Source organism: Enterococcus innesii (genome assembly GCF_022846515.1).
GTDB lineage: Bacteria > Bacillota > Bacilli > Lactobacillales > Enterococcaceae > Enterococcus_D > Enterococcus_D innesii.
Window position 1 is genome coordinate 5,001 of record NZ_AP025635.1, and the last position, 461,373, is coordinate 466,373.

The window sequence follows — 461,373 nt, forward strand, 5'->3', positions numbered from 1 at the left end:
CTTTTTATGGAAAAAAATGATACACTAGTAGTGAAGTATTTTTAGGAGGGATCATATGACTGACGATGCCAAAAAAGAACAAAATGTTGTTCAAGATCAAGACGTTGTTTCAGTTTCAGCGAATGAAGAAATATCCTTTGGCGATATCAAACAAGTAGCCTCAAAAAATATCGGTCAAATGCTGCAAGACCTGCAAGATTTTGAAGTAGCGATCGAAAAAGAGGATATTCCTGAAATTTATCGTATATATAATGGTCGATTGCACAAACAGTTAAAAGAAACATCAAATCAAAATCATGAGATTGATGAATTGTTATCAAGGAAGTTCCACGATAACTTCACCCAAGCTTTCCCATTTATGATGCATTGTGCCAAAATATCTCCTACGGTGCATTACTATCAGTTAGGAACCTATTATCATGAGCGAGCGACGATTGGTATCGATGCGAGTATTCCCGAAATTTTTGTTATCCCTGAGATAGATGAAGAGTGGGAAAAGTTCCAACGAGGTAATCGTGAGATGCTGACAGCAATCGAACAGCAGATGGACAAACTAGAAGCCAAACGGATCACAGCGTTATCTGAGGTAAAGGAAATCCAAAATCAGATCGATCAACTTACAGAAGCCGAAAATGAATTAACTGAATCAAAGGGTTTTTTCAATCGGACAAAAATCGATGAAGAACTAGAACATTTAACTTCTGAGCGAAAAGCATTAGAAGCCAAACGTAGAGAATGGGAAAGATATTCAAATAATAATGAAGAGGTTTTTGCTGAAAAAGAACGCCTACAGCAGCAATATCAAACATTGCGCTTAAAGAAAGCGATCGTAGAAAAAGAATTTCGTCAAATTGATACTTTTTTTGGTTCTTTTGATGAATTTACGACAAAAATAATGGCTTTCTTAGCTCATTATACGGGAAAGGAGCTGACTGATATTGACGAAAGAAACGCAGACAAATCCTGATGAATCACAGCTGCTGGAGCAGGAACCGGCGCAAACAGAAGGTGCTAATGAAGTTGAGGAAAACGTACCAACAAATGCGACGGACTTAGTGAATGACGGTCCTTTAGTAGAAGATAGTAGAAATGTAGCGGATGATTCTTTTGATTCAGCGGAAGAAGAATCTGACTACGAAGATGATTATTACGCTGTAAAAGCGCAAGATCACCAACGAATCGAATCGCTTATTGAGCAAGCCGAAAACGAACTAGCTGATTTAAAATTGCGAAAATCAATCATGGAAGCTGATTTTTCTGGATTGCTTGCTCATTACCGTCAGTTGATTTTAACAGATCAAGATATTTCGGTGATCGCCAAAAAGACATTGCTTGAATACTATGCCTATGAATTCTTGAAACCATTAAAAACGATTCATTTAACTGCTACCGATAACTATGACACATGGAAGACAAAGCATTTCAATGTCCGTTTTCGTTTAACAGAAACAAAGGAGCTCGAGTTTAGTTTTAAACTGAATCCAGTCAATTCTACGTATCAATCTAGTTATTTGCCATTGTTGACTATCAATTCAAACTCCCAGTCGGTGGTTGTCAATGATGAACAGATTTTGCATTTAATCAGTCAATGGCATGCGGAGAATATTTTCTCGGTCAATCAGCTTTCGCTCTTTAATTATGATGTCAACTTGGTATTGGCGCATTTAAAAGAATTAGGCTTTACGGTTTCACCAAGCTTGATCGACAATACCCAAACCTTAGCTGTCGATATGGAAACAGATTTTCCTGTTGCAGCAGAAGTTCTCGATCAAATTTTTATTATCACGATGGAGAATCAGCAATATGATTTTATTACAGAAAACAAAGGCGAAATTCTTATTTTACTTGATAAAAATCAACGATTGACGATCCATTTGTATACAGAGTCCACTTTACTAACGATTGACTCGGATCAATGGAAGCGATCCTTATTAGATTTCTTCACAAGCTATCCTTTTTTAGTTCCACTTGTGGTAAAAGGTGAAGAATAAATGTTCTAAATTGGTTAAGAGTGCTAGAATGGTTTTTATAACTATTCAGCACTTTTTTTGGAAGGAGCAGTATGATGAAAAATAAAGCACTAGGTTTTTATGAAGGACGATCTTTAGATGATCTAGAAGTATTTACTGAAAAGGAAATTCCTATACCGATTTGCCAAACACATGATTTACTGGTGGAAGTACAAGCAGTTTCGGTCAATCCAATCGATACGAAACGTCGGCAAATGACTGTTTTAAGTGAAGATTTCCAGATCCAAGGGTATGATGCCGTTGGGATCGTTAAAGAAATCGGCTCAGCAGTTAGTGGCTTTGCTGTTGGTGATCGGGTATTCTATGCCGGAACCACACAACGACCTGGTGCGAATCAAAGGTTTCAAGCTGTTGATTCTCGAATCGCAGCAAAGGCACCAGCCGGCTTTTCTGACGGTGATCTTGCGGCTTTACCATTAACGAGTTTAACCGCATGGGAATTGCTATTTGAAAAATTTGGATATATTCCTGAAGAAAACGCCAATCAAGGATCGATTTTGTTGATCAATGCCAGCGGCGGTGTGGGTTCGATCGCTGCACAATTAGCAAAATGGGCAGGTTTAACCGTTTATGGCACTGCTAGTCCTAGAAACAACGAGTGGCTAAAAAACAATCAAGTGGATCATGTTCTTAATCACCGTTTACCTTTAGCCGAACAAATAAACAAACCTTTTTCAGCCATTGCCATTTTTTATGATGCCTCCACCTATTTGCCACAATTAACGAAAGCAATCGTCCCATTTGGTAAAGTCGGAATGATCGTCAATACGAAAGAAGCGCTCGATTTAAACCCATTTAAAAACCTTAGCATCGATTTTTATTGGGAGTACATGTTTGCCAAAACAGATGCTCAACTGATGTTTGAAACCCAAGGAGCGATCTTAAAACGAATCGCTTCGCTGTTAGTTGAGGGCAAAATTCACACCACTGCGGTCCAAACGATTGATGGAGGAATCACGATCGAAAACTTAAAACTCGGTACCGAAGCGGTTGAGCGGGGAAATAGAGGCAAGACTGTGATTACAGGGGGCGTCTTATAGATGGAAGAAGAGGAAGCAATCCTGTTTTGGGATGAGTTTGCTCAAGATTATGCACAAATCCAGCAGGAGTCTTCATTGCAGATTGCGAAAGAGGTAGTTGCTTACTTATTGGATCAGCAAGTGTTCCCCATATCTATTTTTGTTGACTTTGCTGCTGGTGCCGGTCGCTATATCCCCGCATTTTATCCTTATGTAAATGAGTATTATGCGATTGATTTTTCAAAGGAAATGCTTAGAATAATTGAAGAAACGATTGATGATCCACAGAATAAACTACACCTGATCCAACAGAGCCAAAGCGACTTTTTAACGACGGACCAGCACTGGCCCTGTATTTTCATGGCCATGAATCCAGCACTAAGAGACAAAAAGACATTGCTGCAGTTGCGAAAGAAAACCGATCAATTGATTATTCTTAGAACAATCGCTGAAGTAGAAAATGTGTTTCAGCCCTTTGAAGAAGACCCCGTAGCTGAAAAAGAGTTACAGCTTAATACCTACTACAAGAAGTGGTTATCAGAAGAGGCAATTGAATGGCGGAGCTGCCAGTTTGAGTATATGGTGAAAGAAGAGATCGATCGGGATTTCTTTCATCTTTATTTTGAGGATGAGTATTCATTGGAACAGCGGAAACAAATGGTTCAACGTATCTTTGGTGAATCGCTGACTGTTGAAAGCCATACGAAAATAACCTTTGAACTTCTTTTATCTCGATAGTAATCCCTCAAAGAGATCAAAAAAAACGAGATTCTGACATAAGAGCGAAAAACAGAAACAGTAGTTATGCCTCTTTTGACTACTGGCTGCAAATGTCCTTATGCTGGAATCTCGTTTTGCATCGCTTTTGTTATAAGAAAAGATAGACAGTCGTTCCTAAGATCAGTAAGAAAAGTAGATTGACGATAAAGAACCATTTTTGAAATGCTTTGGCTTCTTTGGCTCGAGCTTGTTTCAGTAACTTATAGCCAATCAAATTGGCTAGTGAAGCAATCAATGTACCCAATCCGCCGACATTGACCCCTAAAAGAACGGCTTTTTCCAAATCGGTGAAGGGAGCGATCAAAATCGCTGCTGGAACGTTAGAGATTCCTTGAGAGAGTAAAATACTGCCTAAAAAAGCGCGATGTGTCTCTTGAAAATACGGTCGAATGCGATTGATGATCCACGTTTGGTCTTGAATATTGCCAACGATCAAGAAGAAGCAAATGAAGGTAAGCAATAAACGATAATCAACTTTGGAAAATAACCGTTTATTGCTGAACCAAACCACGGCGACGACGATAAGAACGGCTATCGAGAGGGGTAGAACACTAAAAATACCCAAAATCATGATAACAAACAAGCCTGCATGGCGCATCGCTGCTTTTTTTTCATAGGCGTCTTCTTGAATAGGGATTTCTAGAGGCGATTTTGAAATAAGCTGAACCGAAACAAGCAGTAATAGTAAGGAAAGCCCCACGAAAGTACCGGTTGTCCACATGAACTGTCCTAGTGAGATGTGATAATAAGAAAATAAAAATAAGTTTTGCGGGTTTCCAAAGGGAAAAAGGCTACTTCCTAAATTGGCTGCGACGATTAAATAGACGGCGCCTAATATGACACTAGTTCGCTGTTGTTCTTGTCTCGTTAAAAGCAGATAGATGGGCAATAAGGTTAAAATAGCTACATCGTTCGTTAAGAACATCGAACTAAAAAAGCTTAGAAGAACGACTGCACGAATCAAATCCCGCAAACTACGGCTCTTTTCCACCAATTTTTGACCAAATGCCCGTAATAAGCCAGCTTCTTCTAACCCATTGATCACTAGCATTAATCCAAACAGCGACAAGATCACTTTGAAGTCTATAAACGACCAACGGAAGGTGCCAAAAAAACATGCAATGAGTGCTAGTAGCAGGGAAATCGAAAATAATCGATCGGTTCGAAAAAATGCTAACATTCGTTTTCCCATAGTTCACCACCTTTCTTCTCAAGAATTTTACCATTCCTATGCTTTAGGAACAATAAATAACGCTTTATCCGTCTAATTCAAAGTCATTCAGGCAATTTTTATAGTTGACAAATGAGTCATTAATTGGGAAATTAGTATGTGAAAGGTGAAGGAGGTTCAAAAATGAATGTTATGCAGCTGCTTGAAAAAAATCAGCAGGTTCATTTTCAAATTTTAGCTGTTTTTTTTCAGAATGGCTCAGAGATCTCTTATAAGAAACTTGCAAAAACATTATCCATTTCCGCCCCCACTTTGCAAAAAGAGCTTCAAAATCTTCATCAGAATTTAGTCGCTTTCCATGAGGATGCGACATTGACTTATTTAGAAAATGATCAAGTACAGTTAACACTTCCGCTTGATTTCTCACTAAAAAAATTCTTTTATTCGTATCTGTCAGAGGCGATCGATTTTCAGATTTTGTCTTATTTGTTTTTTCATCGAGATGAGTCAACGACGAAAATGATGTTAGAACTCATGTTGAGTGAAGCATCTTTGTTTCGTCGATTCAAAGCCATCAATCAATTATTAAAAGAGTTCGATATCCAATTAAAAAATAAAAAATTAATTGGGGATGAAAAGCAAATTCGTTTTTTCTATTATCAATTTTTTTCACAAAGTTATCCCAATGAAGAATTGATTACCCGCTTGAATGCTCCAGCCATCAATAATTTGATTCGAGTTATTGAAAAACAGTTACAGACAACGTTTAGTCAAGCTGAGCGTTGGAAAGTTGGGTTATGGCTAGGCATTATGGAAGCTCGTTTTGATTATCGTGGCTCACAGCAGCATGAAGCATCGTATCACCTATTAAAGTCTCTAGAAAATGAAGCCATGTTCCAGATTCTGCGGAATATCTTAGGACGCTACCTCAGTCGTTTTGCGGTTTCCTGGAGCGATTATGAAACGGTTTATTTCTATTTGTTTTTACTAGCAGAAGGCTTGATTGGTCCTTCTGAGGAGGGATTAAGCCAGAAGTCACTTTTCTTCCGAGAAATCGAAGCATTAAATGAAGAGTTGTTGCAGGCGATCGGTGATAGTGAAAGAAAGTCTGCAGAAACTTCAGTGGAGTTGGGTGTCTTCTTAACCAGCGTAACGATCCAAGCGTTATACATTCATGGCGGTATTATTGCTTTTGCTGAATTTCAGCCGCAAAGTGTTGCGAATGAAAGCTTGATTGTAGTGGCACAACAAGCAATCGAACAGTTGGAGAAAAACGTAAACCAGTCTTTTTCTCTTGAGAAAAAGCAGCATTTAACCAATGAATTGCTTTTGATCCGTCAATGGATTCAAGTAAAACAGGAAAAAGCATTTACCGTAGGCATTTTGTTGACTCAATCACGATTACGCAGTGGCTTTTTGCGGCGTTTTTTGATCAAAGAATTGGCTGGCTATCCGAATATTCACTTCGATGGGACGAAGGAGAAGGACTATGATTTATTGATTGTTGATCATTCTGAGATCTCGGAAGGCTATCGTTATAAGAAGCGATTGATTTTAACAGGTGGTGCAACCCCATTTGAAGAAGAGCGACTTCATCAAATCGTGGATGAAATACGCAATGAGAACCTTGAAAGTGAGTTGGAAAAGATATGAGAATAGTGATTATTGGAGGCTCTCATGCAGGAATTGCTGCTGCCCGTCATTTAAAAAAAGTTGACCCCAAAGTCGATGTGATTATTATAGAAAAATCAGGTGTCCTTGGTTACGTTGCCAGCAGCTTGAATTTAGTTTTAGAAGGATATATCTCGCGTCTGGAAGACTCACGGACCACAACTGCTAGCGAGCTTCTTTCAGAAGGAATCAATGTGATGCTGAACAGTGAAGTCATAAACATTTTTCCGCAAGAAAAACTGGTTCAATTTGTGACGTCAACGGAATCATATCGACAAGAAGATGAAGTGAGTTATGATGGCTTAATTTTAGCGATGGGATCGAGTACTTTCCGCTCGGAGTTCGCCTCAGATGTTGAAGCACATATAACGACCTACAAAACGATTGGTCAATCAAAGCAAGCACTAGAAAAAATCGAAATGGCGCAAACCGTGGCGATCGTCGGCGCTGGCCTGATTGGGTTTGAATTGGCGGAATCGTTAAGTGGACAGCAAAAAGCGATTCACTTAATCGATCGAATGGATACGCTGTTGTTCCGTTATTTTGATCATGAAGTTGCAGAAATTTTGATGGAACGTTTTCCAGAGAACTTACAAATTTATCTTAACAGCAACGTTGCCCATACGATCAAAGACGAGAAGGGCGAATATCAAGGAATTGAGCTTTCAAATGGAACCCAGATTCAAGCTGATGTAGTCGTTTATGCTGTAAATCCGCGACCGAATGTCGCCTTAGTAGAAGACTTTTTAAAACTAAATCTCGATGGCACGGTATTTACAAATGAATACTTGCAAACGTCTGATCCATCCATCTATGCGATCGGCGATCTCGTCTCGATTCCTTTCAATCATTCGGATAGCTCTTTGTATATCCCTTTAGTGACTAATGCTTATCGGACGGGGATCGTAGCTGCTACCAATGTATTGGCTAATGAGCAGGGAACGACGAAAATTCCTTTTCCCAAGATGCAGCGCACGGTTGTTAGTAAATTGTTTGGCTATTTTGTCAGCAGTTCAGGTATCAATGAGACTGAGGCACCGTATTACGGCTTTGAAGTAGATTCAGTGACGCAGACATTTCATTCTCGGACATTTTTCGCGACAGATGAGGATTTTGAAGTAACCTTAAAACTGATTTTTGATCAGCAAACGAAAATAATCATGGGAGGGCAAATCATCACGAGTGATCGTGGAAGTTTAGAGATCATCAACACGATTTCAACGTTAATCAATAGCAAAACGTCCTTGCACCAATTAGCAACAATGGATTACTTTTTTAATCCTACCATTTCTTTTCCGTTGCATTTTTTGAATCAATTGGCCCTGGATGGCTTGTTAAAGTAAATTATGTAACCTTGGTAAACCTACGATCATCGTAGGTTTATTTTTTTTGCACGTAACGATAATCAAGGAAGACTATCGCTTTCCATCAGTGACTGGTTTCGGTAATTAAAAATCAGGTGGGCTGCTGTTGGAGGTCGATGTCAACTACTATCATGATTTTTTTTGATGAAGAATCTCGAAACGAAAACGATAAAGCTTGTTCGATGACTGAACTGCTTTTGCTTATAGATTTTTATTGATAGACGATGATTGTTTAGGTGGAGGGGACACACGTCATTTGCTTTTAACTGATAAAATACATCATCTTGGGTAAGTGGTGATTTTACATGGTTTTCAATAGATGAAAACAAGTGCAAATCTAAGTGATCTGTTATTGAATGATACTCAGAAAGTGAATGTATCATTCGTAAGTATTTTTATAATCCAAAGGATAAAATAGACATCCTTGAGATAAGAATACGCTTATCGGCAGGTTTATAAGAGAAAAACATCACATAATTTCCTTTCCTCGCATACTCAATTTCCAAAAATTGCGATGGGAAAGGGATTTTTTAAAAAAACTTCTTGTGATTTTAAGTGAAATACGTTACCCTATTAAAGAGAGTGAGAATCATTCTCAATAACAAGGGGGCGGGGCATGTTGAAAAAAATCGGATTACTGCTGATCTTTATTCTTCTAGTGGGTTGCTCTTTGTTGGCAGGTACCCATGAATTGTCTTTAACAGGTTTACAGCAGGGTGATCCGAATCATTGGCTTGTTTTGGTAAAAGTTAGGCTCCCACGGACGATCAGTTTGATTATTGCAGGTGGGATCATTAGTATCTGTGGAAAAATCATGCAGCACATGATGCAAAATAAATTTGTGGCCTCTGAGTCGATTGGGCTGACGGATAGCGCTCGCTTAGGAATTTTGCTGGTTATGCTCTTTCTGCCAAATGCCTCAAATTTGATTCGTACGACTGCAGCATTTGTGTTTGCTTATGCAGGGGTGTTGTTCTTTTTATTTTTAAGCCAATTTCTACCAAAGAAAGATCCAATGATGCTGCCTTTAACAGGGGTGATGTTCGGTAATATCATCGGTGCTATTAGTAGCTTCTTAGCCTATCGCTTCCAATTGGTTCAAAACGTTTCTTCTTGGCTACAAGGAAATTTTGCCACCATTATGGTTGGACAGTATGAACTTTTGTATTTGACGATTCCTGTTTTCGGTTTGCTGTATTTCTTAGCTTATGAGATCACGATCGCCGGTTTAGGTGAAAGTGCGGCTAAGAGTCTGGGGATCAATTACTTGTTCTTGCGTTTTGCTGTATTTGCTCTGGTGGCGTTTGCCAGCAGTGTCGTTTTACTGACCGTTGGACAAATCCCTTTTCTAGGGATCGTTATCCCAAATATGATCGGCATGGTCTTCGGGGATCATTTGAAAAATAATCTGGTCTTGATCAGCTTTGCCGGAAGCGCGTTCTTGTTATTGTGTGATGTATTGGCGAGAGTCGTCATCGCGCCGTATGAAATGCCGGTCAGTGTTGTCGCCGGCGTACTGGGTGGGTGCTGTTTCTTGATTTTGCTTCTAGGGAGGAAATTTCGATGAAGAAAAAACTCTTTCTCTTGTTATTTCTAATCCTTTGTGCATGTATGGCCTATCTGACCTATAACACCTATGGTAACTGGTCCTTTGCCTTTGCATTACGAGGACGTCGCATCACGGCTTTTGCTTTAGTTGCCATTGCAATCTCCTTTAGTACAATCACGCTACAGACACTGACAAGCAATCGTTATCTAACCCCTGGGATTTTAGGCTTAGATCAACTGTATGTCCTTGTTCAAACCCTTTGTTTCTTTTTTATCGGTGGGATTCAGATGTTAAGCCAAGAAACAGCAGCGATGTTTTTGTTCTCTGTCGGTTTAACTGCCGTTCTAGGAAGTTTCTTGATTGGCTTTTTCTATCAAAAAGCAGTCGCCGGACTATTTTTGTTATTGATGGCAGGGATGGTCTGTGGCACGATGTTCGGTAGTCTCAGCACCTTTTTACAAGTATTGATGGATCCAAATGAATATGATTTGCTGCAAGGCCGCTTATTCGCCAGTTTTGGCAATATCAACACCCAACATCTTTTGATTGCTGCCGCGATCATTTTGGTAGGGAGTATCTGTCTGATTCTGCTGATTCCAGAATTAAATTTGCTCCATTTAGGAAGCGGACAGGCCAAAAGTTTAGGCGTTTCTGTTCAATGGCTTCATAGAGGTGTTTTATTTTTGATTGCTTTACTGACAGGCACTGCCACTGCTTTAGTTGGTCCAGCAGTTTTTCTAGGATTTGTGGTGGCAACGATCACCTATCAGCTTTTCCCAACTTATCGTCACGGTTGGCTGTTTGCCGGTGGTAGTTTGATTGGCTTTCTCCTGTTGGTAGGAGGTCAATTCCTAGTGGAACAGGTCTTTCAATGGCAAACGACCATCGGCACCGTGATCCAATTATTAGGTGGTATCTTCTTTATAAGCAAATTGCTGCTGGAAAGGAAAAAATCATGATCGAAACCAAAAATGTATCCAAGAATTATGCAAAAACACAAGTTTTGACGAAATGTTCCTTAGCGTTGCCGGAGCAGAAAATGATTGCTTTCATTGGGCCCAATGGTGCCGGAAAAAGTACCTTGCTTTCTTTAGTCAGTCGGATGTTGGATCAGCGCACCGGTGATATTTATCTGGATGGAACGGAGATTCGTCAATGGAAATCCAAAGAGCTAGCAAAAAAAATGGCTTTTTTGCAGCAAAGCAATCGCTATGCTGTCAATCTGACCGTAAGAGAACTAGTGGCATTTGGTCGTTATCCATATAACCGGGGACGACAATCGGCAGCAGATGATGTGATTATTGATGATTCTTTGTCTAAGTTATCTCTCACCGAATATGCTGGTCAATCGATCCATGAACTTTCAGGTGGGCAACTGCAAAGAGTTTACTTGGCGATGATCTTAGCCCAAGATACCGATTATTTATTATTGGACGAACCGTTAAACAATCTAGATTTGAAACATGCCAATCAGCTGATGAAATTATTGACTACATTGGTGGAAGAGTATCAGAAAACCGTTGTGATCGTTTTGCACGACATTAATTTTGCAGCACGATATGCCGATCACATCGTCGCTATGAAAGATGGTCAGATTTTTAAAGCAGCTGGCACAGAGGCAGTGATTCGAGAAGAGGTATTAGAAGCACTATATGAAATTCCAATCAAACTGGTACAAGTGGATGGGCGGCAATTTTGCTACACCTTCCAATAAAATTTTGTTTCTAAGGAGGAAAAAATGAAAAAAATAGTAGTAAGTTTTATGAGTATTTTCGTACTAGCGGGGTTGACCGCTTGCGGATCAAATAATACAGGGACAACAGATTCAACGGGGACAGCTCAAACCCAAGTGGAAGAAAGTGCACAAACGCCGACAGAAGTCGAGATCACGGACAGCAATGGGACTGTCACTGTTCCTTATGCGCCGGAAAAAGTTGTTGTCTTTGACAACAGTGCATTAGACACAATGGATGCCCTTGGTCTTGGAGACCGAGTCGTTGCTGCAGCAACCAGCAATCTGCCAGATTATTTATCAGCGTATGCAGATGTTGAATCAGCAGGGGGAATCAAAGAACCGGATCTAGAGAAAATCAATCAATTACAGCCGGATCTAATCATTATTTCAGGTCGGCAACGTGATTTTCAAGAAGAATTATCTGCCATTGCGCCAACCGTTTTCTTAAGCGTCGACAATAGTAATACGTGGGGATCGATCGAAGCTAATATTACGGCTATCGGACAAATCTTCGGTGTGGAAGAAGAAGCGAAAGAACAGCTGAATTCGTTGCAAACACAGATCAACACCTTGAAAGAGCAAGCACAAAGCGCTGACGAAAAAGCTTTGGTAGTTATGGTGAATGAAGGTAATCTTTCCGCTTTCGGTCCAGGATCTCGTTACAGTATCCTATATGATACGTTTGGTTTTCCGGCAGTTGATGAAGAGCTAGAGGCGTCAACTCATGGACAAAGTATTTCTTATGAGTACTTGCTTGAAAAAAATCCTGACGTCATCTTCGTGATTGATCGGACAAAAGCGATCGGTGGTAATGAAAGCGAAAGTGAATTTGTTGCAAACGAAATCGTACAAGAAACAAATGCTGGGCAAAACGATCAAGTGATTGAATTGGATGCTGCGGTTTGGTATTTAGCTGGTTCCGGATTGGAGTCGATCCAATTAATGATGGATGATGTCAAACCAGCCGTTGAATAAGTATGTGAGAACAAAAATCAAGTAACAAGGGGCACGCGTATCAGTTTACTGAGAATGCGTGTCTTTTTTTCATTTTCTAGGACCTACGACTGATTTTTGAGAACTTTACCAGCTTTACTTTACCTGTCGTAGTAATTGTTTTATAATTAGTACGACAGATGAAGTAATTTAGGAGGCGATTGCGTGATCTCGAGTGACGGAATTCGCGGCTATAACGACGCAATCATTTTATCCATTCTTTCAAAAGAAGATTCTTATGGATATGAAATATCCAAGCGTATTCGCGAAGGAACGGATGCCGTATATGTGATCAAAGAAACGACGTTGTATTCCGCTTTTACTCGGTTAGAAAAACAAGGATTGATTCGTTCCTATCCTGGAGAAGTGACGCATGGCAAAAAGCGGACGTATTACCAGATAACTGCAGACGGAAAAGCGAGCCTTACACAGAAACGATTGGAGTGGCAACAGACAAAGATCGTCGTTGACCAGTTCTTACAAGGAGGAGAAAAATGAAAACCATTCATGACTATTTAGACAGCTTATTTTTATCAGTACCCATCACACCGGAAACGAAGAGGGCAAAAGAAGACCTCTTAGCCATTATGGAAGACCACTACTTGGAATTAATCCATCAAGGGAAAAGTGAACACGAAGCCATCGGTGCGGTGATCAGTGAGTTTGGTTCGGTGGATGAATTGCTGCAAGAATTAAATGTTTCTAAAGAAGAGCCAATTGATGATTGGTCCGATGCTATCACAGAAGATGATGCATTTGATTATTGGGGAACTGTGCGCCACTTTGCTTTCTCGTTGTCTTTGGGAATCGGCTTTTGTATCGCAGCTTTTGCAGCTTTGATGCTTTTTGTTAGTTTCTATGCGGAATTATTTGGTGTAATGGTGATGATCCTTTTTATCGCCATCGGGGTTGGTTTTATCATCTCTAGCAGTTTGCACTTTTCCGGTGCTCGTAAACAGTTGGATGATCGTCCGATCAAAAGGGATGCTAAACGAGAAGCCGCTCAGCAACTCGCAAATTATGAAAAAAGTTTTCGAATTGGTCTCGTTTTAGGAATTGGCGCCTGCATTTTTTCGATTGCGCCTGTACTGTTAAGTGAGCTGATTTATTACTCTGTCGAATTCGGTATAGCGCTATTTTTCTTGACGGTTGCAGTAGGTGTGTTCTTTATTATTTATGTAAGTATTATTCGGGCAGGGTTTGCGAAATTGGCTTCGGAAACGTATTTTATTCGCGACGAAGATCATCCTGGTGATCGAGCAACACGTCATAAATATGGCGAATCCGCTGGTAGAGTTACCTTTTTTCGAACAGTCTATTGGCCAGTGATTTTGGTCGTTTACATGCTTTGGTCCTTCATGTTTCATGCATGGGCTTACTCTTGGGTCATTTTTGTTATCGGTGGTGTCTTAGAGGACTACTTTATTGGTCAGACAAAAGCCAAAAAATAAGAGAAGTTTCAACCGAGAGTGCTTTCTTTACTTTTAAAAAAAGGAAGACTATAATACGCCTTGTAACTGAATTAAGTAGAAAAAGAACGGCGAGAAGTGAGATGTTCTCATTGCTTTTTTAAAAGTTCAGAATACAAGAAAAGAGGCAATGGATATGTTAGAAATTCATTATCTGAAAAATGGCAGCAAAGAAGTAACAACAGTTGAATCCCCGGAGCGCTTTCTTGCGAGCCAATACTTGGAAGTCCCACCTTTTCAAGACCATTACCCAGTCGAAGAAGTTTTTCTAGACGGCAAGCGGATCACGTTGAGGGAGCGAACAATCGGTGGATTGTTCAACTATTTCAATACTAAATGAAAAAATTGTCTTTTTCTATGACTCACTTTACATTGTGAGGAATCATAGGGAGAGGCAATCTTTTTTTGTTTAATTGAGAATAGGAGATGTAATTGAGAATCTAACAGGTAGGAACTTTGCTTAGATATGATTACCCAACCTTATTACTATACTCCATTTGCTTTGAATAGAAAATAAATATGCTCATTTCTGAGGAGGATAACATTTTTTTTGACTATTTCTGAATAAACTATTGCATTTTGTAGTTAGATATACTAATAATTAATAGAGATTATTCTCAAATAATTATTCTAATTGGAGGAAATGATATGTCATTAATTGGAAAAGAGATTGGTTCATTCGAAGCGAAAGCTTACCACAATGGAAAATTTATCGATGTTTCATCAGAAGATTTTAAAGGAAAATGGAACGTTGTTTGTTTTTATCCTGCAGATTTCTCATTTGTTTGTCCGACAGAACTTGAAGATTTGCAAGACCAATATGCATCATTAAAAGAATTAGGCGCAGAAGTTTATTCTGTATCAACGGATACCCACTACACACATAAAGCGTGGCATGATCATTCTGATGCCATCAATAAAATCGAATATATCATGATTGCAGATCCTTCTCATGTGATCTCAGAAATCTTTGATGTATTAGACGAAGCATCAGGTTTGTCTCAACGTGGTACATTTATCATCGATCCAGATGGTGTGGTACAAACGGTTGAAATCAATGCGGATGGTATCGGTCGTGATGCTAGTGGCTTGATTGACAAAATCCGTGCAGCACAATATGTTCGTACTCATCCAGGTGAAGTATGTCCTGCAAAATGGAAAGAAGGCGAAGAAACATTAACGCCAAGCTTAGACCTTGTAGGCAAGATTTAGGAGGCTCTCATGGCATTAGATAAGGCAATCAAAGACCAACTGACCCAGTATTTAGCGATGCTGGAATCAGAGGTTGTATTTGCAGCAAGTTTAGGTGAGGATGATTCTTCCACAAAAGTACGTGAATTTTTAGAAGAAATCGCAGAAATGTCGCCAAAAATCACGATTCAAGCTGTAGCAAGCGAACGAACACCAAGCTTTTCGATCAATCGTCCCGGTGAAGAAAGCGGCATTGCTTTTGCTGGTTTACCGTTAGGACATGAGTTCACTTCATTTATTTTAGCGTTGCTTCAAGTAAGCGGTCGTCCGCCGAAAATTGATGAAGCACTACAAAAGCGCATCAAAGCGATCGATAAGCCATTACATTTTGAAACCTATGTCAGTTTGACCTGCCATAACTGTCCGGATGTTGTTCAAGCGTTAAACATTATGGCAGTGCTAAATCCTTCCATCAGTCACACCATGATCGAAGGTGGGATGTTCAAAGAAGAAATTGACAAGAAAAAAATTATGGCTGTGCCAACAGTCTTTCTAGATGGCGAAGAATTTGCAAGCGGCCGTCAAACGATCGAACAATTATTGGAAAAAGCAGCTGGTCCAACGAGTAAAGATGACTTTGCTGAAAAAGAGCTTTTCGATGTTTTGGTCGTCGGTGGCGGACCTGCAGGTGGAAGTGCAGCGATTTATGCGGCGCGTAAAGGTATCAATACCGGGATGGTCGTAGAAACGATGGGTGGCCAAGTGATGGAAACCCTTGGTATCGAAAACATGATCGGTACTCCTTATACCGAAGGACCAAAATTAATGCGTCAGGTAGAAGAGCACATCAACGAATACAAAGTCGATGTCATGAAAGGGCAGCGTGCCAAGGATATTCGTCGCAATGATGTCATCGAAGTTGAATTAGAAAATGGCGCAGTATTAAAAACCAAAACGGCTATTTTAGCAACCGGTGCTCGCTGGCGCAACATCAATGTTCCGGGAGAAAAAGAATTCAAAAATAAAGGTGTTGCCTATTGTCCACATTGTGACGGCCCGTTATTTGCTGGGAAAGAGGTTGCTGTCATTGGCGGCGGAAACTCTGGGATCGAAGCAGCGATCGATTTAGCTGGCATGGCAAAACATGTCTACGTTCTTGAATTTTTACCAGAACTAAAAGCGGACCTTGTGCTACAAAACCGTTTGAACACGTTAGAAAATGTGACTGTTATTACGAATGCCGCAACGAAGGAAATTGCTGGATCCGATCATGTCGAACAATTGACCTACGTTGATCGCGAAACGAATGGCGAATTCACATTAGCTGTGGAGGGTGTCTTCATTTTGATTGGCTTAATGCCGAATACTGAATGGTTAAAAGACCGCATCGTTTTAAACGAGCGTAATGAGATCGTGGTAGACAAACATGGCGCAACCAACATTGAAGGCGTCTTTGCAGCGGGAGATTGTACCGATAGTGTATACAAACAGATCATCACTTCAATGGGTTCAGGTGCTACTGCTGCGTTAGGTGCGTTTGATCATCTGATTCGCTCGTAAGCAGTCAACAGCTACTCATATATGATTTAAATCAGAAACGTCTCAGGAACTTCTAGGAGCTCCTGAACGTTTTTTTGTGGATGAGGGAATTTTAGGGCTGTTGACAGCAGGACAGTTTCTATATTACAATGAAAAAAACTCGTTCAAAAAAGAAAGAGGTATATTGATGAGTGTCGTAGGTATCTAACCAGCCAATTAAAACAAATAAGCAAAAACAGACTGTTTATTTGTTGTGCCTGTAGATACCGATAAAAATCGTTATTGATGAATCAGGTGATGGGAGACTGTCGCTTTTTTTGTACACTTTTTTGGACGGGGATATTACCGGGATCCTCAGGCACAAGAAAGGATCACACATGAATATACCAAAAGCAACTGAATTTGAACAAATCAAAGAACAAGTAAGTAAAAAAATAATCAGCGATTACGGCAAAGCGCGCTTTGTGAATGAAAAACCAGCAGCTACGATCCACTCTGCACAAAAACGAGTGACAGAGACCACTGAAGCGATGGCGCTATTAGCCGCCGGTCGTCAAGTGCCTTTTATGGGGCTGCAGCATGTCTTACACCATACGGAGAAAATTGAAAAAGGGTTTGTTTTAGAACCACAGGAGCTTATCGAATATGGAGACTTTTTACGGTCTTTTCGAATCATCCGTCAATTGTTCGAAAAGAATCAATCGATCGCCCCAAAATTGCATCAATATGCGCAAGGTTTAGAAGACTTTTCTGAAATCGCCGAAATGATTTTCCAAAAGATTCGCAATGGTCAGGTTGATAGTAATGCCAGCCGAGAATTGCGGAAAATTCGCGGTACGATCGAAAAATATGAAGCTGATCTGAAAAAAGTTTTTGCAAAGTTTTTTAAAGAAAGTCGTTATTTACAAGAAAATCGTGTCATCAAAAAGAATGACCGATATACGTTACCCGTGCGTGCTGAATTCCAACAGCAATTTAAAGGAACGATCATCGAACGTTCCAATAAGCGTGCGACTGTCTTTATTGAACCGGAAGCAGCTGCCCGTCTGAATGATCGATTGATCTTGGCACAGGCGGAAGAAACGGCCGCTCAATACCAAGTTTTATCAGAATTGACCGGGGCGATCGCCGAACAAATGAATGCAGTATTTGCCTGTCTTGATATTTTAGTGGTACTAGATATTATTTTTGCTCGCGGAAAGTATTGTCGGGAAATCAATGGGCAACCGATAGCGATCACTGAAGAAGAAGTTTTGCTTCTTGATCAAGTCCGGCATCCTTTGCTGGGCACTGATGCTGTTCCTCTATCTTTAAAACTAGGAGAAGAGAACCGATGTATGGTCATCACAGGGCCGAATGCTGGTGGTAAAACGGTTGTCTTAAAAACCGTCGGACTCGTTTGTGCGATGGCACATTACGGCTTGTTTCCAGCGCATAATGGCAACAGCAGCGTGCCGTTTTTAAAAAGTCTTTGGATGGATATTGGGGATCAGCAAAGTCTAGAAAATTCTTTAAGTACCTTTTCTGGACACATGTCGAATATTGCACAGATCATGACGAATGCCGGCCGGAACAGTATCGTTTTGTTGGATGAAATTGGCAGCGGGACTGAACCAAATGAAGGGGCGGCTTTAGCAATCGCCATTATGGAATCGATCTATCGTTCAGGGGCATTAATGATCGCCACGACTCATTATGGTGAAATCAAGCAATTTGCCCTTGACCATCAAGACTTTGAAACGGCGGCGATGGCGTTTGATGCCAAAACACTGACGCCCAAATACCGCTTGTTGACCAATGCGGTTGGCGATAGCAATGCGTTTTGGATCGCCGAAAAAATGGCGATTCCAGCTGAGGTCGTGCAAACGGCTAAGGAGTATTTAAAGGATAAATCCTATTCTTTTGAAAAGCAGCCTTTTGTGTCGACCAGAAAACGAACCGATCCGCAGGAAGTAAAGCCTGAGCACATTTTCCAAAAGGGAGACCAAGTCTTTTCAGCAGAACATGAAAAACGGGGACTCTTTTATGAATATTTAGAACAGGGGCAAGCGAAAATTTCGATTGAGAAACAATTTTTCGTTGTTGCTGCTCGACGATTGCAACTTCTCACAAAACGAGAAGCACTCTATCCAGCCGGCTATGATCTAGATCAATTATTTTTCGATTTTGCCCAACGTAAATTTACCCGAGATATTGAACGTGGGTCTAAAAAAGCGCAAAAGCAGTTAAGAAAAGCAGCACAAGAGCGTCAAGCCAAACGATCATTTGATTGATCGGCACGGATATATTTATTCAGACAGTGCAAATCAAGAAAGCAGTTCTTTTTCAATCTCTAGAAAAAGAACTGTCTTTTTTTTGGAATGACCGTTTTTTAATAACGTATATTATCGAAGGGGATCCGGTGTTGATCGAATGATTTTCATTGGTTTTTCTTTAAAGGTCGGAAAATATTCGAAATATCTAATTTCTTTAAGAAAAGTTAAAGAAAAATAAAAATAACAAAGAATAGGTTGTATCTTTATTCGAGGAAGGGTACCATTCATATTGGATTGAAAAATAACATATAACCTTGTTAGGTGAGGCTCCTATACAAACATAAGCTATTGCGCAGAAACGTCGAAAGACGCCAATGTGTAGAACAGGAATTGTCGGATTAAGGCTTTTCATAAAATAGCTAAGAAAGGAAAGAACTTTCTTTACGTTGTATAGTGCTAAAACTCGGACGATGAGATTGCTGCGAAAGTCTGACGTCCTAAGAGAAGTGAGACTTTTTTGCTTTTCTTTTGATGGATGAATGAGCTCAAAAGGCAAAATAACTGGTACCGTCTGAACACCTACTCCAAGGCAAGAGGAGTGGAAGCAATGATAGAAAAAAAGAAGATCGATTGGCTGCTGATCATAGCTTATTTGCTATTGAGCCTTATCGGTCTTTTAATGATTTATAGTGCAAGTTCTTACCGTTTGTTAACGAGGGATCAGCCACCAGCGAGTTTATTCTTGCGTCAGCTTGTTTTTCTACTACTTAGCTGGGTGCTCCTTTTCATTATTCAAAGAACACGTCGAGAGATACTGCTTAGTAAGTACTTAGCGATCGGTTTGCTGGCATTTGGGATCTTTACATTGCTCTTAGCACGTGTGCCTTTTTTCGGCGTCTCTGTTAATGGTGCCCAACGCTGGGTCTCAATCGTAGGGATTCAATTTCAACCTTCAGAAATCGTGAATGTCGGTATGGTTTTGTATCTGGCTCATTACTTTCAAACAGCAAAAACCACCCTGCAGGAAATGAAGCGTCCCCTTTTGGTTTTGTTTTTGTGCTGCGTGTTGATCTTGATTCAACCAAAAGTAGCTGGGGTAATGATTTTACTTTTTTTAGCATTTGTCATGATTACTACGGTACAAGTGCCCGTGAAACTAACAGCTCTTTTATTTGGTGGCTTATTGATCAGTCTGTTCTTGATTGCCATGTTGATCATTTTTTTAGGAAACAATGATTTACTGCCCCACATGTTTATGCACGTTTATAACCGCATACGGTTAGTGGGGGATCCATTTTCCGATCCGTATAATCAGGGGTTTCAAATGATCCATTCCTACTACGCTTTGTTCAATGGTGGTCTTACTGGTCTTGGCTTAGGAAACAGCATCACTAAAAAAGGCTTTTTACCAGTAGCAGAAACAGATTTTATTTTCTCAGTTTTAGTAGAAGAACTAGGCTTGATTTTTGGTATTTTTGTAATCGGCTTATTATTCGTGATCATCTTGCGTTTATTTATGCGATCTGCTGCAATTGAAAACCCTCAAATAGGCTTGATTTTATTAGGGACGAGTACGTTGCTTTTGTTGCAAACAAGTATTAATATTGCCAGTATTTTAGGTTTGATGCCGATGACGGGGGTTCCGCTACCATTCATTAGTTATGGTGGTTCTAGTTACTTTATTCTTTCATTTGCCTTTAGTTTATGCCTGAAACTAGAACGAGAGGAGGGCATCCTTAATGAAGTTCCTCAAACGTCATGAAGCAAACTATGCTTTACTGCTGCCGGTTTTCCTGCTGTTTTTGTTAAGTATCTGGGTACAACATCAAGCATCTGTGATGGATGGCAATGATCCTTCAAGGATTGTTTTGCGGCAGATCCTCTTTTGTATTCTTTCGGCGATTGCTCTTTTTGTGACGAGTTTGATTCCTACGAATTTACTCCTCCGCTTTTCTGGTCTTTTGTACTTACTATCCCTTGGTTTGATGGCCTCTCTTCATTGGTTTTATGATCAAACGATGTTCGAACAAACGAACACCAAACGATGGATCAGATTTGGTGCGTTCACGATTCAGCCTTCCGAGTTTATGAAAGTGGCCTTTATGCTGTTTATGGTCTATCTCACCTTAGTTTATGAAAAACGAAAAGCCGAACGAACGATCAAATCCGATTTGATCTATGTCACTAAGATCCTGCTATACAGCTTACCCACGTTTTTATTGATGTTTATGCAGCGGGACTTTGGAACGAGCTTGGTGTTTATCGTGATGTTAGGTGCCTTATTCATCATTTCTGGTGTTCATTGGAAAATACTGACTGTCGTGATCGGGTTGATTGCCACTCTTGGTGCTATTTTGTTGCTGCTCGTATTCACGGAATGGGGCAATCGTGTGTTGTTTCGACTGCACTTCTCACAATACCAATTGGATCGTGTAAGAGCTTGGGCAGATCCTTTCGCTTATCAAGATTCCATCGCTTTTCAACAAGTCCGCAGTATGTGGGCGATCGGTTCCGGAGGCTTATTGGGGGCGCCAGCTACCCATACAACGGTGTATGTGCCGGTTCGTGAGTCAGATATGATCTTTACAGTCATTGGAGAAACGTATGGTTTTTTAGGAAGTACTTTAGTCATCTTCCTTTATTTTTATCTGATCTATCAAATCATTTTTGCTGCTTTAAAAACAAATAACAAAGCATCGGTCTATATTGCGATCACTTATGTGTTTGGTTTAGTTTTTCAAATTTTTGAAAATATCGGAGCGGCGATCGGTTTGCTGCCTTTAACCGGTATTCCTTTACCATTCTTAAGTCAAGGAGGCACCTCACTGATTGCGATCAGCATTGCTATGGGAATTATCTTTGGGTTAGATAAATTTCCGACAAAAGCCAAAAATAGGTCGTATACATTAAAAGAAAGTAGGAGCTTAACATGAGTAAAACAGCAAAAAAAGGAGTGATAGGTGGAGTACTCTTCAGCTGTTTTGCATGGCTGTTTTTCCTTGTTGCATTAGAACCACACTGGTTCCAAAGCATCGACAACCTGTTTTCCCAATTGCCTCAATGGCGGACACCTGCTGTGGAATCGATTTTTCTCCCGCTTGCCAGTACGGCCACGATCATTCCCGTAGCGGCCATTCATTTTCTCTTAGCAAGTATTTTATTTATGCGCAAGCAGCATTTAGAAAGTTTATGGTTGATGGGGAACATGATTGTGATCAGTGGGGTCGGTCAAGTGATCAAGAAAGTAGTTGATCGCCCGAGACCGGATTTTGCTGACAGCATGGAGCGGGCATCAGCAAGTTTTCCAAGTGGACATACATTATTAGCGACCACTTTGATTATTTCTCTCCTCTTTTTCTTAGGGCAAACAGTTCCCGCTAAAAGAGGCAAGCGTCACTTTATCCAAAACCTGGCACTATTTCTTGGAATGATCTATTTGTTGCTGATCATGATGAGTCGGTTGCTATTCGGGGTTCATTATCCCAGTGACTTGCTAGCAAGTATTTTATTGGCAAGTGGGATCAGTTACATCACCTATGCTTTCGTCTTTTCAATCAAAAAACGTGTACTTAGGGGGAAATAAAATGAGTACAGCAAAAAAACTAATAATCATTTTCCTAGTATTGCTGACGGGAATTATTTCAGCAGGAACCGTCTATGCCATTAGGGTGTATTTTCAAGTAGAGGATGTTGCTCACTCGATCCATCGTCCGATCGAAGGACGAGAAGAGGCGGAGGTCATCGAAAATGCTGAACCTTTGAGCCTTCTTTTGTTGGGGATCGCCAATGATTCCCGGCGCAAAACCGATTTTCGTGCAAACACCATCATGGTGGCAACGTTGAATCCTGCCACGCGAAAAACCACCCTCACGAGTATTCCTAGAGATGCCTATGTGGAGATCGTGGGACAAGGATACCATGATAAAATCAATCATGCTCATTCTTTCGGTGGAGCAAAAATGATGATTGAAACCGTTGAACAATACCTTGATATACCGATCCATCATTATTTCTCCTTAAACATGGATGGGATGGCAGATCTTGTCGATGCAATTGGTGGCATCACGGTTGAAAATGAATTTGCTTTTACTGCCGAGAAGATCGATTACCCAGAGGGTACTCTTGAGTTAGATGGCTGGGAGGCACTCCAGTATACCCGTATGCGAAAAGATGATCCAGAAGGCGACTATGGACGTCAGCGCCGTCAAAGAGAAGTGACTGAAATTTTGGCCAATGAGTTAGTTTCACTTTCAAGCGTGATGCGGATTCAGGATCTGCTAACGATTATTGGAGATAATGGCGAAACGGATTTAACTTTTTCACAAATGAGTCGCCTATTCACTCAATATCAATCCGCATTAGGGACCGTCGAGTCTTACCAAATGGCTGGCAGTGGGTTCACGGGTGATGGCTTTAGAGGAGAATATGGGATTTCTTATCAAGAAGTAACGCCTGAAGAACAACAGACGACGAGCCAACGTTTAAAAAATGAGTTGTTGATTGATTAAGCTTTTGGTTTAGAAACAGAGCTAGTGTATTTTTGTTCATCCAGTAAGTTAGTAATTAGAGTTGACAGCCGCTTTTCCTCAGGATACTCTTTAGTCAAGCAAAGCATTACGGCTTGGCGGATAGCAAGAGTTTGTTTGGAAAAGAGCTGTCAGCTCTATTTCTATTGTGCCACCTTTTCGCTATGCTGTCACAAGGAGGAGAAGTATGAAAATCGTTTTTCAAGACCACTTACCATCTGATTCAAATCAAGTACTCGCCTTGTACGAAGGGGTTGGTTGGAGCGCCTACACCAAAGAACCTGAGCGTCTTCTAAAAGGGCTAGCTCAATCACAGGTGATAACGGCCTATGTTGAAGAGCAGCTAGTGGGGCTGATCCGTTGTATAACCGATGGACAAACCATTCTTTATATTCAAGATCTATTAGTTGCACCCGAGTTCCAACGTCAAAAAATCGGTCAGCGATTACTCAAAAAAATGTTGGCGAATCATCCATCGATACGGCAAAAGGTTCTGATTACGGACAACACAGAAAAAACGCGTCGTTTTTATGAAGCGTGTGGTTTTTCTTCTGTGGAAGAGCAACAAATTGCCGCATTTATCTATTTACCAACAAGCGAATAAGGAACAAGAAAATCAATGTGTCACTGAGAATGGCTTTATTTTTAGTTGGTTTGGGTTTGAAGAAGGAGTGGAGAAAAATGAAGATGCGCTTTGCGTTGCTTTTTTTGTGCCTCTTTATCGGTGTTGGCGCCTGTGGGGGAAGTCTGTTGGCGTTTAAAAGCATTGAGCCGTTAAGTCAAGGACAGACATATGCTGGTTTGGAGGCGGCCATGCTGCAAGGAACCCCCTTCACGACCTTCTTAATTCCCGGCTTGTTTTTGTTGGTTATCTTAGGCTTGGGGAATCTGATTGTCGCTATCCTGTTGTGGCTTAACAAAGGATACTACGGGGCAATGCTTTTAGGCATGAGTTTAGTAGTCTGGATCATCGTGCAAGTCATCTTATTACGAGGATGGAATGTCTTGCATCTGATTTTCTTTTTATTAGGTTTATTCCAGTTTGCTTCAGCAGTCTACTTTGTCAGAAGCATGCATCTCCCGTTGCCGTTTTCAGCTCATCAAAATTGATTAGACTTGTGAAATAAAGATGAAAAAAAATTAAATTAATTGAAAGTTTGCTATGGAAAACGTGGATTTTTGAAAAAAATCTTCTTGAAATCACCCTTCGTTTTTAAAATTATGCTAAACTGAAAGAAGTTGAATTATTTTCTAGAATCAGGAGGATTTATTATTGGAGTTTCTTAAAAGATCAAAAATTTTTGCAGGTCTAGTGATTGTCTGTCTCTTAGGGATCGCGGTCTGGATCTATTCAAATATACTGTTTGTCTTTCGACCACTGGAAGCCATCTTTTCTAGTGTCTTTTTACCAGTATTGATTTCGATTTTTATTTTTTACATCTTTTTACCTTTCTTTAATTGGGTGAAAAAAAGAACGAAAAAGAAAAGTATTGCGCTATATTCGACATTGCTGCTGATCGTTTTTGCAGCGTATTTGATCGTTCAGGTGATTGGACCAGCATTAGCCTATGAGATGGGGCGTTTTATCAATCAAATTCCCATCATCATCAATTTGGTGATCGATACTATTGATCATTCTTATTTAGAAGAATTATTTGGTCCTTTTATTGATTCGATTGATATTTCCCAAGCTAGCAACTTTGCCTTACAGTTTATTACCGGGGCAACCAATAGTCTGACGAGTTTGATCTCCATCGTTTCTCATTCAGCGATCGTCTTGTTTACGATCCCACTGTTATTAGTGTATATGTTTAAAGACGGTGAGAAAGTTCCTGATTTTTTGGCAAGTAAGACACCGAAAAACTATCAAGGCTTAATGCGACAACTTTGCAGTGATTTCCATCAAGCAGCGTCAGCGTACATTGGTGGGAAATTGTTGGTTTGTTCTTACGTTGCAGTTTCTAGCTATTTGATTTTTTCTTTGCTAGGTTTGCAGAATGCGTTGCTTTTAGGCTTAATTTGTGGTGTTCTGGACATTATTCCTTATTTTGGTCCCTTTATCGGAGCGGCACCAGCCTTTTTATTTGCGTTAAGTCAAGACATTCGAACAGCTATTTTTCTGATTGTCGGAATCACGATCATTCAGTTAGGTGAATCGTATCTTGTTTCACCATTAGTAATGAAAAAAGTACTGCATATCCATCCAATCATTGCGGTGTTTTTATTATTGATCGCTGGCAACTTGCTTGGATTTGTGGGCATGATCGTGGCACTGCCAGTGTATTCGATCGTGATGGCAATGTCTGGTACATTGTTGCGCTTTTTTCAGGAGCGGAAATTAGAACGATCTGTAATTGATAAGGATTCATTATAACGAAAATGTTCTACCTTGCTGTTGGAGCGATCTCCATCAGCAGGTTTTTTTGTTTTTAAGCACTACGTAGCATGGCTTTAAGACAAATGCTATACTTATTGAAACGAGAAGGACGATAGGAGTGAGGAAATGAAGGTTTTATGGAATGATCAAATCGTTGATCGAGAAGCGGTGAAAATTGACATTGAAGATCGCGGTTATCAGTATGGTGACGGAATCTATGAAGTGATTCGAATCTATAATGGTCGCTGCTTTATGTTAGGGGAACATATGACTCGCTTAGAAAGTAGTGCGCAAAAAATTAAGCTGACGTTGCCTTATACGATTTCCCAATTAACTGAAAACCTTAAGTTACTGGTTAAAACCGAAGGAATCACAGAAGGAGAGATCTATCTTCAAATCACCAGAGGAATCGCCTCTCCCCGCAATCACGAGTTTCCGTCTGCTGGAGCATTCAAAGGAGTCGTAACCGCAAATGTGATCCCCTTTGAACGACCTCTGGAAATGCAGCATGCAGGGCTATCTGCGACTGTTCTTCCAGATGAGCGGTGGTTGCATTGTGATATCAAATCATTGAGCTTGTTAGGGAATCTGTTAGCGTTAGATCAAGCGATCGAAGCGGGGTTCGATGATGCACTCCTTCAACGAGATGGCTTTTTCACGGAAGCTTCGGCATCAAATCTCTGGTTTGTCATTGATGGTATCGTCTATACGCATCCCGATGGACGCTTAGTACTACAAGGTATCACAAAAATGAAGGTGCTACAGTTGTGTCAGCAATTAGAAATTGCTTATCGAGAAGAACCTGTCCCTGTTGAGTCACTAAGCAACGTGCAAGAATGTTTTTTGACCAATTCTGTCTGGGAAATTGTGCCTATCGTCAATGTAGATGGGAAATCAGTTGGCAATGGCACTTTGGGTTCGATCACGAAACGTTTGCAAGCCGCCTATATCGCTGCTACAAAGAGTACGTGCGAATCCTAGTTAACAAGCAAAAGAAACGATGCAAAAAACTTTGGCCCACCCAGCATGTTTTATGGCTAGGTGGACCAAAGTTTTTTTCTTGGATACAAGTGCAGATTTTACCATTCACTAGGATTCCACAATTTTCCGTCAAGTTCTCCTTGTGTCAATTCGATTCGAATTTCTTGCTGATGAAGCAACTTCTCTAGTTCTTGCAAAAATGCTTTTTCGTGATAGTCAGCTGTTTCTTTTATTGACTGCTCTATCAGTGGCTTTAGCCATTCGTGATCCATCACAGCACCTCCAATTCAGTTAAAGCGTCTTCTAATTCGGTCAACGTTTCATGGTTTTCCTGCAGCAGTGATAGCAAAGGAGCAAGCTGCGGTTTTTCAGAAACCAAATGCGCCAGTTTCTCGCTAAACCATTGTTGCTTTTGATCAAATGTAAAGGGAGCCGGCATTGATAACAATTGTTGATAGGCAATGACAAAGGCTCGTTTCTCTTGCTCTGTTTTATACATCAGTTGATCGAGGACAATGATGGGGAGTACCGTCATTTGGTGTTTTTTTGCCATAAGTACCAGTGGGTGTAAAATTTCATTGAAGGTCGTATTTTCGCGGCCACCTAGCTGAAATTCTTTGGCGGCAACGCCAGTAGAAACGGCGAAACTGATTTCCTTGCCCGCCAATGCAGGGGCACATTTTTCCCAAACCGTATCAATCCAATCTTTCATTTTTGCTGGAACGCTGTACCAATATAAGGGGAATTGTAAAACCAAACGATCGCATGTTTGTAACAGCATCCGTTCATCGGCAAGAGAAAAATCAGAAAGACCATCAAGAAAATGCATGGTGACGTTAGGAAGCTTGGCACTTTCACTAAAGAATCGTTGGGAAAGCGAATTGTGGAAATCCGGATGGCTGGCTACCACTAAAGTTTTTATCATGAGACTGATCATCCTTTCCTATTACATGTACCATATTTTACCAAAAAGAGAAACTAGTCTGCTTTTCTTTTTGTCGAAGTTCTTCTTTTTTAGTTTCGTTTAAGGTACTTCTTTTATACTTGTTTATAAGAAAAGTCAGTACCGGCTTAAGCGTGATAGAAATGGGGGAATAGAGGATGGAATCAAATGATCCCTTGATGAAAGGTCTAGCAACTATAATAAGGATCGTTGCAAATACAGTGAACTATGTCGAAAATGGACTTGCCAGTTGCAAACAACGAATTGATGGAAAGCGTCATACGCAAGAAAATGATTACGGAAACGGACAAGAGTTTACTGAAGTGACTGTCTACAGATGACCAATGCAGAGAAAATAACAAAGATGGCTCACTCCTCAAAGGGTGAGTCCTTTTTTGCAGGACGGCAAATTGTCTTCAACTGGGGTGTTTGCTTGGGTAACGATCGATAAAGAAGTAAAAAGAATCGTAGAGAGAAAATCGCTGAAGCAACAATGTGATGTGGAAATTATTCAATTTCTCGTAGAAATAGAGCCAATCAATATAGTCAGCCTTTTTAGTTTCTTAGTCCAACTGAAAGAAGCCGATTGTAGGATTGCAGCAACGAATGATTCGTAAGGGAAAAGTTGCGATTATGTCAGGAGAAATCTATGGGAAAGAGGGGAGAAATTTTTTGCGCCTAAACATTGGCTGTTCGCGAGAAAAACTCATTGATGGCTTGAAACGATTCACATTGAGTTTGACCTAAAAAAAGAACCCACTGAGCAATCAGGAAGATCCTGTATTCTTTCTGATCGCCAGTGGTTTTTTTATTTCGTCGTGCGGGGAGTCATTGCAGTAGTAACGGGGATTGGTTCAACGACATGGAAATAACCTTCTTTGTCTTGAATGATCAGCATATCTTGCTGACTCTTGCTCTTGATGATCTCACCTTTAACAATTTCGTTGGTGACAGTCCGATAAATGCTTGTAGTCATGTTCATTCCTCCCAACGGTTTTTACCAATTGGTCTTCCATAGGGGGACCAGTACAAATCAATTGCTTGATTTGTACCAGCAAGGAAAAAGAAAACGAATTGGTATCTTTAGTATAGGAGAACAATGTTTAGATTGCTGCAATTCCATGTAAAGTTTTTGTTAATCCTTTTATTTTCAGCGATTGACTAATCGGCTAAAGAAAAACGCAAGGCCATTTTATTACTGCCAGACTCCACCATTTTTCCTAGTAACGTTGTTGCATTTTTTAAATACAGTTCAGCCATCTTAGCGTTGGCTTCTTCAAGCAGACGAGTAGGCTCCTTTTCAGTGGAAGCTTTACAATCAGTTTCTTGTTGGATGCGGCGACAAGCCGCCATCGTTTCCATTTCAAAACGGTTGGCAAGATCACTATAGCGATCGTAGTCGCTGTCCCCAATCAACGCCAAGGTGCGTCCTAACCAATAGCTATTTGTTGGATCGTAGGTCTTTGTCGTATCGCAATAGCCAAGTGGGGTCTTAGTGATAGCTGCATAAAATGGCACAACGCCGTTGAAGGTATTGGGACCAAAGGCGAGCCAATGAATGCCAGCGATTGCTGCAGGCACGTGGTTGCGGATCTGCAAAATATGGACTTGCTGGTTGCGATTGAGAGCAATCGATCGGAATTGTGTTTTTTGTGTCTCGGTCCCTGTACCGTAAGGGTCAAAAGGCGTATTTTGGAAGTGGGAGCTCAATGCCCATTTTACATCTTCCACGGATAGCTTTTGTTTTGGGTAGCATACAAACGGGAGCTCTTGATCGATCGGTTCAGCAGCTGTTCCGCTAAAGTGTTTTTGAATGTACCATGCCCGCGGGTTATTGTAACGGGTATCTTTTTCTGATGAGCTGCCAAAAATATGGCGTAGATTGAAGCCTTCAAAATCAGGATTTAATTGATAGTCTTCAATCAACTGTTCGAGATCCTGCGAACACAACGTCATTTCTGAGGCGAAATCGAAGTGATCAATGTTTAAGCGATTGGGTGCCACGACATAGGCATCATCTGGTATACGAACAGCTGCCCAGTGATGTCCACCGATGGTTTCCATATACCAAATTTCCTCGGCATCAGAAAACGCGATCCCGTTGGCTTCATAGGTACCATAGGTTTCTAAGAGTTCCCCTAAACGTAAAACACCTTCTTTAGCGGAATGGATGTAAGGCAGTACGATGCTGACGAAATCAGCTTCCCCGATACCATCTTCCACATATGGATCAATAGCCAAAACGCGTGAATTCGTTGTGATCGTTTCTGTCGCAGTCATGGCGATATTTTCTTCATTGATTCCTGAAGCTGCCCAGACTCCTTGGGATTCATCTGCTTCAGGTGTCGAAGTATAACGTAAGGGATCCTTAGGTAAACGGATTCGACAGCCGCTTAAAACGGCGTAAAATTCATTTCCTTGCTGTTCTGGAGTGATAACGACGAATTTTTGCGGTTCCGAACCGCTTCCAGAATCTTCATTACGGGCAATCATGGTCGAGCCGTCGATCGATGCTTTTTTTCCTACTAGTAAAGTGGTACAGGACGCTTTTTTTCTATCCATCTTTCCAACACTCCTTCATTTCTTCTTACGAATGATTGAAGCTAGTATACCCATAGTCTCATGGTTTTACAATGCTTTCTATAGAGAGGAACAAAAATATTTCGCCTTTTTTATTTATTTTTAGTACAATAAGGTGTTGTAAAAATAATCAAAGGAGCCATTATTATGAAGAAAACAGTTATCTTTAGTTATATTTTTTTACTTAGTCTGGTTTTTGCCGGCTGTGCCAAACCATCGATGGATGCGGGAAACTCCTCCAGTGACTCTTCGTCAGTCCAACAAAATGCCGAAGAGCGCACTGCCCAAATCAGCTTCAATAATAAAAGTGAAGAGCAAGACCAGGAGATTGAAACCAAAACGGTCACTTTTAAAGAAGGGGTTTCTTTGATGACTATCATGAAAGAGAACTTTGACTTGGAAGAAAATCAAGGGATGATCACTAGCATCGACGGTTTAGCGCAAGATGAAAAAGCTGGCTATTATTGGACGTATACAATCAATGATGAAATGATTACAACTGGGGCGGATGATACCTTTTTAGGAAACAACGATAAAGTGGTTTTCACCTATGAAAAATTCGAATAAACCACTTTCATTTGCTGGAAAAGAAATTGCTTATTTAGGGCTGCTTGTGGCAGCGGCCGTCGTCGGCAGGACTCTTTTTCAACCCTTACCCAATGTTCAACCAATGACGGTGATCTTTTTATTAGTAACCATCCATTTAGGTCTTCGTCGTGGATTGATCGTTTGCCTGCTCTCGATGCTGATTACCAATTTTTACATGGGAATGGGAATATGGACGATCGCTCAATTAGTTAGTTATGCAATCATTATTTTGGGGATGTATCTGTTGTCAAAAAGCAAGCTGTTTATGAAACGGTTGCTTTTACAAGTCAGCTACAGTGTGTTTGCAGGGTTTGCTTATGGCTTTGTGATATCTTGGATCAGTGTCAAACTTTACGGGTTTCCTAGTTTTTGGGCTTACTATTTTCAAGGATTGAGCTTTGATGCCCTGCACGCAGTAGGCAATGGCATTTTTTATTTGTTACTAGCACCGATCTTTCTACGGCTTTTCCAACACTACTATCCAAAGAAAAAAAGCGAAGGGCACTAAGCGCTTCGCTTTTTTGTTGTGTTTGCTAGTGTCAGGCAAAAACGTCCATGACTAGAGGAAAAGCCTTTGACGATCAAATGAGATAAAAGGGGCTATGTGAGGAAACAAGCAGGCATATTGTTGTGCAAAAGCGGTTTCTGCAGGTATCCTTAAGGTATCTAAGGAAGGATGTGGCTTTTGATGAAATGGATCGTGAAAAAAGATGATTTAGAAAGCTACCGCGCGAAGTTCCATGGAAAACTGGCTGGTTATGCCGAGGAAGCCAAAATGATTGCACTGCCAACCCCAAAGTATTTTATCGTGGTGGTTGACGAAGAAAAAATCCACTTGATTCAGTTAGATCTGCAATTTCATGAAAAAGGGATGCAGACAATTATGATCCATGAGATCACAAAATTACAATTAGGCGGTGTGGTAAATAAAAAAGTCCAGATTCAGACACCTTCGACCACTGTCAAATTAATGATCAAACCGTTGGCGATCGGTATCAAAGAGGAGCAAAAAGCCTTGATCGATCGGTTTACCAGAATGTCGCGATAGACTTCGGAGGAATAGAGAGGAAAATCAGCTGGATTTTTTCAGAAAAAAAGCAAGGGCAGTTGCCTGCACTTGCTTTTCGTTAGTACTATTATTCTGGCGTACCGACGATTTTAATAAACTCATCGATATTCTTGATTTTCATATGCTTGATCACTAACTGTTCCCGCTTGTTCCATTTCCCTTCGACTTCTAATTGGTATTTATTTAATGGAAGGCGTAAGACATAGCTGGCTAAGTAGCGATCCTTAATAATGCAATTTACGATTTTGTGGTCTTCTAAAAGTTGGATACCTGTCAGCATCATTGGCGTTTCTTGAAAAACGCGGCTATTGACTAACAATCCAGTGTGGGTTTCGTTCATGGGATCTTCCTTTCTGATAAACCTGGGATAAATCATCTTTCTGTCTGTTATGTTACCTGATTTGCATCAGAAAGGCAATTCCTATAATAAATCCTCGTTATTATGTGTCACGTAAAAAGAAAGGAGGTAAAAGGAGTGGTTGGGTATAACCGTTTCTCAAAAGAGTTTCAAAAGGCTTCGAAAGAACTCCGTGAAGGGAAGAAGTCCAAAAATGCCAATAAAGGGCTGCGAACACGACAAAAAATCGCTGCTGAAAAAGAACAAAAAGCACAAAATGCTTTTTCGACTGGGTTTTTGATCGGTTCCTTCAGAGAAATATTCCGCAAGAAATAAGCAAGTTCCGCTGCCAAAGCGGGACTTGCTTTTTGTTTAGAATAAATAATTGAAGAAGACACCGTTGAGAAAGGAAAAGCTCAGATAAAATAGAAAAAGTGTCACGATGTCCAGGGGTAAGCCTTTTAGAATTGGCGGAATTGCGGCAATTTGATTCCGTGTATGAACCCCTGACAAAGCACAGGAAAAGAGAAAATACATGCTTACAGCAACAAATAAATTGGTTAAATAATCGGTATAGGGAAATTGGGTCACAGTGGCGACCGTCAGCAAGAGCACACTGACTAGGATCGTCTTTTTTAGATCAGTCGTCAAGAAATGCTTTTTTGCAGGAACGATCAGTAAACACAAGCCCGCCGCGATCAAGGCGATGATGGCAGCACTTACCAAGTTGGTGACCACTTGATTGCCATAGACGAAACGATTTTGAAGTAAAAGATAAAAGCTTAACCCACTGAACAAGTAAGCGACCGCAATGATCCCTGAGAGGAAAACCACCCGTGTCGTCACGTTCGGTTTTTTCTCTTTGACGGTCGGCGCCAAATTTTGACAGGCGTAATTTGTGAGTAGAATGACTAGAAAGACCACTAGCCGATTGGCGATCATCATAAGGAACCCTCCTTTTTTGCGATTTAGCTCATAATTTTAAGGTTGAACGGGGTCTTTTTTCCTTCCCCTAATATGCGAAGGCGTAAGAAGCGATCAATAAGTGGGGTGAAACAATTCATGATCAAGATGGCATAGCTCATGCCTTCATTCGTAAAACCAAAGAAACGGAAGAGCACAACGAGGAGGCCAACGCCTAAGGCAAAAAGATTTTCTCCTGCTTTTGTTCCTGGGGTCGAAGAATAATCAGTCGCCATATAGATGGCACCCAACATGGCACCACCACTGATGATATGACCGATGACCGTTTGCCAACTGCCAGTAAAAAGTCCTTCTGGACCAAGGATAAAAGCAAAGAGCCCGATCGTCGCAAAGATAATCAATGGGATACGAGGGGAGATGATTTTCTTGTAAACCAGAAAAATTCCACCCAACAGTAAAAGTAAGGCACTGGTTTCACCGATTCGCCCCCCGGTAAATCCTAAAAAGGCATCCACTAGTTCAGAGCCACTCAACGTTTCTCCCGCTTTCATGACAGCTAACGGTGTAGCACCGGAAACAACATCGTTCGCTGTAGCCTGCGAAACGACATCTGGTGCGATGCTACCGAATGGTGGATCAGGCCAACTGATTAGAAACATTTGGTTATAAAACAAGCCAATCAACAGGGCTCGACCGCCGAGGGCTGGATTTAGGAAATTATAACCGATTCCGCCAAAAAATTCTTTGACGATGATTACGGCAAACGCTACACCAATCACTGGGAAATACCAAGGTGCGGTTGGTGGGAGGTTCATGGTTAAAAGCAAGGCCGTCACGACGATGCTTAAATCGAAGCGAAACGGCCGTTTGACAAGATAGGACCAAAGACCGTCGGCAGCAAACGCCGTAGCTAGCGCAATGAAAAACAAACCGTATACCTTGAGCCCAAAAAGATAGCCAGAGAATAAAACTGCTGGTAATAGGGCTAGTACCACACACCCCATGATCTTAATGGTCTCGTCATTGCTACGAATATGGGGGCTGGGGGGCGTTTCTTGACTTTTCCGCTGTTGAAAGAGGCGCTCACTATCAGAATCCTTGTAGTAATCAGGCACTTTCCTTCGCCTCCTTTTGCAGCTGGGCAACTTTGCCTTTTGCGGCAGTGATATTGGCAGCTAAGGAACGTTTGGCTGGGCAGACGAAGGTACAGGCACCACAATTGATACATGCTTCTGCCAACAGTTCTTCACATTTTTGATAATCCCCCGCTCGATAAAACTGATCGATCTCCATCGGCATCAGGCGCATCGGACAAGCTTCGACACATTTATTGCAACGAATGCAGGGGTTTTCGGCATAGAGCCAATCGGTTTCTTCATTAAAAACAACGATGCCGTTGCTGCCTTTGGTGACCGGAACTTTCAAGGTTTTTACGGATTTTCCCATCATTGGTCCACCAAGAATCAATTTGCTGGGGGCGCCTTGAAAGCCGCCGGCAAAGTCGATCAATTCTCCTGCGAGTGTTCCTAACGGATTTTTGACGATGCAGGGATTTTGAACATCGCCGGTAACGGTTGTATAGCGTTCAATCAACGGTTTGTCATAACAGACCGCTTCGGCGATGGCAAAGCTGGTGGCAACATTGATCAAGACGATGCCAATATCGGCAGTCAAACCACCTAATGGCACCTCTTGATCGGTCAATAACTCTACTAACTGCTTTTCACCACCGGTTGGATAAACAGTTGGGACAGTAACGACTTCTATCGTGTCATCCTCTGCACTTGCGGCTTGCATGGCTGAAATGGCTCTTGGTTTGTCATCTTCGATGCCTATTATAATTTTTGGACCAGCTAATAATTTTTGGGCGATCTTTGCGCCGTGAATGATTTTTTTGGCTTCTTTTTGCATTAAGAAAGCATCACTGCGTAGGAACGGTTCACATTCAGATCCATTTAAGATCAAAGTATGGATTTTTTTTGTTTCATCAATACTGAATTTGACATGGGTGGGAAACGTTGCACCGCCTTTGCCGGCGATGCCGCCTTGACGGATTTTGTTGAGGATGGTTTCGTTAGCAGCAGATTGCCAGTCGAAGGGGACAGACAAAAAATCATTTTGGTAAGCATAATCGTTTTCAATGATGATGGTTTTTCCTTCTTCATTGTTTTGATTCGGCCAATCGACCATGTCGACGATTTTACCCGAAACAGATGCATGAATTTTGGCAGATACAAACGCATCAGTCTCAGCGATCACTTCCCCTTGTTTGACATAATCGCCAACGGAAACGATCGGTTCCACCGGGGCACCGATATGTTGTGCAAAAGGGATAAAAACCATCGTGGGTGAAAAGGTAAGAATTTCATCTTGTTCGATCATTAATTTTTCTTTTAACATTTTTAATGGGGGACTTAGTGAAATACCGCCAGTAAATGTTCTCATAACCAACACTCCTTTCTCTCCTAAGTTTATTCTAGCATGCCGTAAAGAATCACAAAACCCAAAACGCTTACATTTCACAAGAAAAACTTCTTTCGGTTGACATATGATTGTTTATTCATATATAATAAGTGTGTAAATATGATTGATTGTTCATATGTTAGATGGACTAGAGGAGGTTTTGATGATGGCTGAACATACTTGTCAACATAATCACACAAAAACGGAGGGACATTCTCATACTCACGATCATGGGACTCTTCCGCGTAACGTTTATTTTGCAGGCTTACTGCTCTTTATACTGGCACTTTTTGTTCCGAACCAATGGGTAAAAGATGGTTTTTATTTTGCAGCGGTTTTATTAGCGGGCTATCACATTTCTTGGGAAGGGATCGAAGATACCATAAAAAGTACCAGAGCCAATCGGCGCTTCACACCGAATGTACATCTTTTGATGTTGTTGGCAGCGATTGGTTCCATGGTCATAGGAAATTTTAATGAAGCCGCTTTGTTGATTTTGATTTTTGCAGGTGCTCACTTCTTAGAAGAATACGCCGAGGGACAAAGTCGAAGAGAAATCACCAATCTTCTCAAACTGAATCCCACGGAAGCCCGTTTGATGGGTCCAGATGGAAAAACCAAAAAAATTGCCGCTTCAGAGATAAAAAAAGGGGATATTTTGCAAGTGCTGCCTGGTGATCAGTTAGCAACAGATGGCGTAATTCTTTCTGGAACGAGTGCCATCAATGAAGCCTCGATCAATGGGGAGAGTATTCCTCGAGAAAAGACTACAGGAGACGAAGTCTATGGGAGTACGATTAATGGAAACGGCACATTTTTGATGGAAGTCACGAAAGACAGCTCTGAAACAGTCTTCGCAAAAATTCTTTCAGTGGTGGAAGCGGCGCAATCAAATCAATCACCGACCGAAACACGAATCAAAAAAATCGAACCAATCTATGTAACAGTTGTTTTCATTGCAGTCCCTTTGTTCATTTTGACTGCACCGTTTCTATTTGGTTGGGATTGGTATACAAGTTTTTATCGTGGGATCGTAATGATGATTGCCGCTTCTCCTTGTGCTTTAGCGGCAAGCGCTGTCCCTGCTAGTTTGTCGGCGATCTCAAATTTAGCAAAAAAAGGGATTCTTTTTAAAGGGAGCAATTACTTGACTAATTTTGCTCAGATCAAAGCGGTGGCTTTTGACAAAACGGGAACATTGACTGTCGGAAAACCTACAGTCACGGAAGCCGTTTTCGCTGATACGATCGATCGAGCAGAGGCAGCAGCGGTCATCGTTTCGATGGAAAAGCAAGCCAACCACCCATTAGCAGATGCGATCGTTACTTATTTCGAGAAAACAGAGAAAATACGAGAAATCGAACAGTTGACTGTCACAAACGAGATTGGTTCCGGGTTAGGTGCCGTCGCAGGAACAAAAACCTATCGATTAGGAAAAAGAACCGAAAACACCCAGTTCACAGGTTTGATGGAGCAACAGTACCGTCAATTGGAAGCGCAAGGAAAAACAATGGTCGTGTTTTCCATCAACGAAGAGGTTACGGCGATCATCGCATTGATGGATGAGCCGAACGAACAGGCAGCTTCTGTGATTCATTATTTGAAAAATGAAGGTATCCATACTGTTATGATCACCGGAGACAGTGCCTCTGCTGGTGAAGCAATCGGTCAGCGCTTAAAGGTTGACCAAGTGGCTGCCAATGTTTTGCCTGAGAACAAAGCGGAAGCGGTACGAGCACTCCAAGAAGCATACGGACAAACCGCCATGGTGGGTGATGGTATCAATGATGCTCCTGCACTCGTTCAAGCAGACATCGGCTTTGCGATGGGGGAAGGGTCAGATGTTGCGATTGAAGTAGGAGACGCAGTGATCATGAAGAATGACCTTTCACGTTTTGCATATGCCTATCGCTTAGCGAAGAAGATGGATCGGATCATTTGGCAAAATATTTTCTTCTCCATGTTTATCGTCGCGTTATTAGTCGGCTTGAATCTATTCGGCATGATGAACATTGGGTTGGGGGTATTTGCCCATGAAGGCAGTACATTGATTGTATTGTTCAACGGGTTGCGCCTTTTGCGTAAACTGCCAGAAGCATAAAAAAAGCGGCTATCGAAAGATAGCTGCTTTTTTTAATGACTGAATTGTGTCGAAGTTGGAAAATCAAAGGCATCGATTTTTTGTAATCGATTTTCGATCCTTCTTAGAATTCCTTCAGAGGATTCTAACGGTTTGATTGCATGATAAGCAGTCAGCAATAGGACTTTTTCTTTAGCAGGACGATTTTCGATGCGATAGATATTTGCTAACCGCTCAACATATTCGTAATGACTATAGTCCGTTTTATTGATCAAGAAATGCAAGAGATCTTTTGCTTTCGCATAGTCTTCTTGAAGATAGAAACTGATCGCTTCACGATACAATTTGATATCAAGTTCTTCGATTTGGTCTGGATTCGCTTTTAACGCACGCCACTCATTGATCGAGATTTTTCGTACGACTTTGCCAGTTGCATCGGTCAAAAAAATTACCGGCACATCATTTGGATGTTTTGCTTCTTGCTTGATTTTCTTCATGTCGCACCTCCCGCCTCTCAATGGACTGACTGTTTGATATCTCCTATTTTAAAAGGAATAGCGGGAAAAGTCTACATGTAGATGTTAGATTCAAAGGAAATTTTAAAACATTCTCATTTATTAAGCTCTTTTTCGTTGAAAATGGTTAACAGCGTCGGATGCCCCCATGAAAATCAAGATACCACCAAAAATTTGGAAGAACAGGAGCCAAGTCGCAAATGGATTTAATACAAGAACGAGTCCAGCAGCAATAATCAAGAGACTGATGATTAAGCTCGTGATGTAAGGTAAGCCAATGCGTTTTTGGTTAAAGCTTGCCATTAAGCGGGTGCACCCGCTGATGGTGATCATGATTCCCAAGAAAAATGGTACGATAGCAAGTAACCCTTTAGCAAAAACTAAAATCGCAGCTGCAGCGATCAATAGTAAGATACCAGAGACCGATTGCACATTGTAATAGCCCTTTTGTTTTTCTTTGTAGCTCGTATACAAGCTGATGATCCCTAGACATGCGATGTATCCGGCAACAAGATAAACGATCGTGTTAAAGACAGATCGTGGTGCGATCAAGATAATGAAGCCGAAGACGATATATACGACGGCACGAAGCAAGTCATAGCGTTGTAATTTATCAAAAAATGCATTCATGATAATTCCTCCTTTTTTTCTTATTGTACCGAATTCTGGTGAAAATAGATATCAAAAAACCTAGGAAATAGGCTAAGCCTTTTGTAACAGATCATTTTTTGGTAAAATAGGGAAAAGAAAACAGAACGGAGAGTTTTATGAGTGGGTTAACGCTATTGATGTGTGCCTTTACGATCGTTTTGTACCTCTATTTATTGGTGGTACGCAAAGAGATTCACTTTATTGCTGTTGAGCGCAAACTAAGCAAAATCGCTATTACGATCTTTTCAGTAATGATTATCGGGTCCATGTTGATGATGGATGACCAATTGGATAATCAGGTGCGAGGAATCGTTTCAGGTTTTGTCTTTTTAAGCTTTGTGCTAGACAGCCGCGGGTTAGCCCTTGATCGAATTATTGTCCATCCAATGAGTATTAAAGGGGTACTGTACCAAGAGATCGATCGGGTCGTTTTATTTCAAGAAAAGGAAGGGCAGCCTATTAAGATGAACTATTTTCGAAAAGGGATGCGGGGACCATTAATGAAATTCAAACAGCCGTTAGCTGAATTAGTGGTTTTTTTGTCGGAGCACTTGAATGAAGGAACGCCGATCGATATTCTGGTCGACCATGATCAAGGAACCAACGACTAAAAGACCCTTGATTGCTGCCGTATGTGGCCGTAATCAAGGGTCTTTTTTAGGTCGCGCATTGGATTAATGGAACACGCGGAAGCGCTCATCATCACTTAGAAATTCTTTTTCGTTCGGTTCGCTTTCTTTTGAACCAAAGACTAGTTGCGCCCGCAATTGCCAATTTTCAGGAATTGACCATTCAGCTGCAACAGCGTCATCGATGACAGGGTTGTAATGCTGTAAGTTGGCACCTAATCCAGCTTCTTCTAAAGCGGTCCAAGCGTTCGCTTGAGCGATCCCATTCGATTGTTCCGCCCAAACCGGGAAGTTTTCTGCATAAAGGGCAAATTGGTCCTGCAAGTTCTTAACGGTATCTGTGTGAATAAAGAATAAAACGGTTCCGTAACCTGCTTTAAAGCCAGCAAGTTTTTGTTTTGTCGCTTCAAAAGCCTCGGGTGGTGTCAATGGTTCTAACGCAGCCTCTGTTAATGTCCACAGTTTTTCGTGGGCTTCGCCAAATAAAATTACAGCTCTTGGCGATTGTGCGTTAAACGCAGTTGGACTATTTTTCACTGCTTCTATCACAATGTCTTCGATTTCTGTGTCGGAAAGAGCAACATTTTTACCTAACCCATAGATTGAACGGCGTTGTTTGATCGTATCAAGAAATTTTGTCATCGTATTCCCACCTTTTCTATTGTCATAGAGTGAAGTATACATTCTTACTTAATGTTAGTAAAACAAAATGCTTTGTAAGAAAAAAAGTCAGGAAAACGCGCCTGACTTTTTTTCTTACTGGGCATCAATGGCGATAAATTTGACAGTCACATATTCTTCGGGACCATATTTGCCATTTTCACGACCAAAGCCAGAATGCTTGACGCCGCCGAAGGGAGCCGCCGGGTTTGAGATCGCGATGTCATTGACTCCAACCATCCCATATTGGAGGTTTTGGGCTACATCCGAGATTGTTTGCAGATTCGTTGAAAAGAAGTAGGAGGCTAGTCCAAATTCCGTATCATTTGCCGCAGCGATGACTGCTTGTCGATCCGTAAATGAGATCAATGGGATGACGGGTCCAAAGGTTTCTTCATAGTAAATAGTCATGTCAGGAGTGATGTCATCAATGACTGTCGGTGCAAAGAAATTGCCTTTCTCATATTCGCCTTCAGTAAGTTTTGTACCGCCACATAAGACTTCAGCCCCTTTGTTTACCGCATCTTCCAGCTGTTCGATAACTTTTTCAACGCCAGCTTGATTGATCAAAGGACCAACGGTGGGGTTATCAAGACCATTACCGACCGTTACGGTTTCCATTTTCGCTAATAGTTTTTTAGTAAAAGCGTCTTTGACGGATTCTTCGACAAAAATACGATTTGGTGACGTACAAACTTGACCGTTGTTACGGAATTTAGCTGCAACTAATTTTTCAGCAGCTAAATCTAAATCAGCATCGGCAAAAACAAGAAACGGGGCATGGCCGCCTAACTCCAATGAAACTTTTTTCAGAGTTGGTGCAGCTTGTTCATATAATTTCATCCCTACTTTCGTGGAGCCGGTAAAGGTGATTTTTTTGACTTGTTCATTCTCAGTCAATTCTTTCCCGATTTCAGAAGAATCCCCTAAGACGATATTGACGACTCCGTCAGGAAGGCCCGCTTGTTGAAAAAGTTCACCTAAAGCCAATGCTGATAATGGTGTTTCTTTAGATGGTTTCATAACCAGGGTAGAGCCAACTGCCATAGCAGGCGCAATTTTTCTAGCAATCATATTGGACGGAAAATTCCAAGGTGTGATCGCACCAACAACGCCGATGGCTTCTTTGCGTACCAGCCAATGATTGTGTGCAGGAGCTGGAATCACTTCACCATAGACTCGTTGTGCTTCAGCAGCATTCCAACGGAAATTATCAACGTTGGATTGGATTTCTGCCTCCGCTTCCTTGAATGGTTTTCCTTGTTCCATACTCATAATCTTTGCCAGTCGGTCGCTTTCTTGCTCCATTAAATCTGCAATCTTGTTCATCAAATCGGCTCGTTCTCGAGGCGAACGTTTTGACCAGTCTGTGAAGGCTTTCGTGGCGGCATTGATCGCTTGCTTCGTTTCTTCGATCCCTCCTTGGCTGACTTTTACCAGTTCTTCATTCGTGGCAGGATTGGTAACTGAAACCGACTCTTTTGTTCCTTCAAGCCATTTTCCGTCAATCAATAACTTCGTGGGCACTTGTGGTAACTGTGGGTTCATTTTGGCACTTCCTTTCATCAATGGGTGCTATTTCAACCGTAGCACGGATCAGAATAGATGACAATTCATATGCAAGTCTAATGATTCCCCAAATTTTCATAAAGAACCAGAGAGGAGATGTTCTGCTTCTATCATTTTATGGTAGAATAGAAAATAAGAATGTTTGTTCGATTCTTTTAAAAAAATAGTAAAAACATTCAAGGAGTGAAGGACACGTGCAACAGATAAAAGAGCTTTTAAAAACAGTGGGATTTGTCGTGATCTTCGCCTTATTCCTTTTGTTATTAAGACAATATGTCTTTACCCCCGTTATTGTAAAAGGAGATTCGATGGATCCAACCTTACATGATGGTGAGCGAGTGATTGCTTTAAAGAACACGGAAATCGAGCGTTTTGATATCATTACATTCGAAGCGCCGGATGAAGAGGGGAAAAATTATATCAAACGAGTGATCGGTTTGCCGGGGGATAGGGTTGCTTATCAAAACGATACCCTGTACATTAATGGACAAGCGTATGATGAACCCTATTTGGATGAATTCAAAGCGGCTGTCACCGATGGCTTTCCTTTGACCAGTGACTTTGACATGAGTCTATTTGGTGTGGAAGTCATTCCTGAAGGCCAAGTATTGGTTTTAGGTGATAATCGCCGAATCTCTAAAGATAGCCGTCAATTAGGCTTGATCGATGAATCAACGATTTTGGGGGATGTAAAATTTGTTTTTTGGCCCATTGCCGATTTTGGCATGTTAGGAAAAGATTGAACGAGTATTACCGATTTTGTAACGTGTTTCTGAAAATGACCACTAGACAAAAACGTCGCTTTCGAAGAAAAGCTGCTCATTGTTTTTTGGGGATTTTTTAAAACTATGTAGAGAAGGAGTCCTTTCATGAGTTTACGATTTATCCTTGGTGATGGCCGTTGTCGTCATGATCAAGCTGTGATAGAGCAGGCAAAAAGCTGGTTAGAAAAAGACCATCAAGAAGTGTTTTTCCTCGTTCCTAACTACAATAAATTTGAACGAGAGCGTGAGATCCTTCAATTACTTAAAAATGATCAATTAGGGGATTTCGCTTCCATTCGGGCCCAAGTGTATAGTTTTCACCGTTTGGCTTGGTTTTATCTGCAGCAAACAGGATTGCTTTCCCAAAACGCTATTACTGAAAATGGTGCCTCCATGATCATGCGCAAGCTGCTTTTGGATTTAGAAAAAGAACTTGTCTTGTATCGCGGCGAAATTAATAAAGCGGGTTTTATCCAACAATTGTTGGCTTTTTATCAAGAAATGCATACAAGTCGATTGGGGATCGAAGATTTATTAGCTGGTGGTGCTGCCCCCAGTGCAACCCAAGATGAAGAGAAGAAATACAGTGAATTGGCGATAATTTTTCAACGATTTGAACAAGAACTTCTAGAGCGTGCTTTGCAAGTCGAACAACCGCTCACCTTATTGACACGCTTTCTGGAAGGTTCCTTGCTGGGTGACTCCCGGGTGGATCAAACGATACCAACTGCTGTGTCTTTGAACAAAGCGCCAGATCTTTCTCACGCCTTATTCATTATCAGCGGTTTCTCCGCATTTTCAACCCAAGAGCAACAGCTGATACAAGTACTGATGAAGAGAAGTCATGTAGTGATTGATCTTATTTTGGATCGCGGGTACCCACAAGAGATGCCCACGCCATTAAATTTATTTTATGAAGCAGGACGGACCTATTATCAGTTGATCAGTTTTGCTCGTGACAATCAAGTGAACATTTTCTTAGATCAGAAACTTTCCGTCAACCAAGAGGTGGACAAAGAAGACGAGGGATCGATCCCGCAGGCGTACAAGGAAGTAGAAACTTTTTGGCGGCAGACCCAATCACAAGCCAATTATCATCAGCAGACCTCCGTCAAAGACTTTCTGGCAGTCTGGAAAGTTGGGAATCCCGAAGAAGAGATCCGTCAAATCGCAGCGTCGATCCGCGGGATGATGAGTGATAAGAAACGGTACCCAACATTACGGTATCGTGATATCCAATTATTGATCGCCGAACCAGAAGTCTATCATCAGTATATTCCTAAAATTTTTACTGAGTTTGAGATTCCTTATTATATCGATGAAGAGCAGATGATGGCACAACATCCATTGGTTGAGTTTTTGAATGCTTTTTTTGCTTGTCAATCCTATGGTTTCCGCTTAAATGATATTTTGCGATTATTAAGAACGGAACTTTATTTACCGGCAGCCTATCGCTCCGAAGCAGATTGGCTCGTTGGGCGTGACCAGTTTCGTAAGTTAGTGGATATTACTGAAAATAAAGCATTAGCCCATGACTTTCAAGGAGCGAGTTGGACAAGAAACGAAGATTGGGAACTGATCGAGTATTTACAATCAGAAGAAGAGCAGACGGATAAAGTGGATTTGACGGCGTATACCAACCAGTTGCGTAGGGCCTTTAAGCAAGATGTTGCTGATACTCTTGACTGGCTGACGGCTGCTAGAACAAATCGAGATGCCGTAGAACTGCTGTATCGCTTTTTACTGAATGCCGGTGTCGAGCAGCAACTACGACATTGGCGAGACCAGGCAATCCAACAAGGAAAATTGGATCAAGCTCGCAACCATGAACAAGCATGGCAAGCTTTAATGGATTTGCTAGATGAATATGCCACGATCTATGGAGAAGAGCCCTTTGATTTTGCGCTCTTTGAAGATGTCTTATTGACTGGCTTAGAAAATGTCACATTCGGGAAGATCCCAACAGCGATCGACCAGGTCAACGTCAACCGCCTTGATTTGGCTCGTCCAAAACAAGCGAAGATCACATTTGCACCGGGATTGAATGAAACGGCGTTGCCAAGAAAAATAGAGAACAAAACATTGTTGACGAATGAAGAACGTCAGCATTTCAATCAGTTGTTCAACGGTGAAAAATACCTTAGGGATACAGTGGTGGAAGGCAGTGTCAAAGAGCCATTTGCCTTTTATTCGGTCTTGCTTTCAGCAACGGAACACTTATCACTGTCCTATGCCGTTAATTTTGATACCCAGCAAAACATCAAAATGTCGCCTTATTTAGACCGCGTGATCAAACATTTGGATGTACCACTGCAAGAGCGGGGGATCTTGACGCTAGTCAGTGACCCGAGAGACTATGTTGGCAGTTATCGTGGCCTGATCTATCAAATCAATAACCTCAGTCAGCAAGCGCAAAAAAACAAAGAGAATTTGCCTCGAGTTTGGGAGCAGCTGAAACAAGCACTGCTGCGTTCGGAATGGACAGATTTAGCTGCCCAAGTATTTGAAAGCCAAACTCATCAAAATATTCCGATTCCTTTGTCTCAAGCACAAGCTGCGGCACTATATGGCCCGTCGATCTACAGTTCCATTTCTCAGATGGAGACGTTCTATCAGTGTGAATACAAGTATTTCGTCAGCTACGGATTACGGTTAAAAGAACGGGAAGTTTATGGCTTAAATCCAGCAATGACGGGTGAGTTTTTCCATGATGCGTTGGACCGCTTTGTCAAAGTCCTGATTGCTGAAAATATTTCCTTGACCCAGTTAACTGCTGACCAACGCGTGCAATTTGTGGAAGTCGTTTTGCAGGAAATTTTTGGCGAAAGCCGTTACCGTTTGCTGACAAGTTCTGCACGGATGAATTTTATTCGGTATCAATTAGGCAAGACGATTCAGCGAGTAGCGTGGGCTTTAGCGAAACAAGGTCAAAAAATGCATTTTAGTCCTGAAAAGACGGAGGTACTGTTCGGCCAGATCGCTGGCTCAAATGGGATCAACGGGATCGAATTGCCTCTAAGCTCTGGTGGGAAACTACATGTACGGGGGAAAATCGATCGAGTCGACACGGCGAAAACGGAAGAAGAACAATGGCTTTCTGTTGTTGACTATAAATCTAGCAGCCGAGATTTTGACCTTTCTGAAGCCTACTACGGACTTGCGATGCAGTTGATCACCTATCTCGATGTCGCATTGAAGGATGCTGTCCAACTGGTCGGCTCCCCAAATGTCCGACCAGCTGGTGCATACTATCTGCATGTGCATAATCCACTTCTGGACGGACAAGAAAACAGTGAAGAAGAACGTTTAAAACGTTTCAAGTATGATGGGTTGTTTATTGACGAACCGGCTGTTTTCCCATTACTCGATGAGGAAGTTGAAGCTAGCAAAAATTCACCGATATTTCCTGTTCGAAAAGACAAAAACGGCGATTATCAAAAAACGACGCAGGCGAAAAACAAGTTTTATACAGAAGAAGAACTTGAGCTGTTAAGAAAACACAATCGTAAAAACATGCAACAAAGCGGTGAGAAGCTATTAAGCGGTGAGATCGCCTTAAACCCGTCTTATAAATTAAAAGACAAGAAACGGGCGTGTGAGTTTTGTCCGTTTCGCAGCATCTGTGATTTTGATGTATTGTTGAAAGAAAATGAGTACCACCGTTTAGAAAACTTATCTAAAGATGAGATTATCCATCGCTTAAGGGAGGAAGAAGATGAGTAAGATCCCTTTAAAACCGCAAAATGAAACCTTTACGGATACCCAATGGCAAGCCATTTTTGATAAAGGGGATAATATCCTCGTTTCCGCTTCAGCGGGTTCAGGAAAAACCACCGTTTTGGTTCGGCGAGTGATCGAAAAGTTAAAAGCAGGAACGACGATCGATTCTTTACTGATCGTGACCTTTACCGAAGCAGCTGCTCGAGAAATGAAAGAACGGATTCAAGCGGCATTGCAACAAGCCATCAACCAAGAAAGTGATGAGCAAAAACGCCAGCACTTCGTCCGTCAGCTGCAGCTATTGCCGACAGCTAACATTTCTACTTTGCATGCGTTTTGTTTAACGGTGATTCGGCGTTTTTATTATTTGATCGATTTAGATCCAAATTTTCGCATGATGACCGATGAAACCGAAATTTTATTGATGAAAGAAGAAATCTGGACACAGCTGAGAGATCAACAATATGAAGCCAATGATGAAGCCTTCTTTCGTTTGACAGAAAATTTTTCTAGTGATCGTTCTGATGAAGGCGTCGGGGATCTGATCTTGTCTCTTTATGACTTTGCCCGAGCAAATCCGGATCCCGTCAACTGGCTAGCTCATCTAAGTGATCACTATGTCGGTAAAGAAACCTTTGCTGAAAATATCCTGTACCAATCGCAAATCAAACCGACTTTGCAAGAAAATTTGAAGACAGCGGCGCATTTGCTGCAGGCGGCGCAAGACTATGCCCGTTCTGATGAAGCGATGGAAAAAGCAGCACTATTGATTGATACCGAATTGGGAATGGTGGAAACCTTAAAGGCTCTGCTTGATGCAGACGATGTTGATGGCTTCTATGAGCAGATCCAAGTGTTGCGTTTTGGTCGCTATCCAGCTTTTCGCAAACCAGAACAAAAGGAACTCTCCCAAGAAATCAAGCCTTTGCGAGATGATGCGAAAAAATTGGTCGAGCAATTGAAAGTGGCCTTTCCATACCCGCCGGCTGAAATGATGGAACTGCTTCATCGATCAGCACCTGTCGTTGAGAAAATGGCGGCCATGACCGAAGCGTTTATGAAAGCATTTCAAGAAAGAAAGCTTTCAAAAGGCCGTTTAGACTTTAATGATTTGGAACATTTCACCTTGCAGATTTTACAAGGTGACGGCAGTGGAAGTGAGGCGTCGGTCTATTATCGGGATCGCTTTGAAGAGGTTTTAGTCGATGAATACCAAGACGTCAATCGGCTGCAAGAGGCAATTTTATATTGGGTGAGACAAGTTGATCATAACCCTGGCAACATGTTTATGGTGGGGGATGTGAAGCAGTCGATCTATTCGTTTCGACTAGCAGATCCGACGCTGTTTATCGAAAAATACTTGGCATTTGAAACGGAGAATGGTGGGCGGAGAATCGTCTTAGCAGAAAATTTCCGTTCTCGCTCCGACGTATTGGATTTTACGAATCTAGTATTTCAACAGCTGATGGATGAACGGGTTGGCCAAATCCCTTACGATGAGGCGGCAGCCTTGATTACCGGTTTTCCTCATTTTCCAGAAAGCGATGCCTTTGACACAGAGCTCTTGTTATATGAAAAAGAGCATGAATCTGAAGAACAATTGATCGATGACAAAACAGAAGGTGAGATGCAGATTACTGCATTGAAGATTCGAGAGTTGATTGAATCAAAATTCATGATCTATGACAAAAAAGCCAAAACAAATCGACCAATCACTTACAATGATATCGTCTTATTGACCCCTACACGTAAAAACAATCTTGTCATTTTAGATGTCTTTAAGCAGTTTGGGATTCCGATGGCGGTCAATGATGCTCAAAACTATTTTCAGGCAACGGAGATCCAAACCGTCGTTTCTTTGCTGCAAATCATTGACAATCCGTACCAAGACATCCCGCTTGTGGCGGTCTTGCGCTCGCCAATCGTCGGCTTAACAGAAGATCAATTAGCTGAAATCCGTTTAGCCAATCGTTCCGGCGACTACTACGATGCAGTATTGGATTATCATGGTCAACATGAAGCGTCAAACTTGTGGCAAACGGTGGATGGGTTTTTAGCTAAACTAAATCAATGGCGAGAAGAAGCACGCAGACTGCCGATCCCGACCTTGCTTTGGCAAATCTATGAAGATACTGCTTACTTGGATTATGTTGTGGGACTTCCTGCAGGACAGCAGCGTTATGCAAATTTAGTGGCATTGATCCACAGAGCCGAAAAATACGAAAAGAGCAGTTTCCGTGGTTTGTACCAATTCATACGCTTCATCGAAAAAATGCAAGAAAAAAACAAGGATTTGGCGGAGCCTGTGGCTACTCCTGTAGAAGATGCCGTTCGAGTGATGACCGTTCATGCAAGTAAAGGCTTGGAATTCCCTGTAGTCTTCTTATTGGATACAACAAAATTCTTTAACTACCAAGATTTTCAAAAACGCTATATCTTTGAAGAACAACTGGGAGCTGGAATCCAATATGTGGAACCCGCAGAAAATCTTAAATTTGAGACACTGCCGTTTCAAGCCATCAAGCAAGTTCGTTTGAAAAAAGCCTTATCAGAAGAAATGCGAAAATTGTACGTAGCATTGACACGAGCAGAGCAGAAGCTTTTCTTAGTGGGCTCCTATAAAAATCAAGCGGATGCCTTTAAGACGTGGCAATCAGGCTTGACGCAAGCCGAAATGGTTCTTGACCCTGCATTGCGCCTTGTTGCCCGGGGGAGTTTGATGGATTGGGTCGGACGGACCCTGATGCGCCATCCAGATATGGAAGCAGTATTCTCTGAAGCGTCAGAGCGCAAGCGGACGATCGATCATCCTGCTCATTTTCGTCTGTCATGGTGGAATCAAGAAACGATCACGCAACAAGTCCAAGAGACCCTTGCGCCAGTCGAGGAGCCTAAACGATTGCTTGTGCCAGATAGCAATATCGATGATCTTTTGAAACGCCTAGCCTATCGCTATCCTTATCAAAAAGCGACCCAAACGACTAGTTATCAATCTGTATCAGAATTGAAAAGACTCTATAACGATCCTGATGATCAACAGACCACTTTGTTGGAATGGCGGTCGGTTTCCGAGAAGACGAATCCTCAGCAATATCGCTACGTACAGGATGAATTGGCGAAACCAAAATTTCTGCAAGAGACGAAGCCTCTCGCCAGCAGTATCGGGACAGCAACCCATACGGTTTTGCAAATGATCCCATTAGGAATGACGCCAAATCAAGATACTTTGGAGCTCCTGATTGCTGAACTCGTGAAAAAGCAATTTTTTTCTGAAGAAATCGCCAAAAAAATTGACCGATCGAGCATTTTGTGGTTTTATCAAACTGAACTAGGTGAATTGCTGAACCGATCCTCTGATTTGGTGAAGCGGGAACAACCGTTTTCGATGCTAAAAGAGGCTGATACGATCTTTGAAGAGTTTGACGAACCAGATGCGCCGCTTTTGATCCACGGAATTATCGATGGCTATATAGAATTGGCGGATGAAATCGTTTTGTATGACTTTAAAACAGATGATGTTTTCGGTAGTCAGGCTCAGATTGAAAAGAAAATGCGCGAACGATATTATGGTCAATTGAAACTCTATTGCCAAGCATTGGAGAAAGCGTTGAACAAACCAGTGAAACAGACCTATTTAGTGCTGTTAAAACCTAAGATGATCGTGTCATTCTAACTGATCGATCCTAGTTTCTTACAATTCGTAAGTCATATGCTATAATAGGTAAAAGAGGTGATGGAGAATGATAAAAGTAGAATCGGATTATGCCCTTTGTCCTAAATTTGAAAAAGCTTTTTCTATTTTAGGCAAAAAGTGGAACGGCTTGATCATTGATGTCCTTCTTGAAGACGGCAAACAAAGATTTGTTGAGTTAGCAAACAAGATTCCTCAAGTGAGTGATCGGGTGTTAGTCGAACGCTTGAAAGAATTAGAGCGGGAAGAAATTGTCTGCAAAGAAAACAATCTTTACTGCTTGACGCCAAGAGGTATTGCTCTTGAAAAGAGTATGATGAGTGTGAAGCGTTGGGCAGAAACATGGGTACGTGAGGAAGAATGCAGTTGATTTCTCACCAGAAATTAGGTAAACTAACCTTAAATGAATAGTTAAAAAGCGTTGATAGAAACTAGTAATTTGGCTGAATCAGAAAAAGGGAGACTTGTCACAGACTGAAAGCAAGTCCTGCATTCGAAAAATGAATTTCACTTCTGGAGCTTGCTGATTACAGTCAGTCGGCAGTTTTGCTGTCGTTAGCCGAAGTGAGTGCGCGGTTTTTTCGCGAATGAGGATGGTAACACGAGACGTCGTTCCTTTTTTAAGGGATGATGTCTTTTTTTGTCTTTAAATGAATGATATTCCCTTTATTCAGTCAATCCAGTCTTGTTATTCTTACACTATTCACAGTATAGAAGGAGGAAACACATGTCTTTACAAGAAAAATTAGAAGCATTGAAGGAAACGACATTGCTTAAAATCAAAGAAAGTCCAACCATGAACGACTTGAATCAAATTCGAGTGGAAGTGCTTGGAAAAAAAGGACCCATCACTGAAGTTCTACGGGGGATGAAAGATCTTTCTGCGGAAGAACGGCCGAAGGTGGGGAGCTATGCCAACGAGATTCGTGATATTTTGACAGAAGCGATCGAAGAAGCCAAGACGTCTATCGAAGCAGCAAACTTGGAAAAAGCCCTCGCTGAAGAATCCATCGACGTGACGTTGCCTGGTAAAAAGATGGACCGAGGAACTCGCCATGTGCTGACACAAATCATGGAAGAAATCGAAGATATCTTTGTTGGTATGGGCTACCAAGTCGTTGAAGGCTATGAAGTGGAAAAAGATCATTACAACTTCGAGCGGATGAATCTGCCAAAAGATCATCCTGCCAGAGACATGCAGGACACCTTTTATATTTCAGAGGAAGTGTTGATTCGAACCCATACATCACCCGTTCAAGCGAGAACAATGGAGACCCATGATTTTTCAAAAGGGCCGTTACGGATGATCTCTCCCGGGAAAGTTTTCCGTCGTGATACAGATGATGCGACCCATAGCCACCAATTCCATCAAATTGAAGGATTGGTAATCGATAAAAATATTACGATGGGTGACTTAAAAGGAACCTTAGAAGTCATGATGCAAAAAATGTTTGGGGAAGATCGCCAAATTCGCTTGCGACCAAGCTATTTCCCTTTCACAGAACCATCGGTCGAAGTCGATGTCAGTTGCTTCAAGTGCGGTGGTGCCGGATGTAATGTTTGTAAACAAACTGGCTGGATCGAGATCCTTGGTGCCGGAATGGTCCATCCTAACGTCTTAGAAATGTCAGGGATTGATCCAACCCAATATTCGGGATTTGCTTTTGGTTTAGGTCCTGACCGAGTGGCAATGTTGCGCTACGGCGTGAACGACATTCGCCAATTCTATCAAAATGATGTGCGTTTTATTCGCCAGTTCAAGGGGGAACAATAAATGTTAGTATCATATAAATGGTTAAATGAATACCTTGATCTGTCTGAGATCACACCCAAAGAGCTGGCGGATAAAATGTCAGTGACGGGGATCGAAGTCGAAGGTATTGACGTGCCTGAAGAAGGCTTAAAAAAAATCGTTGTCGGAGAAGTGACCGACTGCCGACCGCATCCGAACTCTGACCATCTATCGATTTGCCAAGTAAATATTGGCGAGGATGAAGACTCACAGATCGTTTGCGGTGCGCCGAATGTCAAAAGCGGCATCAAAGTCATCGTGGCATTACCCGGCTCTCGAATCGCGGGCAACGTTAAAATAAAAAAGGGCAAGATGCGGGGAGAAGTTTCCAACGGCATGATTTGTTCGTTGCAAGAGTTGGGATATGCCGATAGCGTGATTCCCAAAGAATACGCGGAAGGAATCTATTATTTACCAGCAGAAGCAGAACCAGGATCACCGGTTTTTCCTTATCTGGATATGGATGATCACATTATCGAATTGTCGATCACTCCGAATCGTGCGGATGCGTTGAGCATGCGGGGGGTTGCTTATGAAGTCGGTGCGATCTATCGCCAAACACCGAAGTTTCCTGAAATTTCGCTTACTGAAAGTGAAGTAGCTGCTGCCGATAAAATTCAGGTGAAGGTCACTGAAGCAACAGATGCACCCGCCTACCAAATTCGAATCATTGATGGTGTAACGATCGCCCCAAGTCCACAATGGTTGCAAAATCGCTTGATGAATGAAGGTATTCGTCCAATCAACAATGTCGTGGACGTGACGAATTATATCTTACTATTATTTGGCCAACCATTGCATGCCTTTGATTATCAAAAGCTCGACAGCAAAGAAATACTTGTCCGTCGTGGTAAAGAAAATGAAAGTTTGGTGACTTTAGATGGAGAAACACGTCAGCTTTCCCCAGAAGACATCGTTATCACCAACGGAACCACGCCCGTTGCGCTCGCAGGCGTCATGGGAGGGCTTGATTCAGAAATCACGGAAAAAACGACTACAGTCGCTTTAGAAGCGGCCTTGTTCGATCCGTTAGCGATTCGTTTGACCTCAAAGAAATTCAATTTAAGAAGCGAATCCTCCGCTCGTTTTGAAAAAGGGATCAACCAAGCCACGGTTGCAAAAGCTTGTGATGCAGCAGCAGCACTGATTGCGGAACTTGCTGGTGGAACGGTCTTAAAAGGGGCAGTAATAGGTTCCCAAGTAGCAGTAGAACCTGTTGAGGTTACAATCACTTTAGCTCGAATCAATAGCTATTTAGGCACAGAAATCACTGATGAAGAAGTGCAAGAAATCTTTGATGCATTAGGCTTTGGTCATCGTCAAGAAGCAGACAGCTATATTGTTTCTGTCCCACCTCGTCGTTGGGATATTACGATCGAAGCAGATATCATTGAAGAAGTGGCGCGTATTTACGGTTATGATCGTTTGCCATCGACTTTACCGCAAGGAGAAACGGTTGCCGGTCATCTAACCAAAGCGCAACGTCTGACTAGAGAAGTTCGGACGCTATTGGAAGGCAACGGGGTCAGTGAAGCCATCAGCTATGCTTTGACAACGGAAGAGAAGGCACAACAATTTACGGATAAATCGAGCCAAGTGACTCGATTGGATTGGCCAATGACCGAAGAGCGTGCCGTCTTGCGCTTGAATCTGATTTCAGGTTTGTTAGACGACGTTGCGTACAACTTGGCACGTAAAAACAATCGTGTTGCTTTGTATGAAATTGGTCGCGTCTTTTATCAGACAGGCGACAGTAAACACGAGCTGCCAACAGAAGTCAATCACTTGGGGCTAGCTTTGACAGGAAATATCTATGAGAAAGACTGGCAAACCCAAGCTCAAAAAGTTGATTTCTTCCATTTGAAAGGCATTTTAGAAAATCTATTTGATCCGTTGGCATTAACCGACCGTATTCGTTATCAAAAAACGGCAGCTATCAAAGAGATGCATCCTGGCCGTACGGCAATGATCCTGCTAGATGACCAAGAAATCGGCTTCTTGGGACAAGTCCACCCATCGATCGCCAAAGATTATGAAGTGAGTGAAACCTATGTTGCTGAATTGAACTTAGATCAACTGTTAGCAGCGAAAACTGAGCAATTGGTCTATCAACCGGTCTCAAAATTCCCATCAGTAACGCGGGATATGGCACTCTTACTTGATGAAACGATCGATAACCAGTCCGTGATGGAGATCATTCGCGAAAGTGCCGGTCGCTTCTTAAGTGCGATTCGTTTATTCGATGTTTATCAAGGGAAAAACATCGAAGCAGGCAAAAAATCATTAGGGTACAGCCTGACCTTTAGCAATCCAGAAGCTACCCTGACGGATGAAGAGATCAATCAAGCAATAGCGAAAATTACTCGTAACTTAGAAGAAAAAGTTCAAGCAGAAATCCGCTAATCAAATAAGTAGAAAAACGTTCTCCACCATACAAAGAAGTTGGGTGGGGAACGTTTTCTACTATTATAATAGATGCTCAGATGACACAAAAATGTTAGGAGTTGGGTTGGAGCTGTAAAGTATCTCACTATCAAAGGCAATCCAGCTTTTTTGATCTGTTCTTTTTTAGCGCTGTCAAGGTTGAGAAAATGATTCTCTAATCAGCATTTTCGAAGTTATTTTTAGGGCAATTTTCTAGGTTTTTTCGCAAGAAATCGCATCAAATCAAGTTGCCTAATGGATCGGTCTGTGGATGAAGTTTGCTCGTGAAACCTAACACAGAGTGTGCTCGTAGGTTTAGCATTAAATTGTATTCTCGATTTGTGAACAAAAAAATAAGCCGCTAAGGCTTATTTTTTTAAGCAAAGTAATTGATGCCCATTACATTTTTGACTTCAGCTAACGTTTGGGCGGCAACTTGTTCTGCTTTTTCGCTACCAAGTTTTAATAAGTTCATCACTTCACCGGGATCTTTCGCAAAAGCTTCACGTCGTTCCCGAATCGGTGCAAATTCGGCTTCCAGAACATCGATCAAATAGCGTTTGATTTTGACATCTCCTAATCCGCCACGGGTGTAATGTTCTTTTAATTCAGTAATTTTTTCTTTTTCGGTACCAAATACATCAAGATACGTAAAGACCATATTGCCTTCGACTTGTCCGGGGTCTTCGACATGGATGTGATTTGGATCAGTGTACATGCTCATCACTTTCTTTTGTAACACATCAGCTGGATCTGCTAAATAGATACCGTTATTTAGTGACTTACTCATTTTTCCATTGCCGTCGATCCCAGCCAAACGTCCCATACCTTTTGGCGGTAAAACAGCTTTTGGTTCGACTAATACTTCACTATACGTAGAATTAAAACTATGCACGATTTCTTGTGTTTGTTCCAGCATTGGTTTTTGATCTTCACCAACGGGGACTAAGTTTGCTTTAAAAGCAGTGATATCCGCTGCTTGAGAGACTGGATAGATGAAGAAACCAGAAGGAACGCCTTCGCCAAATTTCTTTTGTTCAATTTCTGCTTTGACCGTCGGGTTGCGTCGCACGCGTGCTACACTGACTAAATTTAGGTAGTACATCGTCAATTCAGAGAGTTGAGGGATTTGCGATTGAATAAACATCGTTGTTTTTGATGGATCCAATCCAACGGCTAAATAATCCAAAGCGACTTCTAAAATATTCGCTGAGACCTTCTCAGGTGTTTTCGCATTATCTGTTAGTGCCTGCATATCAGCGACCATGATATAAAGCTGATTTTCAGGGTCAGCTTGCATTTCGACCCGTTTTTTTAAAGACCCCACATAATGGCCAAGATGCAGTTTGCCAGTTGGGCGGTCGCCAGTTAAAATCGTATTCACTTTTTTTCCACCTTTACCTTTGTTATATGGTTTATCTTACCTTTTTTTAGCAAAAGAAACAACAGGTTCTCCTTGTGATCTGTCGAGGTTAGAAAAGTTTTCATGGACAAAAACCTCACATCAAAGTAAAATAGCACTTGTCTTTTCAGAAATAAGGGGGGAACATTGGAAAAGCACCTTTACAAATGAAAAAAGATTGGGCTATAATATGAATCAAATCTTTCCATTTACTCATTTAATTTTAAAAATAGCTAGGAGTGTGAATCAATGGCAATGATCGAATTTAAGAACGTAGAGAAATATTACGGAAAGTTCCATGCATTAAAAAACATCAACCTTGAATTTGAAAAAGGTGAGGTCGTTGTTGTTATCGGACCTTCAGGTTCTGGTAAAAGTACAATGCTCCGTACAATTAATGGACTAGAAACCATTTCAGGTGGTCAATTGTTAGTCAACGGCAAGAACTTATTTGATAAAGATGTCAAAATGACAGAAGTTAGAAAAAACATTGGTATGGTGTTTCAACATTTTAACTTGTATCCAAACAAAACCGTGTTAGAAAACATTACGTTAGCGCCGATTAAAGTATTAAAACAAAATGAGCAAGAAGCCATCAATTTGGCGGAAAAACTACTTGATCGAGTTGGGATGTTGGATAAAAAAGATTCTTATCCGTCTATGTTATCCGGTGGACAACAGCAGCGGGTCGCAATTGCCCGAGGCCTTGCGATGAAACCAGAGATGCTGCTTTTTGATGAGCCAACTTCAGCATTGGACCCAGAAATGATTGGCGATGTACTAGATGTCATGAAAAAAATCGCCAGTGAAGGAATGTCCATGATCGTCGTTACCCATGAAATGAGCTTTGCTCGTGAAGTAGCAGATCGAATCGTCTTTATGGCAGAAGGCCAAGTGCTAGAAGATCGACGGGATGTCGATGGATTCTTTGACGCACCAAGGGACGAGCGTGCAAAACAATTCTTGAGCAAAGTCACAAATCATTAAGCGACAGGAGGAACCTATATGAAAAAGAAAATTTTTTCTTTTCTAGTTTTAGCCTTTGCCCTTGTGACTTTCTCAGGTTGTAAAGGACAAAGTGCCGCAGATATTGATATTTTAGAAAACAGCAAAGAGACGAATCAGATCGTTTGGGGCGTAAAAAACGATACCCGTCTATTTGGGTTGATGGATATCGCGACTAGAGAAGTGCGTGGCTTTGATATTGATATCGCTCGTGCGATCACTGAAAAAATCTTAGGGCGTGATGGCAATGCAATTTTTGTTGAAGTTACCTCAAAAACTCGGATTCCGCTTTTGAAAAACGGCAATATCGATGCGATCATCGCAACGATGACCATCACGGAAGAGCGTAAAAAGCAAGTTGACTTTTCGGATGTTTATTTTGATGCAGGACAATCTTTATTGGTCGCAAAAGATAGTCCAATCCAAGGGATTGAAGATTTGACCGCAGACACCACTGTATTGGTCGTGAAAGGCTCTACGTCAGCTGTAAACATTCGTGAGGCTGCACCAGAAGCGCAAATCCTAGAACTTGAAAATTATGCAGAAGCCTTTACTGCTTTGCAATCAGGACAAGGGGATGCTATGACTACGGATAACGCAATCCTATTAGGGATGGCGAGTGAAAATCCAAATTATCATTTAGTTGGCGAAACATTTACCGAAGAGCCTTATGGGATTGCCATCAACAAAGGTCAAAAACCATTTCTAGATGCTGTCAATCAAGCCTTGCGGGAAATGCGCGAAGATGGAACCTATGATGAGATTTACAACAAGTGGTTCCCTGAAGACGAATCAGGAAAAGTAGAGTAGGAGGAAACTGAATGGTTGAATTATTTCAAACCTATACCGGTCAGTTTATTGAAGGCTTTAAATATACAGTCATGGCGAGTTTGATCGCACTGTTTTTTAGCCTTTTGATCGGAACTTTAATGGCAATTTTTCAGTTGTCAGACAATCGCTTCATCAAAGGGATCGCCAAAGCATATGTCGAGTTTTTTAGAAATATTCCCTTATTGATCATCGTGATGTTCTTTTATGTTGTTGTGCCAATGTATTGGGTCTCTTTCGACGGATTTCAAGCTGGAACGATTGGTTTAACGATCTATACATCGGCATTCATCGCCGAGACGATCCGTTCAGGAATCCAAACGGTTCCTAAAGGACAGATGGAAGCTTCTTTGTCTTCTGGCTTTACTTATAGTCAAGCGATGCGCTACATTATTTTGCCTCAAGCATTTAAAATCGTTGTGCCGCCACTAGGCAATCAATTTATTAACCTCGTCAAAAACTCCTCAATTTTAGCGATGGTCGCAGGATTAGATATCATGTATCAAGGGGATTTGATCGCAAGCGAGACCTTCAATACATTTGATACCTATATCATTGTTGGTCTTTTCTATTTGATTATTACCCTGCCATTGTCTTATTTGATGGTTTACTTGGAACGGCGTTGGGCTGTCCGCTCATAGAAAGGAGCTAAAGAACTATGGATTTTTTTGAAGCTTTTTCAGCGATTAACATTCGCTTTTTGATCGATGGCTTACGTGTTACGGTTGAAGTGTCGATCCTCTCGATCTTATTTAGCTTTATTATTGGAGGAATCGCCGGTATTTTACGCTTCAGCTCGATTCCGGTCTTTTCTAAAGTATTAGGTGTCGTGATTGATGTTATTCGTAACTTGCCTTTGCTCTTGATCATTTTCTTCACTTATTTTGCCTTGCCACAGATTGGCATTCGCTTTAACATTTTTTGGTCAGCGGTGGTGGCGTTGACGATTTTTGAATCAGCGATGCTTTCTGAGATCTTTCGAGCGGGCTTGAATTCTGTGCCAAAAGGTCAGATGGAAGCTGGTTTATCAACGGGATTAAGTTATGTTGAAGTATTGCGCAGTATCGTCGTGCCACAAGCATTTAAAGCGATGTTGCCAGCGATCGTCAGTCAGTTGATCTCTTTGATCAAGGATACATCACTAGCCGTGATCATTTCTTTACCAGAGTTGACCCATCATGCCCGGATCATTTATGGTCAAAATACAAACTATGTTTTGCCAATGTTTTTGGCAATGACTGTTTTATACTTTTTGGTTTGTTATGCACTGTCATTGCTTTCAGGTTTTTTGGAAAAACGTCAGTACGATTACTAAAAATGAACAATCGACAAAAATCCCCGCGATCGGTCTTTCAACCATGCAAGTGCAACTTGCTGGTTGTGAGCCAATGGTTGGGGCTTTTTTTGTACCGATTGGTATTTTTTGGGAAAGCTTTCTTTAGCAAACGAAAGGAATACTTGAAAAATAGACAAAAAAAGTCCAAAATGAATAAGAGAGAAAAATGCATCAAACTCTTTCTTTAATGTAAAGGATGGAAACTATGACAAACAACAGACCAATTGGCTTTATCGATTCTGGTGTTGGTGGGTTGACGGTCGTCAAAGAGGCAATCAAACAACTGCCCAACGAATCGATTCTTTATCTAGGCGATACTGCCAGATGCCCTTATGGCCCAAGACCTGCTGAGCAAGTCATCGAGTATACGTGGCAAATGACCCGTTTTTTATTGGAAAAAAACATTAAAATGTTGGTGATCGCCTGTAACACAGCAACAGCGGTCGCTCTTGAAGAAATCAAAGAACAACTGGATATTCCAGTGATCGGCGTGATACTGCCTGGCAGTCGAGCAGCGGTCAAAGCAAGCAAAAATCAACGAATCGGTGTTATCGGGACAAACGGAACGATTAAAAGCGACTCGTACAAGCGCGCCCTTCATGGGAAAGCCCCCCATGCGTCAGTCGTCAGTTTGGCTTGCCCAAAGTTTGTACCGATCGTAGAAAGCAAACAGTACCACAGCTCGGTTGCCAAGAAAATTGTGGCAGAAACGTTACGCCCCTTGAAAAACAAGCGGTTAGATACGGTGATTCTGGGCTGTACCCATTATCCTTTATTGCGTCCTTTGATCCAAAATGAATTGGGGGCCCATATCCAGCTCATTGATTCAGGCGCAGAAACGGTGGGGGAAGTCAGTACCTTGTTGGACTATTTCGCCATTGCAGCAACGAGCCAGGACGATCCGCACCCGCAGCATGCATTTTTTACTACTGGTTCACCGAAAATATTTGATGAGATCGCCAATGATTGGCTTGATTTAGACACGATCTCATCGGTTCACACTGATTTAGGAGGCTTTTAAATGCGACATGATGGCAGAAAAGAAACAATGTTAAGACCAGTTAAAATTCAAACCAACGTCTACAAACACCCCGAAGGATCGGTTGTGATCTCTTTTGGTGACACAACCGTGATCTGTTCGGCAACGATTGAAGATCGGGTCCCTCCGTTTTTACGAGATACGGGAAAAGGCTGGGTCACAGCCGAATACAGTATGCTCCCGCGAGCGACGAATACCCGTAACCGTCGAGAAAGTGCCAAAGGCAAGCTTTCTGGTCGGACGATGGAGATCCAACGGCTGATCGCTCGTTCCTTGCGAGCCGTAGTCGATTTAGAAAAACTAGGGGAACGCAGTATTGTGGTCGATTGTGATGTCGTTCAAGCAGATGGTGGTACCCGAACAGCTAGTATTACCGGCGCATTTGTTGCGTTGCGTTTAGCTATCGATACATTGTTGCGTGACAAAGCATTGACGGAAGACCCGATCAAGGAGCATTTGGCAGCCATCAGCGTTGGAATCTTACCAGATGGCACCTGTGTGACTGATCTCGATTATCAAGAAGATTCTTCAGCTGCTGTCGACATGAATTTGGTGATGACAGAATCCGGTCGATTTGTCGAATTGCAAGGAACTGGGGAAGAAGCGACCTTTGATGGTCAGCAGTTGAATGAGATGCTGATCTACGGAAAAACAGCTATCGAAGAATTGATTGCCTATCAAAAAGAGGCACTGTTTTTACCAGATGAACCCCCTTATGAGATTCCCGAAAAAGCGATCGTCATTGCCACAGGCAATCCAGGAAAAGCCAAGGAATTTAAAGCCGTCTTTGGGGCAGCAGGGTACGATGTCCGCACCTTGAAAGATTATCCTTCCTTGCCGGATGTTGAAGAAACCGGCACCACATTCGAAGAAAATGCCCGCCTTAAAGCGGAAACTATCGCCAGAATTTTGGGAAGACCGGTGTTGGCTGATGACTCAGGACTGAAAGTCGATGCATTAGGGGGACGCCCAGGCGTGTACTCTGCTCGATTTGCCGGTGAGCAAAAAAGTGATGCTGCCAATAATGCAAAATTGCTTTATGAATTGACGGATGTCGAAGATGACAAACGCAGTGCTCAATTTCACTGTACGTTAGTTTTCGCAGCACCAGGAAAAGATAGCTTGGTGGTTGAAGCCCAATGGCCGGGGAGAATCGGCCGTATCCCTCGTGGAGAAAATGGGTTCGGTTACGATCCATTGTTTATTCCTGATGGTTCAGAGCAAAGCGCAGCCCAAATGAGTCAAGAAAAAAAGAACCGAGTGAGCCACCGTGGTCAAGCAATCAAAAAACTCCAAGAACAGTGGCAGGTGTGGCTAGAAGGAGAAAATGTATGAAATATTTAGTTGTCAGTGACAATCATTCAGATCGTGAGATTCTTGTTGATCTTAAAAATGAATTCGAAAATCAAGTCGATTTATTCCTGCATTGTGGAGACTCTGAACTGCCTGATACAGATCCTTTATGGGAAACATTCCAAGTCGTTTGCGGCAATTGCGATTACGGTGGTGGTTTTCCCAATGAGCGTATCGTTAAAACGTCGCTGGATACCATCTATATGACCCATGGCCATTTGGCGGATGTTCGTTTTGGCGTAACCAAATTAGGATTAAAAGCGCAACAAGCAGATGCCTCGATCGCTTTGTTTGGTCACACGCATCAAATTGCTTGTGAGAAAGTCGGGAATCGACTTTTCTTGAATCCTGGCAGTATTTCCCAACCGCGAGGGCAAATTCAAATCAAAAGCTTTGCGATTATTGAAAGTACGCCAGAACAATGGGCAATCCAATACTATGATCGTTCCTTTCATAAAGTCCCAGAGCTAGCTTTCGTTTTCACACGTTAAGTAAGCGGAATCAAAAAGTAAAAATTTCATTATAATTTTGCAGGTTTCTACTTTCTATTCTCATTTTCAAGTAAAATAGAAGAGTAGCTGTGAAATGGAGGCAATTAGATTGATAGGACAGACCGTAGAAAAAATATTACTCGAGAATCAAGAAAATTTCTTGGTGCCTGCAGAGAATGTGGCATCGGTATTTTATAACCACCCTTTGAGTCACGCATTGCTTGTTTTATCAAAAGTGGGCTATTCAAAGATCCCTGTACTAGATAGTGAGGACCATTTAGTCGGCTTAATCAGCCTCTCAAACATCGTGGAACGAATGATGGATCTCACTGGCTTCAGTATGGAAAATATTGAAGGGCTGACTGTGGCAGACGTCATGGAAGTCAACGTGAATTGCATCAAGGAAAACGATGAGTTGGAAAGTATGCTGCATCTTTTAGTAGATCAAGCATTCTTGCCGATCGTTGATGATGACAATGTCTTTGTAGGGATCATCACCCGCAAAGAGATTTTAAAATCCGTCAATCATTTGGCACATGAAATTGAAAGACGCTATTTGCTGATTTCGAAAGAAGATGCCCCAAAGATGACAGATGAACTTCATGTGGTATAGAAAAAAGGTTATCCCAGTTTTGGGATAACCTTTTTTAAATACCGACGATGGGCGCATTAGGGATCGTATAGCCTTTGGCTGTCAAAGCGTCGATCGATGCTGCTAAAAATTCCTCTTTGATTTTCCATTGCGTACCGTTGGTCACATACATGGTGGTTCGAATCGCAAAGTTGTTGTTCCCTAGATCCACCAGACCGAAGACCGTAGGGGCCGTTTGAATCTCTTCTTCATGCTGCTGAGCAATCTGTTCATTGACTTCTTCAATGATGGCACGTATTTCATCTAGGCCTTCAGATGGTAAGATACGTACGTCGACAACGACTTGCATATTGGCTCTTGATGTATTACTGATAGTCGTGATGTTACGATTTGGGATATAATGAACGGTTCCATCAACGGATTTTAATTGGACCGTTCGAATCCCGACTGCTGTCACCGTACCTTCAAGCGTCAGATTGGTCAAGCGGACGTAATCACCAACATTGATTTGTTGCTCGGTAATAATAAAGAAGCCAGTAATCAAGTCATTCATAAAACCTTGGGCACCTAAACCAAGTGCGACCCCGACGACTCCGGCACCGGCTAGTAACGAGCCTACAGGTACGCCGATGGTGGAAAGGAGTGCATAGACAAAAAAGAAGCCTAATGTGTAATGAACCGTATTGCGGATCAGGGTATGGATCGTGTTGATTCGACTCACATTGAAACTGGCTTTTTTTTCATAGGAACGATAGATTCGATCGATGATCATATTGCTTATTTTCAATAAAATACCAAATAGGATACATAAAAAAAGCAACATCAATGCTTTTTGGATCAGTAAGCCAATGATCGATTCCCAGTCGATGGACGCCCACCATTTTTGTAATGCATTGAGTTGAGCAGCCGCTGGTTCGGTAATGCTGGAACCACTTGAATCGGTCGTGCTAGCTGCAAGTAGCAGTTGTTTCATAAAATCCCTCCAAGTCTTACTGCATCTATTTTAACCAAGATAAAATAGAAATGCAAAGGAGGTTTTCTGAAATACCTGTTTTTTTCAGAAAAAGCCTGCTCAGCCAACGGAGAGGCAAATAGCAGACTTTTCTATGACAATTATTGATTAAGATAAATGAACGCCTTTATCAACAAAAATCACTTCGCCGATAATCCCGCTTGATAATGGACTGATCAAGAAGGCACAAGTATTACCTACTTCTTCAATCGTCACACCAATATGATCAGGTGTTCGATCCTCTGACAATTGGATCAGTTTTTGATAGTCTTTTACACCAGTTACTGCCAGCGTCTTGATGGCACCAGCTGAAATCGCATTAACACGGATTTTTTGCGGTGAAAGTTCGGCAGCTAAATAGCGGACGCTTGATTCTAAAGCGGCTTTTGCAATCCCCATCATATTGTAGTTCGGTACTGCCCGTTCGGCACCTAAGTAGGAAAGGGTAACGATTCCAGCATTTTCAGCTAAGATTGGTTTGGCATATTTAGTGACGGCAATCAATGAATAACTGCTGATGTCTTGCGCCAAAGCATAACCGTCACGAGAAATATTCAAAATATCGCCAGATAGATCTTCTTTATTGGCATAAGCAACGGCATGGACAACACCATGGATCTCACCTGCATATTCTTTGATCGTTTCAAAGGCGGAAGCAATGCTTTCGTCATTGGCGACGTCACATTCCACTACAAATTCATCAGATTCCAATAAGCGTTCTAAAGGCTTTTTCATGCGGTCGTTTTGATATGTGTAAATCACTTCGGCTCCTTGGGATTTTAGTGCTTGTGCACAGCCCCAAGCAATACTGCGTTTGTTAGCAACGCCCATGACGACAACTTTTTTACCGGTTAAAAAACTCATAATTCCACTCCTTAATAAATTCAACAATAAAATACGTATAATGACAAATAGTAAATCAAACTATCTTGATTTCTAATTATTAAGCATAATTGTTTGATTGTCAAACTATTTTTTTCTTAATAAATATTTAGTTGCGAATTTCCTTGAACTATGATACTTTGATAATCAAACTATAATAAATTCTTAAGCAAGGAAGGGACACCATGAAAAAACTATTGACTGAAACGGAAGTCATGGATTTGATACCAAATCGCTACCCAATTATTTATATTGATTATGTTGATGAAATCGAATCTGGTAAAAAAATTATCGCAACGAAGAATGTCACCATCAACGAAGATTTTTTTCAAGGGCATTTTCCGGGAAATCCAGTGATGCCAGGTGCCTTGATTTTAGAAACATTGGCACAAGCAGGATCGATCTTAATATTGAAATCTGAGGAATTCCAAGGGAGAACGGCGTATATCGGCGGCATTAATAAAGCAAAATTCCGTCAAAAAGTTGTTCCGGGAGATACCATGAAACTTGTTTTTGAAATCACCAAAATCAAAGGCTCTGTTGGAACTGCTGATGCAGTAGCGACAGTGGATGGCAAAAAAGCTGCGGAGTGCGAATTTACCTTTATCGTAGGCGACCAAAAATAAAAGAAAACCGCTGGAGCATCCGATAATCGGGGCTTTCAGCGGTTTTTTATTTATTCTTTGGCTTCTTGTAAGACCTTGATCGTTTCGATCTTCACTGGCTCAACCGGTTGAGAATTCTCACCATTGCCAGAGTCTTGGGTTTCTGCTTGCGCAATTTTATCGACGACATCCATGCCTTCGATCACTTGACCAAAGACGGTATATTTACCGTCCAAAGCCGGCGTGCCACCATTTTTATAGGCTTCGATGATTTTTTCGGGATAGTGTTGGATCGCTAGACCGTCAGAAACATCTTGATCATTTTGAACGATGTAGAATTGACTGCCTTGGCTATTTGGTGCACTTGATTTTGCCATTGCTAATGCGCCTCGCAAGTGGTAGAGCTGGTTTGAGTATTCTTCGCCGAATCCTTCACCCCAGATACTTTCTCCACCAGTGCCATCACCATTAGGGTCGCCCCCTTGGATCATAAACTCTTCTACGACACGATGAAAAGTCAAGCCGTCATAATAACCATCTTTGGCATGGGTCAAAAAGTTTTCGACGGCTTTGGGCGCGATCTCTGGGAAAAGTTTGATTTTGATCGAGCCTTCTTCCGTCACCATTTCAACTAAAGCTTCATTCTCTTGCACATCCGTTGATAATTGCGGCAATTCAAGGGCATTCAAGTCAACGGATTCTGAGGTCGACGTGCTTTCTGCCGAGTTGTTTGATGAGGAACCAGTGGTACTTGAACCTGTACAAGCAGCTAATAATAAAAGGCTAGCAGCTGCTGTCAGTGTGAATAGGATTTTTTTCATTCTTTCATTCCTTCCAGTTTTCTTAATGCTAATCATAACAAAAAAAAGATGTAGAAGAAAGCGCAGATTTTTTGGAATGAGAAAGAAACAGATGGAAAGGTGTAGACCACTTTTTAGATGTTTGCTATAATGAAAGAGGATTCATTATAATAAACGGATAGAATATACAGGAGGTTTTTTTGATGGGAAAATTAGGGATATCGATTTATCCAGAGCGCTCAACGTTTGAAAAGGACAAAGCGTATCTAGACTTGGCACACAAATACGGCTTTAAACGGGTATTTACCAGTTTGCTGCAAATCAACGATGACAAAGAAAAAGTCTTGGCAGACTTTAAACAAGTCGTGGATTATGCCAATCAGTTAGGAATGGAAGTCATGGTAGATATCAATCCTGGTTTATTCGAACAGCTAGGTATTTCTTATGATGATTTATCCTTCTTTGATGAGATGGGGGCTTACGGTGTTCGGTTAGATATTGGTTTTACTGGTTCAGAAGAAGCCAAAATGACCCGCAATCCTTACGGGATTAAAATAGAAATCAATATGAGCAGTGGTACGAGCTACGTGGATAACATCATGAGTTATTCGCCTAATACTGAAAATTTACTAGGTTCGCATAATTTCTACCCTCATCGCTATTCAGGGTTAGGCTATGACCATTTCGTTTTTTGTTCGGAAAAATTCCGCAAGTACAATTTAAATACGATGGCTTTTGTGAATTCACACGAGGCTGATTTCGGTCCTTGGCCAACACAAGATGGCTTATGTTCTTTAGAAGACCATCGTGATCTGCCGTTAGCTACACAAGTCAAACATTTAGTGTTGACTGGTTTAATCGATGATATCTCTATTGGTAATGCCTATGCTTCAGAAGCAGAATTGGCGGCAATGGCTGAAGCATTTCACGCGGATTATCCAACATTAAGAGTTGATGTGGTTGATGGAATCACTGAAGATGAACGCATCTGTTTGTTTGATAATCTGCATAGTTACCGAGGAGATCGTTCAGAATACATCTTGCGTTCAACGATGACCCGGATCTATTATAAAGACAAAGAATTTCCACCCCATGATACCCATGATATGGTAAGAGGAGATGTCTTGATCGATAATGCTGGCTATGGACAATACAAAGGGGAGACGCAAATCGCCTTGAAAGAAATGAAAAATGACGGCCGGGTCAATGTCGTTGGGAAAATCGCTGAAGAAGAGCTTTTCTTATTAGAATTTTTGAAACCTTGGTCAAGTTTTAAAATGGTCGAAAACAACTAGCCATTACGAGGAATCAACCATTGTCAACACCTATTGTTGGCAATGGTTTTTCTTTTTGGGCGCTTGCGATTGACAAACACGAGTAAAAAACGGTAATTTATGTAGTGGGTTCTTACCATGAGGAATGTTGAGACCATAATAATATTATGTAAACTATATACTTAAGAGGACGTGACAAGTGTGAAATTGCGCTGGAAAATTGCCATCGGAGTAGCTGTATTAGCGATTGCGGGATTAGGATATGCTGGAAACTATTTTTACGACTATGCGGTAGTTCCTTCAGAAAAAGATTTCTTGGAAGGAGATACCCCGGGTACTGATGAAAATCAGACGGGAAGCGAAGCGCAAAATTGGTTTACAGATGCAGCAAATCGTGAGATGTGGCAGCTGACTTCTGAAGATGATTTAAAATTATCCGCCATTTATCTACCGGCGGAGGAGAAGAATCAAGGAAAAACGGCGATCATCGCGCATGGCTACATGGGGAATGCAGAAACGATGGCGGACTACGCCAAGATGTATCATGATTTAGGTTATAATGTGTTGGTTCCAGACGCTCGAGGGCATGGTCAAAGCGAAGGGGATTATATTGGTTTTGGTTGGCACGAACGTAAAGACTACTTGCAATGGATCGATGAAATACTTGCAAAAAATGGTTCTGAAGAGACGATCACTTTGTATGGCATCAGTATGGGTGCGGCCACAGTGATGATGACCAGCGGAGAAGACTTACCAAAAAATGTCACTTCTATCATTGAAGATTGTGGGTATACCAACGTCAATGAAGAACTAGGCTATCAACTCGATCAATTGTTTGGGTTGCCCGCATTTCCATTGATGAATGTCACTAGCCTTGTCACAAAAATCCGAGCGGGGTATTTCTTTGGTGAAGCAGATGCAGTCAAACAACTGCAAAAAAATACGCGTCCAATCTTTTTTATTCATGGCGATGCGGATACATTTGTTCCTTATGCGATGCTGGATATTTTGTATAACGCGACCGATGCGCCTAAAGAAAAATGGGTCGTTTCAGGAGCCGAGCATGCGAAAAGCTACAAAACTGATCCAGCGCTTTACAAAGAAAAAATCGCGGCTTTCTTGGAAAAATACGATCATCCAGCAAGTGAATAAAAAAAGTGCCGGTTCTTTTTTCAGAACCGGCACTTTTTGCCTACTCATTGACTTACAAACGAGCAAATTCTTCGAGTAAACGAATCATCTGGCAAGTAAAGCCATATTCATTATCATACCAAGCGACGGTTTTCACCAATTGGAAATCGCCGGCAGTAGTCACTTCTGTTTGCGTCGGGTCAAAGATAGAACCTTGAGTGGTACCAATGACATCACCCGAGACGATCTCACGGTCATCGTAACCGAATGACGGATTATCGACGGTGTGTTTTCTGATGGCTTCATTGACTTCATCGGCGGTTACTTTGGTTTTCAAAATTGAGACTAATTCTGTTAAAGAACCATCGACGACCGGAACCCGTTGGGCGTGGCCTTGTAATTTGCCATTTAATTCTGGGATAACCAAACCGATTGCTTTGGCGGCACCCGTTGAGTGAGGGATCGTGTTGTCTGCAGCGGACCGAGCGGCTCTTAAGTTTCCGCCTTTTACAGGACCATCCAATAGCATTTGAGTAGAAGTATACGCATGAACTGTCGTCATCGTACCAACTTCGATCCCAAATTCTTCATTCAAAAAGTAGGCCATCGGAGCTAGACAGTTGGTCGTACAAGAGCCTGCGGATATGATAGTATCATCTGGTGTTAACGTGTCGGAGTTAACATTGTATACGATCGTTTTCATATTGCCGGCGGGAGCGGAAATGACCACTCGTTTGACACCTGCATCAAGATGAGCCTGTGCTTTTTCTGCGGAAGTGTAAAAACCCGTACATTCTAAAACGATATCGACGCCATTTTCTTTTGCCCAAGGAATTTTACTTGCATCTGGTTCGGCATACACTCTGGTTTCTTTGCCATCGACAACGATAGCATTATCCGTTGCAGTTACAGTGCCAGGGTAAGTGCCATGGGTCGAGTCAAATTGCAACAAGTGTGCTAACATGACGGGGCTTGTTAAATCATTGATTGCCACAACTTCAATATCGGCAGAAACTTCTTTGATCCTACGAAAAGCCAAACGTCCAATTCGTCCAAAACCATTGATTCCAACTTTTACTGTCATTTCTTGTTTCCTCCTTTAATTGTGTCTAGTACACTTAAAAGTTTGCTACGATTTGATGTGACTGTCAAAGAATAACCCTTAAGAATTCACGATTTCTTATGGAAACCCATGAGAAAAGATAGACAAAAGGCGTTTCGGTCGTTACAATAAAATAGACTTTCTTATTAGAGAAATAGTAACCACTTAAGGTGAGATAACTGATAATCAAAAAGTATAGAAGGTAGTAAAAAAAGAATGGAGGACAAATAATGTCCATGTTTTTAGATCAAGTGACAATCGATGTCAAAGCAGGAAAAGGCGGCGACGGAATGGTTGCTTTTCGCCGAGAGAAGTATGTCCCAGACGGCGGACCCGCAGGTGGTGACGGCGGACGTGGTGGTGACGTCATTTTAGTCGTAGACGAAGGTTTGCGTACATTAATGGATTTCCGCTTTAATCGTCATTTTAAAGCACAACCCGGGGAAAACGGCATGAGTAAAGGAATGCACGGCCGTGGCTCAGATGATACTTACATCAAAGTGCCCCAAGGCACCACCGTTCGTGATGCTGAAACAGGAGCCTTATTAGGGGATTTGATTGAGCAAGGTCAAACATTAGTGATCGCAAAAGGCGGGCGGGGCGGCCGCGGGAACATTCGGTTTGCCTCTCCGAAAAACCCAGCACCAGAATTAGCTGAGAACGGAGAACCCGGTCAAGAAAGAAAAATCGAGCTCGAATTAAAAGTCTTAGCAGATGTTGGTTTAGTTGGTTTCCCTTCGGTTGGGAAGTCCACATTACTCTCTGTGATTTCCTCTGCTCGGCCAAAAATCGGCGCGTATCATTTTACAACACTGGTGCCAAATTTAGGCATGGTAACGACCACTGATGGTCGTAGTTTTGCAGTAGCCGATCTGCCGGGATTGATCGAAGGTGCTTCGCAAGGTGTTGGTTTAGGGACTCAGTTTTTACGTCATATCGAACGGACGCGGGTCATCTTACATGTGATCGATATGAGTGGCATGGAAGGGCGCGATCCATACGAGGACTATTTGTCCATTAACAATGAATTGTCGACCCATAACTTGCGCTTACTAGAGCGCCCACAGATCATCGTTGCCAATAAGATGGATATGCCGGATGCTGAAGAAAACTTAGCCCTTTTCAAAGAGCAGCTGGCAAAAGAAAAAACGGATGAGTTCGCGGATGAACCAATGATTTTCCCAATCTCTGGTGTCACTCGTAAGGGAATCGATGCCTTGCTGAATGCGACAGCGGATTTATTGGAAGTCACTCCTGAGTTCCTCTTGTACGATGAAGAAATCGAAGAAGATGTGGTTCATTACGGCTTCCAATCGGATGAGCCGGAGTTTTCAATCGATCGCGATCCTGATGCAACTTGGATCTTGAGCGGTGAGAAAATCGAAAAACTATTCCAAATGACGAACTTTGATCACGATGAGACCGTGATGCGCTTTGCACGTCAATTGCGTGGATTGGGTGTTGATGAAGCATTGCGTGCGCGAGGTGCCAAAGACGGCGACATCGTGCGTATCGGTAATTTTGAATTCGAGTTTGTCGAATAAGCGTTTAAAAGAACATCATTTGTAAAAAAAAATCCTTCATAGTTGAAGTGGTTATGACTGTTGATCATTGATTTTCTCTAAGAAATCAATGATCAACAGTCTTTTTGGTTTCTTTTTTCATTTAAATGATTTACTGTTAAAATAAAGAAAAGAACAAATAAACCAAAGGGAGCGATTTTTATGTCAAAACGAGTCATTGTAATGAACTTTGATGCTAGTGCCAAAGCGTATCAAGCCTTTTCTGAAGTGAAACGGATGCATATGGAACGTAAGATTAAAGGAGAACAAATGGCGGTCCTTACCCACACCAATGAAGGTGTGCATCAATTTAAAGTCGAGGACTTTCTTGATTTTACTGGGAACAATAAGACATCAACGGGTGGTTTGATCGGGATGCTCGTTGGTGTGTTAGGCGGACCTTTAGGAATCATGCTGGGCTGGTTTGGCGGCAGTATGATCGGTGCTACTCGTGATGCAAAAGAGATCCAAAATGCGCAAATGCTTTTTGAACACGTCGGAAATCAAATTGGTGTAGGTGATACAGGGTTATTATTGATCGCCGATGAAGAAGACAATCGTCCTTTGAATCAATTGATCATGAATGAATTGGGCGGCGATATCACGCGCTTTGACTACGATGAAGTGGAAGCAGAGATTGAAACAGCTAAGAAAGTCGAAGAATCCACAAAAGCACGGGTTCAAGAGGACTGGAAAAACTCTCATAATGACGCAGAAGATCGCCAATCTGAGAAATAAAAAACGCAAGCTTCAATTGCAACTTGATTTCTTTTCCGCTAAAATTGGGAAGAGATGAAAGGAAAGAAGCTTATGGAATTAGAATTTTTAGGAACAGGTGCGGGAGTGCCTGCAAAACATCGAAACGTGACCAGCATTGCGTTACGACTCTTAGATGAACGGAATGCCGTTTGGCTTTTTGATTGTGGCGAAGGAACCCAAATGCAGATTTTGCATTCTACAATTCGACCACGAAAGATTGAAAAAATCTTTATCACTCATCTTCATGGTGACCATATCTATGGGTTGCCGGGATTGATCAGCAGCCGCTCCTTTCAAGGGGGCGACACGCCTCTAGAGATTTATGGCCCAAAGGGAATCAAAGCATACATTCAAACCGTTTTGCGGATTTCCCAGACGAAAGTCAGCTATCCATTGCATTTTTTCGAGATTGAAGAAGAAGGGATTCTTTTTAAAGATCAGCAATTTGAGGTATCTTGTCTGCCCCTTGATCACGGCATTGATAGTTTTGGCTATCGTATTGTTGAAGCAAGCCATCAAGGGGAATTGCAAGTGCAAGCATTGCTTGAACTTGGTCTGAAACCTGGTCCCGTCTTCGGACGTTTGAAAAAAGGTGAAGTAGTTACCCTCGACGATGGACGTCAAATCAATGGGGCTGATTTCTTAGGTCAAGCGAAAAAGGGTCGGATCTTGGCAATATTAGGTGATACGCGTAAATGTCAAAACGCCGTGCTTTTAGCGAAAGATGCGGATGTGTTAGTGCATGAAAGTACCTTCAACAAAGAAGAAGCCAAGCTGGCTCGCGCTTATTTTCATTCGACGACACGCCAAGCTGCTGAAGTGGCCCAAGAAGCTCACGCCAAGCGTTTGCTATTGACCCATATCAGCGCGCGCTATGTTGGCAAAGATATTACAAATTTAGTAAATGAAGCAAAAGAAGTATTTCCGAATACGTTGATCGTCAAAGATTTTGATGTTGTCGAGATCCCTTTTGCCGGAGAGGAAGAATCAGATGAACTTGGAGAATAAAGTTGTCGTTGTAACAGGTGGTTCTGCCGGACTTGGCGAACAAATCTGTTATGAAGCCGCAAAACGCGGTGCGATCGTTGTGACTTGTGCTCGCAGAACAAATTTGATTGGGAAAGTCAAAGAACAATGCATGGAATTAAGCGGCAAAGAAGCTTATGCGTTTCAATTGGACGTAGCAAATCCTGAAAGCGTGGCGCGCTTATTAGAAAAAATTAGTGAGAAAGTCGGAAAGATCGATGTCTTTGTCAATAATGCCGGCTACGGGATCTTTCAAGAATTTACCGAGATGGATCCTGCGGTCATCCGTAATATGTTTGAAGTCAATGTGCTTGGGATGATGGTTTTGACTCAGCAAGTTGCGATTCAAATGGCTGAACAAAAGCATGGTCATATCATAAATGTTGCTTCAATCGCGGGTAAAATCGCTACGCCGAAGACAGCAGTCTACTCTGCAACGAAATTTGCTGTACTTGGTTTTTCTAACGCATTACGTTTAGAACTAAAACCACTGGGAATCAACGTAACAACAGTCAATCCAGGGCCGATCGAAACGGCATTCTTTGACCAAGCAGATCCTAGCGGTAGTTACTTATCATCGGTGGGTAGCCTTGTCCTTGAACCAAACAAATTGGCACAAACGATCGTCAAAGCCATGATTCATCCAAAACGAGAAATCAATCGCCCACATATTTTAGGGGCGGCTGCAAAACTTTATACACTGTTCCCTGCAATTGGGGATTATATGGCAGGAACGATGTTCAACAAAAAATAGGAGTTGAAACCCATGAAAAATCAATGGCGTGTTATTGTTGGTATTTTACTGATTTTAGTGATCGTTTTATTTGCGGTTGCAAACAATATGACTGTTCCGATCAATTTTGGCTTCACAACGATTCAATCGCCATTGATCTTAGTCATTATTGGTTCTGCTTTGTTAGGCGCATTGATTTTGTTGCTGGTTTCCACAAGCGCAATGTTCCGTCAAAAAAAAGAACTAAAACAATTGAGAAAAGAGCTCTCGGATTATCGCTCGAATAACGAGAAAGTTCTGCAAGAACAACGAGAAGCCTTGGAACGAGAATATACCAACAAGCAGGCGGAGTTAGCAGCTAGGCAGCAGCAACTCGACGATCAAGAAGCGCAACTTTCATCCCGTGCAGCAGGTGCCTCAACGCCGCCAACGATCGATGAAGAAATGAAGTCTTTTGAATCGCAAGCCTAGAATACATGAGCGTAATGAAGAAAAGAGTTTGCAGGTGCATCATTCGCTGCAAGCTCTTTTTTGTGATATGAAAAAATAAATTGTTTCTTTCGTTGTTTTTCCTTTTTGCATAAACTTTGCTATAATATCCTAGTTAGGAGTGATTTGGTGAAACGTGCAAATTTTCATTGGGTGCGTCCGCAAGATAGCGAAGCTACCCCTGAATTTAAAGAATTGATCCAAGCAAGAAAGATTCCTGAGCGGATCGGCGCATTGCTATGGCAAAGAAATATTCGAACAGCAGAAGCGCTAGACGCTTTTTTATCCACTGATTTGCAATACCTTCATGATCCGTTTCTCTTTCATGATATGGATAAAGCCGTGGAACGAATCCATGAAGCCATTTTAAATGGTGAGCAGATCTTGATTTATGGCGACTATGATGCAGATGGGATTACGAGCACCACCGTATTAAAAGAAACGCTGGAGCTGCTGGGGGCTGAGGCTGAGTATTATCTGCCCAACCGTTTTACAGATGGCTATGGTCCCAATATAACTGTCTATCAAGAAAAAATTGCCGCAGGGACACAATTGATCATCACTGTTGACAACGGAGTGTCTGGACATGAGGCGATTGCTTATGCTCAAGGACAAGGCGTCGATGTGATCGTGACGGATCACCACGAACTTCCTGTAGAACTCCCAGAAGCCTTTGCTATCGTTCATCCTCGTCATCCTGAAGGAAATTATCCGTTTGGTGATTTGGCAGGAGTCGGTGTCGCATTTAAAGTGGCGTGCGCCTTATTAGAAGAAGTGCCCGTCGAACTGCTTGATCTTGTTGCAATTGGGACGATTGCTGATATGGTTTCTTTGACAGATGAGAATCGACTACTAGTCAGCAATGGCCTGAAAATGATCCAACAAACTGATCGGCTTGGTTTGAATGAGTTGCTGAAGATCAGTGGATTGAAAAAACGAACAGTCAATGAAACCGACATTGGTTTCGCTATTGGCCCGCGCCTTAATGCGATCGGCCGCTTGGAAGACCCAAATCCTGCTGTTCGTTTGTTAACCACATTTGATGAAGAAGAAGCAGTAACCTTAGCCAAGACATTAGATACGATCAATCAGCAGCGAAAAACTTTCGTTGAAGAAATCATGAAAGAAGCGCAAGAAAAAATCGACCCTGCCAATCATGTTCATCTAGTCGTAGGTGATGACTGGCACGAAGGGGTTTTAGGAATCGTAGCCGGACGAATCATGCAAAGTACCGGACAACCTGTGATCGTTTTGACCAAAAAAGAAAATGGCTTAGCAAAAGGATCAGGAAGAAGTATTGCTGCGTTGAATCTGTTTGAAATGTTGACCACGATGAAAGACATGTTTACTAGTTTTGGCGGCCATCATGCAGCAGTTGGCTTAAGTATCCCCATCGATCATTTAGATATGCTACAAGCCCAAATGAATCGCTATGTGGAAGAAAATGGAATTGATCTTAGCCAAGGGATCCCCTTGACAATTGATGAAGAACTGCCATTGACAGAAGTATCGATCAATTTTATTGAATCTTTAAACGTTTTAGCGCCTTTTGGCACGGATAATCCGTTACCGAAATTTCTGTTTTCCAATCTGTCGACTCAAAATGCTCGCCAGATTGGTACTGAAAACCAACACTTGAAGTTAGTGATGACAGATGAGTCCAATACACAGCTAGATGTGATTGGGTTTGGTTTTGGAAAAGACTTAGTAGAGTTTGAAAATGATCGACTTTCGATCGTCGGTCAGCTTTCAATCAATGAATGGAATGGCAACAAAAAACCGCAGTTGATGTTGGATGATTTTGCTGTGGAAGGTCTGCAGTTGTTTGATTATCGTTCGAAAAGGAGTCGGCAAGGTGTCTCTCTGGGAAATCAAACAGTAGGGGTCGTTTTCAATAAGAAAATTCCTCGAGAGCTACAAGGGTTTTGTGGACAAACGATCTTATTCGACTCAGTGGCTAACTTGAGAGACACGTTTCATGAAGCTCAATTTCAAGAAATCGCCTTTTTAGATTGTCCTACTGATCCTGCAGTGATCAAAGAAATCATCCAAACGCTTCATGCTTCAAGAATTGCGTTTGTGTTTTACTCGACCGAAGATGCTTATTTAGATGGGGTAGGCACCAGAGAGCAATATGGTCGGCTTTTTCAATTGATCAAGCAACAACCTCGTTTGGATATTCGCTACAAATTAAGGATGGTTGCTGACTATCTAAAAATTCCAGAAAAATTACTTATTTTCATGATTCAGGTGTTTTCTGAGCTGGAATTTGTTACAATACAAGATGGTGTTTTGAATAAAACGGCTGATCCTGTTTCTCGTCCGCTGACAGAGAGTCATTTGTATCAGCAACGACAAAAAATGATCAAAACAGAAGAATTTTTATTAATGAGTGATTTATCAACCCTGCGTCAGTGGTTGACAGTCTAGGAGGAAAAAAAATGGATTTAAAAGAGTATATTGCTAGTATTCCGGATTATCCCCAAGAGGGAATTATTTTTCGGGACATCTCGCCGTTAATGGCTGATGGAGAAGCGTATCGTTATGCGACACAGCAGATCGTTGAGTATGCACAAGAAAAAGGCATCGATATGGTGGTAGGACCAGAAGCCCGCGGATTTATCGTTGGTTGTCCAGTTGCGTACCAGTTAGGTGTCGGCTTTGCTCCAGTACGTAAAAAAGGCAAATTGCCACGAGAAACCATTGAAGCAGAGTATGAAAAAGAGTATGGTGTGGATGTTTTGACGTTGCATGCCGATGCTATCAAACCAGGACAACGTGTCTTGATCTGTGACGATCTACTAGCAACTGGCGGAACGATCAAAGCAACAATTGAACTCGTAGAAAAATTAGGCGGTATCGTTGTTGGCTGCGCCTTTTTGATCGAACTAATGGATTTACATGGAAGAGATAAAATCCAAGGTGTCGAAATTAAGACGTTAATGGAATACTAAAAAAGCAGAAACAAAAAAGGACTCGCTGGAGTCTTTTTTTGTTTCTGCTGCCTTATGGGCGTATGCGTATGTAGGGGAAGGATCATGGTTCATACCGATAAAAATCATGATCGTGATAATAATGGCGGTTACGTTTGCGCTCTGCTTGGCGGAATTTCTTTTCATCCCATAGCATGAACCAAAGCATCATTAGAGGACAAAAAATCAGAACAGCACTTAGAACGCCAAAATAGCCAATAACGATACCCATCAATAATACCCACAACATAAAACCAAATCGACGAACTGCTTTCATCTCATTCACTCCTTAAATAATACGAACTTATGTTTGTATACCTATTATACGAATGTTTGTTCGGTTTGTAAAGAGGAAAGAAAAAAATCTTCGCAAGTACGAAGATTTCCTAGGTAGGCCGATTAGAATCAAAGCAGATGGCGATACAAACCAACAACTAATCCTAAAATCGTTACGTCAGGCAAAATGATGGGCTCTAAATAATCATTTTCTGGCTGTAATCGAATGTAATTCTTTTCTTTATAGAATCGTTTGCAAGTAGCTTCATCTTCATCTGTCATAGCGATCACGATATCACCATTTTGCGCACTTTGTTGTTTGCGAACGATCACTTGATCGCCGTCAAGGATGCCAGCATTAATCATACTTTCTCCTCGGATCGTCAACATAAACAAACTGCCGGTACTATTTGCTAAATCTGGCGGAATCGGAAAGAAATCGGATGCATCTTCCACTGCTAAAATCGGTTCTCCCGCAGTTACGACACCAAGCATCGGAATGGATGCTGGTTGAACATCGATTTTTTCAAGACCGGAAGCAGTTAATTCAATGGCTCTGGGTTTTGTAGGATCTCGTAAGATCAACCCTTTTTTTTCAAGTCGGGACAAATGGCCATGAACAGTTGAGGTAGAAGATAACTGAACGGCTTCGCCAATTTCGCGAACAGTCGGCGGATAGCCTTTTTCAGTGACACGGGTATGAATGAACTTAAGAATTTCGATTTGTCGATTTTCTGTTCGTTTTGCCAAAACTGACACCTTCTTTCATTTGATAACATTAGTGTACCATAGGTATATCGAATATTCAAACAAATGTTCGCTTTTTGCGCTATTGTTTTTATTCGCTAGTTTGTAGTAAAATCAAGAGGGAAAAGGAGGAACGAATATGCTATCTCAAGAAAAATTAGCTCGAATCAATGAACTTGCCAACAAGAAAAAAACAGAAGGATTGACCGAGGCAGAAACGAACGAACAAAAAGTTCTACGTGAAGAGTATTTAACCGCCTTTCGTGGAGGAATGCGTCACCATATCGAAGGAATGAAAATCGTTGATCCTGAAGGTTCTGATGTGACACCAGAAAAATTGAAAGAGATTCAGAAGAAAAAAGGTCTCCACGGCAGATAATTGTGAATTCCTTTTCATTGCTATTGAAATAAGTATCTGAATCACGTATAATAAGAGATGTAATAAAGGTAAAAAAAACCTAAATTAGGAGGAACTACCATTGTTTGATAAAATCGATCAATTAGGAGTGAACACCCTTCGTACATTAAGTATCGAAGCCGTACAAAAAGCCAATTCAGGACATCCAGGATTACCGATGGGGGCAGCACCCATGGCCTATGCCTTGTGGACGAAACACTTGAAAGTCAATCCAACGACTTCTCGCAACTGGGTGGATCGTGACCGCTTTGTTTTGTCTGCTGGACATGGTTCGGCGCTATTGTACAGCTTGTTGCACGTGTCTGGTTACGATGTGACCATTGAGGATCTAAAAAACTTCCGTCAATGGGATAGCCGCACGCCAGGACATCCAGAAGTCGATCACACAGACGGCGTGGAAGCAACCACTGGACCTTTAGGACAAGGGATCGCTATGGCAGTCGGTATGGCGATGGCCGAAGCCCACTTGGCTGCAACCTACAATCGCGACAAGTATCAAGTCATTGATCACTATACTTACGCTTTATGTGGCGATGGGGACTTGATGGAAGGTGTTTCGCAAGAAGCTGCATCCATGGCGGGTCACATGAAATTAGACAAACTGATCGTCTTGTACGATTCAAATGACATCTCCCTAGATGGTCCGACCTCAAAAGCCTTTACAGAAAATGTCGGTGCGCGTTTTGAAGCGTATGGCTGGCAACACATTCTCGTTGAAGACGGCAATGATTTAGAAGCGATCTCGAAAGCGATCGACGAAGCAAAAGCTGAAAGCGACAAACCAACCTTGATCGAAATCAAGACTGTGATCGGATACGGTGCGCCAAATCAAGGCACCTCTGCCGTCCATGGTGCGCCGATCGGTGCCGAAGGCATTTCAGCAGCCAAAGCGATTTATGGCTGGGAATACCCAGAATTTACTGTACCTGACGAAGTTGCTGCGCGCTTCAAAGAAACCATGATCGATGAAGGGCAAAAAGCTGAAGCAGCTTGGAACGAAACCTTCCGTGCCTATGAAGCAGCCTATCCAGAACTTGCGGCGCAATTCAAAAAAGCCTTTGCAGGTGAATTGCCAGCAGATTGGGATGCAGCATTACCAAGCTACGAAGTTGGCAGCTCACAAGCTAGCCGGGTATCCAGCAAAGAGATGATCCAAGCGTTGTCCAAAGCCGTACCTAGCTTATGGGGCGGATCGGCTGACCTTTCTGGTTCCAACAACACGATGGTAGCAGCAGAAAAAGACTTTGAACCTGGCCAATACGAGGGCCGCAACATTTGGTTTGGTGTCCGAGAATTTGCGATGGCGGCAGCGATGAACGGGATCCAATTGCATGGCGGTACGCGAATCTATGGTGGAACCTTCTTCGTCTTCGTTGATTACTTGCGTCCAGCGGTGCGCTTGTCTGCGATCCAGCATGCGCCTGTGATCTATGTCTTGACGCATGACTCCGTGGCGGTTGGAGAAGATGGACCGACCCACGAGCCGATCGAACAATTAGCTAGCGTCCGTTGCATGCCAAATGTCCAAGTGATTCGTCCAGCAGACGGCAATGAAACCCGTGCTGCTTGGAAACTGGCCATGACAACAACCGATAAGCCAACGGTCTTAGTCTTAAGTCGACAAAACCTACCAGTGATCGAAGGCACGCAAACTGGTGCGGATGAAAATGTCGCAAAAGGTGGCTATGTGATTTCAAAACAAGCCGGTGAAACACCAGCGGGTATTTTGATCGCCACAGGTTCAGAAGTGAATCTTGCGGTCCAAGCACAAGCTAAATTGGCAGAAGAAGGCATCGATGTATCGGTGGTCTCCTTACCAAGCTTTGATCTGTTTGAAGCCCAAAGCTCAGAATACAAAGAAAGTGTCTTGCCAAAAGCAGTGAAGAAACGGGTAGCGATCGAAGCGGCTTCCCCATTTGGTTGGGAACGTTACACTGGCTGCCATGGAAAAGTGATCGCGATCGATCATTTCGGTGCATCAGCACCTGGTGACAAGGTATTAGCAGAATTCGGCTTCAGTGTTGAGAATGTCGTGAATACCTTCAAATCGATCAACTAATTGGTCGATACAAAGAAAAAGCTGCACGTTCGAGAATCTTTTCGATTTTCGAACGTGTTTTTTTTCGAGTTATTATCACTCTGAAAGTGCCAGAGTGATGGATGTAGATTAGCAGTGGCTAAGATTTTGAAAAAAAGGTTTCATAGCAAGATACAAAGTTTTTGAATACGAAGAGGAAAGCAACAGGATAAAAGCAAATAGTTTTTTAAAAAACTCGGCGATGGATCGGAAAATGAGGAGGGGGACTGAAAAGTTTTTTTAAAGTTTTTTTAGCGATCGAAAAGGAGACATTGTTTGCATAGCTGAAAGTTTTTCCGTATAATAGTTTTATTGATTTATTTGAAAAAACGTACACTTAGTGGAGGGTAAAATGAAAAGCTATCAAACTAGAAGCGAAAGACATCATCAACCAAAGAAGTCGAGTAAAAAACCTAGCAAGAAGGCGGTCGTTTCACTAATGAGCGCCGGAATGATGTTAGCTCCAACGGCGATCTCTTTCGTTCCTCAACAAGTACAAGCTGCTGAGAACCAATATGCGACGCAAGACATCTCAGGTTTCATCGAGCAAATTGGCTGGTCAGCACAAGATGTTGCTGCCAACAATGATCTGTATGCTTCTGTGATGATCGCTCAAGCAATTTTAGAAAGCGGCTATGGTTCTTCCGCATTATCCAATGCACCTTATTACAATTTGTTTGGGGTCAAAGGCAGCTACAACGGTCAAAGTGTGTATATGCCTACCCAAGAGTATTTGAATGGTCAGTGGGTAGAAATGAATGAACCGTTTCGTCAATATAACTCTTATTGGGAATCGTTTCAGGATCATGCGAACGTCTTGCGAAGTACAAGTTTTGCGACAGGGACTGCCCATTACAGTGGTGTCTGGAAAAGCCAAACCACCTCATTTTATGATGCGACAAATTATTTGACGGGGCGCTATGCTACCGATCCAGGTTACGCACAAAAACTGAACTGGTTGATCGAAACCTATCAGCTTACACGGTTCGATACAGGAACGACACAAAGTACAGCATGGTCAAACACAACGAGCACAACGACCAGCGAAACAACGACGACCACGTATTCAGGTAGTACATCTTCAGCTCAGAGCTATCAAGTTGCTTCTGGGGATACGCTTTGGGATATCGCCAATCGATTTGGCACAACCGTTGATGCGTTGATGGCATCGAATGGATTATCCAGTGAGACAATCGTCATCGGACAAGAGTTGATCGTATAAGTATATTAAAAACCTTAGGATGGGTTGCTACAACTGCAGCTAATCTTAAGGTTTTTTTGTCGTGACAATCAAACTCTAGTCAGTGGAAAAAGACCAAAGTAGAAAACTATAAGAAAAAAAATTTGAAATTGCTTACTTTTTATTCGCAACTCCGAGGTATTTTAGGTAGAATGGAAGAATAAGAACGGGAGGGATTTTCAATGACAAAAATCTATCAATCGGTCAATGAATTAGTTGGTCATACGCCAATCGTCAAATTAAATCATATCGTAGAAGAAGGTTCTGCTGATGTGTATGTGAAATTAGAGTTTTTCAATCCTGGGGGTAGCGTAAAGGACAGAATTGCTTTAGCCATGATTGAAAAAGCTGAAAAAAGTGGCTTATTGAAAGCTGGCGATACGATTATCGAGCCAACCTCAGGAAATACAGGGATTGGTTTAGCCATGATCGGTACGGCAAAAGGCTATCGCGTTGTGTTGGTTATGCCAGAAACGATGAGTATCGAAAGACGCAAAATCGTACAAGCTTATGGCGCAGAGTTGATTTTGACCCCTGGATCTGAAGGGATCACAGGATCCATCAATAAAGCAAAAGAATTAGCAGAGCAAGACGGCTACTATATGCCATTACAATTTGAAAATCCGGCTAACCCAGAAATTCATGAAAAAACGACAGGTAAAGAAATTGAGGATGCGTTTGAATCAAAAGGTTTAGATGCTTTTGTCGCTGGGATCGGCACTGGTGGAACGATCACTGGAGCGGGTAAAGAACTGAAGCGCGTCTATCCCAATTTGAAAATAGTTGGTGTTGAGCCTGCCGAATCTGCGATTTTAGAAGGTGGCAAGCCAGGACCGCATAAGATTCAAGGGATCGGTACTGGATTTGTCCCTAAAGTATTAGACACCGAAATCTATGACCAAGTCATTGCAATTGCTAGTGAAGATGCGATGAAAACTGCACGCGAAGTTGGAATGAAAGAAGGAATCTTAGTAGGTATCTCTTCAGGAGCTGCGATCCAAGCTGCTTTACAAGTGGCAAAAGAACTAGGTTCCGGGAAAAAAGTCTTAGCAATCGTGCCCGACAATGGCGAACGCTATCTGTCCACAGCGCTCTATCAGTTTGAAGACTAACAAGAAGGAGAAAGCAGACATTGGATTGTCTGCTTTTCTTTCTCAAAAGGGGCATAAAGACGGGCTGAAAAAAGCGCTATACCTTAGAAAAAAACAAGGAAAGCTGTTTGAATTTTTGGGTTTTACATAGTATGATAGGAAAGATAAGAGAAATGGAGGAACTCCTGTGAGTACGATCTACGATGAAGCGATCAAACGATTAAAACATGAGAATATTCGTATTACACCGCAGCGAGTAGCGATATTAGAATTTTTGGCCAGTCACGATGCTCATCCAACTGCTGAAGAGATTTATCGGGCGATTGAAGTTCATTTTCCTGGTATTAGTGTCGCAACGGTCTACAATAATTTACGTTTATTCACAGAAATTGGCTTTGTAAAAGAAATGAATTATGGAGATGCCTCCAGTCGATTTGATTTTACAACTGAGCCTCATTATCATGCTATCTGCCAACAGTGTGGAAAGATCGCTGATTTTTACTATCCAGGGCTTGAAGATGTCGAAATGGCTGCTTCAAAACTAACTGGGTATCAAATAAATAACCATCGATTAGAAGTTTATGGTCTATGTCCAGAGTGCCAAGCGAAAGAGGAGGAAACAAAATGAAAATAATCGCTACTGATCAAGCGCCACAAGCAATCGGTCCTTACGTTCAAGCAAAAATCGCAAACGGCTTCTTGTTTGCTTCTGGTCAAGTGCCGTTAGATCCTGTTTCAGGGGAAGTTGTCGGCACGACGATTGAGGTTCAAACACAGCAAGTACTAAAAAATATTGAAGCGATTCTTGAAGCGGCAGAACTGACACCAAATGATATTGTAAAGACTACCTGTTTCTTAAAAAATATGAATGACTTCGTTCCTTTTAACAATACGTATAGTACGTTATTCAATGAAGAGTTACCGGCACGTTCTGCTGTAGAAGTTGCTCGCTTGCCAAAAGATGTTTTGGTTGAAGTTGAAATCATCGCGGCAGTGAAAGAAAAAGCGTAACCAACAAGGAATCGTGGGACGTCCGCATTTGCGTCGTCCCCTTTTTATTGGATTGATCCTGAACGAAAGGATCATAGGGTTTCAGGTGAATCAAGGAGAAGAGGATGCAGTATGGTTTCGTTAAAGGAATATTTAGCAAAAGGGCAAACAACAATTTCAAATTTGCTTTTAGAGAATTACCATCATCTGGGATTGACGAATGATGAATTTTTGTTATGGCTGCAGTTGTATCGGAGTCATGAGCAAGGAAATGATTTTCCCGATTTACGTGAGATTGCCTCTGTGATGGGCAGTGATCAAAAAGAAATTTATCATTGGTTAAATCAATTGCTAAAAAAAGATGTAGTGCGGATGGAGTCAAAAAAAGATACTGCTGGGAAAATGGTTGATTATTATGATTTTACAGGGATTTATGAGCGTCTAGAATTTCTCTTAAAACAGCAATCAAAAAATGAAAAAGCAGAATCAAATGAGGAAAAAATTCGTGGGTTATATCGTTTGTTTGAAGGAGAGTTCGGTCGGCCGTTGTCAGCGATCGAATACCAGCGGATCGGGCAGTGGTTGGATGAGGACCACTACGATCCGGAACTGATTCAGTTTGCTTTGCGAGAAGCGGTTTTGAATCAGGCTTATAGCTTGAATTACATCGATCGTATCTTACTTTCGTGGGAACGTAAGAATATTACGTCGAAAGCGCAAGTTGAGGAAGAACAAAAAAGAAGAAAAAAACAATTTCTTCAAAATGAGAATGCTTCACAGGAAGAAGGACCAATGCCCAAAATCCCTATGCATAATTGGTTAGAAGGAGAGTAACAGACAAGGAGTTCAAATAGTCCTATGATCAGTAAAGAAAAAACAATGTCCGCTATCGAAACAATGTATGAGATGTTTCCCGAAGCGCATGGCGAATTGGTATCTAAAAATGCGTTTGAATTATTGATAGCAGTCATCTTAAGTGCGCAAGCAACAGATGTCTCGGTAAATAAAGTCACCCCTGCGCTTTTTGAGGCCTATCCCACACCGCAAGCATTGAGCGAAGCACCTTTAGAAGACGTGATTGCAAAAATCAAGTCGATCGGTTTATATCGAAACAAGGCAAAAAATATCAAGGCTTGTGCTTCAGAATTGCTATTGCGTTTTGGTGGGGAAGTGCCAAAAACGAGAGAGGATTTGGTTTCGTTACCAGGTGTCGGTAGAAAAACTGCAAACGTGGTTTTAGGTGATGCTTATGGCATACCGGCAATTGCTGTTGATACTCACGTCGAACGGGTATCAAAAAGATTACGTATCTGTAAATTAGACGCCAATGTATTAGAAGTTGAACAAACGCTGATGAAAAAGATTCCCGAACCATTGTGGGTCAAAACCCACCATACAATGATTTTTTTCGGCCGCTATCATTGCACTGCAAGGGCACCAAAGTGTGAGATTTGCCCGTTGCTGGCGATGTGTCAAGAAGGGAAGCTCCGGATGAAGGGAAAAAAAACTATCTAAAAAGTACGCAAAATAAACTAGTTATGATTAAAAACGTTAGGCAATTTTGCTTAGCGTTTTTACTTGCTAAAAAAGAACAAATGAACAGAGTGCAGCGGAGTCTTAGTCTTTGCTAGAAGAAAAGCAAACCGAGTGATTCAAGAGGCAAAGATCAGACCAGAACAGATGATTCTTAAGACCAAAATGCGAATCGAGGGGATTCATGATCATTCCAAAGAGAGTTTATTAAGTCAACAAGGCGAAAGAAAATGTGATTGGTTTGTTTGATGAAATGCACAAGCAGGTCTATCAGTTATCTGATAAGAGATTATTTTTTAAGAGCTTGAAAAGTAAGCTTCTTTTTTCATGGTAGTGATTCAAAAAAAACAGTAGATCAAACGTTGATCTACTGTTTTTCGCTATTCACAGTTATTCGGAATTGCCATCGTTTGGCTCTGGCGGATCCGGCGGTGAGGAAGGATTTTCTTCACTGCTGGAAGGTGTTGTTGAGCCAGGGTCCTGACTAGAAGCAGGAGGTGTAACGACCGATGATGAATCATCCTCATCCGGTGTCGATACTGGTGGTGTCACTTCACTTGAGGACTCGGTTGAACTAGATTCGGTTGACTCACTGCTTTCTGTAGAAGATGTCGAAGGTTCAACATAGGAACTACTGCTAGAAGAACTTGGTGCCGAATAGGTCGGCTGGGTATAAGTTCCTTCAAGATAAAGTTCATTTCCGATCCGTGTCAGACCATCTGGCATTGTCCAGTCTTTGTTTTCTACAGAAGCAGAAACATATTGCATCAATTCTCGATAAACATCAGAAGCCACATGGGTACTACTATCAGTGATAGGTGTCATTTTGTCGTTGTATCCGGTCCAAACCGCCAATGAGTAGGAGGGAGTATAGCCGGCAAAAGTAATATCAGGGTAGGCACCATTCGATGTATCAAGTTGTGCTAGCTGGTCATCGGTGTAATTGGAAGTTCCCGTTTTCCCTGCTTGGTACAAACCATCGATTTGCGCGTTGGTTCCAGTACCGACGGAGATAACATCTTTCAAGATATCTGTCACCATATAAGCAGTGGTATCATCCATTGCTTCTTGACCATCAACTTTAAAGGATTCTTCATCTTCTGTGCCATCTTGCATGACGATTTTATTGACATACTGAGGTTCATAATAGGTGCCACCATTTGAAAACGCAGCATAAGCAGCGGCCATTTTCAGGCTGGAGATTCCATATTTTGTGCCATCTAATTTATCCGTATTGCTGGAAATCGCATTAGATTGAGTGATCGTGTGGTATTCGATACCTAGACCGCTAAGAAAGTCTGCGATATTATCCGCACCAACTTCATCAAACAATTTCACTGCTGGTACATTTCTAGATTCTGCTAAAGCAGTTCGCAGCGTGATGTTGCCCATATATTGGCGATCCCAGTTGTACACAGGGATATCGGTTCCTTTGTAAGTATAAGGTTCATCTAAAATCATTCTACCGGTAGAGTCTTGTAAAAATTGGAAGGCAGGGCCGTAGTCTGTGATCGGTTTAACGGTCGATCCAAAGTCCCGAGCGACGTTGACAGCCAGATTGTTTGCGAGAACATCATCAACGTTGCGGGCACCGATTTGAGCCGTGACTTTGCCCGTATTGACATCAACTAAGGTAGCGGCAACTTGCATCTTGTCGTCTGGATAATTAACATAGTCATCGCTGTTGACGATATCATATAACCGTTTTTGTGCATCGATATCGACATTGGTGTAAATATCTAAACCATCTGTATAAACATCTTTGCCGGTTTTTTCTTTAACTTCTGCGATCACTTCGTTGAAGTAATTATCAAAGTATTTCCACTCTTGATTTTCTCGTGGGTTTTTCTGCAAGCCTTCTTGAATATCCTCGGCAACGGCGGCATCATATTCTGCTTGCGTGATTTTCTCGTTTTCAAGCATTGCGCCCAAAACCACATCTCGACGACTTTTCGCATTATCAGGATGAGCGAAAGGGTCAAAAGCAGAAGGGGCATTTGGTAAACCAGCTATTAAGGCAGTTTGGGCAAGGTCTAGTTCAGCCAAAGGTTTGCCGTAAAACTTCATGGCGGCTGTTTGCATTCCATAAACCCCGTTGGACATATACACCTTATTAATATAGTAAGTCAAAATTTCCTGCTTTGATTTCATTTGTTCAAGACGAACCGCCATCCATGCTTCTTGTGCTTTTCTACGTAATGTTTGGTCTTCAGCGCTGGTAGAAAAGAAGGACAGCTTGATCAATTGCTGGGTCAAGGTACTTCCGCCTTGCATACCGCCGGTTGTGGCATTGGATAATGCAGAACCAACGATCCGGATCGGATCGACCCCGATATGCTGATAGAACCGACGATCTTCGACAGAGACGATCGCGTCTTCTAGCAGTTGGGGGATCTCACTCGCCGTGATTTTTTCTCTCGTTTCACTTCCGAATTCAGTGATCAATTCACCGTTGGAGGCATAAAAACGTGAAGAAACAGTCGAATCCAAACGTGTTTCATCAAGTGCTGGCGCATCTTTGGCATACCACCAAAACAGCCCCATTCCTGATAAAATTCCGATACAGCCTAAGAAAAATAGGCCTATAAACACTTTTAAAATAATACTCCCAATCCTTCGTTTGCCTTTGGCTTTAGGGGGCTTTGATGCTTTTTTAGCAGTACCTTTCTTAGAATCATGCCGAGAGGTTCTCGATTGTGATTCATTTGCCATACTCATCATTCTCCTTCATCGTTAAAAATTGATCAACTGCTTTTAAATAAGGAATACGCGGCGCAATGGTAGGGATGATTTCGATCCCATTGGTTTCGATATAGGTCAACGTCATTGATTTTTTTCCGGTTTCCTTTTGCAGGTGCCACTGAGAAACTAAGCACTTGCTATCTAAGAAAAAGCAGCGTTGTAGACTAGAAAACCATAAAAGAACAAAACATAATCCTGCTTGTTCCAAACAGTCTTCCATATGCTTGATTTGGTGTGGATGAAAATTTTTAAAGGGAAATGACGTTTTGTTTTGAGTCTCTTTCGCTTCAAAGTCGATATATTGCCCTTGATAAACACCGTTGTAATCGGTGGTAGAGGCCTCTCGAAAGTAGGCTTCCTTAATTACTGCGGCGCTTCTTCTCGGATAATCTACCTTGACGATTTGAACTGGTGTCGGTTTCTTATGAATGACCGCAAGTTTACGATTTAAATAATAAAGGTTGCTTTCATTGATCGCTTCTTCAAAACGCATCCCACGATTGGCATACGTTTTTGGCTTTATTAGTTTTTCTTGCATTTTTTGTTTTTTGCCGTCATCATAGGTAGTAGATTGTCCATTCGGGTAACGAATAACCATGTTGTTCACACTCCTAGGCAACATTATACCAAAAAGTCGTTTGGAAAGAAAAGAGATGACCAGAGAAACAATGAAAACCTTATACTTTACTGGCTATCGTAATTATGAATTAGGTGTTTTTCAAGCAAAAGATCCCAAGATTGCAGTTATTAGGAAAGTAATAATGTCGGCCTTGACAAATTATTTGGAAGAAGGCTTGGAGTGGGTCTTGATCAGCGGAAATCTTGGGGCAGAGCTATGGTGCGCAGAAGTCACAGAACAATTGAAACAAACATACCCCGAACTGAAACTAGGAATCATTTTTCCCTTTGAAGGATTTGGTGAAAATTGGAACGAAACAAATCAGCAGGCACTGCAAACAGCGAAGTCATTTGCCGATTATGTCAATGCCACCAGCCATAAGCCTTACCAAGATCCTAGTCAATTAAGAAATCACACCGCGTTTTTGCTTGAACATACCGAAGGTGCGCTCGTGTTATATGATGATGAATTTCCAGGAAAACCTAATTATTTCTTAAGAGATGCCAAAGCCTATAGTGAGCAAAATCCCTACTTTATTCATCAAATAACAATGGATGATTTACAAAACGCAACATTTGATAGTAATTTACTTTGATTTTCGTGTATTTTTTGTTAGAATGGTCTAGAAAGTGAAAACCATTTGGAATAAACAATGAGGTGTAAATAATGGCAAATTTAATTTATAGTCCAAAAGATATTCTGCAACAAGAATTCAAAACAAAAATGCGTGGATACGATCCAGTGGAAGTGGACGAGTTTTTAGATAATATCATTAAAGACTACGAAAGCTACAATAAAGAGATCTTAGCCCTGCAAGAAGAAAATGATCGTCTGACAGCGAAAATCGATCAATTGTCGAAAAACCAAGCAATCGCTTCTCGTGTTCAACAAGAAGCACCGAAAAGCCAAACAGTCACAAACTTTGATATTTTAAAACGTTTGTCGAATCTTGAAAAAGAAGTTTTTGGCAAAAAGCTTGATCGTGAATCAGAACCTGTCACTCGTTCTTCTTCATACAACAGCAATTATACAAATGCTGATTTTGAAGATGATAACGAAAAAACCCGTCAATTCTAATTTAGCAAAGATAGTTGTGGTTTTCGGGTAATTGCGGCATAACTCGATTATGCTGAGGAAAGTCCATGCTCGCACAAGCTGAGACGCTTGTAGTGTTCGTGCCTAGCGAAACCATAAGCTAGGGTACTTGAGAAAGTAACGGCAGGAAAAATGGCTAAGGTGCAAGCTATGCCAAAGTATCCTTGAAAGTGCCACAGTGACGAAGCAAGCCGGGAAACCGTCTTGGTGGAACGCGGTAAACCCCTCGAGCGAGCAACCCAAACAATGGTAGGGGCACTTTTTGCACGGAAATGAACGGAGCAAGAAGGCAAGTAATTGCAGATAGATAATTACCCAGTGTTTTCTTCTCCCTGAGGAAAATACGGACAAAACATGGCTTATAGAAAATCACAACCTATCAGGGAATCCTTCCAGCAACGGAAGGTTTTTTTATATCAAGAAGGAGAGCGTTATGACTGAAAAAACATTTAATTGTATTGCCACCGCTGCGAGCGGTTTAGAAGCACTTGTGGGCAAAGAATTACGGGATTTAGGGATCGAGTGTGAGGTTGAAAACGGCCGAGCGCGCTTTAAAGGGACAATGGAGACCATTGCTACCGCGAATTTGTGGCTCCGTACAGCAGATCGGATCAAAATCGTCGTCGGAGAATTTGACGTATTGACTTTCGATCAGCTGTTTGAAGAAGTTAAAGCGTTACCGTGGGAAGACTTTTTACCTTTAGATGCTGAATTCCCAGTAGCCGGAAAGTCAATCAAATCAAAACTGTTTAGTGTGCCTGATTGTCAAGCGATTACCAAAAAAGCAATCGTCAATCGCTTAAGAGAAGTATATCATCGTCCGGCAAGTGTGCCGCTGACTGAAACGGGCGCTTTTTTCCAATTAGAAGTCGCTTTATTGAAAGACCATGCAATGATCACATTGGATACGACCGGTCCTAGTTTGTTTAAACGTGGCTATCGTTTAGAAAAAGGGGGCGCGCCTCTGAAAGAAAACATGGCCGCGGCTTTAGTGATGTTGACAAATTGGTATAAAGATAAGCCTTTTGTCGATCCTGTTTGCGGATCAGGGACCTTATGTATTGAAGCAGCTTTGATCGGCCATAATATCGCCCCTGGATTTAATCGGGAATTCGTATGTGAAACGTGGGATTGGTTCCCAGCAGAAGTCTTTGAAAAAGTACGAAAAGAAGCAGATGAAGCGGCAGACTATGATGTCGAATTGGATATTACTGGCTCAGATATCAATGGTCGAATGATTGAGATCGCCCGCCGAAATGCAGAAGAAATCGGTCTAGGAGACTCGATCACCTTCAAACAACAAGCCGTTAAGGACTTTAAAACAGAAAAAGAATATGGTGTCGTTGTGGCTAACCCTCCTTATGGTGAACGCTTAGGGGAAGAAGAATCTGTTCAACGATTGTATCAAGAAATGGGCCAAGTGTTTCGGCCCCTTAAAACATGGAGCAAGTACTTTTTAACTAGTGATTTGACCTTCGAGACGCATTATGGTGAGAAAGCAACGAAAAAACGCAAATTATACAACGGTGCGATTCGTACCGATCTCTTCCAATACTGGGGACAACGTCCGCCACGCAAAAAGGAGTCTGCTGAATGAAAGAACAAGAATTTCTGAAAGAATTAAAAGAAATCGATCTATTACAACAAGCAATGGGGATCCTAGGCTGGGATAACCAAACGGGGATGCCAGAAAAAGCCAGTGATTACCGGGCGGAAGTTGACAGCTATTTATATGGTCTCTATTTTGACAAAAAAGTTGGGGAACCAATCCAAGAAGCGATCAGCTATTTTGGAAAGCACCCAGAAGAATTATCTGAAGTAGGGAAAGCGGCGTATCAATTAGTCAAAGAAGAGTATGAATTGCAAAAAGATGTGCCCAATGAGTTAGCGATGGCCGCTTCAGCAGCTACGTCAAAAGCACATACTGCTTGGTTGAAAGCCCGCAAAGAAAAAGATTTTTCTTTATTTAAAGACGCACTTTCTGAAAACATTCGCTTGACGAAAGAATTGATTCCTTATTGGAAAAAAAATGAGCGAACGAATTACGATGTGCTGTTAAACCAATACGAGCCGAATATGACGGTTGAGATCTTGGATAATGTTTTCTCGCAAGTGAGAGACGGCATCATGGATATTCGTCGTCAATTGGCTGAAAAAGGAACAGCGCCAGATACTTCGATCCTCTCACGTAAGATGACCGAAGCGCAACAACGCAAATTTATCTCAAAAGTGATTGCCGACTTAGGCTATGACTTTTCTCGTGGTCGTTTGGATAATACGGTCCATCCATTTGCCACTGGGATCAACCACAACGATGTGCGCTTGACCACTCGTTGGAGTGAAAACGACTTTTCAATGGGACTGTTCGGTGTGATTCATGAAGCCGGTCATGGAATGTATGAGCAAAACATTGACGAAAAATACGAAGGAACACCGGTCCATGAAGGGGCGTCAATGGGGATCCACGAATCCCAATCGCTGTTTAATGAGATCATTATCGGCAGCAACCGCAATTTTTGGGCAAAGCAATACCCGTTTTTCCAAGAATGTGCGGAAGGCACGTTTAATGATGTGTCTTTTGACACTTTCTATGACTCTTTAAAACACTCAAAAGCTAGCTTGATCCGTATTGAAGCTGACAGTTTGACCTACGTGATCCATATCATTATTCGTTACGAGATCGAAAAAATGATCTTTAACGAAACCGTATCGATCGATGAACTACCGAAAATCTGGAATGACAAATACGAGGAATATTTAGGAATTCGTCCAGAAAATGACCTTGAAGGGATCCTACAAGATGTTCATTGGTCAGGTTCAAGCTTCGGGTATTTCCCATCCTATGCTCTAGGGTATATGTATGCCGCGCAATTACTCCATGCCATGGAAAAAGAAGTCAATGTCGATGAAGTCTTGGCTTCAGATGATTATTCACCGATTCGTAAATGGTTGACTGAAAATATTCATCAATATGGCGCATCAAAGAAACCAAATGAATTGATTTTAGATGCAACGGATGAATTATTGAATCCTCAATACCTATTAGACTATTTACGTAAGATCTATTTTAGTGTCTATAAAATCAGCGAGACGCAAGATTTCGCTTAAAAGTAACAAGTGGAAAGAAGCTTCGCAAGGCGTTGCCTCCTCAACTGTTTAGTGGGAGCTCGTTTTGTTGAACTTCTTTTCGTTTTCGCGCTATCATCAATTGAAAAAAAGGCAGGTTAGCTGCTTTCGCATCGAAAGAAGGAGAAAGATGAACAAGGAAAACAATGCGGCAGATCTTAGCAAAGTAATTGCTTATGCCAAGAGTATACTGGGGAACGATTACACAGGACATGGGTATGATCATGTCAAACGAGTGGCGGGATTAAGTCAAGCCATCATCGATGCCGACAAATTAACGGTTGATACCTTTGTCGTTCAGGCAGCAGCCTACTTACACGATACAGTGGATGATAAAGTTGTGGCGGATGTCACAGCGGCGTATACCGAGGTGCGAGCTTGTTTGACCGCAGCGAGAGCCAGTGAAGCACAAACGAAAGAAATTTTTTCTATTATTGAGAATCTATCTTTTTCAAAAGAACTTTTACAAGGGGCACAGGTAGCCTCAGTAGAAGGACGTGTGGTCCGTGATGCAGATCGTCTCGATGCTTTAGGTGCGATCGGTATTTTACGAACGAGCTATTTTGGTGGCAGTCATCAACACCCGATCCATGACAGTAACTTAGCACCAAAGACGTTTCAAGATCATCAGGATTACCGTAAAGGAACCACGGTGATCAATCATTTTTATGAAAAACTATTTTTGCTTCCCGAAAAGATGACCACGGAGTATGGCAAAAAAGAAGCCCAGCGACGTGTGGCTTTTATGAAAGATTTCTTGCAAGAATTTTATACAGAATGGGATGTATAGCTTTGTTTAGAGTTTTTTAAACGAAAATTCGATTATTTCCTTTTTCTTCCGTTGTTCTTTATAATAGTAAGTACAAAGGAGGGATGGAAATGTACTACCAACAGGCATTACAACCGAATGAACTATTGCCAGCAATTTCCAATTCAGGGGAATGTTTTTTTGTCATTCAGGCTGAGCTACCCATCCGGCAATATCAAATCGCAGTCTATCTTTACGACGATCAATTCTTTTTGTTGCAAGATGATCGCTTGTTTGATCAAATCGACCATATCTCTAGTGAAACATTAGGGGATGAGGAAGAGATTTTACCATTTATCGAAGAAGCGTTGGAAGAAAACCATTATTTATTAGTGGAAAAAGCGTTTATTCGTTTAGATTTATCTACTTTGCAAAAGATGACCGATCTTACTAGTTTCGATATCTTGTTTTATGAATTTTTTGATTCATGGGGGGAAGAAGAATGAAACGGACTGAATACGTAACGCTACAAGACCAAACATTGATTGACCTATTCCAGCAGTTAGGAGAGGATGTTTCGAATCTGGAGCTGATCGATGAAGAAAAAAATATCGATGTTGTGGTTGTTTCAAATAGTGACTGGCAGTATTTGTTGGAACAAGTCAATGATGATGTAAAAGAATCTTTTGCTGATACGTCAGAGACAGACCCGGATGAAGGACTAGCCGACGAATAAACGCTTTTTGTGGTTGATAAACTGTTTTACTACGGGAGTGGCGGTTGGATCTTTAGAAGGGGTTTAACAATCTAGGCAGCTTACCAAAAAAAATACGAAGCAATTTCATTCCTCAAGCAAGAGGAGCAGATTGCTTCGTATCACAAGGTAGGCTGCTTTTATTTTGACTGCAGGCGCACTTTTTTGACTTTTAGATAGCCGCGAACCAAGTTAACTATAAGTAAAAGAATCCCCACAATCAATGGAATCGCTAATAAGTAAGGTGAGTAAAGATGGGTATCTTGTACGTGCTGAAAAGATGTTTTAGCCACTTCATTGATGGCTTGTTGAATGACTTGTAAACTAAACCCAGTCAGAAAACCAGCAATGATGAATAGAACAAATCCTAAGTAGGGTATATCGGAAGACCGGCGAAAAAGAGCAAAAGCTACATATAAAACCAAAAGGAATGCCGGTACGCCAAAGGCAAAATAGGGATTTAACATGGTTTTTTAACCTCCTTTTCTTTTATGATACTCCAAAATTTACGTTTTGGGAAATAGCGTGTAAGATAAAAAGAAAACGTGAAGGAGTTCTTTATGTCCGCTTATATTACCCCAATAAAAGTTGCCCTGCTGGTTTTTCCTTTCCTAGCATTGGCGATATCAATGATTTTTTTTGTTATCCAATACCGAAAATACGGTCGTTTTATCTTGTCACGCGCACTGGTTCTGTATTCGTTTGTCTTCTATTTATTGTGCGCCTATTTCTTAGTTATCCTGCCATTGCCCTCGATCGAAGAGGTAGCGCAGATGACTGGCCCTAAGATGGAATTGCAGTTAGGGGCATCGTGGCAACATTTTGTCCAACAGACCGTCTTAAACATTCACGATCCGCAAACCTATATTCCCGCTATGAAACAAGGGGTCTTTCTAGAACCTCTCTTTAATTTATTGTTGACCTTGCCATTCGGGGTTTACTTACGTTATTACTTCAAGTGTTCTTTTTTTAAAACACTGGCGATGACCTTTTGTCTGACGTTGTTTTTTGAATTAACGCAGTTGACGGGACTGTATTTTATTTATCCTCGTCCGTATCGTTTATTCGATGTCAATGATCTCTTTGTCAATACAGTCGGAGGGCTTGTGGGCTGGACGATCGCCCCACTTTTTACGTTCTTATTGCCATCAAGAGAAGAAATGGACGCCGACTCTTACGCCAAGGGTACTCGGGTAACCGTGACACGAAGGGTGGTTGCTTGGTTGATCGACTGGGGAATACTGAATGTGATCAGTTTCCTTGTGGTGATCGCTGTTCGTTTGCTCACTCAACAGACGGTACGAGACTTTAGTGGGGACTATTGGTACTTTGCTCTTGAAGTGTTGCTGTACTTTGTGTTGTTGGCTTATCTTGCCAAAGGACAAACGATTGGAAAAAAACTCGTACGGATCAAAATCATGCAAGAAGATCGTGAGCGTGTTAGCTTGGGGGCTTTATTGAAACGCTATGGCTTGTTTTATCTGATTTATGCCAGCATCAGTCGGGTCAATATCTTTTTCGCACCGTTTCTTGAGTCGAATAATATGCTGCTTTTAGTCGTTAGTTTGTTGATGGTGGTTATTTTTGGGTTGATCCAGTTTGGCTTTTACTTGAATCTCGTGTGGGCAGCAATAAAAAAAGAAAGCCGCTTTTTCTATGAACGCCGCAGTGCAACGTATACCATCAGTACGATCGATCCTCAATCGATTACAAAAGAAAGTTAGGAAAACAAGGCAACATATGCTATAATCCAAAGGATGCTAAAAGAAAGAAGGTGTTTGAATGTCTTTTGAGTCATTTAAATTTCAACCATTTATTTATGAAGCACTTGCTGATAAAAAGTTCTCTAAACCAACAGAAGTGCAAGAAAAACTGATACCTGTTATCCAAAAAGGCCGTAGTGTTGTAGGGCAATCACAGACCGGAAGTGGTAAGACCCACACATTTTTACTGCCATTGATGGATAAAATCGATGCCGAAAAAGATGAAGTGCAAGTAGTGATCACTGCACCGAGTCGTGAATTAGCCACGCAAATCTATCACGCCGCAAAACAAATCGGCGGATTTCATGATCCTGAAATTCGAGTGTCAAATTTCGTTGGAGGAACGGATAAGCAACGTCAATTGAGCCGTCTGCAAAACCAACAGCCCCATGTCGTGATTGGGACACCTGGTCGTATCTTGGATATGATCAACGAACAAGCGTTAGGGGTTCACACTGCCAATGTATTTGTCGTGGATGAAGCAGACATGACCTTGGATATGGGCTTTTTAGAAGAAGTCGATCAAATTGCGGGGCGTTTGCCTGAGAAACTGCAAATGCTGGTTTTCTCCGCAACGATTCCAGAGAAATTGCGACCTTTCTTGAAAAAATACATGGCCAATCCATTGATCGAAGAAATCAAATCGAAAGCAGTCATCTCTGATACGATCGAGAATTGGTTGATTTCTACCAAAGGGAAAAATACCAATAAATTGATCTACCAATTATTGACTACAGGCCATCCCTATCTTGCCATCGTTTTTGCCAACACGAAGAGCCGTGTGGATGAAATTACGGATTACTTAAAGGAGCAAGGTTTAAAAGTGGCGAAGATCCACGGCGACATCAGCCCTCGTGAAAGAAAACGGATCATGCGCCAAGTGCAAAATTTGGACTACCAATATGTGGTCGCAACAGATTTAGCGGCGCGAGGGATTGATATTGAAGGGGTGTCTCATGTCATCAATGCTGAGATTCCAGCTGATTTGGATTTCTTTATCCATCGTGTTGGTCGGACAGGTCGAAACCAAATGGATGGGACCGCGATTACGTTATATGATCCAAGTGATGAAGGGGCAATCCAAGCCATCGAAGATCTAGGGGTTGTTTTCCAACCGAAGGAAATCAAAAATGGCGAGATCGTTGCGACTTACGATCGGAATCGTCGACAAAAGCGGGAAAAATCTCGTGATGAATTAGACCCAACCTTGATTGGCCTAGTCAAGAAGAAGAAGAAAAAAATCAAGCCTGGCTACAAGAAAAAAATTCAATGGGCTGTTGATAAGAAGAACAAAGAAAAACGGAAGATCGAACGCCGTCAAACGACTCGAACTGCCCGCAAAAACAAGAAAAATTCGAATAGTTAATGGTTACCAAAACAGCAGTCATGTAAGGGGTGTTCTCTTACTTGACTGCTGTTTTTAATTGTTTGGTCATTTCTACACACAATACACCATCTTCAGTATAGGGCTCGGACGTTTTTTGATACCCGCAGGCTTCATAAAACGCACAAGCATCGATCTCTGCTGATAAAACTGATTGGATGGCACCCTCTTGGATACCGCGCATTTCGAGATAATGCAGGAGCTTCCTTCCATAACCTTGATGACGAAAAGCCTTAGCTACGCAAAAGCGGTCAGGTTGCAGGGTATTTGGCGTAGAGAATTGATATCTGATGGTAGCGATCGGTATGTTTCCATCATGCCAAAGAAAGTATGGACAGGTTTGGTCTTTTTCATCAAATTCCCATTCTATAGGGATGTGTTGTTCTTCCACAAAAACGGCTTGCCGCAAGGCGAAAACCGCTTGTAGCATCCACGGACTGCGTCCAAAATAAAGCATCAGTCGTTTTCCTCCTTTTTCGTGGTATACTCGTCATATAGTAATTGTAGCAGATGAGAGGAGAAATGACGTGGATTTTTTTGAGGCGTTACAATGGTCAAATTGGAAGACACTGTCCTTTGAAATCAAAGAACAGCTGATCCAGCAAATTTTAATGTATTTTGTCAGTCCTTTAAAGGAGATCACCGATGTCCATTTTAGTCAATTGACGTATGCAGGGTTGAAATGTGCTACCTTTGAATTAACGATCGATGGCGAAGACTTTGTCTTTATACCAGGGAACTCTGAGGCGATCTTAGGTTGGGATCTCGGTGTGCAAGGGTTACCGGCTACTTGCTGGAGTAAAAATTGGCAGTCAGCACCCAACGAGATCATTCACCAGCTGGAAACAATCTATGAATTAGAAACCAGCCAAGATTGGGGGATTTTTGTCAATGAGTCTACGAGCCCTTTGCGCAAAGCTGTGATTGATCCCATGCTAGTCCAAAAAAGTGCGCTGCCTGCTGGCGCAAGGTATATCGGGCAGCTGAATACGATCACTGGGGAGTTTCACGGGTTAGTCGATCAATTCAGTGTTTTCGAAAAAGAGCTAAAGGCAAAATTCACAGCACCAGCGTCCTTTGAGGAAAGCTTGCGTTGGGAATTACCCGCTTTTTATCACGAAGAGAATCGCTATTTTGCTGCACTCGAGCCGTTATCGGAAACCTATCAGTTATTTACCCACGAATCCGTCAGTCAAACAGAATTGAAACAGCAGTTAGACAAACAAGGCTTTCAGCTGCTATCAGAGGATCAATGGGAATACGTTTGCGGTGCTGCGACTCGGCGACTTTTTCGCTGGGGCAATGAAAAGCCCTGCGATGATGGCGTCTCTTTGTCAACCGCTGAATTGCTTGAACCGAATTTATTTGGCTGCACCTATGGGCTTGCGGATGCGTGGGAGCTGACAGATGGCTTGTCTTTAAAAATGGAGAATTGGCAAATTTGTGGTCATCCCTTATTCGATGCCTTGCCGTATGCCAGTTATTACCGTTCACGGAAAATGTTGCAGCCCGATCAAAAGCTTTCTCCCCAGAACTATCGTTACCGCAAAGGGATCCTAATCAATAAAGAGCGGATTTGAGGATTGACTTTTTCAAAACATTTCCTTATACTTTGAATGACGAAGGATATGGTCGGTTTGATGATTCATTACAGAAAGTTTTTCATTGCTGAGAGAAAAACATGAATTCGGACGGATTGCTCCCTTTGGTGCTCAACTGCAGCAGAAATGTTGCCGTCCACTCCGCGTTAACGAGTCTAAGAGGTAATGAGTCACATCATTGCAAGCAAGGTGGTACCGCGTATCGACGTCCTTGCTCTGCAATGGTGTTTTTTTATCGTCAAAATGTCTCGACAGGCATAAGAGCGCCTTACCAGCAATTTTGTCAGCCCCTGTATCTTAAGCGAACACAGAAGAAAGTAGGAGAATAACGTGAAACAATTATCCAGTGCAGAAGTACGCCAAATGTTTTTGGACTTCTTTCAATCAAAAGGTCATTCAATTGAACCAAGTGCGTCCCTTGTCCCAGTCAATGATCCAACCCTATTATGGATCAATTCAGGGGTGGCAACGCTAAAAAAATATTTTGATGGCAGTGTTGTTCCTGAAAACCCAAGAATTACCAATGCGCAAAAATCGATTCGGACCAACGACATCGAAAACGTTGGGAAAACAGCAAGACATCATACGATGTTTGAAATGTTAGGCAACTTTTCGATCGGCGATTACTTTAAGAATGAAGCGATTCATTGGGCCTGGGAGTTTTTGACCTCCCCAGAATGGATGGCTTTTGATCCAGAGAAATTATATGTCACGGTTTATCCAAAAGACACGGAAGCAAAACGGATCTGGGCAGAAGAAGTCGGCTTAACACCAGAGCATATCGTTGAGATTGAAGACAACTTTTGGGACATCGGTGCAGGCCCCTGTGGACCGGATTCAGAGATTTTCTATGACCGTGGTCCTGAGTTTAATGACGTAGCGGAAGATGATCCCGAAAACTATCCTGGTGGCGAAAATGAACGCTATTTGGAAATCTGGAATCTGGTCTTTTCAGAATTCAATCATCAACCAGATGGCTCCTATGAACCACTACCACATAAAAACATTGATACGGGGATGGGGCTGGAACGAATGGTTTCCATCGTTCAAAATGCACCAACCAATTTTGAAACAGACTTGTTTCTGCCGATCATCAATGCAGTGGCAGATTTAAGCGGTCGTGTGAACTACGGCGACAGCAAAACGACAGATATCTCCTTTAAAGTGATTGCAGACCATATCCGCGCGCTTTCTTTTGCGATCGGCGATGGGGCACTGCCTTCAAATGAAGGCAGTGGCTATGTTTTACGTCGTTTATTACGTCGTGCAGTCATGCATGGGAAAAAATTAGGGATCGATGCTGCCTTCTTATACAAATTAGTACCGATCGTTGGCGAGATCATGGAAAGCTACTATCCTGAAGTATTAGAGCAGCAAGAATTTATTGAAAAAGTGATCCGCAACGAGGAAGAACGTTTCCATGAAACCATCAATGAAGGGTTAGATATTTTAAATCAAGTGATCGCCCAAGTGAAAGCAGACGGTCAAGATACGTTAGCTGGTCAAGATATTTTCAAATTGTATGATACTTACGGCTTCCCAGTTGAATTGACAGAAGAAGTGGCGGAAGACGAAGGGTTGAAAGTGGACCATCAAGGGTTTGAACAAGAAATGGATGCACAACGTGCCCGTGCTCGTGCGGCTCGGCAAACGGAGCTTTCAATGGGCGTACAATCCGCTTTATTGACGGATATCAAAGTGGACAGCCGTTTCGTTGGCTATGATTCACTTGAAGCAAACAGCGAATTATTAGTGATCATCCAAGACGAAGCGTTACATGATTCTGTTTCGACAGGTGAAGCAAAACTGATTTTTGCCGAAACACCATTTTATGCAGAGATGGGTGGACAAGTTGCAGATACAGGGACGATCGTAGCAGAGGATGGCACGATCGTAGCAGAGGTGACGGATGTCAAGAAAGCACCGAACGGTCAGTTCTTGCATACTGCTACAGTCAAAGCGCCACTACAAGAAGGCGTGAACTATTTCTTACAAGTGGATCAGCATCGTCGCAATAAGATCATCAAAAATCATACGGCGACTCACTTATTGCATAAAGCGTTAAAAGAAGTATTAGGCAGCCATGCGAACCAAGCAGGTTCATTAGTTGCTCCAGGACATTTACGCTTTGACTTTAGTCATTTCGGGCAAGTGACCAGCGAAGAACTGAGTCAAATGGAACAAATCGTCAACCAAAAAATTTGGGAAGCCCTCCCTGTTGTGACGATCGAAACGGATATCGATACCGCAAAAGGCATGGGAGCGATGGCACTCTTTGGTGAAAAATATGGGCATGACGTTCGCGTCGTCAATGTTGCCGATTGGTCGATCGAATTATGTGGGGGAACCCATGTAGCAAATACGGAGGATATCGGTATTTTCAAAATCGTTTCTGAATCAGGGATCGGTGCTGGTGTTCGTCGGATCGAAGCAGTGACTAGTCAAGAGGCCTATACGCTATTGCATGAAGAAGAGACGCAATTGAAAGCAATCGCAGGGATCGTTAAATCCGCTCAATTAAAAGAAGTCGTTGCCAAAACAGAACAACTGCAAGCGCAGCTGCGTGAACTGCAAAAAGAAAACGAAGCTCTTGCCAGCAAGTTAGCAAACCAGCAAGCAGGGGATGTTTTCAAAGATGTCAAAGAAGTAAATGGTCTGCGTCTGATCACAGCAAAAGTGACTGTAAAGGACATGAACCAATTACGTCAACTAGCTGACCAATGGAAACAAAAAGACCATTCTGATATTTTAGTGTTAGCTACCGCGAATGATGGCAAAGTGAATCTTTTAGCTGCCATGAACAAAGCAGCCAATGAAAAAGGATTGAAAGCGGGCGATTTGATCAAAGAGATTGCACCTAAAGTTGGTGGCGGCGGTGGCGGTCGTCCTGATATGGCGCAAGCCGGCGGGAAGAATCCTGAAGGAATCGCAGCAGCACTTGAGTCAGCAGCAACGTGGTTAGCTGCCAAGTAATTACACTCACTGGTTGAATCTGTGCAGCAAGTTTCTTTCGTTTGAGAAGATAGATGAAAGAGGAGCGCAGGTCTTTAACACATTCCTTTTTTGAACGAAGATGACGGAGGGGGAGACCCTTCCGTTATCTTTTTCTTTTTTCCTACATGTTATCTGAAAATGCGTTTGATAATTGAAGGGAATTCGCTTTTTTTTCGAAAAAACGATACGAATAGTTGTTTAATTGAATTCCTTCGGGGTAAAATAAGAAAGATGGTTTTTTGAGAGGGTGATGATTTGCTAAACTTTTTTTTAAAACGTAGCAAAAAAAATGGTGTCTACGAACGTACAGCCATCGGGAAGTTAGCAGGTAGTCTGGGGGTGCTTTCGAACCTCCTATTATTCGCAGGGAAATTTATCATTGGCTTATCTGCGCAGTCTGTTTCGATTATGGCCGATGCCATCAACAGTCTTTCAGATACCGCCTCGTCTATTTTAACATTGATCGGTTTTCGGATCTCTGCGAAACCAGCCGACAGTGAACATCCGTATGGACATGAGCGTTTTGAAGCCATCAGTGGGTTCGTGGTATCTTTGATCATCACATTTGTTGGTGGCCAATTTCTCATCAGTTCTGTGCAACGCGTCATGGAACCGACGAGTATCCGTCTTTCCCCACTATTGTTTATCATTTTGGTTTTATCGATTTTGATCAAAGTCTGGCAAGGAGCAATGTACCGCAGATTGGCTAAGTTGATCGGCTCTCAAACACTAAGTGCCAGTGGGCAAGACAGTCTCAACGATGTGTATACAACAGGGGCGGTTTTGTTTTCAGCGACGATCGAGTGGTTGACCGGTTTACGAATCGATGGCTATGTTGGTTGTCTGATTGCGCTCTACATTTTGATCAGCGGCATTAAAATGATTCGGTCTTTCATCAATGAATTGCTAGGGGCACGACCTACGCAAGAAGAAGTCTCCGCCATGGAGCAACGCTTGGATCACTATCCGACGATTCTCGGTTACCATGATTTACTGGTTCACAATTATGGGCCGAAAAATCGTTTTGCCAGTGTGCATATCGAAGTAGATGAAACCTGGTCACTACGAGAAGCGCATGAGGTGATTGATGCGATTGAACAAGATTTTCGCCAATCCTTGAAAGTCGACCTGGTCTGTCATCTTGATCCAGTACCAATTCAAAATCAGCAGTATCGGCATCTAAAAAAAGAAGTGTCAAAGATCGTTCGCTTCGTTGACCCACAGTTACGGATGCATGATTTTCAGGTCAAAGGAGATCTGTTGGCTTTTGATTTAGTGATTCCTGCAAAATCTGTTTATAGCGATCGAGAAATCGAAGAAATGTTGAAACAAAAAATCAAAGAAACACTAGGGGACTATGATTTAAAGCTTGCTTTCGACCATAGTTACCTATTATAGGGTTACAGGATATAGGAGGAAACTATGATAAAAATGGATATGAGCATGATTTCCACGGTCTTATTGGCACTTTTGTTTATTAATACGATTGCTGCTTTTATTACTGTTTTTCGGAAACCACGCTCGATTGCAAGTGTCTTTGCTTGGATGATGACGTTGGTATTCATCCCCGGCATTGGGTTCTTGTTGTACTTGTTTTGCGGACGGGGAATCGATGGAGAAATTATTTATAAATTCAGTGAGCATCATCAGAGTAGGATCAATGAGTTGAATCGAATCATCAAAGTGCACAATTATTCTTTTCCAGAACATCCTTACTCAGATGATAATCATTTATTGGAGCGCTATTTTAAAAACCTGGATGAATCGCCCTTGACTAAAGGAAACAAGGTGGAATTTTACACAGATGGCAAAGAAAAATTTGCAGCATTATTCGAAGATATGAAGCAAGCTGAAGACAACCTGCATGTGGAGTATTATTCATTTTTTAATGATGAGATCGGTGGCCAATTCTTGTCTATCTTGATCGATAAAGCCCGTGAAGGCGTGGAAGTCCGTTTGGTCTATGATCCATGGGGTTCACCGAAAGCCAATCGCAAGTTCTTCCAACCGCTGATCGATGCTGGAGGAAAAGTCGTGCCATTTATCACCTCGAAAAATCTGATTCGTAACACACGGCTAAATTACCACCTTCATCGGAAAATCGTTGTGATCGATGGACAAATTGGCTGGACTGGCGGGTTTAATGTTGGTGATCAATATCTTGGCAAAAAGGCCAAGTTCGGCTATTGGCGAGATACCCACGCAAGAATCGTCGGAACCGCTAGCTTTACGCTACAAGAGATTTTTATTCGTGATTGGAATGCATCGGTGCAAAAGGAAGAGGATCAGCTAGAATACGAAGATCGTTATTTTATTTTGCCACCGAAAGAGCTTGCTGGAAATGTTGATCTGCAAATTGTCGCCGACGGTCCAGAAACAGAGACCCAAATCCTTAAAGGCGGTTTTGTGAAAATGATTTTGGCTGCGAAAGAATCGATTTGGATCCAAACGCCTTATTTGATTCCTGATGACAGTATGATGAATGCATTGGAAATTGCCATCCACTCAGGTGTAGACGTCCGAATCATGATTCCATGTATGCCGGATCATCCATTCATTTATCGGGCAACACAGCACTATGCCAATTACTTGCATCGCCGTGGTGCAAAAATCTACATCTATAACAACGGTTTCCTCCATGCGAAGACGGTCATGATGGATGATACCATTAGTTCCTTTGGGACGACGAATCAAGACATTCGGAGTTATGCCTTGAATTTTGAAGTCAATGCCTTCGCCTACGATCACGATGTCACGCAAACGTTGAAAGGCTTCTTTGAAGAGGATATGACACAATCAACATTACTGACGGATGAAATTTTGGCTAAGCAATCTTACTGGTTGCGCTTCAAACAAAACTTCTCTCGGTTATTGTCTCCGATCCTTTAATTTCATCGCTTTTGCTAATCCTTGGCGGGCCAAATGGTCGGCACCTTTGTTTTGACTCTCAGGGACCCATTGGATGATCGCTAAAGAGAACTGTTTCAACAAGTATTGAATTTCTGTTAAATAATCAGAAAAAGCAGGGTTTTTGGTATAATTCTTGTCGATGGTCTGCGCAACGACTTTGCTGTCGGTATAAAGCATAATTGTCTGTTCCTGTAACCCTTTGTCAATCAACAGCTGCAGCGCGTTGACCATCACAGCGAACTCTGCTTGGTGGTTGGTGGAATCAGGTAGCGGAAACGCAATTTGTTCATGCAGATCAGTACCGACAATGACGATTCCACCGCCACTAGGGCCGGGGTTGCCTTTCGTGGAAGCATCAAGATAAACTTTTAACATTGTCTCACCCTTTTTTGATATGATAAAGATAGTATACTAGAAATTTTATGTTGTGAGGAACTTTTATGAAGCGTAAATTGTATTGGCAACCGGAAGCTGCTACAGCGATCATTTATTGGTCGTTCACTATGATGATATTATTTATCAGTTTGATTCTTTCGTTAGAAAATACCAGACCTTATTGGAAAAGCAACCTCGTTTTAGCCGTCTTCTTCTTTTTTGTATGGCTGGGGCTCCACCGGAGTCTGCTCATTAGAAATGACGTGTTACTGATTCGCTATGCACGTATATGGAAGAAAAGAATCGTCTCTCTGTCTGAGATAGAAAAATGGCAAATTAAAAACCGTTTAATAAGCATTACCGATCATCAAAGAACGTATACCTTCACGTTACGTAAAAAAGATGTGGTATGGTTAGAAACTTTTTTTCAAGAAAAAATCCCTGAAAAAAGGGTGCAGGTCGAAACCCACGACTAATTCATAGGAATCTAGAAAACAGCGATCACTCCTTTTGGCGGTACAGCCTTAGGAGAGACGCTGTTTTTGTTTACGTAAAGGATCCGTGAAACTTCTTGTAAAAGTGTGAAAAATCTCTCTTTCTTTCTGAATAAAATCAAGTATAATAAGACCATAGCAAACAAAACCTTTTTTAAAGTGCTAAATAGTTCGTGAATTGAGGGTAAAAATGAAATCAGATATCGAAATTGCACAAGAATCAAAGCCTAAACCGATTATTGAAATTGCTGAACCACTTGGTTTAACAGGGGATGACCTGGAACTTTATGGCAAATATAAAGCAAAAATCGAATGGTCGGCAATCAACGAAAAAGCAAACAATCCACTGGGGAAGCTGATTTTAGTCACAGCGATCAGTCCGACACCAGCAGGAGAAGGCAAGTCAACTGTGACCATTGGACTTGCAGATGCGTTAAATCAAATCGGCAAGCAAACCGTCATCGCCTTACGTGAGCCATCATTGGGACCCGTAATGGGCATCAAAGGCGGCGCCACTGGCGGTGGTAAAGCACAAGTACTACCGATGGAAGACATCAACTTACATTTCACAGGTGATATGCATGCGATCACGGCTGCTAATAACGCCTTGTCTGCGTTGATCGACAATCATATCCAACAAGGCAACGAATTAGGGATCGACGGACGTCGGGTTACATGGAAACGCGTTGTCGATTTGAATGATCGTGCGTTACGCCAAGTGATCGTTGGCTTAGGCGGCCCATTACAAGGTGTTCCTCGTGAAGATGGTTTTGATATTACTGTCGCAAGTGAAATCATGGCGATTTTGTGTTTGGCAAAGAGCATTGATAACTTAAAAGAACGATTAGGAAAGATCTTAATTGGTTATTCTTTTGAGAAACAACCAATTTACGTAAAAGATCTGGCGGTCCAAGGTGCTTTAGCCTTACTTTTAAAAGATGCTCTCAAACCGAATCTCGTTCAAACGATCGAAGGAACCCCTGCGCTGATCCATGGCGGGCCTTTTGCGAATATCGCCCATGGGTGTAATAGTGTGATCGCAACCGAGACAGCTTTGCACTTAGGCGAATACACGGTGACCGAAGCTGGTTTTGGTGCCGATTTAGGTGCAGAGAAATTTTTAGATATCAAAACACCAAATCTATCAAAAGCACCGGATGCGATCGTGGTTGTGGCAACGATCAGAGCATTGAAGATGCATGGCGGTGTCGCTGTCGCTGATCTAGGGACTGAGAATACAGAAGCATTAGAGCGGGGCTTCAGTAATTTAAAACGGCATGTTGAAAATATGCGCAAATATCAGATTCCAGTGGTAGTCGCCCTCAATGAATTTTCACAAGATACCGAAGCGGAGCGTGAATTAGTTGAAGCCTTGTGCCAGCGAATCGATGTCACCGTCGCTCGGACAGCTGTTTGGGCAGATGGTGGAGCGGGTGGAACGGATCTCGCAAAAGCGGTAGTCCAAGTGATCGAGGAAAAACCGGCTAACTACCAACGCTTGTATACGGACGATTTGCCTTTAGCGGATAAAGCTTCTTTGATCGTGCGGGAAATCTATGGCGGGGCTGAGGTTGAGTTTGCACCAAAAGCCAAGGCGCAGTTGCAAAACTTTAAAGAGCAGGGCTGGGATCATTTGCCGATCTGTATGGCAAAAACCCAGTATTCCTTTAGTGATGATCCAAAGCAACTGGGTGCACCAGAAGGCTTTTCTGTGACCATTCGTGAGTTCGTACCCAAGCTAGGTGCTGGTTTTATCGTAGCCTTGACTGGTGCCGTGATGACGATGCCGGGATTACCGAAGAAACCTGCCGCCATCAATATGGACGTGACTTCTGATGGACAAGCGATCGGTCTTTTCTAAAAGAGCGGTCGCAAACAAAGAAGGCATTCGCGGCATTTGAAACGAAAGAACGTAAAGAGATGATTTGATAGGACGGATGCACGCTGCATTCGTCTTTTTCTCGTTCATTTGACGTGATGGAAGATAAAAGTAGGGATTCTTGTTATAATAATCAAGGAAGCAATCAAAAGTCTATTTTCTTTCTTTTGATAATCAAGTATACTTAACCAATTGAGGTGATCTTTGTCAATGGAGCTAGAACTAACTAGGAGGACTGGTTTTTATGGAATGGGCAGTCCCTTAGAGATCATGCAAGGGAAAAAAAGAATCGCTGCCATCAATCATCAGCAAACGATTTTTTTGGCGCTGGCTGAGCAGACGCCGATTCGTGTGCGCATGTTTTTTTTAGAAAGTCAGCCTTTTCAGCTACCACAAGGCCAATCAGCACTCAAGCTGGAGGTCGTGATGAATCCTGCGCTTAAAAGAGTATATATCGGCTTTTATTTAAGCCTTTTTCTCATGATAGGGGTTTTGGGCTTATTATCCATCTACCTCTACTCGTTGATTTTTGTTGGTGTGTATTTGGTGGCTTATTTTGTCTTTGTTTTGATTTATTTAAAAAAAGCATATCTTATCAAGGAGGTTCCTCATGGCTAGTGGTGCAGATCAATTTTTGAGCAGTTTTAATCGAATCGAAAAGCGTCTTCGAGACGAATTGGATAATCCGCGGAATATGGGGTTTTCTGAAATGGTTCGTCGCTTATCAAAAAGTAAAAATATCAATGTTAGAAGAGCAGAAGATGATCTATTACAGATGGCTCAGCTGCGCAATGCCATCGTTCATGAAAAAATTGGTGAGAACTTTGTCATTGCAGAGCCAAATGAATGGGTCGTCAATCGCATTCAAGAAATTGAACGATCTCTACTGGCGCCTGAAAAAGTCATGCCGCGTTTTGCGAAACGAGTGACTGGTTTTGAAAAGCACCTGCCATTACCAGAGTTATTGAAAATCGTTGCCCAAAAGCGCTACTCACAATTTCCAATCTATGATAATGGTCGATTTTTGGGCTTGATCACTTTGCGAATGCTGGGGTACTGGTTAGCGAAAGAAAGCCTCCATGGTGAAATCAAGTTAGCAGGCAGAACGGCCGATGAATTATTAGCAGGAGACGGGAAACGATCGAATTTTTGTTTCGTTTCGGCAGAAACAACCATTGTTGAAGTCGAGGAACTGTTTCAAAAAAATGCCCTGCTTGAGGCGGTATTGATCACCAAAGATAAAAATCCGAATGGAAATCTCTTGGGCATCATCCGTCCACGAGATATTTTCAAAGAAGAAAGAGTGGAAAATTTATGATCGCGTTGTTTTTTTTGTTAAGTGCTGTTGTCATTGGCTTGGATCAATGGCTGAAAATTTGGATCGTTGCCAATTATCAACTAGGTGAAACACATTCTCTGATCGACAATGTGTTGTCCCTGACCTATCTTCAGAATACGGGTGCAGCTTGGAGTATTCTAGAAGGAAAAATCACCTTTTTTGCGATCATCACCGTTATCGCGGTTGCCGTCGTTGTTTATCTATTGTTTCGCTACCAAAAAAGCAGCCTATGGTTTCGTTTCGGACTGGCGTTTGTTCTAGGTGGCGCTATCGGGAACTTCATCGATCGCTTGCAGCATGGCTTTGTAGTGGACATGTTCCAGCTTGATTTTATCAATTTCCCAATTTTCAATATCGCTGATATGTCATTAGTGTTTGGGGTAATCTTGATTTTTATTTATGCACTAGTAGATGATGTAGCAAAAGGGAAACAAGGAGAATCAAATGGAAAAGCAAATTGAAGTAATCATTAAAGAAGAAAAAGGGCGGGTCGACAAAGTGTTGGCCGAACGCTTGCCTGACCATAGCCGTTCACAAGTCCAACAATGGCTGAAAGAAGATGCCGTTACTTTGGCAGGTGAGACGGTCCGGGCTAATTATAAAGTAAAAGCAGGCGATCACTTGGTCATCCAAGTGCCAGAGCCGGAAGTAGTAGATTTAGAGCCAGAAAATATTCCTTTAACGATCGTCTATCAAGATGCTGATGTGGCAGTCATCAACAAGCCGCAAGGGATGGTGGTTCATCCATCCGCTGGTCATCCGAGTGGCACCTTAGTCAACGCATTGTTGTACCATATGGAGGATCTATCGACGATCAACGATGTTGTTCGGCCGGGTATCGTTCATCGAATCGACAAAGATACGTCGGGTCTGTTAATGATTGCCAAAAATGATCAGGCGCATGAGTCGTTAGCGAAACAATTGAAAGACAAAACCTCGTTACGCAAGTATGTGGCTTTGGTCCATGGCAATATCAGCCACGAAAAAGGCACCATCAATGCACCCATCGGCCGCTCGAAAGTCAATCGTAAAATGCAGGCGGTGATTGAGAACGGCAAACCCGCAGTGACTCATTTCACCGTGTTGGAACGCTTTGATCAATTTACCTTGGTGGAATTGCAATTGGAAACTGGAAGAACCCACCAAATTAGAGTGCATATGCAATATATCGGGTTTCCGTTAGCCGGTGACCCAATCTACGGACCAAAGCGTACCTTAAAAGGCAACGGCCAGTTTTTACATGCCAAGCTTTTAGGCTTCACACATCCCACAACGGGTGAGTCAATGGTCTTTGAAGCCCCATTACCAGAACTATTTGAGGACACCCTAAAAAAATTACGAAAAAATGATTGATTTTTTTGTGGTGGAACTGTATAGTAATTGTAACAACTAAATAGCTCCTTTAAATGTAGTCCCGTGAGGCTAAGAAGGAATGAGTAAGCAGACGACTCCCGCGTTGGAGATTCGAACCCTTACTGGATGATAACGTGTACCCAAAATCCACAGAATGGGATTTTAGGCAACGATCGGAAAACATGACTCCTACCTCAAGCAGGTAGGAGTTTTTTTATGTTCAAAATTAGGAGGGAACAACATATGGCAGCGAAAGAAGTAGTAGATGCAGTAACAATGAAACGAGCGTTAACACGGATCACCTACGAAATTATTGAAAGAAATCGCGGCATTGATAATTTGGTGCTAGTAGGAATCAAGACAAGAGGCATCTATATCGCCCAACGGATTGCGGAACGTTTAAAACAATTGGAAGGCGTAGAAGTACCTGTCGGAGAATTGGACATCACCTTGTACCGAGATGATAAAAAGAGCGAAGATGATCCAGAGATCCATTCATCAGACATCCCGACGGCCATTGACGGCAAAGAAGTGATCTTGATCGATGATGTCTTGTTTACCGGACGGACGATTCGAGCAGCTTTGGATGCAATCATGGATATAGGTCGACCAAAACGAATCTCACTAGCCGTTCTAGTTGATCGCGGCCATCGGGAACTGCCGATTCGGGCAGATTTTGTTGGGAAGAATATTCCAACTGCTTTAAGTGAAGAAATTATCGTTGAGATGGAAGAATCAGATGGTTCTGACCGGATCATGATCAATAAAGAAAACGACTAGGAAGAAGAGTGACAGCAACATGCAGAAGCAAGAATTTCGTAATCCAGACGCAGTTTTAGACATCAAAGATCGGCCCAAAGCACTGCCTTGGTTAGGCCTTAGTTTACAACATCTTTTCACGATGTTCGGTGCGACAGTTTTAGTACCGATCTTGGTAGGGATCAACCCCAGTATCGCTTTGGTAAGTTCCGGTATTGGGACATTGGTTTACTTGGTCACAACGAAAGGGAAAATCCCAGCGTATCTAGGCAGCAGCTTTGCGTTTATCGCGGCGATGCAAATGCTGATGGAATCAGACGGCTACCCAGCCATCGCCCAAGGCGCCATCACGACTGGATTGGTCTACGTGATCGTTTCTCTGATCATCAAACGTGCTGGCGCTGCTTGGTTGGATAAGATCTTACCACCGATCATTGTCGGTCCTGTGATTATGGTGATTGGTCTAGGATTAGCCGCCAACGCCGCCCAAAATGCGATGTACAATGACTCAGTTTACGATTTCAAGTACATTCTAGTAGCTTTGGCTACCTTGGGATTAACGATTTTCTTCAACATGTTTTTGCGAGGGTTCTTAGGGCTGATCCCGATCCTGCTAGGGATCGTTGGCGGATACTTGATCGCCTTAGCGTCAGGGATCGTCGACGTACAACCAATCATTGACGCCAACTGGTTTGGGCTGCCAAGTTTCGAAATTCCTTTCATTAATTATGAACCCAAACTGTATCTAAATGCGATCACTACGATGGCACCGATCGCTTTCGTCACCATGACAGAACATATCGGACATCTGATGGTCTTAAACAAACTAACGAAGCGGAACTTCTTTGAAGAGCCGGGCTTGAACCGAACACTCTTAGGCGACGGTTTTGCTCAAATCGCAGCCGGTCTCGTTGGGGGACCGCCAGTGACAAGTTACGGAGAAAACATCGGGGTTTTAGCAATTACACGGGTCCATAGCGTGTTCGTCATCGGTGGTGCGGCAGTTTTAGCCATCGTACTAGGCTTCGTTGGAAAACTAAGCGCATTGATCTTAAGTATTCCTGGCCCAGTCATCTCAGGGATCAGCTTCCTGCTCTTTGGCGTCATCGCTGCCAGCGGGTTGAAAATTTTGATCGACAACAAAATCGATTTTGATCGTAAGAAGAATTTGATCATTGCGTCAGTGATCCTTGTGGTAGGAATCGGCGGTCTTGTGTTCACGGTCGGTACCTTCACCTTATCTGCAATGGCGTTAGCAACTGTCCTAGGAATCTTCTTGAATCTTATTTTACCTGACAGCTCTCGCAGCGAAGAAAAATAACTTGTGCCAACTCATCGTTTAAACAGAAACAAAGGAGGAATTCATTCATGATTATTCAATCCGAAAGAATCAGCTTAAAGCATCTTTTGACGGTCGAAGCATTGACGGACCGTGAAGTGATGGGACTCATCCGCAGAGGACAAGAATTCAAAAGAGGGGCGAAATGGATGCCCCAAAAGGAACAGTATTTCGCAACAAATCTCTTTTTTGAAAACAGTACTAGAACCCACAAAAGCTTTGATGTTGCTGAGAAAAAACTAGGGATCGAAGTCATTGAATTTGAAGCCTCCACCAGTTCTGTTCAAAAAGGCGAGACCCTGTATGACACAGTCTTGACGATGTCAGCTCTGGGCGTAGATGTGGCAGTCATTCGCCACGGCGATGAAAACTACTACGACGATTTGATCCAAAGCAAAACGATCCAGTGCAGTATCATCAATGGCGGGGACGGCAGCGGCCAACACCCAACACAATGTTTGTTGGATCTAATGACGATCTATGAAGAGTTCGGGCACTTTGACGACTTGAAAGTCGCCATCGTAGGTGACATCACCCACTCACGGGTCGCAAAATCAAACATGCAAATGCTCAAGCGACTTGGCGCAAAAGTTTTCTTTTCAGGACCGAAAGAATGGTACGACGAAGAGTTTGAAGTGTACGGTCATTGGCTGCCATTAGATGAATTAGTGGAAGAAGTTGATGTCATGATGATGCTTCGTGTCCAGCACGAGCGCCATGATGGAACGGAAAGCTTTTCCAAAGAAGAATACTTAAAAAATCACGGGTTGACCGTCGAACGGGCAGCCAGAATGAAGGAACATGCGATCATAATGCACCCAGCGCCGGTCAATCGCGATGTGGAATTGGCTGATGCGCTAGTTGAAAGCTTACGCTCACGAATCATTACACAGATGTCGAATGGCGTCTTCGTTCGAATGGCGATTCTTGAAGCAGTATTAAATGGTAAAGCCTAACAGTCAAAAGGAATAAGAGGAGGAAGTTTACATGAAAACACTCATTAAAAACGGTAAAATCATCAAAAAAGACAATCACTGTGTTCCTGCAGCAATTTGGATCGAAGAAGGAATCATTCGCGGGATCGGTACAGCATTTCCCGAAACAGATTTTGACGAAGTCATCGATGCCAAAGAGCAATTGATCACACCAGGGTTAGTGGATGTTCATGTACACTTCAGAGAACCAGGCTTTGAATACAAAGAAACAATTGAAACGGGTAGTAGGGCAGCAGCTCGTGGTGGGTTCACAACAGTTTGCGCAATGCCTAACCTTGACCCAGTTCCTGATACACCAGAAAAATTAACAGCTTTATACGAAAAAATCAACGCAGATGCGTCAATCAATGTCTTACAATACGCGCCGATTACAGAAAACTTGCGCAGTGAAACATTGACGGATGCAGCTGGAATGAAAGCTGCTGGCGCTTTCGCCTTGACGAACGATGGCGTGGGTGTTCAGACTGCTGGCACAATGTATCTGGCAATGAAGCAAGCAGCCGAAAATGACTTGGCTTTGGTTGCCCACACAGAAGATGATTCCTTACTCTTTGGCGGCGTGATGCATGCTGGTAAAAAAGCGGAAGAACTTGGATTACCAGGGATCTTGAGTGTAACGGAAGCATCTCAAATCGCTCGGGATGTGCTTTTGGCGGAAGCAACAGGAGCCCATTACCATGTCTGCCATGTCTCTACGAAAGAAAGTGTTCGGGTGATCCGAGATGCCAAAAAAGCTGGCATTCATGTGACAGCCGAAGTTTCTCCCCACCATTTACTTCTGATCGATGAAGATATTCCTGCCGATGAAGGCTTTTGGAAAATGAACCCACCATTACGTGGGCAAGAAGACCGTGAAGCGTTGATCGAAGGTCTGCTGGATGGCACGATCGACTGTATCGCGACGGATCATGCACCGCATGGTTATGAAGAAAAAATGCAAAGCTTTTTAAAAGCTCCCTTTGGCATCGTCGGATCAGAATATGCCTTCCAATTGTTGTACACTCATTTTGTAAAAACAGGACGCTTTACCTTACAGCAATTAGTGGATTGGATGACCGTGAAACCAGCATCAATTTTTGGTCTAAGCGCCGGAACGATGATGGTCGGAGACAAAGCCGATCTCGCAATTTTTGACTTAGAATCAGCTTATAACGTGGATCCTAAGCAATTCCTATCAAAAGGAGTCAATACGCCTTTCGGTGGATGGACGTTATATGGGGATACAAGTTATACATTTGTAAATGGAAAATTAGTATGGCAAAAAGGTGGGCAATAATATGAAACGTTGGCTTATTTTAGAAGATGGAACATACTTTGAAGGCGAAGGCTTTGGTGCCAGTATCAATGTTTTTGGTGAGATTGTTTTTACCACCAGCATGACGGGCTATCAAGAAGCCATTACGGATCAAAGCTTTAACGGACAAATCATTACGTTTACGTATCCGATGGTAGGAAATTACGGCGTCAACCGAGACGACTACGAATCAATTTCACCGACTTGTAAAGGGGTCGTTGTGAAAGAACACGCGCGTCTAGCGAGTAATTGGCGGAAGCAGCTGACGTTAGATGAATTTTTAAAACGCAAAAATATTCCAGGGATCGCAGGAATCGATACACGCGCGCTGACAAGAAAGATCCGTCAACACGGAACCATGAAAGCGAGCATCGTTGATGCGGGAGATGTCTTTGACCATGCCTTTGATCAATTAAAAGCAGCGGTTTTACCAACCAATCAAGTGGCACAAGTCTCCACCTCAAAACCTTATCCAAGCCCTGGAACGGGTCGCAATATCGTGGTCATCGACTTCGGCTTGAAGCACAGTATTTTACGAGAGCTGTCACGTCGCAACTGCAATCTAACTATTTTGCCATACAATACGACAGCGCAAGAAATTTTAGACCTCGCACCAGATGGCGTGATGCTGACGAATGGACCGGGCGATCCTAAAAGCTTGCCAGAAGCAATTAAAATGATACAAGGGATTCAAGGCAAGGTACCAATCTTCGGGATTTGTTTAGGCCATCAGCTCTTCTCATTAGCGAATGGGGCAGATACCTATAAAATGAAGTTCGGTCACCGTGGATTAAACCATCCAGTAAGAGAGATCGCCACTGGTCGGATCGATTTTACCTCACAAAACCATGGATTTGCTGTGGATGAAGCATCCATCGATCCTGAAAAACTAATGGTGACCCACGTCGAAGTGAACGATGGCACGATCGAAGGGGTTCGTCATCGCCGCTACCCAGCATTCAGTGTCCAATACCACCCAGATGCGGCACCGGGCCCGCATGATGCGGTCCACTTATTTGACGAATTTTTAGAGATGATCGATGCATGGAAGGAGCAGAACTAATATGCCAAAACGTACAGATATCAAGAAAATCATGGTTATCGGTTCTGGACCGATTATTATAGGACAAGCGGCAGAGTTTGATTATGCCGGCACACAAGCTTGTTTAGCTTTACGAGAAGAAGGCTACGAAGTGGTGTTAGTCAATTCGAATCCCGCAACGATCATGACGGACAAAGAAATTGCTGACAAAGTCTACATTGAACCAATCACATTTGAATTTGTCTCACGGATTTTACGTAAAGAACAGCCTGATGCAATTTTACCGACATTAGGCGGACAAACGGGCTTGAATATGGCGATGGAATTAGCCAACTCAGGTATTTTGGATGAATTAGGAATTGAGTTGCTAGGAACCAAATTAGCAGCAATCGACCAAGCAGAAGACAGAGATCTATTCAAACAATTAATGGAAGAATTGGATCAACCGATCCCAGAATCTGAAATCGTGTCAACGGTGGAAGCAGCAGTTGAATTTGCAAAAAAAATCGGCTTTCCAATCATTGTTCGTCCAGCATTTACGCTAGGGGGAACAGGCGGCGGCATGTGTAACAATGAAGAAGAGCTGCGCCAAATCGCTGAAAACGGCTTGAAGCTCTCGCCAGTGACCCAATGCTTGATTGAACGGAGTATTGCTGGGTTTAAAGAGATCGAATATGAAGTGATGCGAGATTCTGCTGACAACGCGATCGTCGTTTGTAATATGGAAAACTTCGATCCAGTCGGCATCCACACCGGCGATTCCATCGTCTTTGCCCCTAGTCAAACACTGTCAGATCATGAATACCAAATGTTGCGAGATGCGTCATTAAAAATTATTCGCGCATTAAAAATCGAAGGTGGCTGTAACGTTCAATTGGCGCTTGATCCTCATAGCTTCAACTACTATGTCATTGAAGTAAATCCACGGGTCTCACGTTCCTCTGCGTTAGCAAGTAAAGCTACAGGGTATCCAATTGCCAAATTGGCAGCGAAAATTGCCGTCGGTTTAACATTGGATGAAATGAAAAACCCAGTCACAGAAACTACCTATGCAGAATTTGAACCGGCACTAGACTATGTGGTCGCAAAAATTCCTCGCTGGCCGTTTGACAAGTTTGAAACTGGGGAACGTCGATTAGGAACCCAAATGAAAGCAACTGGAGAAGTGATGGCGATTGGTCGTAATATTGAAGAGTCATTACTGAAAGCTGTTCGTTCATTAGAAATCGGCACACATCATATCGAAATGAAAGAACTAGAAGCTCTTTCTGACAATGATCTGATGGAAAAAGTCATCAAGGCGCAAGATGATCGCCTATTCTACGTCATGGAAGCCATCCGAAGAGGGTATACCATCGAAGATTTGAATGAAATGACGAAAATCGATTTATTCTTCTTAGATAAAATGCTTCACATCTTTGAGATCGAACAAGCATTAGCAAACGACCCACAATCCCTTGATGTGTTGAAAAAAGCCAAGCAAAATGGCTTTACGGATAAAAAGATCGCTGAGCTGTGGGAAACCACAGAAGCTGAGATCCGCACGCTGCGCCATGAGCAAAAGATTTTGCCCGTCTACAAAATGGTGGATACATGTGCCGCAGAATTTGAATCAGCAACGCCTTATTTTTACAGCACCTATGAGTTTGAGAATGAAAGCAAACGTAGCGCAAAAGAATCTGTTCTTGTCTTAGGTTCTGGACCGATCCGAATCGGACAAGGGGTGGAGTTTGACTATGCAACAGTGCACTCGGTGAAAGCGATCCAAGCTGCTGGCTATGAAGCAATCATCATGAACAGCAATCCCGAAACGGTTTCGACTGACTTCTCTATTTCCGACAAGCTGTACTTTGAACCATTGACCTTAGAGGATGTCTTACACGTGATCGATTTGGAACAACCCATTGGGGTCATCGTCCAATTTGGCGGGCAAACGGCGATCAACTTAGCAGAGCCTTTAGTAAAAGCTGGGGTCAAAATCTTAGGCACCAGCATTGAAGATCTTGATCGTGCCGAAAATCGTGATCTCTTTGAGCAAGCATTACAAGCGCTAGATATTCCGCAACCACCAGGGGATACAGCGACGAACGAACAAGAAGCAATCGCCATCGCTCAAGAAATCGGCTATCCTGTTTTAGTCCGCCCAAGTTATGTCTTAGGAGGGCGCGCGATGGAAATCGTGGAAAACCAAGCCGATTTAGAAGATTACATGCGTCATGCAGTGAAAGCATCACCAGAACATCCTGTCTTGGTCGATCGTTACTTGGTCGGTAAAGAATGTGAAGTCGATGCTATCTGTGACGGCAAAACTGTTTTGATTCCTGGAATCATGGAACATATCGAGCGTGCAGGGGTCCATTCAGGAGATTCAATGGCGGTCTATCCACCGCAAAATCTTTCGGATGAACTGATTGCTACAATCGAAGAATATACCAAACGCTTGGCATTAGGTTTAAATTGTATCGGTATGATGAATATCCAATTTGTCATCCATGAAAACAAAGTGTATGTCATTGAAGTAAATCCTCGTGCTAGCCGAACCGTACCATTTTTAAGCAAGGTAACAGAGATCCCAATGGCCCAAATTGCCACGAAGGCGATTCTCGGAGAAGAAATCACAGCGTTAGGTTATCAAGACGGACTTGCGCCAACACCAAATGAAGTACACATCAAAGCACCGGTCTTCTCCTTTACAAAACTTTTAAAAGTCGATACTTACTTAGGCCCTGAAATGAAATCAACAGGTGAAGTAATGGGATCAGACAAAGATTTGGCAAAAGCACTTTATAAAGCTTTTGAGGCATCAGGCCTGCATATTCCTGAATTTGGAAAAGCACTTTTCACCGTTGCAGACGAAAGCAAAGAAGAGGCAGCAGCGCTGGCGGCGCGTTTCGTAGAGGTCGGCTTCACCTTATTGGCTACCAATGGAACCGCTGATTACTTTGAAGAAAAAGGCCTGCAAGTGACACGAGTTGCTAAAATCTCTGATCAACAAGCAGAAGAAACGGTTGTTGATTTGATCCGTAAAGGAACGACCCAAGTAGTAGTCAATACCATGGATAAAGATCGCCAAAATGCAACGGAAGACGGATTTATCATTCGTCGAGAAGCAGTGGAACATGGTGTACCGACCTTTACTTCTCTTGATACAGCGGATGCAATTCTAAAAGTGATGGAATCCCGCAGTTTTTCAACAAAAGCAATTTAACGCAGATAAAGGAGTTTTTTGATGAAGCAAGAAATCATGACCATCAGCAAACAGCGTCAACTGGCACCGCGGATTTTTGAAATGACATTGACGGGTGAGTTAGTCAATGAGATGAGGACCCCTGGGCAGTTTCTGCACCTACGGGTTCCTCAAAATGCCTTTCTTCTTCGCCGACCGATCAGTATCAATCATATCGATGCTGAGAAAAAAGAATGCCGTATCATTTATCGGGTCGAAGGAGAGGGGACACGAATTTTTTCAGAAATGACCATTGGTGATCCAATCGATGTGATGGGGCCGTTAGGAAATGGGTTTCGCTATCATCATTTAAATCAAGGGGACACTGCATTTATCGTAGGTGGCGGTATCGGTGTACCGCCGCTCTATGAATTATCGAAACGTCTGACCCAACAAGGCGTCCACGTCATTCACTTTTTGGGTTTTGCCAGCAAAGACGTCATGTACTATGAAGAGGAATTTCGCGCACTGGGAGACACGAGGATTGCTACCGATGATGGCAGCGCTGGTTTACAAGGTAATGTTGGCAACCTGTTATTAGCTGCAGAGCAAACACCTGCGGCGGTCTTTGCCTGCGGAAATAACGGTCTTTTAAAAACCACCGCCCAGCTTTTTGAAGACCTCCCAGATGTTCAATTATCCATGGAAGCACGAATGGCTTGTGGGATGGGTGCCTGTTATGCCTGTGTTTGCCATACGAAAGATGATGAACAAGGCACAAAAAGTGTCAAAGTTTGTGACGAAGGGCCTGTATTTCAGGCGAGAAAGGTGGTCATTTAATGTCGATCAACGTCGAACTACCCGGATTGAGTCTGAAAAATCCGATCATGCCTGCCAGCGGCTGTTTTGGGTTTGGTGCAGAATATGATAAATATTATGACATCAGTCAATTAGGTGCGGTGATGATCAAAGCGACCACACCTGAACCACGTTTCGGCAATCCAACCCCAAGGGTAGCAGAAACGCCTAGCGGTATGTTAAATGCCATCGGGTTACAAAATCCTGGGTTAGAAACGGTCATGAATCAAATATTGCCAGACTTAGCTCAAAAACACCCCGATTTGCCAATCATCGCGAATGTTGCCGGTTCGACTGTCGAAGATTATGTTCTTGTGTGTCAGGAAATCAGTCGAGCAGAAAATGTCAAAGCGATCGAACTGAATATTTCTTGCCCTAATGTCAAGCATGGCGGTATCACGTTCGGCACCGATCCTGCGGTTGCTGGTGCATTGACTGAAGCGGTCAAAAAAGTCTCGCAAGTGCCGATTTATGTCAAACTATCGCCGAATGTGACGGATATCGTCCCAATTGCGCAAGCGATCGAAGCAGGCGGCGCCGACGGGTTTACGATGATCAACACACTTTTAGGCATGCGGATCGATCTAAAAACACGGAAACCAATTTTAGCCAACCAAACCGGAGGCTTATCTGGACCAGCTATCAAACCGGTGGCGATCCGTCTAATCAAACAAGTGGCGCAAGTTTCTCAATTACCAATTATTGGCATGGGGGGCGTGATGTCAGTGGATGATGTACTTGAAATGTATCTGGCAGGTGCTAGTGCTGTTGCAGTCGGAACCGCAAACTTTACCGATCCTTACATTTGCCCGAAATTGATTGAAGAATTGCCTATCCGAATGGCAGAATTAGGGATCCCTTCTTTGGAACAGCTGATAAAAGAAGTGAGAGAGGAGCATATGTGATGAGTGAACGGCCAATTATTGCCCTAGATTTCCCCAACAAACAGGCTATTGAAACATTTTTAGCGCAATTTCCTGCGGAAGAAAAATTATTTGTAAAAGTGGGAATGGAGATTTTCTACCAAGAAGGGCCAGCAATCGTTACTTGGTTAAAAAACAGTGGCCATGATATCTTTTTAGATTTAAAACTACATGATATTCCCAATACAGTAGGACGAGCAATGGAGCGCTTAGCTTCTTTAGGTGTTGCTTTGACGAATGTTCATGCAGCCGGCGGGATCGAAATGATGACTGCTGCTAAAAACGGCCTACAAAAAGGAACCCCGACAGGACAAAAAGTCCCTAACTTGATTGCAGTCACTCAATTGACCTCCACTAGCGAGGCACAAATGCATCATGATCAGCAGATCATGACGTCACTGCAAGAAAGTGTCATCCATTACGCCACTTGTGCCCAAAAAGCTGGATTAGACGGTGTTGTTTGTTCCGCTCACGAGGCAAACCAGATCAAGCAAAGGACAACCGATGCCTTCATACGCTTGACGCCTGGTATCCGACCAGCTGGCAGTGAAGTTGGCGATCAAAAACGGATCATGACACCTGCACAAGCTCGTAAAGCAGGGGCTACCATGATCGTTGTAGGACGTCCGATCACCCAGTCTAAGACACCCTATGAAAGTTATTTGCAAATTAAACAAGAATGGAAGGAAGCTAGCCAATGAAGGAACAATCCAATCAAATCGCCAAAGATCTTTTAGACATCGAGGCGATTTTCTTACGACCCAATGAACCATTTACGTGGGCCAGCGGTATCAAAAGCCCTATTTATTGCGACAATCGAATCACCATGAGTTATCCAACTGTGCGACGTGCCATTGCGAAAGGCTTAGCTGCAGTCATCAAAACCACTTATCCAGAAGTAGAAGTGATTGCAGGGACCGCAACAGCTGGGATTCCCCATGCTGCATGGGTCGCTGAATTGTTAGATTTACCAATGGTTTATATTCGCAGCAAAGCAAAGGAACACGGCAAAGGCAATCAAATTGAAGGACGTATTCAGCCAAATCAAAAAATGGTCGTCATTGAAGATTTATTGTCAACAGGTGGCAGTGTCTTAGAAGCTTGTGAAGCTGCCAAAAGAGAAGGAGCCGACGTATTAGGCGTTGCTGCGATCTTTACTTACGAACTGCCACAAGTTCAAGAGAATTTTGAGCAAGCAGATCTACCATACGTGACTTTGACAAACTATACGGCTCTGATCGAGTCGGCTTTAGAAACGGGTGCTATTCAAGAGTCTGATGTTGCCCTGTTACAAGAGTGGCGAAAAGATCCTGCTGCTTGGTTGAGTGAATAAGGAATTGAAAAAGAAACGGATATGTGAGGGAATGACCAAGCATATTCGTTTTATTTTTACCTATTTTCTGATAGCATTGGGAGAAAGTTTTTTGATAGGAAGGGCTGTTCCTTGCTGTCAACTTGAATTAGGAGGCTGTTTTTTTTGAAAAGAAATATGGACGTTCCCTGGAGTTATTCCGGAGACAATGGACCTGAACATTGGCACACTTTGTGCGACTGGTATGCACAAGGTGCCGAATTTCCGTACCAATCCCCAATCGCTTTAGTCCACGATGAGACCGAAGAACCCATCGATCAGGACTTGGCTTTTCACTATAAACGAGAGCGGTTTACGGAAAAAGAATTCAAAAATACGATTCACTTCGTTCCTTATAATAAAGAAAGCTATGTCACGTTTAAAGGGATCAACTACTATTTGACGGATATTCATTTTCACATGCCGTCTGAACACATTATCGATGACGAGCAGCAAGAATTAGAGTTTCATCTCGTTCATATGAATGATGACGGAGAAAACTTGGTCGTGGGTGTCTTATTCAAATTGACGGATAAACTCAACTGGATCTGCAATCAGCAAGACGACAGCATCTGGGACTTTGAGAACCATACCCAATGGTTTGATCCGAGCATGTTCTTGCCAGAGCGCACTCATCATTTTCATTATGTGGGTTCCTTGACGACCCCGCCAACGAAAGGTCCAATCAACTGGTTTGTCTTTGACTGGATTGGTGAGATGAGTCGTCGCTTTATTTTAGAATTCCGCGAAGAAGTATTAGAAAATAATAATCGTCCATTACAAGACCGCAAAGATCGGCCTATTTATTTCTATTGATTTATAAAAATAGTTCCTTTTACGTAGTTTTTCTTGGAATTCTCTAATGATTATCCTATAAAACACGACGTAATGAGAACTTTCAAGGAATACAATAGTTTAAAAATGAACTGACAAAAAAAAGACGAAAACGCTCGTCTTTTTTTATTTTTATATCCATCGAGTTCAAAGACTATGCTAAACTAATCAATAAGCAGTTTCTAAGCATAAGTTCTATTGTGAAATAAAATACAATTAAATCAATTGAAAAAGAGCAGACACGGTAAAGCTTTTTTGGCTGAATATTTTATAGTGAAAGAAAGGAAATCCATATGCATGCATGGGAAGCAATCCAAAAATCAATCGATTATATTGAAGACAATCTTGCCGAGCCATTAGAGATCGAAACGTTAGCACAAGTCGCATCCCTTTCTGTATTTTATTATCAACGCTTATTCACCCGTTTAGTTAAAATTTCTGTTAGGGAATATATAAAACTGCGTCGTCTGGCCAGAGCCGCTCATTTATTAAAAGACAGAAAAATTCGAGTAATTGAAGTCGCTTTTGAGGTTGGTTTTAGCAGCCATGCAGTATTTTCAAGAACCTTTAAAACCGTTTATGGACTTTCGCCTTCTCTTTACCAAAAAGCGCCGATCGGCTTACAAAATTTTGATAAGCCGGATCTATCTTTAGGGTATATTGTCACAGAAGAAGGTCACCCATTGATCAGTGAAGGGGTCGTTTTGGAGATTCAGAAAAAAAGAAACAAGCAACCAATGGTTTTTTATGGCGTTATTGGTTATTATCCATTTAAATATGGAAAAATGCTGGGTCAACGAACAGGAATCGACCCTATTGATGAAATTTGGCATGATTTTTATCAAAAGATTGCAAATCAGCCTCGCACTGATCATTGCCTGATTGGTGTTTCATTTCCGGGAGATGCGCCAGAAGGCTACTCAAGTTACTTTGTTGGCCAATTAAGTGACGGTACGCAATTATCGACCCTCATTGAATGGACGCTACCAGCTCGTGATTACATTGTTTGCAGCTTTGATACGATCTCAGAGCAACTGATCATCAATATGGGAAAGGCGATGCGTTATACCCGTTTTTGGCTCAAGAAAAATGGTTGGATTGCTGAGGATTTTTTTCCAGAGCTATATCGAAAAGGAAACAATCGGGTTACACATGTCGAATTATGGATTCCTTTTAAAAAAAGAAGAGAGATGCAAGGAGGAACAGAATAATGACCCACCAGTATGAAGAAGGAATAAAGCTGCTTGAAGAAAAATTTGGGCATTTCAAAGACAATGTGATTGCCCTTGCGACGACAGCTTGTGACAAAACTGCAGAGGGACACATACAACCAGTCGTTCGAGAAGTTGATGCTTTTTATGAAGAGGGCATTTTTTACGTGTCGACGCACGAACAATCCAATAAAATCAAGCAAATCAAAAAGAACCCAGCAGTTTCTATTGCTGTCAGTGGTGAATGGTTTACCGCGATCGGTCAAGGGGAGAATTTAGGTTGGGTGCTAGACCCTAAAAATGCAGAATTAAGAAGCAAAATTCGCAAAGCCTTTGTTTGGTACGACGAAGTCAACAACGAGAATGATAAGGGCTGTTGCTTTCTGGCGATCCGTTTGACTAAAGGAACCTTGAATATCAATCACTGGGAAAAGCTGTATCATTTTGATTTCGAGAAGAAAGTCACTATGGAGGATGGCGGTATTTATTAGCTAGCAGAAGCTATTTTCTGACGGTGATTTTCAATTGCCTTTCTAGCGAATCTTGAAGAGGAAGCAATGGTTAAGTTCTGTGAAGGTTTGCCTTTGGTGTTTCAAGCTGAGTAAAATTACTGCTAAAAGAGTAGTAGATAGAATAAGAACATAAAAACCGACCACAAGCGCGTGTATCTTAGTGAAGCACCCCCAAAAAGTTAGACCAAAAAACTAACTTTTGGGGGCAATACACTTCTTAGCTGCACTTTTGTGGTCGGTTCTTGTATTGCTTACTCTAAGATTTTTTGATTCGAATAGACTTAGGAATAGCTAGGACTGCTTTAATCGCAAAATATCTTCGTCCGGTGTCACATATAAGGTTTTTTGATTCTCATAAATGACGAATCCAGGTTTAGCACCATTCGGTTTCCGAATATGTTTGACTTGCACATAGTCCACCGGTACTTGGGCAGATTGACGATATTTTGAGAAATATGCGGCAAGCTCTGCAGCTTCCATTAAGGTTGTCTCGCTAGGATCGTCCGAACGAATGATGACATGCGAACCAGGAATGTTTTTAGTGTGCAGCCAAATATCACTCTTACGAGCTGTTTTTAAGGTCAGTTGGTCATTTTGTAAATTGTTTTTTCCGACGAGAATTTCTGTTCCGTCTGAAGAAACAAATCGTTCCGGTTGCGAAGGGGCGACTTTTTTACGCTGCTTCGTCCGATTTTTGACATAGCCTTGTGCGATCAGTTCTTCCCGAATAACCGCTAGATCCATTGGAGAGGCAATTTCTAATTGGGCTAACACGGATTCGAGATACGCGATCTCTTCTTTCGTTTCGGCAATCTGCTGATGGATCAATTTAACTGCGTTTTTCAATTTCTGGTATCGCTGAAAATACTTCTGAGCATTTTGATTAGGAGAAAGAGCGGGATCTAATTTGATCGTCAAAAGCCGATTCTCCTCATAATAATTTTCCAAATCAACAGATGTAGCACCACGAGGCACTTGGCTCATAAAGGTCGTCAAGAGTTCACCCTTTTGGCGAAACTCCTCGGCGTTTTCTGAATCCCTCAAGGTTTGCTGACGTTTCTTTAACTTCAGCTGGTTACGCTTCAGTTCATTTTCAACCTTTTTCAGTAGTTCGCCACCTTGTTGTTTGACCCGATCTCTTTCCGCCTTATCATGGTAAAACGCATCTAAAAGCTCGCTCAGAGTCTGATAATGGGTGACAGTGGTGGTCGCATCAATCAATGATGTATAGGGAATCGGTGTAAAATATTCCTTTTTCTCTGACTGGAGATAACTTGGCGCTAGCTCCTGGGTAAGCTCTGTAAAGAAGGTTTCCCACTGACGCAGTTTTTCATTAGGATTGGCACTGATTCGGGCAATCAATTCTTCTGCGGTATCACGGCCTAAGCCTTGGAATCGTTGTTGCAGTTCTTTTGCCGTCAAGGGATCGAGAGTAGATAATTCTTCAAAAATCTTGGTGCGAGAGGCTGTGAAAGGATTAAGCGTCGATTGCTTTGGTGGTGCAACATAGACAGCACCTGGCAATAAGGTACGATACGTATTTTGTGAATGACCAATGTGTTTAATTGTATCGACAATTTTTCCGCTTGTCTTATTCATTAATAAAATCGTACTGTGACGGCCCATTAATTCGACGATCAAGACGAGGGCTTGCAAATCACCTAATTCATCTCGTCGGGTAAAATGAAAATGGATCACACGGTCATTGTCGATTTGTTCGATTGATTCTAGGATCGCCCCTTCTAAATATTTCCGCAGCATCATCAAGAAATTCGGTGGGGTCTCTGGGTTGCTATAGGCGATCGTTGTGCATTGCACACGGGCATAGGTGGGGTGAGCGGATAGCAAAAGTTTGTGATTTTTCCCTTGGGCACGGATCACAAATACGACCTCGTTTTCATAAGGTTGATGAATTTTGTTCACGCGTCCACTAGTTAATTGACTCTGTAATTCTTTGACCATTAAATGGGTAAAAACACCATCAAAAGACATATTGTTCCCTCTTTTCTTTTAAGGATAGTTTGACTGAGGGATTGATCCTTCTAATGTCAAATATTCCTATCTATTATACCGAAGAATCCGTAGAAAAGCCATGACAGCTAGTTTTCCTTTTTCTTGGCAGGCTGATGATCGGTGGTTTGCAAAGCCCGTTCGATCTCTTTGTTCAAGAAATAAGAGATGACTGTTCGAATAATAACGACTGCAGCTAGACGTACGATGTCTTCGAAGGTGGGGTGGATGATTGTCTCAATTATATCTGCGGCAATCAAAATCTCCAGACCTAACAAGACGTAACTTCCTAAATAATTGCGAATAAAATTGTTTTCTCTAGCTGCTACCAAACGATCCTTTTCTGTTAATTCGTAACGCACAAAATCAATGCCTGCAATCAATACACCCCAAACGATGACGAAAATGGAGAGAAAGTTCAAACAGACAACGATGAAATCGAAGATTGGATTGGCTCCAGTCATCAATGAATCAGCTAAATTATGCATAATGACTCCTTTACCGTTTTCTTTTATCTTACCGAATTATCGAGGAAATGTGAAGTTTCTTGACGTTCTAGAAGGGAATTGATAGTATGAAATAATAGTAGTATTTTTAAAAAGGTGGGCAAATTATGGAGCAAGTGAAAAGCTTTGTTCATTACACGAAAGAAAAAGCAGTAGAAAGCTGGCAAGCTTTTTTAGATGATCTCTACCGAGATCAGAAAAAAACGATTTTCACGCTGATCGGGGGGATTCTTTTCGCGTTGATTTTCGCCGGTTTGATCCTCTTTTCTCAAAATCGTATTAACGCTTCTCTAGTGGATCGGATCGCTTTTGATAAGCTACCTTCAGAAAAAGTACAACCATTGCCTTATCTGACAGCTGACAAGACGATTCGCGAAACAAGAGCGATTTCTGTGATGTATAGTAAACCGAGTGGTGCTCAGTTGGATCAAGTGTTTGATCTAATCCAAGCACAAGAAGATGAAATGAATCGGACATTTTTTTATTATCCAATCGTCTATGATGCGGCTTTTTTCTCCAATGAATATGATATTGATCCTGATAAAGTAACCTTTGTCTTTTATGAAGAAGGAGTCGAAAAAAATCGCTTTACCTTTGATTCATTTGACCAGCCAACGACGGAATTTATCCCAGAATTGAATCGTTTACCGATGTGGACGATTCGTACTTCTGCCAATGATTGATAAAAAAATCTGACAATTTGACAGAAAATTGTTGACGTTTTTTTATCAATAGGCTAAACTGAATTCAATCAAGAAAGAAAACAAGTTGAGAAGGAGGAACAATCATGAAACTATTTATTCCATTGCAAGTGAAATCATGGCAAAACTGGCGTAGATAGTTGTATTGATGGAACCTCATTCCATAGATACAACTTTTTAGAGAACCTTCTAAAGTGCTGTATCTATGCTGGTAGTTGAATTTATCGCCGCATAGGACAAGCTTCTATGCGGCTTTTGCTTACTTGCAATTGCCGTCACATAGGCAGTTGCTTTTTTTGTTCTCAAAAACCATAAAAAGAAAAACTCGAAAAATGTAAGCAAAAAAAGGAGAATAAAAAATGAAAAACAAGGGATTAATTGCATCAGTTGCCGTTATTTTATTATTTTTAGGAGCGACCTTCGTCTATCAGTTAGGAATGAGAAGTGGGACCAATCAAGCCAGTGAGGCTTCAGAACCAGTAGAGAAAGCTGAAAAAACAGTTGGGATCCTACAATTTGTCAGCCATGAAGCATTGGATGCGATCACCGAGGGGATCAAAGAAGGCCTTAAAGAATCAGGCTATACCGAAGGGGACAACTTGACAATCGAATTCCAAAACGGCCAAGCGGATCAAAGCAAATTGGCAACGATGAGCCAGCAGCTGCTAAATAAAGATGCCGACGTTTTGGTTGGGGTTGCAACACCCGCAGCACAAGCATTGGCGAATGTCACTCAGGATGTACCAATCGTTTTAGGGGCGGTCACTGATCCAGTTGGGGCCAATCTGGTGGCAGATATGGACCAACCCGGCGGCAATATCACTGGCGTTTCAGATAAAGCACCAGTAGCTGCGCAAATCAAACTAGCAAAAGATTTGTTGCCAGAGGCAAAAACAGTCGGTATTTTGTATTCTTCGACCGAAGACAATTCGAAATACCAAGTGGCAGAAGCAGAAGCTGCTGCTGAAGAGAATGGCTTGACCAGTAAATCCTATGCCGTTCCTTCGAGTAACGAAATTGCGCAAATGGTGCAAGTGATGGCACGAGAAGTCGACTTTATCTATATTCCTTTAGACAATACGATCGCAAATGCTATGCAGACGGTAGTCCAAGAAGCCAATAAATCAAAAACGCCAATCATCACATCTGTTGATACGATGGTGGAACAAGGCGGCTTAGCAACGGTCGGGCAAGATCAATTTACGATTGGGGTCGAAACTGGGAAGATGGTGGCAGCAATTCTTGATGGGACAGCAGAACCTGCGACAACGCCGATCTATACATTCAGCGATGGCGAAACGATCATTAATGAAACACAAGCGCAGTTATTGGGCATCACTATCCCAGAAAATCTCAAAGACGAGGCAAAATTGATTACAACGACACCAGAAACCGAAGCAAGTGATGAGTGATCAAGAATCTTAAGACCATCTAGGATCACGACGAGGGTTTGAAAGAGAAAACATGTAAGAAAATGGAGGAAGAATGATGATTGTTTCAGCAATAGGGCAAGGACTACTTTGGGGAATCCTGGGATTAGGGATTTTTATGACCTATCGAATTTTAAATTTCCCGGATATGACGACGGAAGGGTCCTTTCCATTAGGCGGTGCTGTCTGTGTGACAGCAATCACCCATGGGGTTTCCCCCGTCTTAGCGACTTGTTTAGGAGTATTGGCTGGGATGTGTGCCGGATGTGTGACCGGACTTCTTTATACAAAAGGCAAAATTCCCGTGATTTTGGCTGGTATCCTGGTGATGTCTTCATTGAACTCGGTGATGCTGTTTGTCATGCGGTCTCCTAATCTGTCGCTGTTAAACCAGCCCAAGATCCAGGATTTCTTTACTAAAATGAACTTACCGAATTATTATGATACCGTCATTATCGGGCTGATCATGGTCTTATTGATCGGTGGCGTACTGGTTTACTTTTTTCATACCAACTTGGGTCAAGCTTATATTGCTACAGGGGATAATGAACATATGGCGAAGTCGATGGGGATTAATACGGATCGAATGAAAATCATCGGTCTGATCGTCTCTAATGGCGTGATCGCACTTTCAGGCGCATTGATCGCTCAAAACGACGGCTATGCCGATATCAGTAAGGGAATCGGTGTGATCGTGATTGGATTGGCATCCATCATCATTGGAGAAGTGTTATATGGCGAATTGACCTTGCTAGAACGTTTGATCGCTATCGTGATCGGCAGCATCATCTATCAATTATTGATCCTATTTGTGATCAAAGCTGGTTTTGATACGACTTACTTGAAAATCTTCTCGGCCATCGTCTTGACGATCTGCTTGTTGATCCCTCAATTTAAACAAGCCCTGCATCTACGCACTGGTTTTGAAACGGAGGATGAATAATGTTAGCCTTAAAAAAAGCCTTTAAAGTTGTCGGCAACGGACCGAATGAGAAAAAAGTACTCTTGAACAAAATCGATCTTTCTTTAAAACCCGGTGAATTCGTTACGGTTGTGGGAGGAAATGGGGCCGGCAAAAGCACGTTATTCAACTGCATCTCTGGTACCATGCCTTTAACGAGTGGCCAAGTGACCATCGATGATCAAAATGTGACCACGCTTTCGGAAGAAAAACGCGCCCGCTTTTTGGCACGGGTCTTCCAAGATCCGAAAATGGGGACAGCTCCCCGTATGACAGTGGCAGAAAATCTGTTGTTAGCACAAAAAAGAGGGCAAAAACGGTCACTAGGTCTTCGTCAACTGCAAGGACAAAGAGAATCGTTCTATGCCCTTTGTAAAGAAATCGGCAATGGGTTGGAAAATCATTTGGATACGCCAACGGGTAGTTTATCCGGTGGTCAGCGACAAGCACTAAGTTTATTGATGGCAACGATCCAAACCCCTAAACTATTGTTGTTGGATGAACATACGGCTGCCTTAGACCCGAAAACTTCCAAGCAGCTGATGCAGATCACTGCAAAAAGGGTAGAAGAACAAAATCTAACTTGTCTCATGATCACCCATCGGATGGAAGATGCATTAAAATACGGAGATCGCCTGATCCTTCTTAGAAAAGGGGAAATCGTCAAGGATCTTTCAGCAGATGAAAAAGCACGCTTAAGTTTACCAGAACTATTACTGTTCTTTGAAGACGACTTATAAAACCCTTGATAGAACGGTGTTTTCAAAAAAATTAATCAAATAAATGAAAAAAATAAGAAAAAATCATTGACATCTTTCAAAGTTAAACCTATACTTAGGTCAATCTTACATCAGTTTGGAGCGAAGGACTATGCAAAAATTATTGCTAACGAACCCCACACAACTGAATAAATATTACTTTAGCTATTTTAGATAGGTTTGTATTCATGAAAGCATGGGTACAAACGCTAAGTTTGTATCTATGATGGCTAGAGCATTTCGTAATGAATTCGCAGCCACGTAGATCGTAAAATCTATAGTGGCTATTTTTTATATTCACATATCTGGCTTTGCCGATATGTAATGTTTGAAGGTGTTCACTGTAGATTCTTAAATTTACGGTGGACATCTTTTTTTGTTGAAAGGAATGAACCAGATGAAACAAATGATAACCGGTCACACACGGTTGGCGGCACTGTTTGCCAAACCAGCCAAACACAGCATCTCTCCAGCAATGCACAATCTTTCTTTTGAAGAACAAGGGATCGATGCCGTGTATCTGGCCTTTGATGTTGAGCCGGATGATTTGGCAGCCAGTATTCAAAGCATCCGTCAGCTGGATCTCTTAGGTGTCAATCTATCAATGCCCCATAAAATGGCGGCAGTACCGTTGATGGATGAATGCTCACCCGCAGCAGAGCTGATCGGCGCAATCAATACAATCGTCAATCAAGAGGGACGATTGATTGGGCACAATACAGATGGCATCGGCTTTATGCGCGCACTTGAAGACATTCAAGTGTCGATCATTGGCGACACCATGACTGTGATCGGTGCGGGTGGTGCAGCGACAGCGATCATTAGTCAAGCCGCACTAGACGGTGTCAAAACGATCCATGTCTTCAACCGCAAGGATGAGTTTTATCCAATCATCCAGGATAAATTGACACAGATCGCAGAAAAGACCGCCTGTGAAATCACATTAGCGGATTTAGAAGATCAGACGGCTTTAAAATCAGCCATCGATCAAAGCAGCCTTTTAGTTAATGCTACTGGCGTGGGGATGAAGCCGAATGATACGGTGAGTCCTCTGAAAAACAAAACCCTCTTGCGGGAATCATTATCTGTCTATGATGTCATCTATAATCCAAGAGAAACGCAGCTTTTGAAAGATGCGAAAGCAGTCGGGGCCAAAACTGCAAACGGCTTAAGTATGTTGCTGTATCAAGGTGCAGCTGCATTTAAACTTTGGACCGGCCAAGAGATGCCCGTTGAAAAAGTAAAAGCACTCATTGAATCCATGTAAAAAAATAAAAAGACGAAAGTAGGAAGAAAAAATGATCGTAATTATGAAACCAGGTGCTACCCCAGAACAAGTTGAAGTCGTAGTAAAAAGAATCAAAAAAGAAGGGTTGGATGTTCAAGTCAACCAAGGAAAAGAACAGGTTGTTATCGGCTTAAAAGGAGATACACGCCGCATCCAAGATGTCGCTTTTCGCAGCTACGAAGGTGTCGAAGATGCCATTCGGATCTCAAATACCTACAAGTTGACCTCTCGTGAATTCCATCCACAAGATACGGTTGTTGATGTAGATGGCGTAAAAATCGGTGATGGCAACTTTGTCACAATGGCTGGTCCGTGTTCGATTGAAGGCTTAGACCAAATTCGTGAATGTGCCCGAATCGCCAAAGCTGGTGGTGCACAAATCTTACGTGGGGGTGCTTTCAAACCACGGACTTCACCATACGCCTTCCAAGGGCTTGAAGAAGAAGGGTTAAAATACATTCGTCAAGCAGCCGATGAAACAGGTATGAAAGTCATCACAGAAGTCATGGACGAAGGACATATCGATATGGTTGCGGAATACAGTGATATTTTGCAGATTGGTGCTCGGAACATGCAAAACTTCAAATTGCTAGCTGCAGTTGGAAAAACTGGTAAACCAATTGGCCTTAAACGAGGCATCTCTGGGACGATCGACGAATGGTTGAATGCAGCGGAATACATCGCCGTCCAAGATAAAAGTGAAGTGATTTTCATTGAGCGTGGAATCAGAACTTACGAAACAGCGACCCGTAATACTTTTGATCTAAGTGCGGTACCAATCATCAAAAAACTGAGCCACTTCCCGATCATCGTTGACCCTAGTCATGGAACAGGCATTTGGGATCTCGTACCACCAATGGCAAGAGCAGGCGTTGCTGCCGGCGCCGATGGCATGATCGTTGAGATCCACCCAGATCCAGCCAATGCATGGTCTGATGGTCCGCAATCGTTAAACGAAAAAACATACATGAATATGATGAAAGAAGTCCATATCATGGAAAAAGCGATGAAAGAAATCAAAGCGTTGCAAGACTAAGCGCTAAGACAACCAATAAAAGAGGTGCAAAAATCAATGCTACACATCCATTTAGAAGAACATTCCTATGACATCCTCATCAAACGTGGGGCGTTTCAAGAAGTCGGAACCTGGGTCCAGCAATTATGGAACAAACAGCGCATTGCCGTCATTACTGACAGCAATGTCGCCCCCCTGTATGGCGAACACATCATCGAAGCATTATCTGCCGCAGGCTTTGAAGCAACACTGTTAGCCGTGCCGGCTGGCGAAAACAGTAAATCCCTTGAACAAGCTGCTTTTTTATATGACCGTCTTGCTCAATCAGGGATGACTAGAAGCGATGGAATCATCGCTCTTGGTGGCGGTGTAATTGGAGATCTTGCAGGCTTTGTTGCTTCTACGTATATGCGAGGCATTGATTTCTTGCAGATTCCGACGACGTTATTGGCACAGGTCGATTCAAGTATCGGCGGAAAAACAGCTGTAAATACTAGCAGTGCCAAGAATCTCGTTGGCACATTCGCCCAACCAGTCGGTGTGATGATCGATCCGGATTTGCTTAAAAGTTTATCCCTTAAACGTGTGCAAGAAGGCATCGCTGAAATCATTAAGTCAGCCGCTATCGCGGACCCTGAACTTTGGCAAACGTTAGCAGGTTTGAAAGATGAAGTCGATCTTTTGGCCCATGCTGAAAAAGTGATCACAGCTTCTTTAAAAGTAAAGCAAAAAGTAGTGGAAGAAGATCCTTTTGATCATGGCAGTCGTCTGACACTGAACTTCGGTCATACGATCGGGCATGGCTTAGAAAGAACAGCTGCGTTTGACACCAGTCATGGCGAAGGGGTTGCAATGGGGATGATTATGATCACCCGTCATGCTGAAGCCATTGGACTAACACCAAAAGGGACCACCGCGCAGTTAACGAAAATGATTGAGAAATTTCATTTGCCGACCAAACCAAGAGAAATTGAGAAAGAGCAATTATACCAAGCAATCACTCATGATAAAAAAGCCCGTGGACAACAATTAAAGATTATTCTTTTAGAAGGGATCGGTCAGGCAAAAATCGTGACGATTCCCACGGAAGAAATCAAAGACTACCTATTATAAGAAAGGAAGGTAACGGATCATGCGTTATATTACAGCAGGCGAATCACATGGACCAGAGTTGACCGCCATTATCGAAGGGTTACCGGCAGGATTGCCATTAACGGCAGAAGACATTAATTTTGAATTAGCGAGACGACAAACCGGCTATGGCCGTGGGGGACGGATGCTGATTGAAAAAGACCAAGTCCGTATCACTTCCGGTATCCGTCATGGAAAAACATTAGGCTCTCCTGTGACTTTAGTGGTCGAGAACAAAGATTGGAAAAATTGGACTAAGGTCATGGCGATTGAAGAAGTACCAGAAAAAGACCGCAAGTTACGACGATTGGCACGACCAAGACCTGGTCATGCTGACTTAGTCGGCGGGATGAAATACCATCATCAAGATTTACGAAACGTCTTGGAACGTTCATCTGCCCGGGAAACGACCATGCGGGTAGCCATCGGCGCAATCGCGAAGAAAATTTTGAAGGAACTCGGCATCGATGTGGCAGGTCATGTAACGATGTTAGGCGGCATCAAAGCAGAAATTCCTGAAGGGTTGACCGTCAAAGAAATCGCACAACGCTCAGAAGCTTCGGAAGTAAGGGTCTTAGATCCATCTGTCGAGGAAGAAATCAAACAGTTGATCGATCAAACAAAGAAAAATGGTGATACGATCGGCGGCGTAGTGGAAGTGCTTGTTGGCGGGGTTCCTGCTGGTCTTGGTAGTTACGTGCAGTGGGACAAAAAACTTGATGCGAAGATCGCCCAAGCCGTGGTCAGTATCAATGCCTTTAAAGGGGCTGAGTTCGGTGTTGGTTTTGAGGCCGGTGTTTTACCAGGTTCAAAAGTCATGGATGAGATTTTATGGGACGAACAACGGGGCTACACCCGTCGCAGCAACAACCTAGGTGGGTTTGAAGGTGGCATGACGAACGGGGAACCAATTGTGGTTCGCGGGGTTATGAAGCCGATCCCGACCTTGTACAAGCCGTTGCAAAGTGTGGATATCGACAGCAAAGAACCGTATAAAGCTAGTGTGGAACGCTCGGATAGCACTGCCGTTCCGGCAGCCAGTGTTGTTTGTGAGAGTGTGGTGGCAACAGTGGTGGCCAATGAACTATTAGAAAAGTTTCCAAGTGATTCTTTCGAAGAATTGACTGCATCTGTTCAGGCGTATCGGGAATACTTGTTAACCTACTGATTAAAGAAACAGCAAAAATTCCAGTAGAAATGAGGATTCTTTTCATGAACCAAAATATCTTCGTCGCCGGTTTAGGATTGATCGGCGCTTCCTTAGCAAAATGTATTAAAAAGTCACATCCCCAAACCCATCTAATGGGGTGGGATCACTGTCGTAAAACCAATGAGATCGCATTAGCAACAAGTTTAGTAGACGAAGTACCTCCTTCATTTTCTGAGGGTGCTGTTCGTGCCGACGTGATCTTGTTGGCATTGCCGGTAGAGATCACCAAAACGTATCTTGCTCAACTTGGGACCCTTTCACTAAAGCCTTCAGTCCTGGTGACAGATACAGGCAGTACCAAAGCAGAAATTACGCAATTTGCCGAGTCCTTTTCCTTTGATTTTATTGGGGGCCATCCGATGGCTGGTTCTCATAAATCCGGGATCACAGCAGCCGATGAGAACCTCTTTGAGAATGCTTACTATATCTTTACGCCGACGAAAAGTCAGCGGGTGGAAGAATTACAGGTGCTTTTTCGAGGGACGAGGGCCAAGTATGTGGCACTTGCTCCGCAAGAACATGATCAAATCACGGGGATGTTGAGCCATTTGCCCCATATTATTGCTTCGGGATTAGTCAATCAGGCAGATGCCTTCAACCATGAACACCCTAGAGCACAGCAACTCGCAGCAGGCGGTTTTCGCGATATCACTCGCATTGCTTCTTCAGACCCTCGTATGTGGACCGATATCTTATTGAGTAATCGACAGGAACTGCTGCAGCTGATCGATGAGTGGCAAAAACAAATGATGACCATGGCTCACTGGTTGCAGGAAAAAGACGAAACGGCGATCTTTCGGTTCTTTGAATCCGCGAAGGAAACACGGGACCAATTGCCGGTTCATCAAAACGGAGCGATCCCGGCATTCTACGATCTATTCATCGATGTACCGGATCATCCCGGTGTTGTCGCTGAAGTGACGGGGCTATTGAGCGATCATCAGCTCTCTTTGATCAACTTAAAAATTCTTGAAACTCGAGAAGATATCATTGGTGTTTTACAGATTTCATTCAAAACGCAAAATGATTTGCTGCAAGCAGAGCAGCTGATTCAAAAAAAGACGACCTATTCATGTCGAAAAAAATAGGAGGCCGCGATGAAACTAAAAAAAGCAACACATTTAAGAGGGACGATAGCTGTTCCCGCCGATAAATCGATCTCACATCGCAGTATCATGTTCGGGGCATTAGCTGAAGGAACAACGACTGTCCGTAATTTCTTGCGGGGAGAAGACTGCTATAGCACTCTTCATGCATTTCAATCATTAGGAGTTCCAATCCATGATGACGGTCAGACGATCACGATTGAAGGACAGGGCTTTAATGGCCTTAAGCCTGCCCAAGACCCAATTGATATCGGCAATTCTGGTACAACAATTCGCTTAATGATGGGAATTTTGGCTGGGCAGCCGTTCACAACCACCTTATTCGGCGATAACTCTTTGAATAAACGTCCGATGAATCGCGTGATGCTGCCATTAAGAGAAATGGGGGCAAATGTTACAGGGCATGAACAGACGGAATTCCCACCGATCACCGTTAATGGTACTGCTTCTTTACAGCCCATCAATTATCAGATGCCCGTTGCAAGTGCCCAAGTAAAATCGGCGCTGATTTTTGCGGCATTGCAAGCACAAGGTACCTCGACGATCATTGAAAAAGAGGCGAGCCGTAACCATACTGAAGAAATGATCCGTCAATTCGGTGGTGTGATCACCACCCAAGGCAAAACGATTACCGTAACCGGCCCACAAACACTGCACGGCCAAGAAGTAGTCGTTCCGGGAGATATTTCTTCCGCTGCCTTCTTCCTAACCGCAGGTACGGTTATGCCCGATAGTGAGATCATTTTAGAAAATGTCGGAATCAACCCGACACGTACAGGGATCCTTGATGTGTTAGAAGAAATGGGGGCATCGATTGCTTTTTCTAATCAAGATGATCAAAATCAATCGGCTGACCTCACTGTTCAAAGTTCTACCTTGCAGGCAGTAACCATCGCCGGCGACATTATTCCGCGTCTGATTGATGAATTACCGATCATTGCCTTATTGGCTACACAAGCTCATGGTAAAACGGTCATCAAAGATGCAGAGGAGTTAAAAGTAAAAGAAACCAATAGAATTGATGCAACTGCCGAAGAGCTGAGAAAATTAGGGGCGGATATCACTCCTACCGAGGACGGCTTGATCATCAACGGACCTACTCCTTTGCATGGCGGAAAGGTCTCAAGTCGGGGAGATCATCGTATCGGTATGATGTTGCAGATTGCCGCCTTATTGACAGATGAAGAGGTAAAATTAGAAAAAGCCGAAGCCGTAGCAGTTTCTTATCCTGATTTTTTTGAGGATGTCGCGCGTTTGGCCAAAGGAGGAGACAGCGAGTGAAAAAAGTGATATTAATTGGCTTTATGGGTGCCGGAAAAACCACGATTGGTCGTCTTTTGGCTGAAGAAACGAAACAGTCCCATGTGGATTTTGATGACTTGATCGTTGCTGAGATCGGCATGACCATTCAAGAATTTTTTGACCAACACGGTGAGGAAGCCTTTCGCAAAATCGAAACGGATATTTTAGCTAAAACTTTGGCAAAGGAACAAATTATTTCCACAGGTGGGGGCATTGTATTAAAAGAAGAAAATCGTCAACTTTTAAAAGAGATGCCCTTAGTCGTGTATTTAAAAACAGATCCCGAGGAACTGATCCACCGTTTAAAGGCGGATACTGGTAGTATTCGTCCCTTGGTTGTCTCGAAAACACCCGAAGAAATATTGGCTGTTTACCGACCTCGGATCCCTCTTTATGAAGAAACTGCTTCATTGATCGTTGAAACGACAAACAAAGCACCACAAGAAATCGTTCAGGAAATTTTAACTAAAGCGGGTGCCTAAAATGAAGATTGGTTATTTAGGACCTGAAAGCTCTTTTACGTATTTAGCTGCGCAAGAAGCGTATCCAGAAAATACATTTATGCCCTATGGATCGATTCCACTTTGTATTCAAGCACTAGCTAACGGCGTAATCGATCGAGCGGTCGTTCCCAATGAGAATGCATTAGAAGGGTCTGTTCATGCCACGATTGATACGCTATTTCGTCAAAATCAATTGAGCATTGAACAGGAAATTATTTTACCGATCAATCATCAATTGTTAGTTTCTCAGCAAACAGCAAAAGACAACCGTCCCATCACTAAGATAATTTCTCATCCGCAAGCATTGGCGCAATGTGCCGACTTTATCGAAGCCCGATTTGCTGGAGCTACTGTTGAGGCGGTTGCTTCCACAACGACTGCAGCAGCCTACGTAGCAAAACATCCAGAAGAAGCAGTTGCGGCGATTGCTTCCAAAGAAGCAGCTTTCGCTTATCAAGTAACGATCAAAGAAACCAATATCCAAGATGTTGCCTTTAATCAAACCCGCTTTTGGGTTTTGACAAAGAAAACAGCCAACACCGAAGTACCAGAACAAACAGCCGAAAAAGCAACCATTTTTGTGACATTGCCAGCAAATCGTCCGGGGATCTTGCACAAAATCTTAGCAACTTTTGGCTGGCGGGAAATTGATTTAAGCAAAATTGAATCGCGTCCGTCGAAAACTACCTTAGGTGAATACTTTTTTGTCATTGATCTGGTGATGGACAAACCGTGGCAACTGATAGCTAACGCCTTTGAAGAAATTCAGTTGTTGGGTGGACACGTCCATCTTCTCGGCGTGTATGCGGTAAATGTTGTTGAGGAAGTGACAAAAAATGACTCAAGTCAAAATAAAAATTAGCCAAGATGAAAAGCTTTTAGCAACGTTTCATAAAGAAATCCAAGCACAGCACCATCAATGGTACCCAACGCTTTTTAAGTCCTTTGATCAGTCAAGATTTGAACAAGCAATCACACAACAGCTACAAGAGCCAAGCCACCACTTTTTTATCGCTTGGTTAGCGGAACAGCCTTGTGGCTTTGTGCATCTTCAAGAGGTCTGTTTGCCCCAAAATGCGATAATGCATGAACGAAAGTGGCTGGAAATTGCGGCGATTGCCGTTGACACTCGGTACCAAGGGATGCATATTGGAAAACAATTATTGGCATTTGCTGAAAACGTTGCGTTGGAAAAAGGCTTCGATGATCTTTCACTAAATTTTTGGTCGGCAAATCCAGTGAAATCATTTTATGAGCAAGCAGGATTTGTGAGCACACGACAAGGTGCATCAAAGCATCTAAGGTAAAAAAATGAAGAAATTTCCTAGAAAAAGGTTAAAATTTCAGAAAATAGCTTTCTTTCTATAAGGTCTAGGGTATCCTTATAGACAGAGAGCTATTTTTTAGTTGGAGGATCAGAAGCAATGAGCAGGATGGAAAAAAATAAAAAACTGCATGAGCGGCTAGAAAAGGAATCCAGTCAGGCAGCCAAAGAAAGTATCTTTGCCCGCAGAGAAGCCAAAAGAAGAAACCAGCGCGTCAGACCGAGCGATTCTACTCCGTCTGCTGATGAGGAAGTAGGAGATATTTCTTATCAAAACACCCAGCAGTCTAGGGCAAGCGACCCTCGTGTGGCCCAAAGTTTCCGAGAACAGACACAAGTAGGATCAAAAAAAACTGAGGGACGAAAAGGCGCAATTCCCCCGCTATCTGCTCAGGGGCCTGCGATACATCAAAGTCAGGAACAAAGCAAACAAAAAGCGCAAAAGCTTAAGAAGAGCAAGCCACCCAAACAAAAGAAAAAGCGGAAGCACCCAGTTCTGCGTATTGTGATCCGGGTACTATTGGTGCTTTTTGCCTATTCATTGATTGCATTTCTTGTCGGCCAGCAAGTCGCAAGAAGTGACGCTGCTTTTGCTACAACTGATGAGGAGACTTTTAATGGTACGGCCGCTGCAAATGGTGCTCGTAATATTTTGCTCATTGGTAGTGATAGTCGTGAAGGAGAAGCTGGACGAGCAGACACCATTATGGTTTTGCAATTAGATGGACCTAGCAAAAAACCGAAGCTCATTTCCTTTATGCGTGATACCTTGGTGACCATCCCTGGTTATGGCGAAAACAAGATCAATGCGGCGTACGCCTTTGGTGGTGCTGATTTAGTCAGAGAAACGTTAGCAGAGAACTTCGGTCTAGAAACCAATTATTATGCAAAAGTTGACTTTCGTTCCTTTGAAAAAGTGATCGACACACTGTTTCCCTCAGGCGTTGCTATCAACGCGGAAAAAGATATGAGTAAAAATCTTGAAGTTGCCATCAAACAAGGGCAACAACAAATGAATGGGCTTGAGCTGTTGCAATACGCACGTTTTCGGATGGACGAAGAAGGTGACTTTGGTCGCGTAAGACGACAGCAGCAAGTAATGGATGCGATCTTTAGCGAAATGAAAAATCCTTTAGCTATTTTAAAATTGCCTTATGCAGCAGGAAAAGTCTTAGGCTATGCTTCCACCAACCTGCCAATGTCTTTCCTATTAAAAAATACCTTATCGATTGCTCGTGGGGCAGGGGGGATCGACAGCTTGACGGTCCCAGTCGCTGACTCTTGGCAATACGGTTCAAGTGCGAGTGCCGGAAGTGTGTTAGTCGTTAACCTTGAAACCAATCAACAAGCAATCAGGAATTTTCTTAATGAGTAAGCAGAATGAAAAGTTCTGAAAACCATTTGAAAGTAAGTAAATTTATGCTATATTATTAATGACGTTTGAAATTTGTTGAAACGAGGAAAAAGAATGAAATTAGCCGTTGTTACTGACAGTACAGCTTATCTGCCGGAACGGATCAAAAACCATGAAGATTTGTTTATCATACCGATCCCTGTTATTTTAGATGGAAAAGTCTATAATGAGGGCATCGACATTGAAGCTGATGAGTATTACGCTTTGCTGAAAAACAGCAAAGAATTCCCAACCACTTCTCAACCGGTACTAGGTGAAGTGTTAGCCTTATATGAGTCATTGAAAGATCGCGGTTACGACACGATCATTAGTATCCACTTATCAAGCGGTATTTCTGGATTTATCGGAACGCTTTATGGAATCACCGATGAAATCGAAGGCGTTCAAATCATTCCTTACGATTCGAAAATCACAAGTATGCCGATGGGCCACATGGTAGAAACCGCTCTTGATCTGTCAAGTCAAGGCAAAACCGTAGAAGAGATCATTTCCCATCTGGACACTATCAGAGATAATACCTATGCCTATCTGATCGTGGACGACTTGAATAACTTGGTTCGTGGCGGTCGCTTAACCAATGGAGCAGCCTTAATTGGCGGATTATTAAAAATCAAACCGATTTTGACTTTTGATCAAGGAAAAATTGTGCTTTACGAGCGCATTCGTTCCAGTAAAAAAGCATTCAATCGCGCGGAAGATATCATTGGTCAACGGGAGCAAGAAATCGCATTGCCTGTTAAATTTTATGTAATCCATGCCAATAATTTAGAAGTAGCCAAAGAAGAAAAAGCAAAACTACAAGCGAAATACCCAAATGCAGAAATTGAGATTGGCCACTTCGGACCAGTTATCGGCTCGCATTTAGGAGAAAAAGCCATCGGGATCGCCATATCAGCGCAATAATTTTTATTTATCTGTGTTTACAAAAGCAATTATCTTTATGGAGACAGTAAAGGAAAGAACCAGTTAGACGTTTGTCTAGCTGGTTTTTTTCAACAATCTTTTTTTGAGTTTTGCTTGTAAAAAAACACACAAACTCGTACAATAGGATCAAAATGAAGCACTGGCAAAGGAGGCGTTGAAATGAAGTGTTCCTTAAGAAGGTGGCAGATGAGTGATGCAAATAATCTGGCTCGAACTCTAAATAACCAGACAATTCATGGCAATTTACGAGATGGACTCCCCTTTCCTTACACTGTTGCAGATGCACAAGCCTATATTCAATCTGTCGCAAAGGCAGAATTCGCCTTTGCGATCACTGTGGATGATCGAGCTGTGGGGAGTATTAGCGCCCTTCGCAAAGAAAACATCCATTTTAGAACAGATGAGATAGGGTATTACATCGCAGAAGAATATTGGGGAAAAGGCTTGATGACCAAAGCTGTTCAGCAACTATGTGACTATGTATTTACTACATCAACTATCGTTCGTATTTCTGCTGAATCTTTTGCGAAGAATCATTCCTCTTGTCGTGTGTTGGAAAAGGCAGGTTTTACGTTAGAAGGCGTTTTGCGAAAGCATGCGGAGAAAAACCAACAGCTGTTCGACATGAAGCTCTATGCGTTGATTCGTCAAGAGAAAGAGGGGCAAGATGACCACAATCAAAAAGGAGAAACCTATGAATGAACTGCAAAAATTACCAAATGTAGGTCAGGTTTTAGCGGATCACCTGGTTCGTATCGGCATCAATACTCCTGAACAACTACGCACAAAAACGGCCGAAGAGGTTTTTCTAGCTATCCGCCACCAATGTGATGCGGGCGCTTGCTTGCATATGCTCTACGGCATTGAAGGGGCGATCCAAGGCATTCCTAAAGCGCAGCTTACATATCAGAGAAAACAAGCGTTACGCCTTTTTTTCAATCAATTGAGTTAGTGAAGTAATGCGTCATAAAAAAGCACTTTTTAAGAGCGTTTGTTTTTAGATGCTTCTTATCAAGTGCTTTTTTACGACTTGTTTCCTTATTCAGCGAAGACACATTGGTCACATTGGTATTGGTTCCTGAAATCGCCGCAGTCATGGATAGAATCGTTTGCCACTGAAAATCAACTAGACATCTGTCCCTAGCTACTAGAAAAGACCTTTTGCTTGTTCCAGAACAGCTTCCTTATTATACTTACTCTATCTAGTAAATTACTAATTTACTAAACAAGGAGTGAAAATAATGAAAATACCAGAAAACTTGAAGCATAAACCTGTCATTAAAGTAGAAGACTATGATACTGTTGACGGAAAAAATGCGTTACATACAGATGCAAAAGGCCTTTCCCTCGGATTGGCGCAATGGAATGATCGCGGGAAAGTCGATATCTCCGGCAAAGTCTGGCGCCATACTGGTGAAAAATGGTCTCGACAATCCGAAGAATTGCCGCTTACGAGAATTTTGGATTTAGCGATCTTAGTGGCTCAATCCAGTTTGTATTTTCAAGAGGCCTATCGCCATGAAAAGTTTTACGATCCTGAAAATCCTTTGATTGAAATCATTGGCCTACAAGGAAATCGCATGACCGTCGAAGTAGACACCGAAAATCCTAAAATCGATGAAGACATTCTGCTTTTCTATGATTCCTTGCAAAAAGATGGTGAGCTATACGGCGAACGCTTCAAAATCCTGAAACGGCTTTTAGATGAGCTAGGTTATTAAGAAAAGGAGCAGATTGCCATGACACAACATCAACCATCTTTTGTCGTAACGGAAGGACGCGCTTTTAGTAAATTAGAACAAACAATGATTTGGAAAAAAACACAAAGTCATCAGACCAGTGATGAGGAACTACGAATTGCATCAGAGATCGCGCTGAATTGGACGGATCCAGAAATGAAAATTTTCAATGTGTTGCTGGAAGGCGATGCTGGGTCTGGTAAAACACAGTTGGCAAAGGCACTTTCTGCCGACCTGCAACTGCCCTACACCAAAATCACCTGCTTTGCCGATATGGATAAGTCAGATGTGTTTGGTGCTTTATTACCAGTGATCAACACCGACCAAGAAGAGGATAAGGACTTGCTGGATGCGATTTATCAAAGTGATTGTTTTGAAGATGTCTTGGCGTTGATCCAGCGGCATTTTTCCCTGACTCGTGAACGGGCACGGGCAAAATTTGCGGAACTGATCGAGCGGATCGAAACCAGCGATCAGCAACCAACAATTCAATACAAATTTTATCCCTCGGAAATCGTACGGGCGCTGGAAAAAGGTTATTTGCTTGAGATTCAAGAGCCAACGGTCATTCGTGATGCTTCGGTACTAGTGGCCTTAAACTCTGCTCTTGAACAAAACGGAATGCTGAATATTCCCACTGGCTTTGTTCGCCGGCACCCTGACTGTGTCGTAGTCATCACCACGAATCGAAATTACCAAGGCAACCGTCCTTTGAACGAATCCTTGCGAGACCGGATGCAGCATGCTGAAAAAATGGATTTACCTGAGCTGGCAGTCATGGTGCAGCGAGGCATTGCCAAAACCAATTATCCGGACAAAACGACTGCGGAGAAAATGGCTGAGATCATACGCTTGCTAGACGTGACCGCCAAAGCCAATGCCATCAAAGGGGTGGCGGGCATGCGCTCCTATTTTTATTGGCTAAATGCAGTCAAGCAAGGACAAGATCCCTTTACAGCAATTGATAGCAAAGTGCTCTACAAAATCACCACCGATCCAAATGAGCTTGCTCTTTTACAACAGGCGCTAGAAGCTTCAGGGTTATTGGCGCAATTGCGGCTTTTGTTTTCTGGACAACCGTTAAATGCCTTTAAAGAACAAATCAAAGGACGCCGAATCAGCAGCGAAGAGGCGGACCAGCGCAATGTAGTGGAAGAAGGCACGACCGTCCTAAAAAATGAACAAGTCCTTGAGACCCCCAATCAAGAAACTGAGGCGGAAACGATGGAAACCAGTGATTCTGACAAACAAGAAGCGAAAGACGCAGCAACTGAGGCGACGTTTTCAGAAGAACTAGAACGCAATAGTCACGATGGCCAAGCAAAAGCTGGGAGTGAGACACAAGAGACCGCTCCTACTGCTCATTCTTTGTCGATCGAAGCGTATGAAACCCAGGAAAAAGAAAAGAAAACCACGGCATCAAAGGCGGCTCGACAAGCATTAAAAGAATCGATCCATGCCAAAGAAGGGCTGATCGTTCATCGACCACCCGTCGATTTAGAAAAAGCGGCTGAAGCCCAGCAGCGTTTGCAGCCGTTGTTGCCGATCGTAGAGTCATTGATCAAGCAAACCCAAGAAGTTTTGGAAAACGAACAAGCTTCGGCATACAGTAAAGGTAAGTACAGTGGCACACGCTTTGATGCCAGTAAGGTCGCGTATCAAGATTTTCGGACCTTTGACAAGAAGAATCCACCTCACGAACAGCCTTCCTTAGCTCTCGCTTTGCGCATTGATGAATCAGGTTCGATGATTAGAGATGATCGGATACAGTATGCGCAACAGGCGGTCTTAGCGGTGAATGCGTTCGCGGAGCGTTTATCTTTGCCATTGATGATTTATGGCGATACAGCAGATGTGACCGCTCGTGAAAAGACCTCGCTTTTTGCTTACAAAGAATTTAACGAAGGTTTTGAATTTGTGCCAGAGAAACTCATGACAATGAAGCCTCGGCAAAATAACCGTGATGGGGCAGTCTTGCGCGTACTAGCTGAAAAGCTCGCTCATCAGCCGGCAACTACTAAATTACTCTTGAATATCAGTGATGGCCAGCCAAAGGCTCTTCCTGATTATACAGGGGTAAAAGCCAAAGAAGATATTCAGCAGGTGATCGCTGACTACGAACGACAAGGGGTGCTGTTTCTGGCAGCTGCCATTGGCCAAGACAAAGAAGTGATCAAAGCGATTTATGGGGAAGAACGCTTCATTGATCTTTCCAATCTAACAGAATTTCCGCAGCGTTTGTTGCAGCTACTAACTAGGTATTTGTAATAGACAAAAAAGAATGTAGGCCGAGTGCCGCATTCTTTTTTGTCTATAATTATATTATGTAAACAAGATGGTGTTTGTCTAAATTCGGAAAATTCTGTAAAATAGATGCCAAAAGGAGGAGTACTATGGACAAATGGCGTTATTTCTATCCTTACCAGTTTGGCTGGCACGCAGCTCTTCGCAGACGCAGTTTACTAATGAGTGGTTTATTGGCTGTTTTCTTGCTGATTCTTACCATCTTTGCAGAAAATTGGCTGTTGTTTTTTCATGACTGGTTGCAGTATGAATCAAATAACAGCGAAATCCAGACGGATCTCACCTATGCCAGTTGGATTTTCTTCTTGCAATTGTTGCGCGTTGCGTTAGGAATGTTAACATTGGGCTTGATCAGTGCTTTTTTGTGGCAGTGTAACCACATGTATCATTATCACTTGATCGGTGAGGAAGAGCAATCCCTGCATATACGTTTATTATTGGACAAACACCTTTACTGGTCACGTTGGAAGAACTTGTCTTTATCACCATACAAAGCACCGTCATTTATTTAATGGGATTTGTCAGTGGTTTGTGGCTTAGTCAAAAAGCACTGCATGATTTTTTCGGGTTCTTTCATCTTCCGGCAGGCTTTACATTTGAGCTTCCTTTTAAGCGTCTATTCCTAGTTCAACTTAGTGTGCTCTTGTTGCTTGTCGTGTTACGTTTCCGCGGTACAAAGAAGACGGTTGAAGAGATTCTCGTTAACGGATGCCCGAATGGGTGAGGGAATAGGCTGCCTTTATTTCCCTCTTCCAAAATGCGAACATATGTTTTATAATAAGTGAAACAAGACAAAGGTCGTGAAATTGTGAAGACATCCTTAACTTTAGAAATGGAAGAGGCACTTTATTATTATTGTCGTGAAAACAGTGATATTGTGGTAGAAGAGGTAGTCATGCCGGACGATCATGGCATCGTGGATACCTTAAGTTGTCGCTTGACGGCAGAAAACACCTTTGAATGGCGTTGCTATGAACTAAAAGTCAGTTTGGCAGATTTTCGCTCAAAAGCAAAACTATCCTTTATTGGGAATTATAATTATTTTGTCTTACCCAAGGCATTGTATGAAAAAGTCAAAGATCAGATTGCTCCTACAATTGGTGTCTTGGTCTATCATGCGTTTCTTGAAAAAGAAACGGGCAGCAAAGGGTATTTCAGTGTCGAAAAGAAACCCCAACGGCAAGAGCTGCAGGTTCCAGAAAAAGCCTTATTGTTTCGGTTGATTTCGGCACAAGCGCGAGAAGTCGGCAAAGCAAAACAGACTGCTCGAGGATTGCGGGTATTTTCAACAGAACGTTTGTACCAAGAACTGAAGAAACGTCAGCCTGAGTATGACTTGTTCGGTGGTGGAGTGAATTACTACGATCGATTTATCGAAGACACTCAGCTACAAGCGATCGAAGCATTGAAGGAAGAATTGGACGCTACCAGAGCAGCCTATGAAGCGCTGGAAAAACGTTTTTTATCAGGCGAGTAAGAAGGAGAGAAGCAGATGTACTTCCCATATATTCGTGGCAAACAATTTGATTTGTTGGCATTAAAAGCTTTATTGGAACAAGATCGCTTATCAGAAGCGATCCAGCCGATCATTGAACCAGTCAAGCAATCAAAAACGTTCTGGACAACCATCGAATTATTTCAAAAGAAACAACATCCTTTTTATTTGATTCGCAATCCCCAGGCAGGGGCTTTTCTGACGGCAGAAGGGTTATCAGAGTTACAAAATGTTGCTGCCCCTAAAGCAATGATCGTGGATCGTCCCATTGAAACAGTGGAAGAAAAGCCTGACCTTTGGATTGTTCATCAATCGGATCAAGCACTCGCTAGTGATTGGCGGGAAAATACGCTGCCGGTGTTGGTAGGTAAAGAATTTCGATTGTTAAATAAAATCAACGGTCCCAAGCTACTGATGGAAGATTCGTTTACCCGTTTACCCAAAAATAGTTTCTATACAGAATGTTTGGACGAAGGATTTTCAAATGCCCATCACAGTTATCAAAAATTGGGCTACGCGGGTTTTAGTGATTTTTCTGTCGATAGCAAAATTTATTATGAGCACAGTTATCCTTCAAAGCGGTTGGTTTTGCATTGGATTTATCCAACAACTGAGCAAGCATTGCGTATCGCTCACTTATTTTCTGAGGAAGAATTACCAAACCAGAAAGAAAAGTTTTTCCAAGTCATGGAGGCTTTATTGCAGCACGAAGAGCAACATCCTACCCAAACCGCTGGGCTACAGCTATTAGTTGCTGCTTATCAGCAAGGCTCATTTCCAGGCATGGGGGTTATCCGAAAAGCTGCCGTTATGAATCACTTGGAGCTCGTCAGTCGACTTATTTAGTTTCTATAAGATACGATTGTAGGTTCTCAGTCAGATCCTGCCACTTTAGTTAATCGTACAAATTGCCTTGATTGCACCATATGATTTCAGGATAGCGATAAAATCAGGGAAAAGGAGTTGGCACTTATGGGAACAAAAGATAGAGAATATTATCGAAACGAAGTAAAAAAATCTGAAAAAAACAAGAAAAACCTGCTTATTCAACGTTTAAATCAACTAGCATTTGTTTTGGTCGTTTCGATCATTGTTCTTTTGGCGATCCTGTATTACATAGTTTGAAACTTTTCGTAGCTGTCATTACATTATCGGCGGCAATAGGAAGAAATTGTACTTAAATGACTGTGATCCCTTGATTAGGACTCGCTATGGGAATCTGATCCGTTAGGTGAAAACTGAACGCAACGAAACTTTTCTTGTTTATCGTTGCTGGTTTATCTGTGATCAAGATTCCCATAGGCTATATAGTTAGAACAAATTTGCTGGGTTATGTACGAATCATTACGAGTCATTTCTGATAAGATCGTGAACAACGATTCATTGAGTGATTCATTGAGATTGGCCAGCAGCTGCAAACAAAGTTTGAATTCAAAGATTCAAGGATCAACAAGATTAAATATAAACGTTGCATTTCGTTTCCCTCGTAGAAGAAACAAAAATCAAAAAACTATCGCTCAAATGAGCATTTATTTTTATTATGCTGCCAATTCGCTGAATTTGAAGGAAATAATCATGAATAAGAGGGAGGAGAGTCGTAAAATTACCAGTTAAATACGGTGTTCGAAAAATTTTATATTCTAGTTTACATAATATATATTATACAAAGATGTATCTGAAAAAGAGTTCGTGCCATTCTAGACAGCTCATATCAATTCTGCATCATTTTACCTCCCTCCGAATAACTTTTATTAGTAAATTGTCATTAATTCACCTGATATTCAACTAAAACCAAGAATTTCTTATTATACAAGTTTTTTTATTCTTTTTTTGATTTGCTGCTCAACAGATTGATAACTGTCTTGTAGCAAGTTACTTGCGGATTCGTCTTTTTTATCTCAGCAAATACAGATTCAAGCTATCAGCCTTGATTCACGAACCAATCGGTTTGATTGTATGCTATAATCATTTTGAAAATCTTTGAGCTTTTACCTAGAACTTTATTCATATATAGCCAATCCGTTTCAAAGTTCTTATACAGGTGCTTAGACGTTGCAACTGCTAACACATATCTATTACATGATTTGATAAAAAAGAACCCTAAAGTCATGTAGATAAATTGGGTACTTTTGTTATTTCATATAATTGTAATGTTCATAGGTCATCATAAACGTCCATATTTTGCTAAAAAAGTCTGAATAAAGCGCCGTTGATCATTCTTTGGAAAAATAGAATCATTTGCCAATAAGATCAAACCTGCTGCTGTCCACTAGCTTTTCGATGGCTAGTGAATGGATTTTGCTTTAAAGTGCCGCTAGTTAGGATAAAATACATAAGGTTCGGATTGATCCAAAAGCAATTATTCTAACGATTCAACGCCCCTTCTCCTTTCTAAACCTCTTTATCAGCTGATACAAATTCAAAATTAAAAACAGAAAACCAATTGTTGCTGCCCATTAGCTGCAACAAGTACGGAACAGAATGTATCCTATTACGTATTGAATTTGCTTTGTGTTTGATTGACCAATTGATAGCCAATACAATGGACGTAGCTGTAGATTTTCCTAATACGGGTTGTGAAACCCTATCAAATAGTGCAGAGCTAAATACCCGAAAATCATAAAGCCAAACGACGAAGTCACGATCCGTCCCCACCGTGGGATTTCTTTGATAAATAAACCCAGCATACATATCAATAAGGGGAACGAATAATTAAACAGTAAATCGCTGCTGATATTTTGGTTAAGAGGATCCTTCATTATTTTATCATTTAAGCCCCAACTTATGCCGACGATCATAAACATAAGCGCCAGAATAGTCAATCGCTTGCGATCAAAAAGCCACTGTTCTTTATCCTGTCTATTTGCAAGGTATATTGTAAGTATGACCACCACTAATCCAGACATCATATTCCCTTCTCCCCAGCTGCTTTTCTTAAAAGTTGATTGTTGCATTCGAGTGAATTATAGCAGATATAGTATAAAAAAACGACCTACCTTTACTTCCTTATCTGCTGGGCTTTGCAAGGGTTCCATAGAAGAATCAGAAATTTAAAAATCTGTTCGCTTTACAAATGAGAACGTATGTTTGTATTATATAGATAAGAGGTGATTGCTATGGGTATGCTGCAACCATATGAAGATCGAAAAAAGCTAAAGTGGCAAGGATTCTTTTTATCTGAGCATACAACTGAAATTGAAGAAGAGCCGACACGTAAATTTGATTGTCCACCTAAGCCGTCACTCACAACGGAAGAAATCAATCAGTGTTTATTTGAAGCCATGAAAAAGAACCTAACTGTGGCGATCCAACGAGAAGAAGTCAATGAAGAAGGCGGCTATCCTCCAGATATTATCGGGAAAATCAGTGGTTATGATCCATTAGGTATTTACTTGACGGGAGAAACAACAGAAAAAATCCATTATGATGAGATTCGTCATGTTGCTTTTTATGAAGAGAAAAAATGGTTTGATCTCAACGAATGATGCCGCTTTTTACTACTTACTAAAGGAGGAACACCTGATGCAAACACAAAAAGGCACTGTCTCAAAAATAAGGATCGTTTCCTTTGCCCCCTCCCCTTTGGTCCGCTTTACACTAGGTACCACCAACTGTTTGATTGCGAAACACAGTTTGAACTTTTTAGGGGATGTTGATGACGGCATGTTTCTAACTGTAGGTGGCTATTGGAATAAGCGCCACCAATTCGTGGTGCAAAAGTATACGGTGTACGGCAAAACAAAAATCATGTTGGATATCGATGCCTATCGACAAAAAACAGTAAAGGCGGGTTCATTATGAGAGCAAGAGACCTCTTAACAGCACTGACAACGTCATCGAGTGCAGCGGATTACCAAGGAATTTATTTAACGTACAAAGAAAACCTGATTCCTTTTACGACGATCGCTCAAGATAGCCATAACCAATTGATTTTATTTTTCGAACCAAAAAAGCCTGCTCTGACGCTGAAAGAATTATATACACAGCTAATGCTGCATAAGAATTTGGACTTGCTCTATTGGGATGGCGAGTCACGTCAAAAAGTACTAGGGTTTCGTGAACAAGAAGAAAAGATCATTCTTTAGTCCCCTCGCCTATTTTTGGCACACAACAAGTGTCGAAAATCTCGGCAAAACGAAGAAAATAAAGTATACTTTGTGTAAAGACTAAAGGAGCATATCATGAAAAATCAAAAGATCACCCAAATGAGTTTCGCGAAAGTCTATCCCCTATATATTGCCAAAGCAGAGCGGAAAAATCGAACAAAAGAAGAAGTGGATCAGATTATTACGTGGCTAACTGGTTATGACCAAGAAACGCTGCAACAGATGAATGAGGAGCTTTCTTTTGAAACCTTTTTTAGTCAAGCCCCACAGCTCAATCCAGCGCGAAAACAGATCACTGGTGTCATTTGTGGGATTCGGATAGAAGAGATCGAAGAGCCAATGGTTCAAGAAATTCGTTATCTAGATAAACTAATTGATGAACTGGCGAAAGGAAAAGCCATGACGAAAATTTTGCGCTCTGTCGAATGACCCCCTCTTTTTTCAAGTTGTCATTTGCAGATCAACCCTTTATACTGGAAAGTACCTTGGCAGGGGCAAATCATTGCTCAAAACACAGTGGGAAATCACCCCACTGTGTTTTTTATGCTGCGCTTCTTGACGACAGCTTGTAACCAGCTAGGCAACCTTAGCTTAGTTCAACCACTTAGCATGTAGTGCCCTTTGGAATTGGCCGACTTTTTCGTGAAAACATAAGGACATTGTCTATGGCTCTCTTCTTCTCCACTTAACCAGACTCTCTAGAAACGCACAAAAAAGCACTCCCAAATGAAAGGAGTGCTCATTGTTACTTTTTCAATTCTTTGATCTGTTCTTTTCGCTTCAAATACGCCAGTTCTTTTTCCATTTTACGGTAGCGGGCGAAGGCGTCTTCTGAAAGCTCACCGGCAGCAATGGCTGCTTTGACCGCGCACTTCGGTTCTGTTTCATGACGACAGTCTCGGAAGAAACAACCTTCAGCATACTGGCTGATCGCTTCAAAGGATTGGTCGATCGAAGCTGAGCGGACGGTACTGATGCCAACTTCCCGCATACCAGGAGTATCGATGATCATTGCGCCAGAGGGCAAAGTGAATAACTGACGACTCGTCGTCGTGTGTCGTCCTCGACTATCCTCTCGTATGTCATTGGTTTTTTGAACGTCTTGCGCCATAAGCTGATTTAATAAGCTGGACTTCCCGACCCCAGATGAACCGATAAATGCGCTGATCTGTCCGTCAGAAAAATACGTTTCCATCAGCAATTCGTTTGGTTCAAAAATGGACGTAGTAAATGTTTTCACACCAAATGCATCGTTTAAGGCTTGCAGCAGCTCTGCTTTTTCATCAGCTGTGACTTGATCGGCTTTGGTCAAGAGAATCACCGGATTAGCCCCGCTGTCCCAAGCGATCGTGACAAAGCGCTCTAACCGAGCGAAATTGAATTCTTCATTGGCGCTAGTTGCAATAAAAACCGTGTCGATATTCGCCGCGATCCCTTGTTCATCCGTCCGATTTCCGGCTACTTTTCGTTGTAAAAAACTCTTTCGTGGGAGCAAAGCATCAATCAAGAAATGATCTTGATCATACACCTGCCCTTGTACAAAATCACCAACAATAGGATAATCCTTGGGTGCTAGTGCCTGCTGGCGAAATTTTCCTGTAACTGTTGCTAAACATTCTTCTCCTGTAGTCAAGCGGACTTTTGCGATATCTTTGGCCTGAAAGACCACAATTCCTTGTTTTTCCATGATTTCCCTCCAGTTAGTTAGGAGGCCGCACTTAAAAAGAGAAACCTCCGAGTTGATGATGCTTCATTTGATTTGTCATAAGACATTTCCCCTTTCTATTTTGTGCTCATCATGTGATGTCGCTTTATTATACCATCGGAACGGACGGATGGCTAAAGTAAATGTCCCAAGAGAGCATTTACAGAAACAAAGTAGATAAACAAGCCGGCAATATCTTTGATTGAGGTAATAATGGGTGCCGAACCGGCTGCTTGGTCGATGTTCAGTTTAATAAGTACAAACGGAACTAAGAAACCAAGTGCTGCGGCTAAGGTCATGGCAAAAACTAACGAAACACCAACAGCCACACCTAACATTGGGATCCCTTGCCATAGTGAAGCGGCGGTGCCGGAGATGATCCCTACGATCAAACCTAGACTCAAGCCAATCCAAACCTCTTTAAAGAAATGGCGGGTGAAGGTCGAAAGATCAATATGCCCTAATGACATCCCGCGAACAAAAACAGTTGAGGACTGTGTTCCAACGTTCCCCCCCATATCCATGATCAAAGGAATAAAGATTGCAACAGCTGCCACCGATTCCAATGTTTGTTCAAATTCATCAATGACTACCCCAGCTAAAAGACCAGCAACCAAAGTGATCACTAAAAACGGCAATCGGACTTTCCAAATTTGCCAAAGGCTGCCGTTGATCAGAACATTACTACGGTCTGCTTCATTAGAAGCAACATCGACTAAACCTGCGGCATTAAACATGTCTTCCGTCGTTTCTTGCTCGATGACATCGATGGCGTCATCGACAGTGATGATCCCAACGATTCGTGATTCCTTGTCTACGACTGGTAGCGCAATGATATCTAGTTCATTTAGCAAACGTGCCGCTTCTTCTTGGTCCGTGTCAGTAGTCACATAGATTACTTTTCGTGACATGATTTCACTGATGAGTTGCTCCCCTTGTGCCATCAAGAGATCTTTCAGTGACAAGACCCCTTCTAAGGTTTTCGTTTGGTCAGTCACATAAAGCGTATAAATCGTTTCTTTTTCTTTGGCTTGCATCCGCACTTTTTCTAACGCTTGATTGACTGTCATGTCTTTTTTCAGTGTGATGAATTCCGGTGTCATTAAACGGCCAGCAGTCTCAGCTTCATATCCTAATAAGAGGTTTGTCGCGGCTCGTTCATCAGGTGCCAACGATTGTAAAAGTTTTTGCGTGACGGTGGCTGGCAACTCATCCAAGAGCCTTACACGGACATCGGGGGCCATTTCGTTTACAAATTCGGTTGCTCGCTCATCGGTGAAAGAGCGTAACAAGTGTTGTTGTGTGGCTGGTGTCAAATCTTCAAATAGGATAAGGGCTTTATCTTTCGGTAATAGTCGGAAAACGATCACTTTTTCATCCGCGGATAAATTACTGAACAATTGTAACAGCGGCAGCTCTTCCATTCCTGATACGAGTTTTTTTAATTTTTCAGAGTCTTTCTTATTTAAATAATGTAAGATAGTTTCTTGCTGGTTCATGGGATACACTCCTTCTCCTATAATTTTGTCCAAAGAAAGAAAGGAAATCGTTCAGAAAATTGTCCGGATTTCTTTCGTTTGAAGGTTGTCTGCTAGACAGCTGAAATTTCGTTCCGCAGCTGGAGATACCTGTTATTAAAACAAGCACCAAAGGGATAGAGCAGCAACTTTACTCATTATATCACATAGTTTTTTTAAAACCTGAAAAATATGGCTTGCAGACGAAAAATTTTATTCGAATATATTCCCTTTGTAAGGAGCGTTGATTGGAAACAATCAAGAGTAAAAACAAAAACAGCAGGAAAGCTCTGTAAAACGCTCCATGCAAATGGTATGATGAATGGGTTGCAGTTTTTTTACTCCCCGTTTATGCTAACTATACATCAATGAAAAGAGAGGCAAAAAAAGATGGCAAAGAAAAAAACATTTATCGGATCGGTCACTGCGCTTCTCGCACTCGCAGCAGTTGGCTTTGGTTTCCTACAAAATAATGAGCTATTCCCAAACCATAACACACCATCATCAGAGGTGACTGCCACTTCTGCTAAGGATATTCGTGCAGATGAACTAGCACAGTTAACGTACCAAGGCACCCAAACGATTGAAGTCAATCAGAACATCCCTGAGTTTTCAGAAGATGATCTTTCACTTGAAAATGGTGCCTGGGAAGCATACGGCGACCTTGACCACCTCAATCGTGCGACCTCTGCTGAAGCAATGTTGAATCAATCCTTGATGCCAACGGAAAAGCGTGGCGATATCTCTAGTGTGAAACCAACGGGCTGGCGTAATAAGCAACTCCCCAATGGAAAATATTTATATAATCGGACCCATTTGATTGGGTTTGCTTTAGCTGGCGAAAATGCAAACTGGAAGAATTTGATCACAGGAACTAGTCAGTTGAACAATCCCGAGATGTTGCGCTTAGAAATGGATATCAACTATTATCTCAAGCAAGATAAAAAGCATTATGTCCGATATTCCGTCACTCCGATCTATCGCGAAGACGAACTGGTTGCTCGTGGTGTCCAGATGCAAGCAAAATCCATTGGTGATGACACGATCCAATTTAACTGCTATATCTTTAACATCCAAGACGGCGTCACGATCAACTATGCGGATGGTACCAGCGAGATTTCAAGCGAAGAAATGCCACAATCGGAGAAGGATGCTTCAAATAGTGAAAAAACCACAGCTTCGACTTCTGCCGGCAATAAAAGCAATGAAGCGGATGAGAAACAGAAACAATATGTCGATGAACAAGGCAACGGTTTAATTAAAGGGTCAAAAAGTGGCATCTATCATTTGCCAGGATCTAAATACTACGAGGATACTACCAACCCGAAAGAATGGTTCAAAACGATCGCTGAAGCGGAAGCTGCCGGCTACCGTGCACCAAAATAAAAAAGCCTTAGGTTTTTTATTTTGGTGTTTATTTATTCTTCATTGCCTTGCGCTTGCCGCAACGCTTTGACATAGGCCTTCCCTTCATCTGTAAAACGTACCGAGCGTGACTTATAACGGTAAGCTCGGTAAATCAGGCCTCTTTTTTCAAGACGCAATAAATGACGATAAACCAAAGAAGTTGTTTTTATCTCTTCATTGGCACAGATTTCCCGTATGGTAGGTGCACAACCCTGTTCTTGCATATAGTCGTCAATAAAAAGTAAAATTCGGTCTTTTCTCGGCATAATTCCTCCTTTCCACGAAGCAGTCCTCGCTGCTGCAAATTTGTAAAAACTGATAAACCACTGCTTCGTCTGCTTTTTGTCCGATCAATACACTGAAAATCTATTGATGCTGTCTCTTTTCCCATTCTTTCAACGAGTAAAAGTTCTTATTATACGCTGAAATTTTCCCCTTATCGAGAAAAGCATCGGCAAGCAACACTCTTTGCTATTGATTTTATCAAATTTAACAGCAAATAATAGCAGATTTACCGACTATTTTTATTTTTATTGACACAAAAGCAAATAGAGCTATTATTTTTTCTTAGAATTTGTTATTCTAAATTTAATTAAAGGAGGATTTTATGTTAGGAATTGGCTTATTTTTCGTAGGAATCACCTTGATAATCAATGGTTGGGGCAGCTTGCTTCACATTGACTATCGCTCACTTGCTTTAATCAATCTTTTTACAGGTTCGTTATCTTTTATTATCAATCTAGTCTATATGCTTCAAGGCGCTTATTATGAAGCAGGCACTGGCTTTCTCTTTGCATTCACGTATTTGTTGGTAGGGATCATTTACCTCTTTGATTTAGATCTACGTATTTATGGGATTTTTGCGCTATTCGTAGCCATCAATACCTTGCCATTTGCCTGGGTTTCTGGGCGACGGGAGCAAGATCCCCTTTTTGCACTGATTTGGTTAACATGGGGAGCATTATGGTTTTGCGGCTTTTTAGACACAATCGTAAAGGTAAACTTTGGTCGTAAGATTCATTATTTTGCGATTGCTTGCGGTATCTTCACTACGTGGGTCCCGGGTTTGCTGATGCTATTAGATCTCTATTAAAAAAAGAGTGATTATCTCAATGATAATCGCTCTTTTTTTTAGTAGGAAAACTGTTTTTTTCTAAAAAGTGTTCAATCTCCTGCATCGCTTTCTGAGGACCATTTGGCAGGAGCAAAAAGAATCGTTAGCATGAAATCCTCCTCATGTATCGAGTCCATCCACTCGTTTCTTTCAAGTATACTAAAAGTAGGCACATGTAGGAGAAGTTTTTTTTACAGACTTTCTCGTTCATCTTTTTACATTATTTAACTAAAAATTTGCTATAATAAAGAAAACCTTTCAAGGAGTAAACCAATGCGAAAAAAAATATCTTCCTTGCGGCTTAGTACATTCTCAAGCGGGCTGATTCTCTTTGCTTTCTTTTTCTTGATTCAACAATTGAGGGAAATGGTTGTTTCTGGCTTTGCACTTCTGCCTTCGCTGGCATTCATCCAAATTCTCTTGATGATCCTTTCAACCTTTCACATTAGCAAGTTTGTTAAAAAACGCTCGTGGCGGCAAGTGCTTTTTGGCAGCTACTTATTGATCATCGGTTCGCTGTTTTCTTTCTGGCTAGCAAATAATCCAATGGAGCTGCAAGCAGTCACTCTTTATATGATTGGTGCTTTTTTTGGCGGCATTCTTTGGGAGTATTTAGCACAGCGCTTGGCAACAGATCTTCTGGCCAAAGAACATAAACCTCGTTAACAGAGGTTTTTTTCTTTTTCTGATAGAAAAGGCAAAAATTCTTCGTATATAGTGTGAAGGGGTGAAAAAGGTGCAGGATGAAGAAATCATTGAACGAATCAAAAAGAAAGACTATGCCGGCTTAGAAGAACTGTTAGTGGTTTATGGTGATAGCATGCTGAGGACGATTCATAGTGTCCTCTCGCAACCGCATGAAGTGAGCGAGCGACAAGATGTAGCGAACGAAGTTTTTTACGAGGTTTGGCAAAAGATTGCTGCGTACCAACCAGAAAGAAGTCGTTTGATTACGTGGCTGCTTTTGATTAGTCGCAGTCGTGCGATTGACCACAAGCGGAAGCTGAACAAACGCTCGCTGGAAGAAAAGCCGGTTGATGAGCAGGAACTAGCGATCGAAGATTCACCTTTGACAAAGGAAAACTTTTTGGGTTTTATTGAAGACCTTGAAGCCCTCGATCAAAGGATCTTTCTGCTCTACTATTTTTATCAGGAATCACCCGAAACCATCGCAGAACAGACGGACTTAAATATCTCAGCAATTTACAATCGTCTTTCCCGTGGCCGCAAACGCTTAAAAGAAAGGATGACTATCGATGGATTTTAAACAGTTAGTTTTAAATGAAAATAAACCACTGACAAAAGTATCTGAACAAGAAAAAGCAACAACCTTCGAGCTGTCCAAACAATATGTTTTCTTGCAAGATCTATTAGAGGAGCTTCGGACGCTTTTAGCAAAAGACGAAACGATTCTTGGCTATCTGCCCTTGACGCCAGATGGAAACCTCGCCTTCGCCAATCAAGGGCTTGGCGCCTATGCCTATGCAACAACCGAAAAAGCAAAAGCATACCGTGACATCTTTCATGACACCCGTGGCAATCGTTTGTTGGTTTTCACAGAGACCCGAATGCTTTTTTTGGTCATCATCGACTATCTAGAAAGCAACACCTATTTCAGTTACCCCTATGAGACCATCAAAGCCTTCACCATCAAGCCAAGAAAGCTGATGAAGCATGAATCGCCAGATGATAAAGAGCAATTCCATTGGGGCTATTTCGACTTTCAAGCGGGGACGAACATATTCTCAGAAGTGCTGACAAAAAAAGACTACGAGTTATTTACGTCCTATCATGAATCCATTCCTGCACTCAAGAAAATTCCGATTCAAAACAAAATTTACCGAGCAGCGAAATATCAGTATTTCTTGAGTAATTGGCATTTCAGTTTTCGCTTAATGACCATTTTCAACCTGCTCTTCCTGCTGCTGTTTGTATTAATGATTCTCGGATTTTTCTTACACTTTGGGCCACTGAAAGGATTTTATTATAAGGATCTATTGGACATAGGTATGGTCATTTCTCTTTTTTATAGTAAGAACATCTTGCCATAAAAAAGACTGCCGTTCCTTCCTAATCATTTCTTTACTATCAATTGAATAAAGCACCAGATTTTCTACGAAAAAGCACCTCTTGTAGCATTCATTTTCACTTGAATCCTGCAAGAGGTGCTTTTTTCTCGACCTATTGGGACATTCCTAATCGCTCGATTTTCATTTCCTTTTGAAATTCTCAGATTTCTTGTGAACTTTTCAGAAGACTCCACTCATAATTTCATACGTGCCTAATGGGATTATTTTTTCATTCACGCTTGCTTTTTAGGAAGAAACGTTATGATGATTTTACTTGCTAGGAGGTGTGAAAAATCGAACTTATCGGACATCTGATCTTCTGGGTCCCATTCTGTCTTTTTCTAGTGATTGGATCGTTTTTCATACAATGGCGGAAACGTTTCGTTTCAACCCTTATTGCAGCGATCCCGTTTCTCTTTTTTATGATAAAAATATTCAATTATCGGCATTATGAGCCGGATTTTATTTTCATCATCTATTTGATCGGACTCTTCTTGTCATCGATCGTACTAATCATTGCGGTACGCCGGCTTTCAAAGAAAGCCTGAAAATCTACTTTTACTAGGAAACAAACCCGTTTCTTAAATAATCCCCAGACCAACTTTAAGGTTCATTTAAGGTTGGCAGACTATAGTCAATTCGGACATAATAATTTAGAGCCTGTGCTAGCGGAAACTAGTGCAGGCTTGTTTGATTATTTATAGAAAATAGGACAAATCGCTAGCAGGTGTTGGGTAGGCAAAAATCATTTGGGCCAGCGCTTCTTTCGATAGCTGATTCTCCAACACAAAAACGAAGTGGTTGATCAACTCATCGGCCAATGCAGAAACAATCGTGACAGCAACGATGGTATCAGATGTATCATAAACCAATTTGATTTTTGCATTTTGATCATTGATTCGTCGATAGGTATACCAAGAAGAAAGATCTATCACCTCGCTATGATACTCTGAGGCATGATCGGCAATCTCTTGCTCACTGATCCCGATTCTTGCTAGTTTTTCCTCACCAAAAACCAGCGTAGGGATCAGCGGATAGCGGATGGGTGTTTTCTGGTCATCTATATGATCGACAAGATAGGCGGCTTCAAAGCTGGCAACAGGCGTCAGTTTGGGCTGCTTTTTCGCTAGCACATCCCCGATTGCATAGATGTGTCTTTGACTAGTCTGCAAAAACTCATTTACTACGATCCCTTGTTTTGACGTTTCTACTCCTGCCTTTTCCAGTTGCAGCTGATCGCTATTGGGTCTGCGTCCCGTGGCACCAATCACTGCTTCTACGGGTAGAGACAATGCTTGTGTCTGGATCGTATAGTGGTTTTGTTCTTTCGTGATTCGCTGCGTGTTCTGATTAAAGTGGAACGAAACGCCTTGGTCCTGCATTGAACGAACCATTTCTGCGGTCAATTCAGCATCAAATCCTTTTAGCGGCTGGTCATTATGATGGATCACATGAACTTCAGCACCTGCTGCTTGAGCGATCATTGCCAATTCGAAGGTAATATACCCAGCACCTATGAAAGCAATCGTTGCTGGCATCTTTTCAAAGGAAAGAAAATCAGTACTGCTTTGTAAATGCTCCTTGCCGACGATGGGCAGTACGGCTGGACGCTGTCCTGTCGCAATAATTATTTTTTCTGCTTGAATCTCTTCTGCGTCCACGACGACCGTATGGGCATCACGAAAAGCGGCTTGTCCGTAGTAAGTAGTGATCCCTTCTGCTAGTAACCCTTGTTTGGTTGACTCTGGCACCCGATCGGTATACGAGCGCTTAAACGCCATCAGTGCCGGCCAATCAATGGCTACCTGCCCTTGAACACCATTGCCTTGCATACGTTTCGCCTCTGTTTTGACTTCTACGCCTCGCATCAGTAGTTTTTTTGGATCGCACCCGCGATTGGGGCAAGTGCCACCCCATAAATCGGCTTCAACGATCGCGACTGTCTTACCTTTGGCTTTTAACCCATAGGCAGCAGCCGTTCCAGCTGGACCCGCTCCGATAATCAGTACATCCACCTTTTTCATCTGTCTCCTCCTTCTCCTAAAAAAATATTCCTGCGCTTTCTCTTCCCTTCAAGTATAGCGAATCACGGCCAGTCGACAAAACAATTCGCCTTTAGCGGCTCCTGCGAAAGATCACATTCAGCCCTTGAAGTTGCATTTGATGTGGTATACTTTTCTTGTCAGTTTAACGACAAAGGAGAATGAATGACTGTGAGTTTTAAACGTTTTTTTCAGCTCTTTCTTTTTTATTTTCTCTCGATTCTGGTGGCATATGGCCTGATTGCATTTCTAGCAGTAGATAACTTTTGGCTGGTGGTCTGTTTGATGACGATTGTCGGCTACCTCACCTTGGGTATCCCACTAACCTTATTGAGTTTAAAGAAGAAAAAATAAGACAACAGACAAAGACACCAGCAACTTTTCTAAGAAGCTGGTGTCTTTCCTCATTGATGCGATTATCCTAATACGATCTGGGCATCTGCCAATGCTTTTTCCACGACTTCCATCACCAGCTTGCTATGGGCAAGACGTTCCTTGACAAAGGCCTGATCATTTTCGTGAATGGCTTGTGCAAAACGGACAAATTCTTCAAACATACGATGTCCGTGAACGCTGCGATCCTGATGGCTTTTTGCCCCATGGACCGGTTCAACGTCATAGCTGGCAAGCATATTCGTCGGCCCATTGACGATGATCGATCCTTTCGTCCCTTGGATCGTTGAACGAATCGTCGCTGTCGAATCTTTGGCGCCGATACAAACGACTTTTGTTTGTTTATAGTCTAAAAACAGCATGCCAGAAGTATCGATCCCCTGTTCGACATTAGCAAAATAGCGGACACTTTTTGGTTTTCCTAAAAGCCCGACGACAAAATGAATATTATAGATATTGATATCCATCAATGCCCCACCACCCATTTTCGGGTTAAATGCAGGTAAAACGGTTCCCTCTTTGAATAAATCATAACGAGAAGAATACTGCGAATAGTTGCATTCAATCACTTTCAGCTCTCCCAATGTTTCAAGCTGCGCTTTTATTCCTTGATAGTTGGCTAAGTACTGATTTGTGATGGCTTCGATCAAAAGCACCTTGTGGGCAGCAGCCAATTCTGCTAATTCTACTAATTCTCGTGTCTGCAACGTAAATGGCTTTTCACAAATGACGTGTTTGCCAGCGAGGATTGCTTCTTTGGCAAAGGAATAATGCAATTGATTGGGCAGTGCGACATACACGGTGTCAACGGATGGATCCGCCAAACATGCCCCTAACTCTGTGTAGACGGTTTGAATCTTGTATTGCTGTTTTAAGTGATTCATTTTCTCTAAATCATTTTCTGTCCCAAAAATAGCGGACAGTTCAAGCTGCGGGACATCCCCTGCCACCGTCAAAAAATCATGGACGATCATGCCTGCCCCTAAAATCGCTAAGTTCATCTTGCTTCCCCTTTTCTATCTTCTTAAATCATTTGTTTCAATACTTCGGTGATCACTTTATGATCCTCTAAATGGGCCAAACCTGACACACAGATAGCACCAGTGACTTTCCTGTCTTCGATAATTGGAAAACCACCACCACAAATTGCATAATGTTCGTTTTGTGCCCATTTAGCAAATTGTATATCTCTATCTTTTTGCGCATAGACGTATAGTGAACTATGCCCGCTTTCTAGTACCGTTCGTTCTTTTCTTTCAAGCCAAGGGCTCTCTTTTCGCCCTGCCATTAAAAATCGAATGATCGGCAAGCCCTGATGAACAACTTTGATCCCTACCGGCTTCGGGTAATTCCTTTTAACGTACTGATCGATGGCAATAACCAACCGCAATGCGAGGTCATTGTCAAAATGAGCAAACTGCAGTTGCTGTTCTTCTTGCAGGATTTCTGAAGGTTCGATTCGTATCTCCTCCTTTACGTTGAGTCAGTTGATGCCTTCAGGCGCTTTGTTTGTCAAAAGCCCCGTAATCACTCTGCCTTATGACTCAGTGATCACTTGATTGATGCCTGTTTCTAGCATTTTGATTTGCAAAATTGTTTCTTCGTCTTTTACGATTTTCTCTTTGCCATTGATGATCGTTTCATAGACGCCCTCATACACACGGCTATAATCACCAATTTCAGAGATGACTTTTTCTTCATGGTAGTCACCGTTAGCATCCATATAAGTTAGTGTGCCATAGTGCTCTGGCAAATCGATCCCAAAATCTGCATGATCTGGGAGATAAAACTGTTTTAGATGCTCTTCTTGTCGATCCTTCGTTTGTTTTACAAAAACGCCGTTTTCGCCATAAACGACAAAACTAGGCCGCTCTTTTAATCGGAAGTAACTAGATTTGACTGAGACTTTCATTCGACCATAAAACAGATCCAAATCGAAGTAATCGTTCATGCGATTTTTCCCAAGCAATTGCCGAACCTCATAATGGACATCGTCAGGTTGCCCAAAATAGGAGATCACTTGATCCAGTGTATGACAAGCGTGTCCGTATAAGTAGCTAGTATTCAGTGAAAATTCGGTCACTGACCGTGGAACCTCTGGACGAAAATAATCATAATGCATCTCTACTTCTAAGAGATCTCCGAGCACGCCGCTTTCGATCACTTTTTGCGTGGTCAAAAAATCAGAATCAAAGCGGCGATTTTGATAGCATTGCACAAACAAGCCTTTCTCCTGCGCCAGTGCGAACAATTCCTTTGCTTGTGCCGAGGTTTCCGTAAAAGGTTTTTCGATTAAGACATTTTTCCCATGAAGCAAGATATCCTTGCCTAATTCATAATGCAAATGACTGGGGGTCGTGACCACAACTAATTGAATTTCAGGATCACGGTAAATATCCTCTAAGTCAGAGGTGTAATGAACGCCTTCCAGTGTTGGCCAGGTCAGCTTGCCGCTTGGTGAATAGATCGTCTTCACTTTGATCTTATCCTGCAGCTTGGTTGAAAAAGGCAGATGGTAGCGATTGGTGCTTTTCCCATTTCCGAGATATGCGATAGTTAACATTGTGACGCCTCCTATAAATTGATAGCTTGATTATTGATGAAATTCTTCAAAATGGGAAGTCTTTTGCCAAAAACAGGTGCTTTTGACCAGACTTTTTCGCAAACTGCTGAGTGCTTCTGAACATTTTTACCAAATTACCAAAAAGGCACAGTTTTTGCTTTTGGTTTTCTTTGTCCTAGGCTATGATTAGAAAGAGGTGGTTTGATGTTATTAGGAGATAAATTACGGCTTCAAGAAGGATTGACCAATACGGAGAAACGGATTGCCGATTATATTTTGCAAAATATCAATGATGTGCCTTCGTTGACGATTGAAGTCATCGCCAAGCATACGTATACATCCCACTCTTCCGTCATTCGTCTAGCCAAAAAGATGGGTTATGAAGGATTTAAAAGTTTTCGCTTAGGTCTGGCTGAAATTGCCCATAATCAGATGTTCAACCCAACCTTTGTTGACGCGAATTTCCCCTTTTCGCCCAAGGATCAAACACCTGACATTTTGAAAAAAATGGCCGATCTAGCGATCAACTCGATCCACAAAACCCATGCTCAGGTCGCTCCGGAAACGATGGAAGCAGTGGTACAATCGTTGGAAGCTGCGCAGCGGATTTTCTTATTTGCTCGTGGTGATTCTCAGATCCGGGCAAGAAGTTTTCAAAATAAGTTGGTCAAGATCAATAAGTATCTGATCGTTGCTGATGAGTATGGAGATGATGCGTGGAATGCGTCGAACGTCACGAAAAAAGATTGTGCCGTGTTTATTACCTATCGTGGGAAAAATACGCAATACGAAAAAATCATGCAGCACTTTCGTGATGTCGGGGTACCAGTGATCGTGATCTCTGGCAACGCCCATGCAAAAATCATCCCATTAGCGACCCATGCGATCATCGCTTCTCATGATGAACGTGATTTCCTCAAAGTCGGTACCTTTTCTTCGCAGGTCGCCTTTGAGTATATTTTAGATTCACTGTTCGCATTGCTGTATGCCAAAGAATACCAAAAAAATATTGCTGAACTAAGAAAAAAACAAACTGTTTTGGAATCAGGGATTCTCTCAGAATACCCGTCAACTGAAGAAAAGAGGGAAATGAAATGATCAATTGGGGAATTATTGGTGCCGGAAATATCGCCAATCGCTTTGCTGCAAGCTTAGAAAATTTTCAAGATGCCCAACTTTATGGGGTTGCTTGTCGTACGATGGAAAAAGCGCAAGCGTTTCAAGCAAAATTTCCGTGTGATGCTGTCTTTGATGACTACCAAAACCTATTAGATGATCCAGCTATCGATGTCGTTTATATTGCTTTGCCGCATTTGTATCACTATGAATGGATCATCAAAGCCTTTCAAGCGAAAAAAGCTGTTTTATGTGAAAAACCAGCAACCTTGACTGCACAAGAAATGTGCAACGTACAAAAACAAGCCCAAGCACACGAAGTCTTCTTTATGGAAGCTATGAAACCGCGCTTCACTCCGGCGTATCGCAAACTAAAAGAACTTGTGGATGGTGGTCATATCGGTGAGCTAACAAGTGTCACGACTACTTTTCGCCGCCATTTACCAGTCGAAGGCAGTACTTATCATTATCTGCCAAAACAAGGAGGTGCTTTATTGGATATGGGAATCTATAACTTAGCCTTTATCCAAGATTTTTCACCAGAAAACTTAACTGCCGAATTGATCGATTACAGCCTGTATGAAACTGGGGTCGATACCTACGTTGAAGCACGCTTTGTCAGTGAAGACTTTGTTGCAGTGATTGAGACCGGATTTGACCAAACAAAAGAGACGGTGGCGGAATTACAAGGAACAAAAGGGAAAATCACGGTCCCAAACTTCCATCGCCCCGCTTCTTTTACCGTGACGATTGACCAAGAAGACACGATCTATGATATTGGGTACGAGATCGATGATTTCCATTCAGAGATTCAAGCAGTTCACACCGCACTTGCACAAGGACAACTCGAAAATCCCTTGATGTCCTTAACAGACAGTATTGCCTGTATCGCTTTAGCTGATGAACTAAGAAGCTTACTAGATGCAGAAAAAAAAGACAATTAAGATCATACCCCATCGTTTTTGAATAGAACTGACCAGTGGCTACCATTCGGTCAGTTTTTATGTGTCAAAAATTGAGCGCTTTCTTTGACGGTTTCGAAATGGTTATATTATATTTATTGAGTATATTTTTATACAAATAGAAAAAGAAAGGAAAACGCCCATGACACCAGAAATTATTACGTATCTTATTTGTTTATTGACCTTCGCTTATCTAGCTGTGACGATTTTTACTTTTGTAAAAAATCGCCGGACAGGTGACGGTTATCGCCTCCGAATTTTTTACGTGTTGGCAGCAGCCCTCGTCTTTTTGCTTTCCGTTTATGCAATCGCTACCGGTCAAACCTATGACGACTTGGTTACATCGATAAATGATCTTTTTCAATAAAACACCGTTGGCACGAAGCCCTGCGGATCTCTTCGCTTTTGAACCTCTGGTTGAGGGAAGGATCAAAACGGAAACGAGCCAATGAACGACTGCTATTCGATGGCTTTTTCATCAGGACCTTCTATACCGAATCAATGTCTTTCAACAAATGATGTCTGACTTTTTATGGAGGTGTGCATGCTCATTCAGCTTAAAGAAGCGAAGCTTTCCGATGTACTTTCTATCTACTTGATACAAAAAGTTGCCTTCAAGCCACTCTTTCTCCGTTATCAAGACGGAGAAACTTCTCCCTATTTACAAAGTTTCGAGAAGCTAAGCGCAAAGTTTTCTGCGTCGAATACAACTTATTATTTAATCATGACCGCTCAGAAAATCGTGGGTTTCCTAAAACTGACGGTTGAGCAGGAACATACGACGAAGCTATCTTCCATCGCCCTTCTTCCCTCCTACGAGAACCGTGGGATCGGTAGACAAGCAATGACCTTGATTGAAAGGAACGTACAAACAGATACGTTACGTTTGAATACGATCCTGCAAGAACCCAAGCTGGTTCACTTTTATCACTCGTTAGGGTATTCAGCAACAAGCGTATTTCAAAGCCCCTCTTCAGCAATCTGCTTTGTCTCCTTTACGAAAAAAATTGCTGCAAAATAAAAAAGCCATCTCGCCTTTCATCGGCAGAGATGGTTTTTTCTATCAATTGGCATCCTTTACAGCAATCATTTTTATTGGTCCTGCAAGGTGTCATCGTTTTTTTTACGCAATCGCGGAATCTCTTTCACATTCATTAAATCTAAAAAGAAAGTGAACAATGGGATCCCGATGATCAAGCCCCACAAACCAAAGAGGTGTTCGCTAAGATACAGGAGAATAAACGTGTAAAACATCGGGATCTCTGTTTTATTGGCCATCAAGCGGGGATTTAAGATATAGGATTCCAACGCATGAACAAACACAATGATCAGTAAAATGTAGATCACATCATTAAATCCGCCGATAGAATAGGCAATAAACGTTAATGGAATACACGAGATGATCACACCAGCAACAGGAATCAAGCTGAGAAAGAAAATCATCAACGCCAAACTCAATAGTTGCGGAAAGCCCATCACCGCTAAGGCGAAGACAGTGATTGCTGTATTAACTAAGGCGATCACCAACTGCGTCTCAATCACATTTCCGAAAGCCCGCGTAAACTTAGCTCCTAAATAGTAAACATCTTCAAAGAACCACGCCCCTCGCCCTTGCAAAAACAGCTGAGAAAACGCAACGGTCTTTTTGTTATCGATCATAAAGAAGAAACTAAGCAGAAATGAGATCAGCACCGTTAATGCCAGTTCACCGAAATTATACAGATAATTGATCACAACTAAAACGCCACTTTGTAATTTCTGAATATATTCACTGGTTTGCAATAAATTTAAGACATATTCGATCAATTCATTATTGGAGTCTGTCCGTTGGTAGAAATCAGCAACGGAATTGACTAATTGGACGGATTGTTTGATGATGATGGGAACATAATTTGTTGCTACTAAATAAAGAATGAACACAATCAAGCTGTAAGTCAGGATGCTCGTAAGCTTGATGGGCAGTCGGCTTTTTCGATGGAGCAAAAGAACCAGCCGATAAATCAAATACGTAAAGATAAAGGTCAGCAAAAGAATGGTCATCATACTGCGAAACAAAAAAAGAATGCCCGCAAGCATAAACAAGACCGTCCAGCGCCGCAACACAAGATTTTGAAGAAAAGCATTATAATATTTCATCTGTAACTCCTTTTTTTCGTTGCAATGAAGCAACGAAGCATTTCAGTAGTGCCTAAGAATTATCTAATCATTAAACTATGCAAATAGCAAGAGATTTTATTTTTCTTAAACGAGTAAAAAAATGAAACAAAAAATCCTTAGAAGAATCGTTGCCTTTCTTCTAAGGAAAAGATTTATTGATAAACGGTCTCCCCTTCTTTTATGGGTAAAATCGAGTTGATGGACAACAAAAAGAAGCTGGCAGCCAACAGATCCGCACTGCCTCCGGGAGATACATTTTCTGACTGGCAGAAGGCTGCTAGTGCCTGAAATGCTGGATTCGGCAACGCTTGTTAATTGGCGTTTTGTGCGAGTTGCTGAACCAGTGTCAGTACCTCTTGATTGCTGCGGTATAAAATGCACGTATCGTCCAGCGTAGCGATGATCGCCAACAGCATGTGGAGCCTTTTTTCAGTCTCATTGGTACAATCCCGAGAAAAATAATCCGCTAGAGCTAAAGAACTAGCAATCACGTTCTTTCCTAAAATTACTTGGGGTTATGAAGATGAGGCACCTTTTGTTCTGCATTCACTAACGGACATTCCCTTATCGCGGACGATTTATTTAGCTTCAAGCTTTACTAAAGGTCATTCCATGACGAAACTAATTGCAAAAACGTTGATTGAATTTTATCTTGGCTAAATAAAAATAAGCTCCCACTCGCGTATTGGTTATGCAAGTGGAAGCTTATTTTCTCCTACGTATTTACCAAGGTTGGGAGGTTGGCCCGACGGTAAATTCATTCACATTGACATCTTCTGGCTGGTTGATCGCAAAAGCCACGATATTGGCTACTCGATCGGGTGATATCCCATGTTCTTTGTATAATGCGTTCATACCTTTGGCTGCTGCTTCATCTGTGATCGTGTCTAATAATTCAGTATTGATCGCTGCTGGATAGATGGTGGCAGTTCGAATGTTTGTTCCTTCTTGTGCCGACTCCATCCGCAGAACTTCCATTAGATTACGCACAGCCCATTTTGTAGCCCCATAAACTGCTGCGTTCGGATATGCTTTTAATCCGGCTACGGAAGAGGTTGCGATCACCTGTCCAGATTTTTGGGAAATAAAATCTGGCAGAACAGCAGCTAGACCATGCAATACCCCTTTGATATTGATATCGATCATTTGATCCCACTCCTCTGTTTTTAAAGCAGACAAAGGAGAACTAGGCATAATGCCCGCATTTAAGAAAATCACATCGATTTTCCCATAGATCTCTTTTGCATAGTCGATCAGCGCTTGATTATCCGCTGGTTTGGTCACATCGGTTTCCTTATAGACAGCCTCTCCATTTTTCTCACGTATTGTTGTAACAATCTCCGCTAGTTTCTCTTTCCGCCGAGCAGCTAAAACCAATTTGGCACCTTTTTCTGCTAAAAGTAACGCTGTTGCTTCACCAATTCCGCTTGATGCACCCGTAATGATCACGACTTTTCCTTTGATTCGATTCATCCCTTTTTCCTCCTTTATGCGTCAGGCAACTGATCATATTCTTCATCACTGACTGCTTCTAACCATTCTGAAGCACCAGCAGTAATCGCTACATGGGCAAACCAACTATTTTTCGCTGCACCATGCCAATGTTTGACCCCTTCCTTGATGACTACGACATCACCAACAGTAAGTTTTTGCGGTTTCTTCCCTGCTTCTTGGTACCAGCCTTCTCCTGAAGTCACCAACAACAATTGATACCCACCATCGATATGCCGATGCCAGTTGTTGCGGCAACCTGGTTCAAAGGTCACATTGCCAACGTTGACTGGAATCGCTGGATCAGCTACTAAAGGATTCAAGTAACTCTGACCGCTAAAATATTGTGCATAGGCGTCATTTGTGTTGCCCAGTGAAAAGATTCCTGCTTCTTTTACTGCATCGAGTTCTGACATTTATTTTTCCTCCAATTCAGCTAGCTCTTCTTGATAAACCGTTTTGGCGATGTTAAAAGCAGACCAAGCTTTAGGCCAGCCAACATAGAAAGCCAGATGAGTGATTACTTCTGCAATTTCCTCTACAGTGATCCCGTTCTCCTTGCCAATCGTTAAATGGGCAGTCAACTGTTCAAAATTGCCACCGGAAATCAAGGCAGATATCGTCAATAAACTTCTCGTATGAGGAGCCAATTCTGCCTCACGTGACCAAACTTCACCAAATAATACATCATCATTCAGTTGCGCAAATTTCGGCGCAAATTTGCCTAAGTTATCTCTTCCTGCTGTTTGTTTCTTTACCATATCGATCGACTCCTTCATCTATTTTAATAAAATGCTGATTTAACCAATTTCGAATAGCTATATCCGCTTTAGCTACTCTTGAACCACGAACAGCTAATCCAGGATAAACAGTTGCTTCAGGACAAGTCTTTTTAAAGTCTTCTAGGCTGTTGCCAAATCCTGAGCCTTCATGAGTACAAAACGGAAAAATACTCTTCCCTTCCAATCGATGATCTTTTAAAAAACTCGCTAGGATCATCGGGTATGTGCCCCACCAATTTGGAAAACCGATAAACAAAACCCGTTCTTTAAAAAACGCTGCCGATACCTCTTGATAGAGGGGGAAATCATTAGCCGCTTTTTCTTTTTTTGCTAGCTCGACCATTGCTTGGTAGCTTTGAGGGTAAGGATAAGCCGGTTCAAGAGAATAAAGCGGACATTGTAATTTATCTGCTATTTTCTCTGCTAGAACCCGGGTATTTCCCACTATCAGCTTTTTTCGCTGCCCTTCAATAAGATTCTCTCCTGCTCGTGAATACACAAGTATTGCCGGCATTTTGTCACCTCCTTGGTTTCACTTCTTGGTATATTTAATAGTAAGGCAAAGCGGAGCCTTTGAATAATGCTTTCTATAAAAAGTCCCTATGCTTATGAAGCATAGGGAGAGGTGGAAGAAAAAAGAAGCGGATTACTCCACTTCTTTTGGCTTTTAGGATGCAATTATTCAAAAGCTTCACGAAAGCGGGCAATGAACGCCGTCACAACAGGCGACATCACACGATTTCTTTTCCACACCAGGACACAGCTGGTTTCGATTTGAGGGACTAAAGGCAAAAATTTGATCGTTTCATCCCTCCGTTCTCCGACTGCTCCGCTGATGGTCAACGCCGATCCAACATGGTTTTCTACTAAGGAAAAGACATTGAAAATCAAGTTATATGTTCCAACGATCGGTAATTCTTCTATTGGTATTGTTGACCATTGGCTGAACATTTGCTGCACTTCCGGACGCCTTGACACTAGCAATGGCACCCCTTTGATATCTTCTGGTGTAATCTCTTCTTTATGGGCGAGAAAAGAATCAGCCGATGTTAGTATGCCCCAAGTTTCTTTTCTTGGTAGAACGATTTTTTCGTATTTCTCGATTTCGATGGGTTCGATCAAAATCGCCAAATCCAATAAGCCTTTCTCCAAACGCTCGTTGATATCATCTCCTGTGCCACTGTGGATATGAAAGCGGACATCTGGAAAGTCACTGATAAATTCTTCCAACATCAAGGAAAGCGTGTCGGAATTATCTGCTTCGACACAGCCAATTGTGAAATGACCACTAAACAACTGTTTCTTACGATCTTCAAACTCTTGCATGGTTTGATCCGTTAGACTCAATATCTCCTCGGCACGGCTTTTTAAAAAACGACCGGCTTCCGTTAAGAGCATTGTACGATTATCACGAATGAAAAGAGCCGTTCCTAATTCATCTTCTAATTCTTTTAATTGGCGGCTCAATGTCGGTTGGGTGATGTGGAGCACTTCTGCGGCTTGTGAGATCGTTCCCTCCTCTGCAATCGTGAAGAAATATTTTAATAAACGAAATTCCACTAAATCGCCTCCTCTTTTTTGCAACATTTTAACTCTTAGCAATGAAAAGAATCATCCTTCTTTTTGGTCTATTCATTTCTAATAATAACAAAGAATCGCTATTCCAGCGAATCATACTAATAAAAAAGAATAAAACTGCAGAAATTTAAGAGGATCGTTTTATGGAATGACATGAAAAATTGTTCGCACAAACGAACAGGTTTATCAGCTATATACTTTTGCGACATTTGGTATAGTTTATATGAGTATCTTGGTATGATTATTCTTACAATGACTTGAAGGAATACTATTTTCTCGTTCTCATAGGATTCATGAGTCAAACACACTTGTTTACCATAATAACATTATGTTTCTTTTGGTTTTAAAACATAATGGACTATTAGCCGGTCAAGAAATATCTATTAAACCGTAATGTTCCTAGTACCCAAGTTCATCGAGCCAATTCAACAGATTGGGTTCAGCGTCTTCAACACTTCCCGCTCTTGCTGCAAAGCCTTCAAGAAAGTCATACGCTGGATACAACGTTTGAAGTTCATTTTGACTATTGGTCAGTCCACTTCCCCCATGAGTTGCAAAAGGAATAATTTGTTTATCCGTAAGATCATAGGCTTCAAGAAATGTTAACACGGCTCTTGGGGCACGGTTCCACCAAACGGGAAAGCCGATAAAGAGAACATCCACTTCAGTCATTTGGGCAACGTCAGTCATCAATGTTGGTCGGGCATCTTCTTCCACCTCTCTAGTGGCAAAAGCTGTATGTTCATCGTAAACGTTAGGGTAACCTACTTCTGTTTGAATCGAAAATAACTCACCTCCTGTTTGTTCAGCGATCATCTCTGCTATGACTTGGACATCTCCTACTAAAGTGTTATCGATCACATTAAAACTACTTCCAGAAACTGCTTCGACTGCTGGTTCATGCTCTAAATTTTCTGGTCTTGTGAAGTAGGCGATCAAAATATCGGCCTCCCCATCAATCCCTGCTTCTCTCATTTGTTGCGTAACGGTGTCACTAGTACTTGTTTCCGTTGTACCAATGTCTGGCTCGTCATTCATTGAATCACTGCTGCATCCTGCTAGAAAAATCATTGTCAGAAAAAGTCCTTTTGTCCATTTGTTCATTGAATTGCTCCTTTCATCTTCCATAAGTAATGGTAGTTTCAGTATATTTCTTGAAGTGGACTTTAAGGCAAGGCATTCAGATATATCTTGTCTTAATTTTTACACTTTTCTCACAACTCCCTCACAAAAAGTCATTCCTGCAAAAGCACTTAAAAAGCCGTAAACAGTATTTTGTCTAACAACTTTTCCATTTATCTTTCGGATTTTCTCAAATATGCGACGAAAAAGTCAACGCATTTATGGTAAAAAACGTTAGAAAAGCAAAACTAAAATAGAAGCACGTAAGACGGATTTTAAAGGGATCATTATATGATAAACTAATCCTAAATAGGATAGGAGTGATGGAATGAACGTTTTCTTCAGACCACCAAAAGAAGAGGATATTGATCAAATCATGCAGATTGAAAATGCAGGATTTACAGCGGATGAAGCAGCATCCAGACCAGCGATGATGGATCGAATACATACAATAAGTGACAGTTTTATTGTGGCAGTAAATGAAAAGGATTGTCCGATCGGCTACGTTGTAGGACCCATTATTTCTAAACGTTATCTCTCTGACGATCTTTTTGAAAGTACTCGTCCTAATCAGCCTTTTGGTGGCTACCAAAGTATTCTTAGCTTAGCTGTCGCTCCTGGTTATAGAAACTGCCAGATTGGTAGTAAACTACTGTCAGTTCTTGAACAACAATGTCGTCTTCAAAATAGAAAAGGAATCACCTTAACTTGTTTAGAATCATTGATTCCATATTACAAAAAGCATGGCTATCAACTAGAAGGACTGTCAGAATCACAACATGCAGGTGTTGCTTGGTATAATATGGTACTAGAGTTGGACGATACGCCTAATGAATTCTAATAAAATTTGTATACTAGATAAAACACCCTTAAAAGCACTAACACAAATAAGCCCACACTCATAAGAGCACGGGCTTATTAATATCATCTTTCATTACATATACTTCTCAACTTCATCAATTTCTTTTTGTAGTGCTTGTTCATCGTACTTTTCATACTTACCGGCTTCGTGTGCGATCTTTTTGATTTCATGAATCGCTTTTTTCTCAACGATCCATTTCTTCATACTATGTTTTTTTGCGTCTGCATCTAGTGTGTCTAATTCAGCTAAATTCTCATCTAACTTATCAAGAACCTCTGCAATCTTTACCAATGCTTTTGCTTCCTTTTCTTCATAGTTTGTCATAGATATCACTCCTTAAGTATTTGATATATTTATCTTACTGCTGTAATTAAATGTTTTCAAATTAAATGTACTGTTTATCACAAAGTTTTATCTTATTCTCACTGACGAAATAGAAAACATTAGATTCTTGCAATATTCTATTCATTTTGCATTTATTTTTATCCTTAAAGATTTATCATAAGAGAAGTATCGATTATATAAAAAGATGATTTAGTGAATTAGCAAACATTCGGTGTATCTTTTATGATAAAGTCATTTAGCTTTTTTACTTTCTTATGGTTGCAGCAAAATTTTCCCGACACTTTTTCCAGATTCTAAATAATCATGGGCAGCTTTTCCGTCAGCTAATGAAAAAATGGTTGGTTGACTGATTTTAATTTGATTCTTGCTAAAGTAAGTAAATAGTCGGGTGCTTCTTCTCTCCCGCTCTTGAAAACTTGTTAAGTAATCCCAGAGATCCCCGGTCAAAATACTTTTTGATTTTGATAACAAGGGAATAAAGTCGATCGCTGGCGGATTTCCGCCTGCCATGCCAAAAAAGATAACCTTCCCTCTATTTTTGAGCAAGTCGACACTTTCGGCTAATGTATGTCCAATGCCATCATAAACGGTATCAAAGAAAAAAGTATAGGTTTCTTGCCATTCTGTGTTTCTTAAAAAGACTTGTTTTGCTCCTTGGTCTAAAGCCAGTTGTCGCTTTTCTTCCGAAGAAGTGACGCCGAAGACTTCTAGGCCATCTGCGGTTAAGAGTTGCGATAAAATTTGTCCGACGCCACCACTTATCCCATGGACGAAGACCTTACTATTATTCACATTATTGCCAAGATCATGAGCTAAAAAATCAGCTGTCAACCCTTGCAGGCCAATACTGGCTGCTAATTCAGGTGGTATACTAGATGGAATACGGATGGCATTTTTCTCAGGAACAGCCACCAATTCTGCATTAGCAAAAGGAACATCCACAAAAAGAATCGTTTCCCCTAGCTGAAACTTAGAGACTGATCTTCCTTTTTGAATAATCTTCCCTACACCTTCATAGCCATTAATTAGAGGGTTTCGGGATTCAATATGATAGCTGCCCTTTCTTCGATAAATATCTGCATAATTCAAACCAATATACATCATTTCTATCAATAGCTCATTTTCTTGAATGACGGGATCAGGCAAATCCCCATATGTTAAAACAGTTGAATCACCGAATTCATTAAAATACAACGCCTTCATGCGCAAATCCTCTCCTATCTTCAGTCTATCGAAATCGTCCTGTTCTGTCTAAAATCAGAAATCTATCAATCGCCAAGCTTTCATAGAACGGAACGGTATAACAATCAACCGTTTGAAGTTTCATTAGCTATCTTTTGTTCGAACCCCCCTATTTTGAAGGTACTCTCCTTCTACGCCACTAGATGCCATGCGTCAAAAGAGAAAGTTTTTTTGGTTCGTCATTATCCATCTTAAAACGGTTATGAATGGATCCTGCATATTAATTGATTTATTAAATAGTCAATCTAAGAGATGTCTAGCTATATTACTATACTCTTAAACGAAGTAAAGACTAGAGTAGTAATCATTGATTATTAAAAAAACGTTTATGTTATGAGGAAATCATTTTTTATAAAAGCGAATTCGATCTGTATGTGCTGGTATCTGATTATAAACTGATTCCCAAACACCCTTTCGATAGACTTCATATTCTTCAAATAAAAAAGGCAAACCATTCGACTGAGCAATATCCGCGCTATCCATCAATTGAAAATGTAAATGGGGGGACGTAGAGTTACCTGAATGTCCAACATTTCCTAGTTTCTCTCCTTTTTTGATTCGATCACCAACTACTCCTTTTATCGAATTCGTTTATAAATGTGCAAATGCCATATAGATATTATTTTGGCATTTTAAAACCAGATAATTCCCGGCAATTTGACTGAAGTCGTCATTATACTCGTTAAATGAGTTAGCATTTTTTATAGCAATTGCCGAATCCACTATCCAATGCACAACAGCACGTTCTGGAATACCATCTCTAATCGTTACGATCTCACCATCACAAGGCGCAAAAATCGGTTTCCCCCAACCATAGCATTTATCTAACGGTACTCCAAAGAAAAAATACCTAGTAAAACTAGTATTGTAAAACGGCTTTCTTGCATTTTCCCAATCAACTTGCACAAAATCAAACGCAAATTTTAATCCCATACGATTTGTACTGTGACTAGGGATTTTCTTTACTGGTGTAGTAGGTGCTTGCCATTCCCCTCTAAGTGGAAATTCTATAATAATCGATCGGTGCTGGTCTTTTATCACCACTGATTCCTCCTTTCAAAAAAGCCTCTTCAGTCTCTTTTTGAAAAATTATTTTTTTGAAGTCCACTTTTCTTTTGGTCAAATTTTCCCAACTTCGTAGAAAGAGTGTCTTGTTTCTTTTTTATTTCAGGAAAGAGTGAGCGATTGGAAACCTAAATGGGTTCTATTTCTTGCTAATTCAAATAAATATCTTTATTTTTTTGCCGGTGTTTTTCATTAATTTATCAACATACTGATCATTCAATCAAAAAATTTTTCTTGTATCTCCAGCATAATTTCATCTTCTGTTTTTTTATCGGTATCGTTGGCGAAATCATAATAATGAGGCTTCTGATCGTAGTATATTTCTAATTTTAAGCAGGATTCACTTTCATCAGTAAACAAATCAATGGGAATGTCATAAGAATCTGTAGGAATAAGATAGTAAAATAGATTGGATCCACAATTTCTGCAGAATCCTCTCTCTGCCCAATCAGAGGATTTGTATCTTGTAACTGATTCCTCAGAAGTGATGGTGATGTCTTCACCGCTTCCTGCTGAAACAGAAAGAAACGGCCCGGACCCCCATTTTCGACACATGGAACAATGACAAGCACTAATCTCCGAATGAAAATCTTTGACAATGATAGAAACTTTTCCGCATAAGCAAGTGGCTTTTTTCAATGAAATTCCTCCTTTTAAACAAATTTCCTTTGTCATTTTTAAACAAATCGTTTTGCAGCAACTTTTTTCAAATTATTGATACATTTGGCTAGTTCGGCTGTATTCATTTTAGCCTTCTCTAAAGAGAGGATCAGCATATCACAGACAGAAATGATATCCTCTGACGGTTCAGGATTATTCAAAATAGCTCTTACATCATGTTCTTCTTGATGATCGATCGAATGAAGTAAGCGCAAAATGGCTTCTAATGAATATTTTGCTGAGCGTAATATACGAATGATTTTTAATCGCTTTAGATCGTCTGCTGCATAAATGCGATACCCATTTTCACTTCGCTTTAGCGATAACAAGCCGTTCAGCTCCCAGTTTCTTAACGCATCAGTTGTTACGCCTAAGTATTTAGCTGCTTCACTCCGCTTTAAAGAAATGTCTTCCTCTTCAGTCGTTCCTTTGATCATATCTTCAACGATATGAATTGCTTCATTCGCCTCATCGATTTCTTGATCAATAGCCAATACATAATCATGGAGCAATGCTGTGGCTGAAGCAAATTCATATTTTGCCAAAGCTTTGATCAGCTCTCTCATCATTGCTCTTAAACCAGATTGGAGCACCTCGACCTGAAAAGCAACTTTTGCTGTTCTTATCAATTCAACATGATATTCATTGTAAATTCTATAGCCATTTTTCGCTCTTTGAGGCTTAGGAATCAGTTCCCATTCCTCATAGCGTCGAATCGTGTTAGGATGAAAACCCACTAGTTTTGCTACCTCAGATGTTTTATATGTTTCCATCCGTTTCTCCCCCATCGTTCAAAATAAAAAGTGTTAATTCATGAAGTGCTCTGGAACAGCTTGTATACAAAAGATTGCTTTTTGATGATAATTGTTCCTTCCTAATATCAGTCAGGATAACTTGGTCGAACTCCAAGCCTTTAGCATATTGTGGCGTCGTGACAATGATTCCTTCCGTCATGGCTGTAGACTGCTTCCCAAAACGAGTGACCTCATAAGAAGATAAGCTTTTTTCGATTTTAGCAACTTCATCCCAAGTTTGGCAAATGATGCCGCAGGTTTTATGAGCTGACGATTCAAATCTTTCTATTATTTTTGTCAGCTTTTCTTGTTTTTCCTGTTGGTGATCAATATAGTTCAACTCAACTTCTTTATTATGACGTTCAATCGGAGTAAGTGCATTATTTGCCGTAAATTGTTTAGCAAATTTAATTATTTCATAGCTGGACCGATAACTGGTATTGAATGTGACTACACGGTTGTTTGAAACAACGGTTTGTAGCCGCTCCAAAAAATTCATTTCCGATGTCAGTAAATCTTGATTGACATCTCCACAAATTGTTTTTTGGCAAGGAAACAAACGATCCAACACATAAAAGTGCAACAGCGAATAATCCTGCATTTCGTCAATAACAATATGTTTGATTTGTCGGTTGGGAAGGATTCCCTCAATGTTCATTTTGAAATAGAGATATGGAAATAGATCTGCATAATCAATCTTATTTTTGTTTTGATTAAAAGGAATCTTTTCTGACGTCAAGAAGTTCACGTACTCATTCAAGCTAGTTGTTATTTGCAACCTGCTTAGCAACTCTTTTTCTATTGCTTCGCTTATATGATTTTGGTCATTTTCAGGCACGATCTTACTTAATTGCCGTGCTAATTGCTTAGTTCTAACGAATAATGCACTTTCAGAAAGAGTAATATTTACTTTTTCCAATTCTTTTTTTGAAAATGTGTAGTGATGATCAACGATAATATCTTCGGAAAATAATCTATTATTGAGCTGTTGGATATGGTTTTTCAAAGACAAAAAGAATTTCTCAGATCTTTTATATAAAAAGGTTTTTGCCTCTTTTGACATTGGCTTTTCTATCATTTGATCTATTTCATCCTGTTTATCAGTTACTTTTAACTTTTCTTCGACCATTGGTTGGACAAGCTGGGTGATTTCAAGCTGATTTAGCTCGTCTTCTCCTAATTCAGGCAAAACAGTTGAAATGTAACTGGAGAAAACATCATTAGGTGATAGAATCAAAACATCTGAAGCCTGTAGTTCTTCTCTTTTTTGATAGAGTAAATAAGCGATTCGATGGAGCGCAATAGACGTTTTTCCGGAACCAGCAACACCTTGGATAATCAAGTTCTTGGCTTTTACATCTCTGATTACTTCGTTTTGTTCTTTTTGAATCGTGTGGATAATGGTCTTCATTTCACTTGAAGTGTTTTTACTCAGCTCATTCATCAAGAATTCATCGTTTACTGTGTCATCTGTGTCGACAACAACTCTAAGCGCTCCATTTTCAATTTCAAACTGTCGCTTTCCTTTTAAGTATCCATGAAATCTCTTCCCTAATGACTCATAGTAGGCAGAACCTAAACTAAAATCATAGTATAATGAGGAAATCGGTGCCCGCCAGTCATAGATCAGCTGCTGTCCAAATTCATCCGCAAACCCGTACCTACCAATGTAAAAATTTTCTACATCTTCGTCATCCTCAAACTGAAACTTAATTTTTGAAAAGTAAGGTGCTCCTTTTAAATACGCTAACTTTTTACTGATATTCGTTTCAAAGTTGTTACGCTTATCAATAAAACTTAAGTTTTGCTGGTGATTGTAAACTTCATATTTGTCTAATTCATTTTTATAGTCAACTGTATATTTTTTGATATCTTTATAAGCTTGTTCATTAGCATTGACAGTTCCATCAATTTGTTTTATTTTTTTCTCAATTTTTGTTATAACTTCTTTTAAATGCTCATTTTCTTTCGTATTTAACATGATAAATTCCCCTTTCTCAATGATCTTATCAAGAAAGGGTACATTGGTGGTTTAGTGTAGGGTTTGGAAATTTTAAAATAGATTGCTTGTTCTTTTTCTAATTTTCTTTTAAAGTGATTCTCTCATTTTCAATCAGTAATCATACGTATCAATTTCACTAACAGCTTTTTCAAAGTCTGATTGATGTGGTAGAACTTTTTTTTCTTTTGGTGGGAATGTTTTGTCAAAATCATTTAAGATGGATTCATATGGATACATTGCTTCTGAAAAATGAACACTGCCGCTTATGCCATCTAATGCACCTTCAAATAGAGGCAATGCCATTACGCCAGTATAAAATTTACCATCAGGCATTGATATATTATATTTCTTTGTTCCTACAAATCCATATGGATGGTAATGATACGTAAAGCCGCCAAGAATAATGGCATTAAAGCCTAGTCTTTTCGCTTCAGCAAGTGAGTGCTCAATCAGCATGCGACCAAACCCTTGCCGTTGATACTCTGGCGAAATGCTTACTGGTCCGAAGGTTATAATTGGATGTACTCCGCCATGCTTATCGATCACTTTCGCTTTTGTATAAAAAATGCTGCCGATGATCTCATTGTCTAATGCAATAACGAAGGACAACTCGGGGATAAAGTCAGGATGTTTTCTAATGTTGTGAACAAGTAAATGTTCGACTGCTCCTGGGAAATATAAATTCCAAAATGCTTCTCGTGTGATTTCTTCCACTATTCTATGGTCTTTTTCTTTTTCATGCCTAATTGTAATAGTCATAATTTCCTCCAAAAGTATTTCTTTTCTTTTTTTACAAAAGATAACTGACTTAATTGTCTAATCCTCGAAATAGTAGGAGAAGGCCTAGACTATAGTCAAAGATCTTTATTTCGTTTCTATACTATCATCGTTGAACTAAAATACCACAAGATAGCTCGTTTAAATACTATCCATATGAAATACATCATCTAGTTCTATTTAGGACGAACAAAACTGGTATGTCCATCTTGAACTCCTTTTTTATCGTCGTTTTTATTCTAACTGAAAGAATATCTCTAGCTCATTCTCATGGAAAAAGACATTCCCAATGTTGAGATGTGTAGAGAATGGTGAAACTTTCAGTACTCTTAAACGTGGCATTTACTTAAATAGTGTTATCCAGCTATTACCTCTTATTTAGGCAATGGGTCTTTATGACTAGCAATTCCAAATCAATTATTTTTGATTTGGAATTGCTAATAAGAAGTAAAACTAAATGATTACTATTGAGTAATTATAGGTGCACATTTACTGTCTTTTTAAATTCAACCTTGTCTACAATCTTAGACGATAGTTTTCACCAATCGTCTAAGCTATAAAAATTTGATAATTCTGCAAATACTTTTTCTATTAGCATAAAAATAGACCGTACTTTATTCGTTTTTCAACTTATTGTTCAGATACTTATGATACTCATCGGACAGACTCCATTCAATTTTTAGTAGAACAAATCATGCCTTCGCACAAAGTTTATCCAAACTATTTTTCACATATAAACAACTGGCTATAACCGATTATCCTTATTCCCATCTAAAATAGCGCACCGCAATAAAAATACCAATAATGGAAATAGCTGTTAACAATAAAACCATATAAAGCAGTCCATTTTCTTCTGGAAACGTAACCGTCTTTAATAACTTGATGCCTTGCGTCAAAGGCATAATATCCGCTACTTTCTGCAATCCCTGCGGCATGATTTCATAAGGAACTGTCGCTCCTGATAAAAAAAACATTGGAAAGAAAATTGCTGAATTTATCGCCCCGGTTGCTTTCTCACTAGGCGATAAGCTGGCAACGATCAAACCTATAGCATGAATGGAAATCATCACTAACAGATACGCTGGTATAAAGTACAGCCAGTTGCCAACGTAAGAAAATTGAAAGAAAACAACTAGCACGCCTAATAGTAACAACATCGACACGATGCTGATCGTAAAGCAAAAAAGTAAATGAGCCAAAAGTAATTGAATCGGACTAATTGGTGTCACCTGATATCTTTTCAAGATTTTTCGCTCACGGTAGGAAGATAATGCAAGAGGAAGCCCCATCACACCTGCTGAACAAATCCCTACAGTCGAAACGGACACAAAAGCTGTATTCAGCGAGTCATTACTAGAATCCATAACCCCCATAAGACAAACAATCCCAAGGGGAACAAAAATGCCAAATATAATGGAGGACATTTCTCTTATCGACAGTTTTGCTTCTGATTTATAAAGTAACCAAAATGTCTTCATCTTAATATTCCTCCCCAATAAGTGTTAGAAAGGCTTCTTCAAGTGTGTCTTTTTTGCTTTTCAATACTATTTCTTCGACTGTACCGCTTGCCACTTCTTTGCCCTCTTTTAGGACTAAAATTCGATCACATAAAGTTTCTACTTCGTCCATATAGTGTGAAGTTAGGAAAATGGTCACACCTTTTTCTTTAAGCATCAGCAAGTATCGCCAAACTTCTCTCCTTGCTTTAGGATCCAGACCCGTTGTCAGTTCGTCTAAAAAGATGATCTCCGGATTCCCCATAATCGCTAATAGGATACATAGCTTCTGTTTTTCTCCGCCGGATAATGTAGCTAAAAACGAATTTTTTTTTGCTGAAAGACCAAATTCATCCAACGTCCTCATCCAATCAATCGGTTTTTCGTACAAGGAATGAGTAATTTCACAGATTTCTTTGACCTTCAACTGATTTTGAAAAGCTGCTTCTTGAAACTGAACCCCTACATATTGAAAGAGCTTTTTTCGCTCTTTTCTTGGATCTTTGCCTAACAAGGTGATATCTGCAGAATCATATTTTTGCGTACCTAAAAGGCAATCGATCGTCGTTGATTTGCCTGCTCCATTATGACCGAGCAAGCCAAATATCGTTCCTTTCTCTACAGCAAAACTCAAATTGTCTACTGCACGTTTTTCTCCATATGTTTTGACCAGATCTTTCACTTCTATTGCATTGGTGTTTTTATCGATCATTTTATCCCTCCAATCATTTTCTAGGTTCATTCTAGCCGAAAACGATTTGAAGGTGGTCTAGTGGAGGGTTCTCAATTAGGGGAAAATCCTATCTCGACTTCCAATAAATAATACATAATAGCAATGCATCACTTAAATACTCGATTACATCCATCTGTTCTTGATCTTCCAAATAAAGAAAAACCAGTTAGGGACGCTGCCTAACTGGTTATAACTTTACTATCAGTTGTATCTTTCTATTCGATAACTTTCTGTTTAAGAACCGAATAAGAAGTTTTTCGTAAATGTTTGCAGACAATCCGAGTAGTGAAATAAGTAAAGTGAATACGACTTTTAAAACAGTGTTTTCTATCTAAAGCCTTATTTCTTCGGTTCATCCTCATCCATCTTCAGAACTGCCATGAAGGCTTCTTGCGGTACTTCGACGGAGCCAATTTGTTTCATCCGCTTCTTCCCTTCTTTTTGTTTCTCCAGAAGTTTGCGTTTCCGAGAAACGTCACCGCCATAACATTTCGCCAATACGTTCTTACGCAAGGCTTTGATGTCGGAACGGGCAACGATTTTTTGTCCGATGGCTGCTTGGATCGGTACTTCAAATTGTTGTCGTGGGATTAGTTTTTTCAGTTTTTCAACGATGGCTTTGCCGCGTTCATAGGCAAAGTCACGGTGAACGATAAAGCTTAACGCATCGACTTTTTCAGTATTCAGCAAGATGTCCATCTTCACTAGCTTGCTAGTGCGGTAACCAGACATTTCGTAATCGAGTGATGCATACCCTTTGGTGCTGGATTTTAATTTATCAAAGAAGTCAAAGACGATTTCCGATAATGGGATCTCATAAACGACGTTTACGCGATAATCATCCAAGTAATCCATCGTGACAAAGTCTCCCCGTTTTCGTTGGGACAATTCCATTACTGCACCGACGTAATCATTAGGCACCATGATTTGTGCTTTGACGTAAGGCTCTTGTACGTTGTCGATCGTGACTGGTTCAGGAAATTCTGCTGGGTTATCAACGACGACCATTGAGCCATCTGTCTTGTTGACGTGATAGATTACGGATGGTGCAGTCGTAATCAACTCAAGGTTAAATTCACGTTCTAGCCGTTCTTGCACGACATCCATGTGTAATAAGCCTAAGAAGCCGCAACGGAACCCAAATCCTAATGCTTGAGAGGTTTCTGGTTCAAATTGCAATGCTGCATCATTCAATTGTAATTTTTCCAATGCTTCTCGAAGGTCGTTGTAACGTGAGGTATCGATTGGGTACAATCCGCAATAAACCATCGGATTCATTTGACGATAACCGGCTAAGGCTTCTTCTGCTGGATTGTTGGCTAAAGTCACCGTATCCCCGACTTGGGTATCTTTAACAGTCTTGATGGCAGCAGTGATATACCCAACATCGCCCACCATCAACGCATCTCGTTGAATGGCTTTGGGTGAAAAGACGCCGACTTCTGTGACATCAAAGGTCTTGCCATTACTCATCATTTTGATCTTGTCACCTGGTTTGACCATCCCGTCCATGATGCGGACGTTTAAGACCACCCCACGATAGGAATCGTACACGGAGTCAAAGATCAACGCTTTTAACGGTGCTTCAATATCACCTGCTGGAGCTGGGACATACTCAACGATTTGTTCCAAAATGTCTTCGATCCCAATACCTGCTTTGGCACTCGCTAAAACAGCTTCACTGGCATCGATACCGATCACATCTTCGATCTCTGTTCGTACTCGCTCAGGATCGGCAGCTGGCAAGTCTATTTTATTAATGACTGGTAGGATCTCTAAATCATTGTCTAACGCCAAGTAGACGTTTGCCAATGTCTGTGCTTCGATCCCTTGAGCCGCATCAACGACGAGCACGGCGCCTTCACAAGCGGCCAAACTGCGGGAAACTTCATAGGTGAAATCGACGTGCCCTGGAGTGTCGATCAAATGGAAGATGTAAGTTTCTCCGTCTTTGGCGGTATAGTTAAGTTCCACGGCATTTAATTTGATCGTGATTCCTCGTTCACGTTCAAGATCCATGGAGTCTAATAATTGGTTTTGCATTTCCCGTGACGTCACTGTATGGGTTTGTTCCAAAATACGGTCCGCCAATGTTGATTTCCCATGGTCGATATGGGCGATAATGGAGAAATTACGAATCTTCTCCTGTCGTTTTTTCATTTCTTCTATGTTCATGGATACGTTCCTCATTTCTTTTAGTCAGCTTTTCTATTATACCAACGAAATGCCAATAGTTAAAGTATTTTTCTTAACCGTTATTTAGACATATTCATTCAGGTTTTGCTATACTAGAGCTAGCAAATAAATTGGAGTTGAAAGAATGGACAATAATTTTCATCAAAATCTACATATTCGAGCGGTGGATGAAAAAGACGTTGATCAGTTCAATGAACTGTTAAGCTACGTTTTTCAGATCACTGAATCGGATATTGAAGAAAGCGGCTATGAGAGCAAACGGGAAATGATCAAATCTAAGCGCCCGATTTTAGAACTTTCCAAGGTCTTTGGTTGGTTCAATGAAGACAAATTGATCTCGCAAATCGCCGTTTATCCTTGTGAAGTCAATATACACGGTAAATTGATTAAAATGGGCGGAGTGACCGGTGTTGGGACCTACCCTGAATATGCCGGACATGGCCTGATGAAAGACTTGATTAAGCTTGCCTTAGAAACGATGCGGGAAGATCAGCAATGGATCTCCTACCTTTATCCATACAATGTGCCCTACTATCGTCGCAAAGGCTGGGAGATTATGTCCGACAAGCTGACTTTCAAAATTCGTGATACCCAACTTCCGAAAACCAAAGAAGTCCCTGGGATCGTAGAGCGCAAAGAAGTGGATGATCCTGATGTCTTTACTGTCTACAACCAATTCTCCCGCGACAACCATGGTGCCTTGCAGCGGACCTCTTTTCACTGGGAGGAGTATTGGCGCTATGAAAATGAAGAAGAGCGCACCGCGGCTGTCTATTACAATGCCAGTGGTCATCCGACTGGTGTACTTTTTTATTGGGTAGCCGAAGAAGTCTTCCACGTAAAGGAAATGTTCTACTTGAATCAAGAAGCCCGCAATGGTCTATGGAATTTTATCTCTGCCCATTTCTCAATGGTTTATTGGGTCAAAGGAGACATTTATTCAAATGAACCCCTGTCCTTCTACTTGGATGATAGCCAAATCAAAGAAACCATCGAGCCTTATTACATGGCGCGGATCGTCGATGTTGAACAGTTTTTGACAAACTTCCCATTTGAAGCCTTCCAAACACCCTTTCACTTTGTTGTATCCGACCCAGTTGCCGATTGGAACAACGGAATCTTTGGTGTCCAATATAATCACGGGGAGATCGTAGTTTCAAGAGAAGCTATCGGAAAAGCGGTCCAGTTGGATATTCAGACATTGTCGTGTCTGTTGATGAATTACCGCCGTCCGGCTTACTTAGAGCGTGTGGAACGACTAAATACCGATTCAGAAACACTGGCATTACTGGAATCGATCATCCCTGATATGGAAGCCTATTTCAGCGATTATTTCTAAACAATGAATCAACAAAACGTACAACTATGAATGATTAAGGAGTGTTTTTGAATGAAACTATATTTTGCTGCTCCCCTGTTTGCTGCTAGTGACCTGCGCTACAACGCCGAACTTGTTGCGTCGATTCGCCAGCAGTATCCGCAGCTGGAGATTTATTTACCTCAAGAAAATGCCGCGATCAATGATAAATCCGCCTATGCGGATAGCAAAATGATCGCTTTGGCAGATACCGAAAAAGTACTGGAAAGTGATTTGATGATCGCATTACTGGATGGTTTGACCATCGATGCTGGGGTTGCCTCTGAGATCGGTGTCGCCTATGCAAAAGGCATTCCTGTTTTAGGGCTTTATACAGATAGTCGCCAACAAGGAGCCGACAATCAGCAAAAGCTGGCAGCATTACAAACCGTTGCGGAAAACCAATTCCACTATGTCAATCTTTATACGGTGGGTTTGATCAAACTAAATGGTGAGATTTATTCCTCTGAAGCAGACCTTTTAGCTGGCTTAGCCGACTATCTTTCGGAGGACAACTAAATGGGACAAACTTATCAGCGACTGCAAAAGGTATTCACTATTTTTGGTATTCTCGTGTTTTGTTTTTCTTCGTGGGAATTTTTCCGTGGGGTCTATCCGCAAACACAAGGATTGATTTTCTTAGGTCAAGCATTGCTTGGGATTTTATTGATTTTCGTCCCAGAAATGAGTAAAAAGTTCTTAAAAATCCAGCTACCAAATGCCACCGTCTACTTTTATTGGTTTTTCTTGCTGATCTCTGTATTTATGGGGACGATTCTGCATTTGATTGAAACCATTGCTTTCTGGGATAAAATTCTACATGCGGTGAGTCCTATGGTCTTGACGGCTGTTGGCTATGGATTGATCTGTCTCTTACTAAAAGAAGTCCCCGTTTCAAAAGTTTCTCCATGGTTATTTTTATTAATGGGCTTTGCTTTTGCTGGCTTATGTGGTGTTTTCTGGGAGTTTTGGGAATTCATCTGCGATTCCGTTGGTGGAATGAATCTCCAACGTTATGCAACTTTAGATGGCACACCGTTTATCGGCCGTGAAGCATTGATGGATACGATGGGCGATTTACTGACCAACACGATTGGTGCTGCTCTAATGGGCGTGATCGCTTACGTACAAGGACGAGGCAAACCTGATTACTTTGAAAGTTATCGGATTCAGAAATTATCATAGTCTACCTTTAAAAGCCGGTTGAAAAGCATCGTTTTTCAACCAGCTTTTTTCTGTTGTTCTTTTATTGATAAAGAAAAATTTATAAAAATACTTAAATGGTAGCTCTTGTTTTTGCTGATTCACTGTATACCAAGGGTTCCTATCGTGTGTAGAAACTAATAAAACGTTTACAATCTAAAAAAATTCCCTCGTTTAATCATTTTTATTTCCCCAAAAAACCTTGGTCTGTTATAATTACATTATTCATTTGACATTGCGTCAGTAAAGGAGAGGCTTATGGTCCTAACAGTGTTTTTCATTTTATGCTGCTTGATTTTTTCATCGATCACCTATGCGTTCTCTAAAGATGCCCGGAAATTTGTCCAACCTTTATCAATCAAAATTATTTTTATTGCATCAGCTATTATTGCGGTTTGGACAATGTTCTTCTCAATGGTTGCCTTTGTCGCTTGGGTGATCTAAAAAACATTCTTACCAGTTGCGGCGTTTTCGCTGCATTGGTAAGAATGTTTTTTTTGGTTAGAAAAGTTTGATTTGATTCAATGGCCAAAAGCGCAGCAGCACTTTCCCTTCCATTTGATCTTCCGTTACAACTCCGAAACTGCGACTGTCCCGAGAGATCAAACGATTGTCTCCCATCACAAAATAGCTGCCTTCAGGAACCGTTACCGTGAAATCATCGGTAAAGTGTTCGGCACCAGCGGCGATTTGCTGAAACATTTCGCGATAAGAATATTCATCTTGTAATTGATCGTCCGCAAATTTTTCTTTAAAATCATCTAAATAGGGTTCTTCGTATACTTCTCCATTGATTGTTAAGACATCATCTTTCATTTCGATGGTATCACCGGGTAAACCAATCAGCCGCTTGACAGCGATTTTGCTTGGATCATCTGGTTCAACGCAGATCACGATATCTTGCCGGTCATATGAAGAAATTTTTGATGCAATCAGCCGCTGTTTATCGGCCAAAGTCGGGTCCATAGAATGGCCACTGACTTGAACAGGCGTCAGGACAAACAGACGGATGAGAACCACGGCGACGATAAAGAAAAGCAGTAACCAATTCTCTTTTAGGATTTTTACCATAGCTGCTCTTTCGCTCCTTTACTGCATCTTTTGTCATTATCAAAGCTAGTTTCTGGCATTCTGACAAAAGATATCTTCCTCAATCTTACGTGGAATTTTTACATTGAGCAAGAGAAATCATCGATTTTTAAAAAAATATGACATATCTAGTGGCCATAAAGAACCTTTTACGTTCGATCACGACTCAAGAATGCAAACACATCTTTTCGACTTAGACTTCCAACCAGTTTCTGCTCTTCTTCAATCACTACCGTGTCATGAGTTGCAAATAAGGTATACAACTCATTTAAAGTAGTAGATGCAGCGATTTGAGGAGCCCCAGGGTTGACTTCATCGCTGAAAAAGTTCATCCGCATCAAATCCCCTGCTGTGACCAGTTTTGCTTCGTCTTCACCGGTCTCTTCAAAAAAGCTTTTCACAAAAGCAGTTTTTGGTTGCGAGACAATCACTTCCGGTGTATCACATTGGACGATCTTCCCTTGATTCATGACAGCAATGCGTGTACCTAATTTTACCGCTTCTTTCATGTTATGCGTGACAAAAATAATCGTCGTCCCAAGTTCTTGGTGCAGATCAAGGACTAACTCCTGCAAGGAATTACGAGAAATTGGATCAAGAGCACTAAAGGGTTCGTCCATCAGAATAATTTCTGGGTTAGCAGCTAACGCTCTTAAGATCCCGATCCGTTGCTGTTCTCCTCCTGACAACTCTTTAGGCATTCGATGGCGGTATTGCTCTGGGTCAAGTTTGACCTGTGTCAGCAAACGATCCACGGCTTCTGAGCGATCTTTTTTTGACCACCCTAACATCTCTGGGATCACTTCGATATTTTGTTTGACATCCATCGTCGGAAACAGAGCGATTTGTTGGAGAACATACCCCATTTGCCAACGCATTTTTTGAATATTGTATTCTTTGATCCGTTTTTCTTTGAAGTAAATATCACCATCTGTCGGTTCTGACAACGCGTTGATCATCTTCAAAGTCGTCGTTTTCCCACTCCCAGAAGGACCGACCAAAACAAAGATTTCCCCTTTATTGATGCTCAGATCTAACTGATCGATCACTAGTTTTTGATCAAACTTTTTACTGACGTTTTTAAATTCAATAATTGGTGTCATTCTTGTCCCTCCTCAATTAATCCTTCGTCTATCAGGAAGGTACGCGCGACTTCTGCTGGATTTTTTCCTTCGACATTGACCTGATAATTCATTTCACTCATTTGTTCTTCAGTGATTTTCCCTGCCAACTTTTCCAATGCACGGACGACTTCTGGATGTTCCTTGGCAAAGGCTTCTTTCATCAAAGGCGCTCCTTGATAAGGTGGAAATAGTTCTTGATCGTCTTCTAGAATAACTAAGCCATATTGACGCAATTCACTGTCCGTGGAATAGGCATCCAGTAGATTGATATCGCCATTATTGATGGCTTGATAACGCAATGCTGGTTCCATACTTTGGACACTTGGAAAATCTAGCCCATAGCGTTCTTGGATGCCCGCATAACCGTCCGTCCGATCAATGAATTCGAGGGTGAAGCCGGCTTTGATTTGATTTTCGATTTTCTTCAAATCAGAGATCGTGTTTAGTCCATTTTCCTCAGCAAATTCTTTTTTCACAGCCAACGCATAGGTATTTTGATACGCCATCGGCTGAAGCAAGGTCATCTCAAACTGATCCTTCAATAGATTAACTGCTTCGGTATAGGTTTCGTCGGAGTCAAGGTTTTGACTCGCAAGCTCTTCTGGTACCTCAACTAAGCTCTCCAACACGGTACCGGTAAACTCCGGATAAATATCAACTTGGCCATTGTCTAATGCACTGAATAAGAATGAGGTCTTTCCGAAATTTGGCTCTAGTTCAACTTGGGCATCAGGGTCTTCTTGTTCAATCAATTCTTTGTACATGTTGATCAAGATATCAGGTTCAGACCCTAGTTTCCCTGCGATGGTAATGGTTTTCGGCGCGAAAAATCCGCTCTGTGAAAAAGAAACGCCGCCAATCAGCAAGATGATGGCTGCCAGCGTAATCAAGGTATAGCGCGGTTTCAGGTGTTGTAGATATCGGATCAACGTACTGAAAATAATAGCCAGTAAAGCAGACCCGATCGCACCGATCAGCGTTAATTCAGGGGCATTCCGATCGATCCCCAACAAAATAAAGGAACCTAGCCCACCAGCGCCAATCAGAGCGGCTAAGGTCGCTGTTCCGATGATTAAGACCAACGCCGTGCGAATCCCCGAAATTATGACAGGCAAGGCAATCGGCAATTCGACTTTGATCAATCGGCGCATCCGAGACATACCAAATGCCGCCGCAGCTTCTTCGATTGATGGATCGATCTCCGAAAGGCCAATATAGGTATTTTGAAAGATCGGCAATAACGCATAAATAACTAGTGCGATCAACGCAGGTGGCGTTCCGATCCCCACGAATGGAATCAATAAACCTAACAGTGCCAGTGATGGAATCGTTTGTAACACACTCGTTATTTGTAGGCCGACTTCCGCTGCCCGTTTATGATTAACCAGCCAAATGGCTAACGGGAAAGCAATAACGATCGCGACCAGCAGCGCAATGATCGACAATGACAAATGCTCAAAGACAGCTGTTAGCAATTCCCCTTTCCGCTCATTCAACGTTTCAAAAAAAGTATTCATCTTTTCATTCCTCTCCTACTCCATAAGAACAGTATAATCGAAGTGCGAATTTCCTCCAAACAACAAGCAAGGAGAACTTTTTTGTCATATATTGAGCGACAAAAAAACGATGGCTGCCACTTAAACGGCAACCATCGTTTTGCATTTATCCATTTTTTATCTTTTTATTCTTCGGTAATTGGCGTATTTTCAAAAACCAGCTGATCGTTCAATAATTCGATCGTGACTTGGGTCTTTGGTAAGACTCTGCCAGCAACGATTTCTTTTGCCAATGGGGTTTCGACTTCTCTCGTGATAAACCGACGGAGAGGACGCGCACCATACGCTGGCTCATAAGCATTTTCAGCGATCCAGCGTTTGGCTTCTTCAGTGATCGTCAACAGTATATCTTGGACTTCCAGTCGTTGTGAAAGCTGTGCGATGATCTTGTCGACGATGCCTGTCACATCGTTTAGACTAAGCGGTGTGAATAAAATCGTATCGTCGATCCGATTTAAGAATTCTGGTTTGAAATGCCCTCTCAAGAGATTACGGACATTTTCAGCAACGTTTTCTGGGATCGTCCCTTCTGCGGTCACGCCATCTAGCAAGACTTGAGAGCCGATGTTGCTGGTCATGATCAAGACTGTATTTTTGAAATCAACGACCCGACCTTTTGAATCTGTCAAGCGGCCATCATCAAGCACTTGTAACAAGATATTAAAGACATCAGGATGGGCTTTTTCGATTTCATCTAACAAAACGATCGTGTAAGGATTGCGGCGGACAGCTTCAGTCAATTGCCCACCTTCTTCAAACCCTACATAGCCTGGAGGGGCACCGACTAAACGAGACACTGAATGTTTCTCCATGTATTCGCTCATATCGATCCGAACCATATGCTCTTCTGAATCAAAGAGGTTGACCGCCAACGCTTTCGCTAATTCGGTCTTACCGACGCCGGTCGGACCTAAGAACAAGAAGGAACCTAATGGTCGATTTGGATCTTGCAGGCCAGCTCGTGAACGAATAACTGCATCACTGACAGCATCGACTGCTTCGTCTTGTCCGATCACTCGTTGATGTAAGGTCTCATTTAATTTCAACAGTTTTTCTCGTTCGCCTTCCACTAATTTAGCGACTGGAATCCCTGTCAAACGTCCCACGACTAAGGCGATCTCATTTTCGGTCACTGACTCTTGAACCATCCGAATGCCTTCGTCTTGGTTTTTTTCTTCTAGTTCAGCTAGTTCTTTTTCCAATTGGGGAATCGTCCCATGGCGAAGAACAGCGGCCCGTTCCAAATCATAGTTATTTTCAGCATCTTCCAACTCATGCTTGGCTTTATCGATCTCTGCCCGTTTGTTGGAAACTGCATTGACTTCTTCTTTTTCCGTTTCCCACTGCATTTTCATGGTATTGACTTCTTCACGCAATTCCGCCAATTCTTCTTGTAAAATGCCTAAGCGTTTTTTCGATGCATCATCGGATTCCTTTTTCAATGCGGCTTCTTCGATCTCAAGTTGCATCAAACGACGGGTAACTTGGTCGAGCTCAGTAGGCATCGAATTCATTTCCACCCGAATTGTGGCACTCGCCTCATCGATCAAGTCAATGGCTTTATCTGGTAAAAAGCGGTCCGTGATATACCGATCAGATAAGGTCGCCGCAGCAACAAGCGCGTTGTCATGTATGTTGACGCCATGATGGATCTCGAACCGTTCTTTCAAGCCACGTAAAATCGAAATCGTATCTTGAACGGTTGGTTCCTGTACCAGCACTTTTTGGAAACGACGTTCCAAGGCTTTGTCCTTCTCCATGTATTGTCGGTATTCATCAAGAGTGGTTGCGCCAATCGTATGCAATTCTCCCCGTGCCAGCATTGGTTTCAGTAAGTTTCCAGCATCCATGCTGCCTTCCGTCTTACCAGCACCTACAATATTGTGGATCTCATCAATAAAGAGAATGATCCTGCCATCGGCTTTTTTCACTTCTTGTAAGACGGCTTTCAAACGCTCTTCAAATTCACCTCGGAATTTAGCACCTGCGATCAAGGCACCCATATCCAGAGAAAAGATCGTTTTGTCTTTTAGGTTTTCTGGGACGTCTTTTCGCACGATCCGTTGAGCCAATCCTTCAACGATGGCTGTTTTACCAACCCCCGGTTCACCAATCAAAACGGGATTGTTTTTTGTCTTCCGAGAAAGGATGCGAATCACATCGCGAATTTCTTCGTCTCGTCCGATAATGGGGTCCATTTTTCCGCTGCGGACTTGTTGGACCAAGTCAACGCCGTATTTTTCTAATGCTTTGTATTGTTCTTCTTGATTTTGTGAGGTCACACGATCCCCTCCTCTTAATGTTTCGATCGTTTGCTTGATTTCTTTTGCGGTGATTCCTTGTTTCTTTAAATACACCGTCAAGGGATGATTTTTCAATTTCATCAACGCATAAAGGACGATTTCTGTGGAAAGATACTCGTCTTGAAATTCATTTTTTAATTGATCTGCCTCAGACAAAAGATGAAACAGATTTTGACTCATGGATTGACCATAACGAACATTTCCTCCTTCAACGGAAGGCAGTTCATCTAATAATCGGTCGACTTCTTTTTCAAATGCATCGACATCGAGCCCTGTGTCCGTATAAAAATTGCGGCCGAATTGATTGGCTTGCAATAAAATCTTCCATAAATGCGGAATATCAATTTCTTGATGGTGACGGGTCATGGCAATCTGCTGGGCTTCAGCGATAGCACTTTGTAATGTAGTCGTCATTTTTTCTGGGTTCATACTTTTCCCTCCCAAAATGGTAGTCAGAAAAAAGTACGCTGCAAGCAGTATCCTTTTTTCTACTCTTCTATTATACAATATTGGTCAGTAATGGTCAAAAGATTTCCCTCGAACATCAAAAATTTTTTCAGTATTATTTCATGAAAATTGACAGATGGGAAGTAGCAATGGTATGCTAGGTCGTGATTGGTCAGGAACAACCGATTTTCCCGATCTTTTTAAGCGCTTTTTGGCGTATTTTATTCAGTAAGATTATCTACTTAGCTGTAACGTCTACTGTTTACAGCTTTTTTATATGGAGGAAACGATGTTAACATTAACGAATATTAGCCAACAATTTGGCGACAAATTGCTTTACGAAGATGTTTCCGTTCAAATCAACCGTGGGGAAAAAGTCGGTTTGATTGGACGGAACGGCGCTGGCAAAAGTACTTTAATCAAAATCATTACAGGAGAAATTCTCCCCGACGATGGCTTTGTTCAATTTCCGAAAAATTTGAAAATGGGCTACTTGGATCAATACGTCAATGTTGATGAAACGCAATCGATCCGTGATTTTTTGCGCTCTGCCTTTGCAGAAGACTTCGAAAAAGAACAACAGATCGCAGACCTTTATACTGCTTATGGCGAAAGTCTCGACGATAAGCTTTTAGAAAAAGCGGGCGAATTGCAAAATCAATTGGATCAAGGAAATTTCTATCAAATGGATACATTGATCGATGATTTAGCTGAAGGGTTAGGAATTTCGGTTCTTGGAATGGATACGCCCCTTGCTTCCTTAAGTGGTGGTCAACGCTCGAAACTGATTTTAGCGAAAATGCTCTTAGAAAAACCCGACATGCTGATTTTGGATGAACCAACCAACCACCTAGATGATGAACATATCAAATGGTTAGTTGAATTTTTACAAAACTTTACTGGTACCTACTTAGTCGTTTCTCATGATCGTCAATTCTTGAATGAAATCACGACCCATATCATTGATATTGAATTTGGCAAGCTTTCTAAGTATACTGGGAATTTAGACAAAGCATTAAAACTAAAAACGTTGCAAAACGAAAGCTACATGAAGCAATACGAAGCACAGCAAGAGCATATCAAGAAAACTGAAAGCTATATTCGTAAATACAAAGCTGGTTCTCGTTCAACGATGGCGAAGAGTCGTGAAAAGCAGTTGGCAAAAATTGAACGTTTGACCCCACCGCAAGATGTCCCTAAACCGCATCTAGGATTTGATTTGGCACCAATCGTTACCACCTTGGCCTTGGAAACCACCAATCTAGTCATTGGGTACGATCAAAAGCCCTTACTCTCCCCAATCAACCTAACGATCCGCTATGGCGAAAAAAATGCGATTCGGGGATTTAATGGGATCGGTAAATCAACATTGATCAAAACGATACTTGGTGTGATCCCTGCAATTGAAGGAACCGTTTCTTACCCGCAGCATACAAAATTCAATTACTTTTCTCAAGACCTTGACTGGGAATATCCCTTGCAGACCCCTCTTCAATACCTTGAGGATCTTTTCCCAAAGGCCACTAACAAAGAATTGCGGCGGCAACTTTCTCGGGCGGGATTACCTAGCCAATTAGCCCAGGAAGAATTGAAATTATTAAGTGGTGGCGAACAGACAAAAGTGAAGTTAGCTGAAATGATGTTGATCAAAAGCAACTTTTTGATTCTTGATGAACCGACCAACCATATCGATCAAGACACGAAAAACAATTTGGAAGAAACCCTGGCAGCTTTTCCCGGAACCGTTCTGATCGTTTCCCATGAAGCTGAATTTTATGAACCCTTTGTTGATCGGATCATTGATTTGAAAGACTAAAAAACACGCTTATCCTCTACTCGAAGATAAGCGTGTTTTTAACTTTCCACTTTTTCTTTTCTTAATTCAGTCAACTCTTGGCTGATATCTTTGCGCTTTTCTTTCATTACATAAGCAAAACCAATAATGAAGGGCCAAATGAATGTTGCTAAGCGGTACAGTAGCATGGAAGACGCAGCATCGACCGTGCCAACTAATGGACCAAAAAGCAGCATATAAATAAATTCAAATGATCCGATCCCTGCCGGTGTTGGAATCACCCCGGACAAGACGACGGCAAAGCTGATGAAGGATAACGTCAACAAGAAATCGATCTCTGGATGCTGCACAACAAGAATCACATAAGGAATCACATACCAAGGTAGCATCTTCAAAAGATTCCAAAGGTAGATGCGCAAGAAAGCGGTGCGGTCGGTAATGATTGCATTGACCGTTTCTCGCAAAGAATAGATCTGGGTGTTGCATTTGTCAACGATCCCTCTTAACGTTGCACTTTTGAACAGCTTATTGCTGATGATCACAAAAAAGACTTGAATGTTGATACTGACAGAAAGTGCCAATAAAGCGGCAATGATCAAAAAGACGAGTACGATCCCCACCAAAATTACCCAAATCATATTCGGCGCATTGTCATAGAATAGCGAGAATTGAATAATCAACCCAGCGATTGCATATGTCAATATGGCAAACTTATACATCACCATGTGTAAGGTGGTGACACCAACCCCTTGTGACAATTGCAAACCATTTTTACGATAAAAATTCACCTCTGAGATCAAGGTGCCCGCCCCAAACGTCACGATCCGGTAAAAACCACTGTAACAAACCGTTAAAAAGCCTGCCTTAGTAGTAAATTCCGGTTGAAACGTCACAGCGATCTCTTTCACTGTCCGTCCTTCGATCACCAGGTACAATGTGCCAAGTCCCATAACTAATAAGACGACGAGAAAGCTGGTCTCTCTTAGCCCCGCCAAAATATCCATCATCGAGTTACGGACAAAAAAATACATCACACCCAGAATCCCTACTAGTAAAAGTAAATTAAGGGCGAACTTCACTTTAGTTTTCATATTAACTCCTTGCTTGTTATACCGAATTTATGCAAAAAAGACCATCAGCAGGATAGCAAAAACGGTGCCAAAAGCAAAAAAGAGGTGAAACTTCTTCTTTCTTGTTTTGTGGCGAAATACGCGTTGCGCAATTAAACCGCCTAATCCGCCGCCAATCGCCCCCATAAAAAGGAGATTTGCTTCGGGAACCCGCCAACCTTGTTTCACTGCCTGATATTTATCATACCCCATCAGACAGAAAAGATAAAGATTGACTGCAATTAAATAAAACCACAATGGATTGTAAATCAGTGCATTCATCCATTTCCTCCATATGATTGATCGTAGGGACCATTATTTTGATTCTTTTGCTTCCTCAGGTACCAGCATCGTCAACCCATGTTTGATGACTTTCATCTCAATCGGCAGATCATCCGTTGGGTCGCCATCGGTTCGAGTATGAACCGTTTTTTCTTTGGCCTTTATTGAGACCTTTGCGGCAGTGAAATATTCAACACTTGGTACTTTGGCAATTCTACCACGAATAATTCTTGGTAGATACAAAATAAACCGTAAAATATTCAGTTTTGGCAAAAGAATGACATGAAACAACCCGTCATCAGGTTTTGCTTCTTCATCAAAGTTCTTAAACCCACCTGCTGAATTCGACATGACGATCGTCAGTAATTGACTTTTCCCCTGCCATTTCCGTTCGTCAGCAATAACTTCTAATTTGTATTGTTTCTTTTTGATCAACAGATGAATGAACCGTTTCATAAACGCTAACGGCCCATACTGCTGTTTTTCTTCTTGGGAAGTTGCGGCGGCGGTATCTGCCAGAAGACCAATGGTCATCGTCGAGATCATTACTTGATCATTGACCATCCCATAATCGATCGGACGTTCACCCCCTGTTAAAACATTCTCAAACGCTTCTTCTGGCTTGACTGGTATACCCAACATTCGAGCGAAATTATTTACCGTTCCTCCAGGAATGATCCCGATCTTCAGCTCATCCAGCTTTTCTTTGAAGGTTTGCAGCCCATGATGGATCGTGCCATCTCCGCCGATGATCACAATCGTATCGACTGCGTGTTTTTTGGCAGCCTCTCGAACGTCTTTTGGATCCACGTCTGGATTTGAGGCCTGCAAGAACGCTTGATGCTCTTCGCCTTGTTCTTTCACATAGGCTTGGAATTTTTCTGCTGTTTCTTTTGCTTCACTTTTCCCCGCTGTATCATTGTATAAAACGAGAATTTTCATCCTATTCACATCCTAAAAAGGCCGGGTCTTACGCAAGACCTGCGTGAAGAGTTCCCAGCCCAAGAGTTTTTCATTTATTCCATCAAATCAAAAGCAACGTTTATGCTTGAGCATTCAGTTCGGCGATTTTCACGATCACATCGGTCGCCTTCATCATTGATTGTAGCGAGACGAACTCATAACGACCGTGCATGTTTTCTCCACCAGCAAAGATATTCGGTGTTGGAATCCCTAGATAGGAGATTTTCGACCCATCGGTCCCACCACGAACAGGTTCTGTTACTGGAGTGATTCCCACTGCTTCCATCGCATCTTTTGCTAAATCAATGATACTCATATCTTTTTCGATGATTTCTTTCATGTTGTAGTATTGATCATATAGATGAACGTGCACTCGCGGTTCATCAAAGCGGGCATTCAAGCTTTCTTGAACCGCTAATAATTGTTCTTTTCTTTCTTCAAAACGGGTCCGGTCATGGTCTCGAATAATGTATGCCATTTTCGCTTCTTCTACTGAGCCGCTGAGACTCATCAAATGGAAGAACCCTTCTGTCCCTTCGGTTTTCTCAGGAACTTCATCAGCCGGTAGCGCATTTTGAAAATCGACTGCTAGTTGCAAAGCGTTGATCATGGTGTCCTTCGCAGTTCCTGGGTGGACATTTTTTCCTTGGATCGTGATTTCAGCTTGCGCCGCATTAAAGGTTTCATATTGCAATTCTCCTACTGGACCGCCATCCATTGTATAGGCAAAATCAACATTGAAATCTTCAACATCGAACTTATCTGCACCAACACCAATTTCTTCATCAGGGCCAAAAGCGACTTTGATTTCCCCATGTTTGATCGTTGGGTTTTTAAGTAAGATTTCCATAGCTGTCATGATTTCTGCAATACCAGATTTATCGTCAGAACCTAATAAAGTGGTACCATCAGTAGTGATCAAGGTTTCGCCAGCATAATTTTTTAAATTCGGAAAATCTTTTGTGTTTAATGTGTATTTTCCTTCTTTATCTAATTTAATGGTCGATTCGCCATCGTAATTTTCGATGATCTGCGGATCAACATTTTCTGCATTAAAATCGGCCGTATCCATATGGGCGATAAATCCAATGGAGCGTACGTCATGATCCAAGTTACTTGGCAATGTCCCAATCACGAAACCATTGGATTCGTTGTAGTGAACATCGCTTAATCCTAATTCTTCTAGTTCTTTTTGCAGTTCTTTGGCAAAAGCGACCTGTGTTTCGGTGGAAGGTGTTGTCGTGCTTGTCGCATCCGAACGGGTTTCTGTTTTTACATAGTTCAAAAAGCGAGGCAATAAATTTTCGTACATAAATAATTCTCCTATCTATAGTCAAATGGATTTGTTGAAGTGGTGGAAGGAACAAAGGTCACAGCCCAGTTCTCTTCTGCTTTCCACTGGTTGAATTTCTCAATAAACCGAGGAATACATTCCTTTTCGATGTTATGCCCTGGATCGATCCCAATCAACCCATTGGCTTGCATGTCATGGGCGAAATGGTAACTGATATCGCCAGTGATGTAGACATCCGCTTGATGGTGTAAGGCATCCGAATAAAAGGATTGGCCACTGCCGCCGCAAATGGCGATTCGCTGAATTTTTTCAGGTGCATCAGGAAAGCTGACGAGGCGTAAAGCAGACAAACCAAAGCGTTCTTTGACACGTGCAACAAACTGATCAAGGGAAAGAGGTTCAGCAAGGTTACCAACCCGCCCGATCCCATAAGTCTTCGGCAAATTGTCTAAGGCATACAGATCATAAGCCGGCTCTTCATATGGATGCGCGGCGATCATTGCCGAAAGCACCTTTTTCTCGATCGTTTCTGGAAAAATGACTTCGATTTTCGCTTCTTGCACCTGTTCTTCTTTTCCAATCTCACCAATCGCTGGATGAGCAGCTTGTTGCGGCGTAAAGCGACCGGTGCCAATCAAGGAATAGCTGGTATTTTGATAATTTCCTTGCTGACCGGCGCCAGCTTTACCTAATGCCTTTCGTAACGCTGGTGCCGATTCAACAGGGGTAAAAACAGCTAGTTTCTTCATTTTTACTTGATGGGTTTGCTTCAAATACGTGTCGGGTTCAACTTCTAATAGTTCACAAAACCAATCGTTCAAACCATCTTCAATAATATCCATATTGGTGTGGGCAGCGTAAACGGCGATATCATGCTTGACGAGATCCATCAACATCTTTTGTTGCGGATCATCTGCCAGCAAGCGGTTCAAAGGCCGAAAGATCGGTGGGTGTTTGGCAATGATCAAGTCGATCTTTTTCTCGATGGCTTCTGCCACCACTTCTGGACGTACATCAAGAGTCATCATGACTCGCTCGAGGGGTTTGTTTAATGTGCCAACATGTAGACCAACAGGATCGCCTTCTTCTGCCAACCATAACGGGCAGTATGCTTCAAAGCGTTTGATAAATTCTTGACCAGAAATCATGCCAACACCTCCTTGATCCATTCGATTTGTTCCTTCAATTCATTCATTTTCTCAGCAGGTGGTTCTTTGGCTTTCTCTAACTCTTTGACCACTCGTTGACGCTGGTTCAATTCATGCTGCCATTTTTTTAGGAAAACTGGATTTTTTTCTTTTAATAAAAAAGGACCAAAAAATAATTGCTGGGTCGTGTACGTCGCTTTTCCAGTTTCCGCAACGATGATTTCATAATTTTTATCATTTTCTTCTAACAGCACTTCATGAATGATCGTAAAATTGTGATCAACAAGCCATTCTCGCAAGGTCCTTTCGCCAACATTCGGTTGTAAGACCAAACGTTTGACCCCCGCTAAGCGATTTTTCCGGCTTCCTTCTTCTAAAATCGAACGTATCAGTGTGCCGCCCATTCCAGCAACAACAACCGTGTCGATTTCATCTGCTGGCTGAACAGCGTCCAATCCGTCTGCTAAGCGCACCACGATCTTCTCTGTGAGCCCGTTTTTACGTACTTGTTTACTGGCAGAATCATAAGGTCCTTGAACGACTTCTCCAGCTACAGCATAAGTGATTTTGTTCTGCAGCATCAATGCCACAGGTAAATAAGCATGGTCGGAGCCGATGTCGGCGATACGTGCTTGGTCGGGAATTTGTTCGCCCACGCAAGCCAAACGATCCGATAATGCATGTTCGTTCATATTGTCACTCCTTCTTTGGTAGTATAACACGCTTTCCATAAATAGAAAAAAATGTGCGTCTTGACTGTGGTGCCATTGCCAAGGCGCACATTGCATTAATCGTTCACTAATTCAACCTTTTGAATCGAGTTACCGGGAATTTGCGGTGGGATCGACATCGTCATGATCGGGACGCCTTGCAGCGACACTTGGACTTTGTCTCCTTCAACTAACTCCTCGATCTCTCCTGAATAGGCCTCGACAGGGACATGGAGAATGACCCCATCATTTTGAAAACTTTGGACGACTTGATCCTCATCTTCAACTGCCGCTACGTCTTTCAAAAATAATTGAAAGGTATCATCCGAACCTGCTTGGGCATCTTCTTGGATAATACCAGTAAAAACCGTCGCTGTTTCGCTCTCTGAAGAACTATTGGCGACGGAACTAGCATTCTCACTTGATTCAGAAGGCGTGTTATCGCCACTTGATGCATTGTTGTTTTCGGGACTGCCACAAGCCGTTAGCAGCAGCACTGTTGCTAAGGACAAGCCTAGAATCAGTTGTTTTTTCATCATCTTCTTCCTCCAGTAATGGTCATTTTTTAGGCATCATTTCGTCGATTTTTGCCCGTCATTTGGATCTCTTGTGTCAAGTAACGAATACGCTCCATAATACGTTTGGCTTTCAATGGTTCGGATTCGCCGCGTTGCGTTACCGAAAGATGCTCTTCCAACTCATGCATGGTAAAATTCGAGGTGAAGAACGTCGGGAGTTGCTCTTGCATTCGGTATTGCAGAATCACACCGAAGACTTCATCACGAATCCAACTACTCATCGCATCCGCACCGATATCATCCATCATTAAGATTGGGGCTTTTTTCACTGCATTCAGCTTATCCCCCACCTGATCTTTGCCGATTGCTTGTTTCATCTCTACTGCAAATGTCGGGAAGTGAACCAATGTCGTCGTATAGCCTGCCTCCGCTAAATCTCTGGCGATCGCGCCAAGCAGATAGGTTTTTCCGATCCCAAAACTCCCCACAAAGTACAGTCCTTTATGAAACTCCTGTGGATTGGCTGTCAACTCACTAATAAAATCAACGGCAGCTGCGATGGCCTCCATTCGGCCAGGCGTTTGCTGATAATCTGCAAAACTTGCTTCTTGTATATCTTTAGGCATATCCATCGCTTTGATGCGACTGCGGATCTCTTCTTGCTTCTGATATGCCAGTAGTTCTTTCGTTGGTACATAGGTGACGTCAATAAAATGAAAATTTAACGCTAAGCGCGGCTCATAGCCCGGTGCGATCATGGATGGATCATTGATGCGGAATTTCCGCTTTTCTTGGACGAACTCATACAGTTTCGCATAGCTTTTTTGAATATCTGCTTCGGTCAATACCTCTTCATTTTCGGCAATAAACGCTTTAACATCAGGATCTTGTAAAACCTCTGCCATCATTGCTGAAAACTGATCACGGTAATTGCGTTTATCCAATAGTTTTCCTAAGTTTTTCCCTACATCTTCCATTACTTGTCACCAGCTTTCTTATGCAAGTAGTTTTGCAGTTTTTTATCTAATTCTGCTTGTCGCTCTGGTGTTAATGCTGTCTCTTCCACTGGTTTTTCAGCCCAAGAAGGCAGCTTTTCTTCGCGAATGATTTTTTTTCCGTTGGTTTGTGGTCGGCTGCGCTTTTCCTTGGCACTTCGAACAAGACTCCGGACATGTTTGATCGCATCTTCTGCCGTACCGATTTTTAATTCTGACCACTGAGCGGCAATATTATTTACATAATTTCCTGACAAAGCGGCGTTGTTTTGGACTACCAAAACGTAATGAACCAAAACATTGATCACACTATTCGGTAATGGTGATCGTTCGACAAGGCTTTTGATCAACCATTGTTCTGAATCTGTCATAAAACTGTTTTTCTCCGCTTTGATCGCTTTTAAAAAGGCGATTGGCGCATTGTTTTCACTTTCTTGAATCAATAATACATCATTTTCTGAAAAACCATTCTGCTTTAGTGTATTGAAGCGGCGTAATTGGCTTTCTGCTTGAGGATCTTCCCTTTTTGTTGTTTTCGTGAAGGTCTGCCGCGATTTTTTCATGATCGCTTGCTCCAGCTTCTTCTGATCGATCTCGCCTGTTGTCAAAGAAACATTGTCCGCCATCAAATCCAACAATTCCAACACATCATAGCCGTATAAAGAATGGTATAGAACTAACTTTTGTCGAAAACTTGGCGTGAAATTAGCGGCACGGATATACCGGCGCTGCGCTTCATATAAAAGAAAGTCCCAATCCAACTGCTTTTCGTCAAGCACCAAGTTCGCATTGGTTTCCTGAAAAGAATCACTGACTGCCTGTAGCGTTTCTTCCTGGGAAGCAAAACGAGCGGTATTTAACCCATAAGCGGCTGAGAAGGATTGAGTCACTTCCTGATAATCGGTTAAAGAACATTGTTTTGGTTGATACAGCTTGACCAGTTGATTAAATTTACGCTCCCCGACTCTTTCCAACAAAAGATAAGCATACAATTCATCTTGAAAAAACGCTGCTGGATGAACCGGTTCTTGCAACCAATACAGATACGAGCACCCGTTTTGAGCATCTGCTTTCTCATACGACTTTAGCAAGCCGATGCCCTCTAAGTTTTGCTTGGCTTTTATGAAGCGAGGCATTCCGGCATTCATGGCATTCAAGATATCTAAATGCACCGTCGTTATCGCCTCCTCACCATAAAAGGTTTGGGCTTGGACATCACTTGCGAGTGTCAAATACAATGCTAAAGCATCACTTTCAATAATTGGTTGATACAAATAAATGAGGGCGTCTTTTCCTTCCGTTGTAAGTGGACGGCTTTTAAACACTTTGTACGTTTGATTCGGTAAACTATTGCCCACTTGCTGTCCCCCTCTATTCTTGTGGTTCTTTCGCTTTCTCGACAATGTCTTGCAGTTCTTTTAAGAAAACTGACATGTCTTTAAATTGCCGATACACACTGGCGAAACGAATATACGCGATCTCATCTAAATCAACTAAATCTTCCATCACATATTCACCAATTTGCGTAGTTGAAATTTCGTTTTCTCCAAGAGCACGAACACGGCTTTCAACATGATCGACGATCGTTTCCATCTGATCCATTGTCACTGGTCGTTTTTCAGCAGAACGAATCAAGCCCCGTAAAATTTTTTCTCGGTTAAATTCTTCACGGGCACCATTTTTCTTGATTACAAGAAGGGGTGCCTCTTCAATACGTTCAAATGTTGTAAAGCGATAGCCGCAATTTTCGCATTCACGACGACGGCGAATCACACGTCCATCATCGGCTTGTCGACTATCAACTACCCTCGAATTGTTATGATGACATTTTGGACATTGCATAGTTCCACCTCATTTTCTCTCTTATGCGCTTACGTTTTCACGTAAAGTCATCGATTTCTATGATTAATTATAACATGAAATCCATTGGTACAATAGCCAAAGTGGTTTATTCTGTTCATTTAATACAAAATTTAAATAATGTTATAACTGTTGTTTTTTTCAATGTAAAAAAACGACAGAAATCTTTCTGCCGTTTCATTTCGTTATTTATCTTTCATTTGCAGCAAAGAAACAAACTCATGCAAATTCTCCGGCTGCTCCAACTGCTGATTACACTGTTGACTATCACGGCAAATATAATTTCCGCGTTTCGTATACGTCCCATCGCCGTTGCTCTTGGTCAAAGAAAGAAACATTGACACATTTCCTTCCTGCTGGCACAAGGGACAAATTCCTTTTTTGACTTCCGTTGACACATGACCGTGAAGCCCTGTAAACCCTTGTTCAGTGGCTATGATCATAAACTTACTTTGACTACCGATATCATCCCAGGCAAGATAAGTGGTTTCCTTCAAATCCACGGAAGCAAAATCAGGTACTTTCAGTTTTTTTACTTTCCGAAACATTTTTTCAATTTGCTTCGTTGTCGGCACCTGAAAGGGGCGAACGTATTCTTTAAGTTCAGCTAACAGCTCGTTACTCCGGCTGATCGTCATTCCTGGTTGGAAGAAAGCAGTTAAAATGGCTCGGGGTGCGGTTTCTTCTTCAGGAAAAAATTGTTCTATGGCGTCTTTTGTCATCGTTTCAACCGTTTTGATCGTTCGAGGATCATTGACCGATTGATACGTTCGTACTAATTGGTATACTTGGTGTTTAATCGCATGAAATTGGTAAGGTTCAATCATTGAAAAGCCTTCTTTCTATTTTCTCATTTATTCTCGCGGCTGTTCTACTTTCTTGACAGTCGTACACAATGCATAAATAAGCATTTGATGACCACCTCCCAATTTCTCTGCTTCTCGCTATGCGATCTTAATGGATTATAATGAGATGTTGAGCAATTGTCAACTGAGCAGTAGTCTCTTGACTCTTCATCCACTCTGGTTAACCAAAAAATGCCTCGTCTAGAAGACGAAGGCATCCGTGTTCAGTTATAATTTATCTTCAATTCCAGTATAATGTTTCAGCTGGTCTGCATCTCGACGATCGGCAGAAGAAATTTTATTGGCATCAGGATTTTCGGCTCGCAACAATTCTTCACTGCTGACATTTTCTGGGGTAGTTCGATCATTGCGGGCATCGCGCTCGTCATTTTGATCTTCTAATTCGTTGACTCTTTTTTGATCGTGCTCTTTCTTGATCTGTCCTTCGTGTGCTTGTTCTTTCCCAGAATGGGCAAGTTCTTCATTATTGGTCCATTCACCGATTTTTTCTTTAGCCTTGCCAACGATCACATCTTTTTCGTCTTTAAAAGTACCCATAGTTTTCATCCCTCCTGTATAGTTTCATCATAACAAGCATTCTGAATTCTGACAAAAGATATGAATGCGATACCAACCGACCAGCGAAATTTGGAAGGATGTGTTATAATAGCAGGTATTATTTTCTGAATATTCTTATAAATGGAGGTGAAGAACCTAATTAGGTTCAATTATCGATGACAGTCCTTGATTTTCAACAGGTTTCATTCATTCGCAACCAGCAATTTTTATTAGAAACTATCAATTGGCAAGTGAAAAAAAATGAACATTGGGCGATTTTAGGCCTGAATGGCGCAGGCAAAAGCTTACTATTGCAACTGATAACAGGAACCTTATGGCCTTCTTCTGGTCAACGAACAGTCCTAGGTGAACGATATGGCAAAACATCTGTCCCGGATCTTCAACGGCGCATCGGTTGGGTTAGTTCCGCTTTACAAAATAAATTTTATGGACGAGATCTTACTGAAGAGATCGTTCTATCTGGGCTTTATTCCAGTATTGGTCTTTATGAAACTTATGATGAAAACCAATTAGACCAAGCAAAAGCGCTTTTGGCTGACTTGGGTCTGACTCATCTGATCCATCGTTCCTATCACGTCCTTTCTCAAGGAGAAAAACAATTTGTCATGATTGCACGTGCCATGATGGCACAACCAGAGATCCTGATTTTGGACGAACCTTGTACGGGTCTTGATTTATTTGCGCGAGAAGAACTGTTAGCACGATTGGAGGCTTTTTCAAAGCTGACAAATACACCCACCATTCTTTACGTTACCCATCATACAGAAGAGTTGCTACCGATTTTCACTCATTTGCTGATGCTAAAAAACGGCAAGGTCCATGCTGCAGGTAAACGAGAGGCCATTTTTACTGAGGAGGTTCTCACTACTTTTTATGATCAGCCGATCCTTCTTCACCCCTTCACAGGTGACCGAATCATTGTGACACCCAAGTAAGAGGTACGCATCAATGCATGGTAAACATTAGACACACAATGATTTTTGCCACAAGTCAACTTTTTTCAGAAACGATAGTTCTTTGTAGGATTACGAAGATTTGCTGTTGTACAAAAAAAGACAGCAGGTTTCCTTTGGTGAAAGGGAACCTGCTGCTTTATCTATTTGTTTATAGATGCAAACCAATCATCGATCTGCTGATTGAGTTGGGCGATCGTTCCTTGATTGTCAAAGACAATATCGGCCCGTTGTTTCTTTTTCTCAATTGACAGCTGACTGTCGATTCGCTGTTGCGCTTCTTGCTCAGTCAACTGATTGCGTGCCATCAACCGCTCTTTTTGAATGGCTTCTGGCACATAAATGACTGCGGTTTGATCCATGTATTGGTCATAGTCGGCTTCATAAAGCAAAGGAATGTCAACGATCAACAATGGCACTTCCTGCTTTTTTTCTTCGATCTGAGACAAAATCTCTTGTCGAATAAAAGGAGATAACGTCTGATTCAGTATCCGGCGTTTCTCTGGATCGTTAAAAATCAAAGCACCAAGGGTTTGCCGATCTAGGTGTCCATCATCGGTCAAAATCTGCGGACCAAAGGCTTGCGTCACCGCCTGCAAGCCCTCCGTATTCGGTTCAACGACTTCTCTTGCGATGATATCAGCATCAATAATCGGTAAACCCAGTGATCGAAAATGCGCGACTGCGGTACTTTTTCCGGTGGCAATCCCCCCCGTGACTCCTAAGACAAAACTCATTTGCTGGACCTCACATGCAATTTTTGGCACTGAGGACAAAAATGTGTCCCCCGTTGGGCAACTTTGATCTTGACGATTGGTGTACCGCATCTGCCACAAGGATTGCCCGTCTGGCCATAGACATTTAATGACATTTGGAATTTCCCGGCTTCTCCTAGTGCATTGAGATAGGTACGAATGGTGGTTCCGCCTGCTTCAACAGCTCGTTCTAAGACATCGATAATTGCTTCATGCAGCACATCTACTTCAGTTGGCATTAATGAATCCGCTGGTTGCTCTGGATGGATTTTCGCTTGCCACAGCGCCTCATCTACATAAATATTGCCCAAACCAGTAACGAGCTTTTGGTCAAGCAATAACGGTTTGATGGCTTTTTTAGACCGCTTCAATCCTTGTTCAAATGCTTCTAATAAAAACAATTCAGGCTTAGGCTCAGGACCTAATTGCATGATCCCTTTATAGGCTGCGCTTTGGTCTTTATCCACTAAGGTCATACGACCAAATTTTCTTACATCATGATAATTTAACTGACTGCCATCTGTAAAATGGAAAATGACATGTGTATGTTTATCAACAATTGGTTCTGACTCAAAATATTCATACTTGCCTTCCATTCGCAAATGTGAGATCAAATCATAATCTGTCAATTTAAAAATCAGAAACTTTCCGCGTCGTTCGAATTTTTCAAAGCGTTGCCCTTTCAAAAGCGCCGAAAAGATCGGCACTTCAGGACTTTCGATGATTCGCGGCCACAGGATCTCGACCGATTCGATCGTTTTATTCAAAACAAGTTTTTCAAGTCCTTTACGGACCGTTTCAACTTCTGGTAATTCCGGCACCTCTGTTCACCTCATTTATTTAGCATCGTACCATGTTTTGCCCCAATTGCTGTCTGTCAGTAAAGGTACATGCAATGCAACGGCTTGCTCCATCACTTCTTTCACTAAAGCGTCAAGACGAGGCAATTCAGATTCAGGTACTTCAAAGACTAATTCATCGTGTACTTGCAGCAGCATCGTTGCTGCTAATTTTTCTTCTTTCAAACGTTTCGCCAGATCGATCATGGCAATTTTTAAGATATCCGCCGCACTGCCTTGAATCGGTGTATTGATGGCAGTTCTTTCGGCAAAAGTTCGAATATTGAAATTGCGCGAATTGATATCAGGTAGGTAACGACGGCGATGATACAAAGTTTCAACGTACCCTTTGTCCTTCGCCTCACGAACGACATCCTCCATATACGTTTTCACCCCAGGATACTTTTCAAAATACGTATCGATGTATTGTTGGGCGGCTTTTCTGGTGATTCCTAGATTCTGGGATAAGCCATAATCAGAAATACCATAAACGATACCGAAGTTGACTGCTTTGGCTTGACGACGCATATTTGGTGTCACATCTTCTGCTTTTTCGATACCAAAGACTCGCATCGCTGTGCTTGAGTGGATATCTTGACCTTCGATAAAGGCTTCTTTCAAATGGGTATCATCTGAAATATGTGCCAACACCCGTAATTCGATTTGAGAGTAGTCAGAAGAATAGATCACCCAATCAGCTTCGCGTGGCACAAAGGCTTCGCGGATCTTTCGACCTTCTTCTAAACGAATCGGAATGTTTTGTAAGTTTGGATCGACAGAACTTAAACGACCAGTTTGGGTCAAGGTTTGCACATATCGCGTATGGACTTTGCCATCTCCTTGGATCACTTTTAATAAGCCTTCTACATAGGTTGATTGGATCTTAGCGATTTGACGATAAGTCAAAATGTCTTCAACGATTGGTGCTTGCTCTTTTAGTTGTTCTAACACATCGACTGCGGTCGAATAGCCAGTTTTGGTTTTTTTGATAACTGGTAAGCCCATTTTTTCAAATAAAATCACACCCAATTGTTTCGGTGAGTTTAAGTTGAAGGTTTCACCTGCTTCGGCATAGATTTTTTCTTCAATTTCATGCAACCGTTGCGCAAATTCGCCCTTCATCTGATGCAAGCGAGACGCATCAACTTTGATTCCAGTGATCTCCATCTCAGCTAAAATCATTGATAAAGGCAATTCCATTTCTTCAAATAGCGCTGTTTGATTCTTCGCTGCCAATTCTTCTGTAAGTTTTGGGGTTAGGTTTGTAATCGCCGCTACTTTACGGGCTAAATGAGCAAAGAAGTCTTCCTCATCCGCCGGCAGCCCTTTTTTCGCGCCTTTTCCATAAATCGCTTCATCCGATTGGATCGCATCATAGCCATAGTGAGCGGCAACACCTGCGATGTCATTATTCGTATCATTCGTGTCTAAAAGATAAGCTGCCAATAAAACATCAAAAGCGATTCCTTTTGGTGCTGTCGTGTACCGATTTAACGCCACGTACGTGCGTTTGGCATCATAGACGAATTTTTTACGTTTCTCGTCTTTTAACCAATCGGTAAAGACTGGACTTTCAAACAATTCTTCACGATTGCTGACATAAATTTTTTCTTGATTGCCCCAAGCAACACCGACGATGTCTTCCAAATGATAGTTATCCCCCATCATCTCGACATACAATGCTGTGTCTCCCTGGAACATATCCTCTGTTACTTCTTCAACGACCGAAAACAAAATGTCTTCCATCTCAACTGGTTCAGCTGTAATCTGCAGCTTATCTAAGAAGCTATTAAAGTTCATTTCTTGGTAGAATGGCACCAATTTCTCTAAATCTTTGCCTTCATATTTGAGTTTGTCAACATCGACCTCAATGGGCGCATCCACATCGATGGTTGCTAATTGTTTTGAAAGAAAGGCGATCTCACGATCATTGATCAAGTTTTCTTTCATCTTGCTTTTTTTCATTTCATCGATGTGTTCATAGATCCCCTCAACAGAGCCATATTCTTTCAATAGCTTGATGGCTGTCTTCTCACCAATTTTGGTGACGCCGGGAATATTATCGGAAGCATCGCCAGCTAGTCCTTTCATGTCGATGATTTGTAAGGGCGTTAGGCCGTCATATTTTTCAGCCACATGAGCGGGCGTATAACTTTCAATTTCGCTAACTCCTTTGACCGTAATGTCAACTTTCACGTGCTCCGTTGCCAGCTGGGTCAAATCGCGATCGCCAGATAAAACGACGACATCAAATAGCTCTTTATCGACTTTATTTGCCAATGTGCCAATGATATCATCGGCTTCATAGTTATCTAATTCGTAGTATTGAACACCTAACGCGTTGATCAATTCGCGAATGTAAGGCATTTGTTCTTTAAATTCCCCAGGGGTTTTTGAACGTCCACCTTTATAATCTTCATACATCGCTGTCCTGAAGGTGGTTTTTCCAGCATCAAAAGCCACTAAAACATGTGTTGGCTGTTCTTTTGCCATCACATTTTCAAACATAGTATGAAACGCATAGATGGCATTTGTGTGCAGCCCATTGGCATTTTTAAACCGTTCTAATGAATTATGCAACGCAAAAAACGCACGGAAAGCCACACTATTCCCATCAACGAGTAGTAATTTATTTTTTGGCATTTGATTACTCCTTTTCTCAAAAAGTTCCTCTTTATTCTATCAAAGAACGGGCACAAAAGCGATGAATTGCTTTGTTTTCTCTCTCATTTTATACAAAAAAAAAGGCGAGTTTCCTCGCACTTTTTTTAGTTGTTTTTTCCAAAGATTCGCAATAACGCAAGGAATAAGTTGATAAAATCTAAATACAGTTGTAGTGCCATGAAAACGGCCACTCCAGTATTTGCGCCACCATTCGTTGCGAAGTATACATTGCGGATTTGTTGATTGTCATAAGCGGTGATTCCCATAAAGACAAAGACGGTCACGATCGATAAAAAGAAATCAACCGGTTGACTGCGTAAAATAAATACATTCAAGAGCGTCGAGATGATGATCCCGATCAACAGACCATAGCCGATACGTCCAACCACACTTAGATCCCGTTTGGTCATGATCCCAAATGCTGACATGACACCAAAAGTGACAGCTGCGGAAACAAATGCCCCCACGATCGATCCAAAGTCATAGATCATCAGTGTCACAGACAAGGTCAATCCATTCAAGAGCGAATAGACTAAAAAGCCAGCAACGGTCAAGGACGGATTTTTCTGCGCCTTCACACCTAATACAATAACTAGAATGATCTGTAAGATCCAAAGACCGGTAAATCCTAGCGGAAAATTGTCGATAAATTGCAGGGTTTGCGCTTTGAAGACTTCCCCAAAAATATAGGCCGAGATCGCACTGATCGCAAGCCCAACGCCGAAGAATAAATACACTTTTGAATAAAAGCGATTTAAGCCTTGGGCTTGGACAGTTTCATTGTTTAAATTATTCATCTTGTTGTTCCTCCTCATTTTCTGCTACTGCTTTTGGCGGCTGGACCATGACCACAGCATCTAAAATACGATGATCTTCTGTGTTGATCGCTTCAACCGAAATAGTTACCACGTCTTTCATTTTATCCACTTTGATCACTTCGAATTCAAAGGTCAACGTTTCATAATGATATACAGGTTCAATAAAGTTTACCGAAAAATTGACTACATGAGAGCCAGGACCAGGCAAATGTTTCGATACGGCACTAGTGATGATCCCCATCAACATGATGGATGGCACGATGGGACGCTGATACTCAGTTTTTTGCGTGTAGTCATGTTGTATATACAAAGGATTTGCATCATTAGTAAGCCCTAAATATAACAACAGTTGATTGTCTTCGATCGATTCTGTTAAGGATAACGAATCGCCTTCCTCGATATCTTCAATACTTTTTCCTATTTTTCGCGGTTTCCCTATATTCAAAATTTAATTCCTCCAAAAAGAATAGTTTCATCTGAGTATATTCTATCAGATGCCGACAAAAGTGCAAGTTCGCGGTGCTGCTTTTGCAAAAACTTCAAAGGTAAAAAAACTCTTGCAGCAAACACGCCACAAGAGTCTTTGATTACAATACGTTACGAGTTGTATTGCTTAATAGTTTTTCATAGGCTGTTTCAAATTTTTGCACATCGCCTGCTCCCATGAAAATCACGACAGCATTTTGATGATCCAATAGCGGAGATACGTTCTCTTCTTTGATCACAGTTCCGCCTTTTTGAATTTTATTGCCTAGATCTTCAATTTTAACATCTCCTCGTGATTCACGAGCAGATCCAAAAATGTCACATAGATAGACATGGTCTGCAAGATCCAAGGCTTCCGCAAATTCATCCATTAAAGCGATCGTACGAGTAAAGGTATGCGGTTGGAAGACAGCAATTATTTCTTTCTCTGGATATTTTTGGCGAGCGCCATCGATCGTTGCTTTGATTTCTGCAGGATGATGGGCGTAATCGTCTACGATCGTCATATCCGCTACAATTTTTTCACTGAAGCGACGTTTCACTCCAGGAAATGAAATCATCTCCGCAGCAACTTCTTTCATGTCCAATCCTTCTTTGTAAGCAACAGCGATCACACTGAGTGCGTTGTTGATGTTATGTTGACCAAAAGCTGGCAAGACAAAATGGCCAATATTTTCACCATGGATAAAGACGTCGAACTCTGAACCTTGGGTGGTGCGTTCAATGTTTTTAGCTTGCACATCGTCGTTATCGTTGACCCCGTAATAGTAGATTGGGACATCTGCTTCAAGTTTACGCAAGTATTCATCATCCCCAAAAGCAAAAATGCCTTTTTTCACTTGATTTGCCATCGATTGAAAGGCTGAGAAGACATCCTCGATCGAGTGGAAGTAGTCTGGATGATCAAAATCGATGTTGGTCATAATTGCATAATCCGGTGAATAGGCTAAGAAATGACGACGGTATTCACAGGCTTCAAACGAGAAGAATTCCGCATCGGGTTCCCCATGACCGGTACCATCGCCAATCAAGAAACTTGTGGGACGGATGCCGCTTAAGACATGAGAAAGCAAGCCTGTCGTACTGGTTTTCCCGTGAGAGCCCGTCACAGCAATACTCGTATAGGGCTGAATGAATTGGCCGATAAAGTCATGATAACGAGTAACTTCTAAGCCAAGTTCTTTGGCTCGTACGATTTCTTCGTGGGTATCAGGGAAAGCATTTCCTTGGATAATGACCATTTCTGGTTGAATGTTTGCTTTATCGAAAGGCAACAATTTGATCGCTGCTTTTTCTAGATCACGTTGAGTGAAGAAATATTCTTCCACATCAGAGCCTTGTACTTGGTAGCCTTTTTCGTGCAGAATCAAAGCCAATGAACTCATACCGGAACCTTTGATTCCAACAAAATGATGTATTTTGTTTTGATTTTCCATTATTATAATCCTCTTTTCTCAAATCCGCGTCGTAAAAAAACGCGTGTATTGACAAATATCAGGTTGTCACACGACCTACATTATCATACAAAATGAAAAAAATAGCAACGAGTTTTATTTTTCGACTTGACTTTTCTCATCATTTCCTATTTCTAGCAAACGTCCGCGACATTTTCCACAAACATATTTTTTGATATCCACACGTCGCTGCCGCCGAATCACACAGCCGCAATTTTGGCATTGATAGCGATGTTTGGCTGTCCTTTTGGCAGGAGGTGCATATCGCAAGCCTCCCGTTCTTGCCAGCAATGCCTTGAAGGCAGGGTCTTGGTGACGGTGACCAAGACCTGCTAAATGCAAATGATAGTGACACAATTCATGCTTGATAATGCCGATAAAAACCTCCATCCCGTGTTCTGTGAGCATGGCTGGATTGAAATCCAAGTGATGATCACTTAGATGGTAACGGCCACCGGTTGTTTTTAAGCGAGAATTAAACACCGCTCGATGCGTGAATGGTTTATTGAAAACAGACAGCGACAGCTCTTCCACCAAGCGCTGCAATTCTTGTTGGGTCATTTAGCATTTCCTGGATCGACCATTGTTAAACTGATACGGCCTTTTTTGACATCTACTTGCTCGATCCAAACGGTTACGACATCACCGACGGAAACAACATCTTTCGGATGTTTTACAAACGAACGGCTTAGCTTCGACAAATGGACCAGTCCGTCTTGTTTGACACCGATATCGACGAAGGCACCAAAGTCGATCACATTTCGAACCGTTCCTTTCAGTTCCATTCCCGGTTTTAGATCTTCCATACTCAACACATCTTTACGCAATAATGGAGCTGGCATTTCATCTCGCATATCGCGTCCAGGCTGCATTAATGCCTTTAAGATATCCGTGATGGTTTCTTTCCCGACTGACAATTTTGCAGAAAGCTCTGCTGGGCGCAGTTGGGCAAGCTTCGCTTTATTTTCTTCCATTTGTTCTTTCCCTAGTTTCGCTAAAGAAATGCCGGCGATCGCCAAAATTTCTTTAGCAGTGTCATAACTTTCTGGATGGATCCCGGTATTATCCAAAATGACTTTTCCGCCAGGAATCCGCATAAACCCGATTGCCTGTTCATAGGCCTTTGGCCCTAAGCGAGGGACTTTTTTCAGTTGATTTCGCTGCGTAAATACCCCGTTTTCTTCTCGATAAGTCACAATATTTTGAGCGGTCGTTTTATTTAGACCAGCCACGTGCTGTAAGAGTGCCGCACTTGCGGTATTGACATCAACGCCTACTTGGTTGACGACTGTTTCAACGACAAAATCCAATTGTTCGGCTAAGCGTTTTTGTGAGACGTCATGCTGATATTGCCCGACGCCCACCGATTGTGGATCAATTTTGACTAATTCTGCCAGCGGATCTTGCAGACGGCGACCAATACTGATGGCACTGCGTTCTTCCACTTGCAGATCAGGGAATTCTTGCCGGGCGATCGGACTGGCCGAATAAACAGAAGCCCCTGCCTCATTCACGATCACATAATATACTTCTTGATCGATCAATTTTAATTGTTCAGCGACGAATTGCTCTGATTCCCGACTCGCCGTCCCATTACCGATTGCGACCATCTCGACTTTATAGGTTTGCAATAAGCGACGAAACGCTGGTCCAGCCGCTTCTCGCTTATTCATAGGCGCTGGTTTATGAGGATAGATCACTTCGATTGCTAGTACTTTTCCTGTCTCATCAATGACTGCTAGTTTACAGCCTGTACGATACGCTGGATCAAAACCTAAAACGACTTTGCCCTTTAGTGGCGGCTGCAGCAACAGATTGCGAAGATTTTCGCCAAAAATCGCAATGGCTTGTTCGTCGGCTTTTTCTGTTAATTCATTGCGGATCTCTCGTTCGATGGCTGGTGAAATAAAACGTTTCAGCGCATCAGCAGCTGCAGCTTCAACAAAACTGGCTGCGGGTGAATCACTATTTGTAATCAGTTTACGCCGTAGGTAATCCATGATTTTTTCTTCATCTGCCACAAGCGCGACCTTCAAGATGTCTTCTTGTTCCCCACGATTGGTGGCTAAAATTCGGTGGGATACCATCTTATTGATAGGATGCTGGAAATCGTAATACATTTCGTAAACGCCTTTTTCATCTTTTTCAGCATTTTTGACCGTGCTTTGATACAGCCCCTTGTTTGTGTAATAGCTGCGGATCCAACTACGAAACTCTGCAGTGTCACCAACGCCTTCTGCAATGATCTCGTGCGCGCCTGCTAAGGCATCTTCTACAGTAGGAACAGCATCACTCATAAATTCGGCCGCTTTTTCTTGTACGTCACCTGTTTTTGGAAAGCTTAACAGCCACTGAGCAAATGGTTCCAAGCCGTTTTCTTTAGCGATCGTCGCTTTGGTGCGTCGTTTTTGTTTATAAGGACGATACAGGTCCTCGACGGCCTGCATTTTTGTCGCAGCTAAAATCGCCTGAGATAGTTCAGGCGTTAGCTTTTCTTGTTCTTCTATCAAACGCAAAACCTCTTGCTTGCGCTTCTCTAAGTTTTCTAAGTACTGGTATCGCTCGTCGATTTCTCGAATCTGAACTTCGTCAAGTCCATTCGTCATTTCTTTACGGTAGCGGGCAATAAAGGGGACGGTATTTCCTTCTTGCAATAACTGCAACACCGTACTGATTTGTTTTTGGGTAAAAGCGGTTAATTCTTGTTTCACTAAATCAAGTACCTCTTGATTCATTTCTGCCATTTGTTCTCACCTTTCCTTTGTTGCTTTTGCTAGTTTAACATAAAAAAGACAGCCATTGAGCGAACAAGATTGCACGAAAACAACATTGCTTTCACGACTCTTGTTATGGCTGCTTTTGACTTTTCAAAAAAAGACTTTTAAAAGTCTGGTTGCCAAGGGCCTGCTAAATTTTGGTATTCGATGTCCTGAACGATCCCTTTCTCATCAAAAATCACGCCATGCACCGATCCACCAAATACTGCCCCGCCATCGATGCCGATTTTTTCATCTTGTTGCCAAAGATCCGTCGTCTGCATATCTCCATGCAGCATTGGCGTGATGGTATGACCAAAAACGATCGTTTTTCCTGTACGGTTTTTTCCTTTATGAAATGGCTCGCGAATCCAGATAAAATCGTGGTCAGCGGTCTTCCGCCAATCTTTTTTACTTAAATCCACGCCCGCATGGACAAAAAGATACTTCCCCCATTCGTAATAAAGCGGCCGCTCCATCAAAAACTCTATTAAGTCTCCATATCTACTTCGGATCATCAAGGCAATTTCCGTTGGAGAATACTCTTCAGTAGCTCCTGAATGTAAAAGACTTTCAATCGTTTCTTTACCGCCATTGCGTACGTAGGCGGCGAACCAATCCTCTGGGGCATTTAGAAATTGCAGAAAATACTCTTCATGATTGCCACGTAAATAAATCGCTTGATGTTCTTCAACTAATTTCTTTCCGAGCATTAAACACTCTTTGGACTTTGGTCCTCGGTCATTTAGATCACCAATCAAAAGCAACTGATGGATTTTAGGATCATATTCCGCAAGAAGACTTTTAAAAAGATCGGCCATTCCATGAATATCACTGATTGCATATAGATAGTTTTGCATAGTCATTCCCTCCTTAAAGGCAATTGAGTCTCTTATTATCAATTTTAGCCCTTTGGCTGCAAAATGTCTTGCATTAAAATCAAAAAACAATCATTCGTCTTGAACGGTTCGACAGCATAGAGTCGGGTTCATAAAGACGAATGATTGATTACGATCGGTAAAACCTATTTTCCTGAAACAGCAAAATAATTGCCATCCGGATCGGCAAAATTGAAAACCAGCTGTTCTTCCATCTGAATCAATTCACCGACTTCTGCTTCCATCTCTAGAAGCTTCTTATAAAGTGTCGTAATATCTTCTGCAAAAAACATGATCGATGGGGAATTTAATGCGACTTCAGGTGAGTGCGTTTCGATGAACTCACGGTCATATAAGACAAAATGAGCCTCTGCCTCTTTTGATGGCGCGATTTCGACGACGGATGTTCCATCAACGGTTTGTTGTTCAATGATCGCAAACCCTAGTTCTTGCCAAAACTCAACTGCTTTCGTCACATCATCGACGTATAGCATCACTTGCATTTGATTGGAAAACAATGGGCATCCCTCCTATTTCTCGTTATTTGTCTTCTTCCTTCGCTTCTTGCGCAGCATTCGAATTGGTATTAAAGTTCAATTGTAAACCTGGTTTGTCGGTTACGATCTCTGTCACTTCATAAGTCAAGCGTTTGACGATATCAAACAATGGTTCCACCAAGCGGTCAGTTTCGGCTTTTGTTAGATCTTCTCCGGAATTGACTTTACGATTCAAAATATGATTGACCTGTCCGACACGTCCTGACAAAACATAATCAGGGAACACCAATTGGAATTCTAGCCGAGCGCCAATAATACTATTTTTTTCCATATATTCTTCATCTTTGACTTTTAACGGCGCAAAGCCGACATTCAATTTGGTTTCCATTTCTTTGTCTTTCGGTTTCATATCGAAATGATATGCTTCAACGATCGGTTGTTGTCTTTTTAATTCCACTAGATTCACACTCCTTATCTAAAAGTATAGCATAACCTTTTCTTTGAGCCTACTGTATTCTTTAGACAATAAAAAAAACGGCGAGTGCCGTTTTAATTTGCTTCTTTTAGTGTTGCTAGATAATCCAAGGCATCTTGGACATTAGCGATCGGAACGATTTTCATATCCGTGTCTAACTTCTTCGCTGCTGCCACTGCCTCTTCATAATTCGTTTTTATGGAAGGATCTATTTCACGCTCTTCGTCAGTGATCTCATCATCTGGGGCAAAGAAGATTTCTGCACCACTTTCACTGGCACTCGCTACTTTTTTATCGATCCCACCGATTCGACCAACGGTTCCGTCAGCTGAGATCGTTCCTGTCCCAGCTATGTTGTGGCCTTTACGTAGGTTATCTCCGGTCAACTGTTCATAAATTTCAAGGGTGAACATCAAACCAGCGGAAGGTCCTCCGATATTGCCAGAATCGATCACGATCTCTTCATCAGAAGTGATCTCTGTATGATCGACGAGGGAGATGCCGATACCGGCTTTTTGATTGCTCTCCAGTTCAATTAGTTTGCCCGTTGCTTCTTTTTCTTCGCCATCTTGCAAGTAAGTCACGGTGATTTCATCACCAATGGTTTGACTTTGGACGTAGTCGATAAAATCTTGACTGCTTTTAAATTCTTTACCGTTGACTGCGGTGACGGTATCTCCAACGGATATTTTCCCAGCAAAGCTGGAATTTGGATCGATCCCCATGACATAGACCCCTTTATAGGTCATTTCATAAGGTAAGTCTGCCAGCTTTAATGCTTGCTCAATCGCACTATTTTGCGAGGATTCCATATAGTAACGTTGAATGCGGTTGTACTCCTCATCTGTCGCACCGCCTAAAAGTTCTTCCTCACTGATCAAGTCTTGGAATTCATTGAATTTCGTTCCAATCGCTGTGAACACGGTAGCTTGTCGAATCCCAACACTGGTCAAAGAAAAGGAGCCGGCTGAGGTGTCTTCTTTTTGATTGACGGTAATCAGCTCTTTTAAATCGATCGTTGCTCCTGGTTGCTCGATATAATAGGGAATCGGCAAAAAAGCACAAGCTGCGATGATCAGCGCTAAAACAAACAGAAGAAGATATTTGATCGTTGATTTAAGATTCATTGGTATCACGCTTCTTTACTATAGCATCGTAGATATTTTGAGGTAAATATTCGGCAACATCGCCGTTAAAGGTTAAGATTTCTTTCAACAAACTGGAACTGATGAAACTGTGTTTTGCGTCTGCTAAAAGAAAAACGGTCTCTAATGAGGGTTCTAGGTGATGATTCATCTCCATGATGTCCCGCTCATATTCATAGTCTTTCACACTGCGAATGCCTCTTAGCAGAAACTGAGCACCTAGTTTTTTTGCGATCGTAACCGTCAGCTCCGTTTCTTGTGCCAGAATCTTGACGTTAGGAATATGGGCGAGGGCTTCTTCGATCAAATGAACTTTTTCTTCACTCGTAAAAAAACTTTTTTTATTGGTGTTTGTAAAAACGCCGACGATCAATTCATCAAAAAGCGTGGCTCCTCGCTCGATCAGGTCAACATGACCGGACGTCAATGGGTCAAAACTCCCTGGAAATAAAGCAATCTTTTTCACGTTATCCCTCATTTCTATAGATCGTCACTGCCGATATGCCATAGGTTTGGGCACGGACCAAATGCAACGAGCCGATTTGTTCTGGTAAGTCGATGGACTTGTCTGTTTCGCAAACTACGTATGCAGACGGGCGAATCAATTCATCCTTCAGCATAGCTTCTAACTGTTGCAGAATCTCTTGCTTTGCGTATGGCGGGTCTAAAAACAAATAGTCAAAACTTTGTCCCTCAGCTGCAAACTGCCGTAAAGCTTGATTCGCATCCATTTTTAACACCGTGAACTTTTCGGGTTCTTTGGTTATAGCAATATTTTCGCGGATCACTTTGGTTGCTGGAAAACTACGGTCGACACAAACCGCATGATCAGCTCCCCGAGAGACCGCTTCGATAGCTAAGCCCCCGCTTCCGCTGAATAAATCCAGTACAACACCTCCATCTAAATATTGCCCTAACATGTTAAAAATCGCCCCTTTTACTTTGTCTGTCGTGGGGCGAGTGTTGTCTCCAGCGAGACTTTTTAATCTGCGGCCACCATATTCTCCGGCTACTACACGCATGCTTTTTTCCCTCCAAGATCTTCGTAAATACAAATATAGCACTGTTTCTATAAATAGCAATAAAAAAATGGCGGTGACTCAAGGCACCCCCACTTTTTTATTACACGTTTTCTGCCAATCGAATCATCGTATTTTTTTCTTCGATATCAAACCCTTCATCTTTCACTGGATAGGCTGCTGAAGTACCAATTTTTTCAGCAAAATCCATTTCGACATCTGGTCGATAGGAAGCTTCAACTTGTCGAACAAAGTGAAACTGCTCGATTTTTGCTTTTTTGCTTTCGTATTCTTCTTCGTTCAAATACATGACCACGTATTTCATTTTACGTGATACATAATGAACAAAACCAAAACGACGCAAATTTTTTAGTTGGCGTAGGCTGTAAACCCATACGATCAATCCTCGACGCTTTTGCATCGTAAAAGGCTCTTTATCCTCGTGCATGACAATTTCCTCCACAACTTGATTTTGATTGAAAAAAGGGACTCCCAGCGTCCACTTTGACAGAGGGAGAAAAACAAGTAGAGATCGCCACAGTCAGTTCATCCAGCAAACGCTGTAGTTGTGTTTCACTCCAGCGATACTCACTTACTTGTTCATTAAGATCCAACTGCCGCTTGGCTGTGCGCAACGCCCGTTTTTTTTCTTTGAAATCAGGCGCATACTCACCATAAGCTTCAATTCTTTCAAAATCCAGCTTCTTTTCTAAAAACGATCGCATCAATTCCTGAACAACAGGATCTTGATGCATAATTGTTTTCGCTTTTTGATAGGTTCTACACGTTTCACTTGCTTTGATCGCCATCACAAGTGAATCGATTTGATCTTCAATCTCGAAAAATGCTTCATCGTAAATCATCTGACGTACTATCCTCGGTCCCTTCCACATCTTCTTGCACTAAGACTACCATATTTGCTTCAGAAAAAGCAATTCCTATCTTTTCTGACTGTTCATAGGTCAGGCGTTCAGCAAATCTTGGGTTACTGAACCAAGACAAAATCGTAAAAGTCGGATCGTAAACAGGCGCTTCGAAGATCGAAGCAGATGCTTCCAATTCCTTATCCGCCAACAACTCTCGCCACTCGTCGTTCGTTAAAACAAAATTACTCGTTTTTTCTGAAGAAAGAGCGCGTTGATAAGAATGGATTCGTTGAGAAGTCAAATAGTCTGATAGATTATTCGTCAAATCAAATAAAAGTCCAGCTGCTTCTTGATGTGTTTGGGTATCCTGTGAGAAGCTTTCTAAGCCGATTTGCTGGCGAATTTTATCGATGATAACAAACGCCAGGGTCTCTTTTTCAAGGTTGGCTTGGGCTTGGTCAATTGTTTGCGAAACTTGAAACAGCGGTCGCTGTCCTTCCGTCAAGGGATAAGGTGCCAGTTTAAGTAGCGTGGTCTGATCCAAGTAAGTGACGGCTTGCAGTTGGGCAGTCTCCTGATCGAAGAACAAAACAGCAAAAGTCCCGTTGTCAAAAGCCACTAATGGACGATAGTTCATATCTTCTTCCATCAATTCGAAACCGATCGCACGATCATTTTGTGTCAAGGTAAAGTTAGGATAAATCATGGTCAACTCCGTCAAGTCAGTCAAGGTCATGCCCATCGTAAAAGGTGCCAGGGAAGAGCCCCCGGCGCCGATTACTTTGATTGCTTGCACACTTTCACCATCGGTATTGATCTCAACATACTGTTGATCGTCTAATTGATTGTAGACTCGAATTTCAAACTCGTAGCCCGAGCGATAGGTTTGAATGGGAAGACCGTAGACTTCTTCAAAATCCGAAACAGGCTCCCCAATCATTTCAGCTAATCCTTGGGCTGCGATCGGTTCGTAATTCATGGTTGTTGGCGCTTTGATTGGGTTTTCGATCGTCATTCTTGAATCTGAAGCGTTTTGCATGAATACTGGCTGCAAATACACGATTATTAGGGCCAGGACAAATAAGCCGCAAAACAATAATCCTCTCCGCTTCATCTGTGGATCGACTCCTTACTTCTCTTTGACTTCAATCAAAAGGTCTCCTGACTGAATTGGTTCACCATTGGTTACATACACATGTTCAACCACACCTGAGAAGCGAGCTTCGACAGAAGTTTCCATCTTCATTGCTTCCGTGACCATCAAGGTCTGTCCACGTGCCACTCGGTCGCCTTTTTTGACTAATACTTCTAAGACTGAGCCACTCATGGAAGCACCGATCTGTTCTTTATTTGTTGGCTCCGCTTTACGTTTTGTTTGAACAGAGCTGATGATAGAGTTGTCCTTAACGACGATTTCTCGACGTTGCCCGTTCAAGTTAAAGAAGAGGGTCCGGTTGCCTTCAATGTCTGCCTCACCGATCTCATCGAGACGAATAATCAAGATTTTGCCTTTTTCTAATTCAACATTGATCGTTTCACCTAAGCGCATGCCGTTAAAGAAAGTTGGCGTATCAAGGACTTTCACATCGGCAAACTGATCATAAGCTTTTCGATAGTCAAGGAAGACTTGCGGATACATCAAGTAGCTTAAGACTTCTTCATGTTTTGCTTCATAGCCGATTTTCTCCGCTAGTTCTTGCTTCACTTCAGCAAAATCAACTGGCTTCGCAAATGTTCCGGGACGTTCTGTAAAGGCTGGGCGTCCTTTTAAGATAATGCGTTGCAATTCTTTCGGGAAACCACCAACTGGCTGACCTAACTCGCCTTGGAAGAAGGTGATCACTGATTCTGGGAAGCTCAATGTATCGCCTTTTTCAAAAATATCTTTTTCTGACAAGCCATTTTGTACCATAAAGAGTGCCATGTCACCAACGACTTTCGAAGAAGGTGTCACTTTTACGATGTCTCCAAACATCATATTGACTTCATGATACATTTCTTTGATTTCATCCCATTTTTCGCCTAAACCAACGGCTTTGGCTTGCTGCTGGAGGTTGGTATATTGTCCCCCCGGCATTTCATGCTTGTACACTTCTGTTTGAGGTGCGTTCAAGCCATTTTCAAAGGAATGATAGTACATGCGGACATCTTCCCAGTAGTGGTTCAACTGTTGGATGTTGTCTACATTGATTTCTGGGCAGCGTTCGCCGTTCAATAGTGCATAATACAAACTACTCATACTTGGTTGACTCGTTGCTCCACTGACCGCTGACATAGCGACATCCACGATGTCAACACCGGCTTTAGTAGCTGCTGAGTAAGTAATGATCCCATTTCCACTGGTATCATGGGTATGCAGATGAATCGGCACATCGATCGTATCCTTTAGCTCACTGATCAAACGATAAGCTGCTTGCGGTTTTAATAATCCAGCCATATCCTTGATAGCAATGATATGGGCACCAAGGTTTTGCAATTCTTTCGCCATATCTTTGTAGTATTGTACTGAATATTTTTGACGGGTCGGATCATTGATATCCCCGGTATAACAAATCGTTGCTTCTGCGATTTTTCCTGTATCGCGAACGGCTTGAATACTTTTCTCCATTTGTGGAACCCAGTTCAAACTATCAAAGATTCGGAACACATCAATTCCTTGCGCTGCAGATTCTTTGATGAATTCTTCCAATACATTGTCTGGATAATTGGAATATCCCACAGCATTGGAGCCTCTAAACAACATTTGCAACAAGGTATTCGGCATTTTTTTCCGGAACATCCGCAATCTTTCCCATGGATCTTCTGTTAAGAAACGGTAGGCAACGTCGAACGTTGCTCCACCCCACATCTCACTTGAGAACAATTGCGGCAGACCCGCTTCTGTCATCGCGGCAATTTTCTTAAAGTCATGGGTTCTTACACGAGTTGCTAACAAGCTTTGATGGGCATCTCGGAAGGTTGTATCCGTCAGCAAGACATTCTTTTGTTGACCGATCCATTCAACGACTCCCTCGGCACCTTTCGTATCTAAAATATTTTTGGCGCTGACGAAATCAGGCGTTGCTTGGATGTGTTGTGGCATCCGTGGTTCATTGTAGAAAGGTTTCTTTTGTTTTTCGATTCCCGGGAATCCATTGATCGTGATTTCACCGATATACTTCATGGTTTTGTTTCCACGGTCACGAATCCGAGGGAAATTGAATAGTTCTGGCGTATTGTCGATAAAGGTGGTTTTGGCTTCACCTGAACGAAAGGCTGGATGAGAAACAACATTACGCATAAAGAGGATGTTTGTTTTTACACCACGTACTCGGAATTCTTTCAGACAGCGCATCATCTTTTGAATCGCTTGATCAAAGGTTGCCGCATGTGTACAGACTTTTACAAGCAGCGAGTCGAAATAAGGGGTTACCACCGCACCGGCATAAGCATTTCCAACATCCAAACGAACCCCAAATCCACCTGGAGAACGGTAAGTATCGATCTTACCAGTATCTGGCATAAAATTATTGGCTGGATCTTCCGTTGTCACCCGACATTGAATCGCAACACCCTCAAAGCGAATGTCTTTTTGTTCAGGAATCCCGATTTCTTTATGCAAGTCTTTGCCTTGTGCAATCAAAATTTGTGTCGTCACGATATCTAAATTGGTGATCATTTCAGTGATCGTATGTTCCACTTGAACCCGAGGATTTACTTCGATAAAGTAAAATTTGTCGCTTTCAACTAAAAATTCCACTGTTCCGGCATTGATATAGCCAACATGCTTCATCAGTTGAACAGCAGCTTGACAAATTTTTTCCCGCTGTTCAGTCGTCATTGACACACAAGGTGCCACTTCGACTACTTTTTGGTGACGGCGCTGAACAGAGCAGTCACGTTCAAATAGATGGACGACATTTCCGTGCGTATCCCCTAGAATTTGGACTTCAATATGTTTTGGATTACTAATATATTTTTCAACGTAAACTTCGTCACTACCAAATGCCGCTTTCGCTTCACTTTTGGCACGTTCGTAGCCATCACGTGCTTCTTTTTCATCATGAGCGACACGCATGCCTCGACCACCGCCGCCAAGAGCTGCTTTGATCATGATTGGATAGTCATGTTCGTCAGCGAATGCTAAAACGTCGTCAATCGATGCCACTGGACCGTCAGATCCGGGAATGGATTGAATTCCCGCATCGATCGCCGCTGCTTTTGCTTTGATCTTGTCGCCAAAAATATCTAAGTGGTGAGTGGATGGTCCGATGAAAATCAAACCTTCTTCTTCACAGCGCTGCGCAAAGCTCAGGTTTTCTGATAAAAAGCCGTACCCTGGATGAATCCCTTCGGCCCCGGCTTTTTTCGCTGTGCGAATAATATCTTCAATGTCTAAATACGCATCGATCGGTCGTTTGCCTTTCCCTACTAAATACGCTTCATCTGCTTTAAAGCGATGGACGGAGTATTCATCCTCCGCAGCATAAATACCGACTGTTTTGATTCCTAACTCCGCACATGCGCGGAAGACACGAATCGCGATTTCTCCACGATTGGCAACAAGAATTTTCTTCATCTAATCCACTCCATTCAATTGATCAATAATTCAAATAATATTGTTTCCTCTTTTCTTCGGCACTGATATTTAATACAAAACCAATACAAATCGACAGCATCAGCAAACTTGATCCTCCCTGACTTAGAAACGGAAATGTGATTCCCGTCAATGGGATCAAACCAGTGATCCCCCCTAAGTTGATAAAAATCTGGGACATAAATAGAGCCCCTATGCCGATACACATCATGGAATTAAAGGGATCTCTTGAACGAATACCGACAAGAAAGATCCGTCCCACCATATAGAACAAAACACCTAAAATGATGATCGATGGGATCAAGCCTAATTCTTCCATAACGATCGAAAATATATAATCGGTGTGCGCTTCGTTTAAGAAACCACGTTTTTGGATACTATTTCCAAGCCCGCGCCCGAACAGCCCACCGTTGAACATTGCGTAATACCCATTGACCATTTGATGACCAGTATCGTATTCATCAGCAAACGGGTTCAAAAAGGATGAAAAGCGACTGTAGACATACGCTGGCAAAAGCTTACCGCCGGTTAGATTCACAAATAGGACGATCAATGCGCTACCAACGATACCTGCCACGCCTAATATCAAGGTATACAGGTAATTCAGACCACTAGATAATAAAACGACAAAAGCCAGTAACATGACGATCACGGCATTCCCAAAGTCTGGGTAAAGGGCCATGATCCCGGTATAGACGAAAACGATTCCGATTGGGCGCCAAACCGTTTTCCAAAACTCCTGTTGAATGCCTTTTTGCCGATAAGATAGCGTCACAGATAAGAACCAAATAACAATAAACTTCAAGTACTCAGCTGGTTGAATGGAAAAACCAGCAATCGACAACCATCCTAGTGCCCCATTTCTTCTTGGAAAGAAGAAAGCAGCGATCAATAAGAATAAGATCACGATCATGGCGATCTGGACAAATTTTTTGTTCCGAAAAACATCCGTTTTCATTTTATACATGACAGTGATCGCTACTAGACTCAACAACCAAAAAATTGCTTGATTGATGACATAAGAAGCAGCTGTAGTTGGATTTGTAGCAGTCATCGCGACGTAGGACGTGGAGCTATAGACCATCATCAAACCCGTGACACACATAAAAATATACGGCAAGAGAATACTATAATCTAATAAATGTCTTTTCTTTACTTTTTCTGGCAAGTTTATGCCTCCTTGCCGATGTCAGGTGTCCGCTGGTCTTCATAGACCTCGCTGTACAATTGGTTCAAATCTTTTTCAAGATCCGCCATCAATTGTTGTCCTGTTTGATTATCGACGATCCCCAAGCGGATCGCAAATGCCACTTGCCGTGATAGACCATACATCTGAGTATCAACCACTTCTTCAAATGCTTTGCATTGTGCGATACATAAACTATTTTCTTGGTTTCGGATCAGCTTTTTGATTCGTTCTGCGTCATCTCTCAGCAGATCAAGCGCTTTTGTAGAATCGATTTGCTCCATTCCGGTCCCCCCATTTCTTCGTTTCACCATTATAGCATATTCTCCTCCGCTTTTGCATCCTTAGATTGCATAGAAATACGGAAATAACGAACTTTAATGAGCATATATTCTTAACGTTCGTTTTTTTAGGATAGAATGTCCTTTTTTCGTAATTTTTATTCGTTTTATCTTTGACTGCCTTCGACACTTTCGTGAAACAAACACACTTCGTGAAACACCGTTCGAAAAACGTCCTTTACAAAAATTTAAGAAAAGCTGTTCTATCAACTTTCCGAAAAAAAAATCCTATTACTTTTTCCACAATTCATTTTAAAAAAAGAACAGGTCCAAAAGTCCCTGTTCTTCCACTTTGCATGAAAAGAAAATCCTTTACTGTGTTTCGTCGCCGATTTTGCCATCGCCATTGATGTCCTCATCGGAAAGACGTTCGACTTCTTTAATAAATCCTTCGCTCATTTCTTGATAGTTCTGCTCACCTACGACCGCATCATCAGGGATTTGATCAACATTTGCAAAAAATTCGATATGATTGTGTAGATTTTCAAAGCGCATAGGAGCATCTCCGCCATATTCACCATCAAGGTTGATCATTAAACGATTAACCTGTTCTGGCGCGTCTACTTCAAGAAAAGATGTCTTCGTATAAATCAGACGACGATCGTTGATGTGCTTGCCACCATTCATCATCAAAGCGACTAAATGGACGATCTCAAAAATATTGGCTGTTTTGACAATAATCAGTGAAAACTTCCCATCGTCAAGCTTAGCGTCAGGGGCAATCTGTTCAAATCCCCCTACAGAATTCGTTAGTCCTAAAAAGAACATTGAGGCTCCGCCAATGTATTCTCCGTCTTCATACTTTAGATGCATTTTGATTGGTTTGACGCGGGGCAGTAATTCGGCTCCTTTTGCTAGATAAGCTAAGTAGCCAAAAACACTTTTCAACTCAGAAGGAACATCATAGGTCAGTTCCGTTAAGTGTCCACCAGCAGCAATGTTGATAAAATACGTATTGGGTGTTTTTCCGACATCCATCTTCACCGTCTGCTGTTTTAAAATCACTTCCGCAGCTGCTTTGATATCGGTCCGAGGAATCTTTAGTGCACGTGCGTAGTCATTGGTGGTTCCTCCAGGAATAATCGCCATCTTCGGGCGTTTTTCTAATGGAGCGATTCCGTTGACGACTTCATTGATCGTACCATCGCCACCGGCCGCTACCACCAAATCAAAACCAGCTTCACCGGCTCTTCTTGCTTCATCACGGGCGGAAAATGGTGCAGCGGTCGTGGCAAACGCACTCGCCTCATAACCGCCTCTTTCCAAAACATCTAAAATGTCTGCTAAATTTTTTCGAATCAATTCTTTCCCAGATGTCGGGTTATAGATTACTCTTGCTCTTTTCATCGCTTGCCTCTTATCGCTTTGCTAGTTCTTCTTGCAACAGCTTGTTCACAACGCCTGGATTCGCTTGTCCTTTGGTTGCTTTCATGATTTGACCAACTAAGAAACCGACTGCACGGTCTTTTCCGTTTTTGAAGTCATCGACGGATTGTTGGTTGTTATCTAGTACTTCATTGATCATTGGTAGTAATTGCGCAGGATCTGATAATTGGATCAATCCTTTGGCTTTTACGACTTCTTCAGCGTCGCCGCCGTTTGTGATCAATTCTTTGAAGACTTTTTTCGCAATCTTCGAACTGATCGTGCCATCGGCGATCAAACGAATCATTCCCGCTAAATTATCTGGTGTCAATTTCGTTTCTGGCAGTTCCAATTTCTCACTGTTCAGATACGCTGAAACTTCACCCATCAGCCAGTTAGAAGCTTGTTTGGGATCCGCACCGGCATCAATGGTTTTTTCAAAGAAATCGGACATTTCTTTTGATAAAGTCAAGACCATTGCATCGTATTCTGGTAAGCCCAATTCAGAGATGTAACGAGCCCGGCGTTTTTGCGGCATTTCTGGCAAGCTTTGACGTACACGTTCAATCCATTCATCATCGATCACAAACCGTGGGATATCTGGTTCTGGGAAGTAACGATAATCAGAAGAACCTTCTTTGACACGCATCAATAATGTTTTGCTGGTTGCTTCATCAAAACGACGAGTTTCTTGTTGGATCTCGCCTCCAGAAAGCAATACTTTGGCTTGGCGTTTTTCTTCAAATGCCAGACCTTTTTTCACGAAGGACATAGAGTTTAAGTTTTTCAGTTCTGTTTTTGTTCCGAATTGTTCTTGGCCGTAAGGTCGCAACGAAATATTCGCATCGCAACGCATAGAACCTTCTTCCATTTTCACATCGGATACTTCTGTAAACAAGATGATTGAACGCAATGCTTCTAGATACGCATATGCTTCTTCCGGTGAACGCATATCCGCTTCGGAAACGATCTCGATCAAAGGGGTTCCTTGACGATTTAGATCAACATAAGAATAACCGCCTTTGCCGTGCATGTTTTTCCCGGCATCTTCTTCCAAATGAACTCGCTCGATGCGGATTTTTTTCTTTTTACCTTCCACTTCGATCTCGATCCACCCATCATGACCGATCGGTTGATCGAATTGTGAAATTTGATAGGCTTTTGGATTATCAGGATAGAAATAGTTTTTGCGGTCGAAATGTGTTTCTTTTGAGATTTCACAATTCAACGCAAGCGCAGCTTTCATCCCAAATTCGATAGCCGCTTTGTTCATTACTGGTAAAACACCTGGATAGCCCCAGTCAATCACATTCGTGTTGCTATTTGGTTCAGCGCCAAAGTGAGCAGGTGCTGGAGAAAAAATCTTTGATTCTGTTTTTAATTCTACGTGGACTTCAAGCCCAATGACTGTTTCGAAGTTCATGCCTTATCCCCTCCTAAAATCACTGGTTTTTTCGTGTGGAAATCAGTTGCTTGTTCAAAGGCATAAGCCGCTTTATACATGGTTGCTTCATCAAAATGTTTCCCAATGATCTGCAAGCCGACAGGCAGTCCTTCAGAAAAACCTGCTGGAATCGACATCCCTGGCAGTCCTGCTAAATTCACAGGAATGGTTAAAATATCATTCAAGTACATAGTGATCGGATCATTGATATTTTCTCCAATACCAAATGCTACCGTTGGGGAAGCTGGGCCAATGATCAAGTCGTATTGGCTGAAGACCTTATCGAAATCTTGTTTGATCAACGTTCGTACTTGACCGGCTTTTTTGAAGTAGGCATCGTAGTAGCCAGCACTTAGTGAAAACGTACCTAACATGATCCGACGTTTTACTTCTTCCCCGAATCCTTCACTGCGAGAATTAACATAGACATCTTCTAAATTGCTGACATTCTCTGAACGGAAACCGTAACGGATGCCGTCAAAACGTTGCAAATTAGAACTTGCTTCTGAAGAAGCGATGATATAGTAAACAGCTACCCCATACTTTGAATGTGGCAAGCTGACTTCTTCCACGGTCGCTCCTAACGCACGGAAAGTGTCTGCAGCTTTTAAGATCGCTTCCCGGACGCCCGTTTGAATTCCTTCGCCTAAGTATTCTTTTGGCAAAGCGACTTTCATGCCTTTGATATCACCAGTCAAACCTGCTGTAAAATCAGGAACAGCTGCCCCGGCTGACGTACTATCTTTTGCATCAAACCCACTGATGGCATTTAATGCGATGGCATTGTCTTTCACCCCACGGGTCATTGGACCAATTTGATCTAACGAAGATGCAAACGCGATCAAACCAAAACGAGAAACCCGTCCGTAGGTTGGCTTCAACCCGACGATTCCATTGAAAGCTGCTGGTTGGCGAATCGAACCACCCGTATCGCTACCTAATGATAAAGGGACTTGTCCCGCTGCAACTGCAGCCGCCGAGCCACCTGATGAACCACCAGGTACTTTTGTCTCGTCCCAAGCGTTTTTTGTTTTCTTAAAGAACGACGTTTCCGTACTCGCCCCCATCGCAAATTCATCCATGTTTAACTTACCTACTGGAATCATGTCTGCTTGGTAAACTTTGTCCATGACGGTTGCATCATAGATTGGGTCAAAGTTGCCTAAAATTTTAGAAGCAGCTGTTGTGCGTAGATCTTTGGTAACAATGTTATCTTTGATCCCAATGGGAATCCCTGCCAACATATTGCTTTCAGTGATACCTTTTTGATCGATAGCTTGCGCTAACGCATGGGCTTTTTCTTCGTTCAATGCAAGAAACGCATCGACTTTCGGCTCTGTTTCTTTAATGCGAGCAAAGGTTTCGCTCGTTAGATCTGTCGCAGTAATTTCCTTTGACACTAATAAGCTATGCAATTCTTCTAAGCTTTTATTATATAGTTCAGTCATTAGGCACCCGCCTCCCCATTGTCAATGATTGCAGGCACTTTAATAAAGCCTTCTTCGGATTCTGGAACATTTTTCATTAATTCATCACGGTCCCAGCCACCTGTCGTTACATCTTCACGCATCACATTGATCGTTTCTGCGACATTCGATGTAAAGGGTACTCCTGTAGTATCCACTTCTTCAAGTGTTTCTATCATATCAATAATTTTTCCTAGCTGAGAGGTAAACTCATGTAATTCATCATCTGAGAATGAAAGTTTTGCTAGTTTGGCAACGTGTTTGACTTGTTCTTCGCTGATCGCCATAAAATCCTCCTCTTTCTCGCATCCGTAATCTACGTTTACGTTTTTCCAATGTATTGTATCATTTTTTTAACAAATCATGAAATAGAATTTGAAAATTATCAAATATAATTGCAAATAAAAGCAGAAATCATTTCTTTCCTCGTATTGCAGGGAAGAAATGATTTCAATTAGACAAGAAGAAACAACTGCTTCTCGTCTGTGACAATACTTAACAGTTATTGATCTGCCGAATGACTGCCTTCGATCGCAGCCACCATTTGAGCTTCATCCCAAACGGTGACACCTAGGGATTGTGCTTTGGTCAGTTTGCTGCCTGCTTCTTCCCCAGCAACAACGATATCGGTCTTTTTCGATACACTGCCTGTTACCTTCCCACCGAGATTTTCAATTCGTTCCTTGGCTTCTTCGCGGGTGAAATGACTCAATTTCCCTGTCAAAACGATTGTTTTCTCTTTAAATGGCGACTCCACTTCTTCCAATTGATCCGTTCTCAGCCCTAGATAAGCAAAGTTGACACCCGCTTTTTCAAGTTCATCTAAAAGGTCGTGAACTTCTTGATTGTCAAAATACGTAACGACACTTTCGGCAATTGTAGCACCAATGGTTTCCAACGAAATGATTTCTTCTTCTTTGGCTTTGCTAAGGGTTCGAAGATCACCAAAATGTTCCGCTAAAATCCGAGCCGCTTTGGCACCAACATGACGGATGCCTAGCCCGAAAATCAAGCGCTCAACTGAATTTTCTTTGCTTTGATGGATGGCACGCAAAAGGTTATTAGCTGATTTCTCTTTGATTTTATCGAGGGTCAGCAATTGTTCTTCTGTTAAAAAGTACAAGTCGGCCACATCTTTGACTAAGGATTTATCGAACATTTGCTCTAAAACACGTGGCCCTAAACCATCAATATTCATAGCGTTTCGGGAAACAAAGTGGCTTAACCCCTCTTTGATCTGCGCTGGACACTTCGGATTGATACAACGCAAGGCAACTTCTTCATCTAAATGGATCAGCTCACTCCCGCATTCGGGACAATGTGTAGGCGATTCAAAGGGTTGACTTGCTTCCGTGCGCTTTTCTTCCAAGACTTTCGCAACCTCTGGAATAATGTCCCCCGCCTTATAGATGATGACCGAATCGCCAATGCGAATGTCCTTCATTTTAATGAAATCTACATTATGCAAACTGGCACGGCTGACCGTAGTTCCGGCAACCCGGACAGGGGTCATAACAGCGGTCGGTGTCACAACACCCGTTCGTCCCACGGTCCATTCGATCGTTTCGATCACTGTTTCCGCTTCTTCCGGTGGAAATTTATATGCCGCCGCCCATCGGGGTGCTTTTACGGTAAAGCCTAGCGCATCTTGATCTTTAAAATTATTGACTTTGATGACAACACCATCTATCTCGTAAGGAAGCTCACTGCGCTTGTCATGAAACTCTTCGATATATGCCCATACCTCATCGATGGTGTGGCAAACTCTGCGTTCGTGATTTGTACGAAAGCCTAATTGATCTAATTCATTCAATGCCGAAAATTGATCATTGGCTTCAATCGGACCAAAATCAGCCAGTGTGTACAAGAAGGTGCTTAAGTTTCTTTGGGCTGCGATCCGTGTGTCTAATTGTCGCAAGCTTCCAGCAGCTGCGTTTCTCGGATTGGCGAAAACTTCCACCCCTTCTTCTTCTCGCTGTTGATTCAACTTCAAAAACGAAGCCTTTGGCATATAGCATTCGCCACGAACTTCCAACGAGATTGGTTCTTTTAATTTTAGTGGGATCGATTTGACGGTCTTTAGGTTTTCTGTAATGTTTTCACCTACCGTACCATCCCCTCGAGTTGCTCCCCGAACAAAGCGCCCTTCTTCATATTTTAATGAGATAGACAATCCATCGATTTTTAACTCGCAGACATAATCTACCGCTTTCCCCAATGCTTTTTGAACACGGGCATCAAAAGCCACGATTCCTTCTTTATCAAACACATCGTTCAAACTATAAAGTGGGATATCATGGGTGACTTTTTCAAAGCCAGGTAAAATGATGCCACCTACTCGTTGGGTGGGCGAGTCTTCGGTTACTAGCTGCGGGTAGTTGGTTTCAATTTCAACCAGTTCTGCATACAGCTGATCATAGAGATAATCTTCAACAGAAGGTTGATCTTTAACATAGTATTCGTAGGCGTACTGATTTAATTGCGTACGTAGCTCTTCTGCTCGTGATTGGATTTCTTTTGAAGGGACATCCATCCTAATATCCTCCTTATTTTTCAACTTTTTCAATCGGCGCAAAGGCCGCCAACAGTCGTTTGACGCCTTGTTGTGGGAATGCCACATCTAATTCGATGTCTTGCGCGCTGCCAGTCGTCCGAACGACCGTACCGATTCCCCATTTTTTATGTTGAACTTTCTCGCCAACTTGCCATGTATTCCCCGCTGCAGAAGTCTGTTGCTTAGAAGCGACGGTCGTTTGACGCGGCTGTGTATAGCTCGGTTTAAAGACTTTTGGTTGAAACGGTGCAGCAGCTTTAGGCTGTGAACGCTCGCCTAATGATTGCAGCAGATCTTGTTCGATTTCTTCGATAAACCGTGACGGACGATTGTATTGGGTACGGCCGTATAATGTTCTGGAAAAAGCGTTGGTCATAAAGAGCTCTTCCTCGGCACGAGTGATCCCCACATAAGCAAGGCGCCGCTCTTCTTCGAGTTCGCTTTCTTCCATTAAAGCTCGAGAAAGCGGGAAGATATTTTCTTCCAACCCAATTAAGAATACCACTGGAAACTCTAGTCCTTTTGCCGCATGCAAGGTCATCAAAGTCACTTGACTACTTTCTTCTTCATAACTATCGACGTCTGACAATAAAGCTAAGTCATTTAAGAAAACACTCAACTTCTCATCTGGTGCATCTGCATCGTCTTCGTTTTGCGCCTCAAACCGTTTGTCGAATTCTTGGGTAACCGATAAAAATTCTTCCAGGTTTTCAAGTCTAGCTTGTGCTTCTAAATTATTCTGGTTGACTAACTCTTGACGATAACCCGTTTTTTCTAATATTTCTTTCGTCAGTTCGGTTACTGAGAGGTAAGGAACCATTTGGGCGAAGCCATCCATCATCATCCCAAAGCTTCCTAATTCTTTGCCGGCCTTCCCCGAAATATTTGCTAACTCGACGTTCATGGCTGCTTCTAACAATGACCATTCATGAAGATTCGCAAACTCTCGTAGTTTCTCGACGGATGTCGCACCGATCCCACGTTTTGGTACATTGATGATTCGTTCCAAGCTGATGGAATCACGAGGATTGGCGATCGCCGATAGATAAGCCAAAATATCACGGATTTCTTTGCGGTCATAGAACTTTCTGCCGCCGACCATCGTATAAGGAACGTTGGCTTTTAAAAGCATTTCTTCAATGATCCGTGACTGGGCGTTGGTCCGATACAAAATCGCAAAATCACCGAATTTACGGTTCTTTTCTGCAATTTGTTTCTGCATTTCACTGACGATAAATCGCGCTTCATCTCGTTCACTATCCCCGCGATAATAAGTGATCTTTTCCCCATCACGATTTTCTGTCCACAGATTTTTATCTGGACGGTTGCGGTTATTTTTGATTACTTGGTTTGCCGCATTTAAAATCGTTTGCGTTGAACGATAGTTTTGCTCTAACAAAATCGTCGCGGCATCTGGATAGTCCTTTTCAAAGTCTAAAATATTTTGCATGTTGGCACCACGCCAACCGTAAATACTTTGGTCCGCATCCCCAACAACACAAAGATTTCGAAAACGAGCGGCCAACAAATTGACCAGCGTGTATTGGGCGTGGTTGGTATCTTGGTATTCATCGACATGGATATAGTGGAATTTCCGTTGGTAAAATTGCAGCGCATCTTCATTGTCTTGGAAAAGGCGGATCGTATTCATGATTAAATCATCGAAGTCCATGCATTGATTATTGCGCAGCTCTTTTTGATATTTTTCATAACAACGACCTACGATCTGCTCAAATAGACTACCTTCCATGGCTTGGTAAGCTTCAGGTGTCAATAGCTCGTTCTTTGCATGAGAGATCGTTCCCAAAATGGAACGAGGATCATATTTTTTGGGATCGATATTCAATTCTTTTAATACCCGTTTCATCAGGGTATTTTGCTCAGAAGAGTCAATGATGGTAAAATTCTTCGAATAGCCAATACGATCAACATCCCTGCGCAAGATTCTGACACACATCGAGTGGAAGGTTGAAACCCAAACGTCTTCTCCACCTGATCCTAATAGTTGACTGACCCGTTCCTTCATTTCACGTGCCGCTTTATTCGTAAATGTGATGGCTAAAATATTCCATGGATTCACATTTTTTTCTTCTATTAAATAGGCGATTCGGTGGGTTAGGACACGGGTCTTCCCGCTTCCTGCACCTGCCATCAGCAGCAACGGTCCTTCCGTATGCATAACGGCTTCTTTTTGCCGTGGGTTCATGCGTTCAAGTAATTCACTTTTGGATGACATGGTTTTAAACATCCTTTCTTTCTCAATCTTCTCAATTATAGCATTATCCGGGAAAGGGGAAAACCGAACGCTTTGAAAACTTTTAATTAAAAGCGCTTTGATTTTTTCCCTTACGATTCATGCGATTTTTCAAGAGAAAGCAGGCTTGGTTTGTTTACATAATAAAAAGGCTGTAAACCTGCCAGCCTTTTTATTCGTTTGAAGATTTTGGTTAACTAAAGTACTTCTCTACTAGTTTTTCATTTACATAAATCGAGACTTGCCCATCATTGACCGGGAAAACACCTTTTCCGGTATCATCTAAAACAACTTTCGCTTCATTATTTCTCAATATATCCACGAAAGTCTCTCCACCATGGATCGCACTGATAGTCATTTCTTTTTCCGCTCCTTGGGCATTGGTCATCACGACCGCTAATCCAGAAAGCTCATGTTCATAATCGCCAGTTAATACCCAGCCAATACAGTTAGGATCATCAAAATAGTCCACTTGATTCCCAAATGCAAGCTTCTCTCGAAGTTTCAGCATATGGACCAAAGCATCACCAACAGGAGCGATTTCTTGCGCGGGAATCCCAAATAAATCCCCCCAGAAAACTACGGGTACGCCAGCTTTACGTAAAAGGATCAATGAATAGGCATGGACTTTAAACCATCCGTCTATCCAAGATTGTAAACTTTGTCCGACTTGCGTATCATGATTGTCTACAAAAGTCACCGCATAATCTTCGCGCGCGGCAGTCAGTGTACCGGCAAAAATTTGACTCATATCATATTCGCCATTCGAGTGAGATGCTTCATATAAATTATAGTGCAAAGGCACATCGAATAAATAAATCAGATTTCCTGAAGAATCTAAATACTCTTCTAATTTTGGCAGATCCCCTGACCAATATTCTCCGACAACAAATAGTGGTTTGCCTTTTTCTTCCCGACGATTCAAGATCCAATCTGCGTAATAGTTGAACTCAATGTGTTTCACCGCATCTAGTCGATACCCATCAACGCCGGTCAGTTCTTGGTACCATTGGCCCCATTTATTGAGTTGTTCCACTGTTTCGGGATTTTCCATGTCCAAGTCACAACCCATTAAATAGTCGTAATTGCCCATCTCATCATCCACTTGGTTTTCCCAGCCCTTATCAGCGAAGTTAAAAATCCCGTGGTCTTTGTTGCGGTCATCATAATCGACACCAGAAAAATTATGCCACGTCCAAACGTAATCATTGTACGTCCCCTGACGTCCTGGGAAGGTGAACTTGGTCCAGGCTTCGATTTCTTCCTCATCACTGATCGGTTCATTCCGGTTTTCGGTATTGTATTTGACCGCCGGAACGACTTCTTTTTCATCGGCACCAATCAAGTGATTGAAGACGATGTCGGCATAAACCTCTACTCCTTGTTCTTGCAGTGCTTTGATAGCTTCTAGATATTCATCCTTTGTCCCATATTTTGTTGGCACCGACCCTTTTTGATCGAACTCGCCTAGATCATAATAATCATAGACACCATACCCAACGTCTTCGGACCCAGCTGTCCCTTTATAGGCAGGCGGCAGCCAAATTGCGGTAAATCCATACTCTTTGATTTCTTTACTCATTTCTTTCAATTTGTTCCAATGCTGGCTATCTGCCGGCAGGTCCCATTCGAACCCTTGTAAAATGACTTTGTTATTCATTTATTTATCCCCCCTTACTTCAATTAAGCCAAATAATAGTAAAAATTGTCAAATATAAGGATAGCGATCAAATCAAAATGACGGTTATCATGACCGTTTATGACCGATTATAATTATTCACGCTTACATTTTGAATGTTTTTTACTGTTTATGATTGAATTTGGATGAATCATATGGTATCATTTCAAGTGAAGAGGTGATGAAAATGCTTACAGAGGAGCGTCATCAAGCAATTTTGGCACGATTGGAACAAGAAGAGATCGTCAAGGTCAGCGAACTGATTCAACTGTTGGATGCTTCAGAATCAACGATCCGTAGAGACTTGCAAGAATTGGAAGACAAAGGATTTTTAGTCAGAATTCACGGTGGAGCCAAGAAAAGCCAGCAATTAGGCTTCGAACCAAACATGTCAGAAAAAACGGCGAAGTTTCAAACGGAAAAGCAAAAAATAGCAAAAGCAGCTGCCCAGACGATCAAAAATGGTGAAGTCATTTACTTAGATGCTGGAACAACGACCCTCGAAATGATTCCTTTCCTATCGGCTATCACAAGCCTTAAGGTGGTCACAAACTCCGTCAAGCACGCTTCCCTACTGATTGATCACGGGATCGACACCATGATTTTAGGGGGAACCATTAAGATAGCTACGAACGCTGTGTTAGGGATCAATGCTGGAGAACAACTGCGAAAACTACGCTTTAATCGTTGTTTTATGGGCATGAACGGGGCTCACTCTGAGGCTGGGTTCACCACACCCGATCCTGAAGAAGCCCTGATCAAGCAGATTGCATTAGAGCACAGTCAACAAGCCTATGTCTTGCTAGACCATTCCAAGTTTCAGCAAACAACTTTTGCTCAAGTTGCCTTTATCGAAGGGGCTACGATCATCACCGATTATTGCCCAAAAAACTATCTAACGAAATTCAGAGCAAAAACAACCATTATGGAGGTAATACAATGATTTACACAGTAACACTCAATCCATCGATCGATTTTATCGTCCACGTCGATCATTTGGAGATCGGCGCCCTCAATCGAATGAAACAAGACTTTAAACTACCTGGTGGCAAAGGAATCAATGTCTCACGGATTTTGAAGCGAATTGGCATCTCCTCGACTGCCCTTGGTTTTGTTGGCGGATTTACTGGTCGTTTTATTGAAGAGTGGCTGACCAAAGAGGAAATCAACAGCAACTTTACACAAGTCGCTGCCGATACCCGAATCAATATCAAATTAAAATCTGGCGAAGAAACTGAGATCAACGGGCTTGGTCCAGTGATCAGTGACAAGGAAATCGGAGAACTAAAACAACAACTAGCCGCTCTTTCTGCCGAAGACATCGTCATCCTATCAGGAAGTAAACCAGCTGGTCTTCCAGCCGACTTTTATAAAGAATTGATCAAAATCGTTAAAGAAGCCGGTGCGGAATTTGTCATTGATACGACCGGTGCGGAACTTTTTGATGCTTTAACGGATCAACCTTTGTTGATCAAACCAAACAATCATGAATTAGCCGAACTATATGAAACTTCTTTTTCAACAATCGAAGATATTTTGCCTTATGGTCAAAAAATGTTAAAGGATGGTGCTAAAAATGTCATCGTCTCTCTAGGTGGTGATGGTGCCCTGCTCTTTACTGGCAATGAGATCTATCGTTCCAATGTGTTGAAACGACCTTTGAAAAATTCAGTTGGTGCTGGAGATTCCATGATTGCTGGATTCATTGGACGTTACGCGAAGACCAAAGATGTGGTTGACGCATTCAAATGGGGTGTCGCTTGTGGCAGTGCTACTGCTTTTTCTGATGATTTAGCTGAGGCGTCATTTATCGAAGAACTACTACCGGAAGTCATTATTGAACAAGTAAATTTATAGGAGGATGGAAAAAATGAAAATCAACGAGTTGATGCTGAAAGATGCCATGATCATGGACTTGCAAGCAACAGACAAAAAAGGTGCCATTGATGAAATGGTCGCAAAATTATATGCTGTCGGACGAATTTCAGATATCGAAGTCTACAAAGAAGGAATTCTTGCCCGAGAAGCCCAAACATCAACAGGGCTAGGTGACGGCATCGCAATGCCCCATGCCAAAAATAGTGCGGTCAAAGAAGCGACGGTCTTATTCGCAAAAAGTAATGCGGGTGTCGACTATGAGGCGTTAGATGGACAACCAACGTACCTCTTCTTTATGATTGCAGCACCAGAAGGAGCAAATGATACTCATTTACAAGCATTAGCAGCTCTCTCTCGCTTATTGATCGATCCAGATTTCGTTGCTAAATTAAAAACAGCGACAACTGCTGATCAAGTACAGCAACTTTTCTCAGAAGCTGAGACACAGCAAGAAGCCGATGCTTTAGCAGAAGAAGCGGCAAACCAAGAAGCAGCACCTACTAGCGAACGTCCCTATATCGTCGCAGTTACAGCTTGCCCAACAGGGATCGCCCATACCTACATGGCAGAAGATGCTTTGAAAAAGAAAGCCAAAGAACTTGGCGTTGACATCAAAGTTGAAACAAATGGTTCAGAAGGAATCAAAAATCGTCTAACAGAAGCTGATATCGCCCGAGCTACTGGTGTGATCGTAGCTGCCGATAAAAAAGTTGAAATGGATCGCTTTGACGGCAAACATTTAGTAAACCGTCCAGTCAGCGATGGTATCCGTAAAACCGAGCAATTAATCAATGAAGCAATGAGCGGAACTGCTCCTGTTTTTCATGGTAGCGGCCAAGCTTCTGATAAAGAGGACGCTTCTGCTGATGGTTCAGTCGGTCAACGAATCTATAAAGATTTGATGAATGGTGTTTCTCACATGCTACCATTTGTTATTGCCGGTGGAATCATGATCGCTATTTCCTTCATGGTTGACCAGTTCATGGGTGTCCCTCAAGATGCCTTGAGTCAATTAGGAAACTACAACCAAGCAGCTTCTTGGTTCAATCAAATCGGTAGCGCGGCATTTGGTTTTATGCTACCTGTCTTAGCTGGATTTATCGCTTCAAGTATCAGTGACCGACCTGGATTGATCGTCGGTTTCGCAGCAGGTGCTTTAGCAAATACAGGTGGTGCTGGTTTCTTAGGTGCCTTGATCGGCGGTTTCCTAGCTGGTTACGTCATCAAGTTCTTACGTTCATTATTCAAAGGCTTACCAAAATCATTAGAAGGAATCAAAACGATCCTCTTCTACCCTGTTTTCGGTCTTTTGATCACTGGTTTCTTGATGTTATTGATCAACGTGCCAATGAAAGCCATCAACGATGGTTTAAACAGCTTCCTGACCGGCTTAAGTGGCACAAATGCTGCTTTGCTTGGTGCGTTGCTAGCAGCGATGATGGCAGCCGATTTAGGTGGCCCAATCAACAAAGCCGCTTATGTTTTCGGTACTGCAACATTGGCAACCACCGTTGCTGAAGGTGGTAGCGTCGTGATGGCATCAGTAATGGCCGGCGGAATGGTTCCTCCATTGGCAATTTTTGTCGCAACACTATTGTTCAAAAACAAATTCACGAAAGACCAAAAAGAAGCAGGTTTGACAAATATCGTCATGGGGCTATCATTCGTCACTGAAGGTGCAATCCCATTTGCAGCAGCAGATCCACTACGGGCGATCCCAAGCTTTATCGTCGGTTCTGCCCTGACTGGTGCGCTTGTCGGTGCCTTTGATATCCAATTAATGGCCCCACACGGTGGGATCTTCGTTGTCCTATTATTATCTAAACCAATTTTGTTCTTGCTATTCATCTTGATCGGTGCAATTGTTTCTGGCGTCGTATTCGGTTTGTTGAAAAAAGCGCCTGAGCAAACAGCCTAATTGAAAAGACCCGCAAGATCCTCGTGATCTTGCGGGTCTTTTTCATTCTTGATTGGTAAAAAGCTGCTGTTCGACTAGCTTTTGGGTATTCATAAAATATACTCGTAGTTTTTTCCCATCCTTCTTTAGGTTAACCCACGTATATTTGCGCGTGCGGTGCAAATACCCAAAATGAACATCCGGCATCGCTGCTTTCAATCCGTCTATCGGCAGCTCCTTCAAGGCTGTTTCTGGTAAATAAAATTGTAAGCAAGCCGTGTAGTCTTTAAAGCGATCCTCTGAGTAATCAATTTCGAGGTGATTCCGAATATAAAAGGCATATGCCTCGACCCCATCATCTACAGTCAATTCCGGTTTTAATACGATATAATCCATCATGCGCAACCGCTCTTGATCAATCCAAGGAAAATATGCTTGTGCATTCAAGTAACCTTTTACCCGACGCTCCTGGTACTCTTCATTCACCAGGTCGAAGCTTCGAGTGACGAAATGTGTCGCGTTACGCTTAGTTGTCGGCTGCATCCGATCATTTTGGTATTGGATGGTTTGGATCAAGTGATCGCCAAAGGCGTATTCAATATATGGTTCTCTTAAAATACCGACGCCGTTATCCCATGTCAATTGATCGATCCCAGTTTGATCACGAAACAAACGCTGGTAAGAAAGATTCAACTCGTGATCCCACTGAAATGGATCGCGATACAATTCCACCATCACGATTCCTTGATCTCTCACTTGGACTTGCTCAACTTGTTGCGCATCCGTAATGATCACCTGAGGAATGATATGCGCGTAGAATGCCGAAAAGTACATTCGCCAGCAAGAGGTCAGTGTATAGCCATTGTAAAAAACATCGTAACCAGAAAACTGATTGCAGTCGATGACGATTTCTTGTTCAAAATTTTTCCGCTTCGGTAACGCGTTGATTTCAGCAATCGATTGAAAATTTTGTCTTTTCTCGATTCGCTCGACGTTATGCATCAAGTACTCGTCATATGAACGCAAATAGCCGAACAAGCCATCTCTTTGCATCGTTTCATCGAAGTAACTTAAAATAACTGGTTTTTGCGTGGAAAATACGTCTTTCGTAAACAGATGTCGTTGCAACACTGCTTCTTGAATGACATGGATACTGGACTCATTTTGGCCATCCGTCACAATAATTTCTGTATTGATTTCTTCAGGGGCATTATGCAACAACCGACTGATTTCATTAAAATCGTAGGGTTTCTTTTCTTGCTGATTGTAGTAATATTCCGTCGGCTGATAGCTAAGACGAACCAAAGTGAACCAATTCTCAATCAACAAACGCAACTGTGATGCTTCCATTTGTGTCGATTGTAGAAAGCCATAGATTTTTTCAGTTTTGATCATCGCTATCCCTCTTTTCTATCCCCTTTCTTTAATTATAGTAAAGGGAGAAACGATTGAACACTATTTCGCTTTTTTTTGATGAAATCTCAGACCTTTCGTGGTAAACTAAAGGCGCTTGGAGGTGAACCTATGGGCTTAAAATTCCAACGAGAAGACTCGCTAGATAAAATGTTTGATGATTTTGCCTTTCTTCCCGATAACGATAAGGACAATAAAAAGCAACAAAACGATATTGAACGTTTCTTAAAAAACGAACCTGATAATGAGAAAAAAACACAAACAAAAGATAGTAAGAAAGCAGACTAATAAAAAAGGCAAAGGACGCTTCCGTCCCTTGCCTTTTTACTTATGCGAATAGAAAATGAGCCACTGAGTCTACTTAAATGCAACAATCAGAATTGGCATCTAACGATTTCCTTATAGCTCTTCATACATCATGCTTTGACGTAAGCGCACCAAGCCAATGGTCAACAAGCAGAGAATAAGGAAGACGGCTACTAAGATCGTCATCACGAAGATCACCACAAAAATCGGTGAATTTGTAAAATGAATCATTGGTTCAAAGATAGTGGTCTTGATCAAGTCAGGGATCTCCGAGGCTAAGAGTTGTTGAATCGCTTGGTTAAAATCTTCCGTGGTTGAATTTGATGGCAAAACAGCCATAAAACTCCCCACACCGTAATTGGCAACCCCAATCCACGCAATTGCAACATTCGCTAGAGCGAGCCAGCCAATGCCAAGATTACCGACAACAATCGAGCCGACAGCAAGATTGCCAATCCCAACTAAAAAGCCAAAACAGAGGTTCCCTATTGCAATAACACCGGTGCTGACTGTCCCAATCCCTACCATTCCGAAGGACAATAAGCCAATCGATAAAAAACCTAAGCTGACAATTCCCAAAGCAATAACCCCTTTGGCTTTGACACCAAGGCTAAACCAGCCGCTGGCAGTTGGTAACTCTTTTATCAGAACAAAAAACTCTCGAACGCTCGTCACTTGATTCAGTAATAAGAATAAATTGGGAATCAAAATGTGCATTAACGGAAGCCGCAGAACCATCCGTTCACTTTTGTATTCATAATAATAGGTTTCTTTCTTTTCTTTTAGTAACTCTTCCACTGGTGTCCCTAGTAAATCGGCTAGATGAACCAATGTCTCGATATCTGGCAATCCATTCCCTCGTTCCCATTTTGAAATGGCCTTATCAGAAACAAATAACCTTGCAGCTAATTCCTTCTGAGTTAAGTTATGCCTTGATCGATACTCTTTTAGTTTTTTACTCAATGTTTCATGCATTCGACCACACCTCCTTGTTACAAGTTTAACAAATAACAAGGAGATTTTCGCTAAAATTGGGCAAATTTAGTACTCTACGCTACGTAGAGTAGCATAAATCAGCTAATTTCCACTATAAAATGGGAAAACCGAAACGAGTGACTTCCTCGCTTCGGTTTCCGAATTAATAATTATTTTATTGCTGCTTCAATCGCTTTCCAGGCTTCTTCTTTTCCTTGTTTGGTAATAGAAGAAAATAGGATAAACGTATCTGCTGGATCAAAGGACAATGATTTTTTGATCATACTCTCGTGCTTGTTCCATTTCCCACGAGGAATTTTATCTGCTTTGGTAGCAACCACGATCACCGGGATCTCATAATACTTTAAAAATTCATACATTTGAATATCTTCTTGAGAAGGTGCATGACGTAAATCAACCAAAGATACTACTGCTCGCAGCTGCTCTCTTTGTTCGAGGTACGTTTCAATCATTTTCCCCCATTTCGCTCGCTCGGTTTTCGATACTTTTGCATAGCCATAGCCAGGGACATCGACAAAATGCAGCGTATTTTCAATCAAATAAAAGTTCAACGTTTGGGTCTTCCCCGGTTTTGACGAGGTACGGGCTAAGTTTTTACGGTTAATCAATGTATTGATAAAGGATGATTTACCGACATTGGAACGCCCTGCTAAGGCAATCTCCGGTAAGGGTGTGTCTGGGTATTGTGCTGGTGATACAGCACTGATGACGATCTCAGCATCATGTACTTTCATTAAATCGCTCCTTTTCATTTTTTTTCAAAAAGAAAGCCGGATAGCAATGAAACTATCCGACTTGGTCTCGATTAGACTGCTTTTTTGGTCTCTTCATTGTAAATGATTTTTGGTTCGCCAAGTCCTTTCGCAGCTTCTTCCGTAATAGTGACTTTTTGAATCGACTCATCAGAAGGAACATTGAACATGACTTCCATCATAATATTTTCGATGATCGAACGTAATCCACGAGCTCCGGTGTTTCGCTCAATTGCTTGCGCAGCAATCGCACGTAAAGCCTCTGGCTCAAATTCGAGTTCTGTATCATCTAATGCCATCAATTTTTGATATTGTTTGACAAGGGCATTTTTAGGTTCAGTCAAAATATGCACTAAATCATCTACCGTCAATTTCTCTAAAGCAGCCATCACTGGCAAGCGACCGATAAATTCAGGGATCAAACCGAATTTAAGCAAGTCTTCAGGAATGATCTGTTGCATCACGCTCTCGCCTTCTTCAAGACGTTTGTTGTTTGTACCAAATCCAATAGTTTTTTCACCTAAGCGGTTTTTAACAATTGTTTCGATCCCGTCAAACGCCCCACCAACGATAAAGAGGATATTGGTCGTATCGATTTGGATCATCTCTTGATGCGGATGTTTCCGTCCACCTTGAGGCGGCACACTAGCAGTGGTTCCTTCTAGGATCTTCAATAAAGCTTGCTGAACACCTTCACCAGAGACATCACGAGTAATCGATACGTTTTCACTCTTACGGGCGATTTTATCGATCTCATCAATATAGATAATCCCTTTTTCGGCCATCTCTACATTATAATCAGCAGCTTGTAACAGTTTCAAAAGAATATTTTCCACATCTTCACCGACATAGCCGGCTTCTGTCAAACTAGTTGCATCAGCGATTGCAAATGGCACATTCAGAGAACGTGCTAACGTTTGTGCTAAGAATGTTTTCCCTGAACCCGTTGGTCCAATCAAGCAAATATTGCTTTTTTGTAATTCTACATCTTCAGCTGTCGTTTCTACATTGACCCGTTTGTAGTGATTGTAAACCGCTACAGCCAATGTTCGTTTGGCACGATCTTGTCCAATCACATATTCATTGAGAACATTCAATAGTTCTTGCGGTTTCGGCACTTCAGTAAATTCCCGAACTGCTTCTTCGTAAAACTCTTCATCAATGATTTCTTTGCACAAATCGATGCATTCATTACAGATATAGACCCCAGGACCTGCAACGATCTTTTTCACCTCTTCTTGTGTTTTTCCACAAAAAGAACAACGAACAGCTTCATTACCGTTTGTATTATCGTACATACTGTTCACCCCTTGAAAATTTTCCAACCTATTTAAAGGAGTGGAATTTGGTTTACTAACTTTGCAGTCTTAAACAATCATATCATAACTTTTTTGAAAGAAAAAGTTCTTTTTACTTTGCCTAATGTTTTCTTATCATTTGTTAGTAATTCCCAAAATCTCCATTTTTACTCCCATGAAAAAACGGCAAACACCGGTAGATGTTCGCCGCTTTTAAGAGTTTTGCTTACGCTTCTTTTGCAGTACCTGTTACAAGTTCAACTGCTTTTTTCATTGTGATATCATGTTTCAACATGTCTTCTGTTAAGACGCGTTTGATTTGATCCACTGGCATGTTGTAAGCTTCAGAAAGTTCTTTGATTTCGTTTTCGATATCTTCTTCTGTTGCTTCCAAACCTTCTGCTTTAGCGATTGCTTCAATGACAAGGTTTGTTTTCACGCGTGTTTCTGCTTCGCCTTCGAATTGTGTGTGAAGATCAGCTTCAGTTGATCCAGTTAATTGATAGTACATTTCTGGTGAAATTCCTTGACGTTGCATGTTGTTTAAGAATTCATCCATTGAACGGTGAACTTCGTCATGCACCATTGAATGTGGTAATTCAACGATTTCTGCGTTTTCAACTGCTTGACGGATTGCAGCTTCGTCTTTTGCATCTTCTGCTGCTTTTTCTTTTGTTTCTGTCAATTCAGCACGGTATTTTTCTTTTAATTCAGCTAATGATTCAACGCTGTCATCAACGTCTTTTGCGAATTCATCATCTAATTCAGGAAGTTCTTTTGCTTTGACTTCATGAACCGTTACTTTGAAGACTGCTTCTTTACCAGCTAGATCTTCTGCTTGGTAATCTTCTGGGAAAGTCACGGTAACGTCTTTGCTATCGCCAGCTTTTGTTCCCACTAATTGTTCTTCAAAGCCAGGGATGAATGAGTTTGAGCCAAGTTCAAGTGAGTAGTTTTCACCTTTGCCGCCTTCAAATGTTTCTTCCCCTAAGAAGCCTTCAAAGTCGATAACGACTGTGTCGCCATTTTCAGCTGCTTCGTCTTCTTTGATAACTAATTCAGCTTGTGCTTCTTGTTCACGTTTGATGCGTGCATCCACGTCTTCTTCTGTTACTTCACGGTCTTGTTTTTCAACTGTTAATTCTTTGTAATCACCAAGTTTAACTTCAGGTTTTACAGTAACTTCTGCTTTGATTACCCAATCTTGGCCTTTTTCCATGCTGTCAACGTCGATTTTTGGTTGCGCAACAGGATCGATCCCTGCTTCTTTTACAGCAGCTTCATAAGCTTCTGGAAGAACAGCGTTCAATGCATCTTCATACAACGCTTCTTCGCCATACATACGGTTAAATACTTGGCGTGACACTTTTCCTTTACGGAAGCCAGGTACGTTAAGATTGCCTTTCACTTTATTGAATGCAGTCGTCAAGCCTTTTTGGATTTCTGCTTGAGCGATCGTAAATGTCAAAACACCATCATTGGTGCCTGTTTTTTCCCATTTTGCAGTCATTTATTTCCCTCCGAATATTAATTGATTTACATATGAAATAGCTTCATGCATACCTTTAAATAGTACACTAACGTTGTTTAATTGTAAACATTTTACCATGAAAGTTGCGAATTTTTCTTTCAGCGAATGCTCAATCGTAGGATATTGCGCAAGTGTCGTTTGCGCTCTTCTATTTCATTCGCTGCTTTTGGCTGTTCTTTTTCTTCAAATAACCCGCGATAATCTGCAACGTAGCTTGCCACCCACGCTTTTGCCTCTTCTTTTGCTGGTAAAAATGGGTAGCTGATAGCTAAATGATCATTGATTTCTGCTGAGACACTTTCTGCTAAAATCGGATCCTCTTGGGCGATCGTTTCGTCAATCTCTTTCTTGATCGCCTTAACAGCGTCATCCTCTTGCAAAAGTTTCACCTTTTTCGGAACGATCTGCTGCATATTCCCAAGGTAATCGATCAGTTCAAATGGTTCGTCTACTTCTAAACGCACCAGCTCATCCACTAATTTAGGCAGTAAATACGGATTTTTGATGGAAGCCAGCGTTTCATGCATTAGTGTGACAAATTGTGGTTTGGTAATGGCTTGGGTAAAAACGTGCCATTCTGTTGCACTCACCGGTTGATTGGCTTCGTCCAGTGCACGTAGATGCTTGCGTTTCCCATGAAAATCTTCCAGCCCTAAAATTTGCTGCACTTCTTCTACTTTAGCTAATTCACTTGCTAACTGTTCCTGATAGCGGCTCGCAATTTTTGTTTTTTTACCTAATGTAAGCCAGCGCCGAGCTTTTAGATACTGTCCATCCAAGATCAGCAGATGACCAATTTGTAAATACCCATCGGTTTCTTTTAGATAGTCATCCAAATAGTCTTCCGCCAGATCTAACGCTTTGGCAAAATCATTCAGCTGCTGCAGACATTCAACCAGCCATTGATTGATCTCAAAATTGGCGTTTTTTTGATAGAGTTCATTGTACAGGCGAAAAGCTTGCAAAAACTCTTTTGACTGGTAGGCTTTTTCTGCCGCCAGACGAAGCCGTTCATTTGGTCCTGGAAAATCAATCGTCTCACCCATTCACGATCCCTCCTTTACTACTTGCTTGATCTGCTAGTTAGTTCTGTGCACCAACCATTACATGATTGGCATCTACCTGTTTATTAAAGGCTTTGATCAGATTGATGGTCACCACACTCGTCTCAGCAAAATAATCCGCAGCTTGTTGCTTATTTTTATTAAAAATGATTGGCAGGTAACCGAGATAAAAGAAAACATTGAATTGCAGCACATAGCGCCCGCAAAGTTCGCGGATCAAGACCGTTTGCCAGCTGAGTTCTTCTTCGACGAAAGAAATAACGCGGATGCCAAAAAGCATTTTCCCAATTGTTTGACCATGATTCAGCTTCGTCATCAGAACAAAATAGCCGAGATAGATCACTAAGGCACAGATGTTGTAAAGGCCAAACCGCTGGTTAGTTGCCGTTAGATTCGCTAGATTATAGATACTGCCGATCGTTATTTGCGTGATTGCCCGGATCACTAGAAGATCCACTAAAAAAGCAAACAGACGGATCCAAAAACCGGCAAAAAAGTAACTAGGAAAGTCATTAAAGAACCGTTTGTCTTCGGTCTGTTTTTCAGGTTCTTCAAAATGTTGCCACGCTTTTTGTCTTTCTTCGATCTCGCTTTGGGTATACTCTTCTTCCTTAAAAGACGTCAAGACTTGTTGATAAAAATCATCGGGATGGTTTACTTGTCCGTTTCTCATCGCTTTGCTGGCGTTTACTGGTTCGGTTGTTTCTGAAACCTGTGCTTCAGTTGGCACATCCGTTTGACCGGTTGCCGGTGTGGAAGTTTCCCGCTGTTCCCTTTGATCGATTGACGTACTTGTGTGATTGTCATCCGTTGACGATGCGCCAGCGGAATACTTGTTTTTCTCTGTCATAGTTATTCACCTCCATAGTAATAAAGAGGTTTAGGAGCATCGCTGGTTCCAAGGCTTTCCATCAATTGGATCACTCGCTCTGTGTTTGATTCTTTTAATCCTTGCAGTTCGGCTAAACTTGAACCTAACCAAGTAGAAGCAAATCCAGTAGATGAAACGTCATAGCTGAAAATCTCGGCATCTTCCAAGCCTAGATCTGCTTGCATTGCTGCTAATGTATCTTCAGGAAAGCCGATTTCATCTACTAAGCCAACAGACACTGCTTGCTGACCATCAAAGATGCGGCCATCAGCGATTTTTCTGACAGCTTCTTCTGTCATGCCACGTCCTTCTGCTACGATTTTAACGAACCGACCATAGGCATTGTCGACATAGGTTTGCAAGACTTCTTTGTCGGCTTCTGTTGGTTCTCTCGTTGCTGAACCTACATCTTTTAGTGCACCACTTTTATACGTATTGTCTTCGATCCCTAGCTTTTCGAATAAGCCGGCATAGTTGAGCCCTGACATGATCACTCCGATTGAACCGGTAATCGTTTCATCCGTTGCAAAAATTTTATCAGCACCTGCCGAGATATAATAACCGCCACTAGCTGCCATATTTTTCATGCTGACATACATCGGAATCCCTAACTCTTTGATTTTTGCTAACTCACGAGCAATCTCGGCACTTTCATAGACGCCGCCTCCAGGGGTATTGACTTCCATCAAAATGCCCCCAATAGTTGGATCTTCTTGGATCATCCGTAGTTCTTCTAAAAACCGCTGATGATCATAAGATTCTGTCGTGAATAAGCCGCCACTGGAGCTGCTGGCGATCGTTCCTTCTAAAGATAAGCGAACGATGCGATTGTCTTGATCTCCGGCAACTAACGTTGTCTCTTCGATCGCATTACTTCCATAGAACAAAGCATTTAACCCTTGCAGCGTCTGAGTTTCCTCTTGCTCTGGACGATTTGTGATTGCTGAAAAAATCCCCGAGCAGATAAATAACCCTGCTGCGATCGCCACTGCGATCCATCTTCTTTTATTCATTTTCCCACCTAACTTTTCACCTTTCCCATAATTAGTATAGATTTTTAATGACGATCACTGCTTCTTCGTCTCCAACCGCATCAAATTTTCCACTTTTTTCAGCTAACACATAGCCACCAAAAAATTCCTTTGTTAGTTCATCCTGGACTTCGAATGTTTGCGCGGTTTCAACGGTGACTGACCCGGGCAAAATTTCTTGCAAGCTGTCCCAGCCCGTATCCAACATGACCTTTGTTTCATCTGTGACATTAGGATCTGTTTCTATCGAAGCTACCATTTTCTTTAGCTCTGAAAAAGTCATACAATTTACAAATTCTGGCATTTCATTCCCTCACTTTCTTACTTTTTTATTGTATCGAACTTAAAAAAAAAAACATAGCTTTATGAGGAAATTTCTTGGGAATCTTATTCGACAAAGCTTTGTCAGCTGTTTTGATTCCCTTTAGACAGGTTCAGATCAGCCTTACCAATAACTATACCAATTATTTTTATATAACTTTCAGTTGACAGAAACAGGAATAGATATTATGATATTGCTTGTATTTCTATAAAATATCTCACAAGGAGGATAGATAGACCAATAAGGATAGCGCCTGATCTGGAAACAGATGACGAGGAAAGAGTTTATCGAAACATTCGGCGGATGACTCTAGGGACTGCACTCTACAGGCAAGAACAAATCTCATCGCAAGATGATGACAAAGACTTGCTACGCAGATAGAAATACATAATGTCAAACTAAATTTTTTGAAAGTAGGATTATCATTATGTGTGGAATTGTAGGAATCGTAGGAAAATCAAATGCAGAACGGATTATTTTGAACGGATTGGAACGCTTGGAATATCGTGGCTATGACTCAGCAGGTCTTTATGTCGCTGATCGCACTTCAGATCATTTAGTGAAAGCCCAAGGAAGAATCAAAAACTTGGAAGAAAAAGTGACTTCTGAAGTAACAGGAACGATCGGTATCGGACATACCCGTTGGGCGACCCATGGCAAACCATCAGAAATGAATGCTCATCCTCACACTTCAGCAAACCAAGCACTCGTTTTGGTTCATAACGGTGTGATCGAAAACTTTGAAGAGCTTCATCAAGAATATTTAAGCAACCACCAGTTTGAAGGTCAAACAGATACCGAAATCGTTGTTCATTTGATTGAAGTGTTGAAAGAGCAAGACAACAGCACGACCAAAGCAGCCTTCAAAAAAGCTTTGTCCTTGATTCGCGGCTCTTATGCCTTTGCTTTAGTCGAAAAAAATGATCCAGAAACCATTTATGTTGCCAAAAACAAAAGTCCTTTATTGATCGGTTTGGGAGATGGATTTAATGTCATCTGTAGTGATGCCTTAGCAATGCTTGATCAAACGACTCATTTTGTTGAGATCGAAGATGGCGAAATGGTGACCGTAACCGCCGATGCGATCGAAATCGAAGATCCAAAAGGAAACCTTGTGTACCGTGAATCTTATGAAGCACAACTAGATCTGACTGACATCGAAAAAGGAACGTACCCTTACTACATGTTAAAAGAAATTGATGATCAACCAACCGTCATGCGCCGCTTGATCCAAGAATATCAAGGTGAATCCGGCGAAGTGGTGATCGATGCAGCGTTAAAAAATGAACTTTTAGCGAGCGATCGGATCTACATCATTGCTTGTGGTACCAGTAATCATGCTGGTTGGGCAGCAAAATCCATTTTAGAAAAACTAACACAGATCCCTGTTGAGGTTCACTTATCTAGTGAGTTTGGTTACAACATGCCATTGTTGTCAGCAAAACCCTTCTTCTTGTTCTTATCACAAAGTGGTGAAACGGCAGATAGCCGTCAAGTATTAGTGACGATCAACCAGTTAGGTCTTCCTAGTCTGACGATTACCAACGTTGCTGGTTCTACTCTTTCTCGAGAAGCGAACCATACCTTGTTGCTTCATGCTGGTCCAGAAATCGCTGTTGCCTCTACAAAGGCGTATACTGCGCAGATCGCAGTGATGACGTTATTAGCAAAAGCCATTGGTGATGAAAAAGCCGTCCCTGAAGCATTGGACTTTGATGTCTTCCATGAACTAAGCATCGTTGCTTCTGCAATGGAAGCTCTAGTAGATGAAAAAGCTGTTATTAGTCAATTTGCTGAAGATTTCTTATCTGATACCCGCAACGCCTTTTATATTGGTCGTGGGAATGATTACTATGTATCGATGGAAGCGGCATTGAAATTAAAAGAAATTTCTTATATCCAAGCGGAAGGTTTTGCGGCTGGTGAATTAAAACACGGCACCATCGCGTTGATCGAAGAAGGTACACCAGTGATCGGTGTGATCACGGAAGAAGTGACCGGCTCTCATACGCGAGGCAATTTAAAAGAAGTTGAATCTCGTGGGGCTCATACCCTTGTGATCGTTAGCCAAGAATTAGCAAAAGCGACCGATCAAATCATCTTGCCAAACGTCCACCCATTGGTAACCAGCTTAGTGGCAGTCGTTCCAACGCAACTGCTAGCATACTTTGCTACTTTACAACGTGGATTCGATGTTGATAAACCAAGAAACTTAGCAAAATCCGTTACGGTCGAATAAGTTTTTTAAAAGATTAAAAGCAAATTGATTAGACTCTACAAAATAAAAAGACCGGCTAAGTGGATCTCTCGATCTTACTTAGCTGGTCTTTTTCCCTTGATGCTTGCCCAATAAATACAAAAAGACTTTTAAAAAACTAGCTCCACTTGTTGAAACCGCGACTTACCTTAAATGAGCACCCTTCATTCCGGTGATAATTAGGACGATCCTTTTTCACTTTTTTCTGACTAGCAACTGAAAAAAAGACGATCAAAGCCTTCCTCTGATCGTCTTTTTTTCGTTTAATTATTCCGCACCGATTTCTTCTCGAACGACCGCTGCGATTTTTTCTACATAATAGTCAACTTTTTCAATCGTTGGCGCTTCCGCCATCACCCGAAGCAATGGTTCTGTTCCGGAAGGACGAACTAAGATGCGGCCTTCACCGTTCATTTCTGCTTCTGTCTCTTCTACGATTTTACGGATTGCAGGAACATCCATCGCACCATTCTTATCAGTCACCCGAATGTTGACCAGTTTTTGTGGATAGATCGTTACTTCTCCTGCTAATTCAGACAATTTCTTTCCTGTCTGTTTCATGATATTCAATAGTTGGATCCCCGAAAGCAAGCCGTCTCCGGTCGTATTAAAATCTAAGAAAATCATATGTCCAGATTGCTCGCCACCGAAATTATAATCATTTTTACGCATTTCTTCTACGACATAGCGATCACCAACTTGTGTGATCACATCTTTCAAACCAATGGCTTCGACTGCTTTATGGAAGCCTAAGTTACTCATGACCGTCGTAACGATCGTTCCTTGGTTCAAGCGTTTTTGTTCTGCTAAATATTTTGCACAGATATACATAATTTTATCGCCATCAACAATGTTCCCTAATTCATCAACTGCAATGACCCGATCACCATCTCCATCAAATGCAAGACCAGCATCTGCACCTTTTTCAACGACGAACTCAGCTAATGCTTCGGGGTGCGTTGAACCAACACCATCATTGATGTTCAATCCGTCTGGGGAAGTACCCATCGTGAAGAATTCTGTTTCTAGATCGGCAAACAGTCGATTGACACTGGTAGCTGTTGCGCCATTTGCTGCATCAACGCAAACCGTGATCCCTTCCAAATCGTCAGGAATCGTTTGACGTAGAAATTGAGAGTATTTCAATAACCCTTCTGGGAACTCATCCACCGTTCCTAAGCCATCGGCAGAAGGTCGCGGAAGTGTGTCTTCAGGCGCATCAAGCAATGCTTCAATTTCAGCTTCTTGTTCATCAACTAATTTAAAGCCATCATTTCCGAAGAACTTGATCCCATTGTCTTGTGCGGGATTGTGAGAAGCAGAAATCATTACACCTGCGCTTGCTTTTTGTACTTTCGTCAAGTAAGCCACTCCCGGTGTGGAAATAACGCCTAGCTGGAATACTTCGATCCCAACGGATAATAGACCAGCAATCAATGCGCTTTCTAACATCTGTCCAGAAATCCGTGTGTCCCGCCCAACCAATACGCGAGGACGACGGTCGCCGGTTTCGTGCTGACTTAGTACATAGCCGCCATAACGACCCAATTTAAATGCTAATTCAGGTGTCAACTCCTTATTCGCTTCTCCTCTAACACCATCTGTACCAAAATATTTTCCCATTTTAATAACCTCTCTTATTCATTCTCTACAGTCAAACGACTAAGGACTACTTGTCGTTGTGCTGCTTGCGGAATTCTCTGTTTGCTCGTTTGTCGTGTCGACTGCCGAAGAATTATCTTGAGAATTCTCACTATTCTCTGCTTCATTGCTATCATTGTTTGATTGATTCTCCGTAGTAGTTTGTGCAACTGGTGTGATTTGGATCGTCACGACCGTCGGATTAATCGTCGTCCCATCAGGCACTGGAATGGTTACTGTCCGTTCCGTCGTTGTCGTGATCTCACTAACGTCCACCGGCACACCAATCTGCTGTGTTTCATCCAAGATACTTTGTGGTCCTGTCAAAACGGCACTAATACTGCTCATGCGGTAGATATAATGGGAGACCCCTTCTGGTGTTGTCCCTTGTTGCGTAACAAACAACTCAATTTCTTTACTTGGTGCTTCCATCATCAAGGCAACATCTACCGAATCAGGGTCAGCGATGATCGCTAGTGGATTGTTGTCACTATCCCATGCTTCGATCGTTCCACTGACAGTGATTGAATCACCTGTGATGTCATCGGGATTGACGATTGCTACCACTCGGTCGATTTCCGCTAACGTTTGATCGCCGGTCGTGATTTCTACTTTCTGCGGATCGACACTCATTGAATCGACGCCGTAGCCGCTGGTTGCTCCGTCGGTGGAGATGACGGGTTCAACGGTAAAGGTTTGGGTGACTTTTTTCTCGATCGTCACAGTGACTGTTTTTGGTTCGATTTCAGCTGTGACACTTGAACTAAGATTTTTTACTTCTAAAGGGACCTCGTGCGTTCCTTCATCGAGACCAGTCAAATCAGCTACGACTCGAAAGCTCCGTGTTTCCTCACTACGTTCTGCATTCAATTGTACACGATTTCGACTAGATAAGGTCACATCCACTGTTGTTTCAAATCCTTGGATGAAGTATTCATCCGTATCGTAGGTGGTCTGAATCGGTACATTATCGATCTCTTCCTCATAAGGATTTGATGTTCCCGCAAGATTGACTTGCAGACTTGATCCGCTGGCAATGAAAAACAGAACCAGACTAAAGAACAGCGCTAGTATACCATAAAATACGTTTTGACGACGTTCTTTCTTGATCATTTTCTTCCTCCTTTGTTGACCCCTTCAAAGAAAGATTGCAGCAAGTTGCGTTTACCAGGTTTTTCTTCCGGCACTAATTCGCGATTCAACACGTCAAGATACTCTTGGCGAGAAAGTTCGGTCAACATGCGATTATTTAGCGTAATACTAACATCACCGGTTTCTTCTGAGACGATAATGGTCAATGCGTCACTGACTTCTGAAATCCCGACAGCCGCTCTATGGCGTGTCCCGAATTCTTTCGGAATCAGCGGACTTTCCGACAATGGCAAGTAGGCACTAGCAACAGCGATCTTATCATCTCTTAAAATGACTGCGCCATCATGAAGCGGTGTATTGGGAATAAAAATATTGATCAGCAATTCACCCGTCACATCCGCATCTAAAGGAATCCCGGTTTCGATGTATTCTTCTAATCCCGTCGTCCGCTCGATCGTGATCAACGCACCGATCTTTCGTTTAGCCATATATTGAACAGCTTTGTCTAACGCTTGGACCAAAACTTCATCCCGTCGTTTTTCATTCTTAGAAGTCTTGAAGAAAGAGCTGCGTCCGAGATGCTCTAACCCTCGTCGAATTTCTGGTTGGAAAATAACAATTGCAGCAATCACACCATAAGTGATGACTTGATCCATCAACCAAGATAGCGTCTTTAATCCTACAATACCTGCCAAAAACCTTAGAACAATGAACAGGCCGACACCTTTGAACAACTGGATCGCTTTTGTTCCTCGCACAAGCTGGATCAGCTTATAAACCAAGTACCAAACAACGATCACGTCTAAAACATTTACTAAAAATGACCAAGAAAATATATCAAATGAGAGCAATTCTCTCCAATAATCTAAATTAAAAAAATCCCTGAAATTTATCAACATAAACAGCCTTCCTTTATTCTTAAGACTTCAGATAATAGTATAACATAGGACTTCTTCAAAGATTTGAAAAAAAACAAATTTATGAAAAAGTTTTGAAAAAAAAAACAGCTCTTTTATTTAGTTTACCATTATCCTGAAATCATTGTTTGTCAAAGGTCTTCGAAGATTTCATCTAAGGAGTCATCGGCACCCATTTCATAGAAAAAAAACAAACGACCCTGAAAAAACAGCACAAACCGTTTTTCAGGGTCGTTTCTCCGCAATCGATTGATTCCTCAAAGAGCGATTAAGACCACTTAGCTTACTCTTGCTGACGGCGCTTCGCGCGTGCCGCTCGCCGCGCAGCCCTTTCAGCTAACTGTTCTTCGCTTAGGGTCTGTCTTTCTCTACGCACACGAGTCGATTTTACAGCCGATGTTTGTTCCGGGTGACCACTTTCCAATGGGCTATTTTCGTCCGTAACGTCTGTTTTTTCAAGTTTTGCTCGTATTTTTTCTTCTTGACCTGCTAAACGAGCATAGTTATAGAAACGAGTTTTGGCATCTGAAACGGTTTTTTCAAACAATGCTTGCGCCGCATTGGGGTTGGCACTGTGTAAAGATGCAAAACGAACTTGGGTCTGCATAAAGGCGGGCATTTGGTCAAATGCCGGCTTTTTGAAATCAAGGGTCATTGGCTGTTTCCCTTTTTCTGCCAGAAGCGGATTATAGCGGTAGAGACTCCAATACCCCGATGCAACTGCTTCTTGTGCTTCCTTCAAGGATTGACGCATTCCACCAGCAAGACCATGAGTGATACATGGTGTATAGGCAATAATGATTGACGGCCCAGGGAATCGCTCGGCTTCTTCAAAGGCTTTGATTGTTTGCATTTGATTGGCACCAGATGCGATTTGTGCGACATAAACGTGGCCATAGGTCATCGCCATCATTCCCAAGTCTTTTTTGGAAACAAACTTGCCACTCGCAGCGAATTTAGCAATTGCCGAAGTCGGTGTTGCTTTAGAGACTTGTCCCCCTGTATTAGAATAGACTTCATTATCTAACACGAGAATGTTGACATCTGCACCAGAAGCGAGGACATGATCAATACCAACAAATCCGATATCGTACGCCCAGCCATCCCCGCCAATCATCCATTGGCTTGGCTTAACGAATAAATCTTTCTCCTTCAAGATTGGAGCCAGCTGCGGAGTATCGGAGACTTCCGCTTCTAAGGCGGCGATCAGTTTCGCTGCTCGCTGCTGGGTCCCATCACTTTCTTCTCGATGAAAGTCCCAATCCTCAATCAAAGCCTGCAATTCTTCTGATACAGCGGCTTTCAATGACTGCAACTGGGCTGCTAATTTCTCCCGTCTCGTTTGATTGGCTAAGAACATGCCATAGCCATATTCGGCATTGTCTTCAAATAACGAGTTTGACCAAGCTGGACCTTGTCCTAAGTGATTGGTTGTATAAGGGGATACTGGTGAGGTTCCACCCCAAATCGAAGAACAGCCGGTCGCATTGGCGATCATCATGCGATCCCCAAACATTTGGGTCAATAATTTGACATAAGGGGTTTCCCCACAGCCCGCACAAGCACCAGAGAACTCCAATAAAGGTTTATTGAATTGGGAGCCTAGGACCGTCCCAGGTTTTGCTGGATTTTCTTTTTGACGTAAAGTCATCGCAAAAGCCCAATTTAAAGCTTGTTCCTTTTGTTCTTCGTAAGGACGCATCGTCAAAGCTTTCCCTTTGGCGGGGCAGGCTTCCACACAAAGACCGCAACCTGTACAATCTTCAACGGAAACTTGAATTCGATATTTTTGCCCATTCGCGCCTCGCATCTCTCTGACGATAAAGCCTTCCGGCGCTTCGGCTAATTCATCTTCATCTGCCAAAAACGGACGGATCGCCGCATGAGGACAAACAAAGGCACACTCATTGCACATGGTACAGCGATCTGATAACCACTCGGGCACTTCAACAGCGATGCCCCGCTTCTCAACCGCTGTTGTCCCGACAGGAATCACCCCTTCAGTCATTTGATTCCTTACGAGGGTACCCACGCTTAGTTGATTGCCTTCTTGACGGTTGATGGGTTCCACGATTTCTCGCACAAATTGTGTTGTCGCAGTGGATGTCCTTTCCGGCACTTCGATCGTTGCCCACTTGCTTGGAACAGGGATTTCTTGTAATAATTCGATGGTGCGATCAATGGCTGCTTGGTTTTTTTCAACGATCGCCATCGATTTGTGCCGATAACTTTTCAGCGCCTCTTCTTTTAAAATCGGCAAGATTTCCTCGGTCGGAATGATGTTTGCCAAGTAAAAGAAGGCTGTTTCCATCGCGGTATTGATCCGTCCACCTAAACCAACTTCTATTGCCAACTGCATGGCGTTGATGGTATAAAAACGGATCTCGTTTTCAGCAAGATAACGTTTCATCTTCTTCGGTAGATTTTTAAAGATTTGCTCTTGTGACCAGGTCGTATTTAATAAAAAGGTTCCGCCTTTTTTGAGTCCTTTCAGCAAATCATACGTATGCAAATACGCAGGCGTATGACATGCAACGAAATCCGCGTGTTCGATCAGATAGGTGGAACGAATGGGGGTATCCCCAAATCGCAGATGGGAAACCGTTAGACCGCCAGATTTTTTCGAATCATAGTGGAAATAGCCTTGCACATATTTTTCGGTATGGTCACCGATGATTTTGATTGCTGACTTATTCGCCCCGACGGTCCCGTCAGAGCCGAATCCCCAGAATTTCGCTTGGAATGTGGATGGATCAGTTAGATCTAGCGTTCCCTTTGATGGCAACGACAATTGCGTCACATCATCCGTGATCCCAATAGTGAAGCGTTTCTTTTGACTGGCTTTTGGCTTGAGCAATTCGTCATAGACAGCAACGATTTGATCAGGTGTCACATCTTTTGACCCCAGACCATAGCGTCCACCAATGATCGTCGGCCGCATCGCTGCATCATACATGGCACTTTGCACATCTAAAAGCAAAGACTCGCCATTGGCGCCAGGTTCTTTGCTGCGATCCAATACAGCGATACTTTTAACGGTAGCAGGCAGTTTTTCTAAGAAGACTTCTAATGGGAATGGTCGATACAAATGGATCGACAAGACCCCAACCTTGCGGCCTGAAGCGCACAGATGATCCACCGTTTGCTGGATCGTTTGCGTCGAGGAGCCCATCGAAACGATCACTTCTTCGGCATCTGAAGCACCATAATAATCCACTAAATCATAGTTGGTTCCTCTTAAAGCATTGATTTTTTTCATGTAAAAACGAACGATCTCAGGCAATGTTTGATAATGCTGATTGATCGTTTCCCGCTGTTGAAAATGGATATCAGGGTTTTGATTCGTTCCACTCGTTGTTGGGTGATTCGGATTCATGGCTTTTTGACGAAAAGCAGCCAATTTTTCATGATTAACCAGTTGTGCGAGTTCTTCATAGTCCAAAACCTCGATTTTTTGAATCTCATGACTGGTTCGGAAACCATCAAAAAAATTTAAAAAAGGTATATTGGCTTCGATAGCTGCTAAATGAGCGACTGGCGCTAAATCCATTACTTCTTGAACACTGCTTTCCGCTAACATAGCAAAGCCTGTTTGTCGGGTGGCCATTACGTCGGTATGATCTCCGAAAATATTCAAGGCGTTGGTCGTCACTGCTCGGCTGGCGACATGAAAGACGCCTGGCAGCATTTCACCAGCAATCTTATACATATTCGGCACCATCAGTAAAAGTCCCTGTGACGCCGTATAGGTTGTCGTTAAGGCACCTGTTTTTAAAGAGCCGTGAACCACTCCAGCAGCCCCTGCTTCGGATTGCATCTCAACAACCTTCACCGGCTGCCCAAAAAGATTATGCTTTCCTTGAGCAGACCACTGATCCACTAATTCGGCCATGGTTGAACTAGGGGTTATCGGATAGATCGCCGCAAGTTCCGTAAAGGCATAGGAAATATAGGCAGCTGCCGTATTGCCATCCATTGTTTTTCTTTTTCTCATCTATATAACTTCCTTTAATCATCATTTTGCACAATAAAACACAATTCATTATAGCTGAAAATTAAGGAATATAAAAGCATTCCCAGTATAATTCTGTTAATTTCGTGAAACGAAATACATAGATTCTCGCTCTTTTTTACTCTCATTTCACAGAGTTTGATGAAAAGACCTGTGGCTTTTCTTTCAATAGAAACTTCGGTAAACTAAGAGAAAAAGGAGGAATTTAAATGGATATTTCAATTATCAAAGCACAAGAAACAAATGCGGTAACAGGGATACATATCGGAGACCCGTCTGCAAAACCAATCGTAGAATTTATGAATTTGCGCTGTCCTTATTGTCGGCAATGGTTTGAGGAATCGTTACCGATCTTAAGTGAAGCTGTCGCAGCTGGGAAACTACGCCGTGTCATCAAATTATTTGACAAAGAAAAAGAATCCTTGCAACGAGGCAATGTGATGCACCGCTTTGTTTCTAGTACAGACCCACAAGCAACGATCGCTGAGATCACAAAAATTTATCAAACACAAGACGAATGGGGTCATTTGTCTTTACCTGAAGTGGCAGAATATGCGAAAAATACCTTAGGGCTAGCTGAACAAAACCATCCTGCGATCGCCGGAGAAATTGTGGAAGAAGCAAAAAACGCCAACATTCAATTTGTGCCAACGATTATCTTAGGTGGGCACATTTTTGATGAATCGATCTCTGCTGAAGAATTAACTGCATTGATCAATGAATAACCTCTAACAAAAAAACAGGAGCTGATTTGACACTAAAATCCATGTCAAATGCAAGCTCCTGCTTTTTTGATTTCATTCACTACTTAGATTAACTCACTTGTTCACGCAAATGATCCGCAAATTCATTGATTTTGCGAATACGATGATTGATCCCTGATTTCGAGATCGCTCCTGATGGAATCATTTCTCCTAGTTCTTTCAAGCTGACCTCGGGATGTTCCAGTCGTAATTCGGCGATTTCTTGCAGCTTTTCAGGTAAAGCTTGCAAGCCAACTCGATCTTGAATAAATTCAATATTGTCGATCTGCTTCGAAGCAGCGTCGATCGTTTTGTTCATATTGGCGGTTTCACAATTCACCAAGCGGTTGACTGAGTTACGCATATCACGCACGATCCGCACGTCCTCAAATTTCAACATGGAATTGGTGGCACCGATCAGGGTCAAAAAATCAGCGATTTTCTCAGCGCCTTTCAAGTAAGAGATATACCCGTTTCTACGCTCTAATGCACGGGCATTCAATCCATATGCGTTTAGCATATCGCAAATATCTTGGTTATGCTCCTCATAGATGGAATAGATCTCTAAGTGATAGCGGCTGGTTTCTGGATTATTGATCGATCCAGATGCCATAAAAGCTCCTCGTAAATAGGAACGCATTTTTTGAGTATTGCCCATGATCTCATCAGAAACATGGCTTTGAAACATCAGCCCGTCCATGATATCTAAGTCCAAAAGCACGCGCTTTGTCTCTTGCTTCAAACGAACGATGTAGACGTTATTTTTTTTTAATTTCATTTTGCGACGGACCAGCAATTCGCTGCGCACGTCGTAATGATCTTTTAGTAAAGAATAGATGCGTCTGGCAATCGCCGCGTTTTCTGTTTGAACGTTTAAAACAAATTGCTGGTTGTTGATACTTAATGACCCATTCATCCGAATCAAAGCTGCCAATTCTGCCTTGGCATGTTCGCGATGAACTTCTAATGCAGTCAATTCTTTTTTCACTTCTGCTGCAAAGGACATAAAAAAATCCCTCCTTTCTTAGATTTTGGCCCCGTAAACGATACGTAGAAGTTCTTCAATCACTTTATCTCCGTCATGAAAAACTCCGCCATCTCTAAGCTCCAGAAAGTCAGCTGAAATGACACGGCTGGCTTCTTCTCGCAATCCTTGGAAATCGTGTTTCACTTGTACAAGATATTCATCATAAATCTCTGGGTCCATATACCCTTCTGGAACTTTCTCGGTATTAACTAACACCGTATCAATAAAGGGTTTGCCTAAATGCTTATGCAGGACCTGCACATGGTCGGCATCACTAAAGTGTTCGGTTTCACCTTTTTGGGTCATAATATTACAAATATAAACGGTTTCCGCTTGGGTTTCCAACATTGCTTGGCCAATCTCGCTGATCATGAGATTGGGCAAAATACTAGTAAAGAGACTACCAGGACCCAAGACGATCATATCTGCCTCCATAATTGAAGAAACAACTTTACGAGCTGCTTTCGGCTCATCATTATTTTCTTGATTACGAACAAAGACTCGATCGATTGTTTTGCGATCGACCGCGATCTTGGACTCGCCTACCGCTTCAGTGCCGTCTTTAAACACTGCATGTAAGACTAACGGCAGATCAGAGGAAGGAAAAACCCGTCCGTCGATATGCATGATTTTCGATAAAATCTGAATGGCTTCGTAGGTGCTGTTGCGCATTTCGGCAATCGCCGCAATAATCAAGTTCCCAAGGGCATGATTGGCTAAAAATTTGTCTTCTGCTTTAAAACGATATTGAAAAATATCGTTATACAGTTGCGGCATATCAGATAGAGCCGCCAAAACATTGCGCAGATCCCCCGGAGGTGAAATCGATGAGACCAAATTGCGGATTTCGCCGCTGCTGCCACCATCATCAGCGACCGTAACGATCGCTGTGATGTCAACACCTTGGTTTCGTAAACTTTTTAAAATGACTGGTAACCCAGTTCCGCCACCCACCACAACGATCTTCGGCTTTCTGATCCGGTATGTTTTCATTTTCATGAGCGATTCACCGTCTCTTTACGCTTATCTTTGTCACGATGAGTAATATTTACACGATAGTCTTCAGACAAAGTTGCCCCGATTCGCTCCGATAAAGCAACCGATCGGTGTTGCCCACCGGTACAACCAATGGCAACCGTCAAGCTGCTTTTTCCTTCCTTGACATACCCTGGCAAGATGGTTTGCAACAGCGTAGTAAATTGCTGATAGAATTCTTCCGTTTCCGGAAAAGACATAACGTAGTCATAAACCGGCTCATCTTTACCAGTTAAAGGACGCAACTCAGGAATGTAATGAGGATTTGGTAAGAAACGCACATCCATAACGATATCAGCATCGATCGGCAAACCGTACTTAAACCCAAAAGATACGATCTCAACACGAAAACCCGTCTCATGGGAAGCCCGAAACTCTTGATTGATTTTTTCTCTCAGTTGCCGTGGAGTTAACGTCGTTGTGTCGATAACGATACTGGCACGAGTCTTCAAATCATCCAAGATCGCACGCTCTTTGCGGATCCCTTCCGTAATTAAGCCATCCATCGCTAAAGGATGAGCTCTTCTCGTTTCTTTGTATCTTGATACCAGTTCATTGTCCGATGCATCTAAAAAGAGCATCCGGGTGTCGATAAAATTCGTATTTTCAATATCGATCAGCATACTCTGGATTTCTTCAAAAAACGATCTAGAGCGCAAATCGACAACTAAGGCAATTTTTGTCACTTTCCCTGATTCTTTGATCAGTTCCCAAAATTTAGGAATCAAGCTTGGGGGCATATTGTCGATACAAAAGTACCCCATATCTTCAAAACTCTGGATAGCGACCGTTTTGCCGGCTCCGCTCATCCCAGTAATAATAACCAATTCTAAATGATCCACTTCAGTCATAGGTAAAACTCCTTTCTGAAACAACTCTATTATATCATGCCGGGCGTATCATTGGAACACCGGCATAAAAAAAGACGTTAGCTCAAAAGATGCCGCTAACGTCGCTATCAGCTTTAGATTGCTTGGCGATCTGCCAATGCTTTTTCGATCGTCCGATCAACCAATATGGATTGAGCATCCACGACTGGATAAGGATTGTCAGTCACAAACTCATCCATCAAGGACAACTCGGTACATCCAAGCACTACGCTTTCACAGCCGATGCGTTCGGTGACTTCTTCCAATATCTCAAAGTAAAGCCCTTGATCAAGATGATCATTTTCTTTGATTCGATCATAGATCAATGTATTGACCTTTTTTTGGATCGCTGGCTCTGGCAGATAGACATCAAGTCCCAACTGGCGCAGTTCTTTCTCATAGATGCCGGCTTTGACGCTGCCTTCTGTCCCAAGAAAAGCCACTTTGCCAGTAACGCCTTTTTCAAAAACGACTTTCGCCGCCTCCCGAGGCATATGCAATATCTCAATCTCAGTGGCTGCTTGTAAATCATCAAAGAAATAATGAGCCGTGTTACAAGTCAGTACAATAAAATTGGGTTTTAATAGATTTTGCTTTTCGATATCATCCATTAAATAAGGAACCGGATTTTCTAACGTATTATCTAAAATATACGCGGTCCGATCTGGAACTGTCGCATGATTGAATAAAACATAGTTCAAATAGTCTTGGTCTTTATGGGTCTGCGTCCGTCGGTTTAAGATGCGAACAAAACTTTCCGTCGCTAACGTTCCCATGCCGCCTAAAATACTAAAAAAATTCTCCATCTTCTAGCCTTCTTTCGTATGGAAATACGTTTTGAATCGTTTGTTGTACAGATGGAACATTCTCTTTAATAGAATCCAACGCTTTAAAGATAAGTCTTCTTTGTAAAAAACAGTCGTTCCCCAACGATCTTCTGCTAATAATTTTTTTGCCCGTTCTTTCGCAGGATTTTCTTTTGCATAGGTCAAGAAGATGTTTTTTGGTACACCTAACCATAATTTCGCTTCTGGCGCGTCAGCTTTGCCATAAACCGTTTCTGTGTAAGGTTTATCGAAGACTAAATCTTCTGTGATAAACTTCGCCAGATTCAATCCGCTTAAGGTAATAAAGAAACTGCTTCTTCCTTGACGCAAGTTGATTTCAAATAATTTGTATTGCCCGTCTCGTGCATCATATTTCAAGTCAAAATTGGCAAATCCAACATATTCGATCTCTTTTAGAAACTTGCGGATCATTTGATAAATTTGCTCATTTTCGTCTGGAATAATCACGACATAGTTCCCAACAGCACCTGGGGTTGGGTCTTCTAGTAACGGATGACCTAAGCCCATCACGCGAACTTCATGATTCTCATCAACATACGCATTTAAAACCCGCATGTTGCTGTCGTCACCAGGGATAAAATCTTGGACGATCATTTCATATTGATACCCCGCTTGATAAATGCGAGAAACGATTTCTTCAAATTCTGCTCGATCATCAATGATGAAAGCTTTTTTGCGACCTTCAAAATCAACCGAAAGCCACGCGACACTATTTGCAGGTTTCAAGGCTACAGGAAAATCAAACGGCAACTCTCCTTTAAACGTTCCTTCCGTCAACAGTTCAGGCGTTAAAATGAACGTCTTTGGATAAGGCAAACCATACTCCTCGCAAACTTCGTAAAAACTTACTTTATTGATCAACCGTTTTAATAAGGAATAATCATTGGCGATAAAGGTATAATAAGGTTGCAATTCTTCTTTGTGTTTTGCCAACAGTTCCGCATAGCCATCGCCGCAAGGAATCAACAAATACTTCATTGTAGGATCGTTGTAAGTGTTTTTCCCTAACTCGATTAGCGTCTCAGTGAATCCGGGATCATGGTCAAAACCTTCCACTTGATTGATTTTTACAATTTTACTAAAGCGGGTTGGCGCAAGTTCCGCACCAGCATAGGCAACTGATTGAATGCCATAAGCTTCGTGGAATGCTCTGGCCATACCATAAACATTCATATCGCTTCCTAATAATATGGGAAGAAAATTTTCCTGACTCATCAAAAATCACTCTCTCTTTTGAATACGAAAAACGACCGCTCTCGTTTCGTTTAATTACAATAGCATTATCATACCACAAAGAAAAAAGCAATCAAAGTATCTATCTTTGATTGCTTTCTCCCACTTTGAACGGATAGAACTTATAGGCAGTTTATTCAATGCGAATATACGTATACCTATTGCTATTCTATCAAATAAATTTTTGATTTCAAGCCTTTATCATGAAATTTACAGATATTTCAGGCTTCCTTAAACTTTAGCGAAACCTATTGACAGATAAGTAAAAAAGTGGAAGCTTTCCCTCTTGATCATAGGACTTTTTTCAAATAATGACCGGTATAGCTTTCTGGAACGGCAGCAATTTCTTCTGGTGTACCAGTTGCAATGATCGTTCCACCGCCTTCGCCACCTTCTGGACCTAGGTCAATCACATGATCCGCTGATTTGATGACATCCAAGTTGTGTTCGATCACTAAAACAGTATTGCCTGCGTCAACAAACCGTTCCAAAACTTTCAACAAACGGGCAATATCATCCGTATGCAGACCTGTTGTCGGCTCATCTAAAATATAAAAACTCTTGCCATTGGAATTTTTGTGCAGCTCACTTGCAAGTTTCATCCGTTGCGCTTCCCCACCAGACAAGGTAGTAGCTGGTTGTCCCATAGTGACATAACCTAAACCGACATCAACGATCGTTTGCAATTTCCGATGGATTTTTGGAATATGTTGGAAAAATTCCACTGCATCTTCCACGGTCATATCTAAGATCTCAGAAATATTTTTTCCTTTGTAATGAACTTCTAAGGTTTCTGAGTTATAACGTTTGCCATGACAAACCTCACAAGGTACGTAGACATCAGGTAAGAAGTGCATCTCGATCTTGATAATTCCGTCCCCTTTACATGCTTCACAGCGTCCACCTTTTACATTAAAACTAAAGCGGCCTTTTTTATAACCACGGACTTTCGCCTCATTGGTTTTAGCAAATAAATCACGAATGTCATCAAAGACACTGGTATATGTTGCCGGATTGCTTCGAGGTGTCCGACCGATAGGGCTTTGATCGATATCGATCAATTTCTCGATAGCTTCATAACCAGTAATGGTTTTAAAGCGACCAGGTTTGTTCGAATTCCGATTGATTTTTTGCGCTAACGCTTTTTTCAAAATTTCATTGACTAATGTTGATTTACCAGAGCCAGAGACCCCTGTAACTGCGACGAACTTTCCTAGTGGAAAATCGACTGAAATGTTTTTCAAGTTATTCTCAGAAGCACCGGTCACACGAATCTTTTCACCATTGCCTTTGCGGCGTTCTGCCGGTGTTGGGATTTGTCGTTTTCCAGATAAGTATTGGCCTGTTAAAGAAGACGCATTGGCTGCAACTTCATCTGGAGTACCGGCAGCCACGATCTCACCGCCTGCGTGTCCCGCACCTGGACCAACATCAATCAAGTAGTCCGCTGCCCGCATCGTGTCTTCATCATGCTCAACGACAATCAGGGTATTCCCAAGATCACGCATTTTCCGTAATGAATCGAGCAAGCGATCGTTGTCTCGTTGGTGAAGACCGATCGATGGCTCATCAAGAATGTAAAGTACTCCAGACAAATTGGAGCCGATTTGTGTTGCCAAACGAATCCGTTGCGCTTCGCCACCAGAGAGCGTGCCTGACGCACGGCTCAAGGTCAAATAGTCCAATCCGACATTTTTTAAGAAGCTTAAACGATCATCGACTTCTTTCACAATGGGACGTGCGATCATTTGCTCTTGTTCCGTTAGTTTCAATTCTTCGACAAAGTTCAAGGCATTGTTGATGGCCATCTCACTCATTTCACCAATGTGCTTCCCGTTGACTTGCACGCACAGCGCTTGAGGGTTCAAACGATAGCCATGACAAGTTTTACAAGTCAATTCCGTCATGTACAGACGCATTTGATCCCGAGTGAAATCAGAGTTGGTTTCATGATAACGGCGTTTGATATTTGGTAAGATCCCTTCAAAAGCGACCTCAACATCACGTACCCCACCAAAATCATTCTCATAATGGAAATGGAAAATTTCTCCATTCGAACCATTCAAAATAATGTCTTTGTGTTCTTCTGGCAGTTCTTCAAAGGGTGTGTCCATATCGATATTAAATTCTTGGCAAGCCTGTTCTAGCATTTGCGGATAATATTGAGAACTGATTGGGTTCCATGGCAATATGGCACCTTCACGTAAGGTTTTGGTTTGATCGGGAATCACTAAGTCTACATCGACTTCGAGCTTCACACCAAGACCATCACAGTCTGGACAAGCACCAAAAGGCGCATTGAATGAAAAGAGCCGTGGTTCTAATTCCCCAACTGTAAAGCCACAATACGGACAAGAATAATGCTCACTGAAAAGCATCTCTTCTTGACCAATCACATCGACTACCGCATAGCCATCCGCTAAACGTAATGCCGCTTCAAAGGAATCAAACAGACGAGAACGGATGCCTTCCTTTACAACGATTCGGTCAATGATGATAGCAATATCATGCTTTTTATTTTTTTCCAATTCAGGCGCTTCGGAGACATCATAGACTTCGCCATCCACCCGCATCCGAACATAACCTTCTCTTTGGATACGTTCGAAGACTTTTTTGTGCTGCCCTTTCTTTTGATAAACGATCGGTGCCAACAATTGGATCTTGGTGCGTTCTGGTAATGCCAAAACTTCATCCACCATCTGCTCAACCGACTGACTAGTAATCTCAATATGATCATTGGGACAAATCGGGTGACCGATTCTGGCGTAAAGAAGCCGCAGATAATCATTGATTTCAGTAACCGTTCCTACTGTTGATCGCGGGTTCTTGCTGGTGGTTTTTTGATCGATAGAAATCGCTGGACTAAGTCCATCAATGCTATCTACGTCGGGTTTATCCATTTGCCCTAAAAACTGACGGGCATACGCCGATAGACTTTCGACATATCGGCGCTGTCCTTCGGCATACAATGTATCAAATGCTAAGGAGCTTTTCCCTGAACCCGAAAGACCAGTTACCACAACGAGCTGGTCTCTGGGAATCGTCACATCGATATTTTTTAAATTATGGGCCCGTGCCCCATGGATCACAATTTTATCATTTGCCATATTGTTTCTCCTTCTAATCAGCAGCCTTCAGCTCAAGAATAGTATCTCTTAAGGTAGCAGCCGTTTCAAAATCCAATGCTTTTGCAGCATCTTTCATTTCTTTTTCTAATTTCAGCAACAAGGTTGCTTTTTCTTCACGACTTAGTTCTTCATAAGATGTCGTAGTGTATTCACCGGTCTCTTCCGCCACTTTCGTGATCGCAATCAGATCGCGAATCTCTTTAATAATAGTTTTCGGTACGATCCCATGTTCTTTATTGTACGCTTCTTGAATACCACGGCGTCTGGCTGTTTCATCGATTGCTCGCTGCATCGAATCCGTCATTTTATCGGCGTACATGATTACTTTTCCTTCTGAGTTACGAGCTGCCCGTCCAATAGTTTGGACTAATGAACGTTCGCTTCGTAGGAAACCTTCTTTATCGGCATCAAGAATCGCAACCAGAGAAACTTCCGGTACGTCAAGACCTTCCCGTAGCAAGTTGATCCCCACTAGTACATCAAATTCACCGAGACGTAGATCGCGAATGATTTCTGTTCGTTCCAACGTTTTGATATCACTGTGTAAATACTTGACTTTGATTCCTAATTCTTTGAAGTAATCCGTCAAATCTTCTGACATTTTTTTCGTCAAGGTCGTAACAAAGACCCGTTCGTTTCGCTCAACGCGCTCATTAATTTCTCCCACGAGATCATCGATTTGACCCATAATAGGTCGTACTTCGATTACCGGATCTAACAGACCAGTTGGACGAATGATTTGTTGAACGACGGTATCGGTTTGATCGTACTCATAAGGACCAGGCGTGGCCGAAACATAGACGATTTGATTGACATGTTTCTCGAATTCTTCCAAACGCAACGGACGGTTATCCAGCGCAGAAGGCAAGCGGAAACCGTAGTCCACTAGCATTTGTTTTCTCGCCCGGTCACCGTTATACATCCCACGAACTTGCGGCATCGTTACGTGTGATTCGTCGATTACTAATAGAAAATCATCTGGGAAGAAATCCAATAACGTATAGGGCGGTTCCCCTTCTTTTCGTCCATCCATGTGGCGAGAGTAGTTTTCGATCCCTGAGGTGTACCCCATTTCCCGCATCATTTCAATATCATAATTGGTTCGCTGCTCTAAACGCTGTGCTTCTAGCAGCTTATTTTCCGCTCGCAAGACTTCCAGTCGGGCATCCAGCTCACTTTGAATCGAGGCGATCGCATGTTCCATATGGTCTTCATTGGTCACAAAGTGGGTTGCCGGAAAGATCGACACATGTTCGGTGTCACTCATGATCTCACCCGTCAAGGCATCGACTTCACGGATCCGATCGATTTCATCCCCAAAAAACTCAATGCGTAATGCTCGCTCGTCACGAGAAGCTGGAAAAATCTCCACAACATCGCCACGCACGCGAAAACGTCCCCGTTGAAAATCGATGTCGTTTCGCTCAAATTGGATCTCGATCAATTCTTTTAATAGTTGGTCTCGAGACTTTTCCATCCCTACTCGTAAAGAAACAACTTGTCTCGCATACTCAATCGGCGAACCTAAACCGAAAATACAGGAGACGGACGCTACAACGATCACATCGTTTCTTTCTAATAAAGAACTGGTTGCCGAATGCCGTAGCTTGTCGATTTCATCATTAACACTGGAGTCTTTTTCAATGTATGTATCACTGGAAGGAACATACGCTTCTGGTTGATAGTAATCATAGTAACTGACAAAGTACTCGACCGCATTATTTGGAAAAAAGTCTTTGAACTCGCCATATAATTGTCCAGCCAATGTTTTATTATGGGCAATGATCAATGTCGGTTTATTGACTTCCTTGATTAGATTAGAAATCGTATAAGTCTTACCAGTACCAGTGGCTCCCAACAAAATCTGTGCTTTTTTTCCACCGACCACCCCGTCAACCAACTGACGTATCGCTTCCGGCTGATCACCTGCTGGTTGATATTTTGATACTAAGTCAAATTCATGGGAAGTTGTTCTTTCGATCATCTTCATTCCCCCTCGATTATTCTAAACGACAACAAAAAAAGAAAAACTCGCTGTCGCTTTTCCATAAATAAGTATATCATAGCGAACATACTTTCGCCATCATTTGCTATGAAAGTTTCATGCGATTTAGCATAACTTAACATGTTCGTTTTTCTAACATCCGATGTGAGGTTTGAAGGAATTTGTCACATTTTTAAAGAGAAAGACTTGTGTGTTGAAGAAAAAATCCATATAATTTATAGATACGTTATATCTAAAGGAGGAATTTTCTTGAAAAGAAAACACATGACCTTCGCTATAATCGCGCTGATTGTCAGCTTTTTTACTTTTTCGGTAAAGTCAGCGAATGCGGAGGAAACTACGTATAAGATAGGAACAGATTTAACATTTGCGCCTTTCGAATTTCAAAATGAAAACAATGAATATGTTGGGATCGATATAGATTTATTAAACGCGATCGCTGAAGATCAAGGTTTCGCAGTCGATTTACGTCCTTTAGGTTTTGACGCCTCCATTCAAGGAGTGCAATCAAATCAGCTAGATGGCATGATCGCTGGGATGAGTATTACAGAGGAACGTAAAGAAACCTTTGATTTCTCTGACCCTTATTTTGATAGCGGGATCCAAATGGCTGTAGCTGCAGATAATGACAGCATTACTAGCTATGAAGATCTTGAGGGCGAAACGGTCGGTGCAAAGGTTGGTACCGAAAGTGCCCGCTTTCTAGAAAGCAATAAAGACCAATATGGCTACGACATCAAATTATATGATGACGCTACTGGACTATATGGCGCTGTACGCAATGGTACTGTGGCAGCCGCTTTCGATGATTTTCCAGTGCTTGGCTATGCTATTAACAATGGCGAACCGATGAAACTTGTCGGCGAACCTGAAAAAGGTGCTTCTTACGGATTCGCTGTCAGAAAAGGCCAAAATCAAGAGCTACTTGAAAAATTCAATGCTGGTTTAGCCAATATGAAAGCTTCCGGCAAATACGATGAAATCGTCAATACTTACATCACAACGTCTGATTCAGATGCAGACACTAGCGAAATGGTGAAAGTCGAACCAAAGAAAGATGTTTACCGCATTGCCAGTGACTCCGCTTTTGCCCCATTCGAGTTTCAAAACGAAGACAACGAATATGTGGGAATCGATGTTGATTTAATGAATCGGGCTGCAGAATTGCAAGGATTCAACATTGAATTCAATTTCATCGGTTTTTCAGGAGCTTTGCAAGCGTTGGACGGTAACCAAGCAGATGGGATGATTGCTGGGATGACAATCACTGATGAGCGTCGTCAATCCTATGACTTTTCTGATTCTTACTTTGAAAGTGGTATTCAGATTGCTGTAAAAGAAGGCAATGATTCCATCAAATCTTATGAAGATTTAGATGGGAAAACCGTCGGTGCGAAAGTTGGGACAGAAAGTGCAGACTTCCTGATCGCCAACGAAGAGAAATATGGCTATTCCATCAAATATTATGATGCCGCCGATCAATTATATGCGGCTGTTAACGGTGGGCAAATTGATGCCATGATGGATGATTATCCAGTGATTGGTTATGCCATCAGCCAAGGACAAAAACTAATGACACCGATTGAAAAAGAATCTGGCGGTCAGTACGGATTTGCGGTGAAAAAAGGCCAAAATCCTGAATTGATCCAAATGTTTAATGAAGCATTGAAAGAAATGAAACGTACTGGGGAGTACGATCAAATCATCAACAAATACATTGAAGATGGTTCTGCCACAGAAAAACGAGTAGATGAATCAACGATCACTGGTTTGATCAGCAACAACTATAACGTCTTATTAAAAGGATTATGGAATACCCTTTTACTAGCCTTGATTTCATTTGCTTTAGCATTAGTGATCGGGATCATTTTTGGACTATTTAGTGTCGCACCAATCAAAGCTTTACGGGTTTTTGCTGGAATCTATGTAGATATCATTCGTGGTATCCCAATGATGGTATTGGCTTTCTTCATCTTCTTCGGTCTTTCCGATGCGATTGGTATCACAATTCCGGACTTTGCAGCCGGGGTCATTACATTGACCTTAAATGCCAGTGCTTATATCGCTGAGATCGTTCGTGGCGGGATCAATGCGGTGCCAAAAGGTCAGATGGAAGCTTCTCGAAGTTTGGGGATGACCTACACTCGGACGATGCAGAAAATCATTTTACCGCAAGCGATCAAAATCATGATTCCATCTTTCGTTAACCAATTCGTTATCTCGCTGAAAGATACAACGATCATCTCGGTTATCGGAGTCGTAGAATTATTGCAAACCGGGAAAATCATCGTTGCTCGGACCACGCAAAGTACCTATGTTTACTTGATCATCGCGATTATTTACTTAGTCGTGATCACAGCTTTAACGAAACTTGCAAAAGTTTTAGAAAAGAAGGTGAAATAGCATGAAAGAAAAAATCTTAGTTGAAAATCTTGTGAAAAAATACGGAGACAATACCGTATTGAACAATATCAATGTTTCCATCGCTGAAGGAGAAGTTGTTTGCGTGATCGGTCCTTCAGGATCTGGAAAATCGACGTTCTTACGCTGTTTGAACCGCTTAGAAGAACCAACCAGCGGTGATATTATCATTGATGGCGCGCATCTGATGGATAAAAACACCAACATCAATGCTGTACGACAACATATCGGCATGGTGTTTCAGCATTTCAATCTCTTCCCGCACTTGTCAGTTTTAGAAAACATCATTCTAGCCCCGATGGATCTAAAAAATGCTTCTCGGCAAGAAGCGGAACAAAACGCGATTCGTTTATTAGAGACGGTAGGTCTGGCTGATAAAAAAGACATGTACCCTGACAATCTATCTGGAGGACAAAAACAACGGGTGGCGATCGCGAGAGCTTTAGCCATGAATCCCGATGTGATGCTTTTCGATGAACCAACCTCCGCACTCGATCCCGAAATGGTTGGGGATGTACTGAATGTTATGAAAGACCTAGCCAAACAAGGAATGACCATGGTGATCGTCACTCATGAGATGGGCTTTGCCAAAGAAGTAGCGAACCGCGTGATGTTTATTGATGGCGGTAATTTCTTAGAAGACGGCACACCTGAGCAAATTTTTACCACCCCTAAGCATGATCGTACGAAAGATTTCTTAGACAAAGTATTGAATATCTAAAAAAATCCTCTGGAACAGCTCTTTTCTCGGACTGTTGCAGAGGTCTTTTTTCATTGATTTTTTCTTTTTGTTTCTTCTGAGATCCGTTTTTGATTTTCACCTAAAAATACTTTTGTATCGATCGGGTTTGCTTGGTTTGCCCCACCGATGCCGGTATCAACCATCTTTCCCCAACCTTTCAATGGCTCTTTTCCTTGCGCACGAAGCCTCGCATTTTTTAAACGTAACGCTTGTTTTTTCGCTTCTTTTTTCGCTTGATGTTTTGCTTGCCATTGCTTTAAGATGCTCATCTTCTTTTCTTCCTCTCCTTCTTTATTAAAAAAAGATTTGCTTACATACATTCTTGGCAAACCGCGTGCTACTTCCTACCGACCTGGTAAGAGCCACTAGGATTCACCTTTGATATAGCACATTTTTATTGAGTAGTTAATTCTATTATAACATTTCCTTTTCACCCGCGTAAGCTGCAGCTAATAATTTATTAAAACTATCAAATAATATTTGAAATCCAGTGAGCAGATCAGAAGCGACATATTACACTTATTTACTAACGTTCACCCCAAAACTAATACGCCTTACAAAAAGATAACAAAAATGCAGCTTATCACTTTGAAGAACCCCAAATATTGAATCCTCTTCTTATTGCTTAGTCATCAAAAAAAGTGCCCGTGTATACAAACACAGGCACTTTTTTCTATGATCTTTTTCGTTTAGGCAAAAACGGTCGACCAATTGTCACGTTCATCAAGAAATTCTTGCGCTAATTTTTGCGCACCTTCTAAGGTATGGTTCGCCGCCCAACCGCATTGCACTTCATTGCTGGCAGGTACTTCAGTTGCTTGCAAAACATCCTTCATGGTTTTTTCAAGGACTGTCAAAATCTCTTCATAATCGTCATGATTCAAGACAGTCAAATAAAAGCCGGTTTGGCAGCCCATTGGTGACCAATCCACGATATAATCTGCATGATTACGAATCAATTCTGCCGTCAAATGTTCTAAAGAATGCAGACTTGCCATATCCATATGCGCTTGGTTCGGCTGCTTCAAACGGACATCATATTTGATAATGGTATCATTCGTTCCTTGTTTTTTATCGGCAACCCGTACATAAGGTGCTTTGACTTTCGTATGATCCAAATTAAAGCTTTCAACGTTCATTTTCATTGTACTTCTCTCCTACTCTCTTTGTGCTTCCACAAGCCAAACATACTCATTGATTTGCTTAAAACGACTGGTAAACCCCTGTTGGCGAAAGTACCGTTCGATATCCGCAGTAACTGGATAGTACTCCCGTTCCAGATCAGCGGCTAGTCGCTGGTGACCAGCTTGACGCGCTTCGTCGATTAGTTCCATTTTGCGGGCTAAAGAAAGAAACATCGTATCACCGAAAAGCACTTTCCCGCCTTTTGGCAGCATCGCTGCATATTTGCCGATCACCCGTTGTTTTTCGTCCTCCGTAAGATGATGAAAAACATAGGTAGAAACGATCGTATCAATCGCATCCGTGATCTCAGGAAAAACCTCCATATCACCATCAACAAAAGTCACTTTAGAAAGACTGGGTTTTGACTTGGCGATCCGCCGCATCTCTGGCGATGGCTCGATCGCCAGCACATTTTTTCCTTGATCAAGTAGAGCTTGTGTTAGATTTCCAGTTCCACTACCAAATTCTACCACAGACCGCCCTGCCTTTTCAGCAATTTCTGCTAGTAACTGTTCATATTTTAAAAAAACTGCTCGATATTCTTCATCCTTACCTGCAACTGTTTCATCGTACTCAGCTGCCCAGTCTGAAAAAATTGGAATAAACTCTCTCCCCATCACTAGTTACCTGCCTTTTCAAACGCTTGCTCTAAATCTGCTTGTAGATCCTCACCGTCTTCGATGCCGACCGACAATCGAATCAAGCCATCTTTGATCCCAGATTGCTGGCGAATTTCTTTAGGGATTGAGGCATGGGTCATCACGGCTGGCACTTCTACCAAACTTTCCACGCCACCTAAACTTTCTGCTAAAGTAAAAATCTTTAATGCTTCAACAAAGCCGGCTGTTTTCGTTTCATCGGTTAGTTCAAAAGATATCATACCGCTATACCCAGACATCTGTGATTTGGCGATTTCATGTCCTTCATGGTCAATCAATCCTGGATAATAAACCTTTGCGACAGCTGGATGTGCTTGCAAGTAGTGGGCAATTTTCATCGCGTTGTTTTGATGTGCTTCCATCCGCAAAGCAAGTGTTTTGATGCTTCGTTGGATCAACCAGCTATCATGAGGCCCCAATACACCACCAATGGCGTTTTGTAAAAAAGCAATTCTTTTGGCGATTTGTAGCTCTTTGGCAACCGCTAACCCAGCTACTACATCACTGTGTCCACCGAGATACTTGGTAGCGCTGTGAATCACAATATCTGCGCCTAATTGTAGCGGCTTTTGAAAATATGGCGTCGCAAAGGTATTATCCACGATCGTCAAAATGTCCTGTTTTTTAGCTAGTTGGGCAACGATTGCGATGTCCGTAATCTTCAATAATGGATTCGTCGGTGTTTCTAGAAAAATCGCTTTGGTCTCAGGAAGAATTGCTGCTTCTATAGCAGCTAAATCATCGGTTTTGACTAGCGAATATGTCAACCCGCTTTTTTCTAATACTTGATGAAGCAAACGAAACGTCCCGCCATATACATCATCCCCTAAAATGACGTGATCTCCTGTCTGAAACAATGAGAAGACCGCATGGGTGGCTGCTAATCCAGAGGCAAAAGCAAACCCTTGGGCGCCTTCTTCAAGATCCGCAATCAATTCTTCTACGGCAAAACGAGTTGGATTGCCTGAACGACTGTATTCATATTGCTTTGGCTGACCAAGTGCGTTTTGCTTGTAAGTTGATGTTTGATAGATCGGCACACTGACCGCCCCAGTCGTTTCGTCTTCACTGATACCACCGTGGATTACTTTTGTATTAAAGTGCATTGTATTCTCCTCCTGTAAATGGTGTAATTGTGGATTCGCCAGCATAAATTTGTTTTGATAGATAGCGGTCGCCACCATCGGGAAAAACTGTGACGATCGAGCTGCCCGTTGGCAAAACAAAACTTTCTTTGACGGCTGCTGCCATGGCGGCTCCACTTGAACTCCCAATAAGCAGACCATAGTTTTTTGCCAAGTAACGAGTAAAGGCAAAGCCTTCCGCATCACTGATCGTATAAATTTGATCAATACGTAAATCGTCGAAAAATTGTGGAATGAACTCAACACCGATCCCTTCAATCTCATGGCCGTGGGCAGGACCGCCATTCAAGATTGATCCTTCTGGTTCAACAACAGCAAGACGAGTACTAGATTTTTGTTTCTTTAAGTATGTTGCGACACCTGCGAAGGTTCCCCCGCTACCAGCGCCGGCAACGAAGCTATCAATTTTTCCAGATAGCTCCTGAGAGATCTCTGGGCCTAAGGTTGCTTGGTAGGCTGCAGGGTTGTTTTGATTGTGAAATTGCATTGGCATAAAACTATTTGGCACCTGTTTTGCTAGTTCCTTTGCTTTTTCAATCGCCCCTTGAATGCCTGCTTCAGTGGGCGTATGAACGATGGTCCCGCCTAATGCTTCAATCAATTGCTGCTTTTCAAGGCTGAATTTTTCAGGAATGACAAAAATCATTTTTAAGCCATACTCGATCCCGGCTAAAGCCAAACCAATTCCAGTATTTCCCGCTGTCGGTTCGATAACGGTTGTCTCATGATCGATCACATGCTCACGAAACGCTTCATCGATCAAATATTTTCCTAATCGGTCCTTGATACTTCCACCAGGACTTAAATACTCAAGTTTTGCGTAGATGGTACTTCCCTTTTTGCCGCCAAATGCTGCGGCATCAAATTCAAAGAATGGGGTTTGCCCAATCAATGCTTTTATGTTATTAACGATCATCGCTCGACTCCTCGCTCAAGTTTTTGGTACAACTCGTATGCTTCATGTACTCATTTTCGTTTGCAATCATCAGCCGTCGCCAATGAAAGCGGTGAAAAATAGCAAACAAAAAGGGGTACTGACTATTACATCAGTACCCCCAAAAATGTCGTCTTATCCGGATAGAAGCGAATCACTAAAAAACTCAGCGATCTGCTGCGACAAAGGAACTAATAATAGGCATGACAAATGGGTATGCTGCTTTTTGCACCATACAACAACAACATGTAGTTTGTGTGTTGAAGTTCGTCATGTCTTGTTCCCTCCTTTAATTTGCTTGTTAACAAAATAGCACGACTCTTTTTCATTGTCAAACGTTTTTTTTAATCAACAAGTATCGATCAATGAACGTTAATAAAATAACATCATAGAGGATAATAAGCGGTCACATAGGCATCCACGGCTTTGATCGCGGCTACAACATCTTCTGCAGATACCGTGAACGGCATATTGTGGATCGTCTCCCCTTCGATGGTTGCTTGTTTGCCGACTTTCATAAGGTCTGCATCACTGACATCCGCAAGATGCATTTCAGCTAATGTCGTTGGTAATTCCAACGCCTGATACAACTCAATATATTGGTCAATTTCATCAGGATCCGCGTTTTCCAGCATCAATTGTGTAAGTGTCCCGTAAGCAACTTTCTCTCCATGAGTCAAATCATGGACGTCTCCTTCAAGGGCTGTCAAGCCATTATGGATCGCATGAGCTGCTGCCAGACCAGCACTTTCAAAACCTAAACCACTTAACAGAGTGTTGGCTTCCACGATTTGTTCAAACGCTTCGGTAACGACTTGTTTTTTATTTGCTTGATAGGCTTTCAGCGCATTCTCAAAAAGGATCTCTTCGCATTTTTCAGCGATCGCCATGCCGGCAATTGGTTGAATGCCGCCAACCATATTCTGACTATGGCTTCGGGCAACGGCGCGTGCTTCGACATAGGTTGCGAGTGCATCCGCAATACCCGCTGCCAATAACTTGGCAGGCGCTTTCGCAATAACAGCTGTATCCACTAAGACAAGTTCAGGATTTTTGTTATAAAAACGATACTTTTCAAAGCGACCTTCATCTGTATAAATAACAGAAAGTGCAGAAGTTGGTGCATCAGTAGAAGCGATCGTTGGCAAAACGGCAATCGGTATGTTTAATTCATCTGCAACAGCTTTCCCAGTATCGATGGCTTTCCCGCCACCTAATGCAGCAACCACTTCAATGGATTCGCTTTTGGCTTTAGAGACGATACGATCGATTTCATTTGCAGAAGCTTCTCCACCAAAAATTTCTTTTACCGGATCTAAATCAGCTGCTTTGAGATTATCAAATAAGTCTTCACCGGCAATTTTCCAAACTGTTTCATCGGTCAAAAGCAGCACTTTCTTCCCTAGATCTTTAATGTGGGATAAACCATCTTTCAATACACCTTTTCCTTGAACGTATCGTGACGGACTCGCAAATATTCTTTCCATTGTATCTCCTCCTTTAATCGGTCTACTTTCATTGTGACATACTAAGCAAGCGATTTCAAAGGAAAAGAAAAAAAGATGGACAAGAAGATTCGATTCTCGTCCATACTGCACATTTATATTCTTTCAACCACTCATGCCCTGATAAAACGGATGGTTTTATCAGGGCATGAATTGGATTATTGACTTGTTATTTCTTTTTCCCACCAAAAGCATCTTTCATTTTATCAAAAAATCCTTCTGGTTGTTGTTCGGTGGTTTCATGTCCACTAGCTTTTGCATAAGCCCGCAATGCTTCTTTTTGTTCCTCATTTAAGTTCTTCGGTGTGATCAGCTTCACTTTGACTTGTTGATCGCCATTGCCGCCTCCCCGTAAGCGAGGGGCTCCTTTACCGCGTAAGCGGAAGTTTGTACCTGTTTGGGTCCCAGCTGGGATTTTTAACTTCACATTCCCGTGAACCGTTGGTACATTGACTTCGTCACCTAAAGCAGCTTGGACAAAGTTCAGCGGTAGCTCGTAATAAATCTCAGAACCGTCACGATCAAAAATATCACTTTCTTCCACACGGAAAACAACGTATAAGTCCCCGTAAGGACCACCGTTGGTCCCAGCTTCTCCCTGGCCAGATAAACGCATTTGTTGTCCATCTTCGACACCTGCAGGCACGTTGACTTTTACATTATGTTTTTTCTTTTCATGGCCAGTACCATGACATGTTGTACATGGTTCCTTGATTTCTTTCCCAGTTCCATGACAAACATCACAGGTTTGACGGCTCATCACACGACCAAGTGGTGTTTGACGTTCAACATTGATAGTACCTGCACCATGACATTTATGACAGGTTTCTGGTGAAGTACCTGGTTTTGCCCCGTTCCCACCGCAGGTATGGCAGGTTTCTTCACGATTGTATTGAACAGTTTTTTCCACTCCGAAAATCGCTTCTTCAAAGGAAAGATCGACCGCATATTGCAAGTCCGCTCCTTGTCGAGGTGCATTAGGATTGGCTGCTCTGCCGCCTCCACCCCCGAAAAATGATTCGAAAATGTCTTCAAATCCACCAAAACCGCCTCCGGAGAATCCGCCACTGTTAAAGCCGCCGAATCCACCGCCATAACCGCCTCCGTAGTTCGGATCGGTACCAGCATGACCATACTGATCATAAGCAGCTCTTTTTTGGGAATCACTTAATATTTCATAGGCCTCAGAAATCTCTTTAAACTTTGCTTCTGCATCAGGTTCTTTATTGATGTCTGGATGATATTGTTTTGAAAGCTTACGATAAGCTTTTTTGATTTCGTCATCCGAAGCCCCTTTTTGTAGACCTAAGACCTCATAATAATCTCTTTTGTCTGCCATTGGCTTCCCTCCACTCTATTCTTGCGTCTCTCGTATTTTAGCATATAATTCGCTCTAGAAAAATACGTTTCGCAAATTCATAAGAAAAAGCCAAAGCGGTGACTTTGGCTTTTTCACAAACAGCGATTATTTATCGTCACCGTCTACTTCTTCAAAGTCGGCGTCAACCACATCGTCTGCGCCGCCTTGTGCAGCTTCTGGATTTTCTTGTGCTTGTTGTTGTGCTGCTTGTTCGTATAATTTAACGGTTAAGTTTTGTACGATTTCATTCAAAGCATCACGTTTGGTTTTCATTTCTTCTAAGTTGTTTGCTTCAACCGCAGCTTTCAACTCATCACGAGCTTCTTCCGCTTTTTTGACTTCGTCTGCATCCACTTTGCCTTCAAGCTCTTTCAATGTTTTATCAACAGTGAACAACAATGCATCGACGTCATTGCGTAGATCAACTTCTTCTTTGCGCTGTTTGTCGGCTTCAGCGTTTGCTTCAGCATCTTTTACCATGCGTTCGATTTCTTCATCTGATAAACCTGAAGATGATTTGATCGTGATTTTTTGTTCTTTTTGTGTACCTAAATCTTTTGCAGAAACATTGACGATCCCATTTTTATCGATATCAAATGTTACTTCGATTTGAGGGATGCCACGAGGTGCTGGTGGAATATCCGTCAATTGGAATCTTCCTAATGTTTTGTTGTCAGCAGCCATTGGACGTTCCCCTTGCAAGACATGGATATCAACGGCAGGTTGATTGTCTGCTGCAGTTGAGAAGACTTGTGATTTACTTGTAGGGATCGTTGTGTTACGATCGATCAGTTTTGTAAAGACAGCACCCATCGTTTCGATACCTAATGATAATGGTGTAACGTCTAGTAAGACAACATCTTTCACATCCCCAGTGATCACGCCACCTTGGATCGCAGCACCCATCGCTACCACTTCATCTGGGTTTACTGATTTGTTTGGTTCTTTATTGGTTTCTTTACGTACAGCATCAACTACTGCCGGAATACGAGTTGAACCACCAACTAAGATCACTTCATCGATTTCTGATTGTGATAAGCCAGCATCTTTCAAAGCTTGGCGTACTGGAATTTTTGTACGCTCTACTAAGTCTGCTGTTAATTCATCAAATTTCGCACGAGTCAAGGTCATTTCCAAGTGCAATGGACCAGCATCGCCAGCTGTGATAAACGGTAAGCTGATTTGGGTACTTGTTACACCTGACAAGTCTTTTTTCGCTTTTTCAGCAGCATCTTTCAAACGTTGCAAAGCCATTTTGTCTTTTCCAAGATCAATGCCGTTTTCTTTTTTGAATTCTGCTACCATGTAATCGATGATTTTGTTATCAAAGTCATCCCCACCTAGGTTGTTGTCCCCAGCAGTTGACAATACGTCAAAGACGCCATCGCCTAATTCAAGGATCGATACGTCGAAAGTACCGCCACCTAAGTCAAAGACTAGGATTTTTTCATCTTTATCTGTTTTATCTAACCCATAAGCTAAAGCTGCAGCAGTTGGTTCATTGACGATTCGTTCTACTTCAAGACCGGCAATTTTACCAGCATCTTTAGTTGCTTGACGTTGTGCATCGTTGAAGTATGCAGGAACAGTGATGACTGCTTTTTCAACTTTTTCACCTAAATAGTCTTCAGCAAATCCTTTGATGTATTGAAGAACCATTGCGGAAACTTCTTGTGGTGTATAAGATTTGCCTTCAACTTCTACTTTGTATCCTGCTTCACCCATATGGCGTTTAATAGAAGAAATCGTATTCGGGTTTGTCACTGCTTGGCGTTTTGCAACTTCCCCTACTTGGATCTCACCATTTTTGAATGAAACAACAGAAGGTGTGGTACGGTTTCCTTCTGGATTCGTAATGATTTTTGCTTCGCCGCCTTCAAGGACAGCAACAGCTGAGTTTGTTGTTCCTAAGTCGATACCGATAATTTTACTCATAAGTAATACACTCCCTTTTTAATTTAAACATCTACTTATAGATAGAAAGAACTATTGTGCAACGATGACCATGCTTGCACGCAAGACACGATCATGCAATTTATACCCTTTTTGCAAGACAGTAACGATTGTGTCTGCCGGTGTTTCATCAGAGGCAGGTACAGTCTGCACCGCTTGATGCAAGTTCGGATCGAACATTGCACCTTCAGCAGGAATCTCTTCGATTCCCTCTTCTTTTAAGGCTTGACGCAGACTTTCAAGAACCATTTCAACGCCTTTTTTCAAATTCGCCGCTTGGTCTTGATCGACATCTGCTGCCATCGCTCGTTCCAAATTGTCGATTGCTGGCAACAGTTTTTTGCCAAGATCTTGCGAGCGGTATTTTTGTAAAAGTTCCCGCTCATTGCGGTTACGTGAAGTGATATTTGCGATCTCTGCACGAGCACGCAGGAATTGATCTTCCAATTCGTTATTCTTTTCTTGCAAAAGTTCCAATTCGCTTTTTTCCACTGCTTCTTCCTCTGGTTGAGGAGTCTGTGCTTCAGTTTCAGTTGATTCATTTGAAGATTCAGGTGTTTCTGCGGTTTCTTCAGCAGTTTTAGCTAATTCTTCATCTAAACGCTCTTCTTTTTCCGTCACGTTTCAACCATCCCTTCTACGATTTGTTTCATTGCCGCTTATTCATTGGCAGCGTCTAATGCGCGATAATAATCGGCCAATTTTTTTGCTAACTCGCCTCGAAAAACTTCCATCAGTCCAAACATCCGTGAATACGGCATACTTGATGGACCTAATAAAGCGATCGTTCCTTGTCCATGACCTTCGATTTCATAGCTGGCTTGGATCAAACTCATATTTTGTAACAAGTCATTGCCAAGCTCAGAGCCGATTCTGATTTGAATCGCAGAATCTCTTGGCGCCAGCAGCTGTGTCAGCTGATCTGCGTTTTTCATAAATGAATACATCGATTTGAACTGACTAACATCTTGCGTCGGTTCAAAATCCAGAAGATTCATTCGCCCGCCGACGAAGATTTTTTCTTCAAAAATATGGCTCAGCATCGTATCAAAGAGATCAACGATTCCGTCAGTCGTTTGAAAATACTTATGCAGAATCATCGGAATCTCGGTTCTTAATCGATGGTAGACCGTCATTAGAGGTTCACCGATCAATTTGTCGTTGATGATCCTTACCATTTTTTCCAAATCTTCGCTACTCATCGATTCAGGAAGGGTAAAGACTTGATTTTCGACATTCCCTTTATCCGTCACGATGATCGCGATGATCTGTCGTGCATTCAAAGGGACGATTCGAAAGCCCGTCAATTTCCTTTCCTTCATATCTGGCCCGAGAGACAACGCTGTATAGCTAGTCAAGTTGGACAAGATCGTGGCAGACTGCTGGATGATTTCATTGATTTCATGAAAATCTTTTCCAAAAGAATGACGAATGGTTTGAATTTCGTTTTGGTCAACTTCAGATGGCTTCAATAAGTGATCAACGTAATAGCGATACCCTTTTATTGATGGCACACGCCCTGAAGATGAATGTGTCTTTAATAGAAGTCCAGCTTCTTCCAGCGCCTTCATCTCATTACGAATGGTGGCAGAGCTAGCTTCAACCCCATCTTCCATCAATCGCTTCGAGCCCGTGGGCTGACCAGTATTCGTATAGTTTTGGATGATGAGGTGTAAAATCATTTGTTGTCTAGGTGTCAACATTTTATCCACTCCTCCGTTAGCACTCATTCCTATTAAGTGCTAACACGATTATAAATATACCATATTTGCTAGGAATGTCAAGTATTTGCATCACTTTTTTAGCACTCTTTCTAAGAGAGTGCTAAAAAAAGAAAGCAAAAAAGAAGCAGCGCGAAATGGCTACTTCTCTTCCTTGTTCTTTCTTATTTTTCTCCATCCAAGAGAAATGCTTCAAACACTTCGTTGCCAATGAACATCCCAGCTTTCGTTAAAAAGACACGATCACCTTGACTAGCCAACCAGCCTTTTTGAATCAACTGTTCGCTAGTTGAACCATAGATTTCCTGAAAAGACTTCCCGAATTTTTCTGCAAAGCGTATTTTTGAAATGCCAGCCTTTTTACGGAGGCCTAAAAAAAGTTCCTCTTCCATTTGATTGCTGGTTGTCAATTCTTCGATTTCGTGGATTGGCAACTGATTTTCCTGCAATGGTTTCAAATAATGCTGGATCGGTCCTTTATTCTTGTAGCGAGACTGTCCAAGATAACCACTAGCGCCTGCCCCAAAGCCAAAATAATGTTCATTGTTCCAATACACTAGATTGTGCAGGGACTCATACCCTGGTCGGGCAAAATTACTGATTTCATATTGGGTCAAGCCAGCTTTGTTCATCGCAGCGATCGCCTCATCAAACATCTGCGTTTCAGCTTCTTGAGAAGGTAGTGCCATTCTTCCTTGGCGAACCCAGTTCATAAACATGGTTTTGTTTTCTAAGATTAAGGAATACATCGCATAATGAGGCAACCCGAGATCAATCGCTCGCGTCAGCGTATCACGGAAGCTTTCAATGCTTTGTCCCGGAAGTGCATAAATCAAATCGATCGTCACATTCTGAAAATCATGTTTTTCTAGCAGTTGGATGGTTGAATAAACATCTTCAGCAGTATGCTTGCGACCAATTTTTTTTAGCAAGCGATTATCAAAGGTCTGGACCCCCATAGACAATCGATTGACTTGGTGGTTTTTCAACACCAGCATTTTGTCTTCGCTCAAATCACCAGGATTTGCTTCCACTGTAAACTCTTTCGTTGTGTGGGTCGGCAATAATTCGTGTACGCCTGACAGCAATCGATCCAGCTGGCTTGCTGAAAGCGACGTTGGCGTCCCACCGCCAATGTAAATCGTTTCTGCTTCACTGACTGGCTGGTGGAAAAGAGTCAACTCAATTTCCTTCAACAGTGCTTCGATGTATTCATCCACTGGCTGGCCTTCTAAAAACACTTTGTTGAAGTCACAGTAGTAGCAAATATGTTCACAGAAAGGTATATGTAGATACGCGGAAATATTTCCTGCGCTTTTTGTAGATGGATCATTTATTGTTTGACCTTCAAGCATTACTAAGTGATTCTCCTCTATCTTCTTTTTCACTCGCATTGCTGAGAGTATCGGCACTTATTGTAGCACAGATCTGTGAATTCTCCTATCACTTGAAATAGCAATAAGCAAAAAAACACCACTTCAAGAAAGTGATGTTTCAGAACAATCATAGAAAAAACCAAGAGGACTACTCCTATTAAGTACGGTAAACTACCGTTTTTGTTCTTATGGCAAACAGAAAAATTGCGGTCTGCTACAAGAACTAACACTTCCCCCAAATTGTTAGCGCCACAAAAGATAAGCTGTTGTCGGCGGCTTACTGAATAAGAGTAGCTCTCTTCTTGAAAGACAATCGCTTGCCTTATCTGACTCTAGTATACCTTGATTTAAAAATTAAGTCCTATCATCTTTTTCATCAGTCTATGAAAACAGTGAGGAATGTAAGGACGCTTGATCGATTAAAAAACATGAAGCAAGATGTCGATCAAGTAACGGATCAACCGATAGGCGATAAATAAGAAAAAAATATTTCCTAGCAAAAATTGAAAAACATTTCCGATAGATCCTTTAAAGGAGCGAAAACTGAAATACCGGGACCAACGACTGAACCCATTTTGGCGATTTCGCTTTAATCGATACGCTTCATCATACTTCATCTCTAAGAGGTCATAATAAAAGATCATTAGGGGTTGTCGCACAAAAAACACTTTCTTATACCCTGCCATCAGCGTGTACTGCTTATTATTGGAAGGAAAGTTGCGATTGCCGTTTTTCTTCACGCGCATCGTTGTTCCATCCTTCATGTGGAATGCATAATGATCCTCGAATTCTGTCAGTTGATAAATTTGCGGCACCTGATTTTCTTCTTCGAAAGCAAGTACGACCTCACTCGCTCGCTGATAAAGTGAAACTAACCATGCCATCATCCCTAGCAAAATAACCAACAAAATGATATTTAAAAGCAAACTTTCTTGTAACAAAAATAGGTAACCTAAGATAATCAAAATCGCCACGCCAATAGCAAGCATTCTTCTACGGAAATAACTACGATACATCAATTCAAAAGAGCGCCGATAGTAGGCAAAATCTTCTTTTACAAAATCCATTCTTACCACATCTTTCCAGCTTGAGGTTGCTGCTACTGTATCAAAGATCCCTTTGAAAGTCAATTTACCGAAAAAGTTTCAGCGTCAGATTTGTATCAAACAAGAAAACGTTTTATAATAAAAGATGTAACTAAAAAAGCGACGAAAGTAGGTTGAAATACGTGATATTACAAGAAACATTTACTTTGCAGAACAAACTGACGATTCCTAAGATCGGCCTTGGGACCTGGCAATCTTCGCCAGAAGATGCTTACAATGCAACAAAATTTGCCATCCAAGATGGTTATCGACATGTCGATACAGCTGCTGCTTATAAAAATGAAGAAGCAGTTGGGAAAGCTGTCCGCGATTCAGGCGTTGCTCGTGAAGAGATTTTTGTTACCACGAAAGTACCTGCTGAGTTAAAAACTTATCAAGAAGCGGTTGATAGCATTGATGCTTCTCTAAAAAAACTTGACTTAGGGTATATCGATTTGATTTTGATCCATGCCCCTCGTCCTTGGAAAATCATGGGAAACAATCCAGAAAATAAAGATTTTTATCTTGAAAACATCGATGTTTGGAAAGCATTAGAAGAAGCCTACTTAAGTGGAAAAGTAAAATCGATCGGTGTTTCAAACTTCGATCAAAAAGATTTACAAAATATTTTCGATCATTGCGATGTGAAACCAATGGTCAATCAGTTTATTTACCATATTGGTCGCACAAATGAAGAATTATTGGCATTTTGCAAAGAGCACGAAATTTTAGTGGAAGGCTATTCACCAATCGCTACTGGTCGTTTACTAGACAACGATGCGGTCAAAACGATTGCGGAAGCCTATGGAAAATCGATTCCACAGCTTTCTATTCGTTACCTACTACAAAAAGATATTTTGCCATTGCCAAAATCAGTTCATGAAGAATACATTTCAGATAATGCCAAAGTTGACTTTGAAATTTCTGAGGAAGACATGAAGAAATTAGATGAGCTGCAAGCATAAGAATTCTTGCATTTAAGTAAAAAAGCAGTCCGATCAAGTCCAGCAAATGCTGGTCATGGATCGGGCTGCTTTTTTATCTTTTACAACTCTGTTTAGAAAAACAACCGACTCTTAGTCTGCCAGAATTGGCTTCTTTTTACGCTAGTTGCTCAAAGGTACCCCATACTTTCACTTCTTGTTTTTCTACCATCGTTTTGCCTTTTGCTAGAACTGTTTCTACAGCGAATGATTCTTTGTTCAGCAAGCAAATATCAGCATCCATCCCTGCTGCAAGGCGCCCCTTTTGATCAAGCTTCAATACTTTCGCTGGATTAGAAGTGATTGCACGAATGGCGATCTCCAATGGAATCTGCTCTTTTTGGACTGCTTCTTTGATGCCTACCATCAGCGCTCGCGAACTGCCGACACCCAGACCTATGAATTGATTGTTTTCATCAAAGTACGGGAGGCTGCCTTGCCCATCAGAGGTCATGGTAAATTGATCCAGCCCGATCCCTTCTGCTAACAAACGTTTCAATCCTTTACTGAAGCGAACCTCATCGTCTTCTTTTTCCCAGAAATCAGGATCTTCACTCGCCGTAAAATCGATCGTTCCACCCATTTTTGCAAAAGCAATACTTGCTTCGAAAAGCTCGCTGGTCCGATTGGCATGTGTCGGTAAAAATTGGCTGATTGGAATCTCTGTCTCTTCGATGGTTCGTAAAAGCAGCTCATATTTTTTCTTTCCTCCACCTAGGTGGACGTTTACGATGCCTGCTTTTCCAGAAAGCATCCCACCGACACGAGCATCCGCAACCGCGCGGGTAAATTCTTCGAAACTTGGTTGTGAAGAACGATGGTCAGAAACGGCAATTTCACCGATACCAATAATTTTATCGATAGTCAAAAAATCTTGGATGATGGAATCCGTGACGGGCGTCAAAGGCAATCGATACGAACCGTCATAAAGATAAGTCGTGATGCCTTCCGCCTCTAGTCCACGGGCCTTACTGATCAAGGCAGTCATATCTCTGCCTACTCCGTCAGTACCTAAACAGCCAACCACTGTCGTTACCCCCGCAGAGGTCAGCTGAGACAATTTCACTTCAGGTGTCCGGTTTTGAAAACCACCTTCCCCGCCACCTCCTAAGATATGAAAGTGACAGTCAATAAAACCGGGCACAGCAAGCAACCCTCTGCCATCGATTTCTTCAAGAGCAACGCCTGAGAATCCTCCTTGAATCGAATCTTGAATGGCAATAATCTTGTCTTCATTTAATAAAATATCTTTTTTTCCTAAATAGTCAGGAGCGTAAACCTCCGCTTGTCGTATCACCTTCATGAGTGCTTCCTCCTCGTGTCTGATTGCTTCTTATTGCAAGCCGATCGCGACTGCAATAAAGATGAAGATCGTTCCTAATACAAATAAGAACCCTTGCATTTTGATCTGGAATTTCGCCCATTTCACCCATTCGATTCTTGCGACACCTAGCACACCGATCAGACTTGCCGATACAGGAGTGAAGGCATCCATGAAGCCTGAGCCTAATTGATAAGCCAATACAGCGATCTGTCTTGAAACACCTAAAAGATCAGCTAATGGCGCCATGATCGGCATGGTCAATGCAGCCTGACCTGAATTGGAGGTCACGATCAAATTGAAGAAGCTTTGGAAAATGTACATGAACCATGCCCCAATAAATGCTGGAACATTGCTTAACAAACCACCGATGCTGTGCAAAATCGTATTCAAAGCTGACGGCACGTTGGCATCAGAACCGCCGAGAACCAGAAGAATCCCTTTGGCCATCCCTACAACGATTGCAGTTCCTGCCAATTCTGAGGCACCTGATTGAAAAGCACTCGCCACGTCATTCAAGCCCATATTTTCTAATTTGAAGAGAACTGCTATGATTCCTGCCCCTAAGCCCATAACAAAGAATTGGGAAGCAATCTCAGGAATATAATAGCCTTTTTGTGTCACACCCCAAACGATCCAGATCAAGACTGCTAGCATTTCAACCAAGATCAATTTATGACCTAATAGAAAGGGTTTTTGCTCACTAGAGGTTTTCTCAAGATGATTTCTAAAATATGCATCCGATTGATAGGTTAGTGACTTCTCCGGATTCTTGCGGATTCTTTCGGCATAGATCATGAGGTATGCTGCAGATAATGCGGTAACCACGACCCACATGATGATTCGGAACGTTGCCCCTGAAAGAACCGGAATACCTGCGATCCCTTGAGCCACTGCCACACTAAATGGACTCATCCACGAGGTGGCATTCCCAATCTGGGAGGCGACATAAGTGACAGTGACCGCCACGATCGAATCATACCCTAATGCGATCACGAAAGGTACCATGACCATCGAAAACGGAATGACTTCTTCTGCCATCCCAAAAGTAGCACCCCCAAATGAAAAAGCAAAGAACAATAACGGCAATGCCAAACGTTCTAATCCACGGGTTTTGCTGATAAACGCAAAGATCCCTGCATCGATCGCTCCGGTTTGCATGATAATACCAAATGCACCCCCGACCACTAAGATCAGCGCTGCGATCCCAACTGCTGATCCATATTTATCGCCAGAAACCAACCCTTCAAAAACAAAATTTAAAAAGCCGAAACCGTTAAAGTCATCAGTTCCCCAAACCTTGGCTGTTTTATGCAGTTTTTCAGAAGTATCATAAATTTTTTCCCCGTAAAGACTGTAAAGCGTATCATCGGTTAGTCCCACCTCATCTAATTGACTCTGGGATATCTCTTTAGGACCTTCAGCCAGAACAGCTGCTAAAGCCTCAGGATCGACATCTAATTCTTCCAGCTCTTGTGGATCGTCTTCCAATTGATTCAACTGTTGATAGACGTATTCGTTATCTAACGGGTAGGCATAACGAAACGAATCTTGCATTAAGACCGTTCTGGTACTGATTTCCCCATTTGCATCGGTATACTCGATTTCTTGTGTACTAAATTTCCCAGCGGGAACTAAGAAAGTCAGCAACCATGCCAACAGCACAACCCCAAAGATGATGACATACGTATGCGGCGTTTTCATTTTGGTTAAATCTTTCTTTTCTTTCCCCTTTTTTACTTTTTTTCCAATTGTCACTTTTTCTCTCCCTTTCCCTTTGCAGCGTACTGCATAAATTATCATTTTAGCCTATTTTTTAGTATATCGAAAAAACGTTTTTTCCTCATGGGGAAAGCATTAGAATTCAAATAAACTACGTTATAAAAAGAGAGAAAAAGAAAAAGTGAAAAGAAGCCAGAAGCGCTTCTTTTCACTACGAATGATTAGTTTTCTTCTGAAAGGCCATCAAAATAAGCTTCAGTGTCTCGTTCGTCTTGCTTTAATTGTTCGATCAATGCTTGCGCACCATTGAAAGCCACTTGATCACGCAAGAAATGATGCCAGCGGATTGCCACAGTTTCCCCATAGATATCTTGGTGAAAATCGAGAATATAGATTTCAACTGTTAACTGGCGCCCTTGACCAAAGGTGTCATTGTGACCAATCGATCCCATCGATGGATACCACTTGTCACCGACTTTGATTTCCGTCACATAGACACCTTCTTTTGGCAACCGAACAGTGCTCTTCACTTTGATATTCGCGGTTGGAAACCCAAGTTCTCGTCCTCTAGCATCACCGTGAACGACGGTTCCTTCAAATTCATAAATATACCCTAACAAGCGATAGACTTGCGCCATATCGCCATTTTGTAGCGCAGAGCGAATGCGTGTGGAGCTAACCTTTTCTTCATCAAACGATTCTTGCGCGACAGTCACAACTTCAAAACGTCCTTCTGCATAGGTTGGCAACAGCGCCATGTTGGCAATTTCCTTCTTGCCATAGGTATAGTCAAAACCTGCAACAACAACTTTTGCATGCAGTCCGATCATGTATTCATCTACAAATACTTGCGGTGCCAAATTTGCAAAAGCAGAAGTAAATTCAATGATATAAAGAATGTCTACCCCAAGTTGTTCCATATGCGCTTCCTTTTGAGCCAAACTGGTCAGGTATTGCATTTTTTCAGGATCGACTTTTTGAAACACGATCGAGGGATGTTGATTAAAGGTCATCAACGCCAATTTTAACCCTTTTTCCTCTGCAATCTTGCGCCCTGTTTCAATGACTTTCTGATGGCCTAGATGCACGCCATCGAAAAAGCCTAAAACTAAGACGATCTCCTCTTCAGGAATCGTTGCGTGATCATAAGGGTGTCTCATTTCAATGATTTCCATGTTCATTCTCCTATTTCTGTACGGATGACTTTTACCGGTTTCATCATATCGTGGTATTTGTCATGAGCTTTATAAATACTAATTAATTGTTCTTGATAGAAAATCGCCACTAACTCTTCTGGGTGCTCTTGTAATCCAAATGCACGAAACGGCAAACGCATGCCATTTTTTACTTTCTGCCAGAGGTCCGCATCGATCGTCACTTGAACAAACTCCGATACCCCGTATTCTAAAGGTAGTAGTAGTTCCGAAACACGTTGTTCATCGACTGCCTTTTGAACCTCTGCAATCGTGTAAGATTGTTCTTTAGAAAAACCACCGCTTTTTAGGCGAGTCAAATCAGACATATGCGCGGGTACGCCCAGCAATTTCCCTGTGTCGACCGCTAATGTGCGAACATAAGTCCCTTTTCCACAAGAAACTTCAAAACGCCAGCTTTGCGTATTGTCCTCATGAGTAACCGGCTCTGAAATTCGTTCAAAGGAATAAATTTCGGCTTTGCGTTGTGGCCGCTCGACAGTTTCATTGTTGCGGGCATATTCGTAAAGTCGTTTGCCATTGACTTTGACCGCCGAATACATCGGGGGGATCTGGGTAATCGTCCCCGTCAACTGTTTCATTGCCTGATCGATCTCTTCCTTCGTAAAAGGACGAGTTAGTGCTTGTTGTTCAACGATATCCCCCGACCGATCTTCTGTAGTGGTACTGAAGCCCAAAGTGATTTCCCCGGTGTAGACTTTTCCAGAATCAACCAAGTATTCGACGATCTTCGTTCCTTTTCCGATACAAATGGGCAAGACACCATCCACGTCAGGATCTAGTGTGCCGCTGTGTCCGATTTTTTTTGTCTTTAATATTTTTCGTAATTTAAACACGCAGTCGTGACTTGTTTGTCCACGCTCTTTCCATAATGGTAAAATCCCGTCCATCGTATTCCTCCATTTCACTTCAACTTGCTTATTATAACATATAAAAAAAATTCATTGCACGACAAAATCCTTTTCGCACCTTCTCATTACATGATAAACTAAGCATATAAGGAGGTCCTAAAATGGTTGTTTTAACGATAGGGTCATTTATTGGATTTGCCATTTTTTTGATCATGATTCAGCTCGGCACGATGCAGCGTTGGGAAGAAGCGTTTGCTTTGCAGATCATCCAAAGCCGTACGCCCTCTTTGACGCGCATGATGCACTTTTTTACCAATTTAGGAAAAGCCTTTCCGACAGTTGCGATTGCTTTACTGTTGTTTGCCTTTCCATCATCGCGGGCAGATCTTGCACCAAAAACAGCAGTCAGTATCTTCATAGTATCAGCAGCTGCTTACTTGATCAAACGAATCGTCCGACGAGATCGTCCTATTGATCATCGTTTAGTTGAAGAAAAAGATCACAGCTTTCCTAGTGCTCATGCTGCCACATCAGCCGCTATGTACGGAACGATTGCTTTGAATCTTGGAATTTTGGTTCCCACAGCAGTCCTTCCGATGACTCTACTGGCAATTTTGTTGAGCTTTATGATTGGCTTTAGCAGAGTCTACTTAGGGATCCATTTTTTAACAGACGTGATTGGCGGTTGGCTTTTGGGGACAGGCGTTGCTGGACTGGTCACTTTACTGATGAATACCTGATGCTCATTTCAAATAAAAAAAGAACAGCTTCGATTGGAAGCTGTTCTTTTTTTATTCTTCTGAGTGCAATGAACGAATCATTTCATCAATTTTATTCCCGTATTGTACAGATTCATCCAGTTCAAATTGGATTTCTGGGACTTTATAGAGCGTTAACGCTTGACCTAATTCACGACGAACTAAACCAGTTGCTTTTTCCAGTCCTGCTTGGGCTTTTTGCTTATCTGAAGCTAAGTCCGTTAGAGTGCTGTAAAAAATCGTTGCTTGCTGCAAATCTCCAGTTACTCGTACATCTGTGATCGTCACATCTTGCACGCGAGGATCACGAACTTTTTTACGAAGAATTTGATTGACTTCTTTTAAGATTTCTTGTGCCACTCGGCGATCTCGATAATTAGCCATTCAAAAAGCCTCCTTGTATAGTTGTCATTCCGTTATTTTGTCGGTACTTCTTCCATCACATAGCCTTCGATCACGTCATCAACTTTAAGATCGTTGAATTTCTCGATCATCGCGCCACATTCAAACCCTAGCTTCACTTCTTTGACATCGTCTTTGAAGCGTTTCAAGCTGGCAAGTTTGCCTTCATAGATAACAATACCGTCACGGATCACGCGGACGCCACTGTCACGACGAATGCTGCCTTCCGTCACATAGCAACCAGCAATCGTACCCACTTTAGAAACTTTGTATGTTTCACGAACGATCATTTGACCAGTGATTTTTTCTTCGAATTCAGGATCAAGCATCCCTTTCATCGCAGTTTCGATTTCTTCGATCGCTTTGTAGATGATGCGATGCAAACGAATATCGACTTTTTCCGCTTCCGCTTGCTGTTTGGCTTGCGGTGTTGGACGGACGTTAAATCCTATGATGATGGCATTACTTGCCGCTGCTAGCGTTACATCACTTTCATTGATGGCGCCAACGGCTGAATGGACGATGTTTACTCGCACACCTTCCACATCGATTTTCTTCAATGACGCAGCTAATGCTTCAGCTGAACCCTGTACGTCTGCTTTGATGATGACATTTACTTCTTTCAGTTCGCCTTCTTTTAGACTTTCAAACAAGTTATCTAATGTCACACGACTACTTGATGCGCGTTGCTCCATTAAAGCACGTTTTGCCCGTTCTTCCCCTGCTGCCCGAGCTGTTTTCTCGTCTTCAAAAGTAACGAAACGATCACCTGCTTGAGGGACATCGTTCAATCCTGTGATTTCGACAGGTGTAGCAGGTCCTGCTGTTTTATCACGACGACCTAAGTCATTCGTCATTACCCGAACACGACCGAAGGTATTCCCTACAACGATTGGATCACCTACATGAAGCGTTCCTTGTTGAACCAATAGGGTAGCCACAGGTCCTTTTCCTTTATCAAGGCGTGCTTCAATGACGGTACCGATTGCCCGTTGGGTAGGATCAGCTTTCAAATCTTCCACTTCTGCTACTAAAAGAATCATTTCAAGCAATTCTTCAATGTTTTGCCCAAATTTCGCTGAGATTTCAACAAAAATCGTATCGCCACCCCAGGCTTCTGGGATCAACTCATGTTCACTTAATTCTTGCATCACGTGTTGTGGGTTGGCACCTGGCTTATCGATTTTGTTTACTGCAACGATGATCGGCACTTTTGCTGCTTTCGCATGGTTGATTGCTTCCACCGTCTGTGGCATCACACCATCATCAGCTGCGACAACTAAAATCGTGATATCGGTGATACTTGCTCCCCGTGCACGCATACTGGTAAAGGCCGCATGTCCAGGAGTATCTAAGAAAGTGATTGGTTTGCCATTGATGTCGATTTGGTAAGCCCCAATATGCTGGGTGATTCCTCCAGCTTCACCACTCGTCACTCGTGAATGGCGTAAAGTATCAAGCAAGGTTGTCTTCCCATGGTCAACGTGTCCCATGATCGTCACAACAGGTGGTCGTGACACCAAGTTCTCTTCGACTTGTTCTTCTTCTTCAAAGAATTTATCGATGTCTGCGATATCCACTTGGACTTTTTCTTGTGGTTCAATTCCGTAATCAGTAGCAAGCAGTTCAATCGTATCTTTATCTAAAGGTTGGTTTTGATTGACCATAACCCCCATCATAAAGAGTTTCTTGATGATTTCAGCTGGTTCACGGTAGATTTTTTTCGCGATATCCGCTACGTTCATGCCTTCTGTGTATTCCAATACTTCTGGTAACTCACGGAATTTACGTGCTGGAACTGGCGGTTTCTTTTCCGTCTGCTGACGGCCTTTTTTGCCTTTTTTGTTAAATTTGTTGCGATTGTTATTGTTGAAATTGTTATTGCGTCCACCGTAATTTGACTTGCCGCGGTTTTGATTTCCTCCACGGGAATCATTCGATCCTTGCGTACGGTTATTGTTACGGTCTGCCCCTTGCGTATTTCCTGCAGATTGAGCGGCCGGACGGTTTTGCTGCCCTTGATTGTTCGGACGGTTTTGTTGTCCTTGGTTTGTTGGGCGGTTTTGTTGCCCTTGGTTGTTTGGACGGTTTTGTTGCCCTTGGTTGTTTGGACGGTTTTGTTGCCCTTGGTTGTTTGGACGGTTTTGTTGCCCTTGGTTGTTTGGACGGTTTTGCTGTCCTTGGTTTGTTGGGCGATTTTGTTGTCCTTGGTTATTCGGGCGGTTTTGTTGCCCTTGGTTATTCGGACGATTTTGTTGTCCTTGATTGTTTGGACGGTTTTGCTGTCCTTGGTTTGTTGGGCGGTTTTGTTGCCCTTGATTATTCGGACGATTTTGTTGTCCTTGGTTTGTTGGGCGATTTTGTTGCCCTTGATTGTTACGATTCTCTTGGTTATTCACTCGATTATGACTTCCTTGGTTATTTGGTCTGTTACTTCCTTGACTGTTCGTGCGATCTACTTGTCCTTGACCAGCAGGACGGTTATTACTTTGCGCAGTTCGCTGTTGACTTTGATTGTTATGACGGTTTTGGAAGTTAGGATTATTTCTTTGCGTTTTAAATTTCTTTTGTTCTTGTTTTTCCGGCTGGTTGGCTGGTTTCTGATTTGCGGGATTTGAGTTTGCAGATGTTTTACCATTTGGATTGCCGCCTAACGACTGCTGCAATTTCTGCGCCTCTCCATCTGAGATCGCGCCCATATGATTTTTGACATCAAAGCCTAAAGATTGTGCTTTTTCAACAACCTCTTTGCTCGATTTGTTCCATTCTTTTGCAAGTTCATAAATTCTTTTTTTCCCCATGCAATCACCTTCCTAACCTAATATTAATTCCTGCACCTTCCTTGCAAATCCTTGATCTAAGATGCCAATGACCATTCTTGGTTTCCCAATGGCCGTACTGATTTCATCAGCAGAAAATGCATCTAGGAGCGGAATTTCGTAATAAGAACTTTTGTCCTTAATTTTCTTTTGTGTATTTTTACCAGCATCACTGGCGACAATGACCAAAGCAGCTTTCTCATTGCGAATCTCTTTTAAGGTCATTTCTTCACCAGTCACTAATTTCCCAGCACGCATGGCTAGTCCTAACATATTTAATGCTTTGGTTTTATTCATTTGCAAATAACTCTTTTCGCGCTTTTTGGTGCGTTACATAGTCCAATAGTTCTTGGTAAAATTCATCTGTCAATTTCGTTTCCAACACTCGATCTAAAATACGCTTATCCCAAGCTTTCTGGGCTTCAGCCGGTTCGATCGCTATATAGGCACCACGACCAGGCATTTTTCCGGTTGGATCAATAGAAACCACGCCTTCTTTTGAACGAGTGATACGAAGCATTTCTTTCTTAGGCAACATTTCACCTGAAATCACTGATTTTCGTAAAGGAATTTTTCGTTTTTTCATCACGATCTCACCTCAACTATTTTTCGTCAAACTCAACATTTTCATAATCATCCGCAGTCATGTCTGATGAAAGGATCGCTTCATCGAGCGTTTCTGCAGGTTCTGTTGCTTCTGTGCTGATTTCTTCAGCAGCTTCTGAAGCATTGGCATCATACTCATCGATATAGTCGCCTTCATCCAACTTCGCATAAAACTCTTCCATGTCTGTTTCTGATTTGATATCGATTTTGAAGCCAGTCAATTTCGCTGCCAGGCGGGCATTTTGTCCCCGTTTACCGATCGCCAATGACAATTGGTAATCAGGCACGACAACGGTACAAGACTTCGGATTATCAACATCGAAAATAACGTCGCTAACTTCCGCTGGATTCAATGCATTGGCAATGAAGATCGCTGGATCTTCATTCCATTCCACGATGTCCATGTTTTCGCCTTTTAGTTCATTGACGATTGCTTGAACCCGTTGCCCTTTAGGACCTACACAAGTGCCGACAGGATCAACGTTAGCATCAAAAGAACGAACAGCCACTTTGGCACGATCCCCTGCTTCACGAGCGATACTTACGATCTCTACAGTACCATCATATACTTCTGGCACTTCTTGTTCAAATAATCGGCGTAGCAAATCTGGATGGCTACGGCTAACGAATACTTGAGGCCCTTTAGACGTATTTTCAACACGAGAAACGAATACTTTGATCCGATCATGGGGTTGATAAAACTCATTTGGCATTTGGTCTTGTTTTGAAAGTACTGCTTCAATTTTACCTAAGTTCACATAAATATAACGATTGTCTTGACGCTCTACGATTCCTTGTAGAATGTCTTTTTCATAAGCACTAAATTCGTTATAGATAATGTTTCTTTCTGCTTCTCGAACTCGTTGCAAAATGACTTGTTTGGCCGTTTGCGCCGCAATACGACCAAAGTCTTTAGGTGTTACTTCAAAGCGGATTTTGTCGCCGATTTCATAAGCGGGGTTGATTGTCATCGCTTCTTTTAATGAAACCTCTAGTTGCGAGTCCATGACTTCTTCTGTCACTTCTTTGACTGCATATACGTGGATGTTGCCTTTTTTCTGATCAAATTCCACTTCCACATTTTGTGCTTGCCCGTAATGACGTTTGTACGCTGAAACCAATGCCGCTTCCAAGGCATCGATGACAATCTCTTTTGAAATGCCTTTCTCTGCTTCTAATGCATCCAATGCATTCAACATTTCTTTACTCATGATTCTTTCATTCCTCCGTGTTTAAAATTGAATGGCTAAACGAGCTTTGGCAATATTTTTCCGGTCGATCGTTCGTTCTTTTTCTCTGGTTTTGATTCGGGTCTTCATAACTAGCTGATTTTCGTCGAATGACTGTAAAAAGCCTTCGAACTGTTTTTCTCCATCAATCGGTTGATATAAAGAAACATGAATGTACTCGCCGACTGCCCGTTGATAATCTGCTTCTTTCTTCAATGGACGCTCGGCGCCAGGGGAAGAAACTTCCAAGAAATAGGCTTGTGGAATAGGATCAGGATCGCATTGGTCTAATTGTTCACTAAGTTGTTCACTGACAAAGGCACATTCCTCGATATCGATTCCGCCTTCTTTATCGATGAACACACGAAGAAACCAATTTTTCCCTTCCTTCACGAATTCTACTTCAACTAATTCAAATTTTTGCGCATCCAGAATAGGGGTCACTATATCTGTAACAGTTTCCACTACTGTACTCACAACATCGCCTCCTTTATTTCTCAACGAAACGAACTTCATTCCATTAAAAAGAGTGAGCGAAAAAACCGCTCACTCACTCTAAGTATCATTACATTGTAAATATAACACAATTTTCATAAAGATTCAACTACTGTCGCATGTTCCCTTCGCTTTCAGAAAAAAACAAAGCATTTTCTTAATGTTTTTTAATGCTTGGGTGAATGGCTGTTAGTGAATCACTTGACCAATCCGACGTAGTAGTTGTGGGAAAATACTTTCTGGATCAAAGTCCATGGGCGCTTCATGTGGGAAATGAAGCCAGAGCCGACCGCCATAAACCACTAGTACTAAAAGTGTCAATGTCACCCACAGGTTTTGACTGTGGTAAAGTTTGCCGATTTTCGGATTTTTTTTGAATAAAACGATCCCGAATACGATCGGCACTAACCAAAACAAGGGATGAAAATGTAGCGCGCCTTGAAGATCGCCTTGGAATAAATGTAAATATGCGCGCGTCATGCCACAACCTGGACAAGGAACCCCCGTTATCCATTTAAACGGACAGATCAATAATCGACCCAATCATCTGAATCAAACGGATCATTTGAAGCATCAGATGATGTCATAGTATTTTGATCAGCTGCTTCCCACATTTGGTTCATGTCTCCTTGTAAAATCGCCATATTGATAAAATCAAAATTAAAGAGGCTTAAGACAACAAATAGAATTTTGTTGTCACTCAAACGAGGCATTTTCGCTCGTTGTTGCGCACTCATAAAGATATCCGCGATTCGATACCACCAATAAATTTGATACAACCCACAAGTAAGGATCGTTAATAAAATCGACGTCTCTGGTGAAAGACGATTGTCCCCACTGTACTCTGCTAGCTCTTTGGTTGTTTGGTACATCCAAAAGAATGTATAAATGCCACAAGTAATAAATGTTAATAGAATGACCGATACAACCGATTTTTTTCTTACTCCATAATTATAGTTCATCACATACCCCTTCTATTTTTCTCCTTGTTGCTACCGGTTAATTATATATGATTTTATTCACAAAAACAAACTTTTCTGCATTTTCCACAGTTTTTATAGAACAAAAATAGATAAACAGCACCTGCTAAAAAGCAGGTGCATATACTATAAGACAATTATCTTCTTTGTAACAAAAACTATGCGCGACTATAGTTTTTCACTTCTGCAGCCATCGCATCAACAAAAAGATTCAACTCTTCCACTTGGGTTTCTTTGCTGCCGTAGCGACGGATATTGACTGTCGCGTCATTGACTTCTTGATCCCCAACAACGATTTGGTAAGGAATTTTTTGTGTTTGCGACGCACGGATCTTGTATCCCATTTTTTCATTGCGATCATCTACTTCTACTCGCAGACCTTGCGCTTGCAAGCGTTCTTTGATTTCGTAGGCATAGTCGCTGTGGGCTTCGACTGAGACCGGAATGATCGATGCTTGGATTGGTGCCAACCAAGTCGGGAATGCCCCTTTATAGACTTCTGTCAAATAAGCCACAAAACGTTCCATCGTTGAAACGATCCCGCGGTGGATCACCACTGGACGGTGATTGTTTTCGCCATCTTCACCAACGTATGTCAAATCAAAACGTTCTGGCAATAAGAAATCCAATTGGATCGTTGACAATGTTTCTTCCATACCTAAAGCTGTTTTCACTTGGACATCTAGTTTAGGTCCGTAGAAAGCTGCTTCACCGTCAGCTTCAAAATAATCCAATTCTAATTCATCCATGGCTGCTTTTAGCATTGTTTGCGCATTTTCCCACATCGCATCGTCATCAAAATATTTGTCTTTATTTTGTGGATCGCGATAGCTTAAACGGAAACGATAGTCAGTAATATTAAAGTCTTCGTAAACGCCCACCATAAGATCCAGTGTCCGTTTGAATTCTTCTTTGATTTGATCAGGACGAACGAATGTATGACCGTCATTTAAGGTCATTTCACGAACCCGTTGCAACCCTGATAGCGCGCCTGATTTTTCGTAGCGATGCATCATTCCTAATTCAGCGATACGAATTGGTAGTTCACGATACGAATGGATGTCATTTTTGTAAACCATCATATGGTGTGGACAATTCATTGGTCGTAGAACCAGCATTTCGCCATCACCCATATCCATTGGTGGGAACATGTCCTCGTGGTAATGATCCCAATGCCCTGATGTTTTGTATAAGTCCACGTTTGCCATGATTGGTGTGTATACGTGTTGGTACCCAAGGCTAACCTCTTTATCAACGATATAACGTTCGATCGTACGACGGATCGTTGCTCCTTTTGGCAGCCAGAAAGGCAGACCAGCGCCGACTTCAGGAGACAACATAAACAATTCTAATTCTTTCCCTAGTTTACGATGATCGCGTTCTTTTGCTTCTTCCCGTAAACGGATAAATTCCTTCAAGTCTTTTTTATCGAAAAAGGCTGTTCCGTATACTCGTTGCATCATCTGGTTATCAGAGCTTCCACGCCAGTAAGCACCTGCCACTGATAACAATTTGTATACTTGGATACGACCAGTTGATGGGACGTGAGGACCGCGGCAAAGATCGACAAATTCACCTTGCTGATAGGCAGTAATTGTTTCGTCATCTGGTAATTCAGTGATCAACTCTACTTTGTATGGATCTTCGGCAAAAAGGGCCAACGCTTCTTCTTTTGTTAATACACGTCGTTCGATTGGCAGATTTTCTTTGATGATCTTCATCATTTCTGCTTCGATTGCCGGTAGATCTTCCGCAGTTACTGGGTTTTCCCCATTATCTGTATCATAGTAAAAACCAGAATCAATTGCAGGTCCTACCCCAAAATGGATCGATGGATAGAGTCTGCGCATAGCTTGAGCCATTAAATGAGCTGTCGAATGACGAAGTAAGCCTAAGGCGTCTTCGTGATCAGGTGTCACGATCTCAATCGTTGCATCTTCTTCGATCGGACGATTAAGATCGATCAGTTGTCCATTGACTTTTCCAGCTAAGGCTTTTTTTGCAAGACTTTTCGAGATACTTTCAGCAATCTCTTTGGTTGTTACCCCAACAGCAAATTCTTTTTTTGCGCCATCAGGAAATGTAATAAATAATGACATATGAATGTCCTCCTTTGAATGATTTCAATCAATAAAAAAAGTCCTAGTATCGGTTACGATACTAGGACGATCACTCGTGGTTCCACCTATTGTTTAAAAACAGAAAAAGTCTGTTTTCCTCTTCATGAGATAACGGTTCAACCGCCTCCGTTTCGACAGAGGTCTAAAAAAAGTGGTCATCCTTTGGTTTTCTTCTAGGAAATTTTCAGCCAAGATTTCCCTCTCTTATCGAAGACTCTCAAATTCAGGTGTCTTTTTTATTGATCGATTATGGCTCAATTAAACCACTACCTACAAGAAAAAGCAAGAGAATTATTTCCAATCGCCATTCACAGCATAGGTTCCTTGTTTCATTTCATTGATGATAACGTGGATATGCTCCTTAGGGGCACCCGTATTTTTATGGACTGCCTCAGTGATTTCTTTCATCATATTCGTCAGTTGTTCTTGTGAACGCCCTTCAACTAGTTCGACATGGATAAATGGCATACGATTTCCTCCTTTGTTTGCTTTTGATTATACACCTTTTTCAAAAAGACAAAAGCGATTGTCGCGCTTTTCATTGAAAATCATGGCCTTCATCTTCTTGATACACAACAGAAAACTTCTCGCAAACACACAGCATTTGAGCATGAAAAGACAAACCCGCTGAGGCATAAGCTCGTCGAAAAAAAGCTTCATGAACACGGCGCCAATAAGCCAAAGTGCGATCTCCTTCCCCTTCTAAAAAGGCGAACGCTGCTGTCACCTCATCAAAAGGCACGATCGACACTGACTCTAAATAAAGAACAGCTCTTGGGACATCCGAACCATCTAAAAGAACACTATACGTTCCTGATTGCGGCAATGCTTCTTGCTCGATTTCATAGAGGGCAGCGGCAGATGTCGTTGCCGTCTTTTTGCCAGCTAAAACCAGTGCTGCCAGTTCATCGGCCATTTGTGGGGTATCACCAAAGGACCAAGCATCTTCATAGGTCAGAGCAGATTGGTTTCTTGAGTTTACTTTTAAAAATCGTTGCCAAAAAGCCTGAATCTGACTGCCTTTTATTTTTGGTTCTCTGGACTCATCTGCCAATTTTTTTCACTCCAATACTTCGTATATGTTTGGACATTCTCAGCTTCTTGCCAATCATAAGCCAATCCCAATTTCTCGCTGATTTTCTTTGCTTGGTCATCAAAACGTTTTTGCATCTTCAAGAGGGACTGACCACAAGCAATGATCGTGGAAAAATCAAGCAATGAGGTCAATTCCCGCCACTCCTTTTCCGTGAGAAACGACTGCAGGTATTTATGATTTTTTCCAGTACTCACCTGAAATTGCTGAGTGTGGGCAACAAACAAATCTTCAATCCATAACAATTCTTGCCAACAAATGGTGTATAAATGATCCGCAGCATAAATCAGCTGCTTTCGAAGCAGCCCTTTCACGACATACGTGCTTACCCACCAAAATTCGTTGCAGTGTTCCCGAAAAGCGGCTTGGGTCGGACGCTTGATCCAGTAATGCGAATGATTTGCTTGATTAGTAAAACTTAGTAATTGGTCTGGATCAAGCAGCGGCTGCAAGCCTGGTTCGTTAGCCAGCCGATCGACCAGTGCAAGAGGACAAAGCATGAGATCGATTCTTACTCCGTCTAAAAAATGCATCAAGTAGGTAAAACAACCACCTAGACTGGGCGGATAGATGGTGCTAGCTTCCGGTGTTTGCCTGATCATGAGCGGTCCAAAGGCTTCTAACCATGAAGGATCATTGACCAAGGGCTGAATATCATCCATTACATAAACCACATCAAAGTCTTGCAAAAAATCTTTTGGCGCCTGCGGATCGGTCCGTGAACCAGATAAACCGATGGCACGTGCCCCAACACCTTCGCCCACCGATTGGATCAGTCGGAGTAGTTCTGCTTCTTCCCTCACTCTTTCCACCTCTAATTCGACTAATTTTTGAATTACTATGCTCTTTCTATAAATATTAGCATAGTTTCTTTTTTTCCACGACATTCGCAGGGAAAATATGCTATAATTTTATGTCGCAATTTTTTTAAGGAGGATCCTTCGTGAACGAACGTCAAAAAGAACAACAACATGTTAATGAAACCATTGCTCTGATACACAGAGAACAAGCGATCCTTTCGCAGCAAAAACAAGAATTAGCCGCTAAAATGGATGATCAATTAAAAGAAATCGCCGATAAGAAAATTCGCGGGGGCGACAGTGAAGCCTTTTATGAATCAGTTATCGAGTACCAGCAGCATGAACAAGAATTGCTGATAAAATACCAAACCGCAGAATCGCAAGAAAAACGCGTCAAAACCTTAACAACGATGGCGGGCAATCCGTATTTTGCTCGAATCGATTTCAAAGAAGAACAAGAGATCGAGACCCTTTATTTGGGGATCGCTTCATTACGAGACAAGGATGAAGAAACGATCGTCATTGACTGGCGCGCACCGATCGCCAATCTTTACTATGAAGGAGAGCTTGGTGAGACCTTCTACGAAACAGACACTGATCGGTTTACGGTAGAATTGCTCTTGAAACGCCAATTTAAAATTCAAAATGGTGAAATCTTGTCGATGGTCGATACTTCGGAGATCATCAATGACGAATTTTTGTTGGAAATTTTGGATGAAGCCTCTTCTTCTCAAATGCGTAACATCGTTTCAACGATCCAAAAAGCGCAGAACCAAATCATTCGTGATACCACCAATAAATTCTTACTGATCGAAGGGATTGCTGGAAGTGGAAAAACCTCTGCTTTGTTGCAGCGGGTCGCCTTTTTACTTTACCGTAATCGCAAATGGCTGGATGAAAAACAAGTCTTGCTGTTTTCACCCAATCATTTGTTTTCTGACTATATTTCCATGGTTCTGCCTTCTTTAGGTGAAAGTGAAGTGCCCACAAGAACCTTCCACCACTTTATCCAATTGATTCTGACTGGCTATGAAGTGACGAAAGAAACCCAACAAGAAGAAACCTTTTTAAGCGGCGACGATGATGCCATTGAAAAAATCAAAAGCAGTCTTTTCTTGGTGGAAAAAATCAACCATTATGTCCGTTCGATTGCACCGATCGGTCCCTTGTTCCGTGATCTAAAAATCCAAGGACAAACCTATTTGACAAAAGAACAGATTCGCCGCTGGTATCAAGAAACCAATAACGAACTGCCGATTTACCAAAGAACCCAACTGCTTCAAACGAAATTATTAAAAAAAATCGGCGGCTTGGAAAAAGATGAAGCTAAAAAAGACTGGGTCAAAGAAGCGACCGAAGAACAATTGCAACAAGTATTTGCCAATGATCCACATCAAGAATACAGCGAAGAAAACGAACGCCGTTTGCGGAAGAAGCTCAGACAGCAAATCGTCCGCAAGAAGTTCCGTTCCTTGACGCGGGGAGTGAAAAACTTTCAGTTTATCAACCAAGCCAAACAATACTTACACTTTCTACAATCGGTTGAGTCTGCTGCAGTCAAAGAAACTGGTATCGAGGCTGCGGCTTGGCAGCAAAGTATTGCCGACATTCGTCAAGGTATGCGCCAAAGACAGATCAAACAAGAAGACGCCGTTTTGTTTTTCTTACTGATTAAACAGCTCTATCCTGTTCACGTCGAAGAAAAAGCTCGGTTTATCTTTATTGATGAAATGCAAGATTTCCCACCTGCCCAAGTGGCATTGCTGCGTCAGCTTTATCCAAAGGCTGGTATCACCCTTTGCGGCGATTTGAATCAAAAAGTGTATGGCAATGAAACGATCGTCGGGGCATTAGCAGAATTATTCCCCCACGAAAGTGTGAAACGTTATCAATTGAAAACCAGCTATCGTTCGACTAAGGAAATCACAGATTTCGCCAATCAATTTTTAGTGGGCAGTGATCAAGTGGAATTGACGGCTCGTAAAGGGGCGGTACCAGTAATTACTAAAGGAACTGCAACTGAAAATCTGGCTTTCCTAGAAACTAGTATTCGTGACGCAGCTGAGAATCAGCGTTGGCGCACCGCGATCATTTGTAAAACCGCAAAGGATTGCCAACAATTATATGAACAATTGGCAGAAACAATGCAGGATCAAGTGCAGTTGATTACTTCTGAAGAAGACTTCATGAAACGCAATGTGATGATCTTCCCCGCCTTTTTAGCAAAAGGGCTAGAGTTTGACCAAGTCTTTGTCTGGACGCTGGGGGCCGCTTTTGAGACCGAACAAGACCAATTGATTTTCTATACGATGGCGACACGGGCCATGCATCAGTTGACAATTCTTACAAACGAAGAATTGCCGCTTTTAGCAAAAGCCAATCCTGCCACTTATCAGTTCCAAGAAGCATCAAAGATTGACTAAAAAACTAACAAAAAACATCACGATCGGCTTGTTTCATTTGAAGAAACAGTCGAAAGTGATGTTTTTTAGCCTTTTAATTCGCCGATAAACAAGCGGGTTTCTGGATAACGCATCCCGACGATGGTTAAAATCATTTGCAGCTCAGAAACATGTTCTGGATCTTCTGGAACGAATAATTTTGTATGTCGGCCGATACTGCCGTTATCGATCAAGCGATGGGTACGATTCCATTGACTGAATTCCTCAATCGTCGTAAAGCGACTAAGAGGGAAGCCAGCCCCATCAAGAATTTCTGTCAATCGAAAAAGTACATATGAACTATCGATAACAAATTCTTTTCTGTGAGGCAAAGCACGCGTTCGTTTATAATCAATAATTGCTTTTTCTGGTCGGTGCTCTAAAAGCCAATCCAACAGCAAGAAGAACCCTTCCATTCGGTACTCATCGATAAAAAGTCGTTCAGAGTATTCCGACATGCGAAAGACTAATGGAATCAAAAAACGCTCTTTATAAATCAATAATGGTGCGCGATCAACCACGACGTTTAAATAACGATTTAAGTAGGAAGAACCACGATAATCGCCCAAACGATACCCCTCTACCCCATACTTTTTATATTTTCGGCAAAGGGCCGAACAGTCAGAAATCGATACAGACACTTCTGCTAGCTTCTCAAAACCACTTAAGATTCGATTAAATGGCTCTAAAACGATTTTTTCTTCCATGTCTGCCCTCCTAACGAGTTGTTTGCTTATGTAGTAAATCATAACATATAAAATGCCTAGAAACCAACTGAAAAGATAATGAATCTGGAAGAATTTTCAAGAGAAGTGCTTCTCGCTCTCTTGTTTTTTCACTTGGCTAAGCAACGGAAAACCCATTGAAAAAAAAACACCAAAAAATGGCAGCCAGATTACCTCTAGGCTGCCAAGTGCGTTTTATTCTTCGGCGTCTGCCACATTGTGATAGACGTTTTGTACGTCTTCAAGATCTTCTAACACATCGATCATTTTTTCGAATTTTTCTAGATCGTCACCCGTCAAGGTTACTTCATTTTGAGGAATCATTTGCATTTCTGCAATTGAGAATTCAGTGATTCCTTTTTCTTTCAAGGCTTCTTGAATGGCATGGAAGTCACTTGGTTCACCGTGAACGATGATTTGTCCATCTTCTTCAACAACATCACGAACATCGATCTCTTTGTCCATCAAGTATTCTAAGATCTCATCCGCATCGTCACCGGCAAAGCCAAATAATGCTGTGTTATCAAACATATAAGCAACTGCACCTGAAACGCCCATGTTCCCGCCGTTTTTACCAAACGCGGCCCGAACATCGGCTGCAGTCCGATTGACGTTGTTTGTCAAAGTATCGACGATCACCATAGATCCGTTTGGTCCAAATCCTTCATATCGAAGTTCTGAGTATTGTTCATCGCCAGAACCTTTGGCTTTTTCAATCGCACGGTCAATAATGTGTTTTGGTACATTGTAGGTTTTCGCACGTTCGATAACAAAGCGTAATTTTTGGTTCGCGTGAGGATCAGGATCACCCGATTTTGCTGCTGCGTAGATTTCGATTCCAAATTTTGCATAAACTCGGCTATTGTTTGCATCTTTAGCAGTTTTCTTCGCTACGATATTTGCCCATTTACGACCCATGATTTCACTTCGCTTTCTTGTTTTTAAAAATCCTTATTCATTATACTTGTCAAATGGCGTTCTGTGAAGTAATTTTCACTTATTTATCAATAAAAAGCGGAATTCTTCGAAAATTTTGTTCTGTGATTTGAGCATTCCCTTGTTGATAGATCTGGTCGATCCGCAATGACAAGCCATAGCGCTGTGCTTCTTGCTTACCGAATTTAGCGATCAGCGGCAGGGTCAGCTCTTTTTTGACCTCTTTTAAATAGTGCTGCCCTTGCTTCGTATACCCTAAGACCCGAATAAAGGGATGTTCTTGGGCTTCCTTCATTTCAGCTTTTGTCACTTGGAACAATACATAACAAGCAAGACGCTGCAGGCGCGTTTGGGTATAACGTTTCGTCTTTAACAACTTGATAAAATCTGCAAAAGAATCCGCCGCCGTCACATATTGTTTTAGTCGATATTCTAATCCTTCTTCCATCTGGTAAATAGCCGCTAATTTTTCAAGAGGGGCAGAAATGATCTGGTATTGAAGATACGGCCAAAAGGCTTCCCAGTCGACTGTTGCTTGTGAAAGAAAGTTTTGTGTGGCTTCAGGAACAAAATCCGCAACAGCTGCACCTTGTTTGATTGCTTGGCGAATGGCTGTTGCACTGGCGATCGTTGGATGATCGAATTGTTCTGAATGATAGGACGCCGCAACACGTTGGATGGGGACCAAGCGCAATGGTTTTTCATAATGTAACACTTCCCGTGCATACGCCATACCTAACAGATGATTCGGCTGATCTTTTTCTACATGGTACTCAGGATAAAGCTCACTGAGGACCGCACTCATATTTTGACTATAGGTAGCATTTTGCCTAGCTATGCGTTGGAATGCGTCATCGATCATCCGCTGATTTTCTTTTTCAAACTGAGCGAACTTTGCATAGTCAAAGGGTTCTTTCGCATCTGTTCCAAAACACAAAGAATCACATTGCAGATCTTGTAAGATCTTAATCGCTCCCGCTGCAAAAAAATCAGCAGACTGGACGGCCCAAGCGGATGGCAGTTCAACGACCAAATCGACGCCATTTTGCAATGCCGCTTGGGCTCGCTGCCATTTATCGATGATTGCCGGTTCACCACGCTGTAAAAAATTTCCACTCATCACCGCAACGACGACATCAGCGTTCGTTACTTGCCGGGCTTTGTCCACGTGGTATTGGTGTCCATGGTGAAAAGGATTATATTCTACGACTAGTCCGCAAGCCTTCATCGACATCCCTCCTGTTTTACATAACGGTTACTTATGGCAGACAAAAAACCAGCGACGGCTTTTTTCATTTGGTTTCGTATCGATAAAATCGGCGTAGCATTCAACATTAGCAAAACCAGCATTTTCTAACATTCTTAAATAGCTTTCGAGAGGATAGGTTCTTTCTTGATGAAGCTCATCTAAGCGTTCAAACAAGCCACTCTCTTGTGCAACAAAAAAGGTCAAGAAGTGTTCAATGCTATGGTCTTTTTCGCCTTGATAGCTTTCCCAAAGAAAGGCAAATTCATCGGTTTGGTAATGATAGCTATAATCAGGAAAGACTTCATCGATTTGATATAAAGAATGCACATCAAATAAAAACACGCCATCTTCTTCTAAACAACTGTAAACACCATCAAAAACTTGCTGCACACTCTGCTCGTCTTCCATGTAGCAAAGGGAGTCAGAATAACAGGTAATTGCTTGATAGGTGCCAACATCTACGAGATCCAGCATGTCACCCGCAACAAACTGCACAATTGCCGCTTCTTTTTCAGCCCGTTGACTAGCGATCATCAGCATCTCTTCTGAAAGATCCAACCCAGTCACATCAAAACCAGCCTTGGCAAATTCAACGGCTAACGCACCGGTTCCACAAGCCAATTCTAACAGCTGTTTTCTTTCTCCTAAATGACGACAAGAAAAATCCAGCCACTTTTTATAGAGACTGGAATCCATTACTTCGTCATAGACAAATGCGAAGGTTTCGTAAGCCATTACGCCACGACCCATTCATTAAGATCCACAAGCGGCGCATCAGACCATAATTTTTCTAGGTTGTAAAAAGCACGTTCTGAGGCACTGAATACGTGAACGATCACGTCACCTAAGTCGATCAAGACCCATTTTCCACCATCTTTTCCTTCGACACGACGAACAGATACTTGATTTTCTTCTTCTTTATCGATGACTTCATCAATGATCGCATTGATTTGACGTTCGCTATTTCCTGAACAGATCACAAAGTAATCTGCTAGCAAAGAGATTTCCCGCACATCTAATGCCATAATATCTTCGGCATGTTTTGAATCGGCGGCTTTTACAGCAATTTCTAATATTTTCTGACTATCTATGGTAATTCCCTCCTATATTTGGCTACCCAAAAATTGTAGGTTTCGATCGTTTTTGGGTAAATAACTGCTTCTGTTTCGATCAAATGAAGCAAGGTATGTTTCGTTTCGTAAGCAACAGCGGCATCTAAGTCAATCATTGCGATCTCTCTGGCTTCAACGACTCCAGGAAACGTACGTCCGGGTTCGATATAATCTGCCACATAGATGATTTTATCTAACAGGCTCATCTTAGCAGCTCCGGTGGTGTGCAAACGGATCGCTTGTAAGATTTCTTCGTCATCGATCTCTAATTCTCGTTGAACGAAATCAGCACCGACAAGTCCATGCCAGATGGCATTGTTCCAGTTCAAGAGATCCAAGTCGAATCCGTCTCTACGAATGACTAATTGAAATTCTTCATCGCTGCGTTCTTTCGCATAATCATGCGTCAAGGCGGCGATGCTGGCTTTGACCGGTGAAGCGCCATATTTTTCCGCAAGGGCAACGGCCGTTTTTTCGACACCTAACACATGCTCAAAGCGCTTTTGACTCATCTGCATTTGGACCTTTTGCATCAAAAGTTCCCGTTCTGCTTGTGTGTAGTGTTCACTCTTCATCCAAGTACAACCCCTTTTCTTGAATATAGTGTAACACATTATCTGGCAATAAGTAGCGAACGGAACAACCTTGTTGTACTTTTTTACGAATTGTCGTTGAGCTGACATCCATTAGCGGGATATCGATCCAAATAATCGGGTATGGGCTATCGATCGGCACTTCTGGACGACGAACCCCCACAAACGTTACCAATTCCATCAGCTCATCGATTTGATGCCATTTTGGTAAATAGTTCACCATATCCCCGCCAATGATAAAATAATAATTAGTATCTGGATTCTTAGCTGTCAATTCCCGCATCGTATCAACCGTATAACTCTTCCCTTTTCGTTCCAACTCAATGGTCTCTACAGCAAATCGCGGATTATCGGCAATCGCCAACTCCAACATCGCTAAACGATGCTCAGCAGGGATCGTCTTTTTCTCATCAACATGAGGCGGTAAATACTCAGGCATGAAATAAACTTTATCCAGCCCTAATGCTTGCCCTACTTGCTCACCCATGACCAGATGTGCGTAGTGTACTGGATTAAAATTTCCACCAAGAATGCCCACTTGCTTTTTCGGTACCAGTTCTTGTGTTTGTGTTTCTAAAACCGTTTGTACCTTGCCAAATGTTTGTCCTTGCATGCCTTTTCCCTCCTAAATTGAACGAACTTTGCTTGAAATCGTTTGGTATTTTTCTTTGCTTGACGGTTTGAATAAAACGATCACTCGTCCGATGATCTGTACCACTTCACAGCCGACTTTCTCACGGATCGTTTCAGCTGCTTCGTCAGCAACCTCATCGGTATTTTGGAGCAATGAGACTTTGATCAATTCTCGTTTTTCTAGTGCTTCTTCAATTTGCGCCATCATTGCGTCATTCAAGCCGCCTTTGCCGATTTGAAAAATCGGGTTTAAATGGTGCGCTTCACTTCGTAAAAATCTTTTTTGTTTTCCTCGTAAGTCCATACTCTTCCTTCTTCCTTATACTAATGCTTTACGTCTAAGCACATCGACACCCTTTGGTGCCCACCCGGCGATGACACACGGTTTGGTGATCGTGATCCAGCCAAGGCCAGCAAAAACGATATCGGTTTTTTCTTTGATTGAAAATTCAAAGCGGACGAGTTCAGGAAAATCCTCCACTTCATCTGCTCGTGGCGGCTGCAGCAGCCCACCAACATGTTTCTCATAAAATTCATCGGCTTTCGTTAATTTGGTCCGATGGATCGCCACATCATTTGCTACATAAGCAATAAATGAACTGCGTTCTCCTTGAATGAAATCAAACCGGGCAAGTCCTCCTAAGAACAAGGTTTGTTCTGGATTCAACTGATACACCTTTGGTTTGATCTCTTTGGCTGGTGCCACGATTTTTAGATCTTTTTTACCTAAATAATGCGCCATTTGATGACGATGAATGATTCCTGGTGTGTCGATCAAGAAGTGTCCGTCATCCAAGGGAATCTCGATTTTATCCAATGTGGTTCCTGGGAAACGCGAAGTCGTGATCAATTCGTTGATCCCCGCTGTTTGTTTGATGATTTGATTGATCAATGTCGATTTCCCAACATTTGTCACACCAACCACATACACATCGCGTCCTTCACGATACGTTTCGATTGCTTGCAGTAAAGCTTCCGTTTCACCTGGTTTCTTGGCGCTCGTCAATAATACATCGACGGGTCTTAAGCCAGCTTCATGGGCACGTTCCTTCATCCACTGGGTCATCTTCGATTTTTTCAAAGATTTCGGTAAAATATCCACCTTGTTGCCCACTAATAAGACAGGATTATTCCCAACAAAGCGGTGTAGTCCTGGGATCAATGAACCATTAAAATCAAAAATATCGACGACATTAACGATCAAGGCATCTTTTTCTCCGATTTCATTCAGTAAACGCAGAAAATCATCGTCTGTCAGCGAAACATCTTGAATCTCATTGTAATGGCGCAAGCGGAAACAACGTTGACAATAGACTTCTCCTGATTCAATTCCTTTTTCTAATGCAGATTGCGGGGTGTACCCCAATTCGTTAGGGTTTGTTGTTTGAATCAATGCCCCGCAGCCGATACAGTGAATTTCTTCGATTCCTTCTGTCATATTAAATTCCTCCACGCCATTTTAACTCTGGGTTATGTTTCAATAGATAGTTCATGATTTTTCTTTCTGCCGCTCGATTAAACTGGGTTTTCCAAGAATCCGTTGGGATCACTGGTTTCACTAAAATACTGCGAACACCGGCACGATTGGCACCTCGTACATCCGTCATGATTTGATCGCCGATCATGACGACCTCTTCTTTTTTCAAACCTAATTGCTGATACCCTTGTTTGATGCCTCTTGAAAAAGGTTTTAGTGCGCGGTGTACGTACTTTAAGCCAAAGGGGGCAACTGCCCGTGCCACTCGTTCACTATTGTTGTTAGAAACCACTATCACCGGTATGCCAGCGTTTTTCATTTCCAATAACCAGTTTTTTAATTCTTCGGTTCCATCAGGATTGTTCCAAGCAATCAAGGTATTGTCAAGGTCAGTCAAAATCCCCTTGATTCCCTGTGCCTTAAGTTGGCTGGGCGTAATTTTATAAATCGCATCGACCATCCAAGTCGGTTTATAATTTGAAAACATAAAATCTCCTTTGCTGCATGATTTCTTCGCATATTAAAAATCGGCGACTCGTCAACGATCCAAATTGTCGATCCTTAAAAAGAAACAGTCCGATCTGCATAAAATCACGCAGATGGTTTCTATCAAGATCAGACCTCTTCAACCTGTAATTATACAATAGAATCTTTTTGAATACTAGCAAGTGCGCCAGTTTCTGCAGGTTTCTTGTAAAAGAACTGAAAAAGGAACCTGCCAAGACAACCGTTTGTTCTATCACTTCTTCAATGTAGTCATTTTTCCGTCAAAAAAGCATCCTTTTACTGAAAGGATGCTTAGGAAAGGTCCAAATTTATCACTAACAACTGCGAACTTCTCGCAGTTTACAATACTTTACTCAAAAAATCAATGGTTCGTGGATTTTTCGGATGATCAAAGATCTGTTCTGGCGTTCCTTCCTCCATAATGATTCCCTGATCCATAAATAAAATCCGATCCGCGACTTCCTTCGCAAAGCCCATTTCATGAGTGACGATGACCATCGTCATTCCTTGCTGAGCCAAACGCTGCATAACGGACAATACTTCGCCAACCATTTCAGGGTCTAACGCAGAAGTCGGTTCATCAAAGAGCATCACATCCGGTTCCATCGCCAAAGCTCGTGCGATTGCGATCCGCTGCATTTGTCCACCAGAAAGACTTTGAGGATAAGCTTTTGCTTTATCTGGTAAACCGACATCATTCAGAAGTTGTTTTGCCAACTGATCCGCTGCCGATTTTGCTACCTTTTTGACTTTCGTCGGGGACAAGGTAATGTTTTCTAAAACCGTCATATTCGGAAAAAGATTAAAATTTTGAAAAACCATACCCATTTTTTCCCGCATCTTATATAAATCATTTTTTGGATCGGTAATATCGGTTCCTTCAAAAAAAATCTTCCCGCTTGTCGGTACTTCTAATAGGTTTAAACAGCGTAAAAACGTACTTTTTCCTGACCCAGATGGCCCAATCACCACCACAACTTCTCCTTGATCGATCGTCGTGGTGATCCCTTTTAGCACTTGATTGCTGCCAAAGGTTTTGTGTAAATCTTGAATATCTAACATCATAGCTTGTCTTCTCCTTTTAACGACGATAGCCTTTGCCTAGTTTCTTTTCCCATAAACTCAATAGTCGCGAAGTCGTAAACGTCAAGATGAAGTAAATGACCGCCGCTACATAAAAAGGCGTTAACGGTTGGAAAGAACTGGTGACAACGATCTGAGCACTGTTCATTAACTCATAGATACCGATCGTTGAAAGCAAAGAGGAATCCTTGATCAAAACGATAAATTCATTGCCTAGTGGCGGCAAAATGTTGCGTAGTGCTTGTGGTAGCACGACATAACGCATCGTTTGAAAAGGCCGCAGCCCTAAAGATCCTGCCGCTTCTGTTTGTCCGTAATCAACGGCATTGATCCCCCCTCGGACGATTTCAGCAACGTATGCCCCGGAATTTAGTGATAAGGCAATGATCCCTGGAAAGAGCCGCCCAAAATCAAGACTCAGCACGCCGATTGAGACCGTCGGCAAAGCAAACATTCCTTGCAAAAGACCAAAAGCGATCAAAATTTGCACCAGCATCGGTGTGCCGCGGATGACTTCAATATACGCATTAGCAAACCAGCGCAAAGGCGTCACTTTTGATAATTTCATTAGGGCAAAAATCACCCCTAGAATCGTTCCAAAGATCACGGTGATGATAGAGATCACGATGGTGATCACCACACCAGAAAGAAAATAAGGGTAATATATCGCTAAAAAGGATAAATCCATAATTGTGTCTACTCCGTTCTATCTATTGCGCCGCATTTTCATTGGCTAGATCTGTGTTCTTTTGTACATACTCATCGATTGTACCATCTTCAATCAATTCTTTCAAAATACTGTTTAGATCTTCTTGTAGTTCGGTACTCCCTTTAGGTAAAGCAATTGCATAAGAATCACCTTCAGATGCTTCTAATGCTACATCAGTGATCACGAGGTCATCATTTTGTGCAACATACGATTCAGCAACCGCACTTTCAAGAACCAAACCGTCGATCGAGCCTTGTTTCAATTCATTGACTAGATTGGGAACTTTGGCGATGGAAACTAACTGCGAATCAGCTAATTGGTCTTGGACGATCATTTCTTGGATGGATCCTTTTTGAGCGCCAACCTTTTTACCAGTTAAGCTTTCGATTGAATCAAATGCCGACTCGTTATTTTTATTGACAACTAATTTTTGTTCTGGTGTAAAATAGTTGTCGGTGAAATCAAAAGTCTGTTTACGTTCGTCAGTTGCTGAGATGCCTGAAACAGCGATATCGGCTTTTCCTTGTTGCAAAGCAGTCAAAACAGCATTGAAATCAAGGTCCAAAATATTTACTTCAACACCAAGACGATCAGCGATCTCATTGACCATATCGATATCTGCCCCAACGATCGTGTCTTTGCCATCGATCAAGGCATGGAATTCAAAGGGAGCAAAATCAGCAGAAGTTGCCACATTTAACACACCAGCTGCTTTGATGGCTTCCAATTGATTATCCGCCGAACCGCTGGCACTAGAACTTCCAGTACTCGATGAGCCGCCATTCCCACAAGCTCCTAAAACCAAAATCCCCGTCAATACAACAAGTGCTCCAAATAATTTTTTCATTAAAAACGCTCCTCTTCAAAACAAATATTTATGCAATATAATCTTCTTATATTCAGAATATATACATAGTAGCACAGAATAATTAAATTTTAAACTAAAAACTTTGTCATTTGCACGATTTATTCAATAACACTTTCAATAAAAAAATACTAGGATATCCTTCCTCTAATTAGAGTGGATATCCTAGTTTTTAAAATCGGCGAAAACGCTGATACCTTGCCTCAAGCAATTCTTCTGTTTGTAAGGTAGAAAGTTCAGCAAGTTTCGTTGAGATTGCCGCTTTCATCTGTTCCATCAATTGCTCTTTCGGTAAAAAGGCCTCTTCATTGGTTTCAGCAATCACTTTTTCAATAACGCCTAATTCATATAGTTCTTGGGCAGTGATCTTCATCAAGCCAGCAGCTTCTTTGGCAAGGCTGCCATCTTTCCATAGGATCGAAGCAAAGCCTTCGGGAGATAAAATGGCATAGATCGAATGTTCCATCATCCAAACCTCATCGCCTAATGCCAGTGCTAAGGCACCGCCGCTGCCGCCTTCACCAATGATGATTGCCAAGATCGGCACAGTTAAATCGGACATTTCCATCAAGTTACGGGCAATCGCTTCGCCTTCTCCGCGCTCTTCCGCGCCAATACCGCAAAATGCCCCTGCTGTATTGATCAATGTGACCACAGGTCGCTGAAATTTTTCGGCTTGCTTCATTAAGCGTAACGCTTTTCGATAGCCTTCAGGATGTGGCGAGCCAAAGTTTCTGCGTAAGTTTTCAGGCAGATTACGACCTTTTTGAATACCGATCACGGTCACTGGCTTGCCATCTAAACAAGCGATCCCACCAACGACAGCTTCATCTTCGCCAAACAGACGGTCTCCATGAAACTCTTCAAACTCAGAAAAAATGCCTTCAAAGTAATCCAGTGCCGTCAAACGGTCTTTGCTGCGAGCGAGTTCAACGATTTCGTGGGCTGCTCTAGTCATTGCGATCCCATCCTTTCCGCGTATGCAAAGAAATCAAATGGTGGATTTTCTCCCGCAAGTTCGTCCGTGGAACGATTTGATCGACAAAGCCATGATCTAGCAAGAACTCTGCTTTTTGAAAATCTTCAGGTAATTCCTGACGAATGGTTTGTTCAATCACTCGTCGTCCAGCAAAACCAATCAAGGCTTGCGGTTCTGCTAGAATGACATCCCCTTCCATCGCAAAGCTAGCGGTGACGCCACCGGTGGTCGGGTCCGTTAAAACCGTTAGATAAAACAAGCCAGCTTTACTGTGGCGTTTTACCGCCGCAGAGATTTTTGCCATTTGCATCAGTGACAAAATTCCTTCTTGCATCCGTGCACCACCTGAAGCGGTAAAAAGAACGACTGGTAGCTGTTTTTCGATCGCTCGTTCAAACAAACGGGTGATTTTCTCCCCTACGACCGTTCCCATACTGCCCATGATGAAATTCGCATCCATGACACCGATTGCTAACGACAATCCTTGCACTTTGGCCTCTCCTGTCAGGACAGCCTCATGCAACCCAGTTTTTTCTTGCATTTGTGCGACTTTATCCAGGTACCCTGGGAAATCAAGGGGATCTTTTGTGGTTACATCTGTATCCCATTCTTCAAAGCTTTTCTCATCAATCGTGATAGCGATCCGTTCCCAGGCACTGATTCGGAAATTATACCCGCAGTGAGGACAGACTTTTTCCGCCCCCATCTCCTTCGTATAAAGCGTTCGTTTGCAACTAGGACATTTCGCCCAAAGATTATCTGGGACGACTGGTTCGTTCGTTGGCAGCTGACCTCGATTAGGATTGATGCGAATGTAGTTTTTTTTCTTAAATAAAGCCACTCAACTTCCCTCCTATTGTTCAGGTGTCCAATTCGGCAAAAATTCCTCTTGTAAAAAGGCGGTAGTATAGTCTCCCGCAATCACTTTCGGGTGACTGATCAAGTCCATTTGGAATTCTGCATTCGTAATGACACCATCGGTCACTAATTCGGCTAACGCCCGCTGCATTTTCATCAATGCTTCAAAACGATTCTCACCGTGAACAATCACTTTAGCGATCATCGAATCATAATAAGGTGGGATCGTGTAGCCGGAATACATGGCACTGTCTACACGAACGCCTAGACCGCCACTTGGTAAAAACAAATTGTTGATCTTACCAGGAGAGGGTGCAAAATTGAAGGCTGGATTTTCTGCATTGATCCGACATTCGATCGCCGCGCCCGTCATCTTGATGTCAGCTTGCGTCAAGCCTAGCGGTTCGCCACTAGCGACTTCAAGTTGTTTTTTGACTAAATCAATGTTTGTCACCATTTCGGTGATGGGGTGTTCCACTTGGATTCGAGTGTTCATTTCCATGAAATAAAACTCCCCAGTGTCCGCCATTAAAAACTCGATCGTGCCAGCATTACGATACCCTACCGCTTGTGCGGCACGTACCGCTGCTTCTCCTAGTTCTGCTCGCTTGCTTTCAGAAATCACCACAGAAGGGGATTCTTCCAACACTTTTTGGTTGTTGCGTTGTAGCGAGCAATCGCGTTCACCAAGGTGGATAATATTACCAAAAGAATCACCTAACACTTGCACTTCTATGTGTCGAGCAGGATAAATGATTTTTTCAATGTACATTTCATCGTTGCCAAATGCCGCTTTCGCCTCTTGCTGTGCGGAAGCAAAATGATGCGGCAACGCTTCTTTATCTGCGACTTTCCGTATCCCTTTACCGCCACCGCCGGCTGCTGCTTTGAGCATGACCGGGTAACCAATCTCTTCAGCGATCGTTAAAGCTTCTTCCACATCAGAAATCGCGCCTTTGCTTCCGGGAATGACCGGTACTTCTGCTTCGATCATCAAGCGTCTTGCATTGATCTTGTTTCCCATTGCATCGATAGTCTCACTCTTTGGCCCAATAAAGACGATATTGCATTCCTCGCACATCGCAGCAAAGCGGCTATTCTCTGAAAGAAAGCCAAATCCGGGATGGATCGCCTCAGCCTTTGTGACGATCGCAGCGCTTAGGATCTGCTGTACATTCAAATAAGAGTCGGCTGCTTTGGCAGGTCCGATACAAATCGCTTCATCGGCAAGCTCTGTGTGCAACGCTTCTCTATCTGCTTCTGAATAAACGGCGACCGTTTGAATACCTAATTCGCGACAAGCGCGAATGATACGTACGGCGATTTCGCCACGGTTTGCGATCAATACTTTAGAAAACATGTCTCACCTATCCAATCATGAAAGTCAATTCTGCTTCCGCCACTTTTTTCCCATCAACATAGGCAATTCCTTTGCCGATGCCGGCTGCAGATTTCACTTTGATTATTTCTACTTCTAAGATCAAGGTATCGCCCGGTGTTACTTTTTTTCTGAATTTCGCTTTGTCTAAACCGCCAAAGTAGGCAGTTTTCCCACGAAAATCTTCCAATGATAGCAATGCCACAGCACCTGCTTGCGCCATTGCTTCCACGATCAATACTCCGGGCATCACTGGTTCATGGGGAAAATGACCTTGGAAAAATGGCTCATTGATAGTAACGTTTTTCTTCGCAACGACCCGTTTGCCTTCTTCTAACTCCTCTACCCGATCCACTAAAAGCATCGGATAACGATGAGGGATGATTTCTTTGATTTCTTGAATCGTTAATGCGCTCATTGCTTTACCCTTCTTTCACACGGAATAATGGTTGATTGTATTCAACGATTTGTTCGCTTTCAACCAAGACTTCAACTAATTCGCCATCGACGTCGCTGACGATTTCATTCATGACTTTCATCGCTTCAACGATACAAAGAATATCGCCTTTTTTCACATGATCGCCGATTTGTTTGAAGTTGTCTTTGTCAGGACTTGGTTTCAAATAAACGACACCCACTAATGGAGAGACAACTTCTTTGCCCTCTAAGACAGGTTTTGCCACTTCTACTGTGTCAGGTGTTGCTGAGACAGCAGGCGTTGGTGCAACAGGAGTTGGCGCAGCATTCGCTGCAGGAGCAGGCGCAGGTGCAGAGGATGCACTTTGTAGCCCACTTGTCGTATTTTTATTAAAATAAAGTTCAAAGGTCTCTTTTTTTAATTGAAGCTCAGTTAACGTTGATTGATCGAATTGGCTGAGCAGCTCTTTTACCTCATGTGTTTCCAATTACGCTTCCTCCCAACGTTTCAGCAAGATCACTGCATTATGACCGCCAAACCCAAGTGAATTACTCATGGCATAGGTCAAATCTGCTGGTTGGCTTTGATTGATAACAACGTTCAAGTCGATCTCAGGATCTTGTTCTGTCACGTTGATGGTTGGTGGAATAAATTGATGTTGTAATGCTAATAGTGAAGCAATGGCTTCGATTCCACCAGCCGCCCCAAGCAAATGACCAGTCATTGACTTTGTACTGCTGACATATGGTTTTTTATAGTCTTCCCCTAATCCGTATTGGATCGATGTCGCTTCTGCACTGTCATTGGCAGGTGTGCTTGTACCGTGGGCATTGATGTAGCCAACTTCAGCTGGGGTGATCGCCGCTTCTTGCATCGCCAATTTCATTGCTTTTCCAGCACCTGATCCATCAGGGTTTGGTGCAGTCATATGGTAGGCATCACAGTTCGCACCGTACCCTACGACTTCACCTAAAATCGTTGCCCCACGTTTTTGCGCATGCGCCAATGATTCTAAAATGAAGACGCCAGCGCCTTCACCCATGACAAACCCACTACGATTTTTATCAAACGGAACGGAAGCTTTGTCCGGGTCTGATTCAGTGGTTAACGCCGTCAGCGAAGCAAAACCAGCAATACCGATTTCACAGATCGTCGCTTCTGAACCACCAGCGATCATGACATCTGCATAGCCATGCTTGATGTTCCGAAAAGCTTCACCGATTGAATGGGTACCAGAAGCACAGGCGGAAACAGTCGTCGTACAAATGCCTTTCGCACCTACCCGTAACGCAATGTTGCCGGCAACCATATTTACGATCGACATCGGTACGAACATTGGTGATACTCGATTTGCTCCTTTGTCATGCATCCGAATCACTTGGTCTTGAATCGTTGGCAAGCCGCCGATCCCTGAACCAACCATCACGCCAAAACGATCCACATCAATGGTTTCTGTATCTAACTTCGCCATTTCCATCGCTTCTAAGGCCGCATAAATTCCATAAATGGAAAAAAGATCCATCCGCTTCGTATCTTTTTTAACGAAGTACTTTTCTAATGGAAAATCTTTGACTTCAGCAGCAACTGAGATCCCTGTTGCTTCTGCGTCAAATTTTGTAATCGGGCCGATGCCGTTGGTCCCGTTTTGTAAACTTGCTAAAAATGTTTCTGGGTCATTTCCGATTGGAGAAGTGACGCCGTATCCTGTAATTACTACTCGATTCATCTATTCTTCCTCCTACCCTTGCATTGCCATCCCGCCGTCTACACTGATCACCTGACCAGTGATGTAGGGGCTTTTTGCTAAAAAGACTGCTGTTTGCGCAACATCCTGTGTGGAACCAAAATGCTGTAATGGAATATTTGCCAATGATTGTTCTTTAACTTTATCCGACAGCACTTCAGTCATCTCTGTTTCGATAAATCCTGGGGCGATCGCATTGCAGGTAATCCCCCGAGCGGCACCTTCACGAGCAGCAGATTTCGTAAAACCGATCACGCCAGCTTTACTTGCCGCATAGTTGGCTTGCCCGATATTTCCCGTCAAGCCGACCACACTCGTCAAATTTATGATGCGGCCTTCTCGCAACTTCATCATTTTTTTCAACGCGTGTTGCGTCATATTAAAGGTACCAGTCAAATTGATTTTGATCACTGAATCAAAATCTTCCGGTTTCATTCTCAACAATAATTTGTCATTCGTGATCCCGGCATTATTGACTAAAATGTGGATCGGTCCGACTGCCGCTTCTGCTTCCGAGAGCATGGCAGCCGCTTGATCAAAATCAGAAATGTCCCCATTGATCGCTACACATTTCACGCCGTAGCTGGTGATGCGATCGATCAGTGATTGGGGAATTTCTTTTCGTCCATTTAAAACGATATTCGCTCCTTCTTTGGCAAAGGCTTCCGCGATAGTAAAACCGATCCCTCGCGAACTACCAGTTACAAAGACGTTTTTATTTTGCAGATCCATAAATTCCTCCTAGTTGAATCGGGCTAGTGTATCTGCCAACGTTTGGCTATCTTCTACACGCGCAGTCTGGATTTCTTTGTCTATTTTCTTCATAAAACCGCTCAATACTTTTCCTGGTCCGATCTCGATGACTTGTTGGATGCCAAGTTGCTTCAGTGTCGCAATGCTTTCGTAAAAACGCACTGGCGATTTCACTTGCAGCGTCAACAGTTCCTTGATTTGGTCTTGCTGCATTGGCTGTGCGGTCGTATTGCTGATGACAGGTACTTGCAACTCATCAAAGGTGATTTGAGCTAATTCCTGTGCTAATTGCTGCGATGCGGGTTCCAACAAAGCAGTATGGAAAGGACCACTGACATTTAAAGGAATCACCCGTTTGGTTCCAGCAGCTTGTAACAATTCCACCGCTTTATCCACTGCCGGCGCTTCACCGCCAATGACGATCTGCTGCGGCGTATTGTAATTGGCTGGTGTCACAATCCCGGCTTGACTTGCTTCTTTACAGATTTCTTCAATCGTTTCAGCGGGTGTGTTCATCACAGCGACCATTTTCCCAACACCTGCTGGCGCCGCACTTGCCATATACCGACCGCGCTTTTGCACCAATGCGACTGCGGTCTGGAAATCAAGCGCACCACTAGCGACTAAGGCTGTATATTCACCTAAACTCAAGCCAGCAACAGCATCTGCTTTGATTTCTTGCGCATCCAAAAGTCGCCAAAAAGCCGTGCTTACTGTTAAAATGGCAGGCTGTGTATATTCCGTCTGGTTTAAACGTTCGTTTTCAGTAAAGCATAACTCGGCCATATCATATCCTAGAATCGTGCTGGCCTGTTCAAACGTCTCACGAACGATCGCTTCTTGGTGATAGAGCTCTTCCCCCATTTTGGGGTACTGTGCACCTTGACCGCTAAATAAAAAGGCTGTCTTCATTTTGCACTCCTTCATTACTTTGATGGTTATCGTTGGAGAACATGGATTCTTGCAGTTCGTCTATGAATCAGCAAAAACACGTTCTTAAAAAGGAAAGGCTAGGCTGTCTGCCTAGCCTTTGTTTTATGCTTGTTGTTTTTCTACATATTTAACTAGATCTTCAACGGTTGTGATACCATCTTCTGTTTCGATCTTCACATCGAATTCATCTTCGATCTCGTTAATGATTTGGAAAAGATCCAAGCTATCTGCTTCTAAATCTTCTTGGATGTTCGTGTTCAATTTGATTTCTTCTTTTTCTTTTCCTAATTCTTCTGCTACGATTTCTTGAATTTTTTCGAATACCATGTGTATATTCCTCCAATGTGTTTTTCAATAGTAATTTTGTTTCGTGAACAAGTTATAAGGTGGCTAACATAGTTCCCCATGTCAATCCGCCGCCAAAACCTGAGAACACCACTTTTTGACCACTGCCAAGGGACAGTGTACCTCGTTTGATTTCTTCATCTAGCAATAACGGAATCGAGGCTGCCGAAGTATTGCCATAATCTTGCATATTTTGCAAAAATTTCTCACGGGGCTGCTTCAGCTTGCGAGCAACTTTGTCTAAAATACGAGAATTTGCTTGGTGAAGCAAAAAATAATCGATTGCTTCATCTTGTGTCAGATCATTGATCGAGGCGACCACATCACGCGTCGCAAAATCAAAGATTTCTCGTCCAATCATTTGCATACAAGCACTATACGCCGGAGCGTTTTGTGAATAAGGATTCTCATTCGTGCGAAAACCAGATGTCAAGGACATGCCTCGCTTCCCATCTGCTTTTAAAGACTCTTTGAGCAAATGCTGCTCTGAAGATGCTTCCAGCAATAGACCACCGGCACCATCTCCGAATAAAACAGCCGTCGAACGGTCGTTCCAATCCAAGACTTTTGAAAGTACTTCTCCACCGATGACCAATCCTTTTTTAGAGCCCGTTCGAATCAGTTTTTCAGCCATAGACAATGCATAAACGAAACCAGCACATGCTGCACTGATATCAAAAGCAAAGGCATTGACTGCCCCAATCGCTCCTTGGACTTGGCAAGCAACCGCCGGTGTATTGAAATCCGGTGTGATCGTCGCTACCAAGATAAAATCTAGACTTTCTGCTGAAAGCTGAGCATCTTGCAAGAGCGTTTGAGCGACGCGAATACAAAGGTCAGAAGTGTTTTCGCCAACAGCGACTCTTCTACGTTTGATTCCCGTACGAGAATGAATCCATTCATCTGAAGTATCCATCAAATTTGATAGATCATCATTTGTTACGATTTTTTCTGGAACATAACTTGCAGTCGCGGTAATTTTTCCAAACATATTCATCCATTATTCTCACTTATAATCTTGTAAAAAGTCATGCAGATTTTTCAGTGCTTTCAACAGTGCCTGTTCCTCTTCAGGAGACATCTGACTCAAGACACCCTTCACCATCTCACGATGAAAATGCTGATGAACACGATAAAGGAGTTTTCCTTTCTTCGTCAAACCTAGTTTGACGACTCGCCGATCATCTTCACTGCGAATCCGTTCTACATATTCTTTTTTCACCAAACGATTGATCGCGATGGTCAAAGTCCCAACAGTGATCGAAAGCTCTTTGGCAACTTCAGTCGTGGTCTTTTTTTTGTACATCCCGATGGCTTCGATGGTATGCATTTCGGTAATTGAAAGGTCTTTGAATTGAGATTTTTTCAATTCAGATTCTTCAATCACTAAGATGTCATTAAAGACGCTGACTAAGTAGTCATTAACTGTTTCTAAATTGGGTTCCATAACCTTCACCATCCGAATACTTTGATAATCAAATCATTTGATAGTCAAACTATATCGGAAGTTATTGAGAAATGCAAGAATTTTTTCGAACTTTTTTGATTTTTAAGCGCATTTTTATTTAAGAATTGATTTTCTAAGATTTTAAAAGCTGCGAGTTGACAAAATAATCCGTTTCCGTTATAGAGAAATTTCCTTTGAATGTCAAAGTTTATCATTGCGTTGCCTCCACTCTATTTCTAATTTTTTCTTGTCAATGGCCAGCAAACGTTGCTCTCTTACACTTCATCTGCTACTCTTTGAAGGAAGGAGAGGAACGATCGATGAATCCGAACAAAGAGTTTTTAAAAAACAAAGCAAATACCCTGCCTGAAAAGCCTGGTGTTTATCTAATGAAAGATCAGCACAACGAAGTCTTGTATGTAGGAAAAGCCAAATCATTGAAACAGCGTGTCGTTTCCTACTTCCGAAAAAACCAGCAGCATGCCAATAAGGTGCTTCGCCTTGTTTATAATGTTGTTGATTTTGAAACGATCGAAACAGATACAGAATTGGATGCACTTTTACTTGAATGTCGTTTGATCCAAGCTTTTCATCCTATCTACAACCAACAAATGAACCATTCAGCCAACTACTGCTTTGTTGACTTGACGAATCATACCTTCACGATCACTCAAACACCACAAATTGGCAGTTATGGCCCCTTTCGGCAAACAAAAAAATTGCCGATGTTGTTTCAATTATTGTCAGAAACCTTTCAATTGCCGACTGTCAACGAACTGACACTATTGACCTTACGTAAGCAACTCCCTCAAATGGATGCGTATCCCTTGGAAGAGAAGTGGCGAGAAATCGGCTGTTTTTTTGCTGGACAAAAAACCGAGTGCTTCTCACTTTTGGATGAACGCTTAACCTATCTTATTGATCATTTATTATTTGAACAAGCAAGTTTGCTACAGGGAGAAATCCATTCGGCGCAAAGCTTTTACCAAGAAATCGTGAGGGTCAATCAGTTTATTCAAGAACCAGAAGTGATTTTTTCTATACCCCTTGACTTAGAGGAGCCAGGATCACAGACGACTCAAATCAAATACTATCAAGTTAGCTTTGGCAAGTTGATCCAAACAATCATTCTTTCTCCTGAAGAAACATTCCAGCCACTTCCGCCAGCAAGCGCTGCGCTTCCTTTAGCCCCGAAAGATCTCGATCCATTAGGGATCATCCTCAATCACCTGTATCGCCAAGAAAAAGCAGCAGATAAATAAAAAACAGCAAGCCCCAGTAGGCTTGCTGTATAGAAATGAGAAAGCGACGACGAACGTCTCACTCATTCTTATTGGATCAAATCATAGATTTCCATGGCTACAATATCAACGTTATCAAATTGATAAGATTGACTTGATTCTGCTTCCGTTAATTCAAACGTTTCTGTCGAATTGTCATAAGTAACGGTACATTTTTCGACGCCTTCTTTTTCAAAACGACGTACTTGAACTTCATTGTCTTGCGCTTCGACCATCGCTTCTAAACGTTTGATGATAGCGACTAATTGCGAACTTTTCATTCGTAAGCCTCCTTTTTCTGTCCGTTATATTGTATCAAAACATCCTCTATCTTGCATTGATTTTTCGTATTTTTTTTGTCATTTTAAGATTTTTTTCCATCTTGCCACCAAAGTTTAATCAGCGCCTGCGTTCCGTCATTTTCGAAGCCTTTTTCAGCCAACTGATCATACAATTTTTTAGCTAAAGTGGTGCTCGGCAAATCCAATCCCATCTTCTTGGCCTCATCCAAAGCGATTCCCAAATCTTTGATGAAATGTTTGACAAAAAAGCCTGGTGAATAATCCTCTTTTAGGATACGAGGACTATAATTCGTCATGGACCAATTGGCTGCCCCACCACCAGAAAGGGTTTCAATCACTCGTGGTAAATCAAGACCGGCTTGGTTCGCATAGACCAGCATTTCTGTCATCCCCGTCATCGTCCCGGCAATCATGATCTGATTGGCCATTTTCGTATGCTGACCCTTCCCTGCCCCTCCTTGAAGTTGAAACGTCTTTCCTAAAACTTCAAAAAGTGGTTTTACTTGTTGGTAAGCTTCTTCATCGCCACCAACCATAATCGTTAGCGTGGCGTTTCTCGCACCAAGATCACCACCAGAAACTGGCGCATCAATACTCGCTGCTCCTTTTTCCTTCGCTGTCTGGTAGATTCGTTCTGCCAAATCAGGGGTGCTGGTGGTAAAATCCACCAATGTTTTGCCCGTCACAGTCGTTTGAAAAATCCCTTGAGGCCCATAGTAAACCTCTTCAACGTCAGATGGATAACCAACCATTGTAAAGATGATTTCACTTTCTGATGCAACTTCTGTTGGGGTGTCACACCAAATTGCTCCATTCGCAACGAGTTCATCTGTTTTTGCTTTCGTCCGATTGTAAACATTCACTGTATGTCCTGCAGCTAAGAGATGACCAACCATCGCTTGACCCATGACACCAGTACCGATAAATCCTAATTTCATGCAGATCCCTCCAAAATAAAAAAGTTCATGTCTTTAGTATACGCTAAAAACATGAACTTGCGAAAATTTTCTGTTTAATCGACCGTTCGGCGAAATGCTTTCAATTTAACTTTGAATTTTTCTAATGTTTGCTCGGTTTCTTTTTCGATGCGTTCTGTTTCATAATAAGCGACCATGTCATGGTAGAAAGATAGCATCGACTCACCAAAACGTAGTGCCGAAATCTCATACATCTTCCTAGCAAGAACTTCGGGATCAGCAGGAATCTTTCGTTCATAATAATCAATAAATGCTTTTGCGAAATCCCGATCACTCTCATAGGTGACACCTAAAGACGGATCGTCAATCAAAGTATTTAAGTAGTCATTGCCTTCAACGACTAACGGTGTTCCAGCAGCCATTGCTTCCGTGTAAGTCAAACCTTGTGTTTCTGAGGTGGAGGCACTGACGAAGTAATCTGCCGCATGGTAATAGATCGCTACCTTATCATTCGCCACTTCACCGACAAATTGAACATGGTCAGATAAAGCCATATCCACCACTTTTTCTTCTAATTTTTCTTTATGCGGACCTTTCCCAACGATCACTAATTGCGCATCAGGAATCTTCGTTAAAATTTCTGGCATGCCGTCGATGATTGCTTGGATATTCTTTTCATAAGAAATACGACTGAGGGAAAGCAGCATGGGCTGATTCTCAGTGATGCCCAATTTCTCCCGCAATTCTTTTTTCATGTCAGTTGTAATGTCCGGTCGACGAAACTTCTCAACTTCGATCCCTGTGGGGATGATCCGCATCGGTGAAACCACGCCATACCCTCTCAGTGTATCGATGACTCGTTCACTAGGACAAACAACACCTGTCGAGTGGTTGGCAAAGAGCCGTGAAAGATATTTCACGTGAGATGGCCGCAAGACCTTTCCGTTGGCGATGTAGTGCAAGTAGTCTTCATACATCGTATGGTAGGTATGGATCACAGGAATCTGCAATTTGCGCCCCACCATTTTCCCCAACATCCCAGAGCCAAACTCGGTATGGGTATGGATCAATTCCAACTCTAATTCTTTGGCGATCAAATAGGCATACAACATGCCGCGCACTACGATTCGCCGGTCTTTGAAGGACACAAACGGGACACTTGGCATGCGAATGATATCTTCTTCATCCAGATCAGCATTTGGATCGGTCGTAGTAAAGATATAGACTTTATGGCCTTTTTTCTCAAGCTCTTCTTTCAATGTCTTGATCGATGTCGCCACACCACTTACCTGGGGGAAGTAGGTGTCTGTAAAAAATCCGATTTTCAAAACGGTCCCTCCAAACTTTCCATTAGTTTCTTCATTCCGTATTCATCACTTTTGTATAAACTTCTTTTAGTTCATATCCGATTTCATCAATACTTTTTTGCTTGGCCGTTTCATAGCCGGATTCACTCAACTGTGGCAATGTGCCTTCCACGATTCCTTTGATTTTCTCAATAAATCCTTGATTGTTTTTTTCCATGTAAGCATTGTGCCCATTGCTTAGCCAACCTTTATAAACAGGAATATCCCGAACAAGCACATTTTGGTGGCTGGCTAACGCCTCAAGGACCACGATTCCTTCTGTTTCTTCATAGGATGGAAAGAAGAACAGATCAGCCGCTGAATATGCCCCTTCGATGATGTCTCCTTTGATATAGCCGGGAAATAGCACGTTTTCTGGATGGTCTTCATTGACAAGGTCGCGGATCTGCTTAGGAATCGTCATCATTGGTGTATGACCAAACCAGATAAACGTATACTCAGGCAATTGTCTGGCTATCTCTACAAAATCAAGAATGCCTTTTCGTTCAAAAAACAAACCGACCGATATAATCACTTTTTGATCTGGTAAGAGATTGAAATACTCGCGAAAGGCTTTTTCTTTCTCTTGATCCGGCTGATATTTGTCAAGATCGATGCCGTTTGAGATTGCCTCGATCGGTACTTGGATACCATACCCTTCCAAAAGTTCTTTCGAATAAGGAGTCGGGGTGATCAACTGATCGGCTCTAGAATAAAGATTGATCAAATATTTTTTATATAATGGCGAAAGTTGGTTCGAGCCGATAAATGAATTCCGAAAATCCTCTTCTGTAGAATGGGCATGGTAAATCACTTTTTTCCCTTGTCTTTTGGCTTTGTTGACCATATGCATACTATTGATTCCATACGTGTTGATGTGAAGAATGTCATAATCCTCATCATTTTTATCAAGAGTAAAAGGAATCCCGACAGATGTCAGCGCTCGTTGCTGATGAGCCAATGCGCGACCGATACCTGATTTAGCTAATAATTTTTCTCCTTCAAAATAAAGAAGTACTTTCAAAGATGATTCCTCCTTGGAAATGCTTATATCTGATATTAGTATACCATAGGCGATCGCAGAGATACTCCTACCATGGTCCTAGATTTTGTTCCCCATTTAACCATGATACGGGAAAAACTCAGGGAATCATAGCTTAATTCCAAGATATGACAAAACTGTTCGTTTTCTGAAAAAAGTAGTAAGTTGTTGCAAGTCTAATCAAACAAAATGTCTTCTTAAAACAAAAAAGGCAACAAGCAAAAATTGCTTGTTACCTAGAAATGATTAGTTTACATACTGTTCGATTAACTCTACAACTTCTTCCATTGTATCGCAATCTTCTAAAGCACGTTTTGCTAATTCTTGCATGTCAGTCGTTGACAAGCGTTTCATTAAGCTACGTGTTTTCAGAACAGATGTTGCACTCATTGAGAACTCATCTAAGCCCATACCTACAAGAAGTGGCACAGCAGTTTGATCGCCGGCCATTTCTCCACACATACCAGCCCATTTTCCTTCAGCATGCGCTGAGTCGATCACGTTTTTGATCAAACGTAAAATTGATGGGTTGTATGGTTGGTACAAGTAAGACACGCGCTCATTCATGCGGTCTGCAGCCATTGTGTATTGGATCAAGTCATTGGTACCAATACTGAAGAAGTCAACTTCCTTGGCGAACTTGTCTGCTAAGACAGCTGCTGCTGGAATTTCGATCATGATTCCGACTTGGATCTCGTTAGAAATCTCAACGCCTTCGTCAATCAATTTTTGACGCTCTTCTTCATACATTTTCTTCGCTGTACGGAACTCTTTCAATGTTGCCACCATTGGGAACATGATACGCAAGTTGCCGTGAGCAGAAGCACGTAACAACGCACGAAGTTGGGTACGGAACATGTCGTCCCCAAGTTCAGATAAGCTGATACGCAATGCACGATAGCCTAAGAAAGGATTCATTTCGTGAGGCAATTTTAGGTAAGGAAGTTCTTTATCGCCACCGATATCCATTGTACGGACAACCACTGGTTTGCCAGCCATTCCTTCTAAAACTGCTTTGTATGCTTTGTATTGGTCTTCTTCTGTTGGGAAATCAGGAGAATCCATGTACAAGAATTCAGTCCGGTATAAACCGACTGCTTCTGCACCATTGTTGTGGACACCTTCTAAATCTTTTGGCGTTCCAATGTTTGCAGCCAATTCAAAGTGCTTGCCATCAGCCGTAACTGTTTCAGCATCTTTCAATTTTTCCCATTCTGCTTTTTGTTCTGCGTAGGCTTTCCCAGCTTCAACAAATTCAGCTGCTTGGTCATCTGTCGGGTTGACGATAACGTCACCGATAATGCCGTTAACAGCTAAGATGTCGCCCGCTTTCACTTTTGCAGTGATCTCCATCGTTCCAACGATTGCTGGGATTTCAAGAGAACGTGCCATGATTGCGGAATGAGAAGTACGTCCACCGATATCTGTTACAAAAGCTTTTACAAAGTTGCGGTCTAATTGTGCAGTATCACTTGGTGTCAAGTCATGCGCAACAACGACTACTTCTTCGTTGATCATTGAAGGATTAGGCAAAGTCACATTTAACAAATGCGCCAAGATACGTTTCGCAACATCTTTGATGTCAGCTGCCCGTTCTTGCATGTAAGCATTGTCATCCATTGCTTCAAACATACCAATATACATGTCAGTAACTTCTTTCAACGCAGCTTCTGCATTGACTTTGTTATCTGTCACGTTTTGTTTGATTTGACCGATCATCTCAGGATCTGAAAGAACCATTAAATGAGCATCAAATACTTGTGCTTCTGCTTCACCTAAAGTTTGTGCTGCTTTGTCACGGATTTGTTGTAATTCCGCTGTTGACTTCGCTAGCGCATCATCTAAGCGTGCTTCCTCTGCTGCAGTATCTTCAACTGATACTTTTGAAAAAGATAAATCAGGTTGTACTAACAGGTAGGCTTTCGCAACGGCTACACCATCACTAGCAGCAATTCCTTTTAGCATCTCAACCATTATTCAGACAAACCTTCTTTTTTCATTGTTTCTACGATTGCAGCGATTGCATCTGCTTCGTCAGCACCTTCAGCAGTGATAGTAACATCAGAACCTTGGCCAACACCTAATGACATTACGCCCATGATTGATTTAAGGTTTACTGATTTACCTTTGTACTCTAAGTTGATATCAGAGTTAAATTTGCTTGCTGTTTGAACCAATAATGTAGCTGGACGTGCGTGAATCCCTGTCTCAGCAACTACGTGAAAATCTTTCTTTTCCATATTGATCAATCTCCTTTATGATACGTTTTTTTGTGTGAAGGCAAAATTTCCATGCATGCAATGACACCCGAAAAAAATCGCCCTTTCAACTGTTAAGATTACCATTTTTTTCATCGATAGACAACCGTTTTCTCTTAAATAAACGATTGAAATAAATGTCCTATTTATTTTCTTGTACATAACGGTAGATGATCTTCCCGTTTAACCCCGCTTCTCCGACAAAAGAAGACCGATCTTCCAGCTGGAGCCAGACATCTCTAAATGCCAGAAATTCCGGCTGTTGAACAATCAATTCTTTGATCTCTCCATTGCGTAAACGCACTACTTCTACAGCAAAATCTCTGTTCTCCATCGTCCATTCTCACCTCTTTCTTTCTATTATAATTGAATTGATTTCTATTTAAAAGACGCTTTTGTAGATGAAAAAGCAGCGAGAACTTTTCAGAGTAAAATTCTTGCAGTCTGACAAAAAGTTAGTATAATAGAATTATGGTCAGTAAAGGTCAATAATACATTGCCTCGAAGGTGACCGTTTCTTTGCCCACAGCCCCTTTTCTTTTACAAGCGATCAAAAGCGCCGTAAAATAGGGTTGTTGGAACAAATATGAAAGGTCGTGAATCTATGCTTTGTCAAAATTGCGGCAAAAATGAAGCTTCAATTCATTTATATGCCAATGTCAATGGTCAAAGAAAACAACTCGATTATTGTCAAAGTTGTTACCAAAAATTAAAAGCTCAATCTGGGAATGCTGCAGCTGCAATGGCGCAAGATCCTTTTGGATTTGGCAATCTTGATGATCTATTCCGTCAAATGTCTCGTCAAATGCAGCAAGGAAATACCCCTTATGAACAAACTCCACCGACACAAACCGGCGGTAACGGTTTTGTCGGCGGTCAGCCTCCACGCAATAACCAAGCACCTGCAGGTTTGTTAGGAGAATACGGCATCAATATTACCCAAATGGCTCGTGATGGCGAAGTCGATCCAGTCGTTGGTCGTGATTCAGAGATCAAACGAGTGATCGAGATCCTTAATCGCCGAACCAAAAATAACCCTGTTCTTATTGGTGAACCCGGAGTTGGGAAAACTGCCGTCGTTGAAGGGTTAGCCCAAAAAATCGTTGATGGCGATGTGCCACAAAAACTGATGGACAAAGAAGTCATTCGCCTAGACGTTGCCTCTCTTGTGCAAGGTACAGGTATTCGTGGCCAATTTGAAGAACGCATCCAAAAATTGATTGAAGAAATCAAGCAAGCAGAAAACGTGATTTTGTTTATTGATGAAGTCCATGAAATCGTTGGCGCTGGTGCAGCTGGCGACGGAAATATGGATGCTGGAAACATTTTAAAACCAGCGCTTGCCCGTGGAGAACTACAAATGGTCGGAGCAACGACGTTAAATGAATACCGCATTATCGAAAAAGATGCTGCTTTAGAACGCCGTTTGCAACCAGTGCGTGTGGATGAACCTTCTGTTGAAGAAACGATCCGCATCTTAAAAGGTTTGCAACCACGTTATGAAGATTACCATCATGTGAAATATACCGATGAAGCGATCGCAGCTGCCGCTACCCTTTCTAACCGATACATCCAAGACCGATTCTTGCCTGATAAAGCGATCGATCTACTAGATGAAACAGGTTCGAAGAAAAACTTGACGATTCAAATCGTTGATCCAAAAACGATCGAAAAGAAATTACAAGAAGCAGAAGAACAAAAGCAAGCAGCCTCTCGAGAAGAAGATTTTGAAAAAGCTGCTTACTATCGCGATCAAATCAACAAACTGCAAAAAATGAAAGAACGTCAAATCAGCGAAGAAGAAACGCCAGTCATTACTGAAAAAGACATGGAACAAATCGTTGAAGAACGGACGAATATTCCAGTTGGCGAATTGAAAGAAAAAGAACAAACCCAATTAAAAAATCTCGCGGATGACTTGAAAGCAAAAGTTATCGGACAAGATGAAGCGATCGACAAAGTAGCCAAAGCGATCCGCAGAAATCGGGTCGGTTTAGGCAAACAAAATCGTCCGATCGGCTCTTTCCTTTTCGTCGGTCCAACTGGTGTCGGGAAAACGGAATTAGCCAAACAATTAGCTTATGAAATGTTTGGCTCCGAAGAAGCAATGATTCGTTTCGACATGTCAGAATACATGGAAAAACACAGTGTATCAAAATTGATCGGCTCTCCTCCTGGTTATGTTGGCTATGAAGAAGCAGGTCAATTGACTGAAAAAGTTCGTCGGAATCCTTACAGCTTGATTCTATTGGATGAAGTGGAAAAAGCCCATCCTGATGTATTGCATATGTTCTTGCAAATTCTCGATGATGGTCGTTTGACGGATGCCCAAGGACGTACGGTCAGCTTTAAAGATACTCTGATCATCATGACAAGTAATGCCGGAACCGGCAAAGTTGAAGCCAACGTTGGCTTTGGTGCCGCACGCGAAGGCATCACTCGTTCCGTGTTAAATCAATTGAACAATTACTTTACGCCAGAATTTCTCAACCGCTTTGACGGGATCATCGAATTCAAGGCACTAAGCAAGGAAAACTTGTTATCGATCGTGTCACTTATGCTGCATGATGTCAATCAAACCCTTAGTCATCAAAAACTGCATATCGATGTTCCACAAGACGTGCAAGAAAAATTGGTGGATCTTGGTTACAGTGCAACGATGGGTGCTCGCCCGCTGCGTAGAACGATCCAAGATCAAATCGAAGATGGGATTGCAGAATTCTATTTGGAGCATCCGCAAGTGCGTCAGTTAAAAGCCCAATTGGAAGATTCAGATAAGATCATTGTAACTTCCGCTGAATCCCCTGCACCTTCTTCAGAAGCCGACACGACTGAAGAAGAATCTTCGGAAACTAACGAGTAACAAGCTTTAAAAAAGTGTCGTGAACCGTTTCCTTTGCCAGACAACCATGTTTTACCAAAAAATTGGGTAATTCCGAGTTGTCTGGCTTTTCTTTTGAAAAAAAACGCCCTATAATGTTATTAATAAATACATAGAATGTGAGGTGAGTCTGGTGAAATTAATCAATGTTACGAACAGCCATTCTCGACTAGTATTGAATCAACTTGAAAATACCGACGCAGAACTTGTAAAGGTTTACACAGCCGGAGATACGACCGTGATCTTTACCTCAGCGCCGAACCACAATGAAATTCTGCTGATCAATAAAAAACGAAATATTCGCCCGACAGAAGTAGAAGAAATCAAAAATTACTTTCTAAAAAAATTACCTGATGGCTCGTACGATCCTTCAACCATCTCTGTGATCCAAATGCCTGAAGTGGTTGAAATCTCCATCAAAAAATCCTTATCCTCATCCCATTAGTTTAGCCTAATTACGTCTTAAAAAAATATCTATAAAAGATGACTGTCGCAGCCTTCTTTTATAGATATCTTTTTTGTTTGAATGTAACCAAGAATTTACTTAGCCTTTTAATCAAAACTGTACTCTTTCCGCTAATACTAGCTGATTTTTTCTATCGTATCTGATCGAATTCGTCCTTCAATAATCTTGCTATTGATAAACTCCCCTAATCTTTTCCATGTCTCAATATTATGGATATCTTCAAGAAAGAAAAAATACTGATTTTCTTTCGACTCAACGAACCGATCAGAAATAACAAGATCTGCATCTGCAAAATTTCCTACCATGGTAACTGTCTCTGGTTTGTATACACCTGTTATATAATTTTTCACTAACACGGCATAGTTGGCATGGTACGTAATATGGATCATTACATGCAAGGGTTTTGCCATGACATGTCCAACATAAGAATAGAGCAGCTCAGTTAACTGGGTACTAAATATATCTAAGTCTCGCTCTGATATACTTTCTTTGTAAACAGATTTTAACATCTCTTTTATGGTTAAAAATTTATCATTCATCAGTAATTTTTTGTCTTCAAGATAAAAGAAAGAGCTTAAGCTTAGTTTATCTGTGATTAAAAAGCGATAGACCAGCTGGAAGACAAACGTGCGATGAAGATTATCAGGAATGCTATAACTCTCTTCCATTTTTTCTAATGCTTCAACCGCTCTATCCACGATAGGATTTTTTGTTAGTCTCATTAACCCTTCCCCTAAACGCTCACAAATCTCAGGAGTTAAGAATTCTGGAAAGAAATATACAGCAAAGAGATAGTAAAGAAATTTTTCTGATTGAAAAGCAGCATCATTTATTTTTTTATTTAAAGGATAAAACGTTTGGGAAAAGCTTAAATGAAGTTCTTCGTACAAGCACAAACCAATAGACATCTCCTGATCTGAGATCACATCGGTATAGTGGCCCATCTTGTGCGCATCTAAAAAAATTCTAGTTATTCTAGAAAGTTTGTCCCGTTGAATCTTAGTAGGACTCTTTTCGTTTCTATAAAGGTAATTGTTGTCTTCTGCAAATGTCGTAGAATGGCTATTCAAGATATATGAAAGCATTCTGATTTGACTCTCCCTTCCTTCCACAATCAAATAATTCATTCGCTTACTGATTTGACACTCTATCCCCATAGATCGTATGATATCGTTTGCCCTATTGACTAATTTATAACAATAAGACTGACTATAATTAAAATGAGTGGATAGTTTGATCATCCCCACTTTTCGATGCCTAAGAAAGTAAATCAAGACTTGGAAAACGGCACTTTGCTTAATATACGTTATTTTCAAATTTGAATACAGCGAAGGATAAGTTCCTGATGCTTTCAACGTGGATATCCGAAATAATCGATTTTCGAATCTGATCAGTGCGTCTGTCGTGCTTGTGTTTTCTATGTAATCTTCGTTTATCTGCATGATTAATGATTTCACATTGCGGTTCGTAAGTGAATGCTTACAAGCTAATTCATCGATTGATGCTTCCGTCCTTGAAATAATATCCTCTAATAAATTCAATTTTTGTTCTTGCCGCTCCGTTAGAAACAACTTCCATAAATCCATGGTAATCTCCTTCTTAACGATAGTTACTTCTGTGATGTTGGTTAACTCATAGTTAACAAGAAAACATATAACATTAATTATTAATAAAAAAGAATATCCCTTTTATGCTAAAATCTGCTTCTTTTTAATAATAAAAAGCAAAAAGAAATGATCCTGCCGTTCATAAAAAACTACTGCAAGGATCATCAATTACTCAAAGGACCAATGAAGCCATCCGATTTGTAAAGTCCTTTAACGATTTACAACCGAATCTTTTCCCTGATCAAAGTGAAAAAAACTATAGAAAATAAGCAAGTACAAAATAAAAACAGCTTTTTTCGAGACAGTCCTGTGGGAGAGCAAAATCAGCGGCCGCCCAACTGTCTGTCAAAGGATTAAGAAAGATTTTACGCAACAAGAAAAGTCTAGGGGTAACGATCTCCCCTAAACTTCTCTTATTTTTTTAGCAATTTTACAAGCGTCAAAATAAGCAAAACGGAAACGAGTGATAAGGCGATGACCAACCAAAGATTGGCTTTTGATTGAACAGTAATTGTATTGCTAGAATCAGCAGCCTCCTCAATAAACTGGTCGACCTCTTCCTTTGTATAATGAAAATACGTTGTCGTTTCGTCGTTGCCATCTGATCGTATAAATTGATACTCCCCAGACATCAATTTGGCCCCATCCAACAATGGGACATTAAAGAGCGTTTTTATATAGGGTGAAAGAACAATCTGTTCCGACTCTATCTTCCCTTCAGCGATAATCTCCTGATTGGGATTGATCACACGATAGGTGCCACCCTCAGCATAGGTCACAAGCGGATCATTATTATATAGATAATAAGATAGAGTCGTTGTGTCTCCAGTAATCGTAAATTCAAAATCCCCGATAGTCTGTTTTGTTCCTTTAGCCAGTTCATTCAGTTTTAGGCGAACGACGATTACTTTCTGATAGACTTGCTGAATATCTACAGAATCTTTATTTTCTTGTATGCCGATTACCTGAGAAAAATTGATCCCACCTAATACTTCCCCATGAATCCTTTTATTTACATTAATGATGATTTGAACATCTCGACTTTGCTTTGCATCTAATTGCAAAAAATCATCAACGAAATTCCCATCTTGCGGTTGGATTTTTACATAATTTTTTAAATCATAATCTTGGTTCAGTAAATTTTCTGTTTCCGCTACATAAGTCATCGAATTCCTCGTGGAAACAGCGATACTTGGAAAAACCGAGACTTCAATGGCATAGTTTTCAAGATTGGTAACAGTTGCCGTATAGCGATATTCCTGATTCAATTGAGGTGTAAATTGAATATCCTTTACCTGACTTGTCTCATCATCAGCTTGGATCGAAACATCAAATGAAGAGCTGATCTGTTCTTCCGCTGCTACACTTTCAGTGTAAAAGAACATTCCTAAGAACAGGCAAAAAAAGACCACCTTAAAAAAACCGTATTTCTTCTCGCAGTCAGAACTAGACATGAAATTAAGGTGTAACGTCCGTAGCTTCTGATGCAGTCAAAGTGATTAGATAATCTGCTTTTTTGGTACTGTCAAATGTTGCTGGATCGATCGTATAGTCAAAAGTACCTGTTTGAGTTGCTTCGTATCCTTGCTCTGCTTCCACACTGAATACTTCACTTGTAGCAACGGTTAGACCAGGTGCAATCGTTTCTCCCGGCACTTGTGCTGTGATCACCACTTTTTTTGCACCAAAGGATTTATTCGCTAATGTTCCCGATAGTGAGAAAGTACCTGATAGCGGATCTGCTTTTGCATCCGTAAAACTAATCTCTGCAAAGTCAACCGTTTTTGTTTCAGCAGGTGTTTCTAACGTAAATGTTGCTGTTCCTTCGTTAACAGTTACAGCAACTTCCTCTGCTGCTACAGGTACGGACACACCAATAGAGAGAGCAAATAAGAACGCTGTTGCTAAGATAACCTTTTTCATTGATTTCATTCCTCCTTATATATTTTTTTGTAAGAATCGAGCTTACAAAAAAACTATACACTATTTTTTTTGGCAAACTTCTCTTCTTTTTGCAATTTTTTTCACCAAAAGAATAAAGGTTTTTTTAATCTTATCTCGCGAAATTTTCATTTGCCTCCATCAAAACTGGTGGCAGTTAATGAAAATAAATAGACATGAAAAATGAAATTTTTTCAGATAACAGTCGTAACTCTTATTACTTTGACCCACTCTCTCTAGCAAACAAGGAAAAGCCAAGCCACTATTTGTTTATTCCGGCATGAAAGAAGTATCAGTCGTTTCCATTTCTTCCATCAGAGAAGAACGTTCACTACTCTGCAAGAGACTCTCTGTGGAAAAGGTTGTCTCTGTGGAAGAGGTGCTTGTCGTAGCTGATTCCCCTACACTCTCATCACTCTCGACGATGGATGCATGGTCTTCTTGCTTGTTACTTGACGGCAAAAGTGAAGACGGCAAATTTTGATTCGTCGCTGCAGAAGAGATTTCCGTGATAGTAAAAATTACTTTATAGTTACCTTGATCTGCCGTCAGAAATTTTTTAGGATCTAATGTAACATAAAAATGGTGGTCATCCATCGTTTCTGTTGCCACCATTTCTGCCGCATTTTCAAAAGCAGCGCTCAATCCACTGCCATTTGAAGAGATCTCCAAGTGATAAGCCGTTGCCACATCACTGGCAGAACTTTCAACTTTTAGACTACCTTCATAACTCAGTAATTCATTGCTAAAATCAATCTCCTGAAAATCAAAAATGATTGGTTCTTCCACCGTTAGCGAAAAACTCGCTTCTGCAGCATAAATTCGTTCCGTATACAATAAAGAAAAACACGAAACCATTAAAAGACAGCTTGCTTTAATCCGTTTCATCATTCTAGTTCTCCTTGAGTAAAAATACCTACTGTTTTAAGGCAAGACACGATTCACTATTACCAAACAAATGACATCCTTCCCTTTCTTGCGGTATCCCTCCGCTTAGAAAGGTGGTCTCTACTCGACAAAGGTAAAAAAACTGATCGTAAAGAGAGGGAGATCTTTTGTTCATCATATTCCCTTACGCATGTTCTCTTCAGTCAATTATCGTCAATAATTCCTTCAACAATCATTCATCCAGTCAAAAAATAGTTATTGATTTTGGTCTTGTGAATCCTTCTCCGCTTAAATCATAGCATAAATGGAAAACCCTCAATTCTCCACAAAACACCGATATTTACAGTCTAGGGAGAATTGATTTCCTCAATGATGCAAAATGACGCAACAGTTTATTTGTTTTAAGTCAGAGCTATTCTTCTATATAGACAAAGGAACTTTCACTTTTATGGTTTCACCACCCAAGCCTCATCATAGTAATCGATCGTAAATTCAGTATTTGGAAATTCAGTCTTCACAAATTGCTTTATTGCCGCCAACTCTGTTTCAACATTTGTAATCAAAGTGATATATTCTACCTTGTTTGTGTCCTTCAACTCGACTATGTACTGTTCTGCATCTGTCCAATGGGCATCAATAAATGTGAAAGCTACCTCTTCAGAGGCATGTTTAAACCCATCCATTATCAAAACGTTAGTGGAATCAACGATTTTCAACGTGTCTTTCAGGATATTCAATGAATCAACGATATATTTTTCTACTTGATCTAGGCCAAAGTTTATCGGAAACACGCAATTTCGATAGAAATGATCGTATCTTTCGTTAGCAAAACGTATGGAATACATTCTTTCACTTAAGCGTAAATTTTCTATTATTTCCATCATCTTCAAATCACCTTCAGGTTTATTTATTACAAATAAAATTACTATAGTTAAAATACCGCAATTCCGACTATTTTATTTATCTTTTTTTGTCAAAAATTTGCACATTATTTAGCAATTTTTTTTAATGCGGTCTCAAGCAACTCAAAGTAAGCGGTTCTTTCTCAAACGAGAAAAGCACCTGAGGCTAATTTCCATTTCGTTTTTTAGCACTCATCTGCCAGCAACCCAAAACAAATTTTGAAACGACTCAAAAAAAGAGAGCGCCACATGCGCTCTGCTTTATGTATATTTCGCCAAGATCGCTGATTGGATCATGGCATTCAAATTATCCCAATCTCTTGTATTATGAACATTGCCAAAAAATGCAAATTTTTGTGACGCATTATGGATCAGCACACCATCTGAAACCAAAATATCAGAGTCAGCTAGATTGGCATTAAACTTGATAACTTTCTCATTATAGATTTTCAATAGCGTATTTTTGATAACAGGGATATATTCCGGATGATTCAAAAGAGAGATACCAATATTTATTTGATCTTCTTTTTGGATAGGTAGGTAGGAAGTAACGATTTGGGAAAGCTTACGAATAAAAAGCGGCTCTCTCTCGATCCATCCCCGATGATTATTAAGGACCCGATCTATGATAACCTCCACTTCAACCAGTCGATCATTTGTATAATCAATCTCCCCGATTGACAAAAAATTATCTAGATACAGATGGATATAGCCCCAAGTATTGATCACTACTTCATAGATAAAAACTGATGAAGCCTGCTTTGTTAGAGCATATTTCTTTGAAAGTTGTTCAAGAATCTGAGAAGCAAAATCCACATAATCATTGTTTTCAAGCATGAGGAATTTTTCCCCGATCACCTTTTTTTCAGACTCTCTCACTGTTTCTGGGATGAAAAGCACCCGCCAAAAATAATAGTAGACAAGTTCTTTTTCCACATCAGATTGATTGCGAATAGGAAAAAGATTTGCCAGCTGTTGATCATTTTCTTTCTTTAAGCAATGATAAAGCGCTAATGTTGACGCATCAACTCCAGGAACAATATTCCCTCGGAGAATGGCATTTTCAATAATAGAAAAAACGATCGCATGCTTGACCTTTGTCGTACGCAACGTCTCATAATCTTTGGCGATCCACTCCATACTAGAACGGATGGGATGTTCTGTATAAACATTACAGGCCATGACTTCGACGAGATAATGATACATGCGAATACATGATTCTTCCCCTGTTAATTGAATCGAATCACTGCTATTACTGATTTTTATCGGTACATTTTGGACCGCGAACATTTTTTTTAAATAACTAAGCAGTTTATAACAATAGGAAACACTAAAAATCAGCTCTTCTGAAATATCCACCATTCGTGTTTTTCGTTTTCTTAATAAATAGATAAGGAGTTTGTAATAGGGAGATTCCAAAAAATACTTTTTTTTGAGGTTTACAAAAATATACAGACTTTGTTCTTGATTTAAATCATCAGACAGATGAAGTGTTCTTTTTTCAAGAAAAAAAAAGGAGTCCTCCAGCGTTGAAATACCGGCTAGATCATCATCGATCTCAGTTAAGAGGATTTTCACCTGATAAAGTGACTTACTGAGGGATTCTCCAATCGCATCTAAAGAAAGTTGTTTTTCAACAACGAGATTTCTTACAATTGTTAGTTTATCAACTTGTTTCTTGGTTAAGTAAAACCTATACAATTTTTCTATATAATCCAATTTTTTAACCGCCTTAATAAAAAAATATCCCAGCTTCCAATTATAATAAAAAAACTTTAAGTAACTGCCAAATCATTCACAAAACGGTCATTTTTAATTATTTCTTCAACTTTAACTCATTTTAAGATTTTTCTCTTAATCTGAAAAGTATTCTGACTGAGCGTAGTATTCACTGTTATGATACCCATTTTGATATTGTAGCTCTGACTTGATCGATCTGCTTTTGGTATCAAAAATGAATCTACATACGAAGCTTGTTCTTCAAACTCCGCAAATATGTGAAGAAAAAAAAGCCTTTCTACACTTTCTGCTACTAACTGATTCACAAAAAAAACGCTTGATCCAGCAGCGCATCATTTATAGAAAAACTAAGCTTGCTCACTAAGATCCTTTCTACTGGCTAGGAGTGTTAGTCATAAGAAAGGGAAAATCAGCAGTCACAATGATGGTTCACTCTGTTCATGGAATCAAAGTTCTTTCGTCCATTGTAAAAAAAAAGCAAGCTGGCTTCTACAGGAATAGTGGATTTGTAGCCTCTCGCCTATTCGATTGGCCAATGGCTCTCCTAGGGGGCTGAGAAAGCTTGCTATTAATGTCTCAAGAAATTGACTGCTAACTTTGTCGTTCTATCCACTTGCCGAAGACAATCTAAAGCAACTCCCTTTTACTAAGGCGTAAAAAAGCGTGGTAAAATGTCAGAATATTCAAACATAATTTCCGATAGAAAAGATGAACTTCTAGAAAGAAGGATCAAGTTCCTTTTAGAGTACTGCGTTCTCGTTTTATCCAGCAATCTTTGTATTCATAGATATTCAAAATGACCAAGTCATCCGTCAATTCATTAAATGCGTCAATCAACTCTTTATCCCCCGCATCAACATTTCCTACTACCTTAAAGTCATAATAGTTGCCCGATTTGTCTACACATTCGATCACATAACAAATAACATCTCCCCAAAAATGCTCTAGTCGATGGTGACAACCGGCTTGATCTAAGCGTGCATGTTCCGCGATACAAAACACATGCTGGATCGTGTGGGTAAGGATGTTGATCTCCCCTAAAGAATCTTCCAAATACGCTAGCGTTTCAGCGATATCTGCTTTTTGATCAACAATAAGATTTCGCTCTAAAATCGAATTTACTTTATTACTGAAAAAACGAACGCTTATCATCAAAGCCTTTTGCTGTTCAATATTTTTTTCTTTAGACTGCAGCATATTTTCACACTCCTAAAAAGAACTTTAATCCTCTTTAATAAGCATATAGCATCTTCTTTTTTAATTTTATCGTCTTTTGATGAAAAAAACTAAAAAAAAAATAATCATTTATTATAATAAGAAGAATTTGCCACTTACAGAAAAAAATGAGTGTTGAATTTTTTAAACGAAGCTCTGTCCTGAAAGTCAAAGGCTGTCCCAAGAGTTGCTAATTCCCTTCACGATCCATCCTGATAAAACAGGAGGCATCCGGTTTTTGAATTGACAGTTCTCATGAATTGCACTTTCAAACAATGGGGTACTATTGACCTTTCGATTATATCCAGAAACCCTAACTCTGTTAGCTTTCTTCACCAGACCCTGCTGGTCATTCCTAAAAATGATTCCGCTGAAATCCCTCTTTTCTTTGTAAGAATTTCATATCGCTAGCACTCCTTCACCCGTCATCACAACAAACATAATTTTACCTATACTTTTTGGGACTGTTCAATCATAAATGATTTCTCAGCCCCAGATTGATATGAAATAAAAAAGCCGATCTTTCTCAAATAAAACCTTAACCTGACACAAGAAAACAACAGAGAAAGTGAAATGCTCTACGAGGTCATTCTACCAAGAAATCCCTACGATTAACAGATAAAAACGCATATTCTATAATTTATTCCAATAATTTTGACAATATTCACCAATATCTTTATTCTATGTCAATTTTTGTATTACTTAAAATGATTCCTGATAATGCAGGAAAAAGCAATCTTAAGGACAATTGTAGAGAATAAAAGCGATAACTTAAATAAAGCCCTCAGAAAACTTGTTCTGTATTTCAGTGAATCTTGGATTTTTAAGAGACTAAATCAAAGGGTTGAAGTCAAGTCATTTGTTGACTTCTGCACTTCTTCTAGCCTACCTGAAAAACCTCCACAAATTAGTGGCTGACTTTTACGCTGGGCATACTACTTTGCTTATGAACGAAATCGACTTAGATAAAGAAAATGGCCTATGATCTTCCTAGAGAAGCGCCAATGCCGACAAATCACAGCAATTACTCCGAATAGCATCGGAAAAGTGCTTTTTTACCAATAGATCATGCATCATAAAATGGAGAGATGCCCTGGATGCCACCAGTTTGAAGCAATGGTTTCATTTGTTGTTCGTTTAATAGGCTATTTTTGCTTTACTCCTTCGTTTTAGTTATACAGGGACTTCCATAGGAAAAACAACCTATCCCTCCTTCAAAAATCCCCAGCAAAAACAAACAACCCTAATTTTAATCAATTTTCTACACTATTTATTGATAATTTGCAAAAATATAGATAATATTCACGATAATTTCCCTTTATACTTTTTATATTCAGAAAAACATCTGAAAATCTAGAACGAGGTTTAAAAATGAAAAAAACTTTCTTAAGTATCACTCTCGGAGCCGCAATCTTACTAACGGGTGGAGTCAATACGACCGCCTTAAGCGTCAGCAATCCTAATAGCGAACCCCTCAAAGTTACCATCTTAGATGGAAATTCTGCTTTCGCTTTTCACAACGAAATGCGTTTAACGAATGGGGGAAGGTTTACTATCGGAGATGCCTTTTTCGAAAACAGCCCCCTTTCTGCGCGAGGAGGAATTTCAAATGTGGGCGGCGCACTATTTAATTACACTCGCTCACCCATTGAGGTAATCGTTGAAGTCAAAGCCCCTGAACAAAGTGGCATCCAAATCACTGATAACCCTACAGTGACGATCAAAGCCGAGGCTATTTCTCGTGGAGAAAACACGATCAACTCCACTTATTCCGTTAGCCGTGAGACTGCTTTCTTAACAGAGCCACCAATAATTACTGTTACAGCCAGACTTTCAGGGGAAAGTGAAAACTTTTCTTGTGTATCACTATAAGCAAAAAAGATAGCCAATTTTTGTACACAATCGAACCATCCGAATCTTTTCTATAAAACGACAGAGACTTATTTATCAAGTCTCTATCGTTTTCATTTTATAAACAAAAACCGACGCAGTAGTTTGCAGATCGTTGCTGCCAGCTTCAAATGAACGAATGATAATCGCAATAATAAATTTTAACCACAATAAAATATTCCAGCGTATATATTTTATATATTTTCAAAAAAAATAGCACTAAATCGGATAATCGCTACCCTAAATTGCATATTATAATTCATTTAAGCAGTGCAACAACTGCAATAATTAAAGTGAGGTTTTGAATATGAAAAAAATTGTTCTAGGCAGTACATTCATTGCATCTTTGTTGTTAGCCGGAGGAGTCAACGCGTTTGCTGTGACAGATGTCCCTGACCCGATAACGATTCCGATTGAACTCGAATATGGAGATGCATCTTTCGTGTTTAATGATATCTCTTTGACAGCACCAGTTATTAGTGAAAGTATATTTGAAGGACCTGTTGAAGGGACTATTTCAAATGTAGGTGGTACTTTGACCAATTTAACTGCTTCTACAGCAATCGTTAATTTTGCTGTTAACGCGCCTGATGACTTTGATGGAATCGTTGTCGACGCCACTAATCTTAACACTTTGACTGCTGACCCTGTTGATATTGAATCCCTAGGAACAGATATAACTTTTACAATCGATCAAACATTTGCACAAGCTTTTGCTGCATTAGCAGAAGATGCAGACGCTCCTGTGATCACTGTAACTGCACAAGATGGTACCGATCCTGGTCAAACTCCATCACTATAATTTTCAAAAGGAAAAAAATCATGAATCATACATTCAAACACAGAAATTCTTTTCTAAGGATTTCTGTGTTGCTTCTCTTTATAGCATTCATTAGCAATGCAAGCATCTGTCGCGTAAATGCCGATGAAACTGCGAATTCATTAAAACTTACACTTAGTGAAACGGAGTACAAAACTTCTGATAATACCTTGAGTATTTCTCCTGAGATGGAGACGGCGTATATTGTTGAAATTACACTAGAAAATATTGGATCCGGTGATTCATCCATTGTTGTCACACCTTACACCTCTATTGCTCTCTCACGAGAATCAGCTATTATCTATAGCGATGACCTAAACTTACTGCTAGATGACAAGTATAACTTTTCCAATTATGCATCGATCGAGTCAGAGGCATTAGATGACGATAATCAAATTGAGATCCCCCCGAATGAATCCGTTCTGGTGACCGTTACAATTACTCTTCCAGAGGAGCCTGCACGTGAAGGAACCGTGATGGGGGCAATCAATTTTAGTCAGATCATGGGTCTTGAAACAGCAGAAGATTCAATCGGTATCAAATCTGTGTATGAATCACTTATTTTTATCAACTTACTTTTTAATGAAGTGGAAGAGCTCAAAGACGTCGTTTATGAAGATTTCTCCTTTGTTGCGCTTCAAGATACGGTAAACCTACAATTTTACGCCCTCAACTATAATCCTATTTTAGGCAACTTGAACAATGCACTCTACGAACTAATAAACCCAGATGGAGAAACAATTGCCTCTGGGGAGTTAGCAGATTCCGTTCTTTTAACGCCGTTAACCAAATCAAGAATGCAGATTCCTTTAATAGACAATAGTGAACTTATTGAAGGCGAATACCGTTTGACAATAGAAACAACTAGAAAAGCAATCACCACTCTTTTTTCTTATGAAAAAGAAGACCTGGATGACTTCAAAAAAGAAAGCATTCCAACAAATACTGTCACTATTCAGTCAGACAATCAATTGTTTATCTGGATCATCCTAATTCTCTTAGCAGCACTTACAGTGGCAGTCATATATATAGTGAAATCAAAAAGAAAAAGAGAGGGCTAGTTCCTCTCTTTTGTGCTGTTTCTGCTTACTCCACTGCTCATCAATTATTGATAGCTTCCTTTTTGAAGTAATGTTGCGTATCTCCTCGCCGAAGTGGGACAAGAAAAACCGCTCATATCAAATAAGCGGTTTTTCCTGATATATGCCTAAACATTTTTTCTTCAATGATCATTTCTTTTGAAAAAAAAGTTGCTTTCTCGTACTGGCTTTTCTTCCCTAAAAAAACCTCAGCACTAGCCTCATCCTCGACATCACTGATCGAATCTTCTAGTTTGGTAGAATCATTATCAAGGGAGTCTTCTTCCAAGTTTGCTTGCTCGTCGTAATTAGATTCTGCTTCTTCCTTTTGGCTCTCGGATTCATCTTCGATGCCATCGTCTTCTTGCTTTTCATCGTCTTGGTCTTCATCTGTCAAGTTTTCATCCGGTATCTCTTCTTTTTCCTCATCCGTCTGATTCATTTTTATCTCTTTCGTAAAGGTCTCTGAATCATCAATTGCTGTAAAAGTGACTGATAAGTAGTACTCAGAGTTGGAATCAAGATATTCCTTTATGTTCAATGTTGCAGCTACGTTAAGAATCATTGATGCTTCATCAGCATCCTCAATGTGAATGATCATCTCTTCCGAACCGTTCACGCTGTTTAGTTCTGCTGAAAATGCTTCCCCAACAGCAGTGATTGTAACGCCAAAAGCACCTTCACTGCCGTTGCTATCGACAGTCAGCTGAAGATCTTGTGTGGTTCTTAACAAATAATAGTGTTCATCCTTAAAGTCAATCGTGTTTAAATCAAAAATCAAAGTTTCGGAAACGTCATCAGCCGTAGCCTCTAGTGTTGGAAATAAAATCATCACCGAAAAAATGAATAACAAACTTTTTAGCACTACCTGGTCCCCTTTCTTCTTTCAGAAATCACTTGTATTTAACAAATAATTATTCGCTTTAGCAAAATCGATCTATAGATAACTAGTAGCATCTGACAAAAAGAAGATGTCCCTCAATCAATGAATTAAATGCCCTCAAACACTGGCAATCTCTTCTCTGCTTTTCCTCTACTTTCAAACAAGAAGAAAATTTCCTGAATCATTAAATGTTGCCTAGGCTATTTTTCTATTCATTTCAAATGCAATTCCTTGCTGTCATCTTTAATACTACGCTCTTTTCCCGACTCAATTTTATCTTCTTTTAAAAGAATGTTTATGAATTAGGATAATTTTTTCAGAAAATTCTTCAATCAATGAATCATTCACGACTAATCCCACATTTCATTCTGCATCAAAAGCACCCTGCAGCACAAAAAAGCCCCTTCTTATCCATTTTGATAAGAAAGGACCTTTTACGATCGTTCACCTAAAAAAGATTCACGCTACCCACAAAGCTGAGTATACCTAAACAGTCTAGCGGGAAACAGCTATTACATCAAGCTCTTCAATTCGACATCTGGGTACTTGTCAGCGAACCAACGCATTGCAAATTGATTTTCAAATAAGAACAATGGTTGATCGAAACGATCTTTCGCTAAAATATTACGGCTTGAGCTCATACGCTCATCTAAGTCTTTCGGATCGATCCAGCGAGCGATCTTGTGGCCCATTGGGGTCATAATGACTTCTGCATTGTACTCATTCATCATGCGGTATTGGAAAACTTCAAATTGCAGCTGCCCGACAGCACCAATGATATACTCATCACTAAGATACGTCTTGTACAACTGGATGGCTCCTTCTTGGACCAACTGATAGATTCCTTTGTGGAATGATTTTTGCTTCATCACATTTTTTGCAGTGACTTTCATAAAGAGTTCCGGAGTAAACGATGGTAGCTCTTCGTAAGCAACTTTGAGTTTTCCTTCATAAATCGTATCACCGATTTGATAATTTCCCGTATCATAAACCCCGATGATATCTCCAGCGACTGCTTCTTCAATATTTTCTCGGGTATCTGCCATAAATTGTGTCACATTGCTGAGTTTCATTTTTTTACCGGTACGCTCTAGTGTCACGTCCATGCCTCGTTCAAAGGTTCCTGAACAAATACGGACAAAGGCGATCCGATCACGATGGGCAGGATTCATATTTGCTTGGATCTTGAACACAAACCCGGACATTTCTGGTTCATAAGGACTGACTTCATCACCGGCCAAAGTTTTGTGACCATAAGGTGCTGGTGCAAAGGACAAGAAGGTTTCCAAAAAGGTCTGTACACCGAAATTCGTAAGGGCAGAACCAAAGAACACGGGTGTTTGATCGCCACGAGCGATTTTTTCTGTGTCAAAGGCATCGCCAGCTTCTTGCAGCAATTCCACTTCTTCTAAAACTTGTTGGAACAGCCCATCTTCGGCAAATGGATGGTCTGCAGGAAATTGTCCATTTTCATCTAGGGCAACTAAACGTTCCCCACCGTGATTGTCTGGACGGTAAAATTCGACCCGTTGGTTATGGATATCATACAGCCCTTCTAAGCCTTTCCCCATGCCGATCGGCCAATTCATTGGAAATGATTCGATCTCTAAAAGATCTTCTAGCTCTTCTAGTAATTCTAATGGTTCACGGCCATCACGGTCGAGTTTATTGATGAAGGTAAAAATTGGAATGCCGCGTTTTTTAACCACTTGGAAAAGTTTTTTCGTTTGCGCTTCGATCCCTTTTGCGCTATCGATCACCATAACCGCACTGTCCACCGCCATCAAGGTACGGTAGGTATCTTCAGAAAAGTCCTCATGCCCAGGAGTATCTAAAATATTGACCCGTTTGCCTTGGTAATCAAACTGCATAACGGAACTGGTAACGGAGATCCCCCGTTGTTTTTCAATTTCCATCCAGTCGGACTTTGCGAAATTGCCAGTCTTTTTTCCTTTGACCGTACCGGCTTGGCGAATCGCACCACCGAATAGTAATAATTGTTCTGTAATGGTTGTTTTCCCCGCATCCGGGTGGGAAATAATCGCAAAGGTACGGCGACTATCAACTTGTTGTTTTAATTTTGGATTATCCATTGATTCTATTGCTCCATTTCTTGTATTTACAATGCGAACAGTGACCATTTTAGACTGTCGCTAGTTTTCTGACCAAATCAGTATATCATGGATAAGGGTGATAAAAAAGCAAAAAAAGACAAGAAATCCCTTTGACTGGTCTCTTTTACAGAGTTAGGCAAAGGGCGTTCTTTCCATTTGATAGAAACAAATTAAAATGCTGGCAATAACGTATCACTATGCTCGTTTTCTAAAAACTCACGAACTTTATCGCTAGTCATGGCACGGCGCAATACAGCGATTTTTTCAGAATCTTGATTGTCTTCTCGAGCAACCAATGAGATAGCAAAGCGATCATCGATGGTCTTTTCTAAGAAAAGGGCATCTGCTGGTTTCAAACCGATTTTCGCAATATAGGTTGGGTAATTGTATACCAAAGATACATTTGGCTCATCATAGGCTTCCGCAAGATTCAGTAGATCGACAGATAACCATTCAAAGTTTTTCGGATTTTCTGTAACGTCTTTAAGTGTTCCATTGACACCAACGCCATCTTTGAGAGTGATCAACCCTTCTTCTGCTAAAATCGCTAACGCTCGACCTTCATTGGACACATCATTCGGCAATGCGACTTTCGTTCCCTCTGGAATATCATTGATATCCGTATACTCTTTGGAATAAAAGCCAACTTTTGCGTTGTAGATTTTATCTAATGCCACTAGGTTCGCATCTTTTTCTTCATTATACATTTGCATATATGGTTCATGTTGCGCAAAGTTGGCATCGACCTCGTCATTATTCAGCAACTCGTTGTACTGGATATTGTCATTGACTTGAACCAATTGGATCTCCCAACCATCTTCGACCGCTTCAGCAGCAACTTTTACGACATCGGTCATTGGTGTCGTTTGTGAAGCGACTTTGATGATTTTCTCTTCGCTCGCCTCATCAGAGCTGGAACCGCAAGCCCCCAATACACCTAATGCCAATACACTCAATCCTAAAACAAATCCTTTTTTCACTTTCATTCCTCCTATTTTCGTTTATCAAGTTTTCTTGCTGCTTGATTGCCAATCCCTTGCAGGATAAAGACCAAAAGAATCATGATGATAATTGCAAAATACATGACGCCATATTCATAGCGTTGATAGCCATAGCGGATCGCAAAATCGCCGATCCCGCCGCCGCCAACGATCCCCATCACCGTCGAATAAGAAACCATGCTGACTGCTGTCGTCGTCAAGGATAAAATCAAGCCACTTCTGGCTTCTACTAGTAAAAATGACCAAACATACTGCCATTGACTGACGCCCAAGGATTTTGCCAAATAAGAAACTTCTTCTGGGACATCCAGCAGTACTTGCTCCGTCAAGCGAGCAAAAATACTCATAGCAACGATGCTCAAAGGAAAACTGGCGGGGATCGGTCCAAATGAGCTACCTAAAAGCATCCGCGTCAACGGGATCAAGGCTACGACAAATAATAGAAATGGAAACGAGCGAATGATCGTCACGATTAAATTCAGACACTCATAAAGAAATGAGATTTTTTTCCCACGACTGCGACTGAGAAAAAGCCAGACACCTAACGGCAGGCCTAAGGCAACGGCTGCAAGCATCGAAATGCCCATCATGATCGCTGTTTCTTTCAAAGATTCCAGCAATTCAGGCAGATAATACAAAATACTCTCACTGATCGTCATGCAGCAAACTCCTCTCCACTTTGTTCACATAAGAGCTTTCAATGCGGACAATTGGCTGGGGCTGATTGGCAAATTCCGCCGCAAAGACGGCATCTTCCAATACAAACACACGTTGACAAATTTGTCGGACGGCCGATAGCTCATGACTGACAAAAACGACTGCTGGCTGGAACGTCTGTTGAACTTTTTGCAGCAAAGCAAGTACATCCGCTTTGGTATCTTCATCCAGCGCACTGGTGGGTTCGTCACACAATAAAATTTTCGGCTCACGGATCAATGCTCGTGCAATAGCCACTCGTTGTTTCTCCCCACCGCTCAACTTGGCTGGGTAGATGTGGGCTTTGTCTTCCATCCCAACAAACGAAAGCATCTCCAACACCTTCTCCGATGATTTCCCCATTAATTTCAAAGGCAAATAGACGTTTTCAAAAACGGTTCGATTGTGTAACAGATTGTAATTTTGAAAAATCATGCCGATTTCTTGTTGCGCATGTAGCAGCTGCTTTTTGTTCGATGCATCGATTTTTTTGCCATCAAAAAGTAATTCCCCGCTGTCTGGGGTTTCAATCAAGTTTAAAAGCCGAAGCAACGTCGATTTTCCTGAGCCGCTTTTGCCTACGACCCCAACGATTTCCCCTGCCTGAACCGAAAAAGACAAACCATCGAGAACCTTTCGATCGTAACGCTTTGTGAGATTGATCGCTTCTAACATCTTTTTCCTCCTAATCAAACAGCAATGCTAAAAATTCAGAAGTGGTCATCTGATGGATAAATTGCTCGATGGCGATTCCCTCTAGCAAGCGGCTGATGGTACTTTGTTCAAAATCAACCCCTTGCAACATTGCTTCCAGTTCACTGATCTCTTTTTGCCCAAAAAAGTCACCCGTAATTTGGAGTGCTGCGATCTTGCCTTTGTTCACAGTAAAATCGACTTCAACGATCCCTACTTGTTCAAACCGCTTTCTTTTTTGCCATTCAAATGCTGGGGCTTCATTGAAAATCCACTCATTATTCGCATACCGCTCTTCAAACAACATTTGGATCGCTTGTCGATCGGTTTCCGTCAAGACGATCTCTTGATCACTGATTTCATCGATGGTGGCTACTTCGTAGATATGGCAAAGGAGTGTATCTCGAAATTCCTTGGTATCCATTGATTGGTATTGCTCTGCCAAATAAGGTTTGATATTCGTCACACTTTTCCGCACGGATTTCGTTGCTTTAGAAGCAATTTTTTCTTGGGCAACGTGTAGAACGTTCGTCAATTCTTCCAGGTTCACATCATACATCAATGTGCCATGAGAATACGTCCGGCCTTTTTTTGTATACATCGCATTGCCAGAAAACTTTTTCCCATCAATGAACAAATCATTGCGACCGTGTACTTCAATATCCTTGGCTCCCATTGCCGCTAACCCCTTCATGATAGGTTGCGTCGCACTTTGATAATCGCCAAAACTTGTGGCATCTTTTTTAGTGACAAAACTAAAACTCATGTTGCCTAGATCGTCATAAACCGCTCCACCACCAGATGTCCTGCGAGTCAAAACGATATTACGGCTTCGCAAATACTCAAAATCGATCTCTTGATACGCATTTTGATTTCTACCGATTATAACACATGGTTTTTGTATGTATAACAGAAGACAAGGTTCTGAAACATCTATGTTATCCATCAAGTACTCTTCAGTTGCCAAATTGTAACGAATATCTTCACTAAGCATACGGTAAAATTTCATTATAAGCCCCTCGTTCTCATTAGATTTCTATGGACATTCTCGCTTTTCTTTCGAAAAAATGCAATCAAATTGCTTGATGATAAGATACACATGTTTTTTTATCTGTTTTTAAACTGTATTATTGATTAGATTTATCGTAACCGTTTCTTACAAACAAATCAAGGGGAATAAGTAAAAAAGGGACAAAAAAGACCAAAGCAAATGCCTTGGTCTTCCTCATTTCATTTATACGGAGCTTTAACGGCGCGGCTCGTCTTCCTCAAAATCTTTGCGGAAATAGCGGCGTTCTTCCTCCGGTTCCACTTCGCCGTCTTCAGGGTCGTGGAAGATCACCCGAATCTTCAAGACCCGTGAGCCTTCCATTTCTTCAGAGATCAGCTTTACGTTGTCCACTTCAAAGGAAAGTTTTTCTCCTTCATCAGGGATCAATCCTAAAGCAGTGATCAAATATCCCGCCATCGTGTCCACATCACTCATATGCAAGCTCATGTTGAAGGCTTCATTAAAATCATCGATCAACATGCGGCCTTGAATGACATATTCTTTATCAGAGATTTTTTCATAAAGTTCTTCGACTTCATCTGATTCATCATCGATCTCGCCGACGATTTCTTCAAGCAAGTCTTCTAGTGTAACCAACCCAACGACGCCGCCATATTCATCAAGCAAAATCGCCATTTGGTTTTGGGTTTTCTTTAATTCATAAAGCAAATCATCGATAAAGACCGTTTCTGGCACAAACAATGGTTCTTGTAGAATTTGTTTGATGTCCATCGTATCAAAGCCGTATTTGTACGCACACTTCAATAGATTTTTGGTATGTAGAATCCCTACGACTTTATCTTTATCTTCATTATATACAGGAATACGAGAATAATTTTCTGCTAAAATTTCAGTCAAAATTTCTTCTACTGAGTCATTGATGTCCACCATAAAGGCTGAGGTTCTAGGAACCATGACTTCCCGGGCGACTTTCGTGTCTAATGAAAAGATCCCTTGCAGCATCTCTAATTCATCTTCTTCAAAGACCCCTTCTGTTTCCAACATATACCGCATTTCATCACGGGTCATCTTCGTGTCTTCATCGTCAAATTCCATTGGAGTGATGCGCGCCAATAAACTTGTCGAAGCTGATAAGAACCAGACGAAAGGTTTGGCAATAATCCCGATCGTTCGAATGACACCAGAAGTGAACTGGGCAACTTCTTCTGATTTGTTCATAGCGATCCGTTTTGGATACAACTCACCGAAAACGATCGACACATACGTCAAGATCGCTAAAACGATAATATTCGCTAAGCTTTTAGCCGCCGTCCCTCCACCTAATAAAGGTGCCAAACGGGTCGACAAGGTATCTGCCAGAGATGCCCCAGATAAAATATTCACCAAGGTAATCCCAACTTGGATCGTTGACAAGAAATTTGTTGGATTATCAATGATTTTCAATAATTTTTGTGATTTGACATTTCCTTCTTCCGCTTTTTGCTCCACACGGTTTTTGTTGACTGAGACGACTGCGATCTCAGAGGCCGCTAGAAAAGCGTTGATCAATGTCAAAACGATCAATAATAAAATTTGCGCTAGAAGCGACTGACTCTCGGGGTCAGCATTCATAATAGCATTCTCTCCTTATTTTTTCATTTTCTAAAAAAAATCGTGGGCTTAGCCCACGATAAAATCCTATCACAAAGTTTTTTTCTTTGCAATAAAAAACACCAGTCATTGATTATTCAATCAACCGTTCCTGATTTTTCTTAATTTTGTCATCTTTGATTAGGCGAACAATAAAGACGACGATCGTTCGGCAAATCGCATAAAATGGCACACCTAAGAAAATTCCTAATAAGCCAGCTAGATTACCAGCAACTAATAAGACCAAAATGATCGTTAACGGATGGATCGCCAATGATTTGCCAATCACATTCGGGTAAATAACATTTCCGTCTAATTGTTGGACGATCAGAACCACGATACAGCATAGTAGCGCTCGGAAAGGTTCATCAAAGACCGTCACTAATACCGCCGGAATCAAGCCAAGATAAGGACCTAAATATGGGATCAAGTTCGTAACCCCTGCGATCACACCGAATAAAAAGGCATAATTGACGCCAATCATCCAGTAACCGATGAAGGTGAAGGTACCAACAAAGATACATTCGATCGCTTGCCCACTGATGTAGTTGGACAATGTTTTGTTTAGGTCGCCCAGCAAGCCAACGATCTGCTCTCGTCTTCTTTCTGGAAAGACAGTTTTCAGATTAGGAACCAGCTTTTCCCCATCCTTCAGCATGTAAAACAAGATAAAAGGTACGGTCACGATGATCATTGTTGCGGAAGCGATCGTACTGACGATCGATCCTAAACTGGTGGATAATCCACTAAGAAACTGCTGTAGCAATGAGCCGTAAGAAAGATTTAGGTTTTCTAATTGCTGGGCGATATCGATTTGTTTGAAGAATGGATCATCTGCGATTCTTGAGATCCAGCTCTCCATATTCTTGGCAAATGTTGGAATATTTTCTGCCAATGAAGAAATCTGACTCACCAAATTAGGAATAACACTGACGAAAATCAAGATGATGGCTGCTACTAATAACAACAGAACGAGTATGACAGCAAACAGCCGTTTTATTTTGGTGGTTTTCATCAAAAATAAGACGATTGGATTTAGCAGATAATAGAGAAAGCCAGCAATCAATACTGGTGCAAATAAAGTAGAAAAAAACGTGCCGATCGGTGCAAATAGAAAATTGACTTTACTTAACACAAATACAAGTGTCACTAAAACCAATGCTTCCAAAGACCAAAAGAACAGTTTTGATTGTTTGAATTTGTCGAACAAAAGATTCCCTCCCTTTTTTATAACATTATAGATGATTTTGAAAAAAAAAGCTTGCGACTTTAGCCGCAAACAAAAGAAATTTGTAAAAAAAGTGGTATACTATTAAAAATAACGGAGAAATATTAGCTGAGGTGAGTTTTTTATGCATATTGCACAAACAAAAGATACGCTAAGTGACATTTATCTGGCGTCATTGAAAATACGAAATCAAGTGTTCGTGAAAGAGCAAGGTGTTCCATTAGCATTGGAAGTAGATGAAAATGAAGCATTGGCAGTCCACTTCGTCTTATATGACGATGATAATGAAGCAGTCGCAAACTTGCGTTTCTTACCTATCTCTGATCATGAAGTGAAGTTGCAGCGAATGGCAGTCCCCGCTGCTCATCGTGGTTCAGGTTACGGCAGACAACTGATCGAAGGTGCGGAAGCCTTCATTCAAAAACAAGGAATCAAAAAGGTCACTTTAGGCGCACAATTAACCGCCAAAGAGTTTTACTTGAAGTTAGGCTATCAGCCTGAAGGCGATGTCTTTTTAGACGCGGACATGCCCCATATCAAAATGAGCAAAACCTTTAACGAGAAGTGATTCCTTCAAACAGCGACCATAAAACAGATCCTTCCTCTGTTTTGTTGTCGCTGTTTTTTTATTCCTCTGCTTCCACGATCTCTTTAATCGCTGCCAGCAACGCTTGCGCCACCTTTTGATCATAGCCGTCACTCGTGATCACTGACAGATCGGTGTCACTGTTCAAATAGCCTAACTCCAATAAAACTGCTGGAATATATTGTTCTCGCAAAACATAATAGTTACCAAAACGGGTACCGTTGGAACTCAATGCAACCGAGGAACTCAAATTGGCAGTGATCGTTTCTGCCATCTCTTTTGCCCCAGTATAGTAATAGTATGTTGTCAGTCCTTGATTGCTGTTTGGTATTTCTGAATTATCGTAATGAATGCTGATAAATAGATCTGGTTCTTCTGAAAGAGAAGCAGCGGTAATATCTGACAGCGAGAGATAACGATCTTCGGTGCGTGTAGAACTGACTTGAATACCTGCTTTGGTCAGTGCTTCGCCGATCGTTTGGACTGTTGCTAACGTCAAATCTTTTTCCATGATCGTTTGATCCGTCGAAAGTGCCCCAGAATCTTCGCCGCCGTGACCTGCATCAAGGACGACTTTGAAGTTCGATAAATCTTTTGGTACTGCCGAAAGCGCGACTTCTTGAATCGATGCTGATTGCTTTTCAATGTAACCTGTTACCCCATCATCTGTTTGAATTTCAACCATCTCTTCTGTTTGACTGATGAAGGTTGCCCAACTTCCTCGATGGATTTTCCCAATGACTGTCTCTTGACTTGTTGTCTGATAGATCGATACATAATCGTTCTCACTTTCAACCGCTGCATCGTATTCTGAGGGATCTACATAAATTCGGACCATACTGACAGTCTGAGCGGTCTCTTCTGTTTGAGCGTTAGGCTCAGTTTGAGAAGTACTTTCTTGACTCTCCTCCCGAGCGGATTGGTCATTTCTCAACACAGCAAACCCCGCTGCAAAAAGCAGAATCATGGTGGTCCCGATAACAAGCTTCCCTTTTTTCTTCATGTGCTTCCCCCACTTATTTTCTTAGTCTCTTTATCATGGGACTATCAGCTTAAACGGAACTTAAAGCCTGCTGATGGAAGCATTCCTTTAGAGACACAAAAAAACTCCAACCAATTTGGTTGAAGTTTCTTGGGAAAAATGAGCGATCCGACCCATTTTACTTATTTTTGAGACAACTGCTTGTAGCGATCATACCAAATGTCCACATACCCTTGCGAAAAGGGTCCTTTGCCATTATTGATCCAATCTACTAAAATTTTGACATTTTCTTTCAAGATAAAATCAATGTCTTGCGGATATTGCATAATCTTACTGTGCAATTCATACTCATCCACATCTAGTAAACGTTTCTCGCCATCAGGAAATACTTTGATATCAAGGTCATAATCGATATATTTCAATGCCTCTTCATCAAGTAAATACGGTGAAGCAAGATTACAATAATAGGAAACCCCCTTCTCTCGAATCATTGCAATAACATTAAACCAGTATTTTTTATGAAAATATACAATTGCTGGTTCACGGGTAACCCAGCGTCTTCCATCTGATTCGGTCACTAGTGTATGATCGTTGACCCCTATCACTGAGAATTCACTGGTCTTTAAGACCATCGTATCCCGCCACGTTCGATGCAAATTGCCGTCATGTTTGTAGCTTTGAATGCTGACAAACTCTCCTTCTTTTGGAACTCGCATAGCAACCCTTCCCTCAGCAAGAAAACTTGCGTTTTGTTTGGGTGTTCATTACACCGACATCGTTAATATTATAGCAATAAAAGAAAGCTTTGCCTAGAAATCTTTATCGAGTTTCTGATATTTCTTTAATTGCTCGACTAATTTCTGCTGAGGTTTTGGAAAAACATAGTTTTGAAAGGACTCTTTGGCAGCCCATTCGCTGTCTTGTAACGTGAGCTCTCCCCGTTTTCTGCCATAAAATAAAAGGACATGCCATTTCAAATGACTAAAGATATGCGTGATCTCACCAAAATGTCGTTTTTGCCAAACGACAGGCAGATCAGGAAAAATCTCGAGTGCATCATCTTCGGCAATCAAATCTAACTGCAACTGCTCCTCTTTTGCCCATGTCCGCTGCAAAGCCTCATATTGTTCTTTCGTTACTTCTACCAACGGGAAATGCCACATAGAGGCCAATAAGCCTGTTTCAGGTCGCTGCACAAGTAGAAACGAGCCTTGATCTTCGATGGCGCCTGCGATGTAGTAGACATCCTTGGGCTTGGCTTTTTTCGATTTCACTGGAAAGTCTGTTTGTCGATTCTCTGCATAAGCAAGACAGTACTGGCTGATGGGACACTCTTCACATTTCGGTGTGGTGGGTGTACAGATTCGTGAGCCAAGATCCATCAAGGCTTGATTAAACTCACCGGGTTCATCGGGGGAAATGATCGTTCTCATCGCCTCGTCGAATGGTCTTCGGCTGCTAGCTTTCGCAATATCTGCTTCGATACAAAATAACCGACTGACGACCCGCATCACATTTCCATCGATCGCCGGTTCTGGTAAGCCAAAAGCAATACTGCCGATAGCACCAGCTGTATAGGGACCAATTCCTTTTAGTGAACGAATCTCCTCAATTGAATTGGGCATTTTCCCGTCGAATTCTGCCACGATTTGCTGGGCAGCCGCCTTCAGATTGCGGGCACGAGAGTAATAACCTAGACCTTCCCAAACCTTTAACAGCTTTTGTTCTTCAGCTTCAGCCAAGTCTTGGATCGTTGGGAATTGCTCCATAAAACGGTAAAAATAGCCAATCACTGTTTCCACTCGTGTTTGTTGAAGCATGATCTCTGAGATCCAGATTGCATACGGATCGTTGGTCGCCCGCCAAGGCAGATTGCGTTTTTCTTTATGATACCAAGTTAAAAATGTTTCTTGGAACGTCTTGATTTTTTCTTCATCCCAAGTTTCCCATTGCTTACTCATCCATTACTTCCTCATCTAAGAATCGTTGTATATCATCGATGGCAAACCCTTTTTGATAAAGACCTTGCTTGATTTTCATTTTTCGTTTCATCAAGGGCAAACGTTGATGCCGCCGCATAAGGCGAGCACCTTCTCTTTGGAGCGCTTCATTTTCTTGGTCCTCATCTTTTTCCATCGGTAATTCATCCAAAATCATTTGAATGACTCCTTGATGAAAACCTTTTTGCATCAAATGCATTTTTATCTTTTGGATCATTTCTTTATGGCTTTTATTGTGAAAACGACGCATCGCTTTTTCAGCCGTATGATACCCGACTTCAAACTGCATTTCCTCGGTATACAAAGGCAGTACTTCTTGAATCACGGGATCTTTCAAGCCTTTTTTTCTCAATTGCTGGCTGATGACCACGGGGCCTTTATCACTCATACGGACTTGGGTGCGAATGTAGCTCTCTCCATAGTTTTTGTCATCGATCAAATTCAGCTCTTTTAGACGTTCAACAACTAAGTCTCGGTCTTGTTTTTCGATTTCTTTGTCTTTCAAATAGGTACGGACTTCCATTTCAGAACGCAGCTGATAGCTGATATAGTTCATGGCTTGCTGCAATCCTAAATCAAATCCCGCACTTTTTTTGATTTCTTTTAATTCTTCTTCACTCAGTTCCTTGCCTTTTAATAGCCGAAAACGGACCAAAAGATCTTCTGAGACCCGCAGCGTTTCACCTTCTGATGTCGCCACCTCATAAAAGGGTCCTTTTCCTTTATTGATACGAATAATTGTATTCATCTTCTTCACCTCGCGAACGTACATTCTATTTTACCACAACTACAATGAAATTCCTTCTAATCAAGCTGAAAAAATGTGGTAAAATGAACTGACTATTTTATTTAAGGAGTTCACATGGCAAATACACAAGTCCAGCTTGGACAAAAATTACAACTAACGATCAAACGCTTAGGGATCAACGGAGAAGGCATCGGGTATTACAAAAAGCTGATCATCTTTGTTCCCCGTGTTCTACCGGGGGAACAGGTTATTGCCGAAGTCACCAAAGCATCTCCCCGCTTTGCTGAAGCCAAGATGACCAAAATCGTCAAGCCAAGCAGCGATCGCATCCAACCACCGTGCAAGTTTTACGACCGGTGCGGCGGCTGCCAATTGCAACATTTAGTCTACGATAAACAATTAGATTTCAAAAAAGACCTCTTGAAACAAGCACTTGAAAAATTTAAGCCAAATGGCTACCAACAGTTTGAACTAAGGGATACTTTAGGCATGGATGTTCCTTGGCATTACCGCAACAAAGCGCAATTTCAATTGCGTTACAACAGTCAAACCAAACGTATCGAAGCGGGTTTATACGAAATGGAGACCCATCGCTTAGTCGCCATTGATGATTGCCTCGTACAAGAACAAGATACGCAAAAAGTGATCAACGGCATCGTCCAGTTGTTGAATAAATACCAGATCCCCATTTACGATGAACGCAAAAACAGCGGTATTCTACGAACATTGATGGTTCGTATCGGGATCGCGACTGGCGAAGTCCAAGTCGTGTTCATTACCAATTCTGTCAAACTGCCGCAAAAAAATGCGCTGATTCGCGAGATCAATCAGCGCTTGCCGCAAGTCGTTTCCATCATGCAAAATGTGCAAAACAAAAAAACATCCGTCGTCATGGGAGAGGAAACGATTCATCTTTGGGGCAAAGAAGCAATCGAAGAACGGTTGAATGAACTGACCTTCGACTTGTCCGCCCGCGCATTCTTCCAGCTGAATCCGCAGCAAACCAGCGTCTTGTATCAAGAAGGGTTAAAAGCCCTTGACTTGAGCAAAAATGAAACAGTCGTTGATGCCTACTGCGGCGTGGGAACGATTGGGTTGAGCGTGGCTCCTTATGCCAAAGAAGTCCGCGGTATGGACATTATTCCTCAAGCAATTGAAAATGCCCAAGAAAATGCGCGCCGCATTGGTGCCCAAAATACCCATTATGAAACGGGTACTGCGGAGGAGCTATTACCAAAATGGTTCAATGAAGGCTTCAAACCTGATAGCATCATTGTTGATCCGCCAAGGACAGGCTTGGATGAACGATTATTGAAAGCTTTGCTGAAACAGCCACCGAAGAAGATGGTCTATATATCTTGTAATGTTTCTACTTTAGCAAGAGACTTAGTCCAACTAGCCAAAGTGTTTCACGTAGAATATCTGCAATCAGTAGATATGTTTCCACAAACCGCCCGCTGTGAAGTGGTAGTAAAATTGACCCGCAAGTAAATATCCACCCGTGAAACGGGTGGCTTTTTAACAGCCCTAGAAGGGCTCACCACTCGCTAGCCCCTTAAAAGGGGCTTTTTAAATGACCACCAACCGCTCACAGCCCTATCTCTCTTTCACTATTTAAATGGATCTACATACTCTTGTTTACTTATACTATCTCTTATTCGATCATCTGCTTCTTGTTCTCGAATATATTTTTCAATTGTTTTTTGATTTAAACCAACCGTACTCACGTAGTATCCTTTGGACCAAAAGCTTTTATTCCCATACGTATATTTCAAATTCGCATGTTTTTCATGGATTAAGGTTGCACTTCGTCCTTTTAAGTAGCCCATAAAACTAGAAATACTAATCTTTGGTGGTATTCTTACTAACATATGAATATGGTCAGGCATGGCATGAGCTTCGATGATTTCAACATCCTTCATCTCACACAATTTTCTTAATATCTGACCAATACTTACTCTTAACTTTCCATAAATCACTTTTCGTCGATACTTCGGGGTGAAGACTATGTGATACTTACAATTCCATCTAGTATGTGCTAAACTTTTATCGTCGTTAGACATAAAAAAACTCCTTTCGATCTGATATGCGGTTGGTAGCCACTATTAGTATATCGAAAGGAGTTTTTTATCGCTAAAGCTATCTCGTCCACGCGTAGAAACGCGCGGTTTTTTTGTTTCGTACGCTACGCGAACGAAACTGACTAAAGTCAATAATAATAAACATTCGCCTGACAACTCATCTTATGATCTGTCAGGCGAATATTGTTTTCGTTGTCTTTTAAGCATAACGATTAATTGATTTGTAAGACGAGGACTTTCGTTGCAATGAAGGTATCCCCTACTCGCTGCCCATACAGACTTACCGATCGTTCAAGCTGCAGATCTGCACGTGACCCCTCCACAATTCGAGAATTATGTGATTGTGCATCATATAGAATTACTTTTATCTCAGTCTCGCTAGTAATCGTAAAGGATAATCTTTCCTCAGATGCGATCGCCATATCAAAGACTTCGCCGTCTTCCCCTGTTCCTTGAGAAATGTTCGTCAACTCCATCTCAAAACGATCACCATCAATAAGAATGAGTGTGCCCGTTTCATCTGCTTGTGCCAATTCCTCATTCGCTCGCTCTGCATCTGTCTGAGTCACTTGTTGCGCTTTTGTCTGATCGGTTTGATCGATTTGATCGTGATTATTTTGCGTCTCGTCTCCACTTTGACTCGATTGTGTTTGCGCTTGTGGCGTATTGATTTGGTCGTTGATGGGTACGTTGTCGTTGTTTGTCTGTGGGTCATTCGCAGCAACACCGCAACCACTAAGTAATGCCACAAACAAAATAATTACTGTTTGTTTTTTTTTCATAAAAAACACCTTCCTTTTATTCATAGCGTAATGCTTCGATCGGTTTTAACTTCGACGCTTTATAAGCGGGTAAGTAACCAAAAATAGTACCGATCAGCATTGAAAATGACACACTGATCAAAATGGACAACAATGAGATCGTCATCGGATACTCTAACAGACGCAAGGCGATCAGACTGATCAACAGACCGACGAAGATGCCAATCAGCCCGCCGATCACCGATAAGACGATTGCTTCTGTCAAAAATTGCTGCAAAATCACTTTACGTTTGGCACCCAATGCTTTCTTCAAACCGATCTCTCTGGTACGCTCTGTCACACTGACCAGCATCGTATTCATTACACCGATCCCACCGACGAGTAAGGAAATGCTAGCAATCCCCCCCAGTAAAATCATATTCGATCGATTGATATCATCGGTCATTTTCTGCACTTCATCATAGTTGCGGATGGAAAAAACAAAATCTGAAGGCGGAATACTCTTGGTCAATTCATGGCTGGCTTGAACGACTGCTGATTCTAAGACGTCCGCATTCGTTGCCTGAAACAGCACTGTTGGCCTTTGGTTGAGCTTTCCTTCGACGAAACTTTGGCTGCCTCGAGGGATGAAGACATATTTCCCTGACAGTTGCTCCGTGTCAGAAACAGCTACGCCAACGATACGAAAGGGCGTCCCATTGATTTCGATCAGTTGATTGATAGGATCACGATACGAGAAAAAAATTTCCGCCAAATCTTTCGTAATCAGCGCAACTTGCTTTTGTGTCTGCAATTCGGTTTCAGTCATTGCTCTGCCAGCAAGGATCGTATGGGGCAAAATTTCAAAGAACCCGCCATCCATGCCTAACACTGTCGTATCGGTTTGCTGGTCTCTTTGGAAAACTGTCAGATTGGCTTCATAGAACAAGCTAACGTTCTTGGCGTGATCAATAGTCAACAGCTTTTGCAGCTCTCCTTCTGATAGTTGCGGGGCGTAATCAGGCAAACGATCATTTCTGCCGCTTTCGCCCGCTAAAAAAGCACTTCTAGCGTCATATTCGATCCGCATCGAGTTAGTATCACCACCAATCAGCTGCTTTTTCATGTTCTCAGTATTTCCGTTGATGATACTCACAATGGAAATGATGGAGGCAATCCCGACAATGATTCCTAGCATCGTCAACAAGGAACGCAAACGATGCTGGTAGATTGCTTGAATGGCTAAGCGAATATTTTCGGTCATCTTGTGCCCTCCTCAACAACTTCACCATCTTTAATGACGATTTGCCGCTTTGCATAGTCCGCGACTTCTTGTTCGTGGGTAATCAAAACCACTGTTTTTCCTAGATGATTCAGCTTAGTAAATAACGCCATGATCTCATGACTATTAGCGGTATCTAAAGAACCTGTCGGCTCATCTGCTAAAATCACATTTGCTTCTCCTGCTAATGCCCGAGCGATCGCTACTCGTTGTTTTTGCCCCCCTGACAACTGATTGATCCTAAAATCGATCCGATCCCTCAATCCGACACTTTCTAAGGCGTGAATTGCTCGAGTCGTTCGTTCTTCCTGATTGACACCAGCATACAAGAGCGGTAAGGCAGCATTTTGTAAAACGGATAGTTTGGGCAACAGTTCAAAATTTTGAAACACGAAGCCGATTTTTTGATTGCGGATCTCGGACAGTTCATCTTCACTCATTTGACTGGTATTTTTACCATCAAGTAGATAGCTGCCCGTTGTTGGCGTGTCTAAACAGCCAATAATATTCATCAAGGTCGACTTGCCTGATCCTGATCGGCCCATGATGGAAACAAACTCGCCAGCATTGATTGTTAAGTTGATTTTTTTCAAAACGTGAATTTCGCTAGTGCCCTGTGGGAACGTTTTGCAGACATCAATCAGTTGGATCATTTGGTTTCACATCCATTCCTTCTTGGATCCGAACTGTTGGGAAGACGAGCACCACTTGCATATCCAGTTCACTTTCTAACAGATACATGGCTTCATCCGTTTCATCTTCCATGATTTCCACGGATAGTTTACTGATTTTATGGTCCTCAACGACGTAGATGAAGGGCCTATCTTCTTCATAAAACACGAAAGATTTGGGCAGCTTGATCGCGGTTTGCTCTTCCTCAATGCGTTCTACAAAACAATGGATGCCAATACTAGGTGGCTCTTCACTTTCATCTAAAACGACCTCAAAACTAAATTGCGACAAATTAGGGTTTGCGCCTTGTTCTTCAACCACTACCGAAGGCTCTTTCATATCCCCAACTCGGGTGATTTTTCCAGTCCATCGCTGACTGCCGCCATTACGGTCTCTAAGTTCAACTTTTTGACCAGGCTCAAGTTGATTGCGGCGAAATTCATCCACATTCCCTTTTAAAAAGAGCCGACTGGTATCAACGATCGTCATAAAAGGATTCTCTGGGGCCGCTTCACTTGCGCTTCGATTCATTTGTCGTTCGTCCACGTCTTTAACGATTCCATCAATTTCGGCTTCCACGACATCTGAGCCATGTTGCTCTTGGACTGAACGTAGTTCTAATTCTGCCCGTTCCAGCTCTAATTCGGCATCGCCAATGCTGCTTTCCAAGTTTTGCGCTTCCAGCAACAATTGACTTTGCTGCATTTCCAAATCGGTTTTACGATCTTCCAACCCTTCTTTGTCCTCTTCTTCCGCACTGGCAATTTTTTGTTTCGTCTCCTCCAGCTGATTCGTGACCTTATTGTATTGTTCCCATTTTTGATTCGTTTGCCGTCTTGCTTGTTCCACAGCTCTCGAGCGATTTGCCGTCGCCTGTTCTGCTTCTTTAATGGCCAAAGCCCCCTCAGGGTTAGAGTAAACAAAAAGAGCTTGCCCTGCTTTGACTTGATCCCCTGCCTCTACTTTTTTCTCAACAACTGATCCTCTTGAGCTATCCACTTTGACTTCAACCGTTCTTGCTGGTTCAACGACTCCTACTAAGTAAAAATCTGCTCTCGGTTGCAGATCTTGCAAAGTTATTTGAGTGATGGAAGGTTCTTCACGACGAACACCCCCCCAGGCACTCGTCCAGCCTAAACTGCCGATGATCAGTAAACTACTGATGATCATGAAACTCTTTTTTGATTTGTTCATATGCTTTCTCAAAAATCTCACCTTCCTTATTGGTTAATCGAATGACCACCTTTATTTAACCATTGAATCAATTTCCGTTTTGAACGTTTCTCTTAATATCTGCTAAAGATTTCTTAAGAAAATAGATTTTTTTCGATCTTTTTTTATTAATATGAAGATTTCTTAAGAAGAATTAGCTATTCGCTCCTACTCCTCTTTGCTATAATCAAGAAAGAATCAAGAACGAGTTAGAAAGGACTGTTTCATGCGTAAAAAAACCTCTTTATTTATTTTTTCATTGTTTGGTCTTTGTTTATTGGTAGGTGCCTTATGGCTATTAAAGGAAACGAGACTCATTCAAATGATGCTAGATAATTTTTTGTCAAACCTTGTTACAGATGGCATTGTGGAAACAAGTGATGGCGAAGGAGGGATGATCGTTGGTACCTTTGTCGACTGGCGCCCCATTAAACAATTGTTCTTGGCATTCGCCCTCTTTCTCGTTTTTACCGTTACCTTGATTTGCTATTTTATCTATCGTTATGTTTCAAAGAAAAAAATTGCAAGAATCGCCGAAGGAATTCAGCTCTTTTTCTCTCAATCGGAAGCAAGTTCGACGGGCAGCCTAGCGATCGATCATGAATTATTAAAAATAAAAGATACGATGAACCGCAATGAGGCTCTTTTAAAGGAAGAAACACAGCGCACCAAGGACTTGATCACCTATTTGGCGCATGACTTGAAGACTCCCTTAGCTTCAGTGATCGGCTATCTCAATCTATTGTTGGATACGAAAAACTTGACCAATGAACAAATGACGCAATCCTTGACGATTGCTTTAGAAAAGTCTGAGCGTTTGGAAGCGCTGATGAATGAATTTTTCGACATCACCCGTTTTAATCTGCAAGACATCCAATTGTATCAACGGGAACTTGATTTCGTCTTCTTACTTAAGCAAATCCAAGAAGAATTCTATCCACTGCTGAAAGAAAAAGAACAAACCATCTGCTACACTGGACCAGAGAGCTTGAAATTAAAAGCTGATAGTGAACAATTGGCGCGAGTGTTAAACAATCTGTTAAAAAATGCCATTGCCTATGCGCCTGATCAAACCACCATCACAATGCAGCTAACCGTAGACGAACAAGCAGCCACTTTCATCCTAGCGAATCAAAGTGAGCCGATCGAACAAGAACAATTGGAGGCATTATTTGAAAAATTTTATCGTCTGGATCAAGCTCGTTCAACCAAGACAGGTGGAGCAGGTCTCGGATTGGCGATCGCCAAAGAAATTATTTTGGCGCATCAGGGAACGATCCGAGCTGCTAGCAAGAACAATGAGATTCAAATGATCGTCACATTGCCTTTAGTGACAAATCAACTCGAAAAAACTAGAAAGTCAGTTAACTGAAAAGGAAGGTCAATACGAGTGGAAAAGATACTTTTAGTTGAAGATGAAAAAGAAATTTCTGATTTGATTGCCTTTTATTTACGAAACGAAAATTTTTCTGTCATCACTTGTGCAGATGGGCATGAAGCTCAGGTACAGATCGAGCAAAACAGCTTTTCTTTGGCGATTCTTGATGTCATGCTGCCAGATATCACAGGCTTTGACCTGTGTAAAATCATCCGCAAAAAGCATCATTACCCAATTATTATGTTGACAGCTAAATCTGAGGAAATCGATAAGATCACTGGTTTGACAATTGGTGCCGATGATTACATTACGAAGCCCTTTCGTCCGTTGGAAGTGATCGCTCGGGTGAAAGCTCAGATACGTCGCTCGACCCAATACAACGGCTCAGATCAAAACAAATTGATCGTGAGGGAGTTGGAATTAGATATCAATAAGCGAAGATGTTTCTTGCAAGAAGAAGAACTTTCCCTGACGCCCATCGAGTTTTCCATTTTAAAATTATTGATGGAGCGAAAAGGCCAAGTGGTAAGCTCTGAGGAAATGTTTCAAGAGGTTTGGGGCGAAAAATATTACACGTCTTCCAATAATACCATCATGGTCCACGTTCGAAACCTTCGGGAAAAAATGCACGATACCCACAAGAAGTCCTCTTATATCAAAACCGTTTGGGGAATCGGCTATAAAATTTAACACCAAAAACCGTCCTTTCATTGTACGAAAAGGACGGTTTTCTTGGGTCTGAATACAAGCAAATCGAGAAACATAGAAAAAAACCAGAACTGATTCTTTCAGTTCCAGCTTTTTTTATTTAGAAACCTGCAACTGCAAGCTTCCTTTTTATTTCGTAATCAAAGCATCTAAACTAGCCACTGCCAAACTCATCTTCGCGATTTTATCCAACAAGGCAAAACGATTACGGCGAATATTTTCATCTTCAACCATGACCATTGTTTGATCAAAATAAGCTTCGATCAATGGGCGCAGTGCTACTAAGCTTTGGTAGTTTTCTTCCATCGTTTGATGTGGGAACTTGTCCTCTACGGTTAAGACCGCTTCATACAAGGCAGTTTCAGAGTCGTTTTCAAACAAGGCAGGATCAATGGCTACTTGTTCCAATTCAGCTTTCTTCGCTAAATTGATGACTCGATTCAAGGCTTCCATTGATGGTTTGAAGTCGGTGTCTTGCAGATGTTCTCTTAACATCTGAGCCGTTTCAAATAACGAACTGATATCTGCTTGACGAGCGCCTAAAACAGCTTCAATAACATCATGACGCGTATTTTTGCTGAGTAAGAATTGACGCAGACGGCCTTTCACAAAATCAGTCACTTGTTCTTGACCTGCGGCAAGTTGAATCCCAAAAACTTCCGGTTGGGCATTAATGGCTTCGCGAATCTCTTCTTGCAACTGAACAAATGGGAAGTACCAGCGTTTTTCAGCTAGGATGCGGATAATCCCGTAGGTTTGACGGCGTAAAGCATAAGGATCGTTTGAACCACTTGGAACCATATCAACGGCAAAGAACGCAAGTAAGCTGTCTAATTTATCCGCAATCGCTAATACAGCCCCGATTTTCGATTGTGGCAGTTCGCCTTCTGCCGAGATCGGCATGTAGTGTTCACGAATCGCTTGGGCAACTGCTGGTTTCTCTCCTTGGATCAGGGCATATTTTTCCCCCATGATTCCTTGCAACTCAGGGAATTCCCCTACCATATTGGTCACTAAATCAAATTTATAGATTTGAGCTGCCCGTTGAAGGTCGGTCAGTTCTTCTTCTGTTAAACCAACCGTCTTCCCGATGATTTGTGCAGCTAATCCAACGCGCTGCATTTTTTCATACAAGCTGCCGATTTTTTCGTGGAAGGTGACTTGCTTAAGCTTTTCCACGCAATGGTCGATGGTCAGCTTTTTGTCTTCATTGTAGAAAAACTCAGCATCTTCTAGACGAGCGGTCAGGACTTTTTGGTTTCCTTTGATGACATTATCGATCTTCACAGCATCCCCGTTGCGGGCAGAGATGAAGTGCGGCAGCAATTCTCCGTCAAGGGTGCGGACATCGAAGTAACGTTGATGTTCTTTCATAGAAGTAACTAATACTTCTTCAGGGACAGAAAGATATTTTTCTTCAAAGTCCCCTACAAAGGCTGTTGGGTATTCAACTAGATTTGTCACTTCTTCTAGTAAGTCTTCATCTAAATCGATCCGCCAGTTGTTTTCTTGAGCGATCGCATTGATTTGTGCGGTGATCATTTGTTGACGTTCGCTTGGATCAGCGATGACAAATTGATGCTTCATTTTTTCCAAATAGTCGTCCGCATGATCAAACGTGACCGCCTCACCTAAGAAACGATGACCTTTTGACTCGCGACCGGTAACAATATCAAGGATTTGGAAAGGAATGACTTGCTCACCAAAGAGTGCAACGATCCAATGAATGGGTCGGATGTATTCAAAATCGTAATCTGCCCAGTGCATCGTTACTGGGAACGTCAAACTTGTGATTACTTCCTGCAATCCTTTCAATACCTCAACGGTTGCTTGACCTTGGGTATGTTTCGTTACATAGACATACTCAACCCCTTTTAATTCACGGAAGGTGATGTCATCGGTTGTCAATCCTTGTCCCCGAACAAATCCTTGAGCTGCTTTCGACCAGTTGCCAGCTTCGTCTAAGGCGATTTTTTTCGCTGGTCCTTTGACGTCTTCTTGTGTATCGGCTTGTTTTTCAGGAATACCGGTGACATAAACTGCCAAGCGGCGAGGTGTTGAATAGGCTTCGATCGTTGTATAAGGCAATGCATGAGCATCTAAGAAAGCTGCCGTTTTTTCTTGTAATTGTTTCATACTTGGGGTTACGACATGCGCAGGTAATTCCTCTAAGCCGATTTCTAATAATAGGTTTTGTGCCATCTTATTTTCCCTCCTCAATCAGTTTTTGCGCCACTTCTGGATCAAGCAATGGATAACCGAGGTTTTCCCGTTCTGCTACAAATAGTTTTGCTACTTGACGCGCCATATTCCGGATTCGTGCGAGGTACCCAGCACGTTCAGTGACGGAGACTGCGCCACGAGCATCCAACAGGTTGAAGGTATGGCTGCATTTTAAGATATAGTCGTAAGCTGGATGAACTAACCGTTCATCGATACAACGTTTTGCTTCTTGTTCAAAACGATCGAAGTTCCCTAAAAGCAAGTCTTGGTCACTGACTTCAAAGGAGTATTTTGAATGTTCATATTCAGGTTGGCGGAAAATCTCACCATATTTGACTCCTGCAGACCATTCAAGATCGTAGACACTTTCAACTTCTTGAATATAAGACGCTAGACGTTCTAAGCCGTAAGTGATCTCTGATGTCACTGGCTTACATGCTAGGCCGCCAACTTGTTGGAAGTACGTAAACTGAGTGATCTCCATCCCATCTAACCAAACTTCCCAACCAAGACCTGCACAACCCATTGAGGGATTTTCCCAGTTATCTTCGACAAAACGAATATCATGTTCTAATGGATCGATCCCTAAAAGACGCAGGCTTTCTAAATAAAGCTCTTGGATATTTTCAGGAGAAGGCTTCATCACGACTTGGAACTGGTGGTGCTGATACAAACGATTTGGGTTTTCCCCGTAGCGGCCATCAGCTGGACGGCGAGAAGGTTCTACGTAAGCAGCGTTCCATGGTTCTGGACCGATTGCACGTAAAAATGTGTATGGGCTCATGGTTCCAGCCCCTTTTTCTGTATCATAGGCCTGCATCAGCATACAGCCGTTTTCGGACCAGAATTTTTGCAGGGTCAAAATCATCTCTTGCACAGTTAGTTTACTCATCTTTTTCTTCCTTTCTTATAACGCATTGACGACAGGATAAAATTCGACAACTGATCCGGGGATCAATTTCACTTCGACCACGACATCTGCTTCTAAAACATCAGATAAGTCGTAAAGCATTTGGTCTGGACTCGTTGTAAATTCATGGATAAGCTGTTCATCCTTTAAAAGGCGAACCTGCAGCGGAATACTTGCTAATACTTTGAGCTTTTTTTCGGTAAACGCACTTGCTGGAATCGTCATATCAAATAACATAAAAAAACCTCCTTTGTTTTTGGCTATTCTTGGTGTGAAACATAAAAAAGTCCCTATATCTATACAAAGTGTATAGATATAGGGACGATACATTCGCGGTTCCACCCTACTTCCGACAAGTCGGCAGCTTCATTGATCATGCTCACGGACGCCTGCGAAATAAGGTTCCAACTTGGCTTTCACTCTCCCAAGTTCGCTTCATGGAATGGACTTCTTTCTTTCTTCCGGTCATAGCACGGATTCGATTACCCTTATGATAGTTGCTGATGCTAGGGTTTGTCAATGACTAATTTGAACTTTTATGCTTCTGGGCCTAAATCCGCGTGATCATGAAAGACGATCTCATCAGCGATTTTCCCATCACTTTCAAAAACGATGATCTCGTTTATTCCAGTTTTCAAAAACGGTGCCGGGACGTACAAGCGTTGCTGCGGTCCTTTTTCCCAGAAACGGCCGATCATATGACCATTGACTTGGACAAACCCTTTACCCCAGCCTGGCAATTCGATAAAGGTATCTGCACATTCATCAAAAACACATTCAAAGCGTGAGAAACTTGGTTGTCCTTTTTGCCATTTTCCTTGGAAATCAATAGCATGCAAATTATCCATCGGTAAGGGATAGATTTCCCAGTTGCTTTGGAAGGCGCCATTGATGATCACACCGTCTTTGATGCCTTTGTGCTGGTGGTTCATTTTTACGGAATAATTGACCCGCCCCATATTCTCCACCAAGATCCCCAACTCGTTTTCTGATTCTGATAAATCGAAACTGTAGGTTTGACCGATTTCTTGATCATAATCGATGCGCAAAAGTTCCTGGTTGATAAATGTATGGGCACGATCCATCGTATTGATCAGACGGTAGTCGGCAATCTTCCGAGCAGACCCAATCAGTGAGCGATAATAGATATAACCTGTCGCTTGATTGCAGGCTTCCATCGATAAGGGGTAATTACATATGATCGGTTGACTGATCGTGTCGATCGTCGAAAACAAGGAGACTCGTTCTTTCACTGAGAATGTTCCATAAGCTTTTCGCTCAATTTCCATACTCAAGGGAAACTCAGGAATTTCCGTATAGTCAGCAATCACCTTTTTGAAGGCTTGGTATTTGGCAGTAGGTTCTCCCCATTCTGTCAGTAAGGCATCGTAATCATAGCTAGTGACATCCGGTGCTAAGCGTTCATAATAGTTTGACCCGTTCATAAAGCCAAAATTGGTCCCACCATGAAACATATAGATATTGACAGAACCCAATGCTAAACAATCCTGTAATTCCTTTACTGCATCTTCTGTGGAGGTCGTATGATGCTGGTCGTCACCCCAGGCATCAAACCAGCCGATCCAAAATTCCATGACCATCAATGGCCGTTTTTCTCCGTGAAATCTTCGAAGTTTTTCAAAGTTTTCCTTGATGTTGGAGCCGCAGTTGATCGTAGGCAAAGCCAAGTCTTTGATACTGCCGTTTTCTAGCATATCGTGCCAAGGTCCGTCAGAGGTCACTAACGGCGTTTCTACACCATGCTGCCGCATCGCAGCCACCATTTTTCGCAAATACTCTTTGTCATTGGCGTAGCTGCCGTATTCATTTTCTACTTGCATCATTAAAATCGGACCACCTTGGGTGATCTGCAGATCCCGCACTTGTGGAAACAAATGGGCGAAATATCGAGTGATTTTTTCCATAAATGGTGGATAATCAAACCGAAGCTTCATCATAGGATCTTGCAATAGCCAATAAGGCAACCCACCAAATTCCCACTCCGCACAAATATAAGGTGCTGGTCGCAAAATCACATAAAGCCCTACTTCTTGTGCCGTTTGGATAAATCGCCGCAAATCAAGGATCCCCTCAAACTGATAGACACCTTCTTGTGCTTCATGGAGATTCCAAGGAACATAGGTTTCCACGGTATTACAGCCCATCAAGCGTAGCTTCTCTAAACGATCTTGCCAATATTCAGGAACGACTCGAAAATAGTGGATCGCTCCAGAGATCACTTTAAACGGCTTGTTGTCTAAATAAAAATCATCTGCAATAGCAAAAGTTCGCATCAGTTACGCTCCTCTTTGACGATATAGGTGGTGTACTGTGCCAGTTTCGTTTCTGAAGAAAGAACCTCACCCGTCAGGAGATCCGTTTCTCCGACGAAAATTTCTGGTAAAGGTTGTGCTTCTTCGTGGAAATTGATGATAACGAAGAATTTCGCCTCTGCATTTTCACGACAGGCAACTTCCAGTTTTGTTGCCTCCTTGATCACTGGGGTAATACCGGTTTCTTCGACGATCATTTTGAAAAGCTGATCTTGTAGCTGATCTTCCAACTGGCCACCAAAGTAATAGACAGTTCCTTCACCAAACGTATTTTTCGTCACTGCCGGCATTCCTGCATAAAAATTGCTTGTATAATGCGCTAGTGCTTCGGCGGTTTCTAAATGGATCAAATCGCTGACTAAATTACTGGTTCCTGTCAGTTCTTCATTGACTAAGGAAACCCCGTTTGATTGTTCTGGGGCTAATGCATCGATTTCTTCCACCCAGATGCCAGCTAACTCCCGCAATGGCCCAGGATAGCCCCCTAAGTGAACATTGTCAGATTGATCAACGATACCGCTCATATACGTGGTAAGTAAAGAACCACCTTTCTTAACGTAATCAGTGAGCCGCTCTTGCATCCCTTCTTTGATCATGTAAAGAACCGGAGCTGCAACTAGCTTGTATTTTGATAAGTCAGCATCCACGGGAACCAAATCGACGGCAATATTTTGTTCATAAAAATACCGATAGTAGCGATGGATCTGTTCTACATACTTCAGGTCGACTGTCGGACCGCTGGTGTATTCTAATGCCCAGTAATTGTCCCAATCAAAAATCAAAGCAACTTGTGCTTGAGATTGCGTCCCAATGATGTCTGAAAGCTGCGCTAATTCGGCACCAAGAGCGGCTGTTTCTCGAAAAACTCGCGTGTCTTCATGACCGACATGTTCGATGACCGCGCCATGGAATTTCTCACAAGCGCCAACGGAACGTCGTAATTGAAAGTATTGGATCGTATCCGCCCCATGAGCGATGGTTTGGTAACTTTGTGCCCGCATTTGTCCCGGTTTTTTCAACGAGTTATAAGGTTGCCAGTTTTGTTGCGAAGGTGTTTGTTCCATCAACATAAAGGGCTGTTGTTTCAAGCCACGCATTAGATCATGGGTCATGGCTACTAAACTCCATGGCGTATTATACGATGGATAATTATCCCACGAAACAAGATCCATTTCCTTTGCCCATTTGAAATAATCCAGTCCTTTAAAGGTTCCCATCAAATTCGTTGTAATCGGAGTTGTCGGATCAATTTTCCGAATAGCGTCCCGTTCCATCATATAGTTTTTTAAAAGACTATCCGAGTTGAACCGTCGGTAGTCAATGGAAATACCCGCAAATGCTGTCTTCTCATAGCCGATTCCTTCTGACAGCGCATTTGGCAGCACGATTTCATCCCATTCATACACAGTGTGTCCCCAAAATTCCATGTTCCAGGCTTTGTTCACTGCCTCGATCGTTTGATACTTGTCTTTTAACCAAACACGAAACGCTTTCTCACAGTTTTCGCAATAACATTCTCCACCATATTCATTGTTGATGTGCCAACAAGAGACTTGCGGATTTTCACCGTAACGTTCGGCTAATTTCGTCGCCAATCGCTCAGCGTATTTTTGATAGACTAAGCTGTTAGGGCAGGCATTGTGCCGTTGCCCAAACTTATGACGGCGTCCATCATAATCGGTGCGAGCGACTTCTGGATATTTCTTGAACATCCAAGCTGGCAGCGCCGCCGTCGATGTCGCTAAGACGATATCGAACCCTTCCTTGCTTAATCTGTCAATGATTTGATCCAATTCCTCAAAATCATAATAATTTTCAGAAGGCTGGATCTTTGCCCATGAAAAGACGTTGACGGTCGCACTATTGATACTCGCTTTTTTAAAGATTCGAATGTCTTCTTCCCAAATCTCTTTGGGCCATTGATTGGGGTTATAATCGCCGCCAAATAAAATTCGATCGAAAAATTTTGTCATAAGAATGAACGCTCCTTTAAAATAAAATGATTTCTACTCTCTTATTGTAAGGCTTTTCATTCTGTTGTAGTATAATACATGAAACACTATTTTATAACTTTTCGAAACATGGAGGTTGGATATGCCTATTTATTTTTATCAAACAAACCAGCAGCTGCCTTTGTCGCTTGAAAGTATCGGAAACGATTGGCCACAAGATGACGTTGTTCGTCCCGATGGCTACCCTTACTTTCATTGGCTGCAGACAGAACAAGGAGAAGGCCGCGTCACCTTTGGTCAAGAATCCTTTATCTTACGTCCCAGTGAAGGCATCTTGATTTTTCCTTTTACTCCACATCGCTACTATCCCTTGTCTGATTGGAAAACCTCCTTTGCCACTTTTCAAGGACCTTTGGCAGCTGAGATCTTAAAAAAATTTACAAGTAAACCTTATCTTTTAGTTGAAGAGTCTGAAACTTTTTCCTATATGACTTGGATCAAACAACGCATTAAAGAAGACCCAAAAATCAGTTGGGATCCGTTACAGGCTTCTAGCGAGTGTTATCGTTTTTTGCTGGCGATCATGCAAGAGAACTCGGGGAATCCAACCGAAAAACACCCCTTGTTTCAACAATATCTGATCCCTGTAATACAAGAAATCGAAACCAATTACGATCAGGCGATCACGATCAGAGACTTGGCTGGTTTAGTCTATGTTTCGCCCCAATATCTCTCGCGGTTGTTCCAGCGTTTTCTAGGACAATCCACCGCCCAATACTTATTAAACTATCGCATGGCCCGCGCCAAAGAACTTTTGGTGGCACAGCCGGATCTGCCCATTCAGCAAGCCGCCTTCGCCGTGGGTTTTCAAGATGCGAGTCACTTTACCGCATTGTTCAAAAAAAGAGTCGGCTTAACTCCATTGAAGTTTCGCCAACTCTATCATTGATTTTTCGGTTTTAAGACGTCTTGCCATTGCCCCATCTGATCGATAAACTTCTTGCTTTTCAAATGGATGCCGACATATTCATCATACAATAGATCGATCACTTGTCGAATCGCTGCTTTCGTTTCTGACTTTAATTTGATCGAAGCAATCTGCTCATAGGATATTTGCGAAAACAAGCGAATAAAATGGATCGCACGAGAATCCGCATGATAGCGACGTTCGTCCATCCCCCAGTGCTGTTCACATAAAATACCGCTATATTTTGAGGAATAATCAAACCGACCGTCGGTTTTTCCGCAGATGGCACAATGCGTCCAATTTGGAGTGATCCCGAAACGGTGTAAAATCTGAATCTCAAAAATATTGGTGATGATCTCTGCGTCGTTTCCTTGATCCATCAATTGTAACGCCTCGTGCAGAAATTGGTAAAGATGTGGATCATAGACCCGATCATCGATGGCAGAATCAGCCAGATTCAACAGATAAGTCGCATAGCCAGCGATAAAAATATCACTTTGAATCGTACGAAATGGATGGATGTCTTTGGCATTATTTAAAAAGGACAAGCCTTCCGCTTTGATGGTTCCCATGTAAGTCGCTTCAGTATAGGAGAGCAACGCTGGTGCCAAGGGGTTGTTTTTCCGATGAGCCCCTTTGACATAAAACATTTGCTTCCCAGCTGACTCCGTAAAGATTTTGACTAGCTTGTCCTTTTCTTTATGGTCTTTTGAAAAAAGTAAGATTCCTTTTGTTTCAACAAGATTCATCGTCGTACCCCATTTCTTTAAAAAAACTGATCCAGTTAACTAACTGCATCAGTTTTTTCTTTTTAAAGCAGACCATGATTGATCTAAATTTCCTTAATACTCATCTTTGCGATAGCCGTAGTCTGTTAAGAAGGTTTGCTTGTCGCGCCAATCTTTTTGAACTTTTACCCATAGTTCCAAAAAGACTTTGTCATCTAACAAGTGTTCAATGTCTAAACGAGCTTTCGTACCGATCTGTTTCAGCATTTTTCCGCCTTTACCGATGATAATGCCTTTTTGACTGTCACGTTCGACAATGATCGTCGCTTGAATGTGCACCTTATCATTATGGTCCCGTTTCATGGAGTCAACAACGACCGCTACCGAGTGAGGCACTTCATCTCTGGTCAGTAGCAAAACTTTTTCCCGTACCAATTCGGAAACGATAAAGTATTCCGGATGGTCCGTGATTTGATCCTCTGGGAAGTACTGAGGCCCTTCAGGCATTTCATCGATCAGTAGTTTCATTAACGTTTCGAAATTATTGCCTTCCGTTGCGGAAATCGGTACGATCTCAGCAAAGTCCATTTGTGAAGAGTAATCTTCAATGATTGCCAATAAAGCATCCGGATGGACTTTATCTATTTTATTGATCACTAGGAAAACCGGCGTCTGGCTTTGACGCAACCGTTCGATGATAAAATCATCACCCTTACCGCGCTTTTGATCGGCACTGATCATAAATAGTGTCACGTCAACTTCACGAAGTGCACTATAGGCGGTTTCCATCATAAAATCGCCTAGACGGTGTTTGGGTTTATGGATCCCTGGTGTATCGATAAAGATCAGCTGTGCGTCATCTGTCGTATAGACCCCTTGAATTTTATTTCGAGTCGTTTGCGCCTTGTCACTCATGATCGCGATTTTTTGTCCTACGACTCGATTTAGTAGTGTTGATTTTCCAACATTTGGCCGCCCGACGATCGCAACGAAGCCTGATTTGTGTGTTGTCATTGTTGTTCCCCTTTATCTTGTGGTTTTGGTGCATCTTTTAGAAGAGCTGTAGCAATTTTGGCAAGAAGATGATCGCGGCGACCACTAATGCAAACACAGCGGTCATCAGCACAGCACCAGCTGCCATATCTTTGATTTTTTTTCCGATAGGATGGAAATGAAAGTCCGTAAACATGTCAACGACATTCTCAAAGACTGTATTGATGATCTCCACGATCCACACTAAGAAAACAGCTAACAGCAGCCAAAGCCATTCCATTTGATTCAAACGGAAAACAAAGCCTGCAATGATCGCAACGATACCTAACGCAACATGTTTACGCATATTACGCTCCTCTTTAAAGACGGTTTTTATACCGGTGAAAGCAAATTCGATTGACGAGATAAACTGTTTGTTTTTCCCAATATTCTTATCTTTTGAGTCCATAGGCATCCAGTATTTCCTTTTGCAATCCAAACATTTCCTTTTCATCTTCTGGTGTCATATGATCATAGCCGTTGATATGCAAGAAACCATGCAACGCCAAGAAACCAAGTTCCCGATCATAAGTATGCCCATATTCAGCAGCTTGTTCCTTTGCCCGTTCAATGGAGATCATAATGTCTCCTAGATCACGAGGCATCTCTTCAAGGACTTCATCAAAAATGATCGGCATCTCCTCTGGCGTTTCTTCTTCGAAGGCAAAACTGATGACATCTGTCGGCATATCTTTGCCGCGATACTCCCGATTGATTTCTTGGATGGCTGCATTGTCCATAAACGTGACCGACATCTCTGTATCCTCTGGAAGGTCTAAATGTCCTGCAGCAAATTGTAGAAGGCCTTCGATCTCTTTGATCTTGGTTTCCCCTACTGAATTTGTCTCATCTAAAAAGGTAATCTCCATTAGCGCTCTCTTCTTTCTTGTTCTTCTTTCATTTTCTCTGCTTCCGATTTCATCTTTGGGTATTTGATCCGTGAATGGAAGGTACTGCAAAGTCCATTGACCAGTGATTTTTCAATCATTCGGATTTCTTTCAACGTTAACCCTGTTTCATCCAGTTGACCGTCCAAGATCCGGTCATTGATGAGATTCGCAACAAATTCTTGAATCTTTTGATTGGTCGGATTTTCCATCGCTCGAACCGCTGCTTCACAGCTATCAGCGATACTCACGACACCCGCTTCTCGTGTTTGCGGTTTTGGCCCGGGATAACGGAAATCTTCTTCCGTCACCTCGGGATTACGCTCTTGGGCTTTGACATAGAAATAACGCATCAGGGTCGTGCCATGGTGTTGACGGCAAATATCGATCACCATCCGCGGCATTTTGGCCTCTTCGAGAATTTCCGCCCCATCAATCACGTGACCGAAGATGATTTGTTTGCTGTCTTCAGGTAGCAAGAAATTATGTGGATTCTCAGCACCTGCAGGTAAATTTTCGACGAAGAAATTGGCATGTTTGACTTTACCAATGTCATGGTAGTAACAAGCCACGCGGGTCAGTAAGCTTTGCCCACCGATCTCAGCTACAGCATTGGCACTAAGATTGGCAACCATCATACTGTGATGATAGGTCCCTGGTGCTTCTTCCAACAACTGCTTCAACAACGGATGGTTCGGATTACTCAATTCATTCAACACGATCATACTTTCGTCCGTTACCAATAGTTCGATATACGGATGCAGGCCCATTGTCAGCAAATAGCTTAGGAGCGAGCCGGCCAATCCACAGACGAGTGTTGTCCATGTGTTGCCGCGGGCCAAATCCATTCCTTGGAAAATGACCAGCATGATGCTTAAGAGTAATGGGAAAACGATCACCCACATGACTGCGATTTTCCCTTGACTGGCAATACGTGCTCGTTTGATCATCGTCCCCATTAAACCAGAGAAAAGGTAGGTCACTAAAACAGTCGTCAACAAGTTGGTCCCACTGGAATCAAAGTAAATGAAGAGTGCACTGACCACTTGGAAAATCGCGGATAATATTCCTAAACGTCTGCTGGAGAAAATGCTCAGAATCAGCGGTGTAAAGGCTGCTGGGAAAAAGAGCGGGATAAAGGTCACTAATTCTGATTGGAACAGTTGGAAGAATTTCATGATCAAAATACTGAATGCCATCGCCAAAATATAAAAAGTGACGGCGTTCATACGTTTTTCAACGTCTTTTGTCTGTCTTGTATAATAAAACAGCATCAGCATTTGTAAGCATGTCGCTAAAACTAAAGCAATCAACGGAAAAACTGAGAAGGTTTGATTGGTCATTCCTAAAAGCTGTAATTTTTCCAATGCGTTGGCATCGATCTGTGAGCCTTCACGAACAATGATTTCTCCTTGATAGATCATTACCGGTGGAACAGCGTCCATGGCGGTTTGTCTCGCTTCTTCCGTCCGCTTTTCATTGGGAATATCATTGACGACGATTCCTTGATTGACAATAAAACGCAATACTGATGCCATGTCTGAAGTAACATCTAGAAATTGGATCTTGTCTTCTGCCTCCGAGCGGAAAGTGCTGAGTTCTGTTTGACGGATCTGCTTGGCCATTTGCTCGTCCACTAGCTGTAAGGCATAGGTTCGTACCGTATTCAATTCATCGCTACTTAAAGAAAACAACGTCGACAAAAAATTATTCGTCAATGACTGATAAAAATCAAGTTCGTCATCACTCATTTTTTCAAACTCTTTTTTTAAGGCTGCGATGTATTCATCCGTACTCGGTTTAGGGATATTTTCATCCTCATCAGCCTCAGCAACTTCTTTAGCGTGGGCATCATCTACCGACTTTTTGACTGAATCAACTAAGTCAAATAAATGGTCGATGCGATCGTGCTGTGTTTGCGCCAGTGTATCTTGATAAGTATACTCTGGTGGGACCGCTTCTGCTGCTAATTTGCGCTTTTGTTCTGTCGCAGCGGTATTTTCAATCGTTTTATTGGCACGGATGTTTTCTTCCGCCACCTGACCTTCGCTATAATCGACATTGTTCTGTTTGACGCTGGTGTACATGATACCAATCGAAAAAAGAAAGAATAGAAACATTAAAACTGGCAAATAGAACTTTCCAAGTCTTTCTCTAAATTTCCGTAGTGGTTGAATGATCATAGTTCTCCTCCTAAAAGACGATCAGCGCTTGTCTTTAAGATCTGCTTCTTCATAAGCTCGAATGATTTCGGCCACAACTGGGTGCCGTACCACATCTCCTGCTTCAAAATTAGCAAAAGCAATTTTGGGGATCTCTTGCAACGTTCGCTCCGCATGGATCAAACCGCTTAAAGTTCCCTTTGGCAAGTCGATCTGACTCGTATCGCCATTGACGATCATTTTGGAGTTAAATCCTAAACGTGTCAGAAACATTTTCATTTGAGCGATCGTCGTGTTTTGGGCTTCATCTAAAATTACAAAGGCATCTTCTAACGTGCGCCCTCGCATATATGCTAATGGAGCGATCTCTATGACGCCACGTTCCATTAAACGATTCGTATGATCCATCCCGAAAATTTGATACAACGCATCATAAACGGGTCGTAAGTAAGGATCGACTTTTTCTTTCAAGTCTCCCGGTAGGAAACCAAGGTTTTCTCCTGCTTCCACAGCGGGCCGTGTCAAAATGATCTTTTGCACTTGGCCTTTCTTTAAAGCGGCGATCGCCATGACAACGGCTAAAAAGGTTTTTCCTGTTCCAGCTGGTCCGACACCAAAGACCACATCATGTTTGCGAACAGCTTCGATATATTTCTTTTGACCGGCATTTTTCGCCCGAATCGGTTTACCATTACGGTCCTTGATGATTTCTTCCTCATACATATCTTTGAAATAATCAAGACTGCCTTTGTTCACCATATTCAATGCTGTGATCACATCAGGGGTACTGATATTGATGCCTCGTTTGATCAACTCTTGCAACGCTCGAATCACAGATTGTGCTTTTTCTGCTGCATCCGCTTCGCCGACGATTTGGATTAGCTCACCACGAGTGTGAATGACCGTCCCTGTCGAGTCTTCAATAATTTTAATGTTTTTATCATGAGCACCTAATAGCAAACGAACATCATCGTTTTCACTAAGTGTTATCTCGATCGTCATAGTTTTGTCTGTCAAATATGTTACAGCTCCTTTTTTGGCGTTCTTATTAATAATAACATAAGATGGAAAAAAGAAAAATTACTTATAAAGCCCAGAGGTAGTTTCCTTTTGTCCTTATGCTTTTTTTAAGTTTTCGAAATCAGAAAAAAGCCGCAAGCATGTCATCCATACTTGCGGCGTGAGCTTACATTTGATCCAATAATTCTTTAACGATCGCATTGACTTGATTGCCGTCTGCTTTGCCTTTGACTTGCGGCATTACAGCACCCATCACTTTTCCAAATTCTTTGGAAGAAGAAGCACCAGTCTTTTCAATCGCTCCAGCAACGATTTGGCGGATTTCCGCTTCATCAAGTTGCGCTGGTAAATATTTTTCAACAACTGCAATTTCAACTTTGACTTTCTCGGCTAGATCTTTTCGGTCAGCTTTCTCAAACTCATTTAAAGAGTCCCGACGTTGCTTCATCTCACGAGATAAAACAGTCAACTCTTCTTCTTCATTCAAGTCAGTACCTTTTTTGATCTGCTCATTTTGAATTGATGCTTTCAACATGCGGATCACCTGCAAGGTTTCCTTGTCTTTGGCTTTCATCGCTGTCTTCATGTCATCATTCAGTGTACTTAGTAGTGTCACACTACCAGCTCCAATTCTCAAAACAGTAGAAAATTAGAATTTTTTGCGTTTTCTAGCTGCTTCAGATTTTTTCTTACGCTTTACGCTAGGTTTTTCGTAAAATTCACGTTTACGAGATTCCTGTAAAGTACCCGCTTTTGACACGGAACGTTTGAAGCGACGAAGAGCATCGTCAAGTGATTCGTTTTTGCGAACGACTGTTTTTGACATGTAAATTCCCTCCCTCCGAGCTTAAAAAGTAACCGTAGTTGTTATTGAAATAAAATCCCAAAAAACACGACTGTCCTTTAAAAATTATAGCTAACCCCTGAAAAAGTGTCAAGGCATTCTGGTAAAAAAGTCTTCGATACTGTCAAGTTTGTTTGGGTTTTCATTGACATTCTTCACAACGCCCCAGAATCTCGAAACGATGACCCTCGATCAAACAACCAGGAAGCTGTTCTTGAAAGAAGTCCATTGGACAAATATGCAGTTCTTTTGTTTTGCCGCAGACTGTACAAATGAAATGATGGTGGTGATGGTCTTCTAATTCTGCACAGCAGTTATAGCGAAACTTCATCTCACCGTTCAGCTCTGTTTCTTCTAAAATACCGATCTCAGAAAAATCGTGCAAATTCCGGTAGATCGTATCATAACTCAAACCAGGATACTTTTCCGACATGTATTCATGAATTTCTTTTGCTGGTAAATAGCGATTGCGTTTGACTAAATAGGTGATGATCGCTTCTCTTTTTTTGGTGTATTTAAAGCCATTTTCTTTCAATGTTGTCATGGCATGCTCAATAAGTGTTTGATTTTTCATCGTAGGCCCTCCTGATAAATCAAAATCATTCCGATTCTATCGATCTTAAGTATGGTATAATGAAATCAATAAAAAAGCAAGAGAGGATTTTTCTTATGAAGCCAACTGAACCTGAACAACCAGACTTGCAAGAAAAATTGCAAACCAGTGCCGCAGTGACGATGTTCGTATTGTCTGACTCTGCCGGCGAAACGGCATCGAAGCTTGCACAAGCGACAATGGCCCAATACCCCAGCGTCGAATTCAACCTTTTCAGACGCACGTTTATCCATACGAAAGAGCACTTGATCAAAGCATTATCAGATGCAAAAAAACACAATGCCATTATTCTTCATACCTTGATCAAAGAAGAGCTAGTGGACTTGACGAATCATTTTTGTGAAGAAGCGGATCTCTATCATTTTGATGTACTGACACCGCCTGTGAGTGAAGTTGAACGCCGCACTGGGGTGGCACCGTCACGAGAACCCGGCGCTTTGCATCACTTGAATGAAAATTATTTCAAACGCATCAAAGCCATGGAGTTTGCTGTGATGTATGATGACGGGAAAGACCCCCGTGGCTTTTTAGAGGCGGATGTCGTTTTATTGGGTGTTTCTCGGACCTCAAAAACGCCTTTGAGTCTATTTTTAGCGAACAAAAACTTAAAAGTCGCTAATTTGCCTTTGGTTCCGCAAGCCCACATCCCGAAACAGCTCTGGGAAATCGATCCGAAAAAAATCGTTGGGTTAACAAACGATCCGAATGTATTAAACAGTATCCGCAAAGAACGGATGCGCTCCTACGGCTTGAACCCCGATTCTGCGTATTCCGATATCGAAAAAATCAAAGCGGAGCTGACGTTTGCCAATGATCTTTATGAGAAATTAGGTTGTGTCGTGATCAATGTCGCTTCTCTTTCCATCGAAGAAACCGCCTCGATGATTTTAAATGCATTAAACTTAGAAGATCATAGCTATTACACCTCAGAGACGAAAGATTAACCACTATTAAGCAATAAAAAACGATGAGCGGACTGAGTCTGCTCATCGTTTTTGGTATATTTTTCATTTTAAAGCTCTTTAGAAAACTTGTAGCCCTTCACGATCGATTTGCAATTGTTCGATATACGCATTACTTTCCAGCGCATGCAAAAGTTTTGAGATACGTTCTGCCTTGTCTTCTGGGACGATTGCTAAGACAGTGGGACCTGCGCCACTCAAGAAACAGCCATAACCGCCTTCTTCTTCACAAATCTGGCGAATGGTCGACAAGTGTGGAACAAGTTTCTCACGATAGGCTTCATGAAAACGATCTTGCTGCATCAATTTCCCAGCAAGAGGCAGATTGCCATTGATGACTGCTGCGATCATAACATTGGCGATCGCACTGGCTTCGACTGCTTGCTCGTGAAAAAGTGTCTGGGGCAAGACTTGGCGACTTGCTTCCGTCAACAACTCATCATGAGGAATATAGGCGATGATCTCACATTCAGGAAAATGATGTTTGACTAAATACGTATGCTTGTGCTGATGATCATAGGCAGCAATCGCAAAATCTCCATAGATCGCTGGTCCGACGTTGTCAGGATGCCCTTCAATGGCGGTTGCGATCTCAAGTTTTTGTGCTGCACTCAGATTCATATGCGCCATGCGGTTGGCTAGTTCAATCCCAGCAACAATAACAGAAGAACTGCTGCCTAAGCCTCGTGCCAATGGAATATCTGAGCTCATACGAATCTTCAATGGTTTCATGTCTGGTGCTAATTTCAAAGCCACACGCAAAAGTAAATTGGTTTCATCGGTTGGAATCTCTGAGCCTAACTCATGGATGATTTCCCATGTATCGTTTTCTTTTAAAACTTCGATGAACAAATACTTTGACAGGGCAATCCCGCAGGAATCAAAACCAGGCCCTAAATTCGCACTGGTTGCAGGAACGCGGATCTTCATAGATTGGCAACTCCTTCACGAAGATGCTGACGCATTTCTTCTAAATCACTCATTTTATTGATGGTTACTTCGGTTGCTTTAATTGCTGTATCCGGATCTTTCAGACCATTTCCAGTAAAGACAGCAACGACAGTTTCACCTGATTTGATTTTTCCTGCTTTCACGTGCTGGATAACGCCGGCAAGTGATGCGGCTGAACCTGGTTCAATAAATACACCATCTTGTGCAGCGATTTTACGGTAAGCATTCAAAATTTCCTCATCGGTAACTGCATCAATATGTCCATTTGATTCATCACGAGCGGCTTCTGCCAACTGCCAGCTGGCTGGATTGCCGATTCGAATCGCTGTAGCGATGGTTTCCGGCTGTTCGATGACTTCACCTCGGACGATGGCAGCAGCACCTTCAGCTTCAAACCCATGCATTCTTGGCAACGTGGTGCCTTTTTTCTCATGCCATTCTTTGAACCCTTTCCAATATGCCGAGATATTTCCTGCATTACCGACAGGAATCGCAAGAACATCTGGCGCTTGTCCTAATTGTTCGCATACTTCAAAGGCCGCTGTTTTTTGTCCTTCTAAACGATAAGGATTGACTGAGTTTACTAGCGCCACGGCTTCCGTTTCTGCAATATCCCGGACCGCTTTTAACGCTTCATCAAAGTTTCCTGGAATCGAAATGATATCGGCTCCATAAACGATTGCTTGCGCCAATTTTCCCATAGCGATCTTGCCATCTGGAATAACAACGTAGGCTTTGATCCCCGCTCTGGTGGCATAAGCTGCTGCTGCCGCACTAGTATTTCCTGTCGAGGCACAGACGATTGCTTTGGCGCCTTCTTCCACCGCTTTTGCCACCGCCATGACCATCCCGCGGTCTTTAAATGAGCCTGTTGGATTCAGCCCTTCGTATTTTCCATACAATTGGATCCCTAATTCCTTGGAAAGGCTTGGTAAGGGAATCAACGGCGTGTTACCTTCTGCCAGTGACAATGCTGGGGTATTTTCGTTGACTGGCAGATATTCCTTGTATTGATGCAATAATCCTTGATACATGTTTATTCCTCCATCACTTTCAATATTTGTATGTCTTGTGCATCGGTATAAGTTGCGAGTTTTTCTGTTAGCTCTTTTTCGCTCATTGGATTGGTGATTCCAGCGATTCGTTGGTCTGCTTCGTTGAACACCGTTTGCTCAAACGCAAACCATTCTGGAAGAGCGTTCCCTTTGATCTCTTGACTTGAAAACGACACATAATGTCGGCTGGGAACTTCTCGGACAGTAGCTAATGCTGTTTCTTTTTCAAAGGTTAGAAATGGTTCCACGATCCCATAGCTTTTATTTTTTGCTAGCACGGTTAAATCCGCAACCACGCTGGTGGCCGTCGGTCGCGATCCTGCTCCTGGTCCATAAACCATTGATTGATCAATGCCTTCGCTCTCGATAAAAATACCATTAAACTCGTTTTGGATCGTCGCCAACGCATGGTTTTTCGGTACTAATACAGGTCCGACTGACACAGTAAGGGAACCGTCAACTGTCTTTTGAGCTGCGCCGATCAACTTCACTTCATAACCAAAGGTTTGCGCCTGCTTAATATCTGCCACAGCTAATCCGCGGATGCCTTTCGTTGCAACATCATCAATGCTGATCGTTTTCCCAAAGGCAAATTTCGTCAAAATCACCATTTTGTAAGCAGCATCAATGCCATCGACATCATTGGTAGGATCTGATTCCGCAAAGCCTTTTGCTTGAGCTTGCGACAAAGCATCTTCATAGGTCAGGCCATCTTCTGTCATTTTCGTCAACATGTAATTGGTCGTCCCATTGACGATACCAAAAATCCCTGTGATGGTATCAGGTAGATAGTGGGTGCTCAATGTGCGCAAGATTGGAATGCCGCCACCCACACTGGCTTCATAATAAAGAGAAACACCGGCTTTTTCAGCAATTGCCAGCAGTTCAGGTCCATGGGTGGCAATCAAATCTTTATTTGCCGTCACAACATGCTTTTTATTTTCTAAAGCAGCTGAAATAAACGCTTTTGCCGGATCGATCTTCCCGATCAATTCCACAATTACGTCGATGGTCTCATCTTCAAACAACTCATTTGCCTCATTCGTCAAAGCAAACCCATACTTAGCCGCTAACGCAGACTTGTCCTCATAAGGCGATGCTAGTGCTTTCGTGATTTGCACATTGACTCCTGTCCGTGCCAGAATGGCTTCTTTTTGTTCCGCCAGCACTTGACAGACTCCACTGCCGACAACACCCATTCCTAATAATCCAATGTTTAATCGCTTACCCATAATGCCCCCTAACTGAAAACGTTATTAAAAACCGTTCATCTAATTTTAATATTTCCACTAGCATACCAAAAACAATAAGAAAAAACTAGGACTTTTGAGAAATTCTCGCCCTAGTTTTAACGGTGATGGATATGTTCAAATGTTTTTTGCAAAATATCCACAACATGTTTGTCATCGAGACTATAAAGAATCGTTTTTCCTTGTCTCTCTGACTTTACGATCCGATTATCTTTCAAAAGTTTCAACTGATGAGAAACTGCTGATTGTTCCATATGTACTTGTTCCGCAATCGAAGTGACGTTGCGTTCACCTTCTTGAAGGGACAACAAAATTTTTAGTCTGGTGGGATCACTAAGCATCTTAAAAATCTGTGTTACTTGCTGAATTTCCTCTAATTTCGGCGTAGTCATCGCGCCACATCCTCTCTTATTTCCTTTTGCATTTTAGCCCTTGGTTGACGGCTTGTCAATCCACCTTTGATGAGCAAGGGAAAGAAAATAGATAAAAGACACGAATAGATCCAAGTGTCAGAAAATTTCTTCTCGAAGCTTTGATTCCTCAACAGCGAGGTGCTGAGGAATCGAAGCTTCGTTTCTACCACTCGGATCATTCAGTCAGTTGCAATTTCTTGGTATTGGAGACATCAGGTAGTTTTATTCCCCAGTGATCTCTTCGATGGCTGCTTGCAGATCAGCAATTTTTTGTTCTGCCTCTTCTGCCGATTCGCCTTTCACACCAATATAAAACTTGATTTTCGGTTCAGTTCCAGAAGGACGCACAGCAATCCAGCTTTCATCTTCTAATGTGTATTTCAAAACATCAGAAGGCGGTGTCGTCATTTTTTGCAGGTGTCCATCTAAGCCCACACGAGTCAACAGTTTAAAGTCTTCTGTTTGAACGACAGGAGTTCCTGCGAAAACAGAAGGAGCTTTTTCACGGAAAGTCTTCATCAAGGCAGCAATCTTAGTTGCCCCCTCCATACCGCTCATCGTTACTGAAATGGTTTTTTCTGCGTAATAACCATATTCTTCAAAAATATCTTGCAGACCATCATAAAGGGTTTTGTCTGATTGTTTGTAAAAAGCCGCCACTTCTGCTAATAAAACGAGCGCTTGGATCGCGTCCTTGTCCCGTACAAATGGTTTCACTAAGTAACCATAACTTTCTTCAAAACCAAACATGAAGGTTTGCGAATGATCTTTTTCAAATTGTTGGATTTTTTCGGCGATGAATTTAAAGCCGGTCAAAACATTGATCATATCCACATTGTAAGATTTGGCGATCGCTGTTGGCAATTCACTAGAAACGATCGATTTTAAGACTGCTGCATTTTCAGGCAAGGTTCCTGCTGTTTTATGAGCTTCTAGAATATAACGGATCATCAATGCGCCTAATTGGTTTCCAGTCAATACTTGGTAATTGCCATCTGGCATTCTTACTGCAGCCCCCAAGCGATCGGCATCTGGGTCCGTGGCGATCAATAGGTCCGCTCCTTCTTTTTCTCCTAAAGCAATCGCATATTCAAAGGCAGAGTGCTCTTCTGGATTTGGTGATTTTACTGTACTGAAATTTGGATCAGCAACCGCTTGAGAAGGTTCAATAATGAATTGTTGGAAACCAGCTTGTTTCAATGCTTTCTCACCAAGCATCCGTCCCGTTCCATGAAGTGGTGTATAGACAAGTTTCAAATCTTTGCCCACCGTATCGATCAATTCTTGATCGATCGTGACTTCTTTGATCTCTTTCAGATAGGCAGTGTCGATCTCTTCGCCAATAATAGAGATCAAGCCGCTGTTTTTGGCTTCTTCTTCACTTAATACAGGGATCTCCAATGGATTTTCAATTTCTCGAACGAATTTGGTCAATGCATCCGCATCTGCAGGTGGCATTTGTCCACCATCTTCCCCATATACTTTGTAGCCATTGTATTCGGCTGGATTGTGAGAAGCAGTGATCATGATTCCGGTGAAAGTTTTTAGGTAACGCACAGCAAAAGATAATTCTGGCGTCGGACGTAAGCTTTCAAAGACGAAGGCTGGAATATCATGTTTTGCCAATGTTTTCGCTGCTTCCATCGCAAACTCAGGTGAAAAATGACGGGAATCATAGGCGATCGCTACGCCACGACGTCTTGTTTCAGGATCTTGTGTATCCATAAAGCGAGCCAATCCTTCGGTTGCTTGACGAATCGTATAAATGTTCATCCGGTTGATCCCAGGCCCTAAAATCCCTCGCATACCGGCAGTCCCAAATTCCAAAGGCATATAAAAAGCGTCTTCTAGCATCGCAGGATCTGCTTCTAATGCGGTCAATTGTTCTTTTAATTGTGGATCTAAGTGTTCACTGTTTTTCCATTGATTAAATGTTTGTTCCCATGCCATAAAATAACCTCTCCTTTTTCCGTTAAAATGCTCTAAAATTAGTATAACACTACTTACAGATTTCTCAAAGAATAACCAAACGAAAAATAAAAACAGCTGCTATCAAAAGTGATTGACACTTTAAAAATAACAGCTGATTCCATTAGGTTATTTCGTTAATTGAGCATCTTTTTGTGTTTCAATAAAATCAAACACTTGTTGACCAGCAATACTGCCATCGCCGACTGCCGTCGTGATTTGACGCAAGCCTTTTTCACGAACATCGCCAACCGCGTAAACACCAGGAATTGAAGTTTCCATCTGATCATTTGTTAAGATCCAGCCAGCATCATTCGTGATACCGCTGGCTTTGAATGGCTCTGTCAACGGATCTAAACCAACATAGATAAAGACACCGCCAGCAGCTTCTTCTGTCACTTCATCCGTTTTTACGTTTCTGATTTGCACGCCAGTTACGACCATCTCATTGCCTTTGATTTCCTCCACAACAGAATCCCAAATAAAAGAGATTTTCTCGTTGGCAAATGCGCGGTCTTGGATGATTTTTTGTGCTCGTAATTCGTCACGACGGTGAACGATCGTTACTTCAGAAGCAAATTGTGTTAAGTAGATAGCTTCTTCAACTGCCGAGTCGCCTCCGCCAACAACAATCAAGCGTTTGTTACGGAAAAAGGCACCGTCACAAACCGCACAGTATGAAACACCGCGTCCAGCGAATTCTTCTTCGCCTTTGACGCCTAACTTTCTATGTACACACCCTGTGGCAATAATGACTGTTTTTCCTTGATAAGTTTTGTCTTCGGTCACAACTTCTTTAAACTCACCTTGGTCAGTGATGTTTTGAACGATTCCATAGGCATTTTCAACACCAAATTTTATGGCACCTTCATACATCTTGAATGCTAGTTCAGGGCCTAAGATAGACTCGTATCCTGGGTAGTTTTCAACTTCAGCCGTATTATTCATTTGACCGCCAGGTGCGCCTCGTTCAATCATTAGTACTGATAAATTCGATCTTGACGCATAAAGCGCTGCTGTCATCCCCGCAGGGCCTGCGCCGATGATAATTACATCATACATATATTTCCCTCCAATTTGGACTACCCATACTTTACTTTCAAAAGCAAATTCTTTCAACTCATCTGCTTACAAAAAATAATAAGATATTCCTGCTTTTACTTTTGAAAATTACATTGACTTTCTTTTCAATTTTTGTAAAATTTTCACGATACGTCTATTATATAGAAAATAAGGAGTCCTTACAATTGAATAAGAAAAAACTTTTAGGAAAATCAGATCGCGAACTGCTTTTCCTCAGCTGGCCGATTTTTGTTGAGTTATTTTTGCGGGTCGTTATTGGGAATATCAACGTTTGGATGATTTCTCATTACTCCGAGCCAGCAGTAGCGGCTGTCAGTGCCGCCAATCAACTGTTAAATTTAACGGTCTTTATTTACGGTTTCATAACCGTGGGTACTCAGATCATTATCGCCCAATTAATTGGTGCAAAAAAACGGGACCAGATCCCGAAAGTCATCAATACCGCTCTTTTTGGCTCATTATTCATTGGAATTTTAATCAGCTTAATGTTCCTTTTTGGCTCAACCTATCTCTTGCGTTTCATGGGACTGGATGCTGAATTAGTTGCCCTCGGGCATGGGTACTTACAAGTATATGGCGGAAGTCTGTTCCTTTCCTCGATCACGGCGGTCATAATTGCTGTCATGCGTAGCCACAGTTTCACAAAACCTGCGTTATTGGTACCGATGTTTGCTAGTATTCTAGCCGTGATTGGGAATTATTTTGTCTTATACAGCCCCTTCGGATTGCCGAATTTCGGTGTGACTGGATTGGCATTTTCTAGCGTCTTTGGTAATTCGATCGGTTTAGTAATTGCCGCAGTACTACTGAAGAAGCACGTGAATTTTTCTGTTTTGTCTGCCCGTTTTTCGAACGTCTCTTGGGGTGTGATGAAAAACATTTTGACTTACGGATTGCCTTCTTCTGGCGAATCTCTTTCCTATCAAGGTGCGCAAGTCGTGGTGACGATGATTGTGGCTCAACTTGGTGCAAGTGTCTTGATTGCAAAATCTTACGTAACAGCTATCACCCAATTTGTTTATTTGATTGCCTCCGCATTGAGTCAAGGGAATCAAATCATGATTGGCCGCAATGTCGGTGCTGGAGAATTCGATCGCGCGCATCAGCGAGGCATGCGCACGATGGTGATCGGGATCATTGCCTCAGTGACGATCTGTCTATTGACTTACTTGTTTATTGAGCCAATCATGGGAATCTTTACCTCCAACGCGGAAGTGATCGAGATTGCTAAAGGTGTCTTTTTGGTAGAGATCGTCTTAGAAACAGCTCGTGCAGTCAATATGATCCTTGTGGGTTCCTTGAATGCAAGTGGCGACGTGAAGTTCCCATTGATCTGCAGTCTGGTTGTTCTATGGGTCATCAGCTTACCGTTTTCTTACTCATTGGCCATCGTCTTTAAATTCGGTTTGATCGGCGTTTGGATCGCTTATGCCATTGACGAAGCACTCCGCAGTATCTTAATGATCTATCGCTGGCATTCTGGTGTCTGGAAAACCAAAGCTGTCGTTCATCCCCAAGAAGCCGAACCAGAAGTCTTACCGGAAGCATAATTAAAGTCCAGCGGTCTCGGTGACTGCTGGACTTTTTTGTTTTCCATAAAAAATAAGATACGCCAAGAAGTTTGCTTGGTTTTTTTGAAGACTTTGCTCTATACTTGTCTCAGAAGCTATCGACTATGATTTACATTAAAAGGAGCGTTTGCTATGTCAATCTATGACTACCAAGCAACATTAGAAAACGGCGAAACCTATTCGCTAGCAAAATACGAAGGTCAACCGCTAGTGATTGTCAATACAGCTACGAAGTGCGGTTTGAGTCCGCAGTTCAAAGAATTACAAGGTCTTTATGAAACCTATAAAGACCAAGGGTTGGTCGTTTTAGGATTTCCTTCTGACCAGTTCAAACAAGAAGTCGGTTCAGCCGAAGAAGCCGCAGCCGCTTGCCGAACCACCTATGGTGTTGATTTTCCGATGCACAAGTTAACGGTGATCAATGGCAAAGACGCGGATCCCTTGTTTCGCTATTTGGAAGAAGAAGCACCGGGCACGCTAGGCAAAGCCATTAAATGGAATTTCACGAAATTTTTGGTGGATCGCCAAGGCAGAGTCGTTGAGCGTTTTGCTCCACAAACCAATCCTCAAAAAATGATTCCTGAAATTGAAAAAGTTCTTTAAAAAATTGATAAAGGCGACCTTAAGGGCAAAATATGTCATCCTTAAGGTCGCCGTTTTGTAATTGCTGCAACGCAAACATTTTACAACACTCTCATTGTTGGTTATCAAAAATATTTGAGCCTCCATTTCTTCTTAAAGAAGCCATTCGTTACAAAAGTTTTTAAAAAGACTTAAAAAAACTGCCGTTGATCTCCTTAGATTTCTCTAAGAGATCAACGGCAGCTTCTTTTGATTAGTTATTCGACAAATCTTCACCGTTTGAAGCAATCACTTGTTTGTACCAATCAAATGATTTTTTCTTTGTTCGTTTCAAGGTGCCGTTTCCTTCATTGTCACGATCCACATAAATGAAACCATAGCGTTTTTTCATTTCACCGGTTCCAGCTGAAACTAAATCGATACAACCCCATGTGGTGTAGCCCAATAAATCGACACCATCTTGTTCAACCGCATCTTTCATTGCTTGAATATGCTCTGCCAAATATTGGATTCGATAGTCATCTTCCACATAACCATCTGCATCCGGTGTATCGACAGCTCCTAAGCCGTTTTCAACGATGAACAATGGTTTTTGGTAGCGATCATAAATGTCATTCATCGTGATCCGCAAACCAAGTGGATCAATTTGCCACCCCCACTCACTTGCTTCCAAGTATGGGTTTTTCACAGAGGCAAAAATATTGCCAGCCGTTTGTTCTAACAATTCAGCGTCCGTTGTTGATACGCGGGAAGAATAGTAAGAGAAAGAAATAAAGTCAACGGTATGAGCTTTCAACAGCTCAAGGTCGCCTTCTTCCATTTTGATTTCGATCCCATTGCGTTCCATTTCTTTCAGCGCATATTGTGGATATTCCCCACGTGATTGAACATCAATAAAGAAATAGTTTTCGCGATCTGCTTTGCGAGATTCCCAGACATCTTCTGGTTTGCTTGTATATGGATAGTATGCGCCAGCAGCTAACATACAACCTACTTTGTTCTCAGGATCGACTTCATGAGCGATTTTCGTTGCGATCGCAGAGGCCAACAGCTCATGGTGAGCCGCTTGGTATTTCACTTGCTCAACGTTATCGCCTTCTTCAAAGTACAAACCTGCTCCCATAAATGGCGCATGTAGAATCATGTTGATCTCGTTAAAGGTCAACCAGTATTTTACTAATCCTTTGTAGCGATTGAAAATCACATTACACAAGTTTTCATAGAATCCGACTAATTCACGAGAACGCCATGCTCCGTATTTTTCAACTAAATGCATCGGACAATCAAAGTGAGTGATCGTTACTAACGGTTCGATCCCATATTTGTGGCATTCTTTGAAAAGATCTTCATAGAATTTCAAGCCGTCTTCATTTGGTTCTGTTTCATCTCCTTTAGGGAAAATCCGACTCCAAGCGATCGACAAGCGGTAGGTTTTAAAGCCCATTTCGCCAAATAATGCGATGTCTTCTTTGTAGCGATGATACATATCGATCGCTTCTTTTGCTGGGTAGAAATGTTCGTCATCAAAATCAAACATTTTCATTTGACCAGTAATCACTGGAAAACGATCTTTGCCGATCGGTACCACGTCTACGTTTGCTAAGCCGCGTCCGCCTTCTTGGTAGCCTCCTTCACATTGATTGGCAGCTGTTGCGCCGCCCCATAAAAAGTCTTTTCTAAATGCCATGTTTCTTTCCTACTTTCTCTTTATTTAACTAGTTCGCGATCAAGTTCGCGGGCTACTTCATCTTGTACTTCGACGCCTTCTTTTTCAAGACGTGCGATTGTTTCCTTAAATTTCGGCAAGTGATCTTTGTGGGCAATAAACAGTTCGTCCATGACACGTTTTGCCGTATCCCCTGATGGAACCAGTGGGTTGATGGTGAATGCTTGTAATGCGATATTGTAATCCCCAGTCACAGCGGCTTCGATCGTCAATAATTCCATTGCTTTCATTACCTGTAACCAACCTTTTTCAGCTGTCGGTAACTCACCAAAGGCAACATTTCTCGCGCCTTGTCCACCAACGTAAGCGGTCACTTCAACTACGCAATCGGCAGGTAGATCAGGAACGGCGCCTTCATTTTTGGTTGAAACAACGATTTGGGTATTTTTATTGGCATAAATGGAAGCAATCGTTTCACACGCTGCATCTGAGTAATACGCACCACCACGTTTTTGCAGCTGTTCAGGTTTATGATCCAATTCAGGATCTTTGTACAACTCAAACAATTCGGCTTCAGTTTGTTTTACTTGCTGTGCGCGTGTACCGACGGTCTTATATTCTTCAATCGCATGATTCAACATTTCTTCTTGACGATAGTAATAACGGTGATACCCACAAGGGATCATCTTCATTTGTTCCAGCTGTTCTTTGTAAAATGGTACATCAAAGATATTCTTCGGTAAGCCATTGTCTTCTTCATACATTTTATCAATAATGTCCATCGTTACATCGTTGCCGTGTGAATCAGCAACTTTGTGCCAGTGGAAGTGGTTCAATCCTGCAAATTTGTAAATCAATTCATCCGGTTCTTTGCCAATTAAGGCTGGCTCAATCATGGTTGCCATGACTGGCACATTACACAACCCGATGACTTTGTCCCATTTTCCGTAACGCACGATTGCTTCAGTTACCATGCCGCTTGGATTCGCAAAATTGATCAACCAAGCATCCGGACATAAACGTTTCATGTCTTCAACAATTTCAAGAATGATCGGTACCGTCCGGAACGCTTTGAACATTCCCCCAGGGCCATTGGTTTCTTGACCAATCATGCCGTAATAGGCAGGAATTCGTTCATCTTTGATGCGGGCATTCAGCAACCCTACTCGGAATTGAGTCGTAACGAAATCGGCATCCTTTAACGCTTCTTCTCGATCCAACGTCATGTGGATTTTTACATCATAAGGCGTGGCGTCCCACATTCGTTGTGCCATCGCACCTACGATTTCTAATTTCTCTTTTCCTGCTTCGATATCTACTAGCCAAATTTCACGAATCGGCAATTCTTCATAGCGTTTGATAAAGCCTTCCATTAACTCCGGGGTATAGCTGCTGCCGCCACCAATGGTTGCAATTTTAATTCCTTTTGTCATTGTATTGCTCCTTTGCTATTTTATTTACATTCTTATTATCATTCATAAAAACATTTGATTCAATGTAAATAGCTTATTTAGAAAAAGCGTTTGCAAATCTCGCTTCTTCTAGCAGGTGTTTTGTAAAAAAGATTTACAAAGAGCATAAAATAAGGAATAATTAGGATATAAACGATTAACCAGGTACTTAATAAAGAAGAAATTCTGTAAAAATCATTTACAAATTATAATAAAAAAATGTAAAAAGGAGTCTACATACCATGTTGCTACAAGAAAAAATGCGCCAAATCAAATTAGCACCAGCGGAACGATCGTTGATCGATTATTTATTAGCCAACCCGACTGCGATGGCGGATCAAACCATCAAGGAATTGTCAGAAAAAACCTATGTTCATCCTTCTACTTTTATTCGGATCGCCAAAAAATTAGGCTTCAATGGTTGGCTCGATTTAAAAACGGCCTTTGTGGAAGAGCAAACTTATATGAGCAGCCATTTTACCGATGTGGATGCGAACTTTCCTTTTTCCTCCCATGACGGCATTATGACCATCGCCAAAAAGTTGGCAAAGCTTGAACAAACAACGATTGAAGATACACTTTCCTTGATCCATCATGATGAATTACAAAAAGCGAAACAATCGTTGCTCAATGCCAACCATATCAAGATCTTCGCCAGTAATGCCAATACCTTGATTTCTCAAGACTTTGTTTTGAAGATGCGACGTTTAGGAAAAAACATCCACGTCTGCGATACCTTCGGCGAAAGTGCCTATGAGGCTTCCAACTGTACCTCCGATACGACTGCGATTTTGATCTCTTATACTGGCGAAAATAAAATGGTCAAAGAAATTGGGAAGATCCTTGCCGAACGGCAGGTTTCCATCATTGGCATGACGAGTATCGGGGAGAACTCCTTGGCAAAATTAAGTAATTGTGTTTTGAATATCACGACAAGAGAAAGACTCTACTCAAAGATCGCCAACTTTACGATCAATACATCGGTTTGCTACTTGCTGGATTTGTTGTATGCAGTCGTTTTTTCGGAGCATTATGAGAAAAATCTGCAGCATTTGATCGATATTGGCATGGCTTACGACAAGCGCCCTACATCATCAACGATTATTGCTGAACCAACCTACGATAAAAATCTTCATTATAAAGACTCACTGTTTCCCAATTAAACAGCTGCCAAAAAGCGATCGCTTCACATGGGCGATCGCTTTTATACTTACTTAGCTCTTGTTAATAAAGTTTTGGCTAAACTAAAGCCGTGATCAAATCATCGGAACAGCCAACTTCTCGTTTGTCAGACTCGATGATATCCAAATAATCGGCGGAGTTGGTAACTAATACTGGCGTCTCAATATTGAATCCAGCTTTGATCAATGCATCTTTATCAAAGCTGATCAGTTTTTGCCCACGAGTGACTTTATCTCCTTGCTTCACATGCGCTTCAAAGAATTCGCCATTTAACTGAACCGTATCCAAACCAATATGAATCAATAGCTCTAAACCGTTATCAGAAATCAAGCCAATGGCATGTTTCGTTGGGAACAAGGTCATTACTGTGCCATCAAAAGGAGCCACAACTTCACCTTTTGAAGGGTGGATCAAGATTCCTTTTCCTAGCACTCCTTGAGCAAAGGCTTCATCTTTTGCGCTGCTCAATGGTGCGATGGTTCCTTCCACTGGAGAAGTGATCACTTCTTTTCGAACAGTCATCGCTGGTTGTCCTTCTGCAATTTCTTCTTCCACTGCATCATCTTTCCAGAAAGCCATCGTCAAACCAAAGCCAATCGCTGCAGCGATCAAGATTCCGAAGACAGAGAACCACATGCCACTAGCGTCGCCTTCTGGAGTGATATAGTTGAAAATGCCAAAGACCCCTAACCCACCAGAGGTGTAGCTCGTTGTACCATTGATCATCAAGAAGGCACCTGCGACCGCACCACCAATCATTGAAAAGAAGAACGGCATTTTTTTCGGTAACGTGATCCCATAAATTGCTGGTTCTGTTACACCAAAAAGTCCTGAAATAATGGCTGGTGGACATAGAGCTTTTAGTTTCTTATCTTTCAGTTTAAAGTACATCGCCATCACAACTGCTGTTTGAGCAAAGCTGGCACCAAATGATGCTACTAAAATCTGACTGTAGCCTAGTTGTGTCACTTGCATAATATGTAGCGGAACAACTGACCAATGCAAGCCGAAAATAACCAAGACTTGCCAGAAGAAGCCTAATAACAAACCATAAATCGCTGGAGAGAAGTCCATCAACGCTTCAAATCCCGAGCTCAAAAGATCCGTCAACATACTGATCACAGGTCCAATCACCAAAAAACCAATTGGCAATGCAATCAATAAAACCAAGAAAGGCACTAAGAACGTTTGGACAACAGACGGAATGATTTTTTTCGCAAATTTTTGAACTTGCGCAGCAAAGGCAATGATAAAGATGACCGGCACCACACTGCTAGTATACGTTGCGCCAACCCACGGAATTCCTAAAAACGTTTCGTACGCAGGCAAGCCTAACAAGCTATACGGTGCAGCAGCTCCCTCGCCAGCTCCGGCAACAAACGCTGCTTGCAAGGCTGATCCTTGAATTGTTGGGTAACAAAGCGCTGACCCGATCACGATTCCTACCATTGGATTTAAGCGAAACTTTTTCGCTGACGTATACCCTAAAATCACCGGCATAAACATGAAGATCGAATCGCCGATCGCATTGAACATCACATAGGTACCAGTCGTTGTTGTATAATCGATCAAGCCTGTTGTACCAATAAAAAGTAACAGTGCATTTAGACCTTTGATCATCCCGGCCGCACACAAAGCCCCTAAGAAGGGTTGGAAGCAACCGCTCAAAATATCGATCAAACGATCAAACAAGTTGCCACCTGAAGCTGTTTCTTCAGCATCACCACTGATTCCTGCAACATCGATCACTTCTGCATAGACATCTGGCACATGGTTTCCGATAACCACCTGGTATTGACCGCCACTCTTCATGACCGTCACGACCCCATCCATGTTCTTTAAGACTTCATCATTTGCGACGCCTTCATCCTTTAATTTAAAACGCAGGCGTGTGATACAATGCGTCAAGCTATTGATGTTCTCTTTCCCACCAACATTTGCTACGATTTTTTCTGCTAATTCACGATATTTTCCCATTTTTGATTCCTCCAATTTTTTTGTATTGAAGGTTTAGCCAACTGAATGTCACTATCCAAAATGTTTTCTTTTTTTGATTTCTTGCTACATGGTCAGATGCCTTGAAGCTGACGTTTGATAAGAATCATTGCGAAGAAATTCTTCTTTTTCGACACCTTCTCATGAATCAAGAAATCCTTCTCCTTTCTTGTTTTTTTCAATCAACGATTCTTTTGCACAAGTCTGGCAATATGAATCGTTAAATACAAACTTTCGTCACTGGACATTTGATACTGATACTGATTTTCTAATAGCTCAGCGATTTTTTGTACGCATTGATACGCATTTCGATACTTCACTTTGACCATAGCCAAAAGATCTTCATCGGTTTCATCCACATGAGTAGTATGGTTTTGCATTCTTGAGACAAAAAATTTCAAATGCGTAGTGAAGCGATAAAAATAAACGGACTCTTCATCAAAGGTTGTTTTGAAAAAATATTTAACAATGTTTATGATGTCTTGCATCGTTTGGGTTAGTTCAGCAATATTGCCTTGGTCACCATTCTCAGTTTGCGCATTGACGAGATGCAGAGCAATAAAGCCAGCTTCGTCATCTGGCAGCTGAATCCCGTAATGTTCTTTGATTTTCTCTACTGTTTTGCAGCCTATTTGGTACTCATCGGGGAAAAAACGCTTGATATCCCACAATAAGACATTTTTGACCGTCATTCCTTTTTTTGATCGTTCAATGGCACAGTGCATGTGATCCGTCAATGAGATGTAAATGGAATCATTGATTGGGGAAGACAATTCTCGCCGAGCATACTCAATGATCTCATTGGATAATTCAAGATATTCCAGTGGTAAGTCAGCAAGCAGCTCTTGAAATTGAGATAAGATCGTCTGATTTTCTAAGCGATACACTTTATCGATCGCTTCTGAAGAAATGTCATCCCCCACTTTTTTCTTAAAGGCAATCCCCCGCCCCATAACAATAATCTCGTTTTGACTTTGATCGGTAGTGATCACAACATTATTGTTTAACACTTTACTGATTTTCATGTCCTACCCCCACTTACTTTATCATTGCGGATATGGTTCATTGCTTATCTTTATTGCTGAGCCAACAGTCAACACAGAAAAAACCTCATGAAAGCAGCGCAAATACCGCAGCTTCATCAGGTTTAGCTTGTTAAAAATCAACAATCACTATCCATTAGAACCAGTTTTATTATCTTTATCATAGCAAAGGTAGAAAGCGCTGTCAATCGTTGTTCGTTATTTTTACCGACACCTAATACAAATCTATTGATCGTTTCTTAAAAACACCAGCGATCAATTTTTATTCGTTCTTATCTTAGATAAAGACAAAACCCTTAGCGAAAGAAAAAAAACCGCTCCCCAAAGATTTGACTGGTCAGTCTAATAATGGGGAGTCGGCTATGGTATCATTTGCTTCTTGTTTTTACAAAAAAACCTAATCATCTTGTTTACGATAATTTTTTTTGATGTAGGGCTGATTTTCTTGGTTCATACGGATAACGATTTTGTCAAAACTATTGTCACTCACTTGTGTCGAACCACTCATTTTGATTTTTGGCTGTACTTCGATCACCTTTGGTTTATACTGCATTTTCCCTTTTGAGATCCGCTTGACTAAAAGTTCAGCAGCTTGTGAACCAATCTCATACGACGGTTTTTCAATCACAGACATTTCATGATGATAAAGTTTGTTCCAGCCTAAATCATCATAGCCCCCAATCGCAACATCTTCTGGAATCCGTAAGCCCAAGCTATAGATCACATGGATCAACGCAAACATCAACTCACTGTTTTCAGCTAATATTGCTAAACGATAGCCTTGATTTTTTTTCAACAATTCGTTTAGTGATTCCTTACACGCGTCAAATGCCGCTTGTGTTTCTTCGATCTCAAATGCTAGTTGTTCAGGATTTCTGACTGCGATTTTAGAACTTTCCAGAAAAAGAGCAAGCTTTTTCTTCCGACTAGGCGTTATGAGCGGTGGTGTAAAGTAAGCGACTCGATCAAAGCCTTCTGAATAAATACGTTGAATCATCTCGGCCGTCGCTTTTTCATTATCAACGATGACTGTATCAATCATCAATTCTTCGATCGTGCAATCAGCCAGCACGATCTTGACCTTTTGCTCAGTCAAGCTTTTCACGAATGCTTCGTCCTGATTCGACGACAGAATCAGCCCTTCCACTTGACGGTCGATCAACGCTTGAATTTGATCCTGCTGAGAAATATTTTTGTGATCGGTTTCAACAAGAATCACCTGAAAAGATTTTCGTATACAATAATCATTGACACCTCGAACTAAAGCTGCTACTTCCGGGATCATGATATTGCTGACAACGATGCCGATCAATCCCGTTTTATTGTTTTTCAACCCCTGTGCTAGCGCATTTGGACGGTATTCAAGCTCTTCGATCACTTCTTCGATGCGCTTTTTTGTCTCTGCTGACATAAATTCATATTTGCCATTCAAATATCTAGAAACGGTGGTTTTTGAAACATTTGCTTTTTCTGACACCATCTTAATGGTGATTTTCTCATTTGCCATTCAATCCACGCCTTGCTTTTTGCTGTTGGTCAATTATATCATGGAACCCTTGAAAAATGAACAAGGACTGATTTCGTTCGACACGGACTGTCCTGACGGATCGTAAAGAAGCCGCTAAGTGAGCGATTTTCACAGAACTAGCCCATTGCTTCAATGTGGCGCATTTCTTGCTGCACGACTTCATATATACTTTTTGAAAAGTCGACTTCCAACGGATAAGAAAGCAAAATATCTAACATTTGAGGCACAAAGTCTGTCTCACACAGTTCTTTTGCAAAGGCCATCGCCGCAATTTCCGAAGCACAACCAACCGTTGACCGATGCTCGTAGGAAAAAAAGCGCCACAGTTGAATCGTTTTGGTGACATGGTACATCGTTGCCCCATGTTGCTCTTCTAAATAGTGAAAAATTTCATGGGCGATCAAGACTCCTCGGATAACTTCTGGTTTAGGCAATATTTGCGAAGATTGAGTCAGATCGGTGTAGGCAACAATGGGTTCAGTGATCAATTCAATGGAGCGCTCCATGATAAACTGCGCAAAGACCATACGAAACTTCGTCGGTTTTCCAGATCTTTCCGTAATCGATAAACCAAGCTTATTCGCCAAGTACCAGGCACGATCTGCCTTTTCCTGTTTTTTCAAATCAAACTGGTCGAGCATTTTTTGCGCCCATGTTCTACCACATAAGATGGCTTCTTCAATGATTTCGTTTTTTTCCTCTTCACTCACTTTATTACGCAGCATCTCGCGGGTAAACTCAAATACTCCCCAACTGGATTCGTTGATGGGCATGAGCTGTTCATACCACGTTTCTAACAATGCCAGATCAACCGTATGTTGCTGTTTCAAGAAAAACCTCTGCTTGATCATAGGGAATTCGCCGCCAGAACCATCACTTCTTCATTTGGATCTAAAGTCGACATTTCGATATCGATCAACAACATCAATGCCTCCAAATCGTTTACTGAAAAATCCATCACCCGAGGTCCGGCACAAATATAGAAATCTGGACGCAAAATCACTTCTGTCTGATAGATCGCCAAGTCATCCCACAGTTGCTCGACTGCTTGCACATAATTCTCCGCGGTGGTTTTGATGACCTTCCCTGAAGCTCGTTGTACTTTAATAAAGCCTTTTTTATCAAGGATTCGAATTGCCGGATTGTCTCCTGTAGAAACACGGGTTCCAAACACATAAAAATGCGAGCTTTTCTCTAAAAGATCAATTTCGTTGGGAGGTAGCCCCAAATCGCCTGCTGCTAATTCTTGGGCTTCCTCAACGGTTGCCTCTGCTAAAAGATCCGTCGTCTTGACTTCGGTGGAACCAGTCGCAATGGCTGTGACTTTAGACGTTTGAGGATCGATTTCGATAAAGACTTCCACACTTTCTGGCGTAGCCCCACTCTCAATGGCTTTGTTGATAGCTTCTGTTTTGATTGATCGCAAGTCTTCTTTCGAAGGGGAAGGAATAATCCGTTCAACGACATCTCGCACCATCGCTAGGGCGACACCAATTGAGGAAATCACCTCAGCATTCTCCGGAATCGAATATTTTACGCCCATTTTTTCTGACAAGTAGATAATTAATGACGAAGCGCCGCCACCAACTCCTACTAATGAAATTTGGCTTTTTTCCAATTTGTATTTTTCTGCTAAAGCCAAAATGACTGGCTCTAATTTTGCGTAAGAACGCTCCATGATTTGAGTCGCGATATCTTCGATCGTCGTGCCACAATATTCCGCTAATACGCCCATCGCTTTTCGAGCTGCTTCGATATTCCCATAAGAAAAATGTTCCGGTTTGATCAAGCCCAACACGTTAGCTGCACATGAGTTGGTGATGGTTACCCGTTCACCATTATCAAATTTGATTGCAACATAATCTGCGGGATCGCCTTCTTTCGGACTAAAGAATTCAACCTCTCCTCCTGTCCAATTGATTGGATCAGAGTAGACAGCGTAGTCAAGACCGGCAATATGTGCAGAACGAGGCCCTACATCTACCACTCCATTAGCAGTTGCACGAATCATGGAACCCCCTGCACAGCCCGTGATCCGAACGTCCAAACTGGAAATGTATGTTTCATGTCCACCAACGACAGAATAGTCGATCGCTGGCCGTCCGTTTTTAATGACACCGATATTGGTGGTTGTACCGCCTACTTCAAAATACACGCCATTTGATGCTCGTAAATACATCAGTGAGCCCATTACTGATGCTGCTGGACCCGAAAGCATAGTCAAAACTGGTCGCTTTTTCATCTCAGCAATCTCCATAACCCCACCATCGCCGCGCATGATCATCAAGGGTACATCTACTCCTGACTCCTTCACAGAGACTTCCGTTGAATTTGCGACAGATAACATTTTAGGTAAAATGCTTGCATTGATAGTAGCAGTTCGTGTTCTTCTGGTCAATCCGTAAAGTTTCGTGATATCCGAAGCAACGGTACATGGAATTCCTTTTTCTGTACAAACTTCCATCACTAGATTTTCAGCATCATTATTATCTACTCCAAAAGCCATACTAGCGACGATCACTTCTGATCCTTGCCTCACTAGATCATCGATCATCTCTTCCACACTCGCTTTATTCATTCCTTTGAGTTTTGAGAAGGCATTGATGATCTTAATGGATCGCTGATTCCCTAGGACGATATCGGCAATTTTTAATTGACGCTTTGCCAGAAACCCTTCGAAACCACCACGAGCCATACCGAAAACACCAATGTCAGCCACATCCCCTTCAATCAAAGCGTTCGTGGCTTGGGTGGTTGAATGAGCAACAAAAATCACACTTTTTGGGTCAATATCATTTTCTTTCATACAATTTTGAAAACTCTCGACAACGCCAGCAGCTACCCCCCGTTCATGATCATGGGTGGTCTTCACGCTGGATTTTCCTATGATCTCGTGAGTCAGATTGTCGATAGCGACAGCTTTTGTATGGGTACCACCTACATCGATCCCCATTCTAACTTTTCTTAATTCACTCATTTCCACTTTCCTCCTACATCCATAGTTGCATGATTTATTGATTAGCTATGTTCTTTCGTCGACTAGTTATTCAATCCGAACAAAATGAGCGCAATGATACACAGGATCGCACTAGAAAGCCACCCAGCTGGTATCGAAAACTTCATGAAATCTTTCGAACCCACTTTATGATGTCCTAGCCCCCATGCTACCCATGACTGAGTAATATCCAAATGCTGAGGAGCGATCGTGACCACAGCGAAAAGTGGAAAAATGAATGCCAGATCCCAATTTGTGGCAGCTAAGATCACTGCCGCTACTGCTCCTCCTGATCCGACTAAGTTCAAAGGACCACGGAAGAAACCGAGGGGTGCTAAGATGGCAAATAAGATCGCAAGAGCCACGGTACTATGAGGAACTAGACCGCCAACGATTGGTTCAAAGAAAGGAACCGCTAGACTTGCAGCTGAATTAAACATAGCCAGCACTAATAAGAAACCTACCAGGGGCGCAACATCGACAGCGCCATCTGCAAATTGTTTAGCTAACATGCGGCAAATATTCACAAAACCACCTTTTAATTTTCCGCAAGTCAGTAAGGCGTACAAAGCTGCTAGAATAAATGCAGGAATAATAGGAAACTCAGCAAACACTACGAGTAAGACTGGTGCGATCACAGCAACCCAAGAATACCAAGGAGCATCGCCTGAAGTTGCACCAGGTGTGGAAGCCCACGCTTTGACTTTTGATGATTTCGCACGACTTAAAGCAATATTGGCAAAAACCAATGTCACAATTAAGGAAACGACTAGTGCGATCATGCCGAATGTGAAATAGTCGGAAAACCCATATTCCATCATAGATTGACTTCCTTCAGGTTGTAATGCTGCTAAAATACCTTGGTATTGCACAAAATTTGTTACATTGGCAAAAATTCCCGCCATGATGGAACCCATAAAAGCGAATAAAGCGATCGCTGTTGGAATACCCAACGCTTGCAAAATCGGCATAACGATCACTGCGATAGAGATTACAGGACCAATGCCTGTCATGGAAGTGAAACATAAGGCAGTAACAGTACATAAAAGGGTCATGGTGATCCGTGGTTTATCTCCACCAAGCTCAACAACCTTTCGAATAAGCGTTGCAGCGATCCCTGTATCCATCAAAATCCGACCAAAGAAGGAACCGAAGAAAATATTGACCAGAATCGAACTAGCAAAACCGGCGGGTCCTGTTTGATAAATGTTCGTGATCGTATCGACAAAGTTCAAAGCTGTTAAATCCGGACTCAACGCATTGCCAATAAAAGCTAAAACGGTCCAAAGTGTTGCCATAACGAAGAAACCCACCATCAGGTTGAACCCTTTGACGCAGTACCAAACCATTCCTAAGAAAGAAACGATCATTAAAATACCAATTATAATTTCTACCATAAATTTTCCCTCATCTTTCCATTTGAACTATTTTTTTGTTCATACATCGTGCTGCAAGTTTCTACGTTTGCTACTTCCCCTATTCTCGCTGAATGCGACCTTTGTCATGAAAAAAACGGCTAGACTTGTGACCATTTCCCACGTTTTCTTTCCTCCTCTTTTTTTGTTAACCGTTTTAGTTAACCGGTTAACAAAGATTTTAAAAAAATAAAACAACGAATGATTTCTCGTGTTTATCCACTCCACTATCTTTGAGCTCTCAATACATTCCTATTCGCCCCCTTTCTCAATGGGGCTACCATTATTCCAATCACCCTCCACAATCCTCTCTTGTCGGTTGGGCTTTTCGTAAAAGATAGGCTCAGGATGCTTGCCTTTTGCTTAGATCAGCTTCCCTCCTATTTATCCTCTATGATTTGATCCTCCTATTTGCGCAACATTTCACATGAAGCTCCTTTGCCACTCGCTTGACCACGCGTAATTCCTAGTCTAAACCGAAAGGAATCGCGACCGTTTGATCTGTTTGTATGTCTAGGAGCTAGTTGCTTTAATGTCTACATAATAGCAAAGGGTGAAAACGCTGTCAATCACAAATAGAAATTTTTCCCTTCATTTGTTCAATTTATACAAAATAGACCTTAAAATACCTAGGTGGTATTTTAAGGTCTATTGGTCGTTTAAACTTCACTTGCCTGCAAACGATACATATCGGCATACAACCCTTTTTGAGCCAAAAGTTCATCGTGGGTGCCTCGTTCGACGATCGAGCCTTTATCAAGCACCAAAATCAACTCGGCATCGCGGATGGTAGACAACCGATGGGCGATCGCGATCGTGGTTCGCCCTTGACGCATATTGGCCAATCCTTCTTGGATCAGTCCTTCTGTTTCAGTATCAATATTGGCAGTTGCCTCATCCAAGACCAGAACTTTCGGATCGGTCACCATCGTGCGAGCAAAGGAGATCAATTGTCGCTGACCGCTTGAATAACTGGCACCCCGTTCAATCACTTTGGCGTGGTATTTACCAGGTAGTTTTTGAATGAAAGCATCTGCTTGAACAAATTTTGCTGCTTTTTCAATCTGTTCCTCATCAATGTCCTGATTTAATAAGCGGATATTATCAGCGATGTCCCCATAAAACATGAAGGCATCTTGCAATACGAGTCCAACTTTTTTCCGAAGCTCTTCCATCGTAAAGTCGCGGATATCTTGATCATCGATCAAAATTTGTCCTTCCCCGAATTCATAAAAACGCATCAGCACATTGATGATCGAGCTCTTGCCACTTCCTGTGTGACCGACTAAAGCCACGGTCTCACCCGGATAGGCGATGAAAGAAATATGATTCAATACGTTGTTTTTTCCATCATAGGAAAAACTGACATCACGAAATTCGATTTTTCCTTTGGTGATGGTTTGACTGGCATCGGGGTTTTGCTGCGGCGTATATTCTTCATTATCCATAATCTTCAAAATACGGCTGCCGGCTACCATCCCATCAGTAAAGACGCTGAGAAAATCCATCATCTGTGTCATGGGATTAAAAAATCCTTGAATATAGGTCGTAAAGGCGAAAATCAACCCGACTTCAATGGGCGATTCTAAAGCATCAAACCCAAAGACCGTCAATGACAAGGCGATCGCTAAGGCATACAACAAACTAATGATTGGTGATAATAGCAGCGCATTCGTGCGGATCATGGCGTATCTAGTTTTCAAATAATCATCGTTGGTCGCTTCGAATTCTTCATTCAGCCGCGCCTCTTGGCGGAATTGTTGAATGATCTGCATACCAGAAATCGATTCATTCAATTTCGTATTCAGCTGACTCAGTTTTTCCCGCATTTGACGATAGATACGAGAGCTGAATTTTTGATAATACCAGATGACTACCATTAGGATTGGCAGAAAAATCAAGTTTAATAAGGCGATTTTGACGTTGATGCGGAACATGGCGGCAAAAGAAGAAACCACCGCAAAAATTCCTGTCAATACCATCAAGAAGACATACCAAAATTCATACAATGTTTCTGTGTCGTTGCTGACCCGTGAAACGATTGACCCTGCTGGTGTCTGATCGAAATAACGCATCCCAAGACTATGCAATTTTTCAAATAATTTTGCTCGAATATATTGATAGGTTTTTAAAGAACCCATCGAATAAAGGAACCATTGGAAAAACCAAATCACAGCTTTTACCAAAACCCCAAAGAAATACAGCGCAGCAAAGAAATAAATGACTTGCTGGGTCGCCGTTTGATTGGTCAAATAATTATCCATAAAGGTTTGAATGATCAAAGGCAACAAGATATTGACGATCGATAGCACAAAAGCAAAAAAGATCGCTGCATAGAAGGTTTTTCGAAATGGCTTGGCAAAAAGAAACATTCGTTTGATGATGTTTTTTTGCTCTTTAAAGGGAATCGATTTGCTCCATTCTGATTCTTGCATTAGGCTTCACTCCCTTCGATTTTAGCTTCTAATTGCTGTTTGTCCCACATTTTTTTATACCAGCCATTTGCAGCCAATAATTGTTCATGGGTCCCGCGTTCACTGATTTTCCCATTGTCGATCACCAGAATTTCTTCTGCGTGCTTGACACTGCTTAGGCGGTGAGCAGCAATGATTGTTGTTTTATTCTGACGGAAGGTCCGTAACTGTTGTAAAATAGCTTCTTCCGTTTTGGCATCTACTGCTGAAAGGGCGTCATCTAAAATCAATAATTCTGGATCAGTGATCAAGGCACGGGCAATGGATAAACGCTGTTTTTGTCCGCCGGAAAGAGAAACACCACGTTCCCCCACCATCGTTTCGTATCCATCAGGAAACTGACTAATATCCTCATGGATCACTGCTAATCCAGCAGCCGCTTCCACTTCTGCTTGAGAAGCTCGTGGTTGCGCAAAGCGGATATTGTCTCGAATCGTCATGGAAAATAAGAAATGATCTTGCGGAACATAGCCAATCGAACCCAAAAGAGCATTCAAGGAGTATTGCTTGCTATCGATGCCCCCGAAGGTGATCGCTCCATCAAATGAATCATACTCTCGCAACAAGAGCTTCATCAAAGAGGTTTTTCCAGCACCGGTTTTCCCGACGACACCTAGTGTTTGCCCGGCAGGCAAAGTAAAGTGGATGTCTTGCAGGGCAAAATCATCTCCTTGATAGTGAAACTCATTGATTTGAACGTTCACCGTTCCTTGGGCTGGGGCATTGACCGCATCTTTGGCTTCAATAATATGGGTCTTTGCCGCCAACAATTCGGCAACCCGATCATAACTAGCATTGCCTCGTTCCAGCACATTAAACAGACGTCCGATGGCAAACATCGGCCAAACTAACATACCGATATAACTGATGAAGGATACCAATTGACCGATCGAGATGGTACCGTCCATAACATAATTGCCGCCAACGATGATCGTCAGCACATAGGAGATTCCGATGATGATCGTAATAAACGGATCAAACAAGGCATCCAGAAAATTGACTTTGCGGTTTTTGATGATGGCATGGTCGATTTTGGTTTGAAAATCAGCGATGTCCTCTTTTTCCTGTCCAAAAGTTTTGATGACTTTCATCCCAGTAATACTTTCTTGGGCTTTGTCGTTGATGGAAGAAAAGGCTTCTTGCGAGTCACGAAACGCATCATGCAATTTGCTACCAAGAACCCGTGCCATGACTGCTAAGAAAGGCAGCGGCAATAGAGCAATGATCGTTAACCGCCAGTCGATAAAGAGAACCATCGCAATGATGGTTGCCCCTCCCGAGATGAAGGAATCGGCAAAGGTTAAGATCCCCGCCCCTGCCACATTTTGGATGGCATTCAAGTCATTGGTGGCATGGGCCATCAAATCACCTGTCCGATGCTTTTGATAAAACAACTGATCCATCCTTGTAAAATGTGCAAATAGCTGTCTGCGTAACGTTTTTTCTAGCCGAGCAGCACTGCCCCAGATATGCGTCCGCCAGACGAAACGGAACACGTATTGAGCGATAGCTGAAGCAATCAAGATCATGACCCAAAAAAAGATCGTCTGCATCGAGATCTCTTTTTCCGCAATCTCATCGATGATGATCCCAATAACTTTTGGGGGTGCCAACTGTACCAAGGCGACTAGGACTAAAGAGCCTACGCCTAACAAATAATGTTTCTTTTCTTGTTTAAAAAACCAACCTAACTTCCTAAATATTGACATAACACTCTCCATTTCTTTGTGACCTGTTGCCTAAATTTTGCGATTTTTCCGAATATTTATTAGATTCAGATTCGATTGCTACCCCGCTATTCACAGAAAGTAAATAGCAAAAGCAGCATGCGGCCATTTTTTTATTAGTTTCTACATTTTGCCGCAATAAAAAGCGAGCTGATAAAATCAGCCCGCTTCTTAGAAAAAAACCTACTTTTGGTTTTTCATTTGCTGCATCATCTGACGAATTTTTTTCTCAGAAGGTTTTTGACCCATTGACATCATCATCGAGCGAAGCATATCCTCATTAACGGGAGGATTTTTCTTTAGATAATCTTGCATATATTTACGCGCCAAAAAGAAGCCGCCGACAGCGCCTAGTAATGCTGCAACAACAGCGATCACGATTACGATTCCTATATTAATAGTCATTTGAAAACTCTCCTTTCTCTTGTACTCTCAATGAATCATTTTACTAGAAAAAAACACAAAAAGAAAGAGTGAAAGCTGGATTTATCCAAAAACTTTCACTCGTTTCCTCAACTTAATACGACATCTCTTTTGTTGAATAACCAATTTGTTAAAAGGTAGATTAAAACACTGTAAACAAGGATCCCGATCGCCATTTGCCAATAGCCCAATCCCGGATCAAAGGCAGTCATCTGCATGTCAGGACTATTTAATAAACTCGGTATCTGCTCTTTGATATTCATAAAATTAAATGGATTCCACTTCAGCCATGAGTATTTTTCTTGCGCAAAAAGCATGATCGAGTTGATGATGCTGCTTCCGAACAACATACCCAAGCCTAAGCCTACCGCCAGGCTTTGAGAGCGAATGACGGCTGAGATAAAGATGGTCAATGCAATATAAAAGACAATCAATAGCAAGTTGGTTCCCGCAAAAACAAGGGCAACGAGAATCGCCGCTAGCCCGTTGTAGCCAGTAGCAGCAAAAGGTGATTCAGCTGCTAAAAATAAATTGGCAGCTGCTAAACTACTGATGAGTAAAACAGCAGTCCCTAAAAGCGCAAATAAAAACGTGTTGATGGCTTTTGCTGCTAAGATTTGGCTTCTGGAAAAAGGCCGAATCAATAAGAACTTGATCGTTCCACGACTGAACTCTTCCGCCACTGAAGAAGCTGCCACAATCACTACAAATAAGTTTAAGAACGAAGTCATGTCGCTCAAAGAAGCAAACAAATCATTGGCACCAATTTCTGGACTACCTAAGCGTACAACATAGGTCAAGCCAAACGTCATTAAAACCAATAAAAGCAACATGATCCAAGTAGAACGCTTTTTGGTTAATTTGATCCATTCATTTTTAATCAATGTCAGCATGCTTACAAACCTCCTTCTTCGGTCCAAGCCAAGAATGTATCTTCTAGAGAAGATTGCTTTGTCCGTAGTTCTTTCAAGCCGATACCCGCCGTCACGATCGCTGCAGCGATTGCCGAACGCTGATCGGTTGCTAGAGTGACTTGCAATTCATCTGCAACCTGCAGGACCTCGACCTCAAAGGAAGCTTTTAACAGTGCTTCTGTTTGCGCATTATCATCTGTTTTAATAATCAGTACATTTTTCTCTGCTTTCAACTCTGCCATTGCTACTTGATGAGTGACTTTTCCTTTTTGCACCACGATCAAATGATCGGCAATTTGTTCGATATCGCTTAATTGATGACTGGAAACTAAGACAGAAACTCCTTTTTCTCTCAAAGAAAGAATCATTTCTCGAAACTCCCGCATGCCTTTAGGATCCAGACCATTCATCGGCTCATCTAAAACTAATAAGTCTGGTTGATGGACCAATGCCTGGGCAACACCTAAACGCTGACGCATCCCTAATGAATAGGTTTTGACTTTTTGATGGATATGTCCTTCTAAATGTACCTGACGAATAAGTGCTTCTAATTCTGCTGTCGTACTTTTTTTCTTCGCCATGCGCTGATACTGCATCAAATTTTCATATCCGGTCATGTAATTATAAAACTCAGGATTCTCAACGATCGCTCCGACTGAGGCAATCGCTGTTTTAAACGAAGAATCCAATAAATTTCCCATAATGGCAATCGATCCTGTGTTGTGCTTCATCAAGCCAACGATCATCCGGATAATCGTCGTCTTCCCAGCCCCATTAGGCCCTAATAAACCAACGACTTGTCCTTGGTCCACCACAAAGGAAACATCATCAATGATTCGTTTGGTTCCAATCAATTTGGAAACATTTTGCAGTGCTAATACTTCTGTCAAAGTTACCCCTTCTTCCTAACACCATTTCTGCAACGATTTTAAATAAAAAACGTTATGATAATATGTATACCATGCCATCTCTGTAAAAAAAAGTCAAGAAGCGAAAAAGGAACATCGATGCTCCTGTTTTTGCTTCTTGTCCTCTTCGTCTATCACTGTCACTTTTCAGGTTTGACCTATTGCTACTGGTCAAAAACTTGGCAAAATTATAAGTTCTATTTGCTCGATCTTATAGCGGGATCACTCCGTTCGGGTGAATGCCAGCTGGGCGAACGCCGCCTTATTCTTGGCACTTCTGATCTGTTTGATCACTTGCTTGAGCTGTTTCCACTCCTTTGCGCTTGGGTGACCATTCCAATAAAAGAGGTACGGCTGTTCTTCCTCAGAAAATTCCTGATGGATCGGATAATCGCTGATCACCAAATCTGGCTTTTGAGACAGCGAATAATGGGCCATCGCTCGATGCGTGGCGTTCATCAAGCGGTTCTTGATCCAAAGCTCTTGCGTTTTTCCGTATTTCGAATGGATCGAGAACGTGACCGGCTGTTCATATTTTATAAAAATAACTCTCAGTAACATACAGTATTGGAAAATCAAGCGATCATTCATTTGCAGTAATCTACGCAACTCTGGTAAAGAAACAGTCGCTTCCAAAAAAAAACGTTTCATGGTTGGATAAAGCACCGGAAAAGCTGCTTGCAGCTCTTGCTCGTCGGTTGTTTTGCCAAAACTATCGCTTTTTTGTCGCGTACCAAAACAGCCAGAGGCGGAATGGATCATTACCAGATTAACCAGTAAATAGTTTTTTTCGGCTTCTGTAAACGTCAACCGAAAATACACGGCTAGTTTTTCAACGAGCTGCGCTTCTTGCTGGTACTGTGGTTGAGTCAGCCACGAGATGTTAGCAGCATCGAGATCCTCCTCAAGATAGGTGTTAATTACGCCAAACATATAATACAAGAAACTGCGTTCATCCTCCGAAATATCAGAAAAAGGCAGATGATTCCTGTTAAACAATGGTTTCAAAAAGACCTGATCAAACTGATTTTTTTCAATTAATGGGTGCTCAAACGTAAGTACTTCTTTTGGTAAAAATAAAAGCGGATGCTTTTGGTAGATTCTTTGCACGGAGATAGCGAATAGATGAAGAAATTTCTCGATATCGATTTTTCTCATATAAGAAGCATGGTTTTCAAACAACGCTACAGCCTGCTCTTTCTCCTTGAGCGATGCCAAGACTCGTGAGTCCTTCTCATCAAAAATTTGCCAATAGGTAAGATGATAAAAATAGCGGATCGCATATTCAGCACCTGCCAAAGGATCACCTTTTTTTAAACTATACGACAAATGATAGTTCGCCAAAACATGATTTAACTCCTGCAATTTTCGTTGAATCGTGCGGGGACTGCTGAAGGTTTTTTGACTGAGTTGTTCAAGGGAATGATAGTCCCCCTGAAAGAGTGCATCCAGCAAGATAAATCCAACGGTTCCCCGCAACAATACACTATAGGCTTGACTCAATAGGAATCGTGGAGAAAAAGCAATGGACACTTCTTTCTCCAGCCGATCATAGGTCAAAGTAAACTGAGGATAGCGTGCACGAAACACCTCTACTTGCTGAACGATCGACTGCATTTTGTTGGTTTTCCTATCGAAAACACTTGAGAGCTCTTTCATTGTATAGTCTTTCTTGTTCGTTTCGTAACAATAACTTAGAAACGCATAAATTTGTTTTTCTGTCGTATCCAAAAGTGCCTGTAACATGAAATTTCCCTCGCTTGTATAATCAGCAAACGCTGTTTTTACCTTAAATTTGTCATCTTACAAAATTGTAAGATGTCAATGTTTGGTGATCGTACCACCGTGCGCTCTTTTCTGTCAAATCACTTTTAACAAATTTTCCTTTCGTTATCTGTGTATTTTCATAAAAAAAGTCTGACGCCTCAAAACGATCGTCAGACATTTTGTTAAACAGTAAAACAAAACGTGATTGTGCTTTCTGGGGAAGAAAATTCCAATCGTGGGTTATCAAGCCTCTCATTTTCCTTGGCTTTTTTCTTTACTGCCTCTCATCAGAAAATAACTTTCGATTCAGCCAGTAAAGGAAGACAGCAAGGATAACCACGCCTAGACCAAAGAGGATATAGTAAATACTCGTATTTTTGCTGCCGGTTTTCGGTAGTACGGCTCCATTGACCTCCTTAGCACTGCTTGTCTTCGTACGTTGTTCCTGTTCCTTTTTCATTGAAGACGATGCTTTAGCGAGTTGTTTGCCTGCGGGATCATTGGAGGAAACACTTAGCTTGCTTGACTGACTTTGGTTCGGCGCTAATTTGTTTGGTTTCGTTTCTGAATCTGAAAGCTCCTCAGATGCAGCTTCACTAACGGTCGTTGTTCCTGTTGTTGCGGTGGTTTCTCGACTCCTAGTTATCTGACTTGATTCGCTCTCACTGACTGGTTGAGTGTTCAAACTTTCTGACTCACTTGAATTGTGACTACTTTCTATACTTTGAGAATCCTGACTTGTGTTTTCCGTAGTAGAAGTCCTTGGATCCATGGATTGAGAGTCGCTAAATTTCGGTTCGATACTACTAAAGGAAGAGCCCGTTTCTTCAGTCACCTTAGAGCTTGCGCTTATCTCAGAGTTCGTGGTTTCGCTAGAGCTCGGGGGTGTTATTACCTGCCATTGACTGGGCTTCAAGTTCTCAGTTATCGTTGTTTCACCATCATATATGACAACTAAATCAACTTTATCCATACTTTTTATCTCATCAATAACCATCTCAGCTTGAATTCTTAAGTAGTTTTCAACACCTGAAAACCAATCGACATTCGTTAAAACTGTTTCGCCGATCACTTTTTCGCTGTGACCGTTCCCATCCCAACCATAAGTTAGTAGGACACGAACCTTTTGTGAAGTTAGTGTTTTGTTCGGACGCACCGGAACCGTGATCATTTTCAAGGTTTCGTCATAGATCACTCGGTTGGTTTGAACAGAAAACGATAAATTCCCTCCGGCTCGTTCTTTTGCTGAAGTATGATCGAAACCAAACACCAGTAGCAATAATCCCGCTAACAGCAAAATTAACACGATTCCAATCAGTTTTCTCATTTCCTCACTTCCTAAATGAATATTTCAAGATAACTTGATAAGGAAATTATAATAAATTCTCAGAGAAAACATGCGCCGAAAAAAAAAGGAAAGTGGCCATAAAATGGCATCTTCCCTTTAAATAAGTCTTTATTAATTTTTCTTCCTAGTAATAATACTGCCTCCAAAATTTCAGTTTCTATCTACCTGATAAATTTACACCAACTTAACTTCAACGCGCATCCTGCTAAAACCATTCCTATTGCAATCCATAAATGATTAGACGCTTCATTCGTTTGAGGAAACTGCTGTTTTTCTGATTGATTATGCAAATTATTTGATTGGGATACCTGCATGTTCCCAGGGGTTGAACTTTGATGTGTCATCGCCCCATTATTACTAGAACTACTCCCGTTATTTGATTCTGAACTACTAATCATACTGTTTCCACTACTTGGTTCCGTGCTACTACTTGTACTGCTTTCGCTACTTGTTTCCGTGCTATTACTTGTACTGCTTTCGCTACTTGGTTCGGTTGTACTACTGGTGCTGCTTTCACTACTTGGTTCCGTGATACTACTTGTGCTGCTTTCGCTGCTTGGTTCCGTGCTATTGCTGGTGCTGCTTTCGCTACTTGGTTCCGTGCTACTACTTGTACTACTTTCACTACTTGGTTCCGTACTACTACTTGTACTGCTTTCGCTACTTGGTTCCGTGCTACTACTTGTACTACTTCCACTACTTGGTTCGGTTGTACTACTGGTGCTGCTTTCGCTACTTGGTTCCGTGCTGCTGGATTCTCCTGGTTCACCGGTTCCACCACCACCGCCACCATAGCGTGGTGTATAGCCAGTAATACTGCTTGTTCTTGGCACATCATTGACCACGGCATCAAGGATGCCCCGATTGGTATATTGTTCCAATGAACCATCCGTTTCTGTTTTGTAGGTAATGTAGATCCGTTCCTCTGTATCCCGCAAAGGAATTTCAAAGGAGCCATCACTGTTTAAAACGATCGGTACTTCATCAACATATGTTGGGTTGGAAACGCTGGGTCCGTAAACAACTCGAGCAGTCGTACTGACGAGTGTCTGATGGGGACCTAAAATATCAATAAACGTTCCATCTTTGATCGTCACTTGGTTTGTATCAAACGAGTTGATGTACACACGCCAATCAATAATCCGTTTGGGTTCTTGCGTACCTAAATACAGTCCTTGTTTGGTGAGTAAGGCACCCTCCCCTGTATCATCCACTGCTTGAATAAAAATAGGCACCGATTGCGTTCCATTTACTGTTTCGAAGTTAATGTTGTTGATTTGGTTCTCTGTCACTTCATCGCTGAACTTTGTCCAAAAATAAAAGTCCCCATGTACATTGGTATTTTTTTCGACAAATTCCGTGAAAACAAAGGTCAGCTGATTGCCAACTTGGGTAACATTGACCACTAAGTTGTTATTTTCATCGTATAAAGCATACGTATTATTGACGCCTTCAATCTCAACTGGCAAGGTGACTGTTGCTTTGTCACCGGCTTTTACGTCACCCAAATTTTCTAAACTCCACCTCATATCTATTTTAAACGAGTCATCTTTTTCGATACTTGTAATGACTTCATTGTGGCTATTGACGATCGACACATTTGTGATCAGCTTGGCTCCCACATCGGTTTCTCCATAAACAATCCGCATACCGGCAAAAACAGGAAGTAACAGTAGCAAGACAGCAAATGCTTTTCCTAGTCGTTTGATCATTGGTTTCCTCCTTAAGTGAGCGCTTAGCTAAACCTACCGATCACAGCAGTCACTGTGCTCGACATGAATATTGTACTTAACAATTGTCTTTTCGTTTCACGTTGAGAAAATAGACTTCCAGTTGCCACATTCTAGCAGCGAATCGGCGACTGCTTGATAGAATAAGTGTTAACTAATTTTATCTGCATATTAGTGATTTACACAATTAAAACGCTTCATTGCCAAAGGAAAATAACATTGCAGCAAATAAAAAGCCAAATCCCAATCCGTGTTGACTGAAAGGGATTTGACTTAAAAATTAAACTACTCTGTAGGATCGGCGATCCTATCAATTTGCTGGAAGTATCGATATTGACAAATCAAGTAAAAAACGATTTGAAAAATCAAAAAGAGACTAGCGATCACACCGTAGTATTGCCAAACAGGCAATTCTACTAAGATACGCAAAGCGGTCATCGCTACCGCAAAATGGATCATTGCCACGACTGTTGGCAAGAAGTACATCACTTGCAGCTGGCGTCTCAGAACGTTGTGCCGCTCCTTCGGCGACACACCTAAGATATGCAAGGAACGATGGTACGCCCCATCTTTATCTAAATCTGCAAATAAACGGAAATAGATAATTGAAGCGGAGAAAATAAAGAAAACCGAACCCAGTAATACCGTGATCATTAAAATGATGCCATTTCCCTGACGATTTTCTTGGAAAACTTGGTATTTCGAGGTATAAGACGTACGCATCGGAATGTCTTTTGCCGCTTCTGACCACTCTTCATCCGTATAGTCTCCTTTGGCTTCAAACTCCTGACTGAGCTCTTCGTATTGCTGATCGATCAAGGCATTTTCTTTATCTAAATTCCCATTGAAATCAGATACCAATTCAGGTGTTTCAGCCCATTCTGGATAGTCTAACCAAATAAAACCAGATTCCATATCATCGTTAGAGTTTTGTAAGAGGGCTTGCCACTCCTCAAAGGTCTTATCTGTCACAACTGACAGTCCAAAGAAATCCAGAGAAAGCATTGAAGGGCTGTGGACAATCGTAATATCCTTTTTTATACCGGTTTCTGAACCCAATTCAAGTGGGTAGATACTTGTGCGTTCGTTCTCAGGGACTTCTAGGAGCTGTTTTCGACGTGAATAATTAGCACTAAGTGTCATTATTTGATTATCTGCAACGGAATCAGCTTCCTCACCGATTTGTTTCATCATTTTCTGATAGTCGCTTTCTCGCATAATTGAAAAGCCATTCGTCGTATAAAATGAATCATTCATAACTGCAGATTCATCAAGATTCGCATAGGCCCATAGTAAGGAAACACTATCTGATACAGGTGCATACCCTTTTTCTTCTATGGCAGTTTTAATTTCATTCATTTTCCTCTCAGAATGATCGAGGTCTTCTGGCCCAGACCACGGAAATACATAGGCTACACTAATTCCTTGGATCGAAGAAAAAGAAGAACTGCCAATCGCCAGCATTACGGAAATCCCAACGAATGCCACGGAGGTACTAATAGCAATCAGACTATACATCGCCGCATTGTCTCGCATGCGAAAAATCCATTCGCTGATAGTCAGCATCCGAGTCCCTCGTAAGAAGGTCGGGCGTTTCTTTAATCGTTTCAATAGAAATACGCTGAACTGATGGAATGACAAAATCGTGCCCGCAACAGTCAACAAGACTCCTAGCATAAGTGGCAGCATCGAGTACGTTTGGTAGCTAAAATAAAAGACCGATCCATAGCCCGCCACCAATAATATAATTCCTGAAAATGCCAATGCCCAATGACTTTTTGGCTCAGGACGTGGCTTTTCATTTTCCTTGATCAATGAGATGATCTGTTCTCCTTGCAAGGCGCGGGTACTGAAAAAGGAGATCAAGAGAAAAATAAAGACATAGATCCCAAAGGTCAATCCTAAACCTTCCATAGGAACCATAAATTTCAGTCCTTCTGTTAGATACATGACATTTTGCGCAATCAGCAGCAATAATTTCGTCAATAAAATCCCTAACCCAATACCGGTCACTGTGGCACAGGTTCCTAAAAGGGCATTTTCGACAAACAAAATCTTTCGCAGATCTTTTTCTTCGATCCCCAAAATCAAGTAGATTGCCAGATCACGTTTGCGTCGTTTTAAAAAGACCACAAATGTATACCATAAAAACAACAGCGACAGTAAAGCGATCACCACAAGTGCGACGGATAGACCGACCTTCGCCAATTCTGAAAGTGTACCGCTATTGGACAAATTTTCTTCCAATTGCGGATGAAAGAGCAAAAGACTAAAGATATAAAACACCATCGCCGCAAAGGCGCTACTGACGAAGTAGGCCGCATAGGTTCGAAAATTCCCCCGCAGATTACGAATGATCAACTGTCTGAAATTCATGACGGCGACCTCCTAAATGTGCTAGGACTTCAAGAATTTTTTGATAAAATTGCTGTTGATCAGCCCCGCGATAGACTTCGTTATACAGCTTTCCATCTTTGATAAAAACGACCCGATCAGAAAAGCTGGCGGAATAAGGATCATGGGTGACCATCATGGTGGTCACCTTGCGCTGCTTGTTCATCTGACTTAGTATTTCCATGACATCTCGTGCTGCCTTGGAATCAAGATTACCCGTCGGTTCATCTGCTAAAAGCAATTCCGGCTGATGGATCAAAGCTCTAGCGATCGCAACCCGCTGCTGCTCCCCACCGGAAAGCTGATAGATGCGTTTGTCTTTTTTCTCATAGATCCCAAGTTCACGTAATAGCTGTTCCGAACGTTCTTTCATCTCAGGAACCGGCACCCGATCCAATGTCAGTGGTAAAATAACATTCTCAAGCACACTCAATGGTGAAAGTAAATTGTAGTTTTGAAAAACAAAGCCCAGTTGCCGACGACGAAACTCTGCGAGTTTTTGCTTAGATAATTCCAGCGGCTGCTCTCCTTTGATGATCACTGAACCTGCAGTCGGTTTATCCAATGTTGCTACCAAATTCAACATAGTAGTCTTTCCACTGCCAGAAGGACCCATTATGCTGATAAATTCTCCTTCTGGCACTTTGAGATCGATTTGTTGCAACACCTCAACAGAAACTTCTCCCGCATAGGTTTTTGTTATATTTTTCAATTCTAGTAAAGCCATCATCTTCACTCCTTTGCTACCAGTTTAGCAGGTGGCAGCGCAATCAGTTATCGATTTCGTGATAGAAAGCTTACAAAATTGTAAGAAAGCCTTTACGTGCGAAACGTTAATGTAACCGTCGTGCCTAGATTCTCCTTAGAGACCAAAGCGATATCGATATCCAATTGCTTGCTGATCGTTTCGACTAAGTAAAGTCCGATTCCAGTTGCCTCGCCTGTTTGCCGACCATTCTGACCTGTATAAAAGGGGCGAAAAACCCTTGGCAGATCCGCTTCCGCAATCCCACATCCTTCATCGGAGATCGTCAAACTTCTAGAAAACGGATCAATTTCAAAACATACTTTGCTCTCTGGCTTTGAGTACTTAATGGCGTTGCTGATGAGTTGAAACAGCAAGATCCCTAGCCATTTTTTGTCTGTTGTGACCGTGATATCTGCATCACTCAACAGTTTCGGATAGACTTCGCTGCGAATAAAATTCCGCTTCTGTTCACCAATCCCGTGCTTGACCACTTCCAGCAGGGAGACGGACTCAATAACAAAGTCCTCCGTGAAATCTTCCAAACGCACAAAGTTCAAGGCGGTCGCCAAGCCGCTCTTCAAGCGATCTGTCTCAGCCAAAAGATCGTAGCTGTCGACTTCCTCACTTTCAGCCATTAGCGCCAAGACCGAGACAGGTGTTTTCATTTGGTGAACCCATATATTCATAAAACGGATGTGGTTTTGATGATGCTGATTCAGTTCGGTGAGTTTCTCTTGCATTTGCTGTTCTCTTGCATCGAACTGCTTACGCCATTTCTTGGAAAGAGAGCCATTGCTGCCACGAACAGCTTTTCCACTCTTGAGATAGTGATAAAAAGCGGCATTGGATAGATACTCCGCCAAAGAGACAAACAAAAGCAACAAGCAAAATAGTAACAGACCATACCCAATGACTAAATAATTTCGATACCCATCGAGCCAAATCACTAAGACGAACAGTGAAATAGCGAGAACGGTGATCAAAATTCTCGCTATATGAAGCTTGACGTATTCTCTCATTGTTCGGTACCTACTACCGATAAGGCGTAACCCTTGCCGCGAATCGTTTGGATTTGATCATCGATGCCCATTGCCGCCAATTTTTTTCGCAAACGGCCAACATTGACAGAAAGCGTATTGTCATCAACGAAACGCTCATCATCCCATAATAGATTTAAGATCCGTTCTCGTTTGACCATCTCTGGGTGTGCTGACATTAAAAGAGTCAATAGTTCTCCTTCTCGAACAGTCAGCCATTCACTGGCTTCACGATAGACCATCTTCAATGCTTCGGGATAGTAGATCAATTCGCCGGCTTTCAAACTTCTCGCCCGATCAGACTGTGCATAATCCCCGTAGACTCTGCGAATGTGGCTTTTTACTTTTGCCAGCAGCAAGTCATAAGAAAAAGGTTTGACTAGATAATCATCAGCACCATATTCTAGAGCCATCACTTGATCCATATTGCCGTCACGGGCGGAGATGAAGAGAATTGGAACCAACGAACGTTCCCTGATTTTTTGGCACCAATAAAACCCATCATAATAAGGTAGATTGACATCCAACAAAACCAAATCAGGTTGGATCATCAAGAATTCATCTAAAACCGCAGCGAAATTTTCTGGAACAAAGGTTTGATACGTATAGCGGGATAATTGATTTTCCATCATTTTTACTAACGATTTGTCATCTTCGACCACGAATATTTTCATAGAAATCCTCCTGTTTTATCTAAAGTTTACCAAATCTGTGTGAAAAAAACTGCAAAATTCCAGCTTTTTTAAAAAAAGTGTACTTATTTATTGTAAGCAAAATTATTTTATAGTATACTACATTTTGTGATTAAAACTTACTTAAAGTAAAGGTGGAAAAAAATGAAAAATATTTTAGTTGTTAAAGCCAATAACCGTCCTGATGGAGTATCTGCAAAAATGTTTGATACCTTCGTTGAAAATCTTGATACCAACAATGTGGACGTTGTAACCTTTGATGTGTACGCACAACCAATGCCTTATATCGGTCAAACGTTATTTGAAGCATTTGGCAAACTTTCACAAGAACAAGAATTAAACCAAGAAGAACAAGAATTGATGACTGTCCGTCAAGACGTGATGAACAAATTCGCAGCAGCGGATACCATCGTTTTCGCTTTCCCAATGTGGAACTTAACGATTCCTGCTGCCTTGCACACATTCATCGACTATATCTTCCAAGCTGGCTTTACTTTCTCTTATAACGAAGATGGTTCAATGAACCAATTGTTGAAAGACAAAGAAATCGTTCTATTGAATGCCCGTGGTGGTGTTTACTCAGGCGAAATGAGCGCAATGGAAAACGCTGTAACCTTTATGGAAAAAGTTTTCGGTGGTATGTTCGGCATGAACATCACAGAAGAAGTAATCATCGAAGGCCACAATGCAGATCCTTCTAAAACAGCAGAAATCATTGCTGAAGGTTTAGAACGCGTAGCAGCAGCTGCGAAAAAATTCTAATCATTGCTATCGATCAACTCCTCAACAAAGCGCTATTGCTGATTGAGGAGTTTTTTTATCCAAAAACGTTGATCGTTTATTGGATTGATAATACAAAGATGCCCCTTCAAACACAGCGGTCTAAGGGGCTAAGTCTCTTTTTATTTTGATGCTTTCCAATCACAAGGCAACAGCTCTGCTATCGTCATGATTTTTCCTGCTGCAATCATCACTTGCGTGTTCTGATTGGCAGGATCTAGCTGGCTGATGAATTCACGGCAACGGCCACAAGGTGGGATCGGCTCACCTGCTGAATTGATTGCAACCATCTGTAACACCCGCTGCTGCCCATCCGTGATCATTTGCGCAGCCGCAGCCTGTTCGGCGCAAAAGCCCATGGAACAGCTGGTATCGATACAGATCCCCGTATAGATCTGTCCATCTGCAGTAGCTAGTGCTGCTGCGACACTCCCTGCTTCTGCAAATTGAGAGAGCTGTCTGAATCCCAGTTTTTGTTTCGCGGCATTGATCAGCAACTGAAAGTCCATTTTCTTCCTCCCACAACAAGATAGTTCCTATTAAATGAACCGTTTAAGCACCGGCCATGATTTTCGTCAAGAGCTCAGGATCAAAGTTCTTTTCCCGCAGCATCGCAATTTCATAACCATAAGGGGCTTTTTTGTTCTTTTTGTCTTCTCCGACATACGGTGTTTCCAATATTTTCGGCAACGCTGTTAATTGCTCATGATGAACGATCTTATTCAACGCTTCAAAACCGATCGTCCCAAAACCAATATTGGCATGTCGGTCTTTATGACTGCCTTGCGGATTTTTAGAATCGTTGACATGGATGACTTTCAATCGATCCAAACCGATAATTTTGTCAAACTCGTTTAAGACGCCGTCAAAGTCTTCTTTGACATTATAGCCGGCATCATTCGTGTGACAAGTATCTAGTGTAACGGATAATTTTTCATTTAAAGTAACGCCATCGATAATTGCTGCCAGTTCTTCAAAGCTGCGACCAATCTCGGTGCCTTTACCTGCCATTGTTTCTAATGCGATCTGGGCAGTTTGATTTTTTTCAAGGACCTCGTTCAAGCCTTTAATGATCTGTTTGATCCCAGCTTCGGGTCCTGCACCGACATGGGCACCGGGATGCAACGTGATTTGAGTCGCACCTAAAGCTTGCGCTCTTTGGATTTCCTCTTGTAAAAACGAAACGGCAAAGCCAAAGTTTTCCGGCTTAATGGTATTGCCTAAATTAATAATGTAAGGAGCATGGACGACGATATTCGAAATTCCTTTTTCCGTCATAAAATCTTGTCCGGCTGCGATCTGCATCTCTTCGATCGGTTTGCGCCGCGTGTTTTGCGGAGCTCCGGTATAAATCATAAACGTAGTAGCTTGATAGCTAGCCGCCTCTTCTGCTGCTCCTAAAAGCATTTTTTTGCCGCTCATTGAAACGTGTGAACCAATCAACATTTTTCTTTTCCTCCTAAATCTAGTCTTCTCTATTATCGATAAAAGCGCCTTGTAAAGCGATTATTTTGCTCATTGCCGTATTTTTTTATCAAGCGAGTCCAAATAACATCAGGACACCCGTCATTAGCGGCATACTTATCAAAAAGCTAATGGAAGAAACGAACCCTACTGCTTCTTCCTCCATCCCAGCAATCACGGAATTAATGACACCGAACAAGGGAATCGGAGCAAACACTAACAAACAAAGAACTGGCTTTAATAAAACTGGGATTGGTAAAACATAGAAAGCCGCAAACAGCACGAAGGCCAGTCCGTAGCGCAAGCTTAAAATTTTGATTACCGTTGGCGTAGTGTGCTTCGGTAAGCGGAAATCCAAAAATAAGCCAATCATAAACATGGACAAAAACGTATTTGCGATCCCGATTGGTTGGACAAGCGCCAATGCCGCCTCAGGGATCCTCCAATCCGCACTGCGGATAATCAGCATCACTAGATAAATGGTAAATGTTGGCGAGCGTAGGAGATTCAAAAAGATTTTCCCTGGTTCAAACGTCGTCCGCTTTCCAATCAAGAATTCGATAAAAATCGTCGTTCCCCCTGCCAACATGATACTGTTCCCCATATCAAACAGCGAAATCAGCGGAATCCCTAAAGGATAAAAGCTTTGGGCAAAAGGAATCGCAAAATTGCCGATATTAAAACCTGACCCGCAGTACATCGCAAACTGCTGCAAGGTACTTGATTCGTTTTTGGTCAAGAAAAATGCGAAGAGGATTTGGACGATCGTAATGATCAACGCGATCACAATCAAACTAAGGGCACTGACTTTTACTTGCATTGTAGCTAAATTCAATATGATTGCTGCCGGTAACGTTACATTCAAAATAATTTTGGATAAGATCGAGCCATCGGCTTTCGAAAGGACTTTCAGTTGCTTAAGAAAATATCCTAAGAAAATCATGGCAAATAAGCCGGCGGCATTCAACACTATGTTTCCCATTCCAACAAAAACCCTTCCTCTACAAAAATTTGAAAAAAGCGAACCAACAGGGCGGTTCGCTTTTTGCGATTAAAATGTTAGTAAGAAATATTTTTTCTTGCCACGACGAATCACGACGTATTTCCCACCGATCCGATCACTTGCTTGGATCTCGTACGTTAGGTCTTGGACGCGTTCCCCATTGATGTAGATCGCCCCATTTTGTACGTCTTCTCTTGCTTGACGTTTTGATGGTTCGATTTTAGCAGTTGTCAATACTTCAACGATGTTCAAAGAATCATCAGTTGTTACCTGGTGGCTAGGAACCCCTTTAAAGCCTTGTTCGATCTCTTCAGCGTTCAACTCTTTGATGTTGCCACTGAATAAACTTGCTGAGATGCGTACAGCTTGTTCATAAGCCTCTGCCCCATGAACCAATGTAGTGACTTCTTTTGCCAAAGCTTTTTGCGCTGCTCGAGATTCTGGTGCAGCGTTAAATTCTGCTTCGATTGCAGCGATCTCTTCTAATGATAAGAAGGTGAAATATTTCAAGAATTTAACTGCATCACGATCATCGGTATTGATCCAGAATTGGTAGAACTCGTAAGGTGTCGTTTTCTTGGCATCCAGCCAAACGGCATTGCCTTCTGTTTTCCCAAATTTGGTTCCGTCTGCTTTTGTGATCAATGGCATAGTCAACCCAAACCCTTGGACTTCCCGTTCACGACGCAATAATTCGATTCCAGAGGTGATATTCCCCCATTGATCGCTACCGCCTAATTGCAACAAGCAACCGTGGTTGTCGTAAAGGTTCAAAAAGTCATAGGCTTGTAAAAGCTGGTATGCAAATTCGGTGTAGGAAATTCCTGTTTCGATCCGACGTTTGACACTTTCTTTGCTCATCATGTAGTTGATGGTAAAGTTTTTCCCAGTGTCCCGTAAGAAATCGATCAGTTTCAATTCCCCTAACCATTCATAGTTATTGGCAATGATGGCAGGATTTTCTTGGTCATCAAAATCAATAAAGCGAGATAATTGGCTCTTGATACTTTGTGACCATTCCAAAACGGTATCTAATGTGTTTAATTGACGTTCTTGATCTTTAAAGGATGGGTCACCGATCATTCCTGTACCGCCACCAACTAATGCGATCGGCACATGTCCGTTTTGTTGGAAACGGCGCAACATCAAAATAGGCAATAAATGACCAATATGCAGGCTATCTGCGGTAGGATCAAAGCCGATATATAGTTTCACAGACTCTTCATTTAATTGTTTGGTCAAGGCTGCTTCGTCTGTGGTCTGATGAACTAATCCGCGTTGCTTTAGTTCTTCAAAAAAGTCTGTACTCATTCTTTCTCCTCCTAATAATTGCTTCATTGTTCATCTTAACTGAAAAAGAGGGCAATGAAAAGTCTTTCTCTCAAAGTCCTTTACCAAAAAAGAAATTTTTAGGCAAATCCTTTCGTTTTCCTTTGTTTTCACTGATCAGATCCAACCGTGAAAAGGAATTTCCTGATCCTCTTCTTGAGATAACGGATAGGGTGCTACCCAAGCGTCTTGTTTTTTGCTATAATTACACGGAATCTATTCTAATTTATTGAGGTGACTCTTTTTGTCCCAGAAAACGAAAAAACAAAAGAATACAGAAAACAAAAATAGAGGCTGGTTCTATTTCAATATCAGTCTAAGGGTTTTACATGCCTTATTCTTAGTCGCTATTTCTTTGCTGGTGCTTGGCGGCTCTTTAGCCTTAGGGATCGGTGCCGGCTACTTTGCTTTTCTTGTGGAAGATACCGCAGCTCCTTCTAAAGAAGAGTTGCAGAAAGAACTGACCGACATCACAGAGACTTCTCAACTCGCGTACTCAGATGGCAGTAAAATCGCAACGATTCGCTCAGATCTGATGCGAACGTCGGTTAATTCTGATCAAATTTCGGACTACTTGAAAAAAGCAATCATCGCAACCGAAGACGAATATTTTAATATTCACAATGGCGTCGTACCAAAAGCGGTCGTGCGAGCATTATTATCTGAAGCGACAGGTTTTGGCGGCAGCGGGGGTTCCACTTTGACCCAACAGCTGGTAAAGCAACAAATCCTTTCCAGTGAAACGACCTTCAAACGCAAAGCCAACGAGATCTTATTAGCCATGGAAGTAGAGAAGTTTTTTGATAAAGACGAGATCGTCACTATGTATCTAAACATCTCTCCTTTTGGTCGGAATAATAAAGGGCAAAACATCGCAGGTGTGCAAGAAGCGGCGCAAGGAATTTTCGGCGTTAATGCAGCTGACCTAACTTTACCACAAGCAGCCTTCATTGCAGGACTGCCACAAAGTCCGATCGTCTACAGCCCTTATACAAATACGGGGGAGATCAAGGAGAACCTGACTGCGGGCTTAGAACGGAAAGACTTTGTCCTCTTCAGTATGTATCGCAACCACGATATTACGAAAGAAGAATACGAAGAAGCACTTAACTATGACTTAAAACAAGACTTCAAAAAGCAAGAAGCTATCGAACAAACGGATCAAAGCTTCCTCTATTATACTGTTTTAAATGAAGCAAAAGATATTATTGCCAAACAACTGGCAGATGAAGATGATGTCAGTGATGAAGAATATGCCAAAGACGAAACCTATCAAAAATACTTCGAATTGGCGCAACAAAAACTCGTTAATGGTGGCTATACCGTCACATCAACGATCGATAAAGACATTTATAATGCGATGCAAGATGCCGTTGATAAATACGGCTCTATGTTAGACAATTGGGGCGACGCCACCATCGAAGTCGGCAATGTCATGATGGATAATGCCACTGGGAAAGTCTTAGGCTTTATTGGTGGTCGTAACTATGCTGAAAATCAATTCAATCATGCCTTTGATGCCAAACGTCAAGCAGGATCAAGTATCAAACCAATGCTGGTCTATGGTCCGGCCATCGAAAGTGGTTTGATGGGCTCAGAATCGATGGTTTCTGACTATGCCGCAAAATGGCGGACGGGAGAAAACGCTGGTGAGTCAATCGTCAATGCCACAAACCGCGGAACCAATACCTTCATGTCGATTCGCGAATCACTAGAAGTTTCCAGCAATATCGCAGCGACAAATATTTTCCAAGATCTTTGGGAAAAAGAAGGCGATCATTTTTACGCCTACACAAATTATTTAAGCAAAATGGGCTATCCGGAAGATAATAGCTGGGCATATGAATCAGCGCCATTAGGAGTTACGGATGTCACAGTGTTGAATCAAACGAATGGCTTCCAAACATTTGCCAATAATGGTGTCTATCAGCAAGGCTACATCATCGAATCCATCAAAGATAATGAAGGCGAAGTGCTTTATCAGCATGAAGCCAAACCAGTACAGGTCTTTTCTGAAGCGACGGCTTCTATCATGACCGACATGATGCGTAGTGTCATCGATGAGCAAAAAACCAGTACCTTTAAATCGGTTATCAGTGGATTAGATTGGAATCTCGGGAATGCCGATTGGGTCGGTAAAACTGGTTCCACCAATAACTGGTCAGACTCTTGGCTAGTCGTTTCCACCCCATCGATCACTATTAGCAGCTGGTCAGGACGGGATGACAACAAAGCTACTGATAGTGCTGCAGGAACTCGGACAGCCAATTACATGGCTTACTTAATCAATCGGATCTATCAAACAAATCAAGAAGTTTTTGGTGTGGATCAGAAGTTTGAGCTTTCTAATGATGTGAAAAAAGTCAAAGTTTCCAAATTTACAGGGACCCAACCAGGAGGCACCGTGCGGGTCGATAATCGAACCTACACGAATCCAAGCGATACCGTCAACTCATATTGGGCCACTGGCGGACCGGATACGGTCGACTTTAAGTTTGGGATCGGCGGTTCGGACGCTAATTACGCTGACTATTGGAAAAAAGCATCGTCTAGCCGTTCAACCAATCGCTCTTCAAATACATCGTCTAATAATACTTCAAACAATGCCACGCCTACAGCAAATGATGATGATGACGATGAACAAGACAATGACCAAGCAAATACAACGAATAATGATGACTGATCAGCCTTGTGCTGATCAGTTTTTTTATGCAAAAAACGTGTGGGTAAAAAATCCGTAGATTTTCTACCCACACGAACGATCGTAAAAGTAAAAAGCGGAACAACGTAGTGTTGTTCCACTTGTAAAGGTTCCGTGAATCGCTGCTTATTTCGTAGAGCTTTTTTCTGAAATACCGTAAGGCAAGACGATCGTTTTTTGTTCTACATCTTCTTTGTTCATCATTTTTGTCAATAGACGCATCGCAACGGCACCCATATCATACAATGGTTGGGTAACACTTGATAAGCGTGGACGAGCGGCTTCAGCCAATAATGAATTGTTGCTGGTGATGATCTCGAAATCTTCAGGAACTTTAACACCTTTATCTAACAAACCATCTAAGACACCGATGGCTAACTCATCATCTGTAACATAAGCTGCTGTTGCACCACTGTTGATGATGCGATCAACTAATGCTAAGCCTTCTTTAAAGCTGTATGGTGATTCAAAGATCAACCCTTCAGAATAGTCAAGGTTGTTTTCTTTCAAGGCTTCTTTGTAGCCTTTCAAGCGGTTTTGGCCATTGATTGGATCGATCAAAGCACCGCTAACAAAAGCGATTTTTTGATTGTTTTTCGCCAATAATGAAACAGCATCTTTGGCAGCTGCTGTGTAATCGATATTGACACTTCCTACTTGTTCATCAGGATCGATCGAACCAGCTAAAACGACTGGTGTTTTTGAGCGAGAGAATTCCCCGCGAATTTCATCCGTGATGCGATGACCCATGAAGATAACGCCGTCCACTTGTTTCGCTAACAAGTTGTTCAATACGTTGACTTCTTTCATTGTATCGCCATCAGAGTTGGCTAAGATGATATTGTATTTATACATGGTCGCTACATCATCGATCCCACGAGCAAGTGATGAAAAGAACATATTGCTGACATCAGGAATGATGACACCTACAGTTGTGGTCTTTTTACTTGCTAACCCTCGAGCAACTGCGTTTGGCCGATAATCCAAGCGGTCGATCACTTCCAGCACTTTCTTACGAGTTGCTGGTTTTACATTTGGATTTCCGTTGACTACCCGTGAAACAGTTGCCATCGATACATTCGCTTCCCGTGCAACATCATAAATCGTAATTGTTTGTTTTTCCATGATATATCTCCCTTATTCTATTTTCAGAAAATCTTATTTACATTTCTTTGTTAGAATAGCAAATTTTTTCCGGATTTGCAACCGTTTTAATTTTGTTTTCATGAAAACTTAGCAATTTCCTACTTTCCCCGCCCCTATTCTCTTCCAAAGCATGATAAAATAGAAAAAGAATACTTGAAAGAAGGTTTTTTCAAATGAATGAGAAAAAAATCAATGAGTTAAATGGCTGGTTGAAAACCAATGGCGCCGATGTTGCTTATATTTCTAATCCAGCAACCATCGCTTATTTTTCCGGTTTTAAAAGTGAGCCTCATGAGCGGGTCCTTGCTCTGTTTGTCGCTCCTGGAAAAGATCCCTTTCTTTTTACACCAGCTCTGGAAGTAGAAGAAGCAAAAAATAGCGGTTGGCCCTTTGACATTATCGGCTATCTCGATAGTGAAGACCCTTGGGCGAAAATCTGTCAGGAATTGACCTCTCGTTACCAAGTCTCTTCCTTGGCGTTAGAAAAGAATGATCTTTCCGTCGAGCGTTATGAAGCATTGAAACGCTTTTTGCCACAGACCGATTTTTCATTAGATGTGACCCCGATCATTCAAAAAATGCAGTTAACCAAAACGGCGGCTGAGATCGACACCTTGCTAGAAGCCGGTAACTGGGCAGATGTTGCTTTTGAGATAGGGTTTGCTGCCATCAAAGAAGGCGTCAGCGAAATGGCAATCGTGGCAGAAATTGAGTACGAGCTGAAAAAGCGTGGGGTCTCCCATATGTCCTTCGATACGACCGTATTAGCTGGTGCCAATGCAGCAAGTCCTCATGGCGTACCTGGTGACCGTAAAGTGACTGCTAATGAACTCGTCTTGTTTGACCTAGGGGTCGTTTGGAAGGGATATTGCAGTGATGCAACCAGAACGGTCGCCTATAAAGAACCGACTGCATTACAAAGAAAAATTTATGACATCGTTCTTGAAGCAGAATTAGCGGCGCAAGCAGCGGTTAAACCTGGGATCACTGCTGGAGAATTAGACAAGATCGCTCGTGATGTGATTACTGGCTATGGCTACGGCGATTACTTTAACCATCGTCTAGGTCACGGCATCGGGACCACGGTTCATGAATTCCCCTCTTTGATCACTGGCAATGATTTAGTGATCGAAGAAGGCATGTGCTTCTCTATCGAACCTGGCATTTATTTACCAGATCAGGTCGGTGTCCGTATTGAAGACTGTGTGTATGTCACTGCAGATGGCTGTGTACCTTTTACCAAAACAGCAAAAGAATTGCTGGTTTTATCTTGATTTTCTAATGAAACGGCGCAACATGTTGAAATTACATGAAAAGGAGTGTTCTTATGAGTAAAAAAGTGTTGGTTTTAGGCGGCACGCGTTTTTTCGGTAAATATTTGGTCCAATCTTTAGTAGATCAAGGCTGTGATGTCACGATTGCTACCAGAGGAAAGACGACAGATAATTTTGGTGATCAAGTCAACAGACTTATCTTTGATCGCACAGATGAGCAAAGTATCAAAACGACGTTGACACAAGAAACCTATGATGTGATTTACGATAATATTGCTTATACTTCCAACGACATTGAGATCCTACTGCGTCATGTCACACCGAAACGCTACATCGTTACTAGCTCAATGTCTGCCTACCATGAATTACACTTGGATTTGAAAGAAACGGATTTTGACCCTGCCAAAGAAGCGGTCAAAATTGTCCGTTCTGAGGAAGTCAATTATGCTGAAGGCAAGCGAACCGTGGAAGAAATTCTGACCCAAAAATACAGTCAGATCCCGTCCGTTTTTGTCCGCTTTCCTTATGTGATTGGTGCAGATGATTACACAAAACGTTTTACCTTTTACATTGACCATCTGATAAAGCAAAAGCCAATGGCTGTCGATAATCTAACGCATCAAATGGGCTTCGTGGATGCCCGAGAAGCTGGTAAATTTTTAGCGTTTCTAGGTACTAGCTCATTCACCGGACCCATCAATGGTGCGTCAAAAGGTACGATCTCTTTAGAAGAAGTGCTGCAATACGTATCGAAAAAAACCGGTCTTTCCCCGCTCTTTTCAGAAACAGGCGATCAAGGCCCTTACAATGGTACACCTGCTTATTCGATCAATGTGGCGCTCGCTGAGGAAATTGGTTTTTCATTCAGTCAACTGCAGGATTGGCTCTATCAACTTTGCGATTGGGAAATCGCCCAAGCATCAAACGAATAACTACTGAAATCACAAAAAAACGTTCGCCGATTTAACTGGCGAACGTTTTTATCTTTTAAAGCAATCAAGTTTTATCCTTACTTATGCTTCTGGGTTGTTTTTTTCTAATGTGTCTTTTAATTCTTCTTTCGCATCTTCCAAGTCAGCTTTGGCTGCTTTTGTTTCTGCTTTCGCTGTTTTTTTGGCATCATCTGCTGCTTTTCCAGCTTCTTTTTTCAAATCAGCTGTGGCTGCTTGACCATCTTTTTTGGCTTCTTCGACAACAGGTTTCGCTTCTTCTGCCCCTTCATTGACAGTTTGTTTCATATCTGCTGCAGAAGATTTTGCATCAATGATGATATCTTGGACTGTATCATCTGCATCTTCTTTGGCATCTTTGGCTGTTTCTTTTACATCGCTCGCCGATTTTTTGAAGCGTTCTGATAGATCCCCTGCTTGTTTCTTTAATTCTTCAATAGTTTCTTCTGAAGAACCAGCTGCTGTTTCTTTTAAGTCATCAACTTTCGCTGTTAAAGAATCGGTAAAATCAGATGCTTGCTCGCTTAATTTTGCTGCTTTATCTTTAGCGATATCAACAAGATCCGTACTTCTTTCTTTGGCTAAATCACCATAATCAGATGCTTTATCTAATAAATCGTCTGCTTGTTTTGCTAATTTATTTCTTAATGTTTTACCAGATTCTGGCGCCAACAAAAGTGCTGCTGCTGCTGCCGCTGTTCCTCCGATGATTGCTCCTAATAAAAATCCGCCTTTTTTACTCATTGAAAGTCCTCCTTTTATTTTTGGTTATTTTTGTCTTTGAAAAATTTCATGGCTGTTTGACCGACTTTTCCAGCTACCGTTGCTTTGGCAGTCGTCCGGCCAAGACTACCCACACGCGTAATTAAATTTTTTCCAGAAACATTTAATTCTGAAACACTGGTACTTAGATCTGCAACTGCTGTGAACAAAGGATCGATGGTTGCGACTTTTCCGTTCACATCTTGTAAAAGCTCATTCGTTTTTACCAATAGACCTTCAACCTCTTTTGAAAGAATATCAACATCTTTGGTAATGACACGGATGGTTGTGTTTGCCTCTTCAACCGTTTTGTCGACTTTGGTCATTGTCTTGCTGACTTGCATCAACAAACGAACGACGAAAATAACCAGTACGACAAATGCGATCGCAGCAATTAATGCAGCTAGTTCTCCTCCTGACATAGAATGGCTCCTTTCCCCATTTACTTATATTAAGAATAGCATTTCACTGCACTTTCTACAAATAAAAGACTGCATTTTTAAGAAAATTATCCGCTTTCAACAGGAAATAATAAAAAAACAAAGCAATTTCATCAGAAATTGCCTTGTTTAGGAGTTTGTGTTATTTTTTTGACGCGTTCGGTGCTTCTTTGACTTCTTTTTGAGCCGGAGCTAGTTCTTTTCCTAACTCGATCAAATACTCTTTCAGGTTGTCTTTGACTTCAGGGTGCACTAAACCATATTCAATACTTGTTTTTAAGAAACCGAATTTGTCTCCTACATCGTAACGTTTGCCGGTAAATTGATGGGCAAAGACGCGTTGGGTTTTGTTTAATGTGTCGATGGCATCCGTCAATTGGATCTCGCCGCCAGCACCTGGTTCTTGATTGGCTAAAATATCAAAAATTTCAGGGGTCAGCAAGTAGCGGCCAATAATCGCTAAATCACTTGGCGCATTTTCTGGCGCTGGTTTTTCAACAAAGTTTTTGACATTGAACAAGCCTTTTTCAACTTCCATACCAGGATCAATGATTCCGTATTTTGATGTATCTTCATGAGGAACATCCATAACAGCGATCGTTGAGGCATGCGTTTTTTCATAATTATCGATCAGCTGTTTGGTCAATGGTACTTCATCTTCCATCAAGTCATCACCTAGCATGACTACAAATGGTTCGTTGCCAACAAACGCACGGGCTTGTAAAACCGCATGACCTAGTCCTTTCGGATGGGACTGACGAATGAAATGAAGATTTACGTCCGTTGTTTCTTCCACTAATTTTAAAAGCTCTGTCTTGCCTTTTTCTTTTAGATTCATCTCTAATTCTAAATTGGCATCGAAATGGTCTTCGATCGGACGCTTTGCTTTCCCTGTTACGATCAAAATATCTTCGATTCCTGATTGTAAAGCTTCTTCCACGATAAACTGGATCGTTGGTTTGTCAACGATCGGCAACATTTCCTTTGCCATTGCCTTTGTAGCTGGTAAAAATCGGGTACCTAGACCGGCTGCTGGGATAACTGCTTTTTTGACATTCATGTGACTCGCTCCTTTAATCATAATGATTGATCTACCGTAAATTCGTTTTCTTCTTTGCCGTCTCGCAGCATAATATCTTTCGCTGCTTGCTTGATGTCTTTGCCTTCATACAAGACCGAATAAATCGTTTCTGTGATTGGCATTTCCACCGACAAAGCTTCTGCTAATTCGCGGGCAGCTTTAGTGGTTGAAACTCCTTCAACGATCATGCCCATATTGTCTAACACTTCATCTAAGCTATGGCCTTTTCCTAATAGGTTTCCGGCACGCCAATTCCGCGAATGGACACTGGTACACGTAACGATCAAATCGCCAACCCCACTCAATCCGATAAAGGTTAAAGGATTGGCACCCATTGCCACACCAAGACGACTGATTTCTGCTAACCCCCGGGTCATGATCGCAGCCTTCGCATCATCCCCAAAGCCCAGTCCAGCAATCGCACCGGCACCAATAGCGATGATGTTTTTCAAAGCGGCGCCAGTTTCGACACCGATCACATCGTTATTGGTATAGATTCTAAAGTAATCATTCATAAACAGCTCTTGTACATATTTAGCAGCCGTTTCATTTTCTGAAGCTGCCGTGATCGTGGTGATATCATGGACAGCGACTTCTTCAGCATGTGATGGTCCTGACAGGACAACGATTTCTTGGCGTTTATCAGCTGGGATCTCTTCAGCAAGTACTTCTGAGATTCGTTTATGGCTGCCTTGTTCTAATCCTTTTGAGGCATGGATGATAACTGGTTTGCCGGTTGTCTTTTCAGCGAACTCTTGTGCCACGGCACGAATCGCTTTGGTTGGTACCACAAACAAGACAGCATCTGCTCCTTGGATCGCCTCTTCTAGATTTTTGCAGCCTAAGATATTTTCAGGTAATTTCAAATCAGGCAAATAATGCCGATTGGTATGATACGTATTGATTTCATCGATTTGGGCGGGATTGTTCCCCCAAATAGTCACTTCATGTCCATTTTCGGACAAGACTTGTGCCAAAGCAGTCCCCCATGATCCGGGACCTAAGACGGCGATTTTCTGTTTCACTATGGAAACCTCCTCTATCCTTTTCGCAAATTCATGCACTTTATCATTTTACCATAATTTCAATAAAATAACTGTTTAGATAATCGTTTGGTTTTTGCCAAAGCTACGGTTGTAGTCTTTTAAGGTTTGGTTTTTCCGGCGCCAGATCAATAGTCCGATCGCTCCAAAGAATAATAATGCGGAAAGTGCTTGTGACACACGGATATCCCCAAATAAGTATAAACTATCGGTGCGCATTCCTTCAATAAAGAAGCGTCCGAATCCATACCAAATCAAGTAGCTTAAGAAGACTTCGCCTTCTTTTAATAACCCAGTTTTCTTACGCAAGAAGATCAAAACGATAAATCCAATCACGTTCCAAACCGATTCATAAAGAAAGGTCGGCTGCCGATACGCTTCATCGATATACATATTATCGATAATAAATTTCGGTATATACAAACTTTCTAAGAAGGAGCGGCTAACTTCTGCGCCAAATGCTTCATGGTTCATAAAGTTGCCCCAACGCCCGATTCCTTGTGCCAATAAGACACTTGGTGCGGCGATGTCTAAGAAGGTCCAGGGAGAAATAAAATTTCGTTGGCAGAAAAAGTACAGCCAGATCCCCCCGGCGATCAGAGCGCCGTAGATGGCGATCCCACCAGAGCGAATATTGAAAATTTGACTTGGGTCATCAATGTAGTATTGCAAGTCAAATAGAATATAATAAAGCCGCGCACCAATGATCGATACTGGCAATCCAATCAACATAAAATCAGTCACATCATCTGGCTTGAGCCCGACACGAACCGCTTCTCTCGTACTTAACCACATAGCAATGATCACGCCTGATACGATAATGATCGCATACCAATAAATCGGCAAACCAAATAGTTCAAATGCGACTCGATTTACTAAACCTAACATCTATCTTATCCTCTCTAGTTTCCAGAATTTTCTTCGATCAATTGCGTCAATCGATTTTCAAAGGTCTTCGTTGCATCGTAGCCCATCGTTTTCGCCCGGAAATTCATGGCAGCAACTTCGATAATAATCGCAACATTTCGACCCGTTTTTACCGGGATTTTGATTTGTGGTACATCGACGCCACCAATTTCAACCGTCGTATCATCGGTTCCTAGTCGATCATACTTTTTGTCTTTCGCCCAAGCTTCTAAATACACCGCTACTTGAACCTGCATATATCCTCGTACGGCACTGGCACCAAAAAGATTCATGACATCGATGATCCCGATTCCGCGGATCTCGATCAAGTGTTGCAAGATTTTCGGCGGTTCCCCCACCAAAGTCAATTCATCTTGCTTATACACATCCACCCGATCATCAGCAATCAACCGATGCCCACGTTTGATCAACTCTAATGCTGTTTCGCTTTTCCCAATTCCGCTATCGCCTTGGATCAAAACGCCTAAGCCATAGACATCCACTAATACCCCATGAACACTGGTTCTTGTTGCTAAACGCCCATCGAGAAAACTAGAAAGCTCTCCTTGCAGACGTGACGTTGAGATGGGCGAACGTAGAATCGTGATCTCATGTTCTTTGCAAGCTTGAATCATTTCCGCTGGTACTTCCAAGCCGCGAGAAACGATAAATCCAGGTGTATCATCGGCACACATTTTGCGCATCACCATCAAGCGTTCTTCTGGCATCATTCGTTCCGCAAAGGTGATCTCTTTGCTGCCGAATAATTGCAGACGATCATGGGAATAGTAATTAAAATAACCCGTCAATTCCAAACCAGGTCGGGAAATATCGCCGGTAATGATTTCTCTTTCTAAACTGTTTTCAGTTCCTTCCACTATCTCTAAATTTAAAGCCTCCGCCAGCTCGCTGACTTTGACGGTTTCTGCCATAGGTTTTCCCTCTTTTCTCAATGATTCTTGCCGCTGCTTCTTGTAAACGACACTCTGGTTCTATTTTATCATTCTATCAGTAAAGTTACTACCTTCGCCAATAGAAGTCCTCATTCTTTTTCGTTTGTGTTATTATTTTACTAAGGAGGGATTTTTAATGAAATTTTCAGCATACACGTATCAACGCCCTGATTTTCCAGTCTATCAAGAAACATTCAAAAAAGCCTTAGCAAACCTTCATTCAGCCGATACCTTCTCGGAGGCGAAGCAAGCCCTTGATGCTTTGAACGAACTAAGAGGAACGATCGATACTGCAATGAACTTGGCTTCGATCCGCTATTCGATCGATACCAACGATGCCTTTTATGAAGCAGAAGATACTTTTTGGAATGAATACCAGCCTCATTTTGAAGCTCTGGATTTTCAATTCTATCAAGCACTCCTGGCTTCACCGGTCTTAGATGAATTAAAAGCCGAATATCCAGAAACACTTTTCTTGTTTGCCGAAAGCCGCGTGAAGCTTTTTGATGATGCCTTGATCGAATTGTTTCAAAAAGAAAACCAATTGGCTTCCGATTACAGCAAATTGGTCGCTTCTGCGCAAATCGACTTCCAAGGAGAAACCTATACCCTCGCACAACTGCGACCATTTACCGAAAATAAAGATCGCGGCGTTCGAAAAGAAGCGTTTGAAAAACAAACGGCTTTCTTCACGGAAAATGAAGACCGTTTTGACCAAATTTATGACGAGATGGTCAAGGTTCGTACCGAGATCGCCCACAAGCTCGGCTTTGAAAATTACGTCGCCTTTGCGGATACCCAAATGAATCGTTGGGACTATGATCGTTCAATGATTGAGACCTATCGTCGGGAAATTTTAGAAAAAGTCGTCCCAATCACCCAAAAACTGTACCAAAGACAGGCACAGCGTAATCAATTGGCACAAGCAACTTTTACCGACTTGCCGCTTGTTTATCCTAGTGGCAACGCAGAGCCTAAAGGAACACCTGAAGAACTAGTGGAAAAAGCCCGTGTGATGTATCAGGAACTATCCCCTGAAACTGGCGAATTTTTTGACTTTATGGTCGAACATGACTTGCTTGATCTCCTCAGCAAAAAAGGCAAACAATCTGGCGGCTACTGTACCTTTATCCAAGACTATCAATCGCCATTTATCTTTGCCAACTTTAACGGCACTTCGGGTGATGTCGATGTTTTGACTCACGAAGCTGGCCACGCCTTTCAAGCCTTTCGTTCTCGTTGGATCAAAGAACCGGAAATTCTCTTTCCCAATTATGAATCTTGCGAGATCCATTCAATGTCGATGGAGTTTATCGCTTGGCCATGGATGGACGCCTTTTTCGAAGAAGAAACAGAAAAATATAAATTTGCACATCTTGCTAGCAGCCTGCAATTTCTGCCTTATGGCGTTTTAGTGGATCACTTCCAACAAGACGTTTATGAGCATCCTGAGTGGTCACCAGCACAGCGCAAAGCCCGTTGGCGGGAATTAGAGCGCCAATATTGCCCAGAACGGGATTATTCAGAATATCCAGACCTTGATCGTGGCTTGTATTGGTTTAGACAAGGACATATTTTTGAATCACCTTTCTATTATATCGATTATACATTGGCGCAAGTGTGTGCGTTCCAATTTTGGTATCGATTCATCGTGGCAAAAGACGAAACCGCTTGGCAAGATTATTTGGCCATCTGCGAAGTCGGCGGCACGAAAACATTCCTTGAGATCCTGGCTCTTGCTCATTTGCGATCACCTTTTGAAAAAGGGGCGCTTGATGAGACGTTACAGGCAGTAGATACGTACCTTGCTGCTATCAAAGAAGAACAGTTAAACTAAAAAAAGACGTTTCCGTTTTTCCACTAGCTTCATAGCTAGTGGAGAAAACGTGAAACGTCTTTTTAACGTGAATATTTTTCGATATGGTGTTCGGTCACGATCATATTGATTACTGACATGATCAACGCCACTAAGAGCGCAGCTCCAAACGAGGAGAAGCCGAAGTTGGCTGACCCAACAAAATACGAAGTCAAATTCAGCATGAGTGCATTGATCACAAAGGTGAAAAACCCAAGCGTCAGTAAAGTCAATGGAAATGAAATGACGATCAGAATTGGTTTAATCAAAGCATTCAGGATCGACAGTACGAAACTGGCGATCACTGCAGTCATAATGCTTTGAACGTGGATCATATTTGGTAATAGAACCGCCAATGTGACAAACGTCAGTGTATTCATGATAAGCCGTTGAAAATAAGACACTAGAAGTCACTCCAGTCCTCATCCTCCACCTTTTCCGCTTCTTTACGGGGACGATTTGCTTCATTGTATTTGTTTTGTTTGTAGTAGTGATTGTCGTGGCCATATCCTGAGGTGCTCTTGCGTCCTGAAGGAATCAAGACCGCCATGATGATATATAAAGTGATTCCAGGAAACGCAGCAGTCACTAAAGATAGAAAGACATAGATCACGCGAACGATGGTTGGATCAATTCGCAAGTATTCTGCCAGCCCCCCTAGAGTACCTGTAATGACAACGTTGTTGGCTGATTTTGTTAATTTTTTGTTCATTTATCTACACCTTCCTTCTTTTCTTTAATGAGTGTAAACCCAGCGATTCTTATTTATCTGTATCTTTGATAAAGACATTTCCTGTTGTTGTGGATAGATCGATTTGAGCGACTTTATCGGCAACCCGACGGAATTGCAATAGTTGGTTTAGGCGTTCTTTTTTCTCACGCACAACTTCCATCTCGCTTAAACGATTGTTGATGCTACCTAAACTTGTTTTGGCGATCCCTTCGAAACCGATCCCTGCAGGTAATGCTACTTTGACATTCCCATTTACAGAACTGGCGTTTAATTTTTGGACCGTTTCTTCTTTATAGGTCACGCGGATATTACCGTTAACTAAAGAAATGCCGGTATTTTGTGGCGTTGCTGTCAACGTAACGTCGCCGTTCACCGTTTCGATGATGGCATCTAAAATCTCACCCTCTTGAACAGTGATCGTTCCATTCACGCCTTCAATCTCTAACATCGATGCATTTACTTTGCGGAAATCGATATTGCCGTTTGTTGATTTTGTATAGACATCTTTTGCATCTAATTCATTGAATGTAACATTGCCGTTCAATAGTTTTACTGCCACATGATCATAGGTACGTTTTGGCAAGTAAAAAACGAGATCGGCACGAATGCGTTTGTTGGGAATTTGGAAAGAGATGCGTTCATCATCAACATTGATTTGGCTTCTTGCTTCAAAAGCATCGAAAGGCTCCGCCGCATCCATTTTACCATATAGTTTGATTTTGGCATCTACTTTGACACCTGGTTCATCCCATAATTGGAAGGAAACATTGCCGTTTGCTAATTTCACATCGATCAATGTCGCTGCCGTTTCGTCATAGCTGAATGTATGCTCAAATTTTGTCGCTGCAACACCGGGAACTTTTAAGTTGATGTCTTTCCATTCCATGTTGTCATTGACTGACTCTGTCACTGCCCGAACCGTTTTCTTCAAGAAATGTCCGAAGTGTGTGCTGGCATCGACCATTTTTTCACTTACTTGATTGATAGTATCGGTCGCTTGTTCTTTCCAATCTTCTGGAATATCTAATTTTTGAGAGATTTTCTCTTTCGTTTGAGACCATTGGTCTTTACGAATATTTTTTAGTTTAGCTTCCAATTCTGCTTTTTCTTCGGTTAAACCATCTAAGGTTTCTTCTAAGCCAGTAATGGTCGCTTCTGTTTCATGACGTGTTGCCAATTCATCTTCTGACAATTGATCCAATTCTTCTTTGGTGTTCAATTGCATCAGTGTTTCTTGTGCTTCTTTTAATTCTTCTTTGACACCAAGAATTTCAGCATTGATTTCGTCCAACTCAGCAGATGCTTGGTTGGCTTCTGTTGCTAAGCCATCGAGAATCTTTTCAAGATTTTCTTTGTCTTGCGCTTCGTTTTGACGAAGCTTTTCTTCGCCGTCAAACGTGAACATCTCATCGTTATTTTCAGTATCATCAAATGGGCTTGTCGCATTCTTATCCGCGGTTACCTCAGCAGCAGCTTTGTTAATTTGTTTTTCGTCTTTGGCTTTTGCCATACCTTCTAGTAAATCTAAGGCTTCTTCTGTAGAAAGCACACCTTTTTTTACTAGATCCAATATACGTTCTCTTTCGTTCATGGAAATTGCCTCCTTCAGCAAATGTGTGATTGCAAGTTTAGCTTACGAACCTATTATGCCTTGTTTTTGCGAAAGTGTCATAGGTCTTAAGTACCAAGTTTTTCTCAATCTGCAGATTGGCAAGCAGAACCGGCACTTTTTCTTGATTACTTTAGGCACAAAACGTTCTTCCTTATCTTAACAGTATCACGAAAAACCATTGGAAACAAAAGTTTCAGCTAATAACAACTCTGAGGAATAAAACTGCTACTGTGAAGGATTTTCGAGGTCATTCACAACCGTTTTTTTCCGCTGTTGGTCGCTACTCAATCAATAATCGACTTTTCAATGCATGGAAGGTCAAAAGCATGCTTACTTCTGTAACTCTTAGTAAAAAACTAACGATCCTTTTCAATGAATCATCCGTAGCACTTGCTTCACATCAAAAAGACCGCCGAGAGAAGTTGTTTCCCGAAGGTCAACTTCTTTCGTCGGTCTGTCCCATCTCTAATAAAAGAGATAAGTGATCAAGAATCTAAGCTGGTTTCTTAGATCATTTCCGTACGGTTGGTATTCAATTCACTGATTTTCCCAGTAGCAAGATACACGATCCATTCACAAATATTCGTTACATAGTCACCGATACGTTCTAGGTACTGAGCAACAGATAAATAATCGGTTCCACTAACAACGGTTTCCGGATTTTCTTTCATACTTTCGATCGTTTTGTAATAGATATCTTTGTAATACTCATTGACCCGATCATCCATTTGGGCGATCATACGGGCATCTTCTTGGTCGGTTTTTACATAGGCAACTAAAACATTATCGACCATTTTCTTGACATAATCCGACATATCAGAAATTTCTTTTTCGATTTCGGCGATCCGTGTTTCACCTTTGACCCGAATCGTGGACTTCGCGATTGATACTGCATGGTCTCCCATTCGTTCCAAGTCAGAGCTGGCTTTCATTACAGTGATGATCATTCGTAGATCGGTGGTTACTGGTTGTTGCAAAGCAATCATTTCAAAGCTCTTTTTCTCCAAACGAACTTCCATATTGTTGATCGCCAAATCATTTTCGATCACTTCTTGAGCAATTGCTTTATCATGTCTGACATATGCTCGTACGGATTTGTGGATCGCACTGCTGACTAGCATACCCATCTCATAAAATTGATTGTGTAGATTTAATAATTCTTCTTCAAACTGTGTACGCAACATCCCTTTTCCTCCTAACCAAATCTTCCTGAGATATAATCTTCTGTTTCTTTTTTGCTTGGACTTAGGAACACTTTTTTCGTGTCATTGAACTCGATCAAGTTGCCGTCCAAAAAGAACGCGGTTTTATCTGAGATTCTTGAAGCTTGTGACATGTTGTGAGTCACGATGATCATGGTATAGCGTTCTTTCAGTGCCAAAAGGGTATTCTCGATTTTCCCAGATGAAATTGGGTCTAACGCACTGGTTGGTTCATCCAGCAAAATGATTTCTGGATCGACAGCCAATACCCGAGCGATACATACCCGCTGCTGTTGTCCGCCGGATAAAGATAGCGCACTTTGGTGAAGTTTATCTTTGACATCTTCCCAGACAGACGCTGCTTTCAGGCTTTCTTCCACTGTTTTATCAAGAATCGCTTTGTCGGTGACTCCTTTTAATTTTAACCCATAAATCACATTTTCGTAAATTGAAAAGGGAAATGGATTCGGTTGTTGAAAAACCATCCCGATTTCTTTACGCAAATCAACGATGTCTTGCTTCGGACTATAAATGTCTTTCCCTTTATAGACAACACTTCCTGTAATTGTCACACCAGGGATCAAATCATTCATTCGATTAAGAGAACGCAAGTAGGTCGATTTCCCACAACCTGAAGGTCCGATCATCGCAGTGATCTCGCCTTGTTTGATGGAAAGGTCGATTCCTTTTAATGCTTCTTTTTTTCCGTAGTATAAATGCAGATCTTTCGATGTAATAATTTCTTCTGCCATTGTTTTGCCTCCGTTTACTGATCGAATCGGCTCAGCCAAAGTGACCGGATACGTAATCTTCTGTTGCTTTAATTTTTGGACGAGTAAATATCTTACGGGTCTCATCGTACTCGATCGCATTTCCTAAGTAGAAAAAGGCAGTATAATCGCTGATCCGAGCAGCTTGTTGCATATTATGGGTCACGATGATGATTGAATAGTCGTTTTTCAAGTTGATGAGGGTTTCTTCCACTGTCCCGGTCGAGATGGGGTCAAGGGCGCTGGCTGGTTCATCTAGAAGTAAGATATCTGGTTTCATCGCAATGGCTCGAGCGATACACAGACGTTGCTGCTGTCCACCAGATAATGCCAAAGCACTTTTGTCTAAACTGTCTTTTACTTGATCCCAAAGAGCCGCTTGTTTCAAGCTGGTTTCGACTGCTTCATCCAATTTCTTTTTGTTTCTTTCTCCATGACGACGTAAAGCAAAGGCAATATTGTCATAGATCGATTTACTGAAAGGATTTGGTCGTTGGAAAACCATGCCGATCCGCTTGCGCATTTCGAAGACATCGACTTCTTTTGTGTTGACGTCGACTCCTTTGTACATAATGTTTCCTGTGACTCTCGTGTTTGCGATCCCATCATTCATTCGATTCAAAGAACGCAGATACGTTGATTTTCCGCAACCGGAAGGTCCGATCAATGCGGTGATTTTGTTTTTTTCAAATTGTAGATCAATGCCTTTGATGGCTTCATTTGATCCATACCATACATGCAAGTCAGTGGTATAAAGCGCCACATCTTCTGGTTTATCGAAGGTAATGATATTTCGATCGTCCCAATTGTAATCGTTCATACTGTCATTCTCCTTATGCTGACGTCATTTTCTTGTACAACCGTTTGCCAGCTGCACGGGCGCCAAAGTTAAATAGCAAGACGGCAATGATCAATACCGCCGAAGCCCCGGCTGAAACTTGCGCGCCATCAGGCATCGTACCTTCTGTATTGATTTTCCAAATATGGACTGCTAGCGTCTCCGCTTGTCGGAAAAGACCGATCGGGCTGGAAACACTCAATGGATTCCAGTTTGTAAAATCAAGGGCCGGTGCACTTTGTCCTGCAGTGTAGATTAGCGCTGCCGCTTCACCAAAAATCCGACCAGAACTTAGAATGACCCCAGTCAAAATCCCTGGTGTTGCTTCTGGAACAATAATACGTGTGACAGTTTCCCAACGTGATAAGCCTAAAGACAAGCCCGCTTCACGCTGCGTGTAATGAATCGCTTGTAGAGATTCTTCCACGTTTCTCGTCAATAGTGGCAAATTGAAGAAAGTCAATGCCAAAGCACCTGAAATGATCGAAAAGCCATAACCAAACTGGATAACAAAGACTAAGAAACCAAAGAGACCGACAACCACAGAAGGCAGTGAACTCAAGATTTCGATCGATGTCCGAATGATATCCGTCAACCAGTTTTTCTTTGCATATTCGGATAAGTAGATTCCCGCTCCTAAAGAAATCGGAAAGCTAATGATCATTGTCACTAGAAGCAAGTAAAGGGAATTGAATAATTGGATGCCGATCCCGCCACCTTCTTGGTACGCTTTTGAAGAAGAAGTCAGAAACTCCCAATTGATATGGGGAACCCCCCGAACCAAAATGTACAGTAATAAGGAAGCCAAAATCAATACAATGATGCCAGCAACGGCATACAAGACGCCGGTAGCAATTTTATCTGAACGTTTTGCATTCATTATTTCAAGGCTCCTTTCTTCCCAATAAAGCGAATCACAATGTTAAACAGTAAGGACATCAATAACAAGATCAAGGCTAATGACCACAAGACATTATTTTGGACTGTCCCCATGATCGTATTCCCAATACCCATCGTTAGGATAGAAGTCAATGTTGAAGCTGGTGTCACTAAGCTAGTTGGCATCAATGCCGCATTACCGATAACCATTTGGATCGCCAATGCTTCCCCAAATGCGCGAGCCATTCCGAAAACAACCGCTGTTAAAATACCAGGAACAGCTGCGCGTAGAACCACTTTGTAAATCGTCTGCCAGCGCGTTGCACCCAAAGCTAACGAAGCTTCACGGTAATGCCGAGGGACTGCCCGCAGCGCATCGACCGTCATCGTAGTCACTGTCGGTAAGATCATGATAAACAGGACAAAGGTCCCCGCCAAGATCCCAAACCCAGTACCGCCAAAAACGGAGCGGACTGCTGGTACAACGACAGACAAACCGATAAAACCATAAACTACAGAAGGAATACCGACTAAAAGTTCGATAACCGGCTGCAAGATCTTCTCTCCGTTACGAGGGGAAATCTCCACCATAAAGACGGCTGCACCAATGGCAAAAGGTGTTGCAACGATTGCTGATAGGAACGTTACGAAGAACGAGCCAAGAATCATCGGTAAAGCACCAACTAAAGGTTGGCCATCAGGACCAACAGCACTTGGATTCCATTGGGTACCAAACAAAAAGTCAAACACATTGACTTTGTCTACAAAGAATGTCGCTAATCCTCGGCTAGCAACGAAATAAAAAATGGAGATCACAACCAATACAATCAACGCGATACATAGAAAGCTGACCAGCTTTCCTCTTTGCTCCATTCTTGCGCGCTTAGATTTTTTTGTTAACACTTCTTTTACATTTTCCACGAGGGTTCCTCCTCAAAAATCAAACTAAACTCATAACCATTAGTTTATCGGTTCAACATCAATTTCTGTTAAAGCTTGTGTAAATTTTGTGTAAAGATTATTCGACAATGTTGCCTTCCCAGTCTCTTTCCACCTGCATGATCGAGATTGGAATATAGCCTAGATCGCCAACGATATGCTCTTGGACTTCGTCAGAAAGCATATATTCTAAAAACTCAGCAGTTAATCCGGTTGGTTCTCCTTTTGTATACATATGCTCATACGCCCAAACTTTCCAATCATTCGTCGTCACATTTTCAATCGTAGGTTCAACGCCATCAATTGAAAGGACATTGACTTCATCAGTCACATAAGAAAATGCAACGTAGCTAATAGCCCCTGGTGTATCAGAAACAATCGAGCGTACCATCCCACTAGAATCTTGCTCTTGAGAAGGAATAGCGGTTTCGCCATCCATGATCCATTTTTCAAACGTGCTTCTCGTACCACTACCGGTCGCCCGGTTCAATAAAACGATCGGCAGATCATTTCCACCGACTTCACTCCAATTGGTGATCTTTCCTAAGAAGATATTTTTTAGATCTTCTGTGGAAATGTCTGTGATACCAACTCCTTTGTTAACGATCGGTGTGATACCCACCGTTGCGACCCGGTGGTCAACGAGGGCATCCGCATCGATTCCCGGCTTTTCTTCTGCAAACAAATCAGAATTCCCGATATCGACTGCGCCTGCTTGGACTTGACTTAATCCGGTTCCGCTTCCGCCCCCCTGGACATTAATGAACCGTCCCGGATTTGAATTTTGAAATTCTTCCGCAACTGTTTCTACTAGCGGCTGCAAAGCAGAGGAACCGACTGCGGTGATCGATTCTCCTCGATCTGCCCAGCTTGCACATCCTGAGAGTAAAATAACCAATCCGATAATAGGACTTAGAAGTTTAATTTTTTTCATCATAACGCTCCTTGTACTTTCGTAAGTCATTGATTGTAAAAATCAATTATTTTCATTTTACCATTAGTTGAATTTAATGAAAATTATTATTTGCTTTTTTTTCTGGGACTACGATTGTCCGTTTATTTAAAACGCTTTTTTTCTTTTACAAAATAACTGTTTTGTAAATAAAATGACAGGATTTCTTAATTAAATTACGTGCATCATGAACGTGTACTATGCTATACTGTGAGAGGAAACGTATTTTAAAAGAACATAATTATTAATCTTGCTTCCCCAATCAAGTACAATATGTTGTTATGTTCAGCGTTTTCACGATTTCATCAACATTTCCCCAAAATGTCTGTTGAATCGAAACGGCAGAAAGAAGCATTTCTATGCATCTTCTGCCGTCTTTTTTACTCTAATTCACTTAACCATGATGCCATCTGCTCAATGATGGCTTTTTGCTGTGCTTCATTTGATAAATCAGCAGCTGCCTCTCCTTTTTGTAACCCATAAGTACCAAAGCCAGCATGATTGCCGCCTTCAATTGTTTCGAAGATGGTCGAATCTGGTAGGAAGCTGCGGGCGGCTTGCCAATTTTCTTGATTTACTACTTGATCTTGACTACCTGATAGTGACAACACAGAAATCGATTGATCAGCTAACGAACCTTTTTCATCGGGATAACTTGCAAAGAAAAAGACCCCTTTTAAATCCTTGTCATTTGCGGCCAACTGATTCGCTGCAAAACGGCTTGCCATGACGCCACCTAATGAATGACCACCTATCACATAGGAGTCATGGGGAATTTCTTTCAAAACCGCTTCTGCACGATTGCCTGCTAAAACAGCCATGTTAAAGGGCATTTTAACGATCGCGACAGGATAGCCTTTTTCCGCTAAACCTGCTGCCCATACACTATAGCTTTCCGCATCGACAAGCGCACCAGGATAGAAAATAACCAATGGCTTTTCTTCATCTCCAGCAAAATAAAGGACATTTCCCTCATCATCTGCCTCTTTCGCAGCTGTAACTGCAGCATCCACTGCGGGGTAATGGAGTTGTTGCCAACCGACCCAACCGGCAATTGTTAAAATAACAACGGTGATCAATACACCGATCAAAACTTTTGTTCTTTTTCTCATCATATCCTCCTGCAAAAAAGAAGATCAGGAAAGGATGACAGACGAAACTTACGGGTCCATCATCTCCTGACTCTTTTTACGAATGTTTCCCAATTTTTATCGGTGTGCCAGTGCCAATAGTTCTCGTGCATGTTCGATCGTTAAATCGGTGATTTCTGCACCTGAGAGCATACGGGCAATCTCTGCCACTCGTTCTTCTTTAGATAGTTTACGGACATGGGTTTCCGTCCGTCCTTCTTGAATTGCTTTTTCAATAAAATATTGATTATCCGCTACAGCAGCTACTTGCGGCAAGTGCGTGATACACAAAACTTGCGAATTGGCTGCGATCTTGGCGATTTTTTCGGCGATCGCCTGAGCTACTCGGCCACTAACCCCAGTATCCACTTCATCAAAGACAATGCTGGTGATTCCTTGTTTCCGAGAGAAAATTGATTTGAGAGCCAGTAAGATCCGTGAAAGTTCTCCCCCAGAAGCAACCCGCACTAACGGCTTCATGCCTTCACCGGGGTTGGTGGTCAGATAAAACTCCACAGTATCAAAGCCGCTGCTACTCAATTGTTTTGAGCCAGGTGCGAACCGTACTTCAAACTGCGCGTGTTCCATATACAGCTCTTTTAACTCTTGAACGATTTCTTTTTCTAAACGATGAGCCAATTCACGACGTTTGACGTGCAAGGCTTCCGCCAGCTGCCAAACTGCTTCAGCTTTTTGGGCAAGCTCTTCTTCTAATTGCTCCAACTGACCTTCCGTATAGGCTGATTCGCTGATTTCTTTACTGATCTCATCATAATAAGCTAGGATCACAGGAATCGACTCCCCATATTTGCGCTTCAATTGACGAATCGTTTCCAGCCGTGAAATGACTTCTTCCAGTCGGCCTTCATCTAATTCAAGGTTGTCGACTTGTCGCGAAATATCGGTGGCTGCATCTTGCAACAAGTAATACGCGCTTTGGATCGCTTCACTGATTTTTTCATACGCAGGATCAAGATGGGCGATCGACTGGATCTCTGACAATGCCACACTGACCCCATCTAAACTATTGACTTCCTCAGCTGATAGAGCACCATAGCTTTGTCCCAAGGCATCCACGATTTTTTGATAGTTCGTGAGTTTTTCCCGTTCGTCGATCAGCAGTTCTTCTTCGTTTTCCATCAATTCGGCTTGGGCGATCTCTTCTTGTTGAAAACGCAGCATGTCCATTCGCTGCACATAGAGCTGTTCATTTTCTTGAATGGTTCGGACATGTTTTTCTAAGGAGCGATAGCTTTGATAGGCTTGACGGTAATCCGCAAGTTCCGCTTTAAAGCTATCATCCCCAAATCCATCCATCAATGCCAAATGTTTTTCCGGTTGCAGCAGCTCTTGATGCTCATTTTGTCCTTGGATATCGACTAAGAATAAACCGATTTGACGCAAAACCGACAAGGTAACGGTTCGACCATTGACACGACAAATAGTTTTCCCCGATTGAGAGATATCTCGTTGTACGATCAAAACTTCTTCTTCATCAATACCTAAATCTGCGGTCAACTCTTTGAACTCCTGCTGATTCGGCCATTCGAAGATCCCTTCTAAACGACATTTCTCTGCTCCTTGACGCAAATAGTCGCTGGAACCTCTACCGCCTGCTAGCAAACCCATCGCATCGATAATAATTGATTTCCCGGCACCTGTCTCACCTGTCAGTGCCGTCATTCCCTCATGGAAAGATAAGTGTAAGTTGGAAATAATCGCAAAATTTTGGATCGACAATTCTAAAAGCATCCCTTGCCTCCTCTTCTAAACGTAACGTTGGAAATCCCTGAATAGATTCTCGGTATCTGCTTCTGTTCTAGTGATCATCAAGACGTTGTCATCATCGTTTAACGTGCCAAATAATTCCTTGGCATAACGTTTATCGATTAAATTCGCCAAAGCCGAGGCATTGCCGGGCAGTGTGCGCAGGATCACAAATTTGTCCATTCGATCGACAGAAACAAAAGCTGTTTTTAGGATTTTATCTAGTTTACCACTCACGTCTTCCGTTGTCTCTTGTGGGATACTGTAGCGATAGCCGCCTTTTTGGGAAGGAACTTTCACTAACTTCAATTCCTTGATATCTCTTGATATAGTTGCTTGTGTAACTGAGACGCCGCGATCTTTTAGCAACTCCACAAAATCTTCTTGTTTCTGAATATCTTGTTCACTTAACAATCGTGTAATCAAGCGATGCCGTTCTTTTTTTCTCATCTCTTGTTCCTCCTGAATGAATTCCTACTAATTTTATCCTATTTTGCGCAAGAAAGAAAGAGAGCCGACAAGTAAAATGTCCACTCTCTTCCATTCTTTATTTTGGTTGATGAAAGGTCTCATGTGCTGATGCAACAACTTTCGGGATATCGATCCCTGCTGCGGTACCTTCTTGTAGGCTTTTCTTTAAATGTACGATAAACTCGATATTCCCTTCGCCGCCAGTGATTGGTGAAAAACTTAGATTTAATACATCAAATTTTGTTTCTTGCGCAAAGGTGAGTACTTCCTCCAACACTCGTTCATGGGTTTTGGGATCACGAACGATCCCGTTTTTCCCCACCGCTTCTTTACCTGCTTCAAACTGGGGCTTGATTAGCGCCATCACTTCGCCGCCCGCTACCAAAATATCATACAGCGGGGGTAAAATCAGTTTAAGTGAAATAAAAGAAACATCGATCGTAGCGGCTTCAGGAAGACCGTCTAAGAAATCAGTGGGTTTTGCATAACGAAAGTTGACCCGTTCCATTACGATCACTCGCTCATCTTGCCGCAGCTTCCAGGCTAATTGATTGTAACCGACATCTAGTGCATAGCTTTTTTTGGCACCATTTTGCAACGCTGCATCGGTAAAGCCGCCGGTGGAAGCGCCGATATCTAACATGATTTTATCGGTTACGTCAAAATCAAAGACTTTTAGCGCTTTTTCTAACTTGAGACCACCACGAGAAACATACGGCAGCTTCTTGCCTTTGATCTGCAACAGTGTATCTGCAGCAATTTTTTCTCCCGGTTTATCAAGTCGTTCATTATTTTTTTCTTTGTAAACCAATCCAGCCATCACTCCTCGTTTGGCTTGCTCGCGAGTCTCAAATAGGCCTTGCTGGACAGCTAAAACATCTACTCGTTCTTTCTTCATGCGTTCCCTCGAATCTCAAATCGTTCCACAAATGCCAATAAAACATCCGGCGTAAATTGACCGTATTGACTTAATTGCGCCAGAATTTCTTTAGCCTTGGATAATTCCTCTGTCAACGCTTGCTGCGCCCCTGCTAAGCCAAGTAAAGCAGGATAGGTACTTTTCGCCAATTCGTCATCTCGACGGACAACTTTTCCTAGCTCTTCGGTCGTGCTAGTAGCATCCAACAGATCATCGCGAATTTGAAAGGCTAACCCAATATGCTGGGCAAAGCGATCCAATTCTTGCAGAACTTCTTCCGTCTGGTCGGCTAAGACACCACCGGCAATCACCGCAAAGCGAATCAATTCGCCGGTTTTCCGTTCGTGAACAAACATCAGTTCCTCAAGACTAAGGGCTTGGTTTTCTCCTTGAATATCAGCTGCTTGACCGGCGACCATTCCTTGCGTCCCCGCCGCTTTACTCAATTGCTGTAGCAATAAGACTTTTTGATTGGCTTCGATTTCCGCCATAGCGACTAATTGAAACGCAGCTGTCAAAAGACCATCTCCAGCTAAAATCGCTAAAGCTTCACCAAAAACCTTATGGTTGGTGGGTTTGCCTCGGCGCAGATCATCGTTGTCCATAGCAGGCAGATCGTCATGGATCAGCGAATAGGTATGCACCATTTCTAAGGCTGCCGCACACTGGTACACCGCGGTATTGATAGGTTTGTGAAAAGCGGCGACTGTTGCAGCCAATAAAAGCGGACGAATGCGTTTGCCGCCGGCTTGGATCGAATACTGCATGCTTTCAAACAATCGTTGATCAGAGGTGTGTTCTTTGACAAAGCGTTCCATGACTTCTTCAATCAAAGAGGCGTGCGCTTTTGTGAATTCGGTTAAGGCATTCATTGGTTTTCCTCTTCAAAAGGCACTTCTTCGTTGGATTCAGTCATCATTTTTGTTAAGGACTTTTCCGCTTTACTCAAAGTATCCTTGCATTGCTTGCTCAAAACCATGCCTTTTTGAAAAGCATCTAACGCTTCTTCCAATGGAACATCGCCTTGTTCCAAACGGGTTACGATTTGTTCTAATTCTTGTAATGATTCTTCAAATGTTGGATTTGCCATGATTAACTCCTTCTGTACTAATAACTTCGACAAGTGCTTGGCCATCTTGGTAATGGATCGTCAGCTGGTCTTCTGGCTCGATCGCATCAATCGATTTGATCACCTGCTCATTTTTCGTGGTATAGCTGTAGCCCCGACCCATGATTTTTAGTGGGCTTAGCAAATCAAGGGATTGGACTGCATTTGCAAATTGATTTTCTTTTGCTGCATAGATATCTTTCATGGCTTTGGTTAAGCGTTGGGAAAGATAACTGACCTCTTGGTTGCTGGCTTGTAATCGCGCTTTTGGTTGTTGTTGTGCCAACCGTGAAATCAATTGCTGTGCATGGCGATCCTTGTCATAAAGCAAGGTTTGTAAGCCTTGCTGCATCCGCTGCTGCAACTGATCGAGTTTGATGGACTGTGCCTCATACAAGCGCTCTGGTTGCCGAAAAACATACGATCCAATCACTCGCTGATAGCGTTCTTGTTTGTACTGGATCTGGTGCATAAATGCTTGCTCTAATCGGGCTTGTCTTTCTTCGATCCGCAAAATCTCCTCCGACAGCACCGGCACCGCTAATTCGGCTGCAGCGGTCGGAGTTGCCGCCCGAACATCCGCCACTAAATCGGCAATCGTCGTATCGGTTTCATGCCCCACTGAAGAAATAATGGGGGTTTTTGCATCAAAAATGGCTCTTGCCACTCGTTCTTCATTGAAAGGCCAGAGGTCTTCGATCGATCCACCCCCACGTCCGATGATCATAGTATCAAAGGTCCCATCGGCTTCGACTCGTTGGATATTTTTCACCACATCGTCCGCAGCTTTGTTGCCTTGTACCACGGTTGGGTACAAAACGATCTGAGCAATGGGATAACGCCGCTGGGTCGTCGTGATGATATCTCTGATCACCGCCCCACTAGGACTGGTCAAGACTGCGATGCGTTTCGGGTATTTCGGCAATGACTGCTTCGGTGCAGAAAATAATCCTTCCGCTGCCAATTTCTGCTTTAATTGTTCATAGGCTTGATAAAGGGCACCGACACCGTCTGGTTCCATGTGATCGATCACCATTTGGTAATTTCCGCTTGCCTCATACAAGGTGATACGTCCAACCGCCATGACTTTCATGCCCTCTTCTGGTTGAAAGCGCAGCTTGTCAAAAGCGCCTTTGAACATGACGGTCGAAATTTTTGCACCATCATCTTTCAAACTAAAGTATTGGTGATTGGGGCGACGACGAAAATTAGAGATCTCCCCCGTCAAATAAACTCGCTCTAGATACGGATCGACGTCAAACTTACGCTTGATATATTTTGTTAATGCGGTTACCGTTAAATATTCTTGCGCCATTTAGTTTTTCATTGTCTCCTTTGCTGCCTCGATCGTTTGGGCCATCAACATCGTGATCGTCATTGGTCCTACACCTCTAGGTACCGGTGTGATATAGCTAGCGATCGGTTCAACTTCATCAAATTTCACATCGCCGATCAACTTGCCATTGGCATCCCGATTCATTCCTACATCGATCACCACAGCCCCTTCTTTTACGAAGTCTTTTGTGACAAAATGACCGCGGCCGATCGCCACGACTAAAATGTCCGCTTGCTTCGCTAACTCAGGTAGATTTTTGGTTTTTGAATGAGCGATGGTCACAGTGGCATTTGCCCCTAAGAGCAAGTGCGCCATTGGTTTTCCGACAATATTGCTGCGACCGATCACTAAGGCATTTTTTCCTTCTAATTCGATCCCATACGCAGCAAACATTTTCATGATGCCATAAGGGGTACAAGGAATTCGGTCAGGTACACCGGCAAATAATTTTCCTAAATTGATTGGATGAAAGCCGTCGACATCTTTTTCTGGTTTGATGGCTAACAGTACTTTTTCTTCATTGATATGTTTTGGCAAAGGAAGTTGAACCAAAATGCCATGAAAGGCGTCATCGTTATTGAACTGTTCGATTTCTGCTAATAATTTTGCCTCGGTAATGGATTCAGGATAGCGGGCAACACGGGAATTGATGCCGATTTTCGCCGCAGCTAGTTCTTTATTTTTCACATAAGTCTGACTTGCTTTGTCTTCTCCAACAAGCAAAACAACTAATCCCGGTGTCACACCTTGCTCTTTTAGTGATGCTGTCTCTGAAAGAAACGCTGCTTGCATTTTTTCAGCCAATTCTTTTCCATTGATCAATGTACCCATTCTGACAACTCCTCCAACCTGATTATACTGACTTAGTTTGTAAAAAGAAACGCACCAATCGTTTGTCGATCTGCTTCTTCATGTGTTCTATCATAGCATTTTCTGAAAAGAAAAACACCGTCTAACGCTCCCTTTTTTCGGAAAATACGAGGGTAAACCGACAAAGTATGTGCGAAAAAACCGAACGATCAAGCAAGACCGTCAAAACAAGGCGGTTGCTCATAAATCGTTCGGTTTCTGACTCGATCGAAAAAAAGCTGTGCTCTTTTGATCGATATGGTTAGGGCTGAAAATTACTCACTTACTTGGTTGTTTTTTGTTTCTAGCTCTTGATTGACTGTCGATAAAATACCGTTGACAAACTTTCTTGACTGATCGTCACTAAAGGTTTTCGCTAATTCGATCGCTTCATTCAATGCCACACGATTCGGCACATTATCCACATAGATCATTTCATACAAAGCGATTCGTAAAATCGTCACGTCCATTTTTGATAAACGCTGGATTTTCCAACCGGCTTTTAAATGACTTTGAATGACTTCATCCAAAGCTTCTTTGTAATGACAAACACCTGCCACTAATTGATCTAAATAAACAGGCACAAAATGCTCTTGTTCTTCATCAATCAATTCATGGTGTTCCAACTCGATGGCATGCATGATGGCATCTTGTTTCGTTAAATCTTTATTAAAGTCTAGTGGAAATAAAGCTTGTAACGCCATTTTCCGTATTTCATGCCGTGATAATTCTTTACTCATTTTCTTCCTCGTCGTTTCCAAATAATTCTTCGATGTCTGGTAAATCTACTTTTTCTGGCACGACTGCCACAACATGAACATTTACTTCAGCCAGTTGCACATCTGTCATAAA

At 41.9% G+C, this 461,373-nt stretch carries 440 protein-coding genes, 1 other RNA gene, 3 pseudogenes and 1 riboswitch (1 of these 445 cut by a window edge); of the genes and pseudogenes, 174 read left to right on the forward strand and 270 right to left on the reverse strand.

Annotation, left to right across the window (positions count from 1 at the left end; translation table 11 throughout):
- The first annotated feature begins 55 nt into the window (after positions 1-55).
- The 4 genes from ENLAB_RS00020 to ENLAB_RS00035 all read left to right on the forward strand — a co-directional run bounded on the left by ENLAB_RS00020 (position 56) and on the right by ENLAB_RS00035 (position 3,787).
- Positions 56-967: a hypothetical protein gene (locus tag ENLAB_RS00020; protein WP_244352084.1), complete on the forward strand. Its 912-nt coding sequence runs from the start codon at positions 56-58 to the stop codon at positions 965-967.
- Entirely contained in the window at positions 939-1,991 is a 1,053-nt protein-coding gene (locus tag ENLAB_RS00025; protein WP_244352085.1) for a hypothetical protein, read from the forward strand. The genes ENLAB_RS00020 and ENLAB_RS00025 overlap by 29 nt, the downstream gene beginning before the upstream one ends.
- 71 nt (positions 1,992-2,062) lie before the next feature.
- Positions 2,063-3,070, forward strand: coding sequence for a zinc-binding alcohol dehydrogenase family protein (locus ENLAB_RS00030; RefSeq protein ID WP_244352087.1), 1,008 nt, complete (start codon positions 2,063-2,065; stop codon positions 3,068-3,070).
- Positions 3,071-3,787, forward strand: a complete 717-nt coding sequence (locus ENLAB_RS00035; RefSeq protein WP_244352088.1) for a class I SAM-dependent methyltransferase — start codon at positions 3,071-3,073, stop codon at positions 3,785-3,787.
- A 130-nt stretch (positions 3,788-3,917) separates the two neighbouring features.
- Here the strand turns inward: ENLAB_RS00035 and ENLAB_RS00040 are convergent, their stop codons facing one another.
- Positions 3,918-5,021, reverse strand: coding sequence for an SLC13 family permease (locus ENLAB_RS00040; RefSeq protein ID WP_244352089.1), 1,104 nt, complete (start codon positions 5,019-5,021; stop codon positions 3,918-3,920).
- 162 nt (positions 5,022-5,183) lie between these two features.
- Between ENLAB_RS00040 and ENLAB_RS00045 the strand changes: the two genes are divergently transcribed.
- The 20 genes from ENLAB_RS00045 to dat all read left to right on the forward strand — a co-directional run bounded on the left by ENLAB_RS00045 (position 5,184) and on the right by dat (position 26,650).
- Complete coding sequence (locus ENLAB_RS00045; protein WP_170920147.1) at positions 5,184-6,653, forward strand: AcpB/EbpR/MafR family transcriptional regulator; 1,470 nt, start codon at positions 5,184-5,186, stop codon at positions 6,651-6,653.
- Positions 6,650-8,014, forward strand: a complete 1,365-nt coding sequence (locus ENLAB_RS00050; RefSeq protein WP_244352090.1) for an FAD-dependent oxidoreductase — start codon at positions 6,650-6,652, stop codon at positions 8,012-8,014. Before ENLAB_RS00045 ends, ENLAB_RS00050 begins: the two co-directional genes overlap by 4 nt.
- A gap of 637 nt (positions 8,015-8,651) precedes the next feature.
- A complete protein-coding gene (locus tag ENLAB_RS00055; RefSeq protein ID WP_077453473.1) occupies positions 8,652-9,602 on the forward strand; it encodes an ABC transporter permease in 951 nt (316 codons plus the stop codon).
- The gene (locus ENLAB_RS00060) at positions 9,599-10,543 is read left to right on the forward strand and encodes an iron chelate uptake ABC transporter family permease subunit (RefSeq protein WP_244352091.1); all 945 of its coding nucleotides are present in this window, start codon (positions 9,599-9,601) and stop codon (positions 10,541-10,543) included. Before ENLAB_RS00055 ends, ENLAB_RS00060 begins: the two co-directional genes overlap by 4 nt.
- Entirely contained in the window at positions 10,540-11,298 is a 759-nt protein-coding gene (locus tag ENLAB_RS00065) for an iron ABC transporter ATP-binding protein (RefSeq protein WP_081118730.1), read from the forward strand. Before ENLAB_RS00060 ends, ENLAB_RS00065 begins: the two co-directional genes overlap by 4 nt.
- 24 nt (positions 11,299-11,322) lie before the next feature.
- Complete coding sequence (locus ENLAB_RS00070; RefSeq protein ID WP_077453471.1) at positions 11,323-12,294, forward strand: siderophore ABC transporter substrate-binding protein; 972 nt, start codon at positions 11,323-11,325, stop codon at positions 12,292-12,294.
- Between the two features lie 183 nt (positions 12,295-12,477).
- Positions 12,478-12,810 (forward strand): PadR family transcriptional regulator, encoded by a 333-nt coding sequence (locus tag ENLAB_RS00075; protein WP_077453470.1) that lies wholly within the window; start codon positions 12,478-12,480, stop codon positions 12,808-12,810.
- Positions 12,807-13,763, forward strand: coding sequence for a permease prefix domain 1-containing protein (locus ENLAB_RS00080; protein WP_077453469.1), 957 nt, complete (start codon positions 12,807-12,809; stop codon positions 13,761-13,763). The genes ENLAB_RS00075 and ENLAB_RS00080 overlap by 4 nt, the downstream gene beginning before the upstream one ends.
- A 154-nt stretch (positions 13,764-13,917) precedes the next feature.
- Complete coding sequence (locus ENLAB_RS00085) at positions 13,918-14,121, forward strand: DUF4649 family protein (RefSeq protein WP_034871989.1); 204 nt, start codon at positions 13,918-13,920, stop codon at positions 14,119-14,121.
- A 308-nt stretch (positions 14,122-14,429) separates the two neighbouring features.
- Positions 14,430-14,993, forward strand: coding sequence for an alkyl hydroperoxide reductase subunit C (gene ahpC / locus ENLAB_RS00090; RefSeq protein ID WP_005226227.1), 564 nt, complete (start codon positions 14,430-14,432; stop codon positions 14,991-14,993).
- Between the two features lie 9 nt (positions 14,994-15,002).
- Positions 15,003-16,532, forward strand: a complete 1,530-nt coding sequence (gene ahpF, locus ENLAB_RS00095) for an alkyl hydroperoxide reductase subunit F (protein ID WP_086292445.1) — start codon at positions 15,003-15,005, stop codon at positions 16,530-16,532.
- A 356-nt stretch (positions 16,533-16,888) separates the two neighbouring features.
- Positions 16,889-18,784, forward strand: coding sequence for an endonuclease MutS2 (locus tag ENLAB_RS00100; RefSeq protein WP_244352093.1), 1,896 nt, complete (start codon positions 16,889-16,891; stop codon positions 18,782-18,784).
- 288 nt (positions 18,785-19,072) lie between these two features.
- Positions 19,073-19,248, forward strand: a riboswitch (M-box (ykoK) riboswitch).
- Between the two features lie 125 nt (positions 19,249-19,373).
- Entirely contained in the window at positions 19,374-20,528 is a 1,155-nt protein-coding gene (locus ENLAB_RS00105) for an FtsW/RodA/SpoVE family cell cycle protein (RefSeq protein ID WP_170920146.1), read from the forward strand.
- The gene (locus ENLAB_RS00110) at positions 20,506-21,699 is read left to right on the forward strand and encodes an FtsW/RodA/SpoVE family cell cycle protein (RefSeq protein ID WP_140965571.1); all 1,194 of its coding nucleotides are present in this window, start codon (positions 20,506-20,508) and stop codon (positions 21,697-21,699) included. The genes ENLAB_RS00105 and ENLAB_RS00110 overlap by 23 nt, the downstream gene beginning before the upstream one ends.
- Entirely contained in the window at positions 21,696-22,349 is a 654-nt protein-coding gene (locus tag ENLAB_RS00115; RefSeq protein WP_142963029.1) for a phosphatase PAP2 family protein, read from the forward strand. Before ENLAB_RS00110 ends, ENLAB_RS00115 begins: the two co-directional genes overlap by 4 nt.
- Position 22,350: 1 nt before the next feature.
- Positions 22,351-23,274: an LCP family glycopolymer transferase gene (locus ENLAB_RS00120; RefSeq protein WP_081118723.1), complete on the forward strand. Its 924-nt coding sequence runs from the start codon at positions 22,351-22,353 to the stop codon at positions 23,272-23,274.
- Positions 23,275-23,479: 205 nt separating this feature from the next.
- Positions 23,480-23,896, forward strand: coding sequence for a GNAT family N-acetyltransferase (locus ENLAB_RS00125; RefSeq protein ID WP_140965576.1), 417 nt, complete (start codon positions 23,480-23,482; stop codon positions 23,894-23,896).
- 77 nt (positions 23,897-23,973) lie between these two features.
- Positions 23,974-24,402, forward strand: a complete 429-nt coding sequence (locus tag ENLAB_RS00130; RefSeq protein WP_189372261.1) for a hypothetical protein — start codon at positions 23,974-23,976, stop codon at positions 24,400-24,402.
- Between the two features lie 163 nt (positions 24,403-24,565).
- Entirely contained in the window at positions 24,566-25,666 is a 1,101-nt protein-coding gene (locus tag ENLAB_RS00135) for an AI-2E family transporter (RefSeq protein ID WP_244352095.1), read from the forward strand.
- A 129-nt stretch (positions 25,667-25,795) separates the two neighbouring features.
- Positions 25,796-26,650: a D-amino-acid transaminase gene (dat, locus tag ENLAB_RS00140; protein ID WP_244352097.1), complete on the forward strand. Its 855-nt coding sequence runs from the start codon at positions 25,796-25,798 to the stop codon at positions 26,648-26,650.
- A gap of 98 nt (positions 26,651-26,748) precedes the next feature.
- Here the strand turns inward: dat and ENLAB_RS00145 are convergent, their stop codons facing one another.
- The gene (locus ENLAB_RS00145) at positions 26,749-26,922 is read right to left on the reverse strand and encodes a hypothetical protein (RefSeq protein WP_175632036.1); all 174 of its coding nucleotides are present in this window, start codon (positions 26,920-26,922) and stop codon (positions 26,749-26,751) included.
- Positions 26,922-27,587, reverse strand: coding sequence for an NAD(P)H-dependent oxidoreductase (locus ENLAB_RS00150; protein ID WP_077453461.1), 666 nt, complete (start codon positions 27,585-27,587; stop codon positions 26,922-26,924). Before ENLAB_RS00150 ends, ENLAB_RS00145 begins: the two co-directional genes overlap by 1 nt.
- A 164-nt stretch (positions 27,588-27,751) precedes the next feature.
- Between ENLAB_RS00150 and ENLAB_RS00155 the strand changes: the two genes are divergently transcribed.
- The 3 genes and pseudogenes from ENLAB_RS00155 to ENLAB_RS00165 form a co-directional block, all read left to right on the forward strand.
- Complete coding sequence (locus ENLAB_RS00155) at positions 27,752-27,934, forward strand: hypothetical protein (protein ID WP_077453460.1); 183 nt, start codon at positions 27,752-27,754, stop codon at positions 27,932-27,934.
- Positions 27,935-27,988: 54 nt separating this feature from the next.
- A complete protein-coding gene (locus tag ENLAB_RS00160; RefSeq protein WP_223079710.1) occupies positions 27,989-28,210 on the forward strand; it encodes a hypothetical protein in 222 nt (73 codons plus the stop codon).
- Positions 28,188-28,340, forward strand: a pseudogene (locus tag ENLAB_RS00165) (MalY/PatB family protein); the annotation flags it as partial. The gene ENLAB_RS00160 and the pseudogene ENLAB_RS00165, both read left to right, overlap by 23 nt.
- 61 nt (positions 28,341-28,401) lie before the next feature.
- Here the strand turns inward: ENLAB_RS00165 and ENLAB_RS00170 are convergent.
- Positions 28,402-28,569 (reverse strand): aldo/keto reductase, encoded by a 168-nt coding sequence (locus ENLAB_RS00170; RefSeq protein ID WP_244352099.1) that lies wholly within the window; start codon positions 28,567-28,569, stop codon positions 28,402-28,404.
- Between the two features lie 185 nt (positions 28,570-28,754).
- Positions 28,755-30,155 carry a C69 family dipeptidase gene (locus ENLAB_RS00175; RefSeq protein ID WP_244352101.1) on the reverse strand — a complete coding sequence of 467 codons (1,401 nt, stop codon included), beginning with the start codon at positions 30,153-30,155 and terminating at the stop codon, positions 28,755-28,757.
- A 165-nt stretch (positions 30,156-30,320) separates the two neighbouring features.
- Here ENLAB_RS00175 and ENLAB_RS00180 point away from each other — a divergent pair, with 165 nt between their 5' ends.
- The 3 genes from ENLAB_RS00180 to ENLAB_RS00190 all read left to right on the forward strand — a co-directional run bounded on the left by ENLAB_RS00180 (position 30,321) and on the right by ENLAB_RS00190 (position 31,809).
- Positions 30,321-30,740, forward strand: a complete 420-nt coding sequence (locus ENLAB_RS00180) for a DUF4430 domain-containing protein (RefSeq protein ID WP_016612115.1) — start codon at positions 30,321-30,323, stop codon at positions 30,738-30,740.
- Complete coding sequence (locus tag ENLAB_RS00185) at positions 30,724-31,269, forward strand: ECF transporter S component (RefSeq protein WP_201704968.1); 546 nt, start codon at positions 30,724-30,726, stop codon at positions 31,267-31,269. Before ENLAB_RS00180 ends, ENLAB_RS00185 begins: the two co-directional genes overlap by 17 nt.
- A 168-nt stretch (positions 31,270-31,437) precedes the next feature.
- Entirely contained in the window at positions 31,438-31,809 is a 372-nt protein-coding gene (locus ENLAB_RS00190; RefSeq protein ID WP_005226207.1) for a hypothetical protein, read from the forward strand.
- A gap of 88 nt (positions 31,810-31,897) precedes the next feature.
- Here the strand turns inward: ENLAB_RS00190 and ENLAB_RS00195 are convergent, their stop codons facing one another.
- Positions 31,898-32,170 (reverse strand): hypothetical protein, encoded by a 273-nt coding sequence (locus tag ENLAB_RS00195; RefSeq protein WP_005226206.1) that lies wholly within the window; start codon positions 32,168-32,170, stop codon positions 31,898-31,900.
- 135 nt (positions 32,171-32,305) lie between these two features.
- On the opposite strand from ENLAB_RS00195, the gene ENLAB_RS00200 reads away from it, so the two are divergent.
- Complete coding sequence (locus ENLAB_RS00200; protein ID WP_015509783.1) at positions 32,306-32,503, forward strand: hypothetical protein; 198 nt, start codon at positions 32,306-32,308, stop codon at positions 32,501-32,503.
- 36 nt (positions 32,504-32,539) lie between these two features.
- Here the strand turns inward: ENLAB_RS00200 and ENLAB_RS00205 are convergent, their stop codons facing one another.
- Genes ENLAB_RS00205 through rsxC form a run of 3 tightly spaced genes read right to left on the reverse strand, consistent with a single transcriptional unit; the run spans position 32,540 to position 35,536 of the window.
- Positions 32,540-33,112, reverse strand: a complete 573-nt coding sequence (locus ENLAB_RS00205; RefSeq protein ID WP_244352103.1) for a hypothetical protein — start codon at positions 33,110-33,112, stop codon at positions 32,540-32,542.
- A gap of 23 nt (positions 33,113-33,135) precedes the next feature.
- Positions 33,136-34,206, reverse strand: coding sequence for an RnfABCDGE type electron transport complex subunit D (locus tag ENLAB_RS00210; protein WP_244352105.1), 1,071 nt, complete (start codon positions 34,204-34,206; stop codon positions 33,136-33,138).
- Positions 34,199-35,536: an electron transport complex subunit RsxC gene (gene rsxC / locus ENLAB_RS00215; RefSeq protein WP_244352106.1), complete on the reverse strand. Its 1,338-nt coding sequence runs from the start codon at positions 35,534-35,536 to the stop codon at positions 34,199-34,201. The genes ENLAB_RS00210 and rsxC overlap by 8 nt, the downstream gene beginning before the upstream one ends.
- 184 nt (positions 35,537-35,720) lie before the next feature.
- Between rsxC and ENLAB_RS00220 the strand changes: the two genes are divergently transcribed.
- Positions 35,721-37,655 carry a heavy metal translocating P-type ATPase gene (locus tag ENLAB_RS00220; RefSeq protein ID WP_431384152.1) on the forward strand — a complete coding sequence of 645 codons (1,935 nt, stop codon included), beginning with the start codon at positions 35,721-35,723 and terminating at the stop codon, positions 37,653-37,655.
- Between the two features lie 32 nt (positions 37,656-37,687).
- Here ENLAB_RS00220 and ENLAB_RS00225 read toward each other — a convergent pair whose 3' ends face one another.
- On the reverse strand, positions 37,688-38,131 hold the full coding sequence (locus ENLAB_RS00225; protein ID WP_077453448.1) for a hypothetical protein: 444 nt from the start codon (positions 38,129-38,131) through the stop codon (positions 37,688-37,690).
- A 120-nt stretch (positions 38,132-38,251) separates the two neighbouring features.
- The gene (locus ENLAB_RS00230) at positions 38,252-38,779 is read right to left on the reverse strand and encodes an HdeD family acid-resistance protein (RefSeq protein ID WP_077453447.1); all 528 of its coding nucleotides are present in this window, start codon (positions 38,777-38,779) and stop codon (positions 38,252-38,254) included.
- A gap of 137 nt (positions 38,780-38,916) precedes the next feature.
- Here ENLAB_RS00230 and ENLAB_RS00235 point away from each other — a divergent pair, with 137 nt between their 5' ends.
- On the forward strand, positions 38,917-39,411 hold the full coding sequence (locus tag ENLAB_RS00235) for a hypothetical protein (RefSeq protein ID WP_195265153.1): 495 nt from the start codon (positions 38,917-38,919) through the stop codon (positions 39,409-39,411).
- 63 nt (positions 39,412-39,474) lie between these two features.
- Here the strand turns inward: ENLAB_RS00235 and ENLAB_RS00240 are convergent, their stop codons facing one another.
- Both ENLAB_RS00240 and ENLAB_RS00245 read right to left on the reverse strand, forming a co-directional pair.
- Entirely contained in the window at positions 39,475-40,071 is a 597-nt protein-coding gene (locus ENLAB_RS00240) for a nitroreductase family protein (protein ID WP_195265151.1), read from the reverse strand.
- Positions 40,072-40,185: 114 nt separating this feature from the next.
- The gene (locus ENLAB_RS00245) at positions 40,186-41,637 is read right to left on the reverse strand and encodes an NAD-dependent succinate-semialdehyde dehydrogenase (protein ID WP_244352108.1); all 1,452 of its coding nucleotides are present in this window, start codon (positions 41,635-41,637) and stop codon (positions 40,186-40,188) included.
- Positions 41,638-41,852: 215 nt separating this feature from the next.
- Here ENLAB_RS00245 and lepB (ENLAB_RS00250) point away from each other — a divergent pair, with 215 nt between their 5' ends.
- The 6 genes from lepB (ENLAB_RS00250) to pheT all read left to right on the forward strand — a co-directional run bounded on the left by lepB (ENLAB_RS00250) (position 41,853) and on the right by pheT (position 54,028).
- The gene (lepB, locus tag ENLAB_RS00250; RefSeq protein WP_077453443.1) at positions 41,853-42,401 is read left to right on the forward strand and encodes a signal peptidase I; all 549 of its coding nucleotides are present in this window, start codon (positions 41,853-41,855) and stop codon (positions 42,399-42,401) included.
- A gap of 126 nt (positions 42,402-42,527) precedes the next feature.
- A complete protein-coding gene (locus ENLAB_RS00255; RefSeq protein ID WP_244352110.1) occupies positions 42,528-46,145 on the forward strand; it encodes a PD-(D/E)XK nuclease family protein in 3,618 nt (1,205 codons plus the stop codon).
- Positions 46,138-49,815, forward strand: coding sequence for a helicase-exonuclease AddAB subunit AddA (gene addA, locus ENLAB_RS00260; protein WP_244352112.1), 3,678 nt, complete (start codon positions 46,138-46,140; stop codon positions 49,813-49,815). Before ENLAB_RS00255 ends, addA begins: the two co-directional genes overlap by 8 nt.
- A 67-nt stretch (positions 49,816-49,882) precedes the next feature.
- Positions 49,883-50,203, forward strand: a complete 321-nt coding sequence (locus ENLAB_RS00265; RefSeq protein ID WP_005226192.1) for a winged helix-turn-helix transcriptional regulator — start codon at positions 49,883-49,885, stop codon at positions 50,201-50,203.
- 357 nt (positions 50,204-50,560) lie between these two features.
- The gene (gene pheS, locus ENLAB_RS00270) at positions 50,561-51,607 is read left to right on the forward strand and encodes a phenylalanine--tRNA ligase subunit alpha (RefSeq protein WP_005236117.1); all 1,047 of its coding nucleotides are present in this window, start codon (positions 50,561-50,563) and stop codon (positions 51,605-51,607) included.
- Entirely contained in the window at positions 51,608-54,028 is a 2,421-nt protein-coding gene (gene pheT / locus ENLAB_RS00275) for a phenylalanine--tRNA ligase subunit beta (protein WP_244352113.1), read from the forward strand.
- A 397-nt stretch (positions 54,029-54,425) separates the two neighbouring features.
- Here the strand turns inward: pheT and trpS are convergent, their stop codons facing one another.
- Positions 54,426-55,433 (reverse strand): tryptophan--tRNA ligase, encoded by a 1,008-nt coding sequence (gene trpS, locus ENLAB_RS00280; protein ID WP_244352114.1) that lies wholly within the window; start codon positions 55,431-55,433, stop codon positions 54,426-54,428.
- A gap of 267 nt (positions 55,434-55,700) precedes the next feature.
- Between trpS and ENLAB_RS00285 the strand changes: the two genes are divergently transcribed.
- The 8 genes from ENLAB_RS00285 to cbpB all read left to right on the forward strand — a co-directional run bounded on the left by ENLAB_RS00285 (position 55,701) and on the right by cbpB (position 62,116).
- Positions 55,701-56,438, forward strand: a complete 738-nt coding sequence (locus tag ENLAB_RS00285) for an amino acid ABC transporter ATP-binding protein (protein WP_077453439.1) — start codon at positions 55,701-55,703, stop codon at positions 56,436-56,438.
- A gap of 18 nt (positions 56,439-56,456) precedes the next feature.
- The gene (locus ENLAB_RS00290) at positions 56,457-57,266 is read left to right on the forward strand and encodes a transporter substrate-binding domain-containing protein (protein WP_142963043.1); all 810 of its coding nucleotides are present in this window, start codon (positions 56,457-56,459) and stop codon (positions 57,264-57,266) included.
- 11 nt (positions 57,267-57,277) lie between these two features.
- Positions 57,278-57,925, forward strand: coding sequence for an amino acid ABC transporter permease (locus tag ENLAB_RS00295; protein WP_077453437.1), 648 nt, complete (start codon positions 57,278-57,280; stop codon positions 57,923-57,925).
- A gap of 17 nt (positions 57,926-57,942) precedes the next feature.
- Positions 57,943-58,599, forward strand: coding sequence for an amino acid ABC transporter permease (locus ENLAB_RS00300; RefSeq protein WP_005226185.1), 657 nt, complete (start codon positions 57,943-57,945; stop codon positions 58,597-58,599).
- A gap of 226 nt (positions 58,600-58,825) precedes the next feature.
- Positions 58,826-59,641, forward strand: a complete 816-nt coding sequence (gene racE / locus ENLAB_RS00305) for a glutamate racemase (RefSeq protein ID WP_081118702.1) — start codon at positions 58,826-58,828, stop codon at positions 59,639-59,641.
- Positions 59,642-60,994 (forward strand): ribonuclease PH, encoded by a 1,353-nt coding sequence (rph, locus tag ENLAB_RS00310; protein WP_244352116.1) that lies wholly within the window; start codon positions 59,642-59,644, stop codon positions 60,992-60,994.
- Positions 60,991-61,503, forward strand: a complete 513-nt coding sequence (locus tag ENLAB_RS00315) for a metallophosphoesterase (protein ID WP_140965596.1) — start codon at positions 60,991-60,993, stop codon at positions 61,501-61,503. The genes rph and ENLAB_RS00315 overlap by 4 nt, the downstream gene beginning before the upstream one ends.
- A 109-nt stretch (positions 61,504-61,612) precedes the next feature.
- A complete protein-coding gene (gene cbpB, locus ENLAB_RS00320; RefSeq protein WP_005226181.1) occupies positions 61,613-62,116 on the forward strand; it encodes a cyclic-di-AMP-binding protein CbpB in 504 nt (167 codons plus the stop codon).
- Positions 62,117-62,150: 34 nt separating this feature from the next.
- Here the strand turns inward: cbpB and ENLAB_RS00325 are convergent, their stop codons facing one another.
- Both ENLAB_RS00325 and fabI read right to left on the reverse strand, forming a co-directional pair.
- On the reverse strand, positions 62,151-63,068 hold the full coding sequence (locus ENLAB_RS00325) for a mechanosensitive ion channel family protein (protein WP_005236101.1): 918 nt from the start codon (positions 63,066-63,068) through the stop codon (positions 62,151-62,153).
- 147 nt (positions 63,069-63,215) lie between these two features.
- Positions 63,216-63,971, reverse strand: a complete 756-nt coding sequence (gene fabI, locus ENLAB_RS00330) for an enoyl-ACP reductase FabI (protein ID WP_244352118.1) — start codon at positions 63,969-63,971, stop codon at positions 63,216-63,218.
- A 203-nt stretch (positions 63,972-64,174) separates the two neighbouring features.
- Between fabI and fabZ (ENLAB_RS00335) the strand changes: the two genes are divergently transcribed.
- Positions 64,175-64,615 carry a 3-hydroxyacyl-ACP dehydratase FabZ gene (gene fabZ, locus ENLAB_RS00335; RefSeq protein WP_005226178.1) on the forward strand — a complete coding sequence of 147 codons (441 nt, stop codon included), beginning with the start codon at positions 64,175-64,177 and terminating at the stop codon, positions 64,613-64,615.
- A 50-nt stretch (positions 64,616-64,665) separates the two neighbouring features.
- Here the strand turns inward: fabZ (ENLAB_RS00335) and ENLAB_RS00340 are convergent, their stop codons facing one another.
- A complete protein-coding gene (locus ENLAB_RS00340; RefSeq protein WP_195265143.1) occupies positions 64,666-65,415 on the reverse strand; it encodes a peptidylprolyl isomerase in 750 nt (249 codons plus the stop codon).
- Positions 65,416-65,597: 182 nt separating this feature from the next.
- Between ENLAB_RS00340 and ENLAB_RS00345 the strand changes: the two genes are divergently transcribed.
- Together ENLAB_RS00345 and ENLAB_RS00350 are read left to right on the forward strand one after the other, a co-directional pair.
- Positions 65,598-66,689: a DUF871 domain-containing protein gene (locus ENLAB_RS00345; protein WP_244352120.1), complete on the forward strand. Its 1,092-nt coding sequence runs from the start codon at positions 65,598-65,600 to the stop codon at positions 66,687-66,689.
- Positions 66,690-66,869: 180 nt separating this feature from the next.
- A complete protein-coding gene (locus tag ENLAB_RS00350) occupies positions 66,870-67,820 on the forward strand; it encodes an alpha/beta hydrolase (protein WP_195265182.1) in 951 nt (316 codons plus the stop codon).
- A gap of 52 nt (positions 67,821-67,872) precedes the next feature.
- Here ENLAB_RS00350 and gap read toward each other — a convergent pair whose 3' ends face one another.
- Positions 67,873-68,883, reverse strand: a complete 1,011-nt coding sequence (gene gap, locus ENLAB_RS00355; protein ID WP_061054148.1) for a type I glyceraldehyde-3-phosphate dehydrogenase — start codon at positions 68,881-68,883, stop codon at positions 67,873-67,875.
- Between the two features lie 248 nt (positions 68,884-69,131).
- On the opposite strand from gap, the gene obgE reads away from it, so the two are divergent.
- From obgE to ENLAB_RS00390, 7 genes are all read left to right on the forward strand, one after another.
- Positions 69,132-70,445 carry a GTPase ObgE gene (gene obgE, locus ENLAB_RS00360; RefSeq protein ID WP_077453427.1) on the forward strand — a complete coding sequence of 438 codons (1,314 nt, stop codon included), beginning with the start codon at positions 69,132-69,134 and terminating at the stop codon, positions 70,443-70,445.
- A gap of 180 nt (positions 70,446-70,625) precedes the next feature.
- Positions 70,626-71,201 (forward strand): DUF456 domain-containing protein, encoded by a 576-nt coding sequence (locus tag ENLAB_RS00365; RefSeq protein WP_010748409.1) that lies wholly within the window; start codon positions 70,626-70,628, stop codon positions 71,199-71,201.
- Positions 71,202-71,273: 72 nt separating this feature from the next.
- Positions 71,274-72,230, forward strand: coding sequence for a ribonuclease Z (rnz, locus tag ENLAB_RS00370; RefSeq protein WP_081118695.1), 957 nt, complete (start codon positions 71,274-71,276; stop codon positions 72,228-72,230).
- Positions 72,214-73,002 (forward strand): SDR family NAD(P)-dependent oxidoreductase, encoded by a 789-nt coding sequence (locus ENLAB_RS00375; RefSeq protein WP_086292417.1) that lies wholly within the window; start codon positions 72,214-72,216, stop codon positions 73,000-73,002. The genes rnz and ENLAB_RS00375 overlap by 17 nt, the downstream gene beginning before the upstream one ends.
- Positions 73,003-73,014: 12 nt before the next feature.
- On the forward strand, positions 73,015-73,452 hold the full coding sequence (locus ENLAB_RS00380) for a lipopolysaccharide assembly protein LapA domain-containing protein (protein ID WP_005226169.1): 438 nt from the start codon (positions 73,015-73,017) through the stop codon (positions 73,450-73,452).
- Positions 73,453-73,599: 147 nt separating this feature from the next.
- Positions 73,600-75,900 (forward strand): single-stranded-DNA-specific exonuclease RecJ, encoded by a 2,301-nt coding sequence (gene recJ / locus ENLAB_RS00385; protein ID WP_244352122.1) that lies wholly within the window; start codon positions 73,600-73,602, stop codon positions 75,898-75,900.
- Between the two features lie 11 nt (positions 75,901-75,911).
- Positions 75,912-76,424, forward strand: a complete 513-nt coding sequence (locus ENLAB_RS00390) for an adenine phosphoribosyltransferase (protein ID WP_005226167.1) — start codon at positions 75,912-75,914, stop codon at positions 76,422-76,424.
- A gap of 82 nt (positions 76,425-76,506) precedes the next feature.
- Here ENLAB_RS00390 and ENLAB_RS00395 read toward each other — a convergent pair whose 3' ends face one another.
- Together ENLAB_RS00395 and lexA are read right to left on the reverse strand one after the other, a co-directional pair.
- Positions 76,507-76,719, reverse strand: coding sequence for a hypothetical protein (locus ENLAB_RS00395; RefSeq protein WP_005236082.1), 213 nt, complete (start codon positions 76,717-76,719; stop codon positions 76,507-76,509).
- Between the two features lie 128 nt (positions 76,720-76,847).
- Positions 76,848-77,468: a transcriptional repressor LexA gene (gene lexA, locus ENLAB_RS00400; protein WP_005226165.1), complete on the reverse strand. Its 621-nt coding sequence runs from the start codon at positions 77,466-77,468 to the stop codon at positions 76,848-76,850.
- 136 nt (positions 77,469-77,604) lie between these two features.
- Between lexA and ENLAB_RS00405 the strand changes: the two genes are divergently transcribed.
- From ENLAB_RS00405 to nth, 8 genes are all read left to right on the forward strand, one after another.
- Positions 77,605-77,844 carry a DUF896 family protein gene (locus ENLAB_RS00405; protein WP_081118692.1) on the forward strand — a complete coding sequence of 80 codons (240 nt, stop codon included), beginning with the start codon at positions 77,605-77,607 and terminating at the stop codon, positions 77,842-77,844.
- A gap of 100 nt (positions 77,845-77,944) precedes the next feature.
- Entirely contained in the window at positions 77,945-79,942 is a 1,998-nt protein-coding gene (gene tkt / locus ENLAB_RS00410) for a transketolase (protein WP_244352124.1), read from the forward strand.
- Between the two features lie 370 nt (positions 79,943-80,312).
- Positions 80,313-81,182: a glucosaminidase domain-containing protein gene (locus ENLAB_RS00415; protein ID WP_081118690.1), complete on the forward strand. Its 870-nt coding sequence runs from the start codon at positions 80,313-80,315 to the stop codon at positions 81,180-81,182.
- A gap of 200 nt (positions 81,183-81,382) precedes the next feature.
- A complete protein-coding gene (cysK, locus tag ENLAB_RS00420) occupies positions 81,383-82,312 on the forward strand; it encodes a cysteine synthase A (protein ID WP_081118689.1) in 930 nt (309 codons plus the stop codon).
- A gap of 166 nt (positions 82,313-82,478) precedes the next feature.
- A complete protein-coding gene (locus ENLAB_RS00425; protein ID WP_077453419.1) occupies positions 82,479-82,919 on the forward strand; it encodes a Fur family transcriptional regulator in 441 nt (146 codons plus the stop codon).
- Positions 82,916-83,302: a RidA family protein gene (locus tag ENLAB_RS00430; protein ID WP_077453418.1), complete on the forward strand. Its 387-nt coding sequence runs from the start codon at positions 82,916-82,918 to the stop codon at positions 83,300-83,302. Before ENLAB_RS00425 ends, ENLAB_RS00430 begins: the two co-directional genes overlap by 4 nt.
- A gap of 111 nt (positions 83,303-83,413) precedes the next feature.
- Positions 83,414-84,115: a DnaD domain protein gene (locus ENLAB_RS00435; RefSeq protein WP_077453417.1), complete on the forward strand. Its 702-nt coding sequence runs from the start codon at positions 83,414-83,416 to the stop codon at positions 84,113-84,115.
- A 24-nt stretch (positions 84,116-84,139) separates the two neighbouring features.
- Positions 84,140-84,796, forward strand: a complete 657-nt coding sequence (nth, locus tag ENLAB_RS00440) for an endonuclease III (RefSeq protein WP_077453416.1) — start codon at positions 84,140-84,142, stop codon at positions 84,794-84,796.
- Positions 84,797-85,204: 408 nt separating this feature from the next.
- On the opposite strand, the gene ENLAB_RS00445 is transcribed toward nth, so the two are convergent.
- Positions 85,205-87,526, reverse strand: coding sequence for a PBP1A family penicillin-binding protein (locus ENLAB_RS00445; protein WP_369522123.1), 2,322 nt, complete (start codon positions 87,524-87,526; stop codon positions 85,205-85,207).
- Complete coding sequence (gene recU, locus ENLAB_RS00450; protein WP_077453414.1) at positions 87,516-88,154, reverse strand: Holliday junction resolvase RecU; 639 nt, start codon at positions 88,152-88,154, stop codon at positions 87,516-87,518. The genes ENLAB_RS00445 and recU overlap by 11 nt, the downstream gene beginning before the upstream one ends.
- Before the next feature lie 70 nt (positions 88,155-88,224).
- Between recU and ENLAB_RS00455 the strand changes: the two genes are divergently transcribed.
- The 8 genes from ENLAB_RS00455 to ENLAB_RS00490 all read left to right on the forward strand — a co-directional run bounded on the left by ENLAB_RS00455 (position 88,225) and on the right by ENLAB_RS00490 (position 93,880).
- On the forward strand, positions 88,225-88,770 hold the full coding sequence (locus ENLAB_RS00455) for an SLOG family protein (protein WP_244353403.1): 546 nt from the start codon (positions 88,225-88,227) through the stop codon (positions 88,768-88,770).
- A gap of 71 nt (positions 88,771-88,841) precedes the next feature.
- On the forward strand, positions 88,842-89,252 hold the full coding sequence (gpsB, locus tag ENLAB_RS00460; RefSeq protein ID WP_005226142.1) for a cell division regulator GpsB: 411 nt from the start codon (positions 88,842-88,844) through the stop codon (positions 89,250-89,252).
- Positions 89,253-89,271: 19 nt separating this feature from the next.
- Positions 89,272-89,637, forward strand: an RNA gene (gene rnpB, locus ENLAB_RS00465) — RNase P RNA component class B.
- Between the two features lie 66 nt (positions 89,638-89,703).
- On the forward strand, positions 89,704-90,867 hold the full coding sequence (locus tag ENLAB_RS00470) for a THUMP domain-containing class I SAM-dependent RNA methyltransferase (protein WP_077453413.1): 1,164 nt from the start codon (positions 89,704-89,706) through the stop codon (positions 90,865-90,867).
- The gene (locus ENLAB_RS00475) at positions 90,864-92,378 is read left to right on the forward strand and encodes a carboxypeptidase M32 (protein ID WP_244352128.1); all 1,515 of its coding nucleotides are present in this window, start codon (positions 90,864-90,866) and stop codon (positions 92,376-92,378) included. The genes ENLAB_RS00470 and ENLAB_RS00475 overlap by 4 nt, the downstream gene beginning before the upstream one ends.
- Positions 92,379-92,526: 148 nt before the next feature.
- Positions 92,527-93,186, forward strand: coding sequence for an HD domain-containing protein (locus ENLAB_RS00480; RefSeq protein ID WP_142424854.1), 660 nt, complete (start codon positions 92,527-92,529; stop codon positions 93,184-93,186).
- 83 nt (positions 93,187-93,269) lie between these two features.
- The gene (locus tag ENLAB_RS00485) at positions 93,270-93,650 is read left to right on the forward strand and encodes a hypothetical protein (protein WP_244352130.1); all 381 of its coding nucleotides are present in this window, start codon (positions 93,270-93,272) and stop codon (positions 93,648-93,650) included.
- Positions 93,647-93,880 (forward strand): hypothetical protein, encoded by a 234-nt coding sequence (locus tag ENLAB_RS00490; protein ID WP_081118683.1) that lies wholly within the window; start codon positions 93,647-93,649, stop codon positions 93,878-93,880. Before ENLAB_RS00485 ends, ENLAB_RS00490 begins: the two co-directional genes overlap by 4 nt.
- A 158-nt stretch (positions 93,881-94,038) precedes the next feature.
- Here the strand turns inward: ENLAB_RS00490 and ENLAB_RS00495 are convergent, their stop codons facing one another.
- The gene (locus ENLAB_RS00495) at positions 94,039-94,365 is read right to left on the reverse strand and encodes a hypothetical protein (protein ID WP_081118682.1); all 327 of its coding nucleotides are present in this window, start codon (positions 94,363-94,365) and stop codon (positions 94,039-94,041) included.
- 93 nt (positions 94,366-94,458) lie between these two features.
- Between ENLAB_RS00495 and ENLAB_RS00500 the strand changes: the two genes are divergently transcribed.
- Together ENLAB_RS00500 and ENLAB_RS00505 are read left to right on the forward strand one after the other, a co-directional pair.
- Positions 94,459-95,622, forward strand: a complete 1,164-nt coding sequence (locus tag ENLAB_RS00500) for a VanZ family protein (protein ID WP_244352132.1) — start codon at positions 94,459-94,461, stop codon at positions 95,620-95,622.
- 58 nt (positions 95,623-95,680) lie between these two features.
- The gene (locus tag ENLAB_RS00505) at positions 95,681-97,027 is read left to right on the forward strand and encodes a DEAD/DEAH box helicase (protein ID WP_005226134.1); all 1,347 of its coding nucleotides are present in this window, start codon (positions 95,681-95,683) and stop codon (positions 97,025-97,027) included.
- A gap of 37 nt (positions 97,028-97,064) precedes the next feature.
- Here the strand turns inward: ENLAB_RS00505 and ENLAB_RS00510 are convergent, their stop codons facing one another.
- Complete coding sequence (locus tag ENLAB_RS00510; RefSeq protein WP_244352134.1) at positions 97,065-97,502, reverse strand: GNAT family N-acetyltransferase; 438 nt, start codon at positions 97,500-97,502, stop codon at positions 97,065-97,067.
- A gap of 70 nt (positions 97,503-97,572) precedes the next feature.
- Between ENLAB_RS00510 and ENLAB_RS00515 the strand changes: the two genes are divergently transcribed.
- From ENLAB_RS00515 to cls, 4 genes are all read left to right on the forward strand, one after another.
- On the forward strand, positions 97,573-98,625 hold the full coding sequence (locus tag ENLAB_RS00515; RefSeq protein ID WP_244352150.1) for a DUF7278 family profilin-like fold-containing protein: 1,053 nt from the start codon (positions 97,573-97,575) through the stop codon (positions 98,623-98,625).
- Positions 98,626-98,976: 351 nt separating this feature from the next.
- Positions 98,977-101,619 (forward strand): alanine--tRNA ligase, encoded by a 2,643-nt coding sequence (alaS, locus tag ENLAB_RS00520; RefSeq protein ID WP_244352166.1) that lies wholly within the window; start codon positions 98,977-98,979, stop codon positions 101,617-101,619.
- Between the two features lie 276 nt (positions 101,620-101,895).
- Positions 101,896-103,038 (forward strand): cation diffusion facilitator family transporter, encoded by a 1,143-nt coding sequence (locus ENLAB_RS00525; protein WP_244352167.1) that lies wholly within the window; start codon positions 101,896-101,898, stop codon positions 103,036-103,038.
- 24 nt (positions 103,039-103,062) lie between these two features.
- Positions 103,063-104,529, forward strand: a complete 1,467-nt coding sequence (gene cls / locus ENLAB_RS00530; RefSeq protein ID WP_244352169.1) for a cardiolipin synthase — start codon at positions 103,063-103,065, stop codon at positions 104,527-104,529.
- On the opposite strand, the gene ENLAB_RS00535 is transcribed toward cls, so the two are convergent.
- Entirely contained in the window at positions 104,509-104,925 is a 417-nt protein-coding gene (locus tag ENLAB_RS00535) for a ribonuclease HI family protein (RefSeq protein WP_201689140.1), read from the reverse strand. The genes cls and ENLAB_RS00535 overlap by 21 nt on opposite strands.
- 65 nt (positions 104,926-104,990) lie before the next feature.
- Between ENLAB_RS00535 and ENLAB_RS00540 the strand changes: the two genes are divergently transcribed.
- From ENLAB_RS00540 to ENLAB_RS00630, 19 genes are all read left to right on the forward strand, one after another.
- Positions 104,991-105,401, forward strand: coding sequence for an EbsA family protein (locus ENLAB_RS00540; protein ID WP_244352171.1), 411 nt, complete (start codon positions 104,991-104,993; stop codon positions 105,399-105,401).
- Positions 105,402-105,609: 208 nt separating this feature from the next.
- Positions 105,610-107,280, forward strand: a complete 1,671-nt coding sequence (locus ENLAB_RS00545) for a formate--tetrahydrofolate ligase (RefSeq protein ID WP_244352173.1) — start codon at positions 105,610-105,612, stop codon at positions 107,278-107,280.
- A 228-nt stretch (positions 107,281-107,508) separates the two neighbouring features.
- On the forward strand, positions 107,509-107,916 hold the full coding sequence (locus tag ENLAB_RS00550) for a hypothetical protein (RefSeq protein ID WP_244352175.1): 408 nt from the start codon (positions 107,509-107,511) through the stop codon (positions 107,914-107,916).
- A complete protein-coding gene (locus ENLAB_RS00555) occupies positions 107,909-108,616 on the forward strand; it encodes a CBS domain-containing protein (protein WP_077453397.1) in 708 nt (235 codons plus the stop codon). The genes ENLAB_RS00550 and ENLAB_RS00555 overlap by 8 nt, the downstream gene beginning before the upstream one ends.
- Complete coding sequence (gene lspA, locus ENLAB_RS00560) at positions 108,613-109,098, forward strand: signal peptidase II (protein ID WP_015509729.1); 486 nt, start codon at positions 108,613-108,615, stop codon at positions 109,096-109,098. The genes ENLAB_RS00555 and lspA overlap by 4 nt, the downstream gene beginning before the upstream one ends.
- Complete coding sequence (locus ENLAB_RS00565) at positions 109,082-109,990, forward strand: RluA family pseudouridine synthase (protein ID WP_077453395.1); 909 nt, start codon at positions 109,082-109,084, stop codon at positions 109,988-109,990. The genes lspA and ENLAB_RS00565 overlap by 17 nt, the downstream gene beginning before the upstream one ends.
- Before the next feature lie 243 nt (positions 109,991-110,233).
- Entirely contained in the window at positions 110,234-110,770 is a 537-nt protein-coding gene (gene pyrR, locus ENLAB_RS00570) for a bifunctional pyr operon transcriptional regulator/uracil phosphoribosyltransferase PyrR (RefSeq protein ID WP_077453394.1), read from the forward strand.
- A 19-nt stretch (positions 110,771-110,789) separates the two neighbouring features.
- Positions 110,790-112,070, forward strand: coding sequence for a solute carrier family 23 protein (locus ENLAB_RS00575; protein ID WP_244352177.1), 1,281 nt, complete (start codon positions 110,790-110,792; stop codon positions 112,068-112,070).
- Positions 112,071-112,117: 47 nt separating this feature from the next.
- A complete protein-coding gene (locus ENLAB_RS00580) occupies positions 112,118-113,044 on the forward strand; it encodes an aspartate carbamoyltransferase catalytic subunit (protein ID WP_077453392.1) in 927 nt (308 codons plus the stop codon).
- A gap of 31 nt (positions 113,045-113,075) precedes the next feature.
- The gene (gene pyrC / locus ENLAB_RS00585; RefSeq protein ID WP_244352178.1) at positions 113,076-114,359 is read left to right on the forward strand and encodes a dihydroorotase; all 1,284 of its coding nucleotides are present in this window, start codon (positions 113,076-113,078) and stop codon (positions 114,357-114,359) included.
- Between the two features lies 1 nt (position 114,360).
- On the forward strand, positions 114,361-115,440 hold the full coding sequence (locus ENLAB_RS00590; RefSeq protein ID WP_005235984.1) for a carbamoyl phosphate synthase small subunit: 1,080 nt from the start codon (positions 114,361-114,363) through the stop codon (positions 115,438-115,440).
- Between the two features lies 1 nt (position 115,441).
- On the forward strand, positions 115,442-118,627 hold the full coding sequence (gene carB / locus ENLAB_RS00595; protein WP_194194542.1) for a carbamoyl-phosphate synthase large subunit: 3,186 nt from the start codon (positions 115,442-115,444) through the stop codon (positions 118,625-118,627).
- A 21-nt stretch (positions 118,628-118,648) separates the two neighbouring features.
- Positions 118,649-119,425: a dihydroorotate dehydrogenase electron transfer subunit gene (locus tag ENLAB_RS00600; RefSeq protein ID WP_140965612.1), complete on the forward strand. Its 777-nt coding sequence runs from the start codon at positions 118,649-118,651 to the stop codon at positions 119,423-119,425.
- The gene (locus ENLAB_RS00605) at positions 119,425-120,348 is read left to right on the forward strand and encodes a dihydroorotate dehydrogenase (RefSeq protein WP_077453389.1); all 924 of its coding nucleotides are present in this window, start codon (positions 119,425-119,427) and stop codon (positions 120,346-120,348) included. Before ENLAB_RS00600 ends, ENLAB_RS00605 begins: the two co-directional genes overlap by 1 nt.
- Positions 120,348-121,067 (forward strand): orotidine-5'-phosphate decarboxylase, encoded by a 720-nt coding sequence (gene pyrF, locus ENLAB_RS00610; RefSeq protein WP_140965613.1) that lies wholly within the window; start codon positions 120,348-120,350, stop codon positions 121,065-121,067. Before ENLAB_RS00605 ends, pyrF begins: the two co-directional genes overlap by 1 nt.
- Positions 121,064-121,699: an orotate phosphoribosyltransferase gene (gene pyrE, locus ENLAB_RS00615; RefSeq protein ID WP_086292399.1), complete on the forward strand. Its 636-nt coding sequence runs from the start codon at positions 121,064-121,066 to the stop codon at positions 121,697-121,699. Before pyrF ends, pyrE begins: the two co-directional genes overlap by 4 nt.
- Before the next feature lie 156 nt (positions 121,700-121,855).
- Complete coding sequence (locus ENLAB_RS00620) at positions 121,856-122,533, forward strand: carbonic anhydrase family protein (RefSeq protein WP_096742692.1); 678 nt, start codon at positions 121,856-121,858, stop codon at positions 122,531-122,533.
- A gap of 311 nt (positions 122,534-122,844) precedes the next feature.
- The gene (locus ENLAB_RS00625; protein ID WP_244352179.1) at positions 122,845-123,762 is read left to right on the forward strand and encodes an AraC family transcriptional regulator; all 918 of its coding nucleotides are present in this window, start codon (positions 122,845-122,847) and stop codon (positions 123,760-123,762) included.
- A complete protein-coding gene (locus tag ENLAB_RS00630) occupies positions 123,762-124,253 on the forward strand; it encodes a pyridoxamine 5'-phosphate oxidase family protein (protein WP_081118664.1) in 492 nt (163 codons plus the stop codon). Before ENLAB_RS00625 ends, ENLAB_RS00630 begins: the two co-directional genes overlap by 1 nt.
- Before the next feature lie 312 nt (positions 124,254-124,565).
- On the opposite strand, the gene efbA is transcribed toward ENLAB_RS00630, so the two are convergent.
- Complete coding sequence (gene efbA / locus ENLAB_RS00635; RefSeq protein WP_140965615.1) at positions 124,566-126,266, reverse strand: fibronectin-binding protein EfbA; 1,701 nt, start codon at positions 126,264-126,266, stop codon at positions 124,566-124,568.
- Between the two features lie 107 nt (positions 126,267-126,373).
- Positions 126,374-126,772 (reverse strand): DUF1622 domain-containing protein, encoded by a 399-nt coding sequence (locus ENLAB_RS00640; protein ID WP_140965616.1) that lies wholly within the window; start codon positions 126,770-126,772, stop codon positions 126,374-126,376.
- Positions 126,773-126,897: 125 nt separating this feature from the next.
- Here ENLAB_RS00640 and ENLAB_RS00645 point away from each other — a divergent pair, with 125 nt between their 5' ends.
- The 23 genes from ENLAB_RS00645 to ENLAB_RS00755 all read left to right on the forward strand — a co-directional run bounded on the left by ENLAB_RS00645 (position 126,898) and on the right by ENLAB_RS00755 (position 148,520).
- Positions 126,898-127,473: a hypothetical protein gene (locus tag ENLAB_RS00645; RefSeq protein WP_244352180.1), complete on the forward strand. Its 576-nt coding sequence runs from the start codon at positions 126,898-126,900 to the stop codon at positions 127,471-127,473.
- A gap of 377 nt (positions 127,474-127,850) precedes the next feature.
- Positions 127,851-128,903, forward strand: coding sequence for a tryptophan ABC transporter substrate-binding protein (gene trpX / locus ENLAB_RS00650; protein WP_096742696.1), 1,053 nt, complete (start codon positions 127,851-127,853; stop codon positions 128,901-128,903).
- 76 nt (positions 128,904-128,979) lie between these two features.
- Positions 128,980-129,864: an ABC transporter permease gene (locus ENLAB_RS00655; RefSeq protein WP_081118660.1), complete on the forward strand. Its 885-nt coding sequence runs from the start codon at positions 128,980-128,982 to the stop codon at positions 129,862-129,864.
- Positions 129,864-130,622: an ABC transporter ATP-binding protein gene (locus ENLAB_RS00660; protein WP_081118659.1), complete on the forward strand. Its 759-nt coding sequence runs from the start codon at positions 129,864-129,866 to the stop codon at positions 130,620-130,622. Before ENLAB_RS00655 ends, ENLAB_RS00660 begins: the two co-directional genes overlap by 1 nt.
- Positions 130,623-131,037: 415 nt before the next feature.
- The gene (locus ENLAB_RS00665) at positions 131,038-131,907 is read left to right on the forward strand and encodes a shikimate dehydrogenase (protein ID WP_244352181.1); all 870 of its coding nucleotides are present in this window, start codon (positions 131,038-131,040) and stop codon (positions 131,905-131,907) included.
- A 31-nt stretch (positions 131,908-131,938) separates the two neighbouring features.
- Positions 131,939-132,964 (forward strand): 3-deoxy-7-phosphoheptulonate synthase, encoded by a 1,026-nt coding sequence (gene aroF / locus ENLAB_RS00670; protein WP_077453378.1) that lies wholly within the window; start codon positions 131,939-131,941, stop codon positions 132,962-132,964.
- Positions 132,965-133,000: 36 nt separating this feature from the next.
- Positions 133,001-134,056 (forward strand): 3-dehydroquinate synthase, encoded by a 1,056-nt coding sequence (gene aroB, locus ENLAB_RS00675; RefSeq protein WP_244352182.1) that lies wholly within the window; start codon positions 133,001-133,003, stop codon positions 134,054-134,056.
- Positions 134,057-134,075: 19 nt separating this feature from the next.
- Positions 134,076-135,242: a chorismate synthase gene (gene aroC, locus ENLAB_RS00680; protein ID WP_244352183.1), complete on the forward strand. Its 1,167-nt coding sequence runs from the start codon at positions 134,076-134,078 to the stop codon at positions 135,240-135,242.
- Positions 135,243-135,286: 44 nt separating this feature from the next.
- On the forward strand, positions 135,287-136,372 hold the full coding sequence (locus ENLAB_RS00685) for a prephenate dehydrogenase (RefSeq protein WP_241508761.1): 1,086 nt from the start codon (positions 135,287-135,289) through the stop codon (positions 136,370-136,372).
- A 9-nt stretch (positions 136,373-136,381) separates the two neighbouring features.
- Positions 136,382-137,671 carry a 3-phosphoshikimate 1-carboxyvinyltransferase gene (gene aroA, locus ENLAB_RS00690; RefSeq protein ID WP_244352184.1) on the forward strand — a complete coding sequence of 430 codons (1,290 nt, stop codon included), beginning with the start codon at positions 136,382-136,384 and terminating at the stop codon, positions 137,669-137,671.
- Positions 137,668-138,174, forward strand: a complete 507-nt coding sequence (locus ENLAB_RS00695) for a shikimate kinase (protein ID WP_077453374.1) — start codon at positions 137,668-137,670, stop codon at positions 138,172-138,174. The genes aroA and ENLAB_RS00695 overlap by 4 nt, the downstream gene beginning before the upstream one ends.
- Before the next feature lies 1 nt (position 138,175).
- Complete coding sequence (gene pheA, locus ENLAB_RS00700; protein ID WP_244352185.1) at positions 138,176-139,057, forward strand: prephenate dehydratase; 882 nt, start codon at positions 138,176-138,178, stop codon at positions 139,055-139,057.
- Positions 139,032-139,502, forward strand: a complete 471-nt coding sequence (locus tag ENLAB_RS00705; protein ID WP_244352186.1) for a GNAT family N-acetyltransferase — start codon at positions 139,032-139,034, stop codon at positions 139,500-139,502. The genes pheA and ENLAB_RS00705 overlap by 26 nt, the downstream gene beginning before the upstream one ends.
- 117 nt (positions 139,503-139,619) lie before the next feature.
- Entirely contained in the window at positions 139,620-140,894 is a 1,275-nt protein-coding gene (locus tag ENLAB_RS00710) for an LCP family protein (protein ID WP_244352188.1), read from the forward strand.
- Positions 140,895-140,987: 93 nt separating this feature from the next.
- On the forward strand, positions 140,988-141,836 hold the full coding sequence (locus tag ENLAB_RS00715; protein ID WP_077453370.1) for a DegV family protein: 849 nt from the start codon (positions 140,988-140,990) through the stop codon (positions 141,834-141,836).
- A 180-nt stretch (positions 141,837-142,016) separates the two neighbouring features.
- On the forward strand, positions 142,017-142,559 hold the full coding sequence (locus ENLAB_RS00720; RefSeq protein ID WP_244352191.1) for a GNAT family N-acetyltransferase: 543 nt from the start codon (positions 142,017-142,019) through the stop codon (positions 142,557-142,559).
- Positions 142,552-142,809, forward strand: coding sequence for a TfoX/Sxy family DNA transformation protein (locus ENLAB_RS00725; protein ID WP_074933839.1), 258 nt, complete (start codon positions 142,552-142,554; stop codon positions 142,807-142,809). Before ENLAB_RS00720 ends, ENLAB_RS00725 begins: the two co-directional genes overlap by 8 nt.
- A 289-nt stretch (positions 142,810-143,098) precedes the next feature.
- A complete protein-coding gene (locus ENLAB_RS00730; RefSeq protein ID WP_005235941.1) occupies positions 143,099-143,578 on the forward strand; it encodes a DUF6530 family protein in 480 nt (159 codons plus the stop codon).
- A gap of 18 nt (positions 143,579-143,596) precedes the next feature.
- The gene (locus ENLAB_RS00735; protein WP_244352193.1) at positions 143,597-145,864 is read left to right on the forward strand and encodes an AAA family ATPase; all 2,268 of its coding nucleotides are present in this window, start codon (positions 143,597-143,599) and stop codon (positions 145,862-145,864) included.
- Positions 145,865-145,989: 125 nt separating this feature from the next.
- A complete protein-coding gene (locus ENLAB_RS00740) occupies positions 145,990-146,412 on the forward strand; it encodes a hypothetical protein (protein WP_244352194.1) in 423 nt (140 codons plus the stop codon).
- Between the two features lie 296 nt (positions 146,413-146,708).
- A complete protein-coding gene (locus ENLAB_RS00745) occupies positions 146,709-147,377 on the forward strand; it encodes a hypothetical protein (RefSeq protein ID WP_142424881.1) in 669 nt (222 codons plus the stop codon).
- A gap of 15 nt (positions 147,378-147,392) precedes the next feature.
- Positions 147,393-148,241, forward strand: a complete 849-nt coding sequence (locus tag ENLAB_RS00750; RefSeq protein WP_244352197.1) for a sce7725 family protein — start codon at positions 147,393-147,395, stop codon at positions 148,239-148,241.
- A 126-nt stretch (positions 148,242-148,367) separates the two neighbouring features.
- Positions 148,368-148,520 carry a hypothetical protein gene (locus ENLAB_RS00755; protein ID WP_189372271.1) on the forward strand — a complete coding sequence of 51 codons (153 nt, stop codon included), beginning with the start codon at positions 148,368-148,370 and terminating at the stop codon, positions 148,518-148,520.
- Between the two features lie 1,439 nt (positions 148,521-149,959).
- Here the strand turns inward: ENLAB_RS00755 and ENLAB_RS00760 are convergent.
- Positions 149,960-150,301 (reverse strand): hypothetical protein, encoded by a 342-nt coding sequence (locus ENLAB_RS00760; protein WP_244352199.1) that lies wholly within the window; start codon positions 150,299-150,301, stop codon positions 149,960-149,962.
- 210 nt (positions 150,302-150,511) lie between these two features.
- Between ENLAB_RS00760 and ENLAB_RS00765 the strand changes: the two genes are divergently transcribed.
- From ENLAB_RS00765 to ENLAB_RS00780, 4 genes are all read left to right on the forward strand, one after another.
- Positions 150,512-150,880, forward strand: coding sequence for a hypothetical protein (locus ENLAB_RS00765; protein ID WP_016611785.1), 369 nt, complete (start codon positions 150,512-150,514; stop codon positions 150,878-150,880).
- A 37-nt stretch (positions 150,881-150,917) separates the two neighbouring features.
- Positions 150,918-151,196, forward strand: a complete 279-nt coding sequence (locus ENLAB_RS00770; protein ID WP_077453357.1) for a hypothetical protein — start codon at positions 150,918-150,920, stop codon at positions 151,194-151,196.
- A complete protein-coding gene (locus ENLAB_RS00775) occupies positions 151,193-151,480 on the forward strand; it encodes a hypothetical protein (protein ID WP_005226077.1) in 288 nt (95 codons plus the stop codon). Before ENLAB_RS00770 ends, ENLAB_RS00775 begins: the two co-directional genes overlap by 4 nt.
- A 96-nt stretch (positions 151,481-151,576) precedes the next feature.
- Positions 151,577-151,930, forward strand: coding sequence for a DUF2200 domain-containing protein (locus ENLAB_RS00780; protein WP_142425476.1), 354 nt, complete (start codon positions 151,577-151,579; stop codon positions 151,928-151,930).
- A gap of 316 nt (positions 151,931-152,246) precedes the next feature.
- Here the strand turns inward: ENLAB_RS00780 and rsgA are convergent, their stop codons facing one another.
- On the reverse strand, positions 152,247-153,188 hold the full coding sequence (gene rsgA, locus ENLAB_RS00785; protein ID WP_244352201.1) for a ribosome small subunit-dependent GTPase A: 942 nt from the start codon (positions 153,186-153,188) through the stop codon (positions 152,247-152,249).
- A gap of 152 nt (positions 153,189-153,340) precedes the next feature.
- On the reverse strand, positions 153,341-154,705 hold the full coding sequence (gene mgtE, locus ENLAB_RS00790; RefSeq protein ID WP_142425474.1) for a magnesium transporter: 1,365 nt from the start codon (positions 154,703-154,705) through the stop codon (positions 153,341-153,343).
- A 408-nt stretch (positions 154,706-155,113) separates the two neighbouring features.
- Between mgtE and ENLAB_RS00795 the strand changes: the two genes are divergently transcribed.
- A complete protein-coding gene (locus ENLAB_RS00795; RefSeq protein ID WP_244352203.1) occupies positions 155,114-156,109 on the forward strand; it encodes a DNA/RNA non-specific endonuclease in 996 nt (331 codons plus the stop codon).
- 32 nt (positions 156,110-156,141) lie between these two features.
- Here the strand turns inward: ENLAB_RS00795 and ENLAB_RS00800 are convergent, their stop codons facing one another.
- On the reverse strand, positions 156,142-156,396 hold the full coding sequence (locus tag ENLAB_RS00800) for a LexA family protein (RefSeq protein ID WP_077453350.1): 255 nt from the start codon (positions 156,394-156,396) through the stop codon (positions 156,142-156,144).
- A 341-nt stretch (positions 156,397-156,737) separates the two neighbouring features.
- Between ENLAB_RS00800 and ENLAB_RS00805 the strand changes: the two genes are divergently transcribed.
- From ENLAB_RS00805 to ENLAB_RS00820, 4 genes are all read left to right on the forward strand, one after another.
- A complete protein-coding gene (locus ENLAB_RS00805; protein WP_244352205.1) occupies positions 156,738-157,223 on the forward strand; it encodes an AmiS/UreI family transporter in 486 nt (161 codons plus the stop codon).
- A 294-nt stretch (positions 157,224-157,517) separates the two neighbouring features.
- The gene (locus ENLAB_RS00810) at positions 157,518-157,910 is read left to right on the forward strand and encodes a hypothetical protein (protein WP_244352207.1); all 393 of its coding nucleotides are present in this window, start codon (positions 157,518-157,520) and stop codon (positions 157,908-157,910) included.
- Positions 157,911-157,971: 61 nt separating this feature from the next.
- The gene (locus tag ENLAB_RS00815) at positions 157,972-158,511 is read left to right on the forward strand and encodes a sigma-70 family RNA polymerase sigma factor (protein WP_369522124.1); all 540 of its coding nucleotides are present in this window, start codon (positions 157,972-157,974) and stop codon (positions 158,509-158,511) included.
- Positions 158,501-159,295, forward strand: coding sequence for a hypothetical protein (locus ENLAB_RS00820; RefSeq protein WP_140965631.1), 795 nt, complete (start codon positions 158,501-158,503; stop codon positions 159,293-159,295). The genes ENLAB_RS00815 and ENLAB_RS00820 overlap by 11 nt, the downstream gene beginning before the upstream one ends.
- 716 nt (positions 159,296-160,011) lie before the next feature.
- On the opposite strand, the gene ENLAB_RS00825 is transcribed toward ENLAB_RS00820, so the two are convergent.
- On the reverse strand, positions 160,012-161,337 hold the full coding sequence (locus ENLAB_RS00825; protein WP_244352210.1) for a dihydrolipoyl dehydrogenase family protein: 1,326 nt from the start codon (positions 161,335-161,337) through the stop codon (positions 160,012-160,014).
- Positions 161,338-161,520: 183 nt separating this feature from the next.
- On the opposite strand from ENLAB_RS00825, the gene ENLAB_RS00830 reads away from it, so the two are divergent.
- On the forward strand, positions 161,521-161,709 hold the full coding sequence (locus ENLAB_RS00830; RefSeq protein WP_005226063.1) for a hypothetical protein: 189 nt from the start codon (positions 161,521-161,523) through the stop codon (positions 161,707-161,709).
- 62 nt (positions 161,710-161,771) lie between these two features.
- Here the strand turns inward: ENLAB_RS00830 and ENLAB_RS00835 are convergent, their stop codons facing one another.
- The 3 genes from ENLAB_RS00835 to ENLAB_RS00845 form a co-directional block, all read right to left on the reverse strand.
- Positions 161,772-162,749 carry a Gfo/Idh/MocA family protein gene (locus ENLAB_RS00835; RefSeq protein ID WP_244352212.1) on the reverse strand — a complete coding sequence of 326 codons (978 nt, stop codon included), beginning with the start codon at positions 162,747-162,749 and terminating at the stop codon, positions 161,772-161,774.
- Between the two features lie 23 nt (positions 162,750-162,772).
- Complete coding sequence (locus ENLAB_RS00840) at positions 162,773-163,213, reverse strand: heme-binding protein (protein ID WP_369522131.1); 441 nt, start codon at positions 163,211-163,213, stop codon at positions 162,773-162,775.
- A 72-nt stretch (positions 163,214-163,285) separates the two neighbouring features.
- Complete coding sequence (locus ENLAB_RS00845) at positions 163,286-164,311, reverse strand: Gfo/Idh/MocA family oxidoreductase (RefSeq protein ID WP_244352216.1); 1,026 nt, start codon at positions 164,309-164,311, stop codon at positions 163,286-163,288.
- A gap of 204 nt (positions 164,312-164,515) precedes the next feature.
- Here ENLAB_RS00845 and ENLAB_RS00850 point away from each other — a divergent pair, with 204 nt between their 5' ends.
- The 4 genes from ENLAB_RS00850 (at position 164,516) to ENLAB_RS00865 (ending at position 167,410) form a co-directional block, all read left to right on the forward strand.
- Complete coding sequence (locus tag ENLAB_RS00850) at positions 164,516-165,409, forward strand: MurR/RpiR family transcriptional regulator (RefSeq protein ID WP_223079742.1); 894 nt, start codon at positions 164,516-164,518, stop codon at positions 165,407-165,409.
- Positions 165,406-166,371 carry a Gfo/Idh/MocA family protein gene (locus tag ENLAB_RS00855; protein ID WP_244352218.1) on the forward strand — a complete coding sequence of 322 codons (966 nt, stop codon included), beginning with the start codon at positions 165,406-165,408 and terminating at the stop codon, positions 166,369-166,371. Before ENLAB_RS00850 ends, ENLAB_RS00855 begins: the two co-directional genes overlap by 4 nt.
- A 160-nt stretch (positions 166,372-166,531) precedes the next feature.
- Positions 166,532-166,756, forward strand: coding sequence for a hypothetical protein (locus tag ENLAB_RS00860; protein ID WP_005235901.1), 225 nt, complete (start codon positions 166,532-166,534; stop codon positions 166,754-166,756).
- A 177-nt stretch (positions 166,757-166,933) separates the two neighbouring features.
- Entirely contained in the window at positions 166,934-167,410 is a 477-nt protein-coding gene (locus tag ENLAB_RS00865; protein WP_244352220.1) for a GNAT family N-acetyltransferase, read from the forward strand.
- Between the two features lie 71 nt (positions 167,411-167,481).
- Here the strand turns inward: ENLAB_RS00865 and ENLAB_RS00870 are convergent, their stop codons facing one another.
- A complete protein-coding gene (locus tag ENLAB_RS00870) occupies positions 167,482-168,525 on the reverse strand; it encodes an AI-2E family transporter (protein WP_244352222.1) in 1,044 nt (347 codons plus the stop codon).
- A gap of 173 nt (positions 168,526-168,698) precedes the next feature.
- Positions 168,699-169,037, reverse strand: a pseudogene (locus ENLAB_RS00875) (triphosphoribosyl-dephospho-CoA synthase).
- Between ENLAB_RS00875 and ENLAB_RS16915 the strand changes: the two are divergent.
- Positions 169,027-169,206 (forward strand): annotated as a pseudogene (locus tag ENLAB_RS16915) (LysR family transcriptional regulator); the annotation flags it as partial. The pseudogenes ENLAB_RS00875 and ENLAB_RS16915 overlap by 11 nt on opposite strands.
- A 63-nt stretch (positions 169,207-169,269) precedes the next feature.
- On the opposite strand, the gene ENLAB_RS00880 reads toward ENLAB_RS16915, so the two are convergent.
- The 6 genes from ENLAB_RS00880 to ENLAB_RS00905 form a co-directional block, all read right to left on the reverse strand.
- Complete coding sequence (locus ENLAB_RS00880; protein ID WP_216681746.1) at positions 169,270-170,019, reverse strand: SDR family oxidoreductase; 750 nt, start codon at positions 170,017-170,019, stop codon at positions 169,270-169,272.
- Positions 170,020-170,033: 14 nt separating this feature from the next.
- Positions 170,034-170,453, reverse strand: coding sequence for a cupin domain-containing protein (locus ENLAB_RS00885; protein WP_096742727.1), 420 nt, complete (start codon positions 170,451-170,453; stop codon positions 170,034-170,036).
- Complete coding sequence (locus ENLAB_RS00890; protein WP_142425460.1) at positions 170,454-170,798, reverse strand: carboxymuconolactone decarboxylase family protein; 345 nt, start codon at positions 170,796-170,798, stop codon at positions 170,454-170,456.
- Positions 170,767-171,333, reverse strand: a complete 567-nt coding sequence (locus ENLAB_RS00895) for a flavodoxin (protein ID WP_077453315.1) — start codon at positions 171,331-171,333, stop codon at positions 170,767-170,769. The genes ENLAB_RS00890 and ENLAB_RS00895 overlap by 32 nt, the downstream gene beginning before the upstream one ends.
- 164 nt (positions 171,334-171,497) lie before the next feature.
- Positions 171,498-172,379, reverse strand: a complete 882-nt coding sequence (locus ENLAB_RS00900; RefSeq protein ID WP_244352224.1) for a LysR family transcriptional regulator — start codon at positions 172,377-172,379, stop codon at positions 171,498-171,500.
- Positions 172,380-172,796: 417 nt separating this feature from the next.
- Positions 172,797-173,501, reverse strand: a complete 705-nt coding sequence (locus ENLAB_RS00905; protein WP_244352226.1) for a flavodoxin — start codon at positions 173,499-173,501, stop codon at positions 172,797-172,799.
- A 346-nt stretch (positions 173,502-173,847) separates the two neighbouring features.
- Here ENLAB_RS00905 and ENLAB_RS00910 point away from each other — a divergent pair, with 346 nt between their 5' ends.
- On the forward strand, positions 173,848-174,360 hold the full coding sequence (locus ENLAB_RS00910) for a GNAT family N-acetyltransferase (RefSeq protein ID WP_216681750.1): 513 nt from the start codon (positions 173,848-173,850) through the stop codon (positions 174,358-174,360).
- A 93-nt stretch (positions 174,361-174,453) separates the two neighbouring features.
- On the opposite strand, the gene ENLAB_RS00915 is transcribed toward ENLAB_RS00910, so the two are convergent.
- From ENLAB_RS00915 to lepA, 11 genes are all read right to left on the reverse strand, one after another.
- The gene (locus tag ENLAB_RS00915; protein WP_096742733.1) at positions 174,454-174,705 is read right to left on the reverse strand and encodes a hypothetical protein; all 252 of its coding nucleotides are present in this window, start codon (positions 174,703-174,705) and stop codon (positions 174,454-174,456) included.
- A gap of 273 nt (positions 174,706-174,978) precedes the next feature.
- Positions 174,979-175,929 (reverse strand): zinc-binding dehydrogenase, encoded by a 951-nt coding sequence (locus ENLAB_RS00920; RefSeq protein ID WP_244352227.1) that lies wholly within the window; start codon positions 175,927-175,929, stop codon positions 174,979-174,981.
- 381 nt (positions 175,930-176,310) lie between these two features.
- Positions 176,311-176,550: a M23 family metallopeptidase gene (locus tag ENLAB_RS16860; RefSeq protein WP_369522132.1), complete on the reverse strand. Its 240-nt coding sequence runs from the start codon at positions 176,548-176,550 to the stop codon at positions 176,311-176,313.
- A 9-nt stretch (positions 176,551-176,559) separates the two neighbouring features.
- On the reverse strand, positions 176,560-177,009 hold the full coding sequence (locus ENLAB_RS00925) for a hypothetical protein (RefSeq protein ID WP_244352228.1): 450 nt from the start codon (positions 177,007-177,009) through the stop codon (positions 176,560-176,562).
- A gap of 240 nt (positions 177,010-177,249) precedes the next feature.
- A complete protein-coding gene (locus tag ENLAB_RS00930) occupies positions 177,250-177,672 on the reverse strand; it encodes a GFA family protein (RefSeq protein ID WP_185932359.1) in 423 nt (140 codons plus the stop codon).
- Between the two features lie 38 nt (positions 177,673-177,710).
- Entirely contained in the window at positions 177,711-178,466 is a 756-nt protein-coding gene (locus ENLAB_RS00935; RefSeq protein ID WP_195265100.1) for a MerR family transcriptional regulator, read from the reverse strand.
- Positions 178,453-180,468, reverse strand: a complete 2,016-nt coding sequence (locus ENLAB_RS00940; protein ID WP_244352229.1) for a HelD family protein — start codon at positions 180,466-180,468, stop codon at positions 178,453-178,455. Before ENLAB_RS00940 ends, ENLAB_RS00935 begins: the two co-directional genes overlap by 14 nt.
- Before the next feature lie 132 nt (positions 180,469-180,600).
- A complete protein-coding gene (locus ENLAB_RS00945) occupies positions 180,601-181,248 on the reverse strand; it encodes a GNAT family N-acetyltransferase (RefSeq protein ID WP_077453299.1) in 648 nt (215 codons plus the stop codon).
- Between the two features lie 779 nt (positions 181,249-182,027).
- On the reverse strand, positions 182,028-182,744 hold the full coding sequence (locus tag ENLAB_RS00950) for an ABC transporter permease (RefSeq protein ID WP_140965653.1): 717 nt from the start codon (positions 182,742-182,744) through the stop codon (positions 182,028-182,030).
- 1 nt (position 182,745) lies between these two features.
- On the reverse strand, positions 182,746-183,474 hold the full coding sequence (locus ENLAB_RS00955; protein WP_140965654.1) for an ABC transporter ATP-binding protein: 729 nt from the start codon (positions 183,472-183,474) through the stop codon (positions 182,746-182,748).
- A gap of 360 nt (positions 183,475-183,834) precedes the next feature.
- Positions 183,835-185,670, reverse strand: coding sequence for a translation elongation factor 4 (gene lepA / locus ENLAB_RS00960; protein WP_074535928.1), 1,836 nt, complete (start codon positions 185,668-185,670; stop codon positions 183,835-183,837).
- A 145-nt stretch (positions 185,671-185,815) separates the two neighbouring features.
- Here lepA and ENLAB_RS00965 point away from each other — a divergent pair, with 145 nt between their 5' ends.
- From ENLAB_RS00965 to ENLAB_RS00980, 4 genes are all read left to right on the forward strand, one after another.
- Entirely contained in the window at positions 185,816-187,030 is a 1,215-nt protein-coding gene (locus ENLAB_RS00965; RefSeq protein ID WP_140965655.1) for a GNAT family N-acetyltransferase, read from the forward strand.
- Between the two features lie 51 nt (positions 187,031-187,081).
- On the forward strand, positions 187,082-187,567 hold the full coding sequence (locus ENLAB_RS00970) for a nucleoside 2-deoxyribosyltransferase (RefSeq protein WP_140965656.1): 486 nt from the start codon (positions 187,082-187,084) through the stop codon (positions 187,565-187,567).
- Positions 187,568-188,233, forward strand: a complete 666-nt coding sequence (locus ENLAB_RS00975; protein WP_140965657.1) for a DUF2238 domain-containing protein — start codon at positions 187,568-187,570, stop codon at positions 188,231-188,233.
- A 276-nt stretch (positions 188,234-188,509) separates the two neighbouring features.
- Entirely contained in the window at positions 188,510-188,695 is a 186-nt protein-coding gene (locus tag ENLAB_RS00980; protein WP_005226019.1) for a hypothetical protein, read from the forward strand.
- Positions 188,696-188,752: 57 nt separating this feature from the next.
- Here ENLAB_RS00980 and lepB (ENLAB_RS00985) read toward each other — a convergent pair whose 3' ends face one another.
- The 4 genes from lepB (ENLAB_RS00985) to clpB all read right to left on the reverse strand — a co-directional run bounded on the left by lepB (ENLAB_RS00985) (position 188,753) and on the right by clpB (position 194,752).
- Entirely contained in the window at positions 188,753-189,322 is a 570-nt protein-coding gene (gene lepB / locus ENLAB_RS00985) for a signal peptidase I (protein WP_008380056.1), read from the reverse strand.
- A gap of 167 nt (positions 189,323-189,489) precedes the next feature.
- The gene (locus ENLAB_RS00990) at positions 189,490-190,443 is read right to left on the reverse strand and encodes an ABC transporter ATP-binding protein (RefSeq protein ID WP_081118564.1); all 954 of its coding nucleotides are present in this window, start codon (positions 190,441-190,443) and stop codon (positions 189,490-189,492) included.
- On the reverse strand, positions 190,440-191,981 hold the full coding sequence (locus tag ENLAB_RS00995) for an ABC transporter permease/substrate-binding protein (RefSeq protein ID WP_244352230.1): 1,542 nt from the start codon (positions 191,979-191,981) through the stop codon (positions 190,440-190,442). Before ENLAB_RS00995 ends, ENLAB_RS00990 begins: the two co-directional genes overlap by 4 nt.
- A gap of 164 nt (positions 191,982-192,145) precedes the next feature.
- On the reverse strand, positions 192,146-194,752 hold the full coding sequence (clpB, locus tag ENLAB_RS01000) for an ATP-dependent chaperone ClpB (protein WP_096742745.1): 2,607 nt from the start codon (positions 194,750-194,752) through the stop codon (positions 192,146-192,148).
- A 307-nt stretch (positions 194,753-195,059) separates the two neighbouring features.
- Here clpB and ENLAB_RS01005 point away from each other — a divergent pair, with 307 nt between their 5' ends.
- Complete coding sequence (locus ENLAB_RS01005; protein ID WP_233618905.1) at positions 195,060-196,586, forward strand: ABC-F family ATP-binding cassette domain-containing protein; 1,527 nt, start codon at positions 195,060-195,062, stop codon at positions 196,584-196,586.
- Positions 196,587-196,624: 38 nt separating this feature from the next.
- On the opposite strand, the gene ENLAB_RS01010 is transcribed toward ENLAB_RS01005, so the two are convergent.
- From ENLAB_RS01010 to ENLAB_RS01065, 12 genes are all read right to left on the reverse strand, one after another.
- Complete coding sequence (locus tag ENLAB_RS01010) at positions 196,625-197,656, reverse strand: lysylphosphatidylglycerol synthase transmembrane domain-containing protein (protein WP_081118567.1); 1,032 nt, start codon at positions 197,654-197,656, stop codon at positions 196,625-196,627.
- A 27-nt stretch (positions 197,657-197,683) separates the two neighbouring features.
- Complete coding sequence (locus ENLAB_RS01015; protein WP_005235800.1) at positions 197,684-197,956, reverse strand: DUF1294 domain-containing protein; 273 nt, start codon at positions 197,954-197,956, stop codon at positions 197,684-197,686.
- A gap of 33 nt (positions 197,957-197,989) precedes the next feature.
- Positions 197,990-198,898, reverse strand: a complete 909-nt coding sequence (locus ENLAB_RS01020) for a diacylglycerol/lipid kinase family protein (RefSeq protein ID WP_244352231.1) — start codon at positions 198,896-198,898, stop codon at positions 197,990-197,992.
- 100 nt (positions 198,899-198,998) lie between these two features.
- On the reverse strand, positions 198,999-200,231 hold the full coding sequence (gene pepT / locus ENLAB_RS01025) for a peptidase T (RefSeq protein WP_244352232.1): 1,233 nt from the start codon (positions 200,229-200,231) through the stop codon (positions 198,999-199,001).
- A gap of 11 nt (positions 200,232-200,242) precedes the next feature.
- Entirely contained in the window at positions 200,243-201,361 is a 1,119-nt protein-coding gene (locus ENLAB_RS01030) for a Nif3-like dinuclear metal center hexameric protein (RefSeq protein WP_279612837.1), read from the reverse strand.
- Positions 201,358-202,053, reverse strand: coding sequence for a tRNA (adenine(22)-N(1))-methyltransferase (locus ENLAB_RS01035; protein ID WP_244352234.1), 696 nt, complete (start codon positions 202,051-202,053; stop codon positions 201,358-201,360). Before ENLAB_RS01035 ends, ENLAB_RS01030 begins: the two co-directional genes overlap by 4 nt.
- 95 nt (positions 202,054-202,148) lie before the next feature.
- Complete coding sequence (locus ENLAB_RS01040) at positions 202,149-202,610, reverse strand: hypothetical protein (RefSeq protein ID WP_077454519.1); 462 nt, start codon at positions 202,608-202,610, stop codon at positions 202,149-202,151.
- Between the two features lie 26 nt (positions 202,611-202,636).
- Positions 202,637-203,566, reverse strand: coding sequence for a primosomal protein DnaI (gene dnaI / locus ENLAB_RS01045; RefSeq protein WP_077454520.1), 930 nt, complete (start codon positions 203,564-203,566; stop codon positions 202,637-202,639).
- The gene (locus ENLAB_RS01050) at positions 203,566-204,942 is read right to left on the reverse strand and encodes a replication initiation and membrane attachment family protein (protein WP_140964790.1); all 1,377 of its coding nucleotides are present in this window, start codon (positions 204,940-204,942) and stop codon (positions 203,566-203,568) included. The genes dnaI and ENLAB_RS01050 overlap by 1 nt, the downstream gene beginning before the upstream one ends.
- A 13-nt stretch (positions 204,943-204,955) precedes the next feature.
- On the reverse strand, positions 204,956-205,426 hold the full coding sequence (gene nrdR / locus ENLAB_RS01055; protein WP_005226004.1) for a transcriptional regulator NrdR: 471 nt from the start codon (positions 205,424-205,426) through the stop codon (positions 204,956-204,958).
- Positions 205,427-205,629: 203 nt separating this feature from the next.
- Positions 205,630-206,271 (reverse strand): FusB/FusC family EF-G-binding protein, encoded by a 642-nt coding sequence (locus tag ENLAB_RS01060; RefSeq protein ID WP_244352236.1) that lies wholly within the window; start codon positions 206,269-206,271, stop codon positions 205,630-205,632.
- 246 nt (positions 206,272-206,517) lie between these two features.
- Positions 206,518-206,847: a hypothetical protein gene (locus ENLAB_RS01065; protein WP_008380072.1), complete on the reverse strand. Its 330-nt coding sequence runs from the start codon at positions 206,845-206,847 to the stop codon at positions 206,518-206,520.
- Between the two features lie 176 nt (positions 206,848-207,023).
- On the opposite strand from ENLAB_RS01065, the gene ENLAB_RS01070 reads away from it, so the two are divergent.
- Positions 207,024-207,803 (forward strand): ABC transporter ATP-binding protein, encoded by a 780-nt coding sequence (locus tag ENLAB_RS01070; RefSeq protein WP_077454523.1) that lies wholly within the window; start codon positions 207,024-207,026, stop codon positions 207,801-207,803.
- 161 nt (positions 207,804-207,964) lie between these two features.
- Here the strand turns inward: ENLAB_RS01070 and coaE are convergent, their stop codons facing one another.
- The 27 genes from coaE to ENLAB_RS01205 form a co-directional block, all read right to left on the reverse strand.
- Positions 207,965-208,558 carry a dephospho-CoA kinase gene (gene coaE, locus ENLAB_RS01075; protein WP_086292322.1) on the reverse strand — a complete coding sequence of 198 codons (594 nt, stop codon included), beginning with the start codon at positions 208,556-208,558 and terminating at the stop codon, positions 207,965-207,967.
- Positions 208,555-209,397: a DNA-formamidopyrimidine glycosylase gene (gene mutM / locus ENLAB_RS01080; RefSeq protein ID WP_096742756.1), complete on the reverse strand. Its 843-nt coding sequence runs from the start codon at positions 209,395-209,397 to the stop codon at positions 208,555-208,557. Before mutM ends, coaE begins: the two co-directional genes overlap by 4 nt.
- A 15-nt stretch (positions 209,398-209,412) precedes the next feature.
- Complete coding sequence (gene polA, locus ENLAB_RS01085) at positions 209,413-212,058, reverse strand: DNA polymerase I (protein WP_086292321.1); 2,646 nt, start codon at positions 212,056-212,058, stop codon at positions 209,413-209,415.
- A gap of 125 nt (positions 212,059-212,183) precedes the next feature.
- The gene (locus ENLAB_RS01090; RefSeq protein WP_005235771.1) at positions 212,184-212,876 is read right to left on the reverse strand and encodes a Bax inhibitor-1/YccA family protein; all 693 of its coding nucleotides are present in this window, start codon (positions 212,874-212,876) and stop codon (positions 212,184-212,186) included.
- Entirely contained in the window at positions 212,869-213,342 is a 474-nt protein-coding gene (locus ENLAB_RS01095) for a MaoC family dehydratase (protein ID WP_005225996.1), read from the reverse strand. The genes ENLAB_RS01090 and ENLAB_RS01095 overlap by 8 nt, the downstream gene beginning before the upstream one ends.
- Before the next feature lie 142 nt (positions 213,343-213,484).
- Positions 213,485-214,819 (reverse strand): UDP-N-acetylmuramate--L-alanine ligase, encoded by a 1,335-nt coding sequence (murC, locus tag ENLAB_RS01100; RefSeq protein ID WP_077454527.1) that lies wholly within the window; start codon positions 214,817-214,819, stop codon positions 213,485-213,487.
- A 114-nt stretch (positions 214,820-214,933) separates the two neighbouring features.
- Positions 214,934-215,398 carry a SprT family protein gene (locus tag ENLAB_RS01105; RefSeq protein WP_077454528.1) on the reverse strand — a complete coding sequence of 155 codons (465 nt, stop codon included), beginning with the start codon at positions 215,396-215,398 and terminating at the stop codon, positions 214,934-214,936.
- Positions 215,395-217,581, reverse strand: coding sequence for a Tex family protein (locus ENLAB_RS01110; protein ID WP_244352238.1), 2,187 nt, complete (start codon positions 217,579-217,581; stop codon positions 215,395-215,397). The genes ENLAB_RS01105 and ENLAB_RS01110 overlap by 4 nt, the downstream gene beginning before the upstream one ends.
- A gap of 137 nt (positions 217,582-217,718) precedes the next feature.
- Positions 217,719-218,453 carry a metallophosphoesterase family protein gene (locus ENLAB_RS01115; RefSeq protein ID WP_200124609.1) on the reverse strand — a complete coding sequence of 245 codons (735 nt, stop codon included), beginning with the start codon at positions 218,451-218,453 and terminating at the stop codon, positions 217,719-217,721.
- Between the two features lie 164 nt (positions 218,454-218,617).
- Positions 218,618-218,989 (reverse strand): VOC family protein, encoded by a 372-nt coding sequence (locus ENLAB_RS01120; protein ID WP_081118582.1) that lies wholly within the window; start codon positions 218,987-218,989, stop codon positions 218,618-218,620.
- A 22-nt stretch (positions 218,990-219,011) separates the two neighbouring features.
- Positions 219,012-219,425: a DUF1149 family protein gene (locus ENLAB_RS01125; protein ID WP_042890719.1), complete on the reverse strand. Its 414-nt coding sequence runs from the start codon at positions 219,423-219,425 to the stop codon at positions 219,012-219,014.
- A gap of 92 nt (positions 219,426-219,517) precedes the next feature.
- Positions 219,518-220,570: a SepM family pheromone-processing serine protease gene (locus tag ENLAB_RS01130; protein ID WP_077454533.1), complete on the reverse strand. Its 1,053-nt coding sequence runs from the start codon at positions 220,568-220,570 to the stop codon at positions 219,518-219,520.
- A complete protein-coding gene (coaD, locus tag ENLAB_RS01135) occupies positions 220,560-221,054 on the reverse strand; it encodes a pantetheine-phosphate adenylyltransferase (protein WP_005231326.1) in 495 nt (164 codons plus the stop codon). The genes ENLAB_RS01130 and coaD overlap by 11 nt, the downstream gene beginning before the upstream one ends.
- A gap of 1 nt (position 221,055) precedes the next feature.
- Positions 221,056-221,610, reverse strand: a complete 555-nt coding sequence (gene rsmD / locus ENLAB_RS01140; RefSeq protein WP_081118584.1) for a 16S rRNA (guanine(966)-N(2))-methyltransferase RsmD — start codon at positions 221,608-221,610, stop codon at positions 221,056-221,058.
- Positions 221,611-221,710: 100 nt separating this feature from the next.
- Entirely contained in the window at positions 221,711-222,055 is a 345-nt protein-coding gene (locus ENLAB_RS01145) for a YlbG family protein (RefSeq protein ID WP_077454534.1), read from the reverse strand.
- A complete protein-coding gene (locus tag ENLAB_RS01150) occupies positions 222,042-222,470 on the reverse strand; it encodes a YlbF/YmcA family competence regulator (RefSeq protein WP_140964800.1) in 429 nt (142 codons plus the stop codon). The genes ENLAB_RS01145 and ENLAB_RS01150 overlap by 14 nt, the downstream gene beginning before the upstream one ends.
- Entirely contained in the window at positions 222,457-223,587 is a 1,131-nt protein-coding gene (locus tag ENLAB_RS01155) for a CAP-associated domain-containing protein (RefSeq protein ID WP_244352240.1), read from the reverse strand. Before ENLAB_RS01155 ends, ENLAB_RS01150 begins: the two co-directional genes overlap by 14 nt.
- Positions 223,588-223,602: 15 nt before the next feature.
- The gene (locus ENLAB_RS01160; RefSeq protein WP_244352242.1) at positions 223,603-227,031 is read right to left on the reverse strand and encodes a pyruvate carboxylase; all 3,429 of its coding nucleotides are present in this window, start codon (positions 227,029-227,031) and stop codon (positions 223,603-223,605) included.
- A 22-nt stretch (positions 227,032-227,053) separates the two neighbouring features.
- Positions 227,054-228,217: an FtsW/RodA/SpoVE family cell cycle protein gene (locus ENLAB_RS01165; protein ID WP_077454538.1), complete on the reverse strand. Its 1,164-nt coding sequence runs from the start codon at positions 228,215-228,217 to the stop codon at positions 227,054-227,056.
- Positions 228,218-228,219: 2 nt separating this feature from the next.
- Positions 228,220-228,519, reverse strand: coding sequence for an Fpa/YlaN family protein (locus ENLAB_RS01170; RefSeq protein ID WP_010748186.1), 300 nt, complete (start codon positions 228,517-228,519; stop codon positions 228,220-228,222).
- Between the two features lie 369 nt (positions 228,520-228,888).
- Positions 228,889-229,923, reverse strand: a complete 1,035-nt coding sequence (locus ENLAB_RS01175) for a diacylglycerol kinase (protein ID WP_081118589.1) — start codon at positions 229,921-229,923, stop codon at positions 228,889-228,891.
- A gap of 10 nt (positions 229,924-229,933) precedes the next feature.
- Entirely contained in the window at positions 229,934-231,364 is a 1,431-nt protein-coding gene (gatB, locus tag ENLAB_RS01180) for an Asp-tRNA(Asn)/Glu-tRNA(Gln) amidotransferase subunit GatB (RefSeq protein ID WP_005225979.1), read from the reverse strand.
- Positions 231,361-232,833 (reverse strand): Asp-tRNA(Asn)/Glu-tRNA(Gln) amidotransferase subunit GatA, encoded by a 1,473-nt coding sequence (gene gatA, locus ENLAB_RS01185; RefSeq protein ID WP_244352244.1) that lies wholly within the window; start codon positions 232,831-232,833, stop codon positions 231,361-231,363. The genes gatB and gatA overlap by 4 nt, the downstream gene beginning before the upstream one ends.
- Entirely contained in the window at positions 232,833-233,138 is a 306-nt protein-coding gene (gene gatC, locus ENLAB_RS01190; RefSeq protein WP_244352246.1) for an Asp-tRNA(Asn)/Glu-tRNA(Gln) amidotransferase subunit GatC, read from the reverse strand. Before gatC ends, gatA begins: the two co-directional genes overlap by 1 nt.
- A gap of 215 nt (positions 233,139-233,353) precedes the next feature.
- Positions 233,354-235,384, reverse strand: coding sequence for an NAD-dependent DNA ligase LigA (gene ligA / locus ENLAB_RS01195; RefSeq protein WP_244352248.1), 2,031 nt, complete (start codon positions 235,382-235,384; stop codon positions 233,354-233,356).
- A gap of 13 nt (positions 235,385-235,397) precedes the next feature.
- Positions 235,398-237,641 (reverse strand): DNA helicase PcrA, encoded by a 2,244-nt coding sequence (pcrA, locus tag ENLAB_RS01200; protein ID WP_081118592.1) that lies wholly within the window; start codon positions 237,639-237,641, stop codon positions 235,398-235,400.
- A gap of 211 nt (positions 237,642-237,852) precedes the next feature.
- Positions 237,853-239,319 carry an alpha-amylase gene (locus ENLAB_RS01205; protein ID WP_244352250.1) on the reverse strand — a complete coding sequence of 489 codons (1,467 nt, stop codon included), beginning with the start codon at positions 239,317-239,319 and terminating at the stop codon, positions 237,853-237,855.
- A gap of 205 nt (positions 239,320-239,524) precedes the next feature.
- Here ENLAB_RS01205 and ENLAB_RS01210 point away from each other — a divergent pair, with 205 nt between their 5' ends.
- Genes ENLAB_RS01210 through ENLAB_RS01220 form a run of 3 tightly spaced genes read left to right on the forward strand, consistent with a single transcriptional unit; the run spans position 239,525 to position 243,133 of the window.
- The gene (locus ENLAB_RS01210; protein WP_086292307.1) at positions 239,525-240,280 is read left to right on the forward strand and encodes a DeoR/GlpR family DNA-binding transcription regulator; all 756 of its coding nucleotides are present in this window, start codon (positions 239,525-239,527) and stop codon (positions 240,278-240,280) included.
- On the forward strand, positions 240,277-241,194 hold the full coding sequence (gene pfkB / locus ENLAB_RS01215; protein ID WP_086292306.1) for a 1-phosphofructokinase: 918 nt from the start codon (positions 240,277-240,279) through the stop codon (positions 241,192-241,194). Before ENLAB_RS01210 ends, pfkB begins: the two co-directional genes overlap by 4 nt.
- Before the next feature lie 13 nt (positions 241,195-241,207).
- Entirely contained in the window at positions 241,208-243,133 is a 1,926-nt protein-coding gene (locus tag ENLAB_RS01220) for a PTS fructose transporter subunit IIABC (RefSeq protein ID WP_244352253.1), read from the forward strand.
- A 42-nt stretch (positions 243,134-243,175) separates the two neighbouring features.
- Here ENLAB_RS01220 and ENLAB_RS01225 read toward each other — a convergent pair whose 3' ends face one another.
- Positions 243,176-244,507: a hypothetical protein gene (locus ENLAB_RS01225; protein WP_195265074.1), complete on the reverse strand. Its 1,332-nt coding sequence runs from the start codon at positions 244,505-244,507 to the stop codon at positions 243,176-243,178.
- A 129-nt stretch (positions 244,508-244,636) separates the two neighbouring features.
- Between ENLAB_RS01225 and ENLAB_RS01230 the strand changes: the two genes are divergently transcribed.
- Positions 244,637-244,813: an SPJ_0845 family protein gene (locus ENLAB_RS01230; protein ID WP_244352255.1), complete on the forward strand. Its 177-nt coding sequence runs from the start codon at positions 244,637-244,639 to the stop codon at positions 244,811-244,813.
- A 111-nt stretch (positions 244,814-244,924) separates the two neighbouring features.
- Here the strand turns inward: ENLAB_RS01230 and ENLAB_RS01235 are convergent, their stop codons facing one another.
- From ENLAB_RS01235 to ENLAB_RS01270, 8 genes are all read right to left on the reverse strand, one after another.
- A complete protein-coding gene (locus ENLAB_RS01235) occupies positions 244,925-245,806 on the reverse strand; it encodes a helix-turn-helix domain-containing protein (RefSeq protein WP_244352256.1) in 882 nt (293 codons plus the stop codon).
- 170 nt (positions 245,807-245,976) lie between these two features.
- Positions 245,977-246,561, reverse strand: coding sequence for a ribosome biogenesis GTP-binding protein YihA/YsxC (gene yihA / locus ENLAB_RS01240; protein ID WP_244352258.1), 585 nt, complete (start codon positions 246,559-246,561; stop codon positions 245,977-245,979).
- Between the two features lie 71 nt (positions 246,562-246,632).
- Positions 246,633-247,877 (reverse strand): ATP-dependent Clp protease ATP-binding subunit ClpX, encoded by a 1,245-nt coding sequence (gene clpX / locus ENLAB_RS01245; protein WP_005235713.1) that lies wholly within the window; start codon positions 247,875-247,877, stop codon positions 246,633-246,635.
- Between the two features lie 226 nt (positions 247,878-248,103).
- The gene (gene tig, locus ENLAB_RS01250) at positions 248,104-249,387 is read right to left on the reverse strand and encodes a trigger factor (RefSeq protein ID WP_005225965.1); all 1,284 of its coding nucleotides are present in this window, start codon (positions 249,385-249,387) and stop codon (positions 248,104-248,106) included.
- A gap of 119 nt (positions 249,388-249,506) precedes the next feature.
- Positions 249,507-250,454: a tetratricopeptide repeat protein gene (locus tag ENLAB_RS01255; RefSeq protein ID WP_244352264.1), complete on the reverse strand. Its 948-nt coding sequence runs from the start codon at positions 250,452-250,454 to the stop codon at positions 249,507-249,509.
- 37 nt (positions 250,455-250,491) lie between these two features.
- Complete coding sequence (locus ENLAB_RS01260; RefSeq protein WP_216681770.1) at positions 250,492-251,322, reverse strand: RDD family protein; 831 nt, start codon at positions 251,320-251,322, stop codon at positions 250,492-250,494.
- A 2-nt stretch (positions 251,323-251,324) separates the two neighbouring features.
- Positions 251,325-252,356, reverse strand: coding sequence for a signal peptide peptidase SppA (gene sppA, locus ENLAB_RS01265; RefSeq protein WP_244352277.1), 1,032 nt, complete (start codon positions 252,354-252,356; stop codon positions 251,325-251,327).
- A gap of 31 nt (positions 252,357-252,387) precedes the next feature.
- Complete coding sequence (locus tag ENLAB_RS01270; RefSeq protein ID WP_086292299.1) at positions 252,388-252,678, reverse strand: hypothetical protein; 291 nt, start codon at positions 252,676-252,678, stop codon at positions 252,388-252,390.
- Between the two features lie 445 nt (positions 252,679-253,123).
- Between ENLAB_RS01270 and glmS the strand changes: the two genes are divergently transcribed.
- A complete protein-coding gene (gene glmS, locus ENLAB_RS01275) occupies positions 253,124-254,935 on the forward strand; it encodes a glutamine--fructose-6-phosphate transaminase (isomerizing) (RefSeq protein WP_140964823.1) in 1,812 nt (603 codons plus the stop codon).
- A gap of 285 nt (positions 254,936-255,220) precedes the next feature.
- On the opposite strand, the gene glmM is transcribed toward glmS, so the two are convergent.
- From glmM to nifJ, 4 genes are all read right to left on the reverse strand, one after another.
- Positions 255,221-256,576 (reverse strand): phosphoglucosamine mutase, encoded by a 1,356-nt coding sequence (glmM, locus tag ENLAB_RS01280; protein WP_077454554.1) that lies wholly within the window; start codon positions 256,574-256,576, stop codon positions 255,221-255,223.
- A gap of 39 nt (positions 256,577-256,615) precedes the next feature.
- On the reverse strand, positions 256,616-257,707 hold the full coding sequence (locus ENLAB_RS01285) for a CdaR family protein (RefSeq protein ID WP_077454555.1): 1,092 nt from the start codon (positions 257,705-257,707) through the stop codon (positions 256,616-256,618).
- The gene (gene cdaA / locus ENLAB_RS01290) at positions 257,704-258,585 is read right to left on the reverse strand and encodes a diadenylate cyclase CdaA (protein WP_005235688.1); all 882 of its coding nucleotides are present in this window, start codon (positions 258,583-258,585) and stop codon (positions 257,704-257,706) included. The genes ENLAB_RS01285 and cdaA overlap by 4 nt, the downstream gene beginning before the upstream one ends.
- Positions 258,586-258,886: 301 nt before the next feature.
- Positions 258,887-262,597, reverse strand: coding sequence for a pyruvate:ferredoxin (flavodoxin) oxidoreductase (nifJ, locus tag ENLAB_RS01295; protein WP_244352279.1), 3,711 nt, complete (start codon positions 262,595-262,597; stop codon positions 258,887-258,889).
- 227 nt (positions 262,598-262,824) lie between these two features.
- Between nifJ and ENLAB_RS01300 the strand changes: the two genes are divergently transcribed.
- Positions 262,825-263,340 (forward strand): DsbA family protein, encoded by a 516-nt coding sequence (locus ENLAB_RS01300; protein ID WP_077454411.1) that lies wholly within the window; start codon positions 262,825-262,827, stop codon positions 263,338-263,340.
- 88 nt (positions 263,341-263,428) lie between these two features.
- Here ENLAB_RS01300 and whiA read toward each other — a convergent pair whose 3' ends face one another.
- The 7 genes from whiA to uvrB all read right to left on the reverse strand — a co-directional run bounded on the left by whiA (position 263,429) and on the right by uvrB (position 273,482).
- Positions 263,429-264,364, reverse strand: a complete 936-nt coding sequence (whiA, locus tag ENLAB_RS01305) for a DNA-binding protein WhiA (protein WP_005235679.1) — start codon at positions 264,362-264,364, stop codon at positions 263,429-263,431.
- An 18-nt stretch (positions 264,365-264,382) separates the two neighbouring features.
- Complete coding sequence (locus ENLAB_RS01310) at positions 264,383-265,384, reverse strand: gluconeogenesis factor YvcK family protein (RefSeq protein WP_244352281.1); 1,002 nt, start codon at positions 265,382-265,384, stop codon at positions 264,383-264,385.
- Entirely contained in the window at positions 265,381-266,271 is an 891-nt protein-coding gene (gene rapZ / locus ENLAB_RS01315; protein ID WP_077454413.1) for an RNase adapter RapZ, read from the reverse strand. The genes ENLAB_RS01310 and rapZ overlap by 4 nt, the downstream gene beginning before the upstream one ends.
- A 113-nt stretch (positions 266,272-266,384) precedes the next feature.
- Positions 266,385-267,095: an amino acid racemase gene (locus ENLAB_RS01320; RefSeq protein ID WP_200124643.1), complete on the reverse strand. Its 711-nt coding sequence runs from the start codon at positions 267,093-267,095 to the stop codon at positions 266,385-266,387.
- Between the two features lie 3 nt (positions 267,096-267,098).
- The gene (locus ENLAB_RS01325) at positions 267,099-268,352 is read right to left on the reverse strand and encodes a carboxylate--amine ligase (protein ID WP_077454415.1); all 1,254 of its coding nucleotides are present in this window, start codon (positions 268,350-268,352) and stop codon (positions 267,099-267,101) included.
- A gap of 308 nt (positions 268,353-268,660) precedes the next feature.
- Entirely contained in the window at positions 268,661-271,477 is a 2,817-nt protein-coding gene (uvrA, locus tag ENLAB_RS01330; RefSeq protein WP_077454416.1) for an excinuclease ABC subunit UvrA, read from the reverse strand.
- 13 nt (positions 271,478-271,490) lie between these two features.
- On the reverse strand, positions 271,491-273,482 hold the full coding sequence (gene uvrB / locus ENLAB_RS01335; protein ID WP_086292292.1) for an excinuclease ABC subunit UvrB: 1,992 nt from the start codon (positions 273,480-273,482) through the stop codon (positions 271,491-271,493).
- Between the two features lie 270 nt (positions 273,483-273,752).
- Between uvrB and ENLAB_RS01340 the strand changes: the two genes are divergently transcribed.
- Entirely contained in the window at positions 273,753-275,906 is a 2,154-nt protein-coding gene (locus ENLAB_RS01340; protein WP_096742780.1) for an amino acid ABC transporter substrate-binding protein/permease, read from the forward strand.
- A gap of 1 nt (position 275,907) precedes the next feature.
- Entirely contained in the window at positions 275,908-276,645 is a 738-nt protein-coding gene (locus tag ENLAB_RS01345) for an amino acid ABC transporter ATP-binding protein (protein WP_244352283.1), read from the forward strand.
- 50 nt (positions 276,646-276,695) lie between these two features.
- Here ENLAB_RS01345 and ENLAB_RS01350 read toward each other — a convergent pair whose 3' ends face one another.
- From ENLAB_RS01350 to ENLAB_RS01405, 12 genes are all read right to left on the reverse strand, one after another.
- Positions 276,696-276,935, reverse strand: coding sequence for a hypothetical protein (locus tag ENLAB_RS01350; RefSeq protein WP_244352285.1), 240 nt, complete (start codon positions 276,933-276,935; stop codon positions 276,696-276,698).
- Positions 276,936-277,355: 420 nt separating this feature from the next.
- On the reverse strand, positions 277,356-277,811 hold the full coding sequence (locus ENLAB_RS01355; RefSeq protein ID WP_008382180.1) for an S-ribosylhomocysteine lyase: 456 nt from the start codon (positions 277,809-277,811) through the stop codon (positions 277,356-277,358).
- A 12-nt stretch (positions 277,812-277,823) separates the two neighbouring features.
- The gene (locus ENLAB_RS01360; protein WP_081118612.1) at positions 277,824-278,468 is read right to left on the reverse strand and encodes a class I SAM-dependent DNA methyltransferase; all 645 of its coding nucleotides are present in this window, start codon (positions 278,466-278,468) and stop codon (positions 277,824-277,826) included.
- A 2-nt stretch (positions 278,469-278,470) separates the two neighbouring features.
- Positions 278,471-279,616 carry a cystathionine gamma-synthase gene (locus ENLAB_RS01365; protein ID WP_081118613.1) on the reverse strand — a complete coding sequence of 382 codons (1,146 nt, stop codon included), beginning with the start codon at positions 279,614-279,616 and terminating at the stop codon, positions 278,471-278,473.
- Positions 279,606-280,571 carry a PLP-dependent cysteine synthase family protein gene (locus tag ENLAB_RS01370; RefSeq protein ID WP_244352287.1) on the reverse strand — a complete coding sequence of 322 codons (966 nt, stop codon included), beginning with the start codon at positions 280,569-280,571 and terminating at the stop codon, positions 279,606-279,608. Before ENLAB_RS01370 ends, ENLAB_RS01365 begins: the two co-directional genes overlap by 11 nt.
- Positions 280,572-280,975: 404 nt before the next feature.
- Positions 280,976-282,076, reverse strand: a complete 1,101-nt coding sequence (locus ENLAB_RS01375; protein ID WP_244352289.1) for a glycerol dehydrogenase — start codon at positions 282,074-282,076, stop codon at positions 280,976-280,978.
- Positions 282,077-282,263: 187 nt separating this feature from the next.
- Positions 282,264-283,433, reverse strand: coding sequence for a molecular chaperone DnaJ (gene dnaJ, locus ENLAB_RS01380; protein WP_005235650.1), 1,170 nt, complete (start codon positions 283,431-283,433; stop codon positions 282,264-282,266).
- Positions 283,434-283,559: 126 nt separating this feature from the next.
- Positions 283,560-285,389 (reverse strand): molecular chaperone DnaK, encoded by a 1,830-nt coding sequence (gene dnaK / locus ENLAB_RS01385; RefSeq protein ID WP_140964837.1) that lies wholly within the window; start codon positions 285,387-285,389, stop codon positions 283,560-283,562.
- 51 nt (positions 285,390-285,440) lie between these two features.
- Positions 285,441-286,028 (reverse strand): nucleotide exchange factor GrpE, encoded by a 588-nt coding sequence (grpE, locus tag ENLAB_RS01390; RefSeq protein WP_077454424.1) that lies wholly within the window; start codon positions 286,026-286,028, stop codon positions 285,441-285,443.
- Positions 286,029-286,066: 38 nt separating this feature from the next.
- Positions 286,067-287,110 carry a heat-inducible transcriptional repressor HrcA gene (hrcA, locus tag ENLAB_RS01395; RefSeq protein WP_005225934.1) on the reverse strand — a complete coding sequence of 348 codons (1,044 nt, stop codon included), beginning with the start codon at positions 287,108-287,110 and terminating at the stop codon, positions 286,067-286,069.
- Positions 287,111-287,292: 182 nt separating this feature from the next.
- On the reverse strand, positions 287,293-288,483 hold the full coding sequence (hemW, locus tag ENLAB_RS01400; protein ID WP_096742783.1) for a radical SAM family heme chaperone HemW: 1,191 nt from the start codon (positions 288,481-288,483) through the stop codon (positions 287,293-287,295).
- Between the two features lie 440 nt (positions 288,484-288,923).
- Positions 288,924-289,571, reverse strand: a complete 648-nt coding sequence (locus tag ENLAB_RS01405; RefSeq protein WP_244352291.1) for a hypothetical protein — start codon at positions 289,569-289,571, stop codon at positions 288,924-288,926.
- Positions 289,572-289,732: 161 nt separating this feature from the next.
- On the opposite strand from ENLAB_RS01405, the gene ENLAB_RS01410 reads away from it, so the two are divergent.
- Positions 289,733-290,554: an aldo/keto reductase gene (locus tag ENLAB_RS01410; RefSeq protein WP_077454427.1), complete on the forward strand. Its 822-nt coding sequence runs from the start codon at positions 289,733-289,735 to the stop codon at positions 290,552-290,554.
- A 136-nt stretch (positions 290,555-290,690) separates the two neighbouring features.
- Here ENLAB_RS01410 and iadA read toward each other — a convergent pair whose 3' ends face one another.
- The 4 genes from iadA to truB form a co-directional block, all read right to left on the reverse strand.
- Entirely contained in the window at positions 290,691-291,875 is a 1,185-nt protein-coding gene (gene iadA / locus ENLAB_RS01415; protein ID WP_081118619.1) for a beta-aspartyl-peptidase, read from the reverse strand.
- Between the two features lie 30 nt (positions 291,876-291,905).
- Positions 291,906-293,597: a putative basic amino acid antiporter YfcC gene (yfcC, locus tag ENLAB_RS01420; protein WP_189372211.1), complete on the reverse strand. Its 1,692-nt coding sequence runs from the start codon at positions 293,595-293,597 to the stop codon at positions 291,906-291,908.
- Between the two features lie 239 nt (positions 293,598-293,836).
- On the reverse strand, positions 293,837-294,790 hold the full coding sequence (gene ribF, locus ENLAB_RS01425) for a riboflavin biosynthesis protein RibF (RefSeq protein WP_244352293.1): 954 nt from the start codon (positions 294,788-294,790) through the stop codon (positions 293,837-293,839).
- 2 nt (positions 294,791-294,792) lie between these two features.
- On the reverse strand, positions 294,793-295,719 hold the full coding sequence (gene truB, locus ENLAB_RS01430; RefSeq protein ID WP_140964845.1) for a tRNA pseudouridine(55) synthase TruB: 927 nt from the start codon (positions 295,717-295,719) through the stop codon (positions 294,793-294,795).
- Between the two features lie 122 nt (positions 295,720-295,841).
- Between truB and ENLAB_RS01435 the strand changes: the two genes are divergently transcribed.
- Positions 295,842-296,420 (forward strand): phosphatase PAP2 family protein, encoded by a 579-nt coding sequence (locus ENLAB_RS01435; protein WP_081118623.1) that lies wholly within the window; start codon positions 295,842-295,844, stop codon positions 296,418-296,420.
- 51 nt (positions 296,421-296,471) lie between these two features.
- Here the strand turns inward: ENLAB_RS01435 and rbfA are convergent, their stop codons facing one another.
- From rbfA to ENLAB_RS01495, 12 genes are all read right to left on the reverse strand, one after another.
- Positions 296,472-296,822: a 30S ribosome-binding factor RbfA gene (rbfA, locus tag ENLAB_RS01440; RefSeq protein ID WP_077454432.1), complete on the reverse strand. Its 351-nt coding sequence runs from the start codon at positions 296,820-296,822 to the stop codon at positions 296,472-296,474.
- A 32-nt stretch (positions 296,823-296,854) separates the two neighbouring features.
- Positions 296,855-299,641 carry a translation initiation factor IF-2 gene (infB, locus tag ENLAB_RS01445; RefSeq protein ID WP_244352295.1) on the reverse strand — a complete coding sequence of 929 codons (2,787 nt, stop codon included), beginning with the start codon at positions 299,639-299,641 and terminating at the stop codon, positions 296,855-296,857.
- A 12-nt stretch (positions 299,642-299,653) separates the two neighbouring features.
- Positions 299,654-299,956 carry a YlxQ-related RNA-binding protein gene (locus ENLAB_RS01450; RefSeq protein ID WP_086292278.1) on the reverse strand — a complete coding sequence of 101 codons (303 nt, stop codon included), beginning with the start codon at positions 299,954-299,956 and terminating at the stop codon, positions 299,654-299,656.
- A complete protein-coding gene (gene rnpM, locus ENLAB_RS01455; protein ID WP_005225922.1) occupies positions 299,949-300,245 on the reverse strand; it encodes an RNase P modulator RnpM in 297 nt (98 codons plus the stop codon). The genes ENLAB_RS01450 and rnpM overlap by 8 nt, the downstream gene beginning before the upstream one ends.
- 16 nt (positions 300,246-300,261) lie before the next feature.
- Positions 300,262-301,476, reverse strand: coding sequence for a transcription termination factor NusA (gene nusA, locus ENLAB_RS01460; protein ID WP_244352297.1), 1,215 nt, complete (start codon positions 301,474-301,476; stop codon positions 300,262-300,264).
- A 21-nt stretch (positions 301,477-301,497) separates the two neighbouring features.
- Positions 301,498-301,971 carry a ribosome maturation factor RimP gene (gene rimP / locus ENLAB_RS01465; protein ID WP_077454435.1) on the reverse strand — a complete coding sequence of 158 codons (474 nt, stop codon included), beginning with the start codon at positions 301,969-301,971 and terminating at the stop codon, positions 301,498-301,500.
- 207 nt (positions 301,972-302,178) lie between these two features.
- Positions 302,179-302,517, reverse strand: a complete 339-nt coding sequence (locus ENLAB_RS01470; protein ID WP_170920140.1) for a DUF2752 domain-containing protein — start codon at positions 302,515-302,517, stop codon at positions 302,179-302,181.
- Positions 302,517-302,951 (reverse strand): DUF4234 domain-containing protein, encoded by a 435-nt coding sequence (locus ENLAB_RS01475; RefSeq protein WP_086292276.1) that lies wholly within the window; start codon positions 302,949-302,951, stop codon positions 302,517-302,519. The genes ENLAB_RS01470 and ENLAB_RS01475 overlap by 1 nt, the downstream gene beginning before the upstream one ends.
- Before the next feature lie 176 nt (positions 302,952-303,127).
- Positions 303,128-305,068: a threonine--tRNA ligase gene (gene thrS / locus ENLAB_RS01480; protein ID WP_096742793.1), complete on the reverse strand. Its 1,941-nt coding sequence runs from the start codon at positions 305,066-305,068 to the stop codon at positions 303,128-303,130.
- Between the two features lie 312 nt (positions 305,069-305,380).
- Positions 305,381-305,557, reverse strand: a complete 177-nt coding sequence (gene thmT / locus ENLAB_RS01485) for a 2-hydroxymuconate tautomerase (RefSeq protein ID WP_005225916.1) — start codon at positions 305,555-305,557, stop codon at positions 305,381-305,383.
- A gap of 70 nt (positions 305,558-305,627) precedes the next feature.
- A complete protein-coding gene (locus tag ENLAB_RS01490) occupies positions 305,628-306,143 on the reverse strand; it encodes an ASCH domain-containing protein (RefSeq protein ID WP_077454438.1) in 516 nt (171 codons plus the stop codon).
- Complete coding sequence (locus ENLAB_RS01495) at positions 306,113-306,985, reverse strand: aminoglycoside 6-adenylyltransferase (protein ID WP_077454439.1); 873 nt, start codon at positions 306,983-306,985, stop codon at positions 306,113-306,115. The genes ENLAB_RS01490 and ENLAB_RS01495 overlap by 31 nt, the downstream gene beginning before the upstream one ends.
- Positions 306,986-307,125: 140 nt before the next feature.
- Between ENLAB_RS01495 and helD the strand changes: the two genes are divergently transcribed.
- Positions 307,126-309,405, forward strand: a complete 2,280-nt coding sequence (gene helD / locus ENLAB_RS01500; protein WP_077454440.1) for an RNA polymerase recycling motor HelD — start codon at positions 307,126-307,128, stop codon at positions 309,403-309,405.
- Positions 309,406-309,470: 65 nt separating this feature from the next.
- Here helD and ENLAB_RS01505 read toward each other — a convergent pair whose 3' ends face one another.
- The 24 genes from ENLAB_RS01505 to fabT all read right to left on the reverse strand — a co-directional run bounded on the left by ENLAB_RS01505 (position 309,471) and on the right by fabT (position 328,167).
- A complete protein-coding gene (locus tag ENLAB_RS01505) occupies positions 309,471-310,130 on the reverse strand; it encodes a hypothetical protein (RefSeq protein ID WP_077454441.1) in 660 nt (219 codons plus the stop codon).
- Positions 310,131-310,343: 213 nt separating this feature from the next.
- Positions 310,344-311,066, reverse strand: a complete 723-nt coding sequence (locus ENLAB_RS01510; RefSeq protein WP_005225911.1) for a YebC/PmpR family DNA-binding transcriptional regulator — start codon at positions 311,064-311,066, stop codon at positions 310,344-310,346.
- Between the two features lie 79 nt (positions 311,067-311,145).
- Positions 311,146-312,312: a nucleotidyltransferase gene (locus ENLAB_RS01515; RefSeq protein WP_077454364.1), complete on the reverse strand. Its 1,167-nt coding sequence runs from the start codon at positions 312,310-312,312 to the stop codon at positions 311,146-311,148.
- A gap of 27 nt (positions 312,313-312,339) precedes the next feature.
- Positions 312,340-313,068 (reverse strand): class I SAM-dependent DNA methyltransferase, encoded by a 729-nt coding sequence (locus ENLAB_RS01520; RefSeq protein WP_140965084.1) that lies wholly within the window; start codon positions 313,066-313,068, stop codon positions 312,340-312,342.
- Positions 313,068-313,409, reverse strand: coding sequence for a ribosome silencing factor (gene rsfS, locus ENLAB_RS01525; RefSeq protein WP_034695537.1), 342 nt, complete (start codon positions 313,407-313,409; stop codon positions 313,068-313,070). Before rsfS ends, ENLAB_RS01520 begins: the two co-directional genes overlap by 1 nt.
- Before the next feature lie 11 nt (positions 313,410-313,420).
- The gene (gene yqeK, locus ENLAB_RS01530; protein ID WP_005225907.1) at positions 313,421-314,020 is read right to left on the reverse strand and encodes a bis(5'-nucleosyl)-tetraphosphatase (symmetrical) YqeK; all 600 of its coding nucleotides are present in this window, start codon (positions 314,018-314,020) and stop codon (positions 313,421-313,423) included.
- A complete protein-coding gene (locus ENLAB_RS01535; protein WP_005225906.1) occupies positions 314,010-314,651 on the reverse strand; it encodes a nicotinate-nucleotide adenylyltransferase in 642 nt (213 codons plus the stop codon). The genes yqeK and ENLAB_RS01535 overlap by 11 nt, the downstream gene beginning before the upstream one ends.
- Positions 314,652-314,663: 12 nt before the next feature.
- Entirely contained in the window at positions 314,664-314,975 is a 312-nt protein-coding gene (gene yhbY, locus ENLAB_RS01540) for a ribosome assembly RNA-binding protein YhbY (RefSeq protein WP_005225905.1), read from the reverse strand.
- A 15-nt stretch (positions 314,976-314,990) separates the two neighbouring features.
- A complete protein-coding gene (gene yqeH / locus ENLAB_RS01545) occupies positions 314,991-316,109 on the reverse strand; it encodes a ribosome biogenesis GTPase YqeH (RefSeq protein WP_244352299.1) in 1,119 nt (372 codons plus the stop codon).
- A 1-nt stretch (position 316,110) separates the two neighbouring features.
- Positions 316,111-316,635 carry a YqeG family HAD IIIA-type phosphatase gene (locus ENLAB_RS01550; protein ID WP_008378174.1) on the reverse strand — a complete coding sequence of 175 codons (525 nt, stop codon included), beginning with the start codon at positions 316,633-316,635 and terminating at the stop codon, positions 316,111-316,113.
- Positions 316,636-316,994: 359 nt separating this feature from the next.
- Positions 316,995-317,720 carry an amino acid ABC transporter ATP-binding protein gene (locus tag ENLAB_RS01555; protein ID WP_005225901.1) on the reverse strand — a complete coding sequence of 242 codons (726 nt, stop codon included), beginning with the start codon at positions 317,718-317,720 and terminating at the stop codon, positions 316,995-316,997.
- A 16-nt stretch (positions 317,721-317,736) separates the two neighbouring features.
- On the reverse strand, positions 317,737-318,426 hold the full coding sequence (locus tag ENLAB_RS01560; RefSeq protein WP_005225900.1) for an amino acid ABC transporter permease: 690 nt from the start codon (positions 318,424-318,426) through the stop codon (positions 317,737-317,739).
- A 22-nt stretch (positions 318,427-318,448) separates the two neighbouring features.
- Entirely contained in the window at positions 318,449-319,294 is an 846-nt protein-coding gene (locus tag ENLAB_RS01565; protein WP_244352301.1) for a transporter substrate-binding domain-containing protein, read from the reverse strand.
- 190 nt (positions 319,295-319,484) lie between these two features.
- On the reverse strand, positions 319,485-320,270 hold the full coding sequence (locus ENLAB_RS01570; RefSeq protein WP_244352303.1) for an acetyl-CoA carboxylase carboxyl transferase subunit alpha: 786 nt from the start codon (positions 320,268-320,270) through the stop codon (positions 319,485-319,487).
- Entirely contained in the window at positions 320,263-321,132 is an 870-nt protein-coding gene (accD, locus tag ENLAB_RS01575) for an acetyl-CoA carboxylase, carboxyltransferase subunit beta (protein WP_244352304.1), read from the reverse strand. The genes ENLAB_RS01570 and accD overlap by 8 nt, the downstream gene beginning before the upstream one ends.
- Before the next feature lie 12 nt (positions 321,133-321,144).
- Positions 321,145-322,509: an acetyl-CoA carboxylase biotin carboxylase subunit gene (locus ENLAB_RS01580; protein ID WP_077454373.1), complete on the reverse strand. Its 1,365-nt coding sequence runs from the start codon at positions 322,507-322,509 to the stop codon at positions 321,145-321,147.
- Between the two features lie 7 nt (positions 322,510-322,516).
- Positions 322,517-322,945 carry a 3-hydroxyacyl-ACP dehydratase FabZ gene (gene fabZ / locus ENLAB_RS01585; protein ID WP_005225895.1) on the reverse strand — a complete coding sequence of 143 codons (429 nt, stop codon included), beginning with the start codon at positions 322,943-322,945 and terminating at the stop codon, positions 322,517-322,519.
- A 4-nt stretch (positions 322,946-322,949) separates the two neighbouring features.
- A complete protein-coding gene (accB, locus tag ENLAB_RS01590) occupies positions 322,950-323,432 on the reverse strand; it encodes an acetyl-CoA carboxylase biotin carboxyl carrier protein (RefSeq protein WP_244352306.1) in 483 nt (160 codons plus the stop codon).
- Positions 323,433-324,671, reverse strand: coding sequence for a beta-ketoacyl-ACP synthase II (fabF, locus tag ENLAB_RS01595; protein WP_244352309.1), 1,239 nt, complete (start codon positions 324,669-324,671; stop codon positions 323,433-323,435). It abuts the gene before it with no gap.
- A 12-nt stretch (positions 324,672-324,683) separates the two neighbouring features.
- Positions 324,684-325,421: a 3-oxoacyl-[acyl-carrier-protein] reductase gene (gene fabG, locus ENLAB_RS01600; RefSeq protein WP_244352311.1), complete on the reverse strand. Its 738-nt coding sequence runs from the start codon at positions 325,419-325,421 to the stop codon at positions 324,684-324,686.
- A 9-nt stretch (positions 325,422-325,430) separates the two neighbouring features.
- Positions 325,431-326,354, reverse strand: a complete 924-nt coding sequence (gene fabD, locus ENLAB_RS01605; protein ID WP_244352313.1) for an ACP S-malonyltransferase — start codon at positions 326,352-326,354, stop codon at positions 325,431-325,433.
- Between the two features lie 123 nt (positions 326,355-326,477).
- A complete protein-coding gene (locus ENLAB_RS01610) occupies positions 326,478-326,702 on the reverse strand; it encodes an acyl carrier protein (protein ID WP_005225890.1) in 225 nt (74 codons plus the stop codon).
- 52 nt (positions 326,703-326,754) lie between these two features.
- The gene (locus tag ENLAB_RS01615) at positions 326,755-327,717 is read right to left on the reverse strand and encodes a beta-ketoacyl-ACP synthase III (protein WP_244352315.1); all 963 of its coding nucleotides are present in this window, start codon (positions 327,715-327,717) and stop codon (positions 326,755-326,757) included.
- Positions 327,718-327,726: 9 nt separating this feature from the next.
- Positions 327,727-328,167: a fatty acid biosynthesis transcriptional regulator FabT gene (gene fabT / locus ENLAB_RS01620; protein WP_008378199.1), complete on the reverse strand. Its 441-nt coding sequence runs from the start codon at positions 328,165-328,167 to the stop codon at positions 327,727-327,729.
- 320 nt (positions 328,168-328,487) lie between these two features.
- Here fabT and ENLAB_RS01625 point away from each other — a divergent pair, with 320 nt between their 5' ends.
- On the forward strand, positions 328,488-329,429 hold the full coding sequence (locus tag ENLAB_RS01625) for a GIY-YIG nuclease family protein (RefSeq protein WP_244352317.1): 942 nt from the start codon (positions 328,488-328,490) through the stop codon (positions 329,427-329,429).
- Positions 329,430-329,497: 68 nt separating this feature from the next.
- On the opposite strand, the gene ENLAB_RS01630 is transcribed toward ENLAB_RS01625, so the two are convergent.
- The 7 genes from ENLAB_RS01630 to ykzS all read right to left on the reverse strand — a co-directional run bounded on the left by ENLAB_RS01630 (position 329,498) and on the right by ykzS (position 335,646).
- Positions 329,498-329,728: a YkuJ family protein gene (locus ENLAB_RS01630; RefSeq protein WP_005225886.1), complete on the reverse strand. Its 231-nt coding sequence runs from the start codon at positions 329,726-329,728 to the stop codon at positions 329,498-329,500.
- Between the two features lie 83 nt (positions 329,729-329,811).
- Entirely contained in the window at positions 329,812-330,687 is an 876-nt protein-coding gene (locus tag ENLAB_RS01635; protein ID WP_244352319.1) for an NAD(P)-dependent oxidoreductase, read from the reverse strand.
- A gap of 74 nt (positions 330,688-330,761) precedes the next feature.
- Positions 330,762-331,994 (reverse strand): glycosyltransferase family 4 protein, encoded by a 1,233-nt coding sequence (locus ENLAB_RS01640; protein ID WP_077454379.1) that lies wholly within the window; start codon positions 331,992-331,994, stop codon positions 330,762-330,764.
- 31 nt (positions 331,995-332,025) lie between these two features.
- Positions 332,026-333,036 (reverse strand): LTA glycolipid anchor biosynthesis glycosyltransferase, IagA/BgsA family, encoded by a 1,011-nt coding sequence (locus ENLAB_RS01645; RefSeq protein ID WP_244352321.1) that lies wholly within the window; start codon positions 333,034-333,036, stop codon positions 332,026-332,028.
- Positions 333,037-333,300: 264 nt separating this feature from the next.
- A complete protein-coding gene (gene ptsP / locus ENLAB_RS01650; RefSeq protein WP_140964866.1) occupies positions 333,301-335,028 on the reverse strand; it encodes a phosphoenolpyruvate--protein phosphotransferase in 1,728 nt (575 codons plus the stop codon).
- Complete coding sequence (locus tag ENLAB_RS01655; protein WP_003126335.1) at positions 335,028-335,294, reverse strand: phosphocarrier protein HPr; 267 nt, start codon at positions 335,292-335,294, stop codon at positions 335,028-335,030. The genes ptsP and ENLAB_RS01655 overlap by 1 nt, the downstream gene beginning before the upstream one ends.
- A gap of 160 nt (positions 335,295-335,454) precedes the next feature.
- Positions 335,455-335,646, reverse strand: a complete 192-nt coding sequence (gene ykzS / locus ENLAB_RS01660; protein WP_077454381.1) for a protein YkzS — start codon at positions 335,644-335,646, stop codon at positions 335,455-335,457.
- A 270-nt stretch (positions 335,647-335,916) separates the two neighbouring features.
- Between ykzS and ENLAB_RS01665 the strand changes: the two genes are divergently transcribed.
- Positions 335,917-338,175, forward strand: coding sequence for an ATP-dependent Clp protease ATP-binding subunit (locus ENLAB_RS01665; protein ID WP_223079890.1), 2,259 nt, complete (start codon positions 335,917-335,919; stop codon positions 338,173-338,175).
- Positions 338,176-338,326: 151 nt separating this feature from the next.
- Positions 338,327-338,638, forward strand: coding sequence for a DUF1827 family protein (locus ENLAB_RS01670; protein WP_077454383.1), 312 nt, complete (start codon positions 338,327-338,329; stop codon positions 338,636-338,638).
- Between the two features lie 137 nt (positions 338,639-338,775).
- Here ENLAB_RS01670 and ENLAB_RS01675 read toward each other — a convergent pair whose 3' ends face one another.
- The 7 genes from ENLAB_RS01675 to ENLAB_RS01705 form a co-directional block, all read right to left on the reverse strand.
- A complete protein-coding gene (locus ENLAB_RS01675) occupies positions 338,776-340,245 on the reverse strand; it encodes a helix-turn-helix domain-containing protein (RefSeq protein WP_244352323.1) in 1,470 nt (489 codons plus the stop codon).
- A 434-nt stretch (positions 340,246-340,679) separates the two neighbouring features.
- Complete coding sequence (locus ENLAB_RS01680) at positions 340,680-341,678, reverse strand: DUF916 domain-containing protein (RefSeq protein ID WP_244352325.1); 999 nt, start codon at positions 341,676-341,678, stop codon at positions 340,680-340,682.
- A 46-nt stretch (positions 341,679-341,724) separates the two neighbouring features.
- Positions 341,725-342,189, reverse strand: coding sequence for a hypothetical protein (locus ENLAB_RS01685; RefSeq protein ID WP_244352327.1), 465 nt, complete (start codon positions 342,187-342,189; stop codon positions 341,725-341,727).
- A gap of 288 nt (positions 342,190-342,477) precedes the next feature.
- Positions 342,478-343,095 (reverse strand): hypothetical protein, encoded by a 618-nt coding sequence (locus tag ENLAB_RS01690; protein WP_244352329.1) that lies wholly within the window; start codon positions 343,093-343,095, stop codon positions 342,478-342,480.
- 446 nt (positions 343,096-343,541) lie between these two features.
- Positions 343,542-343,979, reverse strand: coding sequence for a hypothetical protein (locus ENLAB_RS01695; RefSeq protein WP_244352331.1), 438 nt, complete (start codon positions 343,977-343,979; stop codon positions 343,542-343,544).
- 279 nt (positions 343,980-344,258) lie between these two features.
- Positions 344,259-345,575, reverse strand: coding sequence for a helix-turn-helix domain-containing protein (locus ENLAB_RS01700; RefSeq protein WP_244353405.1), 1,317 nt, complete (start codon positions 345,573-345,575; stop codon positions 344,259-344,261).
- 891 nt (positions 345,576-346,466) lie between these two features.
- Positions 346,467-346,934, reverse strand: a complete 468-nt coding sequence (locus tag ENLAB_RS01705) for a hypothetical protein (RefSeq protein WP_077454389.1) — start codon at positions 346,932-346,934, stop codon at positions 346,467-346,469.
- A 1,389-nt stretch (positions 346,935-348,323) separates the two neighbouring features.
- Here ENLAB_RS01705 and ENLAB_RS01710 point away from each other — a divergent pair.
- From ENLAB_RS01710 to ENLAB_RS01720, 3 genes are all read left to right on the forward strand, one after another.
- Positions 348,324-348,824, forward strand: coding sequence for a hypothetical protein (locus tag ENLAB_RS01710; RefSeq protein ID WP_244352333.1), 501 nt, complete (start codon positions 348,324-348,326; stop codon positions 348,822-348,824).
- 325 nt (positions 348,825-349,149) lie between these two features.
- The gene (locus ENLAB_RS01715) at positions 349,150-349,644 is read left to right on the forward strand and encodes a hypothetical protein (RefSeq protein ID WP_244352335.1); all 495 of its coding nucleotides are present in this window, start codon (positions 349,150-349,152) and stop codon (positions 349,642-349,644) included.
- A 20-nt stretch (positions 349,645-349,664) separates the two neighbouring features.
- The gene (locus tag ENLAB_RS01720) at positions 349,665-350,723 is read left to right on the forward strand and encodes a hypothetical protein (RefSeq protein ID WP_244352337.1); all 1,059 of its coding nucleotides are present in this window, start codon (positions 349,665-349,667) and stop codon (positions 350,721-350,723) included.
- Between the two features lie 112 nt (positions 350,724-350,835).
- Here ENLAB_RS01720 and ENLAB_RS01725 read toward each other — a convergent pair whose 3' ends face one another.
- The 8 genes from ENLAB_RS01725 to ENLAB_RS01760 form a co-directional block, all read right to left on the reverse strand.
- Entirely contained in the window at positions 350,836-351,606 is a 771-nt protein-coding gene (locus ENLAB_RS01725) for a hypothetical protein (RefSeq protein ID WP_244352339.1), read from the reverse strand.
- 530 nt (positions 351,607-352,136) lie between these two features.
- Positions 352,137-353,717, reverse strand: coding sequence for a peptide chain release factor 3 (locus ENLAB_RS01730; RefSeq protein ID WP_005225872.1), 1,581 nt, complete (start codon positions 353,715-353,717; stop codon positions 352,137-352,139).
- A gap of 191 nt (positions 353,718-353,908) precedes the next feature.
- The gene (locus ENLAB_RS01735; protein ID WP_096742818.1) at positions 353,909-354,724 is read right to left on the reverse strand and encodes a MetQ/NlpA family ABC transporter substrate-binding protein; all 816 of its coding nucleotides are present in this window, start codon (positions 354,722-354,724) and stop codon (positions 353,909-353,911) included.
- A 5-nt stretch (positions 354,725-354,729) separates the two neighbouring features.
- Positions 354,730-355,398, reverse strand: a complete 669-nt coding sequence (emtB, locus tag ENLAB_RS01740) for a metal ABC transporter permease EmtB (RefSeq protein ID WP_081118122.1) — start codon at positions 355,396-355,398, stop codon at positions 354,730-354,732.
- A complete protein-coding gene (locus ENLAB_RS01745) occupies positions 355,385-356,110 on the reverse strand; it encodes a methionine ABC transporter ATP-binding protein (RefSeq protein ID WP_077454397.1) in 726 nt (241 codons plus the stop codon). Before ENLAB_RS01745 ends, emtB begins: the two co-directional genes overlap by 14 nt.
- A 10-nt stretch (positions 356,111-356,120) precedes the next feature.
- Positions 356,121-357,137, reverse strand: coding sequence for a lipoate--protein ligase (lplA, locus tag ENLAB_RS01750; protein ID WP_244352341.1), 1,017 nt, complete (start codon positions 357,135-357,137; stop codon positions 356,121-356,123).
- A gap of 237 nt (positions 357,138-357,374) precedes the next feature.
- Entirely contained in the window at positions 357,375-358,751 is a 1,377-nt protein-coding gene (locus tag ENLAB_RS01755; protein ID WP_077454399.1) for a hemolysin family protein, read from the reverse strand.
- Between the two features lie 112 nt (positions 358,752-358,863).
- Entirely contained in the window at positions 358,864-359,979 is a 1,116-nt protein-coding gene (locus tag ENLAB_RS01760) for an AI-2E family transporter (RefSeq protein WP_077454400.1), read from the reverse strand.
- Between the two features lie 142 nt (positions 359,980-360,121).
- Here ENLAB_RS01760 and ENLAB_RS01765 point away from each other — a divergent pair, with 142 nt between their 5' ends.
- On the forward strand, positions 360,122-360,565 hold the full coding sequence (locus ENLAB_RS01765) for a GNAT family N-acetyltransferase (RefSeq protein ID WP_244352344.1): 444 nt from the start codon (positions 360,122-360,124) through the stop codon (positions 360,563-360,565).
- A gap of 58 nt (positions 360,566-360,623) precedes the next feature.
- Here ENLAB_RS01765 and ENLAB_RS01770 read toward each other — a convergent pair whose 3' ends face one another.
- From ENLAB_RS01770 to recX, 4 genes are all read right to left on the reverse strand, one after another.
- Positions 360,624-361,586 (reverse strand): N-acetylmuramoyl-L-alanine amidase, encoded by a 963-nt coding sequence (locus ENLAB_RS01770; RefSeq protein WP_244352346.1) that lies wholly within the window; start codon positions 361,584-361,586, stop codon positions 360,624-360,626.
- Positions 361,587-361,747: 161 nt separating this feature from the next.
- Positions 361,748-362,281, reverse strand: a complete 534-nt coding sequence (gene ntdP, locus ENLAB_RS01775; RefSeq protein ID WP_005225863.1) for a nucleoside tri-diphosphate phosphatase — start codon at positions 362,279-362,281, stop codon at positions 361,748-361,750.
- A 93-nt stretch (positions 362,282-362,374) separates the two neighbouring features.
- Positions 362,375-363,526, reverse strand: a complete 1,152-nt coding sequence (gene mutY, locus ENLAB_RS01780; protein ID WP_244352348.1) for an A/G-specific adenine glycosylase — start codon at positions 363,524-363,526, stop codon at positions 362,375-362,377.
- Entirely contained in the window at positions 363,519-364,313 is a 795-nt protein-coding gene (gene recX, locus ENLAB_RS01785) for a recombination regulator RecX (protein ID WP_008378247.1), read from the reverse strand. The genes mutY and recX overlap by 8 nt, the downstream gene beginning before the upstream one ends.
- Before the next feature lie 114 nt (positions 364,314-364,427).
- Here recX and rlmD point away from each other — a divergent pair, with 114 nt between their 5' ends.
- Positions 364,428-365,804: a 23S rRNA (uracil(1939)-C(5))-methyltransferase RlmD gene (gene rlmD, locus ENLAB_RS01790; protein WP_244352350.1), complete on the forward strand. Its 1,377-nt coding sequence runs from the start codon at positions 364,428-364,430 to the stop codon at positions 365,802-365,804.
- A 119-nt stretch (positions 365,805-365,923) separates the two neighbouring features.
- Here the strand turns inward: rlmD and tnpA are convergent, their stop codons facing one another.
- The 5 genes from tnpA to ENLAB_RS01815 all read right to left on the reverse strand — a co-directional run bounded on the left by tnpA (position 365,924) and on the right by ENLAB_RS01815 (position 370,282).
- The gene (gene tnpA, locus ENLAB_RS01795; protein WP_196044314.1) at positions 365,924-366,376 is read right to left on the reverse strand and encodes an IS200/IS605 family transposase; all 453 of its coding nucleotides are present in this window, start codon (positions 366,374-366,376) and stop codon (positions 365,924-365,926) included.
- Between the two features lie 230 nt (positions 366,377-366,606).
- The gene (locus ENLAB_RS01800; protein WP_244352351.1) at positions 366,607-367,176 is read right to left on the reverse strand and encodes a hypothetical protein; all 570 of its coding nucleotides are present in this window, start codon (positions 367,174-367,176) and stop codon (positions 366,607-366,609) included.
- Positions 367,177-367,192: 16 nt separating this feature from the next.
- On the reverse strand, positions 367,193-368,398 hold the full coding sequence (locus tag ENLAB_RS01805; protein WP_244352352.1) for an ABC transporter permease: 1,206 nt from the start codon (positions 368,396-368,398) through the stop codon (positions 367,193-367,195).
- On the reverse strand, positions 368,395-369,069 hold the full coding sequence (locus ENLAB_RS01810) for an ABC transporter ATP-binding protein (RefSeq protein WP_086292217.1): 675 nt from the start codon (positions 369,067-369,069) through the stop codon (positions 368,395-368,397). Before ENLAB_RS01810 ends, ENLAB_RS01805 begins: the two co-directional genes overlap by 4 nt.
- Positions 369,053-370,282: an efflux RND transporter periplasmic adaptor subunit gene (locus ENLAB_RS01815; RefSeq protein WP_244352353.1), complete on the reverse strand. Its 1,230-nt coding sequence runs from the start codon at positions 370,280-370,282 to the stop codon at positions 369,053-369,055. Before ENLAB_RS01815 ends, ENLAB_RS01810 begins: the two co-directional genes overlap by 17 nt.
- A 244-nt stretch (positions 370,283-370,526) precedes the next feature.
- Between ENLAB_RS01815 and ENLAB_RS01820 the strand changes: the two genes are divergently transcribed.
- Together ENLAB_RS01820 and ENLAB_RS01825 are read left to right on the forward strand one after the other, a co-directional pair.
- Positions 370,527-371,672 carry a sensor histidine kinase gene (locus ENLAB_RS01820; RefSeq protein ID WP_244352354.1) on the forward strand — a complete coding sequence of 382 codons (1,146 nt, stop codon included), beginning with the start codon at positions 370,527-370,529 and terminating at the stop codon, positions 371,670-371,672.
- Positions 371,673-371,690: 18 nt separating this feature from the next.
- Positions 371,691-372,368: a response regulator transcription factor gene (locus ENLAB_RS01825; protein ID WP_086292214.1), complete on the forward strand. Its 678-nt coding sequence runs from the start codon at positions 371,691-371,693 to the stop codon at positions 372,366-372,368.
- Positions 372,369-372,515: 147 nt separating this feature from the next.
- On the opposite strand, the gene glyS is transcribed toward ENLAB_RS01825, so the two are convergent.
- The 5 genes from glyS to ENLAB_RS01850 form a co-directional block, all read right to left on the reverse strand.
- Positions 372,516-374,588, reverse strand: a complete 2,073-nt coding sequence (gene glyS, locus ENLAB_RS01830) for a glycine--tRNA ligase subunit beta (RefSeq protein WP_244352355.1) — start codon at positions 374,586-374,588, stop codon at positions 372,516-372,518.
- Between the two features lies 1 nt (position 374,589).
- Positions 374,590-375,501 carry a glycine--tRNA ligase subunit alpha gene (gene glyQ, locus ENLAB_RS01835; RefSeq protein ID WP_077454407.1) on the reverse strand — a complete coding sequence of 304 codons (912 nt, stop codon included), beginning with the start codon at positions 375,499-375,501 and terminating at the stop codon, positions 374,590-374,592.
- 15 nt (positions 375,502-375,516) lie between these two features.
- On the reverse strand, positions 375,517-375,756 hold the full coding sequence (locus ENLAB_RS01840) for a hypothetical protein (RefSeq protein ID WP_081118113.1): 240 nt from the start codon (positions 375,754-375,756) through the stop codon (positions 375,517-375,519).
- Between the two features lie 299 nt (positions 375,757-376,055).
- Positions 376,056-377,813 (reverse strand): glycoside hydrolase family 35 protein, encoded by a 1,758-nt coding sequence (locus ENLAB_RS01845; protein WP_244352356.1) that lies wholly within the window; start codon positions 377,811-377,813, stop codon positions 376,056-376,058.
- Positions 377,813-379,825 carry a beta-galactosidase gene (locus tag ENLAB_RS01850; protein ID WP_244352358.1) on the reverse strand — a complete coding sequence of 671 codons (2,013 nt, stop codon included), beginning with the start codon at positions 379,823-379,825 and terminating at the stop codon, positions 377,813-377,815. The genes ENLAB_RS01845 and ENLAB_RS01850 overlap by 1 nt, the downstream gene beginning before the upstream one ends.
- Before the next feature lie 121 nt (positions 379,826-379,946).
- Between ENLAB_RS01850 and ENLAB_RS01855 the strand changes: the two genes are divergently transcribed.
- Positions 379,947-380,753 carry an AraC family transcriptional regulator gene (locus tag ENLAB_RS01855; protein ID WP_140964889.1) on the forward strand — a complete coding sequence of 269 codons (807 nt, stop codon included), beginning with the start codon at positions 379,947-379,949 and terminating at the stop codon, positions 380,751-380,753.
- On the opposite strand, the gene recO is transcribed toward ENLAB_RS01855, so the two are convergent.
- The 9 genes from recO to ENLAB_RS01900 all read right to left on the reverse strand — a co-directional run bounded on the left by recO (position 380,747) and on the right by ENLAB_RS01900 (position 388,018).
- On the reverse strand, positions 380,747-381,520 hold the full coding sequence (gene recO / locus ENLAB_RS01860; RefSeq protein ID WP_142424313.1) for a DNA repair protein RecO: 774 nt from the start codon (positions 381,518-381,520) through the stop codon (positions 380,747-380,749). The genes ENLAB_RS01855 and recO overlap by 7 nt on opposite strands.
- Before the next feature lie 93 nt (positions 381,521-381,613).
- Entirely contained in the window at positions 381,614-382,513 is a 900-nt protein-coding gene (era, locus tag ENLAB_RS01865) for a GTPase Era (protein WP_244352360.1), read from the reverse strand.
- 37 nt (positions 382,514-382,550) lie between these two features.
- Positions 382,551-382,940: a diacylglycerol kinase family protein gene (locus ENLAB_RS01870; protein WP_170920108.1), complete on the reverse strand. Its 390-nt coding sequence runs from the start codon at positions 382,938-382,940 to the stop codon at positions 382,551-382,553.
- Positions 382,924-383,400, reverse strand: coding sequence for an rRNA maturation RNase YbeY (gene ybeY, locus ENLAB_RS01875; protein ID WP_081118108.1), 477 nt, complete (start codon positions 383,398-383,400; stop codon positions 382,924-382,926). Before ybeY ends, ENLAB_RS01870 begins: the two co-directional genes overlap by 17 nt.
- Positions 383,400-385,601, reverse strand: coding sequence for an HD family phosphohydrolase (locus ENLAB_RS01880; protein ID WP_077454287.1), 2,202 nt, complete (start codon positions 385,599-385,601; stop codon positions 383,400-383,402). The genes ybeY and ENLAB_RS01880 overlap by 1 nt, the downstream gene beginning before the upstream one ends.
- A 21-nt stretch (positions 385,602-385,622) precedes the next feature.
- A complete protein-coding gene (locus ENLAB_RS01885; RefSeq protein ID WP_371875354.1) occupies positions 385,623-386,582 on the reverse strand; it encodes a PhoH family protein in 960 nt (319 codons plus the stop codon).
- 184 nt (positions 386,583-386,766) lie between these two features.
- Positions 386,767-387,216 carry a GatB/YqeY domain-containing protein gene (locus ENLAB_RS01890; RefSeq protein WP_077454289.1) on the reverse strand — a complete coding sequence of 150 codons (450 nt, stop codon included), beginning with the start codon at positions 387,214-387,216 and terminating at the stop codon, positions 386,767-386,769.
- Positions 387,217-387,249: 33 nt separating this feature from the next.
- A complete protein-coding gene (rpsU, locus tag ENLAB_RS01895) occupies positions 387,250-387,426 on the reverse strand; it encodes a 30S ribosomal protein S21 (protein ID WP_002356740.1) in 177 nt (58 codons plus the stop codon).
- A gap of 160 nt (positions 387,427-387,586) precedes the next feature.
- Positions 387,587-388,018, reverse strand: a complete 432-nt coding sequence (locus ENLAB_RS01900; RefSeq protein ID WP_005225833.1) for a Fur family transcriptional regulator — start codon at positions 388,016-388,018, stop codon at positions 387,587-387,589.
- Positions 388,019-388,113: 95 nt separating this feature from the next.
- On the opposite strand from ENLAB_RS01900, the gene ENLAB_RS01905 reads away from it, so the two are divergent.
- Positions 388,114-389,001, forward strand: a complete 888-nt coding sequence (locus ENLAB_RS01905) for a pyruvate, water dikinase regulatory protein (RefSeq protein ID WP_010748043.1) — start codon at positions 388,114-388,116, stop codon at positions 388,999-389,001.
- Between the two features lie 78 nt (positions 389,002-389,079).
- Here the strand turns inward: ENLAB_RS01905 and thrB are convergent, their stop codons facing one another.
- The 6 genes from thrB to trxB form a co-directional block, all read right to left on the reverse strand.
- The gene (gene thrB, locus ENLAB_RS01910; RefSeq protein ID WP_244352362.1) at positions 389,080-389,949 is read right to left on the reverse strand and encodes a homoserine kinase; all 870 of its coding nucleotides are present in this window, start codon (positions 389,947-389,949) and stop codon (positions 389,080-389,082) included.
- Entirely contained in the window at positions 389,946-391,004 is a 1,059-nt protein-coding gene (gene thrC / locus ENLAB_RS01915) for a threonine synthase (RefSeq protein ID WP_244352364.1), read from the reverse strand. Before thrC ends, thrB begins: the two co-directional genes overlap by 4 nt.
- Positions 391,005-391,006: 2 nt before the next feature.
- Entirely contained in the window at positions 391,007-392,257 is a 1,251-nt protein-coding gene (locus tag ENLAB_RS01920; protein ID WP_244352366.1) for a homoserine dehydrogenase, read from the reverse strand.
- A 116-nt stretch (positions 392,258-392,373) separates the two neighbouring features.
- On the reverse strand, positions 392,374-392,667 hold the full coding sequence (locus ENLAB_RS01925) for an ArsR/SmtB family transcription factor (RefSeq protein ID WP_005225828.1): 294 nt from the start codon (positions 392,665-392,667) through the stop codon (positions 392,374-392,376).
- A gap of 243 nt (positions 392,668-392,910) precedes the next feature.
- Entirely contained in the window at positions 392,911-394,638 is a 1,728-nt protein-coding gene (locus tag ENLAB_RS01930; RefSeq protein ID WP_140964898.1) for a phospho-sugar mutase, read from the reverse strand.
- 147 nt (positions 394,639-394,785) lie between these two features.
- Positions 394,786-395,718 (reverse strand): thioredoxin-disulfide reductase, encoded by a 933-nt coding sequence (trxB, locus tag ENLAB_RS01935; protein WP_077454294.1) that lies wholly within the window; start codon positions 395,716-395,718, stop codon positions 394,786-394,788.
- A 185-nt stretch (positions 395,719-395,903) separates the two neighbouring features.
- Between trxB and ENLAB_RS01940 the strand changes: the two genes are divergently transcribed.
- The gene (locus ENLAB_RS01940) at positions 395,904-397,289 is read left to right on the forward strand and encodes an MATE family efflux transporter (protein WP_140964900.1); all 1,386 of its coding nucleotides are present in this window, start codon (positions 395,904-395,906) and stop codon (positions 397,287-397,289) included.
- Between the two features lie 153 nt (positions 397,290-397,442).
- Positions 397,443-397,913, forward strand: coding sequence for a glutathione peroxidase (locus tag ENLAB_RS01945; RefSeq protein ID WP_077454296.1), 471 nt, complete (start codon positions 397,443-397,445; stop codon positions 397,911-397,913).
- A 232-nt stretch (positions 397,914-398,145) separates the two neighbouring features.
- Here the strand turns inward: ENLAB_RS01945 and ENLAB_RS01950 are convergent, their stop codons facing one another.
- Complete coding sequence (locus tag ENLAB_RS01950; RefSeq protein ID WP_008378424.1) at positions 398,146-399,579, reverse strand: 6-phospho-beta-glucosidase; 1,434 nt, start codon at positions 399,577-399,579, stop codon at positions 398,146-398,148.
- 20 nt (positions 399,580-399,599) lie between these two features.
- Positions 399,600-400,991 carry a 6-phospho-beta-glucosidase gene (locus ENLAB_RS01955; protein ID WP_081118099.1) on the reverse strand — a complete coding sequence of 464 codons (1,392 nt, stop codon included), beginning with the start codon at positions 400,989-400,991 and terminating at the stop codon, positions 399,600-399,602.
- 260 nt (positions 400,992-401,251) lie between these two features.
- Here ENLAB_RS01955 and ENLAB_RS01960 point away from each other — a divergent pair, with 260 nt between their 5' ends.
- A complete protein-coding gene (locus ENLAB_RS01960; protein ID WP_005235454.1) occupies positions 401,252-402,172 on the forward strand; it encodes a MurR/RpiR family transcriptional regulator in 921 nt (306 codons plus the stop codon).
- A gap of 76 nt (positions 402,173-402,248) precedes the next feature.
- On the opposite strand, the gene ENLAB_RS01965 is transcribed toward ENLAB_RS01960, so the two are convergent.
- The 18 genes from ENLAB_RS01965 to ENLAB_RS02050 form a co-directional block, all read right to left on the reverse strand.
- Entirely contained in the window at positions 402,249-404,168 is a 1,920-nt protein-coding gene (locus ENLAB_RS01965; protein WP_086292200.1) for a beta-glucoside-specific PTS transporter subunit IIABC, read from the reverse strand.
- 200 nt (positions 404,169-404,368) lie between these two features.
- Positions 404,369-405,211: a BglG family transcription antiterminator LicT gene (gene licT, locus ENLAB_RS01970; RefSeq protein WP_244352368.1), complete on the reverse strand. Its 843-nt coding sequence runs from the start codon at positions 405,209-405,211 to the stop codon at positions 404,369-404,371.
- Positions 405,212-405,626: 415 nt separating this feature from the next.
- A complete protein-coding gene (locus ENLAB_RS01975; protein ID WP_086292198.1) occupies positions 405,627-406,736 on the reverse strand; it encodes a LacI family DNA-binding transcriptional regulator in 1,110 nt (369 codons plus the stop codon).
- Between the two features lie 137 nt (positions 406,737-406,873).
- On the reverse strand, positions 406,874-407,587 hold the full coding sequence (locus ENLAB_RS01980; protein WP_244352370.1) for a hypothetical protein: 714 nt from the start codon (positions 407,585-407,587) through the stop codon (positions 406,874-406,876).
- Positions 407,588-407,604: 17 nt separating this feature from the next.
- A complete protein-coding gene (locus ENLAB_RS01985; RefSeq protein WP_244352372.1) occupies positions 407,605-409,734 on the reverse strand; it encodes a hydantoinase/oxoprolinase family protein in 2,130 nt (709 codons plus the stop codon).
- Positions 409,735-409,796: 62 nt separating this feature from the next.
- Positions 409,797-411,149: an SLC13 family permease gene (locus tag ENLAB_RS01990; protein WP_086292195.1), complete on the reverse strand. Its 1,353-nt coding sequence runs from the start codon at positions 411,147-411,149 to the stop codon at positions 409,797-409,799.
- Positions 411,150-411,826: 677 nt separating this feature from the next.
- On the reverse strand, positions 411,827-413,602 hold the full coding sequence (locus ENLAB_RS01995) for an ABC transporter ATP-binding protein (RefSeq protein WP_086292193.1): 1,776 nt from the start codon (positions 413,600-413,602) through the stop codon (positions 411,827-411,829).
- Positions 413,602-415,350 carry an ABC transporter ATP-binding protein gene (locus tag ENLAB_RS02000; RefSeq protein WP_140964911.1) on the reverse strand — a complete coding sequence of 583 codons (1,749 nt, stop codon included), beginning with the start codon at positions 415,348-415,350 and terminating at the stop codon, positions 413,602-413,604. The genes ENLAB_RS01995 and ENLAB_RS02000 overlap by 1 nt, the downstream gene beginning before the upstream one ends.
- Before the next feature lie 201 nt (positions 415,351-415,551).
- Positions 415,552-415,773 carry a YneF family protein gene (locus ENLAB_RS02005; protein ID WP_005225816.1) on the reverse strand — a complete coding sequence of 74 codons (222 nt, stop codon included), beginning with the start codon at positions 415,771-415,773 and terminating at the stop codon, positions 415,552-415,554.
- 107 nt (positions 415,774-415,880) lie between these two features.
- Complete coding sequence (locus tag ENLAB_RS02010; RefSeq protein ID WP_244352374.1) at positions 415,881-416,684, reverse strand: ABC transporter permease; 804 nt, start codon at positions 416,682-416,684, stop codon at positions 415,881-415,883.
- A gap of 2 nt (positions 416,685-416,686) precedes the next feature.
- The gene (locus ENLAB_RS02015; protein ID WP_081118089.1) at positions 416,687-417,595 is read right to left on the reverse strand and encodes an ABC transporter ATP-binding protein; all 909 of its coding nucleotides are present in this window, start codon (positions 417,593-417,595) and stop codon (positions 416,687-416,689) included.
- A 240-nt stretch (positions 417,596-417,835) separates the two neighbouring features.
- The gene (locus ENLAB_RS02020; RefSeq protein ID WP_244352376.1) at positions 417,836-419,359 is read right to left on the reverse strand and encodes a helix-turn-helix domain-containing protein; all 1,524 of its coding nucleotides are present in this window, start codon (positions 419,357-419,359) and stop codon (positions 417,836-417,838) included.
- Between the two features lie 295 nt (positions 419,360-419,654).
- Complete coding sequence (locus tag ENLAB_RS02025; RefSeq protein ID WP_081118087.1) at positions 419,655-420,707, reverse strand: LPXTG cell wall anchor domain-containing protein; 1,053 nt, start codon at positions 420,705-420,707, stop codon at positions 419,655-419,657.
- Between the two features lie 182 nt (positions 420,708-420,889).
- Positions 420,890-422,440 (reverse strand): Ig-like domain-containing protein, encoded by a 1,551-nt coding sequence (locus ENLAB_RS02030; protein ID WP_244352378.1) that lies wholly within the window; start codon positions 422,438-422,440, stop codon positions 420,890-420,892.
- Positions 422,441-422,743: 303 nt separating this feature from the next.
- Positions 422,744-424,834, reverse strand: coding sequence for an ABC transporter permease (locus ENLAB_RS02035; RefSeq protein ID WP_244352389.1), 2,091 nt, complete (start codon positions 424,832-424,834; stop codon positions 422,744-422,746).
- Positions 424,806-425,582, reverse strand: a complete 777-nt coding sequence (locus ENLAB_RS02040) for an ABC transporter ATP-binding protein (protein WP_077454307.1) — start codon at positions 425,580-425,582, stop codon at positions 424,806-424,808. The genes ENLAB_RS02035 and ENLAB_RS02040 overlap by 29 nt, the downstream gene beginning before the upstream one ends.
- An 89-nt stretch (positions 425,583-425,671) precedes the next feature.
- Positions 425,672-426,619, reverse strand: a complete 948-nt coding sequence (locus ENLAB_RS02045) for a sensor histidine kinase (protein WP_077454308.1) — start codon at positions 426,617-426,619, stop codon at positions 425,672-425,674.
- A complete protein-coding gene (locus tag ENLAB_RS02050; RefSeq protein WP_244352390.1) occupies positions 426,616-427,311 on the reverse strand; it encodes a response regulator transcription factor in 696 nt (231 codons plus the stop codon). The genes ENLAB_RS02045 and ENLAB_RS02050 overlap by 4 nt, the downstream gene beginning before the upstream one ends.
- A 162-nt stretch (positions 427,312-427,473) precedes the next feature.
- On the opposite strand from ENLAB_RS02050, the gene ENLAB_RS02055 reads away from it, so the two are divergent.
- Complete coding sequence (locus ENLAB_RS02055) at positions 427,474-428,091, forward strand: FMN-dependent NADH-azoreductase (RefSeq protein WP_005225804.1); 618 nt, start codon at positions 427,474-427,476, stop codon at positions 428,089-428,091.
- 140 nt (positions 428,092-428,231) lie between these two features.
- On the opposite strand, the gene ENLAB_RS02060 is transcribed toward ENLAB_RS02055, so the two are convergent.
- From ENLAB_RS02060 to tyrS, 4 genes are all read right to left on the reverse strand, one after another.
- Complete coding sequence (locus ENLAB_RS02060; protein ID WP_077454310.1) at positions 428,232-428,618, reverse strand: cytidine deaminase family protein; 387 nt, start codon at positions 428,616-428,618, stop codon at positions 428,232-428,234.
- A 43-nt stretch (positions 428,619-428,661) separates the two neighbouring features.
- Entirely contained in the window at positions 428,662-429,555 is an 894-nt protein-coding gene (locus ENLAB_RS02065) for a deoxyribonuclease IV (RefSeq protein ID WP_077454311.1), read from the reverse strand.
- Positions 429,556-429,643: 88 nt separating this feature from the next.
- Positions 429,644-430,555 (reverse strand): AEC family transporter, encoded by a 912-nt coding sequence (locus tag ENLAB_RS02070; protein WP_077454312.1) that lies wholly within the window; start codon positions 430,553-430,555, stop codon positions 429,644-429,646.
- A gap of 69 nt (positions 430,556-430,624) precedes the next feature.
- The gene (tyrS, locus tag ENLAB_RS02075) at positions 430,625-431,887 is read right to left on the reverse strand and encodes a tyrosine--tRNA ligase (protein WP_077454313.1); all 1,263 of its coding nucleotides are present in this window, start codon (positions 431,885-431,887) and stop codon (positions 430,625-430,627) included.
- Positions 431,888-432,149: 262 nt separating this feature from the next.
- Here tyrS and ENLAB_RS02080 point away from each other — a divergent pair, with 262 nt between their 5' ends.
- Positions 432,150-434,588, forward strand: coding sequence for a transglycosylase domain-containing protein (locus tag ENLAB_RS02080; protein ID WP_077454314.1), 2,439 nt, complete (start codon positions 432,150-432,152; stop codon positions 434,586-434,588).
- A 144-nt stretch (positions 434,589-434,732) separates the two neighbouring features.
- On the opposite strand, the gene ccpA is transcribed toward ENLAB_RS02080, so the two are convergent.
- Complete coding sequence (gene ccpA, locus ENLAB_RS02085) at positions 434,733-435,731, reverse strand: catabolite control protein A (RefSeq protein ID WP_008378470.1); 999 nt, start codon at positions 435,729-435,731, stop codon at positions 434,733-434,735.
- Positions 435,732-435,925: 194 nt separating this feature from the next.
- On the opposite strand from ccpA, the gene ENLAB_RS02090 reads away from it, so the two are divergent.
- Both ENLAB_RS02090 and ENLAB_RS02095 read left to right on the forward strand, forming a co-directional pair.
- Positions 435,926-437,026: a M24 family metallopeptidase gene (locus ENLAB_RS02090; protein ID WP_244352391.1), complete on the forward strand. Its 1,101-nt coding sequence runs from the start codon at positions 435,926-435,928 to the stop codon at positions 437,024-437,026.
- Positions 437,027-437,079: 53 nt separating this feature from the next.
- Positions 437,080-437,958, forward strand: a complete 879-nt coding sequence (locus ENLAB_RS02095; RefSeq protein ID WP_244352392.1) for an NAD-dependent epimerase/dehydratase family protein — start codon at positions 437,080-437,082, stop codon at positions 437,956-437,958.
- An 81-nt stretch (positions 437,959-438,039) separates the two neighbouring features.
- Here ENLAB_RS02095 and ENLAB_RS02100 read toward each other — a convergent pair whose 3' ends face one another.
- The 6 genes from ENLAB_RS02100 to hprK form a co-directional block, all read right to left on the reverse strand.
- On the reverse strand, positions 438,040-438,720 hold the full coding sequence (locus ENLAB_RS02100) for a YtxH domain-containing protein (protein ID WP_244352393.1): 681 nt from the start codon (positions 438,718-438,720) through the stop codon (positions 438,040-438,042).
- 14 nt (positions 438,721-438,734) lie between these two features.
- Positions 438,735-439,160, reverse strand: a complete 426-nt coding sequence (locus tag ENLAB_RS02105; protein WP_005235398.1) for a DUF948 domain-containing protein — start codon at positions 439,158-439,160, stop codon at positions 438,735-438,737.
- A 160-nt stretch (positions 439,161-439,320) separates the two neighbouring features.
- Positions 439,321-440,238 carry a UTP--glucose-1-phosphate uridylyltransferase GalU gene (gene galU, locus ENLAB_RS02110; RefSeq protein WP_244352394.1) on the reverse strand — a complete coding sequence of 306 codons (918 nt, stop codon included), beginning with the start codon at positions 440,236-440,238 and terminating at the stop codon, positions 439,321-439,323.
- A gap of 17 nt (positions 440,239-440,255) precedes the next feature.
- Positions 440,256-441,284 (reverse strand): NAD(P)H-dependent glycerol-3-phosphate dehydrogenase, encoded by a 1,029-nt coding sequence (locus tag ENLAB_RS02115; protein WP_081118074.1) that lies wholly within the window; start codon positions 441,282-441,284, stop codon positions 440,256-440,258.
- Between the two features lie 75 nt (positions 441,285-441,359).
- Complete coding sequence (gene lgt, locus ENLAB_RS02120; protein ID WP_005235390.1) at positions 441,360-442,190, reverse strand: prolipoprotein diacylglyceryl transferase; 831 nt, start codon at positions 442,188-442,190, stop codon at positions 441,360-441,362.
- Positions 442,191-442,204: 14 nt separating this feature from the next.
- Complete coding sequence (gene hprK, locus ENLAB_RS02125) at positions 442,205-443,140, reverse strand: HPr(Ser) kinase/phosphatase (protein ID WP_005235388.1); 936 nt, start codon at positions 443,138-443,140, stop codon at positions 442,205-442,207.
- Positions 443,141-443,297: 157 nt separating this feature from the next.
- Between hprK and ENLAB_RS02130 the strand changes: the two genes are divergently transcribed.
- Complete coding sequence (locus ENLAB_RS02130; protein WP_077454320.1) at positions 443,298-444,998, forward strand: M3 family oligoendopeptidase; 1,701 nt, start codon at positions 443,298-443,300, stop codon at positions 444,996-444,998.
- 62 nt (positions 444,999-445,060) lie between these two features.
- On the opposite strand, the gene ENLAB_RS02135 is transcribed toward ENLAB_RS02130, so the two are convergent.
- The 19 genes from ENLAB_RS02135 to ENLAB_RS02225 all read right to left on the reverse strand — a co-directional run.
- A complete protein-coding gene (locus ENLAB_RS02135; protein WP_005225788.1) occupies positions 445,061-445,420 on the reverse strand; it encodes a phage holin family protein in 360 nt (119 codons plus the stop codon).
- The gene (locus tag ENLAB_RS02140) at positions 445,420-445,728 is read right to left on the reverse strand and encodes a PspC domain-containing protein (RefSeq protein WP_010748006.1); all 309 of its coding nucleotides are present in this window, start codon (positions 445,726-445,728) and stop codon (positions 445,420-445,422) included. The genes ENLAB_RS02135 and ENLAB_RS02140 overlap by 1 nt, the downstream gene beginning before the upstream one ends.
- A gap of 49 nt (positions 445,729-445,777) precedes the next feature.
- Entirely contained in the window at positions 445,778-447,340 is a 1,563-nt protein-coding gene (liaX, locus tag ENLAB_RS02145; RefSeq protein WP_077454321.1) for a daptomycin-sensing surface protein LiaX, read from the reverse strand.
- A gap of 527 nt (positions 447,341-447,867) precedes the next feature.
- The gene (gene phoU, locus ENLAB_RS02150; protein WP_008378477.1) at positions 447,868-448,545 is read right to left on the reverse strand and encodes a phosphate signaling complex protein PhoU; all 678 of its coding nucleotides are present in this window, start codon (positions 448,543-448,545) and stop codon (positions 447,868-447,870) included.
- An 11-nt stretch (positions 448,546-448,556) separates the two neighbouring features.
- Entirely contained in the window at positions 448,557-449,315 is a 759-nt protein-coding gene (gene pstB, locus ENLAB_RS02155; RefSeq protein WP_077454322.1) for a phosphate ABC transporter ATP-binding protein PstB, read from the reverse strand.
- Between the two features lie 31 nt (positions 449,316-449,346).
- Complete coding sequence (pstB, locus tag ENLAB_RS02160; RefSeq protein WP_005225783.1) at positions 449,347-450,153, reverse strand: phosphate ABC transporter ATP-binding protein PstB; 807 nt, start codon at positions 450,151-450,153, stop codon at positions 449,347-449,349.
- A 13-nt stretch (positions 450,154-450,166) separates the two neighbouring features.
- Positions 450,167-451,051, reverse strand: coding sequence for a phosphate ABC transporter permease PstA (gene pstA / locus ENLAB_RS02165; RefSeq protein WP_077454323.1), 885 nt, complete (start codon positions 451,049-451,051; stop codon positions 450,167-450,169).
- Positions 451,051-451,971, reverse strand: a complete 921-nt coding sequence (gene pstC, locus ENLAB_RS02170; protein ID WP_077454324.1) for a phosphate ABC transporter permease subunit PstC — start codon at positions 451,969-451,971, stop codon at positions 451,051-451,053. The genes pstA and pstC overlap by 1 nt, the downstream gene beginning before the upstream one ends.
- A 97-nt stretch (positions 451,972-452,068) precedes the next feature.
- The gene (locus ENLAB_RS02175; protein ID WP_077454325.1) at positions 452,069-452,923 is read right to left on the reverse strand and encodes a phosphate ABC transporter substrate-binding protein PstS; all 855 of its coding nucleotides are present in this window, start codon (positions 452,921-452,923) and stop codon (positions 452,069-452,071) included.
- A gap of 398 nt (positions 452,924-453,321) precedes the next feature.
- Positions 453,322-454,053 carry an alpha/beta hydrolase gene (locus tag ENLAB_RS02180; protein WP_175632080.1) on the reverse strand — a complete coding sequence of 244 codons (732 nt, stop codon included), beginning with the start codon at positions 454,051-454,053 and terminating at the stop codon, positions 453,322-453,324.
- 96 nt (positions 454,054-454,149) lie between these two features.
- Positions 454,150-455,823, reverse strand: a complete 1,674-nt coding sequence (gene recN / locus ENLAB_RS02185; protein WP_077454327.1) for a DNA repair protein RecN — start codon at positions 455,821-455,823, stop codon at positions 454,150-454,152.
- Positions 455,824-455,838: 15 nt separating this feature from the next.
- A complete protein-coding gene (gene argR / locus ENLAB_RS02190) occupies positions 455,839-456,288 on the reverse strand; it encodes an arginine repressor (protein WP_005235362.1) in 450 nt (149 codons plus the stop codon).
- 97 nt (positions 456,289-456,385) lie between these two features.
- Entirely contained in the window at positions 456,386-457,207 is an 822-nt protein-coding gene (locus ENLAB_RS02195) for a TlyA family RNA methyltransferase (protein WP_077454328.1), read from the reverse strand.
- Positions 457,204-458,100: a polyprenyl synthetase family protein gene (locus ENLAB_RS02200; protein ID WP_244352395.1), complete on the reverse strand. Its 897-nt coding sequence runs from the start codon at positions 458,098-458,100 to the stop codon at positions 457,204-457,206. Before ENLAB_RS02200 ends, ENLAB_RS02195 begins: the two co-directional genes overlap by 4 nt.
- Complete coding sequence (locus tag ENLAB_RS02205; protein ID WP_005235356.1) at positions 458,097-458,318, reverse strand: exodeoxyribonuclease VII small subunit; 222 nt, start codon at positions 458,316-458,318, stop codon at positions 458,097-458,099. The genes ENLAB_RS02200 and ENLAB_RS02205 overlap by 4 nt, the downstream gene beginning before the upstream one ends.
- The gene (gene xseA, locus ENLAB_RS02210; protein WP_077454330.1) at positions 458,299-459,651 is read right to left on the reverse strand and encodes an exodeoxyribonuclease VII large subunit; all 1,353 of its coding nucleotides are present in this window, start codon (positions 459,649-459,651) and stop codon (positions 458,299-458,301) included. The genes ENLAB_RS02205 and xseA overlap by 20 nt, the downstream gene beginning before the upstream one ends.
- Positions 459,652-460,503, reverse strand: coding sequence for a bifunctional methylenetetrahydrofolate dehydrogenase/methenyltetrahydrofolate cyclohydrolase (locus ENLAB_RS02215; protein ID WP_244352397.1), 852 nt, complete (start codon positions 460,501-460,503; stop codon positions 459,652-459,654).
- 293 nt (positions 460,504-460,796) lie between these two features.
- Positions 460,797-461,261 (reverse strand): transcription antitermination factor NusB, encoded by a 465-nt coding sequence (nusB, locus tag ENLAB_RS02220; RefSeq protein WP_005235350.1) that lies wholly within the window; start codon positions 461,259-461,261, stop codon positions 460,797-460,799.
- On the reverse strand, positions 461,254-461,373 hold the 3' end of the coding sequence (locus ENLAB_RS02225) for an Asp23/Gls24 family envelope stress response protein (RefSeq protein WP_005225770.1). 306 nt of this gene lie beyond the right edge of the window; 120 of the gene's 426 nt are visible here — the last part of the coding sequence; its start codon lies off the right edge, out of view; its stop codon occupies positions 461,254-461,256. Before ENLAB_RS02225 ends, nusB begins: the two co-directional genes overlap by 8 nt.

Coding starts and splice junctions, on each gene's coding strand:
- ENLAB_RS00020 (WP_244352084.1), top strand. CDS start 56: ATGACTGACGATGCCAAAAAAGAACAAAATGTTGTTCAAGATCAAGAC.
- ENLAB_RS00030 (WP_244352087.1), top strand. CDS start 2,063: ATGATGAAAAATAAAGCACTAGGTTTTTATGAAGGACGATCTTTAGAT.
- ENLAB_RS00035 (WP_244352088.1), top strand. CDS start 3,071: ATGGAAGAAGAGGAAGCAATCCTGTTTTGGGATGAGTTTGCTCAAGAT.
- ENLAB_RS00040 (WP_244352089.1), bottom strand. CDS start 5,021: ATGGGAAAACGAATGTTAGCATTTTTTCGAACCGATCGATTATTTTCG.
- ENLAB_RS00045 (WP_170920147.1), top strand. CDS start 5,184: ATGAATGTTATGCAGCTGCTTGAAAAAAATCAGCAGGTTCATTTTCAA.
- ENLAB_RS00050 (WP_244352090.1), top strand. CDS start 6,650: ATGAGAATAGTGATTATTGGAGGCTCTCATGCAGGAATTGCTGCTGCC.
- ENLAB_RS00055 (WP_077453473.1), top strand. CDS start 8,652: ATGTTGAAAAAAATCGGATTACTGCTGATCTTTATTCTTCTAGTGGGT.
- ENLAB_RS00060 (WP_244352091.1), top strand. CDS start 9,599: ATGAAGAAAAAACTCTTTCTCTTGTTATTTCTAATCCTTTGTGCATGT.
- ENLAB_RS00065 (WP_081118730.1), top strand. CDS start 10,540: ATGATCGAAACCAAAAATGTATCCAAGAATTATGCAAAAACACAAGTT.
- ENLAB_RS00070 (WP_077453471.1), top strand. CDS start 11,323: ATGAAAAAAATAGTAGTAAGTTTTATGAGTATTTTCGTACTAGCGGGG.
- ENLAB_RS00080 (WP_077453469.1), top strand. CDS start 12,807: ATGAAAACCATTCATGACTATTTAGACAGCTTATTTTTATCAGTACCC.
- ENLAB_RS00085 (WP_034871989.1), top strand. CDS start 13,918: ATGTTAGAAATTCATTATCTGAAAAATGGCAGCAAAGAAGTAACAACA.
- ahpC (WP_005226227.1), top strand. CDS start 14,430: ATGTCATTAATTGGAAAAGAGATTGGTTCATTCGAAGCGAAAGCTTAC.
- ahpF (WP_086292445.1), top strand. CDS start 15,003: ATGGCATTAGATAAGGCAATCAAAGACCAACTGACCCAGTATTTAGCG.
- ENLAB_RS00100 (WP_244352093.1), top strand. CDS start 16,889: ATGAATATACCAAAAGCAACTGAATTTGAACAAATCAAAGAACAAGTA.
- ENLAB_RS00105 (WP_170920146.1), top strand. CDS start 19,374: ATGATAGAAAAAAAGAAGATCGATTGGCTGCTGATCATAGCTTATTTG.
- ENLAB_RS00110 (WP_140965571.1), top strand. CDS start 20,506: ATGAAGTTCCTCAAACGTCATGAAGCAAACTATGCTTTACTGCTGCCG.
- ENLAB_RS00115 (WP_142963029.1), top strand. CDS start 21,696: ATGAGTAAAACAGCAAAAAAAGGAGTGATAGGTGGAGTACTCTTCAGC.
- ENLAB_RS00120 (WP_081118723.1), top strand. CDS start 22,351: ATGAGTACAGCAAAAAAACTAATAATCATTTTCCTAGTATTGCTGACG.
- ENLAB_RS00125 (WP_140965576.1), top strand. CDS start 23,480: ATGAAAATCGTTTTTCAAGACCACTTACCATCTGATTCAAATCAAGTA.
- ENLAB_RS00130 (WP_189372261.1), top strand. CDS start 23,974: ATGAAGATGCGCTTTGCGTTGCTTTTTTTGTGCCTCTTTATCGGTGTT.
- dat (WP_244352097.1), top strand. CDS start 25,796: ATGAAGGTTTTATGGAATGATCAAATCGTTGATCGAGAAGCGGTGAAA.
- ENLAB_RS00145 (WP_175632036.1), bottom strand. CDS start 26,922: ATGGATCACGAATGGCTAAAGCCACTGATAGAGCAGTCAATAAAAGAA.
- ENLAB_RS00150 (WP_077453461.1), bottom strand. CDS start 27,587: ATGATCAGTCTCATGATAAAAACTTTAGTGGTAGCCAGCCATCCGGAT.
- ENLAB_RS00155 (WP_077453460.1), top strand. CDS start 27,752: ATGGAATCAAATGATCCCTTGATGAAAGGTCTAGCAACTATAATAAGG.
- ENLAB_RS00170 (WP_244352099.1), bottom strand. CDS start 28,569: ATGACTACAAGCATTTATCGGACTGTCACCAACGAAATTGTTAAAGGT.
- ENLAB_RS00175 (WP_244352101.1), bottom strand. CDS start 30,155: ATGGATAGAAAAAAAGCGTCCTGTACCACTTTACTAGTAGGAAAAAAA.
- ENLAB_RS00180 (WP_016612115.1), top strand. CDS start 30,321: ATGAAGAAAACAGTTATCTTTAGTTATATTTTTTTACTTAGTCTGGTT.
- ENLAB_RS00185 (WP_201704968.1), top strand. CDS start 30,724: ATGAAAAATTCGAATAAACCACTTTCATTTGCTGGAAAAGAAATTGCT.
- ENLAB_RS00190 (WP_005226207.1), top strand. CDS start 31,438: ATGTGGCTTTTGATGAAATGGATCGTGAAAAAAGATGATTTAGAAAGC.
- ENLAB_RS00195 (WP_005226206.1), bottom strand. CDS start 32,170: ATGAACGAAACCCACACTGGATTGTTAGTCAATAGCCGCGTTTTTCAA.
- ENLAB_RS00205 (WP_244352103.1), bottom strand. CDS start 33,112: ATGATGATCGCCAATCGGCTAGTGGTCTTTCTAGTCATTCTACTCACA.
- rsxC (WP_244352106.1), bottom strand. CDS start 35,536: ATGAGAACATTTACTGGCGGTATTTCACTAAGTCCCCCATTAAAAATG.
- ENLAB_RS00220 (WP_431384152.1), top strand. CDS start 35,721: ATGGCTGAACATACTTGTCAACATAATCACACAAAAACGGAGGGACAT.
- ENLAB_RS00225 (WP_077453448.1), bottom strand. CDS start 38,131: ATGAAGAAAATCAAGCAAGAAGCAAAACATCCAAATGATGTGCCGGTA.
- ENLAB_RS00230 (WP_077453447.1), bottom strand. CDS start 38,779: ATGAATGCATTTTTTGATAAATTACAACGCTATGACTTGCTTCGTGCC.
- ENLAB_RS00235 (WP_195265153.1), top strand. CDS start 38,917: ATGAGTGGGTTAACGCTATTGATGTGTGCCTTTACGATCGTTTTGTAC.
- ENLAB_RS00240 (WP_195265151.1), bottom strand. CDS start 40,071: ATGACAAAATTTCTTGATACGATCAAACAACGCCGTTCAATCTATGGG.
- ENLAB_RS00245 (WP_244352108.1), bottom strand. CDS start 41,637: ATGAACCCACAGTTACCACAAGTGCCCACGAAGTTATTGATTGACGGA.
- ENLAB_RS00255 (WP_244352110.1), top strand. CDS start 42,528: ATGAGTTTACGATTTATCCTTGGTGATGGCCGTTGTCGTCATGATCAA.
- addA (WP_244352112.1), top strand. CDS start 46,138: ATGAGTAAGATCCCTTTAAAACCGCAAAATGAAACCTTTACGGATACC.
- ENLAB_RS00265 (WP_005226192.1), top strand. CDS start 49,883: ATGATAAAAGTAGAATCGGATTATGCCCTTTGTCCTAAATTTGAAAAA.
- pheS (WP_005236117.1), top strand. CDS start 50,561: ATGTCTTTACAAGAAAAATTAGAAGCATTGAAGGAAACGACATTGCTT.
- pheT (WP_244352113.1), top strand. CDS start 51,608: ATGTTAGTATCATATAAATGGTTAAATGAATACCTTGATCTGTCTGAG.
- ENLAB_RS00285 (WP_077453439.1), top strand. CDS start 55,701: ATGGCAATGATCGAATTTAAGAACGTAGAGAAATATTACGGAAAGTTC.
- ENLAB_RS00290 (WP_142963043.1), top strand. CDS start 56,457: ATGAAAAAGAAAATTTTTTCTTTTCTAGTTTTAGCCTTTGCCCTTGTG.
- ENLAB_RS00295 (WP_077453437.1), top strand. CDS start 57,278: ATGGTTGAATTATTTCAAACCTATACCGGTCAGTTTATTGAAGGCTTT.
- ENLAB_RS00300 (WP_005226185.1), top strand. CDS start 57,943: ATGGATTTTTTTGAAGCTTTTTCAGCGATTAACATTCGCTTTTTGATC.
- racE (WP_081118702.1), top strand. CDS start 58,826: ATGACAAACAACAGACCAATTGGCTTTATCGATTCTGGTGTTGGTGGG.
- rph (WP_244352116.1), top strand. CDS start 59,642: ATGCGACATGATGGCAGAAAAGAAACAATGTTAAGACCAGTTAAAATT.
- ENLAB_RS00315 (WP_140965596.1), top strand. CDS start 60,991: ATGAAATATTTAGTTGTCAGTGACAATCATTCAGATCGTGAGATTCTT.
- ENLAB_RS00325 (WP_005236101.1), bottom strand. CDS start 63,068: ATGAAACAACTGCTACTTGCAGCTAGCACGACCGATTCAAGTGGTTCC.
- fabI (WP_244352118.1), bottom strand. CDS start 63,971: ATGAGTTTTTTAACCGGTAAAAAAGTTGTCGTCATGGGCGTTGCTAAC.
- fabZ (WP_005226178.1), top strand. CDS start 64,175: ATGAAAAAACTATTGACTGAAACGGAAGTCATGGATTTGATACCAAAT.
- ENLAB_RS00340 (WP_195265143.1), bottom strand. CDS start 65,415: ATGAAAAAAATCCTATTCACACTGACAGCAGCTGCTAGCCTTTTATTA.
- ENLAB_RS00345 (WP_244352120.1), top strand. CDS start 65,598: ATGGGAAAATTAGGGATATCGATTTATCCAGAGCGCTCAACGTTTGAA.
- gap (WP_061054148.1), bottom strand. CDS start 68,883: ATGACAGTAAAAGTTGGAATCAATGGTTTTGGACGAATTGGACGTTTG.
- obgE (WP_077453427.1), top strand. CDS start 69,132: ATGTCCATGTTTTTAGATCAAGTGACAATCGATGTCAAAGCAGGAAAA.
- ENLAB_RS00365 (WP_010748409.1), top strand. CDS start 70,626: ATGTCAAAACGAGTCATTGTAATGAACTTTGATGCTAGTGCCAAAGCG.
- rnz (WP_081118695.1), top strand. CDS start 71,274: ATGGAATTAGAATTTTTAGGAACAGGTGCGGGAGTGCCTGCAAAACAT.
- ENLAB_RS00375 (WP_086292417.1), top strand. CDS start 72,214: ATGAACTTGGAGAATAAAGTTGTCGTTGTAACAGGTGGTTCTGCCGGA.
- ENLAB_RS00380 (WP_005226169.1), top strand. CDS start 73,015: ATGAAAAATCAATGGCGTGTTATTGTTGGTATTTTACTGATTTTAGTG.
- ENLAB_RS00390 (WP_005226167.1), top strand. CDS start 75,912: ATGGATTTAAAAGAGTATATTGCTAGTATTCCGGATTATCCCCAAGAG.
- ENLAB_RS00395 (WP_005236082.1), bottom strand. CDS start 76,719: ATGAAAGCAGTTCGTCGATTTGGTTTTATGTTGTGGGTATTATTGATG.
- ENLAB_RS00405 (WP_081118692.1), top strand. CDS start 77,605: ATGCTATCTCAAGAAAAATTAGCTCGAATCAATGAACTTGCCAACAAG.
- ENLAB_RS00415 (WP_081118690.1), top strand. CDS start 80,313: ATGAAAAGCTATCAAACTAGAAGCGAAAGACATCATCAACCAAAGAAG.
- cysK (WP_081118689.1), top strand. CDS start 81,383: ATGACAAAAATCTATCAATCGGTCAATGAATTAGTTGGTCATACGCCA.
- ENLAB_RS00430 (WP_077453418.1), top strand. CDS start 82,916: ATGAAAATAATCGCTACTGATCAAGCGCCACAAGCAATCGGTCCTTAC.
- ENLAB_RS00435 (WP_077453417.1), top strand. CDS start 83,414: ATGGTTTCGTTAAAGGAATATTTAGCAAAAGGGCAAACAACAATTTCA.
- nth (WP_077453416.1), top strand. CDS start 84,140: ATGATCAGTAAAGAAAAAACAATGTCCGCTATCGAAACAATGTATGAG.
- ENLAB_RS00445 (WP_369522123.1), bottom strand. CDS start 87,526: ATGGCAAATGAATCACAATCGAGAACCTCTCGGCATGATTCTAAGAAA.
- recU (WP_077453414.1), bottom strand. CDS start 88,154: ATGGTTATTCGTTACCCGAATGGACAATCTACTACCTATGATGACGGC.
- ENLAB_RS00455 (WP_244353403.1), top strand. CDS start 88,225: ATGAAAACCTTATACTTTACTGGCTATCGTAATTATGAATTAGGTGTT.
- gpsB (WP_005226142.1), top strand. CDS start 88,842: ATGGCAAATTTAATTTATAGTCCAAAAGATATTCTGCAACAAGAATTC.
- ENLAB_RS00470 (WP_077453413.1), top strand. CDS start 89,704: ATGACTGAAAAAACATTTAATTGTATTGCCACCGCTGCGAGCGGTTTA.
- ENLAB_RS00475 (WP_244352128.1), top strand. CDS start 90,864: ATGAAAGAACAAGAATTTCTGAAAGAATTAAAAGAAATCGATCTATTA.
- ENLAB_RS00480 (WP_142424854.1), top strand. CDS start 92,527: ATGAACAAGGAAAACAATGCGGCAGATCTTAGCAAAGTAATTGCTTAT.
- ENLAB_RS00485 (WP_244352130.1), top strand. CDS start 93,270: ATGGAAATGTACTACCAACAGGCATTACAACCGAATGAACTATTGCCA.
- ENLAB_RS00490 (WP_081118683.1), top strand. CDS start 93,647: ATGAAACGGACTGAATACGTAACGCTACAAGACCAAACATTGATTGAC.
- ENLAB_RS00495 (WP_081118682.1), bottom strand. CDS start 94,365: ATGTTAAATCCCTATTTTGCCTTTGGCGTACCGGCATTCCTTTTGGTT.
- ENLAB_RS00500 (WP_244352132.1), top strand. CDS start 94,459: ATGTCCGCTTATATTACCCCAATAAAAGTTGCCCTGCTGGTTTTTCCT.
- ENLAB_RS00505 (WP_005226134.1), top strand. CDS start 95,681: ATGTCTTTTGAGTCATTTAAATTTCAACCATTTATTTATGAAGCACTT.
- ENLAB_RS00510 (WP_244352134.1), bottom strand. CDS start 97,502: ATGCTTTATTTTGGACGCAGTCCGTGGATGCTACAAGCGGTTTTCGCC.
- cls (WP_244352169.1), top strand. CDS start 103,063: ATGATAAAAATGGATATGAGCATGATTTCCACGGTCTTATTGGCACTT.
- ENLAB_RS00535 (WP_201689140.1), bottom strand. CDS start 104,925: ATGTTAAAAGTTTATCTTGATGCTTCCACGAAAGGCAACCCCGGCCCT.
- ENLAB_RS00540 (WP_244352171.1), top strand. CDS start 104,991: ATGAAGCGTAAATTGTATTGGCAACCGGAAGCTGCTACAGCGATCATT.
- ENLAB_RS00545 (WP_244352173.1), top strand. CDS start 105,610: ATGAAATCAGATATCGAAATTGCACAAGAATCAAAGCCTAAACCGATT.
- ENLAB_RS00550 (WP_244352175.1), top strand. CDS start 107,509: ATGGAGCTAGAACTAACTAGGAGGACTGGTTTTTATGGAATGGGCAGT.
- ENLAB_RS00555 (WP_077453397.1), top strand. CDS start 107,909: ATGGCTAGTGGTGCAGATCAATTTTTGAGCAGTTTTAATCGAATCGAA.
- lspA (WP_015509729.1), top strand. CDS start 108,613: ATGATCGCGTTGTTTTTTTTGTTAAGTGCTGTTGTCATTGGCTTGGAT.
- ENLAB_RS00565 (WP_077453395.1), top strand. CDS start 109,082: ATGGAAAAGCAAATTGAAGTAATCATTAAAGAAGAAAAAGGGCGGGTC.
- pyrR (WP_077453394.1), top strand. CDS start 110,234: ATGGCAGCGAAAGAAGTAGTAGATGCAGTAACAATGAAACGAGCGTTA.
- ENLAB_RS00575 (WP_244352177.1), top strand. CDS start 110,790: ATGCAGAAGCAAGAATTTCGTAATCCAGACGCAGTTTTAGACATCAAA.
- ENLAB_RS00580 (WP_077453392.1), top strand. CDS start 112,118: ATGATTATTCAATCCGAAAGAATCAGCTTAAAGCATCTTTTGACGGTC.
- pyrC (WP_244352178.1), top strand. CDS start 113,076: ATGAAAACACTCATTAAAAACGGTAAAATCATCAAAAAAGACAATCAC.
- ENLAB_RS00590 (WP_005235984.1), top strand. CDS start 114,361: ATGAAACGTTGGCTTATTTTAGAAGATGGAACATACTTTGAAGGCGAA.
- carB (WP_194194542.1), top strand. CDS start 115,442: ATGCCAAAACGTACAGATATCAAGAAAATCATGGTTATCGGTTCTGGA.
- ENLAB_RS00600 (WP_140965612.1), top strand. CDS start 118,649: ATGAAGCAAGAAATCATGACCATCAGCAAACAGCGTCAACTGGCACCG.
- ENLAB_RS00605 (WP_077453389.1), top strand. CDS start 119,425: ATGTCGATCAACGTCGAACTACCCGGATTGAGTCTGAAAAATCCGATC.
- pyrF (WP_140965613.1), top strand. CDS start 120,348: ATGAGTGAACGGCCAATTATTGCCCTAGATTTCCCCAACAAACAGGCT.
- pyrE (WP_086292399.1), top strand. CDS start 121,064: ATGAAGGAACAATCCAATCAAATCGCCAAAGATCTTTTAGACATCGAG.
- ENLAB_RS00620 (WP_096742692.1), top strand. CDS start 121,856: ATGGACGTTCCCTGGAGTTATTCCGGAGACAATGGACCTGAACATTGG.
- ENLAB_RS00625 (WP_244352179.1), top strand. CDS start 122,845: ATGCATGCATGGGAAGCAATCCAAAAATCAATCGATTATATTGAAGAC.
- ENLAB_RS00630 (WP_081118664.1), top strand. CDS start 123,762: ATGACCCACCAGTATGAAGAAGGAATAAAGCTGCTTGAAGAAAAATTT.
- efbA (WP_140965615.1), bottom strand. CDS start 126,266: ATGTCTTTTGATGGTGTTTTTACCCATTTAATGGTCAAAGAATTACAG.
- ENLAB_RS00640 (WP_140965616.1), bottom strand. CDS start 126,772: ATGCATAATTTAGCTGATTCATTGATGACTGGAGCCAATCCAATCTTC.
- ENLAB_RS00645 (WP_244352180.1), top strand. CDS start 126,898: ATGGAGCAAGTGAAAAGCTTTGTTCATTACACGAAAGAAAAAGCAGTA.
- trpX (WP_096742696.1), top strand. CDS start 127,851: ATGAAAAACAAGGGATTAATTGCATCAGTTGCCGTTATTTTATTATTT.
- ENLAB_RS00655 (WP_081118660.1), top strand. CDS start 128,980: ATGATTGTTTCAGCAATAGGGCAAGGACTACTTTGGGGAATCCTGGGA.
- ENLAB_RS00660 (WP_081118659.1), top strand. CDS start 129,864: ATGTTAGCCTTAAAAAAAGCCTTTAAAGTTGTCGGCAACGGACCGAAT.
- ENLAB_RS00665 (WP_244352181.1), top strand. CDS start 131,038: ATGAAACAAATGATAACCGGTCACACACGGTTGGCGGCACTGTTTGCC.
- aroF (WP_077453378.1), top strand. CDS start 131,939: ATGATCGTAATTATGAAACCAGGTGCTACCCCAGAACAAGTTGAAGTC.
- aroB (WP_244352182.1), top strand. CDS start 133,001: ATGCTACACATCCATTTAGAAGAACATTCCTATGACATCCTCATCAAA.
- aroC (WP_244352183.1), top strand. CDS start 134,076: ATGCGTTATATTACAGCAGGCGAATCACATGGACCAGAGTTGACCGCC.
- ENLAB_RS00685 (WP_241508761.1), top strand. CDS start 135,287: ATGAACCAAAATATCTTCGTCGCCGGTTTAGGATTGATCGGCGCTTCC.
- aroA (WP_244352184.1), top strand. CDS start 136,382: ATGAAACTAAAAAAAGCAACACATTTAAGAGGGACGATAGCTGTTCCC.
- pheA (WP_244352185.1), top strand. CDS start 138,176: ATGAAGATTGGTTATTTAGGACCTGAAAGCTCTTTTACGTATTTAGCT.
- ENLAB_RS00705 (WP_244352186.1), top strand. CDS start 139,032: ATGACTCAAGTCAAAATAAAAATTAGCCAAGATGAAAAGCTTTTAGCA.
- ENLAB_RS00710 (WP_244352188.1), top strand. CDS start 139,620: ATGAGCAGGATGGAAAAAAATAAAAAACTGCATGAGCGGCTAGAAAAG.
- ENLAB_RS00715 (WP_077453370.1), top strand. CDS start 140,988: ATGAAATTAGCCGTTGTTACTGACAGTACAGCTTATCTGCCGGAACGG.
- ENLAB_RS00720 (WP_244352191.1), top strand. CDS start 142,017: ATGAAGTGTTCCTTAAGAAGGTGGCAGATGAGTGATGCAAATAATCTG.
- ENLAB_RS00725 (WP_074933839.1), top strand. CDS start 142,552: ATGAATGAACTGCAAAAATTACCAAATGTAGGTCAGGTTTTAGCGGAT.
- ENLAB_RS00730 (WP_005235941.1), top strand. CDS start 143,099: ATGAAAATACCAGAAAACTTGAAGCATAAACCTGTCATTAAAGTAGAA.
- ENLAB_RS00735 (WP_244352193.1), top strand. CDS start 143,597: ATGACACAACATCAACCATCTTTTGTCGTAACGGAAGGACGCGCTTTT.
- ENLAB_RS00740 (WP_244352194.1), top strand. CDS start 145,990: ATGGACAAATGGCGTTATTTCTATCCTTACCAGTTTGGCTGGCACGCA.
- ENLAB_RS00750 (WP_244352197.1), top strand. CDS start 147,393: ATGTACTTCCCATATATTCGTGGCAAACAATTTGATTTGTTGGCATTA.
- ENLAB_RS00755 (WP_189372271.1), top strand. CDS start 148,368: ATGGGAACAAAAGATAGAGAATATTATCGAAACGAAGTAAAAAAATCT.
- ENLAB_RS00760 (WP_244352199.1), bottom strand. CDS start 150,301: ATGTCTGGATTAGTGGTGGTCATACTTACAATATACCTTGCAAATAGA.
- ENLAB_RS00765 (WP_016611785.1), top strand. CDS start 150,512: ATGGGTATGCTGCAACCATATGAAGATCGAAAAAAGCTAAAGTGGCAA.
- ENLAB_RS00770 (WP_077453357.1), top strand. CDS start 150,918: ATGCAAACACAAAAAGGCACTGTCTCAAAAATAAGGATCGTTTCCTTT.
- ENLAB_RS00775 (WP_005226077.1), top strand. CDS start 151,193: ATGAGAGCAAGAGACCTCTTAACAGCACTGACAACGTCATCGAGTGCA.
- ENLAB_RS00780 (WP_142425476.1), top strand. CDS start 151,577: ATGAAAAATCAAAAGATCACCCAAATGAGTTTCGCGAAAGTCTATCCC.
- rsgA (WP_244352201.1), bottom strand. CDS start 153,188: ATGGAAAAACAAGGAATTGTGGTCTTTCAGGCCAAAGATATCGCAAAA.
- mgtE (WP_142425474.1), bottom strand. CDS start 154,705: ATGAACCAGCAAGAAACTATCTTACATTATTTAAATAAGAAAGACTCT.
- ENLAB_RS00795 (WP_244352203.1), top strand. CDS start 155,114: ATGGCAAAGAAAAAAACATTTATCGGATCGGTCACTGCGCTTCTCGCA.
- ENLAB_RS00800 (WP_077453350.1), bottom strand. CDS start 156,396: ATGCCGAGAAAAGACCGAATTTTACTTTTTATTGACGACTATATGCAA.
- ENLAB_RS00805 (WP_244352205.1), top strand. CDS start 156,738: ATGTTAGGAATTGGCTTATTTTTCGTAGGAATCACCTTGATAATCAAT.
- ENLAB_RS00810 (WP_244352207.1), top strand. CDS start 157,518: ATGCGAAAAAAAATATCTTCCTTGCGGCTTAGTACATTCTCAAGCGGG.
- ENLAB_RS00820 (WP_140965631.1), top strand. CDS start 158,501: ATGGATTTTAAACAGTTAGTTTTAAATGAAAATAAACCACTGACAAAA.
- ENLAB_RS00825 (WP_244352210.1), bottom strand. CDS start 161,337: ATGAAAAAGGTGGATGTACTGATTATCGGAGCGGGTCCAGCTGGAACG.
- ENLAB_RS00830 (WP_005226063.1), top strand. CDS start 161,521: ATGACTGTGAGTTTTAAACGTTTTTTTCAGCTCTTTCTTTTTTATTTT.
- ENLAB_RS00835 (WP_244352212.1), bottom strand. CDS start 162,749: ATGAACTTAGCGATTTTAGGGGCAGGCATGATCGTCCATGATTTTTTG.
- ENLAB_RS00845 (WP_244352216.1), bottom strand. CDS start 164,311: ATGTTAACTATCGCATATCTCGGAAATGGGAAAAGCACCAATCGCTAC.
- ENLAB_RS00850 (WP_223079742.1), top strand. CDS start 164,516: ATGTTATTAGGAGATAAATTACGGCTTCAAGAAGGATTGACCAATACG.
- ENLAB_RS00855 (WP_244352218.1), top strand. CDS start 165,406: ATGATCAATTGGGGAATTATTGGTGCCGGAAATATCGCCAATCGCTTT.
- ENLAB_RS00860 (WP_005235901.1), top strand. CDS start 166,532: ATGACACCAGAAATTATTACGTATCTTATTTGTTTATTGACCTTCGCT.
- ENLAB_RS00865 (WP_244352220.1), top strand. CDS start 166,934: ATGCTCATTCAGCTTAAAGAAGCGAAGCTTTCCGATGTACTTTCTATC.
- ENLAB_RS00870 (WP_244352222.1), bottom strand. CDS start 168,525: ATGAAATATTATAATGCTTTTCTTCAAAATCTTGTGTTGCGGCGCTGG.
- ENLAB_RS00880 (WP_216681746.1), bottom strand. CDS start 170,019: ATGAATCGAATCAAAGGAAAAGTCGTGATCATTACGGGTGCATCAAGC.
- ENLAB_RS00885 (WP_096742727.1), bottom strand. CDS start 170,453: ATGTCAGAACTCGATGCAGTAAAAGAAGCAGGAATCTTTTCACTGGGC.
- ENLAB_RS00890 (WP_142425460.1), bottom strand. CDS start 170,798: ATGGTAAAGAAACAAACAGCAGGAAGAGATAACTTAGGCAAATTTGCG.
- ENLAB_RS00895 (WP_077453315.1), bottom strand. CDS start 171,333: ATGCCGGCAATACTTGTGTATTCACGAGCAGGAGAGAATCTTATTGAA.
- ENLAB_RS00905 (WP_244352226.1), bottom strand. CDS start 173,501: ATGAACAAATGGACAAAAGGACTTTTTCTGACAATGATTTTTCTAGCA.
- ENLAB_RS00910 (WP_216681750.1), top strand. CDS start 173,848: ATGAACGTTTTCTTCAGACCACCAAAAGAAGAGGATATTGATCAAATC.
- ENLAB_RS00915 (WP_096742733.1), bottom strand. CDS start 174,705: ATGACAAACTATGAAGAAAAGGAAGCAAAAGCATTGGTAAAGATTGCA.
- ENLAB_RS00920 (WP_244352227.1), bottom strand. CDS start 175,929: ATGAAGGCGTTGTATTTTAATGAATTCGGTGATTCAACTGTTTTAACA.
- ENLAB_RS00935 (WP_195265100.1), bottom strand. CDS start 178,466: ATGGAAACATATAAAACATCTGAGGTAGCAAAACTAGTGGGTTTTCAT.
- ENLAB_RS00940 (WP_244352229.1), bottom strand. CDS start 180,468: ATGTTAAATACGAAAGAAAATGAGCATTTAAAAGAAGTTATAACAAAA.
- ENLAB_RS00945 (WP_077453299.1), bottom strand. CDS start 181,248: ATGACTATTACAATTAGGCATGAAAAAGAAAAAGACCATAGAATAGTG.
- ENLAB_RS00950 (WP_140965653.1), bottom strand. CDS start 182,744: ATGAAGACATTTTGGTTACTTTATAAATCAGAAGCAAAACTGTCGATA.
- ENLAB_RS00955 (WP_140965654.1), bottom strand. CDS start 183,474: ATGATCGATAAAAACACCAATGCAATAGAAGTGAAAGATCTGGTCAAA.
- lepA (WP_074535928.1), bottom strand. CDS start 185,670: ATGAACATAGAAGAAATGAAAAAACGACAGGAGAAGATTCGTAATTTC.
- ENLAB_RS00965 (WP_140965655.1), top strand. CDS start 185,816: ATGGACAATAATTTTCATCAAAATCTACATATTCGAGCGGTGGATGAA.
- ENLAB_RS00970 (WP_140965656.1), top strand. CDS start 187,082: ATGAAACTATATTTTGCTGCTCCCCTGTTTGCTGCTAGTGACCTGCGC.
- ENLAB_RS00975 (WP_140965657.1), top strand. CDS start 187,568: ATGGGACAAACTTATCAGCGACTGCAAAAGGTATTCACTATTTTTGGT.
- ENLAB_RS00980 (WP_005226019.1), top strand. CDS start 188,510: ATGGTCCTAACAGTGTTTTTCATTTTATGCTGCTTGATTTTTTCATCG.
- lepB (WP_008380056.1), bottom strand. CDS start 189,322: ATGGTAAAAATCCTAAAAGAGAATTGGTTACTGCTTTTCTTTATCGTC.
- ENLAB_RS00990 (WP_081118564.1), bottom strand. CDS start 190,443: ATGACACCAATTATTGAATTTAAAAACGTCAGTAAAAAGTTTGATCAA.
- ENLAB_RS00995 (WP_244352230.1), bottom strand. CDS start 191,981: ATGAATACTTTTTTTGAAACGTTGAATGAGCGGAAAGGGGAATTGCTA.
- clpB (WP_096742745.1), bottom strand. CDS start 194,752: ATGAACCCAGAAAAAATGACGACTACATTACAAAGTGCTATCGCTGAA.
- ENLAB_RS01005 (WP_233618905.1), top strand. CDS start 195,060: ATGTTAACATTAACGAATATTAGCCAACAATTTGGCGACAAATTGCTT.
- ENLAB_RS01010 (WP_081118567.1), bottom strand. CDS start 197,656: ATGAAAACTAAAGTGAAGTTCGCCCTTAATTTACTTTTACTAGTAGGG.
- ENLAB_RS01015 (WP_005235800.1), bottom strand. CDS start 197,956: ATGAATGCACTGATTTACAATCCATTGTGGTTTTATTTAATTGCAGTC.
- ENLAB_RS01020 (WP_244352231.1), bottom strand. CDS start 198,898: ATGAAAATTCTCGTTTTATACAATGATACAGCGGGGAAAAGTGAAGCA.
- pepT (WP_244352232.1), bottom strand. CDS start 200,231: ATGTACGAAAATTTATTGCCTCGCTTTTTGAACTATGTAAAAACAGAA.
- ENLAB_RS01030 (WP_279612837.1), bottom strand. CDS start 201,361: ATGATTTCTGGTCAAGAATTTATCAAACGCTTTGAAGCATACTGCCCG.
- ENLAB_RS01035 (WP_244352234.1), bottom strand. CDS start 202,053: ATGAACGAACATGCATTATCGGATCGTTTGGCTTGCGTGGGCGAACAA.
- ENLAB_RS01040 (WP_077454519.1), bottom strand. CDS start 202,610: ATGATGAAAAAACAACTGATTCTAGGCTTGTCCTTAGCAACAGTGCTG.
- dnaI (WP_077454520.1), bottom strand. CDS start 203,566: ATGGAAGATGTAGGGAAAAACTTAGGAAAACTATTGGATAAACGCAAT.
- nrdR (WP_005226004.1), bottom strand. CDS start 205,426: ATGCAATGTCCAAAATGTCATCATAACAATTCGAGGGTAGTTGATAGT.
- ENLAB_RS01060 (WP_244352236.1), bottom strand. CDS start 206,271: ATGATTGAACCTTACCAATTTCATGCGATTAAACACCAAGTATACCAA.
- ENLAB_RS01065 (WP_008380072.1), bottom strand. CDS start 206,847: ATGGGTACTTTTAAAGACGAAAAAGATGTGATCGTTGGCAAGGCTAAA.
- ENLAB_RS01070 (WP_077454523.1), top strand. CDS start 207,024: ATGACAGTCCTTGATTTTCAACAGGTTTCATTCATTCGCAACCAGCAA.
- coaE (WP_086292322.1), bottom strand. CDS start 208,558: ATGAGTTTTGTCTTAGGAGTCACGGGGGGGATTGCCACCGGAAAAAGT.
- polA (WP_086292321.1), bottom strand. CDS start 212,058: ATGCCAAAAAATAAATTACTACTCGTTGATGGGAATAGTGTGGCTTTC.
- ENLAB_RS01090 (WP_005235771.1), bottom strand. CDS start 212,876: ATGAATAATTTAAACAATGAAACTGTCCAAGCCCAAGGCTTAAATCGC.
- murC (WP_077454527.1), bottom strand. CDS start 214,819: ATGGAAAATCAAAACAAAATACATCATTTTGTTGGAATCAAAGGTTCC.
- ENLAB_RS01105 (WP_077454528.1), bottom strand. CDS start 215,398: ATGACCCAACAAGAATTGCAGCGCTTGGTGGAAGAGCTGTCGCTGTCT.
- ENLAB_RS01110 (WP_244352238.1), bottom strand. CDS start 217,581: ATGGCAGAAATGAATCAAGAGGTACTTGATTTAGTGAAACAAGAATTA.
- ENLAB_RS01115 (WP_200124609.1), bottom strand. CDS start 218,453: ATGCAAAACTATCTATATGCAATCAGTGATATTCATGGAATGGCCGAT.
- ENLAB_RS01130 (WP_077454533.1), bottom strand. CDS start 220,570: ATGAATCTTAAATCAACGATCAAATATCTTCTTCTGTTTGTTTTAGCG.
- rsmD (WP_081118584.1), bottom strand. CDS start 221,610: ATGCGTGTAGTAGCCGGAGAATATGGTGGCCGCAGATTAAAAAGTCTC.
- ENLAB_RS01145 (WP_077454534.1), bottom strand. CDS start 222,055: ATGCACGAGGATAAAGAGCCTTTTACGATGCAAAAGCGTCGAGGATTG.
- ENLAB_RS01150 (WP_140964800.1), bottom strand. CDS start 222,470: ATGATTTACGATGAAGCATTTTTCGAGATTGAAGATCAAATCGATTCA.
- ENLAB_RS01155 (WP_244352240.1), bottom strand. CDS start 223,587: ATGAAGCGGAGAGGATTATTGTTTTGCGGCTTATTTGTCCTGGCCCTA.
- ENLAB_RS01160 (WP_244352242.1), bottom strand. CDS start 227,031: ATGAAGAAAATTCTTGTTGCCAATCGTGGAGAAATCGCGATTCGTGTC.
- ENLAB_RS01170 (WP_010748186.1), bottom strand. CDS start 228,519: ATGGAGCAAATCGATTCTACAAAAGCGCTTGATCTGCTGAGAGATGAC.
- ENLAB_RS01175 (WP_081118589.1), bottom strand. CDS start 229,923: ATGAAAAGAGCAAGAGTAATCTATAACCCGACATCTGGGAAAGAATTG.
- gatB (WP_005225979.1), bottom strand. CDS start 231,364: ATGAACTTCGAAACAGTCATTGGGCTTGAAGTCCACGTAGAATTAAAA.
- gatA (WP_244352244.1), bottom strand. CDS start 232,833: ATGACTGAACTATATAATAAAAGCTTAGAAGAATTGCATAGCTTATTA.
- gatC (WP_244352246.1), bottom strand. CDS start 233,138: ATGGCGATCAGCGAAGAACAAGTCAAACACGTTGCCAAACTAGCAAAA.
- ligA (WP_244352248.1), bottom strand. CDS start 235,384: ATGGATGTCCCTTCAAAAGAAATCCAATCACGAGCAGAAGAGCTACGT.
- pcrA (WP_081118592.1), bottom strand. CDS start 237,641: ATGTCATCCAAAAGTGAATTACTTGAACGCATGAACCCACGGCAAAAA.
- ENLAB_RS01205 (WP_244352250.1), bottom strand. CDS start 239,319: ATGAATAACAAAGTCATTTTACAAGGGTTCGAATGGGACCTGCCGGCA.
- ENLAB_RS01210 (WP_086292307.1), top strand. CDS start 239,525: ATGCTTACAGAGGAGCGTCATCAAGCAATTTTGGCACGATTGGAACAA.
- pfkB (WP_086292306.1), top strand. CDS start 240,277: ATGATTTACACAGTAACACTCAATCCATCGATCGATTTTATCGTCCAC.
- ENLAB_RS01220 (WP_244352253.1), top strand. CDS start 241,208: ATGAAAATCAACGAGTTGATGCTGAAAGATGCCATGATCATGGACTTG.
- ENLAB_RS01225 (WP_195265074.1), bottom strand. CDS start 244,507: ATGATCAAAACTGAAAAAATCTATGGCTTTCTACAATCGACACAAATG.
- ENLAB_RS01230 (WP_244352255.1), top strand. CDS start 244,637: ATGGGCTTAAAATTCCAACGAGAAGACTCGCTAGATAAAATGTTTGAT.
- ENLAB_RS01235 (WP_244352256.1), bottom strand. CDS start 245,806: ATGCATGAAACATTGAGTAAAAAACTAAAAGAGTATCGATCAAGGCAT.
- yihA (WP_244352258.1), bottom strand. CDS start 246,561: ATGAAAGTACATGATGCTGAGATCGTCATCAGTGCTGTATCACCAGCA.
- clpX (WP_005235713.1), bottom strand. CDS start 247,877: ATGTACGATAATACAAACGGTAATGAAGCTGTTCGTTGTTCTTTTTGT.
- tig (WP_005225965.1), bottom strand. CDS start 249,387: ATGACTGCAAAATGGGAAAAAACAGGCACCAATGATGGTGTTTTGACA.
- ENLAB_RS01255 (WP_244352264.1), bottom strand. CDS start 250,454: ATGGGTGAGACGATTGATTTTCCAGGACCAAATGAACGGCTTCGTCTG.
- ENLAB_RS01260 (WP_216681770.1), bottom strand. CDS start 251,322: ATGACAGAGAAAAACAAGTATTCCGCTGGCGCATCGTCAACGGATGAC.
- sppA (WP_244352277.1), bottom strand. CDS start 252,356: ATGAATAAAAGAAGATGGATCGCAGTGGCGATCGCAGCAGGGTTATTT.
- ENLAB_RS01270 (WP_086292299.1), bottom strand. CDS start 252,678: ATGCCAGAATTTGTAAATTGTATGACTTTTTCAGAGCTAAAGAAAATG.
- glmS (WP_140964823.1), top strand. CDS start 253,124: ATGTGTGGAATTGTAGGAATCGTAGGAAAATCAAATGCAGAACGGATT.
- glmM (WP_077454554.1), bottom strand. CDS start 256,576: ATGGGAAAATATTTTGGTACAGATGGTGTTAGAGGAGAAGCGAATAAG.
- ENLAB_RS01285 (WP_077454555.1), bottom strand. CDS start 257,707: ATGATCAAGAAAGAACGTCGTCAAAACGTATTTTATGGTATACTAGCG.
- cdaA (WP_005235688.1), bottom strand. CDS start 258,585: ATGTTGATAAATTTCAGGGATTTTTTTAATTTAGATTATTGGAGAGAA.
- nifJ (WP_244352279.1), bottom strand. CDS start 262,597: ATGAGAAAAAGAAAAACAATGGATGGCAATACGGCAGCTGCCTATATT.
- ENLAB_RS01300 (WP_077454411.1), top strand. CDS start 262,825: ATGGATATTTCAATTATCAAAGCACAAGAAACAAATGCGGTAACAGGG.
- whiA (WP_005235679.1), bottom strand. CDS start 264,364: ATGTCCTTTGCAGCAGAAGTGAAAAAAGAATTGACTGCATTAGAAGTT.
- ENLAB_RS01310 (WP_244352281.1), bottom strand. CDS start 265,384: ATGAAAATGAAAACATACCGGATCAGAAAGCCGAAGATCGTTGTGGTG.
- rapZ (WP_077454413.1), bottom strand. CDS start 266,271: ATGACTGAAGTGGATCATTTAGAATTGGTTATTATTACTGGGATGAGC.
- ENLAB_RS01320 (WP_200124643.1), bottom strand. CDS start 267,095: ATGGAGAATTTTTTTAGTATTTTAGGCGGCATGGGAACGTTAGCGACG.
- ENLAB_RS01325 (WP_077454415.1), bottom strand. CDS start 268,352: ATGAGTCAGGAAAATTTTCTTCCCATATTATTAGGAAGCGATATGAAT.
- uvrA (WP_077454416.1), bottom strand. CDS start 271,477: ATGGCAAATGATAAAATTGTGATCCATGGGGCACGGGCCCATAATTTA.
- uvrB (WP_086292292.1), bottom strand. CDS start 273,482: ATGATCGAAAGAACAACTTCCCATGAATTTGACTTAGTATCAAAATAT.
- ENLAB_RS01345 (WP_244352283.1), top strand. CDS start 275,908: ATGAAAGAAAAAATCTTAGTTGAAAATCTTGTGAAAAAATACGGAGAC.
- ENLAB_RS01350 (WP_244352285.1), bottom strand. CDS start 276,935: ATGAGCATCTTAAAGCAATGGCAAGCAAAACATCAAGCGAAAAAAGAA.
- ENLAB_RS01355 (WP_008382180.1), bottom strand. CDS start 277,811: ATGAAAATGAACGTTGAAAGCTTTAATTTGGATCATACGAAAGTCAAA.
- ENLAB_RS01360 (WP_081118612.1), bottom strand. CDS start 278,468: ATGGGGAGAGAGTTTATTCCAATTTTTTCAGACTGGGCAGCTGAGTAC.
- ENLAB_RS01365 (WP_081118613.1), bottom strand. CDS start 279,616: ATGCACTTTAATACAAAAGTAATCCACGGTGGTATCAGTGAAGACGAA.
- ENLAB_RS01370 (WP_244352287.1), bottom strand. CDS start 280,571: ATGATCGTTAATAACATAAAAGCATTGATTGGGCAAACCCCATTCTTT.
- ENLAB_RS01375 (WP_244352289.1), bottom strand. CDS start 282,076: ATGGAAAGAATATTTGCGAGTCCGTCACGATACGTTCAAGGAAAAGGT.
- dnaJ (WP_005235650.1), bottom strand. CDS start 283,433: ATGGCAGACAAAAGAGATTATTATGAGGTCTTAGGTCTACAAAAAGGG.
- dnaK (WP_140964837.1), bottom strand. CDS start 285,389: ATGAGTAAAATTATCGGTATCGACTTAGGAACAACAAACTCAGCTGTT.
- hrcA (WP_005225934.1), bottom strand. CDS start 287,110: ATGTTGACACCTAGACAACAAATGATTTTACACCTCATCATCCAAAAC.
- hemW (WP_096742783.1), bottom strand. CDS start 288,483: ATGCTTGAAGGTCAAACAATAAATGATCCATCTACAAAAAGCGCAGGA.
- ENLAB_RS01405 (WP_244352291.1), bottom strand. CDS start 289,571: ATGGATTTTGTAAAAGAAGATTTTGCCTACTATCGGCGCTCTTTTGAA.
- iadA (WP_081118619.1), bottom strand. CDS start 291,875: ATGAAGGTGATACGACAAGCGGAGGTTTACGCTCCTGACTATTTAGGA.
- yfcC (WP_189372211.1), bottom strand. CDS start 293,597: ATGAAAACGCCGCATACGTATGTCATCATCTTTGGGGTTGTGCTGTTG.
- ribF (WP_244352293.1), bottom strand. CDS start 294,790: ATGGAAATCATTGAAATGAGACACCCTTATGATCACGCAACGATTCCT.
- truB (WP_140964845.1), bottom strand. CDS start 295,719: ATGGACGGGATTTTACCATTATGGAAAGAGCGTGGACAAACAAGTCAC.
- ENLAB_RS01435 (WP_081118623.1), top strand. CDS start 295,842: ATGGTTGTTTTAACGATAGGGTCATTTATTGGATTTGCCATTTTTTTG.
- rbfA (WP_077454432.1), bottom strand. CDS start 296,822: ATGGCTAATTATCGAGATCGCCGAGTGGCACAAGAAATCTTAAAAGAA.
- infB (WP_244352295.1), bottom strand. CDS start 299,641: ATGGGGAAAAAAAGAATTTATGAACTTGCAAAAGAATGGAACAAATCG.
- ENLAB_RS01450 (WP_086292278.1), bottom strand. CDS start 299,956: ATGAATAAAACCAAAGCATTAAATATGTTAGGACTAGCCATGCGTGCT.
- rnpM (WP_005225922.1), bottom strand. CDS start 300,245: ATGAAAAAACGAAAAATTCCTTTACGAAAATCAGTGATTTCAGGTGAA.
- nusA (WP_244352297.1), bottom strand. CDS start 301,476: ATGAGTAAAGAAATGTTGAATGCATTGGATGCATTAGAAGCAGAGAAA.
- ENLAB_RS01475 (WP_086292276.1), bottom strand. CDS start 302,951: ATGAACTATAATTATGGAGTAAGAAAAAAATCGGTTGTATCGGTCATT.
- thrS (WP_096742793.1), bottom strand. CDS start 305,068: ATGTCATTATTTATTACATTTCCTGATGGCGCAAAAAAAGAATTTGCT.
- thmT (WP_005225916.1), bottom strand. CDS start 305,557: ATGCCATTTATCCATGTCGAACTAGTTGAAGGGCGTTCACAAGAACAA.
- ENLAB_RS01505 (WP_077454441.1), bottom strand. CDS start 310,130: ATGGAAGAAAAAATCGTTTTAGAGCCATTTAATCGAATCTTAAGTGGT.
- ENLAB_RS01510 (WP_005225911.1), bottom strand. CDS start 311,066: ATGGGTCGTAAATGGGCAAATATCGTAGCGAAGAAAACTGCTAAAGAT.
- ENLAB_RS01515 (WP_077454364.1), bottom strand. CDS start 312,312: ATGAAGGCTTGCGGACTAGTCGTAGAATATAATCCTTTTCACCATGGA.
- ENLAB_RS01520 (WP_140965084.1), bottom strand. CDS start 313,068: ATGGCTTACGAAACCTTCGCATTTGTCTATGACGAAGTAATGGATTCC.
- yqeK (WP_005225907.1), bottom strand. CDS start 314,020: ATGAAGAGTGAACACTACACACAAGCAGAACGGGAACTTTTGATGCAA.
- ENLAB_RS01535 (WP_005225906.1), bottom strand. CDS start 314,651: ATGCAAGGACAAACATTTGGCAAGGTACAAACGGTTTTAGAAACACAA.
- yhbY (WP_005225905.1), bottom strand. CDS start 314,975: ATGGACTTACGAGGAAAACAAAAAAGATTTTTACGAAGTGAAGCGCAC.
- yqeH (WP_244352299.1), bottom strand. CDS start 316,109: ATGACAGAAGGAATCGAAGAAATTCACTGTATCGGCTGCGGGGCATTG.
- ENLAB_RS01550 (WP_008378174.1), bottom strand. CDS start 316,635: ATGTTTTCAAATTATAAACCGACTTGGATGGTCGATGCGATTTATAAA.
- ENLAB_RS01555 (WP_005225901.1), bottom strand. CDS start 317,720: ATGATGTTAGATATTCAAGATTTACACAAAACCTTTGGCAGCAATCAA.
- ENLAB_RS01560 (WP_005225900.1), bottom strand. CDS start 318,426: ATGGATTTATCCTTTTTAGCGATATATTACCCTTATTTTCTTTCTGGT.
- ENLAB_RS01565 (WP_244352301.1), bottom strand. CDS start 319,294: ATGAAAAAATTATTTGGAGCACTTGTTGTATTGACGGGGATTTTGGTT.
- ENLAB_RS01570 (WP_244352303.1), bottom strand. CDS start 320,270: ATGACTAGAGCAGCCCACGAAATCGTTGAACTCGCTCGCAGCAAAGAC.
- ENLAB_RS01580 (WP_077454373.1), bottom strand. CDS start 322,509: ATGTTTTCTAAAGTATTGATCGCAAACCGTGGCGAAATCGCCGTACGT.
- fabZ (WP_005225895.1), bottom strand. CDS start 322,945: ATGAGCGCATTAACGATTCAAGAAATCAAAGAAATCATCCCTCATCGT.
- fabF (WP_244352309.1), bottom strand. CDS start 324,671: ATGAATCGAGTAGTAATTACAGGATACGGCGTCACTTCTCCAATCGGA.
- fabG (WP_244352311.1), bottom strand. CDS start 325,421: ATGGATCTGCAAAATAAAAACGTCTTTGTAACTGGTAGTTCGCGAGGG.
- fabD (WP_244352313.1), bottom strand. CDS start 326,354: ATGAAGACAGCCTTTTTATTTAGCGGTCAAGGTGCACAGTACCCCAAA.
- ENLAB_RS01610 (WP_005225890.1), bottom strand. CDS start 326,702: ATGGTATTCGAAAAAATTCAAGAAATCGTAGCAGAAGAATTAGGAAAA.
- ENLAB_RS01615 (WP_244352315.1), bottom strand. CDS start 327,717: ATGAATATGTTTGGAAAAATTACCGCGACTGCAAGTTATGTTCCAGAA.
- fabT (WP_008378199.1), bottom strand. CDS start 328,167: ATGGAACCCAATTTAGAAACAGTTAATGACTACTTAGTCAGCGTCTTT.
- ENLAB_RS01625 (WP_244352317.1), top strand. CDS start 328,488: ATGAATCCGAACAAAGAGTTTTTAAAAAACAAAGCAAATACCCTGCCT.
- ENLAB_RS01630 (WP_005225886.1), bottom strand. CDS start 329,728: ATGAAAAGTTCGCAATTAGTCGCTATCATCAAACGTTTAGAAGCGATG.
- ENLAB_RS01635 (WP_244352319.1), bottom strand. CDS start 330,687: ATGAAATTAGGATTTATCGGTACTGGTGTCATGGGTCAAGCGATGGTT.
- ptsP (WP_140964866.1), bottom strand. CDS start 335,028: ATGGTTGAGATGCTAAAAGGAATTGCTGCTAGTGATGGTGTAGCCGTT.
- ENLAB_RS01655 (WP_003126335.1), bottom strand. CDS start 335,294: ATGGAAAAGAAAGATTTTCACGTAGTTGCTGAGACAGGGATTCACGCA.
- ykzS (WP_077454381.1), bottom strand. CDS start 335,646: ATGGAGAACAGAGATTTTGCTGTAGAAGTAGTGCGTTTACGCAATGGA.
- ENLAB_RS01665 (WP_223079890.1), top strand. CDS start 335,917: ATGCTTTGTCAAAATTGCGGCAAAAATGAAGCTTCAATTCATTTATAT.
- ENLAB_RS01675 (WP_244352323.1), bottom strand. CDS start 340,245: ATGGATTTATGGAAGTTGTTTCTAACGGAGCGGCAAGAACAAAAATTG.
- ENLAB_RS01685 (WP_244352327.1), bottom strand. CDS start 342,189: ATGAAAAAGGTTATCTTAGCAACAGCGTTCTTATTTGCTCTCTCTATT.
- ENLAB_RS01690 (WP_244352329.1), bottom strand. CDS start 343,095: ATGAAACGGATTAAAGCAAGCTGTCTTTTAATGGTTTCGTGTTTTTCT.
- ENLAB_RS01695 (WP_244352331.1), bottom strand. CDS start 343,979: ATGATGGAAATAATAGAAAATTTACGCTTAAGTGAAAGAATGTATTCC.
- ENLAB_RS01705 (WP_077454389.1), bottom strand. CDS start 346,934: ATGCTGCAGTCTAAAGAAAAAAATATTGAACAGCAAAAGGCTTTGATG.
- ENLAB_RS01710 (WP_244352333.1), top strand. CDS start 348,324: ATGAAAAAAACTTTCTTAAGTATCACTCTCGGAGCCGCAATCTTACTA.
- ENLAB_RS01715 (WP_244352335.1), top strand. CDS start 349,150: ATGAAAAAAATTGTTCTAGGCAGTACATTCATTGCATCTTTGTTGTTA.
- ENLAB_RS01720 (WP_244352337.1), top strand. CDS start 349,665: ATGAATCATACATTCAAACACAGAAATTCTTTTCTAAGGATTTCTGTG.
- ENLAB_RS01730 (WP_005225872.1), bottom strand. CDS start 353,717: ATGGATAATCCAAAATTAAAACAACAAGTTGATAGTCGCCGTACCTTT.
- ENLAB_RS01735 (WP_096742818.1), bottom strand. CDS start 354,724: ATGAAAGTGAAAAAAGGATTTGTTTTAGGATTGAGTGTATTGGCATTA.
- emtB (WP_081118122.1), bottom strand. CDS start 355,398: ATGACGATCAGTGAGAGTATTTTGTATTATCTGCCTGAATTGCTGGAA.
- ENLAB_RS01745 (WP_077454397.1), bottom strand. CDS start 356,110: ATGTTAGAAGCGATCAATCTCACAAAGCGTTACGATCGAAAGGTTCTC.
- lplA (WP_244352341.1), bottom strand. CDS start 357,137: ATGAAATTTTACCGTATGCTTAGTGAAGATATTCGTTACAATTTGGCA.
- ENLAB_RS01755 (WP_077454399.1), bottom strand. CDS start 358,751: ATGAATGCTGACCCCGAGAGTCAGTCGCTTCTAGCGCAAATTTTATTA.
- ENLAB_RS01765 (WP_244352344.1), top strand. CDS start 360,122: ATGCATATTGCACAAACAAAAGATACGCTAAGTGACATTTATCTGGCG.
- ENLAB_RS01770 (WP_244352346.1), bottom strand. CDS start 361,586: ATGAAGAAAAAAGGGAAGCTTGTTATCGGGACCACCATGATTCTGCTT.
- ntdP (WP_005225863.1), bottom strand. CDS start 362,281: ATGCGAGTTCCAAAAGAAGGAGAGTTTGTCAGCATTCAAAGCTACAAA.
- mutY (WP_244352348.1), bottom strand. CDS start 363,526: ATGAGTAAGCAATGGGAAACTTGGGATGAAGAAAAAATCAAGACGTTC.
- recX (WP_008378247.1), bottom strand. CDS start 364,313: ATGAATACAATTATTCGTATCAATAAAGGAAAAGGACCCTTTTATGAG.
- rlmD (WP_244352350.1), top strand. CDS start 364,428: ATGGCAAATACACAAGTCCAGCTTGGACAAAAATTACAACTAACGATC.
- tnpA (WP_196044314.1), bottom strand. CDS start 366,376: ATGTCTAACGACGATAAAAGTTTAGCACATACTAGATGGAATTGTAAG.
- ENLAB_RS01800 (WP_244352351.1), bottom strand. CDS start 367,176: ATGAAAAAAAAACAAACAGTAATTATTTTGTTTGTGGCATTACTTAGT.
- ENLAB_RS01805 (WP_244352352.1), bottom strand. CDS start 368,398: ATGACCGAAAATATTCGCTTAGCCATTCAAGCAATCTACCAGCATCGT.
- ENLAB_RS01810 (WP_086292217.1), bottom strand. CDS start 369,069: ATGATCCAACTGATTGATGTCTGCAAAACGTTCCCACAGGGCACTAGC.
- ENLAB_RS01815 (WP_244352353.1), bottom strand. CDS start 370,282: ATGAACAAATCAAAAAAGAGTTTCATGATCATCAGTAGTTTACTGATC.
- ENLAB_RS01820 (WP_244352354.1), top strand. CDS start 370,527: ATGCGTAAAAAAACCTCTTTATTTATTTTTTCATTGTTTGGTCTTTGT.
- glyS (WP_244352355.1), bottom strand. CDS start 374,588: ATGGCACAAAACCTATTATTAGAAATCGGCTTAGAGGAATTACCTGCG.
- glyQ (WP_077454407.1), bottom strand. CDS start 375,501: ATGAGTAAACTAACTGTGCAAGAGATGATTTTGACCCTGCAAAAATTC.
- ENLAB_RS01840 (WP_081118113.1), bottom strand. CDS start 375,756: ATGTTATTTGATATGACGATTCCAGCAAGTGCGTTTACCGAAAAAAAG.
- ENLAB_RS01845 (WP_244352356.1), bottom strand. CDS start 377,813: ATGCGAACTTTTGCTATTGCAGATGATTTTTATTTAGACAACAAGCCG.
- ENLAB_RS01850 (WP_244352358.1), bottom strand. CDS start 379,825: ATGACAAAATTTTTCGATCGAATTTTATTTGGCGGCGATTATAACCCC.
- ENLAB_RS01855 (WP_140964889.1), top strand. CDS start 379,947: ATGCCTATTTATTTTTATCAAACAAACCAGCAGCTGCCTTTGTCGCTT.
- recO (WP_142424313.1), bottom strand. CDS start 381,520: ATGAATCTTGTTGAAACAAAAGGAATCTTACTTTTTTCAAAAGACCAT.
- era (WP_244352360.1), bottom strand. CDS start 382,513: ATGACAACACACAAATCAGGCTTCGTTGCGATCGTCGGGCGGCCAAAT.
- ENLAB_RS01870 (WP_170920108.1), bottom strand. CDS start 382,940: ATGGACTCAAAAGATAAGAATATTGGGAAAAACAAACAGTTTATCTCG.
- ybeY (WP_081118108.1), bottom strand. CDS start 383,400: ATGGAGATTACCTTTTTAGATGAGACAAATTCAGTAGGGGAAACCAAG.
- ENLAB_RS01880 (WP_077454287.1), bottom strand. CDS start 385,601: ATGATCATTCAACCACTACGGAAATTTAGAGAAAGACTTGGAAAGTTC.
- ENLAB_RS01885 (WP_371875354.1), bottom strand. CDS start 386,582: ATGACGATCGAGATAACACTTAGTGAAAACGATGATGTTCGTTTGCTA.
- rpsU (WP_002356740.1), bottom strand. CDS start 387,426: ATGTCAAAAACAGTCGTTCGCAAAAACGAATCACTTGACGATGCTCTT.
- ENLAB_RS01900 (WP_005225833.1), bottom strand. CDS start 388,018: ATGAAAAATCAAACACTTATTGAGCATGCCATGACAACATTGAAAGAA.
- ENLAB_RS01905 (WP_010748043.1), top strand. CDS start 388,114: ATGAAGCCAACTGAACCTGAACAACCAGACTTGCAAGAAAAATTGCAA.
- thrB (WP_244352362.1), bottom strand. CDS start 389,949: ATGAAGATCCGCGTTCCTGCAACCAGTGCGAATTTAGGGCCTGGTTTT.
- thrC (WP_244352364.1), bottom strand. CDS start 391,004: ATGTATCAAGGATTATTGCATCAATACAAGGAATATCTGCCAGTCAAC.
- ENLAB_RS01920 (WP_244352366.1), bottom strand. CDS start 392,257: ATGGGTAAGCGATTAAACATTGGATTATTAGGAATGGGTGTTGTCGGC.
- ENLAB_RS01925 (WP_005225828.1), bottom strand. CDS start 392,667: ATGACTACGCCGAAATTAGAGGAAATTCAGCAAGTAACACAGATTTTT.
- ENLAB_RS01930 (WP_140964898.1), bottom strand. CDS start 394,638: ATGGCATGGGAACAAACATTTAATCAATGGAAAAACAGTGAACACTTA.
- trxB (WP_077454294.1), bottom strand. CDS start 395,718: ATGTATGATGTAATTATCATCGGCGCAGGCCCTGCGGGGATGACAGCA.
- ENLAB_RS01945 (WP_077454296.1), top strand. CDS start 397,443: ATGTCAATCTATGACTACCAAGCAACATTAGAAAACGGCGAAACCTAT.
- ENLAB_RS01950 (WP_008378424.1), bottom strand. CDS start 399,579: ATGGCATTTAGAAAAGACTTTTTATGGGGCGGCGCAACAGCTGCCAAT.
- ENLAB_RS01955 (WP_081118099.1), bottom strand. CDS start 400,991: ATGACAAAAGGAATTAAAATTGCAACCATTGGTGGCGGCAGCAGCTAT.
- ENLAB_RS01960 (WP_005235454.1), top strand. CDS start 401,252: ATGTTGCTACAAGAAAAAATGCGCCAAATCAAATTAGCACCAGCGGAA.
- ENLAB_RS01965 (WP_086292200.1), bottom strand. CDS start 404,168: ATGGGAAAATATCGTGAATTAGCAGAAAAAATCGTAGCAAATGTTGGT.
- licT (WP_244352368.1), bottom strand. CDS start 405,211: ATGAAAATCAGTAAAGTGTTAAACAATAATGTTGTGATCACTACCGAT.
- ENLAB_RS01975 (WP_086292198.1), bottom strand. CDS start 406,736: ATGGCAAATGAGAAAATCACCATTAAGATGGTGTCAGAAAAAGCAAAT.
- ENLAB_RS01985 (WP_244352372.1), bottom strand. CDS start 409,734: ATGAGTGAATTAAGAAAAGTTAGAATGGGGATCGATGTAGGTGGTACC.
- ENLAB_RS01990 (WP_086292195.1), bottom strand. CDS start 411,149: ATGGTAGAAATTATAATTGGTATTTTAATGATCGTTTCTTTCTTAGGA.
- ENLAB_RS01995 (WP_086292193.1), bottom strand. CDS start 413,602: ATGCAAGAATCAGAATGGAGCAAATCGATTCCCTTTAAAGAGCAAAAA.
- ENLAB_RS02000 (WP_140964911.1), bottom strand. CDS start 415,350: ATGTCAATATTTAGGAAGTTAGGTTGGTTTTTTAAACAAGAAAAGAAA.
- ENLAB_RS02005 (WP_005225816.1), bottom strand. CDS start 415,773: ATGACTATTAATATAGGAATCGTAATCGTGATCGCTGTTGTTGCAGCA.
- ENLAB_RS02010 (WP_244352374.1), bottom strand. CDS start 416,684: ATGCTGACATTGATTAAAAATGAATGGATCAAATTAACCAAAAAGCGT.
- ENLAB_RS02020 (WP_244352376.1), bottom strand. CDS start 419,359: ATGTTACAGGCACTTTTGGATACGACAGAAAAACAAATTTATGCGTTT.
- ENLAB_RS02025 (WP_081118087.1), bottom strand. CDS start 420,707: ATGAGAAAACTGATTGGAATCGTGTTAATTTTGCTGTTAGCGGGATTA.
- ENLAB_RS02030 (WP_244352378.1), bottom strand. CDS start 422,440: ATGATCAAACGACTAGGAAAAGCATTTGCTGTCTTGCTACTGTTACTT.
- ENLAB_RS02035 (WP_244352389.1), bottom strand. CDS start 424,834: ATGAATTTCAGACAGTTGATCATTCGTAATCTGCGGGGGAATTTTCGA.
- ENLAB_RS02040 (WP_077454307.1), bottom strand. CDS start 425,582: ATGATGGCTTTACTAGAATTGAAAAATATAACAAAAACCTATGCGGGA.
- ENLAB_RS02045 (WP_077454308.1), bottom strand. CDS start 426,619: ATGAGAGAATACGTCAAGCTTCATATAGCGAGAATTTTGATCACCGTT.
- ENLAB_RS02050 (WP_244352390.1), bottom strand. CDS start 427,311: ATGAAAATATTCGTGGTCGAAGATGACAAATCGTTAGTAAAAATGATG.
- ENLAB_RS02055 (WP_005225804.1), top strand. CDS start 427,474: ATGAAAAATATTTTAGTTGTTAAAGCCAATAACCGTCCTGATGGAGTA.
- ENLAB_RS02060 (WP_077454310.1), bottom strand. CDS start 428,618: ATGGACTTTCAGTTGCTGATCAATGCCGCGAAACAAAAACTGGGATTC.
- ENLAB_RS02065 (WP_077454311.1), bottom strand. CDS start 429,555: ATGTTGATTGGTTCACACGTTTCAATGAGCGGCAAAAAAATGCTTTTA.
- ENLAB_RS02070 (WP_077454312.1), bottom strand. CDS start 430,555: ATGGGAAACATAGTGTTGAATGCCGCCGGCTTATTTGCCATGATTTTC.
- tyrS (WP_077454313.1), bottom strand. CDS start 431,887: ATGAGTACAGACTTTTTTGAAGAACTAAAGCAACGCGGATTAGTTCAT.
- ccpA (WP_008378470.1), bottom strand. CDS start 435,731: ATGGAAAAACAAACAATTACGATTTATGATGTTGCACGGGAAGCGAAT.
- ENLAB_RS02090 (WP_244352391.1), top strand. CDS start 435,926: ATGAATGAGAAAAAAATCAATGAGTTAAATGGCTGGTTGAAAACCAAT.
- ENLAB_RS02095 (WP_244352392.1), top strand. CDS start 437,080: ATGAGTAAAAAAGTGTTGGTTTTAGGCGGCACGCGTTTTTTCGGTAAA.
- ENLAB_RS02100 (WP_244352393.1), bottom strand. CDS start 438,720: ATGAGTAAAAAAGGCGGATTTTTATTAGGAGCAATCATCGGAGGAACA.
- ENLAB_RS02105 (WP_005235398.1), bottom strand. CDS start 439,160: ATGTCAGGAGGAGAACTAGCTGCATTAATTGCTGCGATCGCATTTGTC.
- galU (WP_244352394.1), bottom strand. CDS start 440,238: ATGAATGTCAAAAAAGCAGTTATCCCAGCAGCCGGTCTAGGTACCCGA.
- lgt (WP_005235390.1), bottom strand. CDS start 442,190: ATGTTAGGTTTAGTAAATCGAGTCGCATTTGAACTATTTGGTTTGCCG.
- hprK (WP_005235388.1), bottom strand. CDS start 443,140: ATGGCAGAAACCGTCAAAGTCAGCGAGCTGGCGGAGGCTTTAAATTTA.
- ENLAB_RS02130 (WP_077454320.1), top strand. CDS start 443,298: ATGAAATTTTCAGCATACACGTATCAACGCCCTGATTTTCCAGTCTAT.
- ENLAB_RS02140 (WP_010748006.1), bottom strand. CDS start 445,728: ATGAACAAAAAATTAACAAAATCAGCCAACAACGTTGTCATTACAGGT.
- liaX (WP_077454321.1), bottom strand. CDS start 447,340: ATGAACGAAAGAGAACGTATATTGGATCTAGTAAAAAAAGGTGTGCTT.
- phoU (WP_008378477.1), bottom strand. CDS start 448,545: ATGTTGCGTACACAGTTTGAAGAAGAATTATTAAATCTACACAATCAA.
- pstB (WP_077454322.1), bottom strand. CDS start 449,315: ATGGCAGAAGAAATTATTACATCGAAAGATCTGCATTTATACTACGGA.
- pstB (WP_005225783.1), bottom strand. CDS start 450,153: ATGAACGATTACAATTGGGACGATCGAAATATCATTACCTTCGATAAA.
- pstA (WP_077454323.1), bottom strand. CDS start 451,051: ATGAATGCAAAACGTTCAGATAAAATTGCTACCGGCGTCTTGTATGCC.
- ENLAB_RS02175 (WP_077454325.1), bottom strand. CDS start 452,923: ATGAAAAAAATTAAACTTCTAAGTCCTATTATCGGATTGGTTATTTTA.
- ENLAB_RS02180 (WP_175632080.1), bottom strand. CDS start 454,053: ATGAGAAAAAGAACAAAAGTTTTGATCGGTGTATTGATCACCGTTGTT.
- recN (WP_077454327.1), bottom strand. CDS start 455,823: ATGCTTTTAGAATTGTCGATCCAAAATTTTGCGATTATTTCCAACTTA.
- argR (WP_005235362.1), bottom strand. CDS start 456,288: ATGAGAAAAAAAGAACGGCATCGCTTGATTACACGATTGTTAAGTGAA.
- ENLAB_RS02195 (WP_077454328.1), bottom strand. CDS start 457,207: ATGAAGAAAGAACGAGTAGATGTTTTAGCTGTCCAGCAAGGCCTATTT.
- ENLAB_RS02200 (WP_244352395.1), bottom strand. CDS start 458,100: ATGAATGCCTTAACCGAATTCACAAAAGCGCACGCCTCTTTGATTGAA.
- ENLAB_RS02205 (WP_005235356.1), bottom strand. CDS start 458,318: ATGGCAAATCCAACATTTGAAGAATCATTACAAGAATTAGAACAAATC.
- xseA (WP_077454330.1), bottom strand. CDS start 459,651: ATGGCGCAAGAATATTTAACGGTAACCGCATTAACAAAATATATCAAG.
- ENLAB_RS02215 (WP_244352397.1), bottom strand. CDS start 460,503: ATGGGTACATTGATCAATGGAAAAGAATTGGCTGAAAAAATGCAAGCA.
- nusB (WP_005235350.1), bottom strand. CDS start 461,261: ATGAGTAAAGAATTATCACGGCATGAAATACGGAAAATGGCGTTACAA.